Source organism: Actinocorallia populi (assembly GCF_002995495.1).
Classification (GTDB): domain Bacteria; phylum Actinomycetota; class Actinomycetes; order Streptosporangiales; family Streptosporangiaceae; genus Actinocorallia; species Actinocorallia populi.
This window is the reverse complement of sequence record NZ_PVZV01000006.1, coordinates 170,270-623,506: the sequence shown is the minus strand read 5'-3', so window position 1 is coordinate 623,506 and position 453,237 is coordinate 170,270. Positions and strand designations below refer to the sequence as shown.

The 453,237-nt window shown below is 72.4% G+C and carries 414 protein-coding genes and 2 pseudogenes (2 of these 416 only partly in view); 206 read left to right on the top strand and 210 right to left on the bottom strand.

Annotation, left to right across the window (positions count from 1 at the left end):
• Positions 1-165, top strand: partial view of a FadR/GntR family transcriptional regulator gene (locus C2865_RS26270; RefSeq protein ID WP_106401215.1) — the final stretch only. It extends 507 nt beyond the left edge of the window; only the last 165 of its 672 coding nucleotides appear in the window; the start codon falls outside the window, past its left edge; it ends in the stop codon at positions 163-165.
• Positions 166-168: 3 nt separating this feature from the next.
• Here C2865_RS26270 and C2865_RS26265 read toward each other — a convergent pair whose 3' ends face one another.
• The 4 genes from C2865_RS26265 to C2865_RS26250 form a co-directional block, all read right to left on the bottom strand.
• A complete protein-coding gene (locus C2865_RS26265) occupies positions 169-837 on the bottom strand; it encodes a FadR/GntR family transcriptional regulator (protein ID WP_106401214.1) in 669 nt (222 codons plus the stop codon).
• Positions 834-1,874, bottom strand: coding sequence for an ABC transporter permease (locus tag C2865_RS26260; protein WP_106401213.1), 1,041 nt, complete (start codon positions 1,872-1,874; stop codon positions 834-836). The genes C2865_RS26265 and C2865_RS26260 overlap by 4 nt, the downstream gene beginning before the upstream one ends.
• Positions 1,858-3,423 (bottom strand): sugar ABC transporter ATP-binding protein, encoded by a 1,566-nt coding sequence (locus C2865_RS26255; protein WP_106401212.1) that lies wholly within the window; start codon positions 3,421-3,423, stop codon positions 1,858-1,860. Before C2865_RS26255 ends, C2865_RS26260 begins: the two co-directional genes overlap by 17 nt.
• A gap of 75 nt (positions 3,424-3,498) precedes the next feature.
• Complete coding sequence (locus C2865_RS26250; protein ID WP_106401211.1) at positions 3,499-4,554, bottom strand: sugar ABC transporter substrate-binding protein; 1,056 nt, start codon at positions 4,552-4,554, stop codon at positions 3,499-3,501.
• Positions 4,555-4,923: 369 nt separating this feature from the next.
• Between C2865_RS26250 and C2865_RS26245 the strand changes: the two genes are divergently transcribed.
• The 9 genes from C2865_RS26245 to C2865_RS26205 are packed head-to-tail and all read left to right on the top strand — an operon-like array spanning position 4,924 to position 12,837.
• Positions 4,924-5,775: a fumarylacetoacetate hydrolase family protein gene (locus C2865_RS26245; RefSeq protein ID WP_106401210.1), complete on the top strand. Its 852-nt coding sequence runs from the start codon at positions 4,924-4,926 to the stop codon at positions 5,773-5,775.
• Positions 5,776-5,789: 14 nt separating this feature from the next.
• On the top strand, positions 5,790-7,124 hold the full coding sequence (locus tag C2865_RS26240; protein ID WP_106401209.1) for an L-fuconate dehydratase: 1,335 nt from the start codon (positions 5,790-5,792) through the stop codon (positions 7,122-7,124).
• Positions 7,121-7,873 carry an SDR family NAD(P)-dependent oxidoreductase gene (locus C2865_RS26235; protein WP_106401208.1) on the top strand — a complete coding sequence of 251 codons (753 nt, stop codon included), beginning with the start codon at positions 7,121-7,123 and terminating at the stop codon, positions 7,871-7,873. The genes C2865_RS26240 and C2865_RS26235 overlap by 4 nt, the downstream gene beginning before the upstream one ends.
• Positions 7,874-7,884: 11 nt before the next feature.
• Complete coding sequence (locus tag C2865_RS26230) at positions 7,885-8,874, top strand: aldo/keto reductase (RefSeq protein WP_106401207.1); 990 nt, start codon at positions 7,885-7,887, stop codon at positions 8,872-8,874.
• Between the two features lie 4 nt (positions 8,875-8,878).
• Positions 8,879-9,619 carry a (Fe-S)-binding protein gene (locus C2865_RS26225; RefSeq protein ID WP_106401341.1) on the top strand — a complete coding sequence of 247 codons (741 nt, stop codon included), beginning with the start codon at positions 8,879-8,881 and terminating at the stop codon, positions 9,617-9,619.
• Entirely contained in the window at positions 9,616-11,055 is a 1,440-nt protein-coding gene (locus tag C2865_RS26220) for a LutB/LldF family L-lactate oxidation iron-sulfur protein (protein ID WP_106401206.1), read from the top strand. Before C2865_RS26225 ends, C2865_RS26220 begins: the two co-directional genes overlap by 4 nt.
• The gene (locus tag C2865_RS26215) at positions 11,052-11,684 is read left to right on the top strand and encodes a LutC/YkgG family protein (RefSeq protein ID WP_106401205.1); all 633 of its coding nucleotides are present in this window, start codon (positions 11,052-11,054) and stop codon (positions 11,682-11,684) included. Before C2865_RS26220 ends, C2865_RS26215 begins: the two co-directional genes overlap by 4 nt.
• On the top strand, positions 11,681-11,992 hold the full coding sequence (locus C2865_RS26210) for an L-rhamnose mutarotase (RefSeq protein ID WP_106401204.1): 312 nt from the start codon (positions 11,681-11,683) through the stop codon (positions 11,990-11,992). Before C2865_RS26215 ends, C2865_RS26210 begins: the two co-directional genes overlap by 4 nt.
• A complete protein-coding gene (locus tag C2865_RS26205; protein ID WP_232835816.1) occupies positions 11,989-12,837 on the top strand; it encodes an amidohydrolase family protein in 849 nt (282 codons plus the stop codon). The genes C2865_RS26210 and C2865_RS26205 overlap by 4 nt, the downstream gene beginning before the upstream one ends.
• Before the next feature lie 15 nt (positions 12,838-12,852).
• Here C2865_RS26205 and C2865_RS26200 read toward each other — a convergent pair whose 3' ends face one another.
• Positions 12,853-13,758: a LysR family transcriptional regulator gene (locus C2865_RS26200; protein WP_106401202.1), complete on the bottom strand. Its 906-nt coding sequence runs from the start codon at positions 13,756-13,758 to the stop codon at positions 12,853-12,855.
• 79 nt (positions 13,759-13,837) lie between these two features.
• On the opposite strand from C2865_RS26200, the gene C2865_RS26195 reads away from it, so the two are divergent.
• The 4 genes from C2865_RS26195 (at position 13,838) to C2865_RS26180 (ending at position 16,805) form a co-directional block, all read left to right on the top strand.
• Complete coding sequence (locus C2865_RS26195) at positions 13,838-15,076, top strand: MFS transporter (protein ID WP_198653598.1); 1,239 nt, start codon at positions 13,838-13,840, stop codon at positions 15,074-15,076.
• Positions 15,077-15,092: 16 nt separating this feature from the next.
• A complete protein-coding gene (locus C2865_RS26190; protein ID WP_106401201.1) occupies positions 15,093-15,974 on the top strand; it encodes an SDR family oxidoreductase in 882 nt (293 codons plus the stop codon).
• A gap of 111 nt (positions 15,975-16,085) precedes the next feature.
• Positions 16,086-16,454 carry a nuclear transport factor 2 family protein gene (locus tag C2865_RS26185; protein WP_106401200.1) on the top strand — a complete coding sequence of 123 codons (369 nt, stop codon included), beginning with the start codon at positions 16,086-16,088 and terminating at the stop codon, positions 16,452-16,454.
• A 9-nt stretch (positions 16,455-16,463) separates the two neighbouring features.
• Positions 16,464-16,805 (top strand): DUF1330 domain-containing protein, encoded by a 342-nt coding sequence (locus tag C2865_RS26180; RefSeq protein WP_106401199.1) that lies wholly within the window; start codon positions 16,464-16,466, stop codon positions 16,803-16,805.
• 6 nt (positions 16,806-16,811) lie between these two features.
• Here C2865_RS26180 and C2865_RS26175 read toward each other — a convergent pair whose 3' ends face one another.
• Positions 16,812-17,153, bottom strand: a complete 342-nt coding sequence (locus tag C2865_RS26175) for a cupin domain-containing protein (protein WP_106401198.1) — start codon at positions 17,151-17,153, stop codon at positions 16,812-16,814.
• Between the two features lie 12 nt (positions 17,154-17,165).
• A complete protein-coding gene (locus tag C2865_RS26170; RefSeq protein WP_106401197.1) occupies positions 17,166-19,904 on the bottom strand; it encodes an AAA family ATPase in 2,739 nt (912 codons plus the stop codon).
• Between the two features lie 221 nt (positions 19,905-20,125).
• Here C2865_RS26170 and C2865_RS26165 point away from each other — a divergent pair, with 221 nt between their 5' ends.
• The 3 genes from C2865_RS26165 to C2865_RS26155 are packed head-to-tail and all read left to right on the top strand — an operon-like array spanning position 20,126 to position 22,022.
• The gene (locus C2865_RS26165) at positions 20,126-20,497 is read left to right on the top strand and encodes a PadR family transcriptional regulator (protein WP_198653597.1); all 372 of its coding nucleotides are present in this window, start codon (positions 20,126-20,128) and stop codon (positions 20,495-20,497) included.
• On the top strand, positions 20,494-21,321 hold the full coding sequence (locus C2865_RS26160) for an ATP-binding cassette domain-containing protein (RefSeq protein WP_106401195.1): 828 nt from the start codon (positions 20,494-20,496) through the stop codon (positions 21,319-21,321). Before C2865_RS26165 ends, C2865_RS26160 begins: the two co-directional genes overlap by 4 nt.
• Complete coding sequence (locus tag C2865_RS26155) at positions 21,321-22,022, top strand: ABC transporter permease (RefSeq protein ID WP_106401194.1); 702 nt, start codon at positions 21,321-21,323, stop codon at positions 22,020-22,022. The genes C2865_RS26160 and C2865_RS26155 overlap by 1 nt, the downstream gene beginning before the upstream one ends.
• Positions 22,023-22,044: 22 nt before the next feature.
• On the opposite strand, the gene C2865_RS26150 is transcribed toward C2865_RS26155, so the two are convergent.
• Both C2865_RS26150 and C2865_RS26145 read right to left on the bottom strand, forming a co-directional pair.
• Positions 22,045-22,707: a response regulator gene (locus tag C2865_RS26150; RefSeq protein ID WP_106401193.1), complete on the bottom strand. Its 663-nt coding sequence runs from the start codon at positions 22,705-22,707 to the stop codon at positions 22,045-22,047.
• The gene (locus tag C2865_RS26145; RefSeq protein WP_106401192.1) at positions 22,704-23,864 is read right to left on the bottom strand and encodes a sensor histidine kinase; all 1,161 of its coding nucleotides are present in this window, start codon (positions 23,862-23,864) and stop codon (positions 22,704-22,706) included. Before C2865_RS26145 ends, C2865_RS26150 begins: the two co-directional genes overlap by 4 nt.
• 170 nt (positions 23,865-24,034) lie before the next feature.
• Here C2865_RS26145 and C2865_RS26140 point away from each other — a divergent pair, with 170 nt between their 5' ends.
• Positions 24,035-25,201, top strand: coding sequence for a glycosyltransferase 87 family protein (locus C2865_RS26140; RefSeq protein ID WP_106401191.1), 1,167 nt, complete (start codon positions 24,035-24,037; stop codon positions 25,199-25,201).
• Between the two features lie 573 nt (positions 25,202-25,774).
• A complete protein-coding gene (locus C2865_RS26135; RefSeq protein WP_106401190.1) occupies positions 25,775-26,338 on the top strand; it encodes a dihydrofolate reductase family protein in 564 nt (187 codons plus the stop codon).
• A gap of 87 nt (positions 26,339-26,425) precedes the next feature.
• Here C2865_RS26135 and C2865_RS26130 read toward each other — a convergent pair whose 3' ends face one another.
• The 4 genes from C2865_RS26130 to C2865_RS26115 all read right to left on the bottom strand — a co-directional run bounded on the left by C2865_RS26130 (position 26,426) and on the right by C2865_RS26115 (position 30,055).
• Complete coding sequence (locus tag C2865_RS26130) at positions 26,426-27,091, bottom strand: VOC family protein (protein WP_106401189.1); 666 nt, start codon at positions 27,089-27,091, stop codon at positions 26,426-26,428.
• Between the two features lie 102 nt (positions 27,092-27,193).
• Positions 27,194-27,829, bottom strand: coding sequence for an HAD family hydrolase (locus C2865_RS26125; protein WP_106401188.1), 636 nt, complete (start codon positions 27,827-27,829; stop codon positions 27,194-27,196).
• A gap of 298 nt (positions 27,830-28,127) precedes the next feature.
• Positions 28,128-29,150: an ABC transporter permease gene (locus C2865_RS26120; RefSeq protein ID WP_106401187.1), complete on the bottom strand. Its 1,023-nt coding sequence runs from the start codon at positions 29,148-29,150 to the stop codon at positions 28,128-28,130.
• Entirely contained in the window at positions 29,147-30,055 is a 909-nt protein-coding gene (locus tag C2865_RS26115) for an ABC transporter ATP-binding protein (protein ID WP_106401186.1), read from the bottom strand. Before C2865_RS26115 ends, C2865_RS26120 begins: the two co-directional genes overlap by 4 nt.
• A gap of 133 nt (positions 30,056-30,188) precedes the next feature.
• Between C2865_RS26115 and C2865_RS26110 the strand changes: the two genes are divergently transcribed.
• Both C2865_RS26110 and C2865_RS26105 read left to right on the top strand, forming a co-directional pair.
• Positions 30,189-31,649 carry a histidine kinase gene (locus C2865_RS26110; protein ID WP_198653596.1) on the top strand — a complete coding sequence of 487 codons (1,461 nt, stop codon included), beginning with the start codon at positions 30,189-30,191 and terminating at the stop codon, positions 31,647-31,649.
• Positions 31,646-32,308, top strand: a complete 663-nt coding sequence (locus C2865_RS26105; protein WP_106401185.1) for a response regulator transcription factor — start codon at positions 31,646-31,648, stop codon at positions 32,306-32,308. The genes C2865_RS26110 and C2865_RS26105 overlap by 4 nt, the downstream gene beginning before the upstream one ends.
• Before the next feature lie 269 nt (positions 32,309-32,577).
• On the opposite strand, the gene C2865_RS26100 is transcribed toward C2865_RS26105, so the two are convergent.
• The gene (locus C2865_RS26100; protein ID WP_106401184.1) at positions 32,578-33,240 is read right to left on the bottom strand and encodes a TetR/AcrR family transcriptional regulator; all 663 of its coding nucleotides are present in this window, start codon (positions 33,238-33,240) and stop codon (positions 32,578-32,580) included.
• A gap of 100 nt (positions 33,241-33,340) precedes the next feature.
• Here C2865_RS26100 and C2865_RS26095 point away from each other — a divergent pair, with 100 nt between their 5' ends.
• Complete coding sequence (locus C2865_RS26095; protein WP_106401183.1) at positions 33,341-34,279, top strand: sigma-70 family RNA polymerase sigma factor; 939 nt, start codon at positions 33,341-33,343, stop codon at positions 34,277-34,279.
• Between the two features lie 297 nt (positions 34,280-34,576).
• On the opposite strand, the gene C2865_RS26090 is transcribed toward C2865_RS26095, so the two are convergent.
• Positions 34,577-35,518, bottom strand: a complete 942-nt coding sequence (locus C2865_RS26090; RefSeq protein WP_106401182.1) for a LysR family transcriptional regulator — start codon at positions 35,516-35,518, stop codon at positions 34,577-34,579.
• Between the two features lie 214 nt (positions 35,519-35,732).
• On the opposite strand from C2865_RS26090, the gene C2865_RS26085 reads away from it, so the two are divergent.
• The 11 genes from C2865_RS26085 to C2865_RS26035 all read left to right on the top strand — a co-directional run bounded on the left by C2865_RS26085 (position 35,733) and on the right by C2865_RS26035 (position 47,280).
• Positions 35,733-36,263 (top strand): DUF6817 domain-containing protein, encoded by a 531-nt coding sequence (locus C2865_RS26085; protein WP_106401181.1) that lies wholly within the window; start codon positions 35,733-35,735, stop codon positions 36,261-36,263.
• 193 nt (positions 36,264-36,456) lie between these two features.
• The gene (locus C2865_RS26080) at positions 36,457-37,389 is read left to right on the top strand and encodes an endonuclease/exonuclease/phosphatase family protein (protein WP_106401180.1); all 933 of its coding nucleotides are present in this window, start codon (positions 36,457-36,459) and stop codon (positions 37,387-37,389) included.
• Between the two features lie 198 nt (positions 37,390-37,587).
• Positions 37,588-38,334: a GntR family transcriptional regulator gene (locus tag C2865_RS26075; protein ID WP_106401179.1), complete on the top strand. Its 747-nt coding sequence runs from the start codon at positions 37,588-37,590 to the stop codon at positions 38,332-38,334.
• Entirely contained in the window at positions 38,335-38,562 is a 228-nt protein-coding gene (locus C2865_RS26070; RefSeq protein WP_106401178.1) for a 4Fe-4S dicluster domain-containing protein, read from the top strand. It begins immediately after the preceding gene.
• 12 nt (positions 38,563-38,574) lie between these two features.
• Positions 38,575-39,936, top strand: a complete 1,362-nt coding sequence (locus tag C2865_RS26065) for an ABC transporter substrate-binding protein (RefSeq protein ID WP_106401177.1) — start codon at positions 38,575-38,577, stop codon at positions 39,934-39,936.
• Positions 39,933-40,697 (top strand): ABC transporter permease, encoded by a 765-nt coding sequence (locus tag C2865_RS26060; protein ID WP_106401176.1) that lies wholly within the window; start codon positions 39,933-39,935, stop codon positions 40,695-40,697. The genes C2865_RS26065 and C2865_RS26060 overlap by 4 nt, the downstream gene beginning before the upstream one ends.
• Complete coding sequence (locus C2865_RS26055; RefSeq protein ID WP_106401175.1) at positions 40,694-41,425, top strand: ABC transporter ATP-binding protein; 732 nt, start codon at positions 40,694-40,696, stop codon at positions 41,423-41,425. Before C2865_RS26060 ends, C2865_RS26055 begins: the two co-directional genes overlap by 4 nt.
• The gene (locus C2865_RS26050; protein WP_106401174.1) at positions 41,425-44,091 is read left to right on the top strand and encodes a fumarate reductase/succinate dehydrogenase flavoprotein subunit; all 2,667 of its coding nucleotides are present in this window, start codon (positions 41,425-41,427) and stop codon (positions 44,089-44,091) included. The genes C2865_RS26055 and C2865_RS26050 overlap by 1 nt, the downstream gene beginning before the upstream one ends.
• A gap of 47 nt (positions 44,092-44,138) precedes the next feature.
• Positions 44,139-44,969, top strand: coding sequence for an MBL fold metallo-hydrolase (locus C2865_RS26045; RefSeq protein WP_106401173.1), 831 nt, complete (start codon positions 44,139-44,141; stop codon positions 44,967-44,969).
• Positions 44,970-45,050: 81 nt separating this feature from the next.
• Positions 45,051-46,025: a TIGR03557 family F420-dependent LLM class oxidoreductase gene (locus C2865_RS26040; protein ID WP_106401172.1), complete on the top strand. Its 975-nt coding sequence runs from the start codon at positions 45,051-45,053 to the stop codon at positions 46,023-46,025.
• A 121-nt stretch (positions 46,026-46,146) separates the two neighbouring features.
• Positions 46,147-47,280, top strand: a complete 1,134-nt coding sequence (locus C2865_RS26035) for a hypothetical protein (protein ID WP_198653595.1) — start codon at positions 46,147-46,149, stop codon at positions 47,278-47,280.
• Here C2865_RS26035 and C2865_RS26030 read toward each other — a convergent pair.
• The gene (locus tag C2865_RS26030) at positions 47,219-48,145 is read right to left on the bottom strand and encodes an EamA family transporter (protein ID WP_232835815.1); all 927 of its coding nucleotides are present in this window, start codon (positions 48,143-48,145) and stop codon (positions 47,219-47,221) included. The two genes, C2865_RS26035 and C2865_RS26030, sit on opposite strands and share 62 nt — an antisense overlap.
• Positions 48,146-48,420: 275 nt before the next feature.
• Between C2865_RS26030 and C2865_RS26025 the strand changes: the two genes are divergently transcribed.
• The gene (locus C2865_RS26025; RefSeq protein ID WP_106401170.1) at positions 48,421-49,023 is read left to right on the top strand and encodes a TetR/AcrR family transcriptional regulator; all 603 of its coding nucleotides are present in this window, start codon (positions 48,421-48,423) and stop codon (positions 49,021-49,023) included.
• Between the two features lie 84 nt (positions 49,024-49,107).
• Positions 49,108-49,452, top strand: coding sequence for a hypothetical protein (locus C2865_RS26020; RefSeq protein WP_106401169.1), 345 nt, complete (start codon positions 49,108-49,110; stop codon positions 49,450-49,452).
• Positions 49,453-49,572: 120 nt separating this feature from the next.
• Here the strand turns inward: C2865_RS26020 and C2865_RS26015 are convergent, their stop codons facing one another.
• Positions 49,573-49,968 carry a RidA family protein gene (locus C2865_RS26015; protein ID WP_198653628.1) on the bottom strand — a complete coding sequence of 132 codons (396 nt, stop codon included), beginning with the start codon at positions 49,966-49,968 and terminating at the stop codon, positions 49,573-49,575.
• A 134-nt stretch (positions 49,969-50,102) separates the two neighbouring features.
• Here C2865_RS26015 and C2865_RS26010 point away from each other — a divergent pair, with 134 nt between their 5' ends.
• Positions 50,103-51,083, top strand: coding sequence for a helix-turn-helix transcriptional regulator (locus C2865_RS26010; RefSeq protein WP_106401167.1), 981 nt, complete (start codon positions 50,103-50,105; stop codon positions 51,081-51,083).
• Positions 51,084-51,135: 52 nt separating this feature from the next.
• Here C2865_RS26010 and C2865_RS26005 read toward each other — a convergent pair whose 3' ends face one another.
• Entirely contained in the window at positions 51,136-52,584 is a 1,449-nt protein-coding gene (locus C2865_RS26005) for an MFS transporter (protein WP_106401166.1), read from the bottom strand.
• A 95-nt stretch (positions 52,585-52,679) separates the two neighbouring features.
• On the opposite strand from C2865_RS26005, the gene C2865_RS26000 reads away from it, so the two are divergent.
• From C2865_RS26000 to C2865_RS25980, 5 genes are all read left to right on the top strand, one after another.
• Positions 52,680-53,315, top strand: coding sequence for a TetR/AcrR family transcriptional regulator (locus C2865_RS26000; RefSeq protein WP_106401165.1), 636 nt, complete (start codon positions 52,680-52,682; stop codon positions 53,313-53,315).
• A gap of 63 nt (positions 53,316-53,378) precedes the next feature.
• On the top strand, positions 53,379-53,738 hold the full coding sequence (locus C2865_RS25995) for a BlaI/MecI/CopY family transcriptional regulator (RefSeq protein ID WP_106401164.1): 360 nt from the start codon (positions 53,379-53,381) through the stop codon (positions 53,736-53,738).
• Complete coding sequence (locus tag C2865_RS25990; protein WP_106401163.1) at positions 53,735-54,610, top strand: M56 family metallopeptidase; 876 nt, start codon at positions 53,735-53,737, stop codon at positions 54,608-54,610. Before C2865_RS25995 ends, C2865_RS25990 begins: the two co-directional genes overlap by 4 nt.
• Positions 54,611-54,741: 131 nt before the next feature.
• Positions 54,742-55,197 carry a tellurite resistance TerB family protein gene (locus C2865_RS25985; RefSeq protein WP_106401162.1) on the top strand — a complete coding sequence of 152 codons (456 nt, stop codon included), beginning with the start codon at positions 54,742-54,744 and terminating at the stop codon, positions 55,195-55,197.
• Between the two features lie 117 nt (positions 55,198-55,314).
• Positions 55,315-55,887, top strand: a complete 573-nt coding sequence (locus C2865_RS25980; RefSeq protein WP_106401161.1) for a TerD family protein — start codon at positions 55,315-55,317, stop codon at positions 55,885-55,887.
• 67 nt (positions 55,888-55,954) lie between these two features.
• On the opposite strand, the gene C2865_RS25975 is transcribed toward C2865_RS25980, so the two are convergent.
• The gene (locus tag C2865_RS25975) at positions 55,955-57,133 is read right to left on the bottom strand and encodes an epoxide hydrolase family protein (RefSeq protein WP_106401160.1); all 1,179 of its coding nucleotides are present in this window, start codon (positions 57,131-57,133) and stop codon (positions 55,955-55,957) included.
• 62 nt (positions 57,134-57,195) lie between these two features.
• Between C2865_RS25975 and C2865_RS25970 the strand changes: the two genes are divergently transcribed.
• From C2865_RS25970 to C2865_RS25960, 3 genes are all read left to right on the top strand, one after another.
• Positions 57,196-58,155: a helix-turn-helix transcriptional regulator gene (locus tag C2865_RS25970; protein WP_106401159.1), complete on the top strand. Its 960-nt coding sequence runs from the start codon at positions 57,196-57,198 to the stop codon at positions 58,153-58,155.
• A 67-nt stretch (positions 58,156-58,222) separates the two neighbouring features.
• On the top strand, positions 58,223-60,931 hold the full coding sequence (locus tag C2865_RS25965; protein WP_269802746.1) for an AAA family ATPase: 2,709 nt from the start codon (positions 58,223-58,225) through the stop codon (positions 60,929-60,931).
• Positions 60,932-60,934: 3 nt separating this feature from the next.
• The gene (locus tag C2865_RS25960; protein WP_106401157.1) at positions 60,935-61,813 is read left to right on the top strand and encodes an alpha/beta fold hydrolase; all 879 of its coding nucleotides are present in this window, start codon (positions 60,935-60,937) and stop codon (positions 61,811-61,813) included.
• 55 nt (positions 61,814-61,868) lie between these two features.
• Here the strand turns inward: C2865_RS25960 and C2865_RS25955 are convergent, their stop codons facing one another.
• The 3 genes from C2865_RS25955 to C2865_RS25945 all read right to left on the bottom strand — a co-directional run bounded on the left by C2865_RS25955 (position 61,869) and on the right by C2865_RS25945 (position 65,289).
• Positions 61,869-63,218 (bottom strand): fibronectin type III domain-containing protein, encoded by a 1,350-nt coding sequence (locus C2865_RS25955; protein ID WP_106401156.1) that lies wholly within the window; start codon positions 63,216-63,218, stop codon positions 61,869-61,871.
• Between the two features lie 90 nt (positions 63,219-63,308).
• Positions 63,309-64,346 (bottom strand): chitinase, encoded by a 1,038-nt coding sequence (locus C2865_RS25950; protein WP_106401155.1) that lies wholly within the window; start codon positions 64,344-64,346, stop codon positions 63,309-63,311.
• Positions 64,347-64,446: 100 nt separating this feature from the next.
• Positions 64,447-65,289: a hypothetical protein gene (locus C2865_RS25945; RefSeq protein ID WP_106401154.1), complete on the bottom strand. Its 843-nt coding sequence runs from the start codon at positions 65,287-65,289 to the stop codon at positions 64,447-64,449.
• 158 nt (positions 65,290-65,447) lie between these two features.
• Between C2865_RS25945 and C2865_RS25940 the strand changes: the two genes are divergently transcribed.
• Together C2865_RS25940 and C2865_RS25935 are read left to right on the top strand one after the other, a co-directional pair.
• Positions 65,448-66,992 (top strand): long-chain-fatty-acid--CoA ligase, encoded by a 1,545-nt coding sequence (locus C2865_RS25940; RefSeq protein WP_106401153.1) that lies wholly within the window; start codon positions 65,448-65,450, stop codon positions 66,990-66,992.
• A gap of 76 nt (positions 66,993-67,068) precedes the next feature.
• Positions 67,069-67,839: an arylamine N-acetyltransferase family protein gene (locus C2865_RS25935; protein ID WP_232835813.1), complete on the top strand. Its 771-nt coding sequence runs from the start codon at positions 67,069-67,071 to the stop codon at positions 67,837-67,839.
• Positions 67,840-68,251: 412 nt separating this feature from the next.
• Here C2865_RS25935 and C2865_RS25930 read toward each other — a convergent pair whose 3' ends face one another.
• Positions 68,252-68,926: an HAD family hydrolase gene (locus tag C2865_RS25930; RefSeq protein WP_106401152.1), complete on the bottom strand. Its 675-nt coding sequence runs from the start codon at positions 68,924-68,926 to the stop codon at positions 68,252-68,254.
• 105 nt (positions 68,927-69,031) lie between these two features.
• Between C2865_RS25930 and C2865_RS25925 the strand changes: the two genes are divergently transcribed.
• Positions 69,032-69,523: a hypothetical protein gene (locus C2865_RS25925; protein ID WP_157963918.1), complete on the top strand. Its 492-nt coding sequence runs from the start codon at positions 69,032-69,034 to the stop codon at positions 69,521-69,523.
• A 56-nt stretch (positions 69,524-69,579) separates the two neighbouring features.
• Here the strand turns inward: C2865_RS25925 and C2865_RS25920 are convergent, their stop codons facing one another.
• The gene (locus C2865_RS25920) at positions 69,580-70,728 is read right to left on the bottom strand and encodes a Gfo/Idh/MocA family protein (protein ID WP_106401150.1); all 1,149 of its coding nucleotides are present in this window, start codon (positions 70,726-70,728) and stop codon (positions 69,580-69,582) included.
• A gap of 358 nt (positions 70,729-71,086) precedes the next feature.
• Here C2865_RS25920 and C2865_RS40205 point away from each other — a divergent pair, with 358 nt between their 5' ends.
• Positions 71,087-71,851, top strand: a complete 765-nt coding sequence (locus tag C2865_RS40205) for a FadR/GntR family transcriptional regulator (protein ID WP_198653594.1) — start codon at positions 71,087-71,089, stop codon at positions 71,849-71,851.
• A 118-nt stretch (positions 71,852-71,969) separates the two neighbouring features.
• Here the strand turns inward: C2865_RS40205 and C2865_RS25905 are convergent, their stop codons facing one another.
• Positions 71,970-73,199, bottom strand: a complete 1,230-nt coding sequence (locus C2865_RS25905) for an acetyl-CoA C-acetyltransferase (protein WP_106401149.1) — start codon at positions 73,197-73,199, stop codon at positions 71,970-71,972.
• A 133-nt stretch (positions 73,200-73,332) separates the two neighbouring features.
• Here C2865_RS25905 and C2865_RS25900 point away from each other — a divergent pair, with 133 nt between their 5' ends.
• From C2865_RS25900 to C2865_RS25890, 3 genes are read left to right on the top strand one after another with little or no spacing between them, the layout of a single operon-like run.
• The gene (locus C2865_RS25900; protein WP_106401148.1) at positions 73,333-74,085 is read left to right on the top strand and encodes an SDR family oxidoreductase; all 753 of its coding nucleotides are present in this window, start codon (positions 73,333-73,335) and stop codon (positions 74,083-74,085) included.
• A gap of 46 nt (positions 74,086-74,131) precedes the next feature.
• Positions 74,132-75,304, top strand: coding sequence for an acyl-CoA dehydrogenase family protein (locus tag C2865_RS25895; protein WP_106401147.1), 1,173 nt, complete (start codon positions 74,132-74,134; stop codon positions 75,302-75,304).
• Positions 75,301-76,248, top strand: coding sequence for an acyl-CoA dehydrogenase family protein (locus C2865_RS25890; RefSeq protein ID WP_106401146.1), 948 nt, complete (start codon positions 75,301-75,303; stop codon positions 76,246-76,248). Before C2865_RS25895 ends, C2865_RS25890 begins: the two co-directional genes overlap by 4 nt.
• A 59-nt stretch (positions 76,249-76,307) precedes the next feature.
• Here the strand turns inward: C2865_RS25890 and C2865_RS25885 are convergent, their stop codons facing one another.
• Positions 76,308-77,204 (bottom strand): S41 family peptidase, encoded by an 897-nt coding sequence (locus C2865_RS25885; RefSeq protein WP_106401145.1) that lies wholly within the window; start codon positions 77,202-77,204, stop codon positions 76,308-76,310.
• Positions 77,205-77,295: 91 nt separating this feature from the next.
• Positions 77,296-77,904, bottom strand: a complete 609-nt coding sequence (locus C2865_RS25880) for a hypothetical protein (protein WP_106401144.1) — start codon at positions 77,902-77,904, stop codon at positions 77,296-77,298.
• Positions 77,905-78,306: 402 nt separating this feature from the next.
• Here C2865_RS25880 and C2865_RS25875 point away from each other — a divergent pair, with 402 nt between their 5' ends.
• The 4 genes from C2865_RS25875 to C2865_RS25860 all read left to right on the top strand — a co-directional run bounded on the left by C2865_RS25875 (position 78,307) and on the right by C2865_RS25860 (position 80,865).
• Positions 78,307-79,089: an HAD-IIA family hydrolase gene (locus tag C2865_RS25875; RefSeq protein WP_106401143.1), complete on the top strand. Its 783-nt coding sequence runs from the start codon at positions 78,307-78,309 to the stop codon at positions 79,087-79,089.
• 163 nt (positions 79,090-79,252) lie between these two features.
• Entirely contained in the window at positions 79,253-79,633 is a 381-nt protein-coding gene (locus C2865_RS25870; RefSeq protein WP_106401142.1) for a hypothetical protein, read from the top strand.
• A complete protein-coding gene (locus C2865_RS25865) occupies positions 79,630-80,424 on the top strand; it encodes a hypothetical protein (RefSeq protein ID WP_106401141.1) in 795 nt (264 codons plus the stop codon). Before C2865_RS25870 ends, C2865_RS25865 begins: the two co-directional genes overlap by 4 nt.
• Before the next feature lie 69 nt (positions 80,425-80,493).
• Positions 80,494-80,865 carry a hypothetical protein gene (locus C2865_RS25860; protein ID WP_106401140.1) on the top strand — a complete coding sequence of 124 codons (372 nt, stop codon included), beginning with the start codon at positions 80,494-80,496 and terminating at the stop codon, positions 80,863-80,865.
• A gap of 3 nt (positions 80,866-80,868) precedes the next feature.
• Here C2865_RS25860 and C2865_RS25855 read toward each other — a convergent pair whose 3' ends face one another.
• The 3 genes from C2865_RS25855 to C2865_RS25845 all read right to left on the bottom strand — a co-directional run bounded on the left by C2865_RS25855 (position 80,869) and on the right by C2865_RS25845 (position 84,018).
• Positions 80,869-82,116: a GNAT family N-acetyltransferase gene (locus tag C2865_RS25855; RefSeq protein ID WP_106401139.1), complete on the bottom strand. Its 1,248-nt coding sequence runs from the start codon at positions 82,114-82,116 to the stop codon at positions 80,869-80,871.
• A gap of 82 nt (positions 82,117-82,198) precedes the next feature.
• A complete protein-coding gene (locus tag C2865_RS25850; RefSeq protein WP_157963916.1) occupies positions 82,199-83,437 on the bottom strand; it encodes a cytochrome P450 in 1,239 nt (412 codons plus the stop codon).
• The gene (locus C2865_RS25845; RefSeq protein WP_157963915.1) at positions 83,434-84,018 is read right to left on the bottom strand and encodes a TetR/AcrR family transcriptional regulator; all 585 of its coding nucleotides are present in this window, start codon (positions 84,016-84,018) and stop codon (positions 83,434-83,436) included. The genes C2865_RS25850 and C2865_RS25845 overlap by 4 nt, the downstream gene beginning before the upstream one ends.
• Before the next feature lie 184 nt (positions 84,019-84,202).
• On the opposite strand from C2865_RS25845, the gene C2865_RS25840 reads away from it, so the two are divergent.
• Positions 84,203-84,622 carry a hypothetical protein gene (locus C2865_RS25840; protein ID WP_106401136.1) on the top strand — a complete coding sequence of 140 codons (420 nt, stop codon included), beginning with the start codon at positions 84,203-84,205 and terminating at the stop codon, positions 84,620-84,622.
• Positions 84,623-84,632: 10 nt separating this feature from the next.
• Here the strand turns inward: C2865_RS25840 and C2865_RS25835 are convergent, their stop codons facing one another.
• Both C2865_RS25835 and C2865_RS25830 read right to left on the bottom strand, forming a co-directional pair.
• Entirely contained in the window at positions 84,633-85,796 is a 1,164-nt protein-coding gene (locus C2865_RS25835; RefSeq protein ID WP_106401135.1) for a cytochrome P450, read from the bottom strand.
• Positions 85,797-85,826: 30 nt separating this feature from the next.
• On the bottom strand, positions 85,827-86,630 hold the full coding sequence (locus tag C2865_RS25830; RefSeq protein WP_106401336.1) for an SAM-dependent methyltransferase: 804 nt from the start codon (positions 86,628-86,630) through the stop codon (positions 85,827-85,829).
• Between the two features lie 305 nt (positions 86,631-86,935).
• On the opposite strand from C2865_RS25830, the gene C2865_RS25825 reads away from it, so the two are divergent.
• Genes C2865_RS25825 through C2865_RS25785 form a run of 9 tightly spaced genes read left to right on the top strand, consistent with a single transcriptional unit; the run spans position 86,936 to position 97,097 of the window.
• The gene (locus tag C2865_RS25825; RefSeq protein WP_232835812.1) at positions 86,936-88,138 is read left to right on the top strand and encodes a glycosyltransferase; all 1,203 of its coding nucleotides are present in this window, start codon (positions 86,936-86,938) and stop codon (positions 88,136-88,138) included.
• A complete protein-coding gene (locus C2865_RS25820; RefSeq protein ID WP_408608335.1) occupies positions 88,138-88,716 on the top strand; it encodes a D-sedoheptulose-7-phosphate isomerase in 579 nt (192 codons plus the stop codon). The genes C2865_RS25825 and C2865_RS25820 overlap by 1 nt, the downstream gene beginning before the upstream one ends.
• On the top strand, positions 88,713-90,107 hold the full coding sequence (locus tag C2865_RS25815; RefSeq protein ID WP_106401132.1) for a PfkB family carbohydrate kinase: 1,395 nt from the start codon (positions 88,713-88,715) through the stop codon (positions 90,105-90,107). Before C2865_RS25820 ends, C2865_RS25815 begins: the two co-directional genes overlap by 4 nt.
• Positions 90,104-91,060 carry a UDP-glucuronic acid decarboxylase family protein gene (locus C2865_RS25810; RefSeq protein WP_106401131.1) on the top strand — a complete coding sequence of 319 codons (957 nt, stop codon included), beginning with the start codon at positions 90,104-90,106 and terminating at the stop codon, positions 91,058-91,060. Before C2865_RS25815 ends, C2865_RS25810 begins: the two co-directional genes overlap by 4 nt.
• A gap of 14 nt (positions 91,061-91,074) precedes the next feature.
• Entirely contained in the window at positions 91,075-92,700 is a 1,626-nt protein-coding gene (locus C2865_RS25805) for a carbamoyltransferase family protein (RefSeq protein ID WP_106401130.1), read from the top strand.
• Entirely contained in the window at positions 92,697-94,202 is a 1,506-nt protein-coding gene (locus C2865_RS25800; protein ID WP_106401129.1) for an HAD-IIIA family hydrolase, read from the top strand. Before C2865_RS25805 ends, C2865_RS25800 begins: the two co-directional genes overlap by 4 nt.
• The gene (locus C2865_RS25795) at positions 94,199-95,218 is read left to right on the top strand and encodes a glycosyltransferase family 9 protein (protein ID WP_106401335.1); all 1,020 of its coding nucleotides are present in this window, start codon (positions 94,199-94,201) and stop codon (positions 95,216-95,218) included. The genes C2865_RS25800 and C2865_RS25795 overlap by 4 nt, the downstream gene beginning before the upstream one ends.
• On the top strand, positions 95,215-96,165 hold the full coding sequence (locus C2865_RS25790; protein ID WP_106401128.1) for a glycosyltransferase: 951 nt from the start codon (positions 95,215-95,217) through the stop codon (positions 96,163-96,165). The genes C2865_RS25795 and C2865_RS25790 overlap by 4 nt, the downstream gene beginning before the upstream one ends.
• Complete coding sequence (locus tag C2865_RS25785) at positions 96,162-97,097, top strand: glycosyltransferase family 9 protein (RefSeq protein WP_106401127.1); 936 nt, start codon at positions 96,162-96,164, stop codon at positions 97,095-97,097. The genes C2865_RS25790 and C2865_RS25785 overlap by 4 nt, the downstream gene beginning before the upstream one ends.
• A 30-nt stretch (positions 97,098-97,127) precedes the next feature.
• On the opposite strand, the gene C2865_RS25780 is transcribed toward C2865_RS25785, so the two are convergent.
• Positions 97,128-97,748 carry a TetR/AcrR family transcriptional regulator gene (locus C2865_RS25780; RefSeq protein ID WP_106401126.1) on the bottom strand — a complete coding sequence of 207 codons (621 nt, stop codon included), beginning with the start codon at positions 97,746-97,748 and terminating at the stop codon, positions 97,128-97,130.
• 89 nt (positions 97,749-97,837) lie between these two features.
• Here C2865_RS25780 and C2865_RS25775 point away from each other — a divergent pair, with 89 nt between their 5' ends.
• The gene (locus C2865_RS25775; protein ID WP_106401125.1) at positions 97,838-99,001 is read left to right on the top strand and encodes an NADH:flavin oxidoreductase; all 1,164 of its coding nucleotides are present in this window, start codon (positions 97,838-97,840) and stop codon (positions 98,999-99,001) included.
• Positions 99,002-99,008: 7 nt separating this feature from the next.
• Here C2865_RS25775 and C2865_RS25770 read toward each other — a convergent pair whose 3' ends face one another.
• Together C2865_RS25770 and C2865_RS25765 are read right to left on the bottom strand one after the other, a co-directional pair.
• A complete protein-coding gene (locus C2865_RS25770) occupies positions 99,009-99,905 on the bottom strand; it encodes a glycosyltransferase family 2 protein (RefSeq protein ID WP_106401124.1) in 897 nt (298 codons plus the stop codon).
• The gene (locus C2865_RS25765) at positions 99,902-100,810 is read right to left on the bottom strand and encodes a glycosyltransferase family 2 protein (protein WP_198653593.1); all 909 of its coding nucleotides are present in this window, start codon (positions 100,808-100,810) and stop codon (positions 99,902-99,904) included. Before C2865_RS25765 ends, C2865_RS25770 begins: the two co-directional genes overlap by 4 nt.
• A 222-nt stretch (positions 100,811-101,032) precedes the next feature.
• On the opposite strand from C2865_RS25765, the gene C2865_RS25760 reads away from it, so the two are divergent.
• Both C2865_RS25760 and C2865_RS25755 read left to right on the top strand, forming a co-directional pair.
• Positions 101,033-101,803, top strand: coding sequence for a ribosome hibernation promotion factor (locus C2865_RS25760; RefSeq protein WP_106401123.1), 771 nt, complete (start codon positions 101,033-101,035; stop codon positions 101,801-101,803).
• A gap of 4 nt (positions 101,804-101,807) precedes the next feature.
• On the top strand, positions 101,808-103,085 hold the full coding sequence (locus C2865_RS25755; RefSeq protein ID WP_106401122.1) for a phosphoribosyltransferase: 1,278 nt from the start codon (positions 101,808-101,810) through the stop codon (positions 103,083-103,085).
• Between the two features lie 12 nt (positions 103,086-103,097).
• On the opposite strand, the gene C2865_RS25750 is transcribed toward C2865_RS25755, so the two are convergent.
• Positions 103,098-103,814, bottom strand: a complete 717-nt coding sequence (locus C2865_RS25750) for a maleylpyruvate isomerase family mycothiol-dependent enzyme (protein WP_106401121.1) — start codon at positions 103,812-103,814, stop codon at positions 103,098-103,100.
• A 53-nt stretch (positions 103,815-103,867) separates the two neighbouring features.
• The gene (locus tag C2865_RS25745; RefSeq protein WP_198653592.1) at positions 103,868-104,458 is read right to left on the bottom strand and encodes a TetR/AcrR family transcriptional regulator; all 591 of its coding nucleotides are present in this window, start codon (positions 104,456-104,458) and stop codon (positions 103,868-103,870) included.
• A 194-nt stretch (positions 104,459-104,652) separates the two neighbouring features.
• Here C2865_RS25745 and C2865_RS25740 point away from each other — a divergent pair, with 194 nt between their 5' ends.
• Genes C2865_RS25740 through C2865_RS25730 form a run of 3 tightly spaced genes read left to right on the top strand, consistent with a single transcriptional unit; the run spans position 104,653 to position 107,751 of the window.
• Positions 104,653-105,690 carry an iron-siderophore ABC transporter substrate-binding protein gene (locus tag C2865_RS25740; RefSeq protein ID WP_106401120.1) on the top strand — a complete coding sequence of 346 codons (1,038 nt, stop codon included), beginning with the start codon at positions 104,653-104,655 and terminating at the stop codon, positions 105,688-105,690.
• A 13-nt stretch (positions 105,691-105,703) separates the two neighbouring features.
• Positions 105,704-106,732 (top strand): FecCD family ABC transporter permease, encoded by a 1,029-nt coding sequence (locus tag C2865_RS25735; protein ID WP_106401119.1) that lies wholly within the window; start codon positions 105,704-105,706, stop codon positions 106,730-106,732.
• Positions 106,729-107,751 carry a FecCD family ABC transporter permease gene (locus C2865_RS25730; RefSeq protein ID WP_106401118.1) on the top strand — a complete coding sequence of 341 codons (1,023 nt, stop codon included), beginning with the start codon at positions 106,729-106,731 and terminating at the stop codon, positions 107,749-107,751. The genes C2865_RS25735 and C2865_RS25730 overlap by 4 nt, the downstream gene beginning before the upstream one ends.
• A 115-nt stretch (positions 107,752-107,866) precedes the next feature.
• On the opposite strand, the gene C2865_RS25725 is transcribed toward C2865_RS25730, so the two are convergent.
• The 3 genes from C2865_RS25725 to C2865_RS25715 form a co-directional block, all read right to left on the bottom strand.
• Positions 107,867-109,270: a sulfatase-like hydrolase/transferase gene (locus tag C2865_RS25725; protein ID WP_106401117.1), complete on the bottom strand. Its 1,404-nt coding sequence runs from the start codon at positions 109,268-109,270 to the stop codon at positions 107,867-107,869.
• A 154-nt stretch (positions 109,271-109,424) separates the two neighbouring features.
• Complete coding sequence (locus tag C2865_RS25720; RefSeq protein WP_106401333.1) at positions 109,425-109,973, bottom strand: P-loop NTPase family protein; 549 nt, start codon at positions 109,971-109,973, stop codon at positions 109,425-109,427.
• A gap of 95 nt (positions 109,974-110,068) precedes the next feature.
• Positions 110,069-110,596: a hypothetical protein gene (locus C2865_RS25715; protein ID WP_106401116.1), complete on the bottom strand. Its 528-nt coding sequence runs from the start codon at positions 110,594-110,596 to the stop codon at positions 110,069-110,071.
• A 529-nt stretch (positions 110,597-111,125) separates the two neighbouring features.
• On the opposite strand from C2865_RS25715, the gene C2865_RS25710 reads away from it, so the two are divergent.
• Positions 111,126-111,995 (top strand): DUF72 domain-containing protein, encoded by an 870-nt coding sequence (locus C2865_RS25710; RefSeq protein WP_106401115.1) that lies wholly within the window; start codon positions 111,126-111,128, stop codon positions 111,993-111,995.
• Positions 111,996-112,057: 62 nt separating this feature from the next.
• On the opposite strand, the gene C2865_RS25705 is transcribed toward C2865_RS25710, so the two are convergent.
• A complete protein-coding gene (locus tag C2865_RS25705; protein WP_106401114.1) occupies positions 112,058-112,852 on the bottom strand; it encodes an SAM-dependent methyltransferase in 795 nt (264 codons plus the stop codon).
• A 296-nt stretch (positions 112,853-113,148) separates the two neighbouring features.
• The gene (locus C2865_RS25700) at positions 113,149-113,964 is read right to left on the bottom strand and encodes a TetR/AcrR family transcriptional regulator (protein ID WP_106401113.1); all 816 of its coding nucleotides are present in this window, start codon (positions 113,962-113,964) and stop codon (positions 113,149-113,151) included.
• 107 nt (positions 113,965-114,071) lie between these two features.
• Between C2865_RS25700 and C2865_RS25695 the strand changes: the two genes are divergently transcribed.
• The 3 genes from C2865_RS25695 to C2865_RS25685 all read left to right on the top strand — a co-directional run bounded on the left by C2865_RS25695 (position 114,072) and on the right by C2865_RS25685 (position 116,538).
• Positions 114,072-115,010: an ATP-binding cassette domain-containing protein gene (locus C2865_RS25695; protein ID WP_106401112.1), complete on the top strand. Its 939-nt coding sequence runs from the start codon at positions 114,072-114,074 to the stop codon at positions 115,008-115,010.
• Complete coding sequence (locus C2865_RS25690) at positions 115,007-115,798, top strand: ABC transporter permease (RefSeq protein ID WP_106401111.1); 792 nt, start codon at positions 115,007-115,009, stop codon at positions 115,796-115,798. The genes C2865_RS25695 and C2865_RS25690 overlap by 4 nt, the downstream gene beginning before the upstream one ends.
• A gap of 68 nt (positions 115,799-115,866) precedes the next feature.
• Positions 115,867-116,538 carry a DUF5701 family protein gene (locus C2865_RS25685; protein WP_232835811.1) on the top strand — a complete coding sequence of 224 codons (672 nt, stop codon included), beginning with the start codon at positions 115,867-115,869 and terminating at the stop codon, positions 116,536-116,538.
• A 2-nt stretch (positions 116,539-116,540) separates the two neighbouring features.
• Here C2865_RS25685 and C2865_RS25680 read toward each other — a convergent pair whose 3' ends face one another.
• A complete protein-coding gene (locus C2865_RS25680; protein WP_232835810.1) occupies positions 116,541-117,338 on the bottom strand; it encodes a DUF3152 domain-containing protein in 798 nt (265 codons plus the stop codon).
• Positions 117,339-117,405: 67 nt separating this feature from the next.
• Positions 117,406-117,819, bottom strand: coding sequence for a VOC family protein (locus C2865_RS25675; RefSeq protein ID WP_198653591.1), 414 nt, complete (start codon positions 117,817-117,819; stop codon positions 117,406-117,408).
• A gap of 108 nt (positions 117,820-117,927) precedes the next feature.
• Between C2865_RS25675 and C2865_RS25670 the strand changes: the two genes are divergently transcribed.
• From C2865_RS25670 to C2865_RS41550, 4 genes are all read left to right on the top strand, one after another.
• Entirely contained in the window at positions 117,928-118,758 is an 831-nt protein-coding gene (locus C2865_RS25670) for an aldo/keto reductase (protein ID WP_106401107.1), read from the top strand.
• Between the two features lie 101 nt (positions 118,759-118,859).
• Positions 118,860-119,996: a DNA polymerase III subunit beta family protein gene (locus tag C2865_RS25665; protein ID WP_106401106.1), complete on the top strand. Its 1,137-nt coding sequence runs from the start codon at positions 118,860-118,862 to the stop codon at positions 119,994-119,996.
• Positions 119,997-120,061: 65 nt separating this feature from the next.
• A complete protein-coding gene (locus tag C2865_RS25660) occupies positions 120,062-120,706 on the top strand; it encodes a hypothetical protein (RefSeq protein WP_106401105.1) in 645 nt (214 codons plus the stop codon).
• Positions 120,707-121,263: 557 nt separating this feature from the next.
• On the top strand, positions 121,264-121,389 hold the full coding sequence (locus C2865_RS41550) for a hypothetical protein (RefSeq protein WP_269802745.1): 126 nt from the start codon (positions 121,264-121,266) through the stop codon (positions 121,387-121,389).
• Between the two features lie 539 nt (positions 121,390-121,928).
• Here the strand turns inward: C2865_RS41550 and C2865_RS25650 are convergent.
• The 5 genes from C2865_RS25650 to C2865_RS25635 form a co-directional block, all read right to left on the bottom strand.
• Entirely contained in the window at positions 121,929-122,306 is a 378-nt protein-coding gene (locus tag C2865_RS25650) for a VOC family protein (RefSeq protein WP_106401104.1), read from the bottom strand.
• Between the two features lie 13 nt (positions 122,307-122,319).
• Positions 122,320-123,228, bottom strand: coding sequence for a Vgb family protein (locus C2865_RS25645; protein ID WP_106401103.1), 909 nt, complete (start codon positions 123,226-123,228; stop codon positions 122,320-122,322).
• Between the two features lie 356 nt (positions 123,229-123,584).
• Complete coding sequence (locus tag C2865_RS39575) at positions 123,585-123,923, bottom strand: hypothetical protein (RefSeq protein ID WP_157963914.1); 339 nt, start codon at positions 123,921-123,923, stop codon at positions 123,585-123,587.
• 382 nt (positions 123,924-124,305) lie between these two features.
• A complete protein-coding gene (locus C2865_RS25640; RefSeq protein WP_106401102.1) occupies positions 124,306-124,626 on the bottom strand; it encodes an AzlD domain-containing protein in 321 nt (106 codons plus the stop codon).
• A gap of 26 nt (positions 124,627-124,652) precedes the next feature.
• Positions 124,653-125,333, bottom strand: a complete 681-nt coding sequence (locus C2865_RS25635; RefSeq protein ID WP_106401332.1) for an AzlC family ABC transporter permease — start codon at positions 125,331-125,333, stop codon at positions 124,653-124,655.
• A 78-nt stretch (positions 125,334-125,411) separates the two neighbouring features.
• Between C2865_RS25635 and C2865_RS41545 the strand changes: the two genes are divergently transcribed.
• The gene (locus C2865_RS41545) at positions 125,412-125,993 is read left to right on the top strand and encodes a helix-turn-helix domain-containing protein (protein ID WP_269802744.1); all 582 of its coding nucleotides are present in this window, start codon (positions 125,412-125,414) and stop codon (positions 125,991-125,993) included.
• Positions 125,994-126,445: 452 nt separating this feature from the next.
• On the opposite strand, the gene C2865_RS25625 is transcribed toward C2865_RS41545, so the two are convergent.
• Entirely contained in the window at positions 126,446-127,972 is a 1,527-nt protein-coding gene (locus C2865_RS25625) for an FAD-dependent monooxygenase (RefSeq protein WP_106401101.1), read from the bottom strand.
• Between the two features lie 717 nt (positions 127,973-128,689).
• Here C2865_RS25625 and abc-f point away from each other — a divergent pair.
• Positions 128,690-130,438: a ribosomal protection-like ABC-F family protein gene (gene abc-f, locus C2865_RS25620; protein WP_106401330.1), complete on the top strand. Its 1,749-nt coding sequence runs from the start codon at positions 128,690-128,692 to the stop codon at positions 130,436-130,438.
• Positions 130,439-130,589: 151 nt separating this feature from the next.
• On the opposite strand, the gene C2865_RS25615 is transcribed toward abc-f, so the two are convergent.
• Positions 130,590-131,000 (bottom strand): PaaI family thioesterase, encoded by a 411-nt coding sequence (locus C2865_RS25615; protein WP_106401100.1) that lies wholly within the window; start codon positions 130,998-131,000, stop codon positions 130,590-130,592.
• 69 nt (positions 131,001-131,069) lie between these two features.
• Here C2865_RS25615 and C2865_RS25610 point away from each other — a divergent pair, with 69 nt between their 5' ends.
• From C2865_RS25610 to C2865_RS25590, 5 genes are all read left to right on the top strand, one after another.
• Positions 131,070-131,492 (top strand): MarR family winged helix-turn-helix transcriptional regulator, encoded by a 423-nt coding sequence (locus tag C2865_RS25610; RefSeq protein WP_106401099.1) that lies wholly within the window; start codon positions 131,070-131,072, stop codon positions 131,490-131,492.
• Positions 131,493-131,612: 120 nt separating this feature from the next.
• A complete protein-coding gene (locus C2865_RS25605; protein ID WP_106401098.1) occupies positions 131,613-132,161 on the top strand; it encodes a PASTA domain-containing protein in 549 nt (182 codons plus the stop codon).
• 33 nt (positions 132,162-132,194) lie between these two features.
• The gene (locus C2865_RS25600) at positions 132,195-133,211 is read left to right on the top strand and encodes a tyrosine-type recombinase/integrase (protein ID WP_106401097.1); all 1,017 of its coding nucleotides are present in this window, start codon (positions 132,195-132,197) and stop codon (positions 133,209-133,211) included.
• A 91-nt stretch (positions 133,212-133,302) separates the two neighbouring features.
• Positions 133,303-134,100, top strand: a complete 798-nt coding sequence (locus C2865_RS25595; RefSeq protein WP_106401096.1) for a helix-turn-helix transcriptional regulator — start codon at positions 133,303-133,305, stop codon at positions 134,098-134,100.
• 72 nt (positions 134,101-134,172) lie between these two features.
• Positions 134,173-135,072, top strand: coding sequence for a sterol desaturase family protein (locus C2865_RS25590; protein ID WP_232835809.1), 900 nt, complete (start codon positions 134,173-134,175; stop codon positions 135,070-135,072).
• Here the strand turns inward: C2865_RS25590 and C2865_RS25585 are convergent.
• Positions 135,048-136,001, bottom strand: a complete 954-nt coding sequence (locus C2865_RS25585) for a GlxA family transcriptional regulator (RefSeq protein ID WP_106401095.1) — start codon at positions 135,999-136,001, stop codon at positions 135,048-135,050. The two genes, C2865_RS25590 and C2865_RS25585, sit on opposite strands and share 25 nt — an antisense overlap.
• A 70-nt stretch (positions 136,002-136,071) precedes the next feature.
• On the opposite strand from C2865_RS25585, the gene C2865_RS25580 reads away from it, so the two are divergent.
• The gene (locus tag C2865_RS25580; RefSeq protein WP_106401094.1) at positions 136,072-136,725 is read left to right on the top strand and encodes an HD domain-containing protein; all 654 of its coding nucleotides are present in this window, start codon (positions 136,072-136,074) and stop codon (positions 136,723-136,725) included.
• Between the two features lie 51 nt (positions 136,726-136,776).
• On the opposite strand, the gene C2865_RS25575 is transcribed toward C2865_RS25580, so the two are convergent.
• The gene (locus C2865_RS25575; RefSeq protein WP_106401093.1) at positions 136,777-137,760 is read right to left on the bottom strand and encodes a DsbA family oxidoreductase; all 984 of its coding nucleotides are present in this window, start codon (positions 137,758-137,760) and stop codon (positions 136,777-136,779) included.
• Positions 137,761-137,834: 74 nt separating this feature from the next.
• Between C2865_RS25575 and C2865_RS25570 the strand changes: the two genes are divergently transcribed.
• A complete protein-coding gene (locus C2865_RS25570) occupies positions 137,835-138,392 on the top strand; it encodes a TetR/AcrR family transcriptional regulator (protein WP_106401092.1) in 558 nt (185 codons plus the stop codon).
• A 61-nt stretch (positions 138,393-138,453) separates the two neighbouring features.
• Here C2865_RS25570 and C2865_RS25565 read toward each other — a convergent pair whose 3' ends face one another.
• Positions 138,454-139,677, bottom strand: coding sequence for a macrolide family glycosyltransferase (locus C2865_RS25565; protein WP_408608333.1), 1,224 nt, complete (start codon positions 139,675-139,677; stop codon positions 138,454-138,456).
• A 173-nt stretch (positions 139,678-139,850) separates the two neighbouring features.
• Entirely contained in the window at positions 139,851-140,183 is a 333-nt protein-coding gene (locus tag C2865_RS25560; RefSeq protein ID WP_106401327.1) for a YnfA family protein, read from the bottom strand.
• Between the two features lie 347 nt (positions 140,184-140,530).
• Between C2865_RS25560 and C2865_RS25555 the strand changes: the two genes are divergently transcribed.
• Positions 140,531-141,295, top strand: coding sequence for a dienelactone hydrolase family protein (locus C2865_RS25555; RefSeq protein WP_106401091.1), 765 nt, complete (start codon positions 140,531-140,533; stop codon positions 141,293-141,295).
• Between the two features lie 157 nt (positions 141,296-141,452).
• On the opposite strand, the gene C2865_RS25550 is transcribed toward C2865_RS25555, so the two are convergent.
• Positions 141,453-142,199, bottom strand: a complete 747-nt coding sequence (locus C2865_RS25550) for an AraC family transcriptional regulator (RefSeq protein WP_106401090.1) — start codon at positions 142,197-142,199, stop codon at positions 141,453-141,455.
• Between the two features lie 54 nt (positions 142,200-142,253).
• Here C2865_RS25550 and C2865_RS25545 point away from each other — a divergent pair, with 54 nt between their 5' ends.
• The 3 genes from C2865_RS25545 to C2865_RS25535 all read left to right on the top strand — a co-directional run bounded on the left by C2865_RS25545 (position 142,254) and on the right by C2865_RS25535 (position 144,938).
• Entirely contained in the window at positions 142,254-143,423 is a 1,170-nt protein-coding gene (locus C2865_RS25545) for an MFS transporter (protein WP_106401089.1), read from the top strand.
• A 141-nt stretch (positions 143,424-143,564) separates the two neighbouring features.
• Complete coding sequence (locus C2865_RS25540; RefSeq protein WP_106401088.1) at positions 143,565-144,113, top strand: pyridoxamine 5'-phosphate oxidase family protein; 549 nt, start codon at positions 143,565-143,567, stop codon at positions 144,111-144,113.
• A 93-nt stretch (positions 144,114-144,206) separates the two neighbouring features.
• Complete coding sequence (locus tag C2865_RS25535) at positions 144,207-144,938, top strand: hypothetical protein (RefSeq protein ID WP_157963913.1); 732 nt, start codon at positions 144,207-144,209, stop codon at positions 144,936-144,938.
• 65 nt (positions 144,939-145,003) lie between these two features.
• On the opposite strand, the gene C2865_RS25530 is transcribed toward C2865_RS25535, so the two are convergent.
• From C2865_RS25530 to C2865_RS25520, 3 genes are all read right to left on the bottom strand, one after another.
• On the bottom strand, positions 145,004-145,501 hold the full coding sequence (locus C2865_RS25530) for a nuclear transport factor 2 family protein (protein ID WP_232835808.1): 498 nt from the start codon (positions 145,499-145,501) through the stop codon (positions 145,004-145,006).
• Positions 145,502-145,580: 79 nt separating this feature from the next.
• Positions 145,581-146,552 carry an ornithine cyclodeaminase family protein gene (locus C2865_RS25525; RefSeq protein WP_157963912.1) on the bottom strand — a complete coding sequence of 324 codons (972 nt, stop codon included), beginning with the start codon at positions 146,550-146,552 and terminating at the stop codon, positions 145,581-145,583.
• 11 nt (positions 146,553-146,563) lie between these two features.
• The gene (locus C2865_RS25520) at positions 146,564-147,469 is read right to left on the bottom strand and encodes a PhzF family phenazine biosynthesis protein (RefSeq protein ID WP_198653589.1); all 906 of its coding nucleotides are present in this window, start codon (positions 147,467-147,469) and stop codon (positions 146,564-146,566) included.
• A gap of 61 nt (positions 147,470-147,530) precedes the next feature.
• On the opposite strand from C2865_RS25520, the gene C2865_RS25515 reads away from it, so the two are divergent.
• Positions 147,531-148,961 (top strand): aminotransferase-like domain-containing protein, encoded by a 1,431-nt coding sequence (locus C2865_RS25515; RefSeq protein ID WP_198653588.1) that lies wholly within the window; start codon positions 147,531-147,533, stop codon positions 148,959-148,961.
• A 14-nt stretch (positions 148,962-148,975) separates the two neighbouring features.
• Here C2865_RS25515 and C2865_RS25510 read toward each other — a convergent pair whose 3' ends face one another.
• The gene (locus C2865_RS25510) at positions 148,976-149,911 is read right to left on the bottom strand and encodes a DMT family transporter (RefSeq protein WP_106401084.1); all 936 of its coding nucleotides are present in this window, start codon (positions 149,909-149,911) and stop codon (positions 148,976-148,978) included.
• On the bottom strand, positions 149,908-150,726 hold the full coding sequence (locus tag C2865_RS25505) for an SDR family NAD(P)-dependent oxidoreductase (RefSeq protein ID WP_106401083.1): 819 nt from the start codon (positions 150,724-150,726) through the stop codon (positions 149,908-149,910). The genes C2865_RS25510 and C2865_RS25505 overlap by 4 nt, the downstream gene beginning before the upstream one ends.
• A 142-nt stretch (positions 150,727-150,868) precedes the next feature.
• Here C2865_RS25505 and C2865_RS25500 point away from each other — a divergent pair, with 142 nt between their 5' ends.
• Positions 150,869-151,444, top strand: a complete 576-nt coding sequence (locus C2865_RS25500; RefSeq protein WP_106401082.1) for a TetR/AcrR family transcriptional regulator — start codon at positions 150,869-150,871, stop codon at positions 151,442-151,444.
• Positions 151,445-151,847: 403 nt separating this feature from the next.
• Here C2865_RS25500 and C2865_RS25490 read toward each other — a convergent pair whose 3' ends face one another.
• The 20 genes and pseudogenes from C2865_RS25490 to C2865_RS25405 all read right to left on the bottom strand — a co-directional run bounded on the left by C2865_RS25490 (position 151,848) and on the right by C2865_RS25405 (position 180,382).
• Positions 151,848-153,911 (bottom strand): NACHT domain-containing protein, encoded by a 2,064-nt coding sequence (locus tag C2865_RS25490; protein ID WP_157963911.1) that lies wholly within the window; start codon positions 153,909-153,911, stop codon positions 151,848-151,850.
• Positions 153,912-154,155: 244 nt separating this feature from the next.
• Positions 154,156-155,094, bottom strand: a complete 939-nt coding sequence (locus tag C2865_RS25485) for a Gfo/Idh/MocA family protein (RefSeq protein ID WP_198653587.1) — start codon at positions 155,092-155,094, stop codon at positions 154,156-154,158.
• A gap of 26 nt (positions 155,095-155,120) precedes the next feature.
• A complete protein-coding gene (gene araB, locus C2865_RS25480) occupies positions 155,121-156,788 on the bottom strand; it encodes a ribulokinase (protein ID WP_106401078.1) in 1,668 nt (555 codons plus the stop codon).
• Positions 156,789-156,813: 25 nt separating this feature from the next.
• Positions 156,814-158,310 carry an L-arabinose isomerase gene (gene araA / locus C2865_RS25475; protein ID WP_106401077.1) on the bottom strand — a complete coding sequence of 499 codons (1,497 nt, stop codon included), beginning with the start codon at positions 158,308-158,310 and terminating at the stop codon, positions 156,814-156,816.
• 29 nt (positions 158,311-158,339) lie between these two features.
• Positions 158,340-159,005, bottom strand: coding sequence for an L-ribulose-5-phosphate 4-epimerase (locus C2865_RS25470; RefSeq protein WP_232835807.1), 666 nt, complete (start codon positions 159,003-159,005; stop codon positions 158,340-158,342).
• Positions 159,006-159,072: 67 nt separating this feature from the next.
• Positions 159,073-160,089 carry a LacI family DNA-binding transcriptional regulator gene (locus C2865_RS25465; protein WP_106401075.1) on the bottom strand — a complete coding sequence of 339 codons (1,017 nt, stop codon included), beginning with the start codon at positions 160,087-160,089 and terminating at the stop codon, positions 159,073-159,075.
• 65 nt (positions 160,090-160,154) lie between these two features.
• Entirely contained in the window at positions 160,155-161,495 is a 1,341-nt protein-coding gene (locus tag C2865_RS25460) for an MFS transporter (protein ID WP_198653586.1), read from the bottom strand.
• Positions 161,496-161,587: 92 nt separating this feature from the next.
• Positions 161,588-162,385, bottom strand: coding sequence for a family 1 glycosylhydrolase (locus C2865_RS25455; protein WP_106401074.1), 798 nt, complete (start codon positions 162,383-162,385; stop codon positions 161,588-161,590).
• 179 nt (positions 162,386-162,564) lie between these two features.
• Positions 162,565-164,280 (bottom strand): GMC oxidoreductase, encoded by a 1,716-nt coding sequence (locus C2865_RS25450; protein ID WP_106401073.1) that lies wholly within the window; start codon positions 164,278-164,280, stop codon positions 162,565-162,567.
• Positions 164,281-164,343: 63 nt separating this feature from the next.
• Positions 164,344-166,248, bottom strand: a complete 1,905-nt coding sequence (locus C2865_RS25445; protein WP_232835825.1) for a family 78 glycoside hydrolase catalytic domain — start codon at positions 166,246-166,248, stop codon at positions 164,344-164,346.
• Between the two features lie 21 nt (positions 166,249-166,269).
• Positions 166,270-166,362 (bottom strand): annotated as a pseudogene (locus C2865_RS41540) (alpha-L-rhamnosidase N-terminal domain-containing protein); the annotation flags it as partial.
• Positions 166,363-166,466: 104 nt separating this feature from the next.
• Positions 166,467-167,093 (bottom strand): annotated as a pseudogene (locus tag C2865_RS40975) (alpha-L-rhamnosidase N-terminal domain-containing protein); the annotation flags it as partial.
• Positions 167,094-167,162: 69 nt separating this feature from the next.
• Complete coding sequence (locus C2865_RS25440) at positions 167,163-169,265, bottom strand: hypothetical protein (RefSeq protein WP_106401072.1); 2,103 nt, start codon at positions 169,263-169,265, stop codon at positions 167,163-167,165.
• A gap of 50 nt (positions 169,266-169,315) precedes the next feature.
• Positions 169,316-171,763: a glycoside hydrolase family 2 TIM barrel-domain containing protein gene (locus C2865_RS25435; RefSeq protein WP_106401071.1), complete on the bottom strand. Its 2,448-nt coding sequence runs from the start codon at positions 171,761-171,763 to the stop codon at positions 169,316-169,318.
• 22 nt (positions 171,764-171,785) lie between these two features.
• Positions 171,786-174,041 carry a glycoside hydrolase family 3 C-terminal domain-containing protein gene (locus C2865_RS25430; RefSeq protein ID WP_198653585.1) on the bottom strand — a complete coding sequence of 752 codons (2,256 nt, stop codon included), beginning with the start codon at positions 174,039-174,041 and terminating at the stop codon, positions 171,786-171,788.
• Positions 174,041-175,108 carry a family 43 glycosylhydrolase gene (locus C2865_RS25425; protein ID WP_106401069.1) on the bottom strand — a complete coding sequence of 356 codons (1,068 nt, stop codon included), beginning with the start codon at positions 175,106-175,108 and terminating at the stop codon, positions 174,041-174,043. Before C2865_RS25425 ends, C2865_RS25430 begins: the two co-directional genes overlap by 1 nt.
• Positions 175,109-175,202: 94 nt before the next feature.
• A complete protein-coding gene (locus C2865_RS25420; protein WP_106401068.1) occupies positions 175,203-176,048 on the bottom strand; it encodes an ATP-binding cassette domain-containing protein in 846 nt (281 codons plus the stop codon).
• A complete protein-coding gene (locus C2865_RS25415) occupies positions 176,048-177,832 on the bottom strand; it encodes a dipeptide/oligopeptide/nickel ABC transporter permease/ATP-binding protein (RefSeq protein ID WP_232835806.1) in 1,785 nt (594 codons plus the stop codon). Before C2865_RS25415 ends, C2865_RS25420 begins: the two co-directional genes overlap by 1 nt.
• Entirely contained in the window at positions 177,829-178,770 is a 942-nt protein-coding gene (locus C2865_RS25410) for an ABC transporter permease (protein WP_106401067.1), read from the bottom strand. Before C2865_RS25410 ends, C2865_RS25415 begins: the two co-directional genes overlap by 4 nt.
• Positions 178,771-178,831: 61 nt before the next feature.
• Complete coding sequence (locus C2865_RS25405) at positions 178,832-180,382, bottom strand: ABC transporter substrate-binding protein (protein WP_106401066.1); 1,551 nt, start codon at positions 180,380-180,382, stop codon at positions 178,832-178,834.
• A gap of 235 nt (positions 180,383-180,617) precedes the next feature.
• Here C2865_RS25405 and C2865_RS25400 point away from each other — a divergent pair, with 235 nt between their 5' ends.
• Positions 180,618-181,601, top strand: coding sequence for a LacI family DNA-binding transcriptional regulator (locus tag C2865_RS25400; protein WP_106401065.1), 984 nt, complete (start codon positions 180,618-180,620; stop codon positions 181,599-181,601).
• Between the two features lie 51 nt (positions 181,602-181,652).
• On the opposite strand, the gene C2865_RS25395 is transcribed toward C2865_RS25400, so the two are convergent.
• Both C2865_RS25395 and C2865_RS25390 read right to left on the bottom strand, forming a co-directional pair.
• Positions 181,653-183,392, bottom strand: coding sequence for an ABC transporter ATP-binding protein (locus C2865_RS25395; protein WP_106401064.1), 1,740 nt, complete (start codon positions 183,390-183,392; stop codon positions 181,653-181,655).
• A complete protein-coding gene (locus tag C2865_RS25390) occupies positions 183,389-185,122 on the bottom strand; it encodes an ABC transporter ATP-binding protein (protein ID WP_106401063.1) in 1,734 nt (577 codons plus the stop codon). The genes C2865_RS25395 and C2865_RS25390 overlap by 4 nt, the downstream gene beginning before the upstream one ends.
• Positions 185,123-185,192: 70 nt before the next feature.
• Between C2865_RS25390 and C2865_RS25385 the strand changes: the two genes are divergently transcribed.
• From C2865_RS25385 to C2865_RS25375, 3 genes are all read left to right on the top strand, one after another.
• Complete coding sequence (locus C2865_RS25385; RefSeq protein ID WP_106401062.1) at positions 185,193-185,618, top strand: MarR family winged helix-turn-helix transcriptional regulator; 426 nt, start codon at positions 185,193-185,195, stop codon at positions 185,616-185,618.
• Between the two features lie 113 nt (positions 185,619-185,731).
• Entirely contained in the window at positions 185,732-186,892 is a 1,161-nt protein-coding gene (locus C2865_RS25380) for an acyl-CoA dehydrogenase family protein (protein WP_106401061.1), read from the top strand.
• Between the two features lie 161 nt (positions 186,893-187,053).
• Positions 187,054-187,434 carry a DUF1330 domain-containing protein gene (locus C2865_RS25375; RefSeq protein WP_106401060.1) on the top strand — a complete coding sequence of 127 codons (381 nt, stop codon included), beginning with the start codon at positions 187,054-187,056 and terminating at the stop codon, positions 187,432-187,434.
• Between the two features lie 167 nt (positions 187,435-187,601).
• Here the strand turns inward: C2865_RS25375 and C2865_RS25370 are convergent, their stop codons facing one another.
• A complete protein-coding gene (locus C2865_RS25370; RefSeq protein WP_332873385.1) occupies positions 187,602-188,471 on the bottom strand; it encodes an RNA-guided endonuclease InsQ/TnpB family protein in 870 nt (289 codons plus the stop codon).
• Between C2865_RS25370 and C2865_RS25365 the strand changes: the two genes are divergently transcribed.
• On the top strand, positions 188,430-188,681 hold the full coding sequence (locus tag C2865_RS25365; protein ID WP_198653584.1) for a hypothetical protein: 252 nt from the start codon (positions 188,430-188,432) through the stop codon (positions 188,679-188,681). The genes C2865_RS25370 and C2865_RS25365 overlap by 42 nt on opposite strands.
• 87 nt (positions 188,682-188,768) lie before the next feature.
• On the top strand, positions 188,769-189,185 hold the full coding sequence (locus tag C2865_RS25360) for a PPOX class F420-dependent oxidoreductase (RefSeq protein WP_106401059.1): 417 nt from the start codon (positions 188,769-188,771) through the stop codon (positions 189,183-189,185).
• Positions 189,186-189,276: 91 nt separating this feature from the next.
• Here the strand turns inward: C2865_RS25360 and C2865_RS25355 are convergent, their stop codons facing one another.
• Positions 189,277-189,846 (bottom strand): TetR/AcrR family transcriptional regulator, encoded by a 570-nt coding sequence (locus C2865_RS25355; RefSeq protein WP_106401058.1) that lies wholly within the window; start codon positions 189,844-189,846, stop codon positions 189,277-189,279.
• A 109-nt stretch (positions 189,847-189,955) separates the two neighbouring features.
• Here C2865_RS25355 and C2865_RS25350 point away from each other — a divergent pair, with 109 nt between their 5' ends.
• On the top strand, positions 189,956-190,966 hold the full coding sequence (locus C2865_RS25350) for an NADP-dependent oxidoreductase (protein ID WP_198653583.1): 1,011 nt from the start codon (positions 189,956-189,958) through the stop codon (positions 190,964-190,966).
• A gap of 109 nt (positions 190,967-191,075) precedes the next feature.
• Here C2865_RS25350 and hemC read toward each other — a convergent pair whose 3' ends face one another.
• Positions 191,076-192,011: a hydroxymethylbilane synthase gene (gene hemC, locus C2865_RS25345; protein WP_198653582.1), complete on the bottom strand. Its 936-nt coding sequence runs from the start codon at positions 192,009-192,011 to the stop codon at positions 191,076-191,078.
• Positions 192,012-192,168: 157 nt separating this feature from the next.
• Between hemC and C2865_RS25340 the strand changes: the two genes are divergently transcribed.
• Both C2865_RS25340 and C2865_RS25335 read left to right on the top strand, forming a co-directional pair.
• Positions 192,169-193,389, top strand: a complete 1,221-nt coding sequence (locus C2865_RS25340; RefSeq protein ID WP_106401055.1) for an erythromycin esterase family protein — start codon at positions 192,169-192,171, stop codon at positions 193,387-193,389.
• 249 nt (positions 193,390-193,638) lie between these two features.
• Positions 193,639-195,486 (top strand): sulfatase-like hydrolase/transferase, encoded by a 1,848-nt coding sequence (locus C2865_RS25335; protein ID WP_232835805.1) that lies wholly within the window; start codon positions 193,639-193,641, stop codon positions 195,484-195,486.
• 137 nt (positions 195,487-195,623) lie between these two features.
• Here C2865_RS25335 and C2865_RS25330 read toward each other — a convergent pair whose 3' ends face one another.
• The gene (locus C2865_RS25330; RefSeq protein ID WP_106401053.1) at positions 195,624-197,138 is read right to left on the bottom strand and encodes an MFS transporter; all 1,515 of its coding nucleotides are present in this window, start codon (positions 197,136-197,138) and stop codon (positions 195,624-195,626) included.
• 219 nt (positions 197,139-197,357) lie between these two features.
• Between C2865_RS25330 and C2865_RS25325 the strand changes: the two genes are divergently transcribed.
• From C2865_RS25325 to C2865_RS25300, 6 genes are all read left to right on the top strand, one after another.
• Positions 197,358-198,296: an RNA polymerase sigma-70 factor gene (locus tag C2865_RS25325; protein WP_106401052.1), complete on the top strand. Its 939-nt coding sequence runs from the start codon at positions 197,358-197,360 to the stop codon at positions 198,294-198,296.
• Positions 198,297-198,424: 128 nt separating this feature from the next.
• Positions 198,425-199,402 (top strand): AraC family transcriptional regulator, encoded by a 978-nt coding sequence (locus C2865_RS25320; protein ID WP_106401051.1) that lies wholly within the window; start codon positions 198,425-198,427, stop codon positions 199,400-199,402.
• Between the two features lie 132 nt (positions 199,403-199,534).
• Positions 199,535-201,124, top strand: a complete 1,590-nt coding sequence (gene mhpA, locus C2865_RS25315) for a bifunctional 3-(3-hydroxy-phenyl)propionate/3-hydroxycinnamic acid hydroxylase MhpA (RefSeq protein ID WP_106401050.1) — start codon at positions 199,535-199,537, stop codon at positions 201,122-201,124.
• Positions 201,121-202,212, top strand: a complete 1,092-nt coding sequence (locus tag C2865_RS25310; RefSeq protein WP_110554891.1) for an alpha/beta hydrolase — start codon at positions 201,121-201,123, stop codon at positions 202,210-202,212. Before mhpA ends, C2865_RS25310 begins: the two co-directional genes overlap by 4 nt.
• A complete protein-coding gene (locus C2865_RS25305; protein ID WP_106401049.1) occupies positions 202,209-203,075 on the top strand; it encodes a dioxygenase family protein in 867 nt (288 codons plus the stop codon). Before C2865_RS25310 ends, C2865_RS25305 begins: the two co-directional genes overlap by 4 nt.
• 2 nt (positions 203,076-203,077) lie before the next feature.
• The gene (locus tag C2865_RS25300; RefSeq protein WP_106401321.1) at positions 203,078-204,130 is read left to right on the top strand and encodes a maleylacetate reductase; all 1,053 of its coding nucleotides are present in this window, start codon (positions 203,078-203,080) and stop codon (positions 204,128-204,130) included.
• A gap of 82 nt (positions 204,131-204,212) precedes the next feature.
• Here C2865_RS25300 and C2865_RS25295 read toward each other — a convergent pair whose 3' ends face one another.
• Entirely contained in the window at positions 204,213-204,620 is a 408-nt protein-coding gene (locus C2865_RS25295; protein WP_106401048.1) for a MerR family transcriptional regulator, read from the bottom strand.
• Positions 204,621-204,669: 49 nt separating this feature from the next.
• Here C2865_RS25295 and C2865_RS25290 point away from each other — a divergent pair, with 49 nt between their 5' ends.
• Entirely contained in the window at positions 204,670-205,554 is an 885-nt protein-coding gene (locus C2865_RS25290; protein ID WP_106401047.1) for an NAD(P)-dependent oxidoreductase, read from the top strand.
• A 116-nt stretch (positions 205,555-205,670) separates the two neighbouring features.
• Here the strand turns inward: C2865_RS25290 and C2865_RS25285 are convergent, their stop codons facing one another.
• On the bottom strand, positions 205,671-206,084 hold the full coding sequence (locus C2865_RS25285) for a VOC family protein (protein ID WP_106401046.1): 414 nt from the start codon (positions 206,082-206,084) through the stop codon (positions 205,671-205,673).
• Between the two features lie 127 nt (positions 206,085-206,211).
• Between C2865_RS25285 and C2865_RS25280 the strand changes: the two genes are divergently transcribed.
• From C2865_RS25280 to C2865_RS25255, 6 genes are all read left to right on the top strand, one after another.
• On the top strand, positions 206,212-207,081 hold the full coding sequence (locus tag C2865_RS25280) for a sigma-70 family RNA polymerase sigma factor (protein WP_106401045.1): 870 nt from the start codon (positions 206,212-206,214) through the stop codon (positions 207,079-207,081).
• A 78-nt stretch (positions 207,082-207,159) separates the two neighbouring features.
• Positions 207,160-207,573 carry a hypothetical protein gene (locus C2865_RS25275; RefSeq protein WP_106401044.1) on the top strand — a complete coding sequence of 138 codons (414 nt, stop codon included), beginning with the start codon at positions 207,160-207,162 and terminating at the stop codon, positions 207,571-207,573.
• A 500-nt stretch (positions 207,574-208,073) separates the two neighbouring features.
• On the top strand, positions 208,074-210,239 hold the full coding sequence (gene helR, locus C2865_RS25270) for an RNA polymerase recycling motor ATPase HelR (RefSeq protein ID WP_106401043.1): 2,166 nt from the start codon (positions 208,074-208,076) through the stop codon (positions 210,237-210,239).
• Between the two features lie 149 nt (positions 210,240-210,388).
• Positions 210,389-211,132: a phytanoyl-CoA dioxygenase family protein gene (locus C2865_RS25265; protein ID WP_106401042.1), complete on the top strand. Its 744-nt coding sequence runs from the start codon at positions 210,389-210,391 to the stop codon at positions 211,130-211,132.
• A gap of 119 nt (positions 211,133-211,251) precedes the next feature.
• Positions 211,252-212,631, top strand: coding sequence for a cytochrome ubiquinol oxidase subunit I (locus C2865_RS25260; RefSeq protein WP_106401041.1), 1,380 nt, complete (start codon positions 211,252-211,254; stop codon positions 212,629-212,631).
• Between the two features lie 2 nt (positions 212,632-212,633).
• Positions 212,634-213,662, top strand: a complete 1,029-nt coding sequence (locus C2865_RS25255; protein WP_106401040.1) for a cytochrome d ubiquinol oxidase subunit II — start codon at positions 212,634-212,636, stop codon at positions 213,660-213,662.
• Positions 213,663-213,682: 20 nt separating this feature from the next.
• On the opposite strand, the gene C2865_RS25250 is transcribed toward C2865_RS25255, so the two are convergent.
• Complete coding sequence (locus tag C2865_RS25250) at positions 213,683-214,438, bottom strand: TetR/AcrR family transcriptional regulator (RefSeq protein ID WP_106401039.1); 756 nt, start codon at positions 214,436-214,438, stop codon at positions 213,683-213,685.
• A 49-nt stretch (positions 214,439-214,487) separates the two neighbouring features.
• Here C2865_RS25250 and C2865_RS25245 point away from each other — a divergent pair, with 49 nt between their 5' ends.
• Both C2865_RS25245 and C2865_RS25240 read left to right on the top strand, forming a co-directional pair.
• Positions 214,488-215,456, top strand: a complete 969-nt coding sequence (locus C2865_RS25245) for an ATP-binding cassette domain-containing protein (protein WP_106401038.1) — start codon at positions 214,488-214,490, stop codon at positions 215,454-215,456.
• Positions 215,453-216,229 (top strand): ABC transporter permease, encoded by a 777-nt coding sequence (locus C2865_RS25240; protein ID WP_106401037.1) that lies wholly within the window; start codon positions 215,453-215,455, stop codon positions 216,227-216,229. The genes C2865_RS25245 and C2865_RS25240 overlap by 4 nt, the downstream gene beginning before the upstream one ends.
• On the opposite strand, the gene C2865_RS25235 is transcribed toward C2865_RS25240, so the two are convergent.
• Positions 216,226-217,254, bottom strand: coding sequence for a hypothetical protein (locus C2865_RS25235; protein WP_198653621.1), 1,029 nt, complete (start codon positions 217,252-217,254; stop codon positions 216,226-216,228). The genes C2865_RS25240 and C2865_RS25235 overlap by 4 nt on opposite strands.
• Positions 217,255-217,387: 133 nt before the next feature.
• Between C2865_RS25235 and C2865_RS25230 the strand changes: the two genes are divergently transcribed.
• Positions 217,388-218,020, top strand: coding sequence for a TetR/AcrR family transcriptional regulator (locus C2865_RS25230; protein WP_106401035.1), 633 nt, complete (start codon positions 217,388-217,390; stop codon positions 218,018-218,020).
• Here C2865_RS25230 and C2865_RS25225 read toward each other — a convergent pair.
• On the bottom strand, positions 218,012-218,956 hold the full coding sequence (locus C2865_RS25225; protein WP_198653580.1) for a LysR family transcriptional regulator: 945 nt from the start codon (positions 218,954-218,956) through the stop codon (positions 218,012-218,014). The two genes, C2865_RS25230 and C2865_RS25225, sit on opposite strands and share 9 nt — an antisense overlap.
• Positions 218,957-219,034: 78 nt before the next feature.
• On the opposite strand from C2865_RS25225, the gene dnaE reads away from it, so the two are divergent.
• Both dnaE and C2865_RS25215 read left to right on the top strand, forming a co-directional pair.
• On the top strand, positions 219,035-222,637 hold the full coding sequence (gene dnaE, locus C2865_RS25220) for a DNA polymerase III subunit alpha (protein ID WP_106401033.1): 3,603 nt from the start codon (positions 219,035-219,037) through the stop codon (positions 222,635-222,637).
• 69 nt (positions 222,638-222,706) lie between these two features.
• Positions 222,707-224,548, top strand: a complete 1,842-nt coding sequence (locus C2865_RS25215) for a DUF4132 domain-containing protein (protein ID WP_106401032.1) — start codon at positions 222,707-222,709, stop codon at positions 224,546-224,548.
• A gap of 12 nt (positions 224,549-224,560) precedes the next feature.
• Here C2865_RS25215 and C2865_RS25210 read toward each other — a convergent pair whose 3' ends face one another.
• On the bottom strand, positions 224,561-225,721 hold the full coding sequence (locus C2865_RS25210; RefSeq protein ID WP_106401031.1) for an acyl-CoA dehydrogenase family protein: 1,161 nt from the start codon (positions 225,719-225,721) through the stop codon (positions 224,561-224,563).
• Positions 225,722-225,863: 142 nt separating this feature from the next.
• On the opposite strand from C2865_RS25210, the gene C2865_RS25205 reads away from it, so the two are divergent.
• Complete coding sequence (locus C2865_RS25205; RefSeq protein ID WP_106401030.1) at positions 225,864-226,529, top strand: TetR/AcrR family transcriptional regulator; 666 nt, start codon at positions 225,864-225,866, stop codon at positions 226,527-226,529.
• Between the two features lie 20 nt (positions 226,530-226,549).
• Here C2865_RS25205 and C2865_RS25200 read toward each other — a convergent pair whose 3' ends face one another.
• The 7 genes from C2865_RS25200 to C2865_RS25170 form a co-directional block, all read right to left on the bottom strand.
• Positions 226,550-227,515 (bottom strand): helix-turn-helix transcriptional regulator, encoded by a 966-nt coding sequence (locus C2865_RS25200; RefSeq protein WP_106401029.1) that lies wholly within the window; start codon positions 227,513-227,515, stop codon positions 226,550-226,552.
• A gap of 82 nt (positions 227,516-227,597) precedes the next feature.
• Entirely contained in the window at positions 227,598-228,245 is a 648-nt protein-coding gene (locus C2865_RS25195) for a response regulator (RefSeq protein WP_106401028.1), read from the bottom strand.
• Positions 228,242-229,402, bottom strand: coding sequence for a sensor histidine kinase (locus tag C2865_RS25190; protein WP_106401027.1), 1,161 nt, complete (start codon positions 229,400-229,402; stop codon positions 228,242-228,244). Before C2865_RS25190 ends, C2865_RS25195 begins: the two co-directional genes overlap by 4 nt.
• A gap of 5 nt (positions 229,403-229,407) precedes the next feature.
• Positions 229,408-231,600 (bottom strand): MMPL family transporter, encoded by a 2,193-nt coding sequence (locus C2865_RS25185; RefSeq protein ID WP_106401026.1) that lies wholly within the window; start codon positions 231,598-231,600, stop codon positions 229,408-229,410.
• A 317-nt stretch (positions 231,601-231,917) separates the two neighbouring features.
• Entirely contained in the window at positions 231,918-233,996 is a 2,079-nt protein-coding gene (gene ligA / locus C2865_RS25180; protein WP_106401025.1) for an NAD-dependent DNA ligase LigA, read from the bottom strand.
• Between the two features lie 64 nt (positions 233,997-234,060).
• Positions 234,061-234,999, bottom strand: a complete 939-nt coding sequence (locus C2865_RS25175) for a hypothetical protein (protein WP_106401024.1) — start codon at positions 234,997-234,999, stop codon at positions 234,061-234,063.
• A gap of 1 nt (position 235,000) precedes the next feature.
• Positions 235,001-235,609 (bottom strand): TetR family transcriptional regulator, encoded by a 609-nt coding sequence (locus C2865_RS25170; RefSeq protein WP_106401023.1) that lies wholly within the window; start codon positions 235,607-235,609, stop codon positions 235,001-235,003.
• Between the two features lie 289 nt (positions 235,610-235,898).
• On the opposite strand from C2865_RS25170, the gene C2865_RS25165 reads away from it, so the two are divergent.
• Positions 235,899-236,129 carry a hypothetical protein gene (locus tag C2865_RS25165; protein ID WP_106401022.1) on the top strand — a complete coding sequence of 77 codons (231 nt, stop codon included), beginning with the start codon at positions 235,899-235,901 and terminating at the stop codon, positions 236,127-236,129.
• Positions 236,130-236,240: 111 nt separating this feature from the next.
• On the opposite strand, the gene C2865_RS25160 is transcribed toward C2865_RS25165, so the two are convergent.
• On the bottom strand, positions 236,241-237,242 hold the full coding sequence (locus tag C2865_RS25160) for a hypothetical protein (protein ID WP_106401021.1): 1,002 nt from the start codon (positions 237,240-237,242) through the stop codon (positions 236,241-236,243).
• Between the two features lie 462 nt (positions 237,243-237,704).
• Between C2865_RS25160 and C2865_RS25155 the strand changes: the two genes are divergently transcribed.
• Positions 237,705-238,217 (top strand): DinB family protein, encoded by a 513-nt coding sequence (locus C2865_RS25155; protein ID WP_106401020.1) that lies wholly within the window; start codon positions 237,705-237,707, stop codon positions 238,215-238,217.
• A gap of 240 nt (positions 238,218-238,457) precedes the next feature.
• A complete protein-coding gene (locus C2865_RS25150) occupies positions 238,458-238,835 on the top strand; it encodes a RidA family protein (RefSeq protein WP_106401019.1) in 378 nt (125 codons plus the stop codon).
• 694 nt (positions 238,836-239,529) lie between these two features.
• On the opposite strand, the gene C2865_RS25145 is transcribed toward C2865_RS25150, so the two are convergent.
• From C2865_RS25145 to C2865_RS25120, 6 genes are all read right to left on the bottom strand, one after another.
• The gene (locus tag C2865_RS25145; RefSeq protein ID WP_198653579.1) at positions 239,530-240,138 is read right to left on the bottom strand and encodes an excalibur calcium-binding domain-containing protein; all 609 of its coding nucleotides are present in this window, start codon (positions 240,136-240,138) and stop codon (positions 239,530-239,532) included.
• Positions 240,139-240,361: 223 nt separating this feature from the next.
• Positions 240,362-242,521 (bottom strand): TerD family protein, encoded by a 2,160-nt coding sequence (locus tag C2865_RS25140; RefSeq protein ID WP_106401017.1) that lies wholly within the window; start codon positions 242,519-242,521, stop codon positions 240,362-240,364.
• A 57-nt stretch (positions 242,522-242,578) separates the two neighbouring features.
• Positions 242,579-243,157: a TetR/AcrR family transcriptional regulator gene (locus tag C2865_RS39570; RefSeq protein ID WP_157963910.1), complete on the bottom strand. Its 579-nt coding sequence runs from the start codon at positions 243,155-243,157 to the stop codon at positions 242,579-242,581.
• 113 nt (positions 243,158-243,270) lie between these two features.
• On the bottom strand, positions 243,271-244,617 hold the full coding sequence (locus C2865_RS25130) for a DUF2079 domain-containing protein (protein ID WP_106401016.1): 1,347 nt from the start codon (positions 244,615-244,617) through the stop codon (positions 243,271-243,273).
• A gap of 206 nt (positions 244,618-244,823) precedes the next feature.
• Positions 244,824-245,255: a GlcG/HbpS family heme-binding protein gene (locus C2865_RS25125; RefSeq protein WP_106401015.1), complete on the bottom strand. Its 432-nt coding sequence runs from the start codon at positions 245,253-245,255 to the stop codon at positions 244,824-244,826.
• 108 nt (positions 245,256-245,363) lie between these two features.
• Positions 245,364-246,704, bottom strand: a complete 1,341-nt coding sequence (locus tag C2865_RS25120) for a jacalin-like lectin (RefSeq protein ID WP_106401320.1) — start codon at positions 246,702-246,704, stop codon at positions 245,364-245,366.
• A gap of 139 nt (positions 246,705-246,843) precedes the next feature.
• Here C2865_RS25120 and C2865_RS25115 point away from each other — a divergent pair, with 139 nt between their 5' ends.
• Positions 246,844-247,467 carry a TetR/AcrR family transcriptional regulator gene (locus C2865_RS25115; RefSeq protein WP_106401014.1) on the top strand — a complete coding sequence of 208 codons (624 nt, stop codon included), beginning with the start codon at positions 246,844-246,846 and terminating at the stop codon, positions 247,465-247,467.
• On the opposite strand, the gene C2865_RS25110 is transcribed toward C2865_RS25115, so the two are convergent.
• Genes C2865_RS25110 through C2865_RS25100 form a run of 3 tightly spaced genes read right to left on the bottom strand, consistent with a single transcriptional unit; the run spans position 247,455 to position 252,239 of the window.
• Positions 247,455-248,213, bottom strand: coding sequence for an ABC transporter ATP-binding protein (locus tag C2865_RS25110; RefSeq protein ID WP_106401013.1), 759 nt, complete (start codon positions 248,211-248,213; stop codon positions 247,455-247,457). The two genes, C2865_RS25115 and C2865_RS25110, sit on opposite strands and share 13 nt — an antisense overlap.
• The gene (locus tag C2865_RS25105) at positions 248,210-250,957 is read right to left on the bottom strand and encodes an ABC transporter permease subunit (protein ID WP_106401012.1); all 2,748 of its coding nucleotides are present in this window, start codon (positions 250,955-250,957) and stop codon (positions 248,210-248,212) included. The genes C2865_RS25110 and C2865_RS25105 overlap by 4 nt, the downstream gene beginning before the upstream one ends.
• Before the next feature lie 28 nt (positions 250,958-250,985).
• Positions 250,986-252,239 (bottom strand): ABC transporter substrate-binding protein, encoded by a 1,254-nt coding sequence (locus C2865_RS25100; RefSeq protein ID WP_106401011.1) that lies wholly within the window; start codon positions 252,237-252,239, stop codon positions 250,986-250,988.
• A 152-nt stretch (positions 252,240-252,391) separates the two neighbouring features.
• Between C2865_RS25100 and C2865_RS41535 the strand changes: the two genes are divergently transcribed.
• The gene (locus C2865_RS41535; RefSeq protein WP_157963908.1) at positions 252,392-254,356 is read left to right on the top strand and encodes a WD40 repeat domain-containing serine/threonine protein kinase; all 1,965 of its coding nucleotides are present in this window, start codon (positions 252,392-252,394) and stop codon (positions 254,354-254,356) included.
• A gap of 13 nt (positions 254,357-254,369) precedes the next feature.
• Here C2865_RS41535 and C2865_RS25090 read toward each other — a convergent pair whose 3' ends face one another.
• On the bottom strand, positions 254,370-255,152 hold the full coding sequence (locus C2865_RS25090; protein WP_198653577.1) for a helical backbone metal receptor: 783 nt from the start codon (positions 255,150-255,152) through the stop codon (positions 254,370-254,372).
• Between the two features lie 60 nt (positions 255,153-255,212).
• On the opposite strand from C2865_RS25090, the gene C2865_RS25085 reads away from it, so the two are divergent.
• On the top strand, positions 255,213-256,250 hold the full coding sequence (locus tag C2865_RS25085; protein ID WP_157963907.1) for an NAD-dependent epimerase/dehydratase family protein: 1,038 nt from the start codon (positions 255,213-255,215) through the stop codon (positions 256,248-256,250).
• Positions 256,251-256,409: 159 nt separating this feature from the next.
• Here the strand turns inward: C2865_RS25085 and C2865_RS25080 are convergent, their stop codons facing one another.
• Entirely contained in the window at positions 256,410-258,311 is a 1,902-nt protein-coding gene (locus C2865_RS25080; RefSeq protein WP_106401008.1) for a serine hydrolase domain-containing protein, read from the bottom strand.
• A 167-nt stretch (positions 258,312-258,478) separates the two neighbouring features.
• Here C2865_RS25080 and C2865_RS25075 point away from each other — a divergent pair, with 167 nt between their 5' ends.
• Complete coding sequence (locus tag C2865_RS25075; protein WP_106401007.1) at positions 258,479-259,606, top strand: sensor histidine kinase; 1,128 nt, start codon at positions 258,479-258,481, stop codon at positions 259,604-259,606.
• 5 nt (positions 259,607-259,611) lie between these two features.
• Complete coding sequence (locus tag C2865_RS25070; protein WP_106401318.1) at positions 259,612-260,271, top strand: response regulator; 660 nt, start codon at positions 259,612-259,614, stop codon at positions 260,269-260,271.
• A 16-nt stretch (positions 260,272-260,287) separates the two neighbouring features.
• Here the strand turns inward: C2865_RS25070 and C2865_RS25065 are convergent, their stop codons facing one another.
• The 3 genes from C2865_RS25065 to C2865_RS25055 are packed head-to-tail and all read right to left on the bottom strand — an operon-like array spanning position 260,288 to position 262,255.
• Positions 260,288-260,893: a class I SAM-dependent methyltransferase gene (locus C2865_RS25065; protein ID WP_106401317.1), complete on the bottom strand. Its 606-nt coding sequence runs from the start codon at positions 260,891-260,893 to the stop codon at positions 260,288-260,290.
• Positions 260,894-260,933: 40 nt separating this feature from the next.
• Positions 260,934-261,755 carry a class I SAM-dependent methyltransferase gene (locus C2865_RS25060; protein ID WP_106401006.1) on the bottom strand — a complete coding sequence of 274 codons (822 nt, stop codon included), beginning with the start codon at positions 261,753-261,755 and terminating at the stop codon, positions 260,934-260,936.
• Positions 261,756-261,814: 59 nt separating this feature from the next.
• Positions 261,815-262,255, bottom strand: a complete 441-nt coding sequence (locus tag C2865_RS25055; RefSeq protein WP_106401005.1) for a hypothetical protein — start codon at positions 262,253-262,255, stop codon at positions 261,815-261,817.
• Positions 262,256-262,347: 92 nt separating this feature from the next.
• Here C2865_RS25055 and C2865_RS25050 point away from each other — a divergent pair, with 92 nt between their 5' ends.
• From C2865_RS25050 to C2865_RS25040, 3 genes are read left to right on the top strand one after another with little or no spacing between them, the layout of a single operon-like run.
• The gene (locus C2865_RS25050) at positions 262,348-262,683 is read left to right on the top strand and encodes a PadR family transcriptional regulator (RefSeq protein WP_106401004.1); all 336 of its coding nucleotides are present in this window, start codon (positions 262,348-262,350) and stop codon (positions 262,681-262,683) included.
• Positions 262,680-263,330 carry a permease prefix domain 1-containing protein gene (locus C2865_RS25045; RefSeq protein WP_106401003.1) on the top strand — a complete coding sequence of 217 codons (651 nt, stop codon included), beginning with the start codon at positions 262,680-262,682 and terminating at the stop codon, positions 263,328-263,330. Before C2865_RS25050 ends, C2865_RS25045 begins: the two co-directional genes overlap by 4 nt.
• Before the next feature lie 39 nt (positions 263,331-263,369).
• Positions 263,370-264,023, top strand: a complete 654-nt coding sequence (locus C2865_RS25040) for a TetR/AcrR family transcriptional regulator (protein WP_106401002.1) — start codon at positions 263,370-263,372, stop codon at positions 264,021-264,023.
• 97 nt (positions 264,024-264,120) lie between these two features.
• Here the strand turns inward: C2865_RS25040 and C2865_RS25035 are convergent, their stop codons facing one another.
• A complete protein-coding gene (locus tag C2865_RS25035) occupies positions 264,121-265,740 on the bottom strand; it encodes an IclR family transcriptional regulator domain-containing protein (protein ID WP_106401001.1) in 1,620 nt (539 codons plus the stop codon).
• Between the two features lie 112 nt (positions 265,741-265,852).
• Here C2865_RS25035 and C2865_RS25030 point away from each other — a divergent pair, with 112 nt between their 5' ends.
• The 14 genes from C2865_RS25030 (at position 265,853) to C2865_RS24965 (ending at position 279,828) form a co-directional block, all read left to right on the top strand.
• Positions 265,853-266,602, top strand: a complete 750-nt coding sequence (locus C2865_RS25030; RefSeq protein ID WP_106401000.1) for a CoA transferase subunit A — start codon at positions 265,853-265,855, stop codon at positions 266,600-266,602.
• Positions 266,602-267,246, top strand: a complete 645-nt coding sequence (locus tag C2865_RS25025; RefSeq protein WP_106400999.1) for a CoA transferase subunit B — start codon at positions 266,602-266,604, stop codon at positions 267,244-267,246. Before C2865_RS25030 ends, C2865_RS25025 begins: the two co-directional genes overlap by 1 nt.
• Positions 267,246-268,424 (top strand): thiolase family protein, encoded by a 1,179-nt coding sequence (locus C2865_RS25020; protein ID WP_106400998.1) that lies wholly within the window; start codon positions 267,246-267,248, stop codon positions 268,422-268,424. Before C2865_RS25025 ends, C2865_RS25020 begins: the two co-directional genes overlap by 1 nt.
• Before the next feature lie 13 nt (positions 268,425-268,437).
• Complete coding sequence (gene pcaH / locus C2865_RS25015; RefSeq protein WP_106400997.1) at positions 268,438-269,190, top strand: protocatechuate 3,4-dioxygenase subunit beta; 753 nt, start codon at positions 268,438-268,440, stop codon at positions 269,188-269,190.
• Positions 269,190-269,783, top strand: a complete 594-nt coding sequence (pcaG, locus tag C2865_RS25010) for a protocatechuate 3,4-dioxygenase subunit alpha (RefSeq protein WP_106400996.1) — start codon at positions 269,190-269,192, stop codon at positions 269,781-269,783. The genes pcaH and pcaG overlap by 1 nt, the downstream gene beginning before the upstream one ends.
• The gene (gene pcaB, locus C2865_RS25005) at positions 269,770-271,125 is read left to right on the top strand and encodes a 3-carboxy-cis,cis-muconate cycloisomerase (RefSeq protein ID WP_106400995.1); all 1,356 of its coding nucleotides are present in this window, start codon (positions 269,770-269,772) and stop codon (positions 271,123-271,125) included. Before pcaG ends, pcaB begins: the two co-directional genes overlap by 14 nt.
• Positions 271,122-272,219: a bifunctional 3-oxoadipate enol-lactonase/4-carboxymuconolactone decarboxylase PcaDC gene (pcaDC, locus tag C2865_RS25000; protein ID WP_106400994.1), complete on the top strand. Its 1,098-nt coding sequence runs from the start codon at positions 271,122-271,124 to the stop codon at positions 272,217-272,219. The genes pcaB and pcaDC overlap by 4 nt, the downstream gene beginning before the upstream one ends.
• A 7-nt stretch (positions 272,220-272,226) precedes the next feature.
• The gene (locus tag C2865_RS24995) at positions 272,227-273,432 is read left to right on the top strand and encodes a 4-hydroxybenzoate 3-monooxygenase (RefSeq protein WP_106400993.1); all 1,206 of its coding nucleotides are present in this window, start codon (positions 272,227-272,229) and stop codon (positions 273,430-273,432) included.
• Between the two features lie 139 nt (positions 273,433-273,571).
• Positions 273,572-274,522 (top strand): siderophore ABC transporter substrate-binding protein, encoded by a 951-nt coding sequence (locus C2865_RS24990; RefSeq protein WP_106400992.1) that lies wholly within the window; start codon positions 273,572-273,574, stop codon positions 274,520-274,522.
• Positions 274,522-275,520 (top strand): ABC transporter permease, encoded by a 999-nt coding sequence (locus tag C2865_RS24985; RefSeq protein ID WP_106400991.1) that lies wholly within the window; start codon positions 274,522-274,524, stop codon positions 275,518-275,520. Before C2865_RS24990 ends, C2865_RS24985 begins: the two co-directional genes overlap by 1 nt.
• On the top strand, positions 275,517-276,524 hold the full coding sequence (locus C2865_RS24980; RefSeq protein ID WP_232835804.1) for an iron chelate uptake ABC transporter family permease subunit: 1,008 nt from the start codon (positions 275,517-275,519) through the stop codon (positions 276,522-276,524). The genes C2865_RS24985 and C2865_RS24980 overlap by 4 nt, the downstream gene beginning before the upstream one ends.
• On the top strand, positions 276,521-277,279 hold the full coding sequence (locus C2865_RS24975; RefSeq protein ID WP_106400989.1) for an iron ABC transporter ATP-binding protein: 759 nt from the start codon (positions 276,521-276,523) through the stop codon (positions 277,277-277,279). Before C2865_RS24980 ends, C2865_RS24975 begins: the two co-directional genes overlap by 4 nt.
• Positions 277,280-277,462: 183 nt before the next feature.
• Positions 277,463-278,932 carry a phytoene desaturase family protein gene (locus C2865_RS24970; protein ID WP_198653575.1) on the top strand — a complete coding sequence of 490 codons (1,470 nt, stop codon included), beginning with the start codon at positions 277,463-277,465 and terminating at the stop codon, positions 278,930-278,932.
• On the top strand, positions 278,929-279,828 hold the full coding sequence (locus C2865_RS24965; protein ID WP_106400988.1) for a phytoene/squalene synthase family protein: 900 nt from the start codon (positions 278,929-278,931) through the stop codon (positions 279,826-279,828). The genes C2865_RS24970 and C2865_RS24965 overlap by 4 nt, the downstream gene beginning before the upstream one ends.
• 17 nt (positions 279,829-279,845) lie before the next feature.
• Here the strand turns inward: C2865_RS24965 and C2865_RS24960 are convergent, their stop codons facing one another.
• Entirely contained in the window at positions 279,846-280,502 is a 657-nt protein-coding gene (locus C2865_RS24960) for a spheroidene monooxygenase (RefSeq protein WP_232835803.1), read from the bottom strand.
• A gap of 25 nt (positions 280,503-280,527) precedes the next feature.
• Between C2865_RS24960 and C2865_RS24955 the strand changes: the two genes are divergently transcribed.
• Positions 280,528-281,106, top strand: coding sequence for a glycerol-3-phosphate acyltransferase (locus tag C2865_RS24955; RefSeq protein ID WP_106400987.1), 579 nt, complete (start codon positions 280,528-280,530; stop codon positions 281,104-281,106).
• Here the strand turns inward: C2865_RS24955 and C2865_RS24950 are convergent.
• The 10 genes from C2865_RS24950 to C2865_RS24905 all read right to left on the bottom strand — a co-directional run bounded on the left by C2865_RS24950 (position 281,057) and on the right by C2865_RS24905 (position 292,438).
• Positions 281,057-282,205 carry a glycosyltransferase family 2 protein gene (locus C2865_RS24950; protein ID WP_106400986.1) on the bottom strand — a complete coding sequence of 383 codons (1,149 nt, stop codon included), beginning with the start codon at positions 282,203-282,205 and terminating at the stop codon, positions 281,057-281,059. The two genes, C2865_RS24955 and C2865_RS24950, sit on opposite strands and share 50 nt — an antisense overlap.
• Entirely contained in the window at positions 282,202-283,650 is a 1,449-nt protein-coding gene (locus C2865_RS24945; protein ID WP_232835802.1) for a phytoene desaturase family protein, read from the bottom strand. The genes C2865_RS24950 and C2865_RS24945 overlap by 4 nt, the downstream gene beginning before the upstream one ends.
• Positions 283,643-284,413: a carotenoid biosynthesis protein gene (locus C2865_RS24940; RefSeq protein WP_269802743.1), complete on the bottom strand. Its 771-nt coding sequence runs from the start codon at positions 284,411-284,413 to the stop codon at positions 283,643-283,645. Before C2865_RS24940 ends, C2865_RS24945 begins: the two co-directional genes overlap by 8 nt.
• Before the next feature lie 104 nt (positions 284,414-284,517).
• Complete coding sequence (yjfF, locus tag C2865_RS24935) at positions 284,518-285,525, bottom strand: galactofuranose ABC transporter, permease protein YjfF (protein WP_106400985.1); 1,008 nt, start codon at positions 285,523-285,525, stop codon at positions 284,518-284,520.
• Positions 285,522-286,550, bottom strand: a complete 1,029-nt coding sequence (locus tag C2865_RS24930; RefSeq protein ID WP_106400984.1) for an ABC transporter permease — start codon at positions 286,548-286,550, stop codon at positions 285,522-285,524. The genes yjfF and C2865_RS24930 overlap by 4 nt, the downstream gene beginning before the upstream one ends.
• Positions 286,547-288,058 carry a sugar ABC transporter ATP-binding protein gene (locus C2865_RS24925; RefSeq protein WP_106400983.1) on the bottom strand — a complete coding sequence of 504 codons (1,512 nt, stop codon included), beginning with the start codon at positions 288,056-288,058 and terminating at the stop codon, positions 286,547-286,549. Before C2865_RS24925 ends, C2865_RS24930 begins: the two co-directional genes overlap by 4 nt.
• Positions 288,059-288,116: 58 nt before the next feature.
• Entirely contained in the window at positions 288,117-289,088 is a 972-nt protein-coding gene (locus C2865_RS24920; RefSeq protein WP_106400982.1) for an ABC transporter substrate-binding protein, read from the bottom strand.
• Positions 289,089-289,152: 64 nt separating this feature from the next.
• Entirely contained in the window at positions 289,153-290,649 is a 1,497-nt protein-coding gene (gene araA / locus C2865_RS24915) for an L-arabinose isomerase (RefSeq protein ID WP_106400981.1), read from the bottom strand.
• A gap of 21 nt (positions 290,650-290,670) precedes the next feature.
• Positions 290,671-291,330, bottom strand: coding sequence for an L-ribulose-5-phosphate 4-epimerase (locus C2865_RS24910; protein ID WP_106400980.1), 660 nt, complete (start codon positions 291,328-291,330; stop codon positions 290,671-290,673).
• 67 nt (positions 291,331-291,397) lie between these two features.
• Positions 291,398-292,438, bottom strand: a complete 1,041-nt coding sequence (locus C2865_RS24905; protein ID WP_232835801.1) for a LacI family DNA-binding transcriptional regulator — start codon at positions 292,436-292,438, stop codon at positions 291,398-291,400.
• Between the two features lie 243 nt (positions 292,439-292,681).
• Between C2865_RS24905 and araB (C2865_RS24900) the strand changes: the two genes are divergently transcribed.
• Positions 292,682-294,325: a ribulokinase gene (gene araB, locus C2865_RS24900; RefSeq protein WP_198653618.1), complete on the top strand. Its 1,644-nt coding sequence runs from the start codon at positions 292,682-292,684 to the stop codon at positions 294,323-294,325.
• A 168-nt stretch (positions 294,326-294,493) separates the two neighbouring features.
• On the opposite strand, the gene C2865_RS24895 is transcribed toward araB (C2865_RS24900), so the two are convergent.
• Entirely contained in the window at positions 294,494-294,703 is a 210-nt protein-coding gene (locus C2865_RS24895; protein ID WP_106400978.1) for an MbtH family protein, read from the bottom strand.
• 350 nt (positions 294,704-295,053) lie between these two features.
• Between C2865_RS24895 and C2865_RS24890 the strand changes: the two genes are divergently transcribed.
• Positions 295,054-295,962, top strand: coding sequence for a LysR family transcriptional regulator (locus tag C2865_RS24890; protein WP_106400977.1), 909 nt, complete (start codon positions 295,054-295,056; stop codon positions 295,960-295,962).
• A 16-nt stretch (positions 295,963-295,978) separates the two neighbouring features.
• On the opposite strand, the gene C2865_RS24885 is transcribed toward C2865_RS24890, so the two are convergent.
• Complete coding sequence (locus tag C2865_RS24885; protein WP_198653574.1) at positions 295,979-296,881, bottom strand: LysR family transcriptional regulator; 903 nt, start codon at positions 296,879-296,881, stop codon at positions 295,979-295,981.
• A 96-nt stretch (positions 296,882-296,977) separates the two neighbouring features.
• Here C2865_RS24885 and C2865_RS24880 point away from each other — a divergent pair, with 96 nt between their 5' ends.
• Complete coding sequence (locus tag C2865_RS24880) at positions 296,978-298,075, top strand: FUSC family protein (protein ID WP_198653573.1); 1,098 nt, start codon at positions 296,978-296,980, stop codon at positions 298,073-298,075.
• 18 nt (positions 298,076-298,093) lie between these two features.
• Here C2865_RS24880 and C2865_RS24875 read toward each other — a convergent pair whose 3' ends face one another.
• The 11 genes from C2865_RS24875 to C2865_RS24830 all read right to left on the bottom strand — a co-directional run bounded on the left by C2865_RS24875 (position 298,094) and on the right by C2865_RS24830 (position 307,786).
• Entirely contained in the window at positions 298,094-299,047 is a 954-nt protein-coding gene (locus tag C2865_RS24875; RefSeq protein ID WP_106400974.1) for a PDR/VanB family oxidoreductase, read from the bottom strand.
• Positions 299,044-299,211, bottom strand: a complete 168-nt coding sequence (locus tag C2865_RS40200) for a hypothetical protein (RefSeq protein ID WP_198653572.1) — start codon at positions 299,209-299,211, stop codon at positions 299,044-299,046. The genes C2865_RS24875 and C2865_RS40200 overlap by 4 nt, the downstream gene beginning before the upstream one ends.
• The gene (locus tag C2865_RS24870; RefSeq protein ID WP_106400973.1) at positions 299,208-300,212 is read right to left on the bottom strand and encodes an aromatic ring-hydroxylating dioxygenase subunit alpha; all 1,005 of its coding nucleotides are present in this window, start codon (positions 300,210-300,212) and stop codon (positions 299,208-299,210) included. The genes C2865_RS40200 and C2865_RS24870 overlap by 4 nt, the downstream gene beginning before the upstream one ends.
• A gap of 105 nt (positions 300,213-300,317) precedes the next feature.
• Complete coding sequence (locus C2865_RS24865; RefSeq protein WP_106400972.1) at positions 300,318-301,067, bottom strand: IclR family transcriptional regulator; 750 nt, start codon at positions 301,065-301,067, stop codon at positions 300,318-300,320.
• Positions 301,068-301,107: 40 nt separating this feature from the next.
• A complete protein-coding gene (locus tag C2865_RS24860; RefSeq protein ID WP_106400971.1) occupies positions 301,108-302,244 on the bottom strand; it encodes an acyl-CoA dehydrogenase family protein in 1,137 nt (378 codons plus the stop codon).
• The gene (locus tag C2865_RS24855; RefSeq protein WP_106400970.1) at positions 302,244-303,224 is read right to left on the bottom strand and encodes an acyl-CoA dehydrogenase family protein; all 981 of its coding nucleotides are present in this window, start codon (positions 303,222-303,224) and stop codon (positions 302,244-302,246) included. The genes C2865_RS24860 and C2865_RS24855 overlap by 1 nt, the downstream gene beginning before the upstream one ends.
• Positions 303,225-303,242: 18 nt before the next feature.
• Positions 303,243-304,127, bottom strand: a complete 885-nt coding sequence (locus C2865_RS24850) for an SDR family oxidoreductase (protein WP_106400969.1) — start codon at positions 304,125-304,127, stop codon at positions 303,243-303,245.
• A 2-nt stretch (positions 304,128-304,129) separates the two neighbouring features.
• Complete coding sequence (locus C2865_RS24845) at positions 304,130-304,912, bottom strand: enoyl-CoA hydratase/isomerase family protein (RefSeq protein WP_106400968.1); 783 nt, start codon at positions 304,910-304,912, stop codon at positions 304,130-304,132.
• A gap of 118 nt (positions 304,913-305,030) precedes the next feature.
• On the bottom strand, positions 305,031-306,131 hold the full coding sequence (locus C2865_RS24840; RefSeq protein ID WP_106400967.1) for an acyl-CoA dehydrogenase family protein: 1,101 nt from the start codon (positions 306,129-306,131) through the stop codon (positions 305,031-305,033).
• Complete coding sequence (locus C2865_RS24835; RefSeq protein ID WP_106400966.1) at positions 306,128-307,321, bottom strand: acyl-CoA dehydrogenase family protein; 1,194 nt, start codon at positions 307,319-307,321, stop codon at positions 306,128-306,130. Before C2865_RS24835 ends, C2865_RS24840 begins: the two co-directional genes overlap by 4 nt.
• Positions 307,322-307,333: 12 nt before the next feature.
• Entirely contained in the window at positions 307,334-307,786 is a 453-nt protein-coding gene (locus tag C2865_RS24830) for a MaoC family dehydratase (RefSeq protein ID WP_106400965.1), read from the bottom strand.
• 84 nt (positions 307,787-307,870) lie between these two features.
• On the opposite strand from C2865_RS24830, the gene C2865_RS24825 reads away from it, so the two are divergent.
• Complete coding sequence (locus C2865_RS24825; RefSeq protein WP_106400964.1) at positions 307,871-308,467, top strand: TetR/AcrR family transcriptional regulator; 597 nt, start codon at positions 307,871-307,873, stop codon at positions 308,465-308,467.
• 6 nt (positions 308,468-308,473) lie between these two features.
• Here the strand turns inward: C2865_RS24825 and C2865_RS41530 are convergent, their stop codons facing one another.
• The gene (locus tag C2865_RS41530) at positions 308,474-309,646 is read right to left on the bottom strand and encodes an alkane 1-monooxygenase (RefSeq protein WP_106400963.1); all 1,173 of its coding nucleotides are present in this window, start codon (positions 309,644-309,646) and stop codon (positions 308,474-308,476) included.
• A 143-nt stretch (positions 309,647-309,789) separates the two neighbouring features.
• Between C2865_RS41530 and C2865_RS24815 the strand changes: the two genes are divergently transcribed.
• A complete protein-coding gene (locus C2865_RS24815) occupies positions 309,790-310,452 on the top strand; it encodes a TetR/AcrR family transcriptional regulator (protein WP_106400962.1) in 663 nt (220 codons plus the stop codon).
• A gap of 13 nt (positions 310,453-310,465) precedes the next feature.
• Here the strand turns inward: C2865_RS24815 and C2865_RS24810 are convergent, their stop codons facing one another.
• Positions 310,466-311,131 carry a TetR/AcrR family transcriptional regulator gene (locus C2865_RS24810; protein ID WP_106400961.1) on the bottom strand — a complete coding sequence of 222 codons (666 nt, stop codon included), beginning with the start codon at positions 311,129-311,131 and terminating at the stop codon, positions 310,466-310,468.
• A 142-nt stretch (positions 311,132-311,273) separates the two neighbouring features.
• Between C2865_RS24810 and C2865_RS24805 the strand changes: the two genes are divergently transcribed.
• The 3 genes from C2865_RS24805 to C2865_RS24795 all read left to right on the top strand — a co-directional run bounded on the left by C2865_RS24805 (position 311,274) and on the right by C2865_RS24795 (position 313,412).
• Positions 311,274-312,419 carry an NDMA-dependent alcohol dehydrogenase gene (locus C2865_RS24805; RefSeq protein ID WP_106400960.1) on the top strand — a complete coding sequence of 382 codons (1,146 nt, stop codon included), beginning with the start codon at positions 311,274-311,276 and terminating at the stop codon, positions 312,417-312,419.
• A gap of 316 nt (positions 312,420-312,735) precedes the next feature.
• A complete protein-coding gene (locus C2865_RS24800; protein ID WP_106400959.1) occupies positions 312,736-313,086 on the top strand; it encodes a YidH family protein in 351 nt (116 codons plus the stop codon).
• Positions 313,083-313,412 (top strand): DUF202 domain-containing protein, encoded by a 330-nt coding sequence (locus C2865_RS24795; protein WP_157963906.1) that lies wholly within the window; start codon positions 313,083-313,085, stop codon positions 313,410-313,412. Before C2865_RS24800 ends, C2865_RS24795 begins: the two co-directional genes overlap by 4 nt.
• A gap of 43 nt (positions 313,413-313,455) precedes the next feature.
• On the opposite strand, the gene C2865_RS24790 is transcribed toward C2865_RS24795, so the two are convergent.
• From C2865_RS24790 to C2865_RS24770, 5 genes are all read right to left on the bottom strand, one after another.
• On the bottom strand, positions 313,456-314,085 hold the full coding sequence (locus C2865_RS24790) for an MBL fold metallo-hydrolase (protein ID WP_106400958.1): 630 nt from the start codon (positions 314,083-314,085) through the stop codon (positions 313,456-313,458).
• Positions 314,082-315,164, bottom strand: a complete 1,083-nt coding sequence (locus C2865_RS24785; protein ID WP_106400957.1) for an S-(hydroxymethyl)mycothiol dehydrogenase — start codon at positions 315,162-315,164, stop codon at positions 314,082-314,084. The genes C2865_RS24790 and C2865_RS24785 overlap by 4 nt, the downstream gene beginning before the upstream one ends.
• A gap of 68 nt (positions 315,165-315,232) precedes the next feature.
• Positions 315,233-316,435 carry a cytochrome P450 gene (locus C2865_RS24780; RefSeq protein ID WP_106400956.1) on the bottom strand — a complete coding sequence of 401 codons (1,203 nt, stop codon included), beginning with the start codon at positions 316,433-316,435 and terminating at the stop codon, positions 315,233-315,235.
• Positions 316,436-316,452: 17 nt separating this feature from the next.
• On the bottom strand, positions 316,453-317,448 hold the full coding sequence (locus C2865_RS24775; protein ID WP_198653571.1) for a PDR/VanB family oxidoreductase: 996 nt from the start codon (positions 317,446-317,448) through the stop codon (positions 316,453-316,455).
• Positions 317,449-317,561: 113 nt separating this feature from the next.
• Complete coding sequence (locus tag C2865_RS24770; protein WP_106400954.1) at positions 317,562-318,305, bottom strand: IclR family transcriptional regulator; 744 nt, start codon at positions 318,303-318,305, stop codon at positions 317,562-317,564.
• Between the two features lie 127 nt (positions 318,306-318,432).
• On the opposite strand from C2865_RS24770, the gene C2865_RS24765 reads away from it, so the two are divergent.
• The 8 genes from C2865_RS24765 (at position 318,433) to C2865_RS24730 (ending at position 326,615) form a co-directional block, all read left to right on the top strand.
• A complete protein-coding gene (locus C2865_RS24765; protein WP_106400953.1) occupies positions 318,433-319,791 on the top strand; it encodes an MFS transporter in 1,359 nt (452 codons plus the stop codon).
• Positions 319,792-319,992: 201 nt separating this feature from the next.
• Entirely contained in the window at positions 319,993-320,883 is an 891-nt protein-coding gene (locus tag C2865_RS24760; protein WP_198653570.1) for a LysR family transcriptional regulator, read from the top strand.
• A gap of 249 nt (positions 320,884-321,132) precedes the next feature.
• On the top strand, positions 321,133-321,969 hold the full coding sequence (locus tag C2865_RS24755; protein WP_232835800.1) for an ABC transporter ATP-binding protein: 837 nt from the start codon (positions 321,133-321,135) through the stop codon (positions 321,967-321,969).
• Positions 321,966-322,796: an ABC transporter ATP-binding protein gene (locus tag C2865_RS24750; RefSeq protein WP_106400950.1), complete on the top strand. Its 831-nt coding sequence runs from the start codon at positions 321,966-321,968 to the stop codon at positions 322,794-322,796. The genes C2865_RS24755 and C2865_RS24750 overlap by 4 nt, the downstream gene beginning before the upstream one ends.
• Positions 322,793-323,674 (top strand): branched-chain amino acid ABC transporter permease, encoded by an 882-nt coding sequence (locus tag C2865_RS24745; protein WP_106400949.1) that lies wholly within the window; start codon positions 322,793-322,795, stop codon positions 323,672-323,674. The genes C2865_RS24750 and C2865_RS24745 overlap by 4 nt, the downstream gene beginning before the upstream one ends.
• The gene (locus tag C2865_RS24740) at positions 323,671-324,675 is read left to right on the top strand and encodes a branched-chain amino acid ABC transporter permease (protein ID WP_106400948.1); all 1,005 of its coding nucleotides are present in this window, start codon (positions 323,671-323,673) and stop codon (positions 324,673-324,675) included. The genes C2865_RS24745 and C2865_RS24740 overlap by 4 nt, the downstream gene beginning before the upstream one ends.
• Positions 324,672-325,856 (top strand): ABC transporter substrate-binding protein, encoded by a 1,185-nt coding sequence (locus tag C2865_RS24735; RefSeq protein ID WP_106400947.1) that lies wholly within the window; start codon positions 324,672-324,674, stop codon positions 325,854-325,856. Before C2865_RS24740 ends, C2865_RS24735 begins: the two co-directional genes overlap by 4 nt.
• Before the next feature lie 153 nt (positions 325,857-326,009).
• Positions 326,010-326,615, top strand: coding sequence for a TetR/AcrR family transcriptional regulator (locus tag C2865_RS24730; RefSeq protein WP_106400946.1), 606 nt, complete (start codon positions 326,010-326,012; stop codon positions 326,613-326,615).
• A 4-nt stretch (positions 326,616-326,619) separates the two neighbouring features.
• Here the strand turns inward: C2865_RS24730 and C2865_RS24725 are convergent, their stop codons facing one another.
• Entirely contained in the window at positions 326,620-328,065 is a 1,446-nt protein-coding gene (locus C2865_RS24725; RefSeq protein WP_157963905.1) for an MFS transporter, read from the bottom strand.
• Positions 328,066-328,416: 351 nt separating this feature from the next.
• Between C2865_RS24725 and C2865_RS24720 the strand changes: the two genes are divergently transcribed.
• Positions 328,417-329,892 carry a flavin-containing monooxygenase gene (locus C2865_RS24720; RefSeq protein ID WP_106400944.1) on the top strand — a complete coding sequence of 492 codons (1,476 nt, stop codon included), beginning with the start codon at positions 328,417-328,419 and terminating at the stop codon, positions 329,890-329,892.
• A gap of 14 nt (positions 329,893-329,906) precedes the next feature.
• Here C2865_RS24720 and C2865_RS24715 read toward each other — a convergent pair whose 3' ends face one another.
• Positions 329,907-331,139 (bottom strand): M48 family metallopeptidase, encoded by a 1,233-nt coding sequence (locus C2865_RS24715; RefSeq protein ID WP_232835821.1) that lies wholly within the window; start codon positions 331,137-331,139, stop codon positions 329,907-329,909.
• Positions 331,140-331,314: 175 nt separating this feature from the next.
• Between C2865_RS24715 and C2865_RS24710 the strand changes: the two genes are divergently transcribed.
• On the top strand, positions 331,315-331,977 hold the full coding sequence (locus tag C2865_RS24710; protein ID WP_106401310.1) for a response regulator: 663 nt from the start codon (positions 331,315-331,317) through the stop codon (positions 331,975-331,977).
• Positions 331,978-331,984: 7 nt separating this feature from the next.
• On the opposite strand, the gene C2865_RS24705 is transcribed toward C2865_RS24710, so the two are convergent.
• From C2865_RS24705 to C2865_RS24675, 7 genes are all read right to left on the bottom strand, one after another.
• Entirely contained in the window at positions 331,985-333,208 is a 1,224-nt protein-coding gene (locus C2865_RS24705) for a sensor histidine kinase (RefSeq protein WP_106400942.1), read from the bottom strand.
• Between the two features lie 148 nt (positions 333,209-333,356).
• Positions 333,357-334,730 carry an FtsX-like permease family protein gene (locus C2865_RS24700; RefSeq protein WP_198653569.1) on the bottom strand — a complete coding sequence of 458 codons (1,374 nt, stop codon included), beginning with the start codon at positions 334,728-334,730 and terminating at the stop codon, positions 333,357-333,359.
• Positions 334,727-335,485, bottom strand: coding sequence for an ABC transporter ATP-binding protein (locus C2865_RS24695; protein WP_106400941.1), 759 nt, complete (start codon positions 335,483-335,485; stop codon positions 334,727-334,729). The genes C2865_RS24700 and C2865_RS24695 overlap by 4 nt, the downstream gene beginning before the upstream one ends.
• 79 nt (positions 335,486-335,564) lie before the next feature.
• On the bottom strand, positions 335,565-338,183 hold the full coding sequence (locus tag C2865_RS24690; protein WP_106400940.1) for a glycoside hydrolase family 78 protein: 2,619 nt from the start codon (positions 338,181-338,183) through the stop codon (positions 335,565-335,567).
• A 27-nt stretch (positions 338,184-338,210) separates the two neighbouring features.
• The gene (locus C2865_RS24685) at positions 338,211-339,038 is read right to left on the bottom strand and encodes a carbohydrate ABC transporter permease (RefSeq protein WP_106400939.1); all 828 of its coding nucleotides are present in this window, start codon (positions 339,036-339,038) and stop codon (positions 338,211-338,213) included.
• Complete coding sequence (locus C2865_RS24680) at positions 339,035-339,970, bottom strand: carbohydrate ABC transporter permease (RefSeq protein WP_198653568.1); 936 nt, start codon at positions 339,968-339,970, stop codon at positions 339,035-339,037. The genes C2865_RS24685 and C2865_RS24680 overlap by 4 nt, the downstream gene beginning before the upstream one ends.
• Positions 339,964-341,268: an ABC transporter substrate-binding protein gene (locus tag C2865_RS24675; RefSeq protein ID WP_106400938.1), complete on the bottom strand. Its 1,305-nt coding sequence runs from the start codon at positions 341,266-341,268 to the stop codon at positions 339,964-339,966. Before C2865_RS24675 ends, C2865_RS24680 begins: the two co-directional genes overlap by 7 nt.
• Positions 341,269-341,534: 266 nt before the next feature.
• On the opposite strand from C2865_RS24675, the gene C2865_RS24670 reads away from it, so the two are divergent.
• Both C2865_RS24670 and C2865_RS24665 read left to right on the top strand, forming a co-directional pair.
• Positions 341,535-342,569, top strand: a complete 1,035-nt coding sequence (locus C2865_RS24670) for a LacI family DNA-binding transcriptional regulator (protein WP_106400937.1) — start codon at positions 341,535-341,537, stop codon at positions 342,567-342,569.
• 167 nt (positions 342,570-342,736) lie between these two features.
• Positions 342,737-343,534: an SDR family NAD(P)-dependent oxidoreductase gene (locus tag C2865_RS24665; RefSeq protein ID WP_106400936.1), complete on the top strand. Its 798-nt coding sequence runs from the start codon at positions 342,737-342,739 to the stop codon at positions 343,532-343,534.
• Here the strand turns inward: C2865_RS24665 and C2865_RS24660 are convergent.
• From C2865_RS24660 to C2865_RS24615, 10 genes are read right to left on the bottom strand one after another with little or no spacing between them, the layout of a single operon-like run.
• Complete coding sequence (locus C2865_RS24660) at positions 343,522-344,130, bottom strand: carboxymuconolactone decarboxylase family protein (RefSeq protein WP_106400935.1); 609 nt, start codon at positions 344,128-344,130, stop codon at positions 343,522-343,524. The genes C2865_RS24665 and C2865_RS24660 overlap by 13 nt on opposite strands.
• Positions 344,127-344,870 (bottom strand): SDR family NAD(P)-dependent oxidoreductase, encoded by a 744-nt coding sequence (locus tag C2865_RS24655; protein WP_106400934.1) that lies wholly within the window; start codon positions 344,868-344,870, stop codon positions 344,127-344,129. Before C2865_RS24655 ends, C2865_RS24660 begins: the two co-directional genes overlap by 4 nt.
• Entirely contained in the window at positions 344,867-345,694 is an 828-nt protein-coding gene (locus C2865_RS24650) for a TauD/TfdA dioxygenase family protein (RefSeq protein ID WP_106400933.1), read from the bottom strand. The genes C2865_RS24655 and C2865_RS24650 overlap by 4 nt, the downstream gene beginning before the upstream one ends.
• Complete coding sequence (locus C2865_RS24645) at positions 345,691-347,127, bottom strand: aldehyde dehydrogenase family protein (protein ID WP_106400932.1); 1,437 nt, start codon at positions 347,125-347,127, stop codon at positions 345,691-345,693. The genes C2865_RS24650 and C2865_RS24645 overlap by 4 nt, the downstream gene beginning before the upstream one ends.
• Positions 347,127-348,833, bottom strand: a complete 1,707-nt coding sequence (locus C2865_RS24640) for a thiamine pyrophosphate-binding protein (RefSeq protein WP_106400931.1) — start codon at positions 348,831-348,833, stop codon at positions 347,127-347,129. The genes C2865_RS24645 and C2865_RS24640 overlap by 1 nt, the downstream gene beginning before the upstream one ends.
• 2 nt (positions 348,834-348,835) lie before the next feature.
• Positions 348,836-349,750, bottom strand: a complete 915-nt coding sequence (locus C2865_RS24635; protein WP_106400930.1) for an SDR family NAD(P)-dependent oxidoreductase — start codon at positions 349,748-349,750, stop codon at positions 348,836-348,838.
• Entirely contained in the window at positions 349,743-351,566 is a 1,824-nt protein-coding gene (locus tag C2865_RS24630) for a flavin-containing monooxygenase (protein WP_106400929.1), read from the bottom strand. Before C2865_RS24630 ends, C2865_RS24635 begins: the two co-directional genes overlap by 8 nt.
• A gap of 13 nt (positions 351,567-351,579) precedes the next feature.
• A complete protein-coding gene (locus C2865_RS24625; protein ID WP_106400928.1) occupies positions 351,580-352,944 on the bottom strand; it encodes an aromatic ring-hydroxylating oxygenase subunit alpha in 1,365 nt (454 codons plus the stop codon).
• An 18-nt stretch (positions 352,945-352,962) separates the two neighbouring features.
• A complete protein-coding gene (locus tag C2865_RS24620; RefSeq protein ID WP_106401307.1) occupies positions 352,963-353,811 on the bottom strand; it encodes an SDR family NAD(P)-dependent oxidoreductase in 849 nt (282 codons plus the stop codon).
• Positions 353,812-353,819: 8 nt separating this feature from the next.
• Positions 353,820-355,427, bottom strand: a complete 1,608-nt coding sequence (locus C2865_RS24615; protein WP_106400927.1) for an SMP-30/gluconolactonase/LRE family protein — start codon at positions 355,425-355,427, stop codon at positions 353,820-353,822.
• Between the two features lie 203 nt (positions 355,428-355,630).
• Between C2865_RS24615 and C2865_RS24610 the strand changes: the two genes are divergently transcribed.
• On the top strand, positions 355,631-356,362 hold the full coding sequence (locus C2865_RS24610; protein ID WP_106400926.1) for a Clp protease N-terminal domain-containing protein: 732 nt from the start codon (positions 355,631-355,633) through the stop codon (positions 356,360-356,362).
• Here C2865_RS24610 and C2865_RS24605 read toward each other — a convergent pair.
• From C2865_RS24605 to C2865_RS24575, 7 genes are all read right to left on the bottom strand, one after another.
• Positions 356,313-358,010, bottom strand: coding sequence for a class I adenylate-forming enzyme family protein (locus tag C2865_RS24605; protein WP_106400925.1), 1,698 nt, complete (start codon positions 358,008-358,010; stop codon positions 356,313-356,315). The genes C2865_RS24610 and C2865_RS24605 overlap by 50 nt on opposite strands.
• Before the next feature lie 32 nt (positions 358,011-358,042).
• The gene (locus C2865_RS24600; protein WP_106400924.1) at positions 358,043-359,239 is read right to left on the bottom strand and encodes an FAS1-like dehydratase domain-containing protein; all 1,197 of its coding nucleotides are present in this window, start codon (positions 359,237-359,239) and stop codon (positions 358,043-358,045) included.
• A gap of 12 nt (positions 359,240-359,251) precedes the next feature.
• Entirely contained in the window at positions 359,252-360,235 is a 984-nt protein-coding gene (gene acuI / locus C2865_RS24595; RefSeq protein WP_106400923.1) for an acrylyl-CoA reductase (NADPH), read from the bottom strand.
• A 185-nt stretch (positions 360,236-360,420) separates the two neighbouring features.
• Positions 360,421-361,686, bottom strand: coding sequence for an acetyl-CoA hydrolase/transferase family protein (locus C2865_RS24590; RefSeq protein ID WP_106400922.1), 1,266 nt, complete (start codon positions 361,684-361,686; stop codon positions 360,421-360,423).
• A complete protein-coding gene (locus tag C2865_RS24585) occupies positions 361,683-362,579 on the bottom strand; it encodes an HpcH/HpaI aldolase/citrate lyase family protein (RefSeq protein WP_106400921.1) in 897 nt (298 codons plus the stop codon). The genes C2865_RS24590 and C2865_RS24585 overlap by 4 nt, the downstream gene beginning before the upstream one ends.
• 35 nt (positions 362,580-362,614) lie before the next feature.
• Entirely contained in the window at positions 362,615-363,784 is a 1,170-nt protein-coding gene (locus C2865_RS24580) for an acyl-CoA dehydrogenase family protein (RefSeq protein ID WP_106400920.1), read from the bottom strand.
• Positions 363,785-363,829: 45 nt separating this feature from the next.
• Entirely contained in the window at positions 363,830-365,032 is a 1,203-nt protein-coding gene (locus C2865_RS24575; RefSeq protein WP_106400919.1) for a CaiB/BaiF CoA transferase family protein, read from the bottom strand.
• Positions 365,033-365,111: 79 nt separating this feature from the next.
• Here C2865_RS24575 and C2865_RS24570 point away from each other — a divergent pair, with 79 nt between their 5' ends.
• The gene (locus C2865_RS24570) at positions 365,112-366,653 is read left to right on the top strand and encodes a class I adenylate-forming enzyme family protein (RefSeq protein ID WP_106400918.1); all 1,542 of its coding nucleotides are present in this window, start codon (positions 365,112-365,114) and stop codon (positions 366,651-366,653) included.
• A 47-nt stretch (positions 366,654-366,700) separates the two neighbouring features.
• On the opposite strand, the gene C2865_RS24565 is transcribed toward C2865_RS24570, so the two are convergent.
• A complete protein-coding gene (locus C2865_RS24565) occupies positions 366,701-367,969 on the bottom strand; it encodes an MFS transporter (protein ID WP_106400917.1) in 1,269 nt (422 codons plus the stop codon).
• Positions 367,970-368,031: 62 nt separating this feature from the next.
• Here C2865_RS24565 and C2865_RS24560 point away from each other — a divergent pair, with 62 nt between their 5' ends.
• The 3 genes from C2865_RS24560 to C2865_RS24550 all read left to right on the top strand — a co-directional run bounded on the left by C2865_RS24560 (position 368,032) and on the right by C2865_RS24550 (position 371,086).
• A complete protein-coding gene (locus C2865_RS24560) occupies positions 368,032-368,970 on the top strand; it encodes a LysR family transcriptional regulator (RefSeq protein ID WP_198653567.1) in 939 nt (312 codons plus the stop codon).
• 80 nt (positions 368,971-369,050) lie between these two features.
• On the top strand, positions 369,051-369,602 hold the full coding sequence (locus tag C2865_RS24555) for a TetR/AcrR family transcriptional regulator (RefSeq protein ID WP_106400915.1): 552 nt from the start codon (positions 369,051-369,053) through the stop codon (positions 369,600-369,602).
• On the top strand, positions 369,599-371,086 hold the full coding sequence (locus tag C2865_RS24550; protein ID WP_106400914.1) for an MFS transporter: 1,488 nt from the start codon (positions 369,599-369,601) through the stop codon (positions 371,084-371,086). The genes C2865_RS24555 and C2865_RS24550 overlap by 4 nt, the downstream gene beginning before the upstream one ends.
• A gap of 65 nt (positions 371,087-371,151) precedes the next feature.
• Here C2865_RS24550 and C2865_RS24545 read toward each other — a convergent pair whose 3' ends face one another.
• From C2865_RS24545 to C2865_RS24520, 6 genes are all read right to left on the bottom strand, one after another.
• Entirely contained in the window at positions 371,152-372,330 is a 1,179-nt protein-coding gene (locus tag C2865_RS24545) for an ABC transporter substrate-binding protein (protein ID WP_106400913.1), read from the bottom strand.
• Entirely contained in the window at positions 372,314-373,093 is a 780-nt protein-coding gene (locus C2865_RS24540) for an ABC transporter ATP-binding protein (protein ID WP_106400912.1), read from the bottom strand. The genes C2865_RS24545 and C2865_RS24540 overlap by 17 nt, the downstream gene beginning before the upstream one ends.
• Position 373,094: 1 nt before the next feature.
• Positions 373,095-373,814: an ABC transporter ATP-binding protein gene (locus C2865_RS24535; RefSeq protein ID WP_106400911.1), complete on the bottom strand. Its 720-nt coding sequence runs from the start codon at positions 373,812-373,814 to the stop codon at positions 373,095-373,097.
• Positions 373,811-374,896 carry a branched-chain amino acid ABC transporter permease gene (locus tag C2865_RS24530; RefSeq protein ID WP_106400910.1) on the bottom strand — a complete coding sequence of 362 codons (1,086 nt, stop codon included), beginning with the start codon at positions 374,894-374,896 and terminating at the stop codon, positions 373,811-373,813. Before C2865_RS24530 ends, C2865_RS24535 begins: the two co-directional genes overlap by 4 nt.
• Positions 374,893-375,771, bottom strand: a complete 879-nt coding sequence (locus tag C2865_RS24525; protein ID WP_106400909.1) for a branched-chain amino acid ABC transporter permease — start codon at positions 375,769-375,771, stop codon at positions 374,893-374,895. Before C2865_RS24525 ends, C2865_RS24530 begins: the two co-directional genes overlap by 4 nt.
• A gap of 561 nt (positions 375,772-376,332) precedes the next feature.
• On the bottom strand, positions 376,333-376,938 hold the full coding sequence (locus tag C2865_RS24520; RefSeq protein ID WP_106400908.1) for a DUF1707 SHOCT-like domain-containing protein: 606 nt from the start codon (positions 376,936-376,938) through the stop codon (positions 376,333-376,335).
• Positions 376,939-377,291: 353 nt separating this feature from the next.
• Between C2865_RS24520 and C2865_RS24515 the strand changes: the two genes are divergently transcribed.
• The 8 genes from C2865_RS24515 to C2865_RS24485 all read left to right on the top strand — a co-directional run bounded on the left by C2865_RS24515 (position 377,292) and on the right by C2865_RS24485 (position 384,699).
• On the top strand, positions 377,292-377,588 hold the full coding sequence (locus C2865_RS24515) for an SAV_915 family protein (RefSeq protein ID WP_106400907.1): 297 nt from the start codon (positions 377,292-377,294) through the stop codon (positions 377,586-377,588).
• Positions 377,589-377,661: 73 nt separating this feature from the next.
• Complete coding sequence (locus C2865_RS24510; RefSeq protein ID WP_157963903.1) at positions 377,662-377,997, top strand: hypothetical protein; 336 nt, start codon at positions 377,662-377,664, stop codon at positions 377,995-377,997.
• Complete coding sequence (locus C2865_RS40950; protein WP_232835799.1) at positions 377,933-378,616, top strand: diaminopimelate decarboxylase family protein; 684 nt, start codon at positions 377,933-377,935, stop codon at positions 378,614-378,616. Before C2865_RS24510 ends, C2865_RS40950 begins: the two co-directional genes overlap by 65 nt.
• The gene (locus C2865_RS40945) at positions 378,562-379,056 is read left to right on the top strand and encodes a diaminopimelate decarboxylase family protein (protein ID WP_332873390.1); all 495 of its coding nucleotides are present in this window, start codon (positions 378,562-378,564) and stop codon (positions 379,054-379,056) included. Before C2865_RS40950 ends, C2865_RS40945 begins: the two co-directional genes overlap by 55 nt.
• Before the next feature lie 197 nt (positions 379,057-379,253).
• Entirely contained in the window at positions 379,254-380,243 is a 990-nt protein-coding gene (locus C2865_RS24500; RefSeq protein ID WP_106400905.1) for an alpha/beta hydrolase, read from the top strand.
• Entirely contained in the window at positions 380,240-381,439 is a 1,200-nt protein-coding gene (locus C2865_RS24495; RefSeq protein WP_106400904.1) for an acyltransferase family protein, read from the top strand. The genes C2865_RS24500 and C2865_RS24495 overlap by 4 nt, the downstream gene beginning before the upstream one ends.
• 72 nt (positions 381,440-381,511) lie before the next feature.
• Positions 381,512-384,010: a DUF4118 domain-containing protein gene (locus C2865_RS24490; RefSeq protein WP_106400903.1), complete on the top strand. Its 2,499-nt coding sequence runs from the start codon at positions 381,512-381,514 to the stop codon at positions 384,008-384,010.
• Positions 384,007-384,699 (top strand): response regulator, encoded by a 693-nt coding sequence (locus C2865_RS24485; RefSeq protein WP_106400902.1) that lies wholly within the window; start codon positions 384,007-384,009, stop codon positions 384,697-384,699. Before C2865_RS24490 ends, C2865_RS24485 begins: the two co-directional genes overlap by 4 nt.
• Before the next feature lie 38 nt (positions 384,700-384,737).
• On the opposite strand, the gene C2865_RS24480 is transcribed toward C2865_RS24485, so the two are convergent.
• The 6 genes from C2865_RS24480 to C2865_RS24450 form a co-directional block, all read right to left on the bottom strand.
• Positions 384,738-387,245: a sensor histidine kinase gene (locus tag C2865_RS24480; protein ID WP_106400901.1), complete on the bottom strand. Its 2,508-nt coding sequence runs from the start codon at positions 387,243-387,245 to the stop codon at positions 384,738-384,740.
• A gap of 20 nt (positions 387,246-387,265) precedes the next feature.
• A complete protein-coding gene (locus C2865_RS24475) occupies positions 387,266-388,180 on the bottom strand; it encodes a potassium-transporting ATPase subunit C (RefSeq protein ID WP_106400900.1) in 915 nt (304 codons plus the stop codon).
• A complete protein-coding gene (kdpB, locus tag C2865_RS24470; protein ID WP_106400899.1) occupies positions 388,177-390,312 on the bottom strand; it encodes a potassium-transporting ATPase subunit KdpB in 2,136 nt (711 codons plus the stop codon). Before kdpB ends, C2865_RS24475 begins: the two co-directional genes overlap by 4 nt.
• The gene (kdpA, locus tag C2865_RS24465; RefSeq protein ID WP_106400898.1) at positions 390,312-391,973 is read right to left on the bottom strand and encodes a potassium-transporting ATPase subunit KdpA; all 1,662 of its coding nucleotides are present in this window, start codon (positions 391,971-391,973) and stop codon (positions 390,312-390,314) included. The genes kdpB and kdpA overlap by 1 nt, the downstream gene beginning before the upstream one ends.
• Complete coding sequence (gene kdpF / locus C2865_RS41890; RefSeq protein WP_106400897.1) at positions 391,974-392,063, bottom strand: K(+)-transporting ATPase subunit F; 90 nt, start codon at positions 392,061-392,063, stop codon at positions 391,974-391,976.
• 339 nt (positions 392,064-392,402) lie between these two features.
• Positions 392,403-393,320 carry a D-alanyl-D-alanine carboxypeptidase family protein gene (locus C2865_RS24450; RefSeq protein WP_106400895.1) on the bottom strand — a complete coding sequence of 306 codons (918 nt, stop codon included), beginning with the start codon at positions 393,318-393,320 and terminating at the stop codon, positions 392,403-392,405.
• 84 nt (positions 393,321-393,404) lie between these two features.
• Between C2865_RS24450 and galT the strand changes: the two genes are divergently transcribed.
• Complete coding sequence (gene galT, locus C2865_RS24445; protein ID WP_232835798.1) at positions 393,405-394,496, top strand: galactose-1-phosphate uridylyltransferase; 1,092 nt, start codon at positions 393,405-393,407, stop codon at positions 394,494-394,496.
• A 30-nt stretch (positions 394,497-394,526) separates the two neighbouring features.
• Here galT and C2865_RS24440 read toward each other — a convergent pair whose 3' ends face one another.
• Positions 394,527-395,159, bottom strand: coding sequence for a TetR/AcrR family transcriptional regulator (locus tag C2865_RS24440; protein WP_106400894.1), 633 nt, complete (start codon positions 395,157-395,159; stop codon positions 394,527-394,529).
• Between the two features lie 130 nt (positions 395,160-395,289).
• Here C2865_RS24440 and C2865_RS24435 point away from each other — a divergent pair, with 130 nt between their 5' ends.
• The gene (locus tag C2865_RS24435) at positions 395,290-396,582 is read left to right on the top strand and encodes a cytochrome P450 (protein WP_106400893.1); all 1,293 of its coding nucleotides are present in this window, start codon (positions 395,290-395,292) and stop codon (positions 396,580-396,582) included.
• 4 nt (positions 396,583-396,586) lie between these two features.
• Here C2865_RS24435 and C2865_RS24430 read toward each other — a convergent pair whose 3' ends face one another.
• The 5 genes from C2865_RS24430 to C2865_RS24410 form a co-directional block, all read right to left on the bottom strand.
• Positions 396,587-398,173, bottom strand: coding sequence for a GMC oxidoreductase (locus C2865_RS24430; RefSeq protein WP_106400892.1), 1,587 nt, complete (start codon positions 398,171-398,173; stop codon positions 396,587-396,589).
• A 104-nt stretch (positions 398,174-398,277) separates the two neighbouring features.
• Positions 398,278-398,835, bottom strand: a complete 558-nt coding sequence (locus tag C2865_RS24425; protein WP_198653566.1) for a TetR/AcrR family transcriptional regulator — start codon at positions 398,833-398,835, stop codon at positions 398,278-398,280.
• Positions 398,836-398,896: 61 nt separating this feature from the next.
• Positions 398,897-399,613, bottom strand: a complete 717-nt coding sequence (locus C2865_RS24420; RefSeq protein WP_106400890.1) for a CE1759 family FMN reductase — start codon at positions 399,611-399,613, stop codon at positions 398,897-398,899.
• Positions 399,606-400,862: an LLM class flavin-dependent oxidoreductase gene (locus C2865_RS24415; protein WP_106400889.1), complete on the bottom strand. Its 1,257-nt coding sequence runs from the start codon at positions 400,860-400,862 to the stop codon at positions 399,606-399,608. Before C2865_RS24415 ends, C2865_RS24420 begins: the two co-directional genes overlap by 8 nt.
• Before the next feature lie 127 nt (positions 400,863-400,989).
• Positions 400,990-401,766, bottom strand: coding sequence for a TetR/AcrR family transcriptional regulator (locus C2865_RS24410; protein WP_106400888.1), 777 nt, complete (start codon positions 401,764-401,766; stop codon positions 400,990-400,992).
• A 47-nt stretch (positions 401,767-401,813) separates the two neighbouring features.
• Between C2865_RS24410 and C2865_RS24405 the strand changes: the two genes are divergently transcribed.
• The gene (locus tag C2865_RS24405; RefSeq protein WP_106400887.1) at positions 401,814-402,539 is read left to right on the top strand and encodes a bleomycin resistance protein; all 726 of its coding nucleotides are present in this window, start codon (positions 401,814-401,816) and stop codon (positions 402,537-402,539) included.
• 99 nt (positions 402,540-402,638) lie between these two features.
• Here C2865_RS24405 and C2865_RS24400 read toward each other — a convergent pair whose 3' ends face one another.
• The 3 genes from C2865_RS24400 to C2865_RS24390 all read right to left on the bottom strand — a co-directional run bounded on the left by C2865_RS24400 (position 402,639) and on the right by C2865_RS24390 (position 405,987).
• Positions 402,639-403,148, bottom strand: coding sequence for a GNAT family N-acetyltransferase (locus C2865_RS24400; protein ID WP_106401305.1), 510 nt, complete (start codon positions 403,146-403,148; stop codon positions 402,639-402,641).
• Positions 403,149-403,189: 41 nt separating this feature from the next.
• On the bottom strand, positions 403,190-404,281 hold the full coding sequence (gene rsgA, locus C2865_RS24395; RefSeq protein ID WP_106400886.1) for a ribosome small subunit-dependent GTPase A: 1,092 nt from the start codon (positions 404,279-404,281) through the stop codon (positions 403,190-403,192).
• 302 nt (positions 404,282-404,583) lie between these two features.
• Positions 404,584-405,987, bottom strand: coding sequence for a M1 family metallopeptidase (locus C2865_RS24390; protein WP_106400885.1), 1,404 nt, complete (start codon positions 405,985-405,987; stop codon positions 404,584-404,586).
• 148 nt (positions 405,988-406,135) lie between these two features.
• On the opposite strand from C2865_RS24390, the gene C2865_RS24385 reads away from it, so the two are divergent.
• Together C2865_RS24385 and C2865_RS24380 are read left to right on the top strand one after the other, a co-directional pair.
• On the top strand, positions 406,136-406,765 hold the full coding sequence (locus C2865_RS24385; protein ID WP_106400884.1) for a class I SAM-dependent methyltransferase: 630 nt from the start codon (positions 406,136-406,138) through the stop codon (positions 406,763-406,765).
• A 142-nt stretch (positions 406,766-406,907) separates the two neighbouring features.
• Complete coding sequence (locus tag C2865_RS24380; protein WP_106400883.1) at positions 406,908-407,237, top strand: TraR/DksA family transcriptional regulator; 330 nt, start codon at positions 406,908-406,910, stop codon at positions 407,235-407,237.
• 29 nt (positions 407,238-407,266) lie between these two features.
• Here C2865_RS24380 and C2865_RS24375 read toward each other — a convergent pair whose 3' ends face one another.
• Entirely contained in the window at positions 407,267-407,629 is a 363-nt protein-coding gene (locus tag C2865_RS24375) for a hypothetical protein (RefSeq protein WP_106400882.1), read from the bottom strand.
• A gap of 100 nt (positions 407,630-407,729) precedes the next feature.
• Between C2865_RS24375 and sigJ the strand changes: the two genes are divergently transcribed.
• The 12 genes from sigJ to C2865_RS24305 all read left to right on the top strand — a co-directional run bounded on the left by sigJ (position 407,730) and on the right by C2865_RS24305 (position 432,944).
• Positions 407,730-408,617, top strand: coding sequence for an RNA polymerase sigma factor SigJ (gene sigJ / locus C2865_RS24370; RefSeq protein ID WP_106400881.1), 888 nt, complete (start codon positions 407,730-407,732; stop codon positions 408,615-408,617).
• Positions 408,618-408,732: 115 nt separating this feature from the next.
• Positions 408,733-409,740: an AurF N-oxygenase family protein gene (locus C2865_RS24365; protein WP_106400880.1), complete on the top strand. Its 1,008-nt coding sequence runs from the start codon at positions 408,733-408,735 to the stop codon at positions 409,738-409,740.
• Between the two features lie 16 nt (positions 409,741-409,756).
• The gene (locus C2865_RS24360; protein WP_106400879.1) at positions 409,757-411,409 is read left to right on the top strand and encodes an FAD-dependent oxidoreductase; all 1,653 of its coding nucleotides are present in this window, start codon (positions 409,757-409,759) and stop codon (positions 411,407-411,409) included.
• A 24-nt stretch (positions 411,410-411,433) separates the two neighbouring features.
• Positions 411,434-412,165, top strand: a complete 732-nt coding sequence (locus C2865_RS24355; protein ID WP_106400878.1) for a TetR/AcrR family transcriptional regulator — start codon at positions 411,434-411,436, stop codon at positions 412,163-412,165.
• Positions 412,166-412,325: 160 nt separating this feature from the next.
• Positions 412,326-413,315 (top strand): HAMP domain-containing sensor histidine kinase, encoded by a 990-nt coding sequence (locus C2865_RS24350; protein ID WP_232835797.1) that lies wholly within the window; start codon positions 412,326-412,328, stop codon positions 413,313-413,315.
• Positions 413,312-413,974 (top strand): response regulator, encoded by a 663-nt coding sequence (locus tag C2865_RS24345; protein WP_106400876.1) that lies wholly within the window; start codon positions 413,312-413,314, stop codon positions 413,972-413,974. Before C2865_RS24350 ends, C2865_RS24345 begins: the two co-directional genes overlap by 4 nt.
• A 215-nt stretch (positions 413,975-414,189) precedes the next feature.
• Positions 414,190-415,254 carry an LLM class flavin-dependent oxidoreductase gene (locus C2865_RS24340; protein ID WP_269802742.1) on the top strand — a complete coding sequence of 355 codons (1,065 nt, stop codon included), beginning with the start codon at positions 414,190-414,192 and terminating at the stop codon, positions 415,252-415,254.
• A 44-nt stretch (positions 415,255-415,298) separates the two neighbouring features.
• The gene (locus C2865_RS24335) at positions 415,299-420,017 is read left to right on the top strand and encodes a type I polyketide synthase (protein ID WP_106400874.1); all 4,719 of its coding nucleotides are present in this window, start codon (positions 415,299-415,301) and stop codon (positions 420,015-420,017) included.
• Positions 420,007-427,275 (top strand): hybrid non-ribosomal peptide synthetase/type I polyketide synthase, encoded by a 7,269-nt coding sequence (locus C2865_RS24330; protein ID WP_106400873.1) that lies wholly within the window; start codon positions 420,007-420,009, stop codon positions 427,273-427,275. The genes C2865_RS24335 and C2865_RS24330 overlap by 11 nt, the downstream gene beginning before the upstream one ends.
• Positions 427,272-428,030 (top strand): thioesterase II family protein, encoded by a 759-nt coding sequence (locus tag C2865_RS24325; protein WP_106400872.1) that lies wholly within the window; start codon positions 427,272-427,274, stop codon positions 428,028-428,030. The genes C2865_RS24330 and C2865_RS24325 overlap by 4 nt, the downstream gene beginning before the upstream one ends.
• Positions 428,027-431,905 (top strand): non-ribosomal peptide synthetase, encoded by a 3,879-nt coding sequence (locus tag C2865_RS39565; protein ID WP_157963902.1) that lies wholly within the window; start codon positions 428,027-428,029, stop codon positions 431,903-431,905. The genes C2865_RS24325 and C2865_RS39565 overlap by 4 nt, the downstream gene beginning before the upstream one ends.
• Positions 431,906-431,909: 4 nt before the next feature.
• Positions 431,910-432,944 (top strand): class I SAM-dependent methyltransferase, encoded by a 1,035-nt coding sequence (locus C2865_RS24305; RefSeq protein WP_198653565.1) that lies wholly within the window; start codon positions 431,910-431,912, stop codon positions 432,942-432,944.
• Here C2865_RS24305 and C2865_RS24300 read toward each other — a convergent pair.
• From C2865_RS24300 to C2865_RS24280, 5 genes are all read right to left on the bottom strand, one after another.
• On the bottom strand, positions 432,926-433,783 hold the full coding sequence (locus C2865_RS24300; protein WP_106400869.1) for a MerR family transcriptional regulator: 858 nt from the start codon (positions 433,781-433,783) through the stop codon (positions 432,926-432,928). The two genes, C2865_RS24305 and C2865_RS24300, sit on opposite strands and share 19 nt — an antisense overlap.
• 68 nt (positions 433,784-433,851) lie before the next feature.
• Complete coding sequence (locus C2865_RS24295) at positions 433,852-434,217, bottom strand: ArsR/SmtB family transcription factor (RefSeq protein ID WP_106400868.1); 366 nt, start codon at positions 434,215-434,217, stop codon at positions 433,852-433,854.
• Between the two features lie 180 nt (positions 434,218-434,397).
• Positions 434,398-434,814 carry a hypothetical protein gene (locus C2865_RS24290; RefSeq protein ID WP_157963901.1) on the bottom strand — a complete coding sequence of 139 codons (417 nt, stop codon included), beginning with the start codon at positions 434,812-434,814 and terminating at the stop codon, positions 434,398-434,400.
• A complete protein-coding gene (locus C2865_RS24285; RefSeq protein ID WP_232835796.1) occupies positions 434,811-435,173 on the bottom strand; it encodes a PadR family transcriptional regulator in 363 nt (120 codons plus the stop codon). Before C2865_RS24285 ends, C2865_RS24290 begins: the two co-directional genes overlap by 4 nt.
• Positions 435,174-435,198: 25 nt before the next feature.
• Positions 435,199-435,864, bottom strand: a complete 666-nt coding sequence (locus C2865_RS24280; RefSeq protein WP_106400866.1) for an SGNH/GDSL hydrolase family protein — start codon at positions 435,862-435,864, stop codon at positions 435,199-435,201.
• A gap of 138 nt (positions 435,865-436,002) precedes the next feature.
• Between C2865_RS24280 and C2865_RS24275 the strand changes: the two genes are divergently transcribed.
• Positions 436,003-437,289 carry a serine hydrolase domain-containing protein gene (locus C2865_RS24275; RefSeq protein ID WP_106400865.1) on the top strand — a complete coding sequence of 429 codons (1,287 nt, stop codon included), beginning with the start codon at positions 436,003-436,005 and terminating at the stop codon, positions 437,287-437,289.
• Here the strand turns inward: C2865_RS24275 and C2865_RS24270 are convergent.
• Entirely contained in the window at positions 437,277-440,492 is a 3,216-nt protein-coding gene (locus C2865_RS24270; protein WP_106400864.1) for an AfsR/SARP family transcriptional regulator, read from the bottom strand. The two genes, C2865_RS24275 and C2865_RS24270, sit on opposite strands and share 13 nt — an antisense overlap.
• A 90-nt stretch (positions 440,493-440,582) precedes the next feature.
• Complete coding sequence (locus C2865_RS24265; RefSeq protein WP_106400863.1) at positions 440,583-442,121, bottom strand: AMP-binding protein; 1,539 nt, start codon at positions 442,119-442,121, stop codon at positions 440,583-440,585.
• A gap of 168 nt (positions 442,122-442,289) precedes the next feature.
• Between C2865_RS24265 and C2865_RS24260 the strand changes: the two genes are divergently transcribed.
• A complete protein-coding gene (locus C2865_RS24260; RefSeq protein WP_106400862.1) occupies positions 442,290-443,738 on the top strand; it encodes a hypothetical protein in 1,449 nt (482 codons plus the stop codon).
• A gap of 23 nt (positions 443,739-443,761) precedes the next feature.
• Here the strand turns inward: C2865_RS24260 and C2865_RS24255 are convergent, their stop codons facing one another.
• Genes C2865_RS24255 through C2865_RS24245 form a run of 3 tightly spaced genes read right to left on the bottom strand, consistent with a single transcriptional unit; the run spans position 443,762 to position 446,050 of the window.
• Complete coding sequence (locus C2865_RS24255; RefSeq protein WP_106400861.1) at positions 443,762-445,003, bottom strand: RNA polymerase sigma factor; 1,242 nt, start codon at positions 445,001-445,003, stop codon at positions 443,762-443,764.
• The gene (locus tag C2865_RS24250) at positions 445,000-445,371 is read right to left on the bottom strand and encodes a YciI family protein (protein WP_106400860.1); all 372 of its coding nucleotides are present in this window, start codon (positions 445,369-445,371) and stop codon (positions 445,000-445,002) included. The genes C2865_RS24255 and C2865_RS24250 overlap by 4 nt, the downstream gene beginning before the upstream one ends.
• A gap of 43 nt (positions 445,372-445,414) precedes the next feature.
• Positions 445,415-446,050 (bottom strand): DUF998 domain-containing protein, encoded by a 636-nt coding sequence (locus C2865_RS24245; protein WP_106400859.1) that lies wholly within the window; start codon positions 446,048-446,050, stop codon positions 445,415-445,417.
• A gap of 151 nt (positions 446,051-446,201) precedes the next feature.
• Between C2865_RS24245 and C2865_RS24240 the strand changes: the two genes are divergently transcribed.
• Positions 446,202-446,636 carry a hypothetical protein gene (locus tag C2865_RS24240; RefSeq protein WP_106400858.1) on the top strand — a complete coding sequence of 145 codons (435 nt, stop codon included), beginning with the start codon at positions 446,202-446,204 and terminating at the stop codon, positions 446,634-446,636.
• A 61-nt stretch (positions 446,637-446,697) separates the two neighbouring features.
• Here C2865_RS24240 and C2865_RS24235 read toward each other — a convergent pair whose 3' ends face one another.
• Complete coding sequence (locus C2865_RS24235; protein WP_106400857.1) at positions 446,698-448,056, bottom strand: MFS transporter; 1,359 nt, start codon at positions 448,054-448,056, stop codon at positions 446,698-446,700.
• A 92-nt stretch (positions 448,057-448,148) separates the two neighbouring features.
• Between C2865_RS24235 and C2865_RS24230 the strand changes: the two genes are divergently transcribed.
• Positions 448,149-448,706, top strand: a complete 558-nt coding sequence (locus tag C2865_RS24230; RefSeq protein WP_106400856.1) for a TetR/AcrR family transcriptional regulator — start codon at positions 448,149-448,151, stop codon at positions 448,704-448,706.
• Positions 448,707-448,767: 61 nt separating this feature from the next.
• Here C2865_RS24230 and C2865_RS24225 read toward each other — a convergent pair whose 3' ends face one another.
• Positions 448,768-449,772, bottom strand: a complete 1,005-nt coding sequence (locus tag C2865_RS24225; protein ID WP_106401302.1) for a helix-turn-helix transcriptional regulator — start codon at positions 449,770-449,772, stop codon at positions 448,768-448,770.
• A 95-nt stretch (positions 449,773-449,867) separates the two neighbouring features.
• Between C2865_RS24225 and C2865_RS24220 the strand changes: the two genes are divergently transcribed.
• On the top strand, positions 449,868-450,446 hold the full coding sequence (locus tag C2865_RS24220) for a DinB family protein (RefSeq protein WP_106400855.1): 579 nt from the start codon (positions 449,868-449,870) through the stop codon (positions 450,444-450,446).
• A 69-nt stretch (positions 450,447-450,515) separates the two neighbouring features.
• Here C2865_RS24220 and C2865_RS24215 read toward each other — a convergent pair whose 3' ends face one another.
• Positions 450,516-450,986, bottom strand: coding sequence for a winged helix-turn-helix transcriptional regulator (locus C2865_RS24215; RefSeq protein ID WP_106400854.1), 471 nt, complete (start codon positions 450,984-450,986; stop codon positions 450,516-450,518).
• Between the two features lie 98 nt (positions 450,987-451,084).
• Here C2865_RS24215 and C2865_RS24210 point away from each other — a divergent pair, with 98 nt between their 5' ends.
• The gene (locus C2865_RS24210) at positions 451,085-451,756 is read left to right on the top strand and encodes a DUF899 domain-containing protein (protein WP_106400853.1); all 672 of its coding nucleotides are present in this window, start codon (positions 451,085-451,087) and stop codon (positions 451,754-451,756) included.
• 13 nt (positions 451,757-451,769) lie between these two features.
• Here the strand turns inward: C2865_RS24210 and C2865_RS24205 are convergent, their stop codons facing one another.
• Positions 451,770-452,171, bottom strand: coding sequence for a nitroreductase family deazaflavin-dependent oxidoreductase (locus tag C2865_RS24205; RefSeq protein WP_106400852.1), 402 nt, complete (start codon positions 452,169-452,171; stop codon positions 451,770-451,772).
• A 222-nt stretch (positions 452,172-452,393) separates the two neighbouring features.
• On the opposite strand from C2865_RS24205, the gene C2865_RS24200 reads away from it, so the two are divergent.
• Both C2865_RS24200 and C2865_RS24195 read left to right on the top strand, forming a co-directional pair.
• On the top strand, positions 452,394-452,741 hold the full coding sequence (locus C2865_RS24200) for an NADH-quinone oxidoreductase subunit A (protein WP_106400851.1): 348 nt from the start codon (positions 452,394-452,396) through the stop codon (positions 452,739-452,741).
• Positions 452,732-453,237, top strand: the 5' end (the start) of a protein-coding gene (locus tag C2865_RS24195) for a hypothetical protein (RefSeq protein ID WP_106400850.1). 574 nt of this gene lie beyond the right edge of the window; 506 of the gene's 1,080 nt are visible here — the first part of the coding sequence; it begins with the start codon at positions 452,732-452,734; the stop codon falls past the right edge of the window. The genes C2865_RS24200 and C2865_RS24195 overlap by 10 nt, the downstream gene beginning before the upstream one ends.

Sequence of the window (453,237 nt, the reverse complement as noted above, 5' to 3'; positions counted from 1 at the left end):
GCCCGCATCTGGCGCGGCGTCACGCAGCAGGAAGCGGTGTCCCGCACGCTGGCGGAACACCGCGCGATCCTGGACGCCCTGGCGCTCGGCGAGGTCGAGACGGCACGGGCCTGGGCGACCGTGCACATCTCGAACGTCACCCGCTGGCTGAACGAGGCACTCTGACGGTCAGGACCGCTCGAGCCACCGTTCGACGGCCGACAGGTGGAGCGTGGCCGCCGAGACGGCGAGCAGCGCGTCCCTGGCCTCCAGCGCGTGCAGGATCGTCTCGTGCTCGCGGTGCACCGATTCCATCCGGCCTGCCAGTTCGGTGCCGCGGACGATGCGGATGCGCTGCGTGCGCGTGGACAGCACGTCGAGGAGCATCGTCAGCAGCGGGTTCCCCACGCTCTCCGCGATCGTCCGGTGGAACGCCATGTCCCACTCGATGAACTCCTCGACGCTCTCCGCCGCCACGCTCTTCTCGAACGCCTCCCGCAGCACGAGCAGCTGCCCGTCGGTCAGTCGCGCCGAGGCCAGGCCGGTCACCTGGGGTTCCAGCAGCCTGCGGACGCCGATCAGCTGGGCGGCACTGTCGCCCTGGGAGACGTCTGAGACGAACGTCATCGCCTCCATGAGGACATGGGGCTCCAGCCCGGACACGTAGGTCCCGTCCCCCTGGCGGGTGACCAGGATCCGCATCGCGGTGAGCGCCCGCACCGCCTCCCGCAGGGAGTTGCGCGACAACCCGAGCTGCCCCGCGAGCTCCTCCTCCCGGGGCAGCCGGGTCCCGGGGGCGAGCTGACCGGAGATGATCATCGTCTTGATCTTCTCGATCGCCTCGTCGGTGACGCTCACTCCTGCTTCTCTCCGGAGGCGAACCGCGAGACGGTCAGGGCGATGATGATGATCGCGCCGTTGAGGAACTGGTTCCACAGCGGCGGCACCCCGCCCAGGGTCATCACGTTGACGACGAGCTGGAGGGTGAGCACGCCGGTCAGCGCGCCGAAGATCGTGCCCTTGCCCCCGTTGAGGCTGACGCCGCCGATGACGGTCGCGGCGAAGACCTGGAAGATCCAGCCGCTGCCCTGGTTGGCGGAGATCGAACCGTAGTGGCCGGTGTAGAGGATGCCGGCGAAGGCGGCGAGCAGCCCGGCGAGGATCAGCACCACCGCGGTGATGCGGTCGACCCGGATGCCCGCGGTCCGCGCGGCCTCGGCGTTGCCGCCGATCGCGTACAGCGCACGGCCGTGCTTGAGCCAGGCCAGCGCCGCGCCGCCGATGAGGAACAGCAGGCCGCAGATCCAGATCGCCGCGGGGGCGCCGAGCCAGGACGCCCTGCCGAGGTAGGTGAAGGAGGAGGGCAGGTCCACGATCGACTGGCCCTCGGAGATGGCGATCTGCAGCCCGCGCAGCATGGTCAGCCCGCCGAGCGTCACGATGAACCCGTTGAGCCGCAGCTTCAGGATCAGGAAGGCGTTGAGCGCGCCGATCAGAACGCCCACCAGCAGGCACAGCGGCACCGAGAAGCTCTCCGGGAGCAGCCCGAGCCCCTGGAACCGGCCGCCGTCGGCGGGCAGCACCATCCAGATCGCGATGACCGGCGCGACGCCGATCGTGGACTCCAGGGACAGGTCCATCCGCCCGCAGATGAGGATCAGCGCCTGGGCCAGGACGAGCAGGCTCAGCTCCGTGGACTGCTGGGCCACGCCGAGCAGGTTGTCGGCGGTGAGGAACGCGGGGGAGACGATGAACCCGATGACGCACAGCACCAGCAGGACCGGCACCAGGGACAGGTCACGGTACCTGGCGAAGGAGAGGCGGGCGCGGCCGGCGGCCGCGGGGGGTTCGCCGCCGACGGCCGCGGTGCCGGACAGGTCAGTGCTCGTGGACATCGCTGTCCTTCCTTTCGTTGTTGACGGCCATGCCCTCCATGGCGGCGACCAGCTGCTCGTCCTTCCAGCCGGGGGCGAACTCGGCGGCGATCCGGCCGTGGAACATGGCCACGACCCGGTCGCACGACCGCAGGTCGTCCAGCTCGTCGGAGACGATCAGGGCGGCGCGGCCGGAGTCGGCGACCTGGCGGATCCTGTCGAGCAGGAACTCCTTGGACTTCACGTCCACGCCGTTGGTCGGGCGGATGGTGACGAGGACCGCCGGGTCGGTGGCGAGCGCCCGCGCGACGACGACCTTCTGCTGGTTGCCGCCGGACAGGGCGGAGACGGGGGTGTCCTGGCCGGGGGTCTTGATGTCGAGATCCTTGATCATCCGGGCGGCGAAGGCACGGGTCCGGGACGGCAGGACGGTGCCGAACGGCCCGAGCTGGTCGGACACGGTGAGGGTGGCGTTCTCGGCCACGCTGCGGTCGTTGACCAGTCCCTGCAGGTGCCTGTCCTCGGGGACGAGACCCACGCCCGCGGCGATCGCGGCGGGGATGTCACCGCTGCGCAGGGCGCGTCCGGAGATCCGCATCTCGCCGGCGGAGGCCTTGTGCAGGCCCGCGATGGTCTCGCCGAGCTGCACGTTGCCGCTGGCGGCGGCGCCCGCCAGGCCCACGACCTCTCCTTCCCGGACGGCCAGGTCGAGGTCCTCGTACGCGCCGGGCAGGGTCAGCCCGGTGACCGACAGCAGTTCGGGGACCTGCGGTCCCGGCCGTGACCGGGGGGCGCCCTCGGCGGCGGCGCTCTCGGCCCGCTCTCCCGTCATCGCCTCGACGAGCGCCTCCTGGTCCAGCTCCGCGACGGGCGCCGTGACGATGTGGCGGGCGTCCCGGTAGACGGTGACGCTGGTGCACAGGTCGTAGACCTCCTGCAGGTGGTGGGAGATGAACAGGAACGCCACCCCCTGCTCCTGCAGCCCGCGCAGCTTGGCGAAGAGCCGCTCGATGCCGCGGGCGTCGAGTTTGGCGGTCGGCTCGTCCAGGATGATGAACCGGGCGCCGAAGGACAGGGCCCGCGCGATCTCCACGAACTGTCGCTGCTCCACCGTGAGCGTGCGGGCGGCGGCCGTCGGGTCGAGGTCCACGCCGTACTCGGCGAGCAGCTCCGCCGCCCTCGAGCGGAGCCTGCGCCAGCTGATCGGCCGCAGCGCCGAGCTGCTCTGCCGGTGCAGGAAGAGGTTCTCCGCGACGCTGAGGTCGGGCAGGATCGTCGAACGCTGGTAGACGCAGGCCACGCGCGACCGCCACGCGTCGATGTCGCCGAAGGCCGGCGCGGGCTCGCCGTTGAAGCGCAGCGTGCCGGTGTCGGGCTTCTGCAGGCCGGTGAGGATGGAGACCAGCGTGGACTTGCCGGCGCCGTTCCGCCCGACCAGCGCGTGCGACTCGCCCGGCGCGATGGCGATCCGCGCCTCGCGGAGAGCGACCGTCGCGCCGAACCGCTTGGAGATGCCGGTCGCCTCGACCACCGGGGCCGGGGGAGCCGATGCGGTCACCGTGTCCGCCATGGTCGGTGCCGTCCTTTCAGTCAGGGATGGGAGGACGGCGGCGGGCCTGGTGCCGGTGGCCCGCCGCCACCGGGATCAGTTGCCGATGTTGTTGCCCCACAACGCCTCGTCGTCGACGTTCTCCTTGGTCACCAGCGGTGCGGGCAGCTGGTCCTCCAGCCCGTTGGGGAGGCTGATGATCGTGGAGTCGTGGTCGGTCGGGCCGGGCTGGAAGGTCCTTCCCTCGGCGGCCGCCTGCGCGTAGAACAGGGCGTACTCGGCGTAGAGGTCGGCGGGCTGGGAGATGGTGGCGTCGATCTGGCCCTTGCGGATGGCGTCGAACTCCTGCGGGATGCCGTCGTTGGAGATGATCGTGATGTGGCCGGGCTCGCCGGCGGGCTTGAGCAGGCCCTTCTGCTCGAGCAGCGCCAGGGTCGGCTGGAGGAACACGCCGCCGGCCTGCATGTAGATGCCGTTCAGGTCGGGGTGCTGGGCGAGCAGGGTCTGCAGCTTGCTGGAGGCCACGTCGCCCTTCCAGTCGGTGGCCAGCTCGAAGACCTCGATGTCGGGGAAGTCCTTCTTCATGCACTCGATGAAGGCCTCCGACCGGTCGCGGCCGTTGATGGAGTCCAGCGCGCCCTGGAGTTCGGCGACCTTGCCCTTGCCGCCCAGCTGCTCACCGAGGAACTTGCACGCCTTGGTGCCGTAGGCGCGGTTGTCGGCGCGCACCACCATGTAGACCTGCCCCTTGTCGGGACGGGTGTCGACGCTGACGACCGGGATCTTCTTCTCGGCCAGGGTCTCCAGGGTGGTGGCGATGGCTCCGGTGTCCTGCGGCGCCATCACGACCGCCTTGGCGCCGGTGTTCTGGAAGACCTGGACGTTGGCGACCAGCTTGGTGACGTCGTTCTGCGAGTTGCTGGTCGGCAGCACGTTCAGGCCGAGTTCGCCGGTCTTGGTCTTGAGGTACTGGGCGTAGGAGTTCCAGAAGTCGGAGTCGGAGCGCGGGAGGTCGATGCCGATGGCGGGCTTGCCGGACGCGGAGCCGGGCTTCTGGTCGAGGTCGCTGCCTCGGTTGCAGCCGGTGGCGAGCCCCGCCGCCAGCAGCAGAGAGGCTGCGACGGCTACGGTGCGGGCGCGGGTTCTCATCATGGACGCTGTTCTCTCTGGGGTGGGCCGAGGCCGGGGGGAAGGTCATCGGAGGACTGGTACTGCCGTCCAGGTGTTGCGGAGATTACGTCCACGTTGCCAGCTAGGGCAAGAGGATTGACCCGATGATTTCTGACGGGCACAAAACTCGATACCCCCGAGGTCCGATCTCATGCTTGGATAATTCACCACTTCACTTCCGTGAACAGGGACGATGCTGGAGAGGCGGATCACAGTGAACCAGGATTCCTCCGATGTCTCCTTGTCCCACCGCCGGGCGGAGGGCTATGGTCGTCGCCACCACCGGATGGTCATCCGATCTGTGGTCGGTTTCCGAGAGGCTCGTGCCCCTCCAGGGAGGAGAAGCCCGAAGTGAAGTTGTTGCGCATCGGCCCCGCAGGCCGCGAACGTCCGGCCGCGCTGACCGGCGATGGACGCCTCCTCGACCTCTCCGGCGTGGTCCGGGACTACGACCGGGAGTTCTTCGTCGAAGGCGGGCTCGCCGCCGTCCGCGCCGCGCTGGAGGAGGGCGGCCTCCCCGAGATCACGGACGGGGACGTGCGCGTCGGAGCGCCGGTCGCCCGGCCCGGCAAGGTGATCTGCGTCGGCCTGAACTACCGCGACCACGCCGAGGAGACCGGCGCCGCGGTCCCCGCCCGCCCCGTGGTCTTCATGAAGGACCCCTACACGGTCGTCGGCCCCTACGACACGGTGAACATCCCGCGCGGCTCGGTCAGGACCGACTGGGAGGTCGAACTCGCCGTGGTCATCGGCGCCCGCGCCCGCTACCTGGAGAGCCCGGCGGACTCGGCGGCGGTCATCGCCGGGTACGCCGTCAGCCACGACGTCTCCGAGCGGGAGTTCCAGCTGGACTACTCGCCCCAGTGGGACCTCGGCAAGTCCTGCGAGACGTTCAACCCGCTCGGCCCCTGGCTGGTCACGGCCGACGAGGTCGGCGACGCGCAGGACCTCGGGCTGCGCCTGTCGGTCAACGGCACGCCCCGCCAGGACGGCAGCACCAAGAACATGATCTTCGACGTTGCCTACCTCGTGTGGTACCTGAGCCGGTACATGGTCCTGGAGCCCGGCGACGTGATCAACACCGGTACCCCGGCGGGAGTGGCCCTCGGCCTGCCGGGCAACCCCTACCTGCGGCCCGGCGACACCGTCGAGCTGAGCATCGACGGGCTGGGCCACCAGAGCCAGACGTTCGTCCAGGCCTGAGAACGAGGACCACGATGAGCGCGCGTATCACCGCCGTTGAAACCCACGACGTCCGCTTCCCGACCTCCCGCGAGCTCGACGGCTCCGACGCCATGAACCCCGACCCGGACTACTCGGCCGCCTACCTCGTGCTGCGGACCGACGCCCCGGACGGTGCGGCCGGGCACGGGTTCACCTTCACCATCGGCCGGGGCAACGAGGTCATGGTCGCCGCCCTGGACGCGCTGCGCCCGCACCTGCTGGGCCGCTCCGTGGCGGAGCTGTGCGCCGACCCCGGCGCGCTGAGCCGCGACCTGATCGGCGACAGCCAGCTGCGCTGGCTGGGCCCGGAGAAGGGCGTGATGCACATGGCCATCGGCGCCGCGGTCAACGCGACCTGGGACCTGGCGGCCAAACGCGCCGGCAAGCCGCTGTGGAAGCTGCTGGCCGACGCCGACCCCGCCTGGCTGGTGTCCCAGGTCGACTTCCGCTACATCGCGGACGCCCTGACGCCGCAGGAGGCCCTGGACCTGCTGCTCGGGAGCCGGCAAGGCGCCAAGGACCGCGAGGCCGACCTGCTCGCCCGCGGCTACCCCGCCTACACCACCTCGCCGGGCTGGCTCGGGTACTCCGACGAGAAGCTGACACGGCTCGCCCGGCAGGCCGTCGCGGACGGCTTCACCCAGATCAAGCTCAAGGTCGGCGCCGACCTCGCCGACGACGTCCGCCGCTGCCGTGCCGGGCGCGCCGCCGTCGGCCCGGACATCCGCATGGCCGTCGACGCCAACCAGCGGTGGAACGTCGACGAGGCGATCACGTGGACCAAAGCGCTCGCCGAGTTCGACCCGTACTGGGTCGAGGAGCCCACCAGCCCCGACGACGTCCTGGGCCACGCGACGATCCGGCGCGCCGTCGGCCCCGTCAAGGTCGCCACCGGCGAGCACGTCCAGAACCGCGTCGTGTTCAAGCAGCTGCTGCAGGCCGGGGCCATCGACGTGCTCCAACTCGACGCCGCCCGGGTCGGCGGGGTCAACGAGAACCTGGCCGTCCTGCTGCTGGCGGCGAAGTTCGGCGTCCCGGTCTGCCCGCACGCCGGCGGCGTCGGCCTGTGCGAGCTGGTGCAGCACCTGTCGATGTTCGACTACGTCGCGCTGTCGGGCACCACCGAGGACCGCGTCATCGAGTACGTCGACCACCTGCACGAGCACTTCGTGACACCGACCGTCATCCGCGACGGCCACTACGTCGCGCCTGCCGACCCCGGCTTCTCCGCGGAGATGCTCCCCGAGTCGATCGCGACCTACTCCTTCCCCGACGGCGACTTCTGGGTCGCCGACCGGGCCTCGACCGCAGAGGTGAACGCATCATGAGCGAGTTCGACGGCCTGCGCGCCGTCATCACCGGTGGCGCTTCCGGCATCGGCCTGGCCACCGCCCTGCTGCTGGCCGAGCGCGGGGCCGCCGTCGCGGTGCTCGACCTCGTCCCGGAGGTCGAGGCCCCCCTCCACGGGTTCAGGGCCGACGTCACGGACGACTCCTCGGTCCGGGAGGCCGTGGCGGCCGCCGCCGACCTGCTCGGCGGGATCGACGTCCTGGTCAACAACGCGGGGATCGGCGCCGCCGGGACCGTGGCGGACAACCCGGACCAGGAGTGGAACCGCGTCCTGGACGTGAACCTCCTGGGCGTCGTCCGCACGACCCGTGCCGCGCTGCCGTACCTGCGGGCGTCGGAGCACGCCGCGATCGTCAACAACTGCTCGATCGCCGCGACGGCCGGGCTTCCGCAGCGTGCGCTGTACTCGGCGAGCAAGGGAGCCGTGCTGTCCCTGACCCTGGCGATGGCGGCCGACCACCTGCGCGAGGGCATCCGGGTGAACTGCGTGAACCCCGGCACCGCCGACACTCCGTGGATCGCACGGCTCCTGTCCGCCGCACCTGATCCCGAGGCCGAGCGTGCCGCGCTGAACGCGCGCCAGCCGTCCGGCAGGCTGGTCACGGCCCCGGAGGTGGCGGCCGCGATCGCCTACCTGGCGAGCCCGTCGGCGTCCTCGGTCACGGGGACCGCGCTGGCCGTGGACGGCGGTATGGCGGGCCTTCGGCTGCGCCCGGCCCAGAGCTGAGAGGTTCCCGTATGAAGCGACCGTTCCTCGGCCGTAGCAGGGCGAGGGTCACCGAGCTGTCCTTCGGGGCCGCCGCGATCGGCAACCTGTTCTCCCCGGTGACCGACCTGGACGCCACCGAGGCGGTGCACATCGCGTGGGAGGCGGGGATCCGCTCCTTCGACACGGCGCCCCACTACGGCCTCGGCCTGTCGGAACGGAGGCTCGGCGAGGCGCTCCGTGCCAGGCCGCGCGAGACCTACACCGTCTCCACCAAGGTGGGAAGGCTGCTCGAGCCGGTGCCCGAACCGTCGGGCGACGACCTCGCCGACGGTTTCGCCGTCCCGGCGACCCATCGCAGGGTCTGGGACTTCAGCGCAGACGGGGTGCGCCGCAGCCTCGAGGCCAGCCTGGAACGGCTCGGCCTGGACCGCGTCGACATCGTCTACCTGCACGACCCGGACGAGCATGCCGAGCAGGCGCTCACCGAGGCCTACCCGGCACTCGAACGGCTGCGGGACGAGGGCGTCGTCGACGCGATCGGGATCGGGATGAACCAGTCCGCGCTCCCGGCGCGGTTCGTCCGCGAGACCGACCTGGACGTCGTCCTGCTCGCCGGCCGCTACACCCTGCTCGACCAGAGCGGCCTGGCCGAGCTGCTGCCCGAGGCGGAGCGGCGCGGCGTCTCGGTGATCGCGGGCGGCGTGTTCAACTCCGGGCTGCTGGCCGATCCGCGCCGGGACGCCACCTACGACTACCGCGCCGCGCCCAGGCCGCTCGTGCAGCGGGCTCTGCGGCTCAAGGAGATCTGCGAACGGCACGGGGTGCCGGTGCGGGCGGTCGCGGCGCGGTTCCCGCTCGGGCACCCGGCCGTCAAGGCCGTCCTGGTCGGGTTGCGCGACGCCGGGCAGGTCATGGACGCCAACTACCAGTTCCACCGGCCGATCCCCAAGGCCCTGTGGCGCGACCTGCGTGCGGACCTGCTGCTCGGGGCGCATGTGCCCGTTCCGGAAGGGGCGTGAGACCGTGCGCATCGCGTTGTTCATCACCTGCGTCAACGACACGCTGTTCCCCGGTACGGGGCAGGCCGTCGTGACGCTGCTGGAACGGCTCGGCCACACCGTGCACTTCCCGCGGGAGCAGACCTGCTGCGGGCAGATGCACTTCAACACCGGTTACCGGCCCGAGGCTTTCCCGCTGGTCGAGCGGTTCGCCCGGACCTTCGACGGCTACGACGCCGTGGTCACGCCCTCGGCGTCGTGCGCCGGGATGATCAAGGAGGGCCACCCCGTCCTGGCGGCGGAGCACGGTGGCGCCGGGCTGCAGAACGCCGTCGCCGCCCTCGTGCCCCGGGTCCACGAGCTGACCGAGTTCCTGGTCGATGTCCTCGGCGTGACCGACGTGGGCGCGTACTTCCCGCACAAGGTCACCTACCATCCGACCTGCCACTCCCTGCGGGCGCTGCGCCTGGGCGACCGGCCGGCACGGCTGCTGGGCGCGGTGAAGGGCATCGAACTGGTGGACCTTCCGCAGGCCGACTCCTGCTGCGGGTTCGGCGGCACCTTCGCCCTCAAGAACGCCGACACGTCCATCGCGATGCTCGCCGACAAGATGTCCGGGGTGCGCTCGACCGGGGCCGAGGTGCTGTGCGCGGCGGACAACTCCTGCCTGATGCACATCGGCGGCGGGCTGTCGCGGTTGCGGAGCGGGATACGCACGATGCACCTGGCCGAGATCCTCGCCTCGACCGAAGGAAGTCCACGATGAGCGGCGACGGGCTGGTCTGGCTGGGGACGCCCGCGTTCCCCGAGGCCGCACGGGAGGCGCTGGCCGACACCCGGCTGCGGCGCAACCTGCGGCGTGCGACGACCACGATCCGGGACAAGCGCCTGGCCGCCGTCGGCGAGCTGGACGACTGGGAGCGGCTGCGCGAGAGCGGCGCGGCGATCAAACGCCGGACGCTGCGCCACCTGGGGCACTACCTGGAACGGCTGGAGGAGAAGGTCACCGCGGCGGGCGGCGTCGTGCACTGGGCGGCTGACGCGGCCGAGGCCAACCGGATCGTCGCGGACCTGGTCAAGGCCACCGGACGGACCGAGGTCGTCAAGGTCAAGTCGATGGCCACCCAGGAGATCGGGCTCAACGAGGCGCTGGCCGCCGAGGGGATCACCGCCTACGAGACCGACCTCGCCGAGCTGATCGTCCAGCTCGGCGACGACCGGCCCTCGCACATCCTCGTCCCGGCGATCCACCGCAGCCGGGCGGAGATCCGCGAGATCTTCACCCGCGAGATGGGCCGCCGCGGGAAGGACGCGCCGGCGGACCTGAGCGACGACCCGCGCGCCCTGGCCGAAGCGGCGCGGCTGCATCTGCGGGAGAAGTTCCTCAGCGCCAAGGTCGCGGTCTCCGGTGCGAACTTCGGCGTCGCCGAGACCGGGACGGTCTGCGTGGTCGAGTCCGAGGGCAACGGCCGGATGTGCCTGACCCTGCCCGAGACCCTGATCACCGTCATGGGGATCGAGAAGGTCGTCCCGGACTTCGTCGACCTCGAGGTGTTCCTGCAACTGCTGCCGCGCAGCTCCACCGGCGAGCGGATGAACCCCTACACCTCGTTGTGGACCGGGGTGACGCCCGGTGACGGCCCGCAGGAGTTCCATCTGGTCCTGCTCGACAACGGCCGGACGCAGACGCTCCGCGACACGGTGGGCCGCCAGGCGCTGTCCTGCATCCGCTGTTCGGCGTGCCTGAACGTCTGCCCGGTGTACGAGCGGACCGGAGGCCATGCCTACGGGTCGGTGTATCCCGGCCCCATCGGCGCGGTCCTCACCCCGCAGCTCGCCGGAGTGGAGCACGCGGCGTCCCTGCCGTTCGCGTCCACCCTCTGCGGGGCCTGTTACGACGCCTGCCCCGTCAAAATTAATATTCCGGAGGTGCTCACCCATCTGCGGGCGAAAATCGTTCAGGGCCGGAGGCCGGGCGCGGAGGCGCTCGTGATGAAGGCGGCGACGGCCGTGCTGTCCGCACCGGGGCGTCTGTCCGCGGTGCAGAGGGCCTCTTTCCTCGGTGGCCGGGTCATCGCCAGGAAGGGCCGGATCGGCCGCCTTCCGCCGCCGCTGGCGGGATGGTCCGCAGCCCGCGACACCCCGGCCCCGCCCTCCGAGTCCTTCCGCGCCTGGTGGTCCAGAACCAAGGAGTCGTCATGAGCTCCCGCCTGCGGATCCTCGACCGGGTCCGCGCCGCGCTCGCGGACGTTCCCCCGGCCGAGCGGCCCGAAGACGTCCCCGTGCCGCGCGACTACCTGCGCGCCCACGCCGAGGACGGGCTCGTGGTCCTGTTCGCCGAACGTGTCGCGGACTACCGTGCTTCGGTCCTGCGCACCGCGCCGTCCGGCGTCGCCCGCACGATCCGCTCGGCTCTGGCCGCCCGCGGCCTCTCACGCGTGGTGGTCCCGCCGGGGTTCCCCGCCGCCTGGACGGACCTGCCGCGCACCGAGGACCTGGGCACCGCCGAACTCGACGCGTTCCAGGGCGTCGTGACCGGCGCGGCCGTCGCGATCGCCGTCACCGGGACGATCGTGCTGGCCGGCGGACCGGGCCAGGGCCGGCGCGCCCTCAGCCTGATCCCGGACCACCACCTGTGCGTCGTCAGGGCGTCCCAGATCGTGGCCGACCTCCCGGACGCGCTCGCCCGGCTCGACCCCGCCCGCCCCCTGACGTTCATCTCCGGCCCGTCGGCCACCAGCGACATCGAACTCGACCGGGTCGAGGGCGTCCACGGCCCGCGCACCCTCGAAATCATCATCGTGGACGACCTCTCCGAGGAGGAACCGTGAGGATCGCGCTGCACACACGCGTCCGCGCCGACCGCATCACCGCCTACGAACAGGCGCACCGTGAGGTCCCCGAGGAGCTCACCGCCGCCATCCGCGCCGCCGGGGCCACTTCCTGGACGATCTGGCGCAGCGGCACCGACCTCTTCCACCTCATCGAATGCGACGACTACGCCGCGATGCTGGCCGCGCTCGAGACGCTGCCCGTGAACATCGCGTGGCAGGCCCGCATGGGCGAACTCCTGGACGTGGCGCACGACTACGGCGCGGACGGCGCGGACGCGGCCCTGCCGGTGGTGTGGCGGTTGTGACGGGTCACGTGGACGCCCACTTCCATGTCTGGGACCTGTCGGTCCGCGCCCAGCCGTGGATCACCGGGCCCGAACTCGCTCCGATCGACCGGACCTTCGAGACCGGCGACCTCGAGCCGCAGGCGCGGGCGAAAGGGATCACGGCGGCCGTCCTGGTCCAGACGATCACCGTGCCCGAGGAGACGCCGGAGTTCCTGGAGCTGGCACGCGAGCACGATCTGATCGCCGGAGTCGTCGGCTGGACCGACCTGACGGCGCCGGACGTCGCCGACCGGCTCGCGCGGCTCCTCGCCGGTCCGGGCGGCGGGTACCTCAAGGCGATCCGCCACCAGGTGCAGGGCGAGCCGGATCCGCGCTGGCTCTGCAGGCCGGACGTGCGGCGCGGCCTGGCCGCCGTCGCCGCGGCAGGGCTGGCCTACGACCTGGTGGTGGTCCCGTCGCAACTGCCGGCCGCCGCCGAGACCGCCGCGGCGCTGCCGCAGCTGAGGTTCGTCCTGGACCACCTGGGCAAGCCGCCGATCGCCTCGGGGCGGCTCGAGCCGTGGGCGGCGGACCTGCGGGAACTCGCGCGGCACGGCAACGTCAGCGCGAAGCTCTCGGGCCTGCTGACCGAGGCGTCCTGGGACTCGTGGGTGCTCGCCGACCTGCGCCCTTATACCGACGTCGCCCTCGACGCCTTCGGTCCGGACCGGCTGATGGCCGGTTCCGACTGGCCGCTCTGCCTTTTGGCGGCGAGCTACGCCGAGACCGTCGACGCGGGCAGGGAACTGATCGCCGGGCTCTCTCCGGGGGAACGCGCCGCGGTCCTCGGAGGGACGGCGCGGCGTGTGTACCGGCTCGCCTGACGGCCGCCGAGGCCCTCACCCGTCCGTGCCCGGCGGTCGGGAGAGCTCCGCCGTGGAGATGCCCAGCGCGGACAGGAAGGCCGCGGCGGCGGGGGCGGGCCGGAAGCGGCTCCAGATGAGGTGCTCCGCGCGGGAAGGGGCGTCGCGGAGCCGGATGGCCGTCAGGTAGGGGAATTCGGACACGAAGGCGGCGGGCAGCATCCCGACCCCCAGGCCCTGCCGGATCAGGCGTGCCATGAAGTCGGGCGCCGTGATCTCGAAGGCGACCTCGCGGTGCACTCCGGCCGCCGCGAAGGCCGCGTCCGACTGGATCCGCCCGGCGGTCCCCGCGGGGAAGTCGACGAACGGCTCGTCCGCCAGCCGGCTCAGGTCCACGTGCTCCTCGCCCGCCAGCGGGTGATCGGGCGCCACCATGGCGACGAGGTCGCCGCGCGCCAGCTCGCGGCCGCGGACGCCCTGGGGCCGCACGCCCAGCGGGAGGCCCAGGAAGGCGGCGTCCAGGGTGCCCTGCCGCACCCGTTCGACCAGTTCCTCGCTCGCGCCCGAGCGGAGGGTGATCCGCACCTCGCGATGCCGCAGGTGGAAGCGTTTCAGCGCGGCCGGAAGGTCGATCGCGGTGACGGTGGGGATGGCGCCGACGGCGAGCCGGCCGCGGATCTCGCCGACGGCGGCCGCCACCTCGGCCTGGGCCCGCTCGGCGGCTTCCAGTGCCTGGCGGGCCGCGGGGAGGAACGCCTCGCCGGCCGGCGTCAGCCGGACGCGGCGGCTGGTGCGGTCGAACAGCCTGGCGCCCAGCTCGCGCTCCAGCCGGGCGATCTGGTGGCTCAGCGCGGACTGGACGACCAGGCACCGCTCGGCGGCTCGGGTGAAGTTGTTCGTCTCCGCCACGGCGACGACGTAGCGCATCTGCTGAAGCTCCATGGATCAATCTTGATACGCGATCGCTGAGATGACAAACATGCGTTGGACTCATTGATCTTTTCCCCCGAAGCTGGGGGACATGACGACGAAACCCCCCACGGGCGGCCTGTCTCGCGGGCTGCTCCTGCTCATGTCGGTGGCGACCGGGCTGGCGGTCTCGGGCAACTACTTCGCGCAGCCGCTGCTCGACCTGATCGGCAGGGAGTTCGGGATCGGACCCTCCTCGGCCGCGCTGCTGGTGACGGCGGCTCAGGGCGGGTACGCGCTGGGGCTGATCCTGCTGGTGCCGCTCGGCGACCTGGTGGACCGGCGGCTGCTGGCGGTGGCCCTCTACGCGGCGACCGCCCTGCTCCTGCTGGTGTCGGCCGCCGCCCCCAATGCCACGGTGCTCCTGGTCAGCACGGCCCTGACCGCGCTGACCTCGGTGGGAGCGCAGGTCGTGGTGCCGTTCGCGGCGGCATTGGCGGCCCCCGAGGAGCGGGGCCGCGTGGTCGGCACGGTGATGACCGGGCTGATGCTCGGCCTGCTGCTGGCGCGGACCGCGTCCGGAGCGTTGTCGGAGCTGGGCGGATGGCGGACGGTCTACTGGGCGGGTGCCGCCCTGATGGCGCTGATGGCCGTGCTGCTGCGCGTCTTCCTGCCCCGGCTCGGCAACGACGGCGAGCGCATGTCCTACCCCGGGCTGCTGCGCTCGACGGTGGCGATGTTCCGGTACGAGCCGCTGCTGCGCTGGCGGGCGAGCATCGCCGCCCTGAGCCTTGCCTCGTTCAGCGTGTTGTGGACGGCGCTGACCTTCCTGCTGGTGGAGGCGCCCTACGGCTGGTCGGAGTCGGCCATCGGCCTCCTCGGCCTGGTCGGCGCCGTGGGCGCGCTGACCGCCACGGTGGCCGGACGGCTGGCCGACCGCGGATACGTGCAGATCGTGGCCGGTGCCGGAACGGTCCTGCTGGTGGCCTCCTGGCCGGCCCTCGCCGCCGGGGCGCACTCGCTGGCCTGGTTGCTCATCGGCGTGGTCGTGCTGGACCTGGCGCATCAGGCGGTGCTCAACAGCAGCCAGAACGTCGTCTACGCGCTCCGGCCCGAAGCCCGCAACCGCATCAACTCCGCCTTCATGACCACCTTCTTCATCGGCGGCGCGGTGGGCTCCGCCCTGACCTCGGTGGTCTGGACGCACAGCGGCTGGACCGGCGTGTGCGTCCTGGGCGCCGCCCTCTCGGCCGCGACCGTCGCGCTCTGGGCCCTGGAGCGCCTCACCGTCGGCCGGGCGGCACGGAGACTCCCGGTCCACGACATGACACCGACCGCCTCATCCCTCTGATCCAAAGGAGCCGAACATGTCACGCACCGTACTGATCACCGGGGCCACCGGAACCGTGTCCACCGCGCTGATGAACGCGTTGGCGGGAGCCGATGCCGACCTCCGCGCGCTCGTCCGCGACGAATCCAAAGCAGACGGCCTGCGCGAGACCGCCAAGGTCTTCGTCGGCGACCTCGACGACGCCCGATCACTGCCGCCCGCCTTCGCAGGCGTGCAGGACGTGTGGCTGCTCACTCCGAACGGCCCGCGCGCTCCGGAGAACAACATGAACGCCCTGTGGGCCGCCCGCCAGGCCGGCGTGGAACGCGTCGTGCGCCTGTCCGTCGTCGGCGCTGCACACGACGCGCCGAACCGCAGCGGCAGGCTGCACGCGCTGTCAGACCGGGAGACCGAACAGTGCGGCATGCGCTGGACGATCCTGCGGCCGCACTGGTTCATGCAGAACCTGCTGAACGAGGCAGGTGACATCTCCGCCACCGGCACGTTCTCGCTGAACACGGCCTCGGCACGGATCGGCATGATCGACGTACGCGACATCGCCAAGTGCGCCGCCCGCGTCCTCCTCGACGACCCGGACCGCCACCACGGCAAGACGTACACCCTCACCGGGCCGCGTTCGCTGACGTTCGACGAGATCGCTGACCGGCTGAGCCTCGCTCTCGGCAGGACCATCACGTACCTGCCGGTCAGTGACGACGCCAAGCGCAAGACGCTGCTCGGCTACGGAGTTCCGCCCTGGATCGTCGACATGCTCGAGGAGTACGCGCAGGCGTACGCCTCCGGTTGGGGCGACTTCACCACCGACACGGTCGCCGAGCTCCTCGGCCGCCCACCGCGCGACGTCGCCGCCTTCATCCGCGACCACGCCGCGGCGTTCACCTCGCCCGACGGCAACTGAAACGCATGCTGAAGGGCACGCGCGAAAGTACCTAAGCACGTCAGATTCCCCGTCGTTCCCGTCTCCCTAAGTTGGTGGTCACAAGAGAGCACGACCGCTGAGGAGAGAGACATGAGCGACACGAACGAGCTGGTCCAGCGCTACCTCGCCGCCTGGAACGAGACCGACGCCGCCGCACGGCAGGCCGTTCTGGCAGAGGTCTTCGCCGAGGACGCGGTGTACACCGACCCGCTGGTCTCCGTTCAGGGCAGGGACGGGCTCGACGCCACCATCGCGGCCGTCCAGGGGCAGTTCGGCGGGCTGGTCTTCAGCCTCGGCGGCGCCGTGGACGCCCACCACGACATCGCGCGGTTCACCTGGCACCTGGGGCCCGCGGGCGCCGAGCCGGTCGTCATCGGCTTCGACGTCGCGGTGATCGGGGCCGATGGACGGATCAGCCAGGTGCTCGGCTTCCTCGACAAGGTGCCGGCCGGAATCTGAGGAGAGACCATGACCGCCTATGCGATCGCGCATCTTCGCGACCCGGAGGAGTTCCATCCGGAGGTGCTGGAATACATGGAGAACATCCAGGCGACGCTGGACCCGTTCTCCGGCCGCTTCATCGTCCACGGGGGAGCGGTGGACGTCCGCGAGGGCCAGTGGCCCGGCAGCGTCGTCATGATCGAGTTCCCGTCGGTGGAGAACGCCCGCGGCTGGTACGAATCGGCCGCCTACCAGGCGATCCTGCCGCTGCGCACGGACCACCTGGCGGGCGAGGTGATCATCGTCGAAGGGGTCGGGCCCGACCATGACGCGGCCGCCAAGGCCGCCGGGATCAGGCGGTCGCTGTGAGGCCCGTCAGGCGGTGGCGTCGTAGTTGAAGCCGAAGACACGAGCACCGGTCTCCGTACGGGGCCGGTGGCTCGTCTTCGGGCCGAAGGCGACATAGGAGCCCGGACCGTGGACGCGGTCGCCCTCGACGACTTCGCCGCTCACGACGAAGTAGGCCTCCCCGTAGGTCTCGTGGACGTCGAGGCCCGGCCACACGGCGCCCGGGGCGAGGTCGATCACCCACGTCCTGATCCCCGGCATGCCCGGGAGCATCCGTACGCGGACACCGGGACCCGGCTCGACCGGCGGGACCTCGTCGACGTCCACGGAGAGCATTCGTCCGGGCAGCACCTGTTCCGGAGGGGTCATCGAGTCAAGATCTCACAACCCCAGCCGATCGGCGAAATCCTTGAGCTCGCTCCGGGAGGCGACGCCGAGCTTGGGATACGCCTTGTAGAGGTGGTAGCCGACCGTCCGGTGGCTGAGGAAGAGCTGCGCGGCGATGTCGCGATTGGACAACCCCTGCGCGGCGAGCCGGGTGATCTGCAGCTCCTGCGGGGTGAGGTCGGCGGCCGCGCCTTCGGCGGTTCTGGGACCCCGGTCCTGGACGCCGGTCGCGGTGAGCTCGCCACGGGCGCGTTCGGCCCAAGGCCGCATGCCGAGCCGGTCGAAGACCTCCAGGGCGTCGTTCAACGGTCCGCGCGCCTCGGCCTTGCGCCGGGCCCTGCGCAGCCACTCGCCGTAGAGCAGAGCCGTCCTGGCGTACTCCAGTGCGCGGCCGTCCTGGTCGTGCAGTTCCAGGGCCGCCGTGTAGAACGCCTCGGCCCGGTCGTCATCGGCGAGCAGGCCGCGGCAGCGCAGCACGAGCGCGTCGGCCCACGGCTGCCGGACCTGCCCGGCCCACCGCTCGAAACGCGCCAGAGGCTCGGCGGCACGCTCCGGCGCCCCCACCCGTACGGCCGACTCCACCAGGTCGGGAAGGGAGCGGGTGGCGCAGATGTGATGGCGCATCGGCTCGCGGGTCAGGCGCTCGAAGCGGGCGAGCGCCGCCTCGGCGCGGCCGAGACCGAGGTCCAGCAGCCCGAGCGACCAGTGCGCCCACGGCGCGCCGGGGGAGATGGCACCGGCGGTGGCGTCCGCCAGCCCTTCCTCGGCATGGCGTCTGCAGGCCGCCTCCTCTCCCTTGGCCGCGTCGAGGTAGGCGAGCACGCTGCTGAACTGGCTCACCCACTGCTGTTGACCGGTGTCGCGGGCGAGCCCCAGGGCCTCGGTCGCCGTGGCGAGCGCGTCCCGGTGCCGGCCGGTGAACACCTCGCCCTCGGCGATGAAGAACAGCACCGTCGGAAGCCGGCCGGCACCGCCCCGGGCGCGGTGCTCGGCGGCGAGCACGGTCGCCAACTCGTAGGCGTCGGCGTCCTGGCCCAGCGCGAGTGCCGCTCCGCAGAGGATCATCAACGCCTGGTCGGGAATCCGGCCCCGCCGCCGCACCTCCGCGAGGACGTCGCCCAGCGGTGGCGGCCGCTCGGAACGGCCCCGGTCGAGGTGGACGAGATAGGGGCCCACCGGCGCGAGCGGGTCCGCGCCGTCCAACGGCAGCTCGGCCAGCCGGTCCAGCGTCGCCGCGAGCCGCCGTTCCCCCAGGTACCAGGAGGTGTGAACGGCCTGGATCAGCAACACGGCGGCACGGCCCGGATCGGTGTCGCGGACGAGCTCCGCGCCGTCGAGCAGCAACCGGTGGGCAGCGGAGTAGGAGCCCTGCCAGAAGGCCGCGAGAGCCCGCACCTGGGTGATCCGCGCGCTCACCGCCGAGTCCTCGCCCAGCCGCCGGGCCGCACGGTCTCCGAGAGATCCGGCACGTTCCAGATCGCCCGCCTCCAGTGCGGCCTCCGCCGCCAGGACCTCGCGGCGAGCCCTGTCGTCGGGCGCGACGCTCAGGCGGGCGGCCCGTTCGTACGCCGCCGCGGCCGCCTCGTGACCGCTGCGTTCACGGGCGCGGGCGGCGGTCCGTTCCAGCGCGGCGGCGGCCTCCTCGTCGGCTCCGGTGGCGGCGGCCGCCAGATGCCACGCCCGGCGGTCGGCGTGCTCGGGCGAGTCGAGGGCGTCGGCGAGCGCGCGGTGGACGGCGAGGCGTTGCCCGATCGGCGCCCGCTGGTGGACGGCGGCGCGGATCAGCGGATGGCGGAAGCGGATCGTGGTGCCGTCGGCGTCACCGCGGAGCACCAGGCCGGCCTGCTCGGCGGGGGAGAGGTCCTCGGCCGCCGCCCCCAGCGTGGCTGCGGCGCGCAGGACCACGGCGAGCTCGCCGGTCTCGTCGGCCGCCGCCACCAGGAGCAGGCTCTGGCAGGCCTCCGGCATCCGGCTGACCTGGCCGTGGAAGGCCAGTTGCAGGCGGCCGGTGAGGGGGAGCGCCCCCGGCGAGAACGTGCTGCCGCCCTCGGCGGCCAGCGCGACCGGCAGCTCCAGCAGGGCCAGCGGGTTGCCGCCCGCCTCGGCGAGCAGGCGGTAGCGCACGGCGGGCGTGAGCGGATGCCGGTCGAGCAGGGCCGCGGCCGCCTGCGGAGCCAGCCCGGAGAGCCGCAGCTCCGCGAGGCCGGGCGCGGGGAAGGACCCCTCGCCGTCCCGGGCCGCGAAGATCATGACCACGCCCTCGGAGTGCAGGCGCCGGGCGGCGAACAGGAGCGCCTCCCGCGAGGCCCGGTCGAGCCACTGCGCGTCGTCGACGATGCACAGCAGCCCGCTCTCACCCGCGTGCTCCGCCAGCAGGGAGAGCACGGCCAGTCCCACCAGCATCGGCTCGGATCCGGCCGCGGGCCCGAGCCCGAACGCCGCCTCCAGTGCCTCACGCTGCGGGCCGGGCAGCGCGGCGAGGGACCCCAGCGCCGGACGCGTCAGCAACTGCAGTCCCGAGAACGGCAGCTCGGCCTCGAACTCGACACCCGTACCGCGGACCAGCCGCATGTCCCCGGCCGCCGCAGCGGCATGGTCGAGCAACGCCGTCTTGCCGATGCCCGGCTCGCCCCGCAGCACCAGCGACGAGCTGGCGCCCGCCCGCGCTCCCGCCAGCAGCGCGGCGATCACGTCCTCTTCGGTCTCACGCCCGTACAGCTCCCCCGCGCCCATGCCCCCATCCTGGCATTCGTCCAAGAATGTCCCGTACCAGCCGGTCAGCGGCGGCGGAACGTCCGGCGGTGAAGAGCCGGGGATTGCGGGGGCGATATCGCGGCGATCCAAGCGGTCCTCGCCACCATCGAGCACGCCCAGAACAACTTCGTCGTCGACGGCGGGTGACGGCTTTGCATGGTAGTTAGACTTAATACCGGTAGGCAGTTAGCCTACCTACCATGTTGAAACAGATGAGGCAGCAGTGGCTTCACGGCTTCCTGGACGTGTGCCTGCTGTCCCTGCTCGCCGACCGCCGCGACTACGGGCGAGGGCTGGTGGAGCGTCTCGTCGAGGCGGGATTCGACGAGGTCCCGGGCGGCACCCTCTATCCGGCCTTGCTGCGGCTGGAGAAGCAGGGACTGGTCCGGACCGAGCGGGAGGCGTCCGTGTCGGGTCCGCCCAGGAAGTACTACGAGCTCACCGAGCCGGGCCGGACGGCCATGCGCGAACGGCATCACGCGTGGCGGCACTTCAGGACCGCGATGGACGCCGTCGTCGTCTCGCCGCTGGACGCGCTGGACTCCGAGGACGTCGGGGGGACGGGTTCATGACTCCCGAAGAGGAATGGGGAATGCAGCTCGTCAGGCATCTGGCCTCCGCCGGGATCGCGCCCGCCGAGGCGCTCGAGATCACCGGGGACGCGCTGGCCGAGGCCGCGGCCGCCGGGGCCGATCCCCGCGTGATGTACGGTCCGGCCGTCGCCTACGCCGGCACGGTCGCGCAGGCCGTGCGCAGCGCCGCCGCCACGGCGCCGCTGCCCCGTATGCGCGGGCCGGTCGTGCTCCGGCTGCGCGGCGTCTCCAAGAGCTACCGGCGGCGGCAGGTCCTGAAGAATGTGCACCTGAGCCTGCACGCGGGCGAGGTCGCGGCGATCGTGGGCGCGAACGGCTCCGGCAAGTCCACCCTGCTGAACATCTGCGCCGGCTTGACCCGTGCCACGTCCGGCACGGTCGAGCGCACCGCGAGGATCGGCTACGCGCCCCAGCAGGACGGCGTCGCCCCGCTGCTGACGCCGACCGAGCACTTCCGGCTGTTCGGCGCGGTGCACCGGATGGGCCACAAGAAAGCGGTGGCGATCGGGACCGGGCTGGCCTCCCGGCTGGGCTGGCGTCCGCGCGAGGACGTCGTCGCCTCGCACCTGTCCGGCGGAACGCAGCAGAAGCTCAACGTGGTCCTCAGCGAGCTCAACCGGCCCGAGCTCATCCTGCTCGACGAGCCCTACCAGGGCTTCGACCAGGGATCCTACGTCGACTTCTGGGATCAGGTCTTCCGGTGGCGGGACGGCGGCGCCGGGATCCTGGTGGTCACACACATGCTCCACGACCTCGACCGGGTCGACCACGTGCTCGAACTGCGCCCCGCGGAGGAGTCCTGATGCTCTTGACCGTCGCCTCGACCAGCCTGCGCGAGCTGGGCCGGCGCCACGTCGCGCTGCTGTTCGTCCTCCTCCTGCCGTGCGTCTTCTACCTGGCGCGCATCGACGTGTCCTGGCAGGCGATCCGGTTCCTCGCGATCGGCGTGGGGTGGGCCGTCGCCACCCTGTCGCTGTTCAGCCACGTCGGCGCGCGGCGCCTCGACCAGCGGCTCGGCGTGATCGGCGCCTCTCCCACCGCATTGTTCTTCGGCAGGCAGCTCGCGCTCCTGGGTATCGGCGCCATCGTGTCCGGCGCCTACTTCGGCCTCGTCGCCGCCACCCGGGACGACCTGCCGCGGCTGCCCGCCGTGGCCCTCCTCCTGGTGACGACCGTCATGATCAGCGCACCGCTGGGCGCGCTCGTCAGCCTCGTCATCACCCGTGAGCTCGAAGGCGCGCTGGCCCTCCTGTCGATCATGGCGCTCCAGCTCCTGGTCGACCCGGACGGCTCCGCCGCCAAGCTGCTGCCCCTGTGGTCCACCCGTGAGCTGTCCGCCTACGCCATCCAGGATCTCAGCACCGACAGCCTGCCGAGCGGCATGCTCCACTTCGCCCTCACCCTGGTGCTCTGCGTCGCCGTCGCCTGGGTCGCCAGCACCTTCCGGCTCCGCCCCGTCCCCCTCAGACCCCCTGTCCCGGCCCGTCCCGACGCCGACCGCTGACGTCCTCTCCGTCCGGCGCGGGTCAGGAAAGAGCGGTCACCAGGCCGGTGTCGTAGGCGAGGATGACCAGCTGGATGCGGTCGCGGGCATCGAGTTTGGTGAGCAGGCGGGCCACGTGGGCCTTGGCGGTGGCCGTGCTGATCGTCAGCTCGGCGGCGATCTCGGCGTTGGACAGGCCGCGGCCGACCAGGGTGAGCACCTCCCGTTCGCGTCCGGTGATGTTGTCGAGGGACCGGCGGGCGACGGGCGGGGCGGGGGAGGGCCGGGCGGCGAACTCCTCGATCAGGCGGCGGGTCACGCTGGGCGCGATCAGGGCGTCTCCGGCGGCCACCACGCGGATCGCGGCGAGGATCTCCTCCAGTGCCATGTCCTTGACGAGAAAGCCGCTGGAACCCGCGCGCAGGGAGGCGTAGACGTACTCGTCGTCGTCGAACGTGGTGAGCATGACCACGCGGGTCGCCCCGCCGTCCGCGGTGATGGCGCGGGCGGCCTCGATGCCGTCCATGCCGGGCATCCGGATGTCCATCACCACGACGTCGGGGCGCGCCTCGCGGGCCAGGCGGACCGCCTCCGTGCCGGTGCCCGCCTCGCCGACGAGGGTGAGGTCGGCGGTGTCGGCGAACAGCACGCGCAGCCCGGCGCGGACCAGGGGCTGGTCGTCGGCGAGCACGACCCGGATCGTCATGATGCCGCCCCGGGCAGCGGCAGCCGCGCCTCGACGCGGAAGCCGCCCTCGGGCCGCGGGCTCGTGATGAGGCTGCCGTTCAGCAGGGCGACCCGCTCGCGCATCCCGGTCAGGCCGTACCCGGTGCCGTTGCCGGACGGGCCGCGCCCGTCGTCGACGATCTCCACGACCAGCTCCTCGTCTCCGTAGACGACCGACACCCGGCAACGGTCGGTGCTCGCATGGCGCACCACGTTGGTGAGGGACTCCTGAACGATGCGGAACGCCGAGAGGTCGACCTCGGCGGGCAACGGACGCCGTTCTCCGCGGCGGCACAGCTCGACGCGGACACCCGCGTCCCCGGTCGTCCGCACGAGACCGTCCAGGTCGGCGAGGCCGGGCGCGGGGACGAGCGGCGCCTCCGCGCCCTCGGGATCGGCGCGGCGCAGCGCGCCGAGCATCCGCCGCAGCCCGGACAGCGTCTCGCGGCTGGTGGTCTCGATGACTCCCAGCGCGTTGCGCGCCTCCGCGGGCTGGGTGTCGATGACCCTGCCGCCCACTCCGGCCTGGATGGCGATGACGCCGATGCTGTGGGCGACCATGTCGTGCAGCTCCCGGGCGATCCGCAGCCGCTCGGCGGTGACGGCCTGGGCCGCGGCCTGCTCGGCCAGCTGCGCGGCGTGCAGGCGGCTCTGGCGGGACGAGTTGCCGGCCATCCAGGCGACCGCGGCGGCAAGGGTCAGCAGACCGAGCACGCTCGGCAGCGCCGGCGGGGGGACCACGAGGACGGCGCAGGCGGACTGCGCGAAGAACAACGCCACCAGGGCCGCCAGTGAGGTGGGGCGAGGGCGGACCGCCGCGATGTACCCGAGGGTCCCGTCCATGACCACCACGGCGATGAGCGCCACCTCCATCTTCGGCATCGCGGCCAGCGCGGCCGCCCAGGAAAGCGCCAGCAGCGCCAGGACGGGCAGCGGGCCGCGCCGCACCAGGGAGAGCACCAGCACGGTCAGCAGGACGGCCGGGAGCCCCTCCACGAGGCCGAAGCCGTGACGGCCCTGGTCGAACGTCCAGAACAGAACCGGGGGGTACAGCAGGCCCCCACCCCACGCCAGGGCCGCCGTCGCGGCCGGGGACAGGCGGCGGGACCAGGGAGAACGGGGTGCGACGGGGGTCATGTGACCGATCGTAGCGACGGGTCCCCCCGGAGGCATCGGCCTGCGGGCGTAAGCCCACGGGTCACCGTCCGCCGCGCCGATTGCCACCCGTGGCCCGATGCCCGGCAGGGAGCCGCCACGGCACTGTTCTGACCGTTCTGCCGGATTCTTCGAGTGACGGAAGCGGTGCCGTGAAACGTCGTGGCCTTTACTGGCTCCTGGCCATCGAGATCGTGGGAGTCGTGGTGTTCGCCGCCGCGTACCGATCCCTGGACCACTACATCTACTGGCTGGGCGGCCAGGCCGTGACGGACGGGACGCAGCTCTACGGCGAGCGGCACTCCGGGCTCTGGTTCACCAACACGCCCTTCATGGCCGTGCTGTTCGCCCCCATGGCCGCGCTGCCGCTGACGGCGGCCCGCATGGTGTGGCAACTGGCGTCGGTCGCGGCGTTCGCCTGGGCGTGCGCTTCGGCGCTGAGGCTGGCCGGACGCCGCCCGACCGGCAAGGCGGTCGCCGCGGCGGCGGCACTGGGGCTGCTGCTCGAACCGGTGTGGCACACGCTGTTCCTCGGCCAGGTCAACCTGTTCCTGCTGGCCCTGGTGCTGGCCGACGTCCAGCGCGTGTCCGAGGGCCGCCGGGCCGGCATCGGGATCGGCATCGCCGCGGCGATCAAGATCACTCCGGCGGTCTTCGTCGTCCTGCTCCTGGCGGCCGGACGCGTCAGAGCGGCGATGACGGCCGCGGGCGCCTTCGTCCTGTGCACGGCCGCCGCCCACCTCGTCAACCCGGACGCCTCGCGGCTGTACTGGCTGCACACCTTCTACGACACCTCGCGGGTCGGCGTTCCCTACATCAGCAACCAGTCCCCCTACGGTGCCGCGGCACGGATCCTCGGCGGGGTCGACCACGTCGGCGCCTGGTACCAGGCCGTCCCCCTCCTGCTCGGCGCCCTCGGCCTGGCGACGGCCGTCGCCTGGGCGCGCCGCGGCGACTGGACGGCCGCGGCTGCGGTGACCGGTGTGACCGGCCTCCTCATCTCCCCGATCTCCTGGAGCCACCACTGGGTATGGGCCGTACCGGCCCTCGTCGTCCTCGTCCGCAACGGCGACCGCGCCCTGGCCCTGGGCGGATTCCTCCTGTTCCTCCTGGCCCCGCCGTGGTGGACCCCGCGCGACGGCGGGCCGGACGAGTACGGGCTCCACGGCCTGCTGACGGTCATCGCCAACTCCTACCTGCTGGCAGGGCTGGCCTTCCTCCTCCTCATGGCCGTCCGCCTGCGCACCCGCACCCCGGCGGCCCCGCCCCTCACACCGGCGGCTAGCCCGGGACCCCCCCCCCGGGCATACCGACGGTGAGCCCCAGCAGACAGCCCCGACCCACCGTTTGAGAGCCCGAACGATCAATCCCGGCACACCGACGACCGGTCTGGGAAACCGCTTTGGCGTACCGACGGTGAGCCGCGGCAGACGACCCCGGCCCACCGTTGGGGAGTCCAGACGACCAGCCCCGGCACACCGACGACGGGACTGGGAAACCGCTTTGGCGTACCGACGGTGAGCCGCGGCAGACGACCCCGGCCCACCGTTGGGGAGTCCAGACGACCAGCCCCGGCACACCGACGACGGGACTGGGAAACCGCTTTGGCGTACCGACGGTGAGCCGCGGCAGACGACCCCGGCCCACCGTTGGGGAGTCCAGACGACCAGCCCCGGCACACCGACGACGGGACTGGGAAACCGCTTTGGCGTACCGACGGTGAGCTGCGGTGGACGGGCGGCTCGAGCCGGCGGGACCTGTATGTTCAGGCCCGGAGGGAAGCCGTAAACAAGTCGTAAACGGGTTCCGCCAAGCTGAGGGCACGAAGAGAGCGGCGGGCCGGGCGACCGGCCGATCTCAGTGCCTCAGCCCATCTTGAAGGAGAACATCCCATGCGTAAGCTCAAGCTCCAGGTCCAGGTCACCGTCGACGGCTACATGGCGGGCCCGAACGGCGAGATGGACTGGCTGACGTTCTCCTGGAGCGATGACCTCAGCGCCTACGTGGAGGCGTTGATGGAGTCGGTGGACCACATCGTGCTGGGCCGCAGGCTCGCCGAGGGCTTCATCCCCGCCTGGGAGGCCGGGCCCGAGGGCGAGGACCAGGCCTCCATCGACTGGATGAACGACACCCCCAAGACCGTCGTCTCCAACTCCCTGTCCCACTCCCCGTGGAAGAACGCCGTCGTGGCCGGCGGCGACCTGACCGAGGCGATCACCCGGCTGAAGGACCAGCCGGGAGGCGACCTCATCACCTACGGGGGCGCCACCCTCGTGCGCAACCTGATCGCCGCGGGGCTGCTGGACGAGCTGCACCTGCTCGTCAACCCCGCGGCGATCGGCAAGGGCATGCCCGTCTTCCCCGACCTGGGCGCCAAGCAGCCGCTGCACCTCGTCGAAGCCCGCCCGTTCGACTGCGGCATCACCGCCCTGCACTACCGGCCCCAGCACGACTGAACGGACCGAGCAGCGGACGGACACCGGGTGCGGCCACGAACGTGGAACCGGCCCGGAGCCCCACCTCACCTCGATGAGGAGCGCCCCTCACGTCTCGGGGTCGAAGACGCAGAACTCGTTGCCCTCCGGGTCGGCCATGACCGTCCAGGAGATCTCCGCATCGCGCTCGCGCAGCACGCGGGCACCGGCCGCGGCCAGGTCGGCGACATCGGCGTGCACATCCCAGTGGACACGGTTCTTGACGGTCTTCGGCTCGGGGACCTGGACGAAGTCGAAGGCGCCGACCGGCATGCCGGGGATGTTCTCCACCGTCGACCAGCCCTGGTGATGCGCGACGTCGGCATCGTAGACGGACGCCCACCAGGCGGCCTGCGCGCGCCGGTCCGCGCAGTCGACCACGAGGCCGTGGATCCGGTCGCGGGGCAGGTCGTCACGCAGGAACGCGCAGAACTCGCCTCCCTCGACATCCTGCATGACCGTCCACTCAGGAAACTCCTCGACCTTCCGGGCCCCGAGCGCCTCCAGATCGGCGATCGAACGCGCATAGAGGTCCAGATGCACGCGATGCTTGACGGTCTTCGGCTCGGGCACCCGGTTGATCCAGATCGTGTGCTGCGGAGTGGGCCCGGTCAGCTTGCCGTCCCCGTCATCAAGGGCGACCCGGTCCAGACCCACCGCCCCCGCCAGGAAGACACCCAGCGCAGCGGGATCGACCGCGTCCACGACAAGATCTTTGAACCGTGCGAGAACCATGATCCGAGTCCTTCCTTCTCCACCACCGACTCCCCAATCATGATCTTTCACATCAGAGAAGCGGTAACCACGCAGCTGAAGCGGTGTCCCCTGTCACGGCCGTCAGCGAGCGGTCGGGACAAGACGCGCCAGGAAGGGGAGCACGCTCCGCAGATCATCGCCGTCCACGGCGACGCTCGCCGCCTCGCGCGCCCCTGCCGAGGCGTTGAACGCCACGCTCAACCCGACGGATGCGAACAGCGGCAGGTCGGAGCGGCTGTCTCCGACGGCCCCGCAGGAGCGGCGGGCCAGCCCCATCTTTCGTACCTGGGCAAGGGCGAAGTCGCGTTTGTCGTACTCGTCGAAGTGACGGGCGACCCGTCCCGTGAACCGTCCGCCGGCGGTCTCCAGCCGAGGCCCGCTGCACGCGTGGAAGCCGAAGCGATCGGCCAGGTGACTACCGACCGGCGACCAGGCGAGGGTCGCCAGTACCGGCGCCAACCCATTCTGCCGGCACCAGGTCACGGTCTCCGCGATGCCCGAGACCAGGGGAAGCCCGTCGAGCCAGCCGGAGATCCGATCTTCGGAAACCCCCGCCCAACCCGCCGCATCCAGTTCGGAGACCTGCCGATTGTCCAGATCCCCGGAGGCATAGGCCTCCTCGGCCTTGGCCAGCTCATCCCGATGCCCAAGGAATCCGGCCAGAAAGACCGACGAACTCGTCCCCGGGACGAGCGTGCCGTCGACATCGAAGAACACGACACCCGCAAGACCAGTTGAGGGCACCGACCAAGAATGTCACCACCGCCCTTACGACCGCGAAGCGACGCACGACCTCCCCCCTCCGTGAAAGGCCAGGCAACCGTCCTCATGCGTGAAGCGACGCACGACCTCCTCCACCGTGGGAGGCCGGACAACCCTCCGCGCGTGCGGTGACACAGCCCCCCTCCTCAACCGTGAGAGGCCAGGCAATCACCCCACGTGTGGAGTGATGTGCGGACCTCTCAAGCGGGGGGGACAAGCGGCCAGCCCTACGTATGAGTGATGCACTGCCTTTTCAGCTGCGGGAGGCCGCGGCGACCGTCCCCGCGCGTGAAGCTACGCGCGGCCTCTCAGAGGAGGCCAAGCGGTCAGTCCTGCGTGTGGAGCGGCTGTCCGGCCTCCCTGGGATGCGGGGGCCGGGCAGCTGCCTTGGGCTTTGGGGATGGTGCCGGCGGGATAACTGGTCGCGGCGGTGCACGCTGGTGATGGCGAGTGCCGCAGCGGCGATCGCCCAGAGGGCGTAGACGGTCCAGGCGCCGGTGGTCGTCCAGGGGAAGGGGGACGGGGTGTGGCCGGTCTCCGCGAGCTTGAGCCAGGCGCGGTAAGGCGTGGCGTGGCCGAGGGTCGCCTGCCAGTGGCGGTCGTCGGAGAGGGCGATGGGGAGCATGAAGAGGAGCAGCACCGAGGCGGTCATGGTGGCGGCGGTGTGCCGGAGCACGGTGCCGAGCGCCAGGCCGACGAGTGCGCTCACCGGGGCGAGGAGCGCGGAGGCCAGAACGAGGCGCAGGGCGCCGGGATGGCTGATCGGGACACCGACGCCCTTGCCGTTGAGGACCGCCTGGGTCAGGACGAAAGAGGTGGACGCGACGAAGGCGCCGAAGGCGGTGGCGGTCATCGTGAGAACGACCGCCTTGGCCGCCAGCACCGAGCGGCGGGCCGGAACCGCCGCGAAGGTCGTGCGGATCATGCCCGTGCCGTATTCGACCAGGATCATGACGGCTCCGAGGGCGCCGAGGGCGAGCATCATGATCATGGAGGCGTTCACGGTGAAGGCGTCCTGGAGCGGGATCCCGTTCCGGATGAAGTCGGCCTCCTCCTGGTTCTGCTCCGCCCAGTGGCTGGAGGTGTCGTAGGCGGTGCCGACGTTGAGGGCGATGACGGCCAGAGCCGTGGCGGCATAGGCGATCCAGGTCGAGCGCAGGGACCGGAGCTTGATCCACTCGGCTGTGACCAGGTCACGGAAGCGGGCTCGAGGCTCGGTGCCGCCGAGCGCGCGGGCGGGTGCGCGCGTCGCCTTCGTGTCATTCGTGGTGGTCATCGGGACTCTCCTGCGAGGTATTGCACGCTGTCGGCGGTCAGTTCCATGAACGCCTCCTCCAGCGAGGAGGAGCGGGTGCTGAGGTGATGGATCGGGAGACGGTGCCGTTGGGCGATCTCACCGACCTGGACCGAGGTCAAGCCGGTCACGACGAGGAGATCGCCCTCCACGCGTACCGTCGCGCCCTCCGCCGCCAGCAGGCCCTCCAGAACGGAGGAGGCGGAGGTCCCCACGGTGACGTCGGACCGGGTGCCGCGGGCGGAGAACCCGGCGAGGCTCTCCGCCGCGATCAGCTCGCCGCGGCCGATGACGACCAGCTGGTCGGCGGTGTGCTCCATCTCGGACATCAGGTGGCTGGAGACGAACACGGTGCGGCCCTCGGCGGCGAGTCGCCGGAAGAGATCACGCACCCACTTGACCCCTTCGGGGTCGAGCCCGTTGAGCGGTTCGTCGAAGATCAGCACCGGTGGATCGCCGAGCAGCGCGGACGCGATGCCGAGCCGCTGTTTCATTCCCAAGGAGAAGCCGCCGATGCGGCGCCGGGCGGCCTCCGCCAGACCGGCCTCCTGCAGCACCTCCGCCACCCGGTGCCGAGGAATGCGGTTGCCGGCGGCCAGGGCGGCCAGATGCGCCGCCGCGGTGCGCCCGCCGTGCACGTCGTGCGCGTCCAGGAGCGAGCCGACATGACGCAGGCCGCGGGAGCGGTCGCGGAAGGGGCGGCCGCCGACGGTGACCGTCCCGCTGGACGGCTCGTGCAGGCCGAGGATCATCCGCAGCGTGGTGCTCTTGCCCGCGCCGTTCGGCCCGAGGAACCCCGTCACCCGGCCGGGTCGCACGGTGAAGGTCAGGTCTTTGACGGCCGTCGTGCCGCCGTACCGTTTCGTGAGCCCGTTGACTTCGATCATGGGACAACGGTGCCGCCGGACCCTGCCGTCCGTCGTCCAACCGTCGATGACAATCCTCGAGGCAGGGTGTCCTCCCCGGGTTTACATCCACAGGTCGATGCCGGGGTCCGTCACAGGGGGTTAGCATCGCGGCATGTCTGTTTCACCGCCTCTGCCGCTGATCAAGCGCCTGCCACCAGGTCTGTGGACAGGGCTGCTGTGGGTCGCGATGGCGGTGTGGCCCCTCATCGAATTCGTCGTGATGCCGAGGCGGCAGGGTTATTCGCTCAGCTACCCCCGGGACGGTCTGGACTCGCCGGCGGCCCAGGGGCTGCTCGCCCTTTCCTTCGTCCTGGTGCTGGCCGGTTGCGCGCTGCTGCGCCGCAGGACCGCGGTCGCGTACGGGCTGGTGGTCGCCGGCACGATCGTCTCGACGGCGGCCTGGCGCCAGGACGAGATCCCGCCTCTGCAGTTGCTCGGTGTGGACGTCGCTCTCTGCTACGTCGCGACCGTGCTGCCCCGGCGGAGCTCGCTCACCGCGGCCGCAGGAGCGCTCGGCGTGCTCGCCGGCTATCTCGCTCTCCGCGGGATCAGCGGGGACGATTCCGGCACGGCCGCCGAGCCGTTCATGGCGCTGACCGTCGTCATCGCCTGGCTCATCGGCAACTCGACGGCCCAGGCCCGCTCCCACACCGAGGAGCTGCACGCCCGGGCCGCGGCCCAGGCCGTCATCGCCGAACGGCTGCGCATCGCCCGCGAGATGCACGACACGGTCGCCCACAGCATCGGTGTCATCGCCCTTCAGGCCGGTGCCGCGGCCCGGGTCGTGGAGACCCAGCCGGCCAGGGCGCGCGAGGCGATGATCGAGGTCGAGAAGGCGGGGCGTGAGACGCTGACCGGGCTGCGCCGGATGCTCGGCACGCTGCGCCAGGCCGACCGGCATTCCACCGCCCCGGCCGAAGGACCGATACCGTCCCCGCTGAATCCCACCGGGCTGGCGGACGTGGAGCGGCTCGCCGCGACGACCACGGCCGCCGGAATGCGTGTGGACGTGTGCTGGATGGGCAGACGCCGTGTCCTCTCCTCGGACGTCGACCTCGCGGCCTTCCGGATCATCCAGGAATCGGTGGCCAATGCCGTGCGGCACTCGGGCGCCGATTCCTGCCGGGTGAACGTCGACTACCGCGAAGACGAACTCGCCATCGAGATCCGGGACCGGGGGAGGGGCGGCGGCACCGGTACGGACACCGGATACGGGCTGGTCGGCATGCGGGAGCGCGTCGCGCTGCTGCACGGCGATTTCACCGCCGGTCCGTGCCCCGACGGCGGCTTCGCGGTCACGGCCCTGCTGCCGGCACCCGAAGCGGCGCTCACCGGAACGGGAGAGCCCCGCGCCAGGTCGGGAACGACCACCGTCAAGACGGAGGCGGCCGCCACCGGGACAGAAACGACCCCTACCGAGGCGGGAACAACCCCTGCTGAGACGGGAGCGACCCCTGCCCGGACAGGAGCGGCACGCACCGGGACGCGGGCGGTAGACGCCGAGGCGGAGAACTCGGACGCCGGGACGGAAGTCATGGGCGCCGAGGCTGATGTGGAAGTTGGATTCCGATGACCGTTCGTGTCGTACTCGCCGATGACCAGCCGCTGGTCCGGGCGGCCTTGCAGATGGTCATCGCCGATGCCGCGGACGTGGAGGTCGTGGGCGAGGCGGCGGACGGCGCGGAAGCGGTCCGGCTGGTCGGGGAACTCGCTCCCGACGTCGTGGTGATGGACATCCGGATGCCCGGCATGGACGGCATCGAGGCGACCCGTCTGATCACCGCGGCCACCGCCTCCACCCATGTCGTCGTCCTGACGACCTTCGACGATGACGAGTACGTCTACGGGGCGCTGCAAGCGGGCGCGTCCGGGTTCCTCGTCAAGGACATGGCACTGGACGACATCCTCGCCGCCGTGCGCACCGTCGCCGCGGGTGACGCGCTGATCGCGCCGAGTGTCACCCGCAGGCTCATCAAGGAGTTCGTCGACCGCCCCTCGGCCGCGCCGTCCCGCCCGGCGAAATCCCTCAGCGGCGTCACCGACCGGGAAAAGGAGGTGCTGACCCTGGTCGGCAGCGGCCTGTCCAACGCCGAGATCGCCGACCGGCTGTGCATCAGCGTCGCCACCGCCAAGACCTACCTCAACCGGCTGCTCACCAAGCTCGACGCCCGCGACCGCGTCCAGCTCGTCATCCTCGCCTACGACGCGGGCCTGGTGACCCCCGCCCGGTGACCACCACCGAACGCCCCACCACCCGAAACCGCTCCCGGATCACCGAGACCGACCGGCGGACCAGGCAAATCGCATCCCGAGTCCCGCCCCGACGTGGCCCAGGACGCCGGTAGACCCGTGCCACAGGATCGAGAGCATCCCACGGCCTCCCTATCGGCGCAGCGGGGCGCCCGCGCTGTGGCAGCGGGTCGTAAGGCAGGAGCGGTTCGCGAGCGCTCCATCGGTGCAGCGGGACGTCCGTGTTGTGGGGGCGGAGCAGGTCGTGGGCTCTACCTCGGGGTGGCGGGGAGGGGTTCCTTTCGGATGGCGTAGTCGGCGAGGGAGGGTTCCAGGCAGCCGAAGGCGGCTTGGGCGTGGTCGGTGAGGGTATGGGAGATCTCGTCATTGTCTCGGCCTTGGACGGTGAGGTGCAGGGTTTCTTCGAAGAGCAGGCGGTGGACGGCGGCCAGCTGGGCCGCGGCGACGCGAGGGGTGATGTCGTCGGGGGACGCGTCGGTCTCCTCGGCGAGGGCGGCGGCCAGTGCTTTCTCGCGGTCGTCGTGGAACTCGCGCAGGCGGGCCGTCAGGGCGGGGCTTTCGACGATCATGCGGGCGAACTCGGGGCCCGAGAAGCCGATGACGGGATCCTGGGCGGCCACCGCTGACAGGTAGGCGCGGTGCAGCGCGGCCAGTGCGGACTCGCCCGGGCCGCGTTCGCGCACCGTCCGGGCGGGCAGCTGCACGAAGACGTCGTGCATGTCCAGGGCGAGGTCCTCCTTGCGGGGGAAGTAGTTGGTGACCGTCATCTTGGCGACCTGCGCGGCGACCGCGACCTCGGCGATCGTCACATGGTCGAAGCCCCGCTCCAGGAAGAGCCTGGTGGCCTGCTGCGAGATGTTCTCCCTGGTCTGCCGCTTCTTCAGTTCCCGCAGACCCGTCGGCTTTGTGCTCATGGCACCAGTATATCTAGACCCGACCAAAAAATACTCTTGACATATGTCTGTGCTCGACCTAAGTTTAGGCCCGTAAGCCACCAAGGAGAGGAACCCGCTCTTGACCGTTGCCGCCCGCACCGCATCCGACGTCCGCACCGCCGACCCGGTGCGCGACTACCTCAACGAGATCGGTCGTACCCCGCTGCTGACCGCCGAGCAGGAGGTCGAGCTGGGAGAGCGCATCGAGGCCGGCGTCCAGGCCCGGCGCCGTCTCGACACCGAAGGGCTCACCGCCGCCGAGCGGGACGGGTGGGAGCGGATCGCGGCGGACGGCGAGCACGCCAGGGACCACATGATCCGGGCCAACCTCCGGCTGGTCGTCTCGATCGCCAAGCGCTACGCCGCCGGAGAGGGGCTGCCCCTGCTGGACCTCGTGCAGGAGGGCACCATCGGGATGATGCGCGCGGTGGAGAAGTTCGACCACCGGCGCGGATTCAAGTTCTCCACCTATGCCACCTGGTGGATCAAGCAGGCGATCGGCCGCGCCCTGGCCGACCAGAGCCGCACGATCCGTCTCCCCGTCCACCTCGTCGAGGTCCTCAACCGGGTGTCCCGCACCCGCCGCTCCCTGCTGGGCGAGCTCGGCAGGGAGCCGACGTCCGCCGAGCTCGCGGCCCACCTCGACCTGCCCGTCGAGAAGGTCGAGCAGGTGCTGCGCCACGACATGCCCCTGGCCTCGCTGCACACCCCGCTCGCCGAGGGCGGCGGCTCCGAGCTGGGCGACCTGGTCCCCGACGACGCGCCGGGCCCCGCCGACGAGGTCGCCGCGTCCCTGCTGCGCCGCTACCTGGACACCGCGCTGGCCACCCTCACCGAACGGGAGGCGGCCGTGATCTCCCAGCGGTTCGGCCTGGACGACGACCGCCCCAAGACCCTGGACGAGATCGGCAGGAGCTACGGCCTGACCCGCGAGCGCATCCGCCAGATCGAACGCCAGGGCATGCGCAAGCTCCGCCACCCCACCCGCACCCGCGCCCTGGCCGACCTCCTGACCTGAACCGCCCCGAGCGCCGGAAGGAGCAGGCACACGACCCCGCGGGCGCGAGGGAGAGCGGCAAGGCTCATCCGACCGCTCCCGGAAAGAGAAGCGGCAAAACCTGTCAGACCGCTCCAGGGAGAGGGGGAGCGGTCCGGGTCGCTCCAGGGAGGCTGCCCCACCGCCTCTGATCGCTCGGCGAACGGTGCCGGCCGGCCGCTGAGCCGCCAGGCTCACGGAAGGACTTCTCGAAGGAGGCCCCGCGTCCTTCTGCAAATCCGTCCGTAACGACGGCTTCTTGAAGATCGAAGATGCCCGTCACCAGGGCGTCGTCTCTTCCTGGCTCGTCCGGACCGCTTCCTGCCGTTCCGGGTCGCCGGTCAGGTGGCGGGTGACGAGGGTGGCGAACTCCGCCGCCGGTGGGCTGAGGGTGTGCCATTGGCGGGCGGCCCAGCCGACGGTCAGGGGGGTGAGGTCGGGGATCGGGACGGTGCGCAGGGGAGTGGCCGGGTCCGGGAGCAGAAGGGGAAGGGCGGGGAGGACCGCATGGCCGACGTCCAGCTCGGACAGGAGGACGGCGGTGTCCCAGTCGGCGGTGCACACCGGGGCGGGCGGGCGGATGCCGAGGCGGATGAAGTCCTCCTCCAGGCGGCGGCGGGAGGCGGAGTTGTCCGGGTGGGCGATGTGGCGGATGGTGGCGAGCGTGGCGGGGTCGATCGACGACCGTTCGGCCAGCGGGTCGTCGGCGTGGACGAGCAGCACCCAGGGCAGGTCGACGACCGGCCGCTGCTCGATGCCGGGCAGCGGCTCGTCGAAGGTGATCCAGGCGAGGTCGGCCCAGCCGTTGTGGAGCAGTTCGACGCAGCGGCGGGTCGAGTGCGCCGAGCGGAACTCCAGCGTCATCTCCGGATGGCGGTTGCGAAAGAGCGGGATCGTGCCGGCCATGAAATGCCGTACCGTGACGCCGCCCGTGGTGATCCGCACCGCGCCGCTGCGGCCGTCGCGCAGTTCGCCCAGGTGGCGGAGCGCGGCGTCGAGCGAGGCGATTCCGCCCTGCGCCGCCTCGTAGAGCACCCGCCCGGCCCTGGTCGGGACGACTCCGCGCGTGTGCCGTTCCACGAGGGCCATCCCGGTCTCGCGTTCCAGCCGCTTCACGTGCTGGCTGACCGCCGACTGGGTGCGCGCCAGGTCGCGTGCCACGGCGCTGAGGTTCCCCGCCTCGCACACGGCGACGAACACCCGCAGGTCGTCCAGCGTCATGGACACCCAAGATATCCCTAAGCCCTTGGCAAGGAAACCCAAGGATTGACTGGGGTGCACGACCGGGGACACGATGAGGACCGGTGAACCGGCAAGCCCCACGACATGGCGGCAACCCGCTCCCACCGCTCCGTCGGGTCCTCCGACTGCCCGGGCCGTACGGCACGGTCCCGGCGGAGCGGTGGGCGGGTGTCGACCACCGAGGAGGCACGGCATGGACGACGACGTCATCGCGCTGCTGTCCGCACGCGGCGCCCGGGAGATCTCCCATCCGGGCGGCACCCTGCACACCCATCTGATCCGCGTCGCGGAGCGCCTGGCCTCCTGGGGCGCCCGCCCCGCACTGCGCCGTGCAGGCCTCGCCCACGCCTTCTACGGCACCGACGGCTTTCCCACCGCCCTGGGCGACCCGGCCGACCGCGCGGAACTGACCGCGGTCACCGGCCCCGAGACCGAGGCCCTCGTCTACCTGTACGGCAGTTGCGACCGTTCGTTCACCTACTCCCGGCTGAGCACGGACGGGACGTTCCGCGACCGCTTCACCGGCCTGGAAACGCACCCGCCGCGGCCTCTGCTGAGGGACTTCGCCGAGCTCAGCGTGGCCAACGAACTGGACATCGCCGACCTGGACCCTGCTTTCCGCGCCCGGTACGGCCCGGCTCTGCACGCTCTGTTCGCCTCCTGGGATCACCTCTTGAGCGGCCCCGCCCGCCGGGCCGTCCACCAGATCACGGCCGCTCCGTAGACGCTCCGTCGTACGCGAGCCGTGTACGACCCGAGGTGGAAACCCGGTCGGCTTTCGAAGAGCGGACCCGGACCGCGTATCGCCGCGTCCTCCCATCGGACAGGCCCGACAAGTAGCCACAGGGAACGCACTCGTGTGCTCATCTCGAAAATCGGGAATGTCTAATAAAGAGTCTGTCGTGGTGGGAGGGAACATGGCGATCCGGGTGGCGACGTTCAACGTCGAGAATCTCTTCGCACGGTTCAGATTCGGATCCGGCGTCGATCCGGACGAGGCGAACAAGGACGGCTGGACCGTCGACAGGACCGTCTTCCACCCGCTGTCCATGACGGACAAGGCGCTCACCGGAGCCGCCGTCCAGGAGATCGACGCCGACATCCTGTGCCTGCAGGAGGTCGAGAACGTCGACACCCTCAAGCACTTCCGGGCCCGCTCGCTCGGAGGCCGCGCGCGCTACCCCCACGTCGCGGGCATCGACGGCAACGACCCGCGGCTCATCGACGTCGCGGTCCTGTCCCGGCAGCGCATCCTGCACGTCCGCTCCTACCAGCACCTGCCGGACCCCGACCGGCCCTCCGGCACCCTGTTCTCCCGCGACTGCCTCGAAGTCGACGTCGAGTGGCCAGGACCCGGACAGGTGCTGACGCTGTTCGTGCAGCACTTCAAATCGATGATGGGCGGCAGGGCGGAGACCGCGCCCCGGCGCCGCACCCAGGCACGCGCCGTCAGGCAGATCGTCGAGGCGCGTTTCGGCGCCGACCCCGGCGACCACCCCTTCATCGTGTGCGGCGACCTCAACGACTACATGGAGACCGACGACCAGGGCGAACCCGCCATCGACGACCTCGTGACCTGGGACCAGGTCGTCAACGTCGTCGACCGGCTCCCCGAGGACGAACGCTGGAGCCACTACTACAAGAGCCGCAGGCACTACACCCAGCTGGACTACCTGCTGCTGTCCCGCTCCCTCGCGGCCGCCAACCCCGACCCGCCCGAGATCATGCGCAAGGGGCTCCCGCTCCGCGCCGACCGCTACACCGGACCGCGCTTCAACGGCGTCGGTCTCGACCACCCCAAGGCCTCCGACCACTGTCCCGTGGTCATGACCCTGCACGCACCGGACTGAACGGGAGAAGACCGACCGGCCTCGAGCCGAGACCGCCTCTCGCCCCCTCCACCGAGACCGCCCGCTCCCGGTCGTACGGCCCCGTGAGGGTGGCGGAAGTGGGGTGGTTTCCGGTGAAGGTGCTGGCCGGGCGGGGGTGCGGGGTGGCGTGACCCTCCCGTTATCTTAGTTTCCCTACCTACTTGGTAGGCTTTAGCCGTGACCAGCGCATACGACCTCAGTGACGGGCGGAGGCTGCGGGCCGACCGCGCCCGGCAGGTGGCGGACGTGCTCCGCTGCCAGATCCGGCGGGGCGCGTTCGAGAGCGGCGTGCTGCCCAGGGAGGAGCGGCTCGTCGCCGAGTTCGGCACGACCCGCAACGCCGTCCGCGACGCGCTGGACCTCCTGCGCGCGGAGGGGCTCCTCGAGCGGCTGCCGGGCGTCGGGACCGTCGTCACGGCCGCGGGCAAGGTGCCGCACGGGCTGCACCGGCTCCTCGGGCTGGGCGAGACCCTCCACGAGCACGGCGTGATCGTCAACGAGATACGGGCCTGCGGGCTCATCACCCCGCCGCCCGCGATCACCTCGCGGCTCGCACTGCCCGACGACACGCCCGTGGTCCACCTCGAGCGGCTGCGGCGTCTGAACGGCGTGCCGCTCAGCCTCGACCAGACCTACCTCGAGCCGGAGCTGGGCCGTGCCCTGCTGGAGGAGGACCTCGTCCACGAGGACGTCTTCGTGCTGATCGAACGGCTGAAGGGCCCTCTCGGCCGAGCCGAGCTCACCGTCGAGGCCGTCAACGCCGACCCGCACTCCGCCGCCGTCCTCGAAGCCCCCCGCGGCACCGCGACGCTGCTGGTCGAGCGGCTCACCCACCTCGCCGACGCCCGTCCGGTCGACCTGGAGTTCATCCGCTTCCGCGGCGACCGGCTCACCCTGCGCGGCACACTTCACAGGAGCCTGTAGATGCCTCTCGTCCCCCACCGGCAGGACGTGCCGGTCACCGTCGACGCCGCCCTCTGCATCGAGGGCTGCACCCTCTGCATCGACGTATGCCCGTTGGACTCCCTGGCCCTGGACCCCGAGACCGGCAAGGCCCACATGTACGTGGACGAGTGCTGGTACTGCGGCCCGTGCGCCGACCGCTGCCCCACGGGCGCCGTCACCGTCGACATTCCCTACCTGCTGCGATAGAAGGCTCCACCGATGAAGAGACTCGCGCTTTCCCTCCTCCTCGTGCCCGCTCTGGCGGCCTCGGCCTGCACCGTCGCGGGGGAGGCGTCCGAGGGCAGGACGAAGGTCGTGGTCGGCTACCAGTCCAAGACCATCAACACCGTGACCGCCGGCACGCTGCTGCGCTCGCTCGGCTACTTCGAGAAGAACCTCGGCGACCGCTACCAGGTCGTCTGGCAGGACTACGAGTCCGGCGCGCCCATCACCGCCGAGATGCTCGCCGGAAAGATCGACATCGGTTCGATGGGCGACTACCCGCTGCTCATCAACGGCTCCCGTGCCCAGGCCCAGGGCGGAGACGCCCGCACCGAACTGGTCGCCGTCACCGGATACAACCTGCGGGGCGCGCTCAACGGCGTCGTCGTCGCCCCGGACTCCACGGCCCGCACCCTGCGCGACCTCAAGGGCCGGAACGTCTCGGCCAGCGTCGGCTCAGCCGGGCACGGCACCCTCGTCCAGGCACTGGACAAGCTGGGCCTGGACGCCGCCAAGGACATCAGGACCGAGAACCAGCAGCCCTCGGTCGGGGCCTCGGCGCTGCAGTCCGGCGGCGTCGCCGCGCTCGCCCAGTTCGTCGCCTGGCCGGGCCAGCTCGTCCAGGCCGGGCAGGCACGCCTGCTGTACGACGGCGGTTCCCTGAACGTGCCGACCTTCCACGGCACCGTCGTCCGTCAGAAGTTCGCCGAGGACAGCGCAGACGTGCTCCAGGCGTTCCTCAAGGCGCAGATCCAGGCCACCGCCTACCTGCACGAGCACCCGCTCGAGGCCGCCGAGTCCGTCGCGAAGGAGACCGGACTGGCACCCGAGACCGTCTACCTCTACAACGGCCCCAACGGGATCTCCACCTTCGACGTGACGATCAAGCCGTCCCAACGTGAGGCGTTCGAGCAGGACGTCCCGTTCCTGAAGTCGATCGGCGTCCTGGACAAGCCCCTGGACGTCCCTTCGTTCTTCAACGACACCTACATACGCGACGCCTACGGCCCGGCCTACGACGCCGACGTCGCCGAGACCACCAATGGGGCAGCCCTTCCCGGCGACCCCGCCAAGGCCGGTGAACTGTGGCTGGACGGCGAACGGGAAACCCGTCCCGCCGCCGACCCCGACGGGCTGCTGAAGGCCGTCCGCGAGGTACGGGACTCCGGCGGGAAGATCCGCGCCGCCTACGTACCCGACGCGCTCACTGGCACCCGATGGTTCGCCGACCACAGTGTCTGGCTCCGTGACGGCGACGACTTCCTGCCGTTCGCCACGCAGGAGAACGCCGACGCCTACGCCGCCTCCCACTCCGGAACCGTGCCCGTCTCCTACGAAGAGGCGGTGAAAGAGGCATGAGGATCCTGCTGCGCGCCGGTTCCCCGCTCGCGGCCCTCGGCCTGTGGTACCTGTTGACCGAGCACGACGTGGTGTTCCTGCTGCGCTTCGACCGGTTCCCCGGCCCCGGCGACGTGCTGGCGGAGTTCGGCCGCCAGCTCACCACCGGCGTCTACTACCAGGATCTGGCCCAGAGCCTGGTGCGCATCCTCACGGGGTTCGTGCTCGCCGCCCTCTTCGGCGGCCTGCTGGGCACGCTCGTGGCGCGTTCCCGCCGGGCGGGGGACCTGCTGCTGCCCCTGTTCGAGCTGGCCCGCCCCGTTCCGGCGATCGCGCTGGTGCCGATCGCGATCCTGCTGTTCCCGCAGAGCGAGCAGGGCATCGTGTTCATCACGTTCGCCGCGGCCTTCTTCCCGATCATGGTCTCGACACGGCACGCGGTGCGGGCGCTGCCGCCCGTCTGGGAGGACGCGGTGCGCACCCTGGGCGGCGGCCGGGTCCGGGTGCTGGCCGGCGTACTGCTGCCCGGGATCCTGCCGGGCGTCTTCGGCGGCCTGTCGGTCGGCATGGGAGTGGCCTGGATCTGCCTCATCTCCGCCGAGATGATCTCCGGCCAGTTCGGCGTCGGCTACCGCACCTGGGCGTCCTACACGATCGTCGACTACCCCGGGGTGCTCGTCGGGATCATCACGATCGGGCTGCTGGGCTTCCTCACCTCCGGCGCGGTGGAGCTGCTCGGCCGCCGCGCCACCCGCTGGCTCCCCGCGGAGGCGCGTCGATGAACGCACTCTCCTTCCAGATCAAGAACCTTTCCCTGACCCGTGCCGGCAGTCCCGTCCTGGGCGGCCTGGACCTGGACGTCGCGGCGGGCGAGATCCTCGCCGTTGCGGGTTCGTCCGGCTGCGGCAAGTCCACCCTGCTGCGCGCCCTGGCCGGGTTGCTGCCCGTGGCCTCGGGCGAGCTGCTCGCCGACGGACGGCCGGTACGCGGCACGTCCGCCGACCGGGCCCTGATGTTCCAGGAGGACGCGCTGCTGCCCTGGCGCAGCGCCCGCGCGAACGTCGCCCTGCCGCTGGCGATCCGGCGGGTGCCGCGAGCCGAACGCAACGCCCGCGCCGACGGCTGGCTGGCCCGCGTCGGCCTGGCCGGCCTGGAGAGGCGGCTGCCGCGCGACCTGTCCGGCGGGCAGCGCCAGCGCGTCCAGCTCGCCCGGACCCTCGCCGGGCAGCCGCGCGCCGTCCTCATGGACGAGCCGTTCGGCGCGCTGGACGCCCAGACCCGCCACGAGATGCAGCGGCTGCTCACCGACGTGTGGAACGCCAGCACCACGGTCGTGTTCGTCACGCACGACGTGGACGAGGCGCTCCTGCTCGGCGACCGCGTCGCCGTCCTGGGCGGCGGAGGGCTCGCCGACCTCGTCGAGGTGCCGCATCCCCGTACGACCGTCGACCCCGCGCTGCGCGCCCGCGTACTGGCCGCGCTCGGCGCCCAGACCCTGGAGACCACCTGATGCAGATCCCCGCACCGTCGGAGCGGACCGAACTGGCCTGCGACGTCCTCGTCGTCGGCGGAGGGACCGCCGGGACCATGGCGGCCATCACCGCCGCCGAGCACGGAGCACAGGTCCTGCTGCTGGAGAAGGCGCATGTGCGGCACTCCGGGGCGCTGGCCATGGGCATGGACGGCGTCAACAACGCCGTCATCCCCGGCATGGCCACCCCCGAGGACTACGTCACGGAGATCACCCGCGCCAACGACGGCATCGTCGACCAGCGGACCGTCTGGCAGACGGCCACCCGCGGATACGCCATGGTCGAACGGCTGGAGGGCTACGGCGTCAAGTTCGAGAAGGACGAGCACGGCGAATACGCGGTGCGGCGCGTGCACCGGTCGGGCTCCTACGTGCTGCCCATGCCCGAGGGCAAGGACGTCAAGAAGGTGCTCTACCGGGTGCTGCGCCGCAAGGACATTCGCGAGCGGGTGCGGATCGAGAACCGGGTGATGCCGGTGCGTGTCCTGACGTCCGGCGGACGTGCGGTCGGCGCGGCGGGATTCAACACCCGCACCGGGGAGTTCGTCGTGGTGCGCGCGGGGGCCGTCATCCTGGCGACGGGGCCGTGCGGGCGGCTCGGCCTGCCCGCCTCCGGCTACCTGTACGGCACGTACGAGAACCCCGCCAACGCCGGCGACGGATACGCGATGGCCTACCACGCCGGAGCCGAGCTCAGCGGTCTGGAATGCTTCCAGATCAACCCGCTCATCAAGGACTACAACGGACCGGCCTGCGCCTACGTCGCCAATCCGTTCGGCGGCTACCAGGTCAACAACCGCGGCGAGCGGTTCGTCGACTGCGACTACTGGTCCGGCCAGATGATGGCCGAGGTCAAACGGGAGATCGACTCGGCACGCGGCCCGATCTACCTCAAGACCACCCACCTGCCGGACGAGACGCTCTCCCGGCTCGAGGACGTCCTGCACACCACCGAACGGCCCACCCGCGGCACCTTCCACGCCGGACGCGGCCACGACTACCGCACCCACGACATCGAGATGCACATCTCCGAGATCGGTTTGTGCGGCGGGCATTCGGCGTCCGGGGTGTGGGTCGACGAGCACGCCCGCACCACCGTGCCCGGCCTGTACGCGGCGGGAGACCTGGCGTGCGTGCCGCACAACTACATGATCGGCGCCTTCGTGTTCGGTGAGCTGGCGGGGGAGAACGCCGCCGCGACGTTCCGGCACGGCGAGCCGGACGAAGCGCAGATCACCGCCGCCCACGAGCTGGTCTACCGTCCGCTGCGCAACCCCGACGGGCCGCCGCAGCCGCAGGTGGAGTACAAGCTGCGCCGATTCGTCAACGACTACGTGGCCCCGCCCAAGACCGGCGCGAAGCTGGAGCTGGCGCTGGAGGCGTTCGTGCGGATGTCAGGTGAAATCGCCGCGATGGGCGCGCGGACCCCGCACGAGCTGATGCGCTGCGTCGAGGTCACCTTCATCCGTGACTGCGCCGAACTGGCCGCCCGTGCCTCTCTGGTACGCACCGAGAGCCGCTGGGGGCTGTACCACGACCGCGCCGACCTGCCTGGACGAGATGACGTCTCCTGGTTCTCGCACCTGAACGTGCGGCGTCGCGAGGACGGGCACATGGAGTTCGTGAAGGTCCCGGTGCATCCCTACCGGGTTGAGGTGGACGGTTTCATCGTGCCGGAGGGCATCGAGCGGACGGTGCTGGAGACAGCGCCTCCGATGGAGTACACGGCTTCGGCCGGGGCTTCCGCCGGTGGAGGCGGCATGTCGGCGGCAGCTCGTTCGCCCCGCATCCTGGAACTGCTGCGCATGGCCGAATCCGCTCCCGGTACCGCCGACATCGTTCCCTACCTGGCCGATCCCGATCCGAAGGTGCGGCGCGCTGCCGTCGCCACGCTCACCGAAGTGGTCCCGGAAGGGTTCGCGGCCGCGCTGGTCGACGCGCTCGGCGACGCGCACGCCTCGGTACGGCACGCCGCGGCCACCGCGCTGCGCGAACTCGTCGAGGTCATCCCGCCGAGCACCGAACTCGCCGACGCATTGACGAAGCCGTACTCCGACCCGGTCGTGCGTGCCGCCGTTCTGGACGTGCTGCGTGCCTTGCGCCTGGGTGGTACCGCCCTGTTCGCCGCCGCTCTGCGGGACGACGACCACCGCGTCCGGCTCCAGGCCGTCCGCGGGCTGGTCTCCCTGGACGATGTCAAGGCCGTCTCGCAAGCGGCCTCCGACACCTCCCGCGAGGTGCGGGTCACCGTAGCCGCGGGCCTCGGCCACCTGGCCCGCCCCGAAGCCGCCGCCGTCCTGACGATCCTGGCCGCGGATCTCGATCCGCTGGTACGCGCTGCGGCCTTCAAGGCGTTCGCCTCCCTGGACGGCGCTCCCTCCCTGGCCGTCCCCGCCCTGTCGGATCCGTCCTGGGAAGTCCGCGCGGGCGCGGCCACGGCGCTCACCGCCGCGGGCCCCGGCACGACCGGTGCGCTCATCGGCGCCCTGGACGATCCCCACCTGGACGTGCGCAAAGCAGCCGTCATCGCCCTGGCCGCGCACACCCCCGCGCCGGCGCGTGCGGAAGCCCTGACCAGGGCTTTGAAGGACCCCGACGCCGATGTCCGCGCCTACGCCCGCCGCGCCCTCGCCGGGAGCGCATGATCGCTCTGCCAGGGGGTAGCTCCCGAAAAGGGAGTTAAGGGGGACCCATGGCTGTGGAAGCGGCGACACTGACCTTCGTGGGGAACGCCACGACGATCATCCGGTACGGGCCGTTCACGCTGCTCACCGATCCGAACTTCATCAGGAAGGGGCAGCGGGCCTATCTGGGGTACGGGCTGACCAGCAAGCGGCTGAAGGATCCCGCCGTACGGGTGGAGGACCTTCCCGAGCTGGACGGGATCATCCTGTCGCATCTGCACGGGGACCACTGGGACGGGGTGGCCGAGCGGCGCCTGGACCGCCGCCTGCCCGTCCTGACCACGCCGGCCGCCTCGCGCGCCCTGCGCAAGAGGGGCTTCCGCCAGGCCGAGGGGCTGCGCACCTGGAACTCCGAGGTCCTCACCAAGCAGGACCACCAGGTGCGCGTCACCGCCATGCCCGGACGGCACGCGCCGGGGCCGCTGTACCGCCTGCCGCCGCCCGTCATGGGTTCCCTGCTGGAGTTCGGCCCCCGGGGCGGCGAGCCGGAGCTGCGCCTGTACATCAGCGGCGACACGCTCCTGTACGGCGGGCTCGCCGAGATCCGGCGCCGCCACCCGGACATCGACGCGGGCATCGTCCACCTGGGCGGGACCCGGCTGCTGGGCCTGATCCCCGCCAGCATGAACGGGCGTCAGGGCGCGCTCTGGCTGGAGACGATCGACTGCGCCACCGTCGTTCCCGTCCACTACGACGACTACACCGTGTTCCGTTCTCCGCTGTCGGACTTCGAGCGGGAGCTCGGCCGCCGCGGGCTGCACGACCGGCTCCTGCGTGTCGACCGGGGCGGCACCCAGCTGCTCGCCCGGCGGCAGCGGACCGGCAGGGCGCACCGCTGAGGAGATGCCCGGATCGGGTGTCCGATTCGACGAATAGGGCAAAAGGGGAAGAAGGGGCAAAACACGACCACGGGGGTGGCGATGAAGATCGGGTACAAGCTCATGGCCGAGGGATTCGGCCCCAAGGAGCTGGTGCGGCAGGCGGTGCGGGCCGAGGAGGCCGGCTTCGACTTCGTGGAGATCAGCGATCACTTCCACCCGTGGCTGGACGAGCAGGGGCACTCGCCGTTCGCCTGGACGGTGCTGGGCGCCATCGCCGCCAGGACCGAGCGCATCGGGCTGGCCACCGGCGTGACCTGCCCGACCGTCCGCTACCACCCGGCGATCATCGCGCAGGCGGCGGCGACGCTGGCGCTGCTGTCCGACGGGCGCTTCACGCTGGGGATCGGCTCCGGGGAGCGGCTGAACGAGCACGTCGTCGGGCCGGGGTTCCCGCATTCGGTGCAGGGCCGCCAGGACATGATGCGCGAGGCCCTGGAGATCATCCGGCTGCTCTGGAAGGGTGGTTACCACTCCTACCAGGGCGAGCACCTCCAGATCGAGGACGCCAGGGTGTTCGACCTGCCCGACGAGCCTCCGCCGATCGCGGTGGCCGCGGGCGGGGCCCAGGCGGCCAGGCTCGCCGCCGAACTCGGCGACGGCATCTTCTCCACCGAACCCAAGAAGAAGCTCGTCGAGAAGTACCGCGAGGCCGGAGGCGAGGGCCCGCGCTACGCCGAGGTCCCCATGGCCTGGGCCCCCGACGAGCACACCGCGGCCCGGGCCGCGTGGGAGACCTCCCGCTGGGCGCTGACCGGCTGGAAGGTGATGAGCGAACTGCCCAACCCGGCCAACTTCGACGCCGCCAGCACCACGGTGCGCGAAGAGGACATCCTGGAGAAGTTCGCCTGCGGCTCCGACCCGTCCCGCTTCCTCGAGGTGGCCCAGCCCTTCGTCGACGCCGGCTTCGACCACCTCGTGATGCAGAACGCCGGTCCCGACCCCGACGGCTTCATGGACTTCTACAGCGGCGAACTCGACTCCCGCCTGCGCGACCTCGTCCCGCAGCCCGCCTGAACCGGAGCGCCCCGCCCCGGACGGGTGAAGGCCCGCGGGCGGGCGGTGCCGTACATTAATAGACCGAGCGCTCGGTTTATGATTGACTCCGTTCCATCGCCCCCTCGCGAGAGGAACGGAGTTGGACACCGACCGCACCGCTCCGAGACCGCCGCTGCGGCACAGGTCCGTCCTGGTCCTGGCCCTGCTGGTGCTGTCTCCCGTCTGCGCCGAGTACCTCATCGGCTACCTCGAGCTCGTGAGCCGGCCGGTGGAGATGCTGGTCGGCCTGCTCGTTCTCGCCCCGCTCTACGGAACGGTCGCGGTGATGATCCGCGAGGTGGTCCGGCGGACCGGGCGGGGCTGGCCGGCGATCCTGCTGCTGAGCGCGGCGTTCGGCGTGGTACAGGCCGGGCTGATCGACCAGAGCCTGTTCAACCCCGACTTCATCGACGAGCCCTTCTGGGACGAGGAGCGGCTGCCCACCCTTCTCGCCGGTCCGGACGTCAGCGTCAACCACGCGCTGAGCTTCGTCGCGGGCCATGTGATCTGGAGTTTCGCCGCGCCGATCGCCGTGGTCGAGTCCTGCGCTCCGCGCTACGCGGGGAGGCCGTGGTCGGGCAGGCTCGGCATGAGCACGATGATCCTGTTGTACGCCTTGGCGGTTCTGGTGTTCTTCGACGAGCACACCATGGAGTTCATGGCCGCCCCCGCGCAGCTCGGGGCCAGTGCCGTGCTGGCTCTCGTGCTGATCGCGGCGGCCTTCGCGGTCCCGCGCCGCCGGGTGAGGCGTCCCGGGCGGGTGCCGTCGCCGTGGAAGGTCGGCGGCCTCGGCGTGATCCTGCTGACCACGTTCCACGCCCTGCCCCCGCACTGGACGGGCACCGTGTTGAAGGCGCTGCTGCTGGTCGTCTGCGGCGGCCTGCTGCTGCGGTGGTCCGGCCGGGCCGGGTGGGGACGTGTCCACGTGCTGGCCGCGGCCGGTTCCGCCCTGGTGGCCAACGCGGCTCTCTCCTTCGTGGTCGAACCGGTGGGGGAGGTGTCCTATCCCGCCAAGTACGCGGCCAACGCCACCCTGCTGCTGGGCGTGCTGGTGCTGCTCGCCTGGGCCCGCCGCCGGCTGCTCGGCGCCGCGGCCGAGGCCGAGGCGGAGGCGGTGGCGAACAGGCCGGCGGAACCGTCGTCCGAAGCACCGGTTCCGCCGGCCGCAGGCCTCACGCCTCCGTCAGCCGCTCTTTCGAACGGAGCCGGAGGCGGCGGGGACGGGCAGGGGTGAGGAGGAGGACCAGGGACAGGGCGAGGACCGCCAGCCCCGCCCAGGACAGGACGGGAAGCCGCTCGCCCAGGACCGCGACGCCCAGGAGGGCGGCGACGGCCGGTTCGACCAGGGTGAGCGTGGTGGCGGTCTGGGCGGAGACGCGGCGCAGGCCGAAGCCGAAGAGCAGGTAGGCCAGGAACGTGGTGAAGACCGCCAGGTGCAGGGCCACCACGGCGCCGCGCCAGGTGAGGAGCCAGTGCGCTCCCGCGCCCAGCAGCACGGGCAGGACGAGCAGCGCCGCACCGCCGAACATCGTGCCCATCACCGCGCTCGAGGCGTGGCCGCGGGCGATGAGCCTGCCGCCGATGAGCGCGTAGACGGCGTAGGACAGGCCCGCGACCAGGGCCAGGGCGACTCCGGCGAGATCCACCGGAGCCGCGTCGTGGGTGAACTCGGGCCCCAGCACCAGGGCCGCGCAGCCGAGCACCGCCCCGGCGGAGGCGCACATCTGAAGGCCGCCGGGCCGGGACCGTCCGGTGAGCCGGGCCAGCAGCCCGGTGAAGACCGGAGCGCTCCCCAGCGCGATCACGGTCGCCACGGCCACGCCCGTGCGGGACACGGCCGGGTAGAAGGTGAGCGGATACCCGGCCACCGCGACGGCCCCCAGCACGAGCAGCCACCGCTCGTTCCCGCCGCACGCGGCGGGCAGGGAACGCGCCCCGCGCGTGGACAGGAACAGCAGCAGCCCGCCGAGCACCAGTCCGGCCGCTCCGATGGCCGGTGCCGGAGCCCCGGAGGGGGCCAGCGAGCTCGCCGTGCCGGTGGTGCCCCACAACACCGACGCGGTGAAAAGGGGCAGCGCCCCAGAGATCTTGTTCTGCACAGTGATGGACTTCCGTCGTCGAACGCCTTGAGGGACTCGGAGACGGGCGCACGACGAACGATCCCACCGCCCGCGACGGGCGGGGGAGGCGCGAGGTCAGGCCTTCAGCGCGTGCGCCCGGTCAGGGGCGCACCGGCGGGGGGAGAACGCCGCCGACGGAGGAGATGTCCATCCGCCGATCGTAGCGGCCCGGTTCTCCCGCCGGACGCTCGGGCCGTGATATTAAATGACAGTAAGCTGTCATCTAAGCGAACCGAGAAGACCGGGCGGGACATATGCCGCAAGAAACAGGGCCATCACGCGCCGAGCGGGCCGCCCGCACCCGGCAGGCGCTCATCGACGCCGCGCTGCGGCTGTTCGCCGAGCGCGGCTACGACGCCACGACCACGGAGGAGATCGCCGAGGCCGCGGGAGTCTCCCCCCGGACGTTCTTCCGGTACTTCCCCACCAAGGAATCGGTGCTGCTGCGCGGCGAGTCGGACTTCGTCCGCTCCTTCACCGGCGTCTACCTCGCCCAGCCCGAGACCATGACGGAGCTGGAGGCGATGCGCGCCTCGTTCGTCATCCTCGCCCCCGGCCTCCACCGGCTGCGCGGCGAGGTCAAGCTGTACCGCAAGGCGGTCGCCTCCTCCCTCACCCTGCGCGGCAGGGAGAGCGCCAACCACGCCGAGAACGCCGAGGCGCTGGCGGAGGCGATCGCCCGTCGCCGCGGCGCGGCCGTCCCCGACGCCGGCTGCGACCTGCTGGCCGCCCTGGGCCTGACGGTGCTCGACCACGCCCTCACCCGGTGGCTGCGCGGCCCGGCGCACATTCCCTTCGGCCAGGTGATCGACGGCTCCTTCGCCGTCCTCCAGGACCTGGCCCGGCCCTCCTCCTGAGGGTGGCCGGAGTCGGCCGCCGCCCTTGTTCGTGACAGTCCACTGCCATAAATTTCCTGAAACCACTGCGACGAAAGGGAGACCATGGCGGAAAGGGATCTGCTGCTCGTCTTCTCCGACCCGAAGCCCGGCCTGGAGGACGTCTACAACGACTGGTACGACCGGACCCACCTCGCGGAGATCGTCGCCACCCCCGGCGTCGTCTCCGGGCGGCGCTACGAGCTCGCCCCCGTCGAGGCCCCCGGCGTCGCGGGACCCGCGCACCGCCACCTCGCCGTCTACGAACTCGACCGCGACCCCGAAGAGATCATGGCCGAGTTCGTCGGCCGCACCGTCTCCGGCGAGATCGGCAACCACGAGGCCCTCGACATGAGCACGATCTCGGTGGCCATCTGGCGTGCGCGCGGTCCGCGCCTGGAAAGCTCCTGACCCGTCGCGAAGGCCCCCGGCACGGCGGCTCGCCGCCGTAGCCGCGGAAGCTCCGAGCACCGGAGGCCGCCTGCTCCTCGTGCCGTCTCCGGCGGTCCCGCCGGAGACGGCACGGTCGCGTCACGCGACGGCGGTGCCCTCGAGCTCGACCATCAGGTCGGCGATCGCCAGCCGCGTCACCCCGAGCATCGTGGTGGGCGGCGCCACCCCGGCGGCGCCCAACCGCGCCGCCAGCACGCCGTAGTGCTCGAAGAGCCGGTCGACGTCGGTGGTGTAGACGTTGAGCCGGACGAGGTTCGCCAGGGACATGCCTGCCTCACCGAGCACGGCCTCCAGGTTGTCGAGGCTCAGCGCCAGCTGCGCCCCCATGTCCTCGGCGTGCTGGGGCTTGCCGTCGCCGCTCATCGCGGTCTGCCCGGAGCAGTACAGGGTCCGGGTCTGGCCGGAGACCGTCTCGCCCTGGTTGTATCCCATCTCCACCGACCACGCCCACGGGTTGACCGCTGTTCGCTCCACTGCCATGTCGGCTCCTTCGAATTCGTGGACATCATGTCCGTCGGCGGCCCGGCGGCCGCCGGCTTCCGGACGTGCTGACGAGCCTGCCAAGAAATCACGACATCTTGTGTCGTGTATTTCGTTAGAGTTCCCGTATGCGCGCCGACCGGTTGGTATCGCTGGTGCTGCTGCTTCGCCAGCGCGGCCGGATGTCCGCGACCGCGCTGGCCCGCGAGCTGGAGGTGTCCACCCGCACCGTGCTGCGCGACGTCGAGGCGTTGTCCGCGGCCGGTGTCCCGGTCTACTCCGAACGCGGCCGGCACGGCGGTTTCGCGTTGCTGCCCGGTTTCCGGACCGAGCTCACCGGGCTGAACCACGACGAGGCGCTCGCCCTGCTGATCGCCGGGTCGCGGCGCGGCGCGCAGGCGTTCGGCCTCGGCTCGGCGCTCGCCTCGGCCATGCTCAAGGTGGTCGACGCGCTGCCCGCGAACTATCAGGACATCGCGGCCGGCGCGGCCCAGCGGCTGCTCATCGACCCGGAGACCGACCTGCTCTCACGCCGGCTGGTGGCCGAGGAGGTGCCCGACGCCGTAGCGGCCGAGATCCGGCGCGCGGTGTTCGCCGGACACAGGCTGCGCATCCGCTACGCGGCCGCGGACCAGAGCCCGAAGTGGCGCACGGTGGACCCCGTAGGCCTGGTCACCGTGCGCGACCAGGGCTATCTGCTGGCCAAGAGGTCCGGCGCGGACCGCACCTACCGGTTGTCCCGGATCTCGGCCGCCGAGGAACTCGCCGAACCCGCACAGCGGCCGGACCGAGTCGACCTGGACCGGGCCTGGCAGGAGCGCAGCACACGGTTCCGGAGCGGCGGCGACCAGGTCACCGTGCTGGTGAGGGTGAACCCGTCGCGGCGGGAGGAGCTGGTGGGAACCGCCCTGGCCGTCCTCGCCGAGGAGACCGACGCGGACGGCCGGCTGCGGCTGGAGGTGACGTTCCAAGACCGGAGACACGCCGAGTGGGCCCTGTGGCAGCTCGCCACCGGCGCGGAGGCCCTGGCCCCGCAGTGGTTGCGCGCCGCCCTGCGCGACCGCGCCGCCGCGATCGCCGCCTCCTACGAGCGCCCGCCCGAGAGTTGACGGGTTTCACCGGACGGGCCGGATCCCGGGCTTCGAGGTCGGCGCGGAGTTCTCAGTGGACGTGCGGGACACCGCTCATCTCGGGCTTGCCCGCGGGGACCAGCCAGAGGGAGACGGCCGCGGACACCGCGGCGATGACCGCGAACATCGTGTAGGCGCCGGTGAAGCCCCCGATGGACGGCGCGCCGGACAGGCCCGCGGCGGCGACGGTCGAAGCGATGGCGACGCCGACCGCGGCTCCCAGCTCATGGAAGGTGTTGATCACACCGGAGGCCAGCCCGGCCTCCTCGTGGGGGACGTGGGCCAGGGCGGAGGCCGTCGCGGTGACGAACACCGGGCCGACTCCGGCGGCGGCGATCACGATTCCCGGCAGCAGTTCCAGGCCGACGCCGCCGTCGGCGGACAGCCCGGTGAGCAGCCCGGCTCCCGCGGCGACCAGGACCAGTCCGGTGACCGCGACGGGCCTGGTGCCGACGGTTCCAACGAGCCGGCCGGCCACGTGCGCCCCGACCCCGGTCGCCAGGGCGGCGGGCAGGAAGAGCAGGCCGGTCCGCAGCGCGCTGACACCGCGGACGTGCTGCAGGTACAGCGAGCCGAGGAAGAACAACGAGATCAGCAGGCCCGAGGCCACGAGCATGAGGAAGGCGCCGGCGGCGACGGGCCGCCGCGCCAGCATGCCCACCTGCATCAACGGGTCCTGCGCCGCGCGCTGGACCAGCGCGAACGTCCCGTACAGCACGACGGCGGCGGCGAGCGGCAGCAGCGTGCCGGGCGAGGTCCACCCGTCGTCGCCGGCGTTGACCATGCCGTAGATGAACGCCGCGGTGGCGGCGGTGACGGTGAGAGCGCCGCCCACGTCCAGCCGTCCCGCCGTCCGGTGCGCAGGACGCGCACGGACGACGGCCGGGAGCGCGGCCAAGAGCACGATTCCCACGGGGACGTTGACGAAGAAGACCCACCGCCAGCCGGGTCCTGCGGTGAGCAGCCCGCCGAGCAGCACTCCGGCGGCGAATCCGGTGCCGCCGAGCGCCGCCCACACGCCCAGTGCCCTGTTGCGCTCGGTTCCGTGGAAGGAGGTGGTGACGGTCGACAGCGCCGCGGGGGACAGCAGCGCGGCGCCGACGCCCTGGACCGCCCTGCCCGCGATCAGCAGGGTCTCGTTCTGGGCGAGGCCGGCGGCCAACGACGCCAGGGTGAAGACCGCCAGGCCCGTCAGCAGCAGCCGGCGGGCTCCGAAGACGTCGGCGAGCCTTCCGCCCAGCAGCATGAGCCCGCCGAAGAAGAGCGTGTACATGGTGACGGTCCATGTCAGCGCGGTGCGGCCCAGCCCGAGATCGGTACCGATGTCGGGGAGGGCGACGTTCACCACGGTGACGTCCAGGACGAGCATGAACTGCGCGGTGCCGATCAGCGCGAGCGCCGTCCAGCGCCGCGGGTGGGGCGGCTCCGGATGCCCGTCCGGATGCTGCGGCCCGGAACGGGCGAGGGGGGTGTGCGACATGGCCTTCCTTAAGTCGAACAGGTCTGTTCGGGTTAACGTATTGCTATCGCGCGCAGAAATGCAACAGGGGTGTACGGGTTCGGTAGGATGGGGGCATGACCACGACCGGGCCCGCGGCCGCTCCGCCTCCCGGGAGCAAGACCGGGGAGCGGTCGGGCGGCACCCGCCGCAGAGCCGACGCCGAACGCAGCATCGCCGCGATCGTCGGCGCGGCCACCGAGCTGTTCGCCCTCGACCCCGGCGCGAGCATGGTGGACGTCGCCCGGGCCGCGGGGGTCGGCAGGGTCACCCTCTACGCGCACTTCGCCTCCAGGGAGGACCTCGTACGCCAGGTGCTGGCCGGGGCCATCGCCCGCAGCATGGCGGCCATCGAGGCGGCGACGACGGACGGCCAGGCGCCCGCCGAGGCCTTCGCCCGCGTCATGCGCGCCTGCTGGTCCCAGCTCAACCAGTTCGGCCGGCTCTACGAGGCCGCCGAGCAGGCACTGCCCGCCGAGGAGGTGCGCCACCACCACCGGACGCCGATGGCCTACGTGCGCGACCTCATCCGCGAGGGCCAGGCCACCGGGGACTTCCGCGGCGACCTTCCGGCCGACTGGCTCGTCGCCACCGTCTACGCTCTGCTGCACACGGCCGCCGCCGAGGTCGCGGCCGGACGGCTCGCCGACGACGAGTCCGGCACGGTCGTCGAGAAGACGCTGCTGAGCGTCCTGGCGCACCCCGTCCGATGACGGCCGCCCTTCGGAGCCCGCCGCGATGCGCTTGAACACCGAGAGATGAAGGAGGTCCGTCCTGTGTCACGACGTCCACTGGGGCAGCTCGAAGCCGAGGTCCTGGCGGTGCTCGCCGCCGGCGGGCCGGTCTCCACCGCGGAACTCCAGACGCAGATCCCGGGGGATCCGGCCTACACGACGATCAACACCATCCTCTTCCGGCTGCTGGACAAGGGGCTGGTGACGCGCACCCGGGACGGCCGCCAGTTCCGGTACGAGATCGTCGTGGACGAGTCCCGGCTGGTCGCCGACCGCATGAACGACCACCTGCGCTTCGCCAGCGACCCGTCCGGCGTGCTCAGCCAGTTCGTCGAGATCCTCAGCCCGCAGGACGCCGCGGCGCTGCGCCAGATCCTCGAGCATCGCGAGGGCGTGGAATGAACTGGTTCACCTTCCTCCCCGCCCTGATCACGTTCCTGCTGAGCATGGTCCTGGGCAGGGTGCCCCTGCCCCTGCATCCGCTGTGGTCGGCCCGGGTGCTGGGCACGGTCGCGGCCACGACGGTGCTCGCCACGATCGGCACGTTCTTCTTCATCGCGGTCAACTACGGGGCGAGCCTGCTGCCGCGGGTGGCGGACAGGCTGCCCGAGTGGGCGCTGTTCGGTGACGACCATCCCGTTCCGGCCTGGCTGGGCCTGCCCGCCATCGCGCTCACCGTCACCGGCACGGTCACCGTTTCGCGGCTGGCGGCCCGCTGGGCCACCGAGGTCCGCTCCGCGCAGGAGCTGTCCCGGGGCCTGCTGGAGACGGACATCCCCGTCGCGGTCGCGGTGCCCGGCCGCCGTGGCGGCGTCCTGGCCTCCAAGGGGCTGATCAGGGCGCTGACCACCGCGGAGCTGCAGGTCGTGTTCGAGCACGAGGCCTCCCATCTGCGGCACCGCCATCACCGCTACCTGGCCGTCGGGTCGCTCGCGGCCGGCACCCTGCCGCCGCTGCGCAGGCTGAACGAGCGCCTGCGCTTCTGCCTGGAGCGCTGGGCCGACGAGGACGCGGCCGAGTCGGTCGGCGACCGCGGCTTCGTCGCCCGCACCATCGCCAAAGTCGCCCTGCTGCGCTCCCCGTCCCCGCCCGGCGCCCTGCCGGCCTTCGCCGACTCCGGGGTCGTGCAGCGCGTCCAGGCCCTCCTGGGCGCCGCGCCCGGCCGCAATCCCGTCAGCGGCCCCGCCACCCTGCTGACCACGGGCCTCACCACGGGGGCGCTGGCGCTGGTCGCGCTCCAGCTCGATCACGCCTTGAACCTGAGTTTCCTGTGAGCCGGTCCGCAACGGGGAACACCCGTTGCGGCAGGCGCCGTCCGGGCGCTCCGGCGACCCCTCTACGACATTTGTAGTAGAAGTGGTTAGGCTCCTGTTCGAAGGTTCGGCGTACGAGAACGGAGATTCCAATGGCACTGTGGGACAGGTTCCGGCAATCGACCCAGACGATGCAGGCGCAGCTGACGGCCAAGAAGAACGAGCTGAAGAGCGGCGCGTTCCGGGACGCGAGCATGGCGATGTGCGCCCTGGTCGCCGCGGCCGACGGGAGCATCGACCCCTCGGAGCGCCAGCGCGTCGCCTCGCTCATCACGGGCAACGAGGTGCTCCAGAACTTCCCGGCCGACGATCTGCAGAAGCGGTTCAACGACTACTGCGCCAAGCTCACCGCGGACTTCGCCTTCGGCAAGGTCAGCGTCCTCCAGGAGGTCGCCAAGGCCGCCAAGAAGCCGGCCGAGGCCCGCGCGGTGATCCAGATCGGCATCGTCATCGGCGGCGCGGACGGCGACTTCGACTCCGCGGAGCGCGCGGTCGTGCGCGAGGCGTGCTTCGCGCTCGGCCTCGCCCCCGCCGAGTTCGACCTCTGAGCCGCCGCCGCAGCCCTTTCGGCGGCGGATCGCGCGGTCTACTACTACACTTGTAATAACAAATCCGGAGGGCGTGCGGCCGCGGCCGCGCGCCCGGGAGACGAGGAGGCGACGGTCATGACCGTCTCGATGGTCAAAGGCCAGCGGATCTCGCTGGAGAAGCCCGGCGGCGGCGAACTGCGCCAGGTCCGCATGGGGCTGGGCTGGGACGCGGTGGCGAAGAAGGGCTTCTTCGGCTCCCGGTCCCAGGAGATCGACCTGGACGCCTCCGCCGTGGTGTTCGCCGACGGCCGGGTCACCGACGTGGTGTACTTCGGCCAGCTGACCAGCCAGGACGGCTCGGTCCGGCACACCGGCGACAACCGGACCGGCGCCGGGGACGGCGACGACGAGTCGATCATCGTGGACCTCGGCCGGATCCCCGTCCACGCCACCTCGGTGGTGTTCACCGTGAGCTCGTTCCAGGGGCAGACGTTCAACGAGGTCGAGAACGCCTTCTGCCGGCTGGTCGACGAGTCCACCGGCCTCGAGCTCGCCCGCTACACCCTCACCGGAGGAGGGGCGCACACGGCGATGATCATGGCCCGGGTCTACCGCAACGGCCCGGGATGGAAGATGAACGCCATCGGCGAGCCGACCCAGGGACGCACGTTCCAGGAGATGCTCCCGGCGATCACCACCCACGCCTGACCTCCGGGAGACCGGGACGGTGCGCGCGGGCCGCGAGGGCCGTGAGGGCCCGCGCGCACTGCGTCCGTCAGCGGAGATCGCGGAAGAAGGCGCGGACGTCGTCGACCAGGACCGCGGGGGCTTCCATGGACAGGAAGTGGCCGCCTTCGGCGAGCTCGGTCCAGCGGACGACGGTGTGGTCGCGTTCGGCCCAGCGGCGGACGGTCACGTCATGGGCGGACACGAGGACGCCGGTGGGGACCGTGCCGCGCTGGGGCGCCCAGGCGGCGGCGTCCCAGCCCTCGGCGCCCGTCCAGGAGGCGGCGGAGATCTCCTCGTAGTAGACCTGCGCGGATGAGGCGGCGGTGCCGGTGAACCAGTAGAGGGAGACGGTCGTCAGGATGCGGTCGCGGGAGATGGCCGCCTCCGGGAGCGCCTCTTCGGGGTGGGTGAGCTCCTTGAACTTCTCCACCATCCAGGCGAGCTGGCCTACCGGAGAGTCGTGCAGGGCGTAGCCCACGGTCTGGGGCCGCTTGGAGTTGCACTGCAGGTAGCCGTCGTTGAAGTTCTGCATCCGCTCCCAGCGGTTCTGCTCGAGCTCTGACAGGCCGTCCATCTCGCCTTCCTCACCTGCAGGGAAGGTGAGCAGGGCGTTGAGGTGGATGCCCATGACCTGCCCGGACGCGTGGGAGCCCAGGTGCGGGGCGACCCATGAACCCGTGTCGTAGCCCTGGACGCCGTAACTGCCGTAGCCCAGGCGCGACATCAGGACGGCCAGGACCTCGGCCATCCGGGCCGGGCCCATGCCGGGACCGGCCAGCGGCGTGGAGAAGCCGAAGCCCGGCAGGGAGGGGATCACCAGGTGGAAGGCGTCGGACGGGTCGCCGCCGTGGGCGCGCGGATCCGACAGGGGGCCGATGACGTCCAGGAAGTCGGCGAACGTGCCGGGCCAGCCGTGCAGGAGCAGCAGCGGCACGGCGTCCGGCTCGGGGGAGCGGACGTGGAGGAAGTGGAGGTTCTGGCCTTCCACGCACGTCATGAACTGGGGATGGGCGTTGAGTTCGGCCTCGCGGGCCCGCCAGTCGTAGCGGGTGCGCCAGTGCTCGGCGAGCTCCTTGAGGTAGTCCAGGGGCACGCCCCTCTCCCAGCCGACGCCCGGCAGCTCGTCCGGCCAGCGGGCCCCGGCCAGCCGCGCGGCCAGGTCGTCGAGCCGGGAGCTCGGGATATCGATACGGAAAGGACGGACGTCCTGCGTCTTGTCGGTCATGCCGGAAACATAGAGAGCGCTTAGGGCAGAACCAGTCCTAAGCGGAACGCAATCTGAAAGGCATGACGAAGACCTCGACCCGGCTCCTGGGGCTGCTCTCCCTGCTGCAGACCCCGCGCGAATGGCCCGGCACCGAGCTGGCCGAACGCCTGGGCGTCACCACCCGCACGATCCGCCGCGACGTCGAGCGGCTGCGCGACCTCGGTTATCCGGTGCACGCCACGCAGGGTGCCGCCGGATACCGGCTGGGCGCGGGCGCGTCGCTGCCTCCGCTGCTCCTGGACGACGAGGAGGCCGTCGCCGTGGCCGTCGGGCTGCGCACGGCCGCGGGCGGTTCGGTCGCGGGGATCGAGGAGACGTCGCTGCGCGCCCTGACCAAGCTCGAGCAGGTCCTGCCGCCCCGGCTGCGCCAGCGCGTCCGGACCCTGCACACCGCGACCATCCGGGTCGGCCCCGCCGGACCCGCCGTCGACCCCGACACCCTGATGGCCGTCGCCGAGGCTTGCCGCCGCCGCGAACGGCTGCGCTTCGACTACACCAGCCCCCGCGGCGGCCCGACGGTCCGCTCGGTCGAGCCGCACGGCCTCGTCAACTTCGGCCGCCACTGGTACCTCGTCGCCTGGGACCCCGACCGCGACGACTGGCGCACCTTCCGCGTGGACAGGCTGGAGCCGCGCACCCCCGCCGGCCCGCGTTTCACCCCCAGGCCGCCCCCGAACGGCGACTTCGCCACGTACCTGGCCCACCGCCTGTCCACCCGCGCCTGGCCCTTCCAGGCGACCGTCATCCTGCACGAACCGGCCGAGGCGCTGGCCGAACGCGTCTGGCCCGGCACGGGCGTCCTGGAAGCGGTGGACGAGCACACCTGCCTCCTGCACGTCGGCGCCGACACCCCCTCGAACCTCGTGTGGATGATCACTTCGATCGACGTCGGCTTCACCCTCGCCGACGGTCCTCCGGAACTCTCCGACGCCCTGCGCGCCCAGGCCGAACGCTGCCTGCGCGCCATACGGACGTCATGACCGCGAACCGGCCGTCCGCGAGGAGCGGCTCCCCGGGGCGGAGCGGCTCGGACGCCTCCTACAGTGGATGTTTGTGCTTTATGGCAGATCTGCGGAAATCAAGGCTCTCGACGAGGTGATCGCGCGGGCTCGCGACGGCTCCGGCGGCGCGGTGGTGCTGCGGGGCGAGGCGGGCGCGGGCAAGACAGCCCTGCTCGACGCGGCGGCCGTGCGAGGCGGCGCGATGCGCGTGTTGCGGGCCACCGGCGTCGAGTCCGAGTCCGACCTCGCGTTCGCGGCGCTGCACCAGATGTTGCGGCCGGTGACAGGTTCGCTCGACGAACTGCCAGACCCGCAGCGCGACGCCGTGCGCGCGGCCCTCGGGCTCGCCGCGGGCGGTGTCGGAGACCGGTTCCTGCTGGGCGCGGGCGTGCTCTCGCTGCTGGCCGAGGCCGCCGCGCCGGAAGGGCTGGTCTGCGTGGTCGACGACTTCCAGTGGGTCGACCGGGCCTCGGCCGACGCGTTGCTGTTCGCCGCCAGACGGCTGGGGACGGAGCGGATCGCGATGTTGTTCGCCGTGCGCGGCGACGCTCCGGTCAAGGGCGTGCCGCTGGCGGTGGACGTACGCGGCCTGTCCGAGTCCGCGGCGGCCGAACTGCTGGAGTCCCGTTACGGTGTGCCGCCCTCCCGCGTGGCGCGGGAACTCATCGCGTCGACCCGTGCCAACCCGCTCGCCCTGGGCGAGATCGCCGCCCGCCTGACGCCCGCCCAGCTCACCGGACGTGAACCGCTGCCCGACCCGCTGCCCGGCGGTGCCCGCCTCTTCGGCGACCGGGTGGGCGCGTTGTCGGCCCCCGCCCGGCTGCTCGCCCTGGTCGCCGCGGTGGAGGCCGACCTCGATCTGGTCCTGCGCGCCACCGACCGGTTGTCCGCCGAGCAGGCGGTACGGCCCGGTGAGAACGCCGGAACCCTGGACGGGCGAAGGGCGCTGGCGGAGCTGGAGAAGTCGGGGCTGGCCGAGATCTCGGGCACCCGTGTGCGCTTCCGCCATCCGCTCATCCGGTCGGCGGCGTACGAGGCGGCCGCTCCCGCCGACGTCCGCCGGGTCCATGCCGTGCTGGCGGAGCTGTCCGAGGGGGAGCGCCGCGCCTGGCACCTGGCCGGAGCCGCCGTGGGCCAGGACGAGCGGGTCGCCGCCGCGCTGGTGGCCGCCGCGGAGCGGGCGCGCGACCGCGGCGGGTACGGCGATGCCGCGACGGCTCTCGCCAGGGCCGCCGAACTGACCCCCCGGCCGCGTGACCGGGCCGTCCGCCTGAAGGACGCCGCCGGCGCGGCCTGGCTCGGCGGCCGCCCGGGACTGGCGGAGTCGCTGCTGGGCGAGGCGCGCGAACAGGCCGGCGTGGACGCCGGCCTCGCCATGGAGATCGCCCGGCTCCGCGGCCGGTTCGAGCTGAACTCGGGCAGCGCCGCCGAGGCCGTACGGATCCTCGCGGAAGGCGACAGCCTGGACATGCTGGCCGATGCCGTGGAGGCCGCCTCGTATGTCGGCGACACGGCGGCCATCGTCGGGCTCGGGCGCAGGGCTGCGGCCCACCCCGAGGGGTTCCTGCGGGACACGGTGGCCGGGATCGGGCTGGCGCTGGACGGCGACGCCGCCGGGCCCGGCCTGCTGCGGCGGGCGCTGGCTCGGGTCGGCGAGCTGGGGGACGCGGCGGAGTACCTGTGGGCGGCGGCCGCGGCCAGCCAGCTGGGCGAGCCGGATCTGGCGGCCGAGATGGCCGACCGGGCGGGACGGGTGGCCAGGGTGTCGGGGATGACCGGACAGCTGCCCGTCGTGCTGGAGTTCGTGGCGACGGCCGAGCGCATCGCCGGGCGGCTGGACGCCAGCCAGGCCGTCTCCGAGGAAGGGCTGGGACTGGCCCGCGAGGCCGGATACGAGAACACGGTGGCCGCGCACCTGGCCAACCTGGCGGCGCTGGCTGCACTGCGAGGCGAGGAGGAGACCTGCGAACGGCAGGCACGAGAGGCGCTGGCCATCGCCGTGCCGCATCGGGTGGGTTTGCGGGCGGCGGTCGCCGCGTACGCGCTGGCCCTCCTCGATCTGTGTCTGGGGCGCTACGCGGCGGCACACGACCGGTTCGAGGCCATCGCCGCTGCGGGACCGGGCGCCGGGCATCCGGCCGTGGTGTGGCGGACGGCGCCGGACCGCGTCGAGGCCGCCGTGGGCGCGGGGGACGAGGCGGGCGCGCGGGCCGTGCTGGCCGCGTACGAACGCTCTTCGGCGCACGCCACGACCCCTGAATCTCGTGCCCTACTGGCCCGCTGCCGGGGCCTGGTCGACTCGTCCGAGGACGCTTTCGGCGAGGCGCTGCGGCTGCATACCAACCCGTTCGAGGCGGCCAGGACGGCCCTGCTGCTGGGTGAACGCCTGCGTCGCGCGCAGCGGCCGGGTGAGGCGCGGGCACACCTGCGAACGGCGTGGGAGACGTTCGAACGGGCGGGCGCGCGGCCGTGGGCCCGCCGCGCGCAGGACGAGCTGCGGGCGGCGGGCGAGAGCGGGCAGGCCCCGCCCCCCGCCGCACTGGACGCGCTGACCCCGCAGGAGCAGCGCATCGCGGGCCTGGTCGCCGACGGATCGTCGAGCAAGCAGATCGCCGCTCAGCTCTTCCTGAGCCCCCGCACGGTCGAGTACCACCTCTACAAGATCTACCGGAAGCTGGGCATCGGCTCCCGTACGGATCTCGCGCGACTGGTAGTTCTACAGAAGGCACCGGTGGCGGAAGGCGGCATGCTCTGAGGCATGCACAACGTGAACATCTGGAGCGAGGAGTTCGGCGCCGAGACGGATGCGCCGATCCTGTTGATCATGGGTTCGATGTCGCAGGGCGTCCTGTGGCCGGACGAGTTCGTCGGCCGCCTGGCCGCCGGAGGCCGCCGGGTGATCCGGTACGACCATCGCGACACCGGCATGTCGGACACCGTCGACTTCGAGGCGGAGCCGTACTCGTGGCACGACATCAAGGACGACGTGTACCGCGTGATGGACGCCCACGGCCTGGCGAGCGCGCACCTGGTCGGCCATTCGGCGGGCGGGCTGCTCGGCCAGTTCATCGCCGTCGAACGGCCCGAACGGGTGCGCTCGCTGACCGTCATCGCCTCCTCGCCGCTCGGCGGCGGCGAAGGCCAGGTGCTCATGCGGGCACTGACCGGGCAGCCGCAGCCGGAGGGGAGCCTGCCCGAACCGGCGCCGGAGTTCGTGGCCTTCTACCGCGCGCTGATGACCGCACCGCCGCCGGAGGACCGGCGCGCCCGGATCAACGGCATGATCGCCGAGCAGCGCGTGCTGCACGGCACCGGGCTGCCGTTCGACGAGGACGCGGCACGCCGGCTGCAGGAGCGGATCCACGACCGGGCCCGCGACCTGTCCGCGGCGGCCCACCACCGGATGGCCGCGATGACCGACCCCGACTTCGAGCCGGCGGGCGTGCTGGACCAGGTGAAGGCGCCCACGCTGGTCATCGAGGGCTCCCACGAGCCGGTCAAGCCGGGCCACGGCGCGGTCATCGCCGAGCAGATCCCGGGCGCGCGGCTGATGATCGTGGCGGGCATGGGCCACACGCTGCCGCCGGAGACGCACGAGGAGCTGGCCACCGCCGTCCTCGCCCACACGGCCGGGTGACCGGACGCCGGGAGACCGATGCTCCTCCAGGCCGTCCGGCGGTACGGTCGCGGGGTCAGAAGCCGGCGGTGATGCGGGTGAACTGCCAGGGGTCCTGGTCGACGCCGCTGCAGGTGGAGACGACGTCGCCGGGGCAGGGGCGGTCGCGGTTGACCGACCAGAAGGCCAGGCGGCCCAGGCCGCGGTCGGAGGACCAGTCGCGGATCGCCTTCCAGGTCGCGGGCGTGGTCACCTCCTTCTGGTCGGAGTGGCCGTTCATGCCGGAGATGCCCATCCGGCTGTAGGCCGTCCGGTCACTCCAGCCCCACGTCGACGTCAGGGCGTTCTTGAGGCCTTCGGCGGCGGCGATGGTGTCGGCGCGCAGGTCGGTGCCGTTGAAGTTGAACGGCATGATCGTGTAGTTGTCGATGTCCACGCCGAGGGCCTTGGCCTGCCGGATGAGCCGCAGCCCCCACTGGTCGGGGCCGTTCTTGGCGGTGCTCATCGTGACGATGACCCGGACGCCGGGGTTGCGTCCCTTCACGATCTTCAGGCCGCGCAGGATGCGGTCCTGGACGGCGGCGTTCTGCAGTTCGTCGGTGTTCTCCACGTCGAAGTCGACGGCGGCGGGGCCGTGCGCGTCGATGACCTTCTGCACCGCGGCGGCGTAGTCCTCGGGGCTGGAGCAGGCGGGGCCGAGTTTGCGGCCGGACCAGCCGCCGAAGGAGATCTGGACGCTGCCGCCCGCCGCCTTGATCTGCGAGATCGTCCGCGCGTCCACACCGCCTTGAAGCGGGCGGTCGCCGTCCCACGCGGGGTTGCAGCCGCCGTCGGAGAGGACGAAGGCCATCGTGAACGACCGGATGCCGGTCGCGTCCATCACCGTCTTCACCTCCGGCGGGCGCCCCCAGCCCAGGTGAAGGTACGCCGTGGCCATCGGATTCCCCGACGTCGATGGCGTGCAGCCGCGCGTCTTCACCTGGACGGTCCTGCGCTCGGACTCGCCCTGCGGGTTGAACGCGACGACTTCCAGCCGGTATGTCCGGCACGCTTTCAGGCCCTTGATCCGCAGCTTGTCGCCCTTGGCGGTGGCCAGAAGCCTCGTCCCGTCGTACACCCGGTAGCCGGTGATGTGGTTTCCGCCGGAGGCGCCCCACTTCAGCGACACGCTCGAGGTGTCCGCCGTCGTCACGGGCATGGCCGGCGGCTTCGGCCGTGCGCTCTTCTCGGTCTGCTGCGGCAGCGCGGACTGGTCCAGGCCCGTCGCGGACGGCCCCGGCTGCGGAGTCCTCGAGGCGGCCACCGAGGTGCCGTTCTTCTTGCCGGGCTCCCGGTCGTCCGCTGTGAGCGCGACGACGGCTCCCGCGCCGATGCCTCCGGCCACGATCCCGGCGACGACTCCGATGCCCAGATCAACGCGCCTCATGCGACTCCTCGAGAAGGAAAAGAGCCTCATAAGCGTAGAGCACATGCACTTTTCCGGCAGCTGGGGAACGCCGGGCCGCCGAGACGATGCTCAGAAGCCCGCAGTGATGCGCGTGAACTGCCAGGGGTCCTGGCGGACGCCGCTGCAGGTGGTCCTGACGTTGCCGGGGCAGGGGCGGTCGCGGTTGACCGACCAGAAGGCCAGGCGGCCCAGGCCGCGGTCGGAGGACCAGTCGCGGATCGCCTTCCAGGTCGCGGGCGTGGTCACCTCCTTGTCGTCGGAGTGGCCGTTCATGCCGGAGATGCCCATGTGACGGTAGGCGGTGCGGTCGTTCCAGCCCCGCACGGAGACCAGGGCGCGCTTCAGCCCCTGGGCGGCGCGGATCGTGTCGGCGCGCGTGTCGGAGCCGTTGAAGTTGAACGGCATGATCGTGTAGTTGTCGACTTTCACGCCGAGCGCCTTGGCCTGCCGGATGAGCCGCAGCCCCCACTGGTCGGGGCCGTTCTTGCCGGTGCTCATCGTGATGATGACCCGCAGGCCGGGGTTCTTGCGCTCCACGATCTTCAGGCCGCGCAGGATGCGGTCCTGGACCGCTGCGTCCTTCAGCTCGTCGTTCTCCATGTCGAAGTCGAGCGCGGCCGGGCGGTAGGCCTTGACGACCTTCTGCACGGCGGCGGCGTAGTCCTCGGGGCTGGAGCAGGCGGGGCCGAGTTTGCGGCCGGACCAGCCGCCGAAGGAGATCTGGACGCTGCCGCCCGCCGCCTTGATCTGCGAGATCGTCCGCGCGTCCACACCGCCCCGGAGGGGGCGGTTGCCGTCCCAGGCGGGGTTGCAGCCGCCGTCGGAGAGGACGAAGGCCATCGTGAACGACTTGAGCCCCGTCGCCTTCATCACCTTCTGCACCTTCGGCGGGCTTCCCCAGCCCAGGTGCAGGTAAGCCGTCGCGGTGCTGCTCCCGCCGGAGGCGCCCGGGTTCAGCGGTACGCCGGGGATGCTCAGCGTCGGCACGGGCATGGCCGAGGTCCCGGGCTTCTCCCCGTCCGATCCGGTCGCCACGAGGACTCCCGCGCCGACACCCACTGCCACGACTCCGGCGGCGATGCCGACGACCAGACCTGCGCGCCTCATGCGACTCCTCAGTCACGAACAGAAACGCGCCTAAGCGTAAAGCACTACCCATCCGGCACAACACCGAAACTCGGGCTAGATCAAGACAAAGATCAATATGTTATGAACGCTGCTGGAACACGACCGCGGAGACCGGCATCGCCGGGTTCTGGCGCCCCATCAACGACAACGTGAACCCGTGCTCCGGCACCCTGCCGCACAGCTCTCCCGGCTCGACCGCCACGCCCAGCGCCGCCAGGTCCGCCACGACCTCCGCATAGGGGCGGTCCAGCAGGGGCACGTCGCGAAACCGCACCGCGCCCTGTGCCCCCACGTAGCTGATGACCAGCGTCCTCAACCGCTCGTCCTCGCCGAACTTCAGGATCAGGCCGTGGTCGAAGTACCAGTCCTGCGCCGCCCCGCCGTAGGACGGGACGCTCTGCAGCGCCGGGCCCAGCCGTTCGCGCAGCTCCCACCGGCCCTGCCCGAGCCGCACCGTCCCGGTGCCCTCACCGGACACCAGGTCGTGCTCGGTGATCGCCTCGACGCCCGGCTCCCGGGACATCCTGATCAGGCTCTCGGCGGGGCTGCGCAGGAACACCCCGACCGACTCCACTCCCAGGGAGTCGTCGTCGGCGTCCACCGCGGTGAGGTTGAACCCGGCCTCGGGCACCTCGCAGCCCGTCTCGCCCTCGACCACCCGGTGCCCGCGCCCGCGCAGGTCCGCCACGACCTTGCCGTGGGGGCGGCCGGTCAGCAGGACGTCGTCGTAGTGGGCGGGAGCCGCGTCGTGGATCTCCAGGTGGTACAACCGGTCCGCGTCGTCGTAGAACAGGATCAGGTCGCCCTCGAGGTAGTGGTCGCACACCCCGGTGTCCCAGAAGGCCTTGCGAAAGGTCCGGACCTCTCCCACCGCGTCGCCCAGTGCCCTCGAAAGCCGCCGGTCGATCTCACGCCGGGTCATGCCGAACAGGATGGGCTTGGCGAGTAGTCCCCCTATGCCTTGGAAAGGCAAGATCTCCCACCCGAAAAGACTCATCCCGAAATGATGACAGAGATCACTTGCGTCCATGGGCGAGGATGAGGGGCGGAAACGGGTTCCGTCTGGGTCGAGGAGGCTTGATGTCGGTGAGCGGATGGAGTGGAGCCCACTGGTCGGACCATGTGGCCCGGCACGCGCACACGCGTCCGGACGGCGTCGCGTTGCGTTTCGAGGGCGCCTCGACGACCTGGGCGGAGCTGGACCGGCGGGTCCGCGCCCTGGCCGGCGGGCTGCACGCGCGGGGCGTCCGGCAGGGCGACCGTGTCGCGGTGCTGATGACCAACCGGCCGGAGTTCGTCGAGACGGTCGTCGCGGCGAACCTGCTGGGCGCGATCGCCGTCCCGGTGAACTTCCGCCTGTCGGCGGCGGAGGCGGCCTACATCGTCGCCGACAGCGGAGCCCGGATGCTGGTCGCCGACGGCGGCCTGGCGCCCCTGGCGGCGGCGGTGCGCTCGATGGGCGACCTCGAGCCGGCCTGCCTGGTGACGGGGGAGTCCCCGATCGACGCCGAGCGGTACGAGGCCGTGCTGGCCGAGGGCGCCGAGCCGCCGTCCGTGCCGGTCGGCGAGCGGGACACCGCGCTGATCATGTACACGTCGGGCACCACGGGCCGGCCCAAGGGCGCGATGCTCTCGCACCTGAACCTGCTGATGCAGTCGTTCACCCTCGTCCGGGCGTGGCGGCTGTTCGGCGACGACGAGGTCAACCTGTGCGCGTCCCCGCTGTTCCACATCGGCGCGATCGGCTCGGTGGCGCCGATGCTGATGGTCGGCGCCACCACCGTGATCATGCCGAGCGGGCAGTTCGACGCCGCCGCGACCCTCGGGCTGATCGAGGCCGAGCGGGTCACCAGCGCCTTCCTCGTCCCGGCGCAGTGGCAGGTGCTGTGCGCCGAGCCGTCGGCCCCGCACCGCGCCCGCTCGCTGCGGACGATCAGCTGGGGCGCGGCGCCCGCGACGGTGACGCTGCTGGAGCGCATGGCCGAGGTGTTCCCGCACGCGGCGAACGTCGCGGTGTTCGGGCAGACCGAGATGTCCCCGGTCACCTGCGCGCTGGAGGCCGCCGACGCACTGCGCAAGATCGGCTCGGTGGGCAGGCCGGTCGCGACGGTCGCGGCGCGGATCGTGGACGCCGCCATGAAGGACGTCGCGCCCGGCGAGGTCGGCGAGATCGTCTACCGGGGACCGTCCACGATGTCGGGGTACTGGAACGCCCCGGAGGCCACCGCCGAGGCGTTCGAGGGCGGCTGGTTCCACTCCGGCGACCTGGTGCGGGCCGACGAGGAGGGCTTCCTCTACGTCGTCGACCGCAAGAAGGACATGATCATCTCGGGCGGGGAGAACATCTACTGCGCCGAGGTGGAGAACGTCCTGGCCGCGCACCCGGACGTCGCGGAGGTGGCGGTGGTCGGCGTCCCGCACGAGAAGTGGGGGGAGACGCCGCTGGCGGTGATCGTCCCGGCGGCGGGGCGGCGGGCCCCGACCGCCCCCGAGCTGGCCGGGTGGTGCCGGGACCGGCTCGCCTCCTACAAGAAGCCGACGGCCGTCGCCGTGGTCGCCGAGCTGCCGCGCAACGCCTCGGGCAAGGTGCTCAAACACGAGCTGCGCGCGGCGCACTCCGGCTGAGCCGAGGAGGGGCAAAAGATCGACTCGCCGCGGGACGTGCTCACCGGAGCCGCCGCCCTAGGGCACACTGGACATCGTGGACGAGGGACAGATCGGGCGATATCTGGCGAGAATCGGCGCGGCCAGGCCCGGCGAACCGGACCTCGAAGGCCTGCGCGCCCTGCAGTACGCGCACCTGCGGGCGGTGCCCTTCGAGAACCTGAGCATCCACCTGGACGAGCCGGTCACCCTGGCGGAGGAACACCTCTACGAGAAGATCGTCCAGCGGCGCCGCGGCGGGTTCTGCTACGAGTTGAACGGCCTGTTCGCCGCCCTCCTGCGCTCCCTCGGCTACGAGGTGACGCTCCTGGCGGGCCGGGTGCGCGGCTCCGACGGTGCCCTCGGCATCCCCTACGACCACCTGACCCTGCGCGTCGACCTGGAAGAACCGTGGCTGGCCGACGTCGGCTTCGGCGAGTTCACCGACGCGCCCCTGCGCCTGGACGACCGCGCCCCGCAGCACGACACCGCCGGCGTCTACCGCATCACCGACCGGGACGGCCTCCTCGAGGTGCACGACACCGAGGGCTCGTCCCTCGTCATCGACCCCCGGCCCGCCGCCCTGGCCGACTTCAGAGCGGCATGCTGGTGGCACCGCACGTCCCCCGAATCGCCCTTCACCCGCGGCCTGACCTGCAGTCTCCGCACCGCCGGCGGCCGCGTCACCCTCAGCGGCGCCAAACTCATCACCACCGAGCACGGCGTGCGCACCGAAACCCTCCTGCCCGACGAAGCCGCCGTCCTGGCCGCCTACCGCACCCGCTTCGGCATCGCCCTCGACCGCGCCCCCGCCCTCCGCTCCGGGTGAACCCGGCCGTGCCTCCAGGGCACGGAGACCAGGCCGGACTCGTAGGCGAAGATGACCAGCTGGGCACGGTCCCGGGACTCCGTCTTGGTGAGCTTCACGGCGTTGGTCAGGGCCTCCTGGGCGATCCGGTAGGCGGCCAGGTCGGCGCCGACGGCCGGCGGGCGCGGAGCGCCGTGGATCGCCGGTTCGGTGCGCAGGTCCGCCGCGGACGCCGCGGCGCCCAGGTCGGCCAGGCCGGGCGGGGGGCGGGGCCGTCGACGTCGTCGCCGCGCAGCAGGTTCATCAGGCGGCGCATCTCCGCGAGGGATGAGCGGCCGGTCTGCTCGATCGTCCCGACGACCTCATGGAGCGGGTTCGCAGCCGTGTCCCGGGGCCGCGGCCCGGTGGACGGCGACCCGTCCCCTTGAGCACCTCAGAGCGCGGACAGGAGGGCGGGGAGCCGGGCGAGGGTGGTGATGCGGTGGACGCCGGGAGGCGGGGTGGTGGGCGGGCCGGTGCGGTCGAGCCAGATCCCGTGGAGGCCCGCGGCCTCGGCGCCCAGGGCGTCGAGGTCCAGCCGGTCTCCGACGTAGGCGACCTCGGCGGGCGGGAGGCCGAGGGCGGCGCAGGCGTGCCGGAAGGCGGCGGGAGCGGGTTTGGCGTGGCCGGTCTGGTCGGAGCAGGCCAGAAACTCGAAGTGGTGGCGCAGGCCCAGGGCCGTGAGCCTGCGTTCCTGCAGGGCGGCGTTGGAGTTGGACAGGACCGCGTGGCGGTGGGCGAGGGCGGCGAAGACGGGGACGACGTCGGGGAAGACCGTCCAGCACGCCTCGTCGTGGACGAGGTAGCGGGCGAACCAGGCATCGGCCTCCTCGTCGGTGGCCTGGGCGCCGAGGTAGGCGCGAGCGCGTTCGCGGCGCTGCCCGACGAAGGTCAGCTCTCCGCCGGAGAAACGGGCGTAGGCGGCGTCGGTGACGGTGCGCCAGCGGAGGTAGGCGGCTTCGTCGCAGGGGAGTCCCTCGGCGGTGAAGTGCCGGATGACGCCCTGCATGTCGGCTGACGTGTAATCGGAGAGGGTGTCGTCGACGTCCCACAGCACAGCCTTGATCACGGGTCCAGGATACGTTCCGGCCCTGGCGCCGTCTTCTTGCCGGAAACGGCGAGTGCCCTGTGTCATGATCTGTTACTGCTTGTGTTCACACTGGAGGGGGTCGTCATGCGTGTTCGCCTGGCCTGTGCCGCTGCCGTCCTGGGAGGGGCGGGCGCCGTGGCCGCCGGAGGGAACGGGACCGCGGCGGAGGCGGCCCGGGTGGAGCCGGGCGCCTACCAGGTCGTCACGCCCGCGGGGCACTGCCTGAGCGGGACGGGTGAGGCGGACGTGTCGTTGTGGCTCGGCCCCTGCGAGGGGACGGGCTGGCAGATGGAGGTCCGGGAGGGCGGATACGTGATCAGGCACGGGGCCACCGGCAACTGCCTGGCCCCCTCCCTGGTGCGGATCTACCCCCAGCGGGTGGGCACCCGCGACTGCGCCGCCCTGGACGAACTGTGGACCCTCACCGTCCTCCAGGCGGCGGACGGGCGGCAGTGGGTGCGCGTCACGCGGCCGGACTACTACACCTCCCTGTCCTGGCTCAGCGACCGGGAGCCCGTCTTCCTCCTGCCGCAGAGCCAGACCGGCAACCAACGCTGGGAGCTCAGAAAGATCTGACGGCCGCGTACTTCCGCCGCCGCGCTCCGAACCGGACCGAGCCCGAGGCGGCTCCGTCAGGCTGTCGGGTCCCGGAAGAAGCCGGGCATCGCCACCGGACGTGACCCGTTCTCCAGTGACTCGGCGCCCGCCACGCCGACCAGTGACGCGGCCACGGCGGGGCGCACCGGGATCAGGGGAGGTTCTCCCCGTTCGACGGTCGCCTGAAATGCCTGAAGCAGCAGTACCGTGCCCTCGGCGTCGCGTTCCACCGTCTCATCCGTACGGGAAACCGCAGAGCCGTGTTCCGTGCTCGCGGCCGGGACCGCCCGGGGTGACGGGGTCCCTGGTTCCGTGGTCGTGTTCGGGAGGAGCAGCGGAGGAGGGACGCGCCTCTCCTCGCGGGTGCGGCCGTCCGGGTTCGCCCACGCCTCGGATCTGATCCGCACCGACCAGGCCTCCTCGGCCGGGCCGCGTACGGACTCGGCCAGGGCCCGGGTGCCGCGCGCCGAGACCCAGCTCCAGTGGCTGTCGGGTTCGCCCTGGAGGAAACCGTGCCGGGTGATCGCCAGTGCGCCGCTGGACAGCCGTATCGCCATGACGACCGCGGCGCGGGGATCGTGCTCGTCCGCCGAGAACGCCGTCACCTCCACGGGCCACGCGCCCGTGAGCGCCAGCACCGGCGAGACCGTGTGCGTGCAGTAGGCGGTCGGCGCGATCCGCCCCCGCCAGTGCCCGGGATCTCCGATCAGCTCCTCGACCGCCTCGGGAGGCAGGCCGTGCAGGTAGTCGGCCTCGACCAGGTTGACCCGGCCCAGCTCTCCGGCGTCGAGGGCCCGGCCGATGAGCCGCACATGCGGATGCAGAACGTAGTTCTCGGCGAAGGAGTAGGTCGCGGAGGAGGCGTCCACCGCCTCGATGAGCCGGCGCCCCTCTTCGGCGTCCGCGCAGGCCGCGGTCTCCGACAGCACGTGCACGCCGCGTTCGAGGAAGGCGACGGCCAACGGCGCGTGCGCGTCGAAGTCGTTGGCGAGGATCACCCCGTCGAGCCGGTGCTCCAGCAGGTCCTGCCACCGTTCGGTCAGCACCGCGTCCGGCAGCAGCCCGCCCGCCTCCGCGCGGCACCCGGGGTCGCGATCGCACGCGGCCACCACTTCCATGCCCAGCCGACGGCACCAGTCCGCCAGATGGAGTCCCCTTTTGAGTCCGACCACTCCCACCCGCATTGCGGCATACTGCTCGGCCCGTTGCCGCCGGTCAAATATTTTTCCCGTCTCCCGGCCTTCCGTGGAGGGGCGAGGAGCCACGCGGACCCGGGCCGCCGCAGGAAGGGCCTTTCCCGTTCCCCGGGGCTTCCGGTCGGCAGGGTGGTCGCGGATACGTTCGGAGAACAGGCCTCGCCGTTCGGAATCGGTGGTCTCATGGGGAAGGGCGGACCGGGGTCATCCGGACCTCCCCTTTTTCTTTCCTCTAGAAGATAGTATTCATAGTATAGTTAAGCGGATGGGGTGCCGCGGGTCCGGTGTTCGGCCTTCTCCGGGGCGGCCCGGTCCGTCGCACACGTTCTCATCCGGGGAGTCGACCTTGCAGCTCAGGCAGCCGCGATTGGCGGAGATGGTCGCCGCCATCCTGCGGGACCGGATCCTGAGCGGGGCGCTCGCCGACGGGGACGAGCTGCCCGCGCAGGACGAGCTGCTGCGCGAGTTCCAGGTCAGCCGCCCCTCGCTGCGGGAGGCGCTGGGCATCCTGGAGGCCGAGGGGCTGATCACGGTGCAGCGCGGCAACAAGGGCGGGTCGGTGGTGCACGTGCCGACCGCCGCCAACGCCGCCTACATGATCGGCCTCGTGATGCAGTTCCAGCGTACGTCCTACGCCGACGTCGGCGAGGCGCTCAAGCGGCTGGAGCCGGTGTGCGTGTCGTTGTGCGCCACCCGTGAGGACCGCGCGACCGAGGTGCTCCCGCAGTTGCGGCTGATCCACGAGCAGACGCTCGAGGCCGTGGACGACGAGGTGGAGTTCACCCGGGTCACCCGCCGCTTCCACGAGGCGCTGGTCCGGTTGTGCGGCAACCAGACGCTGATCCTCATCGCCGGCACCCTGGAGTCCCTGTGGGCCTCCCAGGAGCAGGCGTGGGCCTCCCACGCGCTGGAGGCCGGCGACTTCCCCGACGTGGCCCGCCGCGAGACCGGCATCCGCGCCCACGAACGGATCCTGCGCCTGATCGAGCAGGGCGAGGCCGAGCAGCTCGAGTCCTTCGCCCGCGCCCACCTGGACAACACCATGCGCTACGGCCTCGCCCCGGGCACCGCCGTGGTCTCCTCCCAGTCCCTGCGCGGCCGCCTCCCCTGACCTGGAGGGGCCGTCCGGTCGGGACGGGGACCGTTTCGGAGTCGAGGCGGGCCGTCCCGCTCGAAGGCGGGACGGCCCGGGCCAAAGGCCGTTCGGCCGGGCGGGCCCCCGGACGCGGTCAGCTGAGGCGTTCGATGACCATGGCCATGCCCTGGCCGCCGCCGACGCACATCGTCTCGAGGCCGAGGGTGCCGTCCTTCTCGCGCAGGCCGTTGAGCAGGGTGCCGGTGATGCGGGCGCCGGTCATGCCGAAGGGGTGGCCCAGGGCGATGGCGCCGCCGTGGACGTTGACCTTGTCGAGGTCGATGCCCAGCTCCTGGTAGGAGGGGACGACCTGGGCGGCGAACGCCTCGTTGATCTCGACCAGGTCCAGGTCGGAGACGCTCAGGCCGGCCTTGGCCAGGGCGCGGCGGGAGGCCTCGACGGGGCCGAGGCCCATGATCTCCGGGGAGAGGCCGGACACGCCGGTGGAGATGATCCGGGCGAGCGGGGTGACGCCCAGCTCGGCGGCCTTGGTGTCGCTCATGATGACCAGGGCGGCGGCGCCGTCGTTGAGCGGGCAGCAGTTGCCGGCGGTGACGGTGCCGTCCTCGCTGAAGACCGGCTTGAGCCCGGCCAGGGACTCGGCGCTGGTGGCGGGGCGGGGGCAGTCGTCCGCGGTGACGAGGGTGCCGTCGGGCAGCTCCACGGGGGTGATGTCGCGCTCGTAGAAGCCCGAGGCGATGGCGCGTGCGGCCAGGTTCTGCGAGCGCAGCGCGAACTCGTCCTGCTCGGCGCGGGTGACGCCGCGCAGCCCGGCGACGTTCTCGGCGGTGCGGCCCATGGCGATGTAGACGTCGGGCAGTTCGCCGGCCTGGCGGGGGTCCTCCCACTTGCCGGAGGCGGCGCGGGCGCGCGCCTCGGCGAAGGCCGGGTGGTGCCAGCCGAAGTCGGCGGCGGTGCCGGCGTCGGCCGGGGGCCGGTCGCTGGTGCCCTTGGCGTAGTTGCTCACCGACTCGGTGCCGGCGGAGATGACGATGTCGGCCTCGCCCGCCTTGATCGCGTGCAGCGCCATCCGGGTGGTCTGCAGGGAGGAGGAGCAGTAGCGGGTGACGGTGGCGCCGGGCACCTGGTCGTAGCCGAGCAGGACCGACACGACGCGGGCCATGTTGAAGCCCTGCTGGCCGCCGGGCGAGCCGCAGCCCAGCAGCAGGTCGTCGATGTCGTCGGGGGTGACCTGCGGCACCTTGGCCAGCGCCGCGGAGATCATCCGGGCGGCGAGTTCGTCGGCCCGCAGGTCCTTCAGCGAGCCCTTGAAGGCGCGGCCGATGGGGGAACGGGCGGTGGCGACGATGACGGCCTCGGTCATGGTGCTCCTCGAGGGTAGGGGCCGGTTGCTTGTTTCTATGAAGATAGCTATCTTCTAAAAGAAAGACGAGTCGCCACAAGGGGGGCACCCTCAATCTTGGAGGGGCTCGACCGGAAGGAAGTGGGGAATACCGATGAGCGGGATGCTCAATGACAGGGTCGTCCTGGTCACCGCCGCCGCCGGCGCCGGGCTGGGTTACGCCACCGCGCTGAAGTGCGCGCAGGAGGGCGCCCGCCTGGTCATCAGCGACGTCCACGAGCGCCGGCTGGCCGAGGCCGCCGAGAAGCTGGCCGAGGCCGCCGGCGTCAAGCCGGTCGCGATCCCCTGCGACGTCAGCGACACCGCCCAGGTCGACGCCCTGGTCGAGCGGGCCGTCGAACAGGCCGGACGCATCGACGTGCTGGTCAACAACGCCGGCATGGGCGGCGACCAGGCCGTGGTGGACATGACCGACGCCGAGTGGGACAAGGTCATCGACATCAGCCTCACCAGCGTCTTCCGCGTCACCCGCGCCGTGCTGCGCCACATGCTGCCGCGCGAGTCCGGCGTGATCGTCAACCTGGCGTCGGTGTCCGGCTGGCGGGCGCAGGAGCGCCAGGCCCACTACGCCGCCGCCAAGGCCGGCGTCATGGCCTTCACCCGCTGCGTGGCGATGGAGGCGGCGCCGGCCGGGGTCCGCGTCAACGCCGTGGCGCCCAGCCTGGCCATGCACCCCTTCCTGGAGAAGACCGTCAGCGCCGAGCTGCTGGCGGAGCTGACCGCCAAGGAGGCCTTCGGCCGGGCCGCGACCCCCGAGGAGGTCGCCAACGTGGTGCTCTTCCTGGCCAGCGACCTGTCGTCGTACATGACCGGCGAGGTCGTGTCGGTCAGCAACCAGCACCCGTGAGAGACAACCCGATGACCGCTGAGAGCATGGCCGAGGGGAACCGCTGATGGACCTGAGTTTCACTCCCGAAGAGGAGAAGTTCCGCGCCGAGGTGCGCGCGTGGCTCGAGGCCAACGTGCCCGCCGAGCCGCTGCCGTCCTTCGACACCGCCGAGGGGTTCGCCGCCCACCAGGAGTGGGAGGCCCGCCTGCACGGCGCGGGCCTGTCGGTGGTGACGTGGCCGGTGGAGTACGGGGGCCGCGAGGCGTCCCTCACCGAGTGGCTGATCTTCGAGGAGGAGTACTACCGGGCGGGCGCGCCGGGCCGGGTCGGCCAGAACGGCATCTACCTGCTGGCCCCCTCTCTGTTCGAGTTCGGCACCCCCGAGCAGAAGGCCCGCTTCCTGCCGCCGATGGCGCGCGGCGAGGAGGTCTGGGCGCAGGGCTGGTCGGAGCCGGAGGCCGGCAGCGACCTGGCGAACGTGCACAGCCGCGCCGAGCGCGTGGACGGCGGCTGGCTGGTCAGCGGCCAGAAGACGTGGAGCTCGCGCGCGGTGCACGGCCACTGGCTGTTCGCGCTGGTGCGCACCGACCCCGAGTCGGTCCGCCACCACGGCTTGACCTACTTCCTGCTGCCGCTGGACGCCCCGGGCGTGACGGTCCGCGGCATCCACCAGCTGGACGGTTACGCCGGTTTCGCCGAGGTGTTCCTGGACAAGGTGTTCGTCCCCGACGACCAGGTGCTGGGCGAGGTCGGCCAGGGCTGGAAGGTGGCGATGTCCACCACCGGTTCCGAGCGCGGCCTGACGCTGCGCTCGCCGGGCCGCTTCCTGGCCGCCGCCGACCGCCTGGTCGAGCAGGCCCGCGAGGCCGGGCCGCTGGACGACCGGCTGCGCGAGGACGTCGCCGACGCCTGGATCAAGGCGCGCGCCTACCAGTCCTACACCTTCCAGACCCTCACCCGGATCCTGGACGGGGAGAGCATCGGCCCCGAGTCCAGCATCAACAAGATCTTCTGGTCGGAGATGGACCTGCGGCTGCACGAGACCGCGCTGCGGGTGCTGGGTCCGGCGGGCGAGCTGGTCGAGGGCGCCCAGGACGCCGTGGCGGACGGCCGGTGGGCCGACGGGTTCCTGTTCGCGCTGGCGGGGCCGATCTACGGCGGCACCAACGAGGTGCAGCGCAACATCATCGCCGAGCGGGTCCTGGGCCTGCCGAGAGAACCGAGGAGCAAGCGATGAGGCTGGGCCTGACCCCCGAGCACAGGCAGTTCGGCGACGCGGTCGCGGACCTGCTGGAGGCCCACGGCGGAGCCGAGGACGTGTGGGAGCGCCTGGTGGAGCTGGGCGTGCCCGCGGTGCTGGTCGCCGAGGAGCACGAGGGCGCGGGCGGCGACGAGGTCGACCTGCTGGCGGTCCTGGACCAGGCCGGGCGCGCGGCGCTGGGCGAGCCGGTGGTGGAGGCCGCGGTGGCGGCCCGCCTGCTGGCGGGCATCGGCGGCGAACTGGCCGCCGAGTGGCTGCCGAAGCTGGCCTCGGGCGAGGCGCTGGTCGTCGCCGCTCCCGGCCCCTACGTTCCGCACGCCGACCGGGCCGGGCTGGTGCTGGTCGGTGAGGGCGGCGCCTGGTACGCGGTGCGGCCGGAGCCCGGTTCGCTGACCGTCCAGAACTCCATGGACCCGCTGCGCCGCCTGTCGGCGGTGCGGGTGCCCGAGGGCGCGGTGCCGGTGGCCGAGGGCGCCCTGGCCGCCGAGGCCTTCGACCGGGGTGCGGCGCTGACCGCCGTCCAGCTGGTGGGCGTGGCCCGCCGCCTGGTCGACTTCGCGGTGCGCTACGCCGGTGAGCGCAGCCAGTACGGCCGCCCGATCGGTTCCTTCCAGGGGCTGCAGCACCAGATCGCCGACGCGCTGGTGGACGTGGAGTTCGCGCGTCCGGCGGCGTACAAGGCCGCTTACGCGCTGGCCAAGGGCGAGCCGGATGCCTCGCTGGACGCCTCGGGCGCCAAGGCCCTGGCCTCGGACGCCGCCTTGCACGCGGCGAAGGTCTCGCTGCAGGTCCACGGCGCGATCGGCTACACGATGGAACTCGACCTGCACCGCTGGCTGCGCCGCGCCTGGAGCCTGGCCTCGGCCTGGGGGGACGCGTCCCACCACCGCAGGGCCGTGGCCGCCGCGCTGATCGGCTGACGACTCGGCAGAACACCGAACCGGAGCACGCCGTCGAAGGCGTGCTCCGGTTCGGTGTTTCACCGGGCGGCCAGCCAGTCCACGGCCGCCTGGAGGGCGTCGCCGTCCGGGGGGACGGGCTGGTCGGGCGCGATGGGGTCGGTGCCGTAGATGCGGCCGGTCCGGTCGGCCTCCTGGACGGTGGTGAGTCCCAGCAGGGCGCCGTCGTCGAGCTCTATGGCGGCGTTGCCGGTCGCGAGCCCGGCGGTGGGCGCGCCGAAGCTCCGCACGTGGGGCAGCCCGCGGAAGGCGATCAGGGTGGCCTCACCGGCGCTCATGGTGTTCGGGCCGGTGAGGATCGCGATCGGGTGGCCGGGGTCGGCGAGCCGGTAGGGGTGGGGTCGCGGGGAGACGGGCGCGTCGTCGTGGTGCACGACGCCCTCGCGCAGGATCCAGTGGCCGCACGGCTGCCCGTCGGCGTCGGCGAACCAGCCGAGCACCCCGTCGCCGAGCAGCGGGGCGAGCACGGTGAGCATCGGGTACATGTTGCCGCCGGTGTTGCCGCGCAGGTCGACGATCCAGCCCTGCGGCCGGTGGCCGTCCAGGTCGCGGACGAGCTCCGCGCCGGTCCGGACGTAGCGGCGGTCGGCGTCCTCGACGCCCGTGGCCGAGGGGATGTCCACCAGGGCGAACCTGCCGTCGACGAGCCGGCCGGAGGGCATCGGCGCCTGCTGGGCGGCCTCCTCGCCGAACGACTCGGCGACCTCCTGCGGGGTGAGGAAGAACGTGTGCGGATCGCCGAGCACGTCGATCGCCGCGCGGATCACCCCGTAGACGTCCGCCGTCGACGCCGCTTCCGCGGTCGCCTCGTGCGCCCGGCGCCGGACCGCCGGCCAGTCGACCCGCCCCCGGCGCAGGGCGTTGTCCTCCATCAGGGTGAGGACGGTGTCGAGGTAGTCGTGGATCTCCGTGTTCATGAGGCCATCCTGCGGCAGGGGCCGGGACGGCGAAACAAATTAAAAGGCCGGTTTCCGCCCATGTCGGGTGGGCGGAGACCGGCCGTGCGGGTCAGGGCAGGCTGATGCTCTGGTTGTAGACGCCGGAGCCGGGGACGCTCTCGCCCTTCACCTCGTAGGTGGCCACGACGGAGGCGGTGCCCGGGCACAGGAAGTTGCTGCCGGACTGCTTGGCGGCGCTGACGTTGTTCAGCGAGATCTGGAACTGGCCGTTGCCGGGGACGGGGCGGGCGGCGTTGGTGCCGTTGTAGGCGTTGGCGGTGAGGTTTCCGCCGTAGACGCAGGTGACGTTCGCGCCGAGGATCGTGACGACGGCCCGGACCCGGAAGCCCGCGATGGTGGCGGTGCCGTCGCGCCCGCCGGGGACGGCGGTGGAGGCGGTGACGTTGCCGCCGGTCCAGGGCAGGTTCTGGGCGGTGACGGTGGCGCCGGAGCAGGACGAGAAGCCCGCGGACGAGACCGACAGCCCGCCGCCCGAGGCCAGGGCGCCGTTCAGGGTGGAGGAGGTGCAGCTGCCGCCGCCGAGGGAGGTCGTCACCGTGGCGGTGCCCAGCAGCGACGCCTGGATGTTCCCGGCGTACAGCGCCGAGGCCGGGCTCGCGAGCGCCAGGACGGTGACGCCTGCGGCCGCGGTGACGGTGAACGTGCGGAGGGTCTTCATGGAGCCGTCTCCATTCTGGAGAAGTGAGGGACACCATGAACGTAAAAAGCGGCAAATCATCAGTCAATAGGTGAAACTTCTTCAGATTTGGCCGGAATGCGACGCTCGTTCATGTTTGCCGGGCGTGAAAACAGGAACGGCGCCTCGCACCGGGAGAACCCGGGCGAGACGCCGCCCATGTCGCGGCACGGTGTGCGGGGTCGCCTCTCGGCGAGATGCACAACGCGGCTCCAGCCGAACGGTATTCCGCGAAGGCGATAGGTGAGGCCCGGGGACACCGAGCACACCGGCCACGTCTTGAACAACAGGATCCCCCCGCCCGTTGTTCCCGCCCGCTCCCGGCGGATCCCCCGGCCGCTCCGACCGCCCTGCGGCAGGGGCGCGGCCTGCGAGAATGTGCCCATGACGGACCTCAAGTCGATCGAGTACTGGCTTTCGGACATGGACGGCGTCCTGGTGCACGAGGGGACGCCGATCCCGGGAGCCGAAGCCTTCCTGTCGAAGATCACCTCTTCGGGCAAGCACCTGCTGGTGCTGACGAACAACTCGTTGTACACCCCCCGGGACCTGTCGGCGCGGCTGGCCGCGGCGGGCCTGAACGTGCGGCCGGAGTGGATCTGGACGTCGGCGCTGGCCACCGCGCAGTTCCTGGCCGACCAGCGCCCGCACGGCGGCGCCTACGTCATCGGGGAGGCGGGACTGACCACGGCGCTGCACGAGGTGGACTACATCCTGACCGACCTGAACCCCGACTACGTGGTGCTGGGGGAGACGCGCAACTACAGCTTCGACCAGATCACCAGGGCGGTGCGGCTGATCGAGCGCGGCGCCCGGTTCATCTGCACCAACCCCGACCCCATCGGCCCCTCCCAGGAGGGCTCGCTGCCGGCGTGCGGCGCGGTCGCCGCGATGATCACCCGGGCGACCGGGGTGGAGCCGTACTTCGTGGGCAAGCCCAACCCGCTGATGATGCGCAGCGCCCTGCGCCGCATGGGCGGGCACAGCGAGTCCGCCGCGATGATCGGCGACCGGATGGACACCGACGTGGTCTCGGGGATGGAGGCCGGCATGGAGACGATCCTGGTGTTGTCGGGGGTGACCCGCGAGCACGAGATCGAGCGGTTCCCCTACCGGCCCTCCCGCATCTTCGACTCGGTGGCGGACCTGGTCGAGATGGTGGAATGATTATCCACCCGGGTAGTACATTTCACTACATAAGCACCGGGAGAAAAGTACTTGTTAGTACTTAATAACGGTTCCCGGAGAATTGCCGTTCTTGCCCTCCTTGCCTTTCTTGTCGCTATAGCCTCCTGGTCCTGAGGTTCGGGAGTCCAAGAAGGGGGCGGCGGTGGCGGCGATCGAGGAGAGCCTGGCCGCCGCGCTGGACATCCCCGGCGCCCAGGCCGCCACACTGGTGGACTTCGCCGTCGGCCTGCCCCTCGCGGCGGCCGGCGGCGACCGCTTCACCGACGCGGCCGAGGACGCCGAAGGCCTGTCGGAACTGCTGCGGACCGCCCTGGCCAGCCCCGTGCTGTCGTGCGCCGCCACCGGCGACGACCTGGAGGAGCTCACCGTCAGCGGCACGGCGGGCCACCACCTGCTCATGGTGCTCACCACCCCGCTGGACGCGCGCCTGTGCCTGCACCTGCGCCTGGACCGCGAGCGGGGCAACCTCGCGCTCGCCCGGCACCGGCTGCGGGAGATCGCCCGCGCCCTGGCGGTCGGATGAGGCGGCTGCGCGAGCACCTGCGCCGGCTGGCCGACGAGCGGGCCACCGGCACCCTGCACCTGGACGGGCAGGGCGCCCTGTACCTCGCCGACGGCGCCGTCGTGCACGCCGAGAGCCGCCACACCCCCTCCCTGCGGGACCTGCTGGTCAACTCCGGCAGGCTGAGCGAGCACGGCTGGGAGTGCCTGCGGGCCGGCGGCGCGTCGGCCGCCCTCGCCGTCCCGGGCCGGCTCAGCCGCGCCGAACTGCAGATGTACCAGCTCATCGCCCTGTTCGACGCCGTGTACTTCCTGGCGCCCTGCCGTGCCGAGCCCCGCTTCACCGCGGGCGAGCGGCACTGGCTGGCCGGGTTCACCGCCGCCGATCCCGCCACGCTGGCCCACGAGGTGCGCCGCCGCCGCGCCCTGCTGGGCGCGGCCTGGCCCTCCCCGCTGGCCGACGACGCGCCGCTGGAGCCGGTACGGCGGCTGCACCGCCAGCGGGTGGTCCTCACCGGCCTGCAGGCCGAGCTGCTGCTGAACGCCGACGGCCGCAAGACCCCGTCCGAGCTCGCGCGGGAGCTCGGACGGACCCGCTTCGGCTGCACCCTGGCCGTGCGCGGGCTGGTCGCCTCGGCGCTGGCCCGCGCCCCCGAGCCGGAGGAGGGCGTCAGGATGCCGCGCCGCCACCCGGGCGGGGCGCCCCGCCGCGCGCTGCCCGTCACCTCCGGCGCACCTTCCCGGCCCCGCTGGGCCGAAGCAGACCCGGGGCTGCTGGCACTGCTCCAAGACGCGCTGAGGGAGCTGGAATGAGCGCCCCCGGCCGCGGTGCCGCACGCCCCGCGACCACCCATTCGAGATGACCGGTCAAAGGAGACAGTGATGTCCGACATCGAGCAGTCCCTCAAGGAGATGATGTCGATCGACGGCGCCATCGGCGCGGCGATCGTCGACTACGGCAGCGGCATGGCGCTGGGCGTCATGGGCAACACCAAGGCGCTGGACCTGCAGATCGCCGCGGCGGGCAACACCGAGGTGGTACGGGCCAAGATGCGCACGATCGAGCAGCTGGCGCTGAACGACACCATCGAGGACATCCTCATCACGCTGTCGCGGCAGTACCACATCATCCGGCCCTTGTCGGGACGCAACGGCCAGGGCCTGTTCATGTACATGGCGCTGGACCGGGAGCGGGCCAACCTGGCGCTGGCCCGCCACCACCTCAGGCGCATCGAGGAGAACGCCGAGGTCTGAACGTCAGAAGATGTCGGGGCACCAGGCGCGGCGGGAGGCCCGCAGCAGGGTGTCCGCCGCGGCGGCCGCCCCGGCGCGCTCCTCGTCGAGCCGGCCCAGCGCCGCCAGCCGGACCGCCGACTCGTCCCCGAGGTAGAGGCCGCCCAGCGCGGCCGCGGGGAGGGTGAGGTCGGCGGCCAGGGCGGTGGGGGCGCAGGAGGCGCCGTCCGGTCCGGCCTCCAGCAGGAACCGCCCCTGCGCGAGGCCCGCCTCGTCCCGCACGTCCAGGACGAGACGGCCTTCAGCCGGGTAGGAGCGGGCGGTCAGCATCGCCGGGACGTCCAGCGGCCGCAGCCACAGGTGGTCGACGCAGGCCGTGGTGACGGCGGCACGGGCGTCGCCGACCAGCAGCGGCAGCAGGTCGTCGGGCGCGCGCGAGGGGGCGTGGACGCGGGTCACCCAGTCGATCGAGCACAGGTAGTGCCACAGGGCGCGTTCGGCGGCCGGTGAGTACGCCAGCAGGTCCTGCACGTGCAGGTCGCCGTCGGGCATGCCGCCGTTCCAGGCGTTGACGGCGGTGTAGGCGACCATTCCGTCGACGGTTCCGTCGGCGGCCAGGTAGAGCGCGTAGTACGGCTCCTTCCAGTCCCCGCCCGTCGGCTGGTAGGAGCCGGTCAGCTTCTTCCACCAGCCGCCGGGGCGGGTGACGAACCCGTGCTGCTTCCGGCGGATGCGCTCGTGCAGCCACGGGCCCTCCTTGCGGACCCGTTGGGCGTCGGCGAGCACCACGCGGCCCCCGTCCTGGGGGCCGGGCGGGGGTCCGGGGCGCATGGCGCGCATGGCGTCGATGCGGAAGTCGGTGAGCCAGGCGGCGGGCCCGAACCCGTACCGACCGTAGATGGGGTATTCGGCGGCGATGAGGGAGGCCACCGGGTTTCCGGCCTCCTTGAACCTGCGCAGATCGGGCTCGATCATGCGGGTGAGCAGGCCCTGCCTGCGGTGCGTGGGCGAGACCGTCACGGCGCTGACCGCGCTGGAGGGGACGGTCGCGCCGCCGGGCGCTGTGACCTCGTGGTCGAAGCTGCGGTAGGTCGCCACGCACCGGCCGTCCTCGAAGGCCCCCCAGGTGCGGGAGAAATCGAGGATCTCGCGCATGTACTCCAGGTCGTGGGCTTCGGCGGTGGGCGCCCCGAGGTAGCCGATGCTGCGGGCCTGCCACCACTGCGCCACGTCGTCGTCGTCCATCTCCAGCAGGCGGATCTCCACGCTCATAGGCTCCCTCTCTCCCGCACGGTGTCGGCCCACGCTACGCCGATCAAGGAAGGCGGGAAAAACGTTTTCGTCGGTGGAGGGCTCAGGGGCGGGGCGTCCCGGTGGTCACCGGGAAGGTGCGTAGCCCGCGCAGGACGGGGCTGTTGATGCGGGTGGGGGGCGCGGCGGGCGCGAGGTCGGGCAGGCGGCGGTACAGGGTCTCGATGGCGACGCGGGATTCCAGGCGGGCCAGGGCGTGGCCGATGCAGAAGTGGATGCCGGTTCCGAAGGCCAGGTGGGTGCGCTGGTCGCGCTCGAGGAGGAACGTGTCGGGGTCGGTGTGGTGGCGGGGGTCGCGGTTGGCCGAGGCGATCAGGGTCAGGACCGTCTGGCCGGCCGGGATGGTGACGTCGCCGAAGGTGACGGGGACGCGCGTCTCGCGCAGGAGTCCCTGGCCGGGGGCGTCGTAGCGCAGGGTCTCCTCGACGGCCGCGGCGGCCAGGCCGGGGTCGGCTCTGAGGCGGTCGTGCGCCTCGGGGTGGGCGAGCAGCGCGGCCATGGCGTTGGAGACGAGGTTGGTGGTGGTCTCGTTGCCGGCGACCAGGAGCAGGACGCAGAAGGTCACGAGTTCGGCGGTGGTGAGGGCGTCGTCGCCCTCACCGGCGACCAGGAGGCTGATCAGGTCGTCGCCGGGGTCCTTGCGGCGGCGGCGGATGGTGCGGGTGAAGAACCAGGAGATCTCCGCGACGCCGGTCAGCATCCGGCGGGTGCCGCCGTCGGTGAGCAGGCCGTTGACGAGGTCGTCGGACCAGCGTTTGAAGTCGTGCACGCGGTCGGAGGGGATGCCCATCATCTCGGCGATCACGAGCGTGGGCAGCGGGGAGGCCAGATCCCGCACGAGGTCGCCCGGCCGGGAGGGGTCCGCGGCGCACATGCCGTCGACGAGGCTTTCGGCGATCTGGCGGATCCTCGGTTCCAGCGCGGCGATCCTGCGCGGGGTGAACGCGGGGCTGACGCGGCGGCGCAGCGCGGTGTGGTCGGGCGGGTCGGTCGTCAGCAGGACGCGCGGCCCGGGCGCCTTGGCGAGGAGCGAGGCGAGGCGGCGCGGGATCCGCAGGGAGGGGTTGAACGGGTTGCCGGTCAGGTTCGACCAGCGGCCGAGGTCGGAGGAGAAGCGGGTCGCGTCCCGTACCGCGACGGCGACGTCCTCGTGCCGGCTCAGCACCCACATGCCGAGCGCGGTGTCGTGGTGGACGGGGGCGTTCTCGCGCAGCCGGGCGTAGTGGGGGTAGGGGTCGTCGATGACGGAGGGGTCGTTGATCTCGAACGCGGTCGCGGTCACTGGCGTGCCTCCAGTGCGGTCAGCAGGGTGTCCACCCATTGCGTGATGAACCGGTCGTCGTCGATGCCGAAGGGGGGATGGTCGTACACGTAGGTCATGACCCAGTAGTTCTCGACGGCGCCCAGCCAGATCGTCGCGACCGCCTCGTAGTCCCGGCCGCCGGCGTCCCCCCGGGCGCGCAGCCAGTCGGCGAAGAAGCGGTAGGAGGTGGCGAACAGGCGGCTGCGCGCGTCGGCCATCACGGCGGGGAACCCCTCGGACTCCTTCATCATGACCCTGATGAGGTCCCGCCATCCGTGCATCAGCTGCAGCATGCACCGCGCGATGAGCGTCAGTTCCGCCCTCAGGTCGCCCAGCGGCAGCATCGCCGACAGGTCCAGGCCCTCGGCCACGCCCGCCGCCTGGTCGACCGCCGCGGCGAGCACCTGCTCCTTGGAGCCGAAGTGCGTGTAGAGGGAGCCCGACCGGGGCGAGAGTCCCGCGGCCTTCTCTATCGCCCCGATCGACGTCGCCGCGTAGCCCCGCTGCGCGAACAGCTTGAGCGCCTCGTTGATGATCCTGGTCCGGGTACCGTCGGCCACGGGTTTTCCCATCACTCGTTTGGATGATCCGAATGTACGTTTACCCGACGGCACGGTCAAGGGCCCTGGAGTGGTGTGCGCCCGACCTGGGGGCGGTCAAGTCTGCGCAGGGGCGCGGGTGGGCGGGGGGAGACCGGGAAGGAGCTGCGGAAAGTAGGTTTTGTTCGCTGACGCGAGGAAGATCATGAGATTCCTGGTACGTCCGCACCAGTTGCCGGCCCGGCTGTCGGCGGGGCTGGTCATCCTCAACTCCGGGCTGGGCAAGCGCGAGGCCGACCAGCCGACGGCCGAGGGGGTGCACGGCATGGCCGCGGGCACCTACCCCTTCCTCAAGTCGCAGGATCCGCAACGGTTCGTGCGGCTGCTGTCGACCGGGGAGATCGCCATCGGGACGATGCTGCTGACCCCGTTCGTGCCGTCTCTGGTGGCGGGCGCCGCGCTGACGGCGTTCGCCGGCGGCTTGCTGGGCCTGTACCTGCGCACGCCGGGCATGCGGGAGGAGGGCGGCCTGCGGCCGACCTCCGAGGGCCTGCCGCTGGTCAAGGACGTGTGGTTGCTGGGCATCGGGCTCACCCTCGCGCTGGACGACGTGCGCGACCGCTGAGCCCGGCGCCTCAGACCTCCCAGACCAGGGGCAGGGTGTCCAGGCCCATCAGCCCGTAGGCGTGCTCGAGCGCCTCCCGGTCGGGGGAGAGCCGCCAGGCGGGGACGGCGCGGTGCCACTCCTCCAGGGCGATGCGCATTTCGGTGCGGGCCAGGTGGGAGCCCAGGCAGCGGTGCGGGCCCGTGGCGAATCCCAGGTGGCGGTTGTGCTCGCGGCGCAGGTCCACCTTCTCGGGGTCGGCGAACGCGCGCGGGTCGCGGTTGGCCGAGGCCAGCGGGAGCATGACGGTCTCGCCCGCCTTCATGGGGCAGCCGGCGACCTCGGCGTCGCGGGTGAGCTTGCGGCCGGGCAGCACGATGGAGTAGGCGCGCATGAGCTCCTCGACGGCGGCGGGGATCAGGCCGGGGTCTTCGCGCAGCGCCTTCTGGTCCTCGGGATGGGCGGCCAGGTGCCAGAAGGCGTAGGACAGCTGCGAGGTGACGGTGTCCAGACCGGCCATGAACAGCAGCAGGCAGAGGTCCAGCAGGTCCTGTTCGGGGATCGGCTCGCCGTCCAGCCGCCAGGTGAGGGCGTGGCTGACCAGGTCGTCGCCGGGTTCGGCGCGTCGCAGCTCGATCAGCTCGGCGAACATCGCGGTGACCTGGCCCATCGCGGCGACCCGTTCGGCGTTGGCCGTGGGCGGGCCGTGCAGGATGGCGCGCTCCCAGGTCAGGAAGGTCTCCAGCCGCTCCACGGGCAGCCCCATGAGTTCCAGGAAGATCACCGAGGGGAAGGGCGTGGCGAAGTCCGTGACGAAGTCGCAGTGCCCGGTGCGGGAGATCCCGGCGATGAGGGAGGCACAGTGCTCACGGATGCGTTCCTCGCGCTCCCTGACCGCGGCCGGGGTGAAGTGGGGGCGCAGCAGCCGCCGCCAGGCGGTGTGCTCGGGTGGGTCCAGCATCTCGGGGATCCACCGGTAGCGCGGCTCGGGGTCCAGGGCGTTGACGGCGGAGCTGGAGAACAGTTCGGGGTCCTGGAAGGCGGCGGTGATGTCCTCGTGGCGGGTCAGGACCCAAAAGCCCCGCCCGAAGGTGGACCGGAACGCGCGGTGCTCCTCGCGCAGCGCGTTCAGGATGCGTGCGGTCTCGCCCACGGGCCGCGCGCCGGCCAGCGGGTTGAAGTCCAGTTCGGTCACGGTGTCTCTTCCTCGGTGGTGTGCGGCGGGTCAGGGTTTGCGGGCCACTCCGCACAGGAACCAGGTGGGCAGCCGTTCGCGGGGAGGCCGGAGCGCGGCGGAGGGGCGCCAGTCAGGGAGCGGGACGAGGCCGGGCTCGAGCAGCTCGAAGCCGTCGAAGAAGCGTGCGATGTCCGGGGCGCGGCGCAGGGTCATCTCGGAGCTGGCGCGGCGGTAGACCGCGGCGCCTGCCTGGGCGGCGTCCTCCTGCTCCGCGGCGGTGATGTGGGAGAGCACCAGATGGCTGCCGGAGGGGAGGGCCTCGCCCAGTACCCGTACCGTCCGCCACGGGTCGTCCTCGTCGGTCAGGCAGTGCAGGACCGAGCTGAACAGCACGGCCACGGGCCGGTCGAAGTCGAGGGTGCGGTGCAGCCGGGGGCCGGCCAGGATCTCCTCCGGGCGCCTGAGGTCGCCGGGGATGACGTCCACGTTGTCGGCACCGGCCAGCAGTGCCCGGCCGTGGGTCAGGACGACGGGGTCGTTGTCCACGTAGACGCACCGGGTCTCCGCGGCGGCCTCGCGGGCGGCCTCGTGCACGTTGCCCCGGGTGGGAAGCCCCGCGCCCAGGTCGAGGAACTGGCGGACACCGGCCTCGGCGGCCAGGAAGCGCACGGCGCGTCCGAGGAACGCGCGGTTCTCCCTGGCCAGTGCGGGCGCCTGCGGGGCGACCTCGAGGACCCGGGCCGCGGCCTCCCGGTCGGCGGCGTAGTTGTCCTTGCCCCCCAGGTAGAAGTCGTACATGCGGGCGACGTTCGGGACGGTGACGTCTATTCCCCCTGGCGTCGGCTCGTCCATCGTGCCCCCTTCGTGAAAGATGTTCGCGATCATAGGGGGATTCGTTAGATTTCGCCACCCATGTTGCATTACTCGTCAAACCAGTAGTAGATAAATTTTCATCCATTACTGCGGCGAGAATTGGGATTGGTCTTCTTTACTGCGATTATGGCGTTTTGTAATTAGTGTCAGGGAAGGATGGATGGCAACGGTTGATGTGCTGAAAATGGCATTATTGGGGCCGATGCGGGCGGGTGGAGGGAAGGGTTTTCCGGCTCGGCGTAGGACCTGCGGACCCCGTTCGAGGAGGAGCTTTGCTCGTTCACATGGTCTCCGAACACGCTAGCCCGCTGGCAGTTCTGGGCGGGGAGGACGCAGGCGGACAGAACGTCTACGTCGCCGCACTGGCGGGCGCGCTGGCCGAGCGGGGACACGAGGTCACCGTCTTCACCCGCCGGGATTCGCCCGACCCGCCGCCGTCCGTGCGCGCCCCCGCCGGATTCACCGTCGAGCACGTCGACGCGGGGCCGCCGCAGCCGGTGTCCAAGGACGCGCTGATGCCCCACATGCGGGCCTTCGCCGAACACCTGACGCGCCGCTGGCTGACCGAGCCGCCCGACGTCGTGCACGGCCACTTCTGGATGAGCGGCTGGGCCGCCCTGACCGGCGCGCAGCAGCTGGGCATCCCCGTGGTGCAGACCTTCCACGCGCTGGGCGTCGTCAAGCGCCGCCACCAGGGAGGCGCCGACACCAGCCCGCCCGAACGCCACCGCCTGGAGCCGCTGGTGGCCCGCCGCGCCCAGGCCGTCATCGCCACCTGCACCTGCGAGGCCGAGGACCTGTACGCCCTGGGCGTGCACCCCTCCCGGCTGGAGATCGTGCCGTGCGGGGTGGACCTGCGCATGTTCCGGCCCGACGGCCCGGCCGCCGGGCGGGGCGGGCGGCCCCGCGTGCTGAGCGTCAGCCGCCTGGTGCGCCGCAAGGGCCTGGACACCGTCCTGGAGGCGATGGCGTCCCTGCCCGAGGCCGAGCTGCTGGTCGCCGGCGGCCCCGCCCGCCGGGACCTGGACCGCGACCCCGAGGTCGCGCGCTGGCGTGCCGTCGCCGAACGCCACGGCATCGCCGACCGCGTCGAGTTCCTGGGCGGCGTGCCGCACGAGGACGTCCCGGCGCTGATGCGCTCGGCCGACGTCGTGGTCGGCGTCCCCTGGTACGAGCCGTTCGGGATGGTGCCCGTCGAGGCGATGGCCTGCGGCACGCCCGTGGTCGCCTCCGCGGTCGGCGGCCACCTCGACACCGTCGTGGACGGCGTGACCGGGCTGCTGGTCCCGCCGCGCGACCCGCGGGCGCTCACCGCGGCGCTGCAACGCGTCCTGAACGATCCCGCCCGGCGCCGCACCATGGGCGACGCCGCGGTGCGCCGCGCCCGCGCCCTGTACTCCTGGGAGCGGGTGGCGGCCGGGACCGAAGCCGTCCACGCCAAGGTGGCCGCCCGCGCCACCGTGCCGATGGGGGAGGCCAGCTCATGATCGACGACCATCTGACCCGCCTGGAGGCCGCGCTGCACAGGGTGCGCGGCCAGAGCCCGCTGCTGCTGCGCTGGGGCCGCCTCCTGGCCCGCACGCTGCAGGACGGCGGACGCCTGCTGGCCTGCGGCAACGGCGGCAGCGCCGCCCAGGCCCAGCACCTGACCGCCGAACTCGTCGGCCGCTACCAGGGCGAGCGCCGCCCGTTCTCGGCGCTGTCCCTGCACTGCGACACCTCCGCGGTCACCGCGATCGTCAACGACTACGGGGCCGAGGAGCTGTACGCGCGCCAGGTGCGCGCGCACGGCCGCCCCGGCGACGTCCTGCTGGCCCTGTCGACCAGCGGCACCAGCCGCAACATCGTGTGCGCCGCCCACACCGCCGCCCGCGCGGGGATGCGCACGTGGGCGCTGACCGGCCCCGCGCCCAACCCGCTGGCCGCGGCCTGCCAGGAGGCGCTGATCGTGGACGCGCCCTCGACCGCCACCGTGCAGGAGGCGCACCTGGCGGTGGTGCACCTGCTGTGCGAGGTCGTCGACGAGCAGGTGCGCGTCCCGCACCGGGCGGTGGTGCGGGCATGAGGGCCGGACCGCTGGTCGTGGTCGGCGACACGCTCCTGGACGTCGACCTGCAGGGCACCTCCCAGCGCCTGGCGCCGGACGCGCCGGTGCCGGTGGTCGACCTGGCCGCCGAACGCCCCCGCCCCGGCGGGGCGGGACTGGCCGCGGTGCAGGCGGCCCGGCTGCGCACGGCACGCGAGACGGTGCTCATCACCCCGCTGGCCGACACCGACGACCCCGACGCGCTGACCCTGCTGGAACTGCTGGAGGAACAGGGAGTGCGGGTGGTGCGGCTGGCCCTGAGCGGCCGCACGGTCCGCAAGACCCGGCTGATCGCGCACGGCAGGCCCCTGGTGCGGGTGGACCGCGGCGACGGGCGCCTGCACGGCCGCGCCGGCCTGCCCGACGCCGCGGCCGCGGCCGTCCGCGGCGCGGGCGCGGTCCTGGTGTCGGACTACGGCCGCGGCACCGCCGCCCACCCGGTGCTGCGGGCACTGCTGGAGGACCTGCCCGGCGAGGTGCCGCTGGTGTGGGACCCGCACCCGCGCGGCGCCGAGCCCGTCGCGGGAGCACGGCTGGTGACGCCCAACCACGAGGAGGCCCGCGTCCTGGCCGCCACCGCGCCCACCGCCCGCTCCGGCGGCTACGCCCAGGCCGCCACGGACGCCGCGGCGCTGCGCGCCCGCTGGCGGGCCTCGGGGGTGAGCGTGACGATGGGCGAGCACGGGGCCCTGCTGTGCACCGGAGACCAGCCGCCCGTCCTGGTGCCCGCGCCGCACGTACCGGGCAGGCCCGACACCTGCGGAGCGGGCGACTGCCTGGCCGCCGCCACGACGGGCGCGCTCGCCGAGGGCGCGCTGCTGACCGAGGCGCTCGAACAGGGCGTCCACCACGCCTCGGCGTTCGTCACCGGCGGCCCGGCCCGCCGGACGCAGGCGCCCGCGGGCGAGGAGCCGTGGGACCTGGTGCGCCGCACCCGCCTGCAGGGCGGCACCGTCGTGGCCACCGGAGGCTGCTTCGACCTGCTGCACCCCGGCCACGTCAGCCTGCTGCACCAGGCCTCGCGGCTGGGCGACCTGCTGGTGGTGTGCCTGAACTCCGACGCCTCGGTGCGCGCCCTCAAGGGCCCCGGACGGCCCGTCATGGACCAGCGGGACCGGGCCCGGGTGCTGTCGGCGCTGGGCTGCGTCGACACCGTCATGATCTTCGATGAGGAGACGCCGATGGCGCTGCTGGACAGGCTCCGCCCCGACCTGTGGGTCAAGGGCGGCGACTACGGCCCGATGGAACTGCCCGAGGCGCCGCTGGTCCGCGGGCACGGCGGCCAGGTGCTGCTGCTGCCCTACCTGGAGGGCCGCTCCAGCACCCGCCTGGTGCGGCGCGCCCACACCGCGGGAGGTGAGCACTCATGAGCGGACGCACCATCGCACGGGCGGTCGTCACCGGAGGCGCCGGCTTCCTGGGCTCGCACCTGTGCGAGCGGCTGCTGGAACGCGGCGTGTCGGTCATCTGCATGGACAACTTCCTCACCGGCACCCCGCACAACCTCATCCACCTGCTGGGACGGCCGGGCTTCCAGGTCGTGGAGTGCGACCTGACGGACTTCGTGCACGTCTCCGGGCCGGTCGACCTGGTCCTGCACTTCGCCTCGGCCGCGTCCCCGGTGGACTACCTGAAACTGCCGCTGGAGACACTGAAGGTCGGCGCGCTCGGCACGATGCACGCCCTGGGCCTGGCCCGGGAGAAGACCGCCAGGTTCGTCCTGGCCTCCACCAGCGAGGTCTACGGCGACCCGCTGCGCCACCCCCAGCGCGAGGACTACTGGGGCAACGTCAACCCCGTCGGGCCGCGCAGCGTCTACGACGAGGCCAAACGCTACGCCGAGGCCCTGACGACCGCCTACCGCCACAGCCGCGGCGCCGACACCGGCATCGTGCGCATCTTCAACACCTACGGGCCCCGGATGCGCCCGCACGACGGCCGCGCCATCCCCACCTTCATCCGCCAGGCGCTGGCGGGCGAGCCGCTGACGGTCGCCGGCGACGGCACCCAGACCCGGTCGATCTGCTACGTCGACGACACCGTCGAAGGCGTCCTGGCGCTGGCCTTCAGCGGCGAGAGCGGCCCGGTCAACATCGGCAACGGCAGCGAGACCACCATCGCCGACCTGGCCCGCACGATCCGCCGCCTGTGCGGTTCGCGCTCGCCGATCGAGTTCGTCCCGCGCCCCGTCGACGACCCCAGCGTGCGCTGCCCGGACGTGGCGCTGGCCCGCCGGCTGCTGGGATGGGAGCCGCGCGTGGCACCCGAGAAAGGCCTGGCCCGCACCATCGAGTGGTTCGCCGACCGCCTGGCCCACGTGTGAATGAGGGAGCACGGATGCGAGTCCTGGGAATCAACGCGATATTCCACGATCCCGCGGCGGCGCTGGTCGTCGACGGCCGGCCGGTCGCCGCGGCCGAGGAGGAGAGGTTCAGCCGCCGCAAGCACGGCAAGCGGCCGGTGCCGTTCTCCGCCTGGGAGCAACCCGGGCAGGCCGCCCGGTGGTGCCTGCGGCACGCCGGGCTGAGCGCCGCCGACCTGGACGCCGTCGCCTTCTCCTACGATCCGGCGCTGGCCAGACCGGCGCACGAGATGGGCCTGGACGACCCGTTCGACGACCTGCGCATCCGGTACGCGCGGATGGCGCCCACCCTGCTGGCCGAGGAACTGCCCGGCCTGGACCCGGCCAAGGCCGTCTTCGTCCCCCACCACGTGGCGCACGCCGCGTCGGCGGGGCTGGCGGCCCCGGCCCGCTCGTGCGCGGTGCTGGTCAACGACGGGCGCGGCGAGGACGGCTCGCACCTGGCCGGCCGCTACCGCGACGGCGAACTGGAGGTGCTGGCGACCCAGCCGCTGCCGCACTCCCTCGGCCTGTTCTACGAGGACCTCACCCAGCACCTGGGATTCCTGCGCTCCAGCGACGAGTACAAGGTGATGGCGCTGGCCTCCTACGGCAAGCCCCGCCATCTGGACCTGCTGCGCGAGGCGGTGCGCGTCCACCCCGCCGGGGGGTTTCGCACCGACCCCGTCGACTGGGCGTCGCTGTGCCCGCCGCGCGCGCCGGACACGCCCTGCACCGACGCGCACGCCGACGTCGCCGCCAGCGCCCAGCGCCGCCTGGAGGAGGTGCTGCTGGAGCAGGCCCGCCTGCTGCACGCCCAGACCGGCGAGCGGCTGCTGGCGATGGCCGGCGGCACGGCGCTGAACTGCGTGGCCAACACCGTCCTGGCCCGGCAGGGCCCGTTCGAGCGGGTATGGGTGCAGCCCGCCGCGGGCGATGCCGGCACCTCCCTGGGCGCGGCGCTGCAGCTCAGCGCCTCCAGCGGCCAGGAGCCGTGGACGATGCGGGGCGCCGATCTGGGCCGGGACCTGGACGACGGGGAGATCGAGCGGGCGCTGCGCCGCTCCCGGGTGCGCTACGAGCGGCCCGGTGACGTCGCCGAGGCCGCCGCCGAGGTCCTGGCCGGCAACGGCATCGTCGCCTGGGTGCAGGGCAGGGCCGAGTTCGGGCCGCGCGCGCTGGGGCACCGCTCCCTGCTGGCCCATCCCGGGCACCGCGCCAACCTCGAGCGCCTCAACGACGTCAAGGGCCGCGAGCAGTTCCGGCCCGTGGCCCCGATGGTGGCGGCCGGCCGCGCGGCGGAGATCTTCCAGCGCGGCCCGCTTCCCAGTCCCTACATGTTGTTCGTCCACGACGTCGCGCCCGCCTGGCAGGACCGCATCCCCGCCGCGGTGCACGTGGACGGCACCGCCCGAGTGCAGACGGTCGACGCGGCCGACGAGCCGCTGACCGCCCGCCTGCTGGACGCCTTCGAAAGGCGCACCGGCCTGCCCGTGCTGGTCAACACCAGCCTCAACACCGCTGGAAGGCCCATGGTGGACGACATCCGCGACGCGCTGGAGTGCTTCGGCTCCACGCCCATCGACCTGCTGGCCCTCGGATCCTTCGTGGTGCGGCGATGAACGGCTACAGCATCGTGATCCCGACCCTGGTGCGGCCGTCCCTGCGCGCCTGCCTGGACTCCCTGGCCCGTGCCTGGGGCCCGCCGCCCGAGGAGATCGTCCTGGTCGACGACCGTCCCCGCGGCGGCCCGGTCGTGCGCGTCCCCGGCGAGCTGGCCTGCCTGGTGCGGGTGGTGGCCAGCCGGGGGCGGGGCCCCGCGGCGGCCCGCAACATGGGCTGGCGCCGCACCCGCACCCCGTGGGTGGTGTTCCTGGACGACGACGTGGTGGTGGAGGAGGACTGGTACGCGGCGCTGGCCGTCGACCTGAAGCGGGCCGACGAGCGGGTGGCCGGGGTGCAGGGCCGCATCACCGTGCCGCTGCCGCCGGGGCGGGCGCCCACGGACTGGGAGCGGGTGACCGCGGGCCTGTCCCGGGCCCGGTGGGCCACCGCGGACCTGGCCTACCGCCGCACCGCGCTGGTGGAGGCCGGCGGTTTCGACGAGCGGTTCCCGCGCGCGTTCCGCGAGGACGCCGACCTGGCGCTGCGCGTGCAGGCCGACGGGTGGGAGCTGTCCGTCGGCGAGCGCCGCACCCTGCACCCGGTGCGGCCGTCCTCGGCGTCGGCGAGCCTGCGCGCCCAGGCGGGAAACGCCGACGACGCGCTGATGTGCGCCGTGCACGGCCGCGACTGGCACCGCCGGGCCGGGGAGCACGTGGGGCGCAGGCCCCGCCATCTGGCCATCACCGCGGCCGGCGCGCTGGCGGCGGGCGCGGCCCTGGCCGGACGGCGCCGCCTGGCGGGCATGGCGGGCCTGGCGGCGCTGGCGGGGGTCGGGGAGTTCGCGGCAGCCCGCATCCTGCCGGGTCCGCGCGACGTGCGGGAGGTGGCGCTGATGCTGGGCACCAGTCTGCTCATCCCGCCGGCCGCCTCCTGGCACTGGTTCGGCGGGCTGGCCCGCTCCCGCGCCGCGCGGCCTTGGCCCGGACCGGCCCAGGCGCTGCTGCTGGACCGCGACGGCACCCTGGTGCACGACGTCCCCTACAACGGGGACCCCGACCTGGTGGAGCCGCTGCCGGGGGCACGCGAGGCACTGGACCTGGCGCGCAGCCGCGGCCTGCGGCTGGGGGTGGTCAGCAACCAGTCGGGTCTGGCGGCGGGACGCTTCTCCGCCGAGGACATGGCGGCGGTCAACCGGCGGGTGCAGGAGCTGCTGGGGCCCTTCGAGGTATGGGAGACCTGCCCGCACGGCGGCGACGACGGCTGCGCCTGCCGCAAGCCCGCGCCGGGCCTGGTCACCCGCGCCGCCGCGGGGCTGGGCGTGCCGGTCTGGCAGTGCGTGGTCGTCGGCGACATCGGCTCCGACGTCCAGGCCGCGCGGGCGGCCGGGGCCCGTTCGGTGCTGGTGCCCACCGCCCAGACGCGCCGTGAGGAGCTGCGGGGGGCGCGGTGCGCGCCGGACCTGATGACGGCCGTGCGGTTCGCGCTCGGCGAGGCGTCGGGGGGCCGGCTGTGGCGGTGAGCGGCGGGGCGCTGGTGGTGCGCCTGGACGGGGCGGGCGACGTCCTGCTGGCCGGCCCGTGCGTGCGCGCGGTGCACGCCCGGTACGGGCGGGTGGCGGTGCTGGCCGGCCCGCAGGGCGAGCAGGCGGCGCGGCTGCTGCCGGGGGTGTCGCAGGTGCTGGTGTGGCGGTGCCCGTGGGTGGTGCGCGAGCCGCCGCCGGTGCGGGCGCGCGAGATCGGGGAGGTGGTGGAGCGGATCGCGGCCGCCTCGTTCGCCGAGGCGCTGGTCCTGACCTCCTTCCACCAGTCGCCGCTGCCGGTCGCGCTGCTGCTGCGCATGGCCGGGGTCGGGCGGATCAGCGCGATCAGCACCGACTACCCCGGCAGCCTCCTGGACGTGCGCCACCGCGTGGCCGAGGACGTGCACGAGGCCGAGCGCGGCCTGTCCCTGGCCCGCGCCGCCGGGTTCGCGCCGCCGCCCGGCGACACCGGGGCACTGGCGGTGCGCACCCCGCTGCCGCCCACCGCCGCCCTGACCGGGCAGGGCCCGTATGTGGCGGTGCATCCGGGAGCCACGGCCGCCGCGCGGCGCTGGCCGCGGGAGCGGTGGGTGGACGCGGTCAAGGAACTGGTGCGCCGCGGGCACCGCGTGGTGGTGACGGGCGCGCCGGACGAGCGGGAGCTGACCGCGCACGTGGCCGGGGCGCACGCCCTGGACCTGGGCGGCCGCACCGGCCTGCACGAGCTGGCCGGGGTGCTGGCGCGGGCCCGGGTCGTGCTGGCGGCCAACACCGGGCCCGCGCACCTGGCCGCGGCCGTGGGCACGCCGATCGTGTCGCTGTTCGCGCCGGTCGTCCCGGCGGCGCGCTGGCGTCCCTGGCGGGTGCCGCACGTGCTGCTGGGCGACCAGCGCGCGGCGTGCCGCGCCAGCCGGGCCGTGGACTGCCCGGTGCCCGGCCATCCGTGCCTGAACGGGGTGGGCGCCGAGGAGGCCGCCGACGCGGCCGAGGCGCTGATGGAGGAGGCGGGGAGATGAACGTTCTCATCTGGCATGTGCACGGCTCGTGGACCACGGCCTTCCTGCAGGGCGATCACACCTACCTGCTGCCGGTCACGCCCGGGCGCGACCCCGACGGCAGGGGCCGGGCCCGCACCTGGCGGTGGCCGGACTCGGCGGTGGAGGTGCCGCTGGGGCGCCTGGCCGACCACGACGTGGACGTGGCCGTGCTGCAGCGCCCGCACGAGGAGGAGCTGCTGCGCCGCTTTTTGGGGCGCAAGGTGCCCCTGGTGTACCTGGAGCACGACGCGCCGTGGGGCGAGGTGCCGCTGACCCGCCATCCGATGGCCGACCGGCGCGATGTGCTGCTGGTGCACGTCACACACTTCAACGACCTGTTCTGGGACAGCGGCTCGACCGAGCGGCGCGTCGTCGAGCACGCGGTGCTCGATCCGGGGGCGTTGTGGAGCGGGGAGCTGCCGCGCGCTGGGGTGGTGGTCAACGAGCCGCTGCGGCGGGGCCGCTACGCGGGCACCGACCTGCTGGGCCGGCTGGCCGGGGGCGTGCCGGTCGATGTGTTCGGGATGAAGGTCACCGGCCTGCCCGAGGCGCTCGGCCTGGCCGAGGCGTGCACTTTCGAGGACCTTCCCCAGGGGCGGATGCACGAGCTGCTGGCCTGCCGCCGGGTGTACCTGCACCCGTTCCGGTGGACGTCGCTGGGCCTGTCGCTGATCGAGGCGATGTACCTGGGGATGCCGGTGGTGGCGCTGGCGGCCACCGAGGCGGTCGAGGCGGTCCCGCCGGGCGCTGGTGTCGTGTCCACCAATCCGGACGTGCTCGCGCAGGCGGTGCGCCGCCTGGTGCACGACCGGGACGAGGCGGCGGCGCTGGGCAAGGCCGGGCGGGAGGCCGCGCTGGACCGCTACGGGTTGTGCCGCTTCCTGGCCGACTGGGACGTGGTGCTGCGCGAGGCCGTGGCCCGATGAGCGCCGTCCTGATCCTGCGGGCCCTGGGGCTGGGTGACTTTCTGACCGGGGTGCCGGCCTACCGGGCGCTGGCGGCGGCGCATCCCGGCCGCGAGATCGTGCTGGCCGCGCCGGGGGTGCTGGCGCCGCTGGTGCCGTTGACCGGGGCGCTGGACCGGCTGCTGCCGACGGGGGAGCTGCGGCCGATCCCGTGGCGGGGGCCGCCGCCGCGCCTGGCGGTGGACCTGCACGGCAACGGCCCGGCCAGCCACCGCCTCATCGCCGCCACGGGTGCGCGCGGCCAGTGGATGTACGGCTCGCAGGCGGCTCCGGACGTGGCGGGCCCGTGGTGGCGGGAGGAGGAGCACGAGACGGCGCGCTGGTGCCGGCTGCTGCGCTGGCACTGCCTGCCGGCCGACCCGTCGGACCTGCTGCTGGAGCGGCCCGCGGTGGCCCCGCCCGTGGTGGATGCGACCGTGGTGCATCCGGGTGCGGCCCATCCGTCGCGCCGCTGGCCCGCCGGGCGGTTCGCCGAGGTCGCCGCGGTGCTGGAGGACGCCGGGCACCGGGTGGTGCTCACCGGCGGCGCCCGGGAGCGGCTCCTGGCCGAGCGGGTCGCGGAGCTGGCGGCCCTGCCCGAGCAGCGGGTGCTGGCCGGCCGGCTGGACCTGTCGGCGCTGGCGGCCCTGGTGGCCGCGGCCCGCCTGGTCGTCAGCGGGGACACCGGGGTGGCGCATCTGGCCTTCGCCTACGCGCGCCCGTCGGTGACGCTGTACGGGCCGGTCTCCCCGCGCCTGTGGGGGCCGCCCGAGCACCGCCGCCACCGGGTGATCTGGCACGGGCAGGGCGGCCGTCCGGGGGATGCCCGAGGCCGCCGTCCCGACGCGCGGCTGCTGTCCATCGGCGTGCCGGAGGTGGTGGAGGCCGCCTTGTCGCACGCGCCGGTCCGCTGACCCGCGGCCCCCGTCGACCCGCGCGGGGTCTCAGCCGGCGGGGGTCCGGGTCGGGGGCGCGGTCAGGCCGGCGGTGAGGAACGCCACGACGGTGGAGGTGTCGGGCAGCGCGGTCTCGGCGGCGGGGCTGGGGGACAGGGCGCGGCCGTAGATCTCCAGCAGGAGGGTGAAGGCCAGCCGCCAGCGCTGGGAGATCTCGCGGGGCGCCAGGTGGGGCATGGCGCGGCCGAGCATGGTCTCGAACGGCGCGGGGCTGAACCACGGCGACGGGACGGGGATGTGCCCGGTGGGCAGGACCGAGCGGGCCAGCAGGTGGCAGAGCATGCGGCCCTTCTCGGTGCGCGACAGCTCCTCGAAGGGCTGGACGATGGCGGCGACGAGCTCGCCGGCCTGGAAGGACCTGCCGTCGGGGGCGTCGGCGTGGCGGGCCAGGCCCTCCAGCCGCCCTGCCCACAGGGGCAGCAGCTCGCGTTCCAGGAGCGCGGCGATGAGCGCTTCGCGGGAGCCGAAGTGGTAGTGGACCGCGCCGGGGTTGAGGCCGGCTTCGGCGTTGATGGCCCGCACCGAGACCCGGTCGGGGTCCTTGAGCAGGAAGAGGCGCTCGGCGGCCGCCAGGAGGCGGTCGCGGGTGGAGGTTTCGTCGCCGGCCATGTGTCGGATCCTATGTCTTCAACACCGATCCAATCAGTGATTGAATCGGTGTCGGAATCAGAGCGGAACCCCTACCCCCGGAGGCAGCCGTGACCGTCCCCGACGTCTTCAGCCCGGCCCGGCTCGGCCCGCTGACCCTGCGCAACCGGGTCATCAAGGCCGCGACCTTCGAGCACATGGCTCCGGGTGCGCTGGTCAGCGACGACCTGATCGAGTTCCACCGCGCCCACGCCGCCGGCGGCGTGGGCATGACCACGGTGGCGTACTGCGCGGTGGCCCCCGAGGGCCGCACCGAGCGCGACCAGATCCTCATGCGGCCCGAGGCGCTGCCGGGGCTGCGCCGCCTGACCGAGGCCGTGCACGCCGAGGGCGCCGCGGTCTCCGCGCAGATCGGCCACGCCGGGCCGGTCGCCAACGGCAGGTCCAACGGGGTGCACGGGCTGGGCGCCTCGGTGTTCTTCAACCCCATGTCGATGCAGAAGATCCGCACGGCCACCGCCGCCGACATCGAGCGCATCACCAAGGCGCACGCCGACGCCGCGCTGCTGGCGGTCGAGGCGGGTTTCGACGCCGTGGAGATCCACATGGGCCACAACTACTTCACCAGCTCCTTCCTCAGCCCCAAGCTCAACCGGCGCAAGGACGGGTTCGGCGGTTCGCTGGCCAACCGCGCCAAGGTCGCCCTGGGCGTGGCGCGCGCCGTGCGCGAGGCGGTGGGCGAGCGGATCGCGATCCTGGCCAAGCTCAACATGGACGACGGCGTCTCGGGCGGTCTGCGGCCCGGCGAGAGCGTGCAGGTCGCCGCGTGGCTGGAGCGCGACGGCTCCGTGGACGCTCTGGAGCTGACCGCGGGCAGCTCCCTGCTCAACCCCATGTACCTCTTCCGCGGTGAGGCCCCCGTCAAGGAGTTCGCCGAGGTGTTCTCCCAGCCGCTGCGGGCGGGCATCAAGCTGGGCGGCAAGAAGTTCCTGCACGCCTACCCCTACCGGGAGGCGTTCCTGCTGGAGACCGCCCGCCTCTTCCGTGCGGAGCTGCGGCTGCCGCTGGTGCTGCTGGGCGGCATCACCGGCCGCGCCACCATGGACAAGGCGATGGCCGAGGGCTTCGAGTTCGTGGCGATGGCCCGCGCCCTGCTGCGCGAGCCCGACCTGCTCGAGCGCCTGCAGAAGGACCCGGCCACGCCCTCCCTGTGCACGCACTGCAACAGGTGCATGCCGACCACCTTCACCAAGACCAACTGCGTCCTGGCCTGAAGCGCGTTCAGCCCACGTAGCGGCGGGCGGGGGAGCGGCGCTGGGAGTCGCGCAGCAGCCGCAGCCCGGCCGCCACGTGGGCGGGCACGGGGCGGCGTTCGCGCAGGACCCAGCCGGCCCCGGCCAGCGCGTGTGCCACGGCCCGGGCGGTGGCGGCGTCGTGGGGCGCCGAGCGCAGGACGGCCAGGGTGTGGCGCAGGGCGTCGGGCCAGGGGCGGCGCAGCCACGCGGTCCACAGGGTGTTGCGGATGCCCAGGCGGCGGCGTTCGCGGGGGTCGCGGGCACGGGAGGGCGCGTGGTGGATCCGCACGTCCTCCCGCCAGCACAGCCACCATCCGGCGGCGGCCAGGTCGAGGCTGAGCAGTTCCTCCTCGCCGCCCAGCCACAGCCGCCGGCTGAAGCCCCCGGCCTGGCGGAAGGCCGAGACGCGCAGCATGGACGCGCCGGCCAGGATGCTCAGCAGGGCGGGTCCGGGCAGCCAGGCGGGCGCGGGGACGGGAGAGTGGCGCAGCTCGGGGGTCAGGGGGTCCTCGCCCCGGCCGGGTTCGACGAGGATGAGGCCGGTGACGGAGGCCAGGCGGGGATGGGCGTCCAGGAGGTCGGCGGCGCGGGAGGGCGCGCCGGGCTCCCACCAGGTGTCGTCGTCGCAGAACGCCACGTAGGGGGTGGTGACCCGCCGCACGGCCAGGTTGCGGGCGACGGCCCCTGCGTTGCGGGCCAATCGCAGCAGGGCGACCCGCGGGTGCAGCCGGGCCACGGCCTCGGCGGTGCCGTCGCTGGAGGCGTTGTCGGCCACGATGACCGGCGGGCCTTCGGGCAGGGCGGTCATCAGCTCCAGGGTGCGCAGCAGCTCGTCCCTGCGGTCGCGGGTGATGATGACGACCGAATAACGCGGGGGGCTCATCGCCGCTCCAGCAGGCGGGCCTGGTGCTCCAGGTGCGGGGGCAGGGGGCGGCGTTCGCGCAGCGCGGCGGGCAGCCTGCGCAGGGTCCCGGCCAGGGCGGTGCGGGCCTCGGGGTCGCGCAGGGCCGCGGCGGCCAGGCGGGCGGTGCCGCAGGCGGCGGCGCGCAGGGCCGCGGCGGCCAGGCGGGCGGTGCCGCAGGCGGCGGCGCGCAGGGGGCGGCGCAGCCAGGCGGTCAGCAGGGCGTTGCGCTGCTCCAGGGCGCGCCGTCCCCGGGAGGGCCGGTTGGCGGAGGGGTGGTGCAGGGCGCGCACGGACGGCACGTGGCACAGGTCCCAGCCGCGGGCGCTCAGGTCCAGGGCCAGCAGTTCCTCCTCGCCGGCGAAGAACAGCAGGGGGTGGAAGCCGCCGGCCTGCAGGAACGCCTCGCGCCGCACGACGGTGGCGCACGCCAGGAACCCCAGGACGGGCGGGCCGGGAAGTCCGGGCCGGGCGGGCAGGGGCGAGGCGGCCAGCACGGCGTTGAGGGGGTCGGGGTCGCGGCCGGGGCCCACGAGGGTGGCGGCGGCGATCAGGGCCAGGCGGGGGTGGGCGTCCAGGAGGCGGGCGGCGCGCCGCAGGGAGCCGGGCTCCCACCAGGAGTCGTCGTCGCTGAAGGCCACGTACGGGGTGCGGGCGGAGCGCACGCCCAGGTTGCGGGCGGCCGATCCGTGGTTGTGCTCCAGGCGGATGAGCCTCACCTCGGGGAAGCGGCGGGCGACGAGGTCGGCGGTGCCGTCCGCCGAGCCGTTGTCCACGACCGTCACGCCGGGCCGTTCGGGCAGGGCCAGGGTGTGCTCCAGGGTCGTGGCCAGCTCCCGGCACCGGTCGCGGGTGGCGATCACGATCGTCGTGGGCTCTGGTGTCACACGCGGTCACCTACCCGCATGAAACATCACGAAAATGCACATACCTCCGCATGGGCGGTTGTTGGCCGGGAGTTGCCGAAAGCCCGCCCGCCCTTCCCGAAAACCGGCACCGCGAGGACCTTGGGCCCCTGTCAGCGGCCGCCGGCCTGCGCGACCGTGGGAGAAAAGCCCACACGCGCGGCCGACCCGGAGAAGGCCGCGCCGGCAGGGGGGAGCACACCCATGACCCGCACCATCCCGCAGGTGAAGACCCAGGCCGGCGGAAACGTCCCGCAGGAACTGCTGGACCGGGCCAGGGAGAAGATCGAGAAGCTCAGCGGCCGCGCCCCCGAACCCGTCCTGGCCGCCCGGGTGCGCCTGACCATGGGCGCCGACCCCGCACGCCCCGCCCTCGCCCAGGCCAACCTCGACGTCAACGGCCGCACCGTGCGGGTGCAGACGGCCGCGGCCACCATGGCCGAAGCCGTGGACGTGCTGGAAGACCGCCTCGCCGAACGCCTGCGCCGCGTCGCCCGCCACTGGGAGGCCGTGCGCGGCGGCCAGCCCCAGCCCCGGGAATGGCGGCACAACGCCGAACCCGCCCACCGACCCGCCTACTACCCGCGCCCCGCCGAAGAACGCCAGGTCATCCGCCACAAGTCCTACGAACTCGCCTCGGCCACCCCCGATGAGGCCGCCTTCGACATGGAGGCCCTGGACTACGACTTCCACCTGTTCACCGACGTGGCCACCGGCCAGGACAGCGTCCTTTACCGGCACGCCGACGCCTACCGCATGGCCCAGCTCGACCCCAGGCCGCGCCGCGACGCCCCGGCCGTCGACCTGACCGTCAGCCCGCACCCCGCACCCCGCCTGACCGTGCCCGAGGCCATCGAAAGGCTGGAGACCACGGGCCTGCCGTTCGTGTTCTTCGCCGACTCCGCCACCGGCCGCGGCAACGTCCTCTACCACCGCTACGACGGCCACTACGGCCTCATCACACCCGCCGGATGACACCATGACCTACACCGACCGCAGGCACGCCGGGAGGGCGCTGGCCGACCTGCTGGGCCACCTGCGCGCCCGCGACCCCCTCATCCTGGGCCTGCCGCGCGGCGGCGTCCCCGTCGCCTTCGAGGTCGCCCAGGCGCTGAGGGCCCCGCTGGACGTCATCGTGGTCCGCAAACTCGGCACCCCGGGCCACCCCGAACTGGCCATGGGCGCCATCGGCGAGGGCGGCGTCCGCGTGCTGAACACCGACATCCTGCGCCGCGGCCACATCAGCGACGCGCAGCTGAGCCGGGAGGAGGAGCACGAGCACGCCGTCCTGGACGAACGCGCCGCCCGCTTCCGCGGCGGCCGCGAACCGCTGGACCTGCACGGGCGCACCGTCGTCATCGTCGACGACGGCGCCGCCACCGGATCCACCGCCCGCGCCGCCTGCCTGGTGGCCCGCGCCCGCCACGCCGAGCACATCGCGGTGGCCGTCCCCGTCGCCTCGCCCGAGGCCGCGCGGAGCCTGGGCGAGGTCGCCGACGAGGTCGTCTGCCCGCACACCCCGCGCGACTTCTACGCCGTCGGCCAGTTCTACGACGACTTCGCCCAGACCGCCGACGACGAGGTCATCACCCTGCTCAAGCAGGCCAGGGAGGCGGCCTCACCGGTCGTGGACCGGGAGGTGGCCGTCCAGGCCGGGCCCGTGGAGCTGGCCGGGCACCTGGTGCTGCCGCCCCATCCCGAGGGGATCGTGCTGTTCGCGCACGGCAGCGGCAGCAGCCGCCACAGCCCCCGCAACCACCAAGTGGCGCGGGCGCTGAACGGCGCGGGCCTGGGCACGCTGCTGTTCGACCTGCTGACCCGCCGGGAGGAGCACGACCGCTCCCACGTGTTCGACATCCCGCTGCTGGCCGGGCGCCTGGCCGACACCACCGGCTGGCTGGCCGGCGAACCCGACGTCCGCGGCCTGCCGGTGGGCTACTTCGGCGCCAGCACGGGAGCGGCGGCGGCGCTGATCGCCGCGGCCGAACCGGGCTCCCCGGCGCGCGCGGTGGTCTCGCGCGGCGGCCGCCCCGACCTGGCGATGCAGGCACTGCCGCAGGTGCAGGCACCCACGCTGCTCATCGTCGGCGGCGCGGACCTGCCGGTCCTGGACCTCAACGAGCAGGCGCTGGCGCGGCTGAGGTGCGAGAAGCACCTGGCGGTCGTGCCGGGCGCCACCCACCTGTTCGAGGAGCCGGGCGCCCTGGAGGAGGTCTGCGACCTGGCCTCCGCCTGGTTCGCCGAGCACCTGCGTTAGCCGGCGCCCGCGTCAGAAGGCCGAGTGCTCGAGCCAGTGGCGCAGCAGCGCCTCGTCGCCCCGCACGCGCACGCGCTCGGGTGAGGCGCGGCGGGTGAGGACCAGCAGCAGGTCGAGTGCGCCGCCGCGCACGGTGACGTCGGCGGGCTCGTCCTTCTCGCTCCACAGGACGGCCTCGGGTGTGCGCCGCACCGTCCAGACGCCGCCGGTGTCGTCGGCGGCGAACTTCAGCACGCCGTTGCCGCGCAGTTCGGCCAGCGCGGGGGACAGGCCCGAGTTGACGCTGGCGGTCAGGAGGTCGAGCCCTTCGCTCATCGCGTCGGCCGCGGTGGCCGCGGGCGCGGTGAAGTCCTCTCCCGCGGCCAGGGCGGCGTCCGCGCGGTGCACCAGCACGTCGTTGCGCATGCGCCTGCTCCAGAAGCGGGCGGGCCGCGGCCCCAGGAACGTCCACACCACGGCGTCGGGGTCCGCGCCGACCGCCTCGGCCACCAGTTCGGCGCTCTCGCGCAGCCACGGGCCGGGCTCGGCGGGCGCGCCGCCTTCGGGCTGGGGCGGGGGAGTGCCGGTGCGCAGGAGTTCGGCGGTCCACCGCTGCCCGTGGCCCACGTGGGCGGCCAGGTCGGCCAGCGTCCACAGCGGGCAGGTGGGCACGGGCAGGGCCGGGTCGGTGCGCTCCAGCAGGCCGGCCAGGGCCGCGGTCTGGTCCTTCAGGTCGAGGCAGGTGTCCATGGGATCCCCTCGGTCGTGATACTTGTGTACCAAATCTTTATGGTACCTGTGTATCACGAACCCAGGAGGCGGTCCACACACCCGGTCAGCACCGCCAGGGCCGCCGCCCCGTCCCGCCGCCCCGTCAGCACGCTGATGCCCAGCCCGTTGGCCACCGCCAGCAGCTCCGCCGCCACCGCGCCGCGATCCAGCGACGCCGCCACCAGGCCCTCCTCCTGCGCCCGCGCCACCTGGGAGGCCAGCAGCCCCTCCAGCACCGCCGCGTCGCGCGCCCCCTGCTCCGAAGGCCCGCCCCGGGAGAGCGCGTGGGCGTAGTAGGCGTGGTAGGTGAGGATCACGCGCCGCCCGTCCTCGTCGTCGGGCAGCACCGCCGACAACGTCCCCAGCAGCAGGGACCGCACGTCGCGCGCCCCGGCCGTGCGCGCGCGCACCCGCTCGCCGAGCCGGGCCGCCAGGTGCTCCAGCGCCCCGGCCAGCAACTCGTCCTTGCTGTGGAAGTAGTACTGCACCAGCCGCAGCGACACGCCGGCCTCGGCCGCCACCTCGCGCATCGTGGCCGCGTGCAGCCCCCGCTCGCTCGCCACCGCCAGCAGCGCCTCGGCGATCTGCCGCCGCCGCGCCGCGTGATCGACCAGTCTGGGCACCGATCCCCCTTCCGCGAACCAGCGCCACCCTATGCCCGGCGCCGCCGCGGGCACCCCCGCCACCGGACCTCACATTCCGGACAGATCGCCAACAAAAAGGAGTGTAGGTTAGGCTCACCTAACCAGTTATCACTGGTGCCGACACGCCGGTTTTGGTGCGCCCGATTCACCGACCACGAACCAAGGAACCACCCATGCTCACCCTCCGCTCCCTGCGCCGCCCCGCCCTCGTGGCCACCGCCGCCACCACCCTGACCCTCCTCCTCGGCGCCTGCGGCTCCAGCGACGACACCACCACCGGCACCGGCGAGAAGACCACCGCCGCCGCCTTCCCCGTCACCATCACCAGCGCCCTGGGCGACGCCGTCATCAACGAGCAGCCCGAACGCGTCGTCACCCTCGGCCAGGGCTCCGCCGAGACCGCCATCGCCCTGGGCAACACCCCCGTCGGCATCGAAAGCTACCCCTGGGGCAGCGACAAGACCGGCTACCTGCCCTGGATCCACGAAGCCGTCACCGAAAAAGGCCAGGAACCGCCCAAGCAGTTCACCGGCGGCGAAGAACTCGACATCGAGGCCATCGTCGAACTCGACCCCGACGTCATCCTCGCCCCCTGGTCGGGCATCACCCAGGAGCAGTTCGACCTCCTGAACGACGTCGCCCCCACCGTCGCCTACCCCGACCTGCCCTGGAGCACCGACTGGGACCAGCAGATCACCACGGTCGCCAAGGCCCTCGGCAAGCCCGACGACGGCGAAAAGCTCATCGGCGACATCAAGAAGCAGCTGAACGACGCCGCCCAGAGCCGCCCCGACTACAAGAACCTCACCTTCTCCTACATCTACACCGACGGCCCCGGCACCCTCGGCGTCTTCCTGCCCACCGAACAGCGCGCCGAAATGGTCGCCTCCCTCGGCCTCAAGCCCGACCCCGTCATCTCCACCTTCAAGGAGACCGAAGGCACCGACTCCGCCGTCATCGGCCTGGAGAACGCCGACAAGCTCAAGGACAGCGACGTCGTCTTCACCTTCTACACCGACGCCAAGACCCGCAAGGAAATCGAAGCCCAGCCCCTGTACGCCGCCATCCCCGCCGTCAAGAACGGCGCCGTCGTGGCCAGCGACGACAACTCCTTCGTCACCGCCTCCTCCATGATCAACCCCCTCACCGTCCCCTGGACCATCGAGCGCTTCCTCCCCCTCATCGACGAGGCCGCCGCCAAGGCCAAGTGACACCCCGCCCCCGATGACCACCCGCACCCCACACCCGTCGCGTGGCGCCCGACCCGGCGCCACGCGACTGGCGTTCTCCCTGGCCCTGGCACTCGCCCTCCTGGCCGCCACCACCCTGGCCAGCATCGCCCTGGGCAACCTCCACATCCCCCCGCACGACCTGTGGAACGCCCTCACCGGCAACGGCGACCCCCACCACACCGCCGTCCTCCAAAGCCGCCACCCCCGCACCGCCCTGGGCATCCTCGCCGGAGCCTGCCTCGCCGTCGCCGGCACCCTCATGCAAGGCGTCACCCGCAACCCCCTGGCCGACCCCGGCATGCTCGGCATCAACGCAGGCGCCTCGGCCACCATCGTCCTGGCCACCGCCTACCTCGGCGTCTCCGGCCAACACGACATCCTGTGGTGGTCCCTGCCCGGCGCCCTCGCCGCCGGAGCCGTCGTCCACCTCATCGGCACCCGCCGAGGCGGCACCAGCACCGTCCGCCTCGTCCTGGCAGGCGCCGTCCTGGCCGCCGTCCTCAACGCCCTCATCCAAGCCGTCACCCTCAGCGAACCCCAGGTCTTCGACAACTACCGCTTCTGGGTCGTCGGCTCCCTGGCCGGACGCGACTTCGACATCCTCTGGACCGTCCTGCCCCTGGCCGCCACCGGCCTCACCGCCGCCCTCGCCCTCGGCCGCCCCCTCAACACCGTCGCCCTCGGCGACGACTCCGCCACCGCCCTGGGCGCCAAACCCGCCCGCACCAAAGCCGCAGGCCTCCTCACCGCCACCCTCCTGGCCGCGGCCGCCACCGCCGCCACCGGCCCCATCGCCTTCGTCGGCCTGGCCGTCCCCCACCTCGTACGCGCCCTCATCGGCACCGACTTCCGCCTCCAGATCCTCTTCTCCCTCCTGCTGGGCCCCTCCCTCCTGCTCACCGCCGACATCATCGGACGCCTCGTCCTGCGCCCCGAAGAACTCATGGTCGGCATCGTCACCGCCTTCGTCGGCGCACCCGCCCTCCTGATCGCCGTCCGCAAAATGAGGAAGAACGCATGACCGCCCGCGGAGCGACCACCCCCCGCCGCACCCTGCGCCCGCGCACCCTGGCCACCGCCGCGGCCTTCCTCACCCTCCTGCTGGCCACCGCCACCGCCACCCTCACCCTCGGCCGCCTGGGCATCGCACCCGCCGAACTGCCCGCCGCCCTCCTGGGCGACGCCGAAGGCAAGAACGCCTTCGTCCTGGAACGCCTGCGCGGCCCCCGCCTCATCGTCGCCCTCGGCGTCGGCGCCGCCTTCGGCCTGGCCGGAACCCTCTTCCAGTCCGTCACCCGCAACCCCCTGGGCAGCCCCGACGTCATCGGCATCGGCGCCGGAGCAGGCGCGGGCGCCGCCATCGTCGCGCTCTTCCTCCCCGGCCTCCTCCCCGTCCCCCTCGGCGCCCTGACCGGCGCCGTCCTGGCCATGGCCATCGTCTACCTGTCCACCGGGACGGGCTTTCGCAGCCCGGGACGCTTCATCGTCGCCGGCATCGGCGTCACCGCCGTCGCCCAGGCGATCATCCAGTACGCCGTCTACGCCATCGAACGCGACAAGGCCAGCGTCCTGACCGCCTACGTCAACGGCAGCCTCAACGCCCGCTCCTGGGAGGACGCCGCCACCATCTGGCTCGCCGTCGCCCTCACCGCCCCCCTCACCGCCCTCATCGCCCGCGACCTGACGGTGGGGGAGATGGGCGACGACACCGCCACCGCCCTGGGCACCCGCCCCGCCCGCATCAGGACCACCGCCGTCGTCCTGTCGATCATCCTGTCGGCCGCCGCCGTCAGCGCCGCCGGCCCCATCGCCTTCGTCTCCCTGTGCGCCCCGCAGATCGCACGCCGCTGCACCCGCGCCCCCGGCCCCAACCTCGCCATGTCGGCACTGGCCGGAGCCTTCCTCCTGGCCCTGGCCGACCTGGCCGCCCAGCAGCTCCCGCTCTTCACCACCCTGCCCGTCGGCATCTACACCATGGCCCTGGGCGGCGGCTACCTCGGCTACCTCCTGCTGAGCGAATGGCGCCGCGGCGCACTGTGACCCGCGACCCCGCCGCACCGGGCCCGCCGGGCAGCCGCCTGCGCGGACCCGGACACCCCGCCGCGGGAATCCGGGTCCGGCCGACCGGGTGAGTTCCCTGCCACCCCGCAGGACCTCACGCCGGATAGGGCAGCAGACCCCCCTCGATCTCCTCCCAGCGCGCCCGCAACTCCCGCACCACCTCCGGACGCCGCCCGGCCACATCGGCCTGCTCGCGAACATCGGCACCCAGATCGAACAACGACTCCGCCGACCCCGAACGCAGGTACTTCCAGCCACCCCGCCGCAAGGCGCCCTGCGACCTCGTCCGCCAGAACAGATCCCGCTCCGGCGCCCGCGCCCCCCGCAGCAGGTACGGGACCAGGCTGCGGCCGTCCAGCGGATACTCCGGCGAAGGCGACACCCCCGCCGCCTCCAGGATCGTCGCCGTCCAGTCCTGCGTCACCACCGGCACCCGGCTGACCTGACCCGCCCGGATCGCCGCCGGCCACCGCAGGATGTTCGGCACCCGGATACCGCCCTCGTTCAAGCCGCCCTTCTCACCCGACAGCGGCCAGTTGTAGGAGAACCGCTCACCACCGTTGTCACTGCTGAACAACACCAGGGTGTCGCGCTCCTGACCGCTGTCACGCAACGCCCGCAACACCCTGCCCACCGCCGCATCCAGGCTCTCCACCATCTTGCGGTACGTCTCCAGCGAACCGCCGTCCTCATGGAAGAGCGCTCTGCCCTCACCCGCCCTGATCCGCCGGGTGATCTCGGCACTGGTCGCCCGGTCGCCCGGAGCCTCCCAAGGCCAGTGCGGCGCGGTGAAGTTCAGGTTCAGCAGCCACCGCCCGCCCCGGCGGCGGCGGATGAAATCAGCGGCCCGGTCGGCGATGGTGTCGGTGTAGTAGTCCAGCGACTCCACCGGCACCTCGCCCTCGTACAGGTCCACCGCGCCGCCGTTGGTCAGCTTGGAGTAGTAGTCCACCGCCCCCGACAGGTTCCCGAAGAACTCCTCCCACCCCGACTTGAGCGGGCTGAACCACGGCAGGAAACCGCAATGCCACTTGCCGAACATCGCGGTGGCGTACCCCGCGCCCTTCAGCAGCGACGCCAGCGTCGGATGCTCCGGCGGGATGCCGATCTGCTCGCCCGCCCGCCCGATCGGCTCCTCCAGGCCGCCGCGCAGCCGCCCCGGATAGCGCCCGGTGTACAGCGCGAACCGCGTGGGGGAGCAGACGGCCGCCGCCGAGTAGGCGTCGGTGAAACGCACGCCCTGGCGCGCCAGGGCGTCCAGGTGCGGCGTCTTGATGTCGGGCGAGCCGTAGGCGCCCAGATCGGCCCAGCCCAGGTCGTCGCCCAGGATGACCAGCACGTTGGGGCGGTCCGGGCGGCGCCGCGGGGGAGCGGCGCGAAACTCCCGCTCGCCCGGCGCCGCCTCGGCGGGCCTCGCCGCGAGCGCCACGCCCGCCACCCCGGCGGCCAGTCCAGCGGTCAGCGCGGTCCTGCGCCCGACACCTTCCTGATCGGCCACTTTTCCCTCTTCTCAGATCGACAATGCTAAACCGACTGGAATACTAGGGATTAGGGACGGGTGCGGCAAGCGCGGACAGGACTCGACATGATGGCCAAACCGTACGAACTGCAACAAAGTGGCACTAACCAGACAGAATCCCCCTTCTGTCGGGTTACCTTTCTTCGCCTCCGGGCACGAACCGCCCGGCACGGGGGAGGGAGGCCAGCCACCGGCGGACCTCGCCAGGGGAGTCCAGCCGCACCACGGCCGGCCCCGGATTCCGCCCGATCCGCTCGAGCGTCTTCTCCCGCTTGCGCTCGTACCGGCTCCACGCCCACCGGATGGGATGGTCGGCCTCCAGCCACTGGCCGAAGGACTCGCGGTTGCCGTTCCACAGCTCCCGGCCTGTCAGCGCCCGCGCCGCCGAGCGCCGCACCACGCGCCCCATCACCGTGCGGCGCGGCAGGTCCAGCCAGACCACGGTGTCGGCGCGCCGCCACAGCCGGTCGCCCAGCAGGGAGTGGTACTGGTCCTCGGTCACCCAGCGCGGCCCCGCCGAGAACGCCTCGACGTCGGCCTCGAACTCCGCGCGCCGTGTCCAGTTCGGGCCGTGGTGCAGCGCGTCGAGTTCGTGGTGGGGCAGTGCCAGCAGGTCCTGCAGCCTGCGGCCGAGGGTGGTCTTGCCCGCGCCGGAGATGCCTGAGACGAGTACCCGCTCCATGGGGTCGATGCTCCCACGGCCGCGGCCCCGGACGGTGCCGGGGCCGCGGCGCACGGGACGGGCTCAGCCGGTGTCGGGCCGGCTGGGCCCGCAGGTCACAGGCCCGAGCCGGTGATGGTGTACTGGCCGGTGATGTCGGCGGTGCCCGGGCAGAAGAAGTGGCTGCCGGAGTTCACCTTGCTGACGCTGGTGTCGAAGGTGGCGGTGACCGAGGGCGCGGAGCCGCTGAGGGAGCCGCTGAGGTTGCCGCCGTAGATGCAGGTGATGTTGCCGAAGATCGGCACGGTGATGGCCGCGCTCACCCGGAAGCCGGTGATGGAGGCGGTGGTTCCGCCGAGGTTGCCGCCCCACGGCAGGTTCTGGGTGGTGACCGTGATGGGGAAGTCGCCGCTGCAGCCGGTGATGGAGGCCGAGTTGACGGTGAGCGCGCCGGCGGGGGTGACGGAGCCGCCCAGGGTGGAGGTGGTGCAGGTGCCGCCGCCGATGCTCGACTCGATGGTCAGGGGCTGGGAGAGGGTGGCGGTGATGGGGCCGCCGGTCCAGGCCGAGGCCGGTGCGGCCAGGGCGAGGGCGGCGGTGGTGGCGGCGGCCGAGGCCAGGGCGAGGGTCTTGATGCGGGACATGTGTCTCCTCTGTCCGGAAACGGGCGCGCGGGGGGACCGCGCGCGGGCGGGATGTGGCCTGGTGCGGCCGTTCATGCTGGTCCCTGCGGTTTAGGCTGGGGCCGAGCGGTTCTCCCTCCGCCCATGTCGGGTGGGCGGAGAGAGAACCGCGCTTGGGGGGCGCGGCCGGTGCCGGGTCGGCCGGCCCGGTCGTGGACCGTCAGGGCGCCGGGGCGGGCCCTCGCGGACGGGCGTGCGGCGGACTCGGCGACGGGGGCTTTCGCGGTCGCGCGCTGCTCGTCGGAAGGGTCGTGGGTGTCGGGTCCGCCTCACTGCGAGGGGCCGTCGACGGGGGTCGGCAGCCCTGCGGTCGTGTCACCTTGCGAAGCCTTTCTTCAAGGTGCGAATTCCAGAAGGAAACGTAGGCAGTGGTTACTGGCCAGTCAATATCTGTCATGGGGTAACAGATGGCCGGATCATGACAGCCGTAACGTGTGTGAAATCCCTGGCGTCACGTCCGTCCCATCCACCGCCTGCTTAGGCTGGCCGCATGGGGGAGATCCTGGTGGGGACGGCGTCCTGGACGGACAGGACGCTGCTGGAGTCGGGCTGGTATCCGCCGGAGGCCAAGACCGCCGAGTCGCGGTTGCGGTTCTACGCCTCCCGGTTCGCGCTGGTGGAGGTCGACGCGACGTACTACGCGCCGCCGGCCGAGCGGACGGTCTGCCAGTGGCGCGATCGCACTCCGGAGGACTTCGTCTTCGACGTGAAGGCGTTCTCGCTGCTCACGGGGCATCCCACGCGCGTGGACAGGCTGTACAAGGATCTGCGGGAGCAGGTGCCGGCGCGCGGGAGCGTGTACCTGAAGGACGTGCCCGCAAGGGTGGTCGAGCAGGTGTGGGAGCGGTTCTTGGGCGCGCTGCGGCCGTTGCGCGAGGCGGGGAAGCTGGGGGCGCTGCTGTTCCAGTTCCCGCCGTGGTTCACCGCGGGCGGGCGCAACCGGGAGTACGTCCTGGAGGTGAAGGAGCGGTGCGCGCCCGCGCGGGTCTGCGTGGAGTTCCGCAACGGGACGTGGTTGTCGCCGAGCGACCGGGAGGCGACGCTGGGGTTTCTCCGGCGGCACGATCTGGCGTACGTCGGCGTGGACATGCCGCAGGGGCACCGTTCGTCGGTGCCGCCGGTGCTGGAGGCGACGTCGGACCTGGCCGTGGTGCGCCTGCACGGGCACAGCGACAGGTGGGACAGCTCCAGCGTGTACGAGAAGTTCGCCTACCTGTACGGCGAGGAGGAGCTCGGCGTGTGGGCGGGGCGGGTCCGGGAGCTGGCGGGGCGGGCGGAGACCACGCATGTGGTGTTCAACAACTGCTGCGGCGACCATTCGCAGCGGAACGCGGCGCGGTTGGCGGAGTTGCTGGTGTGAGGTGCCCCTCCCCCCTCTTCCGTCGCAGGTTGATAATGCACATTATGTTAAGTAGAGCGGGTTCAGGGCTTGCGGGCGACGCCGCAGTAGGCGGTGACCTCCGCGGGCAGGCCGTGCGGTTCGGCTTCGGGGCGCCAGTGCGACACCGACACCACTCCCGGCTCGAGCAGTTCCAGGCCGTGGAAGAAGGCGGCGATCTGCTCGGGGGTGCGCAGCCGGTACGGGTCGCCGGCCTCGGCGCGGGTCTTCTCGGCTTCGGCGGCGGCCTCGGGGTCCACGGCGTTGGTGCCGTCCTCCAGCGCCAGGTAGCTGCCCGGCGGCAGGGCGGCGACGAGTTCGTCGCGCACGGCCATCGCCTCGTCGTGGTCCCAGACGTTGCCGAGGATGCCCAGCATCATCAGCCCCACCGGGCGGGTGAGGTCCAGTGTCTCGGCGGCCTGGCGCAGGATGTCGCCGGGGTCGTGGACGTCGGCGTGGATGTAGGAGCAGGCGCCCTGGGGGGTGCTGGTCAGCAGGGCGCGGGCGTGCGAGAGGACCAGGGGGTCGTTGTCGACGTAGACGATGCGGCAGGCGGGGTCGGCGCGCTGGGCGACCTCGTGGGTGTTGTCGACGGTGGGAAGCCCGGTGCCGATGTCGAGGAACTGGGTGATGCCCTTCTCCCCCGCCAGGAGGCGGACGGCGCGGCCGAGGAAGGCGCGGGTGTGGCGGGCGACGTCGACGATGCCGGGGTAGACCTGGCGGACCTGGTCGCCGACCTCGCGGTCGGCGGGGTAGTTGTCCTTACCGCCGAGCCAGTAGTTCCAGACGCGGGCGGAGTGCGGGGTCGTGGTGTCGATTTCGGGGAGTGGTTCGTGCATGGGGGTGCTTTCTGCTGGTCGGGTGGTCGCGGGCCGGGTGCGGCGCGTGTTCGATCATGCCAACCGGCAGGGTGAAATGCCCGCTATCCAAAGATTTTTTAGATAAACATAGATAGGTCGTGGGTAGTGACAGATCGAACGCTTCGAGTGATAAGTGGTTGTCACAGCCTGTTCATCAGGTGCTGACAACGGTGCAACGCTCGCGTTCGACACTGTGCAAGGGAACGCTCCCGCCCCATCGGTGATCGGGAATGGTGGAAACCGCGGCGCGCGGCCACTTACCGCATCGGCAGGCGTCACGGGGGTCCCGCGTCCGGCGCGGGCCCCCGCAGTTCCCCCTCTCCCCCGCCTTCCCGGTCCTCCTCGAGGCGGCGTTCGATGCCGTCCAGGAGGCGGTCGAGGCCGTAGTCGAAGGCGGCGTCGCCGAACTCCTCGAAAGCCCCGGCCTCCCAGACGGCGTACAGGTGGGGGAAGCGTTCGCGGGTGACGAGTTCGGTCAGGTGCGGCGCGGCCTCGTTCCACCAGCGGTCGTAGTCGTCGTGGTCGGCGAAGCCGCCGTCGAGGTCGGCGCTGGTCAGGACGGCGCCGCTGGCCTGGCAGGCGCCGCGCACGTAGGCGTCGACGCTGCCGGCGATGGCGGCCTGCCGGGCGGCGGGCAGGCCCAGGGGCGCCAGGGCGCCGTAGACGGCGTCGGCGCGGGCGGTGCTGTTGGGGCTCATCAGCATCAGGCCGGGGGTGGCGACCGACAGGGTCCAGGGGTGGTTTTGGTGGAGGTCGCGGTCGAGGTGGGCGTAGTGGCGCAGGGCCTGGCGCCAGGTGGCTCCCCCGGGGGGCGGCGGGGTGGGGCCGACGGCGCGGTCGTACATGAGGTGGAGCAGTTCGGTGCGGCCCGGCACGTAGGTGTACAGGGACATGGTGCCGACGCCGAGGCGTTCGGCGACGCGGCGCATGGACAGGGCGTCGAGCCCTTCGGCGTCGGCGAGGTCGGTGCCGGCCCGGATGATCTGGTCGAGGGTGACCTTGGGGCGGGGGCCGCGGGAGGGCGGGGGCGGCGGGGCGCCCCACAGGAGGGCCAGGACACGGCCGGGGTCGGGCCTTTTGCGGTCGGCCATGTGGTGTACCTCACATTATCTCCGTAGGTTGTACGGAATTAACTCCGCATGCCGTACGGTTCTCTCCGGCAACAACTCCGTACACCATACCGAATAGGAGGGCGGGCATGGAGATCCACGCGCGGGGCCTGGTGAAGGCCTTCCGCGGCGCCCGGGCCCTGGACGGCTTCGACCTGGCCGTCCCGGCGGGCTCCGTCCACGGCCTGCTGGGGCCCAACGGGGCGGGCAAGACCACCGCGGTGCGGGTGCTGACCACGCTGCTGCGCCCCGACGGCGGCACCGCCCGCGTCGCCGGGCACGACGCGGTGTCCGAGCCCGCGGCGGTCAAGGCCGCGATCGGGCTGCTGGGCCAGCACGCCGCCCTGGACGAGGTCCTGTCGGGACGGCAGAACCTCGAGCTGTTCGGGCGGCTGCACCACCTGGGGGCCAAGGAGGCGCGCAGGCGCGCGGGCGAGCTGCTGGAGCGCTTCGGCCTGGCCGAGACCGGGTCGCGTCCGGTGTCGGGGTACTCCGGCGGGATGCGGCGCCGGCTGGACCTGGCGGTGTGCCTCATCCGCTCCCCCAGGGTGCTGTTCCTGGACGAGCCGACCACCGGCCTGGACCCGCGGGCGCGCGCCGAGGTGTGGGAGTCGGTGCGGTCCCTGGTCGGCGGGGGCGCGACGGTCCTGCTGACCACCCAGTACCTGGAGGAGGCCGACCGGCTCGCCGACCGCATCAGCGTCGTCGACAGCGGCCGCGTCATCGCCGAGGGCACCGCCGGGCAGCTGAAGGACCTGCTGGGCGGGGACAGGCTCGACCTGGTGGTGCGCGAGCACGGCGAGCTGGAGCGGGCGGCGCGGATCGTGGAGCGGGCCGTGGGCGCCCGCCCCGCCGCCGACGCCGACGCGCGCCGGCTGGGGGTGCCGGTGGCGGACCGGATCGGCGCGCTGACCTCGGTGATGCGCGCTTTGCAGGAGGAGGGAATCGGGGTGGAGGACATCGCGGTCCGCCGCCCCACCCTGGACGAGGTGTTCTTGCACCTGACGGCGGCAAAGGAGGAGTCGTGACGAGTGCGGCGTGGGTGGTGGCCGACGGCTGGACGCTGACGAGGCGGGCGCTGCTGCACTGGGTGCGCCAGCCGGCGCAGGTGATCGTGGGGCTGCTGTTCCCGGTCCTGATCGTGGTGATGTTCGTGTACATCCTGGGCGGCGGCATGCAGGTGCCGGGCGAGGGCGGGTACGAGGAGTTCCTGCTGCCGGGGATGTTCGCGCTGACGATGGTGTTCGGCATCGAGGGCACGTTCACCGCGGTGGCCTCGGACGCGGCCAAGGGCGTCACCGACCGGTTCCGCACCCTGCCGATGACGCCCGGCGCGGTGCTTCTCGGGCGGTCGGCGGCCGACCTGCTGAACTCGGCGCTGGGCCTGCTGGTGATGATGGGGTGCGGGCTGGCCGTCGGCTGGCGCTGGCACGAGGGGTTCGGGCGGGTCGTGGTGGCGGTGGCGCTGCTGTTGTGGCTGCGGTTCGCCTTCCTGTGGCTCGGCATCTACCTGGGGGTGCGGTTCCCCTCGCCGGAGGCGGTGGTGGTGATGCAGATCCTGGTGTGGCCGGTGGGGTTCTTGTCGAACGCGTTCGCGTCGCCGTCCGGCATGCCGGGATGGGTGGCCTTCCTGGCGGAGGCCAATCCGATGTCGGCGACCGTCACCGTGATCCGTGACCTGTTCGGCAATCCGGGTGCGGTGGACGGTTCGTGGACGGCCTCCTACGGCGTGTGGCCCGCGGTCCTGTGGCCCGCGGTGATCACCGCGGTGTTCCTGCCGCTGGCGGTGCGCCGCTACCAGCGGCTGGGCGGCTGAGATTCCCGCCCCTCCCCCGGCGGTGGCCGCCGGGGGTTTTCGATCGGGAGACCGAGAAGGAGATGGTCTTGCACGAAGTCCCCAGTACGGAGCTGGACGCCGGTGCCGAGTTCGACCGGCAGGTGCGCGGGTTGGTCGAGGCGGGTTTCCCGTCCGCGGCGGGGCTCGGCGAGGCGGAGTTCCGCGCGCTCGTCACGCCGCTGCGCGAACAGGCCGTGGCCCTGGGCGCGCGGGAGTGCGATCCGGCGGCGGGGCGGGTGCCGTTCGTGCTGGTGCTCACCCGGGAGGTGGTGGCGGTCGAGGAGGCGATGCGGCTCACCGTCCTGCGCGGCGGCAGGGAGCCGGGGTTCGTCGACCGGTCCTTCGAGCCGGGTTCCCTCGAGCGGTTCACCGCCACGAAGGAGGTGCGGCTTCCCGGTGACCCGAAGGCCTACCTGCTGGTGGGCGTCGAGCGCGGGGAGGAGTTCTGCGGAGTGGTCCCCCAGGAGGCGCTCGACGCCATCGCGGCCAGGGGCCGCACCGCGCTGACCATCGAGGAGGGCATCGCGCTGCTCGCGCTCTTCCCGCAGGTGCTGGTGAAGAACAAGTGCTTCTCGCTGGGCGGCTCGCGGTGCGGGGACCGGCGCGTCCCGGCGATCTGGATCAGCCGGCGGGCGCCCAAGCTCGGCTGGTGCTGGGTCGGCAACCCGCACACGTGGCTGGGCATGGCCTCGGCGGCGGGCCGCCGCGCGGCCGGGTGAGGTCAGCCGACGGCGCGGCGCAGCACGGTGGCCAGGGCGCTGTGGGAGCGGTCGATGCGGGGTGAGGCGTGGCGGCGCGGCCACGGGTTGGGCGCGCACCCGTACAGGGAGATGCTCTGCTGGACCATGACGGGGGCGGGCCGTCCGGGGCCGGGGCAGGTGCGGTGGCCGTGGCCGAGGGCGTGCCCGACCTCGTGGTTGATGAGGTATTCGCGGTAGGTGGCCAGGTCGCGTCCGTAGGAGGCGGCGCCGCGGGCCCAGCGGGTGGCGTTGATGACGGCGCGGCTGCCCTGCCAGCACGACAGGCGCAGTCCGACGTCCAGGGGCCGGCAGTGGCGGCGGGCGACGGCGGGGCTGGTCAGGGAGACGCGCAGGTCGACGGGTTCGCGGTCGGTGCGCTGGAAGCCGGCGGGCCAGCCGCGCGGGTCGGTGAGGATGCGGTGGACGTCGCGGGCGAACTCCCGGGGGGTGAAGGGCAGGCCTTTTTCGACTTCGACGAGGTAGCGGACGGGGCGGTGGCGGTGGTGGCGGGGCGTGTCGGTGCCGGGGGCGATGAGGTAGCGGCCCGAGGCGCGGGTGGGGACGTCGCGGGTCGCGGGCTGCAGGCGTCCATTGACGACCAGGGGCGGGGCGGCGGGGCGGGCGGCGCGGGGTGTTTCGGGTAGGGGCGCCGGCGCGCCGGGCGGGGCGGGCGCGGCGCGGGTGATGAGGGCGAGGGTGAGGGCGGAGGACATCAGGACGGCCAGTGCGGTACCGGCGTGGCGGCGGGTGCGTGAGGGGGCTCGTCGGTGTGATCCCATACCCGAACAGTAACTCTTCTGTCGCCGTGGGTGACGGCAGGTCGGGGTTCGCGGTCGGTGTGCGGGGTCAGGCGTAGTAGCGGGCTTCGATGACGTTGCGGTCGGGGTCGGTGAAGTAGAGGGTCTCGGGTGCGTGGCCGCGGGCGCCGAAGGAGTCCTTCATGGTGAGGGGGACGGGGATGCCGTGGGCGGCCAGGCGGTCCTTGAGGGCGAGGTAGCCGTCGTGGTCGAGGTTGAGGCACAGGTGGTTGACGGGGTGGCCCGCGGTCCCCTCCCCCGCGGCGTTCAGGCCCGCGGCCAGGGGCAGGGGCGCCAGGTCGATGATGGTTCCGGCGCTGACGCGGACGCTGGGGAAGGGCGCGGTGCCGTCGCGGAACTCCTGCAGGCGCAGCGGGGTGAGTTCCAGGACGGTGGCGTAGAACTCGGCGGAGCGGATCGGGTCGGCGACCCACAGGACGATGTGGTCCAGTTCGATGTGCACGGTCTCTCGTTTCTCTCGGGTGCTGTTCTCACTCTGCCAGGCGGGGAGACGCAAGATCCTGAAAGGATGGTTTTGGCGGTGTAGTGGGGACATGAGGGGGCTGGACCGGTGGAGACATTCCGTATCGGCGGCGAGAAGGCCGTGGGGCGGCTCGGGTTCGGCGCGATGCGCCTGCCGACGGAGGCGGGACCGCAGCGGCAGGCGTCCGTCGCGGTGGCGCGGCGGGCCGTCGAACTGGGCGTGACGCTGATCGACACCGCGCACCTGTACGGGTGGGGCGCCAACGAGGAACTGCTGGCTGAGGCGCTGCACCCGTACCCGCCGGAGCTGCTCGTCACCACGAAGGTGGGGGTCGCGCCGCCGCCTCCGGGAGGGGAGGCCGATCTGTGCGGGCGGCCGGAGTTCCTGCGCGAGCAGGTCGAGGACGGGCTGCGTCGGCTCCGGGTGGAGCGCCTGGAACTGCTGCAGCTGCACCGCGTGGACCCCCAGGTGCCGCTGGCCGACCAGGTCGGAACGCTGCGCGACCTGCGGGCGCAGGGGAAGATCGGCCACATCGGCCTGTCGGAGGTGAACGTCGCCCAGCTGCAGGAGGCGCGCGGGATCGTCGAGATCGCCAGCGTGCAGAACCGCTACAACGTGCTCGACCGTGAGCACGAGGCGGTGCTGGAGGCGTGCGAGGCGGCGGGGATCGCCTTCCTTCCGTGGCGGCCCGTGCACCCGGCCGCCTCACAGGACGCGGGCGAGATCGCCGAGGTCGCCGCCGAGACGGGCGCCACGGCCGCGCAGGTCGCGCTGGCGTGGCTGCTGCAGCGCTCCCCCGTCATGCTCCCCATCCCCGGCACCGCCGGGATCGCCCATCTGGAGGAGAACGTCGCCGCCGCGTACCTGCGGCTGAGCGGTGAACAGTACGACCGCCTGGACCGGCTCGCCGCACCGTGACGAAGACGGCCCGGTAAGGCAGGTGCCCCGCCGGGGCGCGCGGGGCGGTGCTCCCGCCCCGGTTTGACCTTCAAGCAGGTTGAACGCCCACAATCACGTCCATGGACGAGACCGGCGGATTGATGAGCATCGGGGTGTTCGCGCGGCGGGTGGGGCTGGCGCCCAGCACCCTGAGGTTCTACGACGACTGCGGGCTGCTGCCGCCCGCCCGGGTGGACGCGGCGACCGGCTACCGCTCCTACGCGCCCGAGCAGGAGGAGCGGGCCGTGCTGGTGCGGCGGCTGCGGGACGCCGGGATGCCGCTGCCGGACGCCTCGGTGGTCCTGGACGGGCCCGCCGACCGGGCGCGGGCCGTCCTGCAACGGCACGCCGACAAGACCCGCGAGGCCGCGCTCGCCGCCCAGGCGGTCATCGGTGAGCTGCTGCGCGGCCTGCCCGACGGCCCCGAACCGGTGTGCGCCCGTCTCGGCGGCCCCGAACTGGCCGGAGCCATCCGCCAGGTCGCATCCGCCGTGGCCCGCGGCGCCACCCTCGGCCGCTTCCCCGTCCTGGGCTGCGTGCTGCTGGAACTCGACGGGCACGAGGTGCGCCTGGCCGCCACCGACCGCTACCGGCTGTCCGTCCGGACCCTGCCCGCGGGATCGGCAACGGGCGGCCCCCGCCAGGCGGCCGTGCCCGTCGAGGCCCTCCAGCGGGCCGTCCCGTGGCTGCTGCCCCTGCCCGAGGTCGAGATCGACCTGAGCGGCCCGGACGTCCACCTGCACGACGGCCCCCGCCGCTTCCACCTCCCCGTCCTCGCCGAGCCCTTCCCCTCCTACCGCCTCGTCCTGCAGGACCTGTCCCCCGCCCGCCACCGCGTCATCACGCCCCGCGAACCCCTGGCCGCCCTGCTGGCCCGCCTGCGGCCCGGCCGCCCGGCCGGGGACGACAGCGGTCACGGCGCCGTGGAAGACCTTCCGGCCGGGCAGCCGGCCCCCGACGTGGAGCCGGTCCTGCTGCACGGCGGCGGGGAAAGCCTCCTCGTGAGCGGGCCCGGCCTGAAGGAGACGGCACTGCCCGCGGTGTGCACGGGACCACCCGCACGGGTGCACTTCGACCCCCGGGTGCTGCTGCCTGCATTGGAGACGAGCGTGGGCCCCGACGTGCTGCTGGAGATCTCCGCCCCCGACCGGCCCGTCGTGGTCCGCTCCGCCGACCAGGGCAGCTTCACCACGCTGGTCATGCCCGTCCGCGCCTGAGACCCCCCTTTGCGGACCCGCTCACGCGTCCGCCGGTCCACCGACGACATCGAAAAGGAAGACCCATGAATCCCGACAACCCCGTGGTCGTGCTGTGCTCCCAGGGCATGCAGGCCGAGGCCGAAGGCCGCGACGACGACGCCCGCGACCTCTTCCGGCAGGCGTGGGAGACCGCGGCCGACGACTACGAGGCCTGCATCGCCGCCCATTACCTCGCCCGCCACCAGCCCACCGCGCACGACACCCTGCACTGGAACCAGGAGTGCCTGAAGCGCGCCGACCGCGTGGCCGACGACCGCGTCAAGGGCTTCTACGCCTCCCTGCACCTGAACATCGCCCACGCCCACCGCGACCTGGACTCCCCCGAGCAGACCCGCGAACACTTCACCCTGGCCGCCGAACGCCTGGCGGACGTCCCGCCTGGCCCGTACGCCGACGGGCTCCGCCTGGCCGCCGCCGAGGGCCTGCGCGCCTGCGGCGCCCTGCCGCCGAACCCCGCAGCCGCCCTCCTGGACTCCCTGGCCGCCGCCCTGTGCGACCGCCGCGACCTGAAATCCCTGTCTCTCCTGCTGCCCTCGCTCCTGGGCGACCTGGGCACCCCCGACGACCGCCTGCGCCTCTCCACCGCCCTGCACACCCTCCACGCCACCCGCACGCTGCCCGACTCCGAACAGGCCGCCCTCCGCCAGGCCGTCACCGCCCTGTCCTGACCCGCCGACCTGCGCAGACGCACCACCGGGACGCCTTCTGCACGCTCGGCGAAAAGAGATCCGCCCGCCGGGCGCCGAGCAGAACGCACGCACAGGAGCCGTCCGGCGCCGCCTCGAAGAGGGGCACCCGGGCAGAACACATGGAAGGAGCCATCCGGTGCCCCACGCACCAGCTCCCGCATCGCCCGCATCAGCTGCGTGAAGGCGAAGCAGAAGGAGTCATCCGGCCGCCTCCTGTCTCGGCCAGGGCCGCGAGCGCGAACAACAACCGTATGACCGACATGGCCGCCGGGATCGGCCTGCCCGAAGACGACCGCTCCGGTAGTTGGGTCTTCAGTCCATGCCCCACGCACCAGCTCCCGCACCGGCTGTGCGAAGGCGAAGCAGGCGCGGGCGGCAGGCGTTCGCCGGTCCTCGCCGTGCGGCTTCGGCAGCGGCAGGGCCGGCGCACCCGGCCGCACACGCCGCCGGGGACCGACCGGCGTGCAGCGCCACCGGCCTGCGGCCTGCTCCGGCGCCGCCGTGGAACTTCGATCTACCTTGATCGTTGTCGGGGCATGAGAGACGAGCAGGCACTGGCGATGGCCGAACGGGAGATGCGGCCCCCGTCCGGGATACGGGTGCGCAGGCCGGCGGGGAACGGGCGCACCGTTGAAGCTCTGAGGCTCAACGTGCGCCGCTGAGACACTGAGGTCCGCTGGGGTCTTGGAGTTCGCCGTGCGTCATTGAAGGCCTTGGGGTTCGCCGCGAGGGCGAGGCCCTGGAGATCACGCGCCCTGTTGAGGTCGCGGCCGTACCGCACGCCGTTTGAGGTTTTAAGGTTTGCCGCGGTCGTTGGGGTCGCGGCAGCGCCGCAGGACTGCTTGCTCGTGCTTTGACCAGTGTGTCCCGTACGGTCGCCGTGTTTCCGTCGGCCGGGGCCTCCGTCTTTGGGTGCCTCTGGTATCGCGATCGGGCGACGCGCCCTCGGGCATCCGATCCGGTGACGGACGGCACGGCCCCGCAGCACCAGAGCGATACTGCGGGGCATCGGACCGCCCAGGCCGGACCAGGCCCCGTACGAGGGCGTGAGAGAACCCTCCCACCCGTCACGGGGCGTGCACACGATGCACGTCGCCGGACGGGGACACAGCGAACAAGGGAGCCCAGCGCATCCGATCGGGATGCGCGCAGATCCGGAGTCGGGAGCAAATGCCCTTCCTGGACGCTGTTGAGGAACGGTTCAGAAATAGGGGCGGGTGATCAGTTCGATGGCGTGTCCGGACGGGTCCTTGAAGTAGACGCCGCGGCCTCCGTGCTCGGTGTTGGTCTGGCCGGAGAGCTTCATCTGGGGGTCGGCCCAGTGCTCGATGCCGCGGTCTTTCAGGCGGGCGTAGGCACGGTCGAACAGGTCGTCGTCGAGGAGGAACGCGTAATGCTGCATCTGGATCTCCTCGACGGGGGGTTCGGCGAACTGCAGCAGCACTCCTTCGTCGAGGCGGACGTTGGTGAACGGCCCCCAGGAGAGCGTTTCGGGCAGGTCGAACAGCTCGCGGAAGAAGAGCGCGGACTCGTTGCGGTCCTTGGAGACGATGATGGTGTGGTTGAAGGTGACGGTCATACGGGTCTCCTGTTCAGGCGTTGTCGGGAGTCGTGCGGACGGGGGCGATGCGGGCGAGCGCGCCGGTCTCCAGCGCCGTCCACAACGCGCCGTCCGGGCCGAGGGCGATGCCGTGCGGCTCGCAGGCGGGGGTGGGCAGGTCGTGGACCTCGATGGCGCCGTCGGCGGTGATGCGGCCGACGCGGTTGGCGCCCCATTCGGTGAACCAGGCGGCGCCGTTCCCGTCGGTGGTGATGGCGTGCGGCCGGGCGGCGCGGTCGGGGAGCGGGAACTCGGTGATCCGCCCGTCGGGGGTGATGCGGCCGATCTGGCCGGCGGCGATCTCGACGAACCACAGGGCGCCGTCGTGGCCTGCGGTGATCCCCACGGGTGCGGCGGCCTCGGTCGGCAGGGGGTGGAGGGCGACCGCGCCGTCGGTGCCGATCCTGCCGATCATGTTGGCCTGGTTCAGGGTGAACCACATCCCGCCGTCGGCTCCGGCGGTGATCGCGGAGGGGAACGCGCCGCCGACCGGGAGCGGGAACTCGGTGATCCGCCCGTCGGGGGTGATGCGGCCGATGCGGTCGGCGGCGGTCTCGGTGAACCACAGCGCGCCGTCGGGGCCTGCGGCGATGCCGAACGGGCCGCAGCCGGGGGTGGGCGGTGTGAACTCCTCGACGGCGCCGTCGAGGGAGATCCGTCCGATGCGGTGCGCCCGGTACTGGGTGAACCACAGCGCGCCGTCCGGTCCGGGAACGATGATCGTCGGCCCGCAGTCCGGGTCGAGCCGGTGGCGCGTGGGTTCCCCGCCCGGCACCAGCCTGCCGATCCCGCCACTGTGGACCAGGGTGAACCACAGCGCCCCGTCGGGTCCCGCCGTGATGGCGTACGGCCCGTCGTCGCGGCCGGCCACCGCGTATTCCTCGATGAGAACCCGGGTCAATGTGTGCTCCTCGCGATGTCGTTGATGAGCGCCGCCAATGATCGACGGGCGTGCCGTTGCCGTCGCTGACACGGTTGGCGTCGTTGGCGCGATTAGTGAGTTTGATTCGATTGCTGTGTTTGCCGTGGTTGGTGCAATTGCTGTCGTTGATGCGGTTGACGCGCCCGGTACCGATGATGCGTTCGGTACCGACCGGGAACGCCGACCAGAGACTCCGACCGGGGCTGCCGGCCATGGCGCTGAGCGGCGAGCGCTCTCGGGTGCCGCGTGGTGTGCGCCGCTGGGTGCCGAGGCGCGTGCGAGCCCGGCAGGAGGGCGTTGGTCCCGCCGCGCTGCCGTCGGCCGCGTGGCCGCGGTCAGGGCAGGCGAGTGTGGCGGGCCAGGAGTCGGCAGGTGCTTTCGCGCCGGCGGCGGGCGGGGACCCGGATGGGCGTCTCGTGTCGCGGCGCGTTCAGCGCACCGGCCGGGTCCATCCCGGCGTCGCGCCCGTTGCCGCGCCCGTTGCCGCGGTCGGAGTGCTCCTCCACCGGCCGGGCAGGACCGTCCGCCAAGCCGGGTGGGGCCGTCCGGTAGCGGCTGGTCGGGGCCGTCGGGGAGAGGCCGGGCGGGCCGTCCGGTAGTGGCGGCGGAGCGGTTCCCGCGGGCGGCAGTGGGGCGGGGCCGTCCGGCCGGTGCCGGGTTTCGGCAGAGCTCACCGCTGCCTCCACACCGGTGGAGGCCTTGGACCTGCGTGCGGTTCTCCCGGTCGGCCGGTGGGCGCGGTGCGTCTTCTCCACCGCCGGGCCGAGGGCTCGGCGGTGAGGCCGGGCTCTGCGGGGTCGTCTGCCCTCTGCGGGCGGGGTGTCGGCGTCTTCTCGAGGCAGGGTCCGCTGGTCGCGGTGCCGGGTGCCTGTTCTCTTCGACTGGTCGTCGGACGCCGTCGGGTGTCCGTGGGATCTCACTAAGATCGTCCCATTGTTCCGGCGCCTCCGCGCCCTCGGCGATCTCTTTGCCGGGTGCACTGCGACGCTGTTGAAGATCTTGCCGATGTCCGGATGGCCTGTCAACCGCATCGGTGCGCTTTTTCGGGTGATCTGGTCAGGGGATGCCGCACAGGCGGAGGAGCGCGGTGGTCGCGGCCGCGGCGAGGACGATGACGGGGAAGGGCGCGCGGCGCAGGGCCAGCAGGGCCGCGGTGAGGACTCCGGCCGTGCGGGACCAGCCGGCGAACCCCTGGTCTTCGGTGAGGGCGGAGGTGGCCGCGAGCGCCAGGAGGAGGACGGTGGTGGCCATGGCCAGGGGCGCCGCCAGCCGGTCGGCGGCGCCGAGGCGTTCGTGCAGGAGGGGGCCCGCCAGGCGGAAGGCGTAGGTTCCGGCGGCCAGCAGCAGGATCGCCGCCATCGGCAGGGTCGCGGTCATGGTGGTCTCCGATGTCGTGCCGGGGATCAGGAGGGGGCTCGAAGGCGGGGCAGGAAGGGGACGAGGGCCAGGAGGGAGAGCAGGACGGGCAGGCCCGGGGGCAGCAGGGGCGTGGCGGCCACGGCGATCAGGGCGCCGAGCAGGGCGGCGTGTCGGGTGGGGCGGTCGGCCAGGGCGGGCAGGACGAGGGCGAGCAGGACGGCGGGGAAGGCCGCGTCGAGGCCCAAGGCGTTGACGTCGCCGACGGCGTGGGCGGCCAGGGCGCCCAGGAGGACGGAGAGGTTCCACACCACGAACAGGGCCAGGCCGCACAGCCAGTAGGTGGCGCGGCGGCGGACCGGGTCGTCGTGGCGCAGGGTGAAGGCGACGGTCTCGTCGGTCATGAGGTGGGAGCCCAGCAGGCGGGCCCAGCGGGGGCCGGACAGCACGTCGGCGACGGCCAGGCCGAAGGGCAGGTGGCGGGCGTTGAGGACCAGGCCGGTGGCGACGGCGGCCAGGGGCGCGCCTCCGGCCAGGGCGACGCCGATGGCGGCGAACTGGGCGCCTCCGGCGAACACCAGCAGGGACATGGCGACCGGCACCCACAGGGGCAGGCCGCCGGAGACGGCGAGGGCGCCGAAGGACGCGCCGACCAGCGCGTCGGCGACGCAGACCAGCGCGATGTCGCGGAGTGTCGCCCGACCGGGCGTTCGCCAGAACGAACTCATGGCCATTACAATGAACACCATGGCCGCGTTCGTCAAGTCGAACGCCTGGACTCCTTCAGCGAACATGGAGTGGACACCGTGACGCACGGCATGCCGGACACCGGCTCCTCCCCCGCCGGGATCATCAAGACGATCGCCGCGGCCATCCGCCGCGAGCGTGAACGCGCCGGCCTCACCCTCACCGAGCTCGCCCGCCGCGCCGGGCTGGCCAAGTCCACCCTCTCCCAGCTGGAGTCGGGCACCGGCAACCCCAGCGTGGAGACGATCTGGGCGCTGGGCATGGCGCTGGGGGTTCCCTTCAGCCGCCTGGTCGAGCCGGCCCGACCCCGCACCCACCTCATCCGCGCCGGCGAGGGCCCCGTCACCCGCTCCCAGGAGGCGGACTACACCGCCACCCTGCTGTCCTCCTGCCCGCCCGCCACCCGCCGCGACCTCTACCGCATCACCGCCGAACCGGGCTCCCCCCGGGACTCCCGACCCCATCAGCCCGGCACCGTCGAACACGTCATCCTCAGCACCGGCCGCGCCCTGGCCGGCCCCCTGGACTCCCCCGTGGAGCTCCACCCGGGCGACTACCTCACCTACCCCGGCGACACCCCCCACACCTTCGCCGCCCTCACCCCCGCCACCACCGCCGTCCTGGCCATGGAGCACCCCTGACCGACGACCGCCCCCTGCTCCGGCCCCGGACCGGCGGCCCGACCGCGATTTCGCGCCCCCGCCGGCGAACCTCACTCCCCCGGCCGGAGCCCGGCCCCGCTCCAGACTCCCGACCGACAGCCGGTCGCGGTTTCACGTCCCCACCGGTCGGCGGCCCGGCTGCTGCTCCGAACTCCCGACCACGGCGAACTTGACGCCCTCGAACAACGGACAGGCTGCGGTTTCACGCTCTAGGTCGGGGCTCGGCCGCTGCTCCGAACTCCCGGCCGGCGAACCTCAGCTCCCTCGGGCCGCGGTTTTTCGCCCCTGCGGATGGCCCGTCCGGCGCGGAGGGTCCCGCGCGATCGTCCTCGGGACGGGGGTCGCCTCTGCAGGGCGCTGCGGACTCCGGGTGAGGGTGCGGGGCTGTCCGTGTCGCCGGGGCATCGCCGCAGCGTCGGGTACCGCCGTTCTCAGGGGGTGCCGAACCAGGTGGTGAGGGCTTGGCGTAGTGCGGGTGCGGCGGTGGCGGCGGGTTCGTCGACGGCCGCGGCCCAGGCGATGTGGGCGTCGGGGCGGATCAGGAGGGCGTCGGCCGGCCGGTCGCCGGTTTCGGCGGTGCGGACGTCGACGCGCTGCCGCCAGTCCCGGGCGGCCTCGCACAGGTCCGCGCGGTCGGCCAGGACCAAAAGGACGGGCCGTGCGGGGCGCATGAGTTCCGCGACGCCGGTCACGCCCTGGTCGGTGTGCAGGGTGAGGTCGGGGGCGAAGGTCCCGGCCAGCGGGTGCGGGTCGGCGTCCGGCACCGGGTAGCGGATGTCGCCGCCGGCGAGGAGGGCTCCCATGCGGCGCAGGGGCTGTTCGTCGGCGAGCAGTTCGGAGAAGACCTCCCGGAGTGCTTCGGCGGCCGGGTCGTGCCCGCGGCGCAGGGCCACCTGGGCGCGGGTGTGCAGCATGGTGCGGGCGCCGGCGAGGTGGCGTTCGCCGTGGTAGGTGTCCAGCAGGCCGTCCGGTGCCCGGCCGTGGACTTCGGCGGCGAGCTTCCAGGCGAGGTTGACCGCGTCCAGCATGCCGGCGCTGATCGCCACGCCGGTGGCGGGGAACAGGTGCGCCGCGTCGCCGGCCAGCAGGACCCGCCGGTGGCGGTACCGCTCGGCCTGCCGCGCCTTGAAGGTGAACCGCGACAGCCGGAGCGTCTTTTCCACGGGCAGGTCCACGCCGAGCACGCGGCGCAGGCTGTCCTGGAGTTCGGTGACGGTCATCGGTGTGTCGTCGTCGTACTCGGTGGCCTCGTCCTCGACGGTGTAGAGGGAGACGGCCTCGGAGGCCGGTGAGGCGGCGAGTCCGAACAGGCCGTGCCCGGTCCGGGTGAAGCCCGCGCGGAGCACGCCGAAGCCGGGGACGTCGAGGCCGCCGTCGCCGAGCACGCGCACCGTATCGGGCAGGGTGACCTGGGCCAGCCGGTTGACCTCGGGGTAGGTGGTGCCGGGGAAGGCGATGCCGGTCAGGTCGCGGGTCCGGCTGCGCGCGCCGTCGCATCCCACGAGGTACCGCGCGGTGACCCGGTACGGCCCGTCCGGGCCGTGCACGTCCGCGGTCACCGCGGTGTCGTCCTGGGTGATCCCGCCGACCTCGTGGCCGCGGCGGATGTCGGCGCCGAGGCCGTCGGCGTGTTCTTCCAGGAGCCGTTCGAGCCGCTGCTGCGGGAGCGGCAGCGCGTGCATCGGGGAATCGGCCAGCCGGGTGAAGTCCAGGTGCACGCCGCCGAAGGGGAAGCGGGGAGCCGGGATGGGGTCGGTGCAGGCGGCTTCGAACCGTTCCAGCAGACCGCGGTAGCGCAGCAGATCCAGGATCTGGCCGCCGAGGCCGCCGGCCTTGGGGGTGTCCCGGCGGTGCGGCTGCCGTTCCAGCACCAGGGGCCGCACTCCGGCCGACCGCAGCTCGGCGGCCAGCATCAGGCCGGTCGGTCCGGCCCCCACGATGATGACGTCGGTGTCCATCACTGCTCTCTTTCCTCGCGGGTCCTCGTCGCGTCCCCGCGTGTCCCGGTCGCCGTCGGTGCCTCCTCGCGGCAGGCGCCCGGACCGGCTCGTCGTGCATCGCGGAGAACCACAGAACGGTACGGTTCGTCTCGTATAGTTCCGCCCAGGGTGGAGGAATGATCCCTCCCTGTCAAACGGGACGCCCCGCCTCATCGGGCCGGCGCCACGACCGCCGCCGCTCCGCGCCCGGACCGAAGCGATCATGCGGCCCGGCGCGGGAGGCCGACCACGCCAGGCCCGGCATCGGGGCGATCGCCGCGCGCCGCCCGGCCCCGGCCTCCAGGCGGCCCCCGGCGGGGAAGGCCGCCCCCGGCCTCGGCCCCGATCCGGCGTTCGCCTCCTGCCGGACCCGCCGCGCGGGGCCCGGCCGCCCCGCGCCGGGCGCGTCCGGAAACCCCAGACAAGACGAGACGATCCGTCTTGACACAGCGACGCCGCACCCGCATACTCGAGCACATCGAGACGAACCGTCTCGTTCCGAATGTGTGAGGAGTGTGCATGACGACCACCCGTGCGACCGGCACGTCCGACGCCCCGACCGGGCCGCCGCCGCGGCCGGCCGCAGGCGACGCCTCCTGCGACGTGGCCCGGCGCACGGACCGGGCCCGCACCCAGGAGCAGGACCCTGCGGCACCCCGGCCGCAAGACCCCGGGCCTGCGGAGGGCCGGGAGGGCATGCGGCCGTCTTCCCCCCGCACCGACGACAGGAGGCGAGGCGCTCTGCGCATCCCCGGCCAGCTGGCTCTCGACCAGATCACCAAGCGTTACGCGACCCGTGTCGTCCTGGACCGGGTGTCGCTCACCGTCAAGCCCGGCGAGCGGCTCGGAGTCATCGGCGACAACGGATCGGGCAAGTCCACGCTGCTCAAGCTCATGGCGGGGGCGGAGCGCCCGGACAACGGCGAGCTCGTGGCCGTCGCACCCGGCGGCGTCGGGTACCTGCCGCAGTCGCTCGAACTGCCGCCGCACGCCACCGTCGCCGACGCCGTCGACCTGGCGCTGGCCGACCTGCGCGAGCTCGAAGCCCGGATGCGGGCCGCCGAACGTTCGCTCGGCGAGGCGGACCTGGAGGCCTACGCGGCGCTGGTGGCGCGGTTCGAGGCGCGGGGCGGCTACGAAGCCGACGTCCGGGTGGAGGTCGCGCTGCACGGGCTGGGGCTGCCCGGCCTCGACCGCGGCCGCGCGCTGGGCACGCTCTCCGGCGGTGAGCGCTCCCGGCTCGCCCTGGCCGCCACGCTGGCGTCGGCTCCCGAGCTGCTGCTGCTCGACGAGCCGACCAACGACCTGGACGACCAGGCCACCGCCTGGCTCGAACGGCGCCTGCGCGCCCACCGCGGCACGGTCGTGGTCATCACGCACGACCGGATGTTCCTGGACCGGGTGACGACCGCCGTCCTCGAGGTGGCCGACGGGCGGGTGCGCCGCTACGGCGACGGCTACGCCGGGTACCTGGCCGCCAAGGCCGCCGAACGCGCCGCGCAGGCGCAGGCCCACGAGGAGTGGCGGACGGAGCTGGACCGGCACGCCGCGCTGGTGGCGGCCAACGCGGACCGGCTGGCCGCGATCCCCCGCAAGACCGCCAAGGCGGGCATGGGTACCGGTGCCTGGCGGGCGCGCTCACGCACCCACGGGGCCGCGGGCCGCATCCGGCAGTCCCGGCAGCGGCTGCAGTGGCTCACCGCCCACCCCGCGCCGCCGCCGCCCGAGCCGCTGCGCTTCGCCACCGTCCCCGCCACCTCGGGCACCGCCGCCGGGGACGAGGTGGCCTCGCTCGACGGCGTGGTGGTGGCCGGGCGGCTCCACCTGGAGTCCCTGACCGTCCGCGCAGGCGAGCGGCTGCTGGTCACCGGCCCGAACGGAGCGGGCAAGACCACCCTGATGCGGGTGCTGGCCGGAGAACTGCGGCCGGACGCGGGCCGGGTGCGGCGGGCCGGCCGGGTCGGGTTCTTCCGGCAGGACGAACCCGGCACCGACGACCCGCGGTGGCCCCTCCACCGGCACGGGCCGGCCGGCACGGCGCACCGCACCGTGCTGCAGGCCTACGCGCACGGGCTGCCCGGGAGCCCGGACGAGCACGCGGACGCGCTGCTCGCCCTGGGCCTGTTCCGGCCGTGCGACCTGGGACTGCGCCTCGGGGAGCTGTCCTACGGGCAGCGGCGCCGGGTCGAGCTGGCGCGGCTGGTGAGCCGGCCCGTGGACCTGCTGCTGCTCGACGAGCCGACCAACCACCTGTCACCGATGCTCGCAGAGCAGCTGGAGGAGGCGCTGGCCTCCTACCAGGGTGCGCTGGTCGTGGTCACGCACGACCGCCGCCTGCGGGCCGCGTTCACCGGCGAGCGTCTCGAGCTGGCCGGAGGCGCCGCCGCGGCGGCCTCCGTCGCCGGGGCGAACCGGGTGCGGCCCGGGGGCTCTTCGCCGGCATGACGACAGCCCTGGCGGACCGGGTCCGGCCCGCCGGGGCGGCCGCCGTGCGAAGAGGCCGCCTCCTGTTTTGCGGTGCGCGCGTGCACCGTTGATGCGGCCGCCGGGAGGGCGGTCGGTCATGTGCGAGGCGCCCCCGGTCCGGGGGCGCCGGTCACAGGACGGTGACCGAGCCCTGGGCCACGGCGCACAGGGTGGAGGCGCCCCGGGCGTCGAGGGTGGACAGGTCGCAGCGGCACACCACGCGGGTGCGGCCGGCGCGCAGGACCCGGGCGTGGGCGCGCAGGGTTCGGCCGTCGGCGGGGCGCAGGTAGTCGATGGTGAAACCGGAGGTGATGATCTTGGCTCCGGCGGCGGTGCCGGCGGCGAAGGTCAGGGCGTTGTCGGCGGCGTAGCCGAGCACGCCGCCGTGGAGGAAGCCGTTCTGCTGGCGCAGTTCGTCGCGGATGTCCAGTTCCAGGACGGCCTCGCCGGCGCCGAAGGCCGTCAGGCGGGCGTCGAGCAGCACGCTGAAGGGCTGGGCGGCCAGGACCTCGCGGGCCGTCTCCAGGTCGGGTATGTCCATCTCGCCATCCTCACTTCATATGTGAAGTGAGGATGGTGCGCGGCGGGTCTGTCTGTCAAGATCGGACCCATGTCCCCGCCCGACCAGCGCCTGTTCTTCCTGCTCCAGCGGACCGCGCACCGGCTGCGCCTGGACGCCGACCGCCGCTGCCTGGCCGCCGCCGGGGTCACCACCGCCCAGCTCGGCGCGCTGTTCGCCGTCCACGACCACCCCGGCGGCCTCACCCAGCGGGAACTCGCCCGCATCCTGGGCCTGCGCGAGTCGGCGGTCACCTCACTGGCCGGGCGCCTGGCCGCGGCGGGACTGCTCACCCGCGGCGCCCACCCCGGCGAGCACCGCGCCGTCATGCTGCGCCTGTCCGAGCGGGGCGTGGCGGCGCTGCGCGCCGCCCAGCCGGAGATCGACCGCTTCAACGCCGAACTGCGCGCCCGGCTGGGCGAGCACCACGCCGCCCTCGCCGCCGCCCTGCACGCCCTCGCCCGCGACGACTGAACGCCCCCGCGACGGCACACCACCCGCATTACCGGCATTCGTCACGAACTCCCCGGTTGTGGCTCTAGGATCTTGCGCCAAGGGGGTGAATCCATGGGAGCACACGGACGCAAGCGACCCGTGAACGCGAAAATCGCGGGAGCGGTCGCCGTCGTCGCCGTGACCGGACTGGCCGTGGGTCTGCTGGGCACCGACGGCGAACCCGAAGCCGTCCGCGAACCCGCCCTCGCCGCCGTCCCCTCCCAGACCCCCGCCTCCCCCCGCGAGAGCGAACCGCAACCGCGGATCTCCGCCAAACCCGTCACCGCGGCACCCGCCCCGACCACCGCCACCGCCACGGCCGCACCGACGACGCCCGCCCCCATCCGCACCAAGACCACCACCCCCGCGGCCCCGCCGCCCACCACCCCCGCACCGCCGCCGCCCCCCGCCCCGCACCCCCTGGTGCCCAACGTCGTCGGCATGCCCGTCGACCAGGCCGCCGGCACGCTCTCGGCCGCCGGATACGGCCACAAGGTCGTCTGCCAGGAGGGCCGCGCCACCGGCAGGGTCGCCTCCCAGCAGCCGGCCGGCGGGCAGCAGTGGAGCCCCGGCGGAGAAGTCGCGCTGTTCGTCCCCTTCTGGCGCTGCCGCGACGACCGGCCCGACCGGCCCTGGGACGACGACTGACGAACGTCCCGCCCCTGGGCTAGATTCACCTCCATGCGCCCCACCCGGCTCCTCGCCCTGACCGTCGAGGAGACCACCGACCGCTACGCCGACCTCATCCGCGCCAAGACCACCACCGGCCAGCTGTCGCCGGGCACCGCCGAGGTCTACATCCGCGACGTCCTGACCTTCTCCGCGCTCGCCGGCCCGCACCGCGTCCTGGACGAACTCGACGGCGAGGACATCGACTCCGTCCTGCTGGCCTTCGCCCGCAAACCCGACGCCCGCCGCCGCACCCCCACCACCGCCCCGCAGAGCGCCGCCTCCCAGGCGCGCTTCCGCCGCTCGCTGTCCGCCTTCTTCCGCCACGCGCTCCTGTCCGGCTGGGTGCAGCTCGACCCCATGCCCGCCGCCACCGTCCGCGCCCGCCAGCGCGGCGACCTGCGCACCGAACGCCGCGCCCTCACCCGCGAACAGGCCGGCGGCCTCATCACCGCCGCCCGCTCCCTGGCCGCCGCCCCGCCCGACACCGGCCGCCGCGACGACCAGCGCACCGAACTGCGCGACGCCCTGACCGTCGTCATGCTCGCCACCCTCGGCCCCCGCGTCTCCGAACTCGTCGGCGCCGACCTGGAACACTTCTTCACCAACGACGGCATCCGCTACTGGCGCGTCCTGGGCAAAGGCGGACGCACCCGCGACCTGCCCCTGCCCCCGCCGGTCGCCGCCCTCCTGGACGCCTACCTCGCCGAAGGCCGCCCCCTGCTGGACCGCGGCCGCGAACCCCGCGCCCTCCTGCTGTCCTGGCGCGGCCGCCGCCTGGCCCGCGGCGACGTCCAGCCCGCCATCGACCGCGTCCTGTCCCGCGTCGCGCCCGCCGACCGCCGCGCCGTCACCCCCCACGGCCTGCGCCACACCACCGCCACCCACCTCCTGGCCGCCGCCACCGACCTCGACGCCGTCCGCCGCGTCCTGGGCCACTCCGACCTGTCCACCCTCACCCGCTACCGCGACGCCCTCCCGGGCGAACTCGAAGCCGCCATGCGCATCCACCCCCTCCTGCCGCCCTGACCCCGGCGAAAGCCACCGGCCGCAGGGCGTCCCGCCCCGACGGCACCGGCCGTTATCTTGTCCACGACGGCGAAACCCGACGGGACGGACGATGACACGGCAGGGGGAGCACGCCGGGACGTGGGCGGTGGGAGCGCGGCTCGCACCCGGCCGGCTGACGCTCACCGGAGCGCTGGGCTCGGCGCACGCCCACGCGCACGCCGCGGTCCAGGTCCTGCTGGTGACATCCGGGCAGGCGGTGCTCACCGACGGCCGCGGACGGTCACGGCGGGTGCGGGCGGCCGTGATCCCCGCCGGGGCCGTGCACGCCCTGGACACCGGCGACGCCCGCGGAGCGATGGTCTACCTCGATCCGGCGGACCGCCGGGCCCGCGCCCTCACCGCACGGCTGGACCGGCACGCGGCAGCGGCCGAACCCTCCGGCGGGCAGGCCGTCCTCTGGCAGGCCGCCGCCGATCCCGCACTCACCGCCCTGGACGCCGCCCCGGACCTCGACACGCGAACCGGCGAGCGGGCCCTGACCGCACTGGCCGCCTGGCCGGACGCGCCGCCCCCGCCCCCCTCCGGCGCGCTGGGGCGGGCACTGGCCCTCCTACCGGAACTGATCGCCGCCGGGCGGCCGGTGCGCCTGGACACCGTCGCCGCCCAAGTGGGCCTGTCGGGCAGCAGGCTGCGGCACCTGTTCACCGAACAACTCGGGCTGCCGTTCACCGCGTGCGTGCGGTGGGCACGGCTGCAGGCGGCGATGGCGGTCGTCCGCGACGGCGGCACCCTCACCGCCGCCGCCCACGCCGCGGCCTTCACCGACAGCGCCCACCTGACCCGCGTCTTCCACGCCATGTTCGGCCTGGCCCCCTCGCAGGCGGCCCGCCACCTGCACTGGCACTGACCCGCCACCCGCCGTCCAGGTCAGCCCTTTCGTCCAAGCCCGCCCGCCCACCCGCCCGCGATGCTGACAGGCATGATCGAAACCCTCGTACGGTACGGGTACGTGCCGTTCATGCTGCTGGGCGTCAACGGCGCCGCCATCGCCCTGGTCTCCCGCGGCGCCGCCGACGGCGCCGGCAAGGCATGGCTGCCGGCCCTGCTGGCCGTCGCGGTCGCCTGCTCGTTCGCGGCCGAACGCCTCCTGCCCTACCAGGCCGCCTGGAACACCTCCCTGGGCGACGGACGCCGGGACACCGCGCACGCCGCGGTCAACGAGACCCTCACCCTGGGCAGCGTCGCCGCCCTGCCTCTGCTGGCCGCCCTCATCCCCGGCCGGGGCGCCTGGCCCGACGGCTGGCCGCTCGCACTGCAGGTACTGCTAGCGATCATCGTCGCGGACGCCGGGATCACCCTGGTCCACTACGCCAGCCACAGAACCGGATGGTTGTGGCGGCTGCACGCCGTCCACCACAGCGTCCGCCGCTGCTACGGCTTCAACGGCCTGATGAAACACCCCCTGCACCAGGCCCTGGAGACCACCGCCGGCGTCACCCCGCTCCTACTGGCGGGCCTGCCGCTGGACGTGGCCTGCCTCCTCGCCCTCGCCGTGGCGGTGCAGCTGCTCCTGCAGCACTCCAACGTCGACTACCGCGTCGGAGCGCTCAAGCAACTCCTGGCCCTCAACGAGGGCCACCGCTTCCACCACCTCAGATGGGCCGCAACCGGCGACGTCAACTTCGGCCTGTTCACCCTGGTCTGGGACCACGCCCTGGGCACCTACTCCCACGACCCGGCCCGCCGCTTCACCACCGGCGACCTGGGCATGGCCGCCCGGCCCGACTACCCCGACGCCTACCTCGACCAGCTCACCGAACCGTTCCGCCGCCGCGGCGACCGCTCCGCCGGCGCTCAGGAACCGGTGCGGAACGCCTGACGGTAGGACTGGGGCGAGGTGCCGACATGGCGCGTGAAATGAGCGCGCAGAGTCGCCGAGGACCCGAAACCGCAAGCGGCCGCGACGCGGTCGACCGGCAGCGTCGTGCTCTCCAGGAGCTGCTGGGCGCGGTGCAGCCGGGCCCGCAGCAGCCACTGCAGGGGGGTGGTGCCGACCTGGGCGCGAAAACGGCGGTTGAGGGTGCGCACACTGGTGGACGCGTGGCCGGCGATGTCGGCCAAAGTCAACGGCAGGTGCAGCCGTGCCTCCAGCCAGGCCAAAGTGGGCTGCAGGCCGACGTCGGGCGGGCCGGGATCGGGATGGCGGATGTACTGGGCCTGGCCGCCGTCGCGCTGCAGCGGCATCACGATCCGGCGGGCGACCATGGCGGCGACGGACGCACCGTGGTCGCGGCGCACCAGGTGCAGGCACAGGTCGATGCCCGCCGCGACCCCGGCGGAGGTGAGCAGGCGGCCGTTGTCGGTGAACAGCACCGAGTCATCGACCTCCACCGACGGATGGAGACGGGCCAGCTCGCGCGCGTAAGCCCAGTGGGTGGTGGCCCGCCGCCCGTCCAGCAGACCCGACGCGGCCAGGATGAACGCGCCCACGCAGATCGACGCGATACGCGCCCCGCGGGCGGCGGCCGAACGCAGCGCCTCCAGCGCCTCCGGCGGCGGCACCAGACCGTCGGCGTGCCCCGGCACCAGCACGGTGTCGGCCTCCGCGAGCGCCTCCAGGCCCCACGGGACGTCCAGGCCGATCCCCCCGAACACCGGTGAGGTCCGCACCGACGGGCCGAGCCCGCACACCCTGGTCTCATAACGGGGACGGCCCCCGTCGTCCATCGCGGAACCGAACACCTGCAGGGGCACCGACAGGTCGAACGGCACCACCCCGTCGAGCGCGAGGACGGCCACCACATGCATGTCCAGAATCTAGCGGACATCGGCATTCCTGCCACTATCGCGCGAGAAAACCAGACCCCAGCATGGACCCATGAACGACCACTTCCACGACTTCGCCCTCCCCGACACCGCACTGACCCGCCGCGCACACGCCTTCATCACCCGGCTGTGCGACCCTGTCCTGGTCGGCCACAGCGTCCGCGCCTACCTGTTCGGCCGCGAACTGGGCACCCAGGCCGGACTGCGCCCCGACGAGCACTACGACGACGAGGTGCTGTTCCTGGCATGCCTGCTCCACGACGCCGGCCTCAGCCCCGAAGGCGACCGCGCCGGCCGGTTCGAAGCCGACGGCGCCGACACCGCGGTGGAGTTCCTGGCCGCCGAAGGCCTGGACGAACGACGCCGCGACATCATCTGGCAGGCCATCGCCCTGCACACCTCGGCCGGCATCGCCGACCGGATGCGCCCGGAGATCGCCCTCACCCACATCGGAACCGGCGCCGACATCGCGGCCCTGCGCGCCCGGTCCCTGCCCGAGGACCTCGCGGCCCGCGCCCACGCGACCTGGCCCCGCTCGGACATCGGCCCGCACCTCACACAGGCCATCGTCGAACAGATCCGCCGCAACCCCGCCAAGGCCTCACTGTTCTCCCTGCCCTTCGAACTACTGCGCCAGACCCACCCGGACACCCCCGTCCCCGGCTGGCTCGACACGGTGACCGCCGCCTGGCCCGGCGTCCCGTAGAGACCGCGAACGGGCGGCGGACACCCGCCGCCCGCCCCCAGGCCGCCGAACTCACCCGGCATAGTGCGGAGACATCACCGCCGCCAGCGACAGATGCACCGCCGCCTCCCCCTCCAGCCCGCGCCGCCGCAACGTACGGCCGAGCAGAAGACGCGCATAGGAGTCATCCGGCGCCTCACTCACCAGCCCCTCCAGCTCCCGCGTCGCCCGCCCCAGCTGCGCGGAGGCGAAATAGGCGCGAGCGGCCAGCATCCGCACACCCCGGTCCTCACCGTGCGACTCCAGCAGCGGACGCAGCAGCACCAGCGCACCCAGCGGATCACGCTGCTCCAGCAGCGACTCCGCATGCCGCAACCGCTCGACCTCCTCGGGAAGCCCCCGCACCTCCTGGCCCGCCGCATACCGGACGAACTCCGCGATCGCCTCCGGAGACTGCGCCCCGGCCAGCGCACGGCCCCGCACCACGAACGTCGGCGAGGTCCGCACCCCCATCGCCTTGCCGGTCAGCACCAGCTCCCGCACGAGATCCTCGCCCGCACCCCCGGCGAGCAGCCGCGCCCCATCGGCGAACCCCGCCTCCCGGGCGACCCCCTCCAGCACGTCCGGGGCGCTGATGTCCAGCGCCTCCACGAAATGAGCCCGCAGAACACCCTCGACCACGGCGTCCTGCAGCTCCGCGCCACCCTCGGCGTACGCCAGGGCGATCAACCGGTGCGCGCCATGGCTGTCGGCCCGCCACGCCGCGCCCCACACCGGACCCAGCCCCTCATCGGCGGCGATCCGCGCCACACGGGCCCGGTTGTCCTGCGGCGCGAGACCCGGCGAGCAGGCCGCCAGCGACTCCCCGGCCGCCGGGTCCTGCAGCACCTCCTCCAGGGCCTCCTCCAGCGGGACGGCGCGAGCCGGAGCGGCGGGGTCGACGCGGTAGGGGCGCCACACCACCTCGACGTCCTCGCCGAGCGGCGCCCGCTCCAGCCGCCGCTTGCCGATGTAGGCCCACGGGCAGACCACGTCCGCCCAGATCTCGATACGCATGCCCGCACACTAAGCGACGGGCGTCGTTTAAGCAACACATGTCGCCTAAGCGACGCCCGTCGTATAGTTCCCGTATGAATTCCGACGACCCCCGCGCCCAACGCACCCGCACCCGCCTACGCGCCGCGATCCTCCACCTCACCACCCACCACGACCCCGCCACCCTCACCATGGCCGCCGTCGCCCGCCAAGCCGAGATCAACCGCGCCACCGTCTACCAGCACTACCCCGACCTCGACACCCTCCTCACCGACGCCATGGAAGAAGCCGTCACCCGCCTCGCCCACGCCGCCGCCCTCTGCCCCCTGGACGCCCCCCGCGACCAGACACCCCCACCCCTCCAGGAACTCTTCGACCACGTCGCCGCCAACGCCGCCCTCTACCAGCGCATGCTCGGCCCCCAAGGCAGCCCCCGCCTCATCACCCGCCTGCGCACCTGCCTCACCGACGCGCTCACCACCCGCTTCACCCAAGGCCACCGCCCCCCATGCCACCCCCACGTCCCCGCCGACACCCACGCCGCCTACCTCGCCGGCGCCCTCACCGGCGTCATCACCCACTGGCTCACCCACACCCCCACCCAACCCCCGCACACCGTCGCCCTGGCCTTCTGGCACCTCTTCCGCCCCTGAAAAACCGAAAGGCCCCGCAGACCACACGGCCTGCGGAGCCCGAACACCCCCGCGAAAACACCTACCCGACCGGCGGCAACACCGACTCGATCACCTCGACCGCACGCCGGGCACCGCCCTCGGCACGAACCTGAGCACGCAGCTCCGCCGCACGACGAGACACCACCGGATCAGCCGTCAGATCCAGCAACGTCGAACGCAGCAGCTCCGCCGTGGCATCCTCAGTGTCGATCCGACGCGCCACACCCAGCTCCACGAGCCGGTCTGCGTTCATGAACTGGTCGACGGCCTGCGGAACCGCGATCATCGGAGTCCCGGTGAACAACCCCTCGGCGCTACCACCCATCCCCGCATGGGTGACGAACGCATCCGCCTGCTCCAAGATCGCCAGCTGCGGCACCCACGAACGCACCTCCACATTCGCCGGAATCACCCCCAGCTCAGCCGGATCGGTGTGCTTACCCACCTGCAACACCACATACCAACCCGGCAGATCCCCGAAAGCAGCCAGACAACGACGGTAGAACTCCGGCTGCCGCGTATACGCCGAACCCAGCGACACCAACAGCACCTTCTCCGCACCCGCCGGCCGCTCCCAACCGCCCTGATCGCTCCGATCCCCCAGACACGGACCCACGAACGTCACCGCACCGGCATCGACCCGATCCAGACTCGGCTGCATCGCACTGGGAACCAGCGCCACCGCCCGCGCCGGATGATTCGAGAACGCCGCCACATCAGTGGTCGACGCACCGCACTCCGCCAACCAGCCCGCGAACTTCGCCAGATAGGCATCCGCACCGGGCAACGACCGCACCTGCGCGCCGACCTCCTCGGCATACCCGTCCCAGGCCACGATCGCCGGAGACAACTGCACCACCGGACGCCCCTGCGACTCCGCCAGCGCCCGCGCCGCGTACGCCCCGATGTCATACAGGTACACATCAGCCGGATCCTCCTCATAGAAGGCCCGCAGCTGAGGCAACATCCCGATCGCGTCGTCCAGGAAGACCCCCATCGCCGCGATGGGATCCTCCGGCCAGTCATGATCGGCCACCGGCAGCGTCGAGACATAGGGGACGAGCTCCGCCCCCGTCGACGCCACCAGCTCGGCGGCCGCCCGGTCGTTGGCGTACGTCACCCGGTGGCCCCGCGCCACCAGCTCCCGGACGACCTCCAGGCTCGGCAGCACATGGCTGACCGCGGGAATACCGATCATCGCGACATGCGCACGACGAGAAGACATGAGAACACCCACTTCACAGATCCAAGGAATGAAGGACATAGAGAACCGGCACGCCCACCACCGCGGCGGAAGACACACACCACGGGAAAGCGCCGGACCGCGGGACGCCCGGTCCCGCCCCCGTCAGCCGTACAGAAGGATCTGGAAGAACATGCCCCGGAGCCTACCCGCGCCCATGATCGACCGGCAAACGAATAAACGGAGGCACGGCCTCAGCCCCGCGGCGCGTACATGATCACAGCGACCCCCGCCAGGCAGACCAGCGCGCCCGCCACGTCCCACCGGTCGGGACGGAACCCGTCCACCACCATCCCCCAGGCCAGCGACCCCGCCACGAACACCCCGCCGTAGGCCGCGAGGATCCGTCCGAAGTTCGCATCAGGCTGCAAAGTGGCGACGAACCCGTAGAACCCCAGCGCCAGAACCCCGGCACCGGCCCACCACAACCCCCGGCCCTCCCGCACGCCCTGCCAGACCAGCCAGGCGCCCCCGATCTCGGCCAGGGCCGCGAGCACGAACAACAACAGGGACCGTATGACCGACATGGCCGCCAACGCTACCGGGCCCGCCCTGCCCGAAGACGACCGCTCCGGTAGTTGAGGCTTTAGTCCATTCTGTATCTTTTTTCTTCTGAAAGAAGGTGGCGCCTTTACACAGTAAGGTACATACGGGCCTTGGGGGGAGCGGCTCCGTGGCGTCCGGCTGCGGATCCTCCGCCAGGAAAACCCGTTGGCGGACCACCGCGGCCGTTGCTAGCCTGCCGGAGGCCGTGCGAGAGAACGAGGAGGTGGTACCCGTGAACGTATCGACATGGGTGCTCCCCTCTGGGATCACGGTCGGGCGATAGGTCGTCCGGGAGCGCCGTATCAGAGCACTCCCGAAAGGCACGACCATGCAATTCACTTCTGAGCAGCGCCTGGACGACGGCGTCCTCGAACGCGAATTCACCCTCGGCGAGATCCCCGGCATCCTGTGGACGCCCGCATCCGCGCCGGCGCCGGCGCCGCTGATCCTGCTCGGCCACCCCGGCGGGCTGCACAGGATGTACCCCCGGCTGGTGGCCCGGGCCCGGAGTTCCGCGGCGGACGGTTTCGCCGCGGCGACCATCGAGCTCCCCGGAGGCGGTGACCGGCCCCGCTTCGCCGCCGTGGAGCAGGCCCGCGCCGAGCTGCTCCGGGCGCTGGAGGCCGGTGAGCCGGTCACCGAGGAGATCGTCGACCGGCTCGTCCTCCCGCTGGTGGAAAAGGCGGTCCCGGAATGGCGGTCCGCTCTGGACGCCCTCCTTTCGCTGCCCGAGATCGACGGCCCCGTCGGGTATTCGGGAGGAGTGATCTCCATCGGCATCCGGCTGGCGGTGGTCGAGCCGCGCATCTCGGCCGCCGTTCTGTTCGCCGGGAGCTTCGTGCCTCGCTCCATGTTCGAGGAGGCCCGCCGGGTCACCATCCCGCTGCACGTCCTGCTGCAGTGGGACGACGAAGGCAACGACCGGCAGACGGCCCTGGACCTGTTCGACGCCTTCGGCTCCAGGGAGAAGTCGCTGCACGCCAACCTGGGCGGGCACACCGGCGTCCCGCAGCTCGCGGGGGACGCCGCGGCCCGGTTCCTCACCTGGCATCTGAGCCAGCCGCCGACCGTCCCCGCCGTCAGCAGCCGGTAGGCGGTAGGCCACCGCTCATCGAGAACGGGTCCCGGTCCTCTCGATGAGCGGTGGCCGACAGATGCACGGCGGACCGGCCCTGCCTCCTCACCGCGCCGTCCTGCATCCGCGAGGCCGACGCGGTGAGCCGGCTCGAGATCTGCCGAGGCGGGGCGAGTCAGGGGCTCGGGTGGGTGCCGGGGGTGTGGCCGAAGGTGCGGCGGAAGGCGTCGATGAAGGAGCTGGCCGAGGCCCAGCCGCACCGGTGCGCGACCGCGGTCACCGGCTGCCCGTCGGCGAGCAGGACCAGGGCGTGCTGGAGGCGGAGCTGGGTGCGCCATCGGGGGAACGTCATGCCGAGGTCGGTGCGGAACAGGCGGGACAGGGTGCGGCCGCTCGCGCCGACCTGGCGGCCGAGCTCGACGAGGGTGCGGCCGTCGGCGGGGTCCTCCTGCAGGATCCCGCACAGGGCGCGCAGCAGCGGCGAGGCGGGGGCGGGCAGGTGCAGCCCCTGCCGGGGGGAGGCGCGCAGCTGGTCGAGCAGGACCGCCCGCATCCGCGCCCGCTCCGCGCCGCCGCCTCCGTCGGGGTCGCGGGTGTAGGCGATGATCAGTTCGCGCAGCAGGGGGCTCGCCCCCAGCACGGTCAGGGCGTCCGGGCCGAGGGTGCCGTCGGCGGCGGGCAGGCCGACCAGGTGCAGGTCGAGGTCGCCGTGGGCCCGGTGCGCGTGCACGGTCCCCGCGGGCACCCAGATCGCGTTCGTGCCGGGGGCGACCCACGAGCCCGCGCCGGTCGTGATCGCCAGAACCCCGCGGCCCGCGTAGACGATCTGGTGGTCGTCATGCCGGTGGGCGTCGATCACCGCGCCGGACGGCAGGTACCGGGTGCGGGTCGGCGCGACCGGGTCGTGGCGGATTTCCATCATCGACTGGCAATTTATCGGAAGCGCGACAACGTACAGGTCACCGACCATGAACGGGTGCGAAGGAATGCCTCCATCACCCTGCTGTCCATCGGGCACGCCTGCGTCGACGTCTACCAGGGCGCCGTCGCGGCCCTCATCCCGTTCTTCGTCGCCGAGCGCGCCTACGACCACGCCACCGTCTCCGGGATGGTCCTGGCCGCCTCGCTGCTGTCGTCGTTCGTGCAGCCGATGTTCGGCGCGCTGACCGACCGGTGGGCGATGCCGTGGCTGCTGCCCGCCGGCACCCTGCTGGGCGGCACCGGCATCGCGCTGAGCGGAATCAGCGGCTCCTACGGCCTCACCCTGGCGTTCGTGGCCCTGTCGGGGATCGGCGTCGCCGCCTATCACCCCGAATCAGCGAGGATCGCCCGTCTGGCCGGCGAGGGCGGCCACAACGCGATGGCCTGGTTCTCCACCGGCGGCAACCTCGGCTTCGCCCTCGCCCCGCTCGTGGTCGCCGCCGTCATGGCCGCCGGAGGCCTGCACCTCACGCCGCTGCTGGTGCTGCCCGCCCTCGTCGGCGCCGTGCTGTGCCTGCCCGTCCTGCGCTCTCTCGCCCGCAAGGACGCCACCGAAACGGCTGCGGCGATGCCGGTCGGCAAGGACGACGTCGGCTCGTTCGTGAAGCTGTCGCTGGCCGTGGTGTTCCGCTCCATCGCCTTCATCGGGCTCAGCACCTTCATCGCCCTGCACGCCCAGCGGGCCATGGGCGGCAGCGCCGCCGGAACCGCCGCCCTGTTCGTCCTCTACCTCGGCGGCGCGTTCGGCTCCGTCCTCGGCGGCGCACTGGCCGACCGGTGGGGACGCGTCACCGTCTCCCGCTGGTCCTACCTCGTCTCCGTCGCCGCCGTCACCGGGGTCGTCTTCGTACCCGGCCCCGCCCTCTACCTGTTCGTCGCCGCGACCTCGGCCGGCCTGTACATCCCCTTCTCCCTGCAGATCACCCTCAGCCAGGACTACCTGCCCTCGCGCATAGGCACCGCCAGCGGCGTCACCCTCGGCCTCACCGTCAGCGTCGGCGGCCTGGCCAGTCCCCTCATCGGCGCGCTCGCCGACCACACCACCCTGCGTACCGCCCTCATGCCGCTCATCCTCATGCCCGCCCTCAGCTGGCTGTTCCTGCGCACCCTGCCCGAACCCGCCCCGCCGCACGCCATCCCCCGGCCCGCCCGCTCCCCCGCCTGACTCCGCCCGCACTCCGCACGACGGCCGCCGCGATCGAGCGCCACGACTTCGAGGCGATGGCGCGCACCCTGCGAAACCGAAGGCGCCTCCCAGAGGGAGTAGGTTGGGGCGTTTTCTCACCGCTGGCTAGTGTCTGGAGTCATGGGTAAGACCTACGAGCGTATCGACGCGAATCTGAAGACGTTCATCGAGCAGCAGGCCATGTACTTCGTCGCGACGGCGCCTTCCGCGGGCGGGCATGTCAACGTCTCCCCGAAGGGGTACGCCGAAACGTTCGCGATCATTGACGAGCGCACCGTCGCCTACCTGGACATGAACGGTTCCGGCGCGGAGACGATCGCCCATCTGAGGGAGAACGGGCGGATCACCTTCATGTTCTGCTCGTTCGAGAGGACGCCGAAGATCCTGCGCCTGTACGGGAGCGGTCGTACCGTGCTGCCGCACGAGCCCGAGTGGAACGGTCTGGCCGGCCTGTTCCCCGAGGGCAACCCGAGCATCCGCGCGATCATCGTGGCGCAGATCGATCGGATCGCGGATTCGTGCGGGTACGGCGTTCCTTTCATGGAGGTCATCGGCCCCCGGGACATGCTCAAGGACTGGGGCGCCCGCAAGAGCCCCGAGACCCTCGCGAAATACCGTTCCGAGAAGAACAGGGTCAGCATCGACGGACTTCCCGCCATCGACGTGTGAGCGGGTGGGCCCGACCGCGGTGGGCCGCTCCTCGTTCTCGCCGATGTCCGTGAAGGCCGTTCGGCCGGAGAGGCTCGCTGTTAAGTTCCGATCATGACTGACTGGACGCGACTGAGGCACGCCTACGGACGCGCGGACGACGTACCCGGCATGCTCGACCGGCTCGTTCCGGACGAGGAGGCCGAGGTGTGGACGGAGCTGTCGTCTGCCATCTGCCACCAGGGGACGGTCTACTCGGCGAGCTTCGCCGCGCTGCCCCGGCTGACGGAGGTGGCGCGGGAGTGGGCCCCGGCCGACCGGCTGTGGCCCCTGTCGCTGGCCGGGCGCATCGTGGCCGGTGCGCGTCAAGACCACGGGCTGGGAGACGTGCGCGCCGCGCACGCGGCCGAGATCACGGAGCTGCTGCGGCTGGCCGAGGAGACGCTGGCGGCGGTCGGAGGCGAAGTCCGGGAGTCCGACTTCCTCGACCTGCTCCAGTCCATCCTGGCCTTCGAGAACGTGCCGGTCTGGAGCGAGCGGCTCCTCACCCTCGCCCATGGAGAGTTCGAGCTGTACTGCGCGGATTGCGATGAATGCATGTGCGTCATCCTCGACGGCCCCCGGTTCTCCACCTATGTCAGCGGAGTCGAGCCGGAGAGCGAGGTGGTGCCGGTGGCTCCGGACGATCTCGAACCGCTGGGGCGCCGCCTCTACCTCGCGGCCGAGGCCGCCGGACGGCCGAAGGTCATGGCCCGGCTGCTCCACCTGTTCGGGACCACCGCGTGCCCGGAGTGCGGACGGGAGTTCCAGGTGGCCGCCGAAGTCGCCGCCGAGGTGGCCGCTTAGCACCGCAGCGGCCGCCTCCCCGCTCCGGCCGACCGGAGTGGCCTTGCGGCCCTTGCGGTCGGCGGTCACTTAGTGGGTGACGGGGTGTCGGGGGACGGGGTGGTGAGACGGAGGCCGGGGAGGGCTTCGAAGGGGACGATCGCCTCGTAGAGGCGGGTGTAGCCCGTGTGGGCGATGCGCCAGACGCCGTCGTCGCGGCGGTAGCGGTCGGAGTAGTAGGCGGCGCCGCGGATCATGGTGTTGAATCCGGTGGCCAGGACGGTGTCCTCCAGGCACCAGGTCGCCTCGGCCGTGTCGCCGTCGATGGTGATCTCCGGGTGGTGGCAGACGTGGACCGTGGTGATGTCGGGGCCGAGCGCGCCGCTCATGTAGCCGACGATCGCGTCCCGGCCGGAGAAGCGCAGCGTGCCCTGGCCCGCCTGCGAGCCGTAGTCGGCGGTGGCGTCGGGGACGAGGGTGTCGGCGAACTCGTCCCAGCGCTTGAGATCGAGCGTCCGCAGGTACCGGTACTTGAGCCGCTGGATCTCCTCCGCCGCCGCCAGGCGGGCTGTTGTCATGTCCATGGACGGAAACTAGAACGTGTTCTCATCCGAGGCAAGTGCTCAAGACGAGAACGTGGGGAACGGGGGCGCTGCGTCGTGGTCATCCGCTGGTCCGCTCCAGGAGGGCGAGGGCGGTTTCGGCGGCGGCGAGGTCCTGGGGGCCGATGCCGATGAGCTCGGCCACCGTGATGTCCTGCGGGGTGCGGCGTCCGGGGATCCGGCCGGCCAGGACTTCGCCGACCTCGCCGTCGATGCGGGCGGCGGTCACCTCTCCGCGGGCGATGGCGGCGTGGACGTCTCCGTAGCGGAGGTTGAGTTCCCGGCTGTCGACGAAGACACGGGTGGCGCGTTGCAGGCCGGCGCCGTCGAGTTCTCGCTTGGCCTGGTCGTCGGCGCCGAGTGCGGTGATGTGCTGTCCGGGGCGCAGCCAGGAGCCGAACAGGACGGGGGTGCGGGCGGCGGTCGCGGTGACGACGATGTCGGACCGCCGTACGGACTGCTCCGGGTCTGCGGCGGCGGTGACCTCGACGTGCGGTAGATCGTGGCCCAGGCGGGTGGCGAGGGCGGCCGCCCGGCCGTGGTCCCTGCCCCATACGCCGATCTGCCGGATCGGACGCACGAGGGTGAGCGCGCGGGCCTGCAGCCCGGCCTGCCTGCCGGTTCCCAGGACGGTGGCGCGGGTGGCGTCCGGGCGGGCCAGGGCGCGGGCGCAGACGGCTCCCGCTGCGGCCGTGCGGAGGTCGGAGAGGTGGTGCTCGTCCTCCAGCAGGGCGGTGACGGCGCCGGTCGTCGCGTCGAAGAGCGCTACGAATCCGCCGCCTTCGGGCAGGCCGCGAGTCCGGTTGCCGGGGAACCAGTTGGCGATCTTGACGAGGAAGTGGCGTCCTCCGGGCAGGTAAGCCGCCTTGATGTGGGAGTCACCACCGTCGGACAGGGGGAGCACCGCGACCGGGGCCTGGGCCCCGTCGGTGGTGCTGAACGCGGTGAGGGCCTCGGCCACCGGCTCGATCAGGTCGACGAGGCCCACGGCCGCGCGGATCCGGTCGGCCGTGTAGAGGGGGAAGTCGGGCATGGGAGAGGTCCTCATCCGGGCAGGGCGTCCAGGGTCCCCTGGGCCACCATGGTCACTTCGCCGCCGACCCGGACGTTGTGCAGGTCTTCGGGCCGGCCCTGCGGGAGGACGGTGAGCAGGCTCGGCCGACCGGTGAAGCGACCCTGCCGCAGCACGAACTCCTCCTCGACGGGCACGATGCGGTGCTTGGCCAGATAAGCGCCGACGCAGCCGGCCGCACTGCCGGTCGCGACGTCCTCCATGACGCCGTCGTTGTTCCAGTGGCGGCCTTCCAGGGCCCCCACGTCGACCAGGTACGCGAACTGCGCACCATGACGCGCGATCAGCTCCGCGAAATCGTCGCGGACGATCTTCGCCTCGGCCAGGCCCGCCACCACCGGGACGATGAGGTAGCGCAGTCCGGTGGAGACGACTTCCAGAGGGAGATCGGCGAGCACCGATTCCGGCAGGCGCAGGGCCGCGGCGATCTCCAACCGGTTCTGCGCCGGTATGGTCGCGAGGAATTCCGGTCTCCCCTGGTCCAGCACGGCGTGGTAGCCGGTCGCCGTACGGTGGGTGGTCACCGCGACGGTCTTGCGGGGCAGGCGGAACCGCCAATGCCGCTCACCGGAGCCCCCGTCTCGTTCGTGCAGGACGGCGGCCGCGCCGAGGATCGGGTGCCCGGCGAAGTCCAGCTCCTCGAAGAGGTCGAACACCCGGGCCGCGACCTCTCCCCCCTCGCCCGAGCCGCTCAGGAATATCGTTTCGAAGTGCCGGAGCTCCTGGGTGATCGCGAGCATCTGCGCGGTGGACAGGCACGGGGCCTCGGGGAAGACGGCGAGGCTGTTGCCGGTGAACGCCTTGGCGGTGAACACGTCGGCATGCCGATAGCTCAGGGGCGCGCGGTTTCCGGAGTCGGTGAAGTCGTGGCTGGTCACGGCTCGACACTAGGCACGGTCGGCCGTCCGGTCATGGTCCAATCCCGTTAAAGTGGCCTACGTGAATCGCGCTGTGCGGCGTGTCCAGGCGTCGCAGTTCTCCCGGCTGCTCGGTGACTGGCGCGTCGGCGGCGGACCGCTCGCCAAGCAGCTGGCCACCGCCGTGGAAAAGGCCGTCCACGACGGCCGGCTGCCGCTGGGGGTGCAGCTTCCCGCCGAACGCCTCCTCGCCGGCGAGCTCGGACTCGCGAGGGGCACCGTGACGGCGTGCTACGACCTTCTGCGAGCCGGACAACTGATCGTCACCCGGACCGGCTCCGGCAGCACCACCTCCCTGCCGCCCCGGCTTCACGATCGCCTTTCGCCGTGGACCAGTGACCGGGGCCGGGCGGGCAGGAGCGGCGCGGCGCTCGACCTGACCAAAGCGGAGCCCGCGGCGCCGTTCGACGAGCTCCTCCAGGCGGTGCACGCGGCAGCCGACGCGCTGCCGGCCGTCCTGCTGCACGACACCGCCGACGGCGATGGACCGTCGGCGCTGCGCACCGCCATCGCCGACGCCCTCCACGCCCAGGGGTTCGCGACCCGCGGCGAGCACCTCCTGCTGACCAGTGGCGCCGACGCCGCGCTGAACCTGCTCAGTGCGGCGTACCTGCGCCGGAGCAGCAGGATCGTCCTGGACTCCCCCACCTACCCCGGCGCGCTCGCCGCGTTCCGCGCCGCCGGTGCCAGGCTCGTCGCGCAGCCCCTCGGCCCCACCGGCTGGGACGTCCCCGCCCTCGACCGCGCCCTCCAGGCGGCCCGGCCGTCCCTGACCTATCTCGTCCCGGACTTCCACAACCCCACCGGCCTGCTGATGGGCGAGGAGGAACGCGGCGAGCTCCGGCGCCGCCTGCGCGCCCACGACACCCTGGTCGTCTTCGACGAGACCATGCGGGACCTCGACCTGCGCGAGCACGCCCTCCCGCCGTCTCGCGCCGTCACCCGCGCCGGCGACCGCAACGTCGTATATGTGGGGTCCCTGAGCAAGTCCCTGTGGCCGGGCCTGCGGGTGGGCTGGATCCGCGCCCACCCCGACGTCATCCGCCGTCTGGCGGCGCTCCCCCTCGCGGCCGCCCTCGCGCCCTCGCCGTTCGACCGACTCGTCGCGACCCGGCTCATGGAACGCCGGGAGGCGATCCTGGACCGCCGACGCGCCCAGCTGCGCGTGCAGCGCGACCACCTGGCCTCCCGCCTGTCCGCGCTGCCGTGGTGCCGCTTCCAGACCCCGCAGGGCGGCCTGTCCCTGTGGCTCGAGCTCCTCGACACCGACTCCAGCCGGCTGGCCGCCCTCGCGGCCACACGCAACCTCTTCCTCACACCGGGCTTCCACTTCTCCCCCGACGGCGCCTTGGACCGCTACCTGCGCCTTCCCTTCACCCTTCAGCCCGAGGCGCTCGACACCGCGGTCGACAGGCTCATCGAGGCCCACGCCGCCCTGGAGAAGGCTCGGTGAGCGGCTCCCGCGCATCAGGCGTTCTGCGGCGCAGGCCGTGCCCCACCGAGGGTCGGCTCACCGGCTGTTCCTCGGAGCTCGTGTGATCCGCGGCCGGGCTGCCGAAGGCCGATGACGACGCCTGCTGCGACGAGCAGTGCTCCGGTGACGTCGGCGGGACCTGCCTGGCCGAGGCCGAGTACGACGGTGGTGAGCAGTGCGCCTACGGGTATGAGGCCGGCGAAGAGCCCCGCGCGGTCGGTGCCGAGGCGGCGCAGCGCGTCGTACCAGAGGAAGAAGGCGGCCGCGGTGACGATCGCGCCGAGGTAGCCGAAGGCGGCCGCTTCGCCGGGTGTCGGCAGCCGCAGGGCGGCCGTACCGTCCAGGGCGAGGCTCGCGGTCAGCAGCATCGGTACGGACAGGGCGGCGGGATAGGCGGCGACCCTCAGGGGGCCGAGTTTGGGCAGGAGCGGGACGGCGAGCAGGGAGAAGGCCACCTCGCCGACGAGCGCTCCCAGGGACAGCAGGAGGCCCGTGAGGCTGCCCGAACCGAGGCCCGCGGCGACGGCCGCACCGAGGGCGACCACGGCCGCGGCGCCGACCGTGCGCGGGGCGGGGCGTCGGCGTTCCATCAAGGGGCCGACGAGGGCGAGGACGAGAGGGACGGCTCCGACCACGGTGCCGATCATGGCGGGACCGGCATGCCGGGTGGCTTCGACGAGGAAGAGGTTGAACCCGGCCAGGCCGGTGGCGGCCAGCGCCATCAGGAGCAGGACGTCGCGTGGCGTCAGGCGGACGCGGGGCAGGCGCCGGCGGCGTACGACTGCGAGCAGGATCGCCGCGGCGAGCGCATAACGCAGGGCCTGCCCGGCGAAGACCGGGTAGTCGGCGATGGTGGCGGAGACGGCCGTCGAAGTGCCGACGAGCAGCATCGCCGAGGCCGCGGCGACGGGGGCGGGAAAGGACTTCATGCGGTGCGCTCCCGCTGCGTCGAGGCGTCGGCCGACGGGACCAGGACCTTGCGGGTGATGCGTTCGGCGATGGCCGCGACCATGGTGCGGGGGCGGCGGGGCGTCAGATGCGCGGCCAGGGCGTTGCCGAATCCGGGGATGACGTAGCCGCGGTCGCGCTCCAGCGCGCGCAGAGTGGCGCGCACGACGGGCTCCGGGGTGGTCATGGAGCCGGTGACGGCCGCACGGCGGGTGCCGATGGTGTCGAAGAAGGCGGTCTCGACCGGGCCGGGGCACAGGGTGAGCACGCGGATGCCGCGCTTGCGGTACTCCTGGCGCAGGGCGAGTCCGAAGTTCAGGACGAAGGACTTGGACGCGCCGTAGACGGCGAAGTACGGGGAGGGCTGGAAGCCCGCGTTGGACGCGACGTTGATGATGGAGCCGCGGCCGCGCTCCAGCATGCCGGGCAGCAGCTCGTGGGTGAGGTCGACGAGCGCGACGACGTTGACCATCAGCTGGTCGTGGTCACGGGCCCCGGATATCTCCTCGAAGCGGCCGCAGGTGCCGAAGCCGGCGTTGTTGACCAGCAGGTCGACGCTCAGGCCGCGGTCGGCCAGCCCGTCGGCGACACGGCTGGCCGCGTCCGGCTCGGCGAGGTCCTGGACCAGCACATGGGCGCGGACGCCGTGCTCGGCGGTCAGGCGCCCGGCGAGGGCGGCGAGCCGGTCGCCGGAGCGCGCCACCAGGACCAGGTCGTGACCCTGGGCGGCGAGCTGCGCGGCGAACTCCGCGCCGAGGCCGGACGACGCGCCGGTGATGAGGGCGGTGCTGTGCATGGGGTTTCTCCTTCAGCCGAGGGCAACTGAGAGGAGAGAGTACTAGTTTTTCTATGAACTGCAACAGAGTTGATGCAGATAAGTTCGAGATTGCATCCGGGTTGTATTGTGTTCCTGAGTAAGTGGTCTAACGGGAGGCAAGATGGGCGAGACAGCGGCACGATCGTTGCGGGCGGACGCGGAGCGCAGCGTGCGCGCGGTCCTCGAGGCGGCCGAACGGGTGCTCGCCGAGGACCCCGGCGCCTCCATGGAGCAGATCGCCGCGGCCGCGGGAGTGGCCCGGACGACGATCCACCGGCGGTTCGCCAACCGGCAGGCGCTGATCGAGGCGCTGGCGTCGTCCGCGGCCCGCCAGCTCGCCCAGGCGGTGGATGACGGCAGGCCGGACACCGCGCCGCCGCTGGTGGCGATGCACCGGATCACGGCCAACGTGCTCCAGGTCAAGAGCGCCTGGGCGTTCGCCCTGGGACTGCCGGCGGACCCGGACGGCGAGGCCGCCGCCCTCCACCAGGACATCGCCCGCCGCTGCACCGACGTTCTGAAGCGGGCCCAGGCCGACAGGCTCATCGACGAAGCGGCCGACCTCGACTGGGTGCGCCGGGTCTACTACGCGCTCATCGGTGAGTCCCTGCACGGCAACGCGGACGGCGCCGACCCGGACGTCCTCGCGGCCCGCATCATCGACACCCTGCTGCACGGCGCGGGCCCGCGCGCCTGAGGTGTCGGCGGCGACGTGAATCCGGCGATGCCACCGTTGCCCGTGGACGGCCCGGCTGCAGTACTCGGTGGTCCAGGAGGAGTTCGACGAGACCGCGAGTCCGTACCCCGGCCGGTGCGGGGCGGTCCCCCGGCCGCCCCGCACCGGTCCCCTGGCCGGGTGGTTCAGGGGCGTGCGGGTGGTGGGGAGTTTCCACCAGTGGTCGGTGTTCTCCAGCTGTTCGGGGGTGTGTCGGGTGGCGGTGAAGTGCAGTGGTTGCGATGCGGTGACGTGGGCGGGTCCGGTGGCGCTGATCAGCCGGTGGTGTTCGACGGGGTCGCCGAACACGGTGCGGTAGCGGATGCGCACGACGGTGTGGTCGTCGGCGGGTTCGACGGTGACGTCTCCTGATCGGGTGGACTGATTACGCCACTGGTTGTTGTGGCGGGGTGATCAGGGGAAGGGGATGTGAGGCCAGGTAGTCCTGGAGTTCATGGTGGCGGAACTGGTAGGCCACTCCGGAGATGCGGACCAGGCCGGCCTGGTAGCACCAGTGCAGGAACCGGCTGAGCCGCCAGGGAAGTCTGCCTCGCGTGCATAGCAGCAGCATCAGATATCGCGTGGTCGCAGCACCGCCCGTGATCCGGGTTTCGAATCCGATCACGCTCAGGAACCAGAGGAGGAACGCCGCCGAGAGTCCGTTCACGAGCCCGGACCTGGGGCCGAACGCGAGTCCGAGCGTGAGCCCGAACGCGAGCCCGCCCATGAGTCCGAGCGTGAACCATCCCAGGAAGTCGTTTCGGATGAGTTCACGCGGATTGACGCCGCTTCCGTCGCCAGGCTCCCAAAGGCCGCTCACAAGCCCTTTCATGAGCCCGTACGAGATCCCGCACGCGACCGTGAGCACGAGCGCCGTCCAGCCTGCGAATATGGCCCATACGAACCCGGGTGCGAGTCCACCCGCGAGGCCGACCCCGAAGTCGAACGCCAGGGCGCGGAGTCCTTCCCGGGTTGCGAGCCGGCTCCAGTCCAGCCGGGACGGCTCAGGCCAAGGATCTGCCTCCCAGATGGCGGCCGCTAGCGCTGCCGCCACCACAGGGGAGAGCCAGAGCATCCAGGGGTTATCGGCCAAGTAGGGGTCGCCGAGTATCGCACCCACGAAAAACCAGAGCGGCAGGAGGAGAATAAGACCCGTGACCAGGTAGCGAGGAAGCCAACCTGCCAGGGGCCACAGCTCGTACAGGATCAGGTCGGTGCTTGAGAGGGTGCGGCCGTAGAGCGGGGGCCGGGTGGTGTTGTCGTTGAGGTAGCGGGCCAGGCGGGCAAGGTATCGGTGTACCTGGTCGGGGTCGTACCGGCCGGGGGCGGTTTTGCAGGTGGCGGGGATGTAGCGGGCCAGGAGGTGGTCGCTGACCTGGGCGGCGTCGGACAGGGCGAGGAGGTCGCGGGGATCGCGGTCGCCTGCGTCGCGGTCGTGTCGGGTGTAGACGGTGGTGGCGAGGGTGAATCTCCATGGCGTCGACAGCGCTTGGGCCAAGGGGTGGCCAGGCTGGGTGAGGGCCTCGAGGACGGGCTGCCATCGGGGCCGGTCGGTGCCGACGACGATGTCGTCGAGGAAGTCTTCGGCCTGGGCCGCGTTCAGGGGTTGGAGGGCGATGCGGGCGGCACCTTGGGCGAACGCTTTGGCGTCGGACAGGGCGTCGTAGCGCCCCGTACGGCAAGTGACCACGATCCGGGCGCGGCCGGTGCCGTGCTGGTAGTCGTTCAGAGCGCGGAGTGCTTCGGCGGCGTGGGAGGCGGAGGTGTCGGCGTGGTCCATCTCGTCCAGCCCGTCGATGACCGGCAAGATGAGCCCGGCGTCGACCAGGAGGCGGGCGTTGCGCGGGTGCATCTTGTAGTCCGCGACCAGCCGCCGGGCGAGCCAGGCATGGACGCCGCCGGCGGGATTCCAGCCCGCGGCCGAGACCCGTACCGGCACCGGCCCGCCCGGCTGTCTGCGGGCCGGGTCGAGGAGCAGCAGGATCAGCTGGATCGCGGTCACGGTCTTACCCGAACCGGGCTCGCCGGTGATGACCAGCCGCTGCGGCTTCAACCGGTCGAAGTAGTCGGCGATCCCCGACAGGGTCCCTGCCGGGTCGGCGCCGATCGCGTCGTGGGCGGGTGCGGGGGTGAAGACGAATTCCAGGTCGATGGGTTCGGGGTGGCCGGCGAGCAGCTGCTGGCGCTGGCGGGTCTCGGCAGCGTACACGGCCTTGGCGAGGTGGTCGGCCCATTTGCCGGTGTCCACCGGGGTCAGCCGCTCAGACCGGCCAACCTGCCACCGCGCCACCACGACCGCGCTCACCAAGGTCGTCAGCCCCACCGATATCGCGGCCGGATCGACATCGCCTTTCTCCCACGGCCACGACCGTGCCCCTACCGCTACCGTGGCGACGCCGACCAACAGCACTGCGGCCCACAGCACCCATACCTGCCGTCCAGCACCCATGCCGCCCATGCCACCACCCCCAAACCGCCGCGCTCAAGGACTCAGGCCGGCAGACGCCGAAACGCAACAACCAGGAGACCGGGAGAAACCGTGGGAACGGTTTCTCCCGGTCTCCCCTCAAGGGCCACTTCTCAAAGCACGAGGCCTGGAGCAGGTGCTCCGCTCGCTATCGAGCGGGGATGGAACGCTGTGTGGCGCTAAAGGCCCGTGATCATGGCCGCTATCGCCACTGGTCGGTCGGTTGCTACTCGATCCCGGCCCGGATGGCATCGAGGGTGGTGGCCAGGGCGATGGTCTCGTCCAGTGTGATCACCGGGCTCTCCGTGAGGCTCCGGGTCAGGCAGCGGTGCACCTCGGCGATCTCGAAACGCAGGCCGTTGCCCTCGTAGGAGCCGTCGATGTGCTCGGCGCCGGCCCGGGTGGTGACGGTCAGGGCGTCGGGGCAGTGCATGAACGCCGGCAGGTCGATCCACCCGTCGGTGCCGGAGATGCGGGCCGTGCACGCCATGCCGGTGCGGATCGCGGCCTTGACCACCCCGAGCCCGCCGCCGGAGTGCCGCAGCAGGGCGGCGACCTGCTCGTCGACACCGGTGGAGCCGATGACGCCGTCGGTGGTCACGCGCTCGACCTCGCCCAGGACTAGCGAGCAGAGCTGGACGGGGTAGATGCCCAGGTCCAGCAGGGCACCGCCGCCCAGAGCGGGATCGAACAGGCGGTGGTCGGGCCGCACCGGCATCCGGAACCCGAAGTCCGCCTCCACCAGCAGCGGATCGCCGATCCGCCCTTCGGCGAGCACCTCGGCCAGCGACCGGTAGGCCGGCAGGAACCGGCTCCAGATCGCCTCCATCAGGAACAGGCCGCGGTTCCGCGCCTCCTCGGCCATCTTCCGCGCCTCATCGGCGTCCATCGCGAACGGCTTCTCGCACAGGACGTGCTTGCCCGCCCGCAGGAGGTCGAGGGTGTCCTGGCAGTGCCGGGACTGCGGAGTGGCCACGTAGACGACGTCCACGTCGGGATCGGCGGCCAGCGAGGCGTAGTCGCCGTACCGGGCCGGGATGCCGAACCGGTCGCCGAAGGCCTCGGCCCGTTCGGCCGAACGCGACGCCACCGCGACGATCTCCCCGTCGTCGACCCACTTCATCGCCTCGGCGAACCCGGTCGCGATCTCACCCGGACCGATCACACCCCAGCGGAATTTCGGAGTTCTGTTCACAGGGCCGGGCTCTCTTTCTTCGTCACGGCGGACGCCGTGTTGCGGATCTCACGGAGGCGGTGCATGACCGCGCCGTCGGCGAACTGGTGATGAAGGCGGATGAACAGGGCGTAGAGCTCATCGTAGGCGTCGGCGCGGTCCGGGTCGGGGCGGTAGGCGGCGATGTCCCGGCCGCCCATGGCCGCGGCGGCGGTGGTGATGTCGGGGTAGGCGCCCGCAGCGACGGCGGCGTGGACGGCAGAGCCGAGGGCGGGGCCCTGCTGGGAGCGGATGACCGACAGGGGGCGGCGCAGGACGTCGGCGTAGGTCTGCATGAGGAAGGTGTTCTTGGTCAGGCCCCCGGCGACGACGAACTCCTCGACCGGTACTCCCGCGGTCTCGAAGGCCTCCACGATGACACGGGCGCCGAACGCAGTGGCCTCGATGAGGGCGCGGTACACGTCCTCGGGACGGGTGGTGAGGGTCTGGCCGACGATCAGGCCGGAAAGGTCGTGGTCGACGAGGACCGAGCGGTTGCCGCTGTGCCAGTCCAACGCGATCAGACCGTGCTCTCCGACGGCCTGGGCTTCGGCGAGTCCGGTCAGGTACTCATGCAGGCTCAGCCCCGCCCCGCCCGCGGCGGCCTGATAGGAGGTCGGCACACCGGTGTCGAGGAACCAGGCGAAGATGTCACCGACCCCCGACTGGCCGGCTTCGTATCCCCACAGGCCGGGGACGATGCCGTCCCTGACGGCGCCGCACATGCCGGGGACCTCGGCGAACCGGTCGGACGGCATGATGTGGCAGGTGGAGGTACCCATGATCGCCACCATCTGCCCGGGGCGCACCGCGTCGGCCGCGGCGGCGGTGACATGGGCGTCGACGTTCCCGATGGACACCGCGACGCCCTCGGACAGGCCGGTCCACGCGGCCGCCTCCGCGGTGAGCGTGCCTGCGAGCCCGCCGAGAGGGGCGAGGTCGTGGCCGAGCTTGTCGGTGAACGACACGAAGCCGGGGTCGAGGGCGGCCAGGAACTCACGTGACGGATACCCGCCGTCCTGGTGGATCGCCTTGTAGCCGGCGGTGCAGACGTTGCGGGTCTCGACACCGGTGAGCCGCCAGACGATCCAGTCGGCGGCCTCGATCCAGCGGTCGGCCCGCGAGTACAGTTCGTGGTCCTCTTCCAGGAGCTGGAGGCCCTTCGCGAAAGCCCACTCAGAGGAGATCCTGCCGCCGTAGCGGGGCAGCCAGGTCTCGCCGCGTGCGGCGGCCAGCGCGTTGATGCGGTCGGCGTGCCTCTGGGCGGCGTGGTGCTTCCACAGTTTGGGCCAGGCGTGCGGCCGGGAGGGGAACAGCGCGGACAACGGGATGCCGTCGCGGGTGGCGGGCAGGATCGTACAGGCGGTGAAGTCGGTGCCGATCCCGATGACCTGGGAGGGGTCGATCCCCGCCGCCGACACCGCCTCGGGCACCGCGTTGCGCAGCACGTCGACCCAGTCGTCGGGGGACTGCAGCGCCCAGTCGGGGCCGAGCGGGGTGCCGTCGGGCAGGGCGCGGTCGATGACGCCGTGGGCGTATTCGTGGACGGCGGTGCCGAGTTCGGCGCCGTCGCCGACCCTGACGACGACGGCGCGGCCGGACAGGGTGCCGAAGTCGACACCGATCACGTACTGCTGTGCGGTCATGAAAGTCTCCTGGGGGCGACGGGGGTCAGAAGCCCTGGGCGAGTCGGTGGTAGGCCTGGTTCCAGCGGATCTCCTGGGTGAAGCGGCGCAGGTCCGTGGCGGCGTCGACGGTCAGCAGCTCCACGCCGAGCATGTCGGCCAGGTCGGTGAGGATCTCGGTGTCCAGCGCCCGGGTCAGGACGGTGTGGTGCGGGCCGCCGGCGGTCAGCCAGGCCTCGGTGGAGGTGCGCAGGTCCGGCAGCGGCCTCCACACGGCGCGTGCGACGGGCAGCCTCGGCAGGGGCTCCAGCGGCGGGACGACCTCGATCTCGTTGGCCACCAGCCGGAACCGCTCCCCCAGGTCGGCCAGGCCGATGACGACGGCCGGGCCGGGCTCGGCGTCGAACACCAGCCGCACCGGGTCCTCCCGGCCGCCGATGCCGAGGGGATGGATCTCCAGGGACGGGCGCGCGGCTGCGATGCTCGGGCAGACCTCCAGCATGTGGGCGCCGAGGATCAGCTCGCTGCCGGGGGCCAGGTGGTAGGTGTAGTCCTCCATGAAGGAGGTACCGCCCTCGAGCCCGTCTGCGGCGGCCTTGAGGGTCCGCAGCAGGGTGGCGGTCTTCCAGTCGCCCTCACCGCCGAAACCGTAGCCGTCGGCCATCAACCGCTGGACGGCCAAGCCGGGCAGCTGGCGCAGCCCGCCGAGGTCCTCGAAGTTCGTGGTGAACGCCTTGAAGCCGCCTTCGGTGAGGAAGGCGCGCAGGCCGAGCTCGATGCGGGCGCCGTACCGCAGGGACTCGTGGCGCTCACCGCCGCGGCGCAGCCCGGGGACGACGGTGTAGAGGTCCTCGTACTCGGTGACGAGTCCGTCGATCTCCGTGTCGGCGACGGCGTCGACCATCTCGACGAGGTCGTTGACGCCGTAGGTGTTCACGCTCACGCCGAAGCGCAGTTGCGCCTCGACCTTGTCGCCCTCGGTGACGGCGACGTCCCGCATGTTGTCGCCGAACCGCGCCAGTCGCAGGCTGCGCAGCTCCGCCCGTCCAAGGGCGGCTCTGAGCCAGCCTGCCACCCGGGAGGCGACCGACGGATCGGAGACGTGTCCGGCGACGGTCTTGCGGGCGACGCCCAGGCGGGTCTGGATGAACCCGAACTCCCGGTCGCCGTGGGCGGCCTGGTTGAGGTTCATGAAGTCCATGTCGATGGACGCCCAGGGCAGCTCGACGTTGGCCTGCGTGTGCAGGTGCAGCAGCGGCTTGGCCAGCGCGTCCATCCCGGCGATCCACATCTTCGCCGGAGAGAAGGTGTGCATCCAGGCGATCAGCCCGACGCAGGAGTCATCGGCATTGGCCTCCAGGCAGACCCGGCGGATCGCGGCGGCATCGGTCAGCACCGGCAGCCACTTCACCCGCACCGGCAGATCCTCACCGAGCCGTGCAGCGATCTCCTGGGACTGCTCGGCGACCTGGCGCAGCGTGTCCTCGCCGTACAGGCCCTGGCTGCCCGTGACGAACCAGACCTCACGCTGGGTCGACGGCATGGTCTTCTCCTCTGTCTCTTTCGTGCCGGTCACTGACCGTAGGCGTTCTGGTAGCGGTCGTAGAGGTGGTCCACGTCCGAGGGGGCCAGCGGCAGGGGCTCGCCGAGCTGGCGGGACACGTGGACGGTGCGGGCGACGTCCTCGCACATCACCGCGGCCTTCACCGCGGCACGAGGCGAGGCACCGATCGCGAAGACGCCGTGGTTGCGCAGCAGCACCGCCGGGCTGCGGTGGCTCTCCAGGGTCTCGACGATGCCCTTGCCGATCTCCTCGCCGCCGATCAGGGCGAACGGACCCACCGGGATCTCACCGCCGAACTCGTCCGCCATCGCCGTCAGCACACATGGGACGGCCTCGTCCCGCGCCGCCCATGCCGTCGCGTACGTCGAGTGCGTGTGCACCACTCCCCCGACGTCCGGGCGGTGGCGGTACACGTAGGCGTGAGCGTAGACGTCGCTCGAGGGCTTGAGCGCGCCCTCCTCGACGGGGTGACCGTCGAGGTCGCACAGCACCATGCTCTGGGGAGTCAGGTCCGCGTAGGGCACGCCGCTCGGCTTGATCAGGAAGCGGTCGCCGCCCACCCGGGCGGAGACGTTCCCCGCCGTCCACACGACGAGCTCCGCCTCCACCAGGGTCCGGTGCAGGACGGTGAGCTCCGCGCGGAGCGAGATGAGCGGATCATCGGGAAGTGCCATCATGCGGCTCCTTTGTTAGCGTTAACATTCCTGGCGGGCAGCGGATCGGGGAAGCTCCGGGGCGAGGTCAGGGGCGGCGGACCGCCGTACTCTCCCGGACGATGAGCTCCGGCTCGACCGCCTTGCGGGCACGGGCGTCGCCCCCGCCGACGCGCTCCATCAGGAGCGCGAAGGCGCGGCGCCCTACCTCACCGAAGTTCTGGCGGACGGTGGTGAGCGGCGGGGCGAAGAAGGCGGACTCGGGGACGTCGTCGAAACCGGCGACGCTGACGTCCTCTGGGACCCGACGGCCCGCCTCACGCAGCGCGCGCAGCAGGCCCAGGGCCATGGCGTCGTTGGCGGCGAACACCGCCGTGACGGACGGGTCGCGGGCGATCTCGCGGCCCAGGTCGTAGCCCGACCCGGCCGACCAGTCCCCCACCAGGCGCTCGGGGACTGCGTGCCCGCCGGCCTCCAGGGTCTCGCGCCATCCGGCGACCCGGCTGCGGGCGTCGACCCACTCGTCCGGGCCCGCCAGGTGCCAGACCGTCTCATGTCCGAGGCTGAGCAGATGGCGGGTGACCCGCGCCGCCCCTGCTCCCTGGTCGACGGCCGCCAGCGGGAAGGGCAGCCCGTCGTCGGCGCCGACCACGACGACCGGCAGGTCCGAAGGAAGTCCGCCCAGCGCCTCGGCTGCCGACTCGTGCGGGGCCACGATGACGGCGCCGAAGACCGACTGCCCGCGCAGCCGCTCCACTCCCTCGCCGATGGACCTGCGGTTCAGCGTGCCCAGGCTGACGATGCTCACGAGGTGGCCGTGCTCCCGGGCGGCTCGCTCGATGCCGTGGACCGTGGAGGCCGGCCCGTGGAGCGTGGTGTCGAAGCTGACCACTCCCAGCACCCCTGAGCGGCCCGTCGCCAGGACACGAGCCGCCGCGTTCGGCCGGTAGTCCAGCACGCGGACCGCGGCCAGCACCTTGGCGCGGGTGGCGGCGCGCACCTTCCCGGGCGAGTTGAGCACCCGGGAGACCGTCATGGCGGAGACACCGGCCAACTCCGCCACGTCCTCCATGACGACCGGACGCGGGCCTTTGCCTTCCCCCATCTCTTCCCCTCGGGCTCCTCGTGCCTGCTCGTCGCTTCTCCCGCTCGTGGCGGAGTGCGCCGGGTTCAGCGGACGGACTTGATGCGCTGGGCGATCACGAGGCCGCCCAGCAGGGTCAGGGCCGCGGCCGCGAAGTAGAGCAGGGTGTAGTTCTTCTCGCCTTCACTCGCGCCGATCAGCAGGAAGGCCGGTGCGACGAGGGGTGCGAGTCCCTGCGGAATGGAAGTGGAGAAGTTGTAGATGCCGGTGTAGCGGCCGGCCCCGGTCTCCCGTTCGGGCAGGACGTCCAGCATGAGCGCCTGGTCCACGGCGGCGAAGACGCCAAGGCCGAGGTTGCCCAGGGCCGCTCCGGCCACGATCAGCGGGAGGTCGGGGGCCAGCGCCATGAGGACGGCCCCGGCGGCGTACACGCAACCGCCGACCAGCACGAAGACGCGGCGCCGGTGCAGCCGGTCCGACAGCAGGCCGCCGCCCAGCGCGCCGAGCATGGTGGCCACGATGCCGCCGCCGGCCAGGAGCGCGACCGTGCCCGCCACCTCCTCGACGGTGGTGTCCATGCGGTCGGCCAGGAAGAAGGCGGTGAAGGTGGTGTTGAAGGTCAGACCGGACATGAACAGGAACTTGCCGAGCCAGTTCCAGGCGAAGTCGGGGCTTCGCCGCGGGTCGAAGACGTAGGTGCGCGCCAGGGAGCGCGGGGTCAGCGGCTCGAAGGACAGGGTCGCCCGGCGGTTGTCGGGCTCGCTCACGAAGCAGATGAAGAGCACCATCGCCACCACGCCGACCGCTCCCGGCACCAGGAACAGCAGGAGGTGGCTTCCCGCGAGGCCGCCTCCGAGCAGGGCGCCAGCGATGGGCGCGAGCTGCTGGACGACGCCGACCATGCCGGAGACCTTGCCGCGCTGGGACTCGGGCAGCCGGTCGGCCTGCGAGGCGGTCAGGAGCGACAGGACCGTCCCCCAGCCCAGCTGGGCCAGGACCCAGCCGAGGCCGAGCACGGGGATGCTCGGCGCCAGGGCCATCACCGGCAGCGCGCCGAGGCCGACAGCCGTCATGGCGATCAGGTACGGGCGGCGCCGGCCGAGCCGGCTGCGGGTCCGGTCGCTGAGCATCCCGAACAGCGGGGCGGCCAGCACCGCGGTGATGCCGCCCGCGCCGGTGATATAGCCGAGGTACTCCTCATGGGCGGGGGCCAGCTGCTCGACCTTGATCGCCAGCGAGATCGCGATCGGCGTCACGAACGCCATGAACACGCCGAACTGGGCGCAGACCATCAGCCAGATGTAGGAGGTCCCCACCTCGGGCAGGCCGCCGGAGGTCTTCACCGCCTTGTCCGCGGGCACGCCGGCTCCGTGGGAGCCGTCGAGAAGCGGTCCGCCGGTCGGCGGTTCGGGTGGGGAGAGGGTCATGTCGGCCTCGTCTTCGGGCGTTCGCGCGACGTGCGCGAGAGGGGTCTTTCAAAGGGCTTGCGGGAAGGGGACGGAGCCGCCCCGGCCCGGTGTCAGGGCAGTGCGTTGCGCCGGGCGACGGCTCCCAGGTAACGGGCGCTGTTCTTGACGGTGCGCTGCTGGGTGCGGCGGTCGACGGCGATGAGACCGAACGTGGGCTTGTAGCCGAGCATCCACTCGAAGTTGTCCAGCGCGGACCAGTGGTAGTAGCCGCGCACGTCGAGGCCGTCGGCCAGGCAGCGCTCCACGCCTTCCAGCGCCAGGCGGATGAACTCCGCCCGCCGGGTGTCGTCGTCGGTGGCGATGCCGTTCTCGGTGACGAACATCGGCAGGCCCGCCGAGGCCGCACGGCGCAGGACGTTCTCCAGCGCCTGCGGGTAGAACTCGTATCCCATCTCCTCGGGGTGCGGCAGAGCGCCGTCCGGGCCGACCAGGACCCGGCTGTAGTTCTGCACGCCGAGGAAGTCGTCGCCCTGCATCGCCGACAGAAAGCCGTCGAAGGACTCGGCCCACCGCCGCTCGGCGGCTTCACGCCGACGGGCGCCTGCTCGATCCCGGCAGGCCTCCAGCACGTCCCGGTAGTGCGCGATCGCCGACCGGGAGGAGAAGTCGTCCTCGGGCTCGACCCGCGCCCACTCGATGGAGAAGCGGTAACCGGCAAGGCCCAGCTCCTTGAGCAGCGCGATGTCCTGGCGGTACAGCCGGTAGTGGTCGCCGGCGTCCCCGCTGGGCTCGGCGAAGCGCAAGCCGGGAGTGTGCTCCAGCGCCCAGAAGTCGCTGGTGGTGTTGTTGCCTTCGACCTGGTGGGCCGCGGTCGCCGAACCCCACAGGAAGCCTTCGGGGAAAGCCACGGCTGCTCCTTCTCGTTCTCGGTGCCGGACACCGCAGGTGAACTCTACTAAAGCGAATTAGCAATGCGCATAAGTAAACGGCAGGGGCCCGCGGGCGACAAGAGAAGTCCAGGTAACGGATGCGTAACGCCCCCTGCCCAACCCGGCCCGACCCGCTGGACCGGAGCCGGATCGGCCGGTCACCCGGCGGCGACCGCGTGGGCGGCGGTGCGCCAGGCGAGGGCCATGACGGTCAGGACGGGGTTGGCGCCGCCGTTGGTGACGTGGAGGCTGGCGTCGGCGATGTGGACGCGGTCGGTTCCCCAGAGCCTGCCGTTGGGGTCGGTGGCGCCGTGGCGGGGAGAGTCGGACATGCGTGCGGTGCCGGCCTGGTGCTGGCCGCCGGACAGTCCTCTGCTCGCCGCGCCCATCCGCCAGGTGCGGACGGCGCCGGACGCGTGCAGCCATTCCTCGGCCCGGGCGGACAGGAAGTCGCAGGTGCGCAGGTCCTCGGGATGCTGGAGGCCTTCGAGCCGGGCGACGGGGAGCCCCAGGCGGTCGGTGACGGTGGAGGCGAGCCGGACGCGCGCGTCGCGGGTCGGCACCTCATGGACCGGGCCCTGGATGTTGATGGTGCGCCGGTAGCTCTCGGCCAGGGCGCGGCGCGCGTCGGGTCCGGCCCGGTCGACGCCCGCGGGCAGGCCCAGGGCGTAGTGCATGGTGGGGATCTTCACGAAGTCGTGGCCGAGCAGGCCGCCGCCGACGACGCCGTCGTTGCCGTGGGAGAAGTGCCGGGTCGCGACGGAGGGTCCGGGGCCGAGGCCGTCGTGCACGTCGGCGTCGAACATGCCGAACACGTTGGCGTACAGGTGGCCTTGGAGGCAGTCGCCGACCCAGTCGTTGCCCAGGCCGCTGAGCTGGAGCAGGCGGGGTGTCTCGACCGCGCCGCCGGCCAGGACGATCCGCCCGGCGCGCAGGGTGCGGGAGGTTCCACCGGCGGCGATCTCGACCTCGCCGTCGTCGGAGATCCGGATGACCTGCGCTTCGGTGATCAGGTCGGCGCCCAACTCGAGGGCGCGGGGCAGGACGGTGCTGTGGGTGCCGTTGCGTGCGTCGACGGGGCAGATGAAGCCGACGCACTGCCCGCAGCGGATGCACGCGGCCCGGCCGTTTCGGGGCTCGGTGTTCAGCAGCAGCGGGACCGCTCCGCTCGGCCAGCCGAGCGTCTCGGCTCCGGCGGCGAGCACAGCGGCCTCGGCGGTCGGCGGGAACGGCGCCATCGGGTAGTCGCGGCTGCGGGGCCCTTCTCCGGAGTGGGCGCGGCCGGCCACGCCCAGTTCCCATTCGACCTGGTCGTAGAACGGTTCGAGGTCGTCGTAGGTGATCGGCCAGTCCGCGAGCGCCGATCCCTCGGGGACGCCGTACAGCGACGCCATCCGGAAGTCGTCGGGCAGGAACCGCCACGCCTGCGCGCCGAAGAACCTGGTACCGCCGCCCACGGTGATCGCGTTGTGGTGGTAGCGCAGGTCGTCGTACTCCACGGCCGCCTCGCCGTCGTCGCCGGGCACGGCACGCGGGTGCCCGGAAGGCGTGTCGAGGTCTCCGCCGAAGAAGAACCGGTGGTTGCGGACGTGGTCGGCCGCCAGGTCGCGCGCGCCGAACCACGAACCGCGCTCCACCACGAGGACCGACGCCCCGCTTCGTGCCAGCACGAACGCGGCGACGCCGCCTCCGGCCCCGCTGCCCACCACGATCGCGTCGTAGCGGTCGCGCAGGTCGCGCAGTGCCCGGGCCGGCGGGCGCCGCACCAGGGGGACGTCGACGGGCGGCCGACCCGCCGGGTAGGGGTCGAAGCCGATCTCCTCCCAGGCCCCGGAGTCCGGGTCGGCGTAGAAGTCCAGGGGTGAGCGGGTCATCGAAGTGCCTTTCTTCAGGGGGTGCCGCTCGTCAGAGGGCCGTGGTCGGAGACTCATGAGACCTCACCCGCCGCCCCTCCCGAGTTCCGCGAACGCGGTCTCCACGTCATGGAGGATCGGCTCGGCGCCGGGGATCAGCTTCAGCGCGTCCCGGATCCTCGTGCCTTGGGGCGCGGAGCCCAGCCCTGTCCCGATGAACTCGGCGATCTCCGGCATCCTGGCCACGATGGCGTCGGTGAGCAACTTCAGCGCGCCGGGCCGGTCGGCGACCTCGCCGAGAGTGCTGTCCAGGGTCAGCGGTGGCAGGTCAGCGGTGAGGTCCGAGAACGGGACGTTCCACCGGTGGGTGCCCGATCCGACGGTCTGCTCGGTGCCGTCGGGCAGGTTCACCTCGGCCGAGGTGTTGGGCGGAACGGTCGCTTCGACGGTGAGCCGTTCACCGTTCAGCGTCCATGAGCAGGCGGCGAGGCCGTAGGGGGTGCGCAGCCGGGCGGAGGCGTGGGTGAGGCCGCCGCCGGGGCGGGGCGTGATGCGCAGGCGCCGGTAGCCGGGCTCGGCGGGGGCCAGTCCGGCGACGGTGCGGTGCAGCCAGTCGGCGACCGCGCCGAAGGCGTAGTGGTTGAAGGACGTCATACCGCTGGGGTTCACCCGTCCGTCGGGCAGGAGGCTGTCCCACCGCTCCCAGATCGTCGTCGCCCCCTGGACGACCGGATACAGCCACGACGGGCACTCCTTCTGCAGCAGCAGCCGGTAGGCCGAATCCAGGAACCCGGACTCGGCGAGCGCGTCGCAGACCAGCGGAGTCCCCACGAAACCCGTGGCGATCCGGTAGCCGGAGCCGCGCAGCAGGTCCGCCAGACGCCCGGCCGCATGCCGCCGCTGCTCGCCGCCGGGCAGCAGGCCGAACCGCAGGGCCAGCCCATAAGCGGTCTGGGAGTCCGACAGCAGACGGCCGGACGGGGTGATGTACTCGTCCCGGAACGCCCGCCGGATCCGCGTGGCCAGCGCTTCGTAGCGCTCGGCTTCGCCGGTGCGGCCGAGCAGGAGCGCGGTCCGGGCCACCAGGTCCGCCGAGCGCGCGAAGTAGGCGGTCGCCACGATCTCCGGATAGGTCTTGGCCGCCTCGGGCCTACCGGGAGGGGCCGTCGGATCCAGCCAGTCCCCGTACTGGAAACCCGAATTCCACAGCAGATCCTCGCCCGCGAGCGACTCCACATGGTCCACCCAGGCACACATGCTGGAGAACTGCGCCTCCAGGACGCCGAGGTCGCCGTAGCGCTGGTAGAGCGTCCAGGGAACGATCACCGCCGCGTCACCCCAGGCCGCCGCGACCGGGGCGTGCACTACGGAGGGGATGACGGAGGGCACCGCGCCGTCGGGTTCTTGCTCGGCCGCCAGGTCGGCCAGCCAGGAGTTCAGGAAGCCGGAGCTGTCGTACAGGAACGACGCGGTCGGTGCGAACACCTGGAGGTCACCCGTCCAGCCCAGACGCTCATCACGCTGGGGGCAGTCGGTGGGCACGTCCAGGAAGTTGCCGCGCATCCCCCACACCGCGTTCTCGTGCAACCGCTCCACCAGCGGATCAGAGCAGGAGAACCAGCCGGTGCGCTCCATGTCCGAATGGCACACCAGGGCCACGGCACCGCTCACCGGGCCGGTGACCTCCGCGTACCGGAACCCGTGAAAGGTGAAACGCGGCTCCCAGGCCTCGGCCCCGCCACCGCGCAGGACATAGGTGTCGGTCGCTTTCGCCGTGCGCAGCGGCCCGGTGCACAGCTCGCCGTCCTGCAGGATCTCGGCGTGACGGAGTACCACCTCCTCCCCCGCCTGACCAGAAACCGTGATCCGGAGCCTGCCGACGAGGTTCTGCCCGAAGTCCAGAATCGTCTTCCCGGACGGTGAAGTGAGCGTGGCGACCGGTTCCAGCGTCTCGGTGACGCGCACCGGCGGACCCGTCGGAACGACCAAGATGGACAGATCGTGCTCGACGGACTCGGCGGGCCACCAGGCCGAGTCGTCGAAACCCGGCTGCGACCAGCCCTCCTGCTCCTTACGGGCGTCGTAGACCTCGCCGTCGTACAGATCGCTGGACAGCAGCGCACCGGAGGAGGCCTTCCAGGTTTCCGGGCGGTGATGATCCGGTGAACCGTACCGTCCTCGTAGGAGAGCTCGAGCTGGGCGAGCAGCGCCAGCCGCTCCCCGTACAGCGCGCGCTTGCCCTCGAACCCGAGCCTGCCCCGGTACCAGCCGTCGCCCAGCATCGCGCCCAGGCAGTTGGCGCCCTCCCGGACGAGCCCGGTGACGTCGTAGGTCTGGTAGCGCAGGCGGTGCCGGTAGCTCGTCCAGCCGGGGGCCAGCACGTGATCGCCGACCCGCTCGCCGTTCAGCTCGGCCTCGTAGACCCCCAGCGCCGTCGCGTACAGACGAGCCGACGCCAGACCAGGGCCGGACGCGAACTCCGTCCGCAGCAACGACCCCTCGCCGGGCCCCACGAACTCCGCCGCCCAGTCGTCCGCGTGCAGGAGACCCGCCTCGACCTCCGTCGACACCCACGGCGACCGCTCACCCGACAGATCAGCCACCCGGACCGAGACCGTGACGCGTTCACGCGAGGCCAGCGGCGCGAACGGCCACGGCACCAGCACCGAATCAGCGGATTCGACCCGCACCCGATCGCCGCGCGCCTCCACCTCATAAGCCGTCTGCACCCAACCCGGCGCACCGGTCTCGGTGCGCCACGACAGCCGGGGCCGGGCCGTGCCCACGCCCAGCGGCTCCCGCAGGTGCTCGAACCTCAATCCGGTCACTTCCATGATCACGTATTTCCCTTCGAGGTCAGCGAGCGGGCAGGGCCGTCCGGCGCGTCGGGTGGGGCCGCACCGTCACGGCCATGGGGTGAACCCCTCGTGGCGGACGGTCCAGGTTCCGTCTCCTGGGAAGCCCGGGCAGTCGGCGCCGGCTCCGTCCCACCCTGCGGCCATGAGGGAGACTGCGGCCAGGAGGGCCCCGTTGGACGGGAGGTAGATCGGCAAGAGGCTGCCGATCTGGGGGGTGTGGCCGGTGGGCAGGTACCGGTTCTTCGAGCCGTCCATGAGGAGCGCGTCGACGGCCAGGTCCGGACGGCCCAGACGGGTCGCGGTCATGGCCATGACGGGGAAGTCCCAGCCCCAGGCGGTGTCCCACTGCCAGCCGTCGCGGACGTCCAGAAGGGTCGCCTCCATGACGGCCGGATCGACGAGCGGGGTGTCCGGAACGACGCCCAAGGCGCACAGCAGGGACGGATGGTCGTCACGCCGCAGGTAGGGCTCGGTCGCGATCGCCGTGTAGAGGCCTTCACGTTGGTGGGGCTTCACGAGGCCGTCCTGGATGCGCTGCCAGTGCTCGTCGCGGTCCTTGCCGAGGCGTTCGCGCCACAGCTGGGCGATCTCCAGGCCCCACCACCAGTAGGCCAGTTCGAAGGTGGGGTCCTCGGTGGTCTTGGCGTCGTAGAACTCCTGGGCGGGGACCAGCGGCGCGGGCAGGTGGTAGGCGCCGTCGCGCTCCTCGACGAAGTCCGCCATGAACAGCGCCGTCTCCTCGACCAGTTCCGCGAAGCGCGGCACCAGGTCGTCGCGGTGCCGCCCGCTGCGGTGGAGGAGTTCCAGCAGGTAGAGGGGGTGGGGCTGCTGCCAGATGAGCAGGGCACCGATGTCGCTGGGGCTCTCCCTGCCGTCGGGGCCGACGTGTTTGGGCCAGCGGGCGCCCGCGTAGTGCTGGCGGCGGGCGGTCTCGCGGGCGGAGTCCAGTATGGACAGGTACCAGTCCATACTGCGTTCCAGCAGTTCGGGACGCCCCCATGCCGCGAAGTGCGCGGTGTGCCACCAGTGCATCTCCAGGTGGAACTTGCCCTGCCAGGAGTTGGTGATCAGGCCCGTCTCCTGGGGCGGAGTGGTGCCGGAGCAGTTCACCGCGGTCAGATACTGCGACAGGACGACACGGCGCTCCAGCTCCGCGGCCCGCGGGTCGGTGCTGCCAGCGAAGTCGATCGCCGCACCCGAGGTCCAGAAGTCGCGCCAGGATGCCGCCGCGGCGTCCAGGATCGGGGCGAATCCGCCCGGCTGGAGTTCCGCGCCGTTGCCAGGGGCGAAGGAAGTGACGAGCTCCAGCGTGGTGGCCGGGGTCGTCAGCGCGAACTCGTGCGGCTCTCCGGCCGTTTCGATGGTGCCCCGCGACCAGTCCAGGCGCACCGTGTACCGGGCGTCGTCGAGGGTGCGGCCGAACAGGCAAGCCTGTTCACCCAGGCGTTCCAGCTCCGTGCGGTGCTTGTCGGGTGAGGACCAGTCCGAGGTCTGGAAGAAACCGTCGCTGGCGTAGGGGAACCTGACGGCCACGGCCGCCCGGCCGTCGGCGAGCAACTCGGACTCGACGCGGAAGGCGACCCGCGCCAGGCGTGGATCGGCGACCGTCGTGACGCGCACCTCGTGCCCGGCGTACTCGAAGGCGGTCTCGAGCACGCCGGTCCACAGGTCGAGGCGCTGGCGCGGGTTCGCGAGCGCCGCCGGGTCGGTCTCCGGCGCGGCGCCCGCCTCCGGCCGGAGCACGAGGCCGATCCGGCCCAGGTCCAGCCGGTGGGGGTTCAGGTGGAGCCACGTCCCGGCGCGGTACTCCTCGGCGACCTCGCCGCCGAACGCCGCCGCCATGTCGAACCTGTCGGGATACCGCACGGGTCCGCGGGCGGACTCGTAGGTCGACATCGCGTCGTCGAGCACGAACCCGTCGGGGTTGGGCATCTCGTGCCAGCCCCAGGTCGACATCGTCGCGGTGTTCACCGCCAGGCGCCGCTCCACCTGGGCGGCGGCCTGGTCGTGGAAGGCGGTGAAGGTCTGCATGCCGGTGATGTCGGCGGTGAAGGCGAAGTCGCCGTTGCCGACCGTCAGCACGTGCGACGGGTCGGCTTCCGTCAGCTCGACGGTGTGGCGGCGGACCACCGCCTGGCGGTCGATCATGGTCCTCTTTCCGGTAGGGGTCTGGTCGGATCTCCCGGCGGCTGCGCCCGTCATTCGACGGCCACCAGGATCTCGACCGGTTCGCAGTCCGAAGCGGAGGCAAGAAGGCGGATCTTCCCGGCGCCGGTCGGACGCAGGACGGCCAGCGCGCGTCCCTCGTAGGTGCGGTGCTCGGTCGCGTCGAACCGCTCCTCGGTCGCCGGGGCGGCGCTGCCGAAGCCGGCGAGGACTCCGTCGCCGGAGACCTCCACACGCACCGGGCGGTTGGCGGCGGTGTGGACCGTCCCGGCGGCGTCGGTCAGGGTGAAGGTGACGTAGGCCAGGTCGCCGTTGGCGGTCGTGATGGCCTGCCGGTCGGCCTCGGCGCGCAGCCGCACCGGGCCCTCGGCGGACCGCACGAGGTGGCGGCCGGACTCCGTGCCGTCCCGGTAGGCGATCGCCACCAGCTCACCGGGTTCGTAGACCGTCTCGAACTCGGTGCGGAAGGCCTGCTCCCTCCCCGTCGGCCGCCGTCCGAGCGAGCTTCCGTTGACGAGGAGCTCCACCTCGTCGGCGTCGCCGTAGACCTCGACGGCGATCGGCGCGCCCTCGGATCCGGGCCAGGTCCAGCTGGAGACGGCGTCGCTCCACGCCCACGGGCTCGCTCCCCAGGTCTTGCCGTGGTGCTCAGGCCGCCTGACCGCCACGTAGGGCTCGGAGCGCAGGCCGAAGACGATCTCCCGGTAGTAGGAGACGGGACGCCGGTGGCCGGTGATGTCGAGGTCGCCGCAGCCCGCGAGCAGGTAGGGGTAGGGCCCCACGTGGACGGGCCTCGGGTTCTCGGGCGTGAGGTACTGGGGACGGCCGATGCCCACTTCGCCCAGGTAGTCCCAGCCGGTCCAGGTGAAGTCGCCGATGACGTGGTCGTACTGCTCGACCAGCTTCCAGTTGCCCTCGATGTGGGTGGAGAAGGTCTCGGTGCCCACGATGATGCGGCCCGGGAACAGGTCCTTGTCCAGCGCGTAGCGGCTCTCGGAGTAGTTCATGCCGGCGACGTCCAGCACCGCGTAGGACTCGGCGGTGCGCTCGGTCACCATCTCCGAGGCGCTGACCATGTTCATCATGTCCCCGGCGTCGGCCATGACGGTGTTGATGCCCGCGCCTTCGTCCGCCGCCTTCGCCTGCTGCCTCGCCTTCATCACCTCCGGCAGCACGGCCAGCATGTTGTTGATGCCGTTGGTGACGTAGCGGGTGCCGTCCAGGGAGCGGACCTTCTCGGCGAGCCTGCGGCCCCAGGCCGCCCCGACGGTCGAGCCGACCTCGGGGATCTCGTTGCCGATGGAGTAGAAGACGACGCTGGGGTGGTTGAAGTCCTTGGCGACCATCGCCTCGATGTCACGTTCCCACCATTCGGGGAAGTGCAGGCTGTAGTCGAACTCGCTCTTGGCCGAGGTCCACATGTCGAACGCCTCGTCCATCACCAGAACGCCGAACCGGTCGCAGGCGTCCAGCATGGCCTTGCTCATCGGCTGGTGGGACATGCGGATCGCGTTGAATCCCGCCGCCTTCAGCAACTCCACCCGGCGCTCCTCGGCGCGGGCGAAGGTCGCTGCGCCGAGCACTCCGTTGTCGTGGTGGACGCACGCGCCGCGCAGCTTGACGGTCTCGCCGTTGATGCGCAGCCCGAACCGGGGGTCGAGCTGCAGCGAACGGATACCGAAGGTGACGGTCTCGGCGTCCACCTCCTCGGCCCCTTCCCGCAGGCTCAGGCCGCAGGTGTAGAGGGAAGGCGAGTCGGTGCTCCACAGCGCCGGGTCGAGGACGTAGAGGCGAGGGCGGGCGGTCGCGGGCTCACCGGGCAGCACCGTGACCTTCGCGGTGTCGGCGGCCACGACGGTGCCGACGGCATCGCGTATCTCGGCCGCCAGCTCGAGGGTGCGGATGGCCAGGGAGTCGTTCTCAACCTTGACCGCGACCTCCACCACCGCCCGGTCCCGGTCGATGTCGGGGGTGGTGACGCGGACGCCGTCGGGCGCGATGCGGGCCGTCTCGCCGACGAGCATCCAGGTGTCGCGGTAGATCCCCGCTCCGGTGTACCAGCGGGAGTCGCGGTGGGCGCGGGCCTCGACGCAGATCTCGTTGTCCTGGCCGAAGCGCAGGAACCGGTCGGCGTCGATGTGGAAGTGGGAGTAGCCGTAGGGGCGCTGCCCGGCGTAGTCGCCGTTGATGTGGACGGTCGCGTCGCGGTAGACGCCCTCGAACTCGAAGAAGACCCGCTTGCCCCGGTGCTCCTCCGGCACGAAGAACGCCTTGCGGTACTCGAAGACGCCGCCGGGGAAGTAGGCGCCTGCCCCGTTCTCCATCGTGGCCGCGCTGTCCGGTTTCACCCGGTCCTGTGTGATCATCGCGTCGTGCGGCAGCGTCACCGGCCGGAACGGGACGGAGGTGCCGGACAGCTCGGCGAAGGGGTTGACCTTGGGCCGGGCCTGCCATCCGTCGTTGAAAGAAATGCGAATCATGGATCTTGCCTTCCCTGGGTCTCTACGCGCCGTGCCCGGCCGTACGGCCGCCGAGAAAACGATCGATTTCCGTGGTGTCCAGGCGGCCTCCGCCCATCGCGATCAGCCGGTTCAGCGGCAGCGCCTCGACCATGCGGAGGATCTCCGGGTCGTGGGCGATGCCCGACCCCTCCATCGTCCGCACCGCCTCCATGAGCAGGGGGCCGCCTTCCGGGTCGTCCAGCCAGTCCCCGACCGACGACTCCAGGGCGAGGGGGCGCGCGAGCGGAGGAGCTTCCACCGTCACGGTGGCGGTCAGGCGCAGGTCGCGGGAGGACGAACCGACGCTGAGCTCGAAGTCACCGCTCTCCAGCACCCACCGGCCGTGGACTGGGTGGAAGAAGGAAAGGTCCCGGGCGCGCAGCTCGAACTCCACGGGCGCGGCCTCACCGGGGGCGAGCTCTATCTTGGTGAAGGCCTTGAGCTCCCGGACGGGCCGGTCGACCGAGCAGATCGGATCGCCGACGTAGACCTGCACCACTTCCTTGCCGGTGACGGACCCGGTGTTGGCCAGGGTGAGCCGCAGCCGCACGACGGCGTCCTCGCCCTCCCCTTCGACCGTCGTGTGCAGGTCGGAGTAGGCGAAGGCGGTGTAGGACAGGCCGTGCCCGAAGGGGTAGGCGACGGCCATGTCCCTGGCGTCGTAGTAGCGGTATCCGACGTAAAGGCGCTCCCCGTAGGAGACGACGCCCTCAGCACCGGGGAAGTCCAGGTGGGACGGGGTGTCCTGGAGGCGCAGCGGAATGGTCTCGGCCAGCTTCCCGGACGGGTTGACCCGGCCGAGCAGCAGGTCGGCGATCGCGCCGCCACCGGCCTGCCCGCCCAGCCATCCCTCCAGGACGGCTTTGGCGTGGTGGTCCCAGTTCGCGGTCTCGACCACTCCTCCGTTGGCCAGCACGACCACCGTGTTCCGGTTGGCCCGCGCCACCGCCTCCAGCAGCCGGAGCTGGACGTCGGGCAGGCCGATGTGCTCGCGGTCGGTGCCCTCGGTCTCCTCCCCTTCGGGCAGGCCCAGGAACACCACGGCGACGTCGGCCTCCTCGGCGGCGGAGACCGCCTCCGTCAGCAGTGCCTCGTCCTCCTCGCCCGAGAGGGTGAAGCCGGGCGAGAACGTCAGGTGCAGGTGTTCCCCGGCCGCCTCCGTGAGGGCGTCCAGAGCGTTGTCGACGCGGACGGCGTTGACCAGGGAGCTGCCCGCCCCCTGGAACCTGGGTGTGCGGGCGAACTCGCCGATCACCGCCACGCTCGGACCGGCCTCCGGGTCCAGCGGCAGGATCGCGTCCTCGTTCTTCAGCAGGACCGCCGACTCGGCGGCGGCCAGCCGGGCCAGGGCGTGGTGCCGGTCGAAGTCGACGGCTTCGGCGGGGCCCGCCTGCGCGGAGCGGTCCAAGAGCTCCAGCATGCGCGTCACGGCCCGGTCGAGCGCGGCCTGCTCGAGCCGACCGGCCTGCACCGCCTCGACGAGCCGTGCCGCACTGGTGCCGTTCGTGGTGGGCATCTCCAGGTCCAAGCCCGCGGCGACGGCGGCCACGGGGTCGCAGACCGCGCCCCAGTCCGAGACCACCACGCCGTCGAAGCCCCACTCGTCGCGCAGCACTTCGGTCAGCAGCCACGGGTGCTGCGCGGCGTGGACGCCGTTGACCTTGTTGTAGGCGGCCATCACCGTCCACGGCTTCGCGGTGGTGACGACGTGTTCGAAGGCGGCCAGGTAGATCTCCCGCAGCGTGCGCTCGTCGACCTGGGCGCTGACCCGCATGCGGTCGGTCTCCTGGTTGTTGGCCGCGAAGTGCTTCACCGAGGCGCCCACGCCCCGGCTCTGCACACCGCGCACCAGCGCCGCGCCCAGGATTCCGCTGACGACGGGGTCCTCGGAGAGGTACTCGAAGTTGCGGCCGCACAGCGGCGATCTCTTGATGTTGACGCCCGGGCCGAGCAGGACCGCCACATCCGCGGCGCGGCTCTCGTCCCCGAGCGCCTCTCCCACCCGGGCCAGCAGGGCGGTGTCCCAGGACGATCCCAGCGCCGACGCGGTGGGGAAACACGTGGCCGGCAGGCTCACGTCGAAGCTGAAACGCTCGGCCGCCGGATCCTGCATGCGCAGGCCGTGCGGGCCGTCGGTCAGCGTGGCCGAGGGAATGCCGAGCCGGTCGACCGGCGCGGTCTCCCAGGCGCTCCGGCCCGAGAGCAGCGCGGCCTTCTCCTCGATGGTGAGGCGGGCCAGAAGGTCAGGGATGTTCATCAGTCGTAGTCCTCGATGCGCCATTCGTCGTGCCAGTCGAGACAGGGGCGGTCGCCGTCGAAGCGGACCGGCAGCCAGACGTAGTCCGCCAGGGAGGTGTTGGGCTCCATGAAGGCGGTTCGTACTTTCTCCCGGTCCTCGCTCGTTCCGGGATCCGCTTCGGGGGCGGGCGGGCCGCCCGCCAGGCGCGCGAGGGCACGGGCGGAGATCTCGGCCGGCACGTCCGGCAGCCACCGGTCGCCCAGGGCGATGTAGAGGTCCTTCTTGTGCGGGTGCTTGAAGACCGAGGAGATCTGCGACCGGTAGGAGGTGCCGGTCTCGTCGCCCGGGTGCGGATCGCCCAGGACGGTCCAGGGTCCGTGGTAGGTGTCGGCGACCGCGACCTCGCTCGGGTTCGGGAGGTAGCCCGAGGTCCCGGAGGTGAACAGGTAGTGCTTGGCGCCGCGGCGGAAGTAGGCGGGGGCCTCGCGGACGGACGGCGGGCCCGGCTGCGGGAAATGGGTGGAGTAGTAGCCGGTCACGCCGGTGTAGTCCTCGGTGAGGTCGGCGCAGATGAGTTCGCTGTGCACGCGCTCGAAGTAGTAGTAGCCCTTGCCGTCGTAGGGGTCGACGACCAGGTCGAAGTCCCCGGCGCTCATCCCCAGGGGGCGCAGGCCGGTGCGCACGATGCGGTACGGCCCCTCGATGGCGTCGGCGACCAGCACGGTGGACTCCTGGAACTCGCCCATGAGTTTGAGCCAGCAGACGAATTTCCCGGTCCGCCGGTCGTGGACGATGTGGGGCCGGTCGACCTGCTTGGCCGGGTGCAGCGGGCTGGCGGGGTCGTCGGGCTGGGGCGGGATGATCAGGCCGCGGTCCTCCCAGTCGTACAGGTTCTGGGAGGCGTACAGGCGGATGCCCCAGTGCCAGACGCCGCTGCCGGGAAGGGTCTTCTCCTTGTTCTCCCCGTACCAGTAGAACGTGCCGTCGAGGTACAGGATCGACCCTCCGTGGGCCTGGATGCGCTCGCCCTTGGTGTCCAGCCAGGGCCGGCCCGGGGTGATGCTCGTACGGCGATGCTCGCTCACGTGCTGAGTCCTTCGTTTCCTTTGATGAAGAGGGAACTAATGCGCATTAGCAATAGTGAGCGTACACCTGCGCGGGGGGGGCAGGTGTACGCGGCTAGGCGACGTCCGGAGCGGCCTCCGCGGCGAGGCGGCGGCGTTCGGCGCGGCGCCTTTCCTGCTCCACCGGGTCGGCGACCGGTGAGGCCAGGACGAGGCGGCGCGTGTAAGGGTGCTCCGGGGTCGCCGTGATCTTCCGCGCCGGGCCGGTCTCGACGAGGTCGCCGCGGTACAGGACGGCCACGCGGTGACTGATGTGGCGCACGACGGCCAGGTCGTGGGAGATGAACAGGTAGGCCACGCCCGTGCGGCGCTGGATGTCGATGAGCAGGTCGAGGACGCGGGCCTGGGTCGACAGGTCGAGTGCGGAGACCGGCTCGTCGCAGACGATCAGCCTCGGCTCCGGAGCCAGGGCGCGGGCGATGGCCACGCGCTGGCGCTGGCCGCCGCTGAACTCCCGGGGCAGCCGCTCGGCCGCGTCCGCGGGCAGCCCGACCCGGTCGAGGAGCTCGCCGACCTTGCCGCGGGCGTCCTTCGCGGTGGCTCCCTGGACGATGAGCGGCTCGCTGAGGATGTCGCCGATCGTCAGCGACGGGTTGAGGGAGGTGTAGGGGTCCTGGAAGACGACCTGGATGTCGCGGGCCAGGGCGCGGCGCTCCTTGGACGGGAGACAGGTGATGTCCCGGCCCGCGAACACGACGCTGCCGCCGCTGGGCTCGGCCAGGCCCAGCAGGGCACGGCCGATCGTCGTCTTGCCCGACCCGGACTCCCCCACCAGGCCGAGGGTCTCGCCCTCGCCCACCGTCAGGGAGACCCCGTGCAGGATCTCCACCGGACGGGCCCGGAAGCCCTGGCCCGGGTAGGCCAGGCGCAGGTCCTTCACCTCGAGCAGAGGCGTCGCCATCACTTCTCCTTCCCCGCGCTCTCGGCCACCGCGGCCATCGGAGACGCCGCGGCCGGCGGGTCGGTCCGCACGGTCTCCTCGTCCAGGACGGAGTCCAGGAGCATCCGGGTGTAGGGGTGCCGGGCCTCGCGGAAGATCTCCAGGGAGGTCCCCGTCTCGACGACCCGCCCGTCGCGCATGACCGCGATGCGGTCGCAGATGTCGGCGACCACGCCGAAGTTGTGGGTGACCAGCAGCACCGCCATGCCCATCTCCTCCTGCAGGTCGCGCAGCAGGTCGAGGATCTCGGCCTGCACCGTGACGTCCAGCGCGGTCGTCGGCTCGTCGGCGATCAGCAGGACCGGCCGGCAGGCCACCGCCCCGGCGATCAGCACGCGCTGGGCCATGCCGCCGGAGATCTGGTGCGGGTAGGAGCCGAAGGTGTGCTCGGGGTCGGGGATGCCGACCCGCGCGAGGAGGGCGAGCACCCGCTCTCGCGCCTCCTGCCGGGAGACGCCGCTCGCCGCGCGCAGGCCCTCGACGAGCTGGGATCCGACGGTGGCGGAGGGGTCGAGGTTGGACATGGGCTCCTGCGGGATGTAGGCGATCGTCCTCCCGCGCAGTCCGCGCAGCTCGGACTCCTTCAGCCCGAGCAGCTCGCGCCCGTCCAGGCGGATGGAGCCGCGGGTGATGACCGCCTCCGGCGGCAGCACGCCCAGGACCGCGAACGCCGTCTGGGTCTTGCCCGACCCGGACTCGCCCACGAGCCCGAGCGTCTCGCCGGCCTCCAGCCGCAGGTCCACCCCGCTGACGACCTCGTTCAGCTCGCCCGAGGGCGTCGGGTAGGCGATGGCCAGGTCCTGCACGACCAGCAGCGCGGACGACGCGTCGTCCACCGCGGACGCCTTCGCGGCCTTCAGTGCGGCGACCTTGGACGGCCTGCGGGTGGCGCCCTCCAGCGTGTCGCGCAGCGCGTTGCCGAGCAGGACGAGCGAGGCGGTCATGGTGCCGAGCACGAGGCTGGGCCAGACCACCTGGAGGGGGGCGATGTAGAGGTTCTGGAAACCTTCGGCGGCCATGGATCCGAAGCTGGGGACGGTGGCCGGTCCGACGCCGAGGAAGGCCAGGCCCGCCTGGACGCCGATGGATGAGCCGCACAGGAACGCGGTGGCGATGATGACGGGTCCGCGTACCGCGAACAGGACGTGGCGGGCCAGGATGCGCCGGTCGGTCAGGCCGGAGACGCGGGCGGCGTCGACGAACAGTTCGTTCTTCACTCCGACGACCTGGTTGCGCACGATGCGGTAGATGCCGGGTGACAGCAGCACGCCGAAGATGGCCATGGTGATGCGGAAGTCACCGCCGGTCAGCGGCATGAGAACGATGAGCAGCAGCAGTCCGGGGAAGGTCATGACCAGGCTGAACGTCCACTCGGTCGCCGAGCGGGCGCGATCGTAGTAGCCGCCGACCAGCCCGGCGGCCACTCCGACGATCAGGGCGATGCTCGCGCCGATGAGCGCGGAGACCACGCTGGTGTTGATGGAGTGCAGCAGCCGCGCCCAGATGTCGCGGCCGCTGTGGTCGCCGCCCAGCGGGTAGTCCGGCGTGCCGATTCCGGCGTCGATGTGGTCGAGGGAGGACTCGTTCGGGCCGTGCGAGGCCAGCAGCGGTGCGAGCAGGCCCATGGCGACGATGAACAGCAGCAGGCCCGCGGTGACGACCGCCTGCGGGTCGCGGAGCAGCTTGTGCGCGGTCGACCTGCGGCGCCGAGGGTCCGGCCGGCCGGTGGGGGTTTCGGCGGTCAAAAGATCCTCGCCTTCGGGTTGAGCCAGCCGTTCACCAGGTCGACGGCGAGGTTGATGGTGACGACGAGGAGCACGGCGAAAAGGGTGATGCCCATGATGACCGGGACGTCTCCCTGGAGGGAGGCGTCGAAGGCATAGCTGCCGAAGCCCGGGATCGCGAACACCTTCTCGACGATGAGCGCGCCGCCCAGCAGGGCGACGAACTCGAACGACAGCACGGTCAGCGCGGGTCCGGCGGCGTTGCGCAGGGCGTGGCGCAGCACCACCGCCCGGGTGGAGATCCCGCGGGTGCGCAGCGTGCGCACGTAGTCCTTGCGCAGCTCGTCGATCATGGTGCCGCGCACCTGGGCGGTCAGCCCCGCCACGCTTGCGACCAGCAGGGCGATCACCGGGATGGTGATGGACCGGGCCCACGCGGCGGGGTCCTCCGTCACGGGCGTGAAGCCGGTCGCGGGCAGCAGCTTCAGGCGGATCGCCAGCAGGTAGACGAGCGCGATGGCGATGAGCAGGTTCGGGACGAGGTGGCCGGTGAGCGAGGCGGCCTGGGTGATCCTGTCGACGGCGCCTCCGCGGGAGGCGGCCAGGACGCCGAGCGTGACGCTGACGGCGACCGTCAGCAGGAGCGTGACGACCACGATCGACAGGGTCACGCCGAGGTGCTGCCCGACGGTGTGCCCGACGGCCTCGCCCGAGAAGAAGGAGACCCCCAGGTCCCCGCGGACGGCGTCCGACAGCCAGTCGAGGTACTGGACGAGCACCGGCCGGTCGAGACCCATGTCCGCCTTCAGCGCCCGGACCGCCTCGGAAGTGACCCCGATGCCGATCCTGTTGCTCACGATGCCGTCGAAGGACGGGGCGAGCAGCAGGAAGGTGATCAGGGTGACCAGGACCGCGAGCACCAGTCCGGAGACCAGGCGGCGGATCACGTAGAGGAGCATGTGTGGCTTCCTTCGGATCTTTCAGGATCCGGGCGGCCCTCGGGGGCCGCCCGGATCGTGCTCAGTCGGAGGTGCCGAAGTACCGGATGCTGATGGCCGCCGAGGACCCGTCGCCGAGGTACGTGATCCCCTTCGCGGTCACCCAGCTCATGCCGATGTCCATGACCGGCGCGAACCAGGCGTTCTTCACGAAGAACTGGTTGATCTTCTTGTAGGCCTCGTCGGCCTCCGCCGGGTCACCCGCCTTGTCCGCGTCGCCGATCAGCTTCGTGAGCTCGGGGTCGGCCGACTTGAACGGGTTGGTGGGGGTGCCGGGAGCGGTGTAGGTGTCCACCAGCAGGGGGTCGTGGTCGAGCCCGTAGATGCCGAAGTACATCGGGTACTTCGCCGAGCCGAGCGCCGTGAACTGCTGCTGGAGGGGCACCGACTCCCAGGTCACCTTGACGCCGATGTCGGCGAGGCTCTGGGCGATCACGGGCTCGAGCGGCTTGGTGGTGACGAAGCTGGGCATCGTCACCTCGAAGCCCTGCGCGTACCCGGCCTCGGCCAGCAGCTTCTTGGCGGCCGCGGGGTCGTAGGGGTAGAGCTCGTCCAGCGCGGCGTCGTAGGCACGGCCCTTGGGGTTGAAGAGCTGGGCGGTGGGCATGCCGGTGCCTCGCAGGACGGTCTGGACCAGCTTGGCGCGGTCGAACGCCATGTTGATCGCCTGCCGCACCTTCAGGTCCCCGAGCGGCTCGAGCTTGTCGCCCTCGCGGTCGGCGAGGAACAGGGTCGCCACCGAGCTCGCCTTGATCTGCTCGATCCGCAGGCCGGCGGACTTCAGGGTCTCGACCTGGGAGGAGTCGACGCTGCCGGCGTTGAGCTCCCCGGCGCGCAGCGCGTTGACCACCGCGGCGCGGTCGGGCATCACCTTCACCTGGATGGTCTCGAACGGGTAGGCGGCGGCGTTCCAGTAGTCCTCGCGCTTCTTCAGCGTGTAGCTCGAGCCGCTGACCGTCGCGCCCTTGTCCAGGGTGTAGGGGCCTGAGGCGACCGGGTTCGTCGCGGCGTCCGGCTGCTTCATCGCCGCCGGGTCGGCGATCGCGCTGCTGCCGCCGGCGAGGTACGGGACCAGGGAGTCGTCGGGCTCCTTCAGCTTGACGACGACGGTGAGGTCGTCGGCGGCCTCGACCGAGTCGATCGAGGCCAGGTTCGACTGGCCGAGACCGGGGGTCGTGCGGACGGCGTCCAGGCTGGCCTTCGCGGCGGCCGCGTTCACCGGGGCTCCCGAGCTGAAGGCCATGCCCGCGCGGAGCTTGAAGGTCAGCGTCTTGCGGTCCTCGGAGTAGGTGTAGGACTCGGCCGCGTTCGGCTGGATCTGCCCCTTCTCGTCGGTGTAGAGGAGCGTGTCGTAGACCGAGGCCCAGACGTAGGCCGCCTGACCGCCGTCGAGCCGCGTCACCTCGAAGGAGCTCGGGGGTGCCTGGATGGCGATCGCGAGCTTCTCGGCGCTCGGCGACGCGTCCGGGGAATCGGACCCTCCGCCGCACGCCGCCGTCATCAGCAGCGCCGCGGCGGCGGTCGCGGTGAGGATCCGGGACCGCCGCTGGAGCGGTCTGGGCGAGATGGACATGGAACTCCCTGGGGGTGGGGCCGACCTGGTGTGACCGGGCCATGGAATCCGCAGTAATTCGCATTACTAATGCGGATTGGTACGGTAGGCCCCGAGGCGGGTTCGAACAAGACACGGGTTGGTAACGGCGACCGAACCGGCGTTCACGGGCCGGGAGACGCCATCCGGTACGCCCCGGCGGCAGGCTCTACGATGGGAGCGCCGTCGAGATCGGCATCCCTGCGACGAGAAGACCATGACGCGACCTGTGAAGCGCCCCACCAGCTCCGACGTGGCCCGGGCCGCCGGAGTCTCCCAGACCACCGTGAGCTTCGTGCTCAACAACAAGCCGGGCCAGTCCATCCCCGAGGAGACCAGGCGTCGCGTCCTGGAGGCCGCCCGCCGCCTGGACTACCGGCCCCATTCCTCGGCGCGCGCCCTGGCCGCCGGACGCAGCGACACCGTCCTGCTGTCCGTCCCCGACCTGCCCATCGGGCAGAGCATCAGCCGCTTCGTCGAAGAGCTCGCCGCCGCGCTCGCCGAGCACGGGCTGACCCTGGTCACCCACCTCGAGGGCGCGCACGGGAGGTCCCTGCCCGACGTGTGCGCCGCCATCGGCGCCTCGGCGGTCCTGGGCCTCGAGGTCTTCGATCCCGACACCGTCCGGTCCCTGCACCGCGCCGGCGCCGACGTCGTCCTGCCCGCCCACCCCACCGACGGCGTCTCCGTGACGGCACCGGTCGGCCGCCTGCAGGCCGAGCACCTCATCGGCCGCGGCCACCGGCGCCTCGGCTACGCGCTGCCCTCCGAGCCGGGGCTCCTGCCCATGGCGCAGGGGCGCCTGCAGGGTGTCACCGACGCCTGCCAGGCCGCCGGCGTCGAACCGCCCCTGGCGCTGAGCCCGGGCATGGAGGTCGACAGCGCGGCCCGCGCCGTCGCCCGGTGGGCCGAGGAGTCCGTCACCGGCGTCTGCGCCTTCCACGACGAGATCGCGATCGCCGTCCTGGCCGGCATGCGCGTGCACGGCCTGACCGCGCCGGCCGACCTCGCGGTCATCGGATCCGACGACATCACCACCGCCCGGCTGGCCTTCCCCCCGCTCACCACGGTCACCTTCGACCTGCGCGAAGCCGCCGCGCGCCGTGCCGAAGCCATCGTTGCGGCCTTCGCGGGCACCCGGCCGGAGCCGTCCGCCGACACCGAAGGCACCCCCCGCATCGTGTTGCGGTCCTCCACCTGAGGAACACGGTCGGCGAGCCGCCCGACACCCTGGGCGGGAACACTCCTGTGGTCAGAGGGCGGCGAACTGGGCGTCGTAGAGGCGGGCGTAGGGGCCGCGTGCGGCGAGGAGTTCGTCGTGGGTTCCCTGTTCGGCGATGGTGCCGTCCTGCATGACCACGATCGTGTCCGCGTCTCGGATGGTGGACAGGCGGTGGGCGACGACGAAGGCGGTGCGGTTCGCGCGCAGGCGGGCCATCGCCTGCTGGACGAGCGCCTCGGTGCGGGTGTCGACGGAGCTGGTCGCCTCGTCCAGGACGAGGATGGCGGGGTCGGCCAGGAACGCGCGGGCGATGGTGAGCAGCTGCTTCTCCCCCGCGCTGAGGGAGGAGTCTTCGTCGTCGAGGGGTGTGTCGTATCCGTCGGGCAGGGTGCGGATGAACTGGTCGGCGTGGGCGGCCCTGGCGGCGGCGACGATCTGTTCGCGGGTGGCTCCGCTGCGGCCGTAGGCGATGTTCTCGGCGATGGTGCCGCCGAACAGCCACGTGTCCTGCAGGACCATGCCGATGCGCGAGCGCAGCCCCGCGCGGGACATGCCGGTGATGTCGGCGCCGTCGAGGGTGATGCGGCCGCCGCAGATCTCGTGGAAGCGCAGGAGCAGGTTGACCAGGGTGGTCTTGCCCGCTCCCGTGGGGCCGACGATCGCGACGGTGTGGCCCGGCTCGGCGGCCAGGGAGAGGTTCTCGATGAGGGGTCTGTCCGGGGTGTAGCCGAAGGAGACGTCCTCGAAGGCGACATGTCCGGGACCGTCGGGACGGGTCGGCGTCGCGGGGTCCGGGGTCTGCTCGGGCGCGTCGAGGAGCTCGAAGACCCGCTCGGCCGAGGCGAGACCGGACTGGACCATGCCGACCATGCTCGCCAGCTGGGCGAACGGCTGGCTGTACTGGCGGGAGTACTGGAAGAACGCCTGGATGCCGCCGACCGTCAACCCGCCGGAGGTGACCAGGAGGCCCCCGGCGATCGCGATGAGGACGTAGTTCGCGTTGCTGGCGAACATCATCAGCGGCTGGATCGCAGTCGAGATCACCTGCGCTCTGCGTGTGGCCCCGGTCAGTTCGGCGTTGCCCTCCGCGAATGCCTGCAGCACCTGGTCCTCCCGGCCGAACGCCTTGATGAGCTCGTGGCCGGTGTACATCTCCTCGATGTGGCCGTTGAGCTCGCCCGTGTGCCGCCACAGGTCGCCGAAGGCGGGCTTGGCCCGCTTTCCCATGCGTGCCGCGACCAGAACGGACACCGGTGCGGTCACCAATGCGACCAGTGCCAGCGGCCAGCAGACCCAGAACATCATCCCGAGCATCGCGAAGATGCTGAACAACGGGATGATGAGCTGGCCGAGCGCCTGCTGGAGGCTGTTGCCGAGGTTGTCGACGTCGTTGGTGACGCGGCTGAGGACCTCGCCCCGCTTGCGCCCGTCGAAGTATCCGAGCGGGATCCGCCAGATCTTGTCCTCGAGGTCGTCGCGCAGCCGCCGCAGCATGCGCTGCACCGCGAGGACGGCCATGCGCGCCTGCGCCACCGCGCACAGCCCGGCCACGGCGTACACGCCGACCGCGGCGAGCAGGACCCGGCCAACGGCGGCGTGGTCGACGCCGCCGCCGAGGACGCCGCGCAGGACGAGGTCGGTGGCCCGGCCGAGCAGCAGGGGGCCGGCCGCGGACAGCACGACTCCGATGGCTCCGGCCGCGACGACTCCGGCGACCAGCAGGCGCTCGCGGCCGAGCGCCTGTCCAAGGCGACGCACGGTGATGCTCATGCCGCCTCCTCTTCGGTGAGCTGGGACAAAACGATCTCCCGGTAGACGGGATTCGAGGCGAGAAGTTCGGCGTGCGTGCCGCAGGCCGCGACGCGTCCGGCGTCCAGGACGGTGATGCTGTCGGCGTCGCGGACGGTACTCACCCGCTGGGCGACGACGATCACCGCGGCGTCCGCGGTCTCCTCCGCCAGCGCCGCACGCAGCCGCGCTTCGGTGGAGGTGTCGAGGGCGGAGAAGGAGTCGTCGAACAGGTAGACCTCCGGCCTGCCGACGAGGGCGCGGGCGATGGCCAGGCGCTGGCGCTGGCCTCCGGAGACGTTCGTTCCCCCCTGGGAGATCGGGGCCTCCAGGCCGCCGGGCAGGGCTTCGACGAAGTCACGCGCCTGCGCGATCTCCAGTGCCCGCCACAGGTCGGCGTCCGAGGCGTCGGGTGCGCCGAAGCGGAGGTTGGAGGCGACGGTGCCGGAGAACAGGAAGGCCCGCTGCGGTACGTATCCGATGGTCCGGCTGAGCAGCTTCCTGTCGAGTTCGCGCACGTCCACCCCGCCCACGAGGACGGCGCCCTCGGAGACGTCGGCCAGACGCGGCAGGAGGGAGAGCAGAGTGCTCTTGCCGCTTCCGGTCCCGCCGATGACCGCGACCGTCCGGCCGCGTTCGGCGACCAGGTCGACACCGCTCAGCACCGCCTCCTCCGCCCCCGGGTAGCCGAACCCGACGCCGCGCAGCTCGACCCGGCCGGGCCGGGCCAGAGCGCGCACCGGCTCCGCGGGCTCGGCGACGCTGCTCACGGTGTCGAGGACCTCCCTGATGCGCCGGGCGCAGACGTCGGCGCGGGGCCACTGCTGCAGCAGGTAGGTCGCCATGATCGCCGCACCGAGGATCTGCAGGACGTAACCGAGGAACGCCGCCAGCGCCCCCACCCCGATCGCGCCCGACTCGACCCTTCCGGCGCCGAACCACACGACCGCCGCGCCGGCGACTCCGGCGACGGCCGTCACGACCGGGTGCAGCAGCGCCATGAGCCGCCCCAGCCGCAGGGACGTCTCGGTGTACTCGGCGTTGGCCGCACCGAACCTGGCCTGCTCGTGCTCCTCGCGGACGAACGCCCGGACCACCCGCTGCCCGGTGATCTGCTCGCGCATGATCCGGTTGACCGCGTCGAGCGCCTCCTGGAGGCGGACCGACAGCGGCGTCATCGCCCGCAGGATCCCCACGACCAGCCCACCCAGCATTGGCGCGACCACGACGAGCAGCAGCGACAGCGGCACGTCCTGGGCGAGGGCGAAGGCGACGCCGCCCGCGCACATGAGCGGCGCGGTCACCATGAACGACAGCGTGACCTGCACGATCGTCTGGATCTGCTGGACGTCGTTGGTCGTGCGGGTGATGAGCGAGGCGGTGCCGAACCGGCCCAGCTCCCGAGCCGAGAACCCCTGCACCCGGGCGAACAGTGCCGTCCGCAGCTCCCCGGCCAGCTCGGCCGACACCCGTGCCGCCAGGACCACCGCTCCCAGGGCGCAGGCCAGCTGCGCCAGCGCGACTGCGGCCATCACCCCGCCGATGCGCCAGACGGCGCCGGTGTCGGCCTCGAGCACGCCGTCGTCGATGAGGTCGGCGCTCAGGTCCGGCAACAGCAGCGCCGCCGCGGTCTGGGCGAGCTGCAGCGCCATGACGGCGGCGAGGGTCCGCCGGTGCGGGCGCAGGAACGGAGGAAGCAGACGAAGCAACACGCCAGGAGGTTAACCCGGCACACCGATTTACATCAAGGTAGATGCATCTTGTTTGGTGTAATCTACGGGCGTGGACGGATTCGAGCTCTTCCAACTGGGCCGCAGGCTGATGAAGCTCGGCGAGCAGGCGATGCCGGAACTGGAGTTCCACCGCCCCAGCGCCCCGACCCGGACGATCCTCTTCGACATCGCGGACAACCCCGGCAGCTCGATCTCCGACGTCACCGCCCGCGTGCACTTCCCGCAGAGCCAGGTCTCGGCCTGCGTCGCCCGCCTGCGCGACGCGGGCGTCGTGGAGACCCTCACCGACCCCGGCGACCGCCGCAGGACCCTGGTGCGCCTCACCGCCGAAGCGCTGAGTTACGCCCAGACACGTCCCCCCGCAGAGATCGACGACGCCCTCGCCGCGGCGATCAACACCGACGACCCGGCGGAGATCCAGCGCGTCAAAGAGGCCCTCGACGCCCTCGCCGGCCTCCTCCGCCCCCGCGACTGACCCGTCCGCCGCCTAGGCTGCTCCCACCAGGCCGTCGCTGCGCCGCGCGCGGACGGCGCCGTCCGACCGCGGTCCTCCCCCTTCCTTCTCTTGCGATCAGGAGCGTCCCGTCCGTGAGCACCCTCGACATCCTCTCCGACGACGAGCGCCTCGCCGTCCTGACCGTGCGCGACTTCGTCGACAGGGAGGTCAAGCCCGTCGTACGGGAGCTGGAGCACGCCGACACCTACCCCGAGCAGCTCATCGAGCAGATGAAGCGGCTGGGTGTCTTCGGGCTCGCCGTTCCCGAGGAGTACGGCGGCAGCGCGGTCTCCACCTCCTGCTACGTGCTGATCACCGAGGAGCTGGCCCGCGGCTGGATGAGCCTCGCCGGCGCGATGGGCGGCCACACCGTCGTCTCCAAGCTGCTGCTGGCCTTCGGCACCGAGGACCAGAAGGAGCACTACCTGCCGAAGATGGCGACCGGGGAGATCCGCGCCACCATGGCCCTCACCGAGCCGGGCGGCGGCTCCGACCTGCAGGCCATGCTCACCACCGCCCGCAGGGACGAGCACGGCTACGTCGTCGACGGCGGCAAGACCTGGATCACCAACTCCCGCCGCTCCCAGCTGATCGCTCTCCTGTGCAAGACCGACCCCGACGCGACCCCCGCCCACAAGGGGATGTCCATCCTGCTGGTGGAGCACGGACCGGGCCTGACCGTCTCCCGCGACCTGCCCAAACTCGGCTACAAGGGCGTCGAGAGCTGCGAACTCGTCTTCGACGGCCACCGGGCGCGCCCGGACGCCGTCCTGGGCGGGACGGAAGGCCGCGGCTTCGCCCAGATGATGAAGGGCCTGGAGACCGGACGGCTCCAGGTCGCCGCCCGCGCCCTCGGCGTCGGACGCGCCGCGCTGGAGGACGCCCTGGCCTACGCCCGGGAACGCGAGTCGTTCGGCAAACCGATCTGGCGGCACCAGTCGATCGGCAACTACCTCGCCGACGCCGCCACCTCGCTGACCGCCGCCCGCCAGCTCACCCTCTACGCCGCCCGCGAGGCCGACGCCGGACGCCGCGTCGACATGGAGGCCGGCATGGCCAAGCTCTTCGCCTCCGAGACCGCCATGCAGATCGCGCTCAACGCCGTCCGCATCCACGGCGGCTACGGCTACTCCACCGAGTTCGACGTGGAGCGCTACTTCCGCGACGCCCCCCTCATGATCGTCGGCGAGGGCACCAACGAGATCCAGCGCAACGTCATCGTCCGGCAACTCGTCGAACGCGGCGGCCTCTGAGGAAACGGCACGCACGAGGCGCCTCCGCCCCGCGGCGTCCCGAATGCCGATGGCCCGCCGCGGGATTGTGACGGCGCACAGTCTTTTTCTCCCCTGTTGTTTCGGAAACCGCGCCGTCCCTACCTTGGTATCCCTTGGAGACGTCAGGGAAGGGGCGCTTGATGGCAGTCGATCCGCGGGGAGAAGACCTGAAGCGGCTGATGGCCGAAGACCCCGGCGGGCCGGTGGTCATGCTCAACCTCCTGCGCTTCTCCCCGGACGGCCAGGCGTCCTACCAGGAGTACGCGCGGCGCACCTCGCCCTTCCTCAAGCGCTACGGCGGCAAGGTCCTGTACGCCGGACAGGGGTCGACGGCGCTGGTCGCCGAGGACGGCCAAGCGTGGGATGCCGTGCTCGTCGTGCAGTATCCGAGCAGGGAAGCGTTCCTCGCCATGGTCGCCGATCCGGAGTACCACGAGGTCACCGCGCTGCGGGGCCGGGCCCTGAGCGAGGCCGTCCTCCAGGCCACCGTCCCCTGGCCGATGTCCGCTGCGGAGGGCTGAATTCCGGTCACGCGTAGGTGTAGTCCTCCAGTGGGAAGCGGACGGCCTCGCGGTGGGCGTCGATCGTCGAGGTGGGGCGCAGCAGGGTGGCTTCGCCGTGCTGGGTCAGCTTCTCGGCCCTGAAGGACCGAGCTTGCAGCTCTTCCCCGGCACCTGGCCGGTGTGGTTCAGGCCGCGTCGTCGGCAGCGTGACTCACTGCCCAGACCACTCCACCGCGTTGGGCGATGGTGCGGCCTGCGTTCGCGTCGGCGTGCTCAGCGAAGCCGCACGACGTGCAAAGAAAAGTGGATTGATCAGGCCGGTTGCTCCGGCTGATGTGGTGGCAGCGGCTGCATTCCTGAGAGGTGTGGCGGGGGTCGACGAACACCACCGGCACCCCCGCCAGGGTGGCCTTGTAGGGGACGAATCCGCCGAGTTGGGCGAAGGACCAGGAGTGCAGGGTGACCCGCTGGGGCTTGCGGAGCCGTACCCTGTCGCGGATGCCGCCCAGGTCTTCCAGGGCGATGCCGCGGCAGGTGCGTTGAGCCTCGGTCACCAGCTGCTTGGTGATGCGGTGGTTGGTGTCGGCCGCGAACCGCGCCTCCCGGCCCGACAGCTTGCGCAGGAGGCGTTTCGCGGACTTGGTGCCCTTCTTCTGCAGCCTGGCGCGCAGCCGCCGGTTCTTGTGCCGGACCTGGTTGAGGTGCCTGCCTGCGTGGCGGTCGCCGTCGCTGGTGGTGGCGATGTTCACGATGCCCAGATCCACACCCAGGAAGGCAGCCGGATCGAACTGCTCGGGCTCGGGGACGTCGCAGGTCGCGTACAGGTACCAGTTACCACCCCGCAACACCAGGTCGGACTCCCCGCGCCGGTGCTCGGTGAGCATCTTCAGCTGGGCGGGCGAGCACTGGAACGCGATGCCCCGCAGGCGGCTGCAGACGGTCCAGATGGAGACGGTACGGACCCCCGCGTCCCGCGCCTGCTGCTGTTCGAGGCGCCCGGCATCGACAGGGCCATGGCCGAGCGCGTGCTCGACTTCTTCGAGTCGGCCGCCCACCTGACCGCCGCCTACCTGACGCACGGCGTCGACCTCGGCAGCATGCGCGCCGACCTCGACGTCGACGGCACCGCCCGCGCCGTCAACGGGATGATCCTCTCTTTGGCGATCGCGATGCTCCGGCACCCGGAGCCCGCCGACCAGCGCCGGCTCAGCGAGGCCGCGCTGCGTGTGATGTACGACGGGATCGCGGCGCACGCCGTCCCGTGACACCGCCTTGGAGCCGTCCGGTCCTCCCTTTGAAGATGCTCGGCGGCCCTTGACGTGAAGTGCACTTCAAGTCGCACGATGAACGGCATGATCTTCACAGCAGAGGAACTCGCCTACCTCGCCGCCCAGCCCCTCGGCCGCCTGGCCACCCTCGCCCCCGACGGGACCCTCCAGAACAATCCGGTCGGCTTCGAGGTGAACGCGGAGGAGGGGTTCATCGACATCGGAGGATGGCGCATGGGCGGGAGCCGCAAGTTCGCCAACATCCGGCAGAACCCCGAAGTCTCCTTCGTGGTGGACGACATCGCCTCCCTCCAGCCCTGGACCGTCCGCGGCATGGAGATCCGGGGCCGTGCCGAGGCCGTCACCGGAGTGCCGCGCGGCGCGGAGGACTTCCTCAGCGGCGAGGTCATCCGCATCCGCCCCCGCCGCATCCGCAGCTGGGGCATTCCCGACGGAGAAGCCGGATCGGCACGCTGGACGCCCCTGCCGGAAACCCCCTGACAGGGGTGGGCCTTCGTCGGCCTGCGGACCGCCGGTGGATGCCCCTCCCGGTTCGCGGGCGGACGCACGCGCCCGCCTCCGCGGACCAGGTTCACGGCTCGGCGCCTCCGCTCCCCTCGCTCGTCAGGATCGCGCTCACGACGACGTGGAAGAGGTGGTCGGCGCGCGGCGCGGACGAGGGCTGTTCGCCGAGCCAGGCGAGCGACCCGGCCAGGGCGAACAGGTCGGCGCCGTCGATGTCGGTTCGCGCCACGCCCCCGGCCTGAGCGCGGGCGAGGAGCCGCGCGCCGGACGCGCGCATCGTGACGCACGAAGCGTGCAGCGCGGACTCCTCGTCTTCGATGGCCGTCATCATCGACGTGATGGCGCCGCGATAGTCCCGGGCGCAGGCGACGAAGTCCCGCAGCCACGACACCAGCGCGTCTGCGGGTGAGTTCGACTTCTCGAGCCCGTCCGCCTTCGCCGTCAGCTCGTCGAAGCTCGTGCGGAGCAGGGCGTCGAGCAGCGCCTCGCGCGTGGGGAAGTGGCGGAGCAGCGTCGCGAGCCCCACATTGGCCCTGCGTGCGATATCGCGCAGCGACACGTCGGCGCCCTGCTCGGTGATGGCGGTGCCCGCGACCGCGAGCAGGTGGTCGCGGTTCTTCCTGGCGTCTGCCCGCATACGTCCCCTTGACTAAACGGATCGGTGGTCCATATATTCGGATCAGTGGTCCATATAGGTGGACCACTGATCCGAATAAGCCTATCCCGCGGTGCGGGAAGGAGAGACGATGCCGACACACACGATGAGGGCGATCCGGCTCCACGAGCACGGCGGCCCCGAGGTCCTGCGTGACGACGAGGTGCCGGTTCCCGAGCCGGGGCCGGGCGAGGTGCTCGTCCGCGTGCACGCGGCCGGCGTCAACCCCCCCGACTGGTACCTGCGCGCCGGGATGTCCGGCCTGCCTCCGGAGACGAGGCCGAAGTTCGACCTGCCCGTGATTCCGGGGACCGACCTGTCGGGCGTCGTCGAGGCGGTCGCCGCGGACGTGGACGGCCTCTCCGTCGGCGACGAGGTCTTCGGCCTCCTTCGCTTCCCCGGCTTCGACGGCAGCGCCTATGCCGAGTACGCGGCCGCGCCCGCGTCGGACCTCGCGCTCAAGCCGGCCGGCATCGATCACGTGCACGCCGCCGGGGCGCCCATGGCCGGGCTCACCGCGTGGCAGTTCCTGATCGAGCTCGGACACGACCACCCGCCCACCTTCCAGGCGGCGAAGCACCGTCCGGTGCCCCTCGACGCCGGCATGACGGTGCTCATCAACGGCGCCGCGGGCGGCGTGGGCCACTTCGCGCTGCAACTGGCGAAATGGAAGGGCGCGCGTGTCATCGCGGTGGCATCGGGCACCCACGAACCGTTCCTGAGAGAACTGGGCGCCGACGAGTTCATCGACTACACCCGGCACCGTCCCGAGGAGGTCGTACGCGATGTCGACCTCGTTCTCGACACCGTCGGCGGCCCCGACAGCAGACGCCTCCTGCACACCCTCAAGCGCGGCGGCTCCCAGTTCCCCGTGTTCCCCGGCCGATTCGACGAAGAAGAGAACGCGAAGCTGGGCGTCACGGTCTCCATCACCCAGGTCCGCTCGAACGGCGCGCAGCTCGCCGACCTGGGGCGCCTGCTCGACGCGGGCACGGTCCGCGTCGCGATCGACAGCACGTTCGCGCTCGCGGACGCCCGGGCAGCGCACGAGCGCGCCTCCCGAGGCCACATCCAGGGCAAGATCGTACTCACGGTCGCCTAGGAACGGGCCGCTCCGCCGACGGGCGTCGCGGGAAGCCCGTGGAGAGCGGCCGACTTCTGTGGCCGAGACCGCCGAGCGGGCTTCGAAACGGCGCCGGAACCGCCGCCCTTCAGTGCGGGATGGCGTCGATGACCTCCCGTGCCCCCTGGCGGAGCAAGGCGAGGGCCACGGCCGTGCCGAGGGCCTCGGGGTCCGACGCCCCTGCCTGTTCGTGGGCGTTCAGGACGGTCCTGCCGTCCGGGCTGAAGACCTTGGCACGCAGGGAGAGCCGCCCGTCGGCACCGTGACTGGCGTACCCGGCGACGGGCGAGTTGCAGTGCCCTCGCAGGACGTGCAGCAGCGTCCGCTCGGCGGTGGCCTCCCGCCACGCGGCGGGATCGTTCAGCGCGCCCGCCGCGGTGGCCGTCTCCTCGTCGTCCTGGCGGCACTGGAGGACCAGGACGCCCGCGCCGAGCGGCGGGCACATCATCTCGAGGTCGAGGATGTGGCTGATTCGCTCCTGCCGTCCGATCCGCCGTAGCCCGCACACGGCGAGGATCAACGCGTCGCACTCGAACGCGTCGTACTTCTCCAGCCGGCGGTCGGCGTTGCCGCGGATCGGCACGCAGCGCAGCCCCGGATGGGAGGCCGCCAGCTGGGCGACGCGCCGGACCGATGACGTTCCGACCCGTGCTCCCGCCTCCTCCAGCTCGTCCAAGGTAAGGCCGCCGCGGTGGACGAGGGCGTCACGCAGGTCCTCGCGCGGAAGGAAGGCCGCGAAGGCCGTCCCCGGCGGCAGGGGTCGGTCGGCGGGGACGTCTTTGAGGCAGTGGACGGCCAGGTCGGCCTCCCCGGTCAGGAGCGCGGCGTCGACCTCCTTCGTGAACGCCCCCTTGTCTCCCGGTCGGCTGAGCGCGCCGGACCACCGGTCGCCCGCGGTCGTCACCGGAAGCAGTTCGACGGCGAGGCCGGGATACGCGCTTCGCAGGCGGGCCGCCACGAGGCGGGCCTGCGCCATCGCCATGGGAGAGGAACGGGTGACGATACGCAGAGGGTGTTCTCGCACGAGGTGAGCCTACGAGGATTTCTCGTGCTCCGAGAGTTCTTCACCGGAGAGGCCCGCAGCCGACCGGGGCTGATCAGCCTTTTGAGGGTTTTGCCTCATAACCCGGCTGAAGTTTAGGAAAAGTCTCAATTGAGTGTTCAAAGATACCGTTGCATGCATGGTCACTGACATCAAAGACGCCGTTCGTTCCGTCGATGCCGCAGCCGTCATGGGGCTGCTCCCGGCCCGGCCGCGGATGCTCGCGCTGGGCGAGCCGACCCACGGCGAGGACACCCTGCTCGACCTGCGCAACGAGCTCTTCCGGCAGCTCGTCGAGCAGGAGGGGTACCGGTGGATCGCGATCGAGAGCGACTGCATGATGGGGCTGGTCGTGGACGACCACGTCATCTCGGGCACGGGGAGCCTCGACGAGGTCATGGCGGGCGGGTTCAGCCACGGGTGGGGGGCGTCCGCGGCCAACCGCGAGCTCGTGCGCTGGATGCGCGCCTACAACGACGGCCGGCCCGCCTCAGAAATGGTCCGCTTCGCCGGTTTCGACGGGCCGCTGGAGATCACCGCCGCCGCGAGCCCCCGGCAGTCCCTGACCGCGCTCCACGATCACCTGGCGGCCAGGGTGGACGCGGGGCTGCTGCCCTGCACCGCGGAGACGCTCGAGCGCCTGCTCGGCGCCGACGAGCGGTGGACGAACCCCGCCGCGATGATGGACCCGTCCCGGTCGGTGGGGCAGTCGGCCGAGGCCGGGCGGCTGCGGCTGCTCGCCGACGACCTGGTGGCGCTGCTCGACGCGCAGACGCCGGACCTGATCGAGGAGCCCTCGCGGGACGGCTGGAACAGGGCGCGCCTGTACGGGCGCACCGCCACCGGCCTGCTGCGCTACCACTTCTGGATGGCCGACACGTCGCCGAGCCGCCTGGCGCGGCTGGGGGGCCTGCGGGACTCGATGATGGCCGACAACCTCTTCGCCGTCGCCGAGCAGGGCCCCGTGCTGGTCCACGCCCACAACGGCCATCTCCAGCGCCACAAGCTCACGATGAGCATGGGAGGGCTGCCGGTGAGCTGGTGGAGCGCCGGCGCGATCGTGAGCGCCCGCCTGGGCGGGGAGTACTCCTTCCTGGCCACGGCCCTCGGCACGATCCGGCACCGGGGAGTGCACGCCCCGCCGCCGGAGACCCTCGAAGGGCTCCTGTACGCGCTGCCGGAGGACCGCTACGTCGTCGACGCCTCCCGGCTGGCCACCGCCCTCGGTGACGCGCGGCCCGTCCCCCGCGTGTCCCCCTACTACGGCTACTCCCCGCTGGACCCGGCCCACCTGCCCGGAAACGACGGGATCGTGTTCGTCAGGGACGTCCCGCGGACCGACCCTGACGGGGAGGCATGACCGCCCACGTCGCAGGACCGGGCTCGGCGAGCGGCGGCGTCCCGCCGCCCGCCCGGCGCGGTCTCGGGGGGGCACGGGGTGCGGCGTGCGCGGCCCTTTCCGGGCGAGGACTCATGAGACCCCTCGGTGAGCGCGGCAGGCCGCCTCCCTTCGCGTGGCCACATGCGGCGGTTGACATCCATGGCCGCCGCACGGCATCTGAGATCATCACCAGTCGCCTGCAAGAGGTAGAAACAGATGGTTTCGTGGATGTCGCGCAGAAGGATGCTGGCCGCGAGCGCGGGGGGCCTGCTCACCGCGGGCCTGGCGGACCAAGCCGGTGCGCAGGAGGCGCGGGGGCCGAACATCCTGTGGCTGGTGAGCGAGGACAACAACCCGTTCATCGGCGCTTACGGGGACCCGCTGGCGCGCACGCCCACGCTCGACCGCCTCGCCCGCGAAGGCGTGCGGTACGAGAACGCCTTCTCCAGCGCCCCTGTCTGCGCGCCGTCGCGGTTCGCGATCCTGACCGGGATGCCGCCGGAGAGCTGCGGACCCGCGCAGCACATGCGGGCCGAGGGGAACATCCCCGCCTTCCTGCGCGGGTACCCCGAGTACCTGCGCCAGGCGGGCTACTTCTGCACGAACAACGAGAAGACCGACTACAACGCGCCCTTCCGCCCCGCCGAGGTGTGGGACCTGTCCGGGCCCTTCGCGCACTGGAGGCGGCGGCCGAAGGGCAAACCGTTCCTTTCGGTGTTCAACACGAGGATCACCCACGAGACCAGCCTGTTCCTCACCGGCGCGGGGCGGACCCGGCCCGAGGACGTGCGGGTGCCCGCCTACCTGCCCGACACCCCGCGGATCAGGGCCGACCGGGCCCGCTACCACGACCGCATGGCCGAGATGGACTCCTGGGTCGCCGCGCGCCTGGACGAGCTGGAGAAGGACGGCCTGGCCGACGACACGATCGTCTTCTACTACTCCGACAACGGCGGCGCCCTGCCGCGCAGCAAACGCCACTGCTACGACAGCGGCCTGCGCACCGCCCTGATCGTCCGATTCCCCGACAAGTGGGCCCACCTGGCACCGGCCGCACCCGGCTCCGCCGTCACCGAGCCCGTCACCTCCCTCGACCTGGCCCCCACCGTGCTCGCCCTGGCCGGGATCCGGCCTCCCGCCCACATGCGCGGCACCCCCCTGACCCGCCGGAGCCGGCCCGCCTACGCCTTCGCCGTGCGCAACCGCATGGACGAGCGCTATGACATGGTCCGCACCGTGCGCGACGAGCGCTACCGCTACATCCGCAACTACAGCCCGCACCGCCCCTGGGGCCAGCACCAGGCCTACGCCTGGCAGCAGAAGGGCTACCAGGACTGGGAGCAGGCGCACCTCGACGGCACCCTCACCGACGTCCAGGACCGCTTCTGGCGCACCAAGCCCGCCGAGGAGCTCTACGACCTGCGCGCCGACCCCGACGAGGTGGCCGACCTCGCACGCGACCCCGCCCACCGCGCCGTCCTCGACCGGCTCCGCAAGGCCCTCGACGCGCATCTCCTGGACGTCAACGACAACGGGTTCATCCCCGAAGGCTCCCCGCTGGAAGGCTACGACCAGAGCCGCGCCCCCGGCGCCTACCCGCTGCGCCGCGTCCTGGACGTCGCCGCGACCGCCATCCGGCGCGACCCCGCCCGGCTGCCCCTGCTCGTCCGCGACCTGGACGACGGCAACGAGGTCGTCCGCTACTGGGCGGCCTCCGGGCTGCTCATGCTCGGCAAGGACGCCGCTCCGGCGGCGAAGACCCTCGCCGGACGCCTGAAGGACGAACCGTCGCCCCAGGTCCGCGTCGTGGTCGCCGAGACCCTGGCGCTCCTGGGCCGCACCGCGCAGGCGGTGCCCTTCCTGGCCGACACCCTGGACCGCCACCCCGACCCCGGAGTCCGGCTGCAGGCCCTCAACTCCCTCACCTACCTCGGCGACGCCGCCGAGCCCGCCCTCCCCGCGATCAGGCGCGCCGCGTTCTCCGACGACGCCTACCTGCGCAACGCCGGACGCTATCTCTGGCTCGTCCTGCGCGACGCCTACCGCCCCGGCGTCCGGGTCTACTTCCCCCTGTGACCCGAACCCCTCCCGGCCGGAGGGCGAACCGGTGCACCGCCGTTCGGCCGGAGCCATCGGCTCCGGCCGAACGGCACGGGCAGGCCTCTGCGCGGTCGGCCCCCGGGCGGGCTCGTAGCCGGCCGGCGCGCCGGCGGTCAGCCCGCCGGGACCGGCTCCTCGACGGTCCCGGCCTCGTGGTCGCCGCCCGCCGCACCGGTCTGCCGGTCGGGCGCCTTGGCGTTGATGAGGACGCCCGCGACCACCGCGGCCAGCAGGATGATGCCCGCGGAGAGCCAGGTCGCCACGGAGTAGCCGTGCACCGTCGCCTCCGCCAGCGCCGCCCTCACCTGCGGCGCCTGCCCGGCGGGGTCGACCCGGTGGTCGGCCAGCCGGTCCGCGGTCGCGCCGGCCGCGATCGTGTTGAGCAGCGCGATGCCGACCGAACCGCCCACCTGCTGCATGGTGTTGAGGGTGGCCGAGGCCGCCCCCTGCTCGTGCGGGGCGACGCGGCCGGTGGCCGTGGAGATGGCCGCCATGAAGGTGACGCCCATGCCGAGGCCCATCATGCAGATGCCCGGCAGGACGTGCCCGGAGTAGGTGGCGTCGACGCCCATGGAGGCCAGGAAGGCCAGGCCTCCGGCGGCCAGTACCAGGCCGGGCACCATCAGCGCGCGGGCCGGCACCCGGTGCAGCAGCCGCGCCGAGATCTGCGTGGAACCGATGATCATGCAGGCGGTCATCGGCAGGTAGGCCACCCCGGTCTCCAGCGGCGACCAGCCCTTGATGCCCTGCAGGTAGTAGGTCAGGAACAGGAAGACGCCGAACATGGTGACGGTGACCAGGACCATCGTCAGGAAGGCGCCCGCCCGCTGGCGGTCCTTGACGATGTGCAGGGGCAGCAGCGGCGTCCGGGCGCGGGTCTGCCACAGCCAGAAGACCCCGAGGACCACCACGCCGCCGATCAGCAGGGCCAGTACCCGGGTGTCGTCCCAGCCGCGGGACTCGGCCTCGCCGAAGCCGTAGACGACGGACAGCACGCCGGCGGTGCCCAGCACGGCGCCCGGGACGTCCAGCCGGGCACCGGTGCCGCGGCCCGGGTCCTTGAGCGTCACGAGCGCGCCGACCACCGCGACGGCGGCCACCGGGGCGTTGACGTACAGGCACCAGCGCCAGTCCAGGTACTCGGTCAGGAAGCCGCCGACCAGCATGCCGACGGCACCGCCGGCGCCCGCGAGGGCTCCGAACACGCCGAGCGCCTTGCCGCGTTCGCGCGGGTCGGTGAAGGTCGTGTTCAGCAGGGACAGCGCGGCGGGGGCCAGCAGCGCGGCGAAGACGCCCTGCAGGGCGCGGGCCGCGAAGAGCATGCCGGGGCCGGTGGCGGCGCCGCCGAGCGCGGAGGCGCCGGCGAAGCCGATCAGGCCGATGATGAAGCTGCGCCTGCGTCCGAACAGGTCGCCGAGGCGGCCGCCGAGCAGCAGCAGACCGCCGAAGGCCAGGGTGTAGGCGGTGATGGCCCACTGCCGGTTCCCGTCGGTCATGCCGAGGTCCTGCTGGGCGGACGGCAGGGCGATGTTGACGATGGTCATGTCCAGCACCACGATCAACTGGGCGAGGGCGATGACCACCAGCCCCCACCAGCGGCGGGGGTCGGGCAGAGCTGTGTCGTTCATGTACCGGGCTACCTTCTCCGTGTGAGCGCCCGGGACCGGAGGCCTTTCCTTCCCGGTCCCGGCTCGTGGCGTCCTGACGAACACCAGACGCCGGCGTCCCGGCCCCTGTGACACCCGCGATCGTGTGACGTGGGCCACCGGCCGCGGGTGTCACAGAACGGCGGGGACCGGCGTCTTGTGCGTGTGGCAGGACCGAGGGCGAAGGGGCGGGAGCCGGGCATGAGCGAGCGCAGTGAACCGATCGCAGACGCAGCCGGACCGCCCGGCCGTGCAGAGCGCGTGGACCGCGCCACCGGGGCGTTCGTCGCCCACCGCAACCTGCTCTTCACCGTCGCCTACGAGATGCTCGGCTCGGCCGCCGACGCCGAGGACGTCCTGCAGGAGACCTGGCTGCGGTGGGTGGGCGTGGATCTCGGCACCGTACGGGAGGAGCGCGCCTACCTGGTGCGGATCGTCACCCGGCAGGCGCTGGACCGGCTGCGTGCGCTCGGCCGGCGCAGGGAGTCCTACGTCGGGCCGTGGCTGCCCGAGCCGTTGCTGACCGCGCCCGATGTGGCCGAGGACGTCGAGCTCGCCGACAGCGTCTCGATGGCGATGATGCTGGTGCTGGAGACGCTCGCACCGACCGAGCGGGCGGTGTTCGTGCTGCGCGAGGTGTTCGACCTGGAGTACGGCGAGATCGCCGAAGCCGTCGACAAGACCCCCGCCGCCGTACGCCAGATCGCCCATCGGGCACGGGCGCACGTCGCCGCGCGCCGGCCGCGCGGCACCGTCTCCCCGGCCGAGACCCGGGCCGTGCTCCAGGCCTTCCAGCGAGCGGTCGAAACCGGCGATCTGCAGCGCCTGCTCGACGTCCTCGCGCCGGACGTCGTCGCCCTGAGCGACGGCGGCGGAGTCAAACGCGCCCTGCTGCGGCCCATCGTGGGGGCCGCGAAGGTGGCTCGCCTGCTGGCCAACGGCTGGTACAGGCATGGCATCGCAAGATCGGTCGAGCCGGTGCAGGTCAACGGCGGCCCCGGCCTGCTCGTCCGGATCAACGGGGAGATCGACGGCGTGCTGGCGGTGCGGGTCGGGAACGGCGGCATCACCGGCCTCTACCACGTGCGCAATCCCGAGAAGTTGTCGTGTGTGGGGCGGGAGACCGCCGTGAGCCGCTGAGCCGGGCCGCACCGTCGGGCCGCACATCGAGAACCGGATTCTCGATGCGGACGAGCACGCTTCGCCACAGGGCGCGGGTAGCATTCGGTGCGAAGCGACAGGGCCGATTCCATGGTTGCGAGGTGGGGATGTCGCGATTCGGGGTGCTGGAGCGGCACACGATCTTGCGATCGGCGGGCGTCGAGGAGTTCTGCGCCGGGGTTTCGGCGTTCTTGACCCCGCACCGCCTGGTACCCGCGGACCGCGGCGACGTCAGGTCCGATCTGGCCGCGGTGTCGCTGGGGCCCGTCACCCTGGTGTACGGGAGCAGCACGGGAGGCGCGCTCGGGGCGGAGCTCACCGAGCAGGTGTCGTACTACGACGTGAATCTGGCGCTGGCGGGACGCAACCTGCTGAGCGCCGGTGACGCCGACGTCCTGGTCGCGGAGCGGACCGCGGGGATCATCTCGCCGCGCATGCTGGCGAAGATGCGGCTCAGCGACGGCTACCGCCAGCTCCACGTGCGCATCGAACGGCACGCCCTGGAGCGCCATCTGGAGGAGCTCCTCGAGCGGACGGTCCCCGGGCCCATCGGGTTCCGTCCCGCCATGGACCTGACCGTTCCCGCGGCCGCCTCGTGGGCGCGGGCCGTGCGGCTGCTGGTGCGCGACCTGGAGGGCTCCGGCGGGCTGGCGATGATGGGAGAGCACAGCCCGTGGGCGCGTTTCCTCATGACCGGGCTGCTCCTGGCGCAACCGCACGACTACTCCGAGCAGCTCGCGGCGCGGCGGATCGGCCCCAGCCGGCCGGGCCCGCTCAAGCGCGCCATCGACCTGATCGAGGCGAGCCCCGAGAAGGAGCACACCGTCGAACGGCTGGCCGCGAAGACGGGGGTCTCGCAGCGCTCCCTCCAGCGGTACTTCAAGGAGCACACGGGCGTCAGCCCCAGGGAGTTCCTGCTCAGGACGCGCCTGGAACGCGCCCATCGGGACCTGCAGGCGGCGCGGCCCGGCGGCGCGACGGTGGCCGACATCGCGCTGCGCTGGGGTTTCACCCACGTGCCGCGCTTCGCGGGAAGCTACCGCGAGCACTACGGCGTCCCGCCGTCGGAGACCCTCCGGTCCTGATCATGTGACCGCCGGCACAACCCGTGGCGTGCCCCGGATCACCCTGTCGGGTACCGGATCGGACGAAACGGTGATGTTGCCTAGCGTCGATCCCGTCATCAGGAGCGCAGGCTCCTTCGAACGGGAGAGACCATGAACAACGAGTACGACGTCGCGATCGTCGGTTACGGACCGACCGGCCTCGTCCTGGCGTCGGCCCTGGGCAAGCGGGGGCACCGCGTCGTGGTGTTCGAGCGCTGGCCCAGCCTGTACGGCCTGCCGCGGCTGACGCACATCGACGGCGAGACGGCGCGGATCATCCAGTCGGCGGGCGATTTGGAGCACGCCATGCGGGACGCCCTCCCGGTGTCGGACTACCGCTACCTCAACGGCGCGGGCGAGCAGCTGCTCGAACTCGACTGGAGCGGCTCCTCCGCGGGCCATCCCGCCCACATCTCCATGTACCAGCCCGACATCGAGGACGCCATCGACGCGCACGTGCGGGCCACCGGCAACGTCGAGGTCCACCAGGGCCGGTCCGTCGTGCGGGTCCAGCCGGACGGCGACCGGGTCGAGGTGACCGTCCGCCCCTGGACGCAGTCCCGCACCGGCCAGTGGTCGCACGCGGCAGAGGAACGCACCGTCACCGCGAAGTACCTGGTCGGAGCGGACGGCGCGAACAGCTTCGTACGCGCCTCCCTCGGCATCGGGCGCAGCGACAACGGGGTGGCCGACCGCTGGCTCAACATCGACACCGAACGGCTGCGGCCGCTGCCCGAGCGGTTCGCCCGCACGACCCAGTACTGCGACCCCGAACGCGGCCACATGCACATGCCGATCGGCAGGAGCCGCCAGCGGTTCGAACTCGCCGTGCTCGACGGCGAGGACCAGCACGACTACGAGGACCCCGCGTTCGCCTGGAAGTGGCTCGGCCGAACCCACGGACTGGGCCCCGACGACGTCAGGATCCTGCGCCAGGTCGTCTACACCTTCGAAGGACGGATCGCCGAGTCGTGGCGCCGCGGCCGCGTCTTCCTGGCCGGAGACGCCGCCCACACCACCCCGCCGTACATGGGCCAGGGCGCCTGCTCCGGCATGCGCGACGGCATCACGCTGGCCTGGAAGCTCGACCTCGTCCTGCGCGGCAGGGCCGGCGACGCGCTCCTGGACACCTACGAGGCCGAACGCCGCCCGCACGCGACCGCGATCACCGAGATCTCGTCGGCGCTGGGCAAGGTCGCCAACACCCACGACCCGCGGGAGGCCGCCGCACGCGACGCCGCCTTCCGTTCCGGACAGGCCGCGCCGCCGCCGCCGTTTCCCACGCTGACGGACGGGGTGGTGCACCGGACCGCCGACGGCGTTCCGTCGCCGCAGGCCGGCACGCTCACCCCCCAGGGCGTCGTGCGGCGCGGTGCGGCCGAAGGGCTCTTCGACGACGTCGTCGGCGCAGGGTTCAGCGTCGTGGCCTCCGCCGACGTGCGCAGCCTCCTCTCCCCCGGGCAGCTCGCGTTCCTCGCCGACCTGCCCGCGGTCACCGCGACGGTCGCGCCCGGCGCCCCCGACTCGGTCGAGGACGTCGAGGGCGCCTACGCCGCCTACTTCGCCGCCGAGGGAGTGCAGGCCTTCATCGGGCGACCCGACTTCCACCTGTTCTGGGCGGGCTCCCTCGCCGAACTCCCGGCGGCCGTCGACGCGCTGCGCGACCGGCTCGCCTGGACCACCGAAAGGACCCCGGCATGAAGAACGCGAACCCGGCGGCCGGCCTCCCCCCAGCCGACGTCCTCTGGCGTGCCATGCCGATGACGAGGCTCCTGGACTGCGGCATGGACCACGCCGACGCGCTCGCGCTGCGCAGGCTCACCGGCGAGGGGGTGCCCTGGGACATCGCGGCCGAACGGCTCGGCGACGCCCAGACCGAGCGGGCCGCGGCGGCCGAGGCCGACGGACGGCACGTCACCTCCGGCGAGGCCTACCGCGCCGCGATCGCCTGCTACCTGTTCGCGCAGATGGCCTTCAACTTCGACGACGCCCGCAAACGCGAGCTGTACGCGCGGATGAGCGACGCCGCGGCCGGCGCGGGACGGGTGGCGACTCCGGCCTGGGAGCGGATCGAGCCGCCCTTCGAAGGCGGTCGCCTCACCGGCTGGCTGGTCCGGCCGGCCGGACCGGCGCGCGGCACCGTCGTGATATTCGGCGGGCAGAGCGGCTGGGGCGCGGCCTACACGCGCCAGGCCGAGGCCCTCAACCGGCGGGGGATCGCCGCCCTGCTCGCCGAAGGCCCCGGACAGGGGGAACCCCGGCTGACCGGCGGGATCCACCTCGACGTCGATGTGCGCGCCGCCTACAGCGGCTTCGTCGACGAGGCGGCCGCGCGTCCCGGCCTCGGCACGGGCATCGGCCTGTGGGGCAACAGCATGGGCGGCCTGTTCGCCGCGACGACCGCGGCGTCCGACCGGCGGGTGAACGCGGTGTGCGTCAACGGCGCCCCCGCACGGCCGCGGCTGCTGGCGTTCCGCGCCTTCGCCGAGCAGGCCGCCGCGATGCTCGGCACCACCGACCCCGAGGCGGTCCGGCGCAACTTCGACCGGATCGCGCTGCGGCCCGAAGACCGGATCTCCTGCCCGGTCCTGGTGCTCCACGGCGGAGCCGACCAGATCGTCGCCCTCGACGAGCAGCGCCCGTTCCTCGACGCCGCCGACCACGGCGATGCGACACTGCGCGTCTGGGAGGACGGCGAGCACACCCTCTACAACCACGCCGACGAACGCACCGCCTACGTCGCGGACTGGTTCGCCGACCGATTCGCCGAGATGGGAGAGCGATCATGAGCATGGACGCCACCGAGACGGGAGTGGTCGAAGAAGCCGCCGCCAGCTTCGACGGCACGCCCGACGCGCGAACCCGCCAGGTGCTCCAGGCGGTGACCCGCCACCTGCACGCCCTCGTGCGGGAGCTGCGGCCGACCCAGCGGGAGTGGGAGCAGGCCGTCGACTTCCTCACCGCCGTCGGGCACGCCTGCACCCCGACCCGGCAGGAGTTCGTGCTGCTGTCCGACGTACTCGGAATCTCCACCCTGGTCGAGACGATCAACACCGATCCGCGCGGCACCCAGGGCACCGTCCTCGGCCCGTTCCACATGACCGAATCACCCCGCCGCGCGCTCGGCGACACGATCGACCTCATCGGGACCGGGACGCCGTGCGTGGTGACCGGCCGCGTCACCGACGAGACCGGCGCCCCCGTGCCCGGCGCCTCACTCGACGTGTGGCAGTGCGACGAGCACGGCTTCTACGACGTGCAGCGGCCGGACGAGCAGCCGCCCGGGAACGGCCGAGGCCTCTTCACCGCAGACGAGCACGGCCGCTTCCGGTTCCGGACCGTCGTGCCCAGCCACTACCCGATCCCCACCGACGGCCCCGTCGGCGGACTGCTCCAGGCCGCCCGGCGCCACCCCTACCGGCCGGCGCACATCCACCTCATCGCCGAGGCCCCCGGCATGCGCCCGCTGACCACGCACCTGTTCGTGGCCGACAGCCCCTACATCGACGGTGACGCGGTGTTCGCCGTCAAGAGCGGTCTCATCGTCGAGTTCACCGAGGTCGCCGACCCGGACGAGGCCCGGCGTCACGGCGTGCCCTCGCCCTTCCGGCACGCCGACTTCCCCGTCCGGCTCACCAGGGAAGACGCGTGATCATGTCCTTCACCTACGAAGCCCTTCCCATGCGGGTCGTCTTCGGCCCCGGAAAGTTGTCGGCGCTGCCCGCCGAGACCGCGCGCCTCGGCGTGCGGCGGGCCCTGGTGCTGAGCACTCCCGGGCAACGCGACCTCGCCGAGCGGGCGGCGTCCCTCCTGGGGGACCTCGCCGCCGGCGTGTTCACCGGTGCCCGCATGCACGTCCCGGCGACGACCGTGGCGGACGCCCTCGACCGGGCCGCCCGGGTGGACGCCGACGGCTACGTGGCGATCGGCGGCGGCTCGACCGTCGGGCTCGCCAAGGCCCTCGCCCTGCGGAGCGGGCGCGCGACCCTGGCGGTGCCGACGACCTACGCCGGTTCCGAGATGACCCCCATCTGGGGCATCACCGACAACGCCCGCAAGCAGACCGGCCGAGACCGCGAGGTCCTGCCGCGGACCGTCCTGTACGACCCCGAGCTCACCGTGGCGCTCCCCGTACAGATGTCGATGACGAGCGGACTCAACGCCATGGCCCACGCCGTCGAGGCGCTCTACGCGCCCGACGGATCGCCCGTCGTCGCCGCGATGGCCGAGCAGGGCGTGCGCGACCTCGCGACCGCCCTGCCGCGCCTTCTGGAGACCCCCGCGGATCTCGCCGCCCGCACCACGGCGCTCCAGGGCGCGTGGCTGTCCGGCGCCTGCCTCGGCGCGACCACGATGGGCCTGCACCACAAGCTGTGCCACACGCTGGGCGGCATGCTCGACCTCCCCCATGCCGAGACGCACGCGGTCGTGCTCCCGCACGTGGCCGCCTTCAACCTGCCGTCCGCCCCCGCCGCCCGCCACGCGCTCGCCCGAGCGCTCGGCGCCGCCGACCCGGCCCGCGCCCTGGGCGCCCTCGCCGACGCCCTGGGCGCCCCCCGGGACCTCCGCCGGCTCGGCGTCCGCGAATCGGACCTCCCGCGCGTCGCCGCGGAGGTCCTGGCCCGCCCCTATTCCAACCCGCGTCCCGTCACCCGCACCGACCTGACCGCCCTGCTCCACCGCGCCTGGTCACGGCAAGCCGTCTGACCGCAACCCCTGCGCCCGCGCACCTGCGGAGGCCGCCGCACGCTGCTCCGGCCTCCGCGCTCCCCACCGGGCGGGGCGCCGGTCAGGCGGGGACGGGCTCCTGGCCGGCACCGTCGAAGGGCGGGTAGTTCTCACCGCTCATGCGATCGGCCGCGTCGATGTATTCGGCGAGGGCTCTGCGGGACTCGGCGAGCCTGTCCATCTGATCGTCCAGCCGCTGCAGCCGTGAACGCATCGCGGCCAGCAGTTCAGGACACCCGAGCAGCTCCGGAGCCTCTCCGATCGCGCAGGGCAGCAGGTACGCGATGTCCTCGGAGGACAGGCCGGCGCCGAGCAGGTGCCGGATCTGCCTCACCCGCAGCACGGCGTCCTCGCCGTACTCGCGGTAACCGTTCGTGCCGCGGTCGGCCTCCAGCAGGCCCTGCGCCTCGTAGTAGCGCAGCTGGTGGGCGTTGACGCCCGTCCGGCGGCTCAATTCCCCGATCCGCATCGCAACCTCACTTGACCTTCATACCGGTATGAACGTTGACGATGGTGCCATGAACCACGACACCGCTACACCTGTGACGATCATCGGACTCGGACTGATGGGCCGGGCGCTCGCCGAGGCCTTCCTGAAGGCCGGGCACCCCACGACCGTGTGGAACCGTACGGCCGCCAAGGCCGACCGGCTGGTGGCCGCGGGCGCCCTGGCGGCCCCGACGGCCGGCGACGCGCTCAAGGCGAGCCCCCTGACGATCCTCTGCGTCACCGACTACCGGGCCGTACGCGAGCTGCTCGACGCGAACGGCGGCGAACTGGCCGGCACGACCCTGATCAACCTGACCTCGGGCGACTCGGCACAGGCCCGGGACACCGCCCGGTGGGCCGAGCAGCACGGCGCCCGCTACCTGGACGGCGCCATCATGGCCGTCCCTCCCGCGATCGGGACCGCCGAGGCGGTCATCCTGCACAGCGGCCCGCAGGCCGACTTCGAGGCGCACAGGTCGACGCTCGGCGTGCTCGGCACCGTCACCTACCTCGGCGCCGACCACGGGCTGGCGTCCCTGTACGACGTGGCCGGCCTGGCCATGATGTGGAGCGTCCTGAACGCCTGGCTCCAGGGCACCGCCCTGCTCAAGACCGCCGGTGTCGACGCCGCCGCGTACGCGCCGTTCGCCCGGCAGATCGCCGCCGGCGTGGCCGAATGGCTGCCCGGATACGCCGAGCAGATCGACAACGGCTCCTTCCCCGCCGAGGTGTCCGCACTGGAGACCGACGCGCGGGCGATGGCCCACCTGGTCGAGGAGAGCGAGGCGGTGGGCGTCAACGCCGAGCTCCCCAAGCTGATCAAGGCGATGGCCGACCGCTCGATCGCCGCCGGGCACGGCGGGGAGCAGTACCCCGTGCTGATCGAGGAGTTCAGCAGGCCCCACGCCGGCTGAGACGGCGCGGGGCCGGGCACCGCGAAGACCCCGGTGGTCCGGCGATGCCGGTCACGCCGCGGGGCAGCCCGTTCCGGTCGGGCCCGGCAGGGCCCGGCCGATGGTCTTCCCTGCGGTCATTCCGCGTAGGGCTGGTCCTTGCCCCGGTCGCTGTAGCCGAGGCTCCAGATGTAGCCGTCGGGGTCGGCGAAGGTGGCGCCGTAGCCGCCCCACGGCAGGGTGCCTGCGGGCTTGAGGATCGTGGCACCGGCCTTGCCGGCCTCCGCGACGATCTCGTCGACCCGCGCCTGGCCGCGGACGACGTAGGTCAGGACCAGCCCGCCGAAACCGCTGCCCTCGGGGCCGGTGCCCACCTGGGCGGCCAGGCCCTCGCGGTCGTAGAAGCCGACGGGCGAGGCTCCGTCGGACTCGAAGAACACCGAGACGCCCCAGTCGTTCTTGATCTTCCAGCCGAGGCCCTCGGTGTAGAACCGCTTGGCCCGGTCCAGGTCCCGGACGCCGAGCAGGATCGAGCTCACGTGCGCTTTCATGCCTTGTTCCCTTGTGTTCGAGGTGGGTGCCGCCGGATCCGGGCCCGGCCGTCCGGGCCCGGATGTCACATCGGCGTGGTTCCGCCGGTCAATCGGTATGACAGGCCCGGACGGAGGAATGTGACGGATGGTCGAGCAGGATTGGCTGAGCGAGCGGTTCACCGAGCACCAGGACCGCCTGCGCGCGGTGGCCTACCGGATGCTCGGCTCGCCCGGGGAGGCCGAGGACGCGGTGCAGGAGGCCTGGCTGCGCGCCGGCCGCGCCGACACGGGACGGGTGGAGAACCCGGCCGGATGGCTGACCACGGTCGTCGCCCGGGTCTGCCTGAACATGCTCGAGGCGCGCCGGGCCCGCCGTGAGGACCCGGCCGGGGCGCTGCCGCCCGAGCCGGCCGTGCCGCACGCGGGCGTCCACCCGGCCGGAGGGGCCGGACCCGAGGACGAGGCGCTGCTGGCCGACGCGATCGGCACCGCGCTGACGGTGGTGCTGGACACGCTGACCCCCGCCGAACGGCTCGCGTTCGTCCTGCACGACGTCTTCGCCGTGCCGTTCGGCGAGATCGGCGCCGTCATCGGACGTTCCCCGACCGCGGCCCGGCAGCTCGCCAGCCGTGCCCGGCGCCGGGTGCGGGGAGCGGCCGAGGCGTCCGACGCCGCGAGATCGGCTGATCGGGAGATCGTCGCCGCCTTCCTCGCCGCCTCCCGGAGCGGGGACTTCGCCTCCCTGCTCGAGCTGCTCGACCCGGACGCCGCGACCGGCGAGATCCGCGGCGCCCACGCGGTGGCGGCCTTCTTCGCCGGACGGGCCCAGGCCGCCCGGCTCGCCCTGGTCGACGGCGCACCGGCGGCCGTCTGGTCGCACCGCGGCAGGCCGAAGGCCGTCCTCACGTTCACCATCGGCAACGGGAAGATCACCCGCATCGCCGTCAACGCCGACCCGGACCGGGTCCTCGACCTCGACATCGTCTTTCTCCCCATCGGGGAGAGGCGGCGATGAGCCCTGCTCCCGTGCTGCCGGAGCATCCGAGCGTCAAGCCAGCTTGACGTCAAGCTGGCTTGACGAAATACTCGGGGCATGCCGACCCCCGAAGACCTCGAACGCCGGTTCACGTTGTCGACCGCGGTCGCCCGGCACGACGTGCTGCGCACCCGCGAAGCGCTGGCCTCCCCGGACGATGACGGCATCGAGCCGTTGACCCGGGAGGAGGCCCTGGAACTGCTGGCGCTCGGTGAGGTGATCGCGCGCAAGGCGGCGCAGGGACGCCAGCTCACCGTGCGGTCGGCCCGCAGGGCCGGTGCCTCGTGGACGCAGATCGGCGCCGCCCTGGGAACCACCAAGCAGGCCGCCTGGGAGGCGCACAACCGGTGGATCGACGAACAGGCCCGGCAGCCCGAGGACGGGCACTGGGGATGGGACGGCGACGAGGCGGCGGCCGCCCGTACCCTGGCCGGACGGCCCGAAGACGAGGCGACCGCAGAGCGGGCTTAGGAGCGGGCGACGGATCCACCCGGACCGGCGAAACAGCCGTCCACAGCGGGTGATCAAGGGGAGGGAGGAGTACCCACTCCTCTCCACTCTCAACTTATAGCGCACAGGGGGGCTTGCGGCAAGACCCCCGTCGTACCGCAGAATGACCGGCCGAGGCCGGAGCACCGAAGAAACAGGGGGGATGCGATGCCATCGCCATCCGGGTCGAACGGGAACGCCGTGCCGGCGGCGGGCCCCGCCGGCACGCCAGAAGGCGACGGCACCGCCCCGACGTACGGCCGCCCGCAGCCCCCCGACCGCGGCCCCGCCGAGCCGCCGCGGGGAGACACCGGTCGAGCACCACGCCCGGGGAGCCCGAACGGCTGACCGTTCCCGGCAGACGCCGCCGCGCCGCGCGCCACGGCCGCGAACGCGCCCCGCTCCCCCTCCCGTACGACCCGGACGCGCCGGACGCGCCGGACGCGCCGAAGAACCACGAACCACAGATCGGAACCACTGACATGAACCCTCTGCACACCAGCGCGTTCGACCTTCCCGAACACCTCGCCCCCAAAGCCGACCCCGCGCTGATCACCGGAGACGAACGCCACTTCGCGGCCATCGCGCAAAGCCTCGAACGTTCGATCGCCGCCCTGTCCGACCGCCTCGACGCCCTGCGCAGAACACCCGGCGGCACCGGACAGGCCGCCATGGACCGCGACATGGAGATCCACCGGCTGACCGCCCGCCTGCGCACCCTGCGCCGCTTCGGCCTCGACCTGTGCCTCGGCCACATGGTCGGCGCGGACGACCCCGAACCCGTGTACGTCGGACGGCTCGGCCTCACCGACGACACCGGCCGCCGCCTCCTGCTCGACTGGCGCTCCCCCGCCGCCGAACCGTTCTTCGGCGCGACCCACGCCCGCCCGATGGGCCTGGCCAGCCGCCGCAGGTACCGCTGGACCCGCGGAAGGATCAGCGACTACTGGGACGAGGTGTTCACCCCCGAAGGACTCCAGGGCCACACCGCGCTCGACGACCAGTCCGCCTTCATCGCCAGCCTGGGCGCCCACCGGTCGGCCCGGATGCGGGACGTGCTCGGCACCATCCAGGCCGACCAGGACGCCATCATCCGCGCGGGATCCCGCGGCGCCCTCGTCGTCGACGGCGGCCCCGGCACGGGCAAGACCGTCGTCGCCCTGCACCGCTCCGCCTACCTCCTGTACTCCGACCCCCGCCTCGGCCACCGCCGCGGCGGCGTGCTGTTCGTCGGCCCCCACCAGCCCTACCTCGCCTACGTCGCCGACGTCCTGCCCAGCCTCGGCGAAGAGGGCGTGCAGACCTGCACCCTGCGCGACCTCGTCGCCGAAGGAGCCGCCGCGACCGAGGAGACCGACCCGGACGTCGCCGCCCTCAAGGCCTCCGCGGACCTGGTGAAGGCGATCGAGAAGGCCGTCAGGTTCTACGAGAACCCGCCCGCCAAGGCGCTGACGATCACCACCCCCTGGTCCGACGTCCGGCTGAGCGCCGAGGACTGGGCCGAGGCGTTCGCCGCACCCGACCCCGGCACCCCCCACAACCAGGCACGCGACCGGATCCTGGAAGAACTGGTCACCATCCTGACGGACAACCACGACGGCGACGCCCCGCCCGGACTGCTCCGCAAGTCCCTGCTGCAGAACAGGGAACTGCTCACCGCCCTCAACAACGCATGGCCGCTGATCGAAGCGTCCGACCTCGTCGGAGACCTGTGGACCGTACCCGCCTACCTGCGGATGTGCGCCCCCTGGCTCAGCCCCGACGAGGTACGCAAACTACAGCGCGAGAACGCCCAGGCCTGGACGGTGTCCGACCTGCCCCTCCTGGACGCCGCCCGCCAACGGCTCGGCGACCCCGAGGCGGCACGGCACAGGCGCCGGCGCGAGGCGGCCCTCACCGCCCAGCGCGAGCACATGGCCCAGGTCGTCGAGACCCTCGTCGAAGCCGCCGAAAGAGCCGACCCGGACGAGAGCGGCGAAGGACTGGTGACGATGCTGCGCGGGCAGGACGCGCAGATCAGCCTGATCGACGAGACCGTGCTGCCCGACGCCGACCCGGACCTGCTCGCCGGCCCGTTCGCGCACATCGTCGTGGACGAGGCCCAGGAGCTCACCGACGCGCAGTGGCAGATGCTGCTGCTCCGCTGCCCGTCCCGGAGCTTCACCATCGTCGGCGACCGCGCCCAGGCCAGGCACGGGTTCACCGAGTCGTGGCGCGAGAGGCTCGAGCGGATCGGACTCGACCAGATCGAACTGGCCTCCCTGAGCATCAACTACCGGACCCCGGAGGAGGTCATGGCCGAAGCCGAGCCGGTCATCCGGGCCGCGCTCCCCGACGCCAACGTGCCGACCTCCATCCGCAGCTCCGGCGTCCCCGTCCACCACGGACCCGCATCGGACCTGGCGCCCCTCCTCGACGGCTGGCTCGCCGAACACGCCGACGGCACCGCCTGCGTCATCGGCGACCCCGCGTTCCGGGAGACGTCCCGCGTCCGGTCGCTGACCCCCGAGCTGGCCAAGGGACTCGAGTTCGACCTGGTCGTCCTCGTCGACCCGCAGAACCTCGGCGAAGGAATCGAAGGAGCGGTCGACCGCTATGTCGCGATGACACGCGCGACCCAGCGCCTCGCCATCCTCACGACCCCCTGACCCCACCGGCGAAGTGCCGCCGCGCCGCCTGCGGAGCGGCGCGGCGGCGCCTCGCCGCGCGCTCGAGGATCCCGGACCCCGACGGCCTACGCGGCACCGGCCGCGATCACCCCGTTTTTTCAGTGGACACGGTCGTTAACGTGTCGGATATGAGTGTCATCGACATCGATCGATTCATCACCGACGGATTCGTCAAGCTGGAGGCGGCGGTCCCCCCGGAGACCGCCGACGCCGCCAGGGCGCTGCTGTGGCGGCGGATCGGCCTGTCGCCGCAGGATCCCTCCGGCTGGAAGGAGCCGGTCGTCTGGACCTCGGACCTCACCGGCGAAGGGCCCTTCGGACAGATCGTCCGAAGCCCGCGGCTGGCCGAGGCGCTGGACGGGCTCTGCGGGGCCGGCGGCTGGCACCCCCGCGGCTCACTCGGCATGACGCCCGTCCGGTTCCCCCTGCCCCCCGTCGCCGACGACCGGGGATGGCACATCGACGCCAACGCGCCGCAACCGGACGGCACCTACCTGTGCAGCGGGGAACCGGAGACGATGCTGCTGCTGACCCTGCTGTCGGACGTCGGCCCCGACGACGCGCCGACCCGCATCCGGATCGGATCGCACCGCGACGCGGCCGCGGCCATGGCCGGCCGCGTCCTCGACCCGTTCGAGGCCGGGCCGCTGGTGGACGCGGCCAGCTCCCACCGGCCGTCGGCCTACGCGACGGGCCGGGCGGGCGACATGTACCTGGTGCACCCCTTCACCGTCCACGCCGCCGACGAGCACCGGGGCCACGAGCCGAGGTTCATGTCCCAGGCCCCCGTTCCGCTGGCCGAACCCCTGACCCCGCAAGGACGCAGTGCGCTGGCCCGCGCCATCGCCGAGGAGGGCCATCTGGGTAGATGAGTCTTCAGTCCTTTTTGGTCTGATTCTCAGCGGTGAAATCCGCCCGGCGCCTTTACGCAGTAAAGTAAGGGATGGGTCGAGGTTTCCCGGCCGCACGTGTCAGCGCGCCCGCAGCGGCAATGCAGACCGCTGTGCTCGATCACCACGGCCTGGCGGCCGTCGCCGCGGCCGATCTCGGCGCGGCCCGCATGCAGATGGCCCTCTCCCTCGGCTGGCACATCGTCGTCGCCTGCCTCGGCGTGGGCATGCCGGCCATCACCCTGCTCGCCGAATGGCGCGGGCACCGCACCGGGGACGTGAACTACCGGCTGCTGGCCCGCCGCTGGGGCAGGGCGATGGGCGTGCTCTTCGCCGTCGGCGCGGTCTCGGGCACCATCCTCTCGTTCGAGATGGGACTGCTGTGGCCCGGCCTGATGGGCGTCTACGGCCAGGTCATCGGGCTGCCGTTCGCGCTCGAGGGCATCGCGTTCTTCATCGAGGCCATCTTCCTGGGCGTCTACCTGTACGCCTGGGACCGCCTCTCCCCCGGCAAGCACCTCCTCACGGGCATCCCCATCGTGCTGGCCGGAGTCGCCAGCGCCTTCTTCGTCGTCACCGCCAACGCCTGGATGCAGTACCCCACCGGATTCGACGTGCGGGACGGGCGCGTCGTGGCGGTCAGCCCGTGGGCGGCGATGTTCAACCCCGCCACTCCCCCGCAGACCGTCCACATGATCCTGGCCGCGTTCATGGTCGCCGGGTTCGGCATCGCCGGCGTCTACGCGGTGGCGATGCTGCGCGGGCGGCGCGACCGCTACCACCGCCTGGGCTTCCTCCTCCCCTTCACCGTCGCCGCGGTCATCACCCCCGTGCAGATCGGCGTCGGGGACTGGGCCGCGCACTTCGTCGCCGAGAGCCAGCCGGTCAAGCTGGCCGCCATGGAAGGCGTCTTCGAAACCGCCCGCGGCGTCCCGCTGCATCTGGGCGGCATCGCCGTCGACGGCGAGCTGCGCTACTCGCTGGAGATCCCCTACGGATTGTCGCTGCTGGCGCACTGGGACCCCCACGCCGAGATCATCGGGCTGAACGAGACTCCCCCCGCCGACCGGCCGCCGGTCAACGTGGTGCACTGGGCTTTCCAGATCATGGTGGGTCTCGGTTTCGCGCTGCTGCTCCTGTCGGCCTGGCTCGCCCTGTCCTGGTGGCGCCGCCGCGACCTGCCCGCCACCCCGTGGTTCCTGCGCGGCGCCGCGCTGTCCGGTGTCGCCGCCGTCCTGGCGCTGGAGGCCGGCTGGGTCGTCACCGAGGTCGGCCGCCAGCCCTGGATCGTCTACGGGATCATGCGCACCTCCGAGGCGGTCAACCCCGCCCCCGGGCTGGTCTGGGGGTTCGTCCTCGTCAGCGCCGTCTACGTCGTGCTGACCGCGGCGACCGTGTACGTGCTGCGGCGCATGGTGCGCGACAGGCCCGTGCCGCTCGCCCCGCAGGAACGCGACGTCGCAGAGTTCAAGGTGATCTGACCATGCCGCTGGCCGAGATCCTGCTGGTCGTACTTTGGATCGGGCTGACCGCCTACGTGCTGTTCGGGGGCGCCGACTTCGGCGGCGGGATATGGGACCTGCTGGCGGGAACCGCCGAACGGGGGCGGCCGCAACGCGACACGATCGAGCACTCCATCGGCCCCGTCTGGGAGACCAACCACGTCTGGCTGATCTTCGTCATCGTGATGGCCTGGACGGGCGTGCCCGCGGTGTTCGCCGCGATCGCCTCGACCCTCTACATCCCGCTGACCCTGGCGGCGCTGGGCATCATCGCCCGCGGCGCCGCGTTCGCCTTCCGCAAGGCCAGCACCCTGCTGTGGCAGCAGCGCCTGTTCGGCGCCGCGTTCGCGTTCTCCTCCGTGTTCACCCCCTTCTTCCTGGGCACCGTCGCCGGCGCGATCGCCTCCGGACGGGTGCCGCCCGGCATCGCGGCGGGCGACCTGCTCACCAGCTGGCTCAACCCCACCTCGCTCATCAGCGGCGCCCTGGCCGTGGGCACCGCCGCCTACCTGGCCGCCGTCTACCTGACCCGCGACGCGCAGCGGGGCGGGGACGAGGAGCTGGCCGAGACCTTCCGCCACCGCGCCCTGCTCGCCGGGACCGTCACCGGGCTGCTGTCGGCCGCGGGACTGCTGGTGCTGCACGCCGACGCCCCCCGGCTGTTCACCGAGCTGACCTCCGGCAAGGCACTGCCCCTGCTGCTCCTGTCGGTCGCGGCCGGGATCGTCTCACTCCCCCTGCTGTGGTGGCGCGCCTACCGCGCCGTGCGCGTCACGGCCGCCCTCGCCGTCACCGGCCTGCTGTGGGGCTGGGCCCTGGGCCAGTACCCGCGGCTCCTGCCGGGCGTCACCGTCCGGGACGCCGCCGCGACCGACGCCGTCCTGGCCGCCACCCTCGGCTCCCTGGCCGTGGGCTCCCTCCTCCTGCTGCCCTCCCTGTGGTGGCTGTACGCCACCTTCCAGAAAGAACCCGGAGGCACGACCCCCGACCGGGCGACGGCACACGACTGACGATCGCCTGCCTCGGCAGGCTAGGCCGGGCCCGGCGCCCTTCGCCTGATCAGGGCCTCGACGCCGTCGAGCAGCAGGTCGAGGCCGAAGACGAAGTCGGCGTCGTCCACCCAGCCTTCGGCGCCGCGCATGGCGCCCGAGCGCATCGCGGCCGACAGGGCCGGGTAGGCCTCGGGGTCGAGCAGGCCGGCGAGCACCTCGCCGTAGTCGGCGGCTCCGGTGATCGCCGCGTCCTCCATCTGCGGGTCACCGCTCCTGGCGCTGTGGATGATCGCGGCGTCGGTGAGCGCGTACCCGGTCAGGGTGGTGGCCACGTTGATCTTCTCGCCGTCGTCGAGCCCCGTGCCGTCGAGGGAGGCCAGCACGCGGTCGAGCCACAGCAGCCTCCGCGGGCCCAGCGGCGGGACGAACGCGCCGACGGACAGCACCCACGGGTGCTCCAGCACGAGGTCGCGGTGGGTCCGGGTCCACAGGGCGAGGTAGTCGCGCCAGTGCATGCCCGCCGGCTCGGGCGGCGGCGGGGCGACGCCGTCGGCCATGGCGGTGAGCAGGTCCTCCTTGCTGTCCACGTACCGGTAGAGCGCCGTCGCCGCCACCCCGACCCGTGAGGCGACGGCCGCCATGGAGACACCGGCCAGGCCCTCGGCGTCGGCGATCTCGATGGCGGCGGCGGTGATCGCGGCCAGGTCCAGCCGCGGCCGCGGCCCCCGGCGCGTCACCGGCTCGCGCCCCCACATGCGCTCCAACACGGACGGCAACCGCCGCTCCTGCGCCATCGAGATTCCTCCTTGACCGGCTCCCAGGATTGTGCACTACTTTAAAACTATGACGCTCATACACAGTACGACATTCACAGATGGCGTTCACGCCCGGGGACTGACGAAGTCCTTCGGCACGACCCGGGTGCTGGCCGGGATCGACCTGACCGTGCCCACCGGCTCGCTGCTGGCCCTGCTCGGCCCCAACGGCTCGGGCAAGACCACCACGGTGCGCATCCTGACCACGCTGCTCGCCCCCGACGGCGGCACCGCCGCGGTGGGCGGGCACGACGTCACGCGCGAGGGCGCGGCAGTGCGCCGGGTGATCGGCCTGACCTCCCAGCAGGCCACGGTGGACGATCTGCTCACGGGGCGGGAGAACCTGGAGCTGTTCGCGGGCCTGTACCACCTGGGCCGGCGGCAGGCGCGGCAGCGGGCGCAGGAGCTCCTGGAGCGCTTCGACCTGGCCGCGGCCGCGAACCGGCGGGTCGCGGCCTACTCCGGCGGGATGCGGCGGCGGCTCGACCTGGCGGCGAGCATGGTGTCGCAGCCGCGGATCCTCTTCCTCGACGAGCCCACGACCGGGCTCGACCCGCGCAGCAGGGCCGAGCTGTGGTCGGTGATCCGCGAACTGCTGGCCTCCGGCACCACCATCCTGCTCACCACGCAGTACCTGGAGGAGGCCGACCAGCTCGCCGACCGCGTCGTGGTCATCAACGGCGGCCGCGTCGTGGCCGACGACTCCCCCGCCGCCCTGAAGCGCCAGGTCGGCACCGAACGCCTGGTCCTGCGCCTGGCCCGGCCCGAGGACGTATCGCGCGCCAGGTCCGCGCTCGGCGAGACGGCGGCCGGCGGCGCGGCCGGAGCACCCCCGGACACGGGGGCGCGCGAGGTCACGCTGGCCGTCCAGGGCCCCGACCACCTGCGCCACACGCTGGACCTGCTGCACCGCGCGGACATCGCCGTCGAGCACGTGGCGCTGCGCACCCCCACCCTCGACGACGTCTTCTTCGAGTTCACGGAGGCCGCGGCATGAGCACCGCCCTCATCTCCGCAGGAGACCTGCGCCTCCTCGTCGTCCGCAACCTGCGCCGCGAGGCGCGCCTCATCGACGGCCTCATCGTGAACATGGCCCTGCCCGTGATCATCATGGTGCTGTTCGTGTACGTCTTCGGCGGGGCGATCACCACCGGCTCCAGCGGGCTGGACTACATCGACTTCGTGGTGCCCGCCGTCCTGCTGATGGCCGGCGGGTACGGCGCCGCGCTGACCGCGGTGAACATCTCCGAGGACATGACCGGAGGCATGATCGACCGCTTCCGCACCCTGCCGGTCGGCGGCTGGGTGGTCCCCGCCGGGCACGTGGTCGCCTCGGTGGTCCGCAACGTGGCGGCGTGCGGATTCTCCCTGGTCGCCGCGATCCTCCTGGGTTTCCGGCCGGACGCCGCGCCCGTCGACTGGATCCTGGTACTGGCCGTGGTGGCGGGGTACGTCCTGGCGATGTCGTCGCTGGCGGTGCTCTGGGGGCTGCTGGTCGATTCGTCCCAGGCCGCCGGCGCGTTCAGCTTCGTCGTGCTCTTCCTGCCGTACCTGTCGGACGGCATCGTGCCGGCCGAGACCATGCCGGGCGTGCTGCGCGACTTCGCCTACAACCAGCCGGTCACGCCGATCGTGGAGACGCTCCGCTCCCTGCTCCTCGACCAGCCGATGGGCTCGTCCGGAGCCGTGACCGCGGCCTGGCTCGCGGGCACGGTGCTGCTCAGCGCGCCGATCGCGGCGTTCCTGTTCCGCCGCAGGACCTCCGCCTAGGGAACGGCGGACGCACGCACCTCCCGGTAGAACTCGGCGAGGGCCGCGAACGCGGACTTGGGTTCCCACGGCATGTCGGGGTAGGTGTCCCCGCGGCGGTCCTCGAAGACCTTGACGATGCCGTAGCTCGCCAGGTCGAGGTCGTCGCGGGGGTCGCCGCCGGGGCGGTGCGGGTGGTCGTAGAGCGCGAAGAGGAACACGAAGGCGCTGTCGACGCCCTCGGTTTCGAAGACCTCCAGCAGTTCACGCAGGTACGCGGCCTGGCCGTCCTCGTCGCGGGCGTACTCCCCGACCAGGCGCAGCGGCGCGCCGGTGCCCGCGGCGTACTCGACGATCTCCAGGCCGCGGGCTCCCCTGTCGCCCGCGCCGCGGAAGCAGGCGGACCCGAACTCGGTGATCGCGACCGGTTTCCCCTGCGCGACGAGGGTGCGGACGCCCTCGGTGAACCGGTCGGCGATCTCGGCGGACCGGTAGAGGTCCATGGACACGATGTCGAAGGGCGTCCAGTCGACAGAGTCCAGCGGTACGGCGGCGTAGGTGACCTTCCCGGCGAAGTGTCCGCGGACGAGGGCGACGGCCTCGCCGAGGAAGCCGTTGACCCGCGCGCCGATCCCGGCGATCCGCTCGCGCGGGAGATCCGACCGGGTCAGCGGCTCGAGCCGCTTCGCCAGTGTGTCCCCGGGCAGGAACTCCCTGCTCATCAGGCTCAGCTCGGCGCCGGTCACGAACACGATCCGGCCGCCCCGCCGCCGGAGCCGCTCCGCCCGTTCGGCGCAGTCGGCGAACAGCGGCAGCATCTCCCGGGCGGTCAGTTCGAGCGGATAGGGCGAGAACCAGACCTCCAGGCCCAGATCGACGGCGAACGACGCGGCGAGCTCCATCCGCTCCGGGTCGCCGCCGATGACGCGGACCGCGGTGCAGTGCAGGTCGTCGCGGATGATGCGCAGTTCGCGCTCGACGGTCTGCGGGTCGAAGCGCTCGCGGGAGTTCCTCCCGTCGACGACGAAGCCGGTGTCGTAGGTGATGCCCTTGGCGCGCATAGGTCCGCCCTTCCGGAGGCGCTTCAGAAATAAGGTACGTAACGTACCTTATTTGCCCCGTGCGCTACGTCAAGTCCAGCATGGGAAGGAACGGCGGGTACCGAACGGGAGAGAGGCCATGGCGGACGACCCCACGAGACGGCCGGGTTCCCGGCGGCGCGGCGCCGCCCTGGAGGAGGCGATCCTGCGCGCCGCGGCCGAGGAGCTCACCGAATCCGGGTACGCCGGGCTGACCATGGACCGGGTCGCCCGGCGCGCCGGCACGAACAAGAACGCGATATACCGCCGCTGGCCCGACCGCCTCGCGCTCGGCGCCGCCGCCTACCGGCGGCTGACCACCGCGGTCCGGCCTCCCGACACCGGCGTCCTGCGCGAGGACGCCCTCGAGCTGCTCCGTATGGCGAACCGCCACTGGAGTTCCCCGCTCGGGGGGATCCTGCGCGAACTGATAGCCGCGGCGGGGGGCGCCTCGGAGATGTTGTCCCAGTTCCCGGAACAGTCCGCCGACACCGTGGCCGCCACATGGCTGACCGTCCTGGGGCGCGCGGTCGCGCGCGGAGAGGCCTCTCCCGAAGCGCTCCATCCGCGCGTCGCCACCGTGGCCATCGTCCTGCTGCGCAACGAGTTCGTCGTACGAGGCGTCCCCACCGCCCCCGACGAGGTCCTCGTCGAGATCGTCGACGAGGTGTACCTGCCGCTGGTGCGCCGCAGGGGCCCCGCCCCCGCCGGGGCGGTCACCCGCTCATCGTGACGGGGGTGCGGCGAAGAGCGCGTGGTCGGGAGCCGGAAGCCACTGGCGTCGTGGGTCGAACGGCCGGTAGCCGTCCTTGATGTGGCGGGCGAGCAGGTCCAGGACCGGGTGCCGGTTCTGGCGGTGGCGGAGCAGCGACCAGGGGTAGACGGGAACGGGGTCGACGAGGGGGATCCGGACGGTGTCCGGGTGCCAGGGGAGCCGCGACCTCTCCCCGACGAGGCTCACCAGCCCGCCGGTGCCGACTCCCGCCACGAAGTGCTCGTAGCCGAAGTTGGGACCGGACGTGTCGATCCGGATGTCGAAGGCCTCGCCGAGGAGGCAGTGGTATTCGGCCCATTCGCTTCCAGCGGCGTTGCCGGGCATCCACACGGTGGAGCCGGACAGCTGCGCCGTCTCCACCTTCCGCCGGCCGGCGAACGGATGGTCGCGGCCGACCAGGAGGTGCACCGGTTCCAGGTATGCCGACAGGCACACGAGGTCCTCTTCCATCACTCCGCTGACGCGGCAGAAGGCCGCGTCCACGGATCCGCGGCTGAGCGTGTCACGTGCGGACCTGAGCCCTTCCGAGGTGATGATCTCGATCTTCGCCTCCTCGACGGACTCGTAGAAGCCCTGGACCAGGTCGATGGCCGCCGTGCGGGTGTCCAGCACGTCGACCCGAAGCGCGCGGCGCCGTCCGCGCAGCAGGGAGAGGGCCTGGTCGGCGGCGCCGACGAGGGCGCGCGCGTGGGTGAGGAACGCCCTGCCGTCCTCGGTGAGGTCCGCTCCCGTGCGGGAGCGGGACAGCAGCCGCATGCCGAGGTCCGATTCCAGTTTCGCGATGCGTTTGGAGACGGCCTGCTGGCTGATCCCCAGCCTGGCCGCGGCCTCGCTGAAGTACCTGTCCTCGGTGACGGCGACGAAGGCGCGCACCGCCGCCAGATCAAGATCCACCGCCCCCTCTTGCACAACTGACGGTTGTGTTGGATCGGCGTGTCGATTGTTGGACAAGTGCATCACACCTCGGGTCGAATGCTCGGGTTCCCGAGCAATCTACAACCAGAGGATGTGTTTACAGTGCGCTCCTTCGTGCATCTCCACGTGCACACCGAGTACAGCATGCTCGACGGCGCCGCCAAGATCGGCCCGCTGATGGAGGAGGTGGCCCGGCAGGGGATGCCCGCCGTGGCGATGAGCGACCACGGCAACGTGCACGGCGCGTACGAGTTCTACCGCTCGGCGGGCAGGGCCGGCGTCAAGCCGGTCATCGGCATCGAGGCCTATGTCGCGCCCGCGTCCCGGTTCCGCAGGGAAGCGGTGTACTGGAGCGACGACCCCGCGCTGCGCAGGTCCGACGACGACACCGGCAAGGGCGGTGACGTCTCGGGCCGCGGCCTCTACACCCATATGACGATGTGGGCCGCGGACGCCGGGGGGCTGCGGAACCTGTTCCGGCTCCAGTCCCTGGCGTGGCTCGAAGGCCACGTGCAGAAGTATCCCCGGATGGACGACGAGCTGCTCGCCGAGCACGGCGAGGGCATCATCGCCACGACCGGCTGCCCCTCGGGCGCGGTGCAGACCCGGCTGCGTCTGGGCCAGTACGAGGAGGCCCTCTCGACGGCCGCCGGATACCGGGACGTCTTCGGGAAGGAGAACTACTTCCTGGAGCTGATGGACCACGGCATCGCCATCGAGCGCCGGGTCCGCGACGACCTGCTGCGGATCGGGAAGGAGCTGGACCTGCCGCCGCTGGCCACCAACGACTCCCACTACGTGACCGAGAGCCAGGCGGAGGCGCACGACGCGCTCCTGTGCATCGGCACCGGCAAGCAGCTCGCCGATCAGAAGCGGTTCCGGTTCTCCGGGAGCGGCTACTTCATCAAGACCGCAGAGCAGATGAGGACCCTGTGGGACGCGGAGGTCCCTGGCGCGTGCGACAACACACTCCTCATCGCCGAGCGCGTCGGCGATTACGGCGAGGTGTTCGCCCACCGGAACCTGATGCCGAGATTCCCCGTCCCCGAAGGGGAGAGCGAGTCCTCCTGGCTGCGGAAGGAGGCCCTGGCGGGCGCGCACCGCCGCTACAAGGGCGACCCGCCGCAGGAGGTCCTGGACCGCATCGACTACGAACTGTCGGTGATCGACGGCATGGGCTTCCCGGGTTACTTCCTCGTGGTCGCCGACATCTGCCGGTACGCCCGTGCGAACGGCATCGGCCTCGGTCCGGGCCGCGGGTCGGCGACCGGGTCGATGGTCTCCTACTGCACGGGCATCACCGAACTCGACCCGATCGAGCACAAGCTGATCTTCGAACGCTTCCTCAACCCCGAGCGCGTCACGATGCCCGACGTCGACCTGGACTTCGACGACCGCCGCCGGGACGAGATGATCCATTACGTCACGCAGAAGTACGGGGACGACCGGGTGTGCCAGATCGTCACCTTCGGCACCATCAAGGCGAAGGCCGCCGTGAAGGACTCCTGCCGGGTCCTGGGCTACCCGTACGCGCTCGGCGACCGCATCACCAAGGCGTTCCCCGCGGCCGTCGGCGGCAAGGAGATCCCGCTGTCGGCCATCCGCGACGAGAGCCACCCCCGCCACGGCGAGGCCGCCGAGCTGCGGAGGATGTACGAGGAGGAAGCCGACGTCAGGCGGATCATCGACACGGCCGTGGGCGTGGAGGGCCTGACCCGCGGCACCGGCGTCCACGCCGCCGGCGTGATCCTGTCGGCCGAACCGCTGATCGGCGTGCTCCCCCTGGCGAAGCCGAAACAGGACGGCCCGGTCGTCACCGGTTTCCCCTTCACGCAGGCCGAGGACATGGGCCTGCTCAAGATGGACTTCCTCGGACTGCGCAACCTCACCGTCATCAATGACGCGATCGCCAACGTCAGGGCGAACAAGGGCGTCGAGATCGACATCCTCGACGTCCCCCTCGACGACGAGCGGACCTACAGGCTCCTCGCGCGCGGCGACACGCTCGGGGTGTTCCAGCTCGACAGCGGCGGGATGCGGACCCTGCTGCGGCTGATGCAGCCGACGGTGTTCACCGACATCGCCGCGGTCTCCGCCCTGTACCGGCCGGGACCGATGGAGATGAACGCCCACACCAACTACGCGCTCCGCAAGACCGGCAAGCAGAAGGTCGAGCCGATCCACCCGGAGCTCGCGGAGGCGCTGGAGCCGATCCTGGGCGACACCTACCACCTCGTGGTCTTCCAGGAGCAGGTCATGGCGATCGCCCAGCAGCTCGCCGGCTACTCCCTCGGCGGCGCCGACATGCTGCGCCGCGCGATGGGCAAGAAGAAGAAGGACGTCCTGGACGCCGAATGGGGCAGGTTCTCCGCGGGCATGCGGGAGCGAGGCTTCTCCGACGAGGCCGTCAAGGCCGTATGGGACGTCCTCGTCCCGTTCTCCGGATACGGCTTCAACAAGTCCCACACCGCCGGGTACGGCCTCGTGTCCTACTGGACGGCCTACCTCAAGGCCAACCATCCCGCCGAGTACCTCGCCGCGCTGCTCACCTCGGTCGGCGACGACAAGGACAAGATGGCGGTCTACCTGTCGGACTGCCGCCGCCTCGGCATCAAGGTGCTGCCCCCGGACGTCAACGAGAGCGCGCAGGACTTCACCGCCGTCGGGCAGGACATCCGCTTCGGTCTCGGCGCGATCCGCAACGTCGGCACGGGCGTCATCGACGCCATCGTGGAGGCCCGCCGCGCGAAGGGCGGCTACACCGACTTCGGCGACTTCCTGGCCAAGGTCCCACCGGTCGTCTGCAACAAGCGCGTCATCGAATCGCTGGCGAAGGCCGGTGCGTTCGACGGGCTCGGCCACCGGCGCAAGGCCCTCGTCCTGGTCCATGAACAGGCCATCGACGCGATCATCGACGTCAAACGCAACGAGGCGCGCGGCCAGGACTGCCTCTTCGGCGCCTCCGACGGGCCCGGTGGCGGCGCCGGCGACGCGTTCTCGATCACGGTCCCCGCGGAGGAGTGGGACAAGAACACTCTGCTGTCCCTCGAACGCGAGATGCTCGGCCTGTACGTCTCCGCCCACCCTCTGGACGGCGTCGAGCGGGTCCTGGAGGCCAACCGCGACACCACGATCGCCCGCCTCCTGGCCTCCGGCCGTACGGACGGTTTCGTCAAGGTGGCCGGGATCGTCTCAGGCCTGCAGCGCAAGGTCACCAAGCAGGGCAACCCGTGGGCGATCGCCGTCCTGGAGGACCACGACGCCTCGGTGGAGTGCCTGGTCTTCCCCAAGGCCTACATGCTGTACGGCGAGGCCCTCGCCGAGGACCGCGTGATCTCCGCGCGGGGCCGGATCAACACCCGCGACGAGACGGTGAGCCTCTACGTCGAGGAGATCACCCCGATCGACGTCTCCCCGGCCGGCGCCGAACCCCCCGTGGTGATCTCCATCCAAGAGGCCCGGGTGAGCGCCCGGCTCGTCCAGGAGCTCAAGCACATCCTGACCACCCACCCGGGCCGTGCTCCCGTCCACATGCTCGTGCACCGCCACAACGCCAAGAGCGTGCTGCTGGACCTGGAGCCCTTCCAGGTCACGCCCGACCCCTCCTTCTACGGCGACGTCAAAGCACTGCTCGGCTCCGACGCGATCGGCGGAGCATGAAGTCGGGCGGCGGAGGACGCGGGATCGGGCCGCTCGCAGAATGTCGTACCGGGTCGCGAGGATGTCCGTGTGATCGAGGAGCTCGCGGAAGCGCCCGGGGTGTGGCTCCCCACGGGGGACGGACATGAGGTGGTCTTCGACGGGGAGCGGGTGAACGCCCGGCCGGTCGGAGGACGACCGCTGAACCACCTGCCGTCGAAGGTCGAGGACACTCCGGTGGGACGGCGTTTCCGCTGGCTTTCGGACGACGTCTGGCGGCATCGCTGGAACTGCTGGGACGTCGTCGAGGCGTGGATGACCGGCGGCCATGCCCTTCCGTCGGCGCTGCTGGCCGCGCTGTGGCCCGACCGGTACTGGCGCGAGTCGCTCGACGGGGTGTTCGTCACCGGTCCGGACGGCGGCCGCGGGTTCCTGCGCCGCATCGACGCCGGGGGCGTCCACCTGACGGGGACGGACGGCAGGGAGGTCACGGTGGGCTGGACGGCGGCCGTCATCACCCACCCGGTCCTGCTGGACGACCTCGACGAGCTGCGCGAGACCGCGTCCCGGCTCGGGATCGGCCAATTCCTCCGCCAGCTCGGTCGGGACGTGCACCGCAGGCCGCGGACGCTCGAGGGGAACGCCGTCACCGACTACGCGGGCCTGGAGATCCCCAGGCTGGCGAGGGCTTGGCAGCGGCCCGGCCGCTACCGCGTGGTCGGCGGGTACGTCGTCCTGGACCTGGTGAACCGGGGCGAGCCCGTCCAGGCACGCTACTGGATCGGTACGGGCAGACACAACGCCCGTACCGTGACGGGGCACCTGATCTGGGTCGGCGCGGGAGAGCGGATCCTGGCGCTGGAAGAGGTGGATGCCGTCGCCTGGTCCGAGGGCGTCCGGATGGCCGAGCGCGTCCACGACCGCGACCGGTACCTGCAGGAGGGCGAAGGCGAGCCCGTCGGGCGTCCGTGGCGGCCGCAGCGGGAGGACGTCCGGCCGCCGGGTCCGGCCGCCGCCCTGGCGGCGGGTCTGCTGCCGGTGGCCGAGACCGAGGGCGTCCTGGTGCGACCGCGCGCGTACCCGCACCCCCTGCTGGGCGATGAGCCGATGGTGCGGCTGGTCGATGACGGGATCGCGGCGGCCCTGGACGCGCTCCTGGCTTCGCGGGGTTTCGGCACGCCGACCGTCGGCGATCCCGTCGGACGCGGGGTCGGCGCGGAGCCGCTCTACCCGCTGTGGGCCGTCGTGCACGACCAGAAGAACGCCGGTCTCGCGTTCGCCGCCATGAACACGCTCGGGCGAGTGGAGCAGCAGGTCCGCCTGTCCCGGCACTATCCGGCGCACCTGAAGCCCTCGGCATTGCTCGCGGAGTTCGAGGAGATCGCCGGACGACTGCCCTCCCACCACCTGCCGGCGTTCTGGGACAGGGCAGGGCGGATGGTGCTGGAAACCCGAAACGCCTCGCTGGCCGCCAGACTGTTCGCCAGGGCTCGTGAGAGCGAGAAGGCGGCAGGAATCACGCTCGACGCAGAGCCGCGCCGACGCGTGTATGCGGCGTTCGCGGCATACGGAGGAATCAAGCCTTCGGCGCTGGCCGCGTACGCGCGCACGCTCAAACGCACCGACCCCGCGGCCGCGCACGCCGAGTTGTCGGCCCTCATGGTGAGGTCCGCCGCCGCAGGCGTGATGCCCGCACCGTCCCTGCCGCCCCTGCTCGCCGCGTTCGCCAAGGCGGCCGGTCTGCCACCGGCCGAGACCGACCGCCCCTGGGAGACGTTCTCGGCGCTGCCCTCCGCGGCGAACGCGTCCGCCGCCTTCTGGGAGGCGGCGGCACCGGCCCTGCTCACCGCCGCGAACCGGTCCCCCGAGGCCGCCCGCGGGCTGTTGGAACATCTGCCGCGCGCAGCAGCCGGAGCAGACGGCCGACGGTGAGGCCTTCCGGGACTATTTGAGGAGTTGGCGGGCCATGACGAGGCGCTGGATCTGGTTGGTGCCCTCGTAGATCTGGGTGATCTTGGCGTCGCGCATCATGCGTTCGACGGGGAAGTCGCGGGTGTAGCCGGCGCCGCCGAGGGCCTGGACGGCGTCGACGGTCACGCGCATGGCGACGTCGGAGGCGTGGCACTTGGCCGCTGCACCGAAGAAGGTGAGGTCGTCGTCGCCGCGTTCGGACTTGGCGGCGGCGACGTAGACCATCTGGCGGGCCGTCTCGACGGCCATGGCCATGTCGGCGAGCATGAACTGCAGGCCCTGGAACTCGGCGATGGCCTTGCCGAACTGCTTGCGCTCCTTGACGTAGTCCACGGCGACGTCCAGCGCACCCTGGGCGATGCCGACGGCCTGGGCGCCGATGGTGATCCGGGTGTGGTCGAGGGTGCGCAGCGCGATCTTGAGGCCTTCGCCGGGCTTGCCGACCATGCGGTCGCCGGGGATGCGGACGTCGTCGAAGTGCAGTTCGCGGGTCGGGGAGCCCTTGATGCCCAGCTTGTGCTCGGGGGCGCCGAACCCGAAACCGGGGTCGGACTTCTCCACGACGAACGCGCTGACGTTCGCGCCGCGCCTGCCGTCGGGGTCGGTGACCGCGAGCACGGTGTAGTAGTCGGAGACGCCGGCGTTGGTGATCCACGCCTTGTGGCCGGACAGGATCCAGTCATCGCCGTCGGCGACCGCCCGGCACTTCATGGACGCGGTGTCGGAGCCCGCCTCGCGCTCGGACAAGCCGTAGGAGAACGCCGCCTCGCCGCGCGCCAGCGGCGGCAGGTACTTCTGCTTGACCTCCTCCGAGGCGGCAAGGATCAGCGGCAGGCTGCCGAGCTTGTTCACCGCGGGGATGAGGGAGGACGACGCGCAGGCACGGGCGACCTCCTCGATGACGATGCAGGTCGCCAGGGCGTCCGCGCCGACCCCTCCGTACTCCTCGGGCACGTGCGGCGCGTGGAAGTCCGAGGCGATCAGGGCCTCGTAGGCGGCCTGCGGGAACTCCGCCCGCTCGTCGGCCTCCGCGGCGTGCGGGGCGATCTTGTCGCGGGCCACCGCGCTCACGGCCTCCCGCAGCGCCTCGTGGTCCTCGGAGATGCGGAACAGGTCGAAGCCTGCGTCGTTCATCGGGATTCCCTTCGGATCGGAAGGCGTCCGGCTGCCGATACTGAGTACCATAATTAAGGTACTCAGTACCATGACGGATGGCAACCTCTCCGCCGCCGTCGCCCTCCCGTAAGGTCGCGGCGGCAGAGTCGAGGAGCAGCAGATGGCAGAGCACACCGCCCGGGAACGCCTCAGGGAGGCCGCCTTCGCGCTGTTCGAGGAGCGCGGTTACGAACGCACGACGGTCGACGACATCACCGAGCGGGCCGGGGTGGGCCGCTCGACGTTCTTCCGCACCTTCCGGTCCAAGGAAGACGTCGTCTTCCCCGACCACGACGCGCTGATCACCGCCGTCCGGGCCCGCCTGGCCGGATCCACGCGGGAGACCGCCCTCGTGGCGATCCGCGAGGCGGCGCGGCTGGTGCTCCTGCACTACCTCGACGAAGGGGAACTGGCGCTGGCCCGGTACCGGCTGACCCGCAGCGTCCCCGCGCTACGGGACCGGGAGAGCACCGGCACCCTGCAGTACCAGCGGGCGTTCCGCGAGTTCGCCCACACCTGGATGGGCGGCGGCGAGGACACCGCCCTGCGGGCCGAACTCATGGCGGCCGCCGTGGTGACCGCCCACAACCACGTGCTCCGCCGCTGGCTGCGCGGCCTGACGAAGCGGCCCGAAGCGGAGTTCGACGCCGCCATGGCCCCCACCATCGCGCTCTTCACCGAACCCGCCGCCGAAGGCGACAGCGGATCGATCGTCGTGTTCCGCACCACCGAGAACCTCGACGCGATCCTGCCCGCGCTCCGCGGCATCCTCGGCGAACCCGGCTGAACTCGCCGGGCCCGCCGGGGTCACCCGGCGGAAGGCGAGGGAAGCGCCTCGGTGAGCCGTGTGGTGAGCGTGCGGATGTGCTCGATCAGCTCAGGCGGTTCGTGAACGGTGAAGGGCACCCCTGCCAGCGCCACCCACAAGGCCAGTTCGTCGAGCGAGTTGGAGCCGCACGTCAACGTGCAGGTCCGCTCGTCGACGGGTTCGACCGTGCCCGTCGTCGGGGCGATGTGCCGGCTCACGGCCTCGGCGGGCGCGTCCATGGTGAAGCGGCCCTGGTAGCGGTAGGGCGAGCTCGATATCGCACGGGAGGTGTATCCGGCGAGATCGGTGGCGGGCGGGTCGCGGGGGACGAAGCGGGGACCGTTGGGTGTGCGGAGGGTGAGTCGGTCGAGGCGGAAGGTGCGCCAGTCCGCGCGCTCGACGTCGTAGGCGACCAGGTACCAGCGGCGGCCGGTGGCCACGAGGCGGTGCGGCTCCGCCAGGCGCCTGCTCTGCGCCCCGTCGTGCGCGCGGTAGACGAACCGCAGGGTCTCGTGGTCGCGGCAGGCGGCCGTGATCGCGGTCAGGACGTCCGGATCGACCGCGGACCCGCCCGCCGCCAGGGGAACGGTCATCGACTGCAGCGCGTGGACGCGGTGGCGCAGCCGGGACGGCAGCACCCGCTCCAGCTTGGCCAGTGCCCGCACCGAGCTGTCCTCGATACCGGTCACCGCCAGGCCCGCGGCGGTGCGCAGCCCCAGGGCGACCGCCACCGCCTCCTCGTCGTCCAGCAGCAGCGGCGGCAGGTCGGCGCCGGCGCCGAGCCTGTACCCGGACGCTCCCGCGACGGCGTGCACGGTGTACCCGAGCTCGCGCAGCCGGTCGACGTCGCGGCGGATGGTGCGCGGGCTCACGTCGAGCCGGTCGGCCAGCTCCGGGCCCGACCAGGAGCGGGGTGTCTGCAGCAGCGACAACAAGCGGAGCAGGCGGGCCGAGGTCTCCAACATGCCTTCACTATGCCATCCACCTAGGACAGGTACCGGCCTAGGTGGATGACTCCCTCGAAGACGGCCGAACGCTCCGCCGCGGTCAGCGGGGCCTCGGGGGACGGGTCAGGAGGCCGCGGTCGAGGGCCACCACGACGGCATGGGTGCGGTCGCTGACATCGAGCTTGGCAAAGACGCGCAGCAGGTGCGTCTTGACGGTGGCTTCGGCGATGAAGAGCCGTTCGCCGATCTCGGCGTTGGACAGGCCGTCGGCGACTGCGTTCAGGACGTCGGCCTCGCGGGCGGTCAGTGGCGTCTCCGTGGGACGCCGCATGCGGGCGACGAGGCGTTCGGCGACGCGGGGCGCCAGAACGGTCTCACCGCGGGCGGCGGCATGGACGGCGGCGACGAGCTGTTCACGGGTGGCGTCCTTGAGGAGGTAGCCGATGGCGCCTGCCTCGACGGCGCGTTCGATGTCGGTGTCGGTGTCGTAGGTGGTGAGGATCAGCACCCGCGTCCCGGTGGGGAGCGCCAGGATCGAGGTCGTGGCGGCGACGCCGTCCATGACGGGCATCCGCAGGTCGACGAGCGCGACGTCGGGGGCCAGGCGTTCGACGAGTTCGACCGCCTCGCGGCCGTCGGCGGCCTCTCCGATGATGGCGAGCGTCGGTTCGGACGCCAGGAGGGCGACGACGCCCGCCCGCATGACGGGGTGGTCGTCGACCACGATGACGCGGAGGGGCTCGGTCATGTCAGGCACCTCTCGTCGGTGGGGATCGCGGCCAGAATCCGGGTGCCGTCTCCGAGGGAGCTGGTGACGGTGAGCTCGCCGCCGAGTTCGGCCAGGCGTCGCCGCATGCCGTCGAGGCCGAAACCGCGGGCCTCGGCGGTGCGAAAGCCCCGGCCGTCGTCGGTGATCTCCAGTTCGACGGCGTCGGAGTGGCGGGTCAGGACGACGCTCACGGTGGTGGCGGCGGCGTGTTTGCGCACGTTGGCCAGGGATTCCTGGGTGCAGCGCAACAACGCGATCCGGGTGGGCTGATCGCAGTCGAGATCGGGGAGGTCCGCGGTGACGGTGAGGCCGGTGTCCTCGGCGAAGCGGTCCAGCGCGCGGCGCAGGGTGAGGGAGACGGAACCGGCCGCGACGGCCGGGGCGGACCCGACGAGGGCACGGGCCTCGGCGAGGTTGTCACGGGCGGTGCGTTCGATGGACAGCAGCTGCCGGGAGCTGCGGTCGGGATCGGCGGCGATGCCTTCGCGGGCGGCCTCGGCCAGGGCGATGATGGAGGCGAACCCCTGGGCGAGGGTGTCGTGGATCTCCCGGGCGATCCGTTCACGTTCGTCGGCGGCGCCCTGGCGCTGGTGGGCCTCGGTCAGCTCCCGCTGGGCGGCTTCGAGTTCGGCGCTGAGGTGGCGGGCGCGCTCGTCGCGTTGTTCCAGCATGCGGTGCATCCAGGCGCCCAGGAACGCTCCGGCGACGTAGCCGATGAGCGTGAAGACGGCGTTGCCGGTGAGGAAGTCGGCGTTCCAACCGTGCCGAAGGGCACCGCCGCCGACGGTCACCGCTGCCGCGGCACCGCTGAGGGCGACCGCGTGCCGAAGGCGGCGGGCGTATATCCAGAACAGCGGCAGGGACACGATGTAAAGGGCCGCGCCGCCGCCGAGCAGGAAGGACATCGCGCCGATGAAGGAGACGAGCGCGCACAGGAACGCGTAGGGGCGCAGCAGGCGTGCGTCGGTGAGCGCGTAGCAGACGGCGGCGGCCGCCGACAGCCCCACCGACCAGTACCGGGTCACGCCCGGCTGGTCCCACACGGCGATCACCGGCGGGCACAGCCCCAGGAACGTCCAGCCGACGGCGTACCACCAGTGGAGTGCTCCGGGCCGGCCGGAGGGCTGCGGATTCATATTGATCAGCCTACTTTCGCCGGAGTTGCGGCGATGCCGGACCGGTCGCGGTGAGCGGCCCGGGAGGGCCACCAGGTCCGGTCGCCGAGCATCAGCAGGAGGGCGGGCAGGATCAGGATCCGGATGACGACCGCGTCCAGCAGGACGGCGACCGCCAGGGCGAAGCCCATCTGCTTCATCTCCATGATGTGCAGGCCTACGAAGCTGGCGAACACGGTCACCATGACGAACGCGGCGCTGGTGACGACGCCCGCGGACCGTCCGATGCCGTCGAGCACGGCCCGGCGGGTGGGCGCGCCGTCCAGGACGGCCTCCCGGATCCGGCTGAGGACGAACACCTGGTAGTCCATGGACAGGCCGAAGAGGATGACGAACAGGAACAGCGGAACGCGGGAGCCGACGGATCCGGTGGAGGTGAAGTCGAGCAGGCCTTCGGCCCAGGTGTTCTGGAAGACCAGGACGAGCAGGCCGAGGGAGGCGCCGGCCGACAGGAGGTTGAGGACGACGCCGACGAGACCGAGGACCAGGGAGCGGAACGCCCGTGCGGTGACGGCGAACGTCACCAGGAGCAGTGCCCCGATGATGAGGGGGAGCTTGTCCTTCTGGTGCTCGGGGTAGTCGGCGTAGCGGGCGACGTCGCCGGTGACGGCGGTCTCGACGCCGTCCAGCGTGCCGAGGACGGCGGGGATGTGCTCGGTCCGCAGATCGTGCAGGGACGTGCGGGCCTCGGGCTCGCTGACATGGTGGGGTACGGGGAGCTCCAGCAGCTGGACGCGGCCGTCGGCGGAGGTGCGCAGGTCCGCGGTCCCGGTGAGCCGGGGGTCGTCCTCGACGCGGTCGGCGAGGTCGCGCAGCGCGGCGGTGGCCTCGGCGGTGCGGCCGGGTCCGGCGTGCACGACGACCTGGTGCATGGACTTCAGCTCGGGGAACGCGGCGTTGAGCCGGTCGTAGGTCTGCATGGCGGGGATGTCGCGGGGGTGGGTGTCTCGGCCCATGTCGGTGAGGTTCAGGCTCAGGAGCGGAGCGCTCAGGAGGAGCATGGCGGCCGTGGCGACGCCGAGCGTGGCGGCGGGACGGGCACTGGTCAGGCGCAACATCGCGGCGGTGATCCGGCCGCCGCCGTTCCGCGGCCTCCGGGCGGGCTTGACGCCGCGTCGGGCGGCCTTGCGTGCGGCCCTGCGTTCGGCGCGGTCGCCGAGCTCGGCCAGCAGGGCGGGCAGGACGGTCAGCGAACTGGCCACGGCGACGAGCGAGACGATGATCGCGCCGGTGGCGATGGAGGAGAAGATGACGTCGTCGGCCAGGTAGAGGGTCGCGCTGGAGACGGCGACGGCGATGCCGGACAGCACGACGGCGCGTCCGGAGGTGGCGGCGGCCAGTTCGACCACGGCCTGTGAGGAGAGGCCGCCGCCGGAGCGGGCGCGTTCCTCGCGTTCGCGCTTGAGGTAGAAGAGCGTGTAGTCGACGCCGACGGCCAGCCCGATCAGCAGGATCACGTTGGTGCCGACGCCCGCGTCGGGGAAGGCGTGCGAGGCGAGCATCGACAGGCCGATGGAGGCGGCGATCGAGGACAGTGCCAGCAGCAGCGGCACGACGGCCAGGGCGATGGAGCCGAAGACGAACAGCAGGGTGATCAGCGTGATGGGCAGCGCGATCGCCTCGGTGCGGGCCAGATCGCTGCCGCGCAGCTCCCCGACTCCCTTGCTGATGGAGGGGCTGCCGGTCTCCTCCACGAGCAGGCCGGGGTGTGTCTTCTGGACCTCGGCGGTCTGGGCGAGGAGCGGGTCGACGTGCTTCTTGCCGTCGAGTTCGGGGCCCTTCAGGGTGACGTCGACACGCAGGACGGTGCCGTCGGCCGAGCGGACCGGCGCGGCGACGGACTCGACCTCGGGCAGGGCCCGCATCCGCTCGGTGACGTCGCGCGCGGCGGCGTCGGCGGAGGCGGGATCGAGGGGACCGGCTCCGGGGCGGCCGGAGATCAGCACGCGTTCGACGGGCTTCTGCTGCAGCCCGCCCTCGGCGGCCATGGCCTCGGCACGTCCCCCCTCGCCGACGCGGTAGTCCTCGGTGGTGGCGGCGTTCCCGCCGACGGCGAGCCCGGTCCCCAGGCACAGGGCGACGAACAGGAACCAGCCGGCGATGGCGCGCCACGGGTGCCCGGCACTCCACCGGGCCATCCGCACAGGAAGATCGTTCATGTCTTCGATGCTGGCCGTCGCACCCTCCCCGCGGACAGCCTCGACCGGTTGAACCCGGGGTCCACCGACCGGTGGACCCCGGCCCGCACGGGCATCACGACCCGCACGCCGTCGCGCGCCCGGCTGATCCGCGGTGGACCGGGCCACGCGGGAGACCACGTCCTCACGCGCCCGGCCGACCCGCCGGACCGGAGGGCACGGAGACCATGTCGTCGCGCGTCCGGCTGGTCTGCGGTGGTTCCGGACCGGAGGGGAGCAGGAGCTCGCCCGGCGGCCCGGACGGGGCCTTGGGTCACCGGGGCCGTCGGGGCCGGTGGTCACAGGTGGTCGGCGACCAGGACGGCGAACTCGTCGGGGGTGATGATGCGGGTGCCGAGGGTTTCGGCCTTGGTCTTCTTGGAGCCGGCCTTCTCGCCCGCCACCAGCAGGGACGTGGACTTGGAGACGCTGGAGGAGGCGCGGCCTCCGGCGCGTTCGATGAGCTCGTTCATCTCGTTGCGGGACAGGGACTGCAGGGGGCCGGTCATGCCGCCGGTGACGACCACGGCCATACCGGACAGGGGGAGGCCGGAGTCCCCGGTGTGCTCGGAGTCCGCGGCGGCGGCGCGTTCCTCGGGCGTGGTGGCGCCGGGCTCGGTCATGTTGACGCCCGCGGCGACCAGTTTGTCGATGAGCGGGGCGATCTCGGCGAGTTCGGCGACGAGCACGACGGCCTTCTCCGGGCCGATGCCGTCGACCTGCTGCACCTGCTCGACGTCGGCGGCGCGGACGTGCTCCATCCCGGCGAAGTGGCGGGCGATGCGCCGCGACATCGACCGGCCGGTGCCCCGGACGCCGAGCGCGGCGAACACCCGGGACAGCGGCTTGCCCTTGGCGGCCTCGATGGCGGCCAGGAGGTTGTCGGTCGAGGTCTCCCCCATCCGGTCCAGGCCGAGGACCTGCTCGCGGGTGAGGGTGAACAGGTCGGCGAAGTCGGCGATCAGCCCCGCCTCGACCATCTGGACGATGCGGGTGCGGCCGAGCCCCTCGATGTCGAGCTGGTCGCGGCCGACGGCGTAGCTGATGGAGGCGACCGCGTTGCAGGCCCGGCCCAGGGCGCACCGCCAGCGCTCCTGCGAGCGGTCGATCTCGCCGCCGCAGTCCGGGCACGCCTGCGGGAAGACGATCGGCTGCTCGGCGCCGGTGCGGGCCGGCACCACCGGGGCCTCCACGCGCGGGATGACGTCCCCGGCCTTGTACACGGTGACCTGGTCGCCCAGCATCAGGCCGCGGCGGGTGATGTCGGCGGGGTTGTGCAGGGTCGCGTAGGTGACGATCGTGCCGTCGATCTCGACCGGCTCCAGCACCGCGCGCGGCGCGATCACCCCGGTCCGCCCGACCGCCCACTCCACCTCCCGCAAGGTGGTGATCTTGGTGTCGGCGGGCAGCTTGTAGGCGATGGCCCAGCGCGGCGCCCGGCTGGAGAACCCGGCCTGCTCCTGGTCGGCGGCGGAGTCGGCCTTGATGACGATCCCGTCGATGCCGAACGGGAGCCCGGCGCGGGCCGTCGCGATCTCCGCCACCCGTGCCAGCACCTCGTCCACCGTCGCGTACCCGATCGGTCCCGGGACGGCGGCGGCGCTGGTCCGCACGCCGAGTTCGGCGAGCAGCCCCATCACCTGAGTGTGCGGCAGCCGCGCGAGCCGCTCGGCCTGCTCGCCGCCCTCCTCCATGGGCAGGGCGCCGTAGCCGAAGAACGTCCACTCCACCTGGTAGGGGCGGTCCTTGGCCCGCATGCTCCCCGCCGCGCCGGAGCGGGGGTTGGCGAACGGGTCGCCGCCGTGTTCGACGCGCAGCCGGTTCGCGGCCTCGAACTGCTCCCGGGTCAGCAGGACCTCACCGCGGATCTCGACCGTCACCGGCTGCTCCAGCGTGACGGGCAGGCCGGCGATCGAGCCGATCGCGTGCGAGACGTCCTCACCGGAGGCGCCGTCGCCCCTGGTCACGAGCTGGGCCAGACGGCCTTCCCGGTAGCGGGCCGAGATCGCCAGGCCGTCCAGCTTGGCCTCCACGGCCCATCCGGCCACCGGGCGCCCGAGCCGCCGCTCCACTCCGGCCGCCCACGCGGCCAGCTGCTCGGGCGAGAACACGTTGTCCAGCGACAACATCGGCCGCAGGTGCGGGACGTCGCCGACGACGGCGCCGCCGGCGACCTTCCCGGTGGGGGAACCGGGCAGCACCTGGTCGGGATGCGCCTTCTCCCAGGCCTCGATTCCGCGCACCAGCCGGTCGAAGGCGTCGTCGTCCAGCGTCGAGGAGCCGTCCTCGTAGTAGGCGGCCGACGCCGTCAACGCCAGTTCGACCGCCGCGGCGTATCCGGCGGCATCGGTGATCTCGGTGAGGGGGGCGATGTCCATGAAGGCATTCTTCCGGTCGGCTCTGACATTTCCCGATCACGGCCGCTCCGATGGACCGGTCGCCTCAGCGCCGGTGCCTGGCCGCCATCGCGTGGAAGACCTTCTTCGGTTCCCAGCGGGTCTCGTCGAGCATCCGGACCACCCCGTAGGAACCGAGGTCCTCGTCACCGGGCCTGCCGTAGCCCGCGAAGGTGAACCAGAGCGCGGTGTCCACACCCTCCTCTTCGAAGACGTCCAGCAGTTCGGTCAGGTAGCGCACCTGCTCGTCCTCGTCGGGTACCGCGTCTTGCGGCACCTGCCATGCCGAGCCCCCGCGGTCGCCCGCGCCCCGGTAGGCGCAGGTCCCGTACTCGGTCACCGCGACGGGTTTGCCGTGCGCGAGGTGCCCGCGCAGCTCCGAACGGAAGGTGTCGGCGTTGTATGCGGCCCGGTAGGCGTCGATGCCGACGATGTCGAACGGCCGCCAGTCGACGGACTCCCAGGGGCCTGAGGCGTAGGTGATGCGGCCGCCGAAGTGGGCGCGGACCGTCTCGGCGGCTCGGGCGAGGAAGGCGTTGAGGCGTTCCCGGACCGGGCCGAGGGACGTCCACCACGCCATGTCGGCGGTCGCCATGGCGTGCAGGCGGTCGCCGTAGGTGTCTCCCGGCAGGAAACCGCCGCAGAAGGCGCTGATCTCGCAGCCGGTCACGAACACCACCTCGGCCCCTGTCAGGCGCAGGGTCTCGGCTCGCCGGGCGCAGTCGGCCAGGAAAGGGAGCAGTTCGGTGGAGGGGAGGTCAACGGGGAAGGGGGCGAACCAGACTTCGAGCCCGGCGTCGGCGGCGCACCGGGCGGCGGTGCCCAGCCGTTCGGGGTCGCGGCCGGAGACGCGCACGGCGTCGCAGCGCAGGGCACCGGAAATCACTTCCATGTCGTGCCGGACCGCTTCGGGGGTGAAGACCTTGCGGGAGATCCCGTCGCCCGGGAGGAAGCCCGTGTCGTAGTTGATGCCCCGTGCGCGCATGTCATTTCCCCTTCGCGTGGGTGATGCCGTGTTCCAGCAGGTCGAAGGCGAGTTCGGTGTCGCGGGCCATGGCCTGGGCGGCCTCTCGGGGTGGAGTACCGCCGACGAGGAGGTGGAAGAACGACTCCTGGAGGGTGAGCACGGTGGCGGCGATCTGGGCCGCCGCCAGCACGGCCGCCGCCTGCCCGTACTCTTCGGCCAGCACCCGTGCCAGCGCCTGGCGCTGTCGGTAGAGCAGGGCGTTGGCGGCTCCGCTGAGCGCGGGGCTGTCGAAGACCACTCTCATCCGGGCGGTCACCTCGCCCCAGTCCTCCTCCGCCATCGGCCCCGCGGCGAACGCCCGGTAGTGGGCGCGCAACGCCTGCAGAGGCGACTGCTCCGGCGACCGCCGCGCGACGATCCCGGCCATGTCCTCCTCCCCCACGCCCTGGAGCACGAGCGACTCCTTGCCGGGGAAGTACGCGAAGAAGGTGGCCTTGGACACCTCGGCCGCCGCGGCGATCTCGTTGACCGACACCCCGTCGAACCCGCGCTCGGCGAACAGCCTCAACGCCACCGCGGCGATCCGCCGCCGCGTCTGCTCCTTCTTACGCTCACGAAGTCCTGTCATACCCGGACTATAACCAGACCCGGTCTGATTTTGAACCTGGTATGAGATTTTGGCGGCGGCTCGGCGGGATCCGGTGCCCGACCGAGCCGGGGGCCTCCCGTCGCGCGGGCGAAGGCACGGAAACAGGGATTTGCTTTATACCTTTGTGCCGATTGAACCATTTGAGACCTATGTCTAACTTAGGCATATTTCGGCTGCGCACAGGTCAGGAATTCCTGTCCGGCACGGAACGACACCAGGCCCTCCGCGATCAGCGACAGGGCCGTTTTCGCTTGTAAAAATCAGTGTCATGAAAACGCGTATCCCGGCCGTTCTGGCACTCGCGGTCGTCTGGGCGGCCGCCTCGCTCATGCTCACCGCCACCCCCGCGCAGGCCGCGCACTGGGAGTTCTTCGACGACTACTGGTCCCACGCCGGCTGCACCGAGGAAGGCCACCACGGCCTCAAGCGCGGGGAGTGGACCGACTTCCAGTGCCGGTCCAGCGCCATCGACTGGAACCTGTGGGTCCTTCGCCCCTGACCCGCGATTCCGAAAACCCCTGAAGAAATGACGGCGGCCGCCGGGCCGGTCCGGAAGAGACCGTGCCGGCCCGGCGACCGCAGAAGAGCCGCCACCGGGTCCTGGACGTGGTCAGGCCCGCCCCGGCACGCGCAGGAGCTCGCCTTCTCCCTCCGCACCGTGGCGGGAGGAGGCGAGAAGGACGTCGAAGGCGTCCGTGATGGTCTTCGCCGCCGCAGGTTCCGCGAGCGCCTTCGGTTCGAGCGCCGGGCGCCTGCCGTATGCGGACGCGCGGACGGTCCCGGGGACGTGAGTCCAGCCGGGGAGGGCGCTCAGGCTCTCCACGAGCGGATCCATCCGGTCGGCGGGGACGCCGCGGTCGCGCATCCATTGGAAGTTGATCGACAGGACGGTCTTCTTCTCACCGGTGTAGATGCTCCACGCCGCCGCCTGATCGTCACCGATCTCGAACCACGCGGTGACGGACGGATAGGCGGCCTGGCCGTAGTAGAACCGCACGAAAGCCGGATGGGACTCGGCATGCCGGTAGACGGCCAGCAGGGTCGCGGCCACCTCCGGCGGGCAGTAGGCGTCGATGGCCTCCAGGACGCTCGCCTCGTCCCAGTGCGACGGGCTCCTCCCCGAGCGGAGAAGGACGGGCTCGCCCACGTCCTCGGGCGGAAAGTCGTAGTCGGCCACGGGCACCGGGCCGAGGGCGTCCGACATCGCTCCACCGATCCGGGTGAGCCACTCGACGGTCTCGGCCGCCTCGTCGGCCGTCAGGGGACGGCGGCCGGTCGGGCTCTCCCGGTCACGGTCCGCGGTGTGCGCGATCCGGTTGCGGCGGTCGGCGATCCGCTGGAGCCGGCCCCTCACCTCGTCCGCGGTCACGGCCGCCTGCCCCGCCCTGCTGAGCACACCGGCGACCCTCGGCCACAGCCTGACCGTGCTCACCTGGGCGAAGGCGTCTTCGATCTTCTTGGGCTGCTGGAACGACTGGTAGGCCCATTCCTTCTCGAGCCGCTCCCGGAACGCCTCGGCGAGCGAACCACCACGATGGTGCACCCTCTCGAACAGCTCCATCGAGACCGTCAGCCTGCCGAACTTCGGCGGCCTGTCGGCCTCCGGCCGCAACGCCAGCGCCAGCCCCCCGCTCGACGAGCTCCCTGGTGACCCAGTGGTCGAGCGCCGCGACGGCCTGCGCCCAGGCCGCCCGGTACAGGTCCTCGACGTCGAACGCCCCGACCTTCAGCTCCCCCGGCCGTCCGCCTCCTTCGATTGGTGAAAGACGACCATGGCCGAAAAAAGGCGAAGACCCCCGGGAACCGAGGGCCTTTTCGCTGAGGCGAGGAAAGCGAGACGGGTAAATTTTTTTATCGTAAAAAATATGAGAAGGAACCCCCCTCATGGCCTCGCCTATTGATCACACTAGCATGACGACCGCTACCGGGCCAGCCGATCCGCCCGGGTCGGACCGCCTTGAGCCACCGGGGTGAGGAGCAGCGGCCGGTATTCGGTGTCATGCCGGGCGGGGCAGGTCGTGCCCGCCGTCAAATACCTCGACATCGGTCGCGGCGATCGGGGACACTTCGTGCGATGACCGCAATCGACGACACACCACCCGCGTGGGACGAACGCACACAACTCACCACCTTTCTCGACTACGCACGTGACACCGCCCGCGCCAAGTGTGCCGGTGTCTCCGCGGAGAACGCCCGCAAGGCGCTCCTGCCGGGCTCACCGCTGATGACCCTGAGCGGAGTGATCAACCACCTCCGCTGGGTCGAGTACTACTGGTTCCAGGTGGTCTTCCGCGGCGAGGAGGACCAGGGCCCCTGGACCGAGGAGGACCCCGACCGCGAGATGCGCATCGCCGTCGACTTCCCCCTCACGCGGTTGCTCGACGAGTACGCCGAGCAAAGCGCCCGCCACCGCGAACTGGTCGCCGGGTGCAGTCTGGACGAGCGGGCACGGCGAGCCGTTCGCGACGACCTCCACGTCGACCTGCGCTGGATCCTCCTCCACCTCATCGAGGAGACGGCCCGCCACAACGGCCACCTGGACATCCTGCGCGAGATGCTCGACGGCACGACCGGCAACCCGCTTTGAGCTCGTTGTACTTCGAGGCGGTCGGACACAGCGACGGCCTGGTCCCGGGGGTGGGCGTGGTGCACAGACCCGGTCTGCCTCCACGATCAGGTCGTTGACGCAGGCCGGTGACGGCTACGTGCGTCAGGTGATGCACCCGTTCAGCGAGCAAGGGTTCGATGCGTCGGACCCGAAATGGAGCGGGAGGCTCGGCAAGAGGCACGGCCCCGTGCGCCGAGAGGCGGCCATAGGCTTGGGATCATGGACGAAATCGCCTTGATCGGACCGGCCAACGGCTACAGCAAGGTCGCCTCGGTGCCCGCCGGCGGACGTCTGGTCTGGACGTCCGGGCAGGTGCCCGTCGCCGCCGACGGCTCCGTGCCGCAAGGGTGGGAGGAACAGTCGCGGCTGGTCTTCCAGAACCTGACCGAAGCGCTGGCAGCAGGTGGAGCGCGATGGCGCGACGTCTTCAAGCTCACCCTGTACGTCGTCGATACCGGGCACCTGCCGGTCGTGCGGGCGGTGCGCGATGAGTTCGTGGACACCGAGCGTCCGCCGACGAGTTCGCTGGTCCAGGTCGCCGGGCTGTTCCGGCCGGACGTCCTGCTCGAGGTCGAAGCCGTGGCGAGCGTGAGCTAGCGGCTCGTCCCGCATCAAACCCCGGCAACGCTGAGAGACGAGCCACCAGACCCTGTTCGGAGTTCAGGTCTTCAGCCGGGCTGAGAGCATGTCTTACACGGCTTTTCGGGTGATCTGCCGAGATGATGTCGGCTCTGGTTCCGCGGCACCCGGCAGGGCGGTGGGACGGCTCCGGACGATGACCGGCGGAGATCGCCCCGGCCGTGGTGGTTCCGAAGCCGGCGAAGTCGACGATCGTGTCGAGCTGGAGCGGGGCGAGCTCCAGTACGTCCTCGACGATGCTGATGACGCCGCGTTCCTTGGCGATCGGCCATGTTTCCCGTCGCGGCTCGGCCGCATGGACCTCGGCTCCCAGCAGGACCGCGAGTCGCGCTCCGGTCAGGCCGAGACCACCCAGCCCGACGATGCCGATGCGATCGCCCGCTTTCAGGTCGGCGGAGTGCACGGCGCCGCCGTAGGACGTCGCGCCCGCGTCCACGGCGGAGGCGCCCTGGACGAACGAGACGGAGCCGGGCAGGCGGATCCTCGCCCGCGCCCCGCTGACGACCGGGCGGGTCCGCACGGTGCTCGATGTGGTCCTCAACGGCATCGAACACAAACCGACCGACCCCACCGCCGCCGACTCCGACCCCGACGTCGCATCCCGCCCCGACACCAGGCTCTAAGAGCACGTCTCGTGTGATGTCGGGGCGGTTCAGCTTTCGCAGACGACGCCGTCGCCGTCACGGTCCTGGTACCAGGCGTACTCGGGGTTGACGCCTTCCCGGTACGGTCCGTATCCGGCGTCGTTCGCTGCGGAGCATGTCGGGAAGCGGGGGTCGGTGGACGGGGCGGCCGGTTTGCTCGTGGTCTTCTGCGGCCGTGGCTTGCGGGTCTTCTGCGGCTCGGGTTCGACCGGACCGGCCTTGATCCCCGGGTGGTGGGTCGCGCACCAGCCGCGCAGCAGTTTGATGTTCGCGCGGGTGCGGGTCGGTCCGAGGCGTGCGAGATCGGGCGCGGCGGACGTGGTGGCGGCGGCCAGTGCGGCGGATTCCAGGTTGATGGCACGCTTCTTCTGTCCCGCTTTGCGGAGGGCTGCGGCTTGGGCGGTGCGGCTGCACGCCGTCAAGGAGTCGGCGTCGGTGGTCGGCGGAGCGCTGCTGGCGGTGGCGGTGGTACGGAGGGGCGCGACGGTGAGCGGTTCGGGTTCGTCGTCGCCGAAGATCGCGTCGCATGCGGAGAATCCGAGGAGGATGACCACCCCTGTCGCGCAGCCGAGCGCTTTCGCCTTGTCTTTCTGCTGCTTCTTCTTCGACTTGGCCACGGTGCCCCTTTCATCCGGCGATTTGATGAAACGCCCACCTCGCTTGTCTCGTCTTCGGAGTGACCAGGCTGCCGCCGACCCGACACTCCCCCGCGATCTCCGGTCTGGGTGAAGCCGGCGATGCCCGGCCGTATCGCCGTCCGCCCTCGCTGCGAGCGGGATCGCCTCCACCACGCGGAAGACCTGTGTCGCCGCTGCTGTGCCCGTACCGGTGACGGGCGCTTCAGGAGGGGATGAGGTCGGTCAGACGGGTCAGGTCGAAGACTTGGGAGCCTTCGGGGAGGGCTTCGGGGTGTTCTCGGCCGACGAAGGTGACCGGGGTGGAGGGGAGGTCGTCCTCGCCGAGGAAGGTGACCTTGGCGGCCTTGGTCGCCCACAGGTCGGTCAGGTGGCGTACGCGCAGGTATTCGCGGTCCACGATCGCGCGGACGAGGGGGACCGCGGTGGAGCCGGTCGTCTCCACGCGGTTGAACCTCGGTTCGCCTCGGAGGAAGATGTGCAGCCATTTGGCGCGCCACTCGCCGTCCTCGCCGCGGAGGAAGACCAGCGGGAGGGCGACGCGGCCGGAGCCGCGGAGGTCGGACTTCATGCGGACCGTGGCGGGTTCGAAGGGGGCTCCCGCCTGGTCGGCGTCGCGGGTCATGAAGCCGAAGAAGGATTCGGCGAGCTCGTTGAAGCCTTCGCCGCTGTAGACGAGGACCTGCGGGATGATGACGCGGTGACGCAGCTTGGCGAGGGTCAGGTTGATGAACTCGCTGGCGCCGTCCTCGGCCGACGTGATGTCGCCGGAGTGCTCGCCTCCTACGCCCGTCAGTTCCGTCCAGGACAGCTGGGAGCCGTACGTGTAGTCGTCGTTGAGCAGGAGCGCCGACAGGTCGAGGTCGGTGTCCTCCTCGTGCTGGCGCCAGTAGATGAAGAAGCGCAGCAGTTTTCCCTCCACCAGGGAGAACGAACCGCGCGGCAGCACCTCGAAGCCGGACGGGGACGACTTGCCGGACAGCGGGAGGGCGACGGACCAGATCTCCCGGTCGATCACCAGGTGCTCGACCTCGGGGAGGCGGCGGGTCACCTCGGCGTCCAGGATCTCGCACAGGCGCCATGCCAGCGACTTGTCGAGGGGGGCCCTGCCGTCGGGTGCCGTCCAGGCCTTGCTCTCGCGGTTGACGAAGATGCGGTGGCCTCCGCGGGAGGCGATGCGGTTGACCAGGTGCTCGCGCAGCGACAGCAGAACCCGTCCCGAGACGTGTTCGGCGGTGCTTTCGACGGCCTCCAGGATGGCGTGGGCCTCCTCCTCCGTGGCGGCGGAGCGCACCAGCCAGTCCAGTGAGCGGAACAGCAGGCCCGGTGCGGCGGTGAGCGCCTTCACGGCGCGGAGCACGTCGCGTGCGTCAACTGCCGTCTGCACCCGCGCGGCGAACGAAGGGGCACGCTCCTCGCCTCGGGCGACGGCGAAGACGCGGGCCGCGTGCGGCCAGCGCGGGTACTCGTGCGGGTGGAGGCGCTCGCCAAGCCGCTTCCACTGCTCTTGGTGGGCGTTGACGTCACCGAGTTTCGCCGGGGATGCGGCCACGATGGCGTCCAGCGCGGCCAGCAGTGCCTTGCGTTCGCGGCGGGACGGGGAGCGGAGCCGGGTCGGTTCCAGGTCCGCGCTGCCGCCCGAGAGGACGAACGCCAGCCGCAGGACGTCGGTGACGGTGTCGGCGAGCAGTTCCTTGCCGGACGCCATCCGCACCTGGTTGACGTACGCCCGGTGTTCCCGGACGGGGATCGCCGCGGGCTGCGGGCCGTCGGCGCAGTGGGAGGCGAGGAGGCGCAGGGCTTCCGTGTCGCCTTCACCGAGCGGCACCGTGCTTCCGGCGAGCGCGAGGTACAGGCGTGACGCCTCCTCCTCCAGCGTGCCGCCGAGGTGCAGCAGCGTGACCCTGTCCCCTGCCGAGGGGATCAGTTCGTCGTGCGCGGCGAGCATCTCCTCGTAGGTGTGCAGGTAGCGGCCGTAGGACGGCAGCGCCAGCAGGTTCAGGCCGTCGCCGTCGATCCCGTCGCGTTCCACGAGGGCGGGGTCCAGCAGGGTCTCGGTGAGGCAGCGCGTCCAGAACTCCATCGTGTCCGGTACTCCGGCCGGGAAGTCCTTGAAGTAGGCGTTGTGCCGGACGTGGTCGCCGACCTCTCGCCGCACGGCCGCCAGGACGCGCACCGCGAAGTCGATGACGGTCCCCTCGTCCCGTCCGGCCAGCCGTTCCATGGCCTCCCGTGACAGTTTGAAGCCGACGGACATCAGCACCGCGTCGAACTGCCGGACGACGACCTCGGACTCCCCCGTGCCGCCCTCGGGCCGCGGCAGCCGCCGGGCCTTCCGGACGATCAGCTCTACAAGATCGGACATCGCCGAATCATCTCAGCGATGTCCGACATTCTCCGGTGATTTTCCGGAATCCCGTGATCAGTCCTTGAGGTACAGGTCGGCCAGGGTGTGGAGGTAGCGGCGGAACCGCTCGAGGTCCCGGGGCGCCTCCCCCTCCCCGTGGCCGGGGAGGCCGGTGAGGGTGAAGACCTGGGCCGCCCAGGCCGAACTCCAGGTCATCATCTCGACGTCCATCCCCTCGCGGAAGAGAGCGGCGGTCCGCATCCGGATCTCCACCGCCTGCGGGGTGACATAGGCCTGTTCTATCTCCCGGATGTCCGCCGCGTCGTTCAGCCAGCGCTGGAGCATCAGGGCCGCGTGTTCGGGGTTCTCCTGCAGGTAGTCGAGATAGTCGTCGAGAAAGTCGTGGTATCTCCCCCTGGTGATCCCCCCGTCCGCGAATCTCCGGACCAGCGCCAGTTCCGCGGCGCTCACCTGGCGGAAGACCTCCAGGTACAGCTGGCGCTTACCGCCGAATTCCTCCGTGATGAAGCTCGCGGGAAGTCCCGCCGCGTCGGCGATCAGCTCTTTCGACGTCTGGTCGTACCCCAGTTCCGCGAACAGTTTCGTGGCCACGGCCAGCAGCCGGTCGCGGGGGGACGGTTCGGACATGGACATGGATCACCACCTCACTGGCCCTCCACTCTAACCACGCGCGGAAAGCGGCATCCCATGCCTGGATTCAGATATTCACCCCGAATTTCCGTGGAAAAGGCAAAATCCGGAATGCCTTACGAGGCAGGTCTGTTCGCGGCGCTCGGGCGGTGGAAGAGCACGACGCCGCCGCTCGAGGCGAGCCGCCGGAAGCCCCTGCCGGGCAGCTCGGCCAGGGCCGCGTCCTGCTCCCCGACCGTCCGGGGGGTGTTCGAGCGGCGCTCCAGGTCGAGGGCGACCCAGTCGTAGGGGCGGCCGCTGGGATCGGGGAAGGCCACCACGGTGGTCCTTCCCGTGAGCTGCGGCACGAGGTTGTTGCCCGCGGCGACGGTCGCGCCGTCCGGGATCCGCTCGAGGAGCCCCCTGGCGGCCCGCGCGCGCGGGTCGGCACGCCAGGAGCAGTCGCCGATCGGGGTCGACGGCAGGAGGGCCAGCGCCACCAGCAGCACGGCGTACGGGGCGAGGTCCACGGGCGAGCGGGCCGGCCGCGTGCGTGCCGCGCGCAGAGCCGCCAGGCCGCCGGTCATCGCGATGAACAGGACGGGCATGAGGATCGCGTTGTAGTGGACCTCGCCCGTGCTCCAGTACAGCGGGTTGTCCGACAGGAGCCGCAGTCCCAGGGAGGGCACCGCGATCAACACCAGGGGGGATGTCAGGCAGAGGCCGAGGGTGAGCAGGAGGAGCCAGCCGACCAGGGCCGCCTTGCCCACCGGGTCGGTGAGGCCGAGCTCAGTGCCGGAGTAGGGGTAGCGCCCGGTCCGGTTGAACGCGGGGATCAGCACGAGGACGGTCAGGGGGACGGCGGCCGCACCGGCGGCGGCGACCCCCGCGCCGAGTCCGCGCCGTCCTTTCCACGCCAGGTAGGCGCCGACGGCCGCGACCGTGAATCCCATGTCCTCCTTCACCAGGAGGAGGGGCAGCGCCCAGGCCGCGGCGGCCTTCCAGCGCTCCTCGGCCAGCGCCGCCGTCGCGAACGCCAGCAGCGGCACGGCGAACGCCACCTCGTGGAAGTCGAAGGCCGCCAGGCCCTGCAGACCCCACGACGACCCGTAGGCGACGGCGATCGCGTGGCCTTTCGCCCCCAGCGTCCGGACCGCGTACCGCCCCACCGCGAGGACGGACAGCGCGATCAGCGCGGCCTGCGCCACCAGCAGCGACCCGGCGTCCGGCCAGATCCGGTGCAGCGGCGCCAGCGTCGCCAGTATCGGGTGGAAATGGTCGCCGAGAAGGTGGTAGTCGGCTCCCTTCAACGGCGAGATCGGCGGTCGGAAATCCGCATACGAGGCCACCGCCTGGTGGAATATTCCGAGATCATACCCACTCGTCCTCAACCGGGCGTGCTCGAGCAACGAGAACGAGGCGTAAAGCGCGAAGAACACAGCAGATATACCGAACGTGATGGCAATTCCGCCAGTGATCCGCATTTTCTCCCCGACCGGCACCTTCCCGAAAAATTCACTCGACGGCGAGTGAAATCGAAGATCACCGAGGCTACCGCAAGGGGCGGCCGGGGAATTCGCTCCTTCCCTGAGACGGGATTCAACAAATGCGGATAAATATTTCGTTCATGGCGAAAAGGAATCCTCCGCCCACGGACGGCGGCCGGGCGGCGTCCCGGCCGCCGCCTCGTTCAGGAGCCTGACGCGAGGAGGACGGCGAGGGCGTCCAGCGCCGCCTGTGCGCACTCGACGTCCTGTTCGGCGGTCGCGCCGCTGACGCCGATCGCGCCGAGCAGTTCGCCGTCGTGCCGGACGGGGAGGCCGCCGGGGAGTGTCGTCAGGCGGTGAGGGACCTGATCGTCGATGAGGGCGAACAGGTCGGGGTAGGTCTCGCGGATTCCCTGCATGGCGTCGCTGGGAACCCGGAAGGCCGTCGAGGAGGCGGCCTTCGCGCGGGCCACGCCGGGGCTGAACCAGGGGGCTCCGTCACCGCGGGCGACGAGGATGTCGGCTCCCCTGGCGTCGACCACGGCGACCGCGATCCGGAGGCCGTCCGCGGCGGCCCGCTCCAGCGCGGCGTCCACGGCGGCGTGCGCCGCCTTGAGCGGCAGTCTCTTTCCCATGTCCCTCACATTCTCCGGAGATAAGGACGACTTCGGCGCATTTATATCCCTCACCGGAGGATGCAGGGGCCGCGGGCTCCGAAGGAGCGCCGCGGCGGGACGGGCGGGTCAGCGGCGGGTGTAGATCATGCCCAGTTTGTTCACCTCGGTGCCGGACCTGCCGTGGTATCCGGCGATCTGCCAGCCCGGCGGGGCGGTGTGCGACACGCAGTCCGGTGTGACGGTGCCGCCGGACAGGGTGCGGCCCCGGTCGGTGGTGAACTCCACGTGGAAGATCCGGGTGCGGCCGTGCTTCCGGCCGCGGCAGAGCTTCGCCGAGACCGCGTACTCGCCGCGGTCCAGTGCCAGGGTCCTCAGGGTGCCGCCCGTCCCGCCGTGGGACAGGACCGTGCCGTCCTCCAGGGTCGCGCCGACCCGGTCGACGCGGGAGCCCGCGCGCAGCGACAGGACCGCGACCCGGGACCCGGCCTTCACGGACGGCAGGTCGCTGTAGTGGCCGCCGTGCGGGCCGCCGAACGGGTCGCTCAGCCGGAAGCCGGGGCTCTGCCGCCAGGTGAGGCCCGCCGAGATCGGGTGGTGGTCGGACAGCATGAGGCCGTCCCCGGTCAGGAACGCGGCGTGGTCGTTGCCGTAGGAGGTCGCGGTCAGCGAGATCTGCTTGTCGCCCCGGTAGAGGACCTTGTCGACGACCTCGCAGGCGGCGGTGGGGGCCGCCTTGTCGCAGACCAGCGCGGGGTCGCCCTTGGCGGGTGCCTCTCCCCCGCGGACCAGGTCCACCCACGGGTCGGCGAGTCCGTTGGCGGCGGCGAACTCGGCGATCGTGTCACCGGCGCGGGTGTAGCGGGTGTTCGTGTCGCCCATCACCACGACGGCCCTGCCGGCCGAACGGGACCGGATGAACGAGGTGAGCTGCGCCAGGTTCGCCGCGCGCGCCTTCAGGTCGCCGGGCCCGCTCCCCGCGTCCGCGTGCAGGTTGTAGAGGTCGACGTGGACGCCCTCGGCGAGCCGGACCCGCATGAAGGTGAAGCCCTTGGGGGTCAGGCAGTCCCCGGAGCCGAGCGAGCAGTCGTCCCAGGTGACGCGCTCGAAGTCGCCGGTGTCGTAGGGAAGGCCGGACAGCGTGTTCAGCCCGCTGCCCAGCCCGGCGCCGCCGCTGGTGGGCGTACGGTGCGGATGGCCGTCGGCGGCGTACAGGTAGGCGTGGTAGTTGAAGTCCTCCTGCACGTGGACGATGTCGTAGGGGCCGAGGCGTTCGCCGATCGCGGTGGTGGCGGTTCTGCGGTCGGTGGGGGCGCTGGACAGGATCTCGGGCAGCCCCGCCACGTTGTAGGTGAGGACGGTGAAGGCGCCGCCCGGGTCCGCGCGGGCGGGCAGGGCGGGGCCGGGAGCCGCCACCGAGAGCAGGGCGGAGACGGCCAAAGCGACGAGGCACCGCGACTTCGTTCCCATGACCGCCATCTGACGACGCGATCACCTCTTCGGCAAGACCCTTTTTCGCCACGGGGGCGGCGCGGGGCAACCGGTCGTTGGGACAGTCCTTACAGGAGCCATATCCGGAATGCCGTCGATTTTCCCTAGGGTGAGGAGGATGGGGGAAGAGATCACCGAAGAGCGGATCGTCGGCCTGGCCACGCGGTTGTTCGCGGGGCTGGGCTACGACCTGACCTCGCTGGAGACCATCGCCGACGCGGCCGGGGCCTCCGTCAGGGAGATCGTCGGGCTGACCGGGGGCAAACGCGAGCTCTACCTGCGGGTCATGGACCGGGTCACCGCGGCCAAGTACGCGCGGATCGAGGAGACCGTGGGCCGGGCCGGGGACGGGCGCGCGGCGGCGCACGTCTTCGCGGACGCCTTCCTCGACTTCTACGTGGAGCACCCCGAGTTCATGGCGTTGTGGATCCACCGCCAGGTGTCCGACGCCGCCGAGATCGACGAGATCGAGGACCGGTACGCGCGGCCCGTGCTGCGGCTGGTCGCGCGCAAGATCGGGCACGAGGCCCCGGAGGGGTTCGGCGCCTACCCCCTCATGGGCGTCGTGATCTGGTCCGCGATCGGCTTCCTCGGCTCCGGCATCCTCGCGCCCGGCCACGGCATGCTGTACGCCGACGACCCGGCCGCGGTGGAGATCTTCCGCTCCCTCCTGCACACCACCGTCGACCGGATTCTCGGCCCCGGGGCCGCCCCGCCCCCCGGTGGGGCTCAGCCCAGGTAGGCGGCGCGGACGGCGGGGTCCTCGCGGATCCCGGCGGGCGTCCCCTCGGCGATGACCTCGCCCAGGTCGAGGACGATGACGCGCTCGCAGGCGTCCATGACGAACCCGACGTCGTGCTCGACCAGCAGGACCGTGGTGTCCAGGCCGGCCACGACGGCGGCGAAGCGGGCGCTCTGGTCGGCGTCCAGGCCGGAGGTGGGCTCGTCCAGGAGCAGCACGGACGGCTCGTCGACGATCGCGCGGGCCAGTTCGACCATGCGGCGGCGGCCGATGGGCAGGTCCGCGGCGTGGGCTCCCGCCAGGTCCGCGAGGCCGCACCGGTCCAGGGCCTCCAGGGCGCGCTCGCGCCGCCGCCTCTCGCGGCGCCCGCGGGCGGGCAGGGCCAGGAGGTCGCCGGCGAGGCCTCCGCCGCCGCCGTGCCATTCCAGGGCGGCGAGCACGTTGTCCAGGACGGTCAGGCGCCCGAACACCTGCGGGCGCTGGAAGGTCCGGCGCACCCCCAGCCGGGAGCGGCCCAGCGCCCCGGTGGCCGTCACGTCCGACCCGTGCAGCAGGACCGAGCCGGCCGTGGGGCGGCGCAGGCCGGTCACCACGTCGAAGAGCGTCGTCTTGCCCGCCCCGTTGGGGCCGATGACCCCGCAGGTCCGGCCGGCCTCCACCGAGAACGTCACGCCGTTCAGGGCGCGGACGCCGCCGAAGTCGACGCCCACCCCCCGCACCTGGATGGCCGGGTCAGCCGTCTTCACCGTGCGCCCTCCAACGCGCCGAGGTAGGCGCTGGTCAGCAGATCGTCGTCGACTTCGGCCCGTGCCCCGCTCCACACGACGCGGCCGAGCCGCATGAACGCCACGGTGTCGGCCAGCGCGAGCACCCCGGTGGCCTTCTCCTCGACCACGAGCAGCGCCGCTCCCCCGCTCCGCAGCTCGTCGAACAGCTCGAAGACCTGGTCGACGACGCGCGGGGCCAGACCCAGGGAGGGCTCGTCGGCGATCAGGACGCGCGGCGGGCGGACGAGGGCGGGCGCGAGGGCCAGCATCTGCTGCTCGCCCCCGGAGAGGGCTCCCGCGGCGATCGTCCGCCGGTCGGCCAGCGCGGGGAGGCGGTCGTAGGCCTCGGCGCGGGAGGCGGCGTCCGGGAGGCGGAGGGCGAGGTTCTCCTCGACCGTCAGGCCGGGGAACACCCCCCGTCCCTCGGGCGCGAGGAAGACTCCCGCGCCCGCCCGCCGGTGCGCGGGGAGCGCGGTGACGTCGGCGCCGTCGAGGCGTACCCGGCCGGTGGTCAGCGGCACGATCCCGGCCGCCGCCAGGCATGTCGTGGACTTCCCGGCGCCGTTGGCGCCCAGCAGCGCCACCACCTGTCCGGGGGCCACGACCAGGTCGACGCCGCGCAGCACCGTCGTGTCGCCGTAGCCAGCGACCGCGCCTTCCAGGCGCAGCGCCTCGACCGGGGCCCGCTCCTCACCCGTGGCGGGCGACGGCTCCCGGACGGTGGCGGAAGGGCCTTCCGTCTTCGACGGCCGTGCCAGGTCGAGGGGAGCGACGTCCTGCGCGGCCGCCGCCTGCGCCAGTTCCCTCTGCTCGCGTTCGCGGCGGCGCCGGTAGCGCTGTTCGGCGGCCTGGGAGAGGACGCCGTCGGGGTGCATGGCCAGCGCGATGCCGCCCAGCCCGAACAGGATCGACCCCACGTGCTGGGAATCGGTGAACAGGTGCAGGACCTCCGGTACGAACACCATGAACATGCCGCCCAGCACGGCGCCGCCGACCCTGCGCACGCCCTGGACGACGACGACCGCGAGCCAGACGAAACCGGTGGCCGCGGGCAGGTCCGTGGTGGTGATCAGCCCGTTGAAGACCCCGAACAGCACACCGCCGAGCCCGGCGATCGCCGCGGACATCACGAACAGAGTGATCTTGGTGCGGGTCGCGGAGATCCCGATGACCTGCGCGGCCGACGGCGCCGAGCGCACCGCCAGGATCGCCCGCCCCGACGCCGAGCGCTCCAGGTTGCGGATCAGCAGCCCGACCAGGGCGATCAGCGCCAGCAGCAGCACCACCCGGGTGCGGGGGTCGTTGGTGTCGGCGAACCCCAGGGAGATCGCGGGCATCTGCCAGCCCAGGGTGCCGTTGCCGAAACCGTCGATCTGGAACAGCACCTGGTCGGCCAGGAGCGCCAGGGCGAGGGTGGCCAGGGTGAGCACCTTGCCGCCCAGCCGCAGCGCGGGCAGCGCCACCACGACCCCGGCCACGGCTGCCGCCGCGATCCCCAGCACGAGCGCGAGCCCGAACGGCAGGCCCTTGCTGAGCGCGAGCCCCACGGTGAGGGCGGCCAGGGTGGCGAAGGCGGCCTGGGCGAGATTGACCATGCCGCCGATGCCGGTGACGACCACGAACGAGCAGAAGATCAGCGCGAACAGCAGCCCCTGGGAGACGACCCCGATCCAGTAGGTGTCGCCGATGGTGAACATCCACACCAGCAGCACCGCCGGCGACACGCCCCAGGGCAGGGCCCGCCGCCAGCGCGGCAGGTCCGCCAGGTAGTCCGGCGGGGGCGGGTCCTCGGCGATGGAGCCGGCCACCCGGTCGCGCGAGCGGTTGAGGACCAGCAGCCCGGCGAACAGCAGCAGGACCGGCACAGCCGTCCGGATCCCGGTGACGTCCTGCGCGAAATCCCCGTATCCGGCGACGAGGTTCTGCAGGACGCCCAGCGCGAGTCCGGCGGCGAACGTCACCGGGATCGAAGCCAGGCGACCGAACACCGCGGCGGTCGCGGAGGTGAACAGCAGGACGAGGAAGGCCGCCGAGTCCAGGCCCACGACGGGCACGATCAGCACGCCCGCCACCGCCGCCAGCGTCGAACCCAGCATCCATGCCTGGGCCGAGGCGCGGTCGACGTCCACGCCCCGCAGTTCGGCCAGCGTGCGGCGGTCGACCGCCGCGCGCATCCGCAGCCCCAGCGGGGTGCGGCGCATCAGCGCCCACAGCGCCGCGGCCGTCAGCGCCGCGACGGTGAAGGCGATGAGCTGGTCGGAGTCCAGGGTGATCCCGGCGAACTCCCAGGTCTCCACGGGCCGCGGTCCCAGGCCGCGGGCCGCGCCGCCCTCGGTGACGCCGGGCAGGGAGAGCCCGAACACGCCGTTGAGCAGGTCGATGGCGCCCAGGCCGAGTGCGGGCAGCGCGATGGTCAGGCCGATGGTCGCGACGATCTGCGCGGTCTCCCCCGCCGAGGAGAGCCGCCGGAACATCGTCAGGTGCAGCAGGTAGCCCAGCAGCGGGCCGGCGACGGCGACCGCGACCGGCCCCGCGATCCAGGTGGGCCAGCCGGCGCCGACGGTGAGTTCGAAGAACAGCAGCGCGGCGACGAAGCCGACCGCGCCGTGCGCGAAGTTGAACACCCCGGTGGTGGCGTAGGTGAGGGTCAGGCCCGAGCCCATGAGGGCGAAGACCGCCCCGGTCACCAGGCCGCTGAGGATGTAGCCGATGAGTTCCGTCATAGATCACCTCAAGGCGCGGCGGACGGGATCAGCCGACGTTGTCGAAGCACTCCAGGTGCCGGGCGAGCTCGAACCCGCCGCCCTTGATGCGCACCAGCGCGCCGCAACCGGTGGGCTGTGTCTTGTTCTGCGGGTAGGCGACGCGCCCGAATCCGGGGTTCTCGTAGGAGAAGCCGTCGGCGGCCCTGAGGAAGTTCTCGCGGGTGAGGTCCTTGCCCGTCTTCTCCAGCATCTTCAGGAAGACGTCCGCCGCCCAGTAGCCGGTGGCCATGTGCTGGCTGAACACCAGGTCGCCGCCGCCGGCCTTCCGCAGGTCGGCCTTCATCTGGACGATCTCCGGGATATCGGACTCGAACGGCTCGAGCTGCGGCGCGGCGTAGACGCCTTCGAGCGCCGCGACGCTCTGCGGGTCGGCCATGACCTTGGGGTCGTAGCTGGTCGCGTCGGTGATGGCGCCCTTGTAGCCGGCCTTCTTCAGCGCGGTGTAGAAACCGCCGTTGTGCTTGGTGCCCGACATGACGGACACCACGACGTCCGGCGGGCCGCCGCCGTCGCTCTCCATGACCTTGTTGACGTAGGGCAGCCAGTCCTGCGGCGGGGCCGCGGCCGGTACCGACGACGACAGCCCGACGAGCTCGAACCCGGACGCCTCGAACGACCTGGAGATCATCTCCGCGCCGATCTTGCTGGAGGAGGTGTCGGTGGACTGCACCCAGACGCTCCCGTCCGTGCCGCCCAGCTCCGCGCCGAGCTGGGCCGCCCACCAGGACGGGATCTTCTCGCCCCGCTGCGGCGTCAGGCACCCGTTGAACCCGAAGGCCGTGGACAGCCCGCACCAGGCCGGGTTGGTCATCCAGCCGAACCACGGCACCTTCTGCTGGTCGAGATACTCGGCTCCGCCGAAGGCCGGAGCGCTGACGGGGACGACGGCGAAGACGTCCTCCTTGTCGACGAGCCGCCGCGCGGCGGTCACACCCGTCGCGGACGTCATCGCGTCGTCCTCGGCGCCGAGGAACTCCACGGTCCTGCCGTGCACGCCGCCCTCGGCGTTGGCACGTTCGAAACGGGCCCTGGCGCCCAGCTCGGCCTCGGCCGAGGAGTAGCCGATCGCGCTGGTCTCGGTGACGATGCCCGCCACCTTCACCGTCTTGTCGGTGACCCCCTGGGAACCGGAGCCCCCGGAGGAGGCGGTCTCGGTGGCGCAGGCGGCGAGCAGGGCGGCGAGGCCGATCCCGGCGGCGGACTTGAAGAACATCCCGGAGCGGAGACGGAACGAGGGCATGGGACTCCTCCACACGGAAGAACGGCGGGGTCCGGTCGCGACCTTATTTATTTTATACGATTAATTTTATCCCGTACAGATACCCCGTGCCGGGACACGACGGCACCGTCATCCCCGATCCGCCGGGTTCGACCTCGTTAGGATGGTGTGCCGTGGCGGATGCTGGCGATCGGATCAACGGGCGTTACAGGCTGGTCGAGCCGGTCGGGTCGGGGGGCATGGGACGCGTCTGGCGCGCCGAGGACGAGGTGCTCGGCCGTGAGGTCGCGGTCAAGGAGCTCCTGCTCGACGCGAGGCTGGACGACGAGGAGCGGCGGGTCCTCGTCGAGCGGATGTCGCGCGAGGCGCGGCTGGCGGCGCGGCTCACCCATCCGGCCATCGTCACGGTGCACGACGTCGTCGAACACGACGGCATGCCCCTGATCGTCATGGAGCTGCTGAAGGGCATGCCGCTCGACCGGACCGTCAAGACGGCGGGACGGCTGACCCCCACCCGCGTGGCGGAGATCGGGCTGGCCGTCGCCGAGGCGCTCCGGACCGCGCACAAGGCCGGCATCCTGCACCGGGACCTCAAACCCGCCAACGTCATGCTCGACGAGCGGCGGGTGGTGCTCACCGACTTCGGGATCGCCCGGCTGTCGGGCGACCCCCGGATCACCCTGACGGGCGCGCTGCTGGGCACGCCCGCCTACATGTCCCCCGAGCAGGCGCGCCGGGACGAGGACCTCGGTCCCGCCTCGGACCTGTGGTCGCTCGGGGCGACCCTCTACACCGCGGTGGAAGGACGCTCCCCGTTTCCCGGCAACAGCTTCGTGGCCGTCCTCGCACTGCTCATGAAGGGCGAGTTCGACCCGCCCGAACACGCCGGGCCGCTGACGTCCCTGCTCCACGAGCTGCTGCGGCCCGACCCCGAGCAGCGCCCCACCATCGCCGAGACGATCGGGACCCTGAGCGAGATCGCCACCCCGTGGCGGCACTCCACCCCGCTCCCCGCCGCCTCCGCCACGGTCGTCGAGAGCGGACCTCCCGCGGCCGTGGAGAGCACGCGCCCCCTCCCCGGCTCCGACGCGCCGGAGCCGGAGCCCGTCGAACCTCCGGCGCCCCGGCCCTCGCGCTCGATCGGACGCCGGTCCGTGCTGCTGGCCGCCGCCGGGATCCTCGGCTCCGCGGGCACCGCGGCGGCCCTGTTCACCCGCGACTCCGGGCGGACCTCCGACCGGCACGCTCCCGCGCCCCCGTCGGCGCTCGCGCAGGACGGCGCCGCGCTGACGGACCACACCGACCGGATCGACGCCCTGGCCTTCCACCCGAAACGCCCGCTCCTGGCCAGCGGGTGCTGGGACGAGACCGTGCGCCTGTGGGACACCGGCACCCGCGACTCGCGCACCCTCACCGGCCACCGGGGCCCGATCACCTGCGCCGCCTTCACCCGCGACGGCTCGGCCCTCCTGACGGGCAGCTGGGACCGCCGCATCCTGGCCTGGGACGTCGACCGGGCCGCCGAGGACGGCGCCTACACCGGCCACACCGACATCGTCTACGCCCTGGCGCCCTCCTCCGACGGCCGGCTGCTGGCGAGCGGCGGCAAGGACGCGACCGTACGCGTCTGGTCGATGAAGGACCGCCGCGTGCTCCGCACCCTGCGCGGACACTCCGGCACCGTCTACGCCGTCGCCTTCCACCCCGACGGCTCCACGCTGGCCTCCGCGGGCGCCGACGGCAAGGTCCGCCTGTGGGATCCGGCCACCGGCGACCTCCTCGCCTCGCTCACCGGCCACACCGGCGAGGTCTCCACCCTGGCCTACACCTCAGACGGCGTCCTGGCCTCCGCGGGCGAGGACCGGACCATCCGGCTCTGGAAATCCGACGCCGCCGCCGGCGTCCTGAAGGAGCACCCGAGCACCGTCTCCGCCCTGGCCTGCCACCCCTCCGACGGGACGCTCTACGCCGCCGACCTCGGTCACGCCCTCCGTCACTGGAATCCCGCCACCGGGGACTTCCGCTCCGTCCCCACCCCGCACACCGACCGCATCGACGCCCTGGCGCTCTCCCCCGACGGCGCCGTCCTCGCCTCCGCCTCCTGGGACCGCACCCTGCGCCTGTGGCGCCCCGCCTGAGGGCGACCCTTCCTCAGGACGGGCCTGCGAGCGCCTCTCGCAGACGGGACGGGGCGTCGACGAGGGACGGCCCGTACCAGGTGAGGTCGCGGCCGGAGACCAGGGCCGTCTCCAGACCGGGGAAACACTCAGGACCGTCGGCGGGGCCGAAGGCGTAGGGCTCGTCGGGGAGGACCACGAGGTCCGGCGCGGCCGCGAGGATCTCCTCGATCGGGATCCTGGGATAGCGCTCGGGGTGGCCGGCGTAGACGTTGGCGACGCCGAGCCGGGCCAGGACGTCTCCGGCGAAGGTGTCCCGGCCGACGACCATCCAGGGGCGGCGCCAGATCGGGATGACGGCCCGGCGCGTGCCGGGCCCGGGAGCGGGATGGTCCGACCACGCACGTCCGGCGGCCTCCAGCCAGGACGGCGCCGGGAGGCCGCAGGCCTCGGTGAGCATGCGGCGCAACGACGTCAGGGCCTCGTCCACGGTACGGATCACGGTGACCCAGACCGGGATGCCCGCCGCGCGCAGCGCTTCCAGGTCGGGGACACGGTTCTCCTCCTCGTTGGCCAGGACGAGGTCGGGCCGCAGCCCGATGACGCGCTCCACGTCCGGGTTCTTGGTGCCCCGGACACGGGGAACGTCGAGGCTCTGCGGGTGCGTGCACCAGTCGGTGGCGCCCGCCAGGAGGCCGGGCGCGGTGGCCGCCACCGACTCGGTCAGGGACGGGACCAGGGAGACGACCCGCTCCACCCGGCCGGGGAGGCGCACGCGTACGCCGGTGTCGTCCTCGAGTTCATGCGGGTCCGCCATCACCCGCTGATCGTCTCTCCGCAGGCCCGAAACCCACAAATCTCATACTATATTCAACCCGTGACGAACAAAGGCGGACCCGCGCTGGTCATCGGCGCCAGCGGATTCCTGGGCGGGCACGTGGTGCGGGCGCTGGCCGCACGAGGACGCGAAGTGCGGATCCTGGCCCGGCCCTCCAGCGACCTCTCCGGTCTGGACGGGCTCGCCTACGACAAGCGGATCGGGGACCTGGCCGACAAGAAGACGCTGCTCGACGCCATGAAGGGATGCGGAACGATCTTCCACGGTGCGGTCGACACGCGCGCGTGGCTGAGCGACCCCGCCCCGCTCTACCGCACGAACGTCGACGGGCTGGTCAACTCCATGGAGGCCGCGCTGGAGACCGGGGTCGAACGGTTCGTGCACACCGGGACCATCGGGACCATCGGCGTCCACGCGGGGCGGCCCGTCACCGAGGACGACGCCTTCAACTGGTACGACCGGGCCCCGCAGTACCTGCGTTCCCGGGCGGACGGGGAGAAGAAGTTCTTCGAGTACTGCAGGGAGCGAGGGCTGCCCGGCATCTCGTTGTGCGTGGCCAACACCTACGGCCCGCACGACCGGCAGCCCACACCGCACGGCGAACTCCTGTGGCAGGCCGCCAAGGGCACGATGCCGTTCGTCCTCAACGCCGGAGTGCCCTGGGTGGACGTGCGGGACGCGGCCGAGGCCCTTCTCCTCGCCGAGGACAAGGGCAGGACCGGAACCCGCTACATCGTGTCCGCCGGACATGTCACCCAGACCGAACTGCACGCACTGGCCGCCGCGGTACTCGGCAAACGACCACCGCGAACGATGCCGGTACGACTGGCGCTCGCCGCGGCCCGAGCGAGCCACCTCGTGTCCCGCATCCGCGGCCTGCACGACCAGCGGCTCTGCCCGGATTCGATCGTGCTGGCCACGGCTTTCGGCCCCCTCGACTCGGCCCGGACGCGCGAAGATCTCGGCTGGACGCCCCGCCCGCTGGAGGAGAGCGTCCAAGACGCCGTGCGGTGGTTCTCCGAACACCACCTCAGCACGTCCCGCGACGCAGAACCCTCCCCGGACGCTCCCCGGTAACGGTGCCGTCCGCCAGGGCAAGGCGTCCGCCCTCACCCTCCACGAGCGGGCGGTCTGCCTGCACACCCCGAACCAGATGGGCCGCCTGCTCACCCCGGACGGCCGCGCCACCGGTTACGTCGCCCCCTTCTCGGGCTGACCCGCTCCGGCCGTCCGCTGTCAGGGCAACTGCCAGCCGAGCAGGTTCCACTGCCACAGGAACCAGACGAAGGGGATCACAGCCGGCAGGAGGAGCACCTGGTGGATGCGGGAGGCGAGCCCTGCATCCGAGCCCCGCCACGCCCTGACGGTGAGGAAAGCACCGGCTGCGGACGTCACAAGGGCGAGCGGCGGCAGCCCCAGGAGCATTCGGAAGGACAGCGGAGTGCCGTAGAGGAACACACCGGTGTTGAAGAACAGCGTGAGCGCCAGCAGGATCAGGAAGACCAGGGTCAGGAGCGACGACACCGCGATCAGGGAGCGGGCCCTGCGCCAAGAAGGGGTCGCGGAGGACTGCCGCGCGAAGGCACGCCGCCACAGAGCCGACGCCGGAACGGCCAGGGCGGTCAGGCCGAGGACGGCGAGCACCAGAAGGACCGCCAGGTTGACCGGCAGGGTCTCACCCCGGCTCATCAGCTGGTAGGCGGGGCCGTCGGTCGCCACATAGCGCTCGCCGTCCCTGCCCTCGAGGAAGACCAGGTGGTCCTTGCCGTTCTCCCGTACGTAGAGGCCGTCGTCCCGGCGGGTCCATTTGCCGCCCTTGAAGTGCACGGCCCCGTCTCCGTCGACCTTGAGACGCATCTGGCCGAGCAGGGTGTTGAGCTTCTCGACCGTCGAGGCGGCGTGCCGGGTCGGCTTGTAGAAGCCGGGCCGAGGGTCGGCGGGCTTCATCCGCGCGGTGGCGAGGGGAGCGGCGTGTTCCTCGGGGGACGCCGGAGCGGGGACGAAACGCTCGAAGAAGGCATCGATGAGGGGAGCGGCGGCCTCGCCGCCGTTGGTGCCGTTGGTCGAGACGAACAGGCCGAGGTCGCAGCCCGGCACCAGGAGCAGCGCGCTCTGGAAGCCCTCCCAGCTGCCGTCGTGCATCAGGACGCGGCGGCCGTCGCGGATGCGGTCCATGAAGCCGTGGGCGTAGCCCCCCAGGCGGGGGTCGGCGGCATAGGAGCGGGTGTGCATCAGGGCCGCGGTGGCCGGTGAGAGGAGACCGCGGCCCCGGTCGAGGTGGGCGGCCATGAAGCGGGCGACGTCGTCGGCCGTGGCGCTGATCGACCCGTCCGGCGCCAGCTGGCCGAAGGTGAAGGGAATCGGCTCGGGGGGCTCGATGTCGAAGTCGTAGCCGACGGCGAGGTCGCCTGCGAGGGCCGCGGGAACCGGCTCGGACGCGGTGCTGCGCGTCATGCCGAGGGGCTCGAGCAGATGCTTCCGGACGTAGCGGTCGTAGGGTTCGCCGCTCGTCTGCGCCACGATGTGCCCGGCGAGGGCCGCACCGTAGTTGGAGTAGGCCGAGATCTCACCAGGCGGGCGGACTCGGGCGGGCATCGCGTCGGCGAGGTACTCCTCCAGCGGCTCCACGTCCTCCTCGCTGCGCGCGCCGGTGCCGATGACGGTGTCCTCGAAACCGGAGGTGTGGTTCATCAGCGTGCGCAGCGTCACCGGCTCGGGAAACGTCGCGGGGATCCGGAAGGTCTTCAGGTAGCGGTTCACGTCGGTGTCCAGGTCGAGCCGCCCGGCTTCGACCTGCTGCATCACGGCCGTCCAGGTGAACAGCTTGCTGATCGACGCGATGCGCACCAGGGAGCGGGAGGCGTCGAAAGGCGTTCCCTCCTCCTTGTCGGCCAGGCCGTAACCGCCGGAGAAGACGGTCTTCCCGCCGGAGACCACCGAGACCACCGCGCCCGGCACGCGGTCCCGGGCGAGCCGCTCGGGCACGGCGGTGCCGAAGAAATCGGCCAGTGCCGCCCGTTCCGGGCTCGGGCAGCCGGGGGGCGCGGCCCCGGCGGGCCCCGGACCCGCCAGAACGGCGGCGCCGGCCGTCAGAGCGAGCAGGACTCCGCCCACCAGGCGTGACGAACGTGTACTCATCGGCTCTCCTCGATGCGATCGGATGCCGATCAGCGTGCCGACGGGCGGCCCCTGCGCACATCGGAGCACAAGCCACGACCGGCTCCGACTTTCGTCGGAGACCGAACACGGATTTTCTCCACCAAAGGGGCATGGGCGCGGGTCCACACCGTCCCTAGGCTGCTCCCATGGAGATCCCCCTCGCCGGTCGGCGCGTGCCGGCGCCTGGCAGCCGCGTCCTCGACGGGGCCCTGGTGCTGGGATGCCTCTTCCTCACCGCCCTCGCGGTGAAGACCCCGTGGGCGTCCGCGCCGAGGCCCGTCATCGCGGCCGCCGGGATAGCGGCGAGCCTGGCGCAGTGGCCGGGCCGCCGCCACCCGTACGTCGCCGCCCTGGCGGGCTCGGTCGCCTACCCGCTGACGGGCGGCCCGGGACCGCTGCTGGCGGGGCTCTACGCGGGAGCGGCATACGGAGCGCGACGGCTCCTGTGGGTGCCGGCGATCGCGGGCTGGGCCGGGGTCACCGGCTGGTCGTGGCTCAACGAGGGGGCCCCGGACGCGGACGACGCCGTCTTCTCGGCGCTGCTCGTACTGCCGCCGCTCGGACTCGGGGCCTACCTGGCCGTACAGCGCGAACTGAAGGAGTCGTTGCGGGAGCGGGCCGAACGAGCCGAGACCGAACGGCTGCTGCGCGACGAGCAGGCCCGCTCCGCCGAGCGCACCCGGATCGCAAGGGAGATGCACGACGTGCTGGCGCACAAGGTCTCGCTGATCGCCCTGCACGCCGGAGCCCTGGAACTGGGCGCGGAGGGCGACCCGGAACGCGTCCGGCAGGGCGCCGGGCTGATCCGGGTCACCGCGCGAGAAGCCCTGCAGGAGCTGCGCACCGTCCTGGGCGTGCTGAGGACCGGCGGAGACGAGGACACCATGGCCGAACCGTTCACCGATCTGGAGTCGCTGATACACGCGTCCGCTCAGGCCGGACAGGAGGTCGAACTGCGCGACGACGCCGGGGAACTGCCGCCGGACGTGGCACGGGTCGTCCACCGGGTCGTGCGGGAAGGGCTCACCAACGCCCGCAAGCACTCCCCCGGCTCACCGGTGGCCGTCTCGGTGCGCAAGGACGGCCGGGAGGTGACGGTGCTGGTGGAGAACCCGGCGGGACGGACCGCACCGATGGACCTGCCCGGTTCGGGCTCGGGCCTGACCGGCCTCGCCGAACGGATCAGGCTGGCGGGCGGGACGATGGACGGCGGGCCCGCCGGTGACGGAGGCTGGCGGCTGCGGGCCCGCGTCCCGGTCGAAGGAGCGCGGTGAACCCGGTGGTCTCCGTCCTGCTCGCCGACGACGAGGCGCTGGTCCGGGTCGGCCTGCGCATGATCCTCGAGACGTCCGGGGACCTGGAGGTCGTCGGGGAGGCCGAGGACGGCCGCACCGCGATCGAGGCCGCGCGCAGGCTCCGGCCCGACGTGGTGCTGATGGACATCCGCATGCCCCGCATGGACGGCGTGGCCGCCACCGCCGAACTGCGCGCCGGCGACCACCCGCCCGCGGTGATCGTCCTGACCACCTTCACCGCCGACGACCACGTCTTCCAGGCCCTGGAGGCCGGAGCGTCCGGTTTCCTCCTGAAGGACACCCCGCCGCTGGACCTGATCCGCGCCGTCCGCCTCGCGGCCTCGGGCGGATCCGTGCTCTCCCCTGCCGTCACCCGCCAGGTGATCGCCCACTTCACGGCCTTCGCCGCCGGGGACCGGGCCCGCCGCCGCGAGGCCCTCTCCCGGCTGGATCCGCTGACCGCCCGCGAACGCCAGGTCCTCGTCGAGATCGGCCAGGGCCGCTCCAACGCCGAGATCGCCGCCCGCCTCCACATGAGCGAAGCGACCGTGAAAAGCCACATCACCCGGCTCTTCGAGAAGCTCTCCGCCACCAACCGCGTCCAGCTCGCGATGGCGGCCTTCCGCGCCGGCCTCGTCGGGTGACGCGGAAGTGCGCCCGTCAGCGGCGGTGGACGCTCACGGCGTAGCCGCCGCCGTCGTAGGGGTCGGCGTCCCAGGTGGCGAAGCGGTCGACGAGGGTGAGGCCCGCCGCGGCGCAGTGGGCGTCGTACTCGTCCAAGGTGATGCTCGGCGGGACGGGCAGGTGGGCGCGGTCGAGGCCGAAGCCCGCGACGAGCAGGCCGCCGGGCTTCAGGGCCGCCGCGAGCCTGCGTGCCACCTCTCCCTCGGTGCCGGAGGCGAGCAGCGGGAAGATGTTGCCCGCCGCCACCACGAGGTCGAAGTCGCCGGGGATGCCGAGCGCGGCGGGGTCGAACCCGGCCAGGTCGGCCTGGAACCACGGCAGGTCCGGCGCGGCCTTCCGCGCGACGGCCAGCATGGACTCGTCCAGGTCCACGCCCACGCAGTCGTAGCCGAGCTCCGCGAGGCGGATCATGACGCGTCCGGTGCCGCAGCCGGCGTCCAGGATCCGCGACCCCGGCGGGACGAGCGCCGCGCAGAACCGCGCCTCCCCGTGCAGGTCCTTCCCCGACTCCGCCAGCGCCGCGAACCGCGCGGCGTAGTCCTCCCCGGACGTCCCTCCGGTGAGCTCTTCCCAACGACTCATGCCCGCCAGCATAGGCCGCGCCGCCCCCGCCACGCGGAACTCAGAACTCGAAGCGGAACAGCTTCAGCTCGTTCCGCAGCGGGGGGATGAGGCTGAGCACCCGGTACAGGCAGCGGTAGAAGCGCGAGGGGATCACGGGGTACCGGGCCAGCGGCGCGACCTCCTCGATGCGCCGGAGGCGCGGGTTCCACTGTTCGAGCTCCCAGGCGTTGCGGGTCGCCCAGTGCATGCCGAAACCCCGGTAGGCCCGGGGAAGCCGTTCGGAGATCCGCACGACCCAGGGCGCGACGCCGTCGAACAGCAGCGTCCCGGTGGTGAAGCGGTCCGTCAGGCGTTCCAGCAGGCGGCGGACCTCCTGCTCCTCCAGGTACATCAGCAGCCCCTCCGCGATGGCGAGCACCGGCCGGTCCCAGGGGACCTCCTCCCACCACCGCGACTCGGTCACCGACGCGCCGATCGTCCGGTGGCCCTCCCGGTCGGGAAAGAGCCTCCGGCGCAGCTCGGCCACCTCCGGGAGGTCGACGTCGAACCAGAGGACCCCCGGCGGGACGTCCAGCCGGGACGCCCGGCTGTCCAGCCCGCAACCGAGCTGCACCACGACGGCGTCGGGATGGCGGGCGAGGAAGTCCGCGGCCCACAGGTCGAGCTGCCTGGCCCGCAGGACCACCAGGTACCGGTCGCCGGCCGTCAGCCGCATCTTCAGCGAACCGAGACCGAAGTCGCCGCCGAGCCGGCGCACCGCCTCCGACGCGGCGCGATCCTTGAGGATCGACTCCTTCGAACGGCTCTCCACCGCCCGCAGGTACAGCGTCACCAGCGCCGTCCACTCCACTCCCGAGAGCTCCGCGCCCCGCTCGCCCATCCGTCCCCCGCACCCCGATCGAACCCTGATGCGTCAGGTCCTTCCCCGATCCCGGGGACTCAGCCCGCACCGGGGCGGACGACCATCAGGACGACGACGGCCGCCCACAGGAGGTTGAAGACGCCCGTGAGCATGTGCAGGCGGGAGATCGCCGGTCTGCCCTCGGGAGCCGGGTCGGCCAGGAGGCGGCGCTGGGTGGGGATGATGGCCAGCTCCAGGACCGCCGCGGCGAGGACCGTCAGGATCACCGAGGCGATCAGCCAGTGCTCGGCCAGGACGCCGAGGCGGACTCCGGTGGCGAAGCCGAAGACCGGGACGGCGATGCCCACGAGGGCGTAGCCGCGGCAGACGCGGTGGAGGATCTCGGCGGTCCGGACGGCCTGCCCGTCCCCCTCCAGGACCGCGCCCATGTGGCGGGGGAACAGGGATCCGGCGACGGTGATCGGGCCGATCGCCAGGATCGCGGCCAGGACGTGCAGGGTCAGCAGCAGCTCGGTCAACGGGTCCTCCTCCGGGGTAGGCGGCCAATAGATTGGCTGCCAATACATAGAGAGATAGCACAGATCCGCCGACCATAGGTAGGCTGCCTACCGTGAGAACGGACGCGGTACGAGGCCATCTGGACGGGCTGCTGCTGGCCGCCCTGGAAGCGGGCCCCCTGCACGGCTACGCGATCATCACCACCGTGCAGGAGCGCAGCAACGGCGCGCTGGAACTGCGCAAGGGCACGATCTACCCCGCCCTCAACCGGCTGGAGCGGCTCGGCCTGCTGCGCAGCGCCTGGCAGGCCGAGGGCGAGCGGCGCCGCCGCTGCTACGAGCTCACCGACGCCGGCCGCCGCACCCTCGCCGACGAGCGCACGGCCTGGCGGGAGTTCACCGCCGCCATCGGCTCCGTCCTCGACCCCGCCCTGCGGGAGGCGACGTGACCGCCGACCCCATCGAGGCGCGCGTGGCCGAGCTGTCGGCCGTCCTGCACGGGCCCGCCCGGCTCAAGGCCCGCATGCTGGAGGAGCTGCGCGGCGGCCTCGCCGACGCCGCCGCCGACCTCTCCCCCGGGCCGGATCCCGACGCCGCCCGGCGGGCCGTGGCCGAGTTCGGGAGCGTCTCCGAACTGGCGCCCGCCTTCCAGCGGGAGCTCACCCTCGCCCAGGCCCGGCGCACCGCCCGGACCATGGCCCTCCTCCTCCCCCTTCTGATCGCGGGCCGGTACTGGGCGGGCTCCTCCGGCACCGCCCCCCACCTCCTCCACCTGGCGGCCGTGAACGCCACGGCCCTGGCCGCCGCCACCGCGCTCCTGGCCACGGTGTTCCTGGCGCTCACCGGCGCCTTCGGCCGCAGGCTCCCCACTCCGGGCGAGCTCCCCCTGGCCGTCGCCTGGACGGGCACCGTCGCGGCCGCGGCCGTCGGCGTCGGCGCCCTCACCCTGACCGCGGCCGCCGTCCTGTCCGCCAACTGGCCGCTGGCCGCCGCGACAGCCCTGCTCGCCCTGGGCTCCCACGCCCGCATCGCCTCGTCGGCCCGCGCGTGCAGGCGGTGCGCCAGGTTGCCGCGAGCCGACGCCTTTACGATGTAGATCATCTAATGGGAGCGGGCGCTCTGGCACACTGGGCGCATGTCGGCGTCGGACTCCTCCGGAGCGCGGCCCGCCGCGGCCCGGCGCGGGCGGCGCGGCGGGCGCCCCACCCTCGAGGAGGCCGCCGAGCTCGACCGGGCCGTGCGCGACTGCGCGCTGCGGCTCTTTCTCGAGCACGGCTACGAGGGCACCTCGATGGACGCCATCGCCCGCGCCGCCGGCACCACCAAGGCGTCGCTCTACACGCGGTTCGGCGGCAAGGAGGAGCTGTTCAGGGCGGTGCTCGGGCAGGCCGTCACCGACGCGGTCCGGGCCGATCCCGAGCCCCTCGACCCCGACGACCTCGAAGGCGCGCTGACCGCCATCGCCCGCGCCGCCCTGCGGCACGCGCTCGACCCGGTGATGGTGCGGCTCGCCCGGATCGCGGCCACCCAGGCCGGGCGCTTCCCCGAACCGCCCCGCCAGGTCTTCCTCCCCCGCAGGCGGCTCCTCGTCGAACTGCTGGAGCGCCACGCCGCCACCGGGGCGATCACCGCCGACGAGCCGGAGATCCTCGCCGAGCACTTCTTCGCGATGGTCTCCGGCATGCCCGCCCGCCTCGCCTCCTTCGGGCACCTGCGCGATCCCGCCACCCAGGAGCACCACATGGAGGTCGCGGTGCGGCTCTTCCTGCGCGGCCTGCGCCCGGACTGAGCGGCGCGTCGCGCAGGCGGCACCCGAAGGCCGCACACCGCGGCCGGGCACGACGGCGCCCGCTCCTCCCCCAGGGCCCGGTCATGCCGTCTCCGGGTCACAGGGTGAGGGGCTGGTGCCGGGTGAGCGCGGCGAGGTCGGCGTCGATGGCCCGCGCGGCGGCGGCCAGGTGCGGCAGGAGGCGTTCGCACATCTCGCCGACCGGTTCGGCGGTGGCCGGGACGGCGAGGTTGAGGGCGGCGACGGCGCGGCCCTCGGCGTGGACGGGGACGGAGAGGGAGCGCAGGCCCGTCTCCAGTTCCTGGTCGACCAGGGCGTACCCGTCGCGGCGGGCCGCGGCCACGGCCTCGCCGAGCTCGTCGGCGCCGGTGAGGGTGAAGGGGGTGAAGGCGCGGCGTTCGGACCGCGCGATCAGCCCGGCGGCCTCGGGCTCGGGCAGGCCCGCCAGCAGGACCCGGCCCATCGCGGTGGCGTAGGCGGGGAAGCGGGTGCCGATGTGGATGTCGGCACGCATGAGCCGCGAGGCCTGGGCGCGGGCGACGTAGCGGATGTCGGTGCCGTCCAGGACGGCGACCGACGCCGAGTCGTGCACCTTGACCACCAGGTCGCGCAGGTGGGGGCGGGCCAGCTGCTCGAACGTCATCTCGCTGACCCGCCGGTAGCCGAGGTCCAGGACGCGGGGCAGCAGCCGGAAGTGACGGCCGTCCTCGCGCACGTAGCCGAGCTCGGCGAGCGACAGCAGGGCGCGGCGCGCGGTGGCGCGGGGCTGGCCCGTCGCGGCGGCGGCCTCGGAGATCGTCAGCCCTCCCGGACGGGCGCCGAGGGCGTGCAGGACGGCCAGGCCGCGGTCCAGCGACTGGAGGAAGTGCGCGCCGAGCCGTTCCTTCAGCTCGGCGTTGGCCTCCGTGCCGGGCGGGAGCGGCTCCTCCGCGCGGGGCGGGCGGGCCAGGTGCTCCTCCATCTCGGCGACGCAGGCGGCGACGGGCTCCCGGACCTGCTCGTACAGGGACTCCGCCGTGTGGCGGCTGGTGTGGCTCACCACGCTCAGCGCCAGGAGCGCGCCGCCCGTGGCGGCGCGGACGGGGACCGCGACGGCGATCAGCCCCGGCTCGAGGAACTCCTCGTCCAGCGACCTCCCCGAGGCGCGGAAGTCCGCCACACGGCCGCGGAACCCCTCGATCACGGACGGCTCGGCGAACGGCGAGACGGAGAAGCGCCGCCCGCGCGGCCCCCCGGTGACCCGCGCCTCCCAGGCCCGCCACAGCTCGTCACCCCATTCCGCCGCGAACAGCGGCCCGGGGGCGCAGCGCTCGGCGGGCAGCAGGTCGCCGATCCGGAACGCCACCGACAGGGAGCGGCGGCGCGGCGACTGGCCGACGAAGCGCACCCCGTCCCCGTCGGGGACCGCCAGCGAGACCGACTCGTCCAGCTCGTCGGCGAGCGCCGCGGCGCGCCGGGCCAGGAACCGGTCGGGGTCCAGCGCGGACAGGTAGGCGTTGCCCGCCTCCATCATCCGCGGGGTGGCCGCCACCTCCCGGCCCCGGGAGCGCAGGTAGCCGGTGGCCTCGAGGGTGGAGAGGACGCGGTCGACGGTGGAGCGGACCAGGCCCGTGGCGGGCACCAGGTCGGCGGGGCGCGGCGGCGAGGAGGCGCCGCCGATCACCTCCATGACCCGCAGCCCGCGCTCCAGCGGGCCGACCGGCCGCTCGTCCCCCATGATCCGCTCCTTTCCCCGCCGCCGGCGGTTGACATCGGCCACGTGACCGCCGACACTACTCTGCACGATTCTGAATGAAAGTTCACTGGGCGAACACTTAGAGGGTACAGGTATGGACAAGGTGGTGGCGAGCGCCGCCGAGGCCGTCGCGGACATCCCCGGCGGATCCTCGCTGGCCGTGGGCGGCTTCGGCCTGAGCGGCGTGCCGAACGCGCTCATCGAGGCGCTGCACGAGGCCGGCGTGAAGGGCCTGAGCGTGGTGTCGAACAACTGCGGCGTGGACGGCAGCGGCCTCGGCGTCCTGCTGGCGGCCGACCAGATCGTCCGGGTGACCGGCTCCTACATCGGCGAGAACAAGACGTTCGCCCGCAAGTACCTGGGCGGCGAGATCGAGGTCGAGCTGACCCCCCAGGGCACGCTCGCCGAGCGGCTGCGCGCGGGCGGCTGCGGCATCCCCGCCTTCTACACCCCCGCCGGGGTCGGGACGGCCGTCGCCGAAGGCGGCATGCCGTGGCGCTACGCCGCCGACGGGTCCGTCGCCCTGGCCTCCCCCGCCAAGGAGGTCCGCGAGTTCGACGGCGTCGAGTACGTGCTGGAGCGCGGCATCACCACCGATTTCGCACTGGTGCGGGCGCAGCGCGGCGACCGGTTCGGCAACCTGGAGTTCGCCAAGGCGTCCCGGAACTTCAACCCGCTCGCCGCCATGGCCGGCCGGATCACGATCGCCGAGGTCGAGGAGCTCGTGGACTCCCTCGACCCCCAGGAGGTGCACCTGCCGGGCGTCTTCGTCCAGCGGGTGGTGGCGCTGACGGCCGAGCAGGCCGCCGCCAAGGGAATCGAGAAGAGGACGGTGCGCGCCTGATGGCCTGGACCCGCGACGAGATGGCGGCCCGCGCCGCCGCCGAGCTGACCGACGGCTCGTATGTGAACCTCGGCATCGGCCTGCCCACCCTGGTGCCCGGCCACGTGCCGCCCGGCGTGCGGGTCGTCCTGCACTCCGAGAACGGCGTCCTGGGCGTCGGGCCCTACCCGCTGGAGGAGGAGGTCGACCCCGACCTGATCAACGCGGGCAAGGAGACCATCACCGTCCTGCCCGGCGCGTCCTACTTCGACTCCTCCCTGTCGTTCGGGATGATCCGCGGCGGCCACATCGACACCGCGATCCTGGGCGCCATGCAGGTCTCGGCCCGCGGCGACCTGGCCAACTGGGCGGTCCCCGGCAAGATGGTCAAGGGCATGGGCGGCGCGATGGACCTCGTCCACGGCGCCGGGCGCGTGGTCGTGCTGACCGCCCACAACGCCAAGGACGGCTCCCCGAAGATCGTCCAGGAGTGCGACCTGCCGCTGACCGGCCGCGCCTGCGTGCACCGGATCATCACCGACCTCGCCGTCCTGGACGTCACGCCCGACGGCCTCGTCCTGGTGGAGACCGCGCCCGGCGTGCGCGCCGCCGAGGTCGAGGAGCGGACCGGGGCCAAGCTCACCGTCGCGGAAGGAGTGCTGTGATGAACGACGTCTACATCGTCGACGCCGTCCGCACCCCGATCGGCAGGTACGCCGGGGCGCTGGCGAAGACGCGTCCGGACGACCTGGCCGCGGGCGTCCTGCGCGCCCTGGTGGAGCGCAGCCCGTCGCTGGACCCGGCCCGGATCGACGACGTGTTCCTCGGCAACGCCAACGGCGCGGGCGAGGAGAACCGGAACGTGGCGCGGATGGCCTCGCTGCTGGCGGGCCTGCCGGTGAGCGTGCCGGGCGCGACGGTCAACCGGCTGTGCGGCTCCGGCCTGGAGGCCGTCATCCAGGCGTCCCGCGCGATCGCCGTCGGGGACGCCTCGATCACGATCGCCGGCGGGGTGGAGTCGATGACCCGCGCCCCGTGGGTGGTGCCCAAGGCCGAGCGGCCCTTCCCCGCGGGGAACGTGCAGATGGTCTCCACGACGCTCGGCTGGCGGCTGGTCAACCCGGTCATGCCCGGCGAGTGGACCGGCGCGCTCGGCGACGGCGCCGAGCTGATCGCCGAGCGGTACGGCATCGGCCGCGAGGCCCAGGACGCCTTCGCCCTGGACAGCCACCGCAAGGCCGACCGCGCCTGGACCGAGGGCGTGCACGACGCGCAGGTCGTCCCGGTCGCCGGGGCGGACCTGGCGCGGGACGAGAGCATCCGGCCCGGCGGCACCATGGAGGCGCTCGCCCGGCTCAAGCCCGCCTTCCGCCCCGACGGGACGGTCACCGCCGGGAACTCCTCCCCGCTCAACGACGGCGCGGCGGCGCTCCTGCTGGCCGACGAGGCAGGCCTGGCCGCGCTCGGCCGCGAGCCGCTCGCCCGGATCCGGGCGAGCGCCGCGACCGCGCTGGAGCCGCAGCTGTTCGGCCTCGGCCCGGTCGAGGCGATCGGCAGGGCGCTCGACCGCGCGAAGCTCGGCTTCGGCGACCTGACGACCGTCGAGATCAACGAGGCGTTCGCCGCGCAGACCCTCGGCTGCCTGGCCGCCCTGCCCGACCTCGACCCCGCGCTGGTCAACCCCGACGGCGGCGCGATCGCCCTCGGCCACCCGCTCGGCGCGTCCGGGGCGCGGCTGGCCGGGGCCGTCGCGCACCGGCTCGCGGCCTCCGGCGGCGGCGTCGGCGTGGCCTCGTTGTGCATCGGCGTCGGGCAGGGCCTGGCCCTGATCCTGGAAAGGTGAGAGGAGAACCCAGTTGAACGCGCTCCAGCCGCCCACCCAGGCGGACATCGACCGCGAGATCGCCGAGCACGAGGGGTCGCGGCCCGGCGCCGCCCACCCCGCCCGCGACTACGCGCCCTACCGCTCCAGCGTGCTGCGCCATCCCCGGCAGCGGCTGGTCGTCGTCGAGGACCCCGAGGCCGTCGAGCTGACCGGGCCCGCGTTCGGCGTCACCGACGTCACCGCGCTCGACAACGACCTGACCCGCCGGCACCAGGGCGAGCCGCTGGGCGAGCGCATCACCGTCACCGGACGGGTCCTCGACCGGAGCGGACGCCCCGTCACGGGCCAGCTCGTGGAGATCTGGCAGGCCAACGCCTCCGGCCGCTACGCCCACCAGCGCGACGACCACCCCGCGCCGCTGGACCCCAACTTCACCGGGGTGGGGCGCTGCCTGACCGACGCCGAGGGCCGCTACTCCTTCACCACGATCAAGCCGGGCGCCTACCCGTGGCGCAACCACACCAACGCCTGGCGGCCCGCCCACATCCACTTCTCGCTGTTCGGGCAGGCCTTCACCCAGCGGCTCGTCACCCAGATGTACTTCCCCGGCGACCCGCTGTTCCCCTACGACCCGATCCTGCAGTCGGTGACGGAGCGGCCCGCGCGGGAAAGACTCGTGGCGGAGTACGCCCACGACCTCTCCGTACCGGAGTGGTCGCTCGGCTACCGGTGGGACATCGTCCTCGACGGCCCCGCCGCCACCTGGATGGAGGAGGGACGCTGATGGAGAACACGCTGGAGCCCACGCCGTCGCAGACCGTCGGCCCATTCTACGGTTACGCGCTGCCCTTCCCCGGCGGCGAGGAGATCGTCCCGCCGGGCGAGCCCGGTGCGGTGGTCGTCCGGGGCACCGTCTTCGACGGGGCGGGGACGCCGGTCCCCGACGCGATCATCGAGGTCTGGCAGCCCGGCCCGGACGGGTCGCTGCGCGGCGCGCCCGGCTCCCTGCGCCGCGACCCCGTCACCGGAGGGGTGCTGGGCCGCACCGGCCTGGACTTCACCGGTTTCGGGCGGGCGGCCACCGACGCCGACGGGCACTGGTACGTCCGCACGCTCCCGCCGGGCCCGCACCGGGAGGGCGCCGCGCCCCACCTGTCGGTCTGCGTGTTCGCGCGGGGCCTGCTGCACCACCTGTACACCCGGGTCTACCTGCCCGAGGACGCCGAGGCGCTGGCGGCCGACCCGCTCCTGGCCGCCCTGCCGCCGCAGCGCAGGGACACGCTGATCGCCGGTCCCGAACGTCCAGGTGTGTATCGCTTCGACCTGTGGCTGCAGGGAGGGGCGGGGGAAGAGACGGTGTTCCTTGAGTTCGCCTGACGCCGCGGACGGCGCCGATCTGGGACTGCTCTCGCCCGTCCGGGCCGGGAGCGCCGTGGCGCAGGCGACCGGGGACCTGGCGTTCCTCCAGGCGATGCTCGACGCCGAGGCCGCCCTCACCCGGGCGCAGGCCCGGCTCGGGCTCGCCCCGGCCGAGGCCGCGCAAGCCGTCTCCCGGGCGGCCTCCGCCGGCCGCCTCGACCCGCGCGGGCTCGCCGAGCGCGCCCGCGCGGGCGGCAACCCGGTCATCCCCCTGGTCGCCGACCTGACCGCCGCGGTCGGCCCCGAGCACGGCCCGTACGTGCATCGGGGGGCGACCAGCCAGGACATCCTCGACACCGCCCTCATGCTGGTGGCGCGGCGCGCGGTCGCCGTCATGGCCGGCGATCTCGACCGCACCGCCGCCGCCCTCGCCCGGCTCGCCGCCGAGCACCGCACGACGCCCATGCCGGGCCGCACCCTCACCCAGCACGCCGTGCCCACCACCTTCGGGCTCAAGGCCGCCGGATGGCGCTCCCTGGTGCTGGACGGGCGCGACCGGCTCGCCGCGCTCGTCCTGCCCGCCCAGCTCGGCGGGGCCGCGGGCACCCTCGCCGCCTTCGCGGAATTCGCCGGGCCCGCCCGTACGGGCCCGGACGGCGTCCCGGCGACCCGGCTCGTCGAGGCGTTCGCCGCCGAGACGGGGCTGGCCGCGCCGGTGCTGCCCTGGCACGTGCTGCGCACCCCGGTCGCCGACCTGGGCGCCGCCCTGGCCGTCGCCACCGGGGCGCTCGGCAAGCTCGCCGCGGACGTGCTGGTGCTCTCGCGCACCGAGATCGGCGAGGTCGCCGAGGGCACGGGCGGCGGATCCTCGGCGATGCCGCACAAGAGCAACCCGGTGCGGGCGACCCTCATCGCCTCGGCCGCCCGGCAGGTGCCCGCGCTCGCCTCGATCCTGTTCGGCGCGATGACCGCCGAGGACGAGCGGCCCGCCGGGGCCTGGCACGCCGAATGGCAGCCGCTGCGCGAGGCGCTGCGGCTGGCGGGCGGCGCCGCGGAGGCGGCCGCGGAACTCGCCGCCGGGCTCGTCGTGCGGCCCGAGCGGATGCGCGCGAACCTCGACCTGACCCACGGGCTGATCGTCTCCGAGCGGGCCGGCATCCGGCTGGCCGACAGGCTCGGCCGGGCGCGGTCCCGCGAGGTGCTCGACGAGGCCTCCCGCCGCACCGCCGCCACCGGCGCGCCGCTCGCCGCGTCGCTCGAAGCCCTGGACGCCGGCGGCATCGACACCGACCCGGCCGCCTACCTCGGCGCCGCGGCCGCCCTCGTCGACGCCGCCCTCGAACGCGAAAGCACATCATGAGCCTGCACCACCGCCTCGACGGGCCCGAACACGGCGCCCCGCTGATCCTCGGCCCCTCCCTGGGCACCTCCCTGGAGGTGTGGAAGCACCAGGTCGACGCGCTCGCCCGGCGGCACCGCGTCCTGCGCTTCGACCTGCCCGGACACGGCGGATCCGCCACCGACCCGGCGGCCGACACCGTCGAGCGGCTCGCCAGACTCGTCCTCGAACTCGCCGACGCCCAGGGCTGGGAGACCTTCCACTACGCCGGGATCTCGCTCGGCGGGGCGATCGGCGCGGCCCTCGCCGCGTCCCGGCCCGAGCGGGTCTCCTCCCTGGCGATGATCTGCTCCTCCGCCCGGTTCGGCACGGCCGAGTCGTGGCTGGAGCGGGCAGCGCTGGTGCGGGAGAAGGGCATGGCGCCGATGGTCGCCGGCTCGCCGGGCCGCTGGTTCGCCGGACCGCACGACGAGGCGCTCGTCGCCGGGATCTCCTCCGTCGACCCGGAGGGCTACGCCGCCTGCTGCTCCGCGCTCGCCGGGTACGACCTGCGCGAACGGCTCGGCCGCATCACCTGCCCGACGCTCGTCCTGGCGGGCCGCGACGACGTCGCCACACCGCCCGCGCACGCGCGGGAGCTCGCCGACGGGATCGCCGACGCGGCCCTCACCGAGGTCCCCCGGGCGGGCCACCTGGCGCCCGTCGACCAGCCCGAGGCCGTCACCACCGCGCTGCTGAACCACCTGGGCATGGCCCACTCCAGCGGCATGCGGGTCCGCCGGGCCGTCCTCGGCGACGCGCACGTCGACCGCGCCATCGCCCGCACCACCCCGTTCACCGCCGACTTCCAGGACTTCATCACCCGCTACGCCTGGGGCGAGATCTGGACCCGCCCCGGCCTGGACCGCCGCACCCGCAGCTGCATCACGCTCACCGCGCTCGTCGCCGGAGGCCACCACGACGAGCTCGCCATGCACGTACGCGCCGGCCTCAACAACGGCCTGACCCCCGACGAGATCAAGGAAGTGCTGCTGCAGACGGCCGTCTACTGCGGCGTGCCCGCCGCCAACAGCGCCTTCGCCGTCGCCCAGCGCGTCCTGAACGACCAGCCCTGAGGAAACCATGCAGAACCCACCCACCCGCACCCAGGTCGCCATCATCGGAGCAGGCCCCGCCGGGCTGCTGCTCGCCCACCTGCTGCACCGGCGCGGCATCGACACCGTCGTCCTGGAGAGCCGCGACCGCTCCTACGTCGAACGCCGCCAGCGCGCCGGCATCCTCGAGCAGGGCACCGTCGACATCCTGCGCGCCACCGGCGCCGGCAGGCGCATGGACCGGCAGGGCCTGCGCCACGACGGCATCGAGCTGCGCTTCGGCGGCGAGTCCCACCGGATCGACTTCCCCTCGCTGACCGGCGGGCGGTCCGTCATGGTCTACGCCCAGACCGAGGTCGTCAAGGACCTCATCGGCCTGCGCCTGGACGAGGACCAGCCGATCCTGTTCGAGGCCGAGGCCCTGGAGATCAGCGGCATCGACGGCGACTCCCCTCAGGTCCGCTACCGGCGCCGCGGCCAGGAGCACACCCTCGCCTGCGACGTCGTCGCAGCCTGCGACGGGTTCCACGGCATCGGCCGCCGCTCGCTGCCCGGCGCGGACACCTTCGAGCGCGTCTACCCCTTCTCCTGGCTGGGCGTCCTCGCCGACGTCCCGCCGTCCTGCGAGGAGCTCATCTACGCCCACCACCCCGAGGGCTTCGCCCTGCACAGCATGCGCAGCCCCGAGGTCAGCCGGCTCTACCTGCAGGTCTCCCCGGACGAGAGGCTCGAGAACTGGTCCGACGCCCGGATCTGGGACGAGCTGGCGAACCGCTTCGCCGTCGACGGCGGCTGGGAGCTCGGCACCGGCCCCATCACCGACAAGAGCATCACCCCGATGCGCAGCTTCGTCACCGAGCCGATGCGGCACGGCCGCCTCTTCCTGGCGGGCGACGCCGCGCACATCGTGCCCCCGACCGGCGCCAAGGGCCTCAACCTCGCCGCCGCCGACGTGACGCTGCTGGCCGCGGCCCTGCTGCGCTGGTACCGCACCGGCGACGAGGGCGGGCTCGACTCCTACTCCGCCGACGCGCTGCGGCGCGTGTGGCGGGCCGAGCACTTCTCCTACCTGATGACGTCGATGCTGCACGCCCAGCCGTCGCGGGACCCCTTCGAGCTCAGGCTCCAGCTGGCGCAGCTGCACTACACGGCGACCTCCGCCGCCGCGGCGACCTCGCTGGCCGAGAACTACGTCGGACTCCCCCTACCGGGTGCCGAAGACATCGTCGAATAGCGAGCCAGCAAATAAGACGGAATCGTATCTCCGGATATGGTTCCGTCTTATTTGTTCAGGAACGGACACCCCCAGACGGACCAGGGATCGTTAGTAGGTTAGGCTAACCTAAATTTTGGATCGTTCCCACGAGGTTCCCATGCGCCATACCCCGTTGCGGGCCCGCCTGTCCGGCCTGTTCCTCCTGCCCTTCCTGCTCCTGCCCGCCGCGTGCGGCGGATCCGAGGCCGACTCCGCGGCCGAGGGCTCCGGCGGCAGCGTGACCGTGGAGCACGCCCAGGGCTCCACCACCGTCGAGGGGACCCCGGAGAAGATCGTCGTCTTCGACGTCGGCTACCTGGCGACCCTGGACGAGCTCGGCGTGAAGGTCGCCGGCGTCCCCGCCGTGGAGAACCTGCCGGGCGACCTGGCCGAGTACTCCGGCGACACCTACCCCAAGGTCGGTTCGCTGTTCGAGCCCGACTACGAGAAGGTCAACGCCCTGGCGCCCGACCTGATCGTGGTGGCCGGCCGCTCCGCCGCCGCCTACCCCGAGCTGAAGAAGATCGCGCCGACCGTCGACCTGACCGTCGACCAGACCGACTTCGTCGGCAGTTTCCGCGCCCGCACCGAGGCCCTCGGCAGGCTCGTGGGCAAGGAGGACCAGGTCGGGCAGCGCCTGTCCGCGCTCGACCAGTCCATCGCCGACGTCAGGGGCAGGGCCGACGAGCGCACCGGCCTCATCGTGCTCACCACCGGCGGCAAGATCAGCGCCCACGGCCCCGGCGGCCGGTTCGGCATCGTGCACGACGTGCTCGGCGTGAAGCCCGCCGCGACCGGCCTGAAGACCGACACCCACGGCAACGCCGTCTCGCACGAGTTCATCGCCGAGACCGACCCCGACCTGCTGTACGTCGTCGACCGCGACGCCGCCATCGGCGAGGAGGGCCAGGCCGCCGCGCAGGTCCTGGACAACGCGCTGGTGAAGCAGACCGAGGCCGCGAAGAACGACAAGATCGTCTACCTCGACGCGTTCACCTGGTACATCGCGCCGACCGCGCTCGGCTCGGTCGAGTCCATGGTCAAGGCCGTCGGCGACAGCCTCGCCTGATGACCCGCCCGCCCGCCACCACCGGGCGGCCGCGCACCCGGCACCTGGCGGCCGGGACGGTGCTCCTCGCCGCCCTGGCCGCCGGGTCGCTGTTCGTCGGCGTCAGCGGGCTCACCCCCGCCGGCGTGCTCGACGGACGCCCCGAGGAGGTCCGAGTCCTCCTCGAGTCGCGGCTGCCCCGCCTCCTCGCCGTCCTGCTCGCCGGCACCGCCATGAGCGTCGCCGGACTGATCATGATGCACATCACCGGCAACCGGTTCGTCTCGCCCGCCACGGCCGGGACCAACGAGTCCGCCGCGTTCGGCGTGCTGGTCGCCACCCTGTTCGCCGGGGGCCAGGCCCTCTTCGTGAAGATGTCCGTGGCCGTCCTCTTCGCGTTGGTCGGCACCTTCTTCTTCATGTGGATCCTGCGCCGGCTCACCTTCCGCGACATGATCCTGGTGCCGCTCGTCGGCCTCATGTTCGGCGCGGTCGTCAGCGCCGCCACCATGTTCGTCGCCTACCGGGCCGACCTGCTGCAGACGCTCGGCGCGTGGACGTCCGGCGACTTCTCCGGCGTGCTGCGGGGGCGCTACGAGCTGCTGTGGATCGCCGGGGCGGTGACCGTCCTGGGCTACCTGTACGCCGACCGCTTCACCGTCGCCGGCATGGGCCGCACCTTCGCCGTCAACCTGGGCGTGCGCTACGACCGCGTCGTCAACACCGGCCTGGTGCTCACCGCGGTCATCACCGCGGTCGTCGTCTCCACCGTCGGCGAGATCCCGTTCGTCAGCCTCATCGTGCCCAACCTCGTCACCCTGGTGCTGGGCGACAACCTGCGCCACGCGCTGCCCGCCACCGCGCTGGCCGGTGCGCTGTTCGTGCTGGTGTGCGACATCGCGGGACGCCTCATCCGGTTCCCGTACGAGATCCCCGTCTCCACCGTCATCGGCGTCGTCGGCAGCGTCGTCTTCCTCACCCTGCTGCTGCGCGGCGGCAAACGCATGGGGCTGCGATGAACCTGACGAACATGCTGAACGCCCCGAAGGCGGGGATCCGCACCCCGGAGGCCGTCCGCCGCGAACGCCGCGTGCTCCTCGTGCTGGCCGGGCTCGCCGTGGCCGCGGTCGCCGGGTTCTGCTTCATCGGGCTCGTCGGCAACTGGGAGTACGCCCTCGGCATCCGGACCCGCAAGGTCGCCGCGATGGTCGTGGTCGGGACCGCGATCGCGGTGTCCAGCGTGCTGTTCCAGACCGTCACCGGCAACCTCATCCTCACCCCCGGCATCATGGGGTTCGACCAGCTCTTCGTGCTGGTCCAGACCCTGATCGTGTTCCTGTTCGGCGCGCTGGCGCTGACCTCCGCCGACCCGCGGCTGCTGTTCGCCGGGCAGGTGGCGGCGATGGTGCTCTTCGCCGGAGGCCTGTACCGCTCGCTGTTCGGCCGCGACCGCAAGGACCTGTTCGTGCTGGTCCTGGCCGGGATCGTGTTCGGCACGCTGTTCGGCAGCCTGTCGTCGCTGGCCGCCCGGCTGATCAACCCGAACGACTTCGTGGTGCTGCAGGACAGCCTGTTCGCCGGCTTCAACCAGGTGGACCCGAGCCTGCTCGGCCTGTCCGCGGTGGTCGTCGCGGCGACGGCGGTGTGGACGGCGCGGCTGTCCTCGCGCCTGGACGTGGTGGCCCTCGGCCGCGACTACGCGCTCAACCTGGGCGTGGGCCACGCCTCGGTGGTCAACCAGGCGCTGGTCGTCGTCGCGGTGCTGGTGTCGGTGGCCACCGCGCTGGTCGGCCCGCTGACCTTCCTCGGCCTGCTGGCGGCCAACCTGGCCCGGCAGCTGACCGGCGCCTTCCGCCACGGCCTGCTGCTGCCCGCCGCCGCGCTGCTGTCGGTGGTCGTGCTGGCCGGGGGGCAGACGCTGCTGGAGCGGGTGTTCGGCATGAACACCGCGCTCAGCGTGATCATCAACTTCGCCGGCGGTGCCTACTTCATCGCCCTGCTCATCCGGGAGACACGACGGTGATCGAGATCAGGGACGTCACCAAGCGCTACGACGGCACCACCGTGCTCGACCGGGTCTCGCTGACCATCGAGCCCGGGGGCGTGACCTCCGTCATCGGCCCCAACGGGGCGGGCAAGTCGACGCTGCTGTCCATCGTCAGCCGGCTCGCCCCCGCCGACGGCGGCACCGTCACCGTGGACGGCCTGGACGTGGCGGCCACGCCCGGCGAGGTGCTGGCCAGGCGCCTGGCCGTGCTCCGCCAGGAGAACCACATGCCGGTGCGCCTCACCGTGCGGGAGCTGGTGGCCTTCGGCCGGTTCCCGCACAGCGGCGGCAGGCTCACCCCGGCCGACCTGGCGCTCGTCGACGAGGCCATCGCCTACTTCGAGCTGGAGCCGCTCGCCGACCGGCATCTGGACCAGCTGTCGGGCGGCCAGCGCCAGCGCGCCTACGTGGCGATGGTGCTCTGCCAGGACACCGACTACGTCCTGCTCGACGAGCCGCTGAACAACCTGGACATGCGGCACGCGGTGCAGATGATGCGCAGGGTCCGCCGCATGGCCGACGACTACGGCAAGACCGTCGTCCTGGTCATGCACGACATCAACTTCGCCTCCTGCCACTCCGACACGATCATCGCGATGAAGGACGGCGCGGTCGCCGCGCAGGGCCCGACCGCGCGGATGATGACCCCGGAGGTCCTCGGCCCCGTCTACGGCCTCGACATCGACGTGCACGAGCTGGGCGGCAGCCGCATCGGCGTCTACTTCTCCTGACGCCGCGTCTGGCGGCGGGCAACCCGGAGTAAGAAGATCGCCATTCCCCGTGGTCACGGGGTGTGGGAGGGGCACCGGACCGGAAGGTTCGAGGCAGCGGATAGACCCCCTCCGACCAAGGAGCCCCATGACGACGACCTCGGCGACCGGCGGACCGCTCACGCGGATCACGGGGAGGAACGCGTGACGAGCGGACGGACGGTCGTGATCGGCGCGGGCCTCGGCGGGCTCGCCGCCGCGGTGCGGCTGGCCTCGGCGGGACGCGAGGTGACCGTCGTCGAGGCGCGGGAGGCGCCCGGAGGCTGCTGCGGCACCGCGCAGGCCGGGCCGTACCGGTTCGACACCGGGCCCTCGGTGCTCACCATGCCCGGTGTCCTCGCCGACGTGTTCGCGGCCGCCGGGGAGGAGATGGGCTCGTGGCTGCCGCTGCGCAGGCTCGACCCCTCCTACCGGCTCTCCTACCCCGACGGTTCCCGTCTGGACGTCCTGCCGGACGCCGGCGCGATGGTCGAGCAGGTCCGCACGGTGTGCGGGCCTGACGAGGCCGCGCGCTACCTGCGGTTCCGCGCCCTGCTGGGCGAGCTGTTCGCGACGGAGTGGCCTGCCTTCATCGACCGGGACATGACCTCGCTGCGCGACCTCGCCAGGCCGTACACGCTGCTGCGGCTGGCCTCCCTGGGCGGGTTCCGGCGGCTGGACCGGCTGGTCAGGTCCCATCTCACCGACGAGCGGCTGATCCGGGCGCACACGTTCCAGTCGCTGTACGTCGGCCTTTCGCCCCGCAGGGCCCTCGGCATCTACGCGGTGATCGCGCACATGGACACCGTCGGCGGGGTCTTCTTCCCCGAGCGGGGCGGCATGTACGCCGTTCCCAAAGCGCTGGCGGCGCTCGCGGAGAAGAAGGGCGCCGCGTTCCGGTACGGAGTGCGCGCCGCGAAGGTGGAGGCCGACGGATCCGGCGTCACCGGCGTGCGGCTGGAGACCGGGGAGCGGCTCGAGGCACGGCACGTCGTGGTCGCGTGCGACCTGCCTCGCGCGCACGCCGACGGGCTGCTGCCGGACGAGGCACGGGACTGGCGGCTGCGCAGGCCGCGCTTCTCCCCCTCCTGCCTGGTGATGCACTTCGGCCTGGACCGGCCGCTGCCCGGCCAGGCCCACCACACCCTGCACTTCGGCGGGCAGTGGGACGCGACGTTCACCGCGCTCGACCGGGGGCTCCCCCAGCCCGACCCGAGCATCCTGGTCACCCACCCCGTCTCGGACACCGGCGCCGCACCGCAGGGGCACGCCACTCTGAGCGTCCTGGAGCCGACGCCGAACCTCGCCTCCGGAGACCGCGACCCCGGGCTCGGCGTCCGGCTGCAGGAGCGGCTGCTCACCCGGCTCGACGAGCTCGGGTACGGCGATCTGAGCGGCGCGCCCCGGCTGGTGTGGGACCCGTGGAAATGGAAGCGGGAAGGCCACTCGGCGGGCACGCCCTTCGCCCTCGACCACCGGTTCGCCCAGACGGCTTGGTTCCGGCCGTCGGGCGCCGCCCGGCGCGTCCCCCGCCTGCACTTCGCGGGCATGCACACCGCCCCCGGTGTCGGGGTCCCGCCCGTGCTGATCTCGGGGCGCCTGGCGGCACACCGCATCCTGGAGGACCGCGGATGACCCTGACCGCCAGCTACGAGATCTGCCGCAGGCTGCACGCCCGCTTCGGCCGCTCGTACTACCTGGCCACGCGGCTGCTTCCCGCCTGGAAGCGGCGGCACGTGCACGCGATCTACGGTTTCGCCCGGTACGCCGACGAGATCGTGGACTCCTTCACCATGACGGACGACCGGGCCGCGGCGCTGGACCGCCTGGCGGTCCGGCTCTCGGCGAGCCTGGCGGGCGAGCCCGCCCACGACCACGTCCTGCCCGCGTTCGCCCACACGGTGCGCTCCTTCGGGATCCGCCCCGAGGACGTCGACGCCTTCCTGCGGTCGATGCGCGCCGACCTGTCGGTCGCCCGCTACGCCTCGTACGACGACCTCCTGGAGTACATGGAGGGCTCCGCCGCGGTGATCGGCACCATGATGCTGCCCGTCCTGGAACCGCTCCCGGGCCGGGAGAAGGAGGCGCGGGAGCCCGCGCGCCAGCTCGGCCTGGCCTTCCAGCTCACCAACTTCCTGCGCGACGTAAGGGAGGACCTGTCCCGGGGTCGGGTGTACCTCCCCCAGGACGACCTGGCGCGCTTCGGTGTGGACGAGGCCGACCTCGCACTTCCGCGCGTCTCCCCCCGTCTGCGCGACCTCCTCGCCTTCGAGGCCGGGCGTGCCCGCGAGCACTACCGCGCGGCCCTTCCCGGGATCGGGATGCTCGTCCCCGCGTCCCGTCCGTGCATCCGGGCGGCACACGCGCTGTACGGGGGCATCCTGGACGAGATCGAGAAGGCCGGTTTCGAGGTCCTCGCCCGGCGGGTCCGCGTGCCCCTCCACCGCAGGCTGACCGTCTTCGCCCGCCATCTGCGTGCGGCCTCGGCGGCGTGCCGGGCCGAGCACCGCGTCCAGGTGCGGATCCCCTGAAGAAGGGGAAGAGCCGGTCAGCCGAGAGGGTCGGCGCCGTCCCAGGTGCCTTCACTGCCGTAAGGGGCGAAACGGGTGAACAGCTCTTCGGAGTACCAGCGTGCCGTCCGCACCTCCCGGATCACCCGGCGGTGCTCGAGCCCCCGGTAGGCGAACTCGCTGATCGCGGCGGCGTCCCGCCACAGGGAGAAGGTCGCCTGGCGGGCCAGCGGCCACTCCCCCATGCCCACCGACGCCAGGCAGCCCTTCTGGCGGAGCAGGGCGTTCTGCACCGGCGCGACGGAACGGTAGAAGGCGACCAGCCTGCCCGGCCGGATCGACGCCCGGGTGAGCACCGCCACCGGTCCGCAATCCGGGACCGGAGACGGCCTCCGGGCCTGCCCGAACGGCTCCGTCCCACCCCACCGGCCGCGTGAGGCCAGCGGCAGCAGCCGGACCTGCCAGCACTCCTCGGCCTCGTCCCGCCAGCGTGCCGCGATGGGCGAGTACCGCAGGAAGCGCTCCAGGTGCCGTTCGTCGCGCCACACCGCCAGCAGCGCCCAGCGCCGCAGATCCGCACCGAGTGTCATCGACGTGCCGCGCCCCGTGCCCATTAGCCTCCAGAACAGCAGCCCCTCGGTGGCGCGCAGCACCGGCCGGTCGAGGCCCATGTGGCGCATGGCCCCGGCGTCCACATATCTGGCGAGGTGAAACGAAGCGATGCTTCCCCTGTTCGCGGCGGTCATCGGCGGCTACCTTCTGGGCTCGGTTCCGGTGGCGGTGCTGGTCGCCCGCGCCCACGGGTTCGACCCGCGGCGGGTCGGCGACCGCAACCCCGGCTTCTGGAACATGAAGGAGCAACTCGGTCCGCGCGCCTCGGCCCCGGTGTTCGCGGGAGACCTGCTGAAGGGCGTGTGCGCCGGACTGCTCGGCCTTCTCTGCGCGCAGGCCGGCGGAGCGCCGTCCGGCACCGCGACGGTGTACGCGGCGGTGGGCGCCGCCATGGTCGGGCACGCGTGGCCGGCCTTCGCCGGCTTCCGGGGCGGGCGGTCGATCCTCACCTTCGCGGGGGGCTTCGCGGTCATCTGCCCGCAGGCCTTCCTGGCGGCCCTGCTGGTGCTGGCCGTGGTCACCGCGGCCATCCGCTCGTTCGCCGTCGGGGCCAGGGCCGCCGTCTTCGGCGCCCCGGTACTGCAACTGCTGTTCGCCCCCGCGGAGCACGTCGCCGCCACGGGCCTGCTGATGACGCTCATCGGGCTGCGCTTCGGACAGGCGGCCCTGGCCGCGCGCCGCTCCTGACCGGCGGCTCGCCCGTCTCCCGGTAGGCGCGTCCTCGCCATGTGCGGACAGGACGCAGGGACGTCCAGGTCAGACGGGCCGCCGCGGCCGGGTCGAGCAGCGGTGACAACCACACACCCGGTCCGGGGCGGGTGTAGCTGCCGCGCAGCGCGCCCGCCAGCAGCAGCCGGGTCCCCAGCAGTGCCAGGTCGAGACGGGTGGGACGGCCGAGGAGCAGCCGCGCCGAGGGGAGCGCGCACGTCAGCCAGACCACGGCCAGGTCGGCGGCGAGCGCGACGGGGGCGGTCGTGTCCCGGAGCGGGAGGGAGCGACCCCATTCCCGCCACACCTCGGCCACCGAGGCGTGCATGTCCACTTCCAGCAGGCCGCCCGCGTCGAGGAAGCCGACCTTCCAGCCGTCGGCGGCGAGGCACCGGGCGAGAGCGACGTCGTCCGTCATGTTCCCCCGGACGCGTTCGAAACCCTCGGACGCGAGCATCCGGTCCCGGCGGAAGGCGGTGCACTGCCCGTTGGCGAGCACCCGGTGCGGCGGAGGCGGGACGCGCGGCCCGACCGGACCGAAGCGGTGGACCAAGGTGGCCAGGAACGAGGCGTGCAGGGCCTGCTCGGCGGTTCCGTCGCAGATGAAGCGGGGTGCGGCGGTCACCAGGTCGTACTCCTCGAGGGCGGACGCCATCGCGGCGACCAGTCCGGGAAGCGGGCGCGTGTCCGCGTCGAGGGTCACCACCACCTCGTGTTTCGCTTCCCCGACCCCCTGGTGCAGCGCCCACTGCTTGCCCACCCAGCCCCGCGGCAGCGGCGCCCCGCGCACCACCCGCGCGCCGAGACCGGCGGCCAGGCGCGCGGTACCGTCCCGCGACTCGTCGTCGACGACGATCACCTCCCCCGCCGCCGGGTCGGCGAGCACGGCGCGCAGGCAGGGAGCGATCCTGCCCTCCTCGTCGCGGGCGGGGACGACCACCGAGACCGGCGCGGCCCGTGGTGTGACCGGTGTCAGGGCGGACAGCCGGTCCCGTCCCGCGGCGAGCCTCCGCCAGACCGCCGCCGCGGCCACCGCCTGCGCGGCCGTGACCGGTGACGGAAGGTGCGGTGGCCTCACCCGGCCCGTCCGCGGAGCGGGAAGTCCGTGCCGACCAGGGAGGCGACGATACGGCCGCCCATCGCGACCAGGGGCAGGCCGCCGCCGGGATGGACCGAGCCGCCCACCAGGTACAGGCCCCGCCGGGGCCCCCTGTTTCCGGGACGGCGCAGCGGCGCCATCGGCCCGTCGTAGGCGGAGCCGTAGATCGCGCCGGTCCACCCGCCGTAGCGCTCGCGCAGGTCGGCGGGGGTGAAGAGCTCGACGAACCGCAACCGTCCCGCCAGGTCGTGGCCGCGCGCGGCGAGCCGTTCCAGTACCAGGTCCCGGTAGGACTCGGGGCGCACCGGCCAGCGGGCGGGGTCGTGCGCGGGAACGTTGACCAGCATCGTCCAGTTCTCCGTGCCGGCGGGCGCCTGGGAGGCGTCGTCCACGGCGGAGCAGCCGATGTAGACGGTCGGGTCCGCGGGCGGGCGCCCGCGTCTGAAGATGTCGGTGAACTCCGCACGCTGGTCGGCGGAGAAGACCACCGTGTGGTGCGCCAGTCCTTCGGTGCGGCCCTCCACCCCGGCCAGCAGCAGGAACGCCGATGAAGACGGGGCGAGGGCGTCGACGCGGCGCAGCCGTTTGCGGTCCGGCAGCAGCCGCGCGTACAGCACCGCCGCGTCGGTGTTGGCGACGACGACATCCGCGTCCACGGCCTCGCCGCCCATCAGGCGCACGCCCTGGACCCTCTCCCCATCGGCGAGGATCGCCTCGACCTCGGTGGAGAGGCGGACCTCGACCCCCGACTCCTTCAGCAGCGCCGCCAGGTCCTCGGCCAGGCGCGGCATTCCGCCGGGGACGTACCAGCCGCCCTGGCCGTGTTCGAGCGCCGGGATGCAGCCCAGCGCGGCAGGCGCCCGGTAGGGGTTCGATCCGGCGTAGGTGGCGTAGCGGCCGACGTACTGCCGCAGCCTGGGGTCGCGGAAGTATTTGCGCGCCAGCCCGGCGAGCGTCCGTCCTGGCGCGACCGCCAGCACGTCGGAGAACCCGGCCCCGGCCTGCGGCCTGCTGAACAACGGGCCGGAGAAGAACGTGCGATGCGAGGCGTCCATGCAGCCGCGCGCCCAGTGGTGGAAGGCGCGCCAGCGCGCTCCTTCGCCGGGTGTCAGCCGCTCCACCTCGGCCGCCATCCGCGCGGGGTCCCTGTGGGCGGCCAGCTGGGAGCCGTCGGCGAAGCGGTAGTCGCAGAGCAGAGCGGGCTCCACGAGTTCACGGGTGATCCCGAGGCCGGTGAAGACCTCGGGGAGAGTCAGCAGTGAAGGTCCCAGGGAGAAGGCGAAGCCGTCACGCCGGTACTCGGCCAGCTTGCCGCCCAGTCGCGGCAGCCGCTCGTACAGCCGGACCTCGTGCCCTTGCCTCGCCAGGAGCAGCGCCGCGACCATGCCGCCCACTCCGCCCCCGACCACGACGACCTCAGCCACGGCCGCCTCCGCTCCAGCGCTTCCACGCCAGCACCGTGAAGACGCCCATCGCGGTTCCTCCCGCGAGCGCGACCAGCGGATCCGGAGGCTCGAAGACGGCCGCGAAACCGATGGTCTCCATCACCGCCATCACCGTGTACAGACCGATCAGCCCGGTGGCGCCGGAGGCGCTCCGCCCCACGATGGAGTGGATCACCGCCATCACCACCGCCGACACCAGCAGCCAGCCCGCGAAGTTGCTCGACGGAACGTCCCGGTAGACCCCGTCCCCCACCCACGTCCACGCACCCAGGCGCAACATCTGCGGGTCGAGGAACAGGTCCCACGCGGTCAGCGCGAGCGCGCCCGTGGCCACGCGCACCGCTCCCCTGCCCGGCGCGACCGCGTACGCGGCCATCCCCATCCCCGCCCACGCCAGCGCCACGAGCACCGGGACGCCGCCGACGTGCGGCTGCAGCACGTCCGTGTACGCGTAGTCGCCGAACGGGAACCCCGTCCTCGTCCCGACCCATTCCGCCGCGAGGCCGACGCCCGCCACGGCGAGGAACGCCGCGAGCGCCGTGCTCCAGGACGCCGCCGCCGCGGTGAGCGCCACGGCGCTCCCCGCCAGCAGCAGCACGACCAGACCGACCAGGAAGACCGACTCCGGGTTCAGCCCGGAGGCGACCTGCGCGACCACCATGCCCGCCAGCAACACCGCGCCCAGGCCGCCGGTCCTCTGGCGCACCGGCCACGCGGTGGTGACGATCCGTATCTCTCCCACCTCATGGACCGTAATCCGCCCTTGTTAAAGAGCTTCGCGTCCGCAGCCCCGCCCGGATACACGAGACGGAAAAGAAGATCACTTCCACCGGAGCGGGGCCTGGTTCACCCCGTACGGGACCCTCGGCGGGTGCCGATGAGGCGCTGGAGGGCGATGAACCCGAAGAGCAGGACGCCGATGGCGATCCGGGTCCACCAGGAGCTGAGAGTCCCCTCGAAGCTGAGGATGGTCTTGATGACGCCCAGGACGAGCACGCCGAGCACGCTGCCGATCAGGTAGCCCGACCCTCCGGTGAGCACGGTGCCGCCGATGACGACGGCGGCGATGGCGTCCAGCTCCATGCCGATGGCGTGGGTGGGGTCGCCGGAGAGGGTGTACAGCGCGAACAGGACGCCGCCGAGCGCCGAGCAGAAGCCGCTGATCGCATAGACCTGGATCTTGGTGCGGCCCGCGGGCAGCCCCATCAGCACCGACGACTGCTCGCTGCCGCCGAGCGCGTAGACGTTGCGGCCGGTGCGCGTCCACTGCAGCGCGTAGAACGCGACGGCGACCACCGCCAGGGCGATGACCGCTCCGTAGGACAGGCGCAGGCCACCGGGCAGGGCCAGGGAGTTGAGCGCGACCGCGTCGAAGGCCGCGTCGTCGATGGAGATCTGGTTCTCGCTGATGGTCAGGCACACGCCGCGGGCGAGGAACATGCCCGCGAGCGTCGCGATGAACGGCTGGATCTCGAAGACATGGATCATGTACCCCATCACCGTGCCGAACCCCGTGCCGATGAGCAGGACGAGCAGGACGACCAGCGGCGCGGGCAGCCCGAGCCGCATGGTCCCGATCGCGCACAGCATGCCCGACAGGGCGACGACCGAGCCGACCGACAGGTCGATGCCCCCGGCGAGGATCACGAACGTCATGCCGACGGCGACGACGATGAGGAAGGAGTTGTCGATGAACAGGTCGAGGAAGACCTGGCCGGTGCCGAAGTTCTCGTAGCGCAGCGCGCCGGTGAGGAAGGCCAGCAGGAACAGTCCGAAGGTGACCAGCACGGGCACGTGCCTGCGCCGGAGGGTGAACGGCGCCCTGCGGGCGAGACCGGAGAGGGCGGTGGTCATGCGGTGGCCTCCTGCTCGGCGGCGGACGGGACGGGTGCCGCCGGCGGTCTGCGGCGGACCTTGGCGCGGAAGGCCGGGGACTGCAGCAGGCACACGACCGTCACGACCGCGGCCGAGAACACGAGCGTCATGCGCGGCGGGATGCCCGCGGTGTAGATGGTGGTGTCGAGCGTCTGGATGATCAGGGCCCCGACCACGGTGCCGCTCAGGGCGAACCGGCCGCCGGTCAGGGCCGTGCCGCCCAGGACGACGGCGAGGATGGCGTCGAGCTCGATCCACAGGCCTGCCTGGTTGCCGTCCGCCGACAACGTGTTGGAGCTGATCATCAGTCCGGCGATCCCCGCGCACAGCCCGCAGAACATGTAGGCGAGCACGATCAGCCCCGACGAGCGGATGCCGACCAGCCGTGACGCCTCGGCGTTGCCGCCCACCGCCTCCAGCAGCAGGCCGAGCGCGGTCCGCCGGGTCAGCAGCAGGGTGACGGCCAGCGCCGCCGCGACGAGCAGGATCGAGAACGGCAGGCCCAGCCAGTAGCCGCCGCCGATCATCTTGTAGGCGTCGCTGTCGACGGTGATGATCTGGCCGCCGGTGATGAGCTGGGCGATGCCCCGCCCGGCGACCATGAGGATGAGCGTGGCGATGATCGGCTGGATGCCCAGCCGGGTCACCAGCAGCCCGTTCCACAGGCCGAGCAGCAGGGACGCGCCGATCGCGACGGGCAGCGCGACGATCAGGCCGTGCCCGCCGGCGATCAGGTGGCAGGCGAGCGCGCCGCTGATGGCGACGGTCGCGCCCACCGACAGGTCGATGCCGCCGGTCGCGATCACCACGGTCATGCCGAGCGCGACGAGGATCAGCGGGGCGCCGAACAGCAGGATGTCGATGAGGCTGCCGTACAGGTGCCCCTCCCTGATCCGCAGGGACAGGAATCCGGGGGTGAAGGCCACGTTGGCCAGGAGCAGGACGACCCAGACCGTGACCGGCCAGAAGAGCGTGTGCCTGGTGAGTGCTGCGGCGCGGTTCATCTGTCCGCGGCTCCGTTCGCGATGGTCTGCAGGATGCGTTCGGGGGTGAGGGTGCCGTCGTTGGCCAGTTCGGTCACCAGCCGGCGGTCGCGCAGCACCTCGACCTTGTGGGAGATGCGCAGGACCTCCTCCAGCTCGGCCGAGATGAACACCACGCCCATGCCCTCGCCCGCCAGGGAGACGACGAGCCGCTGGATCTCGGTCTTGGCGCCGATGTCGATGCCGCGGGTCGGCTCGTCCAGGATGAGCAGCTTCGGCCGTGTGATGAGCCAGCGGGCCAGCAGCACCTTCTGCTGGTTGCCGCCCGAGAGGTTCTTCACCGGGGTGTGGGGGTGCGGCGGGTGGATGCGCAGGGCCCTGATGTACTCCCCGACGAGCTCCTGGCGCCGCTTCTGGCCCAGCGGCCTGGTCCAGCCGCGCGCGGCCTGCAGCGCGAGGATGATGTTCTCCTCGACGGTCAGGTCCATGACCAGCCCGTCCCCCTTGCGGTCCTCGGGGCAGAACGCCACGCCCCTCTCGATCGCCGCCCGGGGCGTCCTCAGGGAGACCAGCTCGTCGCCGCAGCGTACGCGGCCGCTGTCGGCGGCGTCCGCGCCGAAGACCAGCCGGGCCAGTTCCGAGCGGCCCGAGCCGAGCAGCCCGGCCAGGCCGACGACCTCTCCGGCGTACAGGTCGAGGTCCACGGGGGCGATGGCGCCCGTGCGGCCGACGCCCTCGAGCGCGAACAGCCGCTCGCCCCTGACCGCCTCCGGAGACTCCTCGTCGAGTTCTTCCAGCGCGGCCAGCTCCTGGCCGGTCATCTTGGCGACCAGTTCGAAGCGGCTCAGCTCGCCGATCGGGTACTCGCCGACGAGCCGGCCGCCCCGCAGCACGGTCACGCGGTCGCAGACCTCGTAGATCTGCTCCAGGAAGTGCGAGACGAAGAGGATCGCCACGCCGTCCTCCCTGAGGCGGCGCATCACGGTGAACAGCCGGGCGACCTCGCCCCGGTCGAGACTGGAGGTCGGCTCGTCCAGGATGAGGACCTTGGCCTCCAGGTCCACGGCGCGCACGATGGCGACCAGCTGCTGGACGGCCAGGGAGTGGGAGCCGAGCTGCGCGGTGACGTCGAGGTCGAGGTCGAGGCGGGCCAGCAGCTCCGCGGAGCGCCGCCGCACGGCCTTCCAGTCGATGCGGCCGAACCGGCGCGGCTCGCGGCCGATGAAGATGTTCTCCGCCACCGACAGGTTGGGGCAGAGGTTGACCTCCTGGTAGACGGTGCTGATGCCGAGCCGCTGGGCGTGCAGCGGGCCCTTGATCGACGCCTTCGCGCCCCCGACCACCACGGTCCCGGCGTCCGCCTCGTGGACGCCGGTCAGGACCTTGATCAGGGTGGACTTGCCCGCGCCGTTCTCGCCCATCAGGGCGTGGATCTCGCCGGGGAGCAGCCGGAAGGCCACGTCGTCGAGCGCCTGGACGCCGGGGAAACCTTTGGAGATGCCGGACACCTCCAGGACGGGCCGTGTCATGCCGTCCTCCTCCTCGTGGGCCCGCCGCGGCCGGTCGCGGCCGCGGCGGGCGGCCGGATCAGTACTGGCGGGTGGGGAGGGCCTCCTTGGCGGCGGCCTGGTCGAAGACGGTCTCGACGGTGACGATGCGCTTGTCCACGGACCCGCCGGCGTCGATCTTCTTCGCCACGTCCATGAGCTGGTCGCCCAGCAGCGGGCTGCACTCGACGATGAAGTTGAACTTGCCGTCGGCCAGGGCCTGCATGCCGTCCTTGACGGCGTCGATCGTGACGATCTCGATGTCCTCGCCCGGCTTGAGCCCGGCCTCCTCGATCGCCTGCATCGCGCCCAGGCCCATGTCGTCGTTGTGCGCGAACAGCACGTCGATGTCCTTGTGCGCCTTGAGCAGCGCCTGCATGACCTCCTTGCCCTTGGCCCGGGTGAAGTCGCCGGACTGGGAGGCGATGACCTTGAGGTTCGGGTTCGTGCCGATGGCCTCCTCGAAGCCCTTCTTGCGGTCGATCGCCGGCGCGGAGCCGACGGTGCCCTCGAGCTGGACGATGTTCACCGGGTCCGAGCCGTCCTTGTGCCGGTCGACCAGCCACTGGCCGGCCTTGCGGCCCTCCTCCACGAAGTCGGAGCCGAGGAAGGTCACGTACAGGGAGGGGTCGGAGTCCACGGCCCGGTCGGTGAGGACGACCGGGATGTTCGCGGCCTTGGCCTCCTTGAGGACGGCGTCCCAGCCGGTCACCACGACCGGGGAGAAGCCGATGACGTCGACCTTCTGCTTGATGAACGAGCGGATCGCCGCGATCTGGTTCTCCTGCTTCTGCTGGGCGTCGGAGAACTTCAGCTCGATCCCGGCCTTCTTCGCCGAGTCCTGGATCGACTTGGTGTTCGCGGTGCGCCAGCCGCTCTCCGCGCCGACCTGGGAGAAGCCGAGCGTGATCGTGTCGCCGGAGCCGGAACCGGAGTCCGAGCCGCCGCAGGCTGTGAGCGCGGTCAGGGCCAGCGACACGCCGGCCGTCAGGGTGATGAGCCTTCTGAACATGGGGACCTTCTTCCTTCGGGGGGTGGGCCCGGCGCGCCGGGCGAAGGGGGGTGGGAAGGACGGATCAGAACCCCTGGGCCAGGCGGTGGTAGGCCTGGTTCCAGCGGATCTCCTGGGTGAACCGGCGCAGATCGGTGCCCGCGTCGATGGTCAGGAGTTCCACCCCGACCATCTCGGCGAGGTCGCCGAGTTCCTCCGCGCCCAGGGCCGCGGTGAGCACCGTGTGGTGGGGCGCCCCCGCGGTGAGCCATGCCTCGGCCGAGGTCGCCAGGTCGGGCAGCGGCTTCCACACCGCGCGGGCGACCGGCAGCCTCGGCAGGGGCTCCAGCGGCGGTACGACCTCGACCTCGTTGGCCACCAGCCGGAACCTGTCGCCCATGTCGGCCAGGCCGACCACGTGCGCGGTCCCGGGTGCTGCGTCGAAGACGAGCCGTACCGGGTCCTCCCGGCCCCCGATGCCGAGAGGGTGGATCTCCAGGGACGGGCGCGCGGCGGCGATGCTCGGGCAGACCTCCAGCATGTGCGCGCCCAGGATGACCTGCTGTCCCGGTGTCAGGTGGTAGGTGTAGTCCTCCATGAAGGAGGTGCCGCCCTCGAGCCCGTCGGCGGCGGCCTTGAGGGTCCGCAGCAGGGTGGCGGTCTTCCAGTCGCCCTCACCGCCGAAACCGTAGCCGTCGGCCATCAACCGCTGGACGGCCAAGCCGGGCAGCTGGCGCAGCCCGCCGAGGTCCTCGAAGTTGGTGGTGAAGGCGCCGAAGTCGCCCTCGGTGAGGAAGGCGCGCAGGCCGAGCTCGATGCGGGCGCCGTACCGCAGGGACTCGTGGCGCTCACCGCCGCGGCGCAGCTCGGGGACGACGGTGTAGAGGTCCTCGTACTCGGTGACGAGGCCGTCGATCTCCGTGTCGGCGACGGCGTCGACCATCTCGACGAGGTCGTTGACGCCGTAGGTGTTCACGCTCACGCCGAACCGCAGTTGCGCCTCGACCTTGTCGCCCTCGGTGACGGCGACGTCCCGCATGTTGTCGCCGAACCGGGCCAGCTTCAGGGTGCGCAGCTCCGCGGCTCCGGTGGCGGCCCGCATCCACGCGCCGATCCGCTCGCCCACCGACGGGTCGCTGACATGACCCGCCACGGTCTTGCGGGGCACGCCCAGGCGGGTCTGGATGAACCCGAACTCCCGGTCGCCATGGGCGGCCTGGTTGAGGTTCATGAAGTCCATGTCGATGGACGCCCACGGCAGGCCGACGTTGGCCTGCGTGTGCAGGTGCAGCAGCGGCTTGGCCAGCGCGTCCATCCCGGCGATCCACATCTTCGCCGGAGAGAACGTGTGCATCCAGGCGATCAACCCGACGCAGGAGTCATCGGCATTGGCCTCCAGGCAGACCCGGCGGATCGCGGCGGCATCGGTCAGCACCGGCAGCCACTTCACCCGCACCGGCAGGTCCTCGCCGAGCCGTGCGGCGATCTCCTGGGACTGCTCGGCGACCTGTCGCAGCGTGTCCTCGCCGTACAGGCCCTGGCTGCCGGTCAGGAACCACACTTCACGGTCGACGGAGTTCATCGGGGGTCTCCTCATGGCCGGTCACTGGCCGTAGGCGTTCTGGTAGCGGTCGTAGAGCCGGTCGATGTCGGGCTGCTCCATCGGAAAGGGTTCGCCGAGCTGCCGGGACAGGTGCACGGTGCGGGCGACGTCCTCGCACATCACCGCCGCCTTCACCGCGGAACGGGGGGTGTCGCCGATGGTGAAGACCCCGTGGTTGCGCATCAGCACGGCCGGGCTGCGGTGGCTCTCCAGGGTCTCGACGATGCCCTTGCCGATGTCCTCACCGCCGATCAGCGCGAACGGGCCGACGGGGATCTCGCCGCCGAACTCGTCCGCCATCGCCGTCAGCACGCACGGGATGGGCTCGTTGCGGGCGGCCCAGGCCGTGGCGTAGGTGGAGTGGGTGTGCACCACTCCCCCGATGTCCGGGCGGTGCCGGTAGACGTAGGCGTGGGCGAACACGTCACTGGAGGGTTTGAGCTGCTGCCCTTCGACGGGGTTCCCGTCCAGGTCGCACAGGACCATGGACTCGGGTGTCAGGTCGCCGTAGGGCACTCCGCTGGGCTTGATCAGGAAGTGCCCGCCGCCTGCTCTGGCCGAGACGTTGCCTGCCGTCCAGACGACGAGGGCGGCCTCGACCAGGGCCCCGTGCAGGTCGGCGAGCTCCTGCCTGAGCCGCGCGTGTGCGTCCTCTGTCATATCGACCTCATGATGTTAGCGATAACATTTCGGGGGTGGAGAGGCGAGGGGAAGCCTCGCCGGGCGGTCAGCGGGACGTGCCGGTGCTCTCCCTGACGACGAGCTCGGGCTCCACGATCCGGCGCGGGCCGGACCCCTCGCCGGAGCCCTCGCCGATGCGGTCGAGCATCAGGGTGAAGGCGCTGGTGCCCACCTCGCCGAAGTTCTGGCGGACGGTGGTGAGCGGTGGTGAGAAGTAGGGGGACTCGGGGACGTCGTCGAAACCGGCGACACTGACGTCCTCGGGGACCCGGCGGCCCGCCTCGCGCAGCGCGCGCAGCAGGCCCAGGGCCATGGCGTCGTTGGCGGCGAACACCGCCGTGACGGACGGATCGCGGGCCAGGCGCTGGCCCAGCCGGTAGCCGGACCGGGCGGACCAGTCGCCCACCAGGACCTCGGGCACCTCGCGGCCGGCCTCCTCCAGGGTCGCCCGCCAGCCGGCCACCCGGCCGTTGGCGTCGACCCAGCTGGCCGGGCCCGACAGGTGCCAGACGGTCTCGTGGCCCAGGCTGAGCAGGTGGCGGACGGCGCGGACCGCGCCCAGGCGCTGGTCGACCGAGGCCAGCGGGAAGGGCAGGTCCTCGGCCGCCCCGACCACCACCAGGGGCAGCTCGGGGGGCAGGTCGCGCAGCCCCTCGGCGGCCGACTCGTGCGGCGCCACGATGATGACGCCGTCGACGCTCTGGCCGCGCAGCCGGTCCACTCCCTCGCCGATCGTCCGGCGGTTGAGCTCGCTGAGGCTGACGATGCTGATCAGGTAGTCGTGCTCGCGGGCCGCGCGCTCGATCCCGTACAGGGTCGAGGCGGGGCCGTAGAGCGTGGTGTCGAAGCTGACCACGCCCAGCACCCCGGACCTGCCGGTCGCCAGGACGCGTGCGGCGAGGTTGGGCCGGTAGTCCAGCTCCCGCATCGCCGCCAGCACGCGGGCCCGCGTCGTCGACCGGACCCGTTCGGGGTTGTTGAGCACCCGGGAGACCGTCATGGCCGAGACGCCGGCGAGCTCGGCCACGTCCTCCATGACCGCCGGACGCCGTTCGCCCGTCCGCCCCGCGTTGCCGTCCTCGTCCACTCCGCCTCCCTTCGTCCTGTGGCGTGTGTCACGAATGTTTGCGCTAACCGATCTGGGTGTCAAGCCCTCGCCTCATCCAGTGCAGAAAAAAATGAGCATTGACGAGCCTAAGTGGTAGCGCTAACAATCAGGGCGCGCATCCCAGCCGCAAGGAGGACTCTGGTGAACCGTTCAGTGCGCGTCGGCGCACGTTCAGCCGCGAACAGTGCGCCGTCAGGCGCGCGTCATTCCGTGGACCAACGGGTGGTGATCGGCGTCGACTTCGGCACGCTGTCGGGCCGGGCCGTCGTGGTGGCGGTGGAGGACGGCTCCGAGCTGGGGAGCGCGGTGCTGGAGTACCCGCACGCCGTCCTCGAGGAGCGCCTGCCGTCCGGCGTCCCGCTCGGTGACGCCTGGGCGCTGCAGGTGCCGCGGGACTGGCGCGAGGTGCTGCGCGTCGCCGTGCCCGCCGCGCTCGCGGACGCGGGGGCGGCGCCGCACCAGGTCATCGGGATCGGCACCGACTTCACCGCCTGCACCGTCCTGCCCGCCACCGCCGACGGCACGCCGCTGTGCGAGCTCGACGGCTGGCAGGACCGGCCGCACGCCTATCCCAAGCTGTGGAAGCACCACGCCGCGCAGGGGCAGGCCGACCGCATCAACGCCCTGGCCGCCGAGCGCGGCGAGTCCTGGCTGCCCCGCTACGGCGGGAAGATCTCCAGCGAGTGGCAGTTCGCCAAGGCGCTGCAGGTCCTCGAGGAGGACCCCGAGGCGTTCGCCCGTGCCGAGCGCTGGATCGAGGCCGCCGACTGGATCGTCTGGCAGCTCACCGGAGCCGAGACCCGCAACCTGTGCACCGCCGGGTACAAGGGCATCCACCAGGACGGATACCCCTCCCTGGAGTACCTCGAAGCACTGCGCCCCGGCTTCTCGAAGCTGCTGGCCAAGCTCGAGCACCCCCTCAGCGCGATGGGCGAGAGGGCCGGCGGGCTCAGTGCCGCCGGAGCCGCCCTCACCGGGCTGCCCGAGGGGATCGCCGTCGCGATCGGCAACGTCGACGCGCACGTCACCGCGGTCGCCGCCCGCGCGGTCGAACCGGGTCAGATGCTCGCGGTCATGGGCACCAGCACCTGCCACGTCATGAACTCCGACGCCCTCGGCGAGGTCCCCGGCATGTGCGGCGTCGTCAAGGACGGCATCGTGCCCGGCCTGTGGGGCTACGAGGCGGGCCAGTCGGGCGTCGGCGACATCTTCGCCTGGTTCCTGCGCGGCGGGCTGCCCGCCGACTACCAGGCCGAGATGGCCGAGCGCGGCATCGACGGCCACGAGCTGCTCACCGAGAAGGCCGCCCGCCAGGAGGTCGGCCAGCACGGCCTCGTCGCACTCGACTGGCACAACGGCAACCGCTCGGTCCTGGTCGACCACGACCTGTCCGGCGTGCTGGTCGGCTGCACGCTGGCCACCCGTCCCGAGGACGTCTACCGCGCCCTGCTGGAGGCCACCGCGTTCGGCACCCGCACCATCATCGAGGCCTTCGAGAAGGCGGGCGTCGCCGTCGCCGAACTGATCGTCGCGGGCGGCCTGCTGCGCAGCCCGTTCCTCATGCAGCTCTACGCCGACATCACCCGCCGCCCCCTGAGCGTCAGCGCCTCCCCCCAGGGCCCCGCCCTCGGCTCGGCCGTCCACGCCGCCGTGGCCGCGGACGCCTACCCCGACGTGCAGGCGGCGTCGGCCGCCATGGGCAAGGTGCACCGCAACGCCTACCTGCCCGATCCGCGGCGGGCCGACGCCTACGACGCCCTTTACGCGGTCTACGCCGAACTCCACGACCACTTCGGCCGGGAGACCGACGCGCTCCACCGGCTTCGCCGGATCCGCGCCGCCGCCTCTCCCGTCAGCGGGAGGTGACGCGGGAGCGGCCGCAGAGGAGGAAGCGGAGGTAGGTGCCGTCGCCAAGGCGCGCTGCACGCATCACGGGAGGGACCCTGCCGGAGCACCCCGCCGACCGGGGTCAGGGCCGGCACCCTCCCCTCCCCCGACGGCCCGGCGCAGCAGTGCGCACCGCGTGGCGATCGCTCACGTCCCGTTCTTCGCCGCAAGGCTCCTGGGACGCAGGTCGGTCCAGTTCGCCTCGACGTGGGCGACGCACTCGGCGCGCGGCGCCGGGCCGTGGACGGCGGTCCAGCCGGAGGGCGCCTCGGCGAACGACGGCCACAACGAATGCTGCCCCTCGGCGTTGACCAGGACGAGGAAGACGCCCTCGGCGTCGTCGAACGGGTTGCTCATGGTGCTCCTTCGATGAGGCTCTCGATGACGGAACGGTCCGGGACAGGGGTCCTGACCGGGCATGCCGTCGTGGACGGTGGCGGCCCGCGTCCGCCGTCGCTCGAGGAGGGCCGCGGCGGACGGTCCAGCCCCTGGCCGATCAGGTGGGTGTCGTCATTTATTAGGTAAGGCTTGCCTAACAATGATGGTCCGGTCCTGGGCCTGTCAAGCCGGGCCGGCGGTTCCGGCCGGCGGCTTGGCGATCGAGGATCGGCCCCTCCGCCGGACTCCGGGCCCTCCCGCGGGCCGCTCGCCTCCTCGGCCGGTCTCTCCCCCGCCTCCGCCCGACCGCCCGGCGGTAGGGTGCGCCTATGAGGCTCCGGCAGCTGGAGTACGTGATCGCCGTCGCCGAGGAGGCGTCGTTCACCGAGGCCGCGCGGACGGTGCGGGTGAGCCAGCCCGCGCTGTCCCACCAGGTGAAGGCGCTCGAGGCGGAGCTGGGGAACGCGCTCTTCGAGCGGTCGCCCGGCGGGGTCCGGCCGACCGGGCACGGGGAGCGGTTCCTGCCGCACGCGCGGGCGGCCGTCGCCTCGGCGCGGGCCGCGGCGGAGGCCGCGCGGGCCGCCGCCCGGCTGGAGGCCGGGGAGCTGCGGGTGGCGGCGCTGCACTCGATGGCGATGGGGATCGTGCCTCCCGCGATCGGCGCCTGGCGGCGCGCGCATCCCGCCGTGCACGTGGAGCTGACGGAGTTCGCGCACATCGACCTGCTGGTCGAGGCGATGGGACGCGGGGAGGCCGACATCGCGGTCGGGACCGAGCCCGAGGGATGGCCGGGTCCGTGCCGGGTGCTGGGCGAGGAGGAGTTGCTGGTCGTCCTGCCGACGGGCGATCCGCTGCTCACCCGGTACCGGCGGAACGGGGTTCCCCTGGAACTGCTGGCAGACCGGCCGTGGGTGCTGTACTCGGCGGACTTCGGGCTCACGCCGCTGGTCGTCCGGGCCTGCGCGCGGGCCGGGTTCGTGCCCCGCGCCGCGGCCCGGGTGCACCACACGGCGACCGCCGTCGAGCTGGCCGCGGCCGGGCTCGGACCGACCCTGGTGCCGCGCAACGTGATCGGGACGCGGCACGCCGACTGCGTGCTGAGGCCCGCCGTGCCGATCCCGCGCAGGCTCGTGGCGTTCACCCGCGCCGATCCGTCGCCCCCCGCCCTTACCTTCGCCGACCTCCTCGCCGCGCAGGCCCCGTCCGGCCCGGCCTCCGAGGACGCCGCCGGCGGCTGACGGACCGGCAGGATGCTCAGGCGGGCGGCCCTCGGCGGACGTCCGGGTCAGCCCCGGAGGCCCCGCCCAGGAGGACGGCGAGGAAACCCGCGGCTGCGGGTGCGGGCTCACCCGAGAAGTAGGCCGCCAGCGTCCGGCGGACGGGCGGGTCGGGGCGCAGGACCTCCACCGGGAGTCCGGGCTCCAGCACGCTCTCCGGGATCAGAGCCGGTCCCAGCCCCGCCGCGGCGAGCTGCAGCGCGGTGGCGGTGTGGCGGGTGCGCACCGCCGCGCGGGGGGTGAGGCCGGCCCGCGCGAAGGCCTGGGCCGCCAGCGGGGCCAGGGCGTTGCGCTCGTCGTAGAGCACCCAGGGGCGGTCTGCGGTCTCGCGCAGGTCGAGGACGGTGCGGCCCCCGGCGGCGAGCGGGTCGCCCTCGGCCAGCACCAGCACGAGGTCCTCCTCGCCGAGGCCGTGCACCGGGCCGTCCCAGCGGGCGGGCAGCGGCCCCACGCCGAGGTCGGCCGCGCCCGACGCCACATGGGCCTCCAGGGCGGCGCTCGAGGCGAACTCCGACACCTCCACCTCGGCGCCCGGCGCGGACGCCAGCCAGGCCCGCAGGGCGGGGGGCACGATGCCCAGGGCGATCGAGTACATGGTCCCCAGCCGCAGCAGGACCGGTTCCCCGCCTCCGGAGGCCGCGCGGCGCGCGAGCCGCGCCCCGCGCAGCGCCGCCTCGGCGTGCGGCAGGTACTCCCGGCCCATGGGCGTGGGCAGGACCCGGCCGGGCGCGCGCTCCAGCAGCGGCACCCCGACCTCCCGCTCCAGGGCGCGGATCTGGTGCGACAACGTCGGCTGGCTGACCCCCAGACGCTGGGCGGCAGCGGTGAACGAGCCCTCCTCGAGCACTGTGATGAGGTACACCATCTGCCGGAAGCTCACCCGCCACATCCTAGAGCAGGGCTTATACAAGACTTCTATGGGTTCCGGATAATCCATGTCTTTGACGAATGGCCGCTGGGAGATCATCGTTGGAGCATGACGGCATTCGAAGAGAGTCTCAGGACCCGGGCGGGGCGGCTGCGCACCATGGCGCTGCCGATCCTGCAGTGCGCGCTCGCCGCTGCGCTCGCCTGGGTCGTCGCAACACAGGTCCTCGGGCACGCCACGCCCTTCTTCGCCCCCATCGCCGTGGTGCTGTGCATCGGGGTGGGCGCCGGCCGGCGGTGGCGCCGGGTCGTCGAACTGGTCGCCGGGGTCAGCGTCGGCGTGGGAGTGGGAGATCTGCTGGTCTCGGCCATCGGCAGCGGACCGTGGCAGATCGCCCTCGTCATCGCCCTGGCCATGTCCGTCTCGGTGCTGCTCGACGGCGGCGCCCTGATCGCCCTGCAGGCGGGGTCGTCCGCCGTGCTGGTGGCGACGCTGCTCCCGCCCGGCGGCACCGGGGGGATCGACCGCATGGCCGACGCGCTCCTGGGCGGCCTGATCGGGCTGGCCGCGATCGCGCTCCTGCCCGCCAACCCGACCGCGCTGGCGGCCCAGCACGTCCGCGGCCTCCTGGACGAGCTGGCCGCGGCGCTCGAGACCGCCGCGACGGCGCTGCGCGACCGCGATCCCGCTCTGGCCGCGTCGGCGCTGGAGCGCGCTCGCGCCTCCCAGCGCACCGTCGACGGTTACAGCAACGCTCTCCAGACCGCCCACGAGATCGCCGCGCTGTCCCCGCTCCACCACCGGAGCGACCTCGCGCCCTACTTCACGGCCGCAGAACCGCTCGACCACGCCCTGCGCAACGTCCGGGTGATGCTCCGGCACACCGTCGCCGTCATCGACAAGGACGAGAAGGCTCCCGAACTGCTCACCGAGGGCATGGCGGACCTGGCCCGCTCGGTGGCCCGCCTGTCCGAGGAGCTTCCCCGGGGCGGCGCGCTTCCCCTGACCCGCAAGGCGCTGCTGCGCACCGCCGCCCGCCTCGACCCCGCGGCCCCGCCCGCGATGGGCCTGTCCGCCCACGCCGTCCTGGCCCAGCTCCGCTCCCTGACCGTCGACCTCCTGGAGGCCACCGGCGAGACGCACCCCGGGGCGCTGTCGGCCTTCCCGCACCGGCGGGCGGCCGTCCCGGAGTCCCGCGCCTGCTGACCGCGCCGACGCGGCCGGTCAGAGGTCGAGGACGAGGCGGGGGCCCCGGCAGCGGGAGACGCAGATCATCATGCTCTGCCCCGCCTCCTGCTCGGCCTGGGTGAGGACGGAGTCCCGGTGGTCTGCCTCTCCCTCGAGGATGTCGGTCTCGCAGGTGCCGCAGGTGCCCTCGGTGCAGGAGTAGAGCACCTGGACGCCCGCCTCCACGACGGTGTCGAGCACGCTGCGGTCCGAAGGCACCCGGAGGGTCAGGCCGGATGCGCGGAGTTCCACCTCGAAGCCGGTGTCCCCCTCCCGGGAGGCGGCGACGGGGGCGAAGCTCTCGGTGTGCAGGGTGCCGGGAGGCCAGTCGGCGCAGGCGCCCTCCGCGGCGGCCAGCAGGCCCTCGGGACCGCAGCAGTAGACGAGGGTGCCGGGTTCGGGGTCGCCGAGGAAGGCGGGCAGGTCCAGCAGGCCGTTCTCGTCCTGCGGACGGACCGAGACCTGCCCGTCGTGGGCGGCCAGAGCCCGCACCTCCTCGACGAGCGCCATGGACGAGCGGGTGCGGCCCCCGTAGAGCAGCCGCCATTCGGCCCCCTCGGCCGCCGCCTGGCGGATCATGGGCAGCAGCGGCGTGATGCCGATGCCTCCCGCGACGAAGAGGTAGCGCTTCGCCGGCACCAGGCCGAAGTGGTTGCGCGGGCCGCGCACCCGCAGCTCCGTACCCGGGGTGAGGGCGGTGTGGACGCGGTCCGAGCCGCCGCGTCCGCCGGGCTCGCGCAGTACCGCGATGCGCCACGACTTCCCGTCCGCCGGGTCGCCGCACAGCGAGTACTGCCGGACGACGTCGTCGCCGAGGAGCAGTTCGACGTGCGCTCCGGGAGTCCACGGCGGGAGTTCTCCCCCGCCGGCCCGGTGCAGGGTCAGCGACACCACGGCATCGGCCTCGGCACGGCGGTCCGCGACGACGACCTCGATCTCTTCCACGCTCACATGCCCTCCTTCGGCCTGGGGTGCTCCGCCTCGTGGGCCCACAGCCGGTTCCACATCTCCTCCGGCTCCTCTCCGACGAACCGGGCACCGCAATGGCAGGTCCCGTTCAACCGGTCGCCGCCGGGGATCCACTCGATCCGGACGGTCCTTCGGGACGTGCTCACCGCGCCGCCAGCTTCGCGAGGAGGCGGCGGGCCGCCAGGCCGCCGGCGTCGATGTTGATGCTCAGCTCCTGGTAGTCGGCCGGTTCGGCGTCCAGGGCGCGCTGGAGGAGGTTCAGGGCGGTGACGTCCTGCATGACCACGGTGTGGTTGAACTCCGCCAGGAACTCGGTGACCTCCTCGTCCTCGGTGGCGAAGTTCCGGGAGACCGCCCAGAAGTCGTAGACCTTCCCGGGAGCGGACGGGGTGATCGCGTAGGTGATCTCGGTGCGGAAGACCGGCTCGTCCTGCCCGGTCGGGCTGATCTTGCTGTGCAGCAGGTACAGGCAGGGGGCGAAGTACTCGATGTCCTGGTGGCGGCGGATGCGGCCCTCGATGCCGGTGGAGCGGGCGTAGAAGGGCGGGCACTCGGCGTCCTCCATGTGCCGGGAGACCCGCACCACGCCCGCCTCGTCGTCCACCTCGGTGGTGATCGGCGTCTCGGCCACCTCGGGGGTGCCGATGTACCCGCCGTGCAGGTAGGTCTCGTGGGAGAGGTCCATGAGGTTGTCCACCAGCAGGCCGTAGTCGCACGAGATCGGCTCCATGCCCTTGACCGTCACCCAGCCGGGCGCGGCCAGGTGCTCGGCGCGGGGGACGGCCGTCTCGTCGGCGCGTTCCGGGTCTCCGATCCACACCCAGACGAGGCTGTCGGACTCCACCAGCGGGTAGGAGGCGACGCGCGCGGTGCGCGGGATGCGGGTCTGTCCGGGGACCGCGACGCAGGCGCCCTTGGTGTCGTAGGTGAAGCCGTGGTAGCCGCACACGACGGTGTCGCCGACGAGCTCGCTCTCCGACAGGGGGTAGCGGCGGTGGACGCACCGGTCGGCCAGCGCCACCGCCCTGCCGTCCTCGGTGCGGTAGAGCACGATCGGCTCGCCGAGGACGGTGCGGGCCAGCAGGTCCCGGCCGACCTCGTGCGCGTAGGCGATGACGTACCACTGGTCGCGTGCGAAGGGGGTCATTCTCTCTCCTGACGCCGTTCGGATGTCGGCACCAGGGTGCTGAAGGCGTGAGCGGGGCCACAACGCGACTTCCGTCAGGCGGAAGTCCGGGTCCTCCGCCCCTGCTCATCCCGTCCTGGAGAGCCTTCGGGTGATGCCGAGGGCGGCCAGCCGGACGGCCGGGATCAGGGCGGCCACGGGCACGGTCCCGGCGGTCACGACGACCGAGACCGCCGCGGTCACCTGGCCGGACGCGTCCCGGACGGGGGCCGCCACCGAGAGCGCGTCGGTGGTGATCTGCCGGTCGCTGACGGCGCACCCGGTGCGCCTCACCTCCGCCAGGACGCGGCGCAACGTCCCCGGGTCGGTGATGGTGTGCGGGGTGAAGGCGGTCAGGGGGCCGTCAAGGTAGTCCTCCTGCACCTCGGCCGGGGCGTGCGCGAGGAGCGCCAGGCCGACTCCCGTGGCGTGCAGGGGCCAGCGCGCGCCCACCCTGGTGCGCACCCCCACGGCGGAGCGTCCGGCGATCCACTCGGTGTAGACGGTCTCGTGCCCGTCGCGGACGGCCATCTGCACGTTCTCGTGCGTCGCCTCGTAGAGGTCCTCCAGGAACGGCATCGCGGCGGGCCGCAGGTCCATCCCGTGCGGGTAGGCCGCCGCGACCTCCCACAGGCGCAGTCCCACCCGGTAGCGGCCGTCCTCCCCGCGTTCCAGCGCACCCCACCGGACCAGCTCGGCCGTCAGGCGGTGGGCCGTCGGCAGGGTCAGCCGCGCCCGGCGGCCGATCTCGGTCAGGGAGAGCTCCGGCCGCTCGACGCCGAACGCCCCGAGGACGTCCAGCAGCCGGGAGGCGGCCGTCCGCGGCTCGTCGCTCATCGTTCCCCCTCGTCCTCCGGGTTCCGATCCTCGCAGACGCTCAGCGGGGGGTGCGGCCGTCGGGGAGGCCGAGGACGCGGCGGGCGACGATGTCGTGCTGGATCTGCCGGGTTCCGCCGAAGACGGACTGGGCGCGGGACCAGAAGTAGGCGTCGAGGGCGGCGTCCTCCTCGACGAGGGGCGCGGCGCCGCGGACGTCCATGATCACGTGGTTGAGGAGCTGGTCGGTCTCGGTGAGCAGGAGTTTGTCGATGGAGCCCTCGGGGCCGGGCAGGGAGCCGTCGAGGCGGGCGGAGAGCGTGCGCAGGACGTGCAGTTGCAGGGTGCGCAGGGAGACCCAGGCGCGGGCCACGGCCTCGCGGGCGCTCGGGCCCGCCTCGACGGCGCCGCTGCGGATGTCGTTCTCCAGGAGGGTGAGCATGCGGGCCAGGCGCGCGATCCAGCCGATGTCGGCGGGGCCGCGTTCGTAGCCGAGCAGCCGCATGGCGATCTCCCAGCCCTGGCCGGGCTCCCCCAGCAGGTGGGTGGCGGGGACGCGGGCGCCGTCGAAGAAGACCTCGGCGAACTCGCGGGTGCCGGAGGCCGTGACGATGGGGCGGCATTCGACACCGGGGGTGTCGAGGGGCACGAGCAGCATGGACAGGCCGCGGTGGGCGGGCCTGTCGGGTTCGGTGCGGCACAGCAGCAGGCACCAGTGGGACCACAGGGCCTCGCTGGTCCAGATCTTGTGGCCGTCGACGGTGTAGGAGTCGCCTTCGCGGGCGGCGCAGGTGCGGACGGCGGCCAGGTCGCTGCCCGCCTCGGGTTCGCTGAAGCCCTGGCACCAGCGTTCGGTGCAGGCCAGCATCACCGGCAGGTGGCGGTTCTTCTGCTCGGCGGTGCCGAAGATCCGGACGGCGTTGGTGATGTGGCCGATGGCCGGGGGCGGCGGGTGGCCGCCTGCTCCCAGCTCGTCGTTGAGGACCGCCTCGTAGGTGGGCGGCAGGCCGCGTCCGCCGTACTCGGCGGGGAAGGTCAGGCCCACGTATCCGGCTGAGGCGAGGGCCTGGTGCCAGCCGTGGAGGGACGCGGCCCGCTCGTCGGGGTCGGCGGGCAGCGCGGTCGGAGCGTGGGCGGCGATCCATTCCTGCAGCTCTTTGCGGAAGGCGGCTTCTTCGGGGGTGTCCTGGAAGTCCATCAGTCCCCTCCCGCCGGGGCCAGCCTGCGGTCGGCGATGGCGCGGTACTGCGCCGACTCGTCGCCCAGGACCGCTCTCGACAGCAGAATGCGGCGCAGGCGGAGGTGGGTGGGGTGCTCCCAGGTCAGGGCGATGCCGCCGAACAGCTGGACGGCGGTCTCGGCGACGTCCCTGGCGGCCGTCGAGCAGGCGGCTTTGGCCTGGCGGGCGGCCAGGAGCGCCTCGTCCTCGGGCAGTTCGGTCGCGGCCCAGGCGGCGTGCCGCATCGCGCTGCGGGCGCCTTCGACGAGGACGGCGGCGTGTGACGCCAGGTGCTGGACGGCCTGGAACGAGCCGACGGGGACACCGAACTGCCTGCGTTCCCGGATGTGGGCGACGGCGTCGTCCAGGGCTCGTTGCGCGGTGCCCAGGAGGTCGGCCGCCAGGACGGCGAGGACGACGGCTTCGGTGCGAATACGGTCTCGGGCGGTGAGCGGTCGGCCGAGAGGGAACCTCTGCTCCGGGGCGTCGGCCGGGACACGGCGCAGCGTCCGGGTGAGGTCGGCTCCCCTCGCGGGCTCGCCGAGAGCCACGGCGCGCAGGCGGCCGTCGGAGGCGATGACGAGACCGGCGTCGGCTCCCTCGGCGTCGAAGGCGACGCCCTCTTCTCCGTCGCGGGCCGGAGCCGACAGGTCGGGGCGCAGCACCGGTGCGAACCGCAGCCTCCCTTCTTCCACGGCCGCCTGTGCTTCGCCGGCTCCGGCCGCGGCCAGGAGCGCCGGTGTCCAGACCCCGGCGCCCACGTAAGGCATCGGGGTCAGTGCCGCGGCGAACCGCTCGGCGACGAGCGCCGCCGCCACGGCGCCGCCGGGCCCGGCCTGGACGTGCAGGCCCACGAACCCGGCCCCGGCCAGAGCCGTCCAGCCCGCGGACGCGTCGGCCGCGATCTCCCCGGCCACCTGCTGCAGCAGCCGCTGCTCATCGGTGAGACGTGCGTCCATCGAAGGCCTCGCAGAGCGTCACGGCTGGAACGTGCCCCTTCCCATCTGGTCCCGGACGGTGACGACGGGCGGGTTCGTCAGGCTCCGCCGCTGCCAGTTGGCCCCGTCCACGACCAGGGTGTGGCCGGAGACGAACCGCGCGTACGGGGAGGCCAGGAACGTCGCCGCCCAGCCGAGCTCGCGCAGGCGGCCGACGCGCATCGCGGGCTGGCAGGCGTCCTTCTCGCTCGTGCGGTCGAGGTTGCCCCTGATGTCGGCGGTCATGTCCTCGTGCGGGAACATGCCCGGCACCAGCCCGTTGACCTGGATGCCGTAGGGGCCCCACTCGACGGCGAGGGTCTCCACCATGTTCTTCACCCCGGCCTTGGCGGCGGCCGAGTGGGCGAAGCCGGGCCCGCCCGTCCAGGCGTAGGAGGCGCCGACGTTGATGATCGAGCCGGGTGTTCCGGCGGCCATGTGGCGGCGGGCGAACTCCCGCGCGCAGAAGAACGTGCCGTTGAGGGTGATGTCGACGACGGCCCGCCAGGCGTTGGGCGACATGTCCTCGGCGGGCACCGGGAAGTTGGCGGCGGCGTTGTTGACCAGCACTCCGGGCAACCCGAACGCCTCGGCGGCGGCGTCGAAGGCGGCGGCGATCCCCTCCGGGTCGCGGATGTCGCACTCGACGGTCAGGACGCGGGCTCCGGTCTCTTCGACGGCCTCCTCACCCTGCTCCAGGTGCTCCTTCTTGCGGCTGGCGATGACGAGGTCGGCGCCCAGGCGGGCGAACTCGACGGCGATCGCCCGGCCCAGGCCGGTGCCTCCGCCGGTGACGAGGACCGCCACGCCCGCGAAGGTCCCCTCGGGCAGTGCGCGGGCTCCGGCGGGCGGCGGCTCGGGCAGGCCGTGCTGGGCATCCGTCATGATCAGCTCCCGGTGTAGTTCGGCGCGCGGTCCTCGGCCTTGGCCCTGCGCATCTCGGCCAGATCGTGGGAGTCGCTGACGAACGTCTGGCCGATCAGCTCGTCGGCCATCGAGGCGCGGATCTCCGGCTCGGCCAGCCCCGCCAGGACGCGCCGCGCCATGTTCACCGTCACCTTCGGCGCGGCGGCGATCTTCTCGGCCATCTCCCGCACGGTGGCGTCCAGTTCCTCCGCGGGCACCACCCGAGAGACCACGCCGTGCGCGAGCGCCTCGTCGGCGTCCATCGGCCGCCCGGTCAGCACCAGGTCGGCCGCCACCCCGTGCCCGCACATCTGGAACAGCCGCCCCACCCCGCCGGTGTCGGGGATGACCCCGTGCCCCACCTCGGGCAGCATCATCCGCGCCCCCTGGGCCGCCACCCGGATGTCGCACAGCAGCGCCCGCTGGAACGAGGCCCCGATCGACCACCCCTGCATGGCCACGATCACCGGCGCCTCGAGCTCGAAGAGCTGCTGGATCCCCCGGTGCCCGCGCTTCATCAGCTCGTGGTGGGTCAGCTCCGCCCGCCCCCCGCCGATGGACCCGACGTCCCGCCCGGAGGAGAACGACCTGCCCTCCCCGCGCCAGATCACCGCCCGCACGTCCCGCCGCGCCTTCAGCTCCCCGAGGATCTCGAACAGCGCCAGGTCCATCGCGTCGTCGAACGCGTTGTGCCTGCCCGGATGGTCATTGGTGATCGTCGCGACCGGCCCGTCCACGTCCAGCCGCACCCGCTCATCGCCCATGCGCGCCTCTCACGAGAGTGCATATTTTATATGACTCATCGTTCTAACACCCCGCCGGGCGGCTCCACAACCCCCGGCCGCAGCCGCCCCCGAGCCTGGGGGACGGCTGCGGCCGAACCTACGGGGCGAAGGGGAGGTCGGCGAGGGCGGCGAGGCGGGTGCGGTGGGAGCCGGGGGTGCCGAGGGCGATCTGGTCGGCCTTGGCGCGCTTGAGGTAGAGGTGGGCGGGGTGCTCCCAGGTCATGCCGATGCCGCCGTGGAGCTGGACGGCCTCCTCGGCGGCGCGGACGGCGAGGTCGCCGCAGTAGGACTGGGCGACGGCGGCGGCGAGTTCGGCCTCGGGGTCTGCGGCGGCCAGGGCCGCGGCGGCGTAGCGGGCCGCGGCGCCGGCGGACTCGACGTCGGTGAAGAGGTCGGCCAGGCGGTGCTTGAGGGCCTGGAAGCCGCCGACGACGCGGCCGAACTGCTTGCGCTCCTTGAGGTAGGAGACGGTGGCGTGCAGGCACCACTGGGCGAGGCCCGCCTGCTCGGACGCCAGGAGGGCGGCGCCGGTCAGGAGGGCGCGGCGGACGGCGGGCTCGGCGTCGGTCAGGACCGGGTCGCCGGGTGCGCCGTCGAAGGCCAGGTCGGCGAGCTGGCGGGTCATGTCGAGGGAGACGACCGGGGTCACCGCCGCCTCGGACGCGGGGACGGCGTGGACGGAGATGCCTTCGCCGACGCGGACCGGGACGAGGAGGACGTCGGCCTCCAGGGCCCCGGCCACGCTGGTCACCGTGCCGGTCAGGCGTCCGTCCGCATCCGCGCGCACCGTCGTGGACAGGGCGTCGTACGGGCCTGCGGACAGGGGGACGGCGAGGGCGGCCGTCCTCTCCCCCGCGGCGAGCCCGGACAGCAGTGTGCCGCCGGTCTCCAGCAGGAGGGTCGTCGCGATCACCGAGCTGGTGAGGAAGGGAACGGGGGCCGCGGAGCGGCCGAGTTCCTCCAGGACGACGGCGGCCTCACGGGCGGAGGCGCCCGCGCCGCCGTGCTCCTCGGGGACCAGCAGGCCGGCCAGGCCCAGGTCCGCGGCGAGGGCCTTCCACAGGCCCGCGACGATCGAACGGTCGCCGTCGTACATCGCCGTCACCGCCGGCGCCTCGCACCGGTCGGCGAGCAGGGCGCGGACGGAGGAGCGCAGGTCGTCCTCGACGTCGGTGTAGAGCAGGTCGAGTTCGCTCACTTGTCGAGCTCCTTCCAGGGGACGTGCTTGTCGACGCGGTGTTCGGGGGGAAGGCCGAGGACGCGTTCGGCGACGATGTTGCGCAGGATCTCCGAGGTGCCGCCCTCGATGGAGTTGCCCTTGGCGCGCAGGTAGCGGTATCCGGCGTCGCGGCCGGTGAAGTCGACGCCGTCGGGGCGGACCATCGTCCAGTCGGAGTAGCGCAGGCCGTCCTCGCCGAGCAGCTCGACCTCCAGGCCGGACAGCTGCTGGTTGAGGCGGGCGAAGGTCAGCTTCATCGCCGAACCCTCCGGGCCGGGCTGGCCGAGCCGCAGCTTCTGGCGGAGCCGCTGCCCGGTGACGCGGGCGACCTCGGCCTCCACCCACAGTTTGACCAGCCGGTCGTGCAGTTCGGGGGTGCGGCGTTCGGGGTGCTCGCGCCAGGTGCGGGAGACCACGCCGATCATGCCGCCGGAGCGGGTGCCGGAGCCGCCGCCGATGGCCACGCGCTCGTTGTTGAGGGTGGCGTTGGCGACCCGCCAGCCGTCGCCCTCGGCGCCGAGCCGGTGGGCGTCGGGGATGCGCACGCCGGTGAGGAACACCTCGTTGAACTCGGCCTCGCCGGTGATCTGCCGCAGCGGGCGTACCTCGACTCCCGGGTCGGTCATATCGCACAGGAAGTAGGTGAGGCCCTGGTGCTTGGGGACGTCGGGATTCGTGCGGGCGACCAGGATCGCGAACCGCGCGTTGTGCGCGTGCGACGTCCAGACCTTCTGGCCGTCGACCACCCAGGAGTCTCCGTCGCGCACCGCGCGGGTGGCGAGCCCGGCCAGGTCGGAGCCGGCGCCGGGCTCGCTGAACAGCTGGCACCAGATCTCCTCGCCCGTCCACAGCGGGCGCAGGAAGCGCTTCTTCTGCTCCTCGGTGCCGAACGCCAGGATCGTCGGGGCGGCCATGCCCAGGCCGATGCCGTTGCCCCGGACGTTGTTGCCGGGTGCGCCCGCCCTGGCGAAGAGCAGGTCGACCTCGGGCTGCAGGTCCCTGGCCAGTCCCAGGCCGCCGTGGCCTTCGGGGAAGAACACCCAGGCCAGCCCGGCGTCGTAGCGGGCCCGCAGGAAGGCGAGCCGTTCGGTCGTGGCGGGGTCGTGGGCGGCCAGGAAGTCGGCGACCCGTTGCCGCAGGACCTCGCGCACCGTCGTCTCGTCGGACATCTTTCTCCTCTCTCAGGGCACCAGGACGCTGACGGACTCCACGACGCAGACCGGCTTGCCGCCGCCCTCGCGTTCGACGGTCACCCGCGCCTTCAGCCGGTGGCCGCCGCTTCCGGGCGTCAGGGACAGCAGTTCCACACCCGCGCGGACCTTGGAGTCCACCGGCACCGGAGAGGGGAAGCGGAGCTTGTCCGCGCCGTAGTTGACGCTCATCTTCAGCCCCTCGAGCCGGTAGACCTGCCAGACGAGCATCGGCACGAGCGACAGCGTGAGGTAGCCGTGGGCGATGGTCGTGCCGAACGGCCCCTGGGCGGCCCGCTCGGGGTCGACGTGGATCCACTGGTGGTCGCCGGTGGCCCTGGCGAAGGTGTCGATCTGCTCCTGGGTCACGGTGTGCCATTCGGAGTACCCCAGGTGGGTGCCGACGGCCCGTTCCACCTCTTCGACGCTCTGGAAGACCCTCATCCGGCCCGCCTTCCCGTAGGTTACTAAGCGCTTAGTCAGCTCAGGGTACCGGTATACCGCGATCCGGGGAAGAATGGACGGGTGATGACCGACGCCTCCGGCCTCGCCCGCGCCGACGCCACCCGCGCCCGGCTGTTCGAGGCCGCCGCCCGCGCGTTCGCCGAGAAGGGCTTCCACGGCACGACCACCCGCGACATCGCCACCGCCGCGGGAATGAGCCCCGCCGCCCTCTACGTCCACCACCGGTCCAAGGAGGAGCTGCTCTACCTGATCTCGCGCACGGGCCACGAGGGCACCCTCCGCCTGGTCCGGGAGGCGGCGGCCTCCTCAGACGACCCCGCCGAGGCCCTGCGCCGCGTGATCCACGACTTCGTCGTCCACCACGCCCGCGGGCACGTCCGCGCCCGCGTCGTCAACTACGAGCTGTCGGCCCTCAGCCCCGAACACCTGGCCGAGATCCGTGAGATCCGCCGCGAGGTCAGCCGCGAGATCCGCGCCCTGGTGGAGAAGGGCACCGCCTCCGGCGCCTTCGACGCCCCCGACCCCCGGGCGGCCGCCACCGCCCTCCTCTCCCTGGGCGTCGACATCGCCCGCTGGTACCGGGAGGACGGCGACTGGAGCCCCGAGGACGTGGCCGACCGCTACGTCCAGGTGGCCCTCCGCATCGTCGGCGCCGGCTGAGCCGGGTCAGGCGGGCTCCTTGCGGGGCTCGGGGAGGCCGTAGCGGGCGTGCTTGCCGGGCTGGATGTTGGCCTTGGAGGCGTCGCCTCCGTAGTGGGCGATGACGCGCCTGTCCATCACCTTGCGCCACAGGGGCGGGATGTAGGCCAGGCGGGACATGGTGGCATAGCCCGAGGGCAGTTCGGGCGCCTCGTCGAAGTGGCGCAGGGCCTGGTAGCGGCGGGTGGGGTTGGCGTGGTGGTCGCTGTGGCGCTGCAGATGGTAGAGCAGGATGTTGGAGGCGATGTCGTCGCTGTTCCAGCTGTGGCGGGGGGCGCAGCGCTCGTACCTGCCGGTCGGGGTCTTCTCGCGGAGCAGGCCGTAGTGCTCCAGGTAGTTGACGACCTCCAGGGCGGAGAAGCCGATGACGACCTGCACCAGCAGGTAGGGGATGATGCCCGCGCCGAATACCGCGATGAGCGCGCCGAACAGCACCACGGTCATCGCCCAGGCGTTGAGGATGTCGCTGCGCCATGTCCACGGGCCGTGCCCGCTGCGGGCCAGGCGCTTCTTCTCCAGGCGCCACGCCGACTTCAGGCTGCCCCACACGGTGCGGGGAAGGAACCGGTAGAAGCTCTCCCCCAGCCGGGCGCTGGCCGGGTCCTCGGGAGTGGCGACGCGAACGTGGTGGCCGCGGTTGTGCTCGATGTAGAAGTGCCCGTACGCGGTCTGCGCGAGCGCGACCTTCGACAGCCAGCGCTCCACCGACTCCTTCCTGTGGCCGAGCTCGTGCGCGGTGTTGATACCGATGCCGCCCACCATGCCGGCGGTGAGGGCTACACCGATCTTCTCCACCACCGTCACATCGCCGCGTGACCACATCCAGCAGGCCAGCACCAGGCCCGCGTACTGCAGCGGCAGGTAGGCGTAGACGCACCAGCGGTAGTAGCGCTGTCCCTCCAGCCAGGACAGGACGCTCTCCGGCGGGTTGTTCGAGTCCTTGCCCCATGCCTTGTCCAGCAGCGGGACCACCCAGCCGAACAGCAGCGGACCGAGGAACCAGGACACCCCCCATCCGCTCGCCTCGAACAGTCCCCACGACACGAACGGCAGGGACGGGACGAGCAGGCCCAGCAGCCACAGGTACTTCTTCTTGTCGACCCATTCGACGTGCGCGACGCCGGTCGTCTCAGTCTTCATGACACCTCCGTGCACAAGGGCTGGTGCCTCCACCGTGCCACGTTACGTACGCTGTAAACAAGATGTAGGCCGTACGTACCTCGGGCCGGCGCTGCTACCGTGGCGGGCGGGCCGCAGAGCGCACGGCCCGGAGAGGGACGGGGATGGCCAAGAACGCGGCAGGGCGGCGGCCGCTGACCCGGGAGTCGATCGTGCGGGCCGCCATCACGCTCATCGAGCGGGACGGCGCCGGGGCGCTGTCGATGCGCAAGGTCGCCGCGGAGCTCGGCGTGGGCACGATGTCCCTGTACAACCACGTTCCCGACCGGGAGACCCTGCTGGAGGAGGTGGCCCGGACGGTCCTGGCCGGCCTGGACCTCCCCGAGGACGAGGCGGGGCCCGGCCAGGACTGGAAGCTCAACGCCCGCGCCATGATCGGCGCCTTCCGCGGCGTCGCCCGCGCCTACCCCCGCAGCATGCACCTGCTCCTCACCAGCAGGCTCGACCTCGAGTTCAGCTGGCGGGCCGCCGAACGCGCCCTGGGACTCCTGGCCGCGGCCGGGTTCGACGGCGAGACCTCGGTACGGGCACTGCGGGCGCTGATGTCGTACGCCATCGGCTCCCAGATGATGGAGAACGGGGCCCTCAAAACCCCCGACCAGACCCCCGAGGCCGCATTCCAGACCGTCCAGGCCGACCCGGGGCGCTTCCCCCATGTGACCGCCCTGGCCCCCCAGCTCATGCAGCCCGACCCCGAAGCGGACTTCGAGACCGGCCTGGAGATGCTGCTGTCCGGGCTCGACCGGCTGCTCCGGACCGGCTCCTGACGTCGCGGCCGCCTCAGGGCGCGCGCATCGGCTCCACGGAGGAGAGGAACAGCTCGAGGCCGAACTCGAAGTCGGCGTCCGAGCCGTGGTCGACCAGCTCGTCGGGCAGCGCCACGACGTGCGGGAACCTCGCGGGCTCCAGGGAGCGCACGGTCTCGGCGGGATCCGCCGCCTGGCGGGACAGGAGCCTGCCCATCCCGGCCTCCCGCAGCTGGGAGCCGAGGGTGTAGGCCATCAGGGACCTCATGACGTGCACGGACGTCGGCCCGTCCAGCCCGGCCCGCGCGCACAGGGACAGGGCGCGTTCGATCGCCCTCAGCGCGACGGGGATGCCCGTCCTGCTCTCCAGCGCCAGCGCCAGACTGCGGGGGTACTCCTGGGCGATCGCCCGGAAGGCCCGCATGAGGCTCCGCGCCCCGTCCTTCCAGTCCGCCTCGGGCACGTCCGGCTCGGGCACGTCCAGGGTCGTCATCACGTACTCGGCGATGCCCGCGACGAGCTCGTCTTTGCTCGCCACGTGCCGGTACATGGCCATCGCGCTGACCCCCAGCTCCTCGCCGACGGCGCGCATCGACAGGGCGGCGGGGCCGCGGCGTTCGACCAGCTCCACGGCGGTGTGCACGATGAGCTCGCGGGTGAGCACCACCCGCGTCACCCGCTCCGGCGCCGGTCTGGGCATCGGCCCGCCCCCTTCCGGCGACATTGGTCTAGACCTCGGTCCCTGGACCGACGATCATCCTATTGTTCCCATCGTACGGAAGTGCCATGCTGGCCTCGGTAAGTACCTCCTGACCACCCTCTCCCCGAGGAGGAGTCCCCCCATGCAGACCCGCGCAGCGATCCTGTGGAAGCAGAACAGCGAATGGAGCGTCGAGGACATCGAGCTCGACGATCCGAAGGCGGGCGAGGTCAAGATCAAGCTCGCCGCGTCGGGCCTGTGCCACTCCGACGAGCACATGGTCACCGGGGACATGGTCCTGGACCCGGGCATCGCCGAGCTGATGCAGCTGGAGCAGTTCCCCATCATCGGCGGCCACGAGGGCGCCGGCGAGGTCGTCGAGGTCGGTCCGGGCGTGACCACGCTGAAGGAGGGCGACCACGTCGTCCTGTCCTTCATCCCGGCGTGCGGCCGCTGCCCCTCCTGCGCCATGGGCCGCCAGCACCTGTGCGACCTGGGCGCGGTGCTGCTGGCCGGCCGCCAGATCAGCGACATGACCTCGCGCCACCACGCCGCGGACGGCACGGACCTGGGCACCATGTGCTGCACCGGCACGTTCGCGCCCTACACCGTGGTCAACGAGAGCAGCTGCGTCAAGATCGACGACTGGATCCCGCTGGACAAGGCGGCGCTGGTCGGCTGCGGCGTCACCACCGGCTGGGGCTCGGCCGTCAACGCCGCCGACGTGCGGGCGGGCGAGACCGTCGTGGTGATCGGCACCGGCGGCCTGGGCATGAACGCCGTGCAGGGCGCGGCCCTGGCCGGAGCCCGGTACGTCGTGGCCGTGGAGCCCGTGGAGTGGAAGCGCGAGAAGGCCAGGCTCTTCGGCGCCACCCACACCGCCGCCTCCATCGAGGAGGCCATGGCGCTGGTCGGCGAGATCACCTGGGGCGCGATGGCCGACAAGGTCATCCTCACCACCGGCGTGGCCACCGGCGAGCTCATCGGCCCGATGATGGGCATGGTCACCAAGGGCGGCCGCGGCGTGCTCACCGCCGTCGCGCCCATCCTCCAGGAGGACGTCAAGCTCAACCTGTTCGACATGGCGATGCAGCGCAAGGAGCTGGTCGGCTGCATCTTCGGCAACGCCAACCCCCGCCGCGACATCCCCCGCCTCCTGCGCCTCTACCAGGACGGCAAGCTCAACCTCGACGACCTCGTCACCAGCACCTACACCCTCGACGAGGTCAACCAGGGCTACCAGGACATGCGCGACGGCAAGAACATCCGCGGCATGATCAAGTTCTGACCCGGGGACCGGACGCCCGGCGGCACCACGGGGCCGCCGGGCGTCCGGTCTTTCCCGGCCTGCCGGACGAGCCGGCGGACGTGGGCGCTTCAACGCGGGTTCGCGGGGCCGTCCGCGCCGCGGCCGGGTGGTCGCCGTTGTACGGGTCGGCGGAGCATGTGCGTCAGCACGACGCGGGCGGCGGGCTTGGAAGCAAAACGGGTCGCCTGGAGCGTCTGGATCCTGGTCTTTCACATCCCTCGCCCCGGAGCGGGTGCCGTCGCCGTGCCCGGGGAGGATGGTCCCGTCCGATGATCTCACTCGGGGGGCGGGGCGGATGAACGATCCGGGGCGGGTGTGCGAGGAAGAGGAGCCGGACTACCGGTTCTCGCTGGCCAACGAACGGACCTTCCTGGCATACGTGCGCACGGCCCTGGCACTGGACGCCGGAGCACTGGCCATCGTCCAACTACTGCCCGACGTGGCGACTTCCGGGCTGCGCAGGGCCGCGGCCGTGGCGCTGGCGGTCCTCGGGCTCGTGATCGTCCTGGCCGGATACCGAAGGTGGTCGCTCAACCAGCGAGCCATGCGACGCGGACAACCACTGCCCCGCACCTGGCTGACACCGATCCTCGCCATCTCCGTCGCCGCGGCCTCCGCCGTGGCCGTACTGATGGTCCTGCTGTGACACCGGCCGAACGCCTGGCGGACCCCGGCGCACAACTGGAACGCACAGCACTGGCCTGGCAGCGCACAGCCCTGCTGATCGCGGTCAACGGGACGCTGCTCGCCCGTGCGACCTCCGCGTTGGGGACGCTCGCGGTCGTGTTCGGCGGCACGACCATCGCGGCCGCGGCGCTGATCTGGCTCGCCGCCTCCCGCGGATACCGGCGCGGGCGCGGCAGACCGGTCGCCAGCGTCCTGACCGCGCACGCCCGCGCGACGCGGGCGCTCACCGGCCTCATCATCGTGATCGCGGCGTTCAACCTGAGCGCCGTGCTCCTGCACGGCTGAGCCGCCCCTCCCCCGGCACCGGGAGCCGGGGGAGGGGTCGCGGTCAGCGGCCGCGGGCGATCCACTCCGGCAGGTGGGGTGCCTCGGCTCCGATGGTGGTGCTCTCTCCGTGACCGGTGCGGACGACCGTCTCGGGAGGGAGCGTCAGGAGGCGGTCCCTGATCGAGCCGATGATGGTCGGGAAGTCCGAGAACGAGCGTCCCGTCGCGCCCGGACCGCCCTGGAAGAGGGTGTCCCCGGAGAAGACCGTGCCCAGGGCGGGCGCGTGAAGGCAGACCGCGCCGGGGCTGTGGCCCGGGGTGTGCAGGACGGTCAGCTCGATGCCGCCGACGGCGATGACCTGCCCGTCGGACAGGTGGCCGTCCGGTTCGCGGTCGGGGTGCCGCTGCTTCCAGAGCATCAGGTCGTCCGGGTGCAGCAGGATCGGCGCACCCGTGGCGTCGGCGAGGACGGGTGCGGCGTCGATGTGGTCGTCGTGGCCGTGCGTGGAGACGATCGCCAGCAGCCTGCGGTCCCCGACGGCGGCGGCGATGGCCCCGGCGTCGTGGGCGGCGTCGATGACGATGGCCTCGCGGGCGTCGCCGATGATCCAGACGTTGTTGTCGACGTCCCAGGTGCCGCCGTCCAGGGAGAAGGTGCCGGAGGTGACCAGGTGGCTGATGGCGGCGGTCACAGGATCACCACCGAGCGCAGCACGTCGCCGTGGTGCATCTTGGCGAACGCGGCCTCGATGCCGTCGATGCCGATGGTCTCGGTGACGAACGCCCCGAGGTCGAGGCGGCCCTGCAGGTACAGGTCGATGAGCATGGGGAAGTCCCGCGAGGGCAGGCAGTCGCCGTACCAGGAGGACTTCAGCGCCCCGCCGCGGCCGAAGACCTCCAGCAGCGGCAGCTCCAGCCTCATCTCCGGGGTCGGCACCCCGACCAGGACGACGGTCCCGGCCAGGTCACGGGCGTAGAACGCCTGCTCGTACGTCTCGGGACGGCCCACGGCCTCAACCACGACGTCCGCGCCGAACCCGCCGGTCAACTCGCGAATCGCCTCCACCGCGTCGACTTCCCTGGAGTTGACGATGTGGGTCGCGCCCAGCTCACGAGCCTTCTCCAGCTTGCGGGTGTCGATGTCGACGGCGATGATCTTCGCCGCCCCGGCCAGCCGGGCGCCCATGATCGAGGCCCCGCCGACACCGCCGCAGCCGATGACGGCCACCGAGTCGCCCCGCGTCACGCCGCCGGTGTTGATGGCGGCGCCGATCCCCGCCATCACGCCGCAGCCCAGCAGCCCGGCGACCTCCGGCTTGGCCGCCGGATCCACCTTGGTGCACTGCCCGGCCGCCACCAGGGTCTTCTCCGCGAACGCGCCGATGCCCAGCGCGGGCGACAGCTCGGTGCCGTCCTCCAGGGTCATCTTCTGCCTGGCGTTGTGGGTGTCGAAGCAGTACTGCGGCCGCCCCCGCAGGCACGCCCGGCACTGCCCGCAGACAGCACGCCAGTTCAGCACCACGAAGTCGCCCGGCGCGACCTCGGTGACGCCCTCGCCGACGGACTCCACGGTCCCGGCGGCCTCGTGGCCGAGCAGGAACGGGAACTCGTCGTTGATGCCGCCCTCGCGGTAGTGCAGGTCGGTGTGGCACACCCCGCACGCCTGGATCCGGACGACGGCCTCACCCGGGCCAGGGGCGGGGATGACGATCGTCTCGATCGAGACCGGCTGCCCCTTGGCCTTGGCGACCACGCCGCGCACCTTCTGCATGTGTTGTTCTTCCTCGCTGATCGGGCCCGCGTGCTCGGCCGCACGCGGGCTGGTGACGAAAGGCCCGTTCAGGCCGGATGGACGCGCACGGGCAGCGACGCCCAGGCGCGCAGGGTGTTGTTGAGGTGGCGCCGGGGCGTCCCGGCGGGCTCGATGCGCTCCACCCGCGCGGCCAGCGCGGTCAGCAGCGCCTCCGCTTCGAGGCGGGCGACGTGCTGGCCCACGCACTGGTGGAGGCCCATGCCGAAGCCGACGTGGGCGGACGGGTCGCGCGACAGGTCGAAGGCGTCGGGGTCCGCCCAGCGGCGCGGGTCGCGGTTGGCCGCGCCGAGGAACATGAGGATCTTCCTGCCCTCGGGGATCACGGTCCCGGCGACGTCGACGTCCCGCGTGGCGGTCCGGAAGAAGGTCTGCACGGGCGACTCCCAGCGGACCGCCTCGTCGAAGGCGACGCGGGCCAGGCCGGGCTCCTCGCGGAGGCGGCTCCACTGCTCGGGATGGGCGGCGAAGGCGTGGAGCACCGCGCCGAGGGCGTGGATGGTGGTGTCCACCCCGGCGGTCAGCAGCGAGCGGACGACGAGCGGGGCCTGCTCCGGGGTGATGTCCCCCCGGTCGGAGGCCTCCCAGATCCGGGCGCCGAAGCCGCCGGGGGAAAGCCGGTCGCGGGCGCACTGGGCGTTGACCCAGCCCGACAGCTCGGCCACCCGCGGCGCGCCCTTGGCCACCAGCCCGTTCTGCGGGCCGAAGGCGTTGAAGGCGTGGTCGCCGTAGGGGAGGAGGTTCTCCCTCCCCTCCTTGCGCAGCCCGACCGCGTCGGGGAAGACCCGCAGCGGGAACGCCTGGGTGAGCGCGGTGACGGCGTCGAAGGACGTCTCGGCCAGCACCTCGTCGACCAGCTTCTCGGCGTCGGCGAACCAGGCCTCGCGCAGGGAGCGCAGCGCGCGGGGGCTCAGGATCTTCGACAGGACGGCGCGCGGGGCGTCGTGGGCGGGAGGGTCGGCCTCCAGCAGCAGGCTCGGCGGGCGCCACGGCTTCTCGTGGCGGAAGTTGGACAGCCCGACTCCGGCGCCGGACTGGAAGGACTGCCAGTCGGTCAGCGCGGCGTGGACCTCCTCGTAGCGGGCCAGACCGTAGACGTCGTAGTGGCTCAGGTACACCACGGGGCCCGCGTCGCGCAGTTCGGCCTGCAGCGGGAGGGGGTTCTCGAGCACGCCGGAGGCGAACGGGTCGGCGGCCAGTTCCGGGACGTGCGGGGGTGCGGTGAGGGTCATCGGTGGTCCTCCGGGGGTCACAGGTCCAGGACGAGGCGGTCGCTGAGGGAGCGGGAAACGCACACGAAGATGCAGTCGCCCGCCGCGCGCTCGGCGTCGTCCAGCAGCGCGTCGCGGTGGTCGGGAACGCCGTCCAGGACGGTCGTCTCGCAGGTCCCGCACAGTCCCTGGTGGCAGGAGGACAGCACGTTGACGCCGGCCTCCCCCAGGGCCTGGAGCAGGGACTGGTCGCGGTCGACGGCGAGCGTCCTGCCGGAGCGGCGCAGCTCGACCTCGAAGGCGTCGTCGCGGGCGCCGGCGGGCCGGTCCGCCGCGACGAAGCGCTCGAGGCGCAGCCGTCCGGCCGGCAGGTCGGCGCAGTGCCGCTCCACCGCGTCGAGAAGCCCGGCGGGGCCGCAGCAGTAGACCCTGGTTCCGTCCGGGACGTCGTTCAGCCAGGCGGCCAGGTCCAGCGGTCCGTGTTCGTCGTGCGGAACGAAGGAGACCTTGTCGCCGTGGGTGCTCAACTCGTCCTGGAAGGCCATCGACGAGCGCGTCCGGCCGCCGTACAGCAGCTTCCAGGGGATTCCCGTCAGCTCCGCCTGGACGATCATGGGCAGCAGCGGGGTGATCCCGATGCCGCCCGCGATGAAGAGGTAGCGCTCCGCGGGCACCAGCCGGAAGTTGTTGCGCGGGCCGCCGATCCCCACGAGGTCGCCGACGGCCAGCTCGTCGTGGACGAACGCCGAGCCGCCGCGGCCGCCTGGCTCGCGCAGCACCCCGATCCGGTAGGTGGAGGCGTCCCAGCGGTCGCCGCAGAGCGAGTACTGCCGGGTCAGACCGCCGGGCAGCACCAGGTCCACGTGCGCGCCCGGCGTCCAGTCGGGGAGCCTGCCGCCGTCGGGGCGGGCCAGGGTCAGTGCCACGACGCCCTCGGCCACCCGGGTCTTGGCCGTCACCCGCAGGTTCAGCGCCGTGGATCGCGGGGCCGTCCCTACCGGGTCCGGCGGCTCCGCCATGGGTGTCATCGCCATGGATGCTCCTCGCGTCACAGGGGGTGGACCTCGAGGATCGGCCCGGCCTCGGCCCGGCGGCCAGCGGCTTCTCATTGAATGGGGAAGAATCCGTTACCCGGATCACATTCCCCTCAGCCGCTCAGGGCTCTGCTCAACGCCAGGCCGGTGAGCTGGAGGTGCCTGTTCAACGGCCAGGCCGTGTCGTCGTTGGGCACCACCAGGCCGAGCGCCGCCACCACCCGGCCGTGGGCGCGAACGGGAACGGCCAGGCCCGTGGCGTCGGGGTGGATGTGGCCGGGGCAGAAGGCGAACCCCCGGCGGCGGACCTCCGCGAGCTCCGCGCGCAGCGCCCTCGGATCGGTGATCGTGTTCGGGGTGAAGCCGGGCAGCGGCCCCCGCAGGATCCGCTCGCGCAGCTCGGCCGGGGCGTGGGTCAGCAGGACCAGGCCCGCCGACGAGGCGTGCAGGGGCAGCCGCCCGCCCACGCGCGTGACGTTGACCACCGCCTCGGGGGCGGTCAGCCGCTCCACGAAGAGCGCCTCGGTCCCGTCCAGCACGCCCAGCTGGGTGGAGTGCCCGACGATCGAGTGGAGGTCGCCCATGTACTGCAGGGCGACCTCGCGCAGGCCCCGCAGCGGCGAGGCGCGCTCGGCCAGTTCCCACATGCGGTTGCCTATCCGCACCCTGCGCTGCTCGTCGCGGGCGAGCAGGCCGTGCTCGACCAGCTCCTTGACCAGGCGGGCCGTGGTCGCCTGCGGCAGCGCCGCGCGGCGGCTGATCTCGCTCACCGTGAGCACGGGCGAGTCGTGACCGAACGCGGCGAAGATCCGCACGACCCGGGTGAGGACCGACTCCCCGCTGGGCGATCTCGCCACGATCCCGTCCTTTCCACTACAAGGGCCACCGGCGCTGAGCTTATCCATTGAATGAATTACCCCTGGCCCGCCGATGTGATCCAGCTCATGCTCGAGCGATCCCACCCCCCCGAAGGAGGCGGACTCGATGAGTTCTCCCGGTCTGCGCGACCGTATCGACGACGGGCCCATGACGCCGTTCCAGTGGACCGCGATCGCCGTGTGCGTCCTGCTCAACGTCCTCGACGGATTCGACGTGCTGGTCATGGCCTTCACGTCCGCCGAGGTCTCCGACGAGTGGGGGCTGTCGGGCTCCCGGCTCGGGCTGCTGCTGAGCGCGGGGCTCGTCGGCATGGCCCTCGGCTCGATCTTCCTGGCGCCCCTCGCCGACCGCCTCGGCCGCCGCACGATGATTCTCGTCGGCCTGGTCCTGTCCTCCTCGGGCATGGGCCTGTCGGCGCTCGCCCAGAGCGCCGCGCAGCTGGGCGCGCTGCGGGTCCTCACCGGCATCGGCATCGGCGGCGTCCTGGCCAGCAGCAATGTGATCTCCGCCGAGTACGCCAACCGCCGCTGGCGCGGGCTGGCCGTCAGCCTCAACTCCACCGGCTACGCCATAGGCGCCACCGCCGGCGGCGTCATCGCGGCCTTCCTGCAGGACTCCGGCAGCTGGCGGTCGGTGTTCGCCTTCGGCGCCGTCGCCACCGCGCTGCTGATCCCCGTGGTGCTCTGGCGGCTGCCCGAGTCCCTGGACTTCCTGCTGTCCCGGCGTTCCGACCGGACCCTCGGCCAGGTCAACGGGCTCCTCGCCGGGATGAGGCAGCCGGCGCTCACCGAGCTGCCGCCCGCTCCGGACGGCGGCGCACGGGCCCCCAGGGCCGGGATCAGGCAGATCCTCTCACCGGACCTGCGCCGCAACACCCTGCTGACCTGGGCGGGCTTCTTCCTGGTGATGTTCGGGTTCTACTTCGTCACCAGCTGGACGCCCAAGCTGCTGGTCGAGGCGGGCATGTCGGCGAACCAGGGCATCACCGGCGGCGTCCTGCTCAACCTCGGCGGCATCTTCGGCACTGCGCTGCTCGGCGTCCTGGCCGCCCGCTTCGCTCTGAAGAACATCCTCACCGGCTACCTGCTCGCCACCGCCGTCCTCCTCACCCTGTTCGTCCCCGCCTCCCCCGTCTTCGGGCTGGTCCTCGCGCTGGGCGCGATGATCGGCGTCTTCGTCAACGGCTGCGTCGCCGGCCTGTACGCCCTCACCCCGGCCGTCTACGGCCCCTCCGTCCGCGCCACCGGCGTCGGCTGGGGCATCGGCATCGGCCGCGTCGGCGCGATCCTCGCGCCGACGGTCGCGGGCGTGCTCCTGGACGCGGGCTGGACCCCCGGACGACTGCTCCTCCTCGTCGCGGCCGTCCTGGTCCTCGGCGCCCTGGTCGTCACCGGTTTCCGCCTCGGCCGGGCCGAACCGTCCCGTCCGGCCCCCGGCGCCGCGGCCGCCGGCAGCCCGGCGTAGTCCGGCCGTCCACGAGTCCGGTCCCCGATCTCTGCCCGGAGACCGGACTCCCCTGCGGGCGGCCGGTCCGCGGGGAGGCGTCTCGCCCCCGGTCCGCTGGTTTCGGCGCCGGGGGCGGGATGCCCTAAGTTCGAACCACGCGAAAGAACCGTCGTCCCGGACGGCATGCGCGCCGCGCACACGCCGATGGCAGGAGCCCGGATGGACCTCGCACGCTACGACCTGAACCTCCTGGTCGCCCTGCGCGCGCTGCTGGAGGAGCGCAACGTCACCCGCGCCGGGGAGCGCCTGGGGATCACCCAGCCGGCTGCGAGCAACGCTCTCGCCCGGCTGCGGCGGCAGTTCGGCGACGAGCTGCTCGTGCGCAGGGGCCAGGCGATGGAGCTGACGCCGCTGGCCGCGAGCCTGCTGGACATGGTCTCGGCGACGCTCTCCCTGGCCGAGCGCACCTACGACGTCGTCCAGGAGTTCGATCCCGCCACCAGCATCCGGCGTTTCAGCGTCCGGGGGTCTGACTACGCCCTCTCGCTCCTGGCCGCCCCGCTGCGGCGGCTCGAGGAGGTCGCACCCGGGATCCGCCTCCAGCTGGGAGCCGTGCGGGGCGAGCACCTGCACGACCCCGAGGTCCTGCTCCGCCGCGTCGACCTGCTCGTCGTGCCCAAGGCGTGGCTGCCCGGATTCCCCTCCCTCCCCCTGGCCGCCGACGATTGGGTCGGCGTCGTCGACCGGGACCGCGGCCCGGCCGGCGACCGGCTCACGCTGGAGGATCTGGGCCGGCTCCCCATGGTCGGCCTCTTCGACGACCCGAGCAACGCCGGATCCCACATCAAGCGCCAGCTGGAGGTCCTCGGCATCACGCTCGCGATCCGCGTCTCCGTCGAGTCGTTCTTCGAGGTGCCGCTGCTGGTCGAGCACACCGGACGGATCGGCCTGCTCCCCCGGCGCTTCGCCGAGAAGGCCGCCCGTTCCGCCCGCATCCGATCGGTCGAGCTGCCCGTCCCGACCGCCGCGCTCCAGGAGGAGGCCTTCTGGCACCCGCTGGCGGAGTCCGACCCCGGACACCGCTGGCTGCGGAGCCTACTCACCGGCTGAGCGCCCGCGCCGACGCCTCCGCGACCCGTCATGGGATCCACGAATTCCGGACATCACGAGATCTTATTTCCGTGTGAGCGCCCTCACACCCTAGCGTTGTCCCAGGCCAGGCGGCTTAAGTCCGCCCGAGAGACGGTCTTCGCAACCGTCCCGAGCAACCCTCGCGAGCCTCGGTTCCCTTCTTGCCGGCCCGTGCTCTGGCACCCGGGCCGGATCGTCCCATCCCCCGTTCCTGAGGAGGAGAGCTCCGTGAAACCTGCTACCGACTCCGGCAGCAGACCACCCGATCCGTCCTTCTCGCGCCACGCGCTGGAGGTCCGGGACGTCGGCGTCTCCTTCCAGGGCGTGCGCGCCCTGGACGAGGTGGGCTTCGGCGTCCCCTCCGGCGGCGTCAGCGCCCTCATCGGGCCCAACGGCGCGGGCAAGACCACTTTGTTCAACTGCGTCAGCGGGTTGTACCGCCACGAAGGCGGCGTCCTGCTGGATGGTGAGGACGTCACCGGGCTCGGCCCGCACGCCCGCGCCGCGCGGGGCATCGCCCGGACGTTCCAGACCCCCGTGCTGCTGGACGAACTTCCCGTCCTGGACAACGTAATGCTCGGCGGGCACACCCGGACCAGGTCCGGTGTCCTGGCGACCCTGGTAGCCGGCGGCCTCTTCCGCTCCGAGGAGCGGCGTCTGCGCAACGAGGCGTCCCGGCTGCTGGACGCGTTCGGCATCGCGCACCTGGCGGGGACCGTCCCCGGTTCGCTGCCGCACGGCGACCGGCGCAGGGTCGAGGTGGCGCGTGCCGTCATGGCCCGGCCCCGGCTGCTGCTCCTGGACGAGCCCGCGGCAGGGCTGGACGCCGACGAGGCGCGCGAACTGCTGGAGACGGCCATGGCCGTCTGCGACGGCGCAGGAGAGGGGACGACGACGGCTCTGCTGGTCGAGCACGACATGGAGCTGGTCATGTCGGTGGCCCGGCACGTCATCGTCCTGGACGCCGGCAAGCTGCTGGCCACGGGGACTCCCGAGGAGATCGCCGAGGACCCGCGCGTCATCGCCGCCTACCTGGGAACCGAGATCGAGGAGGTCGGCCGATGACGTCCGAACCGCTCCTCCGGGTGGACGGCCTCACCGCGCGGTACGGCTCGGTGCAGGTGCTCCACGACGTCTCCCTCGACGTCCGTGAAGGCGAGATGGTCGCCCTCCTGGGCGCCAACGGCGCCGGGAAGACGACCCTGCTGCGGGCGGTGTCCCGCGTCGTGTCCACCGGCGGGACGTTGACGCTGGACGGCGCGGACCTGACCCGGCTCGACACGATCGGCGCGGCCCGTGCGGGGATCGGGCACGTCCCGCAGGGGCGCGGCACCTTCGGTGAGCTCACCGTCGAGGAGAACCTCCGCCTCGGTTCGATGGGCCGCCCCGGGTCCCTGCGCGGGGAGGCCGAAAGCGATCTCGAACGGGTGCACGAGATGTTCCCCGTCCTGAAGGAGATGCGGCGCCGGCCGGCCGGCGCCCTGTCGGGAGGCCAGCAGCAGATGCTCGCCCTGGGCCGGGCCCTGCTGGCCAGGCCGCGGGTCCTGCTCGTCGACGAGCCGTCGCTGGGCCTGGCGCCGCGCACCACAGCCGAGCTGTTCGAGGCGCTGGCCGGTATCCGCGCCTCCTGGTCGACGGCCGTCCTGCTCGCCGAGCAGAACGCCCGCCTGTCCCTGCGTGTCGCCGACCGCGCCGTCGTGCTGGCGCGCGGCGGGGTGGCGCGCTCCTGCGCGGCCTCCGAGCTCTCGGACGAGGCGGAGCTGCGCGCGGCCTACCTCGGAACGACCCCGGTTCGGACGACCGCAGCGAAGCGAGGATCGGCCGAACCGGCCCCCCGGGATCCGGGGACCGCCCCCCGGACCGACACGGACGCCGAGGAGGCGAGCCGATGACCGAGTTCATCCAGCAGATCCTGGCCGGCCTCGCGGCCGGCGTCGTCTACGCAGGCCTGGCGCTCGCCCTCGGCGTGGTGTTCCAGGGCACCGGAATGCTCAACCTCGCCCAGGGCGAGCTCGCGACCCTCTCGGCGTTCGGCGCGTGGAGCCTGGTCGAGGCCGGGATGTCGTTCTGGCTCGCGTTCCCCGCGGCGGTGCTGCTGTCGGCGGCGCTGGGCGCGGCCGTCGAACGCGTCCTGGTCAGACCGGTGGAAGGAGCAGGACCCATGGTGCTGCTGGCGGCGGGAGCCGCGATGCTGCTCGGCCTCAACGCGCTGATCGCGCTGGTCTGGGACACCGATCCCAAGACGTTCGCGTCGCCGTTCGGCGCCTCGTCGGTGGGCGTCGGCGAGATCCGGCTGACCAGCCAGCAGGTCGGCGCCGCGGTGCTGGTCCTGGTGACCATGGGGGTGATCGCCGCGCTGTTCCGCTTCACCCCGGTCGGGCTGAAGCTGCGCGCGGTGGCGACCAACCCCGACTCCGCCCGCCTGCTCGGCGTGCGCACCGGGCGCATGCTCGCCCTGGGCTGGGCGCTGGCCGGCGCGGTCGGCGCGGTGGCCGGGACGGCCGCCGCGCCGATCGCCGGCCTGTCCCCCGAGATGATGGCCGGGCCCCTGCTGCTGGCCCTGGCCGCGGCCACGCTCGGCGGCATGACGAGCCGCGGCGGCGCCGTCGTCGGCGGTCTGATCATCGGCGTGGCGGGCAGCCTGGCGAGCCGGTACGTGCCGGGACTGGGCGGCGACCTGCAGCTCGTCGTCCCGTTCGCGGTGATCTTCGCGGTGCTGCTGCTGCGTCCCCAGGGCCTGTTCGGCCGGGCTGCGACGGTGCGCGCATGAGCGCCCCGACCACGGCTTCCCGGCGGAGCCTGCCCTGGCCGTGGATCGCCGCCGTCGTCTGGGCACTGGCGGTGCCCTTCCTCTTCAGCGACTACGACCTGCTCCAGCTCTCGCGCGTGTGGTCCGTCGCGCTCGCGGTCGCCTCCCTCAACCTACTCAGCGGTTACGCCGGGCAGGTCAGCGCCGGGCACGGCGCGCTGTTCGGGCTCGGCGCCTACACCGGCGTCCTGCTGGTGGGCGAGGGCGGCATGCCCTGGCCGGTGGCACTGCTGGGCGCCCTCGTCCTGTGCCTGGGCGCCGGCGCGCTGCTGGGCCTGCCCGCCCTGCGCGTGGACGGCCTGGGCCTGGGCCTCATCACGATCGCGGTGGCCGCGCTGTTCCCGCTGGTGGTGACCCGCTTCGAGAGCCTGACGGGAGGGGCGGTCGGGTACGCGCTCGGCGCCCCGCCGCTGTCGGCTCCCGGCTGGACGGGGCTGGCGGACGCGCAGTTCGCCTACCTGGTCGTCCTGGCCGTGTGCGGGGTCGCCGTGCTGGGGCTGCGCAACCTGACCCGCGGCAGGTTCGGCCGCTCGCTCGAGGCACTGCGCACCAGCTCCCTGATGGCCGTCTCGAACGGCGTCGAGACCCGGCGGCTGACGCTCACCGTGTTCGCGTTGAGCGCGGGCGTCGCGGGCCTGGCGGGGGCGCTGAACGCGCTGGCCCTCACCCTGGTCACCCCCGACACCTTCACCCTGGCCTTCTCCCTGACGCTGCTGGCCGCGAGCGTCGTCGGAGGCACCCGATCCTGGGCCGGGGCCATCGTCGGCGGCGCGTTCGTCACCTACCTGCCGCAGCTCATGAGCGACAACATGGGCGGGGGCTCCTCGGGCCAGTGGGCGCAGGTGGCGTACGCCGCCGTACTGCTGCTGGTCCTCTACTTCGCCCCGCGCGGGGTGGTCACCTTCGTTCGCGCGGGCCTCGCACGCCTGGGCGCGCGCCGTACCCGGGAGAAGACGGCATGAGAGTCACCGAACGCGTCAGAAGGCCGCTCCTGCGCGCGACGGCGCTCCTGTCCGCGCTCACCCTGGCCGTCAGCGGCTGCACGCTGCGGTGGAACGCCCAGGAGGGCACGGGTCGCGGCGACATCGTGATCGGAGGCAGCTTCGCGCTCTCCGGCCCGCTCGCCGTCACGGGCGTCGTGGGAGCCGGGGCCCAGGCCTACTTCTCCCGGGTCAACGCCGAGGGCGGCGTCAGGGGCCGCAAGATCAGGTTCCAACTGCTGGACGACGCCTACGACACCTCGCGGCTGACCGCCAACATGCGCCGCCTGGCCGAGCAGGACGGGGCGACGCTGGTCATGGCCTTCGGCGGCCCGGCGATCTCCATCCGGCCCTATCTGGCCTCCCGCAAGGTCCCGATGGTGGCGCTGGCGGGCCAGAGCCCGTTCAGCGACGTGCGGGCCTTCCCCTACGCCCGCGCGTGGTGGCCGGACATCGCGCAGGAGGGCCGGATCGCCGGGTCCTTCCTGAAGTCCGAGTTCCCCGGGGCGAAGGCCGGGCTGCTGGGCCTGAACAACGACCTGACGCCCAGCCAGGCCGCCGGCCTGGAGTCGGCGGGCCTGACCCTGGCCAAGACCATCAAGGTGGCGCCCAACGTCGTCGATCTGGGCCCCCAGGTGAACGAGCTGCGCGCCGCGGGCGTGGACGTGCTGTTCCTGTCGGTCGGAGGCGCGGCGCAGAGCGCGGTGCTGCGGCTGATGGCGCAGATCGGCTACCACCCGAAGGTCATGCTCTACAGCGCGCAGAGCGAGTACACCACGACGCTGAAGCCCGCGGGCCCCGCCGCCGAAGGCGTCTACACCACCCAGTGGGCCAAGGACCCCGCCGACCCCCGCTGGGCCGACGACCCGATGGTCCGGCAGTTCACCGCCGACATGGACGAGTACGGCCACTCCGTCGACCGCGACAAGCTCCTGGCCCTCAACGGCTACGGTGCCGCGGCGGCCGTCGTCGAAGCCCTGAGGGAGGCACCCGATCTCACCGCCGAGGGCTTCCTCGAGAGCTGGGACTCCCTGCGAGGGGCGCCCAACCCGGCCCTGCTGCCGGACCTGTCCCTGAACGGCGGCCCCGACGGCAGGCTCATCCGCACCTACCAGGTCCAGCGCTACGACGGCCGGACCTGGCAGCGGGAGAACACTCCCTGAGAGACCGGCGAGGCCCGGAGTCCGTGCGCGGCGGATTCCGGGCCTCGCCGTCGCGCGCCCGGGAGTCATGACTCGAACGGCGGCCTTTCTTTTCCTGCTTCTGGACGAAGACGGCGGAGACTGGTGGGGCGGAGAGGCGGAAGGACGAGGACCTTGGACGAGCGGGCCGCCGATGTGGACGAGCGGGTGCTGGAGACGGCCATCAGGCTGTTCGCGGAGCTGGGGTACGACGCGACGTCCCTCGACATGATCGCGGGAGCGGTGGGATCGGACGTTTCGCGGTCGGCGCTTTTGAAGGACGGCAAGCCGGGTCTCTACCGGGCCGCCTTCGAGCACTTCTACGAACTGGACCGTCAGCGCTTCGAAGCCGCCGCGCAGGGGATCTCCCACGGTGTCGAGGGCCTCCACCTGCTGGCGGACACCTTCCTCGACTTCTCCCTCGCGCACCCGGAGATAGGCGCCCTGTGGGGTCACCGCGTGCTCAAGGACGCCATCGACTTCGACTTTCCCGAGCGGTTCACACCGCCTCTGGAGGTCATGATGACCTCCCGCACGTGGGAGGGGGTGCACCCGGACACCGACCTCCAGTTCCTCGCCTGGACCGTCATCTGGATGGTGCTCGGCTTCACCCACACCGGGCTTCCGCACGAGGACGGCCGTCGCCGCTACGCGGACGACCCTTCCGCCCTCCACCGGTTCCGCACACAGCTGCACCGGACGATCGACGCCCGGGTCCGCGCCCCGGACGCCGGACGGTGACCGGTCACGGCCGTCGGGCCCAGGGCTGCGGCGGGGACGGGGGCCGGTAGCGGGGCGGCTCGGGGCGGGCGCCGGGTTCACGGAACCAGACCAGGGTCGCGAACGCGGCCATGACGGACGCCGCGGCGCACACGAGCAGGCCGGTGGCGTAGCCGTCCCACAGGTGGTCGGGCCGGGCTACGGAGGCGTTGTGCAGGGCGACCGCGCCGACCACGGCGGGGCCCAGGCAGGTGCCGATGTTGCGGGCGGCGCTGACGGCGGCACTGGTCATGCCGGTGGAATGACCGGCTGCGGAGTTGAGCGCCGCGGCGGTGAGGGCGGAGACGACGAACAGGAATCCCACGCCTTCCAGCAGCAGGGGACCGGTCAGGGAGACCAGGGACGTCCGGCTGAGGGGGACGAAGGCCAGCCAGATCTCGCCGGCCGCCAGCAGCGCCAGGCCGCCGGTGATGAGGAGCCGCGCGCCGAGCTGGTCCATCAGCCGCGGGAGCGCCGGGCCCAGCAGGCAGGGAAGGCCCTGGAGGACGACGAAGAAGACGGCCGAGTCGGTCGCGGACTGCTGCTGGAACCCGAGCCGGATGCTGAGCGCGTACACGCTGCCGAGGAAGGAGAACATGCCGATGACCGCGGCGACCGTCGCCGTGGCGAACGCCGGGTCCCGGAAGAGGTCGAAGCGGAGCATCGGCGCACCGGACCGGCTCTCGACCGCGGCGAACACGAGCAGGGCGACCGCCGCGACGGGGAGGGCGACCAGCACCGACGGGGATTTCCAGGAGCTCCCCATGCCCTGGACCAGGCCGTACAGCAGGCAGGTGAGGCCGACGACGAGGCTGATCTGGCCGGGCCAGTCCAGCGCACGGCCGCGGGCCTCCCGGGAGTCCTCCGCGCACACCGTGGTGATGACCAGGCTCACCAGTGCGAGCGGCGCGACCCCGTAGAAGGAGGCGTGCCAGGAGAAATACTCGTTCAGAGCGCTGCCGTACAGGACGCCGATCATCGTGCCGAGGGACATGGCCATCGTCCAGGTCGCCACGCCCCGGGACCTGCTGAGGGCGGTGGGCGCCCCCGCCACGGCGATGGCCAGCGAGGTGGGGATCAGGGCCCCCGCCCCGACTCCGGTGACGGCCTGGCCGATCCAGAGCTGGTGGACGCCGTCGGCCGCCCCGGCGATGATCTCTCCGACGGCGACCACGGCCGCGCCCGCCATCAGGACGTACTTGCGGCCGAAGCGGTCGCCCAGCAGCCCGAAGGTGAGGGCCAGCACGGCGGTGGGCAGCAGGAACGCCGAGGTCACCCAGGCCAGCGCCATGTTGTCGAGGCCGTGGGCCTGCCGGATGATGCCGACGATCGGGGCGGGGACGACGGTCGCGACCTGGGCGATCACGATGGCCGCGCAGGCCGCGAAGAGGGTGCCGGGCGAGACGCCGGCGCGCCGCGAAGATCTGTTCACCATGTTTCCTCTGAACCCTGGACGGATCGCCCGAGCATGACCTGGATCACACCACACGACCAGCGTTAATCCATTCAATGGAAATCTGCTGGACAACAAAAACCGGAAACCGGGCGCGCCATCATCGCCATCAATTTCTACCATTCCGGATATTTGCGACATCGCCATCGAAATATTCGCACCACCGCCTCGTTCATCACCTTGGGTGACACATCGGTGACCATCCGGTGAGTCGAGAGTGTGGTGAGCACCGGTGGCGGCCGTCCCGTCCTAAGCTCGAAACGGTCCGCGGCCGCCGTCTCTGAGCTCGGCGAACGGCCATCCGATCACGCGACACCGAAGGCAGAACCCATGAGGATCGCCGTCATCGGCGCAGGCTTCGCCGGGCTGGGCACGGCCAAAGTGCTCCGTGACTTCGACCACGACGTCGTCGTCTTCGAAAAAGCACCCGACGTCGGCGGCGTATGGAGCGCCACCCGTCGCTATCCGGGACTGCGCACCCAGAACGACAAAGGCACTTACGCGTTCTCCGAGCTGCCGATGCCCCGCGACTATCCCGAGTGGCCGACGGGTGAGCAGGTGCAGCGCTATCTGGAGCTGTACGTCGAGCGCTTCGCCCTCGCTCCGTCGTTGCGGCTCTCGACCGAGGTCACCCGGGCCGCGCCCCTGGCGGACGAAACGGGCTGGGCCGTCACGGCAGGCGGGGTCACCGAGCACTTCGACCATCTGGTGGTCGCCAACGGGATCTTCTCCGAACCGTTCATCCCGCCGTTCAAGGGTGTGGAGGTGCTGGAGGCCGCCGGGGGGCGGATCCTCCCCGCGAGCGGCTTCCGCGAGCTCGGCGACGCCGTCGGCAGGCATGTGGTCGTGGTCGGCTACGGCAAGTCGGCCTGCGACGTGGCGGTCGAGACCGCCACCGTCGCCGCCACCACGACGGTCGTGGCGCGCGGGCTGCTGTGGAAGACGCCCCGGCGGATCGGCGGCCTCGTCAACTACAAGTTCCTGCTGCTCACCCGGCTGGGCGAGGGCATGTTCCGCTACATCGCCCCCACCGCCCTGGAACGGTTCCTGCACGGCAGAGGCGACGGCTTCCGCCGTGCCATGATCCGCGGCGTCCAGTCCGTGGCGTCCCGGCAGTACCGGCTCCCCGCCCTCGGACTGGTGCCCGGAGGCACCTTCGAGGACATCGCCCGCAGCACCGTCGGCCTCGTCACCGAGGGTTTCTTCGAAGCCGTCACCGAAGGCCGCATCAAGGTCGTCCGCGACCTGACGATCACCCGTTTCCTGGAGAAGGACGGCGCACCGCACGCGGAGCTGGCGGACGGCTCCCTCGTGCCGAGCGACCTCGTCGTCTGCGCCACCGGCTTCCGGCAGCGGGTTCCCTTCTTCGACGAGGACGTGCGGCGGCGCCTCACCGACGAGCGGGGGAACTTCGCGCTCTACCGCCACATCCTCCCGCACGACGTGCCGAACCTGACCTTCGCCGGTTACAACTCCTCGTTCTTCAGCCCCCTGTCGGCCGAGATGTCGGCGGTGTGGATCGCCTCCCACCTCGCCGGCCTGCACACCGTCCCTCCCGTCGAGGAGCGCCGCCGCGCCGTCTCCGAGCGGCTGGCCTGGATGGAGGAGCGCACCCGCGGGCACCACGCGCGCGGCACCAACGTCATCCCGTTCTCCATGCACAACATCGACGAGGTCCTCGACGACCTCGGCCTCAACCTCGGCGCAACGACCAAGGCCCTGCAGTGGCTGCTACCCGTCGACCCGGGCGACTACCGCCGCGTCAACACGAAACTGAGACATCGCCTCCGGCGAACAGCACCCTGAGCACCTCCACGTCCTCATCCGGGCGGCCAATGCCCCTCGAAGCCGCCATCCGAACCTGCCTTCCTTGGATGGGTTCCTCCCTCCGGTCGGTGGTAGAGGGCGGCTTCGGCGGCCTCGGTGAGGTTCCGCTCGATCCGGGTGGAGATCGCGGCGAGCTCGGCGTCGATCCGGTCTGCGGTCTCGGGTGAGAGCCTCACGCGCGGCTCGATCGCGGCCAGGGCGCGAACGTGGGAGGTGCGCAGCCGCGTCGGGGGATGAGTGTCGTCCACTTGGGTGTTCTCTCGTGCGGCGAGCCTGAGCCGCCGGTCGCGTTCGCCGTCGGGCAGGACCGCGACGGCCTGGTCGACACGGTCCCACAGGGGCAGCGGGGAGCGGGTCACCGGCGAGGTCCGGACCGTGAACGCGACGGTCGGCTCGAGGACGGTCATCGCCTCCAGCAGGCCGGCGACCGCTTCGGACGAGGCGACGCGCGCGGCGAGTTCGTCGGCGTGGTGCTCGGCGCGGCGGCCGGAGCGCAGGGTGGTCCGGTCCAGGCCCCGGTGGAGGAGGAAGACCGCCCCTCGGCACAGCCACAGGAGGGGGGTGAGCACCAGGCGGCTCATGTACATGAGGCCGTCCTCGTGGCCGGGAAGCTCGTCCGGGTCGAGCGTACGGTGCAGCCCGGTGAGGACGTCCAGGGCCGAACCGACGTACAGCCCGTGCCGGCAGTCGCCGTTCACCCCGTGAGCCAGTTCGTGTCCGATCAACGCGACCTTCTGGTCGGGCGTGAGGACCCGCCACAGCGGCAGGCCGAGCTGCACGGCCCGCCGTCGACGCAGGCCGAGCGCCATGGAGGAGGCGTTGAACTCGGGAGTGATCGCGATGACGTGCACCGGCCCGGCTCCGAGTTCGGCGGTCACCTCGTCGAACAGGGCGTACAGGTGCGGAGCGTCGTCCCGTGTCAGGATCTCGGCGTCGCGGTCGAGCCGTACGGGCCTTGGCATGAGCGTCACCGCGAGGACGGCGAGGACCGCGGCCAGCCCGTAGGCCACGACACCGCGTCCGGCGGTGGCCAGAACGGTCGCGGACGCGAGCAGCCCCAGAGGGAGGGTGTGCACCACCGTCGCGAGCGTGTACGCCCCGATCCGGGCCAGATCGATCCGGCCACGCGCCGCCGTGACCGTGCTCTCGCCCCGGTCTGCCTCGGCCTGCGGAAGCCCCCACTCGCAGGCCGCGCACCAGAGGGGAAAACCCTCATCGGCCTGCACCAAAGCCAAGCATTCAGGACATTTCACCCGCGCATCTTAGTGTTCTGACCGAGAAAGGCTCATCGGGCCGGTGTGAGCGCCTCTCGAGCCGAGGGAATGCCGCGGGACGTCGCCGTTCGGGGGTCGAGGCCCGATGGCGGGCTTCGGCGTCCGGGCGGGGGCCGATAATGGCGTGGTGATCGACAGGCGGCTGCGCGTGGTACTGGCCGAGGACTCCGTTGTGCTGCGGGACGGGATGGTCGAGCTGCTCGGGGCGCGCGGGTGCGAGGTGGTGGCCACCGCCGGGACGGCGGCCGAGCTGCTCGCCGCGGTGGCCGAGCACCGGCCGGACGTGGCCGTGGTGGACATCCGGATGCCGCCGACGCACACCGATGACGGCATCCGTGCCGCCGTCGAGATCCGGGCGAGGACGCCCGAGGTCGGCATCCTGGTGTTCTCGCAGCACGTCGAGACCGTCTGGGCCTCCCGGTTGCTGGCGGGCGGCGCGGCGGGCGTCGGGTACCTGCTGAAGGAGCGTGTCGCCCGGACCGCCGAGTTCGTGGACGCGTTGCACCGGGTCGCCGACGGGGGCACGGCGCTCGACCCGGAGGTGGTCACCCGGTTGATGCGCGGTGAGCGGCGCAGCCGGGTGGACGCCCTGACGCCGCGCGAGCGCGAGGTGCTGGAGCTGATGGCGCAGGGCCACTCCAACCGCTCCATCGCCGCGTCGCTGGTGGTGACGGAGCGTGCGGTGGAGAAGCACGTCGCCGCCGTGTTCACCAAGTTCGGCCTGCGGGCGTCGGATGCCGACAACCGGCGGGTGAAGGCCGTCCTGACCTATCTGGCGGACGGCGGTTGACCTTCCGTCACAGGCGGGTGGGCAGTTCGGCGGTGACCACCGTGGGGCCGCCGGGCGGGCTGTGGACCCGCAGGACTCCGTCCACCGCCGCGAGCCGTTCGGCCAGGCCGATCAGGCCGGTGCCGGGGCCGGGCACCGCGCCGCCGCGGCCGTCGTCGCGCACGGTCAGCCGGACCCGGCCGTCGACGGCGCTCGCCGCGAGTTCGGCCGAGCGGGCACCGCTGTGCTTGGCGACGTTGGTGAGCAGCTCGGCGGCGCAGAAGTAGACCGCCCGTTCGACCGCTTGGTCCGGGCGTTCCCGCAGGTCCAGATGGACGGTCGTGGGCACCGGCGAGGTGGCGGTGAGGCCCGGCAGCGCCTCGCCGAGGCCGCCGTCCAGCGCCACCGGGTTGATGCCCTGGGTGAGCCGCCGCAGCTCGGTGATGGTGTCGTCGATCTGGCCGCGGGCGCGGTCCACCAGGGCACGCAGCCGTTCGAGGTCCGCGCCGTCGGGGGGAGAGAGCGCGTCGTCGGCCAGCGAGAGGGTGATGGCCAGGGCGACCAGCCGGGCCTGGGTGCCGTCGTGCAGGTCGCGTTCCAGGCGGTGGAGCTGGTCGGTGTTGCCCGCCAGCAGGGTGACGCGGGCGGCCTCCAGCTCCCGGACGCGCTGCTGGGCGCGGGCCGGGCCGAGCAGCAGCCGGGCGAGCCGCCGGTTCGCCGCGCTCAGCGCCCGGATCGCGCCGGGCACCGCGGACAGCAGCACCAGGCCCAGGACGACGGAGACGGCGTCCAGCCAGGTGGCCGGCCGCGGTCCCGGTTCCAGCAGGCGGCCCCACAGCGGAAAGCCGACCAGCCAGCCGCAGCCGAGGGGAAGCACCACCGCGGCGGCGAACCCGAGCACGCCGAGCGGCAACCGCAGCACCAGGTAGAGCAGCGTCCGCCAGGCGACCGGATCGGTCAGCACGGCACGGCCGCGGGCGAGCACGCCCGCCGGCCGTGGCGGCACGGCCGGCGCCTCGACCCGCTCGCCGAGCAGCCGCCCGGCCAGCCGCCGGTGCAGCCCGCCGAGACCCCGCGCGCCCACCAGCGCGGCGACCACGAACGGCAGACCCAGCACGGTCAGCGAGAGCAGCACCCCCGCGTACAGGACGGCGAGCGCGTAGACGCCGCCGAACAGCCCGAGCGGCAACCCGACGACGGCGAAGACCCATTCCCCGCCCCGGACCGAAAAGTACCGGCGCCGCTCAGCCACGGCCTTTCCCCGGCCCCTCAACCGACTCTCCCTTCCGCCGCCCACGACCACCGCCCACCGGCCCGCCGCTCCACTCAGCCATGGCCATCACCACCGACCCGCCTCTCCGCTCAGCCACGACCACCGCCCACCGGTCCCACTGTGCCGCTCAGCCGCGGTCGCCGCTGACCGGTTCCGTGGCCGGGCCGCGGGCCGTGTGCAGGCCGGTGGCCAGGATGCACGGGATGGTCAGTGCCGCTGCGCCCGCGACGATCCGCCAGCAGTCGGCCAGCGGGACGGGGGGCATCGCGGAGCCGGTCACGGCCGTGCTGAACGCCGCCGAGGCCGCGGCCGCGACCGCCGTGCCGAGCAGGACGCCCACCGCGGCGGTCAGCACCGCCTCCACGGTCAGCATGCGCAGCAGTTGCGGGCGGGTCGCGCCGAGCAGCCGCAACAACGCGAACTCGCGGCGCCGGTCGGCGGTCACGGCGACCAGGGTGTTGACGGTGGAGACGGCGGCGAAGCAGACCAGCAGCGCCAGCTCGGCCTGGCGCAGCCAGACGTCCGTGTCGGAGGTGACGCTGGTCGCCGTCCCGCTCGCGGCTTGCCCGGCGGTGTGCGTCATGACCGCCATGGTGCCCGCCAGCCCCACGAGCAGCGCGACCGGCACCACGGCGGACGACAGCCGCCGCGCGTACCCGCGCAGGTTGGCGTCGGCCAGCCACCCCGTGCCGGGGGCCAGCGCCCGTACCGGCGCGCCCAGCGCGGCCGCCAGGACGCGTGCCGCGAGTGGTCCCGTCAGGGCGACGGCGACCAGCAGGACCAGCGAACCGAACAGTGCCGCCTGCCCTGCCTCGTCCAGCTGCTCGACCGGGCGCGTCGCGGCCAGCCGCAGCAGCAGGCCGCCGCCCGCCAGCGCGCCGATCCCGGCGAGAAGGCGCGGTGCTCCCGTCCGCCCGTGCTCGGTCGAGCTCGCGGTGAGGGCGGCCGCGGGCGCGATCCGGGAGATCCGCCGGGTCGCGACGGCCGAGGCCGCCAGGCCGACGGCGAGCGCGGCGGCCAGGGCGACCAGCATCGGCGCCGGTGTCCCCGGCACTCGCACGCCCGGTGCCGCCATCCCCCGCCGCTGCAGTTCGGCGAGGAGGCCGCGGGCCGCCGCCGCACCGGCGGCCCAGCCCGGCGCGGCCATCAGCAGCGTGGTCGCGACGACCTGGCCGCGGACCAGCCGCCGCACCTGGCGGGGCGTCGCCGCGATGGTGCGCAGCAGGGCGAGCTCTCGGTGCTGCTGGCGCAGCGTGAAGCCCAGCGCGTTGACCACCACGAAGAACGCGATCAGCACGGCGATCTCGCCGAAGGCTCCGGCGATCACCATCAGTCCGGGTCCGGCGACCGCCTGCCGGACGGCCGCCGGGGTGGCGACGTCGGTGGCGAACAGCGAGCCGAACAGCGTCACGGTGGCGATGGCGAGGAAGAGCGCGACCGCCGTCCCGGCGAAGGCGGCCGGACGCCTGCGCATCTGCCCGAGGGCGATCGAGGCCGTCACGCCCCCTCCCCCAGCCGGCTCAGGCGTTCGCCGACCCGCGCGGCGGTGGGCCGGTCGATCTCCTCCGCCACCAGGCCGTCGGCGAGCAGCAGCACCCGGTCGGCGTACCCGGCGGCCACCGGATCGTGGGTCACCATCACGCAGGTCCGGCCGTCCTCGTCCACGCCGGCGCGCAGCAGGGCGAGGATCTCGTGCCCGGTGGCCCGGTCGAGCGCGCCGGTCGGCTCGTCGGCGAAGAGCACACCGGGCCGGGAGACCAGCGCCCGTGCGATCGCCACCCGCTGCTGCTGGCCGCCGGACAGCTCGCCCGGCCGGTGCCGTTCCCGTCCGGCCAGCCCCACCCGGGCGAGCGCGTCCAGCACCCGCTCCCGGCCGGGCCGCTCCCCGGCCAGCCGCCCGGGGAGTTCGACGTTCTGCGCGACCGTCATCGCCGGCATCAGGTTGAACGCCTGGAACACGAACCCGACCCGGCTGCGCCGCAGTTCCGCCAGCCGCCGCTCCGGCATCCGGGACACCTCGGTACCGCCCCACCAGACCGAACCCCGGGTGGGCCGGTCCATCCCGGCGAGGCAGTGCAGCAGGGTCGTCTTGCCGGAGCCCGAAGGCCCCATCACCGCCGTGAACGTCCCGGGCGCGAAGGCCGCCGACACCCCGCGCAGCGCCCGCACGGCGGCGGTGCCGCGCCCGTACTCGCGGTGCAGGTCCGCCGCCCGGGCGACGGCCCCCGCCCCGATATCCGTCTCTGTTTTCGCCATGCCCTCATCCTCGGCGGACGGGGGCATGGAGATCGATCGTGCCCGCACCCGAACCGAGGGTTCGGAAAACCGAACCAGGTCACCGGCAGCTGATGCGCCCGGCCTGTTCGCGGATCGGCACGGTGTACACGTGGGTGCCGGAGGCGGCCTCGAAGGGTTCCCGGCCGGGGAGTTCGATCTCGGCGGTGGTGCCGGGGGGCACCGTCGCGGTGAGAATAAACGTCCCGTCCTCGATCTTCCAGCCGACGGCGGCGGGACCGTAGGGGGTGTGGTGTTCGGCGGAGGCGTGGGTGAGGCCGCCGCCCGGCCGGGGGGCGATGCGCAGCCGGCGGTGGCCCGGGGCCGCGGGGGCGAGGCCGGCGACCGTCCGGTGGAGGAAGTCGGCGACCGCGCCCAGGGCGTAGTGGTTGAAAGAGGTCATGTCGCCGGGGTTGACCGTGCCGTCGGGGAGCATGCTGTCCCAGCGTTCCCAGATGGTGGTGGCCCCCATGGTGACCGGGTAGAGCCAGGACGGGCATGCGCGCTGGAGGAGCAGCCGGTAGGCGGTCTCCAGGGAGCCCGTGGAGGCCAGGGCGTCGCAGATGAGCGGGGTGCCGACGAAGCCCGTCGAGATGAGGTGGCCGTCGTGGGCCACGAGTTCGGCGAGCCTGCGTCCGGCGCGTTCGCGCTGTCCGGGTTCGTCGATCATCCCGGTGTGCAGGGCGAGCGCGTAGCCGGTCTGGGTGTCGGCGGCGAGCCTGCCCGCGGGGGTGACGAACTCGGCGCGGAAGGCCTCGCGGACCTCCTCGGCCAGCGCGCCGTAGCGGGAGGCGTCCCGCTCGTGCCCGAGCAGCTCCGCCGTCCGCGCGAGGACCCGCGTGGTCCAGGCGTGGTAGGCGGTGGCGACGAGCACGGGATCGGTGCGGGACTTGGCGGGCTGGTCGGGCGGCGCGGTGGGGTCGAGCCAGTCCCCGAACTGGAAGTCCCCGTCCCACAGGTGGTCGTCGCCCGCGCGTTCGGCGATCTGGTCCACCCACGCCTTCATGCTCGGGTACTGCGCGGCCAGCAGGCCCAGGTCGCCCGTGCTCCGGTAGAGCGTCCAGGGGACGAGGACGGCGGCGTCGCCCCACGCGGCGGCGGGTGTGGCGGGGAAGACCAGGTCGATCCACGGGACGTAGTGCGGGACCGTTCCGATCTCGGCCTGCTCGGCGGCGAGGTCGGCCAGCCAGGAGGCGAGCGGGCCGGTGCAGTCGTAGAGGAACGCGGCGGCGGGGGCGAAGACCTGGATGTCGCCGGTCCAGCCGAGCCGTTCGTCGCGCTGCGGGCAGTCGGTGGGCAGGTCCACGAAGTTGCCGCGCATGCTCCACACGATGTTCTCGTGCAGCTTGGTGAGCAGCGGGTCGGAGCAGGAGAACCAGCCGGTGCGCCGCATGTCGGTGTGGCACACCACCGCTTCGACGGCGTCCTCGGCCAGGTCGCCGGGCCAGTCGACGACCTCGGCGTAGCGGAAGCCGTGCACGGTGAAGCGCGGCTCCCATTCCTCCACGCCCTCGCCGCACAGGGTGTAGGCGTCCACGGAGTAGGCGCTGCGCAGCGGCCGCAGCGACAGCTCGCCGTTCTTCTCCAGGACCTCGGCGTGCCGCAGTGTCACCGTGTGCCCGGCGGGGCCCTGGACGCGGATGCGCAACCGTCCGGAGATGTTCTGCCCGAAGTCCAGGATGGTCTCCCCCGCGGGTCCGGTCAGCACGGCCTGAGGCCGGAGCGTCTCCACCCGCCGGACGGGCGGGCCGGTGGGGGCGACCAGGAGCGACGGGTCGTGGTCGAGTTCGTCTGCGGCCTTCCAGCCCGAGTCGTCGAAGCCGGGCTCGGACCAGCCGGAGGGCAGCAGGCGCGCGTCGTACTTCTCGCCCTCGTAGAGGCTCGCGGCGATGACGGGGCCGGATGCGCACCGCCACCGCCCGTCGGTGACGAGACGTTCGGCCGTCCCGTCGGTGTAGGTGATCTCCAGCTGGGCGATGAGCGCGGTCCGGTCGCCGTAGAGGGCGGTCCTGCCCCCTTCGAAGCCCACGCGGCCCCGGTACCAGCCGTCGGCGAGCATCGCCCCGATGGCGTTGCCGCCCCGCGACAGCAGCCCGGTGACGTCGTGGGTCCGGTAGCGCAGGCGGTGCCCGTAGCTGGTCCAGCCGGGGGCGAGGACCTCGTCGCCGACGGGCCGTCCGTTGATCTCGAGGTCGTACGTCCCGTGGGCGGTGACGTACAGGCGTGCCGAGGCGACCTCGCCGGTCAGCGTGAACTCCCGGCGCAGGAGGACGGCGGGGCCGTCGCTCGGCCCCAGCAGTTCCGTGGGCGGCCCGGCTGCACGGGCGTGCCACTGGCCGGGGTCGAGCAGGCCTGTCTCGACGAAGGAGCGCTCGCTCCAGTCGCCGGTCGAGCCGTCGTCTCCGTGGACGCGTACGCGCACGCCGCGGCGCTGCCGCGAGCCGAGCGGTTCGCCGGGCCACGCGACGAGGACGGAGTCGCCGGACTCGACCAGGCCGGTGGCGTGGACCGGGCGGCCGTTCTCGTCGCTGATCTCGAGTTCGTAGCCGCGCTGCCGCCAGCCGGGCGCCGAGGTCGCGACGGTCCAGGAGAGGCGGGGTTCGGCCTCGCCGACGCCGAGGGGTTCACGGTGGTGCTCGAACGCCGGAGGGCCGGCGTGCGGGACGGAGGGTTCGGACACGGGGAGGGGTGCTCCTTGGTCGGTTCGTCAGCCCTTGACCGCGCCGGCGGTCATGCCGGCGACGATCTTGCGGTTGAAGAAGATGAAGGCCAGCAGCGGCGGGATCGTGATCAGCACGATGTCCATGAACAGCAGGTTCCACTGGGTGCTGTACTGGCTCTGGAAGCTGTAGAGGGTGGTCTGCACGGTCGCGTGGTCGTCGCCGGGCAGGAAGTACAGGGGGTTCACGAAGTCGTTGAAGATCGCCACCGAGGTGGTGAGGGTGACCGTGATCGCGACGGGCCGCAGCAGCGGGAAGATCACCCGGAAGAACAGCCTCCAGCCCGTGCAGCCGTCCATCATCGCGGCCTCGTCCAGGTCCCTGGGGACGGCCGCGACGAAGGCGCGGAACAGCAGCACCGCGTAGGAGAGGTTGAAGGCGATCTCCACGAGGATCAGGCCGGGGACCGTCTTGAACAGGCCGAGCTCCTGCAGCAGCCAGATGGTCGGCACGATCGCGGGCGGGATGATCAGCCCGCTCAGCACCAGGAAGTTCGCCAGCGAGGAGACCCGTCCCGGGCGGCGCTGCATGACGTATCCGGCCATCGCGGCGAAGACCACGATGAACCCCACGGAGACCACGGTCACGAGGATGCTGTTGACGTAGGCGCGCAGCAGGATGTAGTCCCGCGCCTCGACGACCTCGCGGAGGTTCTCCACGACCGGCCAGCTCGTCGGCCAGGAGAAGTCCAGGTCGGCGGCCTGCGGGCCGTCCTTGACCGCCGTCAGCAGCATGAAGGAGAACGGGACCAGGAACACCACGCCGGCCAGGACGAGCGCCGCGCTCTCCCCCGCCACCTTCCGGAGCGTCCTCATGACGCGACCTCCTTCCTGTTCAAGAACCACGACAGCGGCAGGATCAGCAGCGTGACGAGCACGAACAGGACGACGTTGCCCGCGGTGGACAGGCCGTAGAAGCCCGCCTGGTACTGCTTGTAGATGATCGAGGCGATGACGTCGCTGCTGAAGCCGGGCCCGCCGCGGGTCATCGTCCAGATGAGGTCGAACGACCGGAGCCCGCCGATGAGCGACAGGAGCACGACGGAGGAGGTCGCGGGCCAGCTCAGCGGGAACGTGACGTGCCGGAACCGCTGCCAGGCGCCGCCGCCGTCCACCGCGACGGCCTCGTAGTAGGACGGGGGGATGGACAGGATCCCCGCGATGTAGATGACGGTGGCCAGGCCGACGCCCTTCCACACGTCCACCAGCGCGACGGACAGCAGCGCGGTCTCCGCGCTGCCCAGCCAGTCGGTGCCGGAGACGCAGAAGAGGGCCAGCGCCTTGTCGACCAGGCCGGTGTCCGGGCGCAGCAGCACGCTGAAGGTGATGCCGACGGCGACCGTGCTGACCAGGACGGGGAAGAACACCACCGAGCGCAGGAAACCGCTCGTCCTCAGCTTGCTGGTGAGCAGCACCCCGAGCATCAGGCCGAACACGACCTTGAGGCCGCTGGTGACGACCGCGTAGATCAGGGTGTTCTGCAGGCCGATCCGCAGGCTCTGGTCCTCGAAGAAGTCGCGGAAGTTCTCCAGGCCGACGAACTCGCTCTCGAAGAGCGTCCAGCGGGTGAGGGAGAAGTAGAACGCCATCGCGGTCGGGATCGCGAAGATCACGAAGTAGACGACGGCGGCGGGGAGGTACAGCGTGTAGGGCTGGGCCGCTCCCCTGCGCCGCCGCGCGGGACGGGTGGGGCCGGGCCCCGCGCTCTTCGCGCGGGACCCCGCCGACGGCCGGCTTTCGACTACCACCCGGACAGTCCCAGCTGCTTGGCCTGCTTCTCCACATCCTTGTCGTACTGGGCCGCGCCTTCGGCGGGCTCCGTCAGGCCGGAGCCGACCGCGACGGTGATCTGCTCCAGGGACGGGCCCTTGACCGGGGACAGGTACTCCAGCGCGGGGGCCGACAGGCCCGCGTCGATGTAGGCCTGGATGTCCTTGACCGCCTGGATCGCGTCGTCGGGCAGCTTGGCGCCCGCGACGCGGTAGGGGCCGGTGGGCGTGGAGACCTTCCCGATGGCCTCGATCCCCTCGGGCGAGGCCACGAACGCCATGAACTCCTTGGCCTCGGCGAGGTGCTCGGTGCCCTTGGCGGCGTAGACGGCGGCCGGCTCCCAGATCGTGGCGCCGGCCTTGGCCGGGTCGTCACCGGGGACGCCGAAGAAGCCGATGTCGGTGGCGACCTCGGGGTTGTCCTTCAGCAGCGGCGGGAGGGTGAAGGACAGCAGCGGGAAGTGCGCACCCTCCCCTTCCAGGAGCAGTTTGAGGCCCTGGTCGACGGTCGCCGAGCCGTAGCCCTTGTTCTGGTAGCCCTTGGCGTTGACGTCGGCGAGGTGCTGGAAGCCCGTCAGCGCCGCGGGGGTCGTGGCGAACTTCGCCTTGTTGGCCGTGTAGTCCTGCGCGAAGGACGGGACCGCGGCCTGGACGTTGTAGAAGTCGGCCAGCACGAAGAGCTGGGAGCTCCAGGAGTCCTTGTACGTCGAGATGACGGCGGTCTTGCCCGCCGCCTTGATCTTCTCGTTGTTGGCCATGAACTCGGCCCACGTCCTGGGGACCTGGAGGCCGAGCTCGGCGTAGACCTTGCGGTTGTAGAGGATCCCGCCGCCGGTGGCCGACCCGATCGGCACCCCGTAGACCTTCTCGTCCTGGGAGACGACGGGCAGGAAGCCCTCCTCCACCTTCGAGAGGACCGGGTCTCCGGTCAGGTCCGCGAGGGACCGCTCCGGGTTGAGCGCCTGCAGCAGGGAACCGGAGTTGTACCAGAACACGTCCGACATCTCACCGGTCGACAGGCGCGTCTTCACGACGTTGTCGCCCTCGGTGCCCTGCGGCCGGGTCTCGACCTCGACCTTGATGTCCTTGTTCGCCGCGTTGAAGGCGTCGGCGACCGCGTTGGCCTGGGACAGGGTCGTCTCGCTGTTGTCCACGAGGAACGACAGCTCGACCGTGCCGTCGGCGGAGTCCCCGCCCGAGCCGCACGCGGTCAGCGCCGTGAGCGCCATGCCGACTGCGGCGACGGCGCCGCCGAGGCGGCGATGGGAGATCTGCATGGATTCTCCAGGTGATTGAAACGTTTTTGTCGCCCCCCGACCGTCGTTAACGTAGGCGTCACTCAGGGTTCCGTCAAGGGCGGTTTTGGATAACGTTTCACACTCAGAACACGGCTCTGAGGTCGTATTAGTCCGACGAATCCTCGCTATGAGCAACGTGAATGGGCAACGTTACCCATCCGGGCCCACCGGCTCGGACCGGCTCCCGTACACTCTGGCGGTGCCCTCCGGCGGGCGGAGGGCACCGGCCCAGTGAAAGGTGGCCCATGGCCCAGCCCGGTCGACCGCGCCGTACGACGATCGCCGACGTGGCCCGGCACGCCGGGGTCTCGACCACCGCGGTCTCCAAGGTGCTGCGCAACGCCTACGGCGTCAGCCCCGCGATGCGTGAGCGGGTGAACGCCGCCATCAAGGAGCTCGGTTACCGCCCGCACGCCGCGGCGCGCGCCATGCGCGGACGCACCTACACGATCGGCGTGGTCTTCCCCGACCTGCGCAACCCGTTCTTCCCCGACATCCTCGACGGCATCGACGAGCAGATCGCCGGCACCGAGTACCAGGTCGTCATCGTCCGCGGCGGGGCCTCGCCCCGCACCGAGGGCCGCGCGATCGACGCCCTGGTCGACCGGCAGGTCGACGGCCTGCTGATGGTCGCCCCGCTGAACACCAGGAGCAGGCTCGAGGAGGTCGCGCGGATCCTGCCCACCGTCGTGCTGGGCCCGCACGAGAAGTCCGCCGCCTACGACTCGGTCGCCGACGACGACGCCGCGGGCGTCGAGCTCGTCATGGCGCACCTGATCGGCCTCGGGCACCGCCGCATCGCCCACATCGCCCACGGCGACATCGGCCGCGCCCGCTCCAGCACGTCGCTCCAGACCATCCGCGCCCAGACCTACAAGCGCGTCATGCGCGAGCACGGGCTCGCCGACGAGATCGCGGTCGCGACCACGTCCTACACCGAGGAGGGCGGGTACGAGGGCACGCGCGAGCTCCTCGTCCGCGACCCCCGGCCCACGGCGATCTTCGCGGGCGCCGACCTCGCCGCGTTCGGCAGCCTGGCCGCCGTCCACGAGGCGGGCCTGTCCGTGCCCGGGGACGTCTCCGTGGTCGGCTACGACGACACGCGCATGGCCGCGCTCGCCAACATCTCCCTGACCAGCGTGGACCAGGACGGCCTGACCATGGGCAGGACGGTGGGGCGCCTCCTGCTCGAGCGCATCGAGGGGCGCACCACCTCGGTGCAGTTCGCCGTCTCCCCCGCCCTGGTCCCCCGCCGCTCCACCGGCCGGGCCCCGGCCTAGGGCCCCGCATCCCGCCCGCAGGCGCGGCCCTTTTTGGAAACATTGGTTGCGAGGGCGAAACAGGCCTGTTCGGCGGGAGGGGCACGGCATAGGATCGCGCCCATACCGGAAGGCGCGTACCGGTGCGTGCGAGGAACCCCCCTGCCCCCACGTCCCCAGGAGCGATCATGCGCAAGGCCGTCATCACCGGCAGCACCAAGGGGATCGGCTTCGCGCTCGCGCGGGAGCTGCTCCGGCGCGGGCACTCCGTGGTCGTCACGGGCCGTGCCCGGACGGCCGTGGACGAGGCCGTCGAGAGGTTGCGGCCGGAGGCCGCGGACGGCGCGGCGGTCCACGGGCACGCCCTGGACGTCACCGACGCCGCGCAGGTCGAGGCCCTGTGGACCGCGGCCGTGGACGCGCTCGGCGGAGTCGACCTGTGGATCAACAACGCCGGCGTCGCCCACACCACCCGGCCCATCACCGAGACCACGCCCGACGACGTCCGCACGATGGTCACCACGAACATGCTCGGCACCGTCTACGGATCCCAGGTCGCCGTCCGCGGCATGCGGGCCGCGGGAGGCGGCCAGGTCTTCAACGTCCTGGGCGGCGGCAGCGACGGCCGCATCCGCCCCGGCATGGGCGTCTACTCCGCCACCAAGCGCGGCCTGGACTCGTTCACCAGCGCGCTGGTCAAGGAGGTCGCCGGCACCGGCGTGCGGGTCGGCCGGGTCAGCCCCGGCATCCTCATCACCGACGGCTGGCTCCGCGAGGCCGCCGCCGCCCCCGAGCAGGTCGCCGGGCAGCGCAGGATCCTCAACATCCTGTGCGACCACGTCGACGAGGTCGCCCCCCACCTCGTCGCCAGGATGCTGGCCAGCACCAGGAACGGCGACGCCATCGCCTGGCTGACCACCGCCCGCATGACCCGCAAGTTCCTCCTCCCCCGCAAGGAGGACGTGCTCGCGCGCTACGGCCTGTGAGCGTCCTCGTAGCCGGGGAGGTACGGGACGAGGGCGGGCTCGGGCCGCACGCCGAAGGAGCGCAGGGCCATGGCCACCAGCTCGTAGGCGCCGACGGTGAAGACGACGTCCATGAGCTGCCGGTCGTCGAACTCCGCGGCGAGGGCCTTCCAGGTGCCGCCGCTCACCGCGCCGTCGGCGAGCAGTTCGTCGACCGCGCTCAGCAGGGCACGTTCGAAGGGCGGCCACCCCGGGGCGTCCGGCCCGTCGGGGATCCGGGCGATCTCCTCCGGGCGGACACCGGCCTTCTCCGCGAGGATCACGTGCTGCGCCCACTCGTAATCGCACCTGCGCACATGGGCGACCCGCAGCACGAGGAGCTCCCGGTGCGCGACCGACAGCGAACCGCCGGACAGGAGATGGCCGCTGAAGGTGAGGAAGGCCTTGGCCAGCGCCGGGTGGCGGGCGAGCGTGCCCAGCAGGTTGGCCCCGGACTGGCGTTCCTCCTCCGGCCCGTCGCTCCGGACCGCGGACCGGTACCCGGAGATGAACTCCGCCAGCTGCGGGGACCACTCCGCCCGGGGCAGGGGCGGTATCCGGGCCGCTCCACCGCTCATGTGTTGCGCCCGCCGTTCACTCCGATGACCTGCCCGGTGATGTAGGAGGCCTCCTCGCTCACCAGGAACGCGCAGGTGGCGGCGACGTCCTCGGGCCGCCCGATCCGGCCGACCGGTGTCTGTTTCGTCTGCTGTTCGAGGTCGACGAAGCCCCGCTCCACGGTGTCGCGCAGCATGGGAGAGTCGATGAAGCCGGGCGGGATCGTGTTGACCGTGATCCCCCGCGGGGCGAACTCCAGTGCCAGGACCTTGGTGAGGCCCACGACCCCGGACTTGGCGGCCACGTAGGCGGCCATCCTCGCGGCGCCGCCGTGCACGCTCGACGACGAGATGTTGACGATGCGGCCCCAGCCTTCCTCGAGCATGTCCGGGAGCACCGCCTGGCAGCAGTCGAACGTGCCGGTGAGGTTGACGGCCAGCAGCCGGTTCCAGTCCTCGACGGTGATGTCGAGGTAGGGGTGGACGACGGCCCTCCCGGCGCTGTTCACCAGGATCGTCGGCCGCCCCAGCCGGGCCCGGGTCTCGGCGACCCCGGCGTCGACGGCGGCGCGGTCGGTCACGTCGACGGCCAGGCCGATCGCCCTGCCGCCGGCCTTCTCGATCGAGGCCGCCGTCTCCCCCGCCGCGTCGCCGTTCAGGTCGAAGACCGCCACCAGGGCGCCGTCCTCCGCCAGCCGCCGGCTGACGGCCTCCCCGATCCCCGAGGCTCCGCCGGTGACGACGGCCGTGCGCCCGCTCACCTGATCGCCTCGTCGCCGAGGAGGGTCGTGCGGTGCATCCTGCGCGGCTCGCTCCGGTCGAACGGGCACGCCCGGTGGACCAGGCCCCGGTTGTCCCACATCACCATGTCGCCCACCGACCAGGTGTGCCGGAGCACCTTGTCCGGCGCGGTGGCCCGCCGTTCGATGCCCGACAGCAGCGCCCTGCCCTCCTCGACGTCCATCCCCGCGACGTGCGAGGCGGTCGCCCCGAACACCAGCGAACGCCGGCCCGACCGGTGCTCCCACACCAGGGGGAGTTCCCGGACGGTCCGCGACGCCCACTCCGCCAGCTGCTCCGGGGTCGGGTCCGGGTAGGTCAGGCGCTGGATCGCCTCGAAGGTGTGGACCACCCGCAGCCGGGCGTACCGCTCCTTCTCCTCGTCCGTGAGGTCGTCGTAGGCCGCGTAGGTGCTGGCGAACTCCGTCTCGCCGCCCGCACCGGCCGTCGCGCGGGCGCTCAGCACCGAGGCCTTGGCCGGGATGTCGTCCAGGGCGCCGTCGATATGCCAGTGGTCGTTGCTGGCGAAGTACTCCGCGTTCGGGTTTCCCGGCTCGAAACTGATCTCCATCACGTTCGGGTTCTTGTACTTGGGGAACCGGGCGAGCTCGCCCATCTTCCGGCAGAACGCCACCTGCGCGTCGTCATCGGCGTGCAGTTCGCGGAACAGCAGCACGCCGTGCTCCTCGAGCGCCTCCATGCACGCCCCGGGCAGCCCGTCGTCGGCCAGCAGGCGTTCGGCGTCGACGTCCAGGACCTCGGCCCCGACGGTCCCGCCCAGCCTCCTCGTGGTGATCGCGGTCATGCCTCCGCCTCCTCGGGGGCGTAGCCGAGGATGCCCTTGGTCTCCAGGTACTCGTGGAAGCCGAACTCACCCCACTCGCGGCCGTTGCCGCTCTTCTTGTAGCCGCCGAACGGGCAGGCGAAGTCGAACCCGCCGTTGATGGCGACCCAGCCCGCGCGGATGCGGCGGGCGACGGCACGGGCCTGGGCCAGGTCGGCGCCCGCCACATAACCGGCGAGGCCGTACTCGGTGTCGTTCGCGATCGCGACGGCGTGGTCCACGTCGTCGTAGCCGAGGATCGTCAGGACCGGCCCGAAGATCTCCTCGCGGGCGATGGTCATGTCGTTGGTGACGTCGGCGAAGACCGTGGGCTTCACGTAGAAGCCGCGCTCCAGCCCCTCCGGGCGGCCGGGACCGCCGGCCACCAGCGTGGCGCCCTCGTCGACGCCCTTCTGGATCAGCGCCTGGATCTTCTCGAACTGGGCTCCGGAGACCACCGGACCGATCACGAACTCGCCCCGCGGGTCGCCGACGGTGATCGCGGCAGCGGCCTCCCGGGCGATGCCGATGGCCTCCGCCATCCGCGCGGCGGGCACCAGCATGCGCGAGGGGGCGCTGCAGGTCTGCCCGGAGTTGCCCATCATGTCGCCAACGCCCTGCGCGACGTTCGCGGCGAAGGCCTCGTCGTCCAGGATGATGTTCGGTCCCTTGCCGCCCAGCTCCTGGGTCACCCGCTTGACGGTGGGGGCGGCGTTCCGCGCGACCTCCACGCCCGCCCGCGTCGAGCCGGTGAAGGAGACCATGTCGACGTCGGGATGGCTGGAGAGCGGCACGCCGACGCCGAGGCCGTCGCCCTGCACGAGGTTGAACACCCCGGCGGGCACGCCCGCCGCGTGCAGGATCTCGGCGAAGATCTGCCCGGTGAACGGCGACTGCTCCGACGGCTTGAGCACCACGGTGCAGCCGGACGCCAGCGCGGGGAAGACCTTCACCGCGATCTGGTTCAGCGGCCAGTTCCACGGCGTGATCAGGCCGCAGACGCCGATCGGCTCCCTGACGACGAGCGTCGCGCCGCGCTGCTCCTCGAAGACGAAGCCCTTGAGCAGCTCGATCGCCGTGGTCAGGTGGCCCGCGCCGAGCCCGACCTGGAAGCCTCCGGCGAGTGCGGCGGGCGCGCCCATCTCCTCGGTCAGCGCCTCGGCGAGGTCGCCGACGCGGTTCTGGTACTCGGTGAGGATGTCCTGGAGGACCCGGACCCGCTCCTCGCGGCCGGTGGAGGCCCACCCGTCGAAGGCCTCGCGGGCCGCCGCGACGGCCCGGTCCACGTCGGCGGCCGAACCGGCCGCCACCTTGCCGCAGACCTCCTCGGTCGCGGGGTTGACCACGTCCATGGTCCGGGACTCGGCCGGGTCGACCCACTGACCGCCGATGTAGAACTTCAGGTATTCGCGCATCACTGCGTCCCTTCCGCGTACCAGGTACGGAACTCGTCGTAGCTCGGCATCTCCTCCGAGTTGGCCTTCGGGTCGACGGCCACGTGGACGACGCCCGGCCTGCCGCTGGCGTAGGCGCGTTTGATCGCGGGGCCGATGTCCTCCTCGCGCTCCACGTACTCGCCGTGGCAGCCGAAGCCCTCGGCGACCTTGTCGAGGCGCGTCTCGGTGCTCCAGTGGGTGCCCGTCTCCAGCGAGCCCTGGCCGAAGGTCCGCTTGTAGACACCGACTTCCAGGCCCCAGGCGTAGTCGACGGCCACGACGCACACGAGCGGCAGGTTCAGGCGCGCCGCCGTCTCCAGCTCCGCGATGTGGAACTGGAAGGAGGAGTCCCCGGTGATGAGCATGAGGGGACGTCTGCGGCCTTCGGCCACCGAGGCTCCGACGGCGTAGGGGAGCCCGGTCCCGAGGTGGCCGAAGTTCTGGTTCCACATCACGTCGTGCGGCTTGGCCTGGGAGTAGGTCCAGCCGAAGATGGTCGTGGCGCCGCCGTCGCGCACCATGATCCCGTCCGCGGGGAAGGCCCTGGTCGCCTCGACGATCAGGCGGGCGGGATGCACCGGGGACCGGCCCGACGGCGCCGTCTCCGCCAGTTCCGCCAGCCGTGCCGCGTCCTGCTCGATCCACGCGGCGAGCTCCGGGGACGCCGTGCGCGGGGTGTCCTCGAGCGCGTCGACGAGCTGCGGGACGACCGCCCGCAGGTCGCCCACCAGGGGGATGTCGATCGGGCGGTTCACGCCGATCGCCTCGGGGTCCTGCTCGACGAGGATCCAGGTGCGCCCCGCCTCGCCCGCGACCCAGTGGCGGCCGCGCCCGTAGTGGACGGGCTCGCCGAGCTCGGTGCCGATGGCCAGGCACAGGTCCGACCCGGCCACCGCGTCGATCGCCGACGGCGAGAAGCCGTACGGGAAGGTGCGGTCCTCCAGGCCCTTGATGTAGGAGGTGCCGCCGGAGGTCTGGATGACCGGGCAGGCCATCAGGTCGGCGAGCGCCCTGACCGGCTCCCCCGCACGGGCGGTGTGCACGCCGTGCCCGACGAGGAGGATCGGCCGCTTCGCCGCGCGGACGGCCTCCGCGGCCCTGGCGACCATGTCCGGTCCCGCCTGCTGGCCGACCAGGCGGTAGGCGGCGGGCGGCAGCGCCGCCGGGACCTCGAGCTCCTCCTGGATCACGTGGGAGGGGTACTCGATGTAGACCGGTCCGGGCGTTCCCGACACGGCCTTGCGGATGCCCTCGCGGACGACCTCGTCGGTCTGGTCGGCGTACTCGATGCTGGCGCTGTACTTCACCGAGGCCTCGAGCAGAGGGGACTGCCGCACGAACTGGATACGGCCGCGGCGGACCCGCTGCTCGGTGATGCGCGCGCGCTGCCCGCCCAGGAAGACGACCGGGGAGTTCTCCACCAGGGCGCACATCATGGCGGGCGCCAGGTTGGCCAGTCCGGGCCCCAGCGTGCCGACGCACACGGCGGGCCTGCCGGTCATCCGCGACACGGCCTCCGCCATGAAGCCGGCCGACGCCTCGTGGTGGGGGGCGACCACGCTCCAGCCGCGTTCCTCAGCGAGGTGGAACAGGTGCACGAAGTTCGGGTCGGGGATGCCGAAGATCGTGTTGATGCCCTCGGCCGCGAAGAGGTCGAGGATGCGTTCGTAGACTTTGACCGGCATGCTCACTGCCCTTTCATGGCCATGGCGAAGCTGTTGCGGATGTGGTCGACGTGGGCCGAGGGCACGACCGGCAGGATCCAGGGGTCGCCGGTGTCGCGGACGGCGCCGATGTGCTCGCCGACCTCCTCGACCGTCCACGACGGCCGGTGCACGCCCGGCGTCTCGGCGACGAAGGCGCGGGCGACCCTGCCCGCGATCGACACCAGCATCTCCCCGGTGATCGAGCAGGACTCGTGCGCGAGCCAGCCCGCGACCGGGGCCACCAGCTCCGGTTCCATGGGCGGGTAGGCGGAGGTGTCGATGCCCTCGGCCATCCGCGTCACGGCGCCGGGGACGATGATGTTGCACTTCACGTCCGCGTCGGCGCCCTCGAGCGCGACCACGTTGGACAGGCCGATCATGCCCGCCTTGGCCGTGCCGTAGTTGGCGACGTTGTGGTTGCCGTACAGGCCGCCGATCGACGAGGTGAGCACGACGCGGCCGTAACCCGCCTCCTTCATCAGCGGGAACGCGGGCCGCACGACGTGGAAGGCGCCCCGCAGGTGCACGTCCAGGACGGCGTCGAAGTCCTCGTACGTCATCTCCGTCAGCGGTGCCGAACGCACGATTCCGGCGTTGTGGATGAGGACGTCGATCCGGCCGTAGTGCTCGAGCGCCGTGTCGATGATCGCCTTGCCGCCCTCGGCGGTCGCCACGGACGCGGTGCAGGCGACGGCCTCGCCCCCGGCCTCGGCGACCTCCCGGACCACCTCCTCGGCGGGACCGGCGTCGCCGCCCTGGCCGGTCAGGCTGCCGCCGGGGTCGTTGACGACCACCTTGGCGCCCCGGGAGGCCAGCAGCAGGGCGTAGGCGCGGCCCAGCCCCCGGCCCGCGCCGGTGATCACCGCCACCCGGTCGTCGAATCTGAGTTCAGGCAAGGGAGAGGCCCTCCATCTCGCCCGTGTCGCGCCAGGCCTGCAGCAGATCCCCCATGGCGTAGAAGCCCGGCCAGTAGGGCTCGCCCAGATGCGACCGGATCTCCTGCTCGCCCTCGTTGTTGTAGTAGCCGGGCGTGCACTCGCGCTGGAAGTCCGTGTTGTCGACCGCGGTGTCCACGACGGTCCTGCACCAGCCGTCCACGGCCTCCCTGGTGGGCTCCACGACCGAGGCGCCGCGGTCCAGCGCCTCCTTGACGATGTAGGAGAAGTGGTTCGCCTGCTGCTCGAACATCAGGGTCGTGCTGGCCGTGACACCGCCCTGGACGAACCCGGTGAAGATCAGGTTCGGGAAGCCGTCGGTCATCAGGCCGTGCAGGGTGCGGGGCTTGGCCCGCCAGTGGTCGTAGAGCGACAGGCCGCCCCGGCCGGTGAACTTACCGATGCCGAGCCGCCGGTCGAGGTCGGTGGTGATCTCGAAGCCGCTGGCGAAGACGATGCAGTCGACCTCGATCTCCTCGCCCCGGACGATGACGCCCTTCTCCGTGATGCGCTCGACGCCCTTGGTCTCCGAGACGTCGAAGAGGGTGACGTTCGGACGGTTGTAGGTCTCCAGGTAGTCGTCGCTGACCAGCGGGCGCTTGCACAGGAAGCGGTAGTAGGGCTTCAGCTTCCCGGCGGTCCCGGGGTCGGCGACGACCTCGCCGATGTGGTCGCGCTGGCGCTGCATCGCCCGGTGGTCCATGAGCTCGCGCAGCTCCATGAACTTCGCCGGGTCGGCCAGCGCGGCCCAGCCGCCGGTCTCGTCCAGGTGCGCGGCCAGATTGCGGCTGACCTCGGTCCAGAAGTCGCAGACGAGGTCGGGCTGGCCCGGGGCGAAGGCCTCGAACGCCGCGGTGTGGAAGTTGCGCTGCCGCTCCGCCTGCCAGCCCGGCTCGAGCGTCTTCACCCACTCGGGGTCGGTCGGGGTGTTGTCGCGGGCGTCGACGTAGGACGGCGTCCGCTGGAACACGTAGAGGTGCTCGGCCGAGCGGGCGATGTGCGGGATCACCTGGACGCCGCTGGCCCCGGTTCCGATGACGGCGACCTTCTTGCCCGCGAGCCCGTCCAGCCCGCCGGTGATGCCGCCGCCGGTGTAGGCGTAGTCCCACCGCGCGCTGTGCATGGTGTGGCCCCGGTAGTCCTTGATGCCGGGGATGCCGGGGAGCTTCGGCTTGTTGAACGGGCCCTGGCACATCACGACGAAGCGGGCGCGGATCTCGTCGCCCCGGTTGGTGCCGACGCGCCAGCGCCTGATCGATTCGTCCCACTCCGCCGAGCGGATGAGGGTGTGGAACAGCGCGTTGTCGTAGAGGCCGAAGTGCCTGCCCATGATCTGGCAGTACTCGAAGACCTCCTGCCCGTGGGAGTACTTCTCCTTGGGCATGTAGCCGGTCTCCTCCAGCAGCGGGAGGTAGCAGTAGCTGTCGGTGTCGACCTGGATGCCGGGGTAGCGGTTCCAGTACCAGACGCCGCCGAAGTCGCCGCCCAGCTCCAGGATCCGAAAGTCTGTGACGCCGGCCTGCTTGAGCCGGGCTCCGGCGATCAGACCCGCGAATCCGCCGCCGAGGACCACCACGTCGGTGTCCTCGACGACCGGCTCCCGGGGCCTGACCGGCAGGTGCGGGTCGGCCTCGTAGAAGTCCTCGAAGCCCTCCTCGGTGGTCAGGTACTGCCGCTGCCCCTCGGGGCGGAGCCGCTTGTCGCGCTCGGCCAGGTACTTCTCCCTGAGGGCGGCTACGTCGACCTCAGGGGTACGGGTGGGTTCGCATTCCTGCATGAAGGGAGTCCTCTCAGCCCAGGTCGCGCGGCTCGCCGGTGCCCATGTACTCGGCCAGGTTGCGGTGCAGGTTCGCCACGGCGCGCTCGCGGTAGGGGTTGGGCTTCGTGCCGGTGAAACCGCGCGTCTTCATGCCCTGCTGGACCGCGGCCATGTTGGAGAAGTCCTGCGGCAGGACCGTGCGCCAGGCGGGGTCGTCCGGCGGCGTGTGGAGCCATTCGGTCGCCGGCGCCTCGCCCTGCGGGTAGAGCTGGTAGACGGCGACCTCGAAGACGCACTTGCCGGGGTCGTAGCCGTGGGGGCGGGCGCTGTAGCACAACATGTTGTTCTGGCCGTGCCCGATCTGGAAGTTCGGGAAGATCTGCCAGGCGGTGCCGCTGGCGGCGACGGCCGCGGGGTCTATGGTCGGCCAGACCACCCCGCGCTCGGCGTCCTCGCGGCGGGCCGTCTCCAGCCAGTACCTCGCCACCTCGGTGGGAGGCGTTCCCTCCGGCAGCTCCTGGACCAGCCGGTTGGCGACCTCCACCAGCGTCTCGGTGGTGTTGGTGTTGGCGTTCTCCCAGATGAAGTTCTGCATCTCGGCCGTCGACACGCGGGCGTCGGTGCCGCCGCCGATCCGCAGCTTGCCCTGGTCGCCCTCCTGGCCCTTGGGGGCGTCGTAGCCGATGTTGCTGTGCCTGCCCTGGACCCTGGACCAGCCGAGGAAGGCGCCGAAGGGGATGAACTCCGGGTGGGTGTAGGGCACGTGGTAGGTCTCGTTGAACGCCTCCAGGGCGACCTTCCAGTTGCAGTCGAAGACCAGCCAGCGGCGCCACCGGTAGCGGAACCTCTCGAGCTGGAAGGGGGCGAGCAGGACGGCCGCGGGCCCCAGGTAGTCCAGCAGCGGCTCGCACTCGGGATCCATGTTGATCCAGATCCAGCCGCCCCAGGTGGCGGTCTTGACCTCGCCGAGCCGGATCTTCTCGTCGGACAGGCGGCCCTGCCAGTCCTCGCGCTCGGGCACGTGGGTGCACTGGCCTTCCAGGTTGTAGCGCCAGCCGTGGAAGCCGCAGACGAACTGCCTGCCGCTGCCCCGGCCGTCCCGCGCGCCCGGCGGGGTGTCGACGAGCCGGCGGCCCCGGTGCGAGCAGACGTTGTAGTACGCGCGGATCTCCTCCGGCGCGGTGCGCACGATGATGAGGGAGTCGTCGAGGATCTCGTAGGTGAGGAAGTCCCCGACCTCGGGGATCTCCTCGACGCGGCCGACCTGCTGCCACACCTTGCGCCACAGCCTGTCCCGCTCGGCACGGGCGTACTCCTCGGAGATGTACGCCTCCACGCCGATCGTGAGCGGTCGCGACAGCTCCTCGGCCGCGGGGGTCTCGATGGTTTCGCTCATGGATTCCTCCGAAAGGGGTCAGAAGCGAGTGATCTCGGCGCGGAACGACTCGTCCTTCAGGAAGAGGGAGGTGTTGTCGGCGGCCAGCCACGTCCACTTGAGGTTGAGGCCGCCGTCCACCAGGAGGGTCTGGCCCGTGACGTAGGACGACAGGTCCGACAGCAGGAAGAGGATCGCCCCCGCCTGCTCCTCCGGACGGCCGCGCCTGCCCATGGCGATGGCGCGGCGGTCCCGTTCGGGGTCCTCTTCGACGTAGGTGCGCGAGGCCGGGGTCGCGGTCACGCCGGGTGCGACGGCGTTCACCCGGATCTCGTCGGGGGCCAGTTCGACGGCCATGGTGCGGGTCGCCGCCACCAGCGCGGCCTTGGCGGTGCCGTAGCCGATGTGGAAGGGAGCGGTGTTCATGCCGCTGATCGAGGAGATCGAGACGATCGACCCCGGGAGGCCGCGCGACTTCAGCTCCGCGGCGACCGCCTGGCTCATGAAGAACATCGTCTCGAGGTTCTGGGTGAACAGGGCACGCCAGGACTCCCGGGTCACCCGCGTCGAGGGCCTCCAGTCCGAGGGCGCGGCGCCTCCTGCGACGTTGACGAGCCCGTACAGCTCGCCCTCCGTCCGCCCGGCCCGCTCCATCACCGTCGCGATGCCCTCGTCGGTGGCGGCGTCGGCCGCGACGGGCACGACCGGAAGGCCCTCCTTCACCAGGGGCCCGATGTGGGTGTCGAGGTTCTCCTGGGAGCGGCTCACCGCGATCACGGTCGCCCCGGCGCGGGCGACCGTCTCGGTGACCGTGGTGCCGATGCCGCCGCCGCCCGCGCCGGAGACGATGACGACGCGGCCGTCCAGGCCGAGGAGGTCCTGTGCCATGGCCCCGCTCACCCCGCTTTCCGGAACGCCAGGACGCTGCCCTCGGCGTCGCCGGAGACGTAGACCGTGCCGTCCGGCCCGGCGGCGATGCCCGCGAAGAGGCCCTGGGGGCCGGTGAACGGCGGCAGCCCCTTGAGGGGTTCGAGGTCCACGCCGGGCGGGGCGCCCACCGGCAGGTCGCGGGCGATCACGGTACGGGCCTTGGTCTCGAGGTCGACCTCGATCAGGGACTTGGCTCCGGCGTCCACGATCAGGAGCCGCCCGCCGCGGACCAGGATGCCCTGGGGCGTCTCCAGGCCGTCCACCACGGTGTCGACGCCGGAGCCGCCGACCGAGACGACGCGTCCGGCGCCGGACTCGGCGACCAGGCAGGTGCCGTCCGCGGTGAACGCCACGCCCGTCGGCCGGTCCAGGCCGGAGGCCAGGGCCATTCCCGCGCCGTCCTGCACCGCCAGCACGCGGCCGGTGCCGAGTTCGGCGGCCACCACACCGCCTCCGGGCGCGATCGCCACGCCGTAGAGCTGGTCGAGCGGCTCGGTCCCGCCCGCCAGCACCTCGTGCTCGCCGCTCGCGGGCCGCCACCGCGCGATCTGGCCGTTGGAGGTGGTGACGACGAACTCGCCCTCGCCCGCGGCGGTCACCCCGCGGATGTAGCCGGGCCAGCCGGGGCTGAAGAGCATGCCCAGCGTCCGCAGCCCGCCGCCGGGCGTGAAGGAGTAGAAGTACGTGCCGTCGGAGACGTACAGGGTGCCGTCGGCGCCGGTGGTGAGGTCCAGCGGCCAGGTCAGCCCGCTCGGCAGCACCTCCCGGGTCCGGCCGCCGCCGAGGATCTCGGTGACCGTCCCGGTGAAGCCCGAGACGAACAGGCGGTCGCCCACGAACGTCAGGTTGTCCAGGCCGGGGGCCAGGGTGGCCAGGACGGTGCGGTCGCCGCTGCGGGGGTCGATCCGCAGCACCTCGCCGGTGGCCACCTGGGTGGAGACGATGTACCCCTCGGCGTCGAACTTCACCGCGTCCGGGACACCCAGGTCCCCCGCCACCCGCTCGGGCTCGCCGCCGTCGGGGTCGATCCGCCAGATGTCGTTGGTGCCCAGCACCGGGTAGTACAGCCTGCCGTCCGGCCCCATTTCCAGGGCGTTGGGCATCGGCAGGTCCTCCGCCAGCACCCGGGGGGCTCCGCCGCCCGGGTCGAGCTCCAGGAGGCGGCCGCCGATGCGGCACTCGTCGACGAAGAGCCGCCCCTGATGGAAGGTGATGCCGTTCGCGCCCGGCAGGTCGTCGCGCAGCACCCGCGTGGTGCCGTCGGCGCCGCGCACGCTCACCCGCCCGTCGTAGTACTCCGTGGCGTAGAGGTCGCCCCGGGCGTCGAAGGCCAGGTCGTCGGGCGCGACGATGGCGGCGCCCTGGGCGCTGACGGTCTCCAGTTCGCCGGTGTCGACGTCGAGCGCGCTGATCTGGCTGCCGGCCACCTGCGCCACGTAGACGCGACCATCCGGGCCGGTGCGCAGCCCGTTCGCGCCGAAGAGCCGGCTGGGCGGGGTGAGCCTTTCCAGGGTCCACCCCTCCACCAGGGTCGTGGATGCGGCGCCGACATAGCGCGCCCCGTGCGAGAACATGATGACGGGCTCCCAGCAGAAATCGTCATGGGCAAAATGTGCTCGAGCGAGAACGCCGCTCTCAGATATAAGAATAATAGTTCTACTCACGTCATTCGATGTCAATACCCGACCCCGGATCGCATATATGTCAGGTGCGATTGACATTTTTCCGCCCGGCCGGTGCCGTTGACAGTTCCGAAAAGTCAATCGAGAATTGACACATGGCCATTCCTGATCTTGACGCGCTCATCGCCGACGTCGAACGCGCGCACGGCGAGGCCGGCCGGGGGGCCGGGCCGGACCGGCGGGAGCGCGTCGCCCCGCTCCGCGCCGCCGTCGCCCTGGCCGGCCAGCTCCGCGGGCTGGCCGACGAACTCGTCGACGGCTACGTCGAGCACAGCCGCCTCCAGGGCTGCTCGTGGGCCCAGATCGGGGAGGTGCTGGGCATCACCCGCCAGGCCGCCCAGCAGCGCTACGGCACGCCCCGCGGCAGGTACGGGCCCGACGAGTTCGCCGAGGAGGTCTGCGCGGCGGTCACCCACATGAGGGAGGCGGCCCTGCGGCACCGCAACAACTTCATCGGCACCGAGCACGTGCTCTACGGGCTGCTCACCGGGGACAACAGCGCGGTCCGCCACCTGGGGTCGCTCGGGATACCGGCGGAATCCCTCCGGGAGCGGGCGCGGGGCTCCCTGGTCATGGGCGCGTCCCAGGCGGTCGAGCGCATCGCCTGGACCCCCTACACCCGCAAGGCCCTGGTCAACGCCCATGAGCTGGCGGCCCGGGAGGAGAGCCCGATCTGCTGCAGGCACCTCCTCCTGGGCCTCGCCTCGCTCGGCCGGGGCTCGGCCGCCACCGCCCTGGCCGGGGCGTCCGGGGAGCGCCCGGCCGGCGGCTCCCCGGTCAGGGATCCAGCCGCCGTGCGGCCAGCTCCCGCAGATCACCGGACTTGATCTTCGCGCTGCCGGTCAGCGCGATGTCCTCCTCGGCGAAGAACAGCACGTGGCGCGGCACCTTGTAGCTCGCCAGCCGTTCGCGCGCGAACGCCCGGAGCTCCTCGGTGCCGGGGGCCGCGCCGTCGTGCGGGACCACGCAGGCGACGACAGCCTCGCCGAGCGTCTCGTGCGGCACCCCGACGGTCTTGGCGACCTTGACGCCGGGATGCGCCGACAGCGCCTCGTCCACCTCCAGCGGCGAGACGTTCGCCCCGCCCGTCTTGATGATGTCGGTGAGCCTGCCCTCCCAGAAGAGCCGGCCGGCGTCGTCGAGGCGGCCGCCGTCGCCGGTGGGGAAGAACCCGTCCGCGTCGAGCGTCTCGTCGAGCGGCGTGCCGGCGTAGCCCAGCATGAGCGTGGGGCCCTTGACGCAGATCTCGCCGTGTTCGCCGCGCGGGACGACGGCGCCGGTGAGCGAGTCCACGATCTTGACCGTCACGCCCGGCAGCGGCTCGCCGCTGCTGCCCGCGTGCGTCTCGGGCGGGGTGCACGCCGGGAAGCACGTCGTGATCGTGAAGGTCTCGGTGTTGCCGTAGGCGCGTCCCGGCTCCGTCCAGTCGGTCCGCACCGCGGGGTGGCGCGCGAGCGGATTGGCGGCGTCCACGAACCGCAGGGCGCTCAGGTCCACGTCCTCCCAGCCGGGCGCGGCCGCCAGCTGCGCCGACTGGTGCGGCCAGGCGACCGGGAAGTTCACCCGCTCGGCCTGCATGAGCTCGAGCGCCTCGCCGGCGGCGAAGACCCGCTGCAGCACGAGGCTGCCGCCGGCGGCCAGGGTCGCGCCGAGCGCCTGGGCGAAGTTGCCCGACCAGAAGAAGCCGTTGGCCGTCCAGCAGCGCACGCCGTCCTGCGGGCCGAACCCGAACATGCGCCGGAACCGCCACATCTGGACGGCCACGCCGCGGTGCGCGCTGATGACGCCCTTCGGCCTGCTGGTCGAGCCCGACGAGAAGAAGAGCACGGCCGGGTCGCTGGGACTCACCGTCCCGGCCGTCGCCTCGACCAGCTCGGGCGGCACCCGGCCGCCGCGGGCGAGGAAGTCCGCCCATCCCTCGATCCCCGCGGCGGCCGGCGCGTCCCCGACCGCCGCGAGGCGGCGCAGGAACGGATATCTCGCCGACCGGAGCGTGCCGGGCTCGGCCGCGGCGATCTCCGGCTCCAGCCCGGTCAGCACGTCGGCGAAGTCGGTCTTCAGCACGGTCCGCTCGAACAGCAGCGTCGAGACCCCGGAGATCCGGAGCAGATCGTCGAGTTCGGACGCGGTCGAGAACGTGCTGAGGGTGACGGCCACTCCCCCGGCGAGCGAGGTGCCGAACACCGCCGCGAGCCACTCCGGGCGGTTGGTCATCAGGACGCCCACGCGGCCGCCCTTGTCCAGGCCGCAGGCCCGCAGCGCGCGGGCCACCTCGGCCGCGCGCTCCCAGAGCCCGGCGTACGTCCAGCGTGTGACGCCCTCCGGCGAGCGGAGCACGACCGCCTCGCGCTCGCCGTACGCCGCCGTCACCTCGCGCAGGAAGCCGGGCAGTGTGAGCGTCCCGAGACCGGGCTCGGAGTCGAGCGGCGGTCCGGACACCAGGGAAAGTGCGGTCGAGGCGGTTTCAGCGCTCATGGCTCACCTGTCTTCTGTGGTATCCGATCGCGTCAGAAGGGGAGTTCGATCTCGGCCGTGCAGTCCACCAGCACGCCCGAGTTCTGGTCGGTGAGCCGCAGCTTCACCTGGACGAGCGGCACGCCCCACGCCGACGACGCCTCCTTGCCGACGACCTCGGCGTCGAAGTAGGTCACGTCGCCCTCGAAGGCCGGGAGGCGGAAGTCCGCCTTGGAGTGGCGCACCATGCCGTCGTGGCCGGCCCAGTAGGCCAGGTAGTCGGTGCACCAGGCGCCCATCGTGGCGCCGTAGCCGTAGGCGCGCGCCATGCCGACCTCGCTCGCCCTGTCGCCGTCGATGTGGCCGCGCGAGGGGCCCACGTACAGCCCGTCGCGCAGGCGCGGGTCGATCCGGGCGCCCTCCTCGTCGAAGCCGAAACCGGGGCCCCAGCCGGGGTCCTGGTTGATCCAGGGGTCCTCGACCCCGGGCGGCGCGGTCCAGTGGAAGGTGCCCCAGATGTTGAAGAGGAAGGCGCGGTACTCGGTGGTGAAGCTGGCGATGCTGTGCGGGCCGATGACCCGCCGCGGCAGCGTGTCGCCGACCTTCACCTCGTCGAAGTGCGGTGAGACGCCCAGCCTGTTCGACATGAGCCAGTCGTGGCGGACCTTGCCGATCTCCGCCAGTTCGGCCTCCGTCCAGCGTTTGACCTCGCCGAGCTGGTTCTCGTACATGCCGCGCTTCTTCGCCTCGGCGAAGAGGTAGCGGATCGCGGTCGAGCGCTCGCGCGCCACCGGGGTGCCGCGCTGGTCGGTGTGCAGGGTGTCCCCGCGGGAGAACATCGTGGGGCCGGCGAACTTCGTCTCCACCACCTTGTAGTCGTGGAAGCGCCGCTCCTGGAGCAGCTTGTCGCCGGGCCGTACGCGGGGGCCGTAGAACCACCACTCCTCCCCGCCGAAGATGAGGTGGCTGCCGGGGATGTGCCCCACGCAGGCGGGCTGCGCGCCGTGCCCGTAGTCCAGGCCCACCGCGATGGACTGCGGGGCGACGATGCCGCCGAACCTGGTCTCGCGGGCGAACTCCTCGTCCCAGTGCAGCGGGTTCGGGTAGTCCATCGCCATCACCCAGCGGCGGATGTCGGACGAGCTGCACGGATCCCACAGCTGCCCGCCGCCGACCGGCTTGCCGACCCGGTGGTCGACGTCCGAGAGGTCGAGTCCGGTGGTCTTCGCCTCGGTGGCCTTCTCGCTCATGTCCGCTCCCTGCTACCGGTTGACGTCGACGACGATGCGGCCCCGTACCTCGCCCTTCATGAGCCGGTCGGCCGCGGTGATCACCTCGCCCAGCGCGATCTCCCGGGCGATCGTGTCGAGCAGCCGCACGTCCAGATCGCGCGACAGCCGCTCCCACGCCGCGAGGCGCCGCGCCTTGGGCGCCATCACGCTGTCGATGCCGAGCAGGGACACGCCCCGCAGGATGAAGGGCGCGACGCTGGCCGGGAAGTCCATGCCCTGGGCCAGGCCGCACGCGGCGACCGCGCCGCCGTAGCGCGTCCGGGCGCAGGCGTTGGCCAGCGTGTGGCTGCCCGCGGTGTCGACGACGGCCGCCCAGCGCTCCTTCTGCAGCGGCTTCCCGCCCTCGGAGAGCTCCGCGCGGTCCAGCACCGTCGTGGCGCCGAGCTCCCGGAGGTAGGCCTCCTCGGCGGGTTTCCCGGTGGAGGCGGCCACCTCGAACCCGGCCTCCGCCAGGAGCGCGATCGCGATGCTCCCGACCCCGCCGGTCGCCCCGGTCACCAGGACCTCGCCCTGTTCGGGGCGGGTTCCGTGGGCCAGCAGGGCGTCCACGCACAGGCTCGCGGTGTACCCGGCGGTGCCGATGGCCATCGCGTCGCGGCCGGTGAAGACGGCGGGCAGCGGCACCAGCCAGTCGCCCTCGAGGCGGGCGCGCCGGGCCAGGCCGCCCCAGCGGGTCTCGCCCGCGCCCCAGCCGTTGAGCACCACGCGGTCGCCCCGCTTCCAGTCCGCGTGGGTGCTCTCGGTGACGACGCCCGCGAGGTCGATGCCGGGCACCATCGGGAAGTTGCGGACGACGGGCGACGAGCCGGTGATGGCCAGGCCGTCCTTGTAGTTCAGCGTGGAGTACTCCACGTCGACGGTGACGTCGCCTTCGGGGAGCCGCTCCTCGGCCAGTTCGGCGAGTCGCGCCGTCCTTCCCGAACCGTCCTTCTCCAGCAGAACCGCGGAAAACATGAAGCACCAGCCTCTATTTCAATAAGTATATTCTTTGCATTGAGAATACCATTCTCAATAGATTTGCATCCTTACATGACGCGACTTCGGCGTCAACCTTTCTTCGTGCCGGGTCCGAGTGAATACCCGGCCTTTTCCTCCCCGCTTTCCCGGGCTCATGATCGGTATCCGGACGGGGCGCTCGGTCAGAACCCCCGCCGCTGGATGGCGTGCGCCTCCCGTGCGAGGTCCTCCTGGAAGTCGGGATGGGCGATGGCGATCAGGCGGCGGGTGCGTTCGGCGAGGGTCCTGCCCTTCAGTTCGGCCGCCCCGAACTCGGTGACGATCACGTCCACCTCGCTGCGCGCGGTGGTGACCGGTCCCGACAGGGCGGCGGTGATCCGGCTGACCGCGCCTCCCCTGGCGGTGGCGGGCAGGGCGATGATGGCGCGGCCGCCCGGCGAGCGCGCGCCGGCGCGGACGAAGTCCACCTGGCCGCCGGTGCCGCCGAGGTACACCGGGCCGCTCTGCTCGGCGTTCACCTGGCCGGTCAGGTCGACCTCCACCGCCGAGTTGACGCTCACCAGCCCGTCCAGCCGCGCGAGCACGCCCGGATCGTGGGTGTAGGAGGTGGCGCACATGCGGATCAGCGGGTTGCGGTCGGCGAACTCGTACAGGCGCCTGGTGCCGATCAGCGCACCGTTGATGGAGACGCCCCGGTCGATGGGCTTGCGCGCGTTGGTGACGACGCCCGCCTCGACCAGCTCCACCAGGCCGTCGCCCAGCATGCCGGAGTGCACACCGAGATCCCTGCGGTCGTGCAGCAGCCGCAGGATGGCGTCCGGCACCGCGCCGACCCCGGTCTGCAGGACCGCGCCGTCCTCGATGTAGACGGCGGCGTGCCGCGCCATGGCCTCGTCGGCCGCGCCGATCCGCGCCGGCGGCACCTCGACCGGCGGGCGCGAGACGTGCACGGCGCAGTCGATCTCGGCGGCGGGCAGCAGCTCGCCGCGGGTGAAGGGGACCTGCTCGTTGACCTCGGCGATGACGACGCGCGCGCGGGAGACCGCCGCCTTCACATGGTCGCTGATGAGACCGAAGCTGTGGTTGCCGTCCGCGTCGGCCGGGCTGACCTGGACGAAGGCGGCGTCGCACCCGATGATCCCTGCCTCGATCATCGGGCCGACCTGGCTGACGTGGCAGGGGATCACGCCGAGCCGGTGCTCCCTGGCCGTCGCGCGCAGGGCGCCGATCGCCCCCATGCTGGACAGCGTGAAGGCGTCCGCCGTCTTCGGGCCGAGCAGTCCGGAGAAGCTGGTGGCGATGAACACCGAGAGCCCGCCGATCCCGCGGCCCTGCTCGATCAGCGCCTCGACCAGCGTGGTCGGCTCGCCGCAGGCCTGGCCCATGACGATGCGGTCGCCGTGGCGCAGGAACCGGCCGAGGTCGAGCTCCGCCGCGTCCACCCTCATGCGCGGCCTCCCGCCGCCAGCAGCGCCCGCGCGCGGGCGAGGTGGGGACGGTCGAGCATGGCGCCGTTGTGGCCGATGGTCCCGGCGCCGGGACGGGCGGCGAACAGGTCGACGATCTCCTGGGCGGCGGCCAGCTCCTCCGCCGTGGGGGTGAAGGCCTCGTTGATCACATCGACCTGGTCCGGGTGGATGGCCAGCATGCCGCGGTAGCCGTCGCGGCGTACCTTCTCGGCCCGCCTGCGCAGCCCCTCCATGTCGCGGAAGTCGCCGTGAATGGTCTCGACGGGAGCCACGCCCGCGGCGGCGGCTCCCAGCAGGCACAGGCTTCTGGCCAGCTCGTAGGTGAAGCCGTAACCTCCGTCCGCGCCGCGGTTCTCGCTGGCGCCCACGGCGTCCGCGAGGTCCTCCGCGCCCCAGGTCATGGCGACCATCCGCGGCGCGCCCCGGTACGTGCCGGTGGCGAACATGCCTTCGGCCGTCTCGGTCACGAGGACGATGACCTTCGTCGTCCCCCGCTCGACGCCCGCGGAGACCTCCAGCGCCGAGAGGTAGTGGTCCAACGTCTCCACGTCCCGGCGGCCGCGCGCCTTGGGGAGCATGACCCCACCGGGCCGCGCGGGGATCACCGCCGCCAGATCGGCCAGCGCGTGGGGACCGTCCAACGGGTTGATCCGCACCCACAGCCGGTGCCTCTCCGCCGGAGGCCGCGCCGCCAGGAAGGCGGCCACCATCGACCGGGCGCCGGGCTTGCCCTCCTCGGCCACCGCGTCCTCCAGATCGAGGACGACCACGTCCGCCGGGCCGGCGGCCGCCTTCTCCGTCTTGCGCTCGCTGTCGCCCGGGGCGAACAGCCAGGAGCGGGCGCTGAAGTTCTCTGCGGTGCCGTCCACCATTTCCCCTGCCTCCTCTGCTCGGTGTCCTGCGGGCCTCAGTAGGACTTGGGAAGGCCGAACACCTTCTCCGCCAGGAAGTTCAGGATCATGTGGGAGCTCACGGGGGCGGTGCGCGGAATGAGGATCTCGCGCAGGTAGCGCTCGACGTGGTACTCCTGCGCGTAGCCCATGCCGCCCAGGGTCAGCATCGCGGTGTGGCACGCCTCGAATCCGGCCTCGGCCGCCAGGTACTTGCCCGCGTTCGCCTCGACGCCGCACTCCAGGCCGTCGTCGAACATCGTCGCCGCCTTCATGACCATCAGGTTCGCGGCCTCCAGCTGGGCCCAGCACTTGGCCAGCGGATGCTGGATGCCCTGGTTCTGGCCGATGGGGCGGCCGAAGACGACACGTTCCCTGGCGTAGCGGGCGGCGTGCCTGAGCGCCGCGCGGCCCAGCCCGATCGCCTCGGCCGCGAGCAGGACGCGCTCGGGGTTGAGGCCGTGCAGGATCATCCGGAAGCCCTCCCCCTCGGTCCCGATGCGGTCCTCCTCGGGGATCCACAGGTCGGAGAAGAACAGCAGGTTCGAGTCGACGGCGTGCCGGCCCATCTTCGGGATCCGGCGGACCTCGACCCTGGCGCGGTCGAGGTCGGTGAAGAACAGCGACAGCCCCTCGGTCCTGCGCTCCACCTCCTCCAGGGGCGTGGTGCGGGCGAGCAGCATCATCTTGCGCGCCTCCTGGGCGACGGAGATCCAGATCTTCTCCCCGTTGACCAGGTAGCCGCCGTCGCGCCGCTCCGCGCGGGTCCTGAGCTTCGTGGTGTCCAGGCCCGCGTCGGGCTCGGTCACCGCGAAGCACAGGAGGTCGTCGCCGCTGAGCACGGGTGGGATCATGCGCTGCTGCTGCTCCTCGGTGCCGAAGAGGGCGACCGGCTGCATGCTGAACACCGGCCCGTGGATGCTGGAGGCCGCCGCCATCCCGCCGCCCGACTCGGCCACGGCCTGCATCATGATCGCCGCTTCGGTGATGCCGAGGCCCGAGCCGCCGACCTCCTCGGGCATCGCGATGCCGAGCCAGCCGGCCTCGGCCATCGACTTGTGGAAGTCGTGCGGGAAGACGCCTTCGCGGTCGCGTTCGAGCCAGTACTGATCGGGGAACCGGGAGGTGCAGTAGTCGAGAACCGCGTCGCGGACGCTCTGCTGGTCCTCCGTGAAGGAGAAGTCCATGTGTCTGATCCCTTTCACATGAAGCGACAGGAGGTATCCGAGACGTCAGGTCATGCCGAGTTCGTCCAGGACGTTCTGGGTGTCGGCGCCGAGCCGGGGGGCGGGACCCGCCACCCGTCCCGGAGTCCGCGAGAACCAGGCGGGCATGCCGGGGAAGCGCACCGGGCCGTTCGGGGTGTCCACCGTCTCGAAGAACCCCACCTCGTTCAGATGCGGGTTGTCGAAGAGCTCGTCGAGGGTGCGGACCGGCGCCGCGGGGATGTCGAGGGACCGGAGCAGGCCCAGCCAGTCCCGTGTCGTGCGTTCCAGGAAGGTCTCCCCCAGCAGGGCGTAGACCTCGTCGATCCGGCGCGCCCGCTGCTCCAGGGTGGCGAAGTGCTCGCCCGCCCAGGCCGGCTTCACCGCGTCGACGAACGCCGACCACTGCTTGTCGTTGTACACCAGCACGGACAGGTGGCCGTCCTTGGTGCGGTAGGGCCTCCGGTCGGGCGTCACGGCGCGCGGGTACACCGCGGGGCCCAGCGGCGGGCTGAACATCGCGCCGTTGGCGTGCTCGACCAGCATGAACGAGGCCATGGTCTCGAACATGGCGACCTCGACCTCCTGGCCCTCCCCGGTCCGCTCGCGGTGGAACAGTGCCAGCAGGGTCGCGTAGAGGGCGGTCATCCCGGCCACCTTGTCCGCCATGATGGTGCCGACGTAGCCGACCTCGCCGGTCAGCCGCTCCTGCGCGAACGGCAGCCCGCACTCGGCCTGGATGGTGTCGTCGTAGGCGGTGAGGTCCGCCTCCGGGCCGCGGCGCCCGTAGCCGTAGCAGTTGGTGTAGACGATCGAAGGGTTGACGGCGGCGACCTCCGCGTAGCCGAACCCGAGCCCGGCGATCGCCTTCGCGCGCATCGAGTGGATGAACACGTCGCTGCGCCCGATCAGCTCCCGCAGGACGTCCTTGCCGCCGTCCGAGCGCAGGTCCAGCACCACGCTGCGTTTGCCGCGGTTCACGTTGACGAAGACGCCTCCCATCCCGGGCTCCGGGCCGACCGAGACGTAGCGCGTGTTGTCGCCCGCCGGGGACTCGACCTTGATCACGTCCGCCCCCATGTCGGCCATGATCTGCGTGCTGTAGGGGCCCATGACCATCGTCGTCAGGTCGAGGACGCGCACGCCGGACATGGGGCCCGCGTGCCCCGCCGCCCGCCGCCCGGCCGCGGACGCGTCCCGGGGGGTGTGGTGTGCGTGTCCGCCTGACATGACCGCCTCCTGCCGGGATGCTCCATCGCCATACATTGAATACTTATAAGGATGGTGATAGCAAGACGGCATGAGCGAAATGGAGAATGAGGTTTCCGCTCGAGGGCCGGGCCCGCGCGCGCCCCTCCCCCGCACCGTCGCCCGGGTGCTGGACGCCGCGCTCGCGTCGCGGCCGCACGCCGCGGCGGTCGAGGCGGCCTCGGGGACGTGGTCGTACGCCGAACTGGACGACCGGGCACGTCGGGCGGCCGGCGCGCTGTGGTCGCTCGGCGTCCGGCCCGGCGACCGTGTCGCGGCCTGCCTGCCCAACGACCTGGACATCGTCGCGGCCTTCCACGGGGCGCAGCGGATCGGCGCGGTCTGGGCGGGGGTCGGCGAGGCGCTCTCCGCGGGCGAGCAGCAGGGGCTGCACGACCTCTGCGAACCGGCCGTCGTCCTGGCCGGACCGCGCTGCCTGCTCGACGTGCCGGGCCGCGTCGACACCGGCCGCTGGACGGAGCTCGTGTCCCGCGACGAGACGGCGCCCCGGATCGACACGGACCCCGACGCTCCGGCCGGGATCGCGTTCACCAGCGGCACGTCGGGGCGCCCGAAGGCCGTCGTGCACAGCCAGCGCAACCTGCTCCTGCCGGGCGCGGCCCTCGTCGCCGACCGGGGCTGGGGGCCGGAGCTGCGCAAGGGCGACAGCTTCCCCCTGACGATCCTCAACCTCATGGTCCTGTCCACGCTGCTCACCGCCCAGGCCGGCGGGTGCTCCGTCGTGATGGACCGGCGCGACGCCGGCGGCGTCGCCGACTGGATCTCCGCACGGCGCGTCACCGTGTGGAACGGCGCCCCCGCCCAGCTCTACGACCTCGCCAGGCGTCCGGGCCTCGACCTCGGCCCGCTCCGGGAGGTGTGGAGCGGCGGCGGCGACACCCCGGACGCGCTGCGCCGGGAGTTCGCCGAGGCGCACGGCCTGGTCCCCCGGACCACCTACGGGCTGACCGAGGCGCCGACCGTCGTGTCGATCGACCCTCCGGGGGACGCCTGGCTCCCGGGTGCCAGCGGAAGGGTGCTGCCGCACTACGACGTGGCGGCGTACGACGACGAGGACCGCCGCCTCCCCGCCGGTGAGCTCGGCGAACTGCGGCTGGCGGGAGCCTCCAGGGGCCCGTGGGCGGGCACGTGGAGGCCGATGCTCGGGTTCTGGGAGCGGGGCCGCGTCCGGCCGCCGGAGCCCGGCCCCGTCCCCACCGGCGATGTCGGCACCGTCGACGGCGACGGGTGGCTGACGGTGCTGGACCGCAAGAAGCTGGTCATCGTCCGCGGCGGCGCGAACGTCTACCCGCTCGAGGTCGAACGGGTACTCGCGGCGCACCCGGACGTCGCCGCGGCCGCCGTGTGCGGCGTGCCCGACGAGCGCCTCGGGCAGCGGGTGGCGGCCCTGGTCCAGAGCACCGGCGCTCCGCTCGACGCCGGAACGCTCGCCGAGCACTGCCGCCGCGAGCTCTCGCCGTACAAGGTCCCGGAGATCTGGTCGCAGGTCGACGCCCTGCCGGTGAACGCGATGGGCAAGGTGCAGCGCACCCTGCTGCCCGGCCTCGTCGCCTCGCCGCCCGCCGCCAGGGGACGGGCATGACAGAGACGTGGCCGTCGGCGGGGATGCCGGACCAGAGTCCGGAACCGTCACCTTCCGTTGGGGCCCGCTCCGTGACGTGCCCGGGCGAAGTGGGCCGCGATCGCGGCCGCCAGGGCGAGGAGCGCCGTGCCGAAACCGAGCAGGGCGGTCTCGGCGGTGACGAACCGGGTGGCCGCGCCGATCCCGAGGATCGGGAGGGCCAGACCGGCGTAGGCCGCCAGGAACAGGCCCGCGAGGGCCTCACCGCGGGCTCGTGCGGGGGCGAGGGCGGCGACCGTGGTGACCGCGCCCTGGAACAGGGTCCCCGCTCCCGCCCCCGCGGCGACGCCGGAGGCCAGGAAGAGGGGGAAGTGCGCCGACCGGACTCCGGCGATGACGCCGCCGACGCCCAGCGTCATCAGCAGCAGGCCGGCTGCCAGGCGGCGACCCGCCGTGACGCGGGCCAGCGCGGGTTGGGCGGCGGCCGCGGCGCCGAAGACGAGGAAGGCCACCAGTCCGGCCAGGGCCCGCGAGGGGTGGTGCAGGGCGTCGGAGACGAAGCCCGGCGCCACTGAGGTGAACAGGCCCAGCACGGAGAAGGCGGCGAAAGCGGCGGCGGAGGCGGCGAAGTAGGTGCCGCGCGAGGCGCCCGGCACCGAGATCCGCTGCGGACGGTAGGGCGTCCGCTCCCCGGCGGCCTCCACCGTCTCCGGGACGAACGCCAGGCCGGCCGCGCTGAGCAGCAGCAGTCCCAGGAAGACGAGGTAGGGGGTGTGCAGCGGCCGGGAGGCGTACTGGGCGAGCAGGCCCGACACGAGCGGTCCCACGGCCAGCCCGCCCAGGTTGGCCGCGGTGGCGGCCAGATCGGCGCGGGCGCGCGAGGCGCCCGGGCGGGCGGCCAGGTGCAGTTCCGCCAGGTACGCGGTGGCCGTCGCCGTGATCATCCCGACACCCAGCCCGGAGACGAGCCGGGCTGCGATCACCGCGGGCAGCGAGGCGGAGGACAGGAAGACCGCGGCCGAGACGGCCTCGAGCAGCACGGCCGGGAGCAGGATCCGCCTGCGCCCCAGCCGGTCGGAGAGGTGGCCCGCGAGGAAGAGGCTGACGACCACTCCCAGCGCGTAGACGGCGAACGCCACGGTGACGGTGAAAGTGGAGAAGTGCTCGTACCGCTGGTACACCCCCCACAGCGGGGTCGGTGCGGCGGAGAAGGCCATGGACACCAGGAAGGCGGCCGCGACCACCGGGAATCCGGTCCGGTGTCCCAGCGTCGTGGGACGGGGCCGGGCGGGCCCGCGGCGGATCTCCGCGGGGCGGCCAGGCGAGAGGACGGACATGAGCTGCTCCGATCTGTGAGGTGAATCCAGCATCGGCTCCGCACATCGATCACGTCCAACACATGTTCTTGCTCGGGTCGATCGGGATCAGTGATAGTTGTGATCCCATGGAGCTGCGCCACCTCGAGTACTTCGCCGCCGTGGCCGAGGAGTTGAACTTCACCCGGGCCGCCCGCCGCCTGCACATCGCCCAGTCCGGGCTCTCCGCCGCCATCCGGAGCCTGGAGCGCGAGCTCGGCCTCCCGCTGTTCGAGCGCACGTCCAAGCGCGTCGCCCTCACCGACGCCGGGATCGCCCTGCTCCCCGAGGCCCGCACCACGCTCGCCGCGGCGCGCGCGGCCCGCGACGCCGTCGACGAGGTGCGCGGCGGGCTGCGGGGCTCCCTGACCATCGGCACCCTGGCCTCGCTCGGCATCCTCGACCTGCCCGCGCTCGTCGGGCGGTTCCACGCCGACCACCCCGGGGTCGCCATCAGCCTCCAGGTGGCGGCCCGGGGGTCGGCCGACCTGGCCCGCTCACTCCTGGAGGGGGCCCTCGACGCCGCCTTCCTGTCCCTGCCCGGCGCCCCGCCGCCGGGACTCGACCGCAGGCTCCTGGCCTCGCTCCCCCTGCTGGCCGTGCTGCCCGCCGGCCATCCCCTCGCCGGGCGTGACGGCGTCGCCCCCGCCGACCTCGCGGACGAGTCCTTCATCGACTCGCCCGTCGGCTACGGCAACCGCACCCTCGTCGACCGGTACATGGCGGCCTCGAACGTGCACCGCACCGTCCGCATCGAGGTCCACGACGTGAGCGCCGCGGCCGACTTCGTCCGCCACGGCCTCGGCGTCACCATCGTGCCGTCCTACGCCGCCCCGCATGGCGACCCCCGGCTGGCGGTGCTGCCCCTGGCCGATCCCGCCCCGCGGTGGGAACTGTTCATCGCCACCCCCTCGCACCACCGGCCCAGCACCGCGCTCCGTGCACTGCTGCGCCTGGTCGACGCCCATGTGCACGTCCCGTGAGACCGGCGGACCCCGCCGGAGCGCTACTGTCATGTAGCGAATAAGGCAATCGAGTCTCATTTCAGACAGGGAAGTCCGACATGGCGGTGAGCCGCGAACAGATCGTCACCCGGGCGATCGAGCATCTGAACCGGGCGCCGACCGCCTCCATGGGCGAGATCGCCCAGGCGGCCGGGGTCAGCCGGGCGACGCTGCACCGGCACTTCGCCACGCGCGAGGAACTGATCCTCGCGCTGGGGCGGCGGGCGCACGAGGCGTGGCGGCAGGTCCACGAGGAGGTCGGGCTCCAGGAGGCCCTGCGGACGGGGCAACGGCTGGAGGAGACCCTCCGGGCGATGGTCCTCTCCTTCGTCGGGATCGCCGAGGAGCACGGATTCTCGCTCACCGAGCACCTCATGGAGAGCGACGCGGAGCTGGTGCGGAGCGCCGAGGAGCTGGAGGCGAGGGAGGTCGAGCTGTTCGCGGCCTGCCAGAAGGCCGGGATCCTCCGAACGGACCTTCCCGCCCGATGGGTGAGCAACACCTTGTACGGGCTGCTCATAGCCGTCCGCGAGAGCCTGCGGCGCGGCGACGTCGCCCGGCGCGACGCGCCCCGCCTCCTTCTCGACGCCTTCCTCCGGGGGACCTCATGACGCACCATCCGACCGATCCGCATCCCCGGCGCTGGGCGGCGCTGGCGGTCCTGTCCGCCAGCCTGCTGCTCGTCGTCATGGACATGACCATCCTCAACGTGGCGCTGCCGGAGCTCTCGGCGGACCTGAGGCCGGACGCGGTGCAGCTGCTGTGGATCGTCGACGTCTACTCCCTGGTCGTCGCGGGCCTGCTGGTGACCGCGGGCGCGCTGGGCGACCGCTGGGGGCGCAAGCGCATGCTCCTCTCCGGCTTCGCCGTCTTCGGGCTCGCCTCGGTGGCGGTGTTGTGGGCCGACGGCTCGGCCGAGGTCATCGCGGTGCGGGCGCTGCTCGGCGTCGGCGGCGCGATGATCATGCCCTCGACGCTGTCGATGATCCGCAGCATGTTCACCGACCCCGGCGAACGCGCCACGGCGCTGGGGATCTGGGCGACCATGGCGTCGGCGGGCGCCGCGCTCGGCCCGATCGCGGGCGGGCTGCTGCTGGAGCACTTCAGCTGGCAGGCGGCCTTCCTGGTCAACGTGCCCGTGATGGCCGCCGCCATCGCCGCCGGGCTGGTCCTGCTGCCCGAGTCGCGCAGCGCGGACCCCGGCCGGTGGGACGCCTGGGGCACGGTACTGTCGATCGCCGGCATGGTCGCCCTCGTCTACGCCATCAAGCACCTGGCCTCGGACGGCTGGACCGCCGGGACCGCCGCGGCGGCGCTGCTGGCCGTCGTGGCCCTGGCATGGTTCGTCCGGCGGTGCCTGTCCCGTCCCGACCCGCTGCTGGAGATCCGGCTCTTTCGCAACGGCGCCTTCACGTCCGGCACCCTGACCGCGCTCACCAGCTCGATCGGGCTGGCGGGCATGATGCTGATCCTCGTGCAGTGGATGCAGCTGGTCCGCGACTACTCCCCCCTGCAGACGGGCCTGGCGCTGCTCCCGATGGCGCTCGGCGCCGGGGTGCTCTCCCCGCTGGCGCCCGCCATCGCGGCGCGGATCGGCACGCGCACGGTCCTGGCGGGCGGGATGGCGGTCAGCGGGCTCGGCTTCCTGGCGCTGTGGACCGTTCCGCTGACCTACCCGTGGGTGGCCTTCTCCCTCCTGCTGATCGGCGCGGGCCTGGGCTCGCTCGCCGTCGCCTCCGCCGTCATCATGTCCGGCACCCCGGTGGAGAAGGCGGGCAGCGCCGCCGCGATCGAGGAGACCTCCTACGAGCTCGGCGCCACCCTCGGCGTCGCGGTCCTGGGCAGCCTGGCAGCCGCCTTCTACCGCGGCGGCCTCCCGGAGAACGCCACCGCCCAGGTCCGCGAGTCGCTGGGCGGCGCGCTGGTGGTCGCCCAGGAGACCGGCTCCCCCGGCCTGGCGGACCAGGCCGAGCTCGCCTTCACCGATTCCCTGCAGTTGACGAGCCTTTACGGCGGGATCCTCATCCTGGTGGCGGCCGCCGTCATCTGGCGTCTGACCCCCGCCCGGCTCGACCTCGCCTCGGTCCAGCACTGAACCCGGCGCCCGCGGCCGGCCCCGCATCCCGCGGGGCCGGCCGTCAGCGTTTCAGCGGGCCGCCGTCAGGAGCCCGAGGCGGGCAGCGTCTCCAGGAGCGAGGTCGAGGTGCCCTTCACGTCGTAGAGGTACCAGTTCTCGTACGGGTAGTGGTCGTCGGCGGTGTAGGAGAAGCTCGACACCAGGCCGGGCAGCGACAGCCTGGTCTTCTCCAGTTCGGTCTTGAGCTTCGCGCCGGAGCACGGGTGGCCGCAGGTCTTCATCGCCTCGCCGAAGGCGCGCGCCGTGACGTAGCCGCCGACGAACTGCCCGTCGTTCAGCGCCGTCGCCGACATCCCCTTCTTCAGCTTCGGGGTGATCGCGGAGATGAACTCCTTGGCGTCGGCCTGGGTGGACGCGGGGTCGACCAGCTGCCAGACGCTCAGGGCGTGGAGGTCGTTGTCGGTCGTCTGCGCCAGCGCGCCGATCTGCCCGGTGCCGTCCAGCCAGATCACGGGTGCCTTCAGGCCCGCCGCCCGGACGCCCTTCAGGATGTTGAGCAGGCCGGTGCTGGTGTTGCTGAGCAGGACCGCGTCCGGCTGCGAGGCGACGATCCGGGCGACCGGCCCGGACACGTCGGTCGACTTCAGGTCGATCTGCTGGGACGTCGCGACGGTGACGCCGGCGGCTCCGGCCTTCTCCTTGACGGACTTCGCCAGCGCGATGCCGGTCAGCGTGTTGAGGTGCGCGAACGCCACCTTCGGGTCCGCCTTGCCGGCGAGCTTCCTGGCGGAGGCGAACAGCGGGTCGGCGCCCTGCGCCAGGTCCGGGCCCAGGTTGAACGCGTACGGGCCGGGCTCGGCCACCGACAGGCAGGCCTGCGGGATCTCGTACCGCTCGACGACGGGCTGCGCGGCCGAGCAGTTCGCGCTCAGGGCGTTGCCGAAGATCGCGTTGACCTTGTCGACCGTCGCCAGCTGCGTCGCGTTCGCCGCGGCCCGCGACTGGTCGCCGGCGTTGTCGAGCGTCTTCAGCTCGATCTTGTGGCCGTTGATGCCGCCGTTCGCGTTCACCTGGTCGACGTAGGCGGCGACGCCGTCCGCCGCGGTGGCCCCGAAGGGCGACATCACACCGGAGAGTTCCGAGTTGACGCCCCACTTGTAGGCGTCCCCGTCCGGTGCGGGGCCGCCGCAGGCGGTGAGGGCCAGGGCCGTGACCGCCCCGGCCGCCAGCACGCGGAGCGGCGTTCTAGGCATTCCCATCATGGCGCTCTTCCTTCTCCCCGAGATACGACCGCTTGACGGTCTCGTTGTTCATGACCTCGTCGGGTTCGCCGACATGGAGGACCTGGCCGAAGTTCATCGCCATCAGGCGGTCGCAGTTGCCCGTGACGAAACCGGGGTCGTGGTCGATCAGCACGATGGTGCGGCCGAGGCCGCGCAGCCTGTCCAGCGCGTCGGAGACCATCCCTCGCTCCTGCGCGCTGACGCCGGAGGTCGGCTCGTCCAGCAGGAGGAGGTGCGTTCCGGCCACGACGGCCCGTGCGATGTCGACGAGCTTCTGCACCGCGCTGGACAGCTCGCCCAGGGGCCGTTCGGCGTGGTCGGCCAGGCCGAGGAGTTCCAGCGCCTCGGCTGCGGGTTGCGATCCGCCGGTCCGGCGACGGCGGCGGTGGGCGCCGAAGGAGAGGGCTCCCGCGACGGAGTTGGGCAGCCTCCCCAGCGCCACCAGCTGGAGAGCCGTCAGATCCTTGAAGTACTGGGTCGACTGCAGGCTCCGCCCGATCCCGTGGCCGCGCATGCGGTGCGGAGCCGTGCCGAGCAGGTCGGTGTCGCCGTAGCGCAGGGTTCCCGCGGTCGGGCGCACGATCCCGGTGATGACGTTGAGGATGGTGGTCTTCCCCGCGCCGTTCGGGCCGACGATCCCGAAGGACTCCCCCGGCCGCACGTCGAACGTGACGTCCCGCAGGATCTGCACGCCGCCCAGGTGCACGTCGACGCCGTCGCACACGAGTGCTCTGTCGTTCATGTCACCGCCCGTTCCGGCCGAGGTAGGTGTCCAGGACCGCGTCGACGTCCAGGTCGGCCAGCGGACCGCTCGCGACCACCGCCCCGGAGTCCATGACCTGCACGAAGTCGGCGACGCCCAGCATCGCGTGCACGGACTGGTCGGCCGCCAGGATCGCCAGGCCCCGCTCGTCGGCCAGGCGGCGCAGATAACCCACCAGTTCGCCGACCACGCCCGGGGCGAGACCGAGCGACAGCTCGTCGACCAGCAGGGCCTTCGGCCTGCGCAACAGCACCAGGGCCGTGGCCAGCATCTGCCTCTCGCCGCCGCTCAGCAGCCCCGCCCGCACGTCGCGGCGCTCTTCCAGCCGGGGGAAGAACGCGCAGACCTCGTCCAGGTCCGCCTTCCTGTCGGCGACCAGGCGCAGCTGCTCGCCCACGCCCATGTTCGCGAAGACCTTGTCGCGTTCGGAGACCAGGCCGACGCCGAGGCGGGACAGGCGCAGCGGACTCGGCCGCCGGACCACGACGCCCTGCACGGCCACCGTGCCGCTCGATGCACCGGATTCGTGGGAGAGGAAACCGGTGATGCCCCGCAGCGTGCTCGTCTTGCCCGCCCCGTTGCGGCCGAGGACGACGGTGAGCGTGCCCGGCGGGAGGTCGACGTCGTAGCCGGACACCGCGGGCGCTCCGCCGTCGTAGGAGACGGTGAGGCCGCGGACCGAGAGCACCGGCGCCGTCATGACGCGCCCCCGGCCGTCCGGTGCCGGGACCGTGCGCGCACCGCCCGCTCCGCCTTGAGCAGGATCCCTTCGACGCCGTGCGGCTCGAACAGCACCACCAGCAGGAACAGCAGGGAGAACAGGCCCGCGTTCACCTGGCTCTGGTTGGCGGCGTACCAGCCCGCGTCGAGCCCGAGGCCGCCCAGCCAGACGCTGAGGTTGTTCTGCAGGAGGTAGGGCAGCGTCGTGATGACGACGGCGCCGGCGAGCGCGCCGAGCCGCGACCGGATCCCGCCGATGAAGATCATGGTGATCAGCGAGATCGACAGGGCCAGCTCGTAGCTCTGGTAGTCGGCGCGCCCCACCAGGTAGGCGAACAGGCTTCCCGCCATCGCCGTCACCGCGCCGCTGGCCGCGAACGCGTACAGCTTCCACCGCGTGACGTCGACGCCGCTGACGGCCGCGGCGACCTCGCTCTCGCGCAGCGCCCGCCACGCCAGGCCGACGCCGGTCCGCTCCACCGCCCACGCCGCCGCGTAGACGACGGCCAGGACGGCGAGCAGCGTGAAGTACAGCGCCCGGCCGCTCGACAGGTCGAGCGGCCCGAGGCGGAGCGGCGGGACGAGGACGCCCGCCGGGTGGTGGGCGGACTGGTAGGTGTGGGCCAGGGAGAGCACGATGAACTGGAGCGCGAGGCTGGCCAGCAGCAGGTAGAGCCCGCGGAAGCGCAGGCCCGGCAGGCCCGAGACGAGACCGACGGCCCAGCCGATCAGCGCGCCCGCCACCAGCGGGATCGGGAAGGGCTCCAGCGGCGTGCCGGACAGCATGCCGGTCGTGAACGCGCCGATGGCCATGAACGCGCCGCCGCTGAAGGCGACCTGCCCCGCGCTGCCCATCAGGATCGACTGGCCCAGGGCCGCGATGGCGAAGACCGCGCACGACTGCCCGATGAGGTTGATGAAGGGTCCTCCGAAAGCGGCGTACACCGCCCCCGCCAGCAGCGCGCCCCCCAGGAGCGCGCGGGTCGGCCCGCCCGGCCTCGCGAGCGCCCGGACGGCGCCCGCGAGCGGGCCCTCCCCGGCTTTCGGCGTCCGCGCCGTCATAGCCGCACCACCTCGGTCCTGCCGAACAGCCCGGACGGGCGGACCAGGAGGATGGCGAGCATCACCAGGAAGGACACCAGGTCCACCCAGGAACTGCCGAACGCGACCTGGACCGTGTTCTGGACGGCCCCCAGGATGATCCCGCCGAGCAGCGCCCCGCCGACCGAGTCCAGGCCGCCCAGGATGATCGCGGGAAAGGCGAACAACCCGATGTTCGCCACCCCGACGGGGTCGACCGACGAGCGCAGGCTGAAGGCGATGCCCGCCAGTGCCGCCGTGGCGCCCGCCAGCGCCCAGGCGAGCGCCGCCACGCGCGCCGCGCTGATGCCCAGATGCTCGGCGAGCGAGGCGTTGTCGGCCACCGCGTTCATGCGCTGCCCCAGCGGGGTGAACCTGAGCATGACCACCAGCGAGGCCGTGGCTGCCGCGGCCATGCCGACGGCGATGAGGTCGGCGACCGGCACCACCGCGGAGAACACCCGGAACGCCTCGCCCGAGACCACTCCGTCGGGCAGGCTCAACGGCGCGGTGCCGTACCGGACCGCGAACACCGCCTGCAGCACGCCGGCGAGCCCGATCGTCGCCACCGACGTCGCGAACGCCTCCCGCGCGGCGACCCGCGCGAACACCACCAGGTAGACCAGCCCGCTGAAGGCCGCCACCACCACGACGGTGACGAGCACCGACACCGCGAAGGACCCGCCGCCCGGCTCCTGCAGGTCGTAGAAGAGGAACGCCCCCAGCAGCATGAAGCCGCCCTGACAGAAACTGAGCACTTTCGAGGCCCGGAACAGCAGCGCGAATCCCACGCCCAAGAGGCCGTATATCGAGCCGGTGACGATCGAGCCTTCCACCGCTTGGGCGATGACGTTCATCGCACCACTCCCCTCACTCCGGAGGTGAATGAAAACATATTGCGGAACGGCACGATATAGATTTACGGCTCAGAGGTCAATGGCCTTCACCGGTCCCTCACGACCGTCCGGAAGCCGCCGCGACCGCGGCGGACGGGCTGGCGCGACGTCCGCATCGGACCGCTTCGACCAGTGGATACAGCGGTTCGGCGACGCCCGCACCGACCCGCCGGAGAGGCGATCGTGCAGATCCGCACCCACGGGGTTGACGGCCGCGCCCGCTCGTGCGACCATCCCTCTCGTATGGGAGAATTATATTAGCCAGTTTGAGAATTGCCTTACCAGCAAGGCCGGAGACCTGCCGAGCGGATGATTCACCGCTCCTTCTTCTCAATTTCCCGGACAGGATTTCCGGCGAAAAGAGCGCAACCTCCGGACGCCCGGCGCGTTCCCTGCCGATTCCGGTGACGCCCGTATGCGGCGCAGCCGCGGGATTCGCGGCGGAAATCACCCGTTACGTGACCCGCGTGCCGCAGGCCGGTTATCGGGACGGGATTCGCGGTGGTCGATGCGCCTGGGGCGTCACCGGCTCGGCGTCTGCCACCGGGCGCTGAGCCGTCCGTGCCGTATGCGGCCCACCACGCGGACGTGCAGTGTCTCCGGCGTGTCGTCGCCCGTGTCCCTGCTGATCGTCACCTGGCTGTAGCGCACCGACAGCTCGTTGGCGTTCACCACCATGCCCGGCGCGAGGACCAGCTCCACGTCGCCGCCGCTCACCCGCAGCTCGACGACCAGCTCGGGCAGGCCGCGCACCGCGCCGGTCAGGTCCAGCAGCACGTCGGACCACGCGGTGCGCAGCACGAGCCGGCGCGGCAGCGTCCACCGGCCGTCGCGGCGCACCGAGCCGTGCCGCTCCTTGATGGTGAGCAGTTCGGCGACCGGCTCGACCGGCGGTCCGGTGAGCGACGGCGTGAGCGCGCCGACGCCGTACGGTGCCGGGACCAGGTCGGCGATGAGCGGGTTCAGCGCCTCGATGGTGCGGGCGGCCAGCGCCGCGTCCAGCCGCTCCTCGAACTCGGCCAGGTCGAGCCGTCCATCGGCGACGGCGGCGCGCAGCAGCTCGATGACCCGGTCGCGGTCCGCGTCGGACGCGCGCAGCGCGGGCGAGCCGGGCGGATCCGCCTGCATCCGGTCTCCTTCGTGGCGAGGTGGTGGCACCGCGCCACCCGAACCGTCGGCTGCCCGGCCCGAAAGGACGGCCACCCCGAAGATCCCGGGGCGGCTGGCGGCCATGACGAGAATCTACTCGACGATGAGCGGGATGCCGGCGAGCCGTTCTCCGGGGTCGGCGCAGGGCCCGCACGAGCCGCTCAGCCGGACCGCGTTGTGAGCCGGATCGCAGCGGTGTCAGGGCTCCGTCAGAGCCGACCCCCTCAGCGTCATAAAGACGCATAGAAGGTGGGAAACGCCGCATAACGCTGCCTAACGTGATCCCTGCCGGACGCGCCAGTGGGACGCGGACGGCGGAGCGAGGAGACGTCATGGAAGACGACATCGATCAACACGTGCTCTGGGTGCCCGTCCGGGAGATCCCCGGCGGGGCCGTCACCGTCCGCACGGGCCGCTCGCCGGGGGCCGAGCGGGTCGGGATCGGGTTCAGCTCCGAGGCGGGGCTCCGCCTGGCGCTCGGGGCGGGACACGGGTCGGTGCGGCTGGCGGGAGGGGCCCTGCGGGCCCTGCTCCTCCCGCTCGGCGTCACCCGGTTCGAAGTGGATCCGGTCGTCCTCGATCCCGCGCTGCTGCGGCTCGGTGAACGGCTGGTCGGGAGCGCGGCGTGAACGTCCACGAGAAGCCGGCCCGCGGGACGAAGGCGTCCCGCGGGCCTCTCCTCCCGCCCGCGGCGGCCGCGCGATGACCGTCGAGGCCATCGTCCGGGTCGGGCTGGCGCCCGGAACGGCGCCCGCCTCCTTCGAGCGCTGGTCGCGCAGCCGCGCCATGACGCGCGCCGTCTGGGCGCTGGCCGGAGACGACGACTACGAACTGCGGCTCAGCTGCCCGGGGCTGGCGGAACTGTCGGCCGAGCTGACCGCGCTGCGCGGCGCCGGTGGCGCCGCGCGCACCTCCACCTCCCTTCTCCTGCGCGAGGTCATCGCGCGTCCGTCCGTTGAGGAGACCTCCCCCGATGCTGATCCAGAAGACGAGCCCTTCCATCTGGCCCATCACCACACACGTCACGCGCGAGGGTGACCTGGAGATCGGCGGGGTCGCCCTCACCGAGATCGTCCGCAGGTTCGGCACTCCCGTGCAGGTGGTGGACGAGGCCGATGTCAGGGAACGCTGCCGGGCGTTCCGCGACGCCTTCTGGGGCGGCGAGGTCGCCTACGCGGGAAAGGCCTTCCTGTGCCGCGGCATGGCCCGGTGGGTCCTCGAGGAGGGGCTCTCCCTGGACGTCTGCTCGGCGGGCGAGCTCGCGGTCGCGCGCGCCGTCGGGTTCCCCGCCGAACGGATCCTCCTGCACGGCAACGGCAAGACGCCGGAGGACCTGAAGGCCGCGTTCGGCTACGGGGTCGGCCGGATCGTGGTGGACGCCGCCGGAGAGATCTCCCGGCTGGCGGTCATGGCCTCGGGCATACCGGGCCCCCGCCAGGACGTCCTGCTCCGGGTCGTGCCCGGCGTCGACGGCGGCGCCCATCCCGCTCTCACGACCGGGACTGAGGAGCAGCAGTTCGGCTTCTCCCTCGCCTCCGGGGCCGCCGCCGAGGCCGCCCGCCGCGTCCTGGGCCAGCACCGCCTGCGCCTGGCCGGCCTGCACTGCCACCTCGGCTCGCAGATCAGCGACATCACCGCCTGCCGGTCCCGCGCCTGACGGTCGAGCCCGGCCGCGCCATCGTCGCCCGCGCCGGGACCACGGTCTACCGGGTCGTCGGCGTCAAGCGCTCCGCCGCGGGGCGCGTCTTCGTGACGGTCAACGGCGGCATGAGCGACAACCCGCGCCCCGGCCTGTACGGCGCCCGCTACTCGGCCCGCCTCATCGGCCGGGTCCCCTCCGCGGCCGACCGCACGGTGACGGTCGTCGGCAGGCACTGCGAGACCGGCGACGTCCTGGTCCGCGACGCCCGGCTCCCCGCGGACGTCCGGCCCGGCGACCTCGTCGCGGTCTTCTGCACCGGCGCCTACCACCACTCCATGGCCTCCAACTACAACCTCGTCCGCCGCCCGCCGGTCATCGCGGTGGGCCAGGGCGCGGCCCGCGCGCTGATCCGGCGGGAGAGCGAGGAGGACCTGCTCCGCCGCGACGTCGGCTGAGCAGCGCCGGAACGGACCGGTCGCCCCGGAGGGTGGGAGGCCTGCGTTCACTCCCGAGGCCTCTCCCGCGGCCCCCTCCCCCTACCGGAGTACTACTCGCACCTTGGGCGTCCGGCGTGATGCCCCCTTGGGACCCCCGCTCCTACCTTCTTGCTCATCACCGAACCGGCGGTGAGACGAGAGGGAGGACGGCCTCGATGCGCCGCTTCAAGAGGACCCTGACCGCCCTCGTCCTGATGGCCGTCACCGTCGGAAGGGCCGCCGGCTGGTCCCCCGTCTCGGCGCAGACCCCGCTCACCGCCCCGCTCCCGGGCGTTGAAGAATGGCTCGCCGACACCTCCCTGGGACGCCCGCTCCCGGACCCGTCGACCACCGGGCCCGCCGAGATGGCCGCGTTCTTCGACGGGACGACGGCGCGGCAGCGGGTCCGGCTCGCCGAGGAGCACCCCTCCGTGGTCGGCAACCTCGACGGCGCGCCGATCGCACTCCGCTACCGCGCGAACAAGGCGGTCACCGGCCGGGACGGCGTCCTGGCCTACGACCCGCGCGGCCGCGGCCGGATCGCCACCGTCGTCGGAGATCTGACCACCGCCGCCCACGTGTCGATCGTCATCCCCGGTTCGGACATCTCCGCCTCGAGCCGGTTCGGGCGCCTTGAGCGCATGGCCGGTCGTCTCCAGAAGGAGGCGGGCGAGGACACCGCCGTCATCGCGTGGGCCGGCTACACCACCCCCGAGGGGGTGGGCATCGACGCGGCCACCGGCCGTCTCGCCGAGGACGGCGCCGAGCGCCTCACCCGCTTCACCCGGGGGCTGGACGCCGCCGGGATCCCCGACCCCGTCCTGTTCTGCCACAGCTACGGATCCGTCGTCTGCGGGCTGGCCGCCGCCGGCACCGACGCCACCGACATCGTGGTGGCGGGCTCTCCCGGCATGCGCGCCGGCACCGCCGCCGACCTGCGCACCGACGCCACCGTCTGGGCGGCGACGTCCCCCAGGGACTGGATCCGCCGCATCCCCAACGTCGAGTTCCTCGGACTCGGCCACGGTACCGACCCCACCGACCCGGCCTTCGGCGCCCGCACGCTCGACGCGTCCCGGGTCCCCCTGCACAGCGCCTATTTCGACACCGGCACCACGACCTTGGCCGCCTTCGCCGCCATCGCCACCGGAGGAGACCCCCGATGACCGTTCTGTCCAGCACGATCAGGAAGATCGCCGAACGCACCCCCGCCCACCGGGACCGCGCCGTCGACGGCCTGCGCGCCCTCGCCCTGCTCAGCGTCCCCACCGGCCACTGGCTCCTCGGCGGCTTCACCCTCGACTCCGGCGGCGGGCTGCGCAACGCCAGCCCGCTGTCCGCCTTCGGCGGCCTCGCCCCGCTCTCCTGGGTCCTGCAGATGCTGGGCGTCTTCTTCCTGGTCGGCGGGTACGCCTCCGCCCTCTCCTACCGGCGCCACCAGGGACGCCCCGGCGAGTGGATCGCGGGCCGCCTGAGGCGGCTGGGCCGCCCGGTCCTCGGCGTCGCCGCCGTCTGGGCCCCGCTCCTGCTCCTGCTCCACCACGGCTTCGGCGTTGCGGTCACCACCCTGCACACCGCCTCGACGCTGGTGGTCCAGCCCCTGTGGTTCGTCGGCGTCTACGCCGTCATCACCGCGCTGACCCCGTACTGCCTGGCCGCCACCCGCCGCCTCGGCGCGTGGGCCGCCGCCCCGCTGCTCGGCTCGGTCGCCGTGGTCGACTTCCTGCGCTACGGACCGTACGCCGACGCCATGCCCTCGTGGCTGAGCGTGCTGAACCTCCTCCCCGGCTGGATGTTCGCCTACCAGATCGGCACCGGGTGGGCGGAGCAGCGGATCGGCCGCCGCGAGGGCCGGGTGCTGCTGATCGGCGGCGCCGCCCTCTTCGCGGTGCTGATCTTCGCCTTCGCGTACCCGGCGTCGATGGTCGGCGTGCCCGGTGAGGCCAGGACCAACTCGCACCCCCCGTCGCTCCTCGTCCTGGCCCTCGCCGCGGCCCAGTCCGGCGCCGCGATCCTGCTGCGCGACCGTCTCGGCCGCCTGCTGGACCGGCCCGCGCTCTGGGCCCCGGTCGTGATCATCAACCTGTCGGCGATGACGATCCTGTGCTGGCACCAGACCGCGATGCTGGCCGCCGCGATCCCCGCGTCGTTCGCCGCTCCCCTCGCCGGCCTGACCACCGCGCCCGTGACGGCCGGCTGGATCGCGGCCCGGCTGGCCTGGCTGCCGCTCTTCGCGCTGCTGCTGATCGGCATCGCCCGCTTCGCCCGCCGCCTGGAGTCCCCGTGGACCGGCACGGGACCCGCGCGCCGTGCCATGGCGGTCCTGCTCGCCTCGGGCTTCGCGGTCTTCGCCCTGGCCTGACGCGAAGGGGAAAGGGCTCGTCAGCCGCCCGGTACAGGCACGAACACGACCGGCTGTAAGAATTGGCGTGTTATGACCGGCAGAGGGAAACTCCGTATCTACCTGGGCGCCGCTCCCGGCGTGGGCAAGACCTACGCCATGCTCGGCGAGGGCCTGCGCCGCCGCGAGCGGGGTTCGGACGTCGTCGTCGGCCTGGTGGAGCACCACGGCCGACCGAGGACGCGCGAGCTGATCGACGGCCTCGAGGTCGTCCCGCGCAGGGAGATGGACTACCGCAACGCCTGTTTCACCGAGATGGACGTGGACGCCGTCCTGCGGCGCGCGCCCGAGGTCGCCCTCGTGGACGAGCTGGCGCACACCAACGTGCCCGGCAGCCGCAACGCCAAGCGCTGGCAGGACGTCGAGGAGCTGCTCGAGGCCGGCATCGACGTCGTGACCACGGTGAACGTCCAGCACCTGGAGTCGCTCAACGACGTCGTGCGCAACATCACCGGCGTCGAGCAGCGCGAGACCGTCCCGGACGCCGTGGTGCGAGCCGCGGACGACATCGAACTCGTCGACATGTCCCCCGCCGCGCTGCGCCGCCGCATGGCGCACGGCAACGTCTACGCGGCCGAGAAGGTCGACGCGGCGCTGTCCAACTACTTCCGCGTCGGCAACCTCACCGCGTTGCGGGAACTGGCCCTGCTGTGGGTCGCGGACCGCGTGGACGAGGGCCTGGCCCGCTACCGCGAGCAGCAGGGCATCGACAGCACCTGGGAGACGCGGGAGCGGATCGTCGTCGCGATCACCGGCGGGCCCGAGGGGGGCACCCTGATCCGCCGCGCGGCCCGCATCGCCGCCCGCAGCGGGCGCAGCGAGCTGGCGGCCGTGCACATCGCCCGCGGCGACGGGCTCAGCGGAGCCGACCCCGAGGCGCTCGCCCGCCAGCGCGACCTGGTCGAGAGCCTCGGCGGCACCTACCACCAGGTCGCCGGGGACGACGTCCCGACCGCGCTGCTGGAGTTCGCCCGCGGGATCAACGCGACGCAGATCGTCATCGGCACCAGCCGCAGGGCGAACTGGCAGTACCTCTTCGGCCCCGGCGTCGGCCGGACCGTCACCGACCTGTCCGGCGACATCGACGTGCACATGGTCACCCACGAGGAGTCGGGGCGGGGCAAGCGGCCGCGCGCCGCGAAGGTACCCGCCCTGGGGCGGCGCCGCCAGGGCGCGGGCTGGGCGGTGGCGGTGGCCGGCCCGCCCCTGCTGACCCTGCTGCTGCACGCGTTCGGCGCGGGTTTCCCCCTGGCCTCCGGCCTCATGCTCTACCTGTGCGTGGCGGTGGTCGCGGCCCTGGCCGGAGGGTTGTGGCCCGCGGTGGTCGCGGCCGTCGCGGGCTCCGTGCTGGCGAACTGGTTCTTCGCCCCGCCGGTCCGCACCCTGACCATCTCCGACGGGGAGAACGTCCTGGCCCTGGTGTTGAGCCTGCTGGTGGCGGCCGCCGTCTCCGCGGTGGTCGACTCGGCCGCACGCAACCGGCGGGCCGCGGCCGAGGCGCGCACGGAGGCCGCCACGCTGAGCCTGCTGGCCACCAGCGTCCTGAAGGGCGAGTCCACCCTGCCCGCGCTGCTCCAGCGCGTTCTGGAGACGTTCGGCCTGGTCGGCGTCTCCCTGCTGGAGAAGGGCACCGGCGGCTGGACGGTCGCGGGCTGCGCCGGGGTGCCGTGCGCGGGGCCGGACGAGGCGGATCTGCGGGTCAAGGTCAACGACCGCCTCGTGCTCGCGTTGCGCGGCCAGACGCTGCCGGCCTCCGACCAGCGCGTCCTGTCCGCCTTCGCCTACCAGGCCGCCGCCGCCCTGGAACGCCTGCGCCTCTCCCGGGAGGCCTCGCGCGCACGGGAGCTCGAGGAGGCCGACAAGGTGCGGCTCGCGCTGCTCGCCGCCGTCTCCCACGACCTGCGCACCCCGCTGGCCTCGATCAAGGCCTCGGTCAGCAGCCTGCGTTCCAAGGACGTCGTCTGGGACCCCGAGGACGAGGCGGAGCTGCTGGCCGCCGTCGAGGAGTCCGCGGACGAGCTGGGCGGCCTGGTGGCGAACCTGCTGGACATGACCCGCCTGCAGACCGGCGCCGTCCAGCTGCTCCGCAGGCCCGTCGGGCTGGACGAGGTCGTGCTGAGGGCCGTCCGCGCCCTGCCCCTCGACCGGATCGGGCTGGACGTCCCCGAGACCCTGCCGTGGGCCGACGCCGACCCCGGCCTGCTGGAGCGGGCCGTGGCCAACGTGGTGGAGAACGCGCTGCGGCACAGCCGGACCCCGGTGCTGATCACCGCCAGCGGGCTGGGCGCGCGGCTGGAGCTGCGGATCGCCGACCGCGGCCCCGGGGTGCCCGACGCCGACAAGGCGCACCTGTTCGTGCCGTTCCAGCGGCTCGGCGACGCGCCCCGCGGCACGGGCATCGGGCTCGGCCTCGCCGTGGCCCGCGGCCTCACCGAGGCGATGGGCGGTACCCTCACCGCGGAGGACACGCCGGGCGGGGGCCTGACCATGGTCTTCGACCTCCCGGCGGCACCGGCCGGGGAGGCGGGATGACACGGATACTCGTGGTGGACGACGAGCCGCAGATCCTGCGCACGCTGCGCATCAACCTCAAGGCCCGCGGATACGAGGTCGACACCGCCCCCGACGGCCGGACGGCGCTGGACCTCGTCGCCCGGCACGGCCACGACCTCGTCGTCCTCGACCTGGGCCTGCCCGACCTGGACGGCGTCGAGGTCATCCACGGGCTGCGCGGCTGGACCCGGGTCCCGATCATCGTGCTGTCGGCCCGCCACTCGGCCGTGGAGAAGGTCGCCGCGCTGGACGCGGGCGCCGACGACTACGTCACCAAGCCGTTCGGCATGGACGAGTTCCTGGCCCGGATGCGCGCGGCCCTGCGCAGGGCCGCGCCCGCCGAGGAGCAGGCCGTCGTGGCCACCGCGGACTTCACCGTCGACCTGGCGGCCAAGCGGGTGACCCGCGACGGGGCGGACGTGCGGCTCACCCCCACCGAGTGGCACGTGCTGGAGATCCTGGTCCGCAACCCCGGGCGCCTGGTCAGCCAGCAGCAGCTGCTGCACGAGGTGTGGGGCCCGTCCTACGAGAGAGAGACCCACTACCTGCGCGTCTACCTGGCCCAGCTGCGCCGCAAGCTGGAGCCGGACCCCTCCCGGCCCCGCTACCTCATCACCGAGCCGGGGATGGGCTACCGCTTCGCCGGGCAGGCGCCCGCCTCCTCATAACGGCTGGAGCGGATCGCCGTCGACGACGAGGATTCTGGTCATCTGGTCCCCGGGTGGATGCGGAGTGAGACGGTCATGGTGAGGCCGCCGCCGGGCGTGTCCTCGGGGACGAGCTCGCCGCCCATCGCCTCGGTGAGGCCGCGCGCCAGGGCGAGGCCGAGCCCGGCACCGGTGTGGTTGTCGCGGTCGTCGAGCCGCTGGAACGGCAGGAACACCCGGTCCCGGTCGGCGAGGGGTATGCCGGGGCCGCGGTCGACGACCCGCAGCTCGACGCGGTCGCGGTGCGCGCTGGCGGTGACCAGGACCGGCAGGCCGGGCGGCCCGTACCGCAGCGCGTTGGAGACGACGTTGACGAGCACGCGCTCGAGCAGCGCGGGGTCGGCGTCGACGGCGGGCAGGTCGTGCGGGACCTGGACGGAGACCCCCCGCGCGGCGGGCCCGATCTCGTCCAGGGCGCGCGGCACCACCTCGTCCAGGGCGAGCGGCCGTGCCGTGATGCCCAGGGCGCCGACCTGCAGGCGGCTCATGTCCAGCAGGTTGGCCACGAGCCGGTCCAGCCGGTTCAGCGACTGGGCTGCGGTGTCGACGAGCTCGGCGCGGTCCTCGTCCGTCCAGTCGATCTCGGAGCTGTGCAGGCTGTCGACGGCCGCCTTGGCCGAGGCCAGCGGGGTGCGCAGGTCGTGGCTGACGGCGCTGAGGAGCGCGGTCCGCATGCGGTCGGCGGCCTCCAGCGGCCGCGCCTTCTCGGCCTCGGCCGCCAGGCGCTGGTGGCGCAGCGCGCCCGCGGCCTGGGCCGCGAACGCCTCCAGGATCCTGCGGTCGGACGCCGCGAGGGTGCGTCCGCGCAGGGCCAGGACGAGGTCCTCGGCGATCGGGATCTCGGTGTCGCCGTCCTCGGGGCCGGTGCAGGGGCGGCCGCCGACGGTCGCCACGATCCGCCAGCCCGATCCGGCTTCCGGGCGTTCGAGCAGCGTCACCGAGACCAGGCCGAAGGTCTCCCGCAGCCGCCCCAGCAGGCTGCCCATGGCGTGCTCGCCGCGCAGCACGTTTCCGGCCAGGCCGAACAGCACCTCGGAGTCGGCGTGCAGCCGGAGGGCCTCGCGCGAACGTTTCGCGGCCCGGTCCACGACGGCGCTCACCCCGACGCCCACCAGCACGAACACCACCAGAGCGATCATGTTCTCCGGCTCGGCGATGGTGAACCGGTGGACCGGCGGGGTGAAGTAGTAGTTGAGCAGCAGGAAGCCGCCGACCGCGGTGAACATCGCCGGCCACAGGCCGCCGACGAGGGCGATGCCGACCACCGCCGCCAGGTAGAACAGGATGTCGCTCGGCAGCGTCAGCCCGGTCCTGGCCTGGAAGAGCAGGAACGTGAGCAGCGGCAGGCCCAGGACGGCCAGCGCCCAGGCCCCGGCCCGGCGGCGGGTGGGCGGCCCGGGATCCCGAACCGGGCGTCTCTGTCCCTTGTGCGCCTGTTCGTGGGTCACCATGTGCACGTCGATCGAGCCGGACATCGCCGTCGTGGTCACCCCGACGCCGGGCCTCAGCATCTGGGCGAACCTGCCGCGCCTGGACACGCCCAGCACGAGCTGGGTGGCGTTGACGGCCCGCGCGAACTCCAGCAGGGCGCTCGGCACGTCGTCGCCGACGACCTGGTGGTAGCTCCCACCGAGGTTCTCGACGATCTCGCGCTGCCGGGCGAGCTGGACGGGCCGGGACCCGGACAGGCCGTCGCTGCGCGTCACGTGCACCGCGAGCAGGTCCGCGCCCTTGGAACGGGCGGCGATGCGGGTGGCCCTGCGGATGAGGGCGGCGCCCTCGGGGCCTCCGGTGAGCGCGATGACGATGCGCTCGCGGGCCTCCCACGTCCCGGCGATGCCGTGGTCGTCCCGGTAGCGGGCGAGCTGGTCGTCCACCTTGCCGGCGACCCACAGCAGTGCCAGCTCGCGCAGGGCCGTCAGGTTGCCGACGCGGAAGTAGTTGGACAGCGCCGCGTCGACCTTCTCGGCCGCGTAGATGTTGCCGTGCGCCATGCGGCGGCGCAGCGCCTCGGGGGACATGTCGACGAGCTCGACCTGGTCGGCGCGGCGCACCACCTCGTCGGGGATGGTCTCGCGCTGCGGGATCCCGGTGATCTTCTCGACGACGTCGTTCATCGACTCCAGGTGCTGGACGTTCACCGTGGACACGACGTCGATGCCCGCCTCCAGCAGGCGCTCCACGTCCTGCCAGCGCTTCTCCGTCCCGCTGCCCGGGACGTTGGTGTGCGCGAGCTCGTCGATGAGCGCGACCTGCGGGGCGCGGGCGAGGACGGCGTCGGTGTCCAGTTCGGTGAACTCCGCGCCCCGGTAGGTCACGACGCGCCTGGGGATGACCTCCAGGCCCTCCAGGCGGGCGAGGGTGCGGGCCCGGTCGTGGCATTCCACGAGCCCGACGACCACGTCGGTCCCCCGCTGGGCCCTGCGGCGGCCCTCGCCGAGCATCGCGTAGGTCTTACCCACGCCGGGGGCGGCCCCCAGGTAGATGCGGAGCCGACCCCTGGCCATGGATGTTCCCCTCTTCTCTCTCAGCCCTGGAAGGGCGCCGTCTCGTCGAGCGCGATGTTGAGGGTGAGGACGTTGACCGCAGGCGCGCCCATGAAGCCGAGGGCGCGGCCGGTGGTGTGCTCCCCGATCAGCCGCTCGACCCGGTCGACCGGGACGCCGCGGGCGGCGGCGACCCGCCCGGCCTGCAGCCGCGCCCACTGCGGGGAGATGTGCGGGTCGATGCCCGAGCCGCTGGCGGTGACCGCGTCGGCGGGGACGGCCGGCCGCTCGGGGGCGTCGCCCCTGACCGGCACCATCTGCCCCTCGCCGTAGTCCTCGCCGTAGGCGGCGCACTCGACCTTGACGCCCCTGTACTCGGCGATGAACGGGGCGGCGGGGCAGGCCTCGTTGACGCTGACGACCTTGACGGGGCGGGAGACGGTGCCCGTGGCGTCGCGGGGGCCGATCACCGACAGGACCGCGCCGACGCCGTCGTCCGTGCAGTAGGGACGGGAGCCGTCCACCCCGTCGAGCTCGCCGTACTTCAGGCTGCGGGCGCAGACCGTGGTGAGCAGCGACTCGCGCGCGTTCTCGTCCTCCTGGCCCGCCGCCACCAGCGCGGGGTCGGGCAGGATGTCGACGATGTCCTCCATGCCGCGGTTGCTCGCGGCGGTGGCCATCGGGTCCCAGCCGTCGCCGGCGTGGGACTCGCGGACCTGGAAGTACTGCTTCAGGGGGTCGCCGTTCCCGTCGAGGAACGGCTGGCCGATCAGCTCGCTGCCGACCCGCTTCCCGTCGACCTCGACATAGGAGCCTTCGGCCTTGCCGTTCAGGCCGGGGAGCCGGCCGACGGCGGTGATGACCAGCGGGTAGGCCGCCCCGCAGACGAGGGTGAGGACCAGCAGCGCGCGCAGCGCCGCCAGGTGCTGGCGCAGCCAGCCGGGCAGAGTGTTCATGAGGCGATCCCGGGGACGAACTGGATCAGAAGGTCGATGATCTTGATGCCGACGAAGGGGGCGAGCACTCCGCCGAGCCCGTAGACGGCCAGGTTGCGGCTGAGCAGCCGGGAGGCCGAGCTCGGCCGGTACCGCACGCCGCGCAGGGCGAGCGGGATCAGCGCGATGATGATCAGCGCGTTGAAGATGACCGCGGACAGGATCGCCGACTGCGGGCTGTCCAGCCGCATGATGTTGAGGGCGTCCAGGCCGGGGTAGAGGCCGACGAACAGCGCCGGGATGATCGCGAAGTACTTGGCGATGTCGTTGGCGATGGAGAACGTGGTCAGCGCGCCGCGGGTGATGAGGAGCTGCTTGCCGATCTCGACGATCTCGATGAGCTTCGTCGGGTCGCTGTCGAGGTCGACCATGTTCCCGGCCTCCTTGGCGGCGGAGGTGCCGGTGTTCATCGCCACGCCGACGTCGGCCTGGGCCAGGGCGGGGGCGTCGTTGGTGCCGTCGCCCGTCATCGCCACCAGGCACCCGCCGTCCTGCTCGGCCTTGATGAAGGCGAGCTTGTCCTCGGGCTTGGCCTCGGCCAGGAAGTCGTCGACCCCCGCCTCCTCGGCGATGGCCTTGGCGGTGAGCGGGTTGTCGCCCGTCACCATGATCGTCTTGATGCCCATGGCGCGCATGTGGTCGAACCGCTCGCGCATGCCGGACTTGACGACGTCCTTGAGGTGGATGACGCCCAGGACGCGCGCCCCGCCGTCGGTGATCTCGCCGACGACCAGCGGCGTGCCGCCCGCGGCGGAGACGCCGTCCACCACGTCGCCGAGCTCCGGGGAGACGATGCCGCCGCCTGCGCGGATCCAGTCGGCCACCGCGGACGCGGCACCCTTGCGGAGGCTGCGGCCGTCCACGTCGACGCCCGACATGCGGGTCTGCGCGGCGAAGGGGATCCACTCGGCGTGCGCGAGCTCGCCCGGGTGGCGTTCGCGCAGCCCGTACGCCTGCTTGGCGTACACCACGATGGAGCGTCCTTCGGGTGTCTCGTCGGCCAGCGACGACAGTTGCGCGGCGTCGGCCAGCTCCTGCGGGGAGACGCCGCCGACGGGGGTGAACTCCGACGCCTGCCGGTTGCCCAGGGTGATGGTGCCGGTCTTGTCCAGCAGCAGGGTGTTGACGTCGCCCGCGGCCTCGACGGCGCGGCCGGACATCGCCAGGACGTTGCGCTGCACGAGCCGGTCCATGCCGGCGATGCCGATCGCCGACAGCAGCGCGCCGATCGTGGTGGGGATGAGGCAGACCAGCAGGGAGACCATGACGAGGCCGGTCACCCCGTTCCCGTCCAGCGCCGCGGTGTCCGGGACGCCGGGGTTGCTCAGCCTGCCCCAGACGGCGAACGGCTGCATGGTGACGGTCGCGATCATGAAGATGATCGTCAGCGCGGCCAGCAGGATGTTGAGGGCGATCTCGTTCGGCGTCTTCTGCCGGGAGGCGCCCTCGACCAGGGCGATCATCTTGTCGACGAACGACTCGCCCGGCTTCTGGGTGATCTTCACGACGATCCGGTCGGAGAGCACCTTCGTGCCGCCGGTCACCGCCGACCGGTCGCCGCCGGACTCCCGGATGACCGGGGCGGACTCGCCGGTGATCGCCGACTCGTCCACCGAGGCGATGCCCTCGACGACGTCGCCGTCACCGGGGATGATCTGCCCGGCCTCGACCACCACGACGTCGCCCTGGCGCAGATCGGCCGCCGGGACCTCCTCCTCCCCGCCGTTCACCAGCCTGCGCGCGGTGGTGTCCTTCTTGGCCCTGCGCAGGGTGTCGGCCTGCGCCTTGCCGCGGCCCTCGGCCACGGCCTCGGCCAGGTTGGCGAAGACCACCGTCAGCCAGAGCCAGACCGCGATCGCGATCCCGAAGACGGTGTGCTCGCGGACGGCCAGGAAGGTCGCCCAGACCGCGCCGATCTCCACGATGAACATGACGGGGTTGCGCCACATGACGCGCGGGTCGAGCTTGCGCACCGCGAGCGGCAGCGAGGCCAGCAGCAACCTGGGGTCGAGCAGACCGCTGGAGACCCTGGCCGACGCCTGCTCGGACGCCTGCTCGGGCGCCTGCCGGGGTGCCTGCACGGGGGTGGACATCAGTGGATCCCTTCTGCCAGCGGGCCGAGGGCCAGCGCCGGGAAGAAAGTCAGGGCGACGAGGATGAGGGTGACGCCGGCGACCATGCCGACGAACTGCGGCCGGTGCGTCGGGAGCGTGCCCGCGGACACGGGGACGGGGGTCTGGCGGGCCAGCGACCCGGCCAGGCCGAGGGCCAGGATGATCGGCAGGAACCGTCCCAGCAGCATGCACAGGCCGAGCGCGATGTCGTAGAACCAGGTGTTGACCGTCAGTCCCGCGAACGCCGACCCGTTGTTGTTCGACGCGGAGGTGAACGCGTAGAGCACCTCGGAGAAACCATGGGCCCCCGGGTTGTTCATGCCCTCCCGCGGCCCCTCGAAGGCCATCGCGGTCGCGGTGCCGATCAGCACCAGCGCCGGGGTGACCAGGAAGTACATCGAGGCGAACTTGATCTCGCGGGCGCCGATCTTCTTGCCGAGGTACTCGGGGGTGCGCCCGACCATGAGGCCGGCGACGAACACCGTGATCACCGCGAGGATCAGCATGCCGTACAGGCCGGAGCCGACGCCGCCGGGCGCCACCTCGCCGACCATCATGTTCAGCATCAGCACGGCGCCGCCCAGACTGGTGTAGGAGTCGTGGAAGGAGTTCACCGCCCCGGTGCTGGTGAGGGTGGTGGCGGAGGCGAACATCGCGGAGTTCTCGACGCCGAAGCGCTGCTCGACGCCCTCCATCGAGGCGCCGACGGCCTCGGCCACGGTGCCGTGGTGGGCGACCTGCGCGGCGGTGGTGGCGGTGATCGACAGCAGTGCCAGCACGCCCATGACCGCGACGATCGCGTAGCCCTGCTTCTTCTGGCCGACCATGCGGCCGAACGTGCGGGGCAGCGAGGAGGCGATCACCAGGATCAGGAAGATCTCGATCCAGTTGGTCCAGCCCGTGGCGTTCTCGAACGGGTGCGCGGAGTTGGCGTTGTAGAAGCCGCCGCCGTTGGTGCCCAGCAGCTTGATGGCCTCCTGGGAGGCGACCGGCCCGCCGGTGACGGTCTGCGAGCCGCCGGTCACCGTGGTGACCGCCTGCGGGTCGGCGAAGTTCTGCACGACGCCGCCCGCCATCAGGACGATCGCGCCGACCGCCGCGATCGGCAGCAGGATCTTGAACGTCGCGCGGGTGAGGTCCACCCAGAAGTTGCCGAGTTCCTGTGTCCTCTTGCGCACGAACCCGCGGACGAACGCGATGGCGACGGCGATGCCGACGGCGGCGGACACGAAGTTCTGGACGGCCAGGCCGCCCATCTGGACCAGGTGGCCCATCGTGTTCTCGCCCGAGTAGGCCTGCCAGTTGGTGTTCGCCACGAAGCTGGCCGCGGTGTTCCACGCCACGTGGTCGGGCACGGGGTCGAGGCCCAGGTTCAGCAACAGCTTGTCCTGCAGCCTCTGGAGCCCGTAGAGGAGCAGGAAGGAGATCAGCGAGAACGCCAGGACGCTCTTGGCGTAGGTGCTCCACTTCTGCTCCGAGTCCGGGTCCACGCCGATGGCCCGGTAGATGCCGCGTTCCACCTTGTTGTGCTTGGTGGAGTTCAGCACCCGGTACATGTGGTCGCCCAGGGGGACGTGCACGAGGGCGAGCGCGACGAGCAGGGAGACGATGAAGACGACCCCCGCGGTGGTGGAGCCCATTTAGAACTTCTCCGGACGTATCAGAGCCACTATGAGGAACACGATCAATCCGACCGCGAGGACCAAGCCGATGATGTTGTCGGGACTCACAGGCGTCCCACCGCCTTCACGACGAGGCCGAGCACCGCGAAGACCGCGATGGTCAGCGCTATGAGCACGAGGTCTGCCATGGCTGTTGTTCTTCTCCGGTTCGCAGAGATCCGATGAGTGCCGGCACCGCCCCGTTGACGGCGCCGTAGAGAAGAAAACACCCGATTTTCGGATTTCCGGCGTGCGCTAACGCCTTCCATACGCCAAGGCCCGCGTTCTTTACGCGACTCATACGCCGGCCCCCCGCTCCCCCCGGAAACCGCACTCCAGAGCCCTGCCCGGAGACGGCGAAAGCCCCCGATCTCCGATCGGGGGCTTTCGCCGTCGTTCGCGGTCGTGTCATTCGCCCCTGAGGCGCGGCGGTGCCGGAGTGAGGGTGACGGCCGTCCTGGTGCCGTAGGCCCAGTCGAGCATCTTGACGGTGTCCTGGAAGCGCGCCTCGCCGGAGGAGCTCTTGAGGACGATGCCGTAGACCGTGTGCTTCTTGCGGCGGGCGCTGAACATGAAGCAGGCGCCCGCGGTGCCGGTGGTGCCGGTCTTGATCCCCCGCAGGCCGGGGTAGCCGGTGTTGTCCTCGTCGATCCCGCTGCCGCGCAGGAGCAGGTTGTGGGTGCGCAACGGGTACCTGCGGCCGGTCTCCGAGACGATGTCCTTCTTCACGGTCTTGACGATCGAGGCGAAGGTCTTGTTCTTCATCGCGTGGCGGGCGAGCTTGAGCTGGTCGGCGGCGGTGGTGCCGTCGCCCTTGGCGGGCTGGCCGTCGAACGAGGTGTAGCGGGTGTTCTTCATGCCGAGCCGCTTGGCCAGGGTGTTCATCTTCAATTGGGCTCCGAGGTGCCCGCCGGTGCCGCCGTAGGCCTCGGCGAGGGCGTAGGCGGCGTCACTGCCCGACTCGATGAGCATCGCCTCCAGCAGCTGACGGGCCGTGAGCACGTCGCCGGGGACGAGGCGGCTGTTGCTGGCGCCCCAGTCGTCGACCCAGTCCTTGTACTTCTGCCGGATCTTGATCTTCCTGCCCAGCCCGCCCCCGTCCAGGACCACCATGGCCAGCGCCACCTTGTTCATGCTGCCCACCGGCATGCGCTTGCCGGCGTTCCGCTTCCAGAGGACCTTCTTCGCGGTGGCGTCGTAGAGGATCGCGGAGGCGGCCGACACGCCCTTGGGCGCCTTGGGCCGGGCTCTGGCCTCCGCCGCCCCGACCGGGGCCACGGTGACCATCGTCGCGGCGAGGGTTGTCGCGGTCAGCTTCTTCAGCACCAGATGTCCCCTTGCGTCTAGTTCAACCCGAGCCCGGAGAGGCTATCGGGAGAACGTTCGAAAACGTTGAGATAGGTTCGAAACGTGTCAAAGAATGATCATGCCCTGCTGGTGCAGGAGCCGCTGCACCCGGTCGAGGGGCTGCTCTCCGACGGCCGTTCGATCACCTACTACGACGACGGGCCGGGACACGACCGGTCGGCGCCCGACACCCGCGGGCTCGCCCCGTCGGTCTCCGGGGCGCAGCTGCGGTTCGATCCGCTGACGCGGCAGCCGGTCCTGGTCGCGGCGCACCGCCAGGTCAGGACGACCGGCTCCGCGGCCGGCGACTGCCCGCTGTGCCCGTCGCGGCCGGGGCGTCCGACCGAGATCCCGGCGGACGACTACCACGTGGCCGTGTTCGGCAACCGGTTCTCCTCCCTGGGCGGCGCGGTCGGCGGCCGGACCGAGGTGGTGTGCTTCTCCAGCGACCACGAGCGGCCGGTGGCGGAGCTCCCCGCCGGGCGGCTGGCGACGATCGGCCGGGCCTGGGCCGACCGCACCGCGCGGTTGTCGCTGCTGCCCGAGGTGGAGAGCGTCTTCGTGTTCGAGAACCGCGGAGCCGACGTCGGCGCGACCCTGGCCCACCCGCACGGGCAGATCTACGCCTACCCCTACCTCCCCCCGACGCAGGCCGCCGTGCTGGACAGCGCCCGCGAGCACCGCGCGCGTACCGGGGGCTGCCTGCTGTGCTCGGTCGTCGAACGCGAGGCCGCCGGACCGCGCGTCGTCGCCGGGACGGACCGGTTCACCGCCTACGTGCCCGAGGCCGCCCGCTGGCCGTACGAGGTGCACATCGCGCCGCGCCGGTGCGCGGGCGACCTGGCGGCCCTGGCCGACGATGAGCGCGACGAGCTGATGGTCCTGTACGGGGACGTGCTCCGCCGGTTCGACCGCCTCTTCGACGACCCGACCCCCTACATGGCCTGCTGGCACCAGGCGCCCGTCCGGCACCGCGACGTGCTCGACCATTTCTACGGGCAGGTCTTCACGATCCGGCGGGCCGCCGACAAGCTCAAGTTCCTGGCCTCCAGCGAATCCGGGGCGGGCGCCTTCATCAACGACGTCGCCCCCGAAGCCGCAGCCCAGCGCCTGCGTGAGGCGGCCCGCCCTCTCAGCGCGCGACCCGGCCGGTGAAGTCGCGCCCCTTCGAGGGCGCGGCCGGGATCACGACGCCCGAGGGCTGTCCGCCTTCGAGCGGGTCGCGGCGGCTTCGACGGAGGGCGCGAGCCAGCGGTGCAGGAAGCCTCGCAGCTCGGCGGGGCTCCGCGCGGGGTCGCCCGGGTCCAGGAGGAGGGACTGCACGACGCGCAGAGTCCATTCGATCAGCTCGTTCCGCTGCTCGGGGCCGATCCCGGAGGCCTCCCAGTCCACCGCGGTCCGGTCGAGGAGGGTCCGGCCGATGACCCTCGCGGTGTCCGAGGTGACGCTCCGCAGCAGCGAATCGCCCCCTCCGGCGTCCAGGAGGAGCTTCAGGTACGGCTCCTTCTGGATCTGGCCGAGCGTGTAGGTCACCGCCTCGACCAGCGCCTCACCCGGATCGGCGACATGCCGGAGCCGTCGCGACAGGCGTGACAGGAAGGGCCGCACCCCGTCCAGCGCCGCGGCGATCAGCAGCGCCTCGGTGCTCGGGAAGTACCGGTAGACGGTCTGGCGGCTGATCCCGAGGGCCGCCGCGACATGGGCGATGGTGGTGGCGCCGCCGTGCTCCGCGACGCACCGGTGGGTCGCGTCCTTGATCCTGAGGACCGCCTCGTCGTCGCTCGCGGGTGGCGACCCGCCCCATCCGTGTGTGCGCACGCCCCCAAGGTACCGCCTTCCTTGACAGGACACAGAAGCAAATGTGTATTGTCAAAGGCCGGTGCCGCCGCCTCGGCCGCGCCCCGTGGAACGCACGTCGAGCCCCCTTCGCACAGAACGGACGTGTCGCATGGACGTACGACAACCGCAGTCGGCTCCGGAGGGCGCGCCCCGCGTCGCGGACCTCTGCGGCGTGGACCTCTCCGACCCCACGACGTACCTGCCGGGGCCCCCGCACGCCGCGTTCGACGTCCTGCGCGCCGCCGCGCCGGTGGCCTGGAACGACGAGCGGCCGGTCGCGCTCCGGGCCAGCGAGGCCTCCAGCGGGCTGCCCGCCCCGCCGTCCCCGGGCTTCTGGGCCGTGACGAGCCACGAGCTGGTGCACGAGGCGTCCCGGCGGCCGGACGTCTTCTCCTCCTACCTGGGCGGAGTCCAGCTCTTCAACGCCGACGAGCTCACCCTCGCCGGGCTGCGCCTGATGATGCTCTTCATGGACCCGCCGGAGCACTCGCGGCTACGGAAGATCATCTCGCCCACGTTCTCGCCGCGCGCCGTCGACGCGCTGCGCGCCTCCATCCGGCGCCACGCCCGCGAGATCGCCGACGGCCTCGCGGGCGCCGGATCCGTGGACCTCGTCACGACCGTCTCCAAGGAGCTCCCCACCCGCGTGCTCGCCGACCTGCTCGGCATGCCCGAGGCCGACCGCCACCTCATCGTGGAGTGGTCCGACGCAATGATCGGCTTCGAGGACGCCGAGCTCGCGGGCGACCCCGCCGCGGCGGTGGCGACGTTCGCCGCGGCCCTGGAGTACGGCAGGCAGGTCGCCGCCGACCGCCGCGCCCGGCCCGGCGACGACATCATGTCCGCCGTCGCCAACGCCGAGATCGACGGCGAGCGGCTCACCGACGACGACTTCTGCATGTTCTGGATCCTCCTGGTCATCGCGGGCAACGAGACCACCCGCAACTCGTTGTCGGGAGCGGTCATCGCGCTCCAGGAGCACGGCCTGTGGGAGGGGCTCGCCCGCGACGGGGGGCTGACGATGACGGGCGTCGACGAACTGGTCCGCCACGTCTCCCCCGTGATGCAGTTCCGGCGCACGGCCACCCGGGACACCGAGCTCGGCGGGCAGGCCGTCCGGGCCGGGGACAAGGTCGTCCTGTGGTACACCGCCGCCAACCGCGACCCGAAGGTGTTCGCCGGCCCGCACGGCCTCGACCTGTCCCGCGACCCCAACCCGCACCTGGCCTTCGGCACCGGCCCCCACTTCTGCCTCGGCACGCGCCTGGCGAAGCTGGAGATCACCGTCATGCTCGACGAGCTGCTCGCCAGGTACCCCCGGCTGCGCCTCGACGGCGAGGTCGGGCGGATCACCTCCAGCTTCATCGCCGGCGTCGACCGCCTGCCGGTCGCCCTGGGGTGAGGGCTCAGAACACCTTGCCCGCGTCCTGGGCGACCAGCTCGTCGGTGGCGCGCTCGGCCACCGCGGCGATCGTCATCGACGGGTTGCAGGCCGCGGTGGTCCCGGGGATCAGCGCGCCGTCCAGCACGTAGAGGCCGCGGTGGCCCTTGACCCGGCCGGCGAGGTCGCAGACCGTCCCCATCGAGGCGCCGCCCAGGGGGTGCCAGGTGGAGGGGTAGGCGGCGGTGGTGTCCAGGAGGGTGGACAGCGGTCCGGCGATCTTCCTGGCCCGTGCGTGGATCTTCTGGTAGACCGCGTCGTCGCCCTTCTTGGGCCAGTGCAGGACGGCGTCGTCCTTGGCGGAGTCGTAGGTGAAGTGGCCGCGGTCGGAGCTGACGCCGTAGCCGACCATCATGGTGGAGCGCAGGTTGGCGGGCAGCGGCGGGAGGGACGCCTGGATGATGGTGTTGGCGTTCGAGGGGTCGGCCCAGTCCGTGCTGCCGTAGACGACGGGGCCGCCCTGGGGGACGCCGAAGTCGTCGGCGAGGTTGGTCCACAGGTAGATGCGGTCGCCGTTGGAGCCCCAGCCGGTGCCCAGGCCGTCGGGCATGTCGGGGATCTGGCCCTTGGCGGCGGCGCGCATCAGCAGCCTGGTGGTGCCGGCCTGGCCGGCCGCCATGACGAGGGCCTTGGCGGTGAGGATCTTGTTCTCCAGCACGGTCCCGTCGGTGGCGATGCGGTCGACGTGGACCTGCCAGCGGCCGTCGGGGGCCATGGCCACGTCGGTGACGTTGTGCTGAGTGGCGACGGCGACCAGGCCGGTGGCCTCGGCGGCGGCGATGTAGGTGACGTCGACGGAGTGCTTGCCGCCGTTGTTGACGCCCATGGCGCAGTCGCCGTTGGTGTAGGACGGCTTCATCTCGCCGTTGAGCTCGCGCAGCGCGAAGTTCCAGTCGATCGGCATGTGGATCTTCGTCAGGTCGTAGCCGGACAGCTCCACGTTGCGGGCGAAGACGCGGGCGGGTTTGTAGGACCTGCTGTTGATCAGCTCGTCGGGGGCGGTCTGGAGCTTGAGCATGCGGGCCACGCGCGGGTAGTATTCGCTGTTCATCCGGGCGTAGTCCAGGGCCTGCGGCAGGGTGGCGTTGAAGACGTCCTCGGCGGGCTGCATGGTCATGCCCTGGTAGACCAGGGAGCCGCCGCCGACGCCCGAGGCGCAGATGATGTCCATCCCGTTGCCGAACACCCGCTCCAGGAGCCCGGTGTAGGGCTCCTCGAAGCCGGGGACCTTGATCCCGAAGATCGAGGCGGGGGAACCCAGCCAGAACATCCGCTTGTCCGGGGACGCGGCGTGGGGGAACGTCTCGGCGTTCGGGCCGGTCGGCCACCGGACCCCGCGCTCCAGGACCAGGGAGGGTATCCCGGCCTGCGCGAACCGCAGGGCCGTCACGCCGCCGCCGAACCCGGAGCCGATGATGACGACGCGGTGCTCCTCGCGCGTCACCGGCACCCGCCGTCGGCGGGACGCGGCGGCCCGCGACGCGCCCAGCGCGGTCAGCCCCGTGGTGGCTGCGGCACCGGCGATCAGGGAACGGCGGCTCAATGAGGACATGTGTGCTCCACTCGGTCGGATTCCGGTCAAGCTGCGGCGCAGACGAGGCGCGGCCCGCCTGAAACTAGACAGTTAGCCGTCCGAGTGTCAATGAAGAATGGACACTAATTAGTACGAGTGTCAATCACGGGGTCGTGTGCCACCCCCAGGACCGGGATCAGCGACCAGCGCAGGAAGGAGCGCAGATCGTCGTCGGTGCGGACGGTGTCGCTGTCGAAGAGCAGCACGGACAGGATGCTCCGCAGGATGATCTCCACCACGTCGCCGAACCGGGCGGCCAGCCGCGGCTCCCGCGCCAGCAGCGGCACCAGGAACCGTTCGGCCACCGGCTTGGCCTGGACGAAGAGCTCCTCGTCGAACAGCGGGCTGCCCCGGTCGGCGATCAGCAGGGCGCCCAGCACGGGATGCCTGCGGCACTCCGACCGCACCGCCACGATGAGCTCCACGACGTACCCGGACGCGTCCGGCACGTCGGCGATCCGGGCGTCGATCCGCCCCAGCACCTGCTGCGTGACGCGGACCATCGCCTCGGACAGCAGCTCGTCGCGGCCGCCGAAGTGCGCGTAGACCGTCTGCCGGGAGACCCCGGCCTCCCGGGCCACCGCCACCATGTTCACGGCCTCGAAGCCCGACCGTTCCACGAGGGCCGCGGCAGCATCCAAGATCCGCTCTCTCGCCCCCACGCGGAAAGAATATCCCGGTGGGGCCGGGGCCCGGCCGGGCTCACCGGCCCAGCAGGTCCCCCATCGGGACGAAGTCCGCGAACTCGTCCAGGGCGCCCGCGCGGCCGCGCTGGTCGACGGCGGGTCCCGGCGAGGCGGCCGCCGGGGCGGTGCGCGCCCTGGTCGGGGTGATCGCGCCGCCGGTGATCCCGGCGAAGCGCGCCATGTACTGGGCCAGCTCGGTCCCGGCGCGCAGGGCCCGCTCGTCCAGGGATGCCGCGTCCTTCGCGGTGGTGGCCGAGCCGAAGTCCTCCGCGGCGGCGAACACGCTCGTCGGGACGGTGTCGGCCTTGAGGTAGGCGAACAGGGGGCGCAGCGCGTAGTCGATCGCCAGGGAGTGCCGGGCGGTGCCGCCGGTCGCGCCGAGCAGCACGGGCACGCCGGTGAACGTGCCCGGGTCGACGACGTCGACGAACGACTTGAAGATCCCCGCGTAGGACAGGTTGAAGGTCGGGGTGACGGCGATGACGCCGTCGGCGGCCTTCAGCACGTCGATCGAGGACTGGAGCCGCTCGTTCGCGAAACGGGTCAGGGTGGCGTCGACGATGTCGTGCCCGAGGTCCTTGACCTCGATGACGGAGATCCGCACGGCGTGCCCGTCGCGTTCGAGGACCTCGCGGGTGGCCGCGGCGAGGCGGTCGGCCAGCATGCGGGTGGAGGAGGGGACGCTCAGCCCCGAGGAGACCACCACGAGGCTGAGCGGGCGCGGGTCACTCATGGTCGGTCCCCTTCCCGGCGGGCGAGGCGGCGAGGCGCTGCCGGTCGCGGCGCTCCTTGAGTTCGGCCTGGCGGCGGGCCTGCTCGCCGCCCTCGGCGGTCAGCCCCGTCCAGTTGTCGCCGGTGCCGAAGCGGTAGGCGTCGGAGTACGGCGGTTCGCCCTCGGCCGCCAGGGCCGCGTCGCGGGCGGCGACGAGGGACGCGTGGGTGGGGGCGTCCGGCACGTGCGCGGGGCGCAGCGCGTCGAGCTCCCTGCGCAGGACCGGGACGATCTTCGTGCCGAGGATCTCGATCTGCTCCAGCACGGTCTTGTGCGGCAGGCCCGCGTGGTCGACGAGGAACAGCTGGCGCTGGTAGTCGCCCACGTGGTCGCGCATGGTCAGGTACCGCTCGACGACCTGGTCGGGCGAGCCGACGGTCAGCGGGGTCTCGCGGGTGAAGTCCTCCATCGACGGGCCGTGCCCGTAGACGGGCGCGTTGTCGAAGTAGGGGCGGAACTCGCGGACCGCGTCCTGGCTGTTCTCCCGCGCGAAGAACTGCCCGCCGAGGCCGACGATCGCCTGGTCGGCGGCGCCGTGCCCGTAGTGCTCGAACCGCTGCCGGTAGAGCTCCACCATCTGCCCGGTGTGGCGCAGCGGCCAGAAGATGTTGTTGTGGAAGAAGCCGTCGCCGTAGTAGGCGGCCTGCTCGGCGATCTGCGGGGAGCGGATCGAGCCGTGCCAGACGAACGGCGCGACGCCGTCGAGGGGCCGCGGGGTCGAGGTGAACCGCTGCAGCGGCGTGCGGAACTCCCCTTCCCAGTCCACGACGTCCTCGGTCCACAGGCGGCGCAGCAGGTGGTAGTTCTCGACGGCGAGTTCGATGCCCTGGCGGATGTCCTTGCCGAACCACGGGTAGACGGGACCGGTGTTGCCGCGCCCCATGACCAGGTCGACGCGGCCGCCGGACAGGTGCTGCAGCATGGCGTAGTCCTCGGCGATCTTGACCGGGTCGTTGGTCGTGATCAGCGTGGTGGCCGTCGACAGCAGCAGCCGCTCGGTCCTCGCGGCGATGAACCCCAGGGTCGTGGTGGGAGAGGAGGTGGCGAACGGCGGGTTGTGGTGCTCGCCGACGGCGAAGACGTCGAGCCCGACCTCCTCGGCCAGCTTCGCCTTCTCCACGATGCCGCGGATCCGCTCCTGCTCCGTGGGCACCGCCCCGGTCGTGGGGTCCGGGGTGATGTCGGCGACGCTGAAGATCCCGAACTGCATGGGAACGGCTCCTTCCTGTCCGTGCGGGCGGGCACCCGCCGATGGTAGTTGAATATTGAACCATCATGCGCGGGTGTTTGTTCCCCGATCACCAGGCCGGCGCGCGGCGGCCTGGGTGGAGCCGCCGTCACCGGTGATCCGCGGCGGCCTCGATCCGGGTGCCGATGGAGTCGAGGACCAGTTCGAGGCCGAAGGAGAAGCGGTCCAGCGCGCGCTGCACCGTGTACGGCAGCGCCGTGTCCGACACGGCGAACGCCCCCGCCTCCTCCAGTGCCGCGAACAGCGGGAAGCGCCCGCTCATGCGTTCCCCCAGGAACGGCACCTGCTGCTCCCACCACTCGTCGTCGCTGCTGCCCGTCCGCGCCGGCGCCTGCTCGGCCTCGACGACCGCCGAAGCCGCACCCCGGGTGTAGGACTCCACGGCGGCGACGCAGCCGACGACGCCCGCGGCGGCCAGCCCGTGCCCGTCGAGCAGGGCCAGCGCGGCCTCGTAGTGGGCGAGGACGTTCGGGCCGAACACGGTCCGCGACGTGGACACCTGCAGCAGCCACGGGTGGGCCCGGTAGGAGGCGAGGTCGGCGGCGGCCACCTCCCGCAGCCCCGCCCGCCACCCGCCCCCTCTGTCGGGAAGGGGCCGGACCTCCGCGACACGCTCGACCATGAGTTCGAGCAGCTCGGCCTTGCCCGGCACGTACGTGTACAGCGACGCGGCGCCGACGCCGAGCTCCTGCGCCAGCGCCCGCATCGACAGGGCGGCCGGACCGGCGCGGTCGGCCTGGGCGATGGCCGCGTCGACGATCCTCGACAGCTCCAGCCGCTGCCGCGGGCCGCGCCGCGGGGCGGGCAGGCCGTCCCAGAGCAGTGCCATCGTGCGTGCGGGGTCGCCTTGACCCGCGTACTCCATCAGAAATCCTCCGGTAGCAAATACTCCGAACGCTGTACGATGTTTTTATGCGCAGCGAAACGGTCATCCCCTGCCTGCCCTGCCGCCACCTCGACGACGTCCTGCCGTTCTACACGGCGCTCGGCTTCGACGTCACCTACCGCCAGGAGCGCCCCAACCCCTACGCCTCCGTCCGCCGCGACGGGATCGAGCTGCACTTCTTCGGCGTCCCGGAGTTCGACCCCGCCGAGTCCATGGGGAACGTCATCGTGCTCGTACCGGACACCGAGGCGCTGCACGCGTCGTTCGCGGCCGGGCTGCGGGCGCGGTTCGGCAAGATCCCGGTGTCCGGCATCCCGCGCATGACCCGGCCCAGGCGCATGCAGGGCACCGCGGGAGGGTTCATGGTGGTCGACCCCGGCGGGAACTGGGTGCGGATCAGCCGGTACAAGGACGACGCCGACGAGCCGCACGCCTCGGAGGGACGGCTGGCGCGAGTGGTGGCCGCGGCCGCCCGCCAGGCCGACTCCCACGGCGACGAGAACGCCGGGATCCGGGTGCTGGAGACCGGGCTGGCCCGGCACGCCGACGCGCCGGACGCCCAGAGGCTGCCCGCGCTGGTCTACCTGGCGGAACTCCGGATCCGCACCGGCGACCCCGACGGCGCGGTGCCGCTCCTGGCCGAGGTGGAGACCATGGAACTCGCCCAGGCCGAACGCGAGTCCCTCGCCAGGGAACTCGCCACCGCCGCCGAACTGGCCGCCGATCTCCGCGGACCGGCTCCCCGCCCGTGAAACGAGCCGGTGGAGGGCTCCAGGCCCCCGCGACCGGGACGTCTCCGGTCACGGGGGCGTGGTGCCCGGGAGAGACGGTCCCGGGCACCACGGGGTGTGTCAGACGCCGAAGGCGGCGGGGTACTCGATGGTGCCGGTCGGGACCGGGCGGGTCCCGTCGAGGGCCATGGCCATCATGGCCTCGTCGGGCACGTCGAAGGGAGCCCGGATGCCGAAGCGGGAGGCGGGGGTGAAGCCGAACCGCGGGTAGTAGTCGGCGTGGCCCAGGACGAGGACCAGGTTCTCCCCCATGGCGCGGGCGGCGTCCAGGGCGGAGCGGATGGCGGCGGAGCCGGCGCCGGTGCGCTGGACCGAGGGCGGCACCGCGCACGGGGCCAGCGCGAGGGCGGGCTCGCCGTCGACGTGGCACCGGGTGATCAGCGCGTACCCGGCCGGAGCGCCGTCGGGGTCGATGGAGACCATGGACAGTCCGTCGATCCACGCCTTCGGGTCGGCGCGCAGGGCGTCGACGAGGTCGGCCTCCAGGGCGGTGGGAAAGGCCGCGAGCAGGATCTCACGGATGGCGGGGATGTCCGCGGCGGTCTCCGAGCGGGTGGTCCAGGCGGTCATGGTGATCTCGTTCTCTCTGAAGTCGGGGGTGTCGGTGTCGTTCACTGCTGGTTCCCCCGGAACCGGTAGGTGGCGCGCAGGTGCCGCGTGATCTCCTTCTTGGTGGCCTCGCGGTCGGCGCGCAGTCGCGCGTCGGTGCGGGAGGCGGCGTAGTCGTTCTCCCTCAGCAGCCGCTGGTAGCTGTCCAGACGGCGCTGGGGGATCTCGTCGGCCGCCACGGCGGCCAGGACCGCGCAGCCCGGTTCGCTCACGTGCGCGCAGTCCGCGAACCGGCAGTCCTGTGCGAAGTGCTCGATCTCGGCGAAGGTCTGCTCCAACCCGTCCTGGGCGTCGTGCAGTCCGATCGCGCGCAGGCCGGGGGTGTCCAGCAGGACGCCGCCGCCGGGCAGCGGGAGCAGCTCCCGCCACGCGGTGGTGTGCCGGCCCTTGCCGTCGCCCTCGCGGACGGCGCCGGTGGCCAGCCGCTCCTCGCCCAGCAGCCGGTTGCCCAGGGTGGACTTGCCCGCCCCGGAGGGTCCGAGCAGCACGACGGTGCCGGTCAGGACGGCGGTCAGGGTGTCCAGGCCCTGCCCGGTCACGGCACTGGTGACCAGCACGTCCGCCCCGGGGGCGATCTCGGACACCTCGTGTGCGGCCGACTGCGCGTCGGCGCACTCGTCGGCCTTGGTGAGCACCACGAGCGGCTGGGCGCCGCTCTCCCAGGACAGGGCGAGCATGCGTTCGGTCCTGCCGTGGTTGAGCGGGGCGGCCAGCGACACCGTCACCACCACCGTGTCGACGTTGGCGGCCAGGACCTGGCCGTGCGAGGTACGCGAAGCGGACGAGCGCACCAGGGCGGTGCGCCGCTCCAGTACCGCGTCCAGCACCGGTCCACGGCCGGCGGCGGGGCGCAGGGCCGCCCAGTCGCCGGTGCACGGCGCCGACAGCGGATCGCCCTGACCGGTGTCGGGGATCTGCGCACGGACGATTCCGGCGTCCGTGATCGCTTCGCACGAGCCGCGTTCGGCTCGCACGACACGGGCGGGGATCAGCCCGGCGGCGTGATGGGGTGCGAAGGCGCGCTCACACGCCTCGTCCCAGCCGTAGTCCGCCAGGGAATACGAATGATCATGATGAGAGGAAGGTCGAGACAACGTAGAGACCCTTGAACAGGGGCCCCGATCAACACGGAGTGCTGCCTACCGCGAGCCGCCAGGGCTCCAACGGGGGCATCAATGTCAGTTCAGACCGGGACCCGGGACGTGAGGATGGTCCGGCGGGCGCTGCGCACGGCAGCGGTCTTCACGACGGTCATCAACTCACCTCCCCTTTCTGCTCTCGCAGCCGACCCGGTTGTCACTGCTTCGAGAAGACTAACACATGTCCTTGCCCACAGGTGATCATCCGGCGCTTTCCGGGAGCGGGACGCCCCGGGGCGTCCCGCTCGTCGTCCCCTCTACAGGGCGGGCTTGCCCGGGGTGTAGACCCAGGCGGTGAACAACGCGTCGAGGTCCTGTCCGGAGACCTTCTCGGCGAGTTCCTTGAAGTCGGCGGTCGTGACGTTGCCGTCCTTGTACTTCGCGGCCCAGGTGCGGCCGAGGCGGTAGAACTTCTCGTCACCGATCTTCGTTCGGAGGACGTGGAGGGTCATCGCGCCGCGCGTGTAGGACGACCAGTTGTAGATGCCGTCGCGGCCCGGGTCGCCCATGACGGTCTGCCATGCCGCGTGGTCCGCGGCGCGGGCGTAGGAGGCGTCGAACGCGGCCTGCGCGGTGCGGCCGCCGGTGGCCTCGGTGTACAGCCAGTCGTTGTAGGTGGCCCAGCCCTCGTTGAGCCAGATGTCCTTCCACAGGTAGGGCGTGACGCTGTCGCCGAACCACTGGTGGGCCAGCTCGTGCGCGATCGTCCCGGTGTTCGGCTGGCGGCCCGGCTCGCCCACGTCGTAGACCGAGCGGCCCTGGGTCTCCAGGGCGTAGCCGACGCCGATGCGGTCGACGACGCCGCCGGTGGAGGTGAACGGATAGGGGCCCCAGGTCTCGCGCATCCAGTCGGTCACGGTGTTCGTCGTGTCGAAGAACGTCTTCGACTGGTCCGGGGCGGTGTCGAGAGCCGAGTCGATCGCGGTGACCGACGGGATGCCCGAGGGGGTCCGCCCCGCCGTCACGTTGAACCTGCCGATCGCGAGCATGGCCAGCTCGCTGGCCATCGGGTGCCGCATCCGCCAGGTGACGGTGGTGAGGCCGCCGCGCGTCCGCTCCTTCACCTTCTCGCCGTTCGACAGCGCCTTGAGCCCGGACGGCGCCGTGACCGTGACGCTGTAGGTGGCCTTGTCGCGCGGGGTGTCGTTCACGGGGTAGTAGGTGGCGGCGCCGAACGGCTGGTTCAGCGCCACCGCGCCGTCGTCCGTGGCGATCCAGCCGGACGTGCCGAGCGCGGGATCGTCGATGCGCTGGGGGACGCCGTGGTACTTCACCGTCGCCGTGAACTTCTTGCCGGCCCTGATCCCCTTGCGCGGGGTGATGACGAGCTCCTGCGCGCCCTCCCGCTTCCAGGCCGCCCGTCCGTTCACCCTGACGTCGTCGACCTCCAGCGGGCCGAGGAAGTCGAGGTTGAACGACGAGAGGTTCTGCGTCGCCCTGGCCTGGATGCGCGCGGTGGCGGTGATCGCCCCGGTCGAAGGCTCGAACTGGAACGTCAGGTCGTAGTCCCGGACGTCGTACCCTCCGTTCCCGTTCTCCGGGAAGTACGGGTCTCCCGCCCCCGCCGCCCCCGGCGTGAACCGCTCCGCGGCGTGCGCGGCGGGCGCGAACGCCAGGGCCGCCGTCAGCACCGCGGCCGTGACCGGTCCGCTCCGTCTCATCGTTTCTCCCCTCGATGCACCATCTGTCCCTCCCGAGCCTGACGAACCCGCATTTCCCCCACAAGTCCCTCATGAACGCGAGTCCGTTTCGCAACGCGGGGACGGGGACACCACCGACATGACGCACCCCCCTCCCGAGGAGACGACCATGACCCACCGGCACCCGCTCTTCGCCCGCTTCTACGCGCGGACCAGCCTCGCCATGGAGCGCGGTCTCGCGACCCACCGCCGCACCCTGCTGGAGGGCCTGTCGGGCCGGGTGATCGAGGTCGGCGCCGGGAACGGCCTCAACTTCGCCCACTACCCCGCCGCCGTCACCGGGATCCTCGCCGTCGAGCCCGAGCCCCACCTTCGCTCCCTCGCGCAGGCCAACGCGAAGCGCGCCGCCGCCCCCGTCGAGGTCGTGGACGGCGTGGCCGACCGGCTCCCCGCCGAAGACGCCTCCTGCGACGCAGCGGTCGCGTCCCTGGTGCTGTGCAGCGTTCCCGACCAGGCGACCGCGCTCGCCGAGATGTTCCGCGTGGTCAGGCCGGGCGGGCAGCTGAGGTTCTTCGAGCACGTCCAGGCCGCGTCGCCGGGCCGCCGCCGCGTGCAGAAGGCCCTGGACGCCACGGTCTACCCGTTCTTCGGCGGCGGCTGCCACTGCGCCCGCGACACCGCCACGGCGATCGAGCGTGCCGGTTTCACCATCGACCGGATCGACAGGCTCGGCACCGCGCAGACCCAGGTTCCCTTCCCCGCCGCGCCCCAGATCCTGGGTGTCGCCGTCCGCCCTTGACCGTCCGGCTCCTACACCATCCGGCCCCCCGTTAATGGGGCCTGCGACCGATGGTGGCGGACGGACGTGCCGTCCAGACTGAAGAAAGGGGGGTTTTGATAACACCCCGTCCACCCTGACACCGCACGAAAGGGCAGCCTTGATGTCGACGTACGCCAGCCAGGACATGCCGCGACCCGGACGTCTGGACTCCGGGGAGGCGCGCCGTCGGCTGGAGCAGGAGCGCCAGAACCGGCTCGCCCAGCTGACCGCCCTCCTGGAGGGCGAGGACTCGGGAGCCGGTGAGATCGCGGACGTCCAGCTCGCCTCCATCCGGCGGGTGGTCGAGGACATCGACGCGGCCCTGGAGCGGTTGGAGGCCGGCGCCTACGGGAACTGCGTGCGCTGCAGCCGCCCCATCCCCGTCGAGCGGCTCGAGATCCTGCCGTACGCGCGCTGCTGCGTCGGCTGCCAGCAGAAGGCGAGCCGCTGAGGGGCCGCGGAGGGCGCTGAGCGCGGGCCTCAGCGCCGCGCCAGCGCCAGCACGCTCAGCCCGAACATCAGGACGCCCAGGGGCAGATGGACCGACGGTACGTGCGCGATGCCGAGCAGGACCTGGGCCGAGGCGAGGACGAGGAAGCCGGACGCGTGCCAGACGGGCCTGGACGGGCCCCCGCCCGGCTTCCACGCCAGCACCGCCGCGAGCAGGTACAGCATCGCCGCCCCGTACATCACGCGGGCTCCGGCGCTGTGCAGCGCCTCTCCGTAGGACGAGGTCAGCAGCAGTCCGGCGGAGACCGCCTGAAGGAAGATGGTCAGGGTCTGCAGCGCGATCGCGATCTGCAGAAACGAGAAGCGGCGCCGTGCCGTCGCCTGGGTCGCCATGCCACGTTCCTCTTTTCCGCCCGGGGGCAGTGGATCGATAAGGTCTCACCGACCCGACGACATGGGCCTGTGAAAGGTAAGGCGAGGAGGCGGCCGGAGCATGGAGACGGCCGGGGCGGACACCGACGGGGCGGCCGGTGAGCGACGCCTGTTGATCAACATCGCCTACCGGTTGCTCGGTTCGCTGGCCGAGTCGGAGGACGCCGTACAGGAGGCCTACGCACGCTGGTACGCACTGCCGCCGAACCGGCGGGAGGAGATCGTGTCGCCCGGCGCCTGGCTGACGACGGTGACCGGCCGCATCTGCCTGGACGTGCTCGGCTCGGCGCGGGCACGGCGTGAACGTTATGTCGGCGCGTGGCTGCCCGACCCGCTGCCCGACCGCGCCGAGCGGGGCCACGGCACCGACCCCGCCGACCAGATGGTCCTGGACGAATCGGTGACCATGGCCTTCCTCGTCGTCCTGGAGTCGATGACACCCGCCGAGCGGGTGGCGTTCGTCCTGCACGACGTCTTCCGGTACCCCTTCGCCGAGATCTCCGGCGTCCTCGGCCGGACCCCCGCGGCCTGCAAGCAGCTCGCGGCCTCCGCCCGGCGGCGGGTGCACGTCGCGCGGGATCCGGTGGGGGCGGCCGGGCGGTCCGAGACCGTACGGCGGGTCAAGGAGGCGTGGGAGGCCAAGGACATCGCGGCCCTCGTCGGCCTCCTCGACCCGGCCGCCGTGATGACCGCCGACGGCGGCGGCATGGTCGGCACCGTCCTGCGCCCGGTCGAAGGCGGTGCGCGCATCGCCCGGTACCTGGTCGCCATCGCCGACACGGCTCCCGGTCTGGAGCTCCTGGAGCGGTCGGTCAACGGCGCGCCGGGCCTGGTGGCCCGGTATGCAGGCGCCGTCACGACCGTGGCCTCGTTCGAGGTCGCCGACGGCCGCGTCACCCGGATCTGGGCGGTCCGCAATCCGGAGAAGTTGCGGCCCTGGGCGGGGTAGCCGGCGGTCCGCGCCGCGGAAGTTCGTGCGACATCGCGTCTCATTAACTCTTTACTTGCGACAGCATGTCGCACTAACCTCGGGGCAAGGGATCCGCGACGAGGAAGGTGCCGAGATGAGTACTGCAGGGCTGACCGCGACCGCCGCGCGCGGCGCCGGGCGGGACCGGCGCGAGCCGGACTACCACGAGACGTTGCGGACGTTGTCGGAGGCGTCCGTGCACCGGCACTTCGACGCGTTCCTCGACATCCCCTGGGACGACCCCGCGTACGAGGTGCGCGCCGACGACGAGCGGTGGATCCTGCCGCAGGAGGACGTGCTCGGGCGCCACCCCTGGTACCGCTCGCTGCCCAGGGAGCGCCAGATCGAGATCGGGCTCTACCGGCAGGCCAACATCAACAAGGTGGGCCTGCAGTTCGAGCAGGTCCTCATCGCCGGGCTGATGCAGCACGCGTTCCGGCTGCGCAACGGCGACCCCGAGTTCCGGTACTCCACGCACGAGGCGACCGAGGAGTGCCACCACACGCAGATGTTCCAGGAGTTCGTGAACCGCTCGGGCGTCGACGTGCCCGGCGGGACGCGGCTCTTCCGCATGACGGCCCCGTTCATGTCGCTGGCCGCCGCGTGGGTGCCCGCCGCGTTCTTCGTCGGCGTCCTGGCCGGTGAGGAGCCCATCGACCACCTGCAGAAGTCGGTGCTGCGGGCCGGGGCGCAGGCGCACCCGCTGCTGCAGCGGATCATGCAGATCCACATCGCGGAGGAGGCCCGCCACATCGGCTTCGCGCACCGGTTCCTGCAGCACCACGTGCCGCGGCTCGGCCGGGTGCGCCGCGCCGTCCTGTCCGTCCTCTTCCCGCTGATCATGCGTTGGCTGTGCGACGTCATCATGGTCCCCGGAAGCGAGGCACGCCGCGGAATGGGCATTCCCCGGTCCGTCGCGCGCGAGATCTGGTGGCGCGACCCCGAGTCCCGCAAGACTCTGCGCGACTTCTTCGCCGACGTCCGCATGCTCGCCGAATCCCTCGACCTGATGAACCCCGTCTCCCGGAAGGTGTGGCGGATGTGCCGCATCGACGGCAGGCCCTCCAGGTTCCGCAGCGAGCCGGCCTCCGCCGCGTCCTGATCGGGAGAACCACCACATGCCGTACGTCGTCACGCGGTCGTGCTGCAACGACGCCTCCTGCGTCGTCGCCTGCCCCGTCAACTGCATCCATCCGGCTCCGGGCGAACCCGGGTTCGCCGAGGCGGAGATGCTGCACGTCGACCCCGCCACCTGCGTCGACTGCGGCGCCTGCGCCACCGCCTGCCCGGTGGACGCGATCGTCCCGCACACGAAGCTGCAGCCCCACGAGCTGCCCTTCCTGGAGATCAACGCCTCCTACTACCGCGAGCACCCGCACGCCGACCGCACGCCGCTGGCGCTCGTGCCGCCGCAGCGCCGCCTGCTGGACCCCGCCCCGGTGCGCGTCGCCGTGGTCGGGGCGGGACCGGCCGGGCTGTTCACCGCCGACGAACTCCTCAAGCACCCCGAGGTGAGCGTCGACGTCTACGACCGGCTCCCCACGCCGTACGGGCTGCTGCGCGCCGGCGTCGCACCCGACCACCAGGACACCAAGCGCGCCGAGGAGCTGTTCCGCGACATCGAGTCCCAGCCCGGCTTCCGCTACCGGCTGGGGGTGGAGGTCGGCCAGGACGTCACCCTCGAGGAGCTGCTGCGCCACCACCACGCGGTGGTGTACGCGGTCGGCGCCGCCGCCGACCGCCCGCTCGGCGTGCCCGGCGAGGACCTCCCCGGCTCCCTGTCGGCCACCGACCTGGTCGGCTGGTACAACGGCCACCCCGACCACCGGGACCTGGACGTGCGCCTGGACTGCGAACGGGTCGTCGTGGTCGGCAACGGCAACGTCGCCCTCGACGTCGCGCGCGTCCTCACCACCGACCCCGCGCGGCTCGCCGCGACCGACATCGCCGACCACGCCCTGGCCGCGCTGACGGCGAGCCGGGTCCGCGAGGTGGTGGTCCTGGGCCGCCGCGGCCCCGCGCAGGCGGCGTTCACCCTCCCCGAGCTCGTCGGGCTCGCCGCGCACGACGGCGTCAACATCCGGATCGAGGCGGCGCCCGAGGACCTGGAGGGCGACGACCCGCGGCTCCCGGTGCTGGCGGAACTGGCCCGCCGCCCGGTGGATCCGGCGCTGCGCACACTGGTCCTGCGTTTCCACACGGCGCCCGTCGAGGTGCTCGGCACCGACCGGGCGAGCGGGCTCCTGGTGGCCCGCACCGAGCTCGTCCCCGATGAGAACGGGGTGCTCCGCGCCCGGCTCACCGACCGCACCGAACCGCTCGAGGCGGGCATGGTCCTGCGCTCGGTCGGTTACCGCGGCCTGCCCGTCCGCGACCTCCCCCACGACCCGGACACCCACACGGTGCGCAACACCGGCGGCAGGGTCCGTCCGGGCGTGTACGTCGCGGGGTGGGCCAAACGCGGCCCGACCGGGTTCATCGGCACCAACAAGGCGTGCGCCCGGGAAACGGTCTCATGCCTGCTCGACGACCTCGACGCGGGACTGCTCGACCGGAGCCCGCGTGATCCGCGCCGACTCGGCGAGGAGCTGCGCGGCCGCGGCGTGCCCGTCATCGGCCTGGCCGGGTGGCTGGCCATCGACGAGGAGGAGCGCGAACGCGGAGCGTCCGCCGGACGGCCCCGCCGGAAGATCGTCGACGTCGCCGAGCTCGAGCGGGTGGCGGCCCGCGACCGGCGTGCGGGCCGCTACGCTGGCGGCAGCACACGCTGAGGAAGTCGAGAACGGAGTCGCACGATGTCGGTGCCGGATCACGCGCCGGAGCGTCCCGACGGACGCCAGGCCCGCTGGGACCGGCACAACCACGAACGGCAGCAGCACATCGTCGGCGCCGCCATCGCGGTGATCGAGGAGAACGAGCCCGGCACCCACGTCCACCTCCAGCAGATCGCCGAGCGGGCGGGCCTCACGCGCAGCGTGATCTACCGGCACTTCGCCGACCGCGCCGGCCTCGACCGCGCCGTGCTGACGGCGGTCGTCGACTCCCTGGCCGACGAGCTGCTGCCCGCCGTCACCCTCGACGGCACCATTCCCGACATCATCGAGCGGGTCGTCTCCCGCTACGTGAGCTGGGCCGTCGCCCACCCCTCCCTGCACCGGCTCGCCGAGGCCGAGCCCGCCGCCCCCGCCGCCGGCCCCCTGCAGCGCGGCCTGGAGCGCATCGCCGAGCAGGTCATGAGCGTGGTCGTCACCGCCCTCGACGCGCTCGGCGCGCCCCTGCGGGACGAGGAGCGCGCGATGATCGACCCGCTGTCCTTCGGCCTCGTGGGCGCGGTCTTCAGCGCCGTCCGGCGCTGGCTGGTGCTCGGTGAGGGCAGGCCCCCCGCGCCGGTGCTCGTGACCTCGCTGAGCGATTCGGTGTGGTACCTCCTGGAAGGACATGCCCGGTCCCTCGGCGTGGACCTCCGCCGGGACCAGCCGGTGCAGGCCATGCTGGAGCAGGCCGCGCTCGTCGCCGAGCGGGGCTGACCGGCCCGCACCGGCGTTCTCTCTCCCCCCTTTCTTCCCCTCCCTTCCGCCCCGCTCACCGGGGCCCGCCGCCGCGCGGCCGGGGCCGTGAGCGCGTCCCGGCGCCGCCGACGGCCCCGGGGGCGTCCGTGCGGGACGTGGCCCATAGTGGGAGGGACCCGTGACAGTCGAGGAGGTGTCGCATCCGGTGTTCCTGTTCTGGCGGATCTTCGGGCTCAACGCCCTGGTGTTGGGCGCGGCCACGGCGCTGCTGCTGTGGGCTCCGGTGACCGTGTCGGTGCCGGTACTGCTGACCGAGGCGGTCGTCCTGCTCTCCGGGCTGGCCGTGATGCTGATCGCCAACGCCGCCCTGCTGCGGATCGGCCTCGCGCCGCTGAGCCGGCTGTCGCGGCTGATGACCACCGTGGACCTGCTCCAGCCCGGCCGCAGGCTGCCGGTCCCGGGCAGGGGCGGCCTCACCGGGCTGATCAGCACCTTCAACGCCATGCTGGACCGGCTGGAGACCGAGCGGGCCGACGCCAGCGCCCGGGTGCTGTCCGCCCAGGAGGCCGAGCGGCGCCGCATCGCCCGGGAGCTGCACGACGAGGTCGGCCAGAGCCTGACCGCGGTGCTGCTGAGCCTGCGGCGGCTGGCCGACCGCACTTCCGAGCCCCTGCACGCGGACCTGCTGGACGCCCAGGAGGTCACCAGGGAGAGCCTGGAGGAGGTGCGCCGCCTGGCCCGCCGGCTGCGTCCGGGCGTCCTGGAGGACCTGGGCCTGGGCAGCGCGCTGACCTCCCTGAGCACCGAGATCTCCGCCCACACCGGCCTGGCGGTCACCCGGCGGTTCCGGCCGGGCCTGCCCGCGCTGGACCCGGAGACCGAGCTCGTGCTCTACCGCGTCGCCCAGGAGGGGCTGACCAACGTCGCCCGGCACGCCGAGGCCGTGCACGCCGAGCTGGAACTGCACCTGTCCGCCGACGCCGTGGTCCTGCGCGTCACCGACGACGGCCACGGCATCGGCACGGCCCGCGAGGGCGCCGGGATCCGCGGGATGCGCGAACGGGCCCTGCTGGTGGGAGGCCGCCTGGAGGTGGGGCCCCGCCCCGGCGGCGGCACCCTGCTGTCCCTGACCATCCCCCTCCTGCGCGAAGGCTCCCGACCGACATGACCGCCATGCCCACGACCCGCATCCTCCTGGCCGACGACCACGCCCTGGTCCGCCGCGGAGTGCGCCTGATCCTCAACGGCGAACCCGGCTTCGAGGTCGCCGCCGAAGCGGGCGACGGAGCCGAGGCCGTCGCCCTGGCCCGCGCCCACCATCCGATCGACCTGGCCGTCCTCGACGTGGCCATGCCGCGGCTGACCGGCCTGCAGGCCGCGCGGGAGCTGTCGCGGCTGCAGCCGGGCCTGCGCATCCTGATGTTGTCGATGCACGACAACGAGCAGTACTTCTTCCAGTCCCTCAAGGCGGGCGCCTGCGGCTACGTCCTGAAGTCCGCCGCCGACAGGGACCTGATCGAGGCGTGCCACGCGGCCATGCGCGGCGAGTCCTTCGTCTACCCGGACGCGGTCGCCACCCTGGTCCGCGAGTACCTGGACCGGGTCAGGCAGGGCCGCGAGGTGCCCGACACCGTCCTGACGGCGCGGGAGGAGGAGGTCCTCAAGCTCATCGCCGAAGGCCACTCCTCCAAGGAGATCGCCGAAACGCTGGCCATCAGCGTCAAGACCGTCCAGCGGCACCGGGCGAACCTGCTGGACAAGCTCGGCCTGCACGACCGGCTGGCGCTGACCCGCTACGCCATCCGCGCCGGCCTGATCGAGCCGTGAGCCGCCGGATCCCCCGCACGGCCGCCGCCGATGATCCGTTTCCCCCGCATTGACCGTTGATAATTCAATATTAAGCGGGGCGGCCGGGCGGCCGTCCGCATGTGGCCAGAGCGGAACCTGGGCAGGGTTTGTTCGTGTTGGTAGATATGGGAATGCCGTAGAAGGACTTTCTCTGTACTGATAGCGCTTGCCTTACGGGGACTCGGGGGCTCGGGTTGCGGTTTTCGCTTTTCTTTGAAATGCAGATATCCGAGCCGGGAGCGGCGTCCGAACGGCGCCTCTTCCACGACTGCGCCGAGCAGGCGGTGCTCGCCGACGCGCTCGGCTACCAGGGGATCTGGGCCGCCGAGCACCACGGCCTCTACGAGTACGCGCACTCGTCGGCGCCCGAGATCTTCCTCGCCTATGTCGCGGCGCGGACCCGGAGCATCCGGATCGGGCACGGCGTCACGCTCACTCCCGGCAACTACAACCATCCGATCAGGATCGCCGAGCGAATCGCGGCCCTGGACATTCTTTCGGAGGGCCGGGTCGACTGGGGGTCGGGCAAGAGCGGCAGCAGGACCGAGCAGGACGCGTTCTCCAACGACCCGGCGAAATTGCACGACGAATGGGCCGAGGCGCTGGAGATGATCCCTCGGATGTGGCGTGACGACGTCTTCGAATGGCACAGCGAGCGGTACGACATCCCGCCGACGCAGATCGTGCCGAAGCCGGTGCAGCGGCCGCATCCGCCGATGTTCGCGGCGTGCACCAACGCCAGGACGGCGGAACTGGCCGGATCGCTCGGGATCGGCGCGCTGAACTTCGCCGCCGGGACCGACGCCGAACTCGCCGCCAAGGTCGCGGCCTACCGGGCCAACTGGGACGCGGCCGCGCCGTCGGCCTACGCCAAGACGGGCCGCTACGTGTGCACGCCCACCGCGCTCGTGCTGGAGGACGACCGGCTCGCCTGCACCCACGGCTTCCGCGGCGCCCGCTTCTTCTGGGACGCGATGAAGGAGTACTACGCCTACCGTGACCGGCCCACCGGGCGCCTGCCCGTCCCCCGCGGCGACCTGACCGAGGAGGCGCTCGCCGCGGCCATGGCCGCACGCTCGGAGGGCGCGCTCACCGCCGTCGTCGGCGACCCGGTCCGCGCCAGGGAGACCGTCGCGAGGTTCGCCGCGGCGGGCGTCGACGAACTGGCCCTCGTCATGCAGGTCGGGACCGTTCCCCACGAACTGATCATGTCGTCGATCAGGGTCTTCGCGGAGAAGGTCATGCCGGACTTCGTGTAGTCCCCTTCCGTTCCAGCACAGCCGACCACCGGGGTTCAGCAAGCATGGGCGCACACTTGATCACGGGACTCCTCGCGCGCGACGCGGCCGTCGCGCCGGAGGAGGAGGCCTTCCGCTTCCGGCGCTTCGACGCGGGGCCGGACGAGGCGTTCACCTGGCGGGAGCTGTACGCGAGCGCGCTCGGCGTGGCCCACGCGCTCACCGAGAGGGGTTTCGCCGGACGGACCGCGCTCCTGGTCTACGACACCGGGCTCGACTTCCTGTCCGCGTTCTACGGCTGCCTGCTCGCCGGGGTCACGGCCGTCCCCGCGCCCCCTCCCCGGTTGCCGCTCGCCCGCTCCCTGCCTCGGCTGGCCGCCATCCAGCGGGACTGCGACGCCCCCGTGGCGCTCGCCCGGCCCGAGACGCTGGCCGCGCTGCTCGACGACCTGCCCGCGGTCCCGGAACTCGCGGCGGTGCAGTGGCTCACGGTCGCCGACACCACCCCGTCGCTCGACGAGGACGGGCTCGGCCGGGCGTTCTCCGGGCCCGCCTACCTCCAGTACACCTCGGGATCGACGTCCCGGCCCAAGGGCGTCCTGGTCGGGCAGGAGGAGGTCCTCGCCAACTGCACGGCCATGGACGCCGCGTGGGGGCACCCGCCGGGCAGCACGATGGTCTCGTGGCTGCCGATGTTCCACGACATGGGCCTGGTCTACAACGCGCTCCTGCCCGTCATGGTGCGGATCCCGACCGTTCTCATGACGCCCGCTGCGTTCGTCCAGGACCCGCTCCGGTGGCTGCGCGCCCACGCCGAGCACCGCGGCACCCACTCCATCGCCCCGAACTTCGGCTTCGACCACTGCGTGCGCAAGATCGACCCGGCTGAGGCAGCCGCGCTCGACCTGTCCTGCTGGAAGGTCGCGGCCAACGCCTCCGAACCCGTCCGGGCCGCCACCATGCGCCGGTTCGCGGCTGCTTTCGCGCCCTCCGGCTTTCGCGCCGAGGCCCTCGCGCCGTGCTACGGGCTGGCCGAGGCCACCCTCATCGTCACGGGGATGCGAGCCGGTGAGGGCGTTCGCGTCCAGCCGTCCGGGGAGGGTGCGGAACTCGTCTCCTGCGGGCGTCCCCTCTCCGGGTTCACCGTCCGGATCGTCGATCCCGACACCGCGCGGCCGGTGCCCGACGGGACCGTCGGCGAGGTGTGGGCGGCCGGGCCCAGCATCACCGCGGGCTACTACCGGAACGCCGAGGCCACCGCGGCGAGCTTCGGCGCCACCGCGCTCGACGGCACGGCGGGCTGCCTGCGCACCGGCGACCTGGGATTCCTCCGCGACGGCGAGCTCTACGTGACGGGCCGCCGCAAGGACCTCGTCATCGTCGCGGGACGCAACCACCACCCCCACGACATCGAGGCGACCGCGTTCGAGTCCCATCCGGCGCTGCGGCCCGGCTGCGCGGCGGCGTTCGGGGTGGACGACGGCGTGGAGGAGAACCTCGTCATCGTCCAGGAGGTCGCGGACGACGCCCTCGACCGCCGCACCGCCGACGAGGCCGCCGCGGCGATCCGCCGCGCCGTCACCGAGACCCATGACATCCCGGTCGCCGCCGTCGTCCTCATCGCCAGGGGCACCCTCAGCAAGACGTCGAGCGGCAAGATCCAGCGCTCCGAGAACCGCGACCGCCTTCTCTCCGGCTCCCACACCGAACTCTTCTCCTGGAGCTCACCCCGGTTCGCCGCCCCGGCCCGCGCCGCCTCCCCGGACGATCTGACCGGCTGGCTCCGCGAACGCCTCGCCGACCTCACCGGCACTCCCCCGGCCCGCATCGCCGACGACCGCCCCTTCGCCGAGTACGGCCTCGACTCGCGGCGCGCCGCCGAGCTGACCGCCGCCCTGTCCGCCCGCCTCGGCCGCCCGGTGCCGGACGGCCTCCCCTACGACCACCCCACCCTGACCAGGCTGGCCGCCGCCCTGAGCACGCCCGCCTCCCCCGCCCCCGCCGCAGCCACCACGCCGCCCGCACCATTCACGCCGGACGCGCCACCCACGCTGGGCGCGCCACCCACGCTGGGCGCGCCGGATGCGCCGCCCACGACGTTCACGGCATCCACGACGTTCACGTCATCTGCGCCATTCGCGCCGGGCGCGCCGTTCACCGGCGGTGGGGGCGGGGGGCGTGACGGCGATGTCGCGATCGTGGGGATCGGCTGCCGGTTTCCGGGTGCCGCTTCGGGGCGGGAGCTGTGGCGGCTGCTCATGGCGGGGGGTGACGCGGTCTCGGCGGACGCGGACGGGTGGGCCGGACGGCCGGACGAGGGGGTGGAGGCCTTCGACCACGGGTTCTTCGGGATCTCGCCGCGCGAGGCGGCGGCGATGGACCCGCAGCAGCGGATGCTGCTGGAGGTCGGGTGGGAGGCGCTGGAGGACGCGGGGATCGATCCGGCGGCGCTCGCCGGGAGCGACACCGGGGTCTTCGTGGGGATCTGGAGTCCGGAGTTCGTGCTCCGCGCCGGGCCCGCGGGATTCGCCGACCCCTACCTCACGACCGGGGCGGCGCACAGCGTCGCCGCGAACCGGTTGTCCTACGCGCTGGACCTGCGCGGGCCGAGCCTCGCGATCGACACGGCGTGCTCGTCGTCGCTGACCGCCGTCCACCTGGCGGCCCGGTCGCTGCGCGACGCCGAGTGCGGTCTCGCGCTCGCCGGGGGCGCGAACCTGGTGCTCCAGCCCGAGGTGACGGCGGCGCTCGCCGAGGCGCACCTGCTGTCGCCGACCGGGCGGTGCCGGTCGTTCGGAGCCGGAGCCGACGGCTACGTGCGGGCCGAGGGCGCCGGGCTCGTGGTGCTCAAACGCCTCGCGGACGCGCTCGCCGACGGCGACGAGGTCTACGCGGTCCTCCGGGGGAGCGCCGTCAACCACGACGGGCGCACGAACGGGCTCACCGCCCCGTCGGGCCCGGCGCAGGAAGCGGTGATCGCGGCGGCCCACCGGCGGGCCGGGGTCGCCCCCGCCGAGATCGACTTCGTCGAGGCGCACGGCTCGGGCACGCCGGTGGGCGACCTGATCGAGGCGACCGCGCTGGGTTCGGCGCTCGGCGCGGGCCGCCGGCGGCCCTGCCTCATCGGCTCGGTGAAGAGCGGCCTCGGCCACCTGGAGGCCGCCGCGGGGATCGCCGGCCTCATCCGCGCGGCCCTGGCCCTGCACCACGGCGTCGTGCCCGCGACCCTGCACGCCGAGACCGTGAACCCCCGGCTGGACCTGCCCTCCCTGGGCCTGGAGGTGAACTCCGAGCCCGTCGTGCTGCCCGACCTCGGACGGCCCGCCCTCGCCGGGGTAAGCTCGTTCGGGTTCGGCGGCGCCAACGCCCACGCCGTCCTGGCCCAGCCGCCCCGCCGCGCTCCGGCCCCGCCCGTCCCGGAGCGCCCGCTGCTGCTGCCGCTCTCGGCCCGCCGCCCCGAGGGCATAGCCCCCCTGGCCGCCGCCTACCGCGCCCTGCTCGACGACGCCGGGACATCCGGCGCGGGCGCGGCCGTCGCGCTCGGCGCGGGACTGCGCGCCCACCACCCGGTCCGCGCCGCGCTGGCCGCGCCCGGCGTCCGGGAGCTCGGCGAACTCCTCGCCCGCGCCGCCCCCGCCGCCCGTCCGCCCCTCGGCACCCTCGTCTTCCACTACCCGGGCGAACCCGTGGCGGCCGGCGGCGCCCTCTACTTCCAGGAGCCGGTGTTCCGCGCCTCGTTCGACGCGTGCGCCGCCGCACTCCCCGCCCTGCCCCTGCTCGACCTCTTCGGCCACGACTCCCCCGCCTCCTGGCCCGACGGACTGGCGGTCCCCTTCCTGACCGCCGTCCAGATCGCGCTCACCGACCTCCTGCGGACCTGGGGTCTGTCCCCCGCCCTGGTGACCGGCTCCGGCGCGGGCGAGACCGCCGCCGCCTACGCCCGAGGCCTGCTCGACCTCCCCGCCGCCATGCGCCGCGCCGCCGCCCCGCCGCCGCCCTCCCCGCCCCCGCGGCTCCCCCTCCCCTCGACCGTCGTCGACCTGGGCGCCTGGCAGGGGCCCGGCTCCCTGCCGACCCTCCGCTCCCCCGCCGACGGCAGGCTCGCGCTCCTCACCACCGCCGCCGCCCTCTACGAGGCCGGGGCCGCCCTCGACTGGCGCGCCCTCAACGGCCCGGCCCCCCGCGCCCGCCCGCCCCGCTACCCCTGGCACCACCCCGCCGCCCCCGCACCCGCGCCACCCGCCGAGCACACGCCGCACGACGAAACCACCTCCCGCAACCGGACCGCCTCACACGACGGGCACACGCCACACCACGGCACCACCTCCCGCAACCAGGCCGTGCCGCACAACGGGCACACGCCACACGACGAAACCACCTCACACAACGGACACGCGCCGCACGACGGCATCGCCTCCCGCGATCGGGCCGTGTCAGGTCCCGCGGCCGTGTCGCGGGGCGGGGACGTGCGGGAGGTCGTGGTGCGGGCGGTGGCCGAGCTGCTGGGGATGGAGGCGGGGGAGGTGCAGGAGGAGGCCGGGTTCCGGGAGATGGGGATGGACTCGCTGACCGGGGTGGACCTGGTGGAGCGGCTGGAGCGGGACCTCGGCAGGGCGCTGCCGGAGACGGTCGTGCTGAACCATCCGAGCGTCGCGCGGCTGGCCGCGTATCTGGACGGGACCGGCGAGGGCGAGGGGGCGTCGGACGAGGAGATCGTGGACGCGCTGCTCACCGACCTGCTCGCCGACCTGCTCGACGAAGGGGCTGACGGACATGAGGGCTGATCTGGCGGCGAGGCTGGCCCGCCTCACCGGGACGCAGCGGGCGCTGCTCGCGCGCAGGCTGGGCGTCGAGCCCGCGGCGGGCGCGGAACCCGTCGCCATCGTGGGCATGGGGTGCCGGCTGCCGGGCGGCGTCGAGTCGCCCGGCGACCTGTGGGCGGCGCTGCGGGAGGGACGCGACCTCGTCGGCGAGGTGCCGCGCGACCGGTGGGACCTCGCCGACTGGTACGACGCCGACCCCGCGGCGCCGGGCGCGATGAACAGCCGCCGGGGCGCGTTCCTCGACGACGTCGCCGGATTCGACCGGCGGTTCTTCGGCGTCCCCGAGGACGAGGCGTCCCGGATGGACCCGCAGCAGCGGCTGCTCCTGGAGACCGCGTACGCGGCGCTGGAGGACGCCGGCATCCCCGCCGGATCGCTCGCCGGGTCCCGGACCGGCGTCTACACGGCGTCGATGACCGACGACTACGCCTGGATGCAGTCCGCCGACCCCGCCGCCGTCACCGGCTACACCGGCGTCGGCACCCAGCGGAGCATCCTGGCCAACCGGCTGTCCTACCAGTGGGACCTGCGCGGGCCCAGCCTCGCGCTCGACACCGCCTGCTCGTCCTCGCTGGTCGCGATCCACCTGGCCTGCCAGAGCCTGCGCGCGGGCGAGAGCGACCTGGCCGTCGCGGGCGGCGTGAACGTGATGCTCACGCCCGTCACCAGCGTGATCTACGCGAAGCTCGGCATGCTGGCCCCGGACGGGCGCTGCAAGACCTTCGACGCCCGTGCCGACGGGTTCGTCCGCGGCGAGGGCTGCGGCGTGGTCGTCCTGAAGCGGCTCCAGGACGCCCTGCGCGACGGCGACCCCGTCTGGGCGGTCGTCCGCGGCAGCGCCACCGGCCAGGACGGCAGGACCAGCGGCATCACCGTCCCGAACGGCCCCGCCCAGACCGACGTGGTCCGGCGCGCGCTGGCCCAGGCCGGAGCCGGTCCCGCGGAGGTCGGCCTGGTCGAGACGCACGGCACGGGCACGGCCCTGGGCGACCCGCTGGAACTGGAGGCGCTCGCCGCGGCGCTCGGTCCCGGCGCGCCCCGGCTGCTCGGCGCGGTCAAGACCAACCTGGGGCACCTGGAGGCCGCCGCCGGGGTCGTCGGCGTGATCAAGACGGCGCTGGCGCTGACCCACCGCGAGGTCCCGCCGGTCCTGCACCAGGAGGCCCTGAACCCGAGGATCGACCTGGACGCCGGATCGTTCGTGATCCCCACGTCCGTGACCGCGTTCCCCGGCGGCCTCGCCGGTGTCAGCTCCTTCGGCTTCGGCGGGTCGCTGGCCCACGCCGTCCTCGCACCCGCCCCGCCGCGCGCGGAGCGGGAACCGGACGCCGACGGCCCGCGGCTGGTCGCGGTGACGGCCCGCGTCCCCGAGGCGGTGGCTGATCTCGCCGCCGCCTACGCCGCCGAACTCGACGCGGGCGCCTCCCTCGCCGACGTCTCCGCGACGACCCTTCGCCGCCGCGACCACCACCCCTACCGGGCCGCGGTGGTGGCGGAGTCCGCGCGGGAGGCCGCCGACGCGCTCCGTTCGGTGGCGGCCGGGCCGAGGACGGCCAAGAACGCGGCGGCCGGGTTCCTGTTCCCGGGGCAGAGCGCACTGCGTCCGGGAACGGCCGCACGGCTCTTCGAGCAGTCGCCCGTCTTCCGCGCCACCGTCCTGGAGTGCGACGCCGCCTTCCAGGCGGAGCTCGGCTGGACGCCCTCCTCCGCCCTGGCCGGAGGCGCGGGGACCCTCGACACCCGGCACGGCCAGGCCCTCCTGTTCACCGTCCAGGCCGGGCTCACAGCGTTGTGGCGGTCCTTCGGCGTGGTGCCGGGCGCGGTCGTGGGCCAGAGCCTCGGGGAGGTGGCGGCCGCCCACGCCGCGGGCGTCCTCGGCCTCGAGGACGCGGTGCGGGTCGTCGCGGCCAGGGGACGGGCGATGGCCCCTCTCCAGGGGCGCGGGGCCACGGCCGTCGTCGAGCTGCCCGAACGGGAGGCCGCCGGGCTCGGCCTCACCGTCGCGGGTGTGCTCGGCCCGACGACCACGCTGGTGTCGGGCGACCCGGAGCCGGTGCGGCGGGCGGTGGAGCGGCTGGCCGCCGGAGGTGTCTTCGCCCAGGAGCTGGACGGGATCCGCCTGGCGTTCCACTCCGAGGCCATGGCCGCCGCCGTCCCGGGCCTGGTCGGCGAGCTGGCCTCGCTGCGGCCGGAGCACCCCGCCGTCCCCATGTTCTCGACGGTCACCGGCCGCCTCGTCGACGGTCCGCTCGACGCCGCCCACTGGGGGCGCAACGTCGCCGACCCGTTCCGGCTCCCCGACGCCGTCACGGCCGCGGCCGGGCACGTCACCCACTGGATCGAGATCTCCGCGCATCCGGCGCTGCGCCGCCCGGTGACGTCCGCGACGGGCCTGCCGGTCCTGCCGTCGCTGCGCCGCGGCCGCGACGGCCTGCGGTGCGTGCTCGAGACGGCCGGTGAGCTGCTCCGCGCCGGAGTCGGCCTCGACGCCGCCGCGCTCGCCCCGGACGGGGAGGCGGTGCGGCTGCCCGGTCACCCGTGGCGGCGCGAGCGCTCCTGGCTCCCCTCCCGCACCGCCCCCGCCTCTCCCCCGCCCGCTCCCGCAGCGGCGCCGGTCCCCGTGCCGGACCCCGGCCCCGTCGTGCCCGAGCCGGACGACGAGCTCGAACCGCTGCTGCGGCGGCTGTGGTCGGAGGCCCTTGCCGTCGACCTCGAGCTGGTCACCCCCGACGCGAACTTCTTCGAGCTGGGCGGCGACTCCCTCAAGGGGTTCGCCCTCGTCCGCCAGATCTCCGAGGCACTGGACGTCAGGATCCCGACCGAGGCCCTCGCCGACCTCCTCACGGTCGGCGACCTCGCCGAGCACATCAGGGCGCAGCGTGCCCGGCCCGTCCCCGAGCAGGAGGCGCTCCCCGGACCGGAACCCGCGCCGGACGTCCCGCCCGACCGGTACGAGCCGTTCCCGCTGCTGCCGATCCAGCGGGCCTACTGGATCGGCAGGGAGCTGGAGCTCGGCGGCGTCAACGCCGGGCACTACCTCGAGTACGAGACCCGCGGCCTCGACCTGCCGCGCCTGGAGCACGCCTGGAACCGGCTGGTGCGCCGGCACGAGATGCTCCGCGCGGTCGTCGACCCCGACGGCCGCCAGCGGATCCTCGCCGAGGTCCCGTACTACCGCATCGAGCTGCTCGAGGACGCGGACGAAGCAGCGCTGACCGAACTGCGCGCGACGCTCTGCGACCCGCCCCGCACCACCGCGGACTGGCCCCTCTTCGAGATCAAGGCGACCCGCCGGCCCGACGGCCGCCTCCGGGTGCACCTCGGCTTCAACATGCTCGTCTGCGACGGCCGCAGCTTCGCGATCCTGTCCCAGGAGTGGCGGGAGCTGTACGAGCGCCCCGGCGCCGTCCTGCCGGAGATCACCGCCTCGTTCCGCGACGTGGCGCTGGCCGAGGCCGACCGGCCCGCTCCCGACCCCTACTGGACCGGACGCCTGGCCTCCCTGCCGGGCCCGCCCCAGGTGCCGTGGGCCCGCGACCCCGCGGCGATCGGGCGCCCGTCCTTCCACCGCAGGAGCCTGCGTCTGGCCCGGGAGCCGTGGGCGAGGCTGCGCGCCGCGGCCGCCCGCACCGGAGTGGGCGCGTCGGCGCTCCTGCTCGCCGCCTACACCGAGGTGCTCGGCACCTGGAGCGCGGCACCCGCGTTCTGCGTCAACGTGACGACGTTCGACCTGCGCGGCCGCCACCCGGACGGCGACCGGCTCGTCGGCGACTTCACCTCGAACGTCCCGGTCGAGGTCGACTGCACCGCGGCGGAGGCGTTCGGCGAGCGGGCACGGCTCGTCCAGCGGCGGTTGTGGGCCGACCTCGGGCACACCGGGCGGTCGGGCGTCGAGATCGTCGCGGAGGCGAACGCCCTGCGCGGCGACGCCGTCTTCGGCCGCGGGCTCCCCTACGTCTTCACCAGCCTCCTCGGCGGCGACGCCGAAGCGCCGCCGGTGCCGTTCGGCTGGCTCGGCCCCCGCTCCCACGGGGTCGCCCGGACCCCGCAGGTCGTCGCCGACCTGCTGGTGCTGGAGGACTCCGGCGAACTGCTCGTCGACTTCGACACGGTCGACGCGATCTTCCCCGAGGGCGTTCCCGACGCGATGTTCGCCGCGCTCGCCGGGTTCCTGCGGGCCCTCGCCGACGGCCCGGAAGCCTGGGAGGCAGGCCCGCTCGGCCTCACTCCCGAGGAGGGCCTCGCCGCCCGCCGCGCCGCGAACCGGACCGACCGGCCGCTCCCTTCGGGCGGCCTGCACGAGCCCTTCGTCGCGCACGCCCGGCGGGAACCGGACCGGCTCGCGGTCGTGCACGGCCCGGTCCGGCTCGACTACGGGACCCTGGACCGCGCCTCCGAGCACGTCGCCGACGAGTTGGAGCGGCACGGGGTGCGTCCCGGGGACCTCGTCGCGGTCCGCCTCGCCAAGGGCTGGGAGCAGGTCGTCGCCGTCCTCGGCGTGCTCAAGGCGGGCGCGGCGTACGTGCCCGTCGACCCGGACCTCCCGGCCGAACGGCGCGCGAGGATCATCGACCGGGCCGGGGCATCGGTGGTCCTGGCCGCGCCCGGAGCGGAGCCCGAACCCGGCCGGACGACGGTCGCGGTGACCGGGCAGGAGGCGCCTGTCCGCGACCGGCCCCGCACGGGCGACTCCCTCGCCTACGTGATCTTCACTTCGGGTTCGACCGGCGAGCCCAAGGGCGTGCGGATCAGGCACCGGGCCGCCCTCAACACCATCGCCGACGTCAACGAGCGGTTCGGCGTGCGGGCCGGGGACGCCGTCCTTGCGCTGTCGTCGCTCGGCTTCGACCTGTCGGTCTACGACGTGTTCGGCTCACTCGCCGCAGGGGCCGCGATCGTCGTGCCGCAGGACGTCCAGGACCCGGCCCACTGGGCCGCGCTGGTCGAGGCGCACGGCGTCACCCTGTGGAACAGCGTCCCGGCCCTTTACGGCCTGTACGTCGAGCACCTGGAACTGGCCGGCGCCACCGCCCCGCGCACGCTGCGGTCGGTGCTGCTCAGCGGCGACTGGATCCCGACCTCGCTGCCCCGCCGGTCCGAGGCGGTCGCGCCCTCCGCCGCCCTGACCGGCCTCGGCGGCGCGACCGAGGCGTCGATCTGGTCGATCGCCCACCCCGTCGGCGAGCTCGATCCCGCGGCGCCGAGCGTGCCCTACGGCAGGCCGCTCGCCAACCAGCGGTTCCACGTGCTCAACGCGGCCGGGAACCCCTGCCCCGACTGGGTGCCGGGAGAGCTGCTCATCGCCGGCGCGGGCCTCGCCGACGGCTACCACGGCGACCCCGGCCTCACCGCGCGGGCGTTCCCCGTGGACCGGCGCACCGGCGAGCGCCGCTACCGGACCGGCGACCTCGGCCGCTACCTCCCCGACGGGACGATCGAGTTCCTCGGGCGCCGCGACCTCCAGGTCAAGGTCCAGGGGCACCGGATCGAGCTCGGCGAGATCGAGGCGGCGCTGCTGGCCTCGCCCGGGGTGACCGCGGCCGCCGTCGTCGCGGTCGGGCCCAGGGACGGGCGGCGCGCGCTCGCCGCGCACGTCGCCGGCACCGCCGAGCCCGCGGCCCTGCGGGAGCGGCTCGCGCGGAGCCTGCCCGGCTACATGGTGCCCCGCCGCTTCCGGGTCTGGGACGCGCTGCCGCTCACCGCGAACGGGAAGGTCGACCGCGCCGGGCTGGCCGCGGCCCCCGCGGAGCCCGTCGAGCCCGCGGGCGGGGAACATCCCCGGACCGAGGTGGAGGCGGTGCTCGCGGCGATCTGGGCGGACGTCCTCGGGGTCGCCGATCCCGGCGTCCACGACGACTTCTTCGCGCACGGCGGCGACTCGATCCTCGGCGTCCGGCTGGTCTCGCGGGCCCGCCGCGAGGGCATCGGCCTCACCCCGCGCGAGGTCTTCGACCACCCGACGATCGCGGCGCTCGCCGCCGTCGCACGCACCGCCGCGCCCGTCGCCCACGCCGCGCCGGAGCCGGGCGAGGTGCCGCTGAGCACGGCCCAGCGCTGGTTCTTCGCCCTGGACCTCGCCGACCCCGCCCATTTCCACCAGACCCTGCGGCTCGTGCCACGGCACGGCCCGCTGGACCCGTCGCGCCTGGCGGCCGCCCTCTCCGCGGTCGCCGCCCGGCACGACGTGTTCCGGCTCGCGTTCCGCCGGGACGGCGACGGACGCTGGATCCAGGAGTACACCGCCTCGGAGCCCCGGCTCGCCGTCGTCAGGAACGGGCCCGTCCCCCCGTTCGACCTCGCGGACGGACCGCTCGCCGCGGCCGTCCTGACCGAGGAGGGGGCGCACTGCACGGAACTGCGCCTCGCCGTCCACCACCTGATCATCGACGGGGTCTCCTGGCAGATCCTGCTCGACGACCTCGCCGCCGCCTACGCGGGAACGGAGGACGCGCCGCGGCACGGCATGCCGTTCGCCACCCTCGCCCGCACCGTCCCCGCTCCGCCGCCCCCGCCGATCGGCCCGGCCGGGCCGGAGCGCGACGCGGTGACCGACGTCCGCGCGCTCTCCGCGGGCGAGACTTCGCGGCTGCTCGACGAGGCCGGGACCGGCTACCGCATGCGCACCGACGAGGTCCTGCTGACCGCCCTCGCCCTGGCCTTCCCGTCCGGCCCGCTCCGCGTGGACGTCGAAGGCCACGGCCGCGACCACGCCGACGCCGGAGGCACCGTCGGCTGGTTCACCCGGTTCACTCCCGTCCTGCTCGACCTCGCCGCAAGCCGGGACCCGGCTGCCGCGCTCGTCGCCGTGAAGGAGCGGCTCAGAGCCCCGGGTGAGCCCGAGGGAGCCGCGGAGATCGTCTTCAACTACCTCGGCCGGCTCGACGGCGTCGGCGGCGGCCTCCTGCGCATCGCCGACGGCGAGGACGGCCGCGACCGCGCCCCCGGCAACCGCCGCCCCTACCCCCTGGAGATCGACTGCCGCGTCCACCGCGGCCGGTTCGAGATCGCCTGGACCCGGGACCGCTCCGGCGACCCCGGCGCGGCCGACAGGTTCGCCGCCGCGCTCCGCGACCTGCTCGCCCACCGCGCCCCGGACGAGGTCTACACCCCGTCGGACTTCCCGCTGGCCGAGCTCACCGACGAGTCGCTCGCCCGGGTCCTGCGGCTGTTCCGCGACGCCCAGCCCTCCACCGGTGAACAGGAGAGAGATCCGCGATGACCAGTCCCTGGCTGCGTCCCGGACCGGCCGCCGTGCCGGGTGACGGACGGCTCAAGATCGTCTGCTTCGCCTACGCGGGGCGCGGCGCGTCCGTGTTCCAGGAATGGCCGAAGCTGCTCGACGGGGCCGCGGACGTCCTCGCGGTCCAGTTCCCGGGCCGGGAGGAGCGCCTCAACGACGCCCCGGTCACCGGGCTCGACGCCTTCCTCGACGAGTTCCTGCCCGCCCTGCGTCCCTGGACCGGCGGCCCGTTCGCCCTGTTCGGCCACTGCCTCGGCGCGCTGCTCGCCGCCGAGACGGCGATCGCGCTGCGCGATCGCGAAGGAATCCAGCCCGGATCGCTCATCCTGTCGGGCTCCGCGCCGCCGTGGACGCAGCGGCCGCTCGGGAACGTCGGGGCGCTCACCGACGGCGAGTTCGTCCGCGGACTGCGGCAGGCCGGGGTGCTCGAGCCCCGGCACGTCGCCGAACCCGCGCTCCTGGCGCTGATGCTGCCCGCCATCCGCGCCGACTACGAACTGTTCGAGTCGGCGCGAGCGGGGCGGCCGAGACCGGCGGACCCGCCGCTGAGCTGCCCCCTGACCCTGTTCGCCGGGGACCTCGACCCCTCGGCCGGTCCCGAGGCCGTCACCGGGTGGAGCGCTCTCACCTCGGCGGCCCCGGATCTGCGGGTGTTCCCGGGCGACCACTTCTTCCTCGACTCCGCGGCGGACGACGTCGTCGCCGCGGTCGGCTCCGGCCTGGCGCGCCCATGAGGATCGAGGACATCTACCCGCTCTCGCCGGTCCAGCGCGGCCTCCTCGTGCACGTGCTCGCCGAGCCCGGCACCGGCGCCTACGTCGAGCAGATCCGGCTCCGGCTGAAGGGGCCGCTGCGCGTCGCGGACTTCCAGGCGGCGTGGCGCGAGGTCGTCGGCCGCCACCCCGTCCTGCGCACCGGTTTCGTGTGGGAGGGCGTCGAGGATCCCCTCCAGGTGGTCGCCGTCGATCCCGCGCCGCCGCTCTGGCGTTTCGAGGAGGGCCGGGACGCCGCCTGGATCGAGGCGTACCTCGCCGAGGACCGCGTCCGGGGGTTCGACCTCGCGGTGCCGCCGCTGTCGCGGTTCACGCTGGTGAAGACCGCCGACGACGAGCACCTGTTCGTGTGGACCGTCCACCACCTGGTGATCGACGGGTGGAGTCTCGCGATCGTGCTGCGCGAGGTCCTGGCGGCGTACCGGGGCGCGCGGCCCGGCGCACCGCCCCGGCCGTTCCGCGACCACGTCGCCCACTGCGGCACGCTCGATCTCACCGAGGCCGACCGGTTCTGGCGCGCCGAGCTCGCCGGGCTGGACGAGCGCCCGCCGCTGCGCGTCGAGCGGCCCGCCGCGGCGTCAGGCCTCGCCGAGTGCCGCCTGGAGCTGACCGGAGCCGAGACCGCGGCGCTGACCGGCGCGGCGCGTGCCGCGCGGCTGACCGTCAACACCATCGTGCAGGGCTGCTGGGCGGTGCTGCTCTCGGTCTACTGCGGGGAGCCCGACGTCGTGTTCGGCGCGACGGTCTCGGGCCGCCCCCTCGACCTCGACGGGGCCGAGGACATGGTCGGCCCCTTCATCAACACGCTGCCGGTCCGGGCCCTGGTGCGGCCGGAGGCCCGGGCCTCGCAGTGGTTCCGCGACCTCCAGGACCGCCAGTCCGAGGCCCGCCGGCACGAGACGACGCCGCTCGCCCGCATCCACGCCGCGACCGGGGCCGAACCGGGCGCGGCGCCGTTCGAGACCATCATCGGGTTCGAGAACTACCCGGTCGACGGCGCCGTGTTCGGCGGGACCGGCGATCTCGCCGTGGAGTTCGCGGGCAGCTGGTCCGCCTCGCACTACCCGTTGACGCTCCTGGTCGTGCCGGGTGAGCGGCTGGTGCTCCAGGCCTCCCACGACACCGCCCGCCTGGACCGCTCCGCCGCGGAGGGGATGCTCGCCGGGCTGCGCCGGCTGCTGGCACAGGTCGCGGCCGACCCCGACGTCCGGCTCGGGGCGCTCGACCTGCACGAGGAGGAGCCCGCCCCGGCCGTCCCGCCGCCGGTCGAGGACACCCTCGCGAGCCTGTTCGCGGCCCAGGCGGCGCGGACCCCGCGGGCCGAGGCCCTCATCGACGGAGCCGCCCGGTACACCTACGCCGAGCTCGACGCCTGGGCCGGGCGGATCGCGGCGCGGCTCGCCGCGGCCGGGCACGGGCGGGGCGACGTCGTCGGCGTCCACGCCGACCGGTCGGCCGCGCTGGTCGCGGCGGTGCTCGGCGTGCTCAGGGCGGGGGCCGCCTACCTCCCGCTCGACCCGCACCACCCGCGCGAACGGCTCGTCGACACCGTCGCCGACGCGGGCGCCGCCGCCGTGCTCTCGGACGGGCCCCTGGAGGTGCCCGTCCCGCTCCTGCCGCTCGATCCGCAGGGCCCGGGTGAGGCCGCCGGACCCGCCCCGCACCCGGACGACCTCGCCTACGTGATCTACACGTCGGGCTCCACCGGGCGGCCCAAGGGCGTCGAGGTCACCCACCGGCAGGCGGTGTCGCTCTTCACCGCCACCCGCTCCTGGACGGGCTTCGGCCCCCACGACACCTGGACCCTCTTCCACTCCTTCGCCTTCGACTTCTCCGTCTGGGAGATCTTCGGAGCGCTCCTGCACGGGGGGCGGCTCGTCGTCGTCCCGCTGGAGACCGCGCGCTCGGCCGACAGGTTCGCCGCGCTGCTCGCCGAGCACCGGGTCACCGTGCTGAACCAGACGCCGTCGGCCTTCCGGCAGCTCGCCCTCGCCGTCGGCGGCGCCGCCGGGCTCGGGCCCCGGCTCGTGGTGTTCGGCGGCGAGGCGCTGGAGGCCTCCGAACTCGGCCCGTGGTGGGATGGGGAGACCCGGTTCGTCAACATGTACGGGATCACGGAGACGACCGTGCACGTCACCTGGCAGCCGCTCGGCCGCGAGCACGTCGAACGCGGCGGCAGCCCGATCGGGAGGCCGATCGACGGGCTGCGCGTCCACCTGCTCGACTGGCGGGGCAGGCCGGTGCCCGACGGCGTGGCCGGAGAGATCCACGTGGGCGGGCCCGGCGTGGCCCGCGGCTACCGGGGGCGGCCCGCGCTGACCGCCACCCGGTTCGTGCCCGACCCGCTCGTGCCCGGCGCGCGCCTCTACCGCTCCGGCGACCTCGCGCTGCGGCGGCCCGACGGCACCCTCGTCCACCTCGGCAGGGCCGACGACCAGGTGAAGATCCGGGGGTTCCGGATCGAGCCCGGCGAGGTCGAGGCCGTGCTGGCCGCGCACCCCGGCGTGCAGGAGGCCGCGGTGACCGCGGGGGACGGCCGGCTCGTCGCGCACGTCGTCCCGGACGAGAAGACCGCGACCGCGCCCCGCCGCCTCACCCGGCTCACCGGCGGCGAGACCATGGACCTGCCCGACGGGTCGACGGTGTTCATGCTCAACCGGTCGGAGACGGAGTTCACCGCCCAGGAGATCTTCACGGACGCCGTGTACCTCAAGGGCGGCGTCCGGCTGCCGGACGGCGCGACCGTCTTCGACGTCGGCGCCAACATCGGCCTGTTCGGCGTCTGGTGCTCCGGCGTCTGCCACGACCCGAAGATCTACGCGTTCGAGCCGGTGGCGCCGGTGCGCGACGTCCTCCGGCGCAACCTGGACCTGCACGGCGTGGACGCCCGGGTGCTCCCCTACGGCCTCGGCGAGACCCGCGCGGACGTCGTCTTCTCCTACTACCCGCACGCCTCCGTCCTGTCGGGGCGGTTCGCCGACCCCGACGACGAGAGCGGCCTCGTCCGGGCGCTCCTCACCGCCCAGATCGCCGCCCAGGGCGTCGAGATCGGCGCCGACATCATCGAGGAGCTGCTGCTGGAGCGGCTGCGCACGGTCGAGCAGCCCGCCGAGATCCGCCGCCTCAGCGACGTCATGCGCGAGCACGGCGTCCCCCGGATCGACCTCCTCAAGATCGACGTCGAGAAGAGCGAGCTGGAGGTGCTCGCGGGCATCGACGATGACGACTTCCAGCGGATCGACCAGATCGTCGTCGAGGTCCACGACAGGGACGGCCGCCTCGACCATGCCACCGGACTCCTGCGCCGCCACGGCTACCGGGTCGAGGTCCACCGCGACCCGCAGCTCGCCTCGACCGACCTCTACAACGTCTACGCCGTCCGGCCCGGCGCGCTGCAACCCCCGCCGTCCCCGCCGAGGCAGGCCTGGCGCGGGCGCGCCGCCCTGCTGGCCGCGCTCCGCGAGGCGGCCGCACGGCGGCTCCCCGACCACATGGTCCCGACCCGGTGGACCCTGCTCGACGCGATCCCCCTCACCGCGACCGGCAAACGCGACCACCGCTCCCTGCCCCTGCCCGACACGGCCCGTCCCGACCTCGCCGAGAAGTTCGTCCCGCCGGGCACCCCCGCCGAGATCCGCCTGGCCTCGATCTGGTGCGACCTGCTCGGCCTCGACCGGGTCGGCGTCCACGACGGCTTCTTCGCCCTCGGCGGCCACTCGCTGCTCGTGGCGCGCCTGATCGCGCGGATCCGGGAGGAGACCGGCGACCGCATCCCGCTCCAGGCGGTGTTCGACACCCCGACCATCGCCGCCCTCGCCCGAAGGATGGAGAACTGACCGCGTGGAAGACTTCGGCTCCTACCTCGCCTCCGCCTACACCGGCGCCGCCCTCACGATGCTGACGAGCGTCGGCCACAACCTCGGGCTGTTCGAGGCGGCGGCCGAGGGTCCGGCCACCGGCGCGGAACTCGCCGAGCGCACCGGCCTTCACGAGCGGTACGTCCGCGAATGGCTCGGCGCGATGACCACCGGCCGGATCTTCACCTACGACCCGGAGACCCGCGCCTACACCCTTCCCGCCGAGCACGTCCGGTTCCTGACCGGCGAGTCCGCCGCGAACGCCGCGCCCTCGGCTGCGATGCTCCGCGCGTTCTTCGGCCCGCTCGCCGATCTGGAGGACTGCTTCCGGAACGGCGGCGGCATCCCCCACGCCTCGTTCGCCCCCCACTTCGAGGCCGCAGGAGCCGTTCCCGGCGAAACCTGGCGCCGCGTCTACCAGGACCACCTCGTCGACGGTTTCTTCGCCGCCGTCCCCGGGCTCAACGACCGCCTGAAGGCCGGCGCCGCGCTCCTCGACGTGGGCTGCGGCACCGGCCACGCCGTCAACACCGCGGCCCGCGCGTTCCCCGCCTCCACCTTCCACGGCCTCGACCAGGACCCCGCCGCCATCGCCCGCGCCACCTCCGCGCGCACCGCCCCCAACGCCCGTTTCTCCGTCGCCGACGCCGCCGCCCTCCCCTCCGAGCCCCGCTACGACGTGATCACGGCCTTCGACGCCATCCACGACCAGAAGTCCCCCGAAGACGTCCTGCACCGCATCCGCGGAGCACTGTCCCCCGACGGCCTGTTCCTCATGGTCGACGCGGCCTTCTCCTCCCGGCTGGAGAACAACGTCGGCAATCCCATGGCCCCCCTCACCTACGCCATCAGCCTCCTGTACTGCACCACCGTCTCCCTCGCCGAAGGCGGCGCCGCGCTCGGCGCCCTGTGGGGCACCGAAACCGCGCTCTCCCTCCTGTCCGCAGCCGGTTTCACCCGCGTCGAGGTCGCCCCCTCCCCCCGGCCGCAGAACTGCATCTACATCTGCACACCCTGACCGTCCTCCGGCCCGTCGTCGGTCCGGTCGAGCTCGCAGACCGCCGCTGTGGTCTCGACGCCGTGGTCGTGCAGCAGATGGCGCATGCGGGAAACATCGAGGTAGGCGTCCTGGAGGGGGTGGGTGAACAGACGCGAGAGCGCGGTGCCGTACTTGGCCATCGAGTTCCTGCCCGGAATGAATATCGACAGTTCGTCCCGGGCCTCGAAGGCCTGCACCTCGATGTCCTCGGGCAGGCCCGCGATCGCTTTCTCCTCCCCCGCGATGGGCACCTTCACCAGCCAGTGCGGCCCTTCGGCGGTGAGGCTCCGCCTCTTCTGCTCCGGGGTCTCACCGGCCCAGGCACGCCAGGGCACTCCGGACACGACGGCCCCGCACGACTCCACGGCCTTGACCACGTCCTGGACGGCGGCGGCGACGGCCGCGTCGACCTCGTCCCAGTCGTGCTCGGCCGACGTTCCGGGCACCGGTTTCGACGCCACGGTCATCTCCGGCGTGCGGCGCAGGAGCACCTCCGGCCGGGAGCCGAGGAGCTCGCGCGCATCGCTGATCGCCTCGTCCTCGGCCCTCCGCCGGTGCCGCACCTCCTCCTCGTGCCGCCGCAGCAGGTCCGGTGCCGCGTCCGGCTCGTCCAGGGCCCGCCGGACGAGCTTGACGCTCATCCCCGCCTCCCGCAGAACGGTGACCAGCATGGCCCGCTCGACCTGGTCGAACGTGTACGAGCGGTAGCCGGTCTGCTCGTCGACGTCGGCGGGGACGAGCAGACCTTCGGAGTGGTAGAACCGCAGCGCCTGCGGCGACAACCGGCACATCTCGCTGAACTCGCTGATGGACAACATGAAGCCAGTCTCGGCCTTGCGGTAACCACAAGGTCAAACCCCGGCCCGCGCGGCGGGCGGGATCCGGTTCAGCCGGAGAGCGGTACGGGGAGGGCGAACAGGCCCGACAGGCGGGTGAGCGCCGGTGTGACCGGGCGGTAGTACACCCAGGTGCCGCGCCGTTCCCCGGTGATCAGCCCGGCCTGGCGCAGCACCTTCAGGTGGTGGGAGATCGTGGGGGCGGACAGCTCGAACGGCCCGGTCAGATCGCACACGCACGCCTCGCCGCCCTCGCTCGCGGCGATCAGGTTCAGCAGGCGCAGGCGCACCGGGTCGGACAGCGCCTTGAAGACCCGCGCCAGCTCGGCGGCCTCCTCCTCGCCCAGGGCCGGGCCGTTCAGCGGCGCGCAGCACTCCCGGGCGGTGACGTCTTCCACGTTCAGCTGCTTCGGCATACCTCTAATTTGACATCCATCTATCCAGGAAGGCAAACCCGCCATGAGCACCTCCGGGCCCCGGGGAACCGCCGCCTCCCGGAGGCGACCGCCTGGTCGGCGCCCGACCCCGCGCGCCGACCTTCCTCGTGGCCACCGGCCGGGCCTACGGCCGCTTCGGCGAGCAGCTTTGAGCCCGTGCTATCTGCTGCGCCGGACGGCCCTCACGCCGAACGTGATCGCGCCGATGACGAACAGGGCGCCCAGGAGCTGGAGGCCGGGCGAGTCATCGGCCTCGCCGAGCACGACGGCGGCGACGCCGATCGCGATGGCGGCGAGGCCCGCCAGGACGGTGAGCAGGGTCTTCACGGGGTTTCCTTTCGGGGTTCGGACCCGCCGCCGCCAGGAGGCGTCGGCGGCCAGGCCGCGAGCCATCCGCGACAGGACGCCCAGGGCGATGCGCCGTTCGGCGGTCCCCAGGGCACGTTCGTAGGCGATGTGGTCGTGGAGGTCGGCGTCGATCTCGCCGATCCGGCGCCGGGCGACCGGATCGGGCAGGTTCCGCGTGTAGAACCGCACCCACCGGGCCACCAGCCCGGCCATGCGTTCGGGTCTCACGCGGGCCCCGGGGCGATGCGCGGGAAACCTCGGACGGCCCTGTTCTCCTCGGCGGCGAGGGCTTGCTCGGCCGCGTGGACGCCCTTCGCCGTGAGTTCGTACAGCCGCCGTCGCGGCCGCCCCTCGGCGGATTCCGCGTCCTCCCACCGGGAGGCGAGCAGACCGAACTCCTCGAGCCGCCCCAAGGCCTTGTACAAGGTCCCGTGGGCGGTCAAGGAGCGTGAGGTGCCCTGTTCTCGCATGGCCTGGGCGAGGCCGAATCCGTGGAAGGCGGCTTCTCCGGAGCGCGACATCGCCAATGCCGACTCCAGGATCTCGTTTTCGAGGGGCAGGAGGGTTCCAGGTTTGCGCCGTGGCATGCCGCAAGAATAGGAAGATATCTTCCTATTGGCAAGCGGCCAGCGCCCTGACCACCTCGGCGGCCATGACCGCCTGCCCCGACGTGGTGAAGTGCACGCGATCGGCGCTCACCAGGGTGTCGCGGTCGTTCACCGGGTGGTCCCACATGTCCACGACGACGGCCCCGTACTCGCCGGCCAGGCGGCGGACGACGTCGTTGAGCCTGAGGACCCGCTCGCGCCAGTCGGGGAAGACGGGCACGACATAGGCGCGGGCCAGCGTGAACGTCGTCAGCCGGGCGCCGGTGGCCGCGGCCAGGTCGTACATGCGCCGCAGCGCGGCCTCGATCCCGTCGAAGTCCGGACTCCGCCGGAGGAGGTCGTTGGCTCCGCACGGCACGTGCAGCAGACCGGGGGCGAACCGGGCCATCCGCTCCATCTGGTCCTCCAGCACCCGGGCGGTCGTCGCCCCCACCTGCGCGGTGTTGAGGTACTCCAGGTCCGGGCGGACGCGCCGCAGGACGTCGGCGAGCCTGTCGGACCACCCCTGGTCCAGGTAGCCGGGGCTGGGGTCCCCCGTTCCGGCCGAGAGGCTGTCCCCGATCACCGCGAACCTCCGCCACGGAGCCTCGGCGAGCAGGGCAGCGGCGGCCTCCGGCGCCAGGCAGAACGGGTCGGTCTCTTCGTTCAGGGTCAGGGGAGAAGTGTTCATGAGGAAAACATACGATCGACCGTATGTATTTATCAAGACCGCGGCCCCGGCGGCCGTGTGCGTGCTGTGTGCGTTCTGTGAGCGGCGGAGCGGAGGGTGGGGCCGTTCGCATCACCCGCCACTCGGAGGAACGGTCCCATGTCCCCACGTGTTCTCTCGTCGGATCGTGCGGCGCTGCCGCGTTGGCTGCGCACGCTCACGGCTTCGGCGCTGGCCGTGAGCCTGGCCGCGACCGCGTCGTGCGCCTCGGCCGGCACCGCCGCGCCGTCCGTGGCCCGGAGCGACACCGGCGCGCAGCACGCCCGGCTGCAGGAGCTGGCGGAGACGCTCATCGACGCCGGGGCGCCCGGCGTGATCGTGCGGGTCGACGACGGCGGCGGCCGGCCGGTCGAGATCGCCGAGCAGGCCCCCTGGACCAGGCGAGATCACCTGCTCAGGGCGGGAGACGAGTACCGGATGGGGTCCAGCACCAAGACCATGATGGCCGCGCTCGTGCTCCAGCTGGCCGCCGAGGGCGTGCTCGCCCTGACCGACTCCGTGGAGAAGTGGCTGCCGGGCAAGGTGCCCGGCGGCGAGGCCGTCACGTTGCGCATGCTGCTGAACCACACCAGCGGCCTGTTCGACTACACCGAGGACCCCGTGATCCGGCCGTCGATGATCGGCAGGGACCGGCGGCGGTGGACCTCGGCGAAGCTGCTCGCCGTGGGGGTGCGGCACGATCCGCTGTTCGCGCCGGGCGCGAAATGGTCGTACAGCAACACCAACTACGCCGCGATCGGCGCCGTCCTGGAGCGGGCCACCGGTGCGAGCCTGGCCGACCTGGTCCGGGACCGGATCGCCCGGCCGCTCGGCCTCGAGCACACCTACTACGCCGTGGACGCCACCTGGCGCGGTCCCCACGCCCGCGGCTACGAACGGGACGCCGCCCACATGCCGCCGGAGGTGCCGGCCGGCTTCAGGAACCTCGCCGGGCCGCGCCGCCACGGCCACGTGGACGTGTCCGGCAACGACCCCGGCTGGGGCGGCGCGTCAGGGGCGGTGGTCTCCACCGCCCAGGACTGGTCCCGGTTCTCCGCCGCGCTGCTGGGCGGCGAGCTGCTGCCCCCCGACCAGCTGGAGCAGATGCGCGCCACCGTGCCGGTCGACCCGAAGCGGCCGGACGGGCCCGGCTACGGGCTGGGCGTCCAGACCGGCGACACCCCGTGCGGCACCTTCTGGGGCCATGACGGCGGCCTCCCCGGCTACCTCACCTTCGGCGTCGCCGACCGCACCGGAAGCCGCACGGCGAACATCCTCATCTCGACGGAGTTCTGGGCCGAGTTCGGCGCCGACCCGAAGATCGCCGAAGTCGCCGAGACGCTCCAGACCACCGCGATCTGCGCCATGTTCGGCAAGCCCGTCCCGGCCGCCGATCACACCGGCTGACCGGCGCGGCGGGCTCCGAACGCGGTGATGGCCGCGGACACCAGCTCCTCGGCCCCGGCCCGCGCCATCGCCGCGCCCGCGGCGTGCGCGGCCGCGAACCCGGCGGCGCCCAGGGCGGCCGTGGCCTGCTCCGTGAGCGTCCGCACGTCGTCGTCGCCGGGATCGTCCCGGCACCGCAGCACGACGGCGGCCCCGAGCAGCCGCCCGGCCCGCTCCGGCCGGTCGCGGCACGACTCGATCGCGGCCGCCGCGACCGCGATCGAGGCCGCGACCGGCGTGTTCCAGGTCAGCATCAGGTGCACCGCGGGATGGTCGAGCCGGCGCGCCGCCTCGTCCGGGAGGCCCTCCGCCGCGTCCACGTGGGCGAGCACGGCCAGCAGCAGCGCGGTCAGGTGCGGGGTCGACCGGCCCGGCGGCGTCTCGGCCAGGCCCGCCCGAGCGTGCTCGCGGGCCGCGCCCGGCCGTCCGGCCCGCCACTCCAACCGCGCCGAACCCAGGCGCACCTGGGCCCGGGACTCCGCCGACCCGGTCCGCTCGGCCTGGTCGAGCAGCTCGGCCAGCCGACGCCGCCCGCCGTCGGCGTCACCGGTCCGGGCCCGGTGCAGCGCGGCCGCGACCTCGTTCTCCATCGAGTGCTCGGGCATGCCGAGCTCCCGGAAGTACCGGGTGGCCCGTTCGGCCAGGCCGGACCCGCCGGCCGGTTCACCGGCCCGCTGCAACGCCGCGTTCAGGGTGCTCAGCGTGGTCGCCAGGCCCCACCGTTCGCCGAGCTCCTCGAAGCCGGACAGCGCGCGCGACAACGAGTGCGCCGCCTCGGCGGCGCGTCCGGTGTTCATGGCCAGCACGCCTTGGGCCAGCAGCGCCAGCGACCGGCTCCAGGGGTCCGTCCGCTCTTGCGGAGTGCCCGACGTGCCCGGTGCCCGGTCGCGCCCGGAGCCTATGGCGAGCGCCAGACCGGCCATCTCCAGAAGGGGGTGGGCGCCGGGGGCGACGTGCTCCAGCACCTCCTCGATCCGGTCGAAGGCCGCTTCCGCCTCCTCCGGGCCGCTGATGGCCTCGGTGGTGGCGAGCGCGTGCGCGGCGACCACCAGCGCGCGTGCCCGCGGTTCGGCCGGGCCGCGGGCCTGGAGCACCCGGCCGAGCAGGTCCAGCGACTCCGGCGGGTGGTCCCGCAGGAACCAGAACCAGCACAGCGCGGCTCCGAACCGGACCGCCAGGCCGGTGTCGCCGGACTCGACCGCCCAGCGGATCGCGGCCGACAGGTTGTCCCGTTCCGCGGTGAGGCGGGCCAGCCAGCGCAGCTGGTCGGACGTGCGAAGGTGCGGGTCCGCGGTCTCGGCCAGCTGGAGGAAGAACGCGGCATGCCGCCTGCGTACGGCATCGACCTCGTCACGCCGTGCCAGCTGTCCGAGGCCGTACTCCCGGATGGTCTCCAGGACGCGGTAGCGCGGTTCGACCGGGTCTGCGGACTCCACCGGGTGCAGCAGGGACTTGTCGACCAGCGCCGCGAGCAGCGTTCCGACGTCCTGCGTCCCGCCGAGCGCCTCCGCCGCGTCCTCGGTGAAGCTGCCGGGCACGACCGACAGGCGTTCCAGCAGCGTTCGCTCGTCGGCCTCGAGCAGGTCCCAGCTCCAGGCCACCGCTGCGCTCAAGGTCCGGTGCCGCGGCAGTGCGGTGCGGCTGCCGCCGGTGAGCAGCCGGAACCGGTCGTCCAGCCGTGCCGCGACCGCCTCGACTGGCAGGGAGCGCAACCGTGCCGCGGCCAGCTCGATCGCCAGCGGGAGGCCGTCCAGGCGGCGGCAGATCTCGACCGCCGCCGCCAGCGCGCCGCCTTCCAGGACGAAGTCCGGCCGCACGGCGGCGGCCCGGTCGTGGAACAGCCGGACCGCCGCGCAGGCGCGGGCCTGCTCCGCCGTCGCCTCCGGTCCGGGCAGCTCCAGCGGGGCCACCGGATGCAGGGTCTCGCCGTCGATCCGCAGGGCCTCCCGGCTGGTGGCCAGCACCCGCAGCCTCGGGCACCGGCCGAGCAGGGTCTCGGCGAGCGTCGCGGCGGCCTCGATCACGTGCTCGCAGTTGTCCAGTACCAGCACCAGATCGTCGTCCGCGAGCGTCGCGGCCAGCTGGTCCAGGACCGCCTCGGAGGTGGCGGGCCGAGGCATGTCCTCCTCGCGCGCCCGCAGCAGGTCGAGCACGGCGCGGGGCACGTCGTCCGCACCGACCGGGGCCAGCGGGACGAACCACACCCCGCCGGACGGCGCGAGCCGCCTGCCGATGGTGTTGGCCAGCCGTGTCTTGCCCGCCCCGCCGGGACCGGCCAGGGTCACCAGCCGGACCCCGCCGAGCAGTTCGACCACGCGGCGGACGTCGTCGTCGCGGCCCACGAAGCTGGTGAGCGGGACGTCCAGGTTGCCGTGCGGCCGGCGGGGCCGGGAGAGTTCGCCGCGCAGCACCGCCAGGTGGGCCTCCTGGAGCCGCGGTCCGGGATCGCCGCCGAAACCGTCCGCCAGCAGGCCGCGGATCCGCTGGTAGGCGTCCAGCGCCTCGGCGCCGCGGCCGTCCAGCGCCAGGGCCCGGATCAGCTGGGCGTGCAGCCGTTCGCGCAACGGGTGCGCGGCGGCCAGCGACTCGAGCTCGGCGACCAGGTCGGGACCGGCGCCCAGGGCCAGGTCGGCCTCGATCCGGTCCTCCAGTGCGGCCAGCCGGACCCGCTCGAGCCGTTCGGCCTCGGCGGCGGCGAACGGCGCGTCACGCACGTCCGCCAGGGCGGGGCCGCGCCACAGGCCCAGCGCCTCGCGCAGGACGGCGGCGGCCTCGGCGGGCCGGGCCCGCGCCTGCGGGCTCCGTCCCTCGCGGACCAGCCGCTCGAAGCGGACGGCGTCGACCGCGTCCGGCTCGACGGCCAGCCGGTACCCGGCCGGGCCCGAGGTGAGCAGCCCGGGATCGCCCAGGACCTGCCGCAACCGGGACACCAGCGACTGCAGCGCGTGCAGGTGGCCGTCCGGGGCCTCCTCGCCCCACAACGCCTCGGCCAGGGTCGCCGGCCGGACGGCGCGCCCGGCGTCCAGCACCAGCCGGGCCAGCAGCGTCCGCAGCCGCGCGCCCCCGACCCGCGCCGGACCGGCGGCGGTGTCCAGCGTCAGGGAACCGAGGATCCCGACGCGCACCCGTCCGCCATCGCGGCACGAACCGGTCGCATCCACCATGGGCGACAGCCTGTCAGATGACGGCGCCCGGTTCGCGCCTGCCGGTTCCCTCCGGCCGTGCCCGGCCGGAGGGAACCGGCAGGCGGGTGCTCAGAACTGGGCGCGGGCCCAGGCGTAGTCGGGTTTGCCCACGGCGGTGAGCTGGAGTTCCCCGACCACCGCGAGGGCGCGGGGGATCTTGTAACCGGCCAGGAGGGTGCGGCAGTGCTCCTTGACGCCCTCCTCGGTGGCGGTTCCCGCGACCACGGCGGCGACCTTGGAGCCCAGGCGCTCGTCCGGCAGGCCGACGACGATGGCGTCGGTGATGCCGGGGCAGGTGCGCAGGGCCGCCTCGACCTCCTCGGTGAAGACCTTCTCGCCGCCGGTGTTGACGACGAGGGAGCCGCGGCCGAGCAGCGTGACCACGCCTTCCTCGTCGAGGCGCGCGTAGTCGCCCTGCAGCGCCCAGCGGCGGCCGTCGGGGCCGGTCTTGAACGTCGCCGCGGTCTTCTCCTCGTCCTTCCAGTAGCCGAGGGGGATGTTCCCGGTGCGGGCGACGGTCCCGGTCTCGCCGGGCGCCACGGGGAGCAGGTCGTCGGAGAGCACGGCCATCTGCGGGTGCATCTGGAAGCGGCCGCCGCCGAGGGACGGGCCGATCGCGCCGGTCTCCGAGCCGCCGAGGTTGTCGGAGATGAAGGCGTTCGGGATGGCTTCGAGCAGCTTGGCGCGGACGTCGTCGGACAGGGGCGCGCCGCCGGAGCCGAAGGCGAAGATCTCCAGGTCGTACTCGCGGGCCGCCAGTTCCTCCGCGACGGGGTGGCCCATGCCGTTGCCGACGAGCATGAGGACCTGCGTGCGCTCCCGCGCGGCGATCTCCAGCGCCTTGGCGGCGTCGAACCTGCGCTCGGTGTAGAGGATGACCGTGCCGCCGGTGGTCAGGTTGATCCAGGTGACCCACTGCCCGCCGCCGTGCATCAGCGGCGCGTGGACCTGGGTGCGCATGCCGTCGCGGTCGGCGGCCGCGGCGAGCTCGGACGGGTCGGAGATCGGCGGCCCGCCGACGTTCCCGCCGCCCATGCCGGAGAGGAAGATGTCCTCCGACCGCCACAGCACGCCCTTCGGCAGCCCGGTCGTCCCGCCGGTGTACAGGAGGTACGGGTCGTCACCGCTGCGTTCGCCGGTGCGGTCCAGCACGTCCGCCCGGGAGGGGGAGGCCGCCGCCAGGGCCTTCTCGTAGTCGTGCGCGTCCGGGGCGGGGCCGTCGAGCGCCACCACGTGCCGCAGAAGGGGCAGGTCGGCCCGGTTGACGTTCTCGAGGAGGTCGGCCTCCGCGACCAGCGCGACGCATTCGGAGTCGCCGAGCAGGTGGGTGAGCTCGTCCTTGACGTAGCGGTAGTTGACGTTGACGGGCGCCACCCGGGCCTTGAAGCACCCGATCATCGTCTCGAGCCATTCGGCCCGGTTGTAGCTGAGGATGCCGACGTGCTGCCCGGGTCTCACCCCCGCGTCGATCAGATGGTTGGCCACCCGCGTGGCACGCTCGTCCAACTGCCGATAGGTCAGCCGGACGTCACCGGCCACCAGCGCCAGCCTGTCAGGGCAGGCGTCGGCCACGATCTCGAACAGGTCCGCCAGATTGAAAGCCGTCACGGGGGCCAGCGTAGATCAACCGAGCAAGCAAGCGATAGGTCGAGTTTCCGCCGCCGAACCCCCCTTTATTCCGACTAGACCAGTCGGCAAAGTGTGATTTATGATCACGACGCCCTCATCGCCTGCGACGGCCGCTTCCGCGGTCCCGCCGTTCTCCGGGGAGTCCCGTTGCGTTCCTCCGTCTCGTCCCGTGCCGTCCTGGTCCGTGCCGTCCTGGTCCGTGCCGCCGCCGTCGCGCTGCTCGGCGCGGCCGCCTCCCCCGCCTCCGCGGCCGGTCCCTTCGAACCGCTGCCGCCCGCCAATCCCCACGCAGGCCCCCTCGGCACCGCCACCATGCACGGCGACACCGCGTCCTCCGACGCCACCCCGCACGCCGGACCCTCCGCCGGGCCGTTGACCTCGCGCCGCGCCGCCCTCGCCTCGGCCTGCCCGACGGTCCTGGTCGGCGCGGACGGGTACCCCGTGGCGCTGTGCACCGAGATCTTCGGCCGGGCGCCGACGGTCCACCTGCTCGACCCCGCCTCCGGAGACTCCGTCGCCGAGCTCGGCCTCGCCAAAGGCTCGCTGCTCGGCGGCGTCTACGCCTACCTCGACGACGCCGACCGCCTGGTCGTCGTCGACGGCACCCGCGACCTGCTGCGCGTCGGCCACCGCAGGAACTCCTCGGGCGGTTGGGAGCTCTACGTGGCGAGCCGCCTTCCCCTGGACTCCGCCATCTCCGAGAACGACTCCGTCATCGGCCTCTCTCCCGACTGGCAGGGCCGCGTGTGGTTCGCCACGGGCGCGGGCGTCGTGGGCACCGCCGACGACACCGCAGGCGTCGTGAAGACCGTCGCCCTCCCGGCCGGGGAGAAGGTCGCCAACAGCATCTCCACCGTGCCCGAAGGCACCGCGGTCACCACCACCCACGCCACCTACCTGCTGCGCGCCGACGCCGCCGGGAGGCCGTCCGTCGTGTGGCGGCAGGCCTACGACCGCGGCCCTGGCCGCAAGCCCGGACAGCTCAGCTGGGGTTCGGGCTCCACCCCGACCTTCTTCGGCCCGAACGGCACCGACTACGTCACCGTCGTCGACAACGCCGCCCCGACGGTGAACCTGCTCGTGTACGCGACGGGGACGGGACGGCAGGTCTGCAAGGTCCCGGTCCTCAAGGCCGGGGGCAGCGGCAGTGAGAACTCGCCGGTCGCCTCCGGAAGCGCGGTCTTCGTCGCCAGCACCTACGGCTACCCCTACCCGGCGCTGCCCGAGGACGCCGGCACCAGCGTCCCCTCGTCCGCCGACTTCCCCGGCGGCCTGTCGCGCGTGAACGTCACCGCCTCCGGCTGCACCCTGGCCTGGGACGTCGTCGTCCGCTCCGCCGCCGTTCCGCGCCTGTCCACCGCGGACGGCCTGCTCCGCACGATCGTCCGCAAACCGGTCGTCGCCGGCTCGACCGCGACCTCGGTCCTCGACACCTACGCCTACACCGAGATCGACCCCGCCACCGGAGCCACCGTCCGTGCCAGGAACCTCGGCACCGGCTTCCTCTTCGACTCCCTCCAGATGGTCGGCACCATCACCCCCGGCGTCGTCTACCAGGGCACCACGACCGGCGTCGTCCGCATCGCCAACACCTGACGGCACCCCGGCCGCCCCGATCCTCAGCCCAGGTCGTCGGCTCTGGCGAGCAGGTAGCGCCGCTCGACCAGATTGTCCGTCAGGGAGGCGGCCTCGCGGTACAGCGCCGCGGCCCCGGCCGTGTCGCCGGTCATCTGGAGCAGGTGGGCGCGTACCGCGCGTTCGCGCCGCCGGGTCAGCGGCTCCTCGTCCAGCCGGTGGCGCCGGTTGAGGTCGTCGAGCAGCGCCAGGCCCCGGACCGGGCCGTACGCGCGGGCCACCGCGACCACCCGGCTCAGCCGTACCGGCGCGGTCGGGGCGAGCCGCTCGAGCCACAGGTACAGGGCCGCGATCTGCGGCCAGTCCGTCCGCTCCGGCGACGCTGCGGCGGCGTGCACGGCCGCGATCGCCGCCTGCAGCTGGTACTGCCCCACCTGGCGGCGGTTCCAGACGCCGTCGATCAGTTCGGTGCCCTCGCGGATCAGGTCGGGGTCCCACCGGGTGCGGTCCTGCTCGTCCAGCGGCACCAGCTCGTCGTCACCGCCGGTGCGGGCGGCCCGCCGCGATTCGGTGAGCAGCATCAGCGCGAGCAGGCCGGTCACCTCGGCGTCGTCCGGCAGGCGGTCGCGGAGCATCCGGGTCAGCCTGATCGCCTCGCGGGTCAGGTCGACGCGGGCGAGCTCGTCGCCCGCGGAGGCCGTGTAGCCCTCGTTGAAGATCAGGTAGAGCACCCGCATGACGGCGGACATCCGGCTCTCCCGGTCGGCGTCGACCGGCGGGGTGAAACGGGCCCCGGCGCGGGCGAGCTGCTGCTTGGCGCGGCTGATCCGCGTGCCCATGGTGTTCTCGGCGACCCCGTGGGCGTGCGCGATCTCGGCCGTCGTCAGGCCGCCCACCGCCCGCAGCGTGAGCGCCACCTGGGAGGTGGCGCTCAGCGCGGGGTGGCAGCACAGCAGCAGCAGGGTGAGGCTGTCGTCGGTCTCCTGCACGGGGCCCGCCCGGCGGGCCGGCTCCCCCATGGCCAGCTCGGCCGCGCCGGCCTCCTGCTCGCGGCGGCGCCGTGCCTGCTCGGAGCGGAGCAGGTCGACCATCCGCCGGTAGCCGATCCGGATCAGCCAGCTGCGCGGGTTCTCCGGCACACCCTCGGCCGGCCAGGCCCGGCTCGCGGTCAGCAGCGCCTCCTGCACCGCGTCCTCGGCGACGTCGAAGTGGCCGAAGCGGCGCACCAGCGCGCCGAGCACCTGCGGCGCCTCGGCGCGCAGCAGGTGCTCGATGTCCGTGGTCATGCCGCGAAGTCCTCGCCCATGATCGGCCGGATCTCGATCGGCTCGCCCAGCACCCCGACGATCCGCGAGGCGATCTCGACGGCGCGCTCCCGGCCCGCCACGTCGATCACGGCGAAGCTGGCCAGCACCTCCTTGAGCTCGGCGAACGGCCCGTCGGTCGCCACCACGCCCTCCGGGGCCCTGCGGACCGTGGTGGCGACCACCGGATGGCCGAGCCCCTCGCTGGCGACGAACTCACCGGTCTCGACCAGCTCCCGTTCGAACTCCTGGTACGCGGCGAACGCGGCCAGCGCCTCCTCCGACGGCGTGTCGGCCGTGGCGGCGTCCCAGGCGGCGGCGGGGGTGTAGCTGAGCAGCAGGTACTTCACGGTCTGTCCTTTCGTCGGTCGTTCTCAGCGGACACTACGGGGGTCAGGCCCGGCGGCGCAGGGACAGGGCCAGGGCGGTCGTCCAGGTGAAGGCGACCAGGCCGTTCACGGCGATCTGGATGCTCATGTGATCGGGGGACATGGGCAGCAGCAGGACGAGCGCGGCGACGCCGTTCAGGAGGGCCGGGCCCGCGGCCCGGCGACGGGCGAACCGGACCGCCAGCACGACGGCGGCGACGGCCAGCGCGGTGAAGGCGACGGCGGCCGAAGCCGAGTGGGCGATGCCGTGCCAGGACATCTGGGCGACCGGTCCGTCAGGGGTGCCGACCGGGAAGCCGTTCTCCGGGTCCATGCGGAAGACACCCGCGGCGATCATCCCGATGCCGAAGATCCCGACGAGGACCGGCAGCGCCCGCCGGCCGGTCCCCTCGGTGACGGTGCGCCCGATGCCCGCGGCCAGAGCCAGGCCGCCCAGTCCCGCGAGCACGAACGTCGTGACCTGGATCCAGCCGAGACCGCCGGTGGCGAGCTGGCTGATCGGGTGCCGGGTGATGTCGAAGCCCTCCCGCGTGAGCATCTGGGCGACTGCCGAGGTGAAGAAGACCGGCCCTGCGAGGGCGCCCGCGATCAGCAGGGGCTCGGACGGGCGGTGGACCGCGGGGGCGGTGGGGTCGGCCATGTTTCTCCTCCTTGATGGGTTCCTGCCGCTACCTCGTGGCCGGAGACCGGATCTCGACACGACGACGGAGTGTTCCACGTCACACGAATGAGGTGTCGAGATCGCTCGGGCGCCTCCGAGGTACCGGTGAACACTCACCAAGGAGGACACGATGACCGAAATGACCGAGACCTACCAGCCGAGCGCCGAGCTGAAGGCCCTGGACCGCCTGGTCGGCGCCTGGGCGGTCGAAGGCGGCGCCGAGGGGACCGTGCGGTACGAGTGGATGCCGGGCGGGTTCTTCCTGCTCCAGCACGTCGAGCTCACCCAGTTCGGCGAGCCGGTCACCGGCCTGGAGCTGATCGGCAACCTGCGCCCGTTCGGCGAGCCGGCCGGCGCGGACGTGGTGTCGCGGTTCTACGACTCGGCCGGCAACACCCTGGACTACGTCTACGAGCTCACCGGCGACAAGCTGACCATCTGGGGCGGCGTCAAGGGGGGTCCGGCGTACTACGAGGGCACCTTCAGCGCCGACGGCCGCACCGTCACCGGCGCGTGGGTCTACCCGGGCGGCGGCGGGTACTCCTCCACCATGACCCGGATCTGAGCCCCGGGCCCCGCTCCCCGGCACCGGTCCGCACCGGTGCCGGGGAGACCCGCCGGGCTCCTCAGGCGGCGGCGCGGGCGGAGGTGCGCGGCAGCAGCTGGACGAGGCCGACGAGGAGCAGGGCGGCGGCGATCAGGTAGACCAGCCCGTACTGGAACGCGTGGGCCACGCCGCCGGGCAGCGCGCCGTAGAAGACGATGCCCGCGATGCCGACCCCGAGCGCCCCGCCCACCTGCTGGGTCGTGGAGAGCAGGCCCGCGGCGGCCCCGGCGTGCCGCGGCGAGACCCTGGCCAGGACGGTGCCCATGATCGGGGCGAGGGCCAGGCCCATGCCGATCCCGTCGAGGGCCAGCGCGGGGACCAGCCAGCCGATCGGCGCCTCCCGGTGGACGGCGAGCAGGATCAGGGCGAGGCCGGCGACCCTGGTGAGGCCGCCGAACGCGATGGCCTGGCGGCCGAACCGCGCGGCGAGCCGGGGCGCGAACGACGAGGCCGCCAGGTAGCCGGCCCCGATCGGCGTGAAGACCAGGCCCGCCTGGAGGGCGTCCATGCCGCGGCCCTCCTGGACGTAGAGGGCGAAGATCAGGAAGTAGGCGGCCATGCCCATGGTGAAGGCGAGCTGGGTGAGCAGTCCCGCGGTGAACGCGCGCTCGCGGAACAGGGCCAGGTCGATCAGGGGGGAGGCGTGCCGCCGCCCGGCGTAGCCGAGGAGGAGCAGGCCCGCCACGGCGAACGACGCCCACGTCCACCACGGCCAGCCCTGCTCGCGGCCCTCGATCAGCGGCAGGAGGACCGCCGCCAGCGCGAGCGTGACCAGGACGGCGCCGCCGAGGTCGACGCGGCCCGCGCCGTCCTGCCGGCTCTCCGGGACCGCGCGCCGGGTCATCGCCAGGGCCGCCAGGCCGATCGGCAGGTTGATCAGGAAACAGGCGCGCCAGCCCGCCCCGAACAGGTCGGCCCGGATGAGCAGGCCGCCGATGAGCTGGCCGAGCACCGCGGCCAGGCCCATGGTCAGCGCGTAGGCGTTGACGGCCCTGACCTGGGCGGCCCCGCTGTAGGCGGTGCGCAGGATGGCCAGTACCTGCGGGGCGAGCAGGGCGGCCGCGGCGCCCTGGGCGACGCGGGCGGCGACCAGCGCCCCCGCGTCGGGGACCAGGCCGCACGCGGCCGAGGCGAGCGTGAACAGGGCCATGCCCGCGGCGAACATCCGGCGGCGGCCGAAGACGTCGCCGAGCCGCCCGCCCAGGATGAGGCCCGAGCCGTACGCCAGCCCGTACCCGGCGACGATCCACTGCACGGCGGAGTCGCTCGCGTGCAGGTCGTCCTGGATGGGAGGGACGGCGACGTTGACGATGAAGAAATCGAGGATGGTGATGAAAACGCCGGTCAGCACGACGGGGAGGGTTCCCGCGCGAACCATGACAGCTCCTGTAGATAGAACGATCGGTATACGCGGGAGATCATTAGATAGAATGGTTGGTCTACTGTCAACAGCGTGCCAGAATCCAGACCATGGCGACGAGACCCGGACCCCGCGAGCGGCTGCTCGAGGCCGCGCGCGAACTCACCTACACGCAGGGCGTCCACGTGGGCGTGGACGCGATCCTCAAGCACGCCGACGTCGCCCGCCGCTCGCTCTACCAGCATTTCGGCGGCAAGGACGGCCTGATCGTCGAGGTCCTGCGCACCGGCGGCATCACCGACCGCTACCGGCGCGCCATGGACGAGGCCGGCGACGACCCCCGGTCGCGGATCCTGGCCGTCTTCGACGAGCTGGAGAAGGTCACCACGCGCCCGTCGTTCCACGGCTGCCGCCACACCGCGGCCGAACTCGCCTTCACCGACCCGGGCCACCCCGCGCACGCGGAAGTGCGCGTCTACAAGGACGGCCTCCACCGGCTCTTCGCCACCGAGCTGGCCCGCCACGGCCACCCGGACCCCGGACTCGGCGCCGACCAGCTCCTCGTGCTCATCGACGGGGTGCTCGCCCACGCCGTCACCCGCCCCGACGCGCACCCGGCCCTGGCCGCGCGCGCGATGGCCGAGCTCGTCCTCGACCGGCGACCGTGACGCCGGCGCCCCGGACGCCCGGGCCCGCCGCGAGTTCCACGACGCCCGGCCTGCGCCCGGTTCAGGGGGTCGCGGACCGGCCGGCCGCGGCGTCGGCGCAGCGGCGGGCCAGGCGGGCGAAGGCGTCCTTGAGCTCGGCCGGGCCGACGACCTCGATACCGGCGTCGAAGGCGCCCACGGCGGCGGCCAGGCCGGTCCACGACCACGAGCCCAGGACGAGCCGGCAGCGGTCCGGGCCGAGTTCCTCGACGATCCCGTCGCGGACGTAGCGGGACACCGAGGACGCGGGAAGGTCCAGGATCACCTCGCCGCGGCAGGGCCAGCCACCGGAGCCGCCGGAGCCCCGGAACCTGTCCGCCACGAAGGCGGCCACCTCTCCTCCGGGCAGTTCGCGCGGGGTGAAGCGGGGGCCCGTGGGGATGCGAGGGGTGATCCGGTCGGCGCGGAAGGTGCGCCAGTCGTCGCGGTCGAGGTCCCAGGCGACGAGGTACCAGCGCCCGCCCCAGGTGACGAGGTGGTGGGGCTGGACCCGGCGCGGCGGGCCCTGCACGCCGTCACCGCCTCTCCCCGGCGAGGGCGCGGGAGCGTAGTCGAAGCGCAGCTCTTCGCGGGCGTGGACGGCGGCGCCGAGCGCGGTGAGCACGCTGCCGTCGACCCGCGGGTCCGGCCGGGTGGAGGGCCGCTCGACGGCGGTGACCCGGAGGGTGTCGATGCGGTGGCGCAGCCGTGCGGGCATGACCTGCCGGACGGTGTTCAGCGCGCGTGCCGAGGCCTCCCCGATGCCCGCGCCGGTGGCGGCGGCCGTCTGGAGCGCGACGGCCAGGGCGACGGCCTGCTCGTCGTCGAACAACAACGGGGGCAGTTCCGTGCCGGCCTCGAGCCGGTACCCGCCGTCGGGTCCCTTGAAGGCCGCTATGGGATAGCCGAGTTCGCGCAGGCGGTCGACGTCGCGGCGCACGGTGCGCGGGCTGACCTCCATCCGCTCGGCCAGCAGCGCCCCCGGCCAGTCCCGGCGCGTCTGCAGGAGGGAGAGCAACGACAACAGTCGCGCTGAGGTCTTCGGCATGGTCTCCATACTGCCCGGAGAAGAGGACACTCCCTGGCCGCTTCCCCTGCGACTGTTCTCACGTGCCAGTCAACGACACGAAGGGACACGACCCCGTGACCACCACCGCCGCCCCCTCCTCCGCCCTCGACACCGAGCGTGCCGACCTGCTCGCCGCGCTCGCGACCGCGCGCTCCGCCCTGACCGGGACCGTCCACGGGCTCGACGACGAGCGGCTCGGCGAGCGCCCGACGGTCAGCGCGCTGTGCCTGGGCGGGCTGATCAAGCACGCCGCGTCCACCGAGGAGGAGTGGATGCGGTTCGTGACCGAGGGCCCGTCGGCGATGCGCTACGACCTGCCCGACGGCGTCACCTGGGCCGACTTCGCCGCCGGTACCGCACGCGAGTTCCCGCAGTGGGCGATCGACCACCAGAACGACTTCCAGATGCTGCCCGGCGATACCCTGGCCGGGGTCCTCGCCCGTTACGAAGAGGTCGCCGCCCGCACCGAGGAGACCATCGCCGCCGTCCCCGACCTGTCGGCGACGCACCCGTTGCCGGAGGCCCCCTGGCACGAGCCGGGATCGGTGCGCAGCGTGCGCCGGGTGCTGATGCACCTCATCGCCGAGACCGCCCAGCACGCCGGACACGCCGACATCCTGCGCGAGACGCTCGACGGCCGGAAGTCGTCCTGAGCGCACCGGGGCCGATCCCCCGCAGGTGAGCGCGGAAACCGAGGCCTGGAGCACCCGCCTCCAAGGGCTTCAGGCCTCGTCCGCCCCGGTCTTCGACCCCGGTCCCGGCAGCACGTCGACGTCGGTGGCGTGCATCGGCCGGCCGCACTCCGAGCAGTGCGGTTCGACATGGGAGATCCGGCCGCAGGCGTGGTGCCGGTAGAGCACGGGCGGCCCCGCCTCCCCTGCCGTCCAGCGGTCCCCCCATCGCGCCATCACCAGGAGCAGGTCGCAGAGCTCCTCGCCCTTGGCCGTCAGCGCGTACTCGTGGCGCGGCGGCCGGCTCGAGTACTCCCGGCGCTCCAGGACGCCGTTCTCGACCAGCCATTTCAGCCGTTCGGCGAGCACCTTGCTGGAGATCCCCAGATCGCGCTGGAGTTGCTCGAAGCGGTTCATGCCGACGTAGACGTCGCGCAGGATCAGCGGGGACCACGGCTCTCCGACGACGTCGAGCGTACGGGCGATCGAGCAGGCCATGTCTCCGAACCGGGTTCGCTGCATGGGGACATTCTAGGCCCAGTTACTTCCCTGAAGGAAGTCGCTCGGGGTAGGCTCCCACCCAGTCCCTTTCTTCAAGAAAGTAACTGGAGGATCAGGTCATGGAGTCACCTCGGATCGTCTCGGAACAGCAGTGGCAGGCCGAGCGGGAGGCACTGCTGGTCAAGGAGAAGGAGCTCACCCGCGCGCTGGACGCCCTGGCCGCCGAACGGCGCCGGATGCCGATGGTCCGCGTCGGCGCGGAGTACCGGTTCCAGGGCCCCGACGGCCCCGCGAGCCTGCTCGACCTGTTCGACGGGCGCAGCCAGCTCATCACGTACTGCTTCATGTGGCACGGCCCCGACGACGTCTGCTCGGGATGCGCGATGTTCACCGACAACATCGGGCACCCGGCCCACCTGCACGCCCGGGACGTCTCGCTGGCCCTGGTGTCCCGCGGCCCCCTGGACGAGATCACCCGGGTCAAGCAGCGCATGGGCTGGACGATCCCGTGGTTCTCCTCGCTGGGGAACGACTTCAACACCGATGTCGGAGCCGGCGACGGATTCGCCCTCAACGTCTTCCTGCGCGACGGCGACGAGGTCTACCGCACCTACTCCACCACGGGGCGGGGCGTCGAGCGCCTCGGAAGCAACTGGACCTTCCTGGACCTGACCCCCTTCGGCAGGCAGGAGACCTGGGAGGACTCCCCCGCCGGCCGGCCCCAGACCCCGCCCTACGGCTGGTGGCGCCTCCACGACGAGTACGGCGACGACCGTCCGCGACGCTCCTGAGCACCAGAGGGCGTCACCGCGAGATGAGCCTGACCACCGGGTACTCCTGGCCGGACTTGTGCTGGTATTTCTCCATACGGGGCTGAGCGGCGGCGATGCGCTTCCACGCCCGCTCGCGCTCGGCGCCTTCGAGCACACGCGGCTCCACCGGCACGGCGTCACGGCCGGGCAGCTCGACCGCCGCCCGGTCGGGGCGCCCCATCAGGTTCAGGTGCCAGTCCGGGTGACCGCCCTTGCCTCCCGACGCGACGACCAGCCAGGCGCCCTCGCCGTCGGCGAACCACGCCACGGGCGTCTCCCGCAGCACGCCGCTCCGGCGGCCCGCCGTGTGGAGGATCAGGATCTCCATCCCCATGAACGCCCCGCGCCCGCCGCGGACCTTACGGATCATGCGAGCGTTCGCGCGGTGCTGCATCCACCGGGAGAACGCTCCGTGCCCTCTACGGCTTTGCGTCTTCTGTCCACCTGACAACGGTCTCCTCCAGTCGCTCGTTTCGATGACTTCGCGTTCACGCTAGGGACGGAGGCATCCGGAGGGCTTCTCGATTCCTGACCGATCCGGTCACTCCCTGCCGTTTTCCTCGGGGGGCCACGGGTATCGCCGGAACGTAACGGGGGACTCTTCGGGGGGAGAGCGATGCAGCCGTACGTTGTGGCCGCTGCGTATCTGGGGCTGCTCGGCGTCCTCGTGACGGCCGGTTACGCCTTCTCGTCCGCGGTGGGGCTGCCGGAGGCCGTTCGCTCCGAACCGTTCCTGTCGGGAGGGGCTCCTCAGGAGCATGCCGTGTCCCGCTACCACGTGCGCTGGTACGCGCTGACGATGGTCTTCCTGGCCTTCGACATGGAGATGGTCTTCATGTACCCGTGGGCGGTGGTGGTCTCGGCCGTCGGCGCCACAGCGGTGGTGGAGATGTTCGTCTTCCTGGCGCTGATCCTGGTCGGGGTGCTGTACGCCTGGCGGGAAGGCGCGCTGCGGTGGGCCTGATCTCCCGGTTGTCGTGCTTCGCCGCCGGGCGGCCTCCCTTCTTCGTCGTCACGGCGGCAGGGGGGACGGCCGCCCGGCTCGGGGTCGAGGCCGAGGCGCGCGAGCGGGGCTGGCGAAGCGTCGCGTCTCCGGCGGCGTGCTCGGTCCTGGTGGTCTGCGGGGAGCCCGGACCGGACCTGGAACAGGCCGTCGAACGGGTGTGGCGCCAGATTCCCCGGCCCCGCGCCCTGGTCCGGGCTTCCGTTCCCGGGCGAGAGCATCTCATCACGCTCCTGGACCGGGCGGAGCACGAGCTGGCGGCCCCTGACCGCCGGGACTCCGGGGATCACGCGGCGGAAGGACACGAATCCGGCGACGAGCCGGGGATGGCGGACCGGGAGGCCGACCGTGACGGGCTCAAGCTGGACGTGCTCCACGTGCAGCTCGGCCCGGTGCTGGCGGACTGGCCGGCGGGCCTGGTCGTCCGGGCGGTGATGCAGGGGGACGTCGTGCAGCG

Coding starts and splice junctions, on each gene's coding strand:
- C2865_RS25450 (WP_106401073.1), bottom strand. CDS start 164,280: ATGACCCGCTCACCCCTGGACTTCTACGCCGACCCGGACTCCGGGGCC.
- C2865_RS25610 (WP_106401099.1), top strand. CDS start 131,070: ATGTCCCCGCCCGACCAGCGCCTGTTCTTCCTGCTCCAGCGGACCGCG.
- C2865_RS25460 (WP_198653586.1), bottom strand. CDS start 161,495: ATGACCCTCTCCCCACCCGAACCGCCGACCGGCGGACCGCTTCTCGAC.
- C2865_RS25940 (WP_106401153.1), top strand. CDS start 65,448: ATGTCGGTGAGCGGATGGAGTGGAGCCCACTGGTCGGACCATGTGGCC.
- C2865_RS24295 (WP_106400868.1), bottom strand. CDS start 434,217: ATGCCGAAGCAGCTGAACGTGGAAGACGTCACCGCCCGGGAGTGCTGC.
- helR (WP_106401043.1), top strand. CDS start 208,074: ATGAACCCTCTGCACACCAGCGCGTTCGACCTTCCCGAACACCTCGCC.
- C2865_RS24895 (WP_106400978.1), bottom strand. CDS start 294,703: ATGAGCAACCCGTTCGACGACGCCGAGGGCGTCTTCCTCGTCCTGGTC.
- C2865_RS25185 (WP_106401026.1), bottom strand. CDS start 231,600: ATGAACGATCTTCCTGTGCGGATGGCCCGGTGGAGTGCCGGGCACCCG.
- C2865_RS25810 (WP_106401131.1), top strand. CDS start 90,104: ATGAGCGGACGCACCATCGCACGGGCGGTCGTCACCGGAGGCGCCGGC.
- C2865_RS24610 (WP_106400926.1), top strand. CDS start 355,631: ATGGCCATTCCTGATCTTGACGCGCTCATCGCCGACGTCGAACGCGCG.
- C2865_RS25350 (WP_198653583.1), top strand. CDS start 189,956: ATGCCGACACACACGATGAGGGCGATCCGGCTCCACGAGCACGGCGGC.
- C2865_RS25755 (WP_106401122.1), top strand. CDS start 101,808: ATGACCTACACCGACCGCAGGCACGCCGGGAGGGCGCTGGCCGACCTG.
- C2865_RS24285 (WP_232835796.1), bottom strand. CDS start 435,173: ATGCCACGGCGCAAACCTGGAACCCTCCTGCCCCTCGAAAACGAGATC.
- C2865_RS25705 (WP_106401114.1), bottom strand. CDS start 112,852: ATGCACGAACCACTCCCCGAAATCGACACCACGACCCCGCACTCCGCC.
- C2865_RS26160 (WP_106401195.1), top strand. CDS start 20,494: ATGACTCCCGAAGAGGAATGGGGAATGCAGCTCGTCAGGCATCTGGCC.
- C2865_RS25325 (WP_106401052.1), top strand. CDS start 197,358: ATGAGCGAGCGCAGTGAACCGATCGCAGACGCAGCCGGACCGCCCGGC.
- C2865_RS24695 (WP_106400941.1), bottom strand. CDS start 335,485: ATGGCGAAAACAGAGACGGATATCGGGGCGGGGGCCGTCGCCCGGGCG.
- C2865_RS25310 (WP_110554891.1), top strand. CDS start 201,121: ATGAAGAACGCGAACCCGGCGGCCGGCCTCCCCCCAGCCGACGTCCTC.
- C2865_RS24410 (WP_106400888.1), bottom strand. CDS start 401,766: ATGGAGTACGCGGGTCAAGGCGACCCCGCACGCACGATGGCACTGCTC.
- C2865_RS24775 (WP_198653571.1), bottom strand. CDS start 317,448: ATGGCGATGACACCCATGGCGGAGCCGCCGGACCCGGTAGGGACGGCC.
- C2865_RS25130 (WP_106401016.1), bottom strand. CDS start 244,617: ATGCGGATCACTGGCGGAATTGCCATCACGTTCGGTATATCTGCTGTG.
- C2865_RS24860 (WP_106400971.1), bottom strand. CDS start 302,244: ATGGACTTCCAGGACACCCCCGAAGAAGCCGCCTTCCGCAAAGAGCTG.
- C2865_RS25800 (WP_106401129.1), top strand. CDS start 92,697: ATGAACGGCTACAGCATCGTGATCCCGACCCTGGTGCGGCCGTCCCTG.
- C2865_RS24625 (WP_106400928.1), bottom strand. CDS start 352,944: ATGAGCGAAACCATCGAGACCCCCGCGGCCGAGGAGCTGTCGCGACCG.
- C2865_RS25420 (WP_106401068.1), bottom strand. CDS start 176,048: ATGGCGACGCCTCTGCTCGAGGTGAAGGACCTGCGCCTGGCCTACCCG.
- C2865_RS24675 (WP_106400938.1), bottom strand. CDS start 341,268: ATGCAGATCTCCCATCGCCGCCTCGGCGGCGCCGTCGCCGCAGTCGGC.
- yjfF (WP_106400985.1), bottom strand. CDS start 285,525: ATGACCACCGCCCTCTCCGGTCTCGCCCGCAGGGCGCCGTTCACCCTC.
- kdpB (WP_106400899.1), bottom strand. CDS start 390,312: ATGTCCACCCCCGTGCAGGCACCCCGGCAGGCGCCCGAGCAGGCGTCC.
- C2865_RS40950 (WP_232835799.1), top strand. CDS start 377,933: ATGCTGATCCAGAAGACGAGCCCTTCCATCTGGCCCATCACCACACAC.
- C2865_RS25875 (WP_106401143.1), top strand. CDS start 78,307: ATGACGGACCTCAAGTCGATCGAGTACTGGCTTTCGGACATGGACGGC.
- C2865_RS25115 (WP_106401014.1), top strand. CDS start 246,844: ATGGGGGAAGAGATCACCGAAGAGCGGATCGTCGGCCTGGCCACGCGG.
- C2865_RS25510 (WP_106401084.1), bottom strand. CDS start 149,911: ATGAAGTCCTTTCCCGCCCCCGTCGCCGCGGCCTCGGCGATGCTGCTC.
- C2865_RS25890 (WP_106401146.1), top strand. CDS start 75,301: ATGAGGCTGGGCCTGACCCCCGAGCACAGGCAGTTCGGCGACGCGGTC.
- C2865_RS26155 (WP_106401194.1), top strand. CDS start 21,321: ATGCTCTTGACCGTCGCCTCGACCAGCCTGCGCGAGCTGGGCCGGCGC.
- C2865_RS25100 (WP_106401011.1), bottom strand. CDS start 252,239: ATGCCCTCGTTCCGTCTCCGCTCCGGGATGTTCTTCAAGTCCGCCGCC.
- C2865_RS24230 (WP_106400856.1), top strand. CDS start 448,149: ATGGCGACGAGACCCGGACCCCGCGAGCGGCTGCTCGAGGCCGCGCGC.
- C2865_RS24800 (WP_106400959.1), top strand. CDS start 312,736: ATGAACGATCCGGGGCGGGTGTGCGAGGAAGAGGAGCCGGACTACCGG.
- C2865_RS26185 (WP_106401200.1), top strand. CDS start 16,086: ATGAGCGACACGAACGAGCTGGTCCAGCGCTACCTCGCCGCCTGGAAC.
- C2865_RS24500 (WP_106400905.1), top strand. CDS start 379,254: ATGCGCCGCTTCAAGAGGACCCTGACCGCCCTCGTCCTGATGGCCGTC.
- C2865_RS24365 (WP_106400880.1), top strand. CDS start 408,733: ATGAGTACTGCAGGGCTGACCGCGACCGCCGCGCGCGGCGCCGGGCGG.
- C2865_RS24630 (WP_106400929.1), bottom strand. CDS start 351,566: ATGCAGGAATGCGAACCCACCCGTACCCCTGAGGTCGACGTAGCCGCC.
- C2865_RS26220 (WP_106401206.1), top strand. CDS start 9,616: ATGAGCGGCGACGGGCTGGTCTGGCTGGGGACGCCCGCGTTCCCCGAG.
- C2865_RS24565 (WP_106400917.1), bottom strand. CDS start 367,969: ATGTCCGTCCTCTCGCCTGGCCGCCCCGCGGAGATCCGCCGCGGGCCC.
- C2865_RS24920 (WP_106400982.1), bottom strand. CDS start 289,088: ATGTTCAGAAGGCTCATCACCCTGACGGCCGGCGTGTCGCTGGCCCTG.
- sigJ (WP_106400881.1), top strand. CDS start 407,730: ATGGAGACGGCCGGGGCGGACACCGACGGGGCGGCCGGTGAGCGACGC.
- C2865_RS24620 (WP_106401307.1), bottom strand. CDS start 353,811: ATGGCACAGGACCTCCTCGGCCTGGACGGCCGCGTCGTCATCGTCTCC.
- C2865_RS25615 (WP_106401100.1), bottom strand. CDS start 131,000: ATGGACATACCCGACCTGGAGACGGCCCGCGAGGTCCTGGCCGCCCAG.
- C2865_RS24585 (WP_106400921.1), bottom strand. CDS start 362,579: ATGGTGGACGGCACCGCAGAGAACTTCAGCGCCCGCTCCTGGCTGTTC.
- C2865_RS25405 (WP_106401066.1), bottom strand. CDS start 180,382: ATGTCCATCTCGCCCAGACCGCTCCAGCGGCGGTCCCGGATCCTCACC.
- acuI (WP_106400923.1), bottom strand. CDS start 360,235: ATGTTTTCCGCGGTTCTGCTGGAGAAGGACGGTTCGGGAAGGACGGCG.
- C2865_RS24200 (WP_106400851.1), top strand. CDS start 452,394: ATGCAGCCGTACGTTGTGGCCGCTGCGTATCTGGGGCTGCTCGGCGTC.
- C2865_RS26055 (WP_106401175.1), top strand. CDS start 40,694: ATGAACGCACTCTCCTTCCAGATCAAGAACCTTTCCCTGACCCGTGCC.
- C2865_RS25200 (WP_106401029.1), bottom strand. CDS start 227,515: ATGTTGGAGACCTCGGCCCGCCTGCTCCGCTTGTTGTCGCTGCTGCAG.
- C2865_RS24735 (WP_106400947.1), top strand. CDS start 324,672: ATGAGAGTCACCGAACGCGTCAGAAGGCCGCTCCTGCGCGCGACGGCG.
- C2865_RS25635 (WP_106401332.1), bottom strand. CDS start 125,333: ATGAGTTCGTTCTGGCGAACGCCCGGTCGGGCGACACTCCGCGACATC.
- C2865_RS25355 (WP_106401058.1), bottom strand. CDS start 189,846: ATGCGGGCAGACGCCAGGAAGAACCGCGACCACCTGCTCGCGGTCGCG.
- C2865_RS25170 (WP_106401023.1), bottom strand. CDS start 235,609: ATGACAGGACTTCGTGAGCGTAAGAAGGAGCAGACGCGGCGGCGGATC.
- C2865_RS24590 (WP_106400922.1), bottom strand. CDS start 361,686: ATGAGGGTGGACGCGGCGGAGCTCGACCTCGGCCGGTTCCTGCGCCAC.
- C2865_RS26170 (WP_106401197.1), bottom strand. CDS start 19,904: ATGGGCGCGGGGGAGCTGTACGGGCGTGAGACCGAAGAGGACGTGATC.
- C2865_RS25470 (WP_232835807.1), bottom strand. CDS start 159,005: ATGGCACTTCCCGATGATCCGCTCATCTCGCTCCGCGCGGAGCTCACC.
- C2865_RS26070 (WP_106401178.1), top strand. CDS start 38,335: ATGCCTCTCGTCCCCCACCGGCAGGACGTGCCGGTCACCGTCGACGCC.
- C2865_RS26000 (WP_106401165.1), top strand. CDS start 52,680: ATGACCACGACCGGGCCCGCGGCCGCTCCGCCTCCCGGGAGCAAGACC.
- C2865_RS25830 (WP_106401336.1), bottom strand. CDS start 86,630: ATGGACGAGCCGACGCCAGGGGGAATAGACGTCACCGTCCCGAACGTC.
- C2865_RS41550 (WP_269802745.1), top strand. CDS start 121,264: ATGAGAGACGAGCAGGCACTGGCGATGGCCGAACGGGAGATGCGGCCC.
- C2865_RS25970 (WP_106401159.1), top strand. CDS start 57,196: ATGACGAAGACCTCGACCCGGCTCCTGGGGCTGCTCTCCCTGCTGCAG.
- C2865_RS24490 (WP_106400903.1), top strand. CDS start 381,512: ATGACCGGCAGAGGGAAACTCCGTATCTACCTGGGCGCCGCTCCCGGC.
- C2865_RS25205 (WP_106401030.1), top strand. CDS start 225,864: ATGGCAGAGCACACCGCCCGGGAACGCCTCAGGGAGGCCGCCTTCGCG.
- C2865_RS24660 (WP_106400935.1), bottom strand. CDS start 344,130: ATGAGCGGTGGAGCGGCCCGGATACCGCCCCTGCCCCGGGCGGAGTGG.
- C2865_RS25565 (WP_408608333.1), bottom strand. CDS start 139,677: ATGTCCTTCATTCCTTGGATCTGTGAAGTGGGTGTTCTCATGTCTTCT.
- C2865_RS24255 (WP_106400861.1), bottom strand. CDS start 445,003: ATGACCACGGACATCGAGCACCTGCTGCGCGCCGAGGCGCCGCAGGTG.
- C2865_RS25925 (WP_157963918.1), top strand. CDS start 69,032: ATGCGTGTTCGCCTGGCCTGTGCCGCTGCCGTCCTGGGAGGGGCGGGC.
- C2865_RS25590 (WP_232835809.1), top strand. CDS start 134,173: ATGATCGAAACCCTCGTACGGTACGGGTACGTGCCGTTCATGCTGCTG.
- C2865_RS39570 (WP_157963910.1), bottom strand. CDS start 243,157: ATGTCCATGTCCGAACCGTCCCCCCGCGACCGGCTGCTGGCCGTGGCC.
- abc-f (WP_106401330.1), top strand. CDS start 128,690: ATGCGGCCGTCTTCCCCCCGCACCGACGACAGGAGGCGAGGCGCTCTG.
- C2865_RS25740 (WP_106401120.1), top strand. CDS start 104,653: ATGCTCACCCTCCGCTCCCTGCGCCGCCCCGCCCTCGTGGCCACCGCC.
- C2865_RS25280 (WP_106401045.1), top strand. CDS start 206,212: ATGGTCGAGCAGGATTGGCTGAGCGAGCGGTTCACCGAGCACCAGGAC.
- C2865_RS26195 (WP_198653598.1), top strand. CDS start 13,838: ATGACGACGAAACCCCCCACGGGCGGCCTGTCTCGCGGGCTGCTCCTG.
- C2865_RS25665 (WP_106401106.1), top strand. CDS start 118,860: ATGGACGAGACCGGCGGATTGATGAGCATCGGGGTGTTCGCGCGGCGG.
- C2865_RS24765 (WP_106400953.1), top strand. CDS start 318,433: ATGAGTTCTCCCGGTCTGCGCGACCGTATCGACGACGGGCCCATGACG.
- C2865_RS25440 (WP_106401072.1), bottom strand. CDS start 169,265: ATGATCGACCGCCAGGCGGTGGTCCGCCGCCACACCGTCGAGCTGACG.
- C2865_RS26180 (WP_106401199.1), top strand. CDS start 16,464: ATGACCGCCTATGCGATCGCGCATCTTCGCGACCCGGAGGAGTTCCAT.
- mhpA (WP_106401050.1), top strand. CDS start 199,535: ATGAACAACGAGTACGACGTCGCGATCGTCGGTTACGGACCGACCGGC.
- C2865_RS24645 (WP_106400932.1), bottom strand. CDS start 347,127: ATGCGCGAATACCTGAAGTTCTACATCGGCGGTCAGTGGGTCGACCCG.
- C2865_RS25575 (WP_106401093.1), bottom strand. CDS start 137,760: ATGCGTATCGAGATCTGGGCGGACGTGGTCTGCCCGTGGGCCTACATC.
- C2865_RS25580 (WP_106401094.1), top strand. CDS start 136,072: ATGAACGACCACTTCCACGACTTCGCCCTCCCCGACACCGCACTGACC.
- C2865_RS25985 (WP_106401162.1), top strand. CDS start 54,742: ATGGCACTGTGGGACAGGTTCCGGCAATCGACCCAGACGATGCAGGCG.
- C2865_RS25525 (WP_157963912.1), bottom strand. CDS start 146,552: ATGCCCGACTTCCCCCTCTACACGGCCGACCGGATCCGCGCGGCCGTG.
- C2865_RS24850 (WP_106400969.1), bottom strand. CDS start 304,127: ATGACGGATGCCCAGCACGGCCTGCCCGAGCCGCCGCCCGCCGGAGCC.
- C2865_RS25430 (WP_198653585.1), bottom strand. CDS start 174,041: ATGAACATCCCTGACCTTCTGGCCCGCCTCACCATCGAGGAGAAGGCC.
- C2865_RS25065 (WP_106401317.1), bottom strand. CDS start 260,893: ATGAGTCGTTGGGAAGAGCTCACCGGAGGGACGTCCGGGGAGGACTAC.
- C2865_RS25320 (WP_106401051.1), top strand. CDS start 198,425: ATGTCGCGATTCGGGGTGCTGGAGCGGCACACGATCTTGCGATCGGCG.
- C2865_RS25395 (WP_106401064.1), bottom strand. CDS start 183,392: ATGAGCATCACCGTGCGTCGCCTTGGACAGGCGCTCGGCCGCGAGCGC.
- C2865_RS25715 (WP_106401116.1), bottom strand. CDS start 110,596: ATGTCCCGCATCAAGACCCTCGCCCTGGCCTCGGCCGCCGCCACCACC.
- C2865_RS25075 (WP_106401007.1), top strand. CDS start 258,479: ATGGAGATCCCCCTCGCCGGTCGGCGCGTGCCGGCGCCTGGCAGCCGC.
- C2865_RS25505 (WP_106401083.1), bottom strand. CDS start 150,726: ATGCACAGCACCGCCCTCATCACCGGCGCGTCGTCCGGCCTCGGCGCG.
- kdpA (WP_106400898.1), bottom strand. CDS start 391,973: ATGGGCTCCACCACCGCGGGGGTCGTCTTCATCGTCTCCCTGCTCGTC.
- C2865_RS24355 (WP_106400878.1), top strand. CDS start 411,434: ATGTCGGTGCCGGATCACGCGCCGGAGCGTCCCGACGGACGCCAGGCC.
- C2865_RS25735 (WP_106401119.1), top strand. CDS start 105,704: ATGACCACCCGCACCCCACACCCGTCGCGTGGCGCCCGACCCGGCGCC.
- C2865_RS24740 (WP_106400948.1), top strand. CDS start 323,671: ATGAGCGCCCCGACCACGGCTTCCCGGCGGAGCCTGCCCTGGCCGTGG.
- C2865_RS25250 (WP_106401039.1), bottom strand. CDS start 214,438: ATGGCGCAGGAGCGGCGGTTGCCGTCCGTGTTGGAGCGCATGTGGGGG.
- C2865_RS24870 (WP_106400973.1), bottom strand. CDS start 300,212: ATGACCCCCTTCGCACGCGACCAGTGGTACGTCATCGCCTACGCGCAC.
- C2865_RS24750 (WP_106400950.1), top strand. CDS start 321,966: ATGACGTCCGAACCGCTCCTCCGGGTGGACGGCCTCACCGCGCGGTAC.
- C2865_RS26020 (WP_106401169.1), top strand. CDS start 49,108: ATGGCGGAAAGGGATCTGCTGCTCGTCTTCTCCGACCCGAAGCCCGGC.
- C2865_RS25640 (WP_106401102.1), bottom strand. CDS start 124,626: ATGACCGCGACCCTGCCGATGGCGGCGATCCTGCTGCTGGCCGCCGGA.
- C2865_RS24225 (WP_106401302.1), bottom strand. CDS start 449,772: ATGCCGAAGACCTCAGCGCGACTGTTGTCGTTGCTCTCCCTCCTGCAG.
- C2865_RS26260 (WP_106401213.1), bottom strand. CDS start 1,874: ATGTCCACGAGCACTGACCTGTCCGGCACCGCGGCCGTCGGCGGCGAA.
- C2865_RS24780 (WP_106400956.1), bottom strand. CDS start 316,435: ATGACCCTCACCGCACCCCCGCACGTCCCGGAACTGGCCGCCGACCCG.
- ligA (WP_106401025.1), bottom strand. CDS start 233,996: ATGGACATCGCCCCCCTCACCGAGATCACCGATGCCGCCGGATACGCC.
- C2865_RS25710 (WP_106401115.1), top strand. CDS start 111,126: ATGGGGGAGATCCTGGTGGGGACGGCGTCCTGGACGGACAGGACGCTG.
- C2865_RS25980 (WP_106401161.1), top strand. CDS start 55,315: ATGACCGTCTCGATGGTCAAAGGCCAGCGGATCTCGCTGGAGAAGCCC.
- C2865_RS39565 (WP_157963902.1), top strand. CDS start 428,027: ATGAGGATCGAGGACATCTACCCGCTCTCGCCGGTCCAGCGCGGCCTC.
- C2865_RS24510 (WP_157963903.1), top strand. CDS start 377,662: ATGACCGTCGAGGCCATCGTCCGGGTCGGGCTGGCGCCCGGAACGGCG.
- C2865_RS25365 (WP_198653584.1), top strand. CDS start 188,430: ATGGCCGAGCGCGTGCTCGACTTCTTCGAGTCGGCCGCCCACCTGACC.
- C2865_RS26150 (WP_106401193.1), bottom strand. CDS start 22,707: ATGACGATCCGGGTCGTGCTCGCCGACGACCAGCCCCTGGTCCGCGCC.
- C2865_RS25255 (WP_106401040.1), top strand. CDS start 212,634: ATGCCGCTGGCCGAGATCCTGCTGGTCGTACTTTGGATCGGGCTGACC.
- C2865_RS25720 (WP_106401333.1), bottom strand. CDS start 109,973: ATGGAGCGGGTACTCGTCTCAGGCATCTCCGGCGCGGGCAAGACCACC.
- C2865_RS24380 (WP_106400883.1), top strand. CDS start 406,908: ATGTCGACGTACGCCAGCCAGGACATGCCGCGACCCGGACGTCTGGAC.
- C2865_RS24995 (WP_106400993.1), top strand. CDS start 272,227: ATGCAGAACCCACCCACCCGCACCCAGGTCGCCATCATCGGAGCAGGC.
- C2865_RS24405 (WP_106400887.1), top strand. CDS start 401,814: ATGCGCAGCGAAACGGTCATCCCCTGCCTGCCCTGCCGCCACCTCGAC.
- C2865_RS25680 (WP_232835810.1), bottom strand. CDS start 117,338: ATGGGATCACACCGACGAGCCCCCTCACGCACCCGCCGCCACGCCGGT.
- C2865_RS25400 (WP_106401065.1), top strand. CDS start 180,618: ATGACGCGACCTGTGAAGCGCCCCACCAGCTCCGACGTGGCCCGGGCC.
- C2865_RS24600 (WP_106400924.1), bottom strand. CDS start 359,239: ATGAGCGAGAAGGCCACCGAGGCGAAGACCACCGGACTCGACCTCTCG.
- C2865_RS26050 (WP_106401174.1), top strand. CDS start 41,425: ATGCAGATCCCCGCACCGTCGGAGCGGACCGAACTGGCCTGCGACGTC.
- C2865_RS24990 (WP_106400992.1), top strand. CDS start 273,572: ATGCGCCATACCCCGTTGCGGGCCCGCCTGTCCGGCCTGTTCCTCCTG.
- C2865_RS24720 (WP_106400944.1), top strand. CDS start 328,417: ATGAGGATCGCCGTCATCGGCGCAGGCTTCGCCGGGCTGGGCACGGCC.
- C2865_RS24325 (WP_106400872.1), top strand. CDS start 427,272: ATGACCAGTCCCTGGCTGCGTCCCGGACCGGCCGCCGTGCCGGGTGAC.
- C2865_RS26120 (WP_106401187.1), bottom strand. CDS start 29,150: ATGACCACCACGAATGACACGAAGGCGACGCGCGCACCCGCCCGCGCG.
- C2865_RS24240 (WP_106400858.1), top strand. CDS start 446,202: ATGACCGAAATGACCGAGACCTACCAGCCGAGCGCCGAGCTGAAGGCC.
- C2865_RS25295 (WP_106401048.1), bottom strand. CDS start 204,620: ATGCGGATCGGGGAATTGAGCCGCCGGACGGGCGTCAACGCCCACCAG.
- C2865_RS24415 (WP_106400889.1), bottom strand. CDS start 400,862: ATGCAGTTCGGGATCTTCAGCGTCGCCGACATCACCCCGGACCCCACG.
- C2865_RS24385 (WP_106400884.1), top strand. CDS start 406,136: ATGACCCACCGGCACCCGCTCTTCGCCCGCTTCTACGCGCGGACCAGC.
- C2865_RS25125 (WP_106401015.1), bottom strand. CDS start 245,255: ATGGGAAAGAGACTGCCGCTCAAGGCGGCGCACGCCGCCGTGGACGCC.
- C2865_RS25955 (WP_106401156.1), bottom strand. CDS start 63,218: ATGAGGCGCGTTGATCTGGGCATCGGAGTCGTCGCCGGGATCGTGGCC.
- C2865_RS25175 (WP_106401024.1), bottom strand. CDS start 234,999: ATGCGCGCACGGGGCATCAACTACGACACGGGCTTCCTCCCGGGCGAC.
- C2865_RS26230 (WP_106401207.1), top strand. CDS start 7,885: ATGAAGCGACCGTTCCTCGGCCGTAGCAGGGCGAGGGTCACCGAGCTG.
- C2865_RS24530 (WP_106400910.1), bottom strand. CDS start 374,896: ATGACGGCGCGGACGCCGAAAGCCGGGGAGGGCCCGCTCGCGGGCGCC.
- C2865_RS24985 (WP_106400991.1), top strand. CDS start 274,522: ATGACCCGCCCGCCCGCCACCACCGGGCGGCCGCGCACCCGGCACCTG.
- C2865_RS26110 (WP_198653596.1), top strand. CDS start 30,189: ATGTCTGTTTCACCGCCTCTGCCGCTGATCAAGCGCCTGCCACCAGGT.
- C2865_RS25535 (WP_157963913.1), top strand. CDS start 144,207: ATGACTGACTGGACGCGACTGAGGCACGCCTACGGACGCGCGGACGAC.
- C2865_RS26255 (WP_106401212.1), bottom strand. CDS start 3,423: ATGGCGGACACGGTGACCGCATCGGCTCCCCCGGCCCCGGTGGTCGAG.
- C2865_RS25300 (WP_106401321.1), top strand. CDS start 203,078: ATGTCCTTCACCTACGAAGCCCTTCCCATGCGGGTCGTCTTCGGCCCC.
- C2865_RS25025 (WP_106400999.1), top strand. CDS start 266,602: ATGGCCTGGACCCGCGACGAGATGGCGGCCCGCGCCGCCGCCGAGCTG.
- C2865_RS26200 (WP_106401202.1), bottom strand. CDS start 13,758: ATGGAGCTTCAGCAGATGCGCTACGTCGTCGCCGTGGCGGAGACGAAC.
- C2865_RS24965 (WP_106400988.1), top strand. CDS start 278,929: ATGACCCTGACCGCCAGCTACGAGATCTGCCGCAGGCTGCACGCCCGC.
- C2865_RS25540 (WP_106401088.1), top strand. CDS start 143,565: ATGGGTAAGACCTACGAGCGTATCGACGCGAATCTGAAGACGTTCATC.
- C2865_RS25855 (WP_106401139.1), bottom strand. CDS start 82,116: ATGAGCGTGGAGATCCGCCTGCTGGAGATGGACGACGACGACGTGGCG.
- C2865_RS24640 (WP_106400931.1), bottom strand. CDS start 348,833: ATGCCGGTCAAAGTCTACGAACGCATCCTCGACCTCTTCGCGGCCGAG.
- C2865_RS25035 (WP_106401001.1), bottom strand. CDS start 265,740: ATGGGGGACGAGCGGCCGGTCGGCCCGCTGGAGCGCGGGCTGCGGGTC.
- C2865_RS24245 (WP_106400859.1), bottom strand. CDS start 446,050: ATGGCCGACCCCACCGCCCCCGCGGTCCACCGCCCGTCCGAGCCCCTG.
- C2865_RS25245 (WP_106401038.1), top strand. CDS start 214,488: ATGACGCTCATACACAGTACGACATTCACAGATGGCGTTCACGCCCGG.
- C2865_RS25785 (WP_106401127.1), top strand. CDS start 96,162: ATGAGCGCCGTCCTGATCCTGCGGGCCCTGGGGCTGGGTGACTTTCTG.
- pcaG (WP_106400996.1), top strand. CDS start 269,190: ATGGAGAACACGCTGGAGCCCACGCCGTCGCAGACCGTCGGCCCATTC.
- C2865_RS25885 (WP_106401145.1), bottom strand. CDS start 77,204: ATGAACACGGAGATCCACGACTACCTCGACACCGTCCTCACCCTGATG.
- C2865_RS24300 (WP_106400869.1), bottom strand. CDS start 433,783: ATGTTGTCCATCAGCGAGTTCAGCGAGATGTGCCGGTTGTCGCCGCAG.
- C2865_RS25530 (WP_232835808.1), bottom strand. CDS start 145,501: ATGGACATGACAACAGCCCGCCTGGCGGCGGCGGAGGAGATCCAGCGG.
- C2865_RS25150 (WP_106401019.1), top strand. CDS start 238,458: ATGGACGAAATCGCCTTGATCGGACCGGCCAACGGCTACAGCAAGGTC.
- C2865_RS24805 (WP_106400960.1), top strand. CDS start 311,274: ATGCAGACCCGCGCAGCGATCCTGTGGAAGCAGAACAGCGAATGGAGC.
- C2865_RS25695 (WP_106401112.1), top strand. CDS start 114,072: ATGGAGATCCACGCGCGGGGCCTGGTGAAGGCCTTCCGCGGCGCCCGG.
- C2865_RS25140 (WP_106401017.1), bottom strand. CDS start 242,521: ATGTCCGATCTTGTAGAGCTGATCGTCCGGAAGGCCCGGCGGCTGCCG.
- C2865_RS24540 (WP_106400912.1), bottom strand. CDS start 373,093: ATGAACGACAGAGCACTCGTGTGCGACGGCGTCGACGTGCACCTGGGC.
- C2865_RS24560 (WP_198653567.1), top strand. CDS start 368,032: ATGTTCTTGCTCGGGTCGATCGGGATCAGTGATAGTTGTGATCCCATG.
- C2865_RS24215 (WP_106400854.1), bottom strand. CDS start 450,986: ATGCAGCGAACCCGGTTCGGAGACATGGCCTGCTCGATCGCCCGTACG.
- C2865_RS26060 (WP_106401176.1), top strand. CDS start 39,933: ATGAGGATCCTGCTGCGCGCCGGTTCCCCGCTCGCGGCCCTCGGCCTG.
- C2865_RS25700 (WP_106401113.1), bottom strand. CDS start 113,964: ATGGCCGACCGCAAAAGGCCCGACCCCGGCCGTGTCCTGGCCCTCCTG.
- C2865_RS25500 (WP_106401082.1), top strand. CDS start 150,869: ATGGGCGAGACAGCGGCACGATCGTTGCGGGCGGACGCGGAGCGCAGC.
- C2865_RS25260 (WP_106401041.1), top strand. CDS start 211,252: ATGCAGACCGCTGTGCTCGATCACCACGGCCTGGCGGCCGTCGCCGCG.
- C2865_RS25965 (WP_269802746.1), top strand. CDS start 58,223: ATGTTTGTGCTTTATGGCAGATCTGCGGAAATCAAGGCTCTCGACGAG.
- C2865_RS25990 (WP_106401163.1), top strand. CDS start 53,735: ATGAACTGGTTCACCTTCCTCCCCGCCCTGATCACGTTCCTGCTGAGC.
- C2865_RS25880 (WP_106401144.1), bottom strand. CDS start 77,904: ATGAAGACCCTCCGCACGTTCACCGTCACCGCGGCCGCAGGCGTCACC.
- C2865_RS24345 (WP_106400876.1), top strand. CDS start 413,312: ATGACCGCCATGCCCACGACCCGCATCCTCCTGGCCGACGACCACGCC.
- C2865_RS24575 (WP_106400919.1), bottom strand. CDS start 365,032: ATGTCAGGCGGACACGCACACCACACCCCCCGGGACGCGTCCGCGGCC.
- C2865_RS26215 (WP_106401205.1), top strand. CDS start 11,052: ATGAGCTCCCGCCTGCGGATCCTCGACCGGGTCCGCGCCGCGCTCGCG.
- C2865_RS26040 (WP_106401172.1), top strand. CDS start 45,051: ATGAAGATCGGGTACAAGCTCATGGCCGAGGGATTCGGCCCCAAGGAG.
- araB (WP_106401078.1), bottom strand. CDS start 156,788: ATGACCGCACAGCAGTACGTGATCGGTGTCGACTTCGGCACCCTGTCC.
- C2865_RS24375 (WP_106400882.1), bottom strand. CDS start 407,629: ATGGCGACCCAGGCGACGGCACGGCGCCGCTTCTCGTTTCTGCAGATC.
- C2865_RS25305 (WP_106401049.1), top strand. CDS start 202,209: ATGAGCATGGACGCCACCGAGACGGGAGTGGTCGAAGAAGCCGCCGCC.
- C2865_RS25805 (WP_106401130.1), top strand. CDS start 91,075: ATGCGAGTCCTGGGAATCAACGCGATATTCCACGATCCCGCGGCGGCG.
- C2865_RS24475 (WP_106400900.1), bottom strand. CDS start 388,180: ATGAACACTCTGCCCGGCTGGCTGCGCCAGCACCTGGCGGCGCTGCGC.
- C2865_RS26115 (WP_106401186.1), bottom strand. CDS start 30,055: ATGATCGAAGTCAACGGGCTCACGAAACGGTACGGCGGCACGACGGCC.
- C2865_RS25060 (WP_106401006.1), bottom strand. CDS start 261,755: ATGGGCGAGCGGGGCGCGGAGCTCTCGGGAGTGGAGTGGACGGCGCTG.
- C2865_RS24650 (WP_106400933.1), bottom strand. CDS start 345,694: ATGACCGCGATCACCACGAGGAGGCTGGGCGGGACCGTCGGGGCCGAG.
- C2865_RS25330 (WP_106401053.1), bottom strand. CDS start 197,138: ATGAACGACACAGCTCTGCCCGACCCCCGCCGCTGGTGGGGGCTGGTG.
- C2865_RS24910 (WP_106400980.1), bottom strand. CDS start 291,330: ATGACAGAGGACGCACACGCGCGGCTCAGGCAGGAGCTCGCCGACCTG.
- C2865_RS25625 (WP_106401101.1), bottom strand. CDS start 127,972: ATGGACACCGACGTCATCATCGTGGGGGCCGGACCGACCGGCCTGATG.
- C2865_RS24420 (WP_106400890.1), bottom strand. CDS start 399,613: ATGAGTGACCCGCGCCCGCTCAGCCTCGTGGTGGTCTCCTCGGGGCTG.
- C2865_RS26175 (WP_106401198.1), bottom strand. CDS start 17,153: ATGACCCCTCCGGAACAGGTGCTGCCCGGACGAATGCTCTCCGTGGAC.
- C2865_RS25335 (WP_232835805.1), top strand. CDS start 193,639: ATGTCGCGCAGAAGGATGCTGGCCGCGAGCGCGGGGGGCCTGCTCACC.
- C2865_RS25340 (WP_106401055.1), top strand. CDS start 192,169: ATGGTCACTGACATCAAAGACGCCGTTCGTTCCGTCGATGCCGCAGCC.
- C2865_RS25410 (WP_106401067.1), bottom strand. CDS start 178,770: ATGCTCCTCTACGTGATCCGCCGCCTGGTCTCCGGACTGGTGCTCGCG.
- C2865_RS26130 (WP_106401189.1), bottom strand. CDS start 27,091: ATGGTTCTCGCACGGTTCAAAGATCTTGTCGTGGACGCGGTCGATCCC.
- C2865_RS24270 (WP_106400864.1), bottom strand. CDS start 440,492: ATGGTGGATGCGACCGGTTCGTGCCGCGATGGCGGACGGGTGCGCGTC.
- C2865_RS25555 (WP_106401091.1), top strand. CDS start 140,531: ATGCAATTCACTTCTGAGCAGCGCCTGGACGACGGCGTCCTCGAACGC.
- C2865_RS25190 (WP_106401027.1), bottom strand. CDS start 229,402: ATGAATCCGCAGCCCTCCGGCCGGCCCGGAGCACTCCACTGGTGGTAC.
- C2865_RS24390 (WP_106400885.1), bottom strand. CDS start 405,987: ATGAGACGGAGCGGACCGGTCACGGCCGCGGTGCTGACGGCGGCCCTG.
- C2865_RS25595 (WP_106401096.1), top strand. CDS start 133,303: ATGACACGGCAGGGGGAGCACGCCGGGACGTGGGCGGTGGGAGCGCGG.
- C2865_RS26135 (WP_106401190.1), top strand. CDS start 25,775: ATGCGTAAGCTCAAGCTCCAGGTCCAGGTCACCGTCGACGGCTACATG.
- C2865_RS26065 (WP_106401177.1), top strand. CDS start 38,575: ATGAAGAGACTCGCGCTTTCCCTCCTCCTCGTGCCCGCTCTGGCGGCC.
- C2865_RS25120 (WP_106401320.1), bottom strand. CDS start 246,704: ATGGGAACGAAGTCGCGGTGCCTCGTCGCTTTGGCCGTCTCCGCCCTG.
- C2865_RS24205 (WP_106400852.1), bottom strand. CDS start 452,171: ATGCAGCACCGCGCGAACGCTCGCATGATCCGTAAGGTCCGCGGCGGG.
- C2865_RS24520 (WP_106400908.1), bottom strand. CDS start 376,938: ATGCAGGCGGATCCGCCCGGCTCGCCCGCGCTGCGCGCGTCCGACGCG.
- C2865_RS24235 (WP_106400857.1), bottom strand. CDS start 448,056: ATGGTTCGCGCGGGAACCCTCCCCGTCGTGCTGACCGGCGTTTTCATC.
- C2865_RS24210 (WP_106400853.1), top strand. CDS start 451,085: ATGGAGTCACCTCGGATCGTCTCGGAACAGCAGTGGCAGGCCGAGCGG.
- C2865_RS25550 (WP_106401090.1), bottom strand. CDS start 142,199: ATGATGGAAATCCGCCACGACCCGGTCGCGCCGACCCGCACCCGGTAC.
- C2865_RS24955 (WP_106400987.1), top strand. CDS start 280,528: ATGCTTCCCCTGTTCGCGGCGGTCATCGGCGGCTACCTTCTGGGCTCG.
- C2865_RS25780 (WP_106401126.1), bottom strand. CDS start 97,748: ATGGCCGGCGACGAAACCTCCACCCGCGACCGCCTCCTGGCGGCCGCC.
- C2865_RS24615 (WP_106400927.1), bottom strand. CDS start 355,427: ATGTTCTCGCACGGGGCGCGCTATGTCGGCGCCGCATCCACGACCCTG.
- C2865_RS24330 (WP_106400873.1), top strand. CDS start 420,007: ATGAGGGCTGATCTGGCGGCGAGGCTGGCCCGCCTCACCGGGACGCAG.
- araA (WP_106401077.1), bottom strand. CDS start 158,310: ATGCCGTCGACCCAGCGTGAGGTCTGGTTCGTCACGGGCAGCCAGGGC.
- C2865_RS26235 (WP_106401208.1), top strand. CDS start 7,121: ATGAGCGAGTTCGACGGCCTGCGCGCCGTCATCACCGGTGGCGCTTCC.
- C2865_RS25265 (WP_106401042.1), top strand. CDS start 210,389: ATGAGTGTCATCGACATCGATCGATTCATCACCGACGGATTCGTCAAG.
- C2865_RS25560 (WP_106401327.1), bottom strand. CDS start 140,183: ATGTCGGTCATACGGTCCCTGTTGTTGTTCGTGCTCGCGGCCCTGGCC.
- C2865_RS26005 (WP_106401166.1), bottom strand. CDS start 52,584: ATGTCGCACACCCCCCTCGCCCGTTCCGGGCCGCAGCATCCGGACGGG.
- C2865_RS25660 (WP_106401105.1), top strand. CDS start 120,062: ATGAATCCCGACAACCCCGTGGTCGTGCTGTGCTCCCAGGGCATGCAG.
- C2865_RS26190 (WP_106401201.1), top strand. CDS start 15,093: ATGTCACGCACCGTACTGATCACCGGGGCCACCGGAACCGTGTCCACC.
- C2865_RS25600 (WP_106401097.1), top strand. CDS start 132,195: ATGCGCCCCACCCGGCTCCTCGCCCTGACCGTCGAGGAGACCACCGAC.
- C2865_RS24980 (WP_232835804.1), top strand. CDS start 275,517: ATGAACCTGACGAACATGCTGAACGCCCCGAAGGCGGGGATCCGCACC.
- C2865_RS25040 (WP_106401002.1), top strand. CDS start 263,370: ATGTCGGCGTCGGACTCCTCCGGAGCGCGGCCCGCCGCGGCCCGGCGC.
- dnaE (WP_106401033.1), top strand. CDS start 219,035: ATGCTCGGGTTCCCGAGCAATCTACAACCAGAGGATGTGTTTACAGTG.
- C2865_RS24880 (WP_198653573.1), top strand. CDS start 296,978: ATGACGGCATTCGAAGAGAGTCTCAGGACCCGGGCGGGGCGGCTGCGC.
- C2865_RS24830 (WP_106400965.1), bottom strand. CDS start 307,786: ATGAGGGTCTTCCAGAGCGTCGAAGAGGTGGAACGGGCCGTCGGCACC.
- C2865_RS25285 (WP_106401046.1), bottom strand. CDS start 206,084: ATGAAAGCGCACGTGAGCTCGATCCTGCTCGGCGTCCGGGACCTGGAC.
- C2865_RS24930 (WP_106400984.1), bottom strand. CDS start 286,550: ATGAACCGCGCCGCAGCACTCACCAGGCACACGCTCTTCTGGCCGGTC.
- C2865_RS25905 (WP_106401149.1), bottom strand. CDS start 73,199: ATGACCGAGGCCGTCATCGTCGCCACCGCCCGTTCCCCCATCGGCCGC.
- C2865_RS24570 (WP_106400918.1), top strand. CDS start 365,112: ATGGAGAATGAGGTTTCCGCTCGAGGGCCGGGCCCGCGCGCGCCCCTC.
- C2865_RS25790 (WP_106401128.1), top strand. CDS start 95,215: ATGAACGTTCTCATCTGGCATGTGCACGGCTCGTGGACCACGGCCTTC.
- pcaDC (WP_106400994.1), top strand. CDS start 271,122: ATGAGCCTGCACCACCGCCTCGACGGGCCCGAACACGGCGCCCCGCTG.
- C2865_RS25920 (WP_106401150.1), bottom strand. CDS start 70,728: ATGCGGGTGGGAGTGGTCGGACTCAAAAGGGGACTCCATCTGGCGGAC.
- C2865_RS25375 (WP_106401060.1), top strand. CDS start 187,054: ATGGCAGTCGATCCGCGGGGAGAAGACCTGAAGCGGCTGATGGCCGAA.
- C2865_RS25750 (WP_106401121.1), bottom strand. CDS start 103,814: ATGGACACCTGCCTCGACCTGAAGGACCAGACCGCGGCCCTGGCCGGC.
- C2865_RS25865 (WP_106401141.1), top strand. CDS start 79,630: ATGAGGCGGCTGCGCGAGCACCTGCGCCGGCTGGCCGACGAGCGGGCC.
- C2865_RS25165 (WP_106401022.1), top strand. CDS start 235,899: ATGAAAACGCGTATCCCGGCCGTTCTGGCACTCGCGGTCGTCTGGGCG.
- C2865_RS25960 (WP_106401157.1), top strand. CDS start 60,935: ATGCACAACGTGAACATCTGGAGCGAGGAGTTCGGCGCCGAGACGGAT.
- C2865_RS24580 (WP_106400920.1), bottom strand. CDS start 363,784: ATGGACTTCTCCTTCACGGAGGACCAGCAGAGCGTCCGCGACGCGGTT.
- C2865_RS25465 (WP_106401075.1), bottom strand. CDS start 160,089: ATGGGGGAAGGCAAAGGCCCGCGTCCGGTCGTCATGGAGGACGTGGCG.
- C2865_RS26085 (WP_106401181.1), top strand. CDS start 35,733: ATGGACGACGACGTCATCGCGCTGCTGTCCGCACGCGGCGCCCGGGAG.
- C2865_RS25435 (WP_106401071.1), bottom strand. CDS start 171,763: ATGATTCGCATTTCTTTCAACGACGGATGGCAGGCCCGGCCCAAGGTC.
- C2865_RS25195 (WP_106401028.1), bottom strand. CDS start 228,245: ATGACCGAGCCCCTCCGCGTCATCGTGGTCGACGACCACCCCGTCATG.
- C2865_RS24525 (WP_106400909.1), bottom strand. CDS start 375,771: ATGAACGTCATCGCCCAAGCGGTGGAAGGCTCGATCGTCACCGGCTCG.
- C2865_RS25275 (WP_106401044.1), top strand. CDS start 207,160: ATGCCGACCCCCGAAGACCTCGAACGCCGGTTCACGTTGTCGACCGCG.
- C2865_RS24865 (WP_106400972.1), bottom strand. CDS start 301,067: ATGAGCGACGAGCCGCGGACGGCCGCCTCCCGGCTGCTGGACGTCCTC.
- C2865_RS25650 (WP_106401104.1), bottom strand. CDS start 122,306: ATGACCGTCACCTTCAACCACACCATCATCGTCTCCAAGGACCGCAAC.
- C2865_RS26250 (WP_106401211.1), bottom strand. CDS start 4,554: ATGATGAGAACCCGCGCCCGCACCGTAGCCGTCGCAGCCTCTCTGCTG.
- C2865_RS25760 (WP_106401123.1), top strand. CDS start 101,033: ATGACCCGCACCATCCCGCAGGTGAAGACCCAGGCCGGCGGAAACGTC.
- C2865_RS24515 (WP_106400907.1), top strand. CDS start 377,292: ATGGAAGACGACATCGATCAACACGTGCTCTGGGTGCCCGTCCGGGAG.
- C2865_RS24495 (WP_106400904.1), top strand. CDS start 380,240: ATGACCGTTCTGTCCAGCACGATCAGGAAGATCGCCGAACGCACCCCC.
- C2865_RS24430 (WP_106400892.1), bottom strand. CDS start 398,173: ATGTCCTCATTGAGCCGCCGTTCCCTGATCGCCGGTGCCGCAGCCACC.
- C2865_RS25950 (WP_106401155.1), bottom strand. CDS start 64,346: ATGAGGCGCGCAGGTCTGGTCGTCGGCATCGCCGCCGGAGTCGTGGCA.
- C2865_RS24925 (WP_106400983.1), bottom strand. CDS start 288,058: ATGACACGGCCCGTCCTGGAGGTGTCCGGCATCTCCAAAGGTTTCCCC.
- C2865_RS25840 (WP_106401136.1), top strand. CDS start 84,203: ATGAGATTCCTGGTACGTCCGCACCAGTTGCCGGCCCGGCTGTCGGCG.
- C2865_RS24665 (WP_106400936.1), top strand. CDS start 342,737: ATGCGCAAGGCCGTCATCACCGGCAGCACCAAGGGGATCGGCTTCGCG.
- C2865_RS26045 (WP_106401173.1), top strand. CDS start 44,139: ATGGCTGTGGAAGCGGCGACACTGACCTTCGTGGGGAACGCCACGACG.
- C2865_RS24685 (WP_106400939.1), bottom strand. CDS start 339,038: ATGAGGACGCTCCGGAAGGTGGCGGGGGAGAGCGCGGCGCTCGTCCTG.
- C2865_RS25895 (WP_106401147.1), top strand. CDS start 74,132: ATGGACCTGAGTTTCACTCCCGAAGAGGAGAAGTTCCGCGCCGAGGTG.
- C2865_RS25360 (WP_106401059.1), top strand. CDS start 188,769: ATGATCTTCACAGCAGAGGAACTCGCCTACCTCGCCGCCCAGCCCCTC.
- C2865_RS26010 (WP_106401167.1), top strand. CDS start 50,103: ATGCGCGCCGACCGGTTGGTATCGCTGGTGCTGCTGCTTCGCCAGCGC.
- C2865_RS24815 (WP_106400962.1), top strand. CDS start 309,790: ATGGCCAAGAACGCGGCAGGGCGGCGGCCGCTGACCCGGGAGTCGATC.
- C2865_RS24845 (WP_106400968.1), bottom strand. CDS start 304,912: ATGGGCGATGAGCGGGTGCGGCTGGACGTGGACGGGCCGGTCGCGACG.
- C2865_RS24400 (WP_106401305.1), bottom strand. CDS start 403,148: ATGACCGCCTGGACCACCCGCTCGGAGACCGCCGCGGACATCCCCGCC.
- C2865_RS25570 (WP_106401092.1), top strand. CDS start 137,835: ATGAATTCCGACGACCCCCGCGCCCAACGCACCCGCACCCGCCTACGC.
- C2865_RS24760 (WP_198653570.1), top strand. CDS start 319,993: ATGGACCTCGCACGCTACGACCTGAACCTCCTGGTCGCCCTGCGCGCG.
- C2865_RS25900 (WP_106401148.1), top strand. CDS start 73,333: ATGAGCGGGATGCTCAATGACAGGGTCGTCCTGGTCACCGCCGCCGCC.
- C2865_RS24360 (WP_106400879.1), top strand. CDS start 409,757: ATGCCGTACGTCGTCACGCGGTCGTGCTGCAACGACGCCTCCTGCGTC.
- C2865_RS24535 (WP_106400911.1), bottom strand. CDS start 373,814: ATGACGGCGCCGGTGCTCTCGGTCCGCGGCCTCACCGTCTCCTACGAC.
- C2865_RS25945 (WP_106401154.1), bottom strand. CDS start 65,289: ATGACCCGGCGTGAGATCGACCGGCGGCTTTCGAGGGCACTGGGCGAC.
- C2865_RS25030 (WP_106401000.1), top strand. CDS start 265,853: ATGGACAAGGTGGTGGCGAGCGCCGCCGAGGCCGTCGCGGACATCCCC.
- C2865_RS25230 (WP_106401035.1), top strand. CDS start 217,388: ATGGCGGACGACCCCACGAGACGGCCGGGTTCCCGGCGGCGCGGCGCC.
- C2865_RS24785 (WP_106400957.1), bottom strand. CDS start 315,164: ATGCAGAAGGTGCGCGGCGTGGTCGCCAAGGCCAAGGGGCAGCCGGTC.
- C2865_RS25490 (WP_157963911.1), bottom strand. CDS start 153,911: ATGGGTGCTGGACGGCAGGTATGGGTGCTGTGGGCCGCAGTGCTGTTG.
- C2865_RS26105 (WP_106401185.1), top strand. CDS start 31,646: ATGACCGTTCGTGTCGTACTCGCCGATGACCAGCCGCTGGTCCGGGCG.
- C2865_RS25585 (WP_106401095.1), bottom strand. CDS start 136,001: ATGCATGTGGTGGCCGTCCTCGCGCTCGACGGGGTGGTGCCGTTCGAC.
- C2865_RS26240 (WP_106401209.1), top strand. CDS start 5,790: ATGAGCGCGCGTATCACCGCCGTTGAAACCCACGACGTCCGCTTCCCG.
- C2865_RS25975 (WP_106401160.1), bottom strand. CDS start 57,133: ATGACCGACAAGACGCAGGACGTCCGTCCTTTCCGTATCGATATCCCG.
- C2865_RS25210 (WP_106401031.1), bottom strand. CDS start 225,721: ATGAACGACGCAGGCTTCGACCTGTTCCGCATCTCCGAGGACCACGAG.
- C2865_RS24275 (WP_106400865.1), top strand. CDS start 436,003: ATGTCCCCACGTGTTCTCTCGTCGGATCGTGCGGCGCTGCCGCGTTGG.
- C2865_RS25860 (WP_106401140.1), top strand. CDS start 80,494: ATGTCCGACATCGAGCAGTCCCTCAAGGAGATGATGTCGATCGACGGC.
- C2865_RS25155 (WP_106401020.1), top strand. CDS start 237,705: ATGACCGCAATCGACGACACACCACCCGCGTGGGACGAACGCACACAA.
- C2865_RS26165 (WP_198653597.1), top strand. CDS start 20,126: ATGTTGAAACAGATGAGGCAGCAGTGGCTTCACGGCTTCCTGGACGTG.
- C2865_RS25080 (WP_106401008.1), bottom strand. CDS start 258,311: ATGAGTACACGTTCGTCACGCCTGGTGGGCGGAGTCCTGCTCGCTCTG.
- C2865_RS25730 (WP_106401118.1), top strand. CDS start 106,729: ATGACCGCCCGCGGAGCGACCACCCCCCGCCGCACCCTGCGCCCGCGC.
- C2865_RS24890 (WP_106400977.1), top strand. CDS start 295,054: ATGAGGCTCCGGCAGCTGGAGTACGTGATCGCCGTCGCCGAGGAGGCG.
- C2865_RS24335 (WP_106400874.1), top strand. CDS start 415,299: ATGGGCGCACACTTGATCACGGGACTCCTCGCGCGCGACGCGGCCGTC.
- C2865_RS24670 (WP_106400937.1), top strand. CDS start 341,535: ATGGCCCAGCCCGGTCGACCGCGCCGTACGACGATCGCCGACGTGGCC.
- C2865_RS26100 (WP_106401184.1), bottom strand. CDS start 33,240: ATGAGCACAAAGCCGACGGGTCTGCGGGAACTGAAGAAGCGGCAGACC.
- C2865_RS25240 (WP_106401037.1), top strand. CDS start 215,453: ATGAGCACCGCCCTCATCTCCGCAGGAGACCTGCGCCTCCTCGTCGTC.
- C2865_RS25105 (WP_106401012.1), bottom strand. CDS start 250,957: ATGACGGAACTCATCGGCTACATCCTCAGCGGCCTGGTGACCGGGGCG.
- C2865_RS25020 (WP_106400998.1), top strand. CDS start 267,246: ATGAACGACGTCTACATCGTCGACGCCGTCCGCACCCCGATCGGCAGG.
- C2865_RS24545 (WP_106400913.1), bottom strand. CDS start 372,330: ATGATGGGAATGCCTAGAACGCCGCTCCGCGTGCTGGCGGCCGGGGCG.
- C2865_RS26025 (WP_106401170.1), top strand. CDS start 48,421: ATGCCGCAAGAAACAGGGCCATCACGCGCCGAGCGGGCCGCCCGCACC.
- C2865_RS24605 (WP_106400925.1), bottom strand. CDS start 358,010: ATGAGCGCTGAAACCGCCTCGACCGCACTTTCCCTGGTGTCCGGACCG.
- C2865_RS25090 (WP_198653577.1), bottom strand. CDS start 255,152: ATGGCGGACCCGCATGAACTCGAGGACGACACCGGCGTACGCGTGCGC.
- C2865_RS24855 (WP_106400970.1), bottom strand. CDS start 303,224: ATGGACGCACGTCTCACCGATGAGCAGCGGCTGCTGCAGCAGGTGGCC.
- C2865_RS26080 (WP_106401180.1), top strand. CDS start 36,457: ATGGCGATCCGGGTGGCGACGTTCAACGTCGAGAATCTCTTCGCACGG.
- C2865_RS26090 (WP_106401182.1), bottom strand. CDS start 35,518: ATGACGCTGGACGACCTGCGGGTGTTCGTCGCCGTGTGCGAGGCGGGG.
- C2865_RS24435 (WP_106400893.1), top strand. CDS start 395,290: ATGGACGTACGACAACCGCAGTCGGCTCCGGAGGGCGCGCCCCGCGTC.
- C2865_RS25825 (WP_232835812.1), top strand. CDS start 86,936: ATGGTCTCCGAACACGCTAGCCCGCTGGCAGTTCTGGGCGGGGAGGAC.
- C2865_RS24485 (WP_106400902.1), top strand. CDS start 384,007: ATGACACGGATACTCGTGGTGGACGACGAGCCGCAGATCCTGCGCACG.
- C2865_RS24810 (WP_106400961.1), bottom strand. CDS start 311,131: ATGCCCAGACCGGCGCCGGAGCGGGTGACGCGGGTGGTGCTCACCCGC.
- C2865_RS41530 (WP_106400963.1), bottom strand. CDS start 309,646: ATGAAGACTGAGACGACCGGCGTCGCGCACGTCGAATGGGTCGACAAG.
- C2865_RS25290 (WP_106401047.1), top strand. CDS start 204,670: ATGAACCACGACACCGCTACACCTGTGACGATCATCGGACTCGGACTG.
- araA (WP_106400981.1), bottom strand. CDS start 290,649: ATGAACTCCGTCGACCGTGAAGTGTGGTTCCTGACCGGCAGCCAGGGC.
- C2865_RS24480 (WP_106400901.1), bottom strand. CDS start 387,245: ATGGCCAGGGGTCGGCTCCGCATCTACCTGGGGGCCGCCCCCGGCGTG.
- C2865_RS24550 (WP_106400914.1), top strand. CDS start 369,599: ATGACGCACCATCCGACCGATCCGCATCCCCGGCGCTGGGCGGCGCTG.
- C2865_RS25815 (WP_106401132.1), top strand. CDS start 88,713: ATGAGGGCCGGACCGCTGGTCGTGGTCGGCGACACGCTCCTGGACGTC.
- C2865_RS24825 (WP_106400964.1), top strand. CDS start 307,871: ATGACCGACGCCTCCGGCCTCGCCCGCGCCGACGCCACCCGCGCCCGG.
- C2865_RS24835 (WP_106400966.1), bottom strand. CDS start 307,321: ATGTCCGACGAGACGACGGTGCGCGAGGTCCTGCGGCAACGGGTCGCC.
- C2865_RS25770 (WP_106401124.1), bottom strand. CDS start 99,905: ATGAGCCCCCCGCGTTATTCGGTCGTCATCATCACCCGCGACCGCAGG.
- C2865_RS26145 (WP_106401192.1), bottom strand. CDS start 23,864: ATGACCCCCGTCGCACCCCGTTCTCCCTGGTCCCGCCGCCTGTCCCCG.
- C2865_RS24280 (WP_106400866.1), bottom strand. CDS start 435,864: ATGAACACTTCTCCCCTGACCCTGAACGAAGAGACCGACCCGTTCTGC.
- C2865_RS24745 (WP_106400949.1), top strand. CDS start 322,793: ATGACCGAGTTCATCCAGCAGATCCTGGCCGGCCTCGCGGCCGGCGTC.
- C2865_RS24555 (WP_106400915.1), top strand. CDS start 369,051: ATGGCGGTGAGCCGCGAACAGATCGTCACCCGGGCGATCGAGCATCTG.